381 protein-coding genes, 8 tRNA genes, 1 other RNA gene, 11 pseudogenes and 1 riboswitch (1 of these 402 running past the window's edge) are annotated in these 390733 nt (G+C 55.4%); of the genes and pseudogenes, 223 read left to right on the top strand and 178 right to left on the bottom strand.

Annotated elements, in window-relative coordinates:
* From nadC to AGA_RS02760, 5 genes are all read right to left on the bottom strand, one after another.
* Window positions 1–537 carry the 5' portion of a carboxylating nicotinate-nucleotide diphosphorylase gene (gene nadC, locus AGA_RS02740; RefSeq protein ID WP_059022927.1) on the bottom strand. It extends 327 nt beyond the left edge of the window, so only the first 537 of its 864 coding nucleotides appear in the window; it begins with the start codon at window positions 535–537; its stop codon lies beyond the left edge, outside the window.
* 24 nt (window positions 538–561) lie between these two features.
* Window positions 562–1542, bottom strand: coding sequence for a quinolinate synthase NadA (nadA, locus tag AGA_RS02745; protein ID WP_059022928.1), 981 nt, complete (start codon window positions 1540–1542; stop codon window positions 562–564).
* A gap of 87 nt (window positions 1543–1629) precedes the next feature.
* Complete coding sequence (locus AGA_RS02750) at window positions 1630–2547, bottom strand: NUDIX hydrolase (RefSeq protein WP_059022929.1); 918 nt, start codon at window positions 2545–2547, stop codon at window positions 1630–1632.
* Window positions 2548–2679: 132 nt separating this feature from the next.
* A complete protein-coding gene (locus AGA_RS02755) occupies window positions 2680–4509 on the bottom strand; it encodes a putative bifunctional diguanylate cyclase/phosphodiesterase (protein ID WP_231945923.1) in 1830 nt (609 codons plus the stop codon).
* A complete protein-coding gene (locus AGA_RS02760; protein ID WP_059022930.1) occupies window positions 4428–4880 on the bottom strand; it encodes a PAS domain S-box protein in 453 nt (150 codons plus the stop codon). Before AGA_RS02760 ends, AGA_RS02755 begins: the two co-directional genes overlap by 82 nt.
* A gap of 619 nt (window positions 4881–5499) precedes the next feature.
* On the opposite strand from AGA_RS02760, the gene AGA_RS02765 reads away from it, so the two are divergent.
* The 5 genes from AGA_RS02765 (at window position 5500) to AGA_RS02785 (ending at window position 10708) form a co-directional block, all read left to right on the top strand.
* The gene (locus AGA_RS02765) at window positions 5500–5826 is read left to right on the top strand and encodes a YnfA family protein (RefSeq protein ID WP_059022931.1); all 327 of its coding nucleotides are present in this window, start codon (window positions 5500–5502) and stop codon (window positions 5824–5826) included.
* Window positions 5827–5909: 83 nt separating this feature from the next.
* Window positions 5910–6563, top strand: coding sequence for a thiopurine S-methyltransferase (tmpT, locus tag AGA_RS02770; RefSeq protein WP_059022932.1), 654 nt, complete (start codon window positions 5910–5912; stop codon window positions 6561–6563).
* A 620-nt stretch (window positions 6564–7183) separates the two neighbouring features.
* Complete coding sequence (locus AGA_RS02775; protein WP_231945926.1) at window positions 7184–9034, top strand: GAF domain-containing protein; 1851 nt, start codon at window positions 7184–7186, stop codon at window positions 9032–9034.
* Window positions 9035–9049: 15 nt separating this feature from the next.
* Window positions 9050–9586 carry a GGDEF domain-containing protein gene (locus AGA_RS02780; protein ID WP_059022934.1) on the top strand — a complete coding sequence of 179 codons (537 nt, stop codon included), beginning with the start codon at window positions 9050–9052 and terminating at the stop codon, window positions 9584–9586.
* A gap of 171 nt (window positions 9587–9757) precedes the next feature.
* Complete coding sequence (locus AGA_RS02785) at window positions 9758–10708, top strand: DMT family transporter (RefSeq protein WP_231945930.1); 951 nt, start codon at window positions 9758–9760, stop codon at window positions 10706–10708.
* 15 nt (window positions 10709–10723) lie between these two features.
* On the opposite strand, the gene AGA_RS02790 is transcribed toward AGA_RS02785, so the two are convergent.
* On the bottom strand, window positions 10724–11461 hold the full coding sequence (locus tag AGA_RS02790) for a hypothetical protein (protein ID WP_157065283.1): 738 nt from the start codon (window positions 11459–11461) through the stop codon (window positions 10724–10726).
* Window positions 11462–11872: 411 nt separating this feature from the next.
* On the opposite strand from AGA_RS02790, the gene AGA_RS02795 reads away from it, so the two are divergent.
* On the top strand, window positions 11873–12079 hold the full coding sequence (locus AGA_RS02795) for a cold-shock protein (protein WP_059022936.1): 207 nt from the start codon (window positions 11873–11875) through the stop codon (window positions 12077–12079).
* A gap of 76 nt (window positions 12080–12155) precedes the next feature.
* Here the strand turns inward: AGA_RS02795 and AGA_RS02800 are convergent, their stop codons facing one another.
* Window positions 12156–13355 carry an MFS transporter gene (locus AGA_RS02800; RefSeq protein WP_059022937.1) on the bottom strand — a complete coding sequence of 400 codons (1200 nt, stop codon included), beginning with the start codon at window positions 13353–13355 and terminating at the stop codon, window positions 12156–12158.
* Window positions 13356–13563: 208 nt separating this feature from the next.
* Here AGA_RS02800 and AGA_RS02805 point away from each other — a divergent pair, with 208 nt between their 5' ends.
* The 3 genes from AGA_RS02805 (at window position 13564) to AGA_RS02815 (ending at window position 17456) form a co-directional block, all read left to right on the top strand.
* Window positions 13564–14157, top strand: coding sequence for a TetR/AcrR family transcriptional regulator (locus AGA_RS02805; protein ID WP_059022938.1), 594 nt, complete (start codon window positions 13564–13566; stop codon window positions 14155–14157).
* 425 nt (window positions 14158–14582) lie between these two features.
* Window positions 14583–15974 (top strand): NAD-dependent succinate-semialdehyde dehydrogenase, encoded by a 1392-nt coding sequence (locus tag AGA_RS02810; protein WP_059022939.1) that lies wholly within the window; start codon window positions 14583–14585, stop codon window positions 15972–15974.
* Between the two features lie 189 nt (window positions 15975–16163).
* The gene (locus AGA_RS02815; RefSeq protein ID WP_059022940.1) at window positions 16164–17456 is read left to right on the top strand and encodes an NAD(P)/FAD-dependent oxidoreductase; all 1293 of its coding nucleotides are present in this window, start codon (window positions 16164–16166) and stop codon (window positions 17454–17456) included.
* Between the two features lie 143 nt (window positions 17457–17599).
* On the opposite strand, the gene AGA_RS02820 is transcribed toward AGA_RS02815, so the two are convergent.
* From AGA_RS02820 to AGA_RS02830, 3 genes are all read right to left on the bottom strand, one after another.
* Window positions 17600–19396 carry a hypothetical protein gene (locus AGA_RS02820; RefSeq protein WP_059024609.1) on the bottom strand — a complete coding sequence of 599 codons (1797 nt, stop codon included), beginning with the start codon at window positions 19394–19396 and terminating at the stop codon, window positions 17600–17602.
* Between the two features lie 277 nt (window positions 19397–19673).
* Complete coding sequence (locus AGA_RS02825) at window positions 19674–20363, bottom strand: Crp/Fnr family transcriptional regulator (protein WP_059022941.1); 690 nt, start codon at window positions 20361–20363, stop codon at window positions 19674–19676.
* Between the two features lie 212 nt (window positions 20364–20575).
* On the bottom strand, window positions 20576–21190 hold the full coding sequence (locus AGA_RS02830) for a DedA family protein (RefSeq protein WP_231945932.1): 615 nt from the start codon (window positions 21188–21190) through the stop codon (window positions 20576–20578).
* A gap of 413 nt (window positions 21191–21603) precedes the next feature.
* Between AGA_RS02830 and AGA_RS02835 the strand changes: the two genes are divergently transcribed.
* From AGA_RS02835 to AGA_RS02960, 28 genes are all read left to right on the top strand, one after another.
* Entirely contained in the window at window positions 21604–24645 is a 3042-nt protein-coding gene (locus tag AGA_RS02835) for an autotransporter outer membrane beta-barrel domain-containing protein (protein WP_059022942.1), read from the top strand.
* 386 nt (window positions 24646–25031) lie between these two features.
* The gene (locus AGA_RS02840) at window positions 25032–25664 is read left to right on the top strand and encodes a sorbitol dehydrogenase family protein (RefSeq protein WP_231945933.1); all 633 of its coding nucleotides are present in this window, start codon (window positions 25032–25034) and stop codon (window positions 25662–25664) included.
* Between the two features lie 22 nt (window positions 25665–25686).
* The gene (locus AGA_RS02845) at window positions 25687–27324 is read left to right on the top strand and encodes a GMC family oxidoreductase (RefSeq protein ID WP_059022943.1); all 1638 of its coding nucleotides are present in this window, start codon (window positions 25687–25689) and stop codon (window positions 27322–27324) included.
* Complete coding sequence (locus AGA_RS02850) at window positions 27317–28681, top strand: cytochrome c (RefSeq protein ID WP_083503520.1); 1365 nt, start codon at window positions 27317–27319, stop codon at window positions 28679–28681. Before AGA_RS02845 ends, AGA_RS02850 begins: the two co-directional genes overlap by 8 nt.
* 426 nt (window positions 28682–29107) lie before the next feature.
* Entirely contained in the window at window positions 29108–29668 is a 561-nt protein-coding gene (locus AGA_RS02855) for a hypothetical protein (protein WP_059022944.1), read from the top strand.
* A gap of 349 nt (window positions 29669–30017) precedes the next feature.
* Window positions 30018–33188: an EAL domain-containing protein gene (locus AGA_RS02860; RefSeq protein ID WP_059022945.1), complete on the top strand. Its 3171-nt coding sequence runs from the start codon at window positions 30018–30020 to the stop codon at window positions 33186–33188.
* A 340-nt stretch (window positions 33189–33528) separates the two neighbouring features.
* Window positions 33529–33951: a GtrA family protein gene (locus AGA_RS02865; protein WP_059022946.1), complete on the top strand. Its 423-nt coding sequence runs from the start codon at window positions 33529–33531 to the stop codon at window positions 33949–33951.
* 25 nt (window positions 33952–33976) lie between these two features.
* Complete coding sequence (locus AGA_RS14430; RefSeq protein ID WP_373319892.1) at window positions 33977–34081, top strand: FAD-dependent monooxygenase; 105 nt, start codon at window positions 33977–33979, stop codon at window positions 34079–34081.
* A complete protein-coding gene (locus AGA_RS02870) occupies window positions 34038–35522 on the top strand; it encodes an NAD(P)/FAD-dependent oxidoreductase (protein ID WP_083503521.1) in 1485 nt (494 codons plus the stop codon). Before AGA_RS14430 ends, AGA_RS02870 begins: the two co-directional genes overlap by 44 nt.
* 75 nt (window positions 35523–35597) lie before the next feature.
* Window positions 35598–37448, top strand: coding sequence for a hypothetical protein (locus AGA_RS02875; RefSeq protein ID WP_059022947.1), 1851 nt, complete (start codon window positions 35598–35600; stop codon window positions 37446–37448).
* Between the two features lie 138 nt (window positions 37449–37586).
* Entirely contained in the window at window positions 37587–38192 is a 606-nt protein-coding gene (locus AGA_RS02880; protein WP_172793714.1) for an HAD family hydrolase, read from the top strand.
* 3 nt (window positions 38193–38195) lie between these two features.
* Entirely contained in the window at window positions 38196–38591 is a 396-nt protein-coding gene (locus tag AGA_RS14435; protein ID WP_083503522.1) for a GtrA family protein, read from the top strand.
* An 11-nt stretch (window positions 38592–38602) separates the two neighbouring features.
* A complete protein-coding gene (locus AGA_RS02885; RefSeq protein WP_059022949.1) occupies window positions 38603–40741 on the top strand; it encodes a hypothetical protein in 2139 nt (712 codons plus the stop codon).
* Complete coding sequence (locus AGA_RS02890; protein WP_059022950.1) at window positions 40713–41606, top strand: class II aldolase/adducin family protein; 894 nt, start codon at window positions 40713–40715, stop codon at window positions 41604–41606. Before AGA_RS02885 ends, AGA_RS02890 begins: the two co-directional genes overlap by 29 nt.
* Window positions 41603–42382, top strand: coding sequence for a glycosyltransferase family 2 protein (locus tag AGA_RS02895; protein WP_059022951.1), 780 nt, complete (start codon window positions 41603–41605; stop codon window positions 42380–42382). Before AGA_RS02890 ends, AGA_RS02895 begins: the two co-directional genes overlap by 4 nt.
* Entirely contained in the window at window positions 42379–43179 is an 801-nt protein-coding gene (locus AGA_RS02900) for a glycosyltransferase family protein (protein ID WP_059022952.1), read from the top strand. Before AGA_RS02895 ends, AGA_RS02900 begins: the two co-directional genes overlap by 4 nt.
* Entirely contained in the window at window positions 43176–43919 is a 744-nt protein-coding gene (locus AGA_RS02905; protein WP_059022953.1) for a glycosyltransferase family 2 protein, read from the top strand. The genes AGA_RS02900 and AGA_RS02905 overlap by 4 nt, the downstream gene beginning before the upstream one ends.
* Window positions 43906–44541, top strand: a complete 636-nt coding sequence (locus AGA_RS02910; protein ID WP_059022954.1) for a PI-PLC domain-containing protein — start codon at window positions 43906–43908, stop codon at window positions 44539–44541. Before AGA_RS02905 ends, AGA_RS02910 begins: the two co-directional genes overlap by 14 nt.
* Before the next feature lie 75 nt (window positions 44542–44616).
* A complete protein-coding gene (locus tag AGA_RS02915; protein ID WP_231945935.1) occupies window positions 44617–45570 on the top strand; it encodes a glycosyltransferase family protein in 954 nt (317 codons plus the stop codon).
* Window positions 45571–45734: 164 nt separating this feature from the next.
* Window positions 45735–46763 carry a hypothetical protein gene (locus AGA_RS02920; protein ID WP_231945938.1) on the top strand — a complete coding sequence of 343 codons (1029 nt, stop codon included), beginning with the start codon at window positions 45735–45737 and terminating at the stop codon, window positions 46761–46763.
* Between the two features lie 60 nt (window positions 46764–46823).
* Window positions 46824–47198, top strand: coding sequence for a hypothetical protein (locus tag AGA_RS02925; RefSeq protein ID WP_157065284.1), 375 nt, complete (start codon window positions 46824–46826; stop codon window positions 47196–47198).
* 204 nt (window positions 47199–47402) lie between these two features.
* Window positions 47403–48866, top strand: coding sequence for a hypothetical protein (locus tag AGA_RS02930; protein WP_231945939.1), 1464 nt, complete (start codon window positions 47403–47405; stop codon window positions 48864–48866).
* A gap of 258 nt (window positions 48867–49124) precedes the next feature.
* Window positions 49125–50012: a diacylglycerol/lipid kinase family protein gene (locus AGA_RS02935; protein WP_231945940.1), complete on the top strand. Its 888-nt coding sequence runs from the start codon at window positions 49125–49127 to the stop codon at window positions 50010–50012.
* A gap of 493 nt (window positions 50013–50505) precedes the next feature.
* Window positions 50506–51858, top strand: coding sequence for a phosphoethanolamine transferase (locus tag AGA_RS13375; protein WP_172793717.1), 1353 nt, complete (start codon window positions 50506–50508; stop codon window positions 51856–51858).
* A 353-nt stretch (window positions 51859–52211) separates the two neighbouring features.
* Window positions 52212–52571: an IS66-like element accessory protein TnpA gene (tnpA, locus tag AGA_RS02945; protein WP_007400224.1), complete on the top strand. Its 360-nt coding sequence runs from the start codon at window positions 52212–52214 to the stop codon at window positions 52569–52571.
* Window positions 52568–52915 carry an IS66 family insertion sequence element accessory protein TnpB gene (tnpB, locus tag AGA_RS02950; RefSeq protein ID WP_010510701.1) on the top strand — a complete coding sequence of 116 codons (348 nt, stop codon included), beginning with the start codon at window positions 52568–52570 and terminating at the stop codon, window positions 52913–52915. The genes tnpA and tnpB overlap by 4 nt, the downstream gene beginning before the upstream one ends.
* A 63-nt stretch (window positions 52916–52978) precedes the next feature.
* The gene (gene tnpC, locus AGA_RS02955) at window positions 52979–54589 is read left to right on the top strand and encodes an IS66 family transposase (protein WP_007397838.1); all 1611 of its coding nucleotides are present in this window, start codon (window positions 52979–52981) and stop codon (window positions 54587–54589) included.
* 43 nt (window positions 54590–54632) lie between these two features.
* The gene (locus tag AGA_RS02960) at window positions 54633–56006 is read left to right on the top strand and encodes an ATP-binding protein (protein WP_059022961.1); all 1374 of its coding nucleotides are present in this window, start codon (window positions 54633–54635) and stop codon (window positions 56004–56006) included.
* A gap of 63 nt (window positions 56007–56069) precedes the next feature.
* Here the strand turns inward: AGA_RS02960 and istB are convergent, their stop codons facing one another.
* Together istB and istA are read right to left on the bottom strand one after the other, a co-directional pair.
* On the bottom strand, window positions 56070–56849 hold the full coding sequence (gene istB, locus AGA_RS02965; protein WP_025437151.1) for an IS21-like element helper ATPase IstB: 780 nt from the start codon (window positions 56847–56849) through the stop codon (window positions 56070–56072).
* Complete coding sequence (istA, locus tag AGA_RS02970) at window positions 56839–58362, bottom strand: IS21 family transposase (RefSeq protein ID WP_059024568.1); 1524 nt, start codon at window positions 58360–58362, stop codon at window positions 56839–56841. Before istA ends, istB begins: the two co-directional genes overlap by 11 nt.
* A gap of 51 nt (window positions 58363–58413) precedes the next feature.
* On the opposite strand from istA, the gene AGA_RS02975 reads away from it, so the two are divergent.
* Window positions 58414–60291 (top strand): AAA domain-containing protein, encoded by a 1878-nt coding sequence (locus tag AGA_RS02975; protein WP_231945979.1) that lies wholly within the window; start codon window positions 58414–58416, stop codon window positions 60289–60291.
* Window positions 60292–60522: 231 nt separating this feature from the next.
* Here AGA_RS02975 and AGA_RS13650 read toward each other — a convergent pair whose 3' ends face one another.
* Window positions 60523–60714, bottom strand: coding sequence for a hypothetical protein (locus AGA_RS13650; RefSeq protein ID WP_157065286.1), 192 nt, complete (start codon window positions 60712–60714; stop codon window positions 60523–60525).
* A 228-nt stretch (window positions 60715–60942) separates the two neighbouring features.
* Here AGA_RS13650 and AGA_RS02985 point away from each other — a divergent pair, with 228 nt between their 5' ends.
* The 12 genes and pseudogenes from AGA_RS02985 to AGA_RS03045 all read left to right on the top strand — a co-directional run bounded on the left by AGA_RS02985 (window position 60943) and on the right by AGA_RS03045 (window position 80657).
* Window positions 60943–62229: a L,D-transpeptidase scaffold domain-containing protein gene (locus AGA_RS02985; RefSeq protein WP_231945981.1), complete on the top strand. Its 1287-nt coding sequence runs from the start codon at window positions 60943–60945 to the stop codon at window positions 62227–62229.
* Between the two features lie 208 nt (window positions 62230–62437).
* Window positions 62438–67510, top strand: a complete 5073-nt coding sequence (locus AGA_RS02990; RefSeq protein ID WP_059022964.1) for an alpha-2-macroglobulin family protein — start codon at window positions 62438–62440, stop codon at window positions 67508–67510.
* The gene (locus AGA_RS02995; RefSeq protein WP_059022965.1) at window positions 67507–69525 is read left to right on the top strand and encodes a transglycosylase domain-containing protein; all 2019 of its coding nucleotides are present in this window, start codon (window positions 67507–67509) and stop codon (window positions 69523–69525) included. The genes AGA_RS02990 and AGA_RS02995 overlap by 4 nt, the downstream gene beginning before the upstream one ends.
* Window positions 69526–70015: 490 nt before the next feature.
* Entirely contained in the window at window positions 70016–72016 is a 2001-nt protein-coding gene (locus AGA_RS03000) for a tetratricopeptide repeat-containing sulfotransferase family protein (RefSeq protein WP_059022966.1), read from the top strand.
* A gap of 65 nt (window positions 72017–72081) precedes the next feature.
* Window positions 72082–72477: pseudogene (locus tag AGA_RS14010) on the top strand (hypothetical protein); the annotation flags it as partial.
* A 248-nt stretch (window positions 72478–72725) separates the two neighbouring features.
* Window positions 72726–75365, top strand: coding sequence for a TonB-dependent receptor plug domain-containing protein (locus AGA_RS03015; RefSeq protein WP_059022967.1), 2640 nt, complete (start codon window positions 72726–72728; stop codon window positions 75363–75365).
* A 90-nt stretch (window positions 75366–75455) separates the two neighbouring features.
* Window positions 75456–77058 (top strand): annotated as a pseudogene (locus AGA_RS03020) (FAD-dependent oxidoreductase).
* Window positions 77058–77474 (top strand): c-type cytochrome, encoded by a 417-nt coding sequence (locus AGA_RS03025; protein ID WP_059022968.1) that lies wholly within the window; start codon window positions 77058–77060, stop codon window positions 77472–77474. Before AGA_RS03020 ends, AGA_RS03025 begins: the two are co-directional and overlap by 1 nt.
* 4 nt (window positions 77475–77478) lie before the next feature.
* Window positions 77479–78000: a RidA family protein gene (locus AGA_RS03030; RefSeq protein WP_059022969.1), complete on the top strand. Its 522-nt coding sequence runs from the start codon at window positions 77479–77481 to the stop codon at window positions 77998–78000.
* Between the two features lie 815 nt (window positions 78001–78815).
* Window positions 78816–79136: a hypothetical protein gene (locus tag AGA_RS03035; RefSeq protein WP_059022970.1), complete on the top strand. Its 321-nt coding sequence runs from the start codon at window positions 78816–78818 to the stop codon at window positions 79134–79136.
* A 90-nt stretch (window positions 79137–79226) separates the two neighbouring features.
* Window positions 79227–79700, top strand: a complete 474-nt coding sequence (locus tag AGA_RS03040; RefSeq protein WP_059022971.1) for a hypothetical protein — start codon at window positions 79227–79229, stop codon at window positions 79698–79700.
* A gap of 135 nt (window positions 79701–79835) precedes the next feature.
* Window positions 79836–80657 (top strand): BglII/BstYI family type II restriction endonuclease, encoded by an 822-nt coding sequence (locus AGA_RS03045; RefSeq protein ID WP_059022972.1) that lies wholly within the window; start codon window positions 79836–79838, stop codon window positions 80655–80657.
* Here AGA_RS03045 and AGA_RS13390 read toward each other — a convergent pair.
* The 7 genes from AGA_RS13390 to AGA_RS03080 form a co-directional block, all read right to left on the bottom strand.
* Window positions 80654–81340 (bottom strand): MT-A70 family methyltransferase, encoded by a 687-nt coding sequence (locus AGA_RS13390; protein WP_083503527.1) that lies wholly within the window; start codon window positions 81338–81340, stop codon window positions 80654–80656. The two genes, AGA_RS03045 and AGA_RS13390, sit on opposite strands and share 4 nt — an antisense overlap.
* 144 nt (window positions 81341–81484) lie before the next feature.
* Window positions 81485–83092, bottom strand: a complete 1608-nt coding sequence (locus AGA_RS03050; protein ID WP_059022973.1) for a DUF6538 domain-containing protein — start codon at window positions 83090–83092, stop codon at window positions 81485–81487.
* 96 nt (window positions 83093–83188) lie between these two features.
* Window positions 83189–83274: transfer RNA gene (locus tag AGA_RS03055), tRNA-Leu, on the bottom strand.
* A 77-nt stretch (window positions 83275–83351) separates the two neighbouring features.
* Window positions 83352–84071 carry a M48 family metallopeptidase gene (locus AGA_RS03060; protein WP_231945982.1) on the bottom strand — a complete coding sequence of 240 codons (720 nt, stop codon included), beginning with the start codon at window positions 84069–84071 and terminating at the stop codon, window positions 83352–83354.
* Window positions 84028–84498, bottom strand: coding sequence for a YcgN family cysteine cluster protein (locus tag AGA_RS03065; RefSeq protein ID WP_059022974.1), 471 nt, complete (start codon window positions 84496–84498; stop codon window positions 84028–84030). The genes AGA_RS03060 and AGA_RS03065 overlap by 44 nt, the downstream gene beginning before the upstream one ends.
* 415 nt (window positions 84499–84913) lie before the next feature.
* Window positions 84914–85969, bottom strand: coding sequence for an extracellular solute-binding protein (locus AGA_RS03075; RefSeq protein ID WP_231945984.1), 1056 nt, complete (start codon window positions 85967–85969; stop codon window positions 84914–84916).
* Window positions 85970–86059: 90 nt separating this feature from the next.
* Complete coding sequence (locus AGA_RS03080; protein ID WP_059022977.1) at window positions 86060–87181, bottom strand: ABC transporter ATP-binding protein; 1122 nt, start codon at window positions 87179–87181, stop codon at window positions 86060–86062.
* 73 nt (window positions 87182–87254) lie between these two features.
* Between AGA_RS03080 and AGA_RS03085 the strand changes: the two genes are divergently transcribed.
* From AGA_RS03085 to AGA_RS03110, 6 genes are all read left to right on the top strand, one after another.
* A complete protein-coding gene (locus tag AGA_RS03085) occupies window positions 87255–87557 on the top strand; it encodes a hypothetical protein (protein ID WP_059022978.1) in 303 nt (100 codons plus the stop codon).
* 40 nt (window positions 87558–87597) lie between these two features.
* The gene (locus AGA_RS03090; RefSeq protein ID WP_059022979.1) at window positions 87598–88023 is read left to right on the top strand and encodes a phage holin family protein; all 426 of its coding nucleotides are present in this window, start codon (window positions 87598–87600) and stop codon (window positions 88021–88023) included.
* 134 nt (window positions 88024–88157) lie between these two features.
* The gene (locus AGA_RS03095) at window positions 88158–88652 is read left to right on the top strand and encodes a MarR family winged helix-turn-helix transcriptional regulator (protein ID WP_059022980.1); all 495 of its coding nucleotides are present in this window, start codon (window positions 88158–88160) and stop codon (window positions 88650–88652) included.
* A 22-nt stretch (window positions 88653–88674) separates the two neighbouring features.
* Window positions 88675–88869, top strand: a complete 195-nt coding sequence (locus AGA_RS03100) for a DUF1656 domain-containing protein (RefSeq protein ID WP_059024613.1) — start codon at window positions 88675–88677, stop codon at window positions 88867–88869.
* Window positions 88870–88895: 26 nt separating this feature from the next.
* Window positions 88896–89807, top strand: a complete 912-nt coding sequence (locus tag AGA_RS03105) for a biotin/lipoyl-binding protein (protein WP_059022981.1) — start codon at window positions 88896–88898, stop codon at window positions 89805–89807.
* Window positions 89808–89829: 22 nt separating this feature from the next.
* Window positions 89830–91344 carry an efflux transporter outer membrane subunit gene (locus AGA_RS03110; protein WP_172793718.1) on the top strand — a complete coding sequence of 505 codons (1515 nt, stop codon included), beginning with the start codon at window positions 89830–89832 and terminating at the stop codon, window positions 91342–91344.
* 98 nt (window positions 91345–91442) lie between these two features.
* On the opposite strand, the gene AGA_RS03115 is transcribed toward AGA_RS03110, so the two are convergent.
* From AGA_RS03115 to hpnA, 6 genes are all read right to left on the bottom strand, one after another.
* Complete coding sequence (locus AGA_RS03115; RefSeq protein WP_059022983.1) at window positions 91443–92156, bottom strand: phosphorylase family protein; 714 nt, start codon at window positions 92154–92156, stop codon at window positions 91443–91445.
* 79 nt (window positions 92157–92235) lie between these two features.
* Window positions 92236–93534 (bottom strand): hydroxysqualene dehydroxylase HpnE, encoded by a 1299-nt coding sequence (hpnE, locus tag AGA_RS03120; RefSeq protein ID WP_059022984.1) that lies wholly within the window; start codon window positions 93532–93534, stop codon window positions 92236–92238.
* Between the two features lie 19 nt (window positions 93535–93553).
* The gene (gene hpnD / locus AGA_RS03125; RefSeq protein ID WP_059024614.1) at window positions 93554–94432 is read right to left on the bottom strand and encodes a presqualene diphosphate synthase HpnD; all 879 of its coding nucleotides are present in this window, start codon (window positions 94430–94432) and stop codon (window positions 93554–93556) included.
* Between the two features lie 97 nt (window positions 94433–94529).
* The gene (gene hpnC, locus AGA_RS03130; RefSeq protein WP_059022985.1) at window positions 94530–95390 is read right to left on the bottom strand and encodes a squalene synthase HpnC; all 861 of its coding nucleotides are present in this window, start codon (window positions 95388–95390) and stop codon (window positions 94530–94532) included.
* Window positions 95391–95498: 108 nt separating this feature from the next.
* Window positions 95499–96713 carry a glycosyltransferase gene (locus AGA_RS03135; protein ID WP_059022986.1) on the bottom strand — a complete coding sequence of 405 codons (1215 nt, stop codon included), beginning with the start codon at window positions 96711–96713 and terminating at the stop codon, window positions 95499–95501.
* Between the two features lie 14 nt (window positions 96714–96727).
* On the bottom strand, window positions 96728–97723 hold the full coding sequence (hpnA, locus tag AGA_RS03140; protein ID WP_059022987.1) for a hopanoid-associated sugar epimerase: 996 nt from the start codon (window positions 97721–97723) through the stop codon (window positions 96728–96730).
* Window positions 97724–97937: 214 nt separating this feature from the next.
* Here hpnA and AGA_RS03145 point away from each other — a divergent pair, with 214 nt between their 5' ends.
* Both AGA_RS03145 and AGA_RS03150 read left to right on the top strand, forming a co-directional pair.
* Complete coding sequence (locus tag AGA_RS03145) at window positions 97938–99005, top strand: lysylphosphatidylglycerol synthase domain-containing protein (protein WP_059022988.1); 1068 nt, start codon at window positions 97938–97940, stop codon at window positions 99003–99005.
* Between the two features lie 3 nt (window positions 99006–99008).
* Window positions 99009–99908 carry a prephenate dehydrogenase/arogenate dehydrogenase family protein gene (locus AGA_RS03150; protein WP_059022989.1) on the top strand — a complete coding sequence of 300 codons (900 nt, stop codon included), beginning with the start codon at window positions 99009–99011 and terminating at the stop codon, window positions 99906–99908.
* Between the two features lie 6 nt (window positions 99909–99914).
* Here AGA_RS03150 and AGA_RS03155 read toward each other — a convergent pair whose 3' ends face one another.
* The 3 genes from AGA_RS03155 to AGA_RS03165 form a co-directional block, all read right to left on the bottom strand.
* Window positions 99915–100601 (bottom strand): tetratricopeptide repeat protein, encoded by a 687-nt coding sequence (locus AGA_RS03155; RefSeq protein ID WP_059022990.1) that lies wholly within the window; start codon window positions 100599–100601, stop codon window positions 99915–99917.
* 3 nt (window positions 100602–100604) lie between these two features.
* Window positions 100605–100730, bottom strand: coding sequence for a type B 50S ribosomal protein L36 (gene ykgO, locus AGA_RS03160; RefSeq protein ID WP_003625637.1), 126 nt, complete (start codon window positions 100728–100730; stop codon window positions 100605–100607).
* Window positions 100731–100895: 165 nt separating this feature from the next.
* Window positions 100896–101825: a hydrogen peroxide-inducible genes activator gene (locus AGA_RS03165; RefSeq protein WP_059022991.1), complete on the bottom strand. Its 930-nt coding sequence runs from the start codon at window positions 101823–101825 to the stop codon at window positions 100896–100898.
* Window positions 101826–101989: 164 nt separating this feature from the next.
* Between AGA_RS03165 and AGA_RS03170 the strand changes: the two genes are divergently transcribed.
* Both AGA_RS03170 and AGA_RS03175 read left to right on the top strand, forming a co-directional pair.
* Window positions 101990–102532 carry a peroxiredoxin gene (locus AGA_RS03170; protein WP_059022992.1) on the top strand — a complete coding sequence of 181 codons (543 nt, stop codon included), beginning with the start codon at window positions 101990–101992 and terminating at the stop codon, window positions 102530–102532.
* A gap of 208 nt (window positions 102533–102740) precedes the next feature.
* A complete protein-coding gene (locus AGA_RS03175; protein ID WP_059022993.1) occupies window positions 102741–103268 on the top strand; it encodes a carboxymuconolactone decarboxylase family protein in 528 nt (175 codons plus the stop codon).
* Between the two features lie 119 nt (window positions 103269–103387).
* Here the strand turns inward: AGA_RS03175 and AGA_RS03180 are convergent.
* From AGA_RS03180 to ppa, 3 genes are all read right to left on the bottom strand, one after another.
* Window positions 103388–103464, bottom strand: a tRNA-Asp gene (locus AGA_RS03180).
* Window positions 103465–103620: 156 nt separating this feature from the next.
* On the bottom strand, window positions 103621–104430 hold the full coding sequence (locus AGA_RS03185) for a DODA-type extradiol aromatic ring-opening family dioxygenase (RefSeq protein WP_059022994.1): 810 nt from the start codon (window positions 104428–104430) through the stop codon (window positions 103621–103623).
* Between the two features lie 175 nt (window positions 104431–104605).
* The gene (gene ppa / locus AGA_RS03190; protein WP_059022995.1) at window positions 104606–105133 is read right to left on the bottom strand and encodes an inorganic diphosphatase; all 528 of its coding nucleotides are present in this window, start codon (window positions 105131–105133) and stop codon (window positions 104606–104608) included.
* Between the two features lie 158 nt (window positions 105134–105291).
* On the opposite strand from ppa, the gene AGA_RS03195 reads away from it, so the two are divergent.
* From AGA_RS03195 to AGA_RS03205, 3 genes are all read left to right on the top strand, one after another.
* Window positions 105292–105365, top strand: a tRNA-Ile gene (locus AGA_RS03195).
* Window positions 105366–105440: 75 nt separating this feature from the next.
* The gene (gene ettA, locus AGA_RS03200) at window positions 105441–107120 is read left to right on the top strand and encodes an energy-dependent translational throttle protein EttA (protein WP_059022996.1); all 1680 of its coding nucleotides are present in this window, start codon (window positions 105441–105443) and stop codon (window positions 107118–107120) included.
* Window positions 107121–107178: 58 nt separating this feature from the next.
* Window positions 107179–107676, top strand: a complete 498-nt coding sequence (locus AGA_RS03205; protein WP_059022997.1) for a GNAT family N-acetyltransferase — start codon at window positions 107179–107181, stop codon at window positions 107674–107676.
* 56 nt (window positions 107677–107732) lie between these two features.
* On the opposite strand, the gene AGA_RS03210 is transcribed toward AGA_RS03205, so the two are convergent.
* The 3 genes from AGA_RS03210 to AGA_RS03220 form a co-directional block, all read right to left on the bottom strand.
* The gene (locus AGA_RS03210) at window positions 107733–108356 is read right to left on the bottom strand and encodes an MlaC/ttg2D family ABC transporter substrate-binding protein (protein ID WP_059022998.1); all 624 of its coding nucleotides are present in this window, start codon (window positions 108354–108356) and stop codon (window positions 107733–107735) included.
* Window positions 108357–108381: 25 nt separating this feature from the next.
* The gene (locus AGA_RS03215; RefSeq protein ID WP_083503528.1) at window positions 108382–109230 is read right to left on the bottom strand and encodes an MlaA family lipoprotein; all 849 of its coding nucleotides are present in this window, start codon (window positions 109228–109230) and stop codon (window positions 108382–108384) included.
* A gap of 241 nt (window positions 109231–109471) precedes the next feature.
* Entirely contained in the window at window positions 109472–110299 is an 828-nt protein-coding gene (locus AGA_RS03220; RefSeq protein ID WP_059024616.1) for a TerB family tellurite resistance protein, read from the bottom strand.
* Between the two features lie 104 nt (window positions 110300–110403).
* Between AGA_RS03220 and AGA_RS03225 the strand changes: the two genes are divergently transcribed.
* On the top strand, window positions 110404–111333 hold the full coding sequence (locus AGA_RS03225; RefSeq protein ID WP_231945985.1) for a ketopantoate reductase family protein: 930 nt from the start codon (window positions 110404–110406) through the stop codon (window positions 111331–111333).
* A gap of 54 nt (window positions 111334–111387) precedes the next feature.
* Window positions 111388–112260 (top strand): PhzF family phenazine biosynthesis protein, encoded by an 873-nt coding sequence (locus AGA_RS03230; protein WP_059022999.1) that lies wholly within the window; start codon window positions 111388–111390, stop codon window positions 112258–112260.
* Window positions 112261–112294: 34 nt separating this feature from the next.
* On the opposite strand, the gene AGA_RS03235 is transcribed toward AGA_RS03230, so the two are convergent.
* The 4 genes from AGA_RS03235 to queA are packed head-to-tail and all read right to left on the bottom strand — an operon-like array spanning window position 112295 to window position 115937.
* Window positions 112295–112543 (bottom strand): ribbon-helix-helix domain-containing protein, encoded by a 249-nt coding sequence (locus AGA_RS03235; RefSeq protein WP_059023000.1) that lies wholly within the window; start codon window positions 112541–112543, stop codon window positions 112295–112297.
* Window positions 112540–113643, bottom strand: coding sequence for a tRNA epoxyqueuosine(34) reductase QueG (queG, locus tag AGA_RS03240; RefSeq protein WP_059023001.1), 1104 nt, complete (start codon window positions 113641–113643; stop codon window positions 112540–112542). Before queG ends, AGA_RS03235 begins: the two co-directional genes overlap by 4 nt.
* Before the next feature lie 35 nt (window positions 113644–113678).
* Window positions 113679–114839: a tRNA guanosine(34) transglycosylase Tgt gene (gene tgt / locus AGA_RS03245; protein WP_059023002.1), complete on the bottom strand. Its 1161-nt coding sequence runs from the start codon at window positions 114837–114839 to the stop codon at window positions 113679–113681.
* Window positions 114840–114875: 36 nt separating this feature from the next.
* Window positions 114876–115937, bottom strand: a complete 1062-nt coding sequence (gene queA / locus AGA_RS03250; protein WP_059023003.1) for a tRNA preQ1(34) S-adenosylmethionine ribosyltransferase-isomerase QueA — start codon at window positions 115935–115937, stop codon at window positions 114876–114878.
* 165 nt (window positions 115938–116102) lie between these two features.
* On the opposite strand from queA, the gene AGA_RS03255 reads away from it, so the two are divergent.
* Together AGA_RS03255 and AGA_RS03260 are read left to right on the top strand one after the other, a co-directional pair.
* A complete protein-coding gene (locus AGA_RS03255; RefSeq protein ID WP_059023004.1) occupies window positions 116103–116315 on the top strand; it encodes a hypothetical protein in 213 nt (70 codons plus the stop codon).
* A 15-nt stretch (window positions 116316–116330) separates the two neighbouring features.
* On the top strand, window positions 116331–116819 hold the full coding sequence (locus AGA_RS03260) for a kinase inhibitor (protein ID WP_059023005.1): 489 nt from the start codon (window positions 116331–116333) through the stop codon (window positions 116817–116819).
* 46 nt (window positions 116820–116865) lie between these two features.
* Here the strand turns inward: AGA_RS03260 and AGA_RS03265 are convergent, their stop codons facing one another.
* The 6 genes from AGA_RS03265 to AGA_RS03290 all read right to left on the bottom strand — a co-directional run bounded on the left by AGA_RS03265 (window position 116866) and on the right by AGA_RS03290 (window position 124153).
* Complete coding sequence (locus AGA_RS03265) at window positions 116866–119010, bottom strand: hypothetical protein (RefSeq protein ID WP_059023006.1); 2145 nt, start codon at window positions 119008–119010, stop codon at window positions 116866–116868.
* A gap of 74 nt (window positions 119011–119084) precedes the next feature.
* On the bottom strand, window positions 119085–119834 hold the full coding sequence (locus tag AGA_RS03270) for a methylenetetrahydrofolate reductase (RefSeq protein ID WP_059023007.1): 750 nt from the start codon (window positions 119832–119834) through the stop codon (window positions 119085–119087).
* Window positions 119831–120739, bottom strand: coding sequence for a bifunctional methylenetetrahydrofolate dehydrogenase/methenyltetrahydrofolate cyclohydrolase (locus AGA_RS03275; protein ID WP_059024618.1), 909 nt, complete (start codon window positions 120737–120739; stop codon window positions 119831–119833). Before AGA_RS03275 ends, AGA_RS03270 begins: the two co-directional genes overlap by 4 nt.
* Window positions 120740–120931: 192 nt before the next feature.
* Window positions 120932–122092 carry a GNAT family N-acetyltransferase gene (locus tag AGA_RS03280; protein WP_059023008.1) on the bottom strand — a complete coding sequence of 387 codons (1161 nt, stop codon included), beginning with the start codon at window positions 122090–122092 and terminating at the stop codon, window positions 120932–120934.
* Window positions 122093–122109: 17 nt separating this feature from the next.
* On the bottom strand, window positions 122110–122571 hold the full coding sequence (locus tag AGA_RS03285; protein WP_059023009.1) for a RidA family protein: 462 nt from the start codon (window positions 122569–122571) through the stop codon (window positions 122110–122112).
* A 43-nt stretch (window positions 122572–122614) separates the two neighbouring features.
* Window positions 122615–124153, bottom strand: a complete 1539-nt coding sequence (locus tag AGA_RS03290) for a TSCPD domain-containing protein (protein WP_059023010.1) — start codon at window positions 124151–124153, stop codon at window positions 122615–122617.
* A 186-nt stretch (window positions 124154–124339) separates the two neighbouring features.
* Between AGA_RS03290 and AGA_RS03295 the strand changes: the two genes are divergently transcribed.
* The 7 genes and pseudogenes from AGA_RS03295 to AGA_RS03325 all read left to right on the top strand — a co-directional run bounded on the left by AGA_RS03295 (window position 124340) and on the right by AGA_RS03325 (window position 128893).
* Entirely contained in the window at window positions 124340–124720 is a 381-nt protein-coding gene (locus AGA_RS03295) for an NADH:ubiquinone oxidoreductase subunit NDUFA12 (RefSeq protein ID WP_059023011.1), read from the top strand.
* Window positions 124721–124776: 56 nt separating this feature from the next.
* Entirely contained in the window at window positions 124777–125313 is a 537-nt protein-coding gene (gene mlaD, locus AGA_RS03300; protein WP_059023012.1) for an outer membrane lipid asymmetry maintenance protein MlaD, read from the top strand.
* 45 nt (window positions 125314–125358) lie between these two features.
* Entirely contained in the window at window positions 125359–125574 is a 216-nt protein-coding gene (locus AGA_RS03305; protein ID WP_059023013.1) for a hypothetical protein, read from the top strand.
* The gene (locus AGA_RS03310; RefSeq protein WP_059023014.1) at window positions 125571–126203 is read left to right on the top strand and encodes a DUF2155 domain-containing protein; all 633 of its coding nucleotides are present in this window, start codon (window positions 125571–125573) and stop codon (window positions 126201–126203) included. Before AGA_RS03305 ends, AGA_RS03310 begins: the two co-directional genes overlap by 4 nt.
* Before the next feature lie 97 nt (window positions 126204–126300).
* Window positions 126301–127044, top strand: a complete 744-nt coding sequence (gene otsB / locus AGA_RS03315) for a trehalose-phosphatase (RefSeq protein ID WP_059023015.1) — start codon at window positions 126301–126303, stop codon at window positions 127042–127044.
* 3 nt (window positions 127045–127047) lie between these two features.
* Window positions 127048–128391 carry an alpha,alpha-trehalose-phosphate synthase (UDP-forming) gene (locus AGA_RS03320; RefSeq protein WP_059023016.1) on the top strand — a complete coding sequence of 448 codons (1344 nt, stop codon included), beginning with the start codon at window positions 127048–127050 and terminating at the stop codon, window positions 128389–128391.
* Window positions 128388–128893 (top strand): annotated as a pseudogene (locus AGA_RS03325) (disulfide bond formation protein B). Before AGA_RS03320 ends, AGA_RS03325 begins: the two are co-directional and overlap by 4 nt.
* A gap of 10 nt (window positions 128894–128903) precedes the next feature.
* Here the strand turns inward: AGA_RS03325 and AGA_RS03330 are convergent.
* Entirely contained in the window at window positions 128904–129392 is a 489-nt protein-coding gene (locus tag AGA_RS03330) for an NUDIX hydrolase (protein WP_373319897.1), read from the bottom strand.
* Window positions 129393–129509: 117 nt separating this feature from the next.
* On the opposite strand from AGA_RS03330, the gene AGA_RS03335 reads away from it, so the two are divergent.
* The 5 genes from AGA_RS03335 to AGA_RS03355 all read left to right on the top strand — a co-directional run bounded on the left by AGA_RS03335 (window position 129510) and on the right by AGA_RS03355 (window position 136866).
* On the top strand, window positions 129510–130493 hold the full coding sequence (locus AGA_RS03335) for an aldo/keto reductase (protein ID WP_059023018.1): 984 nt from the start codon (window positions 129510–129512) through the stop codon (window positions 130491–130493).
* Between the two features lie 105 nt (window positions 130494–130598).
* The gene (locus AGA_RS03340; protein WP_059023019.1) at window positions 130599–131042 is read left to right on the top strand and encodes a hypothetical protein; all 444 of its coding nucleotides are present in this window, start codon (window positions 130599–130601) and stop codon (window positions 131040–131042) included.
* Window positions 131043–131091: 49 nt separating this feature from the next.
* Entirely contained in the window at window positions 131092–133347 is a 2256-nt protein-coding gene (gene uvrB, locus AGA_RS03345) for an excinuclease ABC subunit UvrB (RefSeq protein ID WP_059023020.1), read from the top strand.
* Window positions 133348–133425: 78 nt separating this feature from the next.
* Window positions 133426–134085 (top strand): 2OG-Fe(II) oxygenase family protein, encoded by a 660-nt coding sequence (locus AGA_RS03350; protein ID WP_059023021.1) that lies wholly within the window; start codon window positions 133426–133428, stop codon window positions 134083–134085.
* A gap of 39 nt (window positions 134086–134124) precedes the next feature.
* On the top strand, window positions 134125–136866 hold the full coding sequence (locus AGA_RS03355; RefSeq protein ID WP_059023022.1) for a M16 family metallopeptidase: 2742 nt from the start codon (window positions 134125–134127) through the stop codon (window positions 136864–136866).
* Window positions 136867–136951: 85 nt separating this feature from the next.
* On the opposite strand, the pseudogene AGA_RS03360 reads toward AGA_RS03355, so the two are convergent.
* The 4 genes and pseudogenes from AGA_RS03360 to AGA_RS03375 all read right to left on the bottom strand — a co-directional run bounded on the left by AGA_RS03360 (window position 136952) and on the right by AGA_RS03375 (window position 141616).
* Window positions 136952–137943 (bottom strand): annotated as a pseudogene (locus tag AGA_RS03360) (hypothetical protein).
* Between the two features lie 59 nt (window positions 137944–138002).
* Window positions 138003–139502, bottom strand: a complete 1500-nt coding sequence (locus AGA_RS03365; RefSeq protein ID WP_059023023.1) for an amino acid permease — start codon at window positions 139500–139502, stop codon at window positions 138003–138005.
* A gap of 275 nt (window positions 139503–139777) precedes the next feature.
* Window positions 139778–140857 carry a DNA polymerase IV gene (dinB, locus tag AGA_RS03370; RefSeq protein ID WP_059023024.1) on the bottom strand — a complete coding sequence of 360 codons (1080 nt, stop codon included), beginning with the start codon at window positions 140855–140857 and terminating at the stop codon, window positions 139778–139780.
* Between the two features lie 159 nt (window positions 140858–141016).
* Entirely contained in the window at window positions 141017–141616 is a 600-nt protein-coding gene (locus AGA_RS03375) for a hypothetical protein (protein ID WP_059023025.1), read from the bottom strand.
* A 163-nt stretch (window positions 141617–141779) separates the two neighbouring features.
* Here AGA_RS03375 and AGA_RS03380 point away from each other — a divergent pair, with 163 nt between their 5' ends.
* The 3 genes from AGA_RS03380 to AGA_RS03390 are packed head-to-tail and all read left to right on the top strand — an operon-like array spanning window position 141780 to window position 144134.
* A complete protein-coding gene (locus AGA_RS03380; RefSeq protein WP_059023026.1) occupies window positions 141780–142853 on the top strand; it encodes a quinone-dependent dihydroorotate dehydrogenase in 1074 nt (357 codons plus the stop codon).
* On the top strand, window positions 142850–143725 hold the full coding sequence (locus AGA_RS03385) for a TIGR01459 family HAD-type hydrolase (RefSeq protein ID WP_083503529.1): 876 nt from the start codon (window positions 142850–142852) through the stop codon (window positions 143723–143725). Before AGA_RS03380 ends, AGA_RS03385 begins: the two co-directional genes overlap by 4 nt.
* Window positions 143715–144134 (top strand): NUDIX hydrolase, encoded by a 420-nt coding sequence (locus AGA_RS03390; RefSeq protein WP_059023027.1) that lies wholly within the window; start codon window positions 143715–143717, stop codon window positions 144132–144134. The genes AGA_RS03385 and AGA_RS03390 overlap by 11 nt, the downstream gene beginning before the upstream one ends.
* A 45-nt stretch (window positions 144135–144179) precedes the next feature.
* On the opposite strand, the gene AGA_RS03395 is transcribed toward AGA_RS03390, so the two are convergent.
* The 5 genes and pseudogenes from AGA_RS03395 to AGA_RS03410 form a co-directional block, all read right to left on the bottom strand.
* Window positions 144180–144995: a TIGR00282 family metallophosphoesterase gene (locus tag AGA_RS03395; protein ID WP_059023028.1), complete on the bottom strand. Its 816-nt coding sequence runs from the start codon at window positions 144993–144995 to the stop codon at window positions 144180–144182.
* A 33-nt stretch (window positions 144996–145028) separates the two neighbouring features.
* On the bottom strand, window positions 145029–145613 hold the full coding sequence (locus AGA_RS03400) for a 5-formyltetrahydrofolate cyclo-ligase (protein WP_059023029.1): 585 nt from the start codon (window positions 145611–145613) through the stop codon (window positions 145029–145031).
* A non-coding RNA gene (ssrS, locus tag AGA_RS13395) (6S RNA) lies at window positions 145600–145755 on the bottom strand. Before ssrS ends, AGA_RS03400 begins: the two co-directional genes overlap by 14 nt.
* Before the next feature lie 147 nt (window positions 145756–145902).
* Window positions 145903–146103, bottom strand: a pseudogene (locus AGA_RS03405) (cell division protein ZapA); the annotation flags it as partial.
* Between the two features lie 3 nt (window positions 146104–146106).
* Entirely contained in the window at window positions 146107–146409 is a 303-nt protein-coding gene (locus tag AGA_RS03410; RefSeq protein WP_059023031.1) for a hypothetical protein, read from the bottom strand.
* Window positions 146410–146464: 55 nt separating this feature from the next.
* Here AGA_RS03410 and AGA_RS03415 point away from each other — a divergent pair, with 55 nt between their 5' ends.
* From AGA_RS03415 to AGA_RS03425, 3 genes are read left to right on the top strand one after another with little or no spacing between them, the layout of a single operon-like run.
* Window positions 146465–146980 (top strand): hypothetical protein, encoded by a 516-nt coding sequence (locus AGA_RS03415; RefSeq protein ID WP_231945987.1) that lies wholly within the window; start codon window positions 146465–146467, stop codon window positions 146978–146980.
* On the top strand, window positions 146977–147891 hold the full coding sequence (locus AGA_RS03420) for a class I fructose-bisphosphate aldolase (protein WP_059023033.1): 915 nt from the start codon (window positions 146977–146979) through the stop codon (window positions 147889–147891). The genes AGA_RS03415 and AGA_RS03420 overlap by 4 nt, the downstream gene beginning before the upstream one ends.
* Window positions 147892–147929: 38 nt before the next feature.
* Window positions 147930–148514 carry a thiamine phosphate synthase gene (locus AGA_RS03425; protein WP_059023034.1) on the top strand — a complete coding sequence of 195 codons (585 nt, stop codon included), beginning with the start codon at window positions 147930–147932 and terminating at the stop codon, window positions 148512–148514.
* Between the two features lie 40 nt (window positions 148515–148554).
* On the opposite strand, the gene AGA_RS03430 is transcribed toward AGA_RS03425, so the two are convergent.
* From AGA_RS03430 to epmA, 3 genes are all read right to left on the bottom strand, one after another.
* The gene (locus tag AGA_RS03430) at window positions 148555–149358 is read right to left on the bottom strand and encodes a fasciclin domain-containing protein (RefSeq protein WP_231945989.1); all 804 of its coding nucleotides are present in this window, start codon (window positions 149356–149358) and stop codon (window positions 148555–148557) included.
* 50 nt (window positions 149359–149408) lie between these two features.
* Window positions 149409–149810, bottom strand: a complete 402-nt coding sequence (locus AGA_RS13400; protein ID WP_083503532.1) for a hypothetical protein — start codon at window positions 149808–149810, stop codon at window positions 149409–149411.
* A gap of 95 nt (window positions 149811–149905) precedes the next feature.
* Window positions 149906–150931 (bottom strand): EF-P lysine aminoacylase EpmA, encoded by a 1026-nt coding sequence (gene epmA, locus AGA_RS03440; RefSeq protein ID WP_059023037.1) that lies wholly within the window; start codon window positions 150929–150931, stop codon window positions 149906–149908.
* A gap of 20 nt (window positions 150932–150951) precedes the next feature.
* Between epmA and AGA_RS03445 the strand changes: the two genes are divergently transcribed.
* Window positions 150952–152001 (top strand): lysine-2,3-aminomutase-like protein, encoded by a 1050-nt coding sequence (locus AGA_RS03445; protein WP_059023038.1) that lies wholly within the window; start codon window positions 150952–150954, stop codon window positions 151999–152001.
* 18 nt (window positions 152002–152019) lie between these two features.
* On the opposite strand, the gene ggt is transcribed toward AGA_RS03445, so the two are convergent.
* From ggt to AGA_RS03460, 3 genes are all read right to left on the bottom strand, one after another.
* The gene (gene ggt / locus AGA_RS03450; RefSeq protein WP_059024620.1) at window positions 152020–153774 is read right to left on the bottom strand and encodes a gamma-glutamyltransferase; all 1755 of its coding nucleotides are present in this window, start codon (window positions 153772–153774) and stop codon (window positions 152020–152022) included.
* Window positions 153775–153815: 41 nt separating this feature from the next.
* Window positions 153816–154616 (bottom strand): type I methionyl aminopeptidase, encoded by an 801-nt coding sequence (gene map / locus AGA_RS03455; RefSeq protein WP_059023039.1) that lies wholly within the window; start codon window positions 154614–154616, stop codon window positions 153816–153818.
* Between the two features lie 112 nt (window positions 154617–154728).
* On the bottom strand, window positions 154729–155865 hold the full coding sequence (locus tag AGA_RS03460) for a D-alanyl-D-alanine carboxypeptidase family protein (RefSeq protein WP_059023040.1): 1137 nt from the start codon (window positions 155863–155865) through the stop codon (window positions 154729–154731).
* A 319-nt stretch (window positions 155866–156184) separates the two neighbouring features.
* On the opposite strand from AGA_RS03460, the gene clpS reads away from it, so the two are divergent.
* Window positions 156185–156562 carry an ATP-dependent Clp protease adapter ClpS gene (gene clpS / locus AGA_RS03465; RefSeq protein ID WP_059023041.1) on the top strand — a complete coding sequence of 126 codons (378 nt, stop codon included), beginning with the start codon at window positions 156185–156187 and terminating at the stop codon, window positions 156560–156562.
* A 305-nt stretch (window positions 156563–156867) separates the two neighbouring features.
* The gene (gene clpA / locus AGA_RS03470) at window positions 156868–159213 is read left to right on the top strand and encodes an ATP-dependent Clp protease ATP-binding subunit ClpA (protein WP_059023042.1); all 2346 of its coding nucleotides are present in this window, start codon (window positions 156868–156870) and stop codon (window positions 159211–159213) included.
* Between the two features lie 65 nt (window positions 159214–159278).
* On the opposite strand, the gene AGA_RS03475 is transcribed toward clpA, so the two are convergent.
* On the bottom strand, window positions 159279–159782 hold the full coding sequence (locus AGA_RS03475) for a DUF3465 domain-containing protein (protein ID WP_059023043.1): 504 nt from the start codon (window positions 159780–159782) through the stop codon (window positions 159279–159281).
* A 233-nt stretch (window positions 159783–160015) separates the two neighbouring features.
* Here AGA_RS03475 and AGA_RS03480 point away from each other — a divergent pair, with 233 nt between their 5' ends.
* A complete protein-coding gene (locus tag AGA_RS03480) occupies window positions 160016–161029 on the top strand; it encodes a cache domain-containing protein (RefSeq protein WP_059023044.1) in 1014 nt (337 codons plus the stop codon).
* A 75-nt stretch (window positions 161030–161104) separates the two neighbouring features.
* Here AGA_RS03480 and AGA_RS03485 read toward each other — a convergent pair.
* A pseudogene (locus AGA_RS03485) lies at window positions 161105–162009 on the bottom strand (PPK2 family polyphosphate kinase).
* A 109-nt stretch (window positions 162010–162118) separates the two neighbouring features.
* On the opposite strand from AGA_RS03485, the gene AGA_RS03490 reads away from it, so the two are divergent.
* Entirely contained in the window at window positions 162119–162727 is a 609-nt protein-coding gene (locus AGA_RS03490) for a YqgE/AlgH family protein (RefSeq protein ID WP_059023045.1), read from the top strand.
* A 44-nt stretch (window positions 162728–162771) separates the two neighbouring features.
* Here AGA_RS03490 and rapZ read toward each other — a convergent pair whose 3' ends face one another.
* Complete coding sequence (rapZ, locus tag AGA_RS03495) at window positions 162772–163743, bottom strand: RNase adapter RapZ (RefSeq protein ID WP_059023046.1); 972 nt, start codon at window positions 163741–163743, stop codon at window positions 162772–162774.
* On the opposite strand from rapZ, the gene AGA_RS03500 reads away from it, so the two are divergent.
* Together AGA_RS03500 and AGA_RS03505 are read left to right on the top strand one after the other, a co-directional pair.
* On the top strand, window positions 163742–163987 hold the full coding sequence (locus tag AGA_RS03500) for a hypothetical protein (protein WP_059023047.1): 246 nt from the start codon (window positions 163742–163744) through the stop codon (window positions 163985–163987). The two genes, rapZ and AGA_RS03500, sit on opposite strands and share 2 nt — an antisense overlap.
* Window positions 163987–164385, top strand: coding sequence for a RidA family protein (locus tag AGA_RS03505; protein WP_059023048.1), 399 nt, complete (start codon window positions 163987–163989; stop codon window positions 164383–164385). The genes AGA_RS03500 and AGA_RS03505 overlap by 1 nt, the downstream gene beginning before the upstream one ends.
* Window positions 164386–164405: 20 nt before the next feature.
* Here AGA_RS03505 and AGA_RS03510 read toward each other — a convergent pair whose 3' ends face one another.
* Together AGA_RS03510 and AGA_RS03515 are read right to left on the bottom strand one after the other, a co-directional pair.
* Window positions 164406–166130, bottom strand: coding sequence for an ATP-binding protein (locus tag AGA_RS03510; RefSeq protein ID WP_059024621.1), 1725 nt, complete (start codon window positions 166128–166130; stop codon window positions 164406–164408).
* 71 nt (window positions 166131–166201) lie between these two features.
* A complete protein-coding gene (locus AGA_RS03515) occupies window positions 166202–166918 on the bottom strand; it encodes a response regulator transcription factor (protein ID WP_048854165.1) in 717 nt (238 codons plus the stop codon).
* Between the two features lie 190 nt (window positions 166919–167108).
* Between AGA_RS03515 and AGA_RS03520 the strand changes: the two genes are divergently transcribed.
* From AGA_RS03520 to AGA_RS13405, 9 genes are all read left to right on the top strand, one after another.
* Entirely contained in the window at window positions 167109–167690 is a 582-nt protein-coding gene (locus AGA_RS03520) for a nucleotide exchange factor GrpE (RefSeq protein WP_059023049.1), read from the top strand.
* 192 nt (window positions 167691–167882) lie between these two features.
* Window positions 167883–169793 carry a molecular chaperone DnaK gene (dnaK, locus tag AGA_RS03525; RefSeq protein WP_059023050.1) on the top strand — a complete coding sequence of 637 codons (1911 nt, stop codon included), beginning with the start codon at window positions 167883–167885 and terminating at the stop codon, window positions 169791–169793.
* A 153-nt stretch (window positions 169794–169946) separates the two neighbouring features.
* Complete coding sequence (gene dnaJ, locus AGA_RS03530) at window positions 169947–171083, top strand: molecular chaperone DnaJ (RefSeq protein WP_059023051.1); 1137 nt, start codon at window positions 169947–169949, stop codon at window positions 171081–171083.
* Complete coding sequence (dapB, locus tag AGA_RS03535) at window positions 171074–171868, top strand: 4-hydroxy-tetrahydrodipicolinate reductase (protein WP_172793756.1); 795 nt, start codon at window positions 171074–171076, stop codon at window positions 171866–171868. The genes dnaJ and dapB overlap by 10 nt, the downstream gene beginning before the upstream one ends.
* Before the next feature lie 188 nt (window positions 171869–172056).
* On the top strand, window positions 172057–173244 hold the full coding sequence (gene metK / locus AGA_RS03540; protein WP_059023053.1) for a methionine adenosyltransferase: 1188 nt from the start codon (window positions 172057–172059) through the stop codon (window positions 173242–173244).
* An 18-nt stretch (window positions 173245–173262) separates the two neighbouring features.
* Window positions 173263–174000, top strand: a complete 738-nt coding sequence (gene trmB / locus AGA_RS03545; protein WP_059023054.1) for a tRNA (guanine(46)-N(7))-methyltransferase TrmB — start codon at window positions 173263–173265, stop codon at window positions 173998–174000.
* Between the two features lie 96 nt (window positions 174001–174096).
* Entirely contained in the window at window positions 174097–175674 is a 1578-nt protein-coding gene (gene purH, locus AGA_RS03550) for a bifunctional phosphoribosylaminoimidazolecarboxamide formyltransferase/IMP cyclohydrolase (RefSeq protein ID WP_059023055.1), read from the top strand.
* Between the two features lie 118 nt (window positions 175675–175792).
* Window positions 175793–176551: an OB-fold nucleic acid binding domain-containing protein gene (locus AGA_RS03555; RefSeq protein ID WP_059023056.1), complete on the top strand. Its 759-nt coding sequence runs from the start codon at window positions 175793–175795 to the stop codon at window positions 176549–176551.
* 127 nt (window positions 176552–176678) lie between these two features.
* Window positions 176679–176897, top strand: coding sequence for a DUF1328 domain-containing protein (locus AGA_RS13405; protein ID WP_408735967.1), 219 nt, complete (start codon window positions 176679–176681; stop codon window positions 176895–176897).
* A 58-nt stretch (window positions 176898–176955) separates the two neighbouring features.
* On the opposite strand, the gene glyS is transcribed toward AGA_RS13405, so the two are convergent.
* Together glyS and AGA_RS03565 are read right to left on the bottom strand one after the other, a co-directional pair.
* Window positions 176956–179016, bottom strand: a complete 2061-nt coding sequence (gene glyS, locus AGA_RS03560) for a glycine--tRNA ligase subunit beta (RefSeq protein WP_059023057.1) — start codon at window positions 179014–179016, stop codon at window positions 176956–176958.
* A 4-nt stretch (window positions 179017–179020) separates the two neighbouring features.
* On the bottom strand, window positions 179021–180070 hold the full coding sequence (locus AGA_RS03565) for a glycine--tRNA ligase subunit alpha (RefSeq protein WP_231945991.1): 1050 nt from the start codon (window positions 180068–180070) through the stop codon (window positions 179021–179023).
* 68 nt (window positions 180071–180138) lie between these two features.
* On the opposite strand from AGA_RS03565, the gene AGA_RS03570 reads away from it, so the two are divergent.
* On the top strand, window positions 180139–180891 hold the full coding sequence (locus tag AGA_RS03570) for a DUF2076 domain-containing protein (RefSeq protein WP_059023058.1): 753 nt from the start codon (window positions 180139–180141) through the stop codon (window positions 180889–180891).
* A 58-nt stretch (window positions 180892–180949) separates the two neighbouring features.
* Here AGA_RS03570 and AGA_RS03575 read toward each other — a convergent pair whose 3' ends face one another.
* From AGA_RS03575 to AGA_RS03590, 4 genes and pseudogenes are all read right to left on the bottom strand, one after another.
* Window positions 180950–181471, bottom strand: a complete 522-nt coding sequence (locus AGA_RS03575) for a helix-turn-helix domain-containing protein (protein WP_231945992.1) — start codon at window positions 181469–181471, stop codon at window positions 180950–180952.
* Window positions 181472–181611: 140 nt separating this feature from the next.
* The gene (gene lnt / locus AGA_RS03580) at window positions 181612–183291 is read right to left on the bottom strand and encodes an apolipoprotein N-acyltransferase (protein ID WP_059023059.1); all 1680 of its coding nucleotides are present in this window, start codon (window positions 183289–183291) and stop codon (window positions 181612–181614) included.
* An 82-nt stretch (window positions 183292–183373) separates the two neighbouring features.
* Window positions 183374–184220, bottom strand: a pseudogene (locus AGA_RS03585) (GNAT family N-acetyltransferase).
* Window positions 184217–184708, bottom strand: coding sequence for a Fur family transcriptional regulator (locus AGA_RS03590; protein ID WP_059023060.1), 492 nt, complete (start codon window positions 184706–184708; stop codon window positions 184217–184219). The pseudogene AGA_RS03585 and the gene AGA_RS03590 overlap by 4 nt, the downstream one beginning before the upstream one ends.
* 157 nt (window positions 184709–184865) lie before the next feature.
* On the opposite strand from AGA_RS03590, the gene AGA_RS03595 reads away from it, so the two are divergent.
* On the top strand, window positions 184866–185144 hold the full coding sequence (locus tag AGA_RS03595) for a sulfurtransferase TusA family protein (protein WP_059023061.1): 279 nt from the start codon (window positions 184866–184868) through the stop codon (window positions 185142–185144).
* A gap of 59 nt (window positions 185145–185203) precedes the next feature.
* Here AGA_RS03595 and rho read toward each other — a convergent pair whose 3' ends face one another.
* Complete coding sequence (gene rho, locus AGA_RS03600) at window positions 185204–186502, bottom strand: transcription termination factor Rho (RefSeq protein ID WP_059023062.1); 1299 nt, start codon at window positions 186500–186502, stop codon at window positions 185204–185206.
* A gap of 245 nt (window positions 186503–186747) precedes the next feature.
* A complete protein-coding gene (locus AGA_RS03605) occupies window positions 186748–187896 on the bottom strand; it encodes a magnesium transporter CorA family protein (protein ID WP_059024624.1) in 1149 nt (382 codons plus the stop codon).
* 260 nt (window positions 187897–188156) lie between these two features.
* Here AGA_RS03605 and trpB point away from each other — a divergent pair, with 260 nt between their 5' ends.
* The 10 genes and pseudogenes from trpB (at window position 188157) to AGA_RS03655 (ending at window position 200864) form a co-directional block, all read left to right on the top strand.
* Window positions 188157–189401 (top strand): tryptophan synthase subunit beta, encoded by a 1245-nt coding sequence (gene trpB / locus AGA_RS03610; protein WP_059023063.1) that lies wholly within the window; start codon window positions 188157–188159, stop codon window positions 189399–189401.
* Window positions 189398–190231 carry a tryptophan synthase subunit alpha gene (gene trpA, locus AGA_RS03615; protein WP_059023064.1) on the top strand — a complete coding sequence of 278 codons (834 nt, stop codon included), beginning with the start codon at window positions 189398–189400 and terminating at the stop codon, window positions 190229–190231. Before trpB ends, trpA begins: the two co-directional genes overlap by 4 nt.
* Before the next feature lie 19 nt (window positions 190232–190250).
* A pseudogene (locus tag AGA_RS03620) lies at window positions 190251–191508 on the top strand (TIGR03862 family flavoprotein).
* Window positions 191505–192986, top strand: a complete 1482-nt coding sequence (locus AGA_RS03625; RefSeq protein ID WP_059023065.1) for an ATP-binding protein — start codon at window positions 191505–191507, stop codon at window positions 192984–192986. Before AGA_RS03620 ends, AGA_RS03625 begins: the two are co-directional and overlap by 4 nt.
* A gap of 53 nt (window positions 192987–193039) precedes the next feature.
* Window positions 193040–194224: an ATP phosphoribosyltransferase regulatory subunit gene (locus AGA_RS03630; protein ID WP_059023066.1), complete on the top strand. Its 1185-nt coding sequence runs from the start codon at window positions 193040–193042 to the stop codon at window positions 194222–194224.
* A 68-nt stretch (window positions 194225–194292) separates the two neighbouring features.
* Entirely contained in the window at window positions 194293–195582 is a 1290-nt protein-coding gene (locus AGA_RS03635) for an adenylosuccinate synthase (protein WP_059023067.1), read from the top strand.
* Between the two features lie 250 nt (window positions 195583–195832).
* Complete coding sequence (gene phoB / locus AGA_RS03640; RefSeq protein WP_059023068.1) at window positions 195833–196528, top strand: phosphate regulon transcriptional regulator PhoB; 696 nt, start codon at window positions 195833–195835, stop codon at window positions 196526–196528.
* Between the two features lie 25 nt (window positions 196529–196553).
* The gene (locus tag AGA_RS03645) at window positions 196554–197822 is read left to right on the top strand and encodes a sensor histidine kinase (protein WP_456303786.1); all 1269 of its coding nucleotides are present in this window, start codon (window positions 196554–196556) and stop codon (window positions 197820–197822) included.
* A gap of 172 nt (window positions 197823–197994) precedes the next feature.
* Entirely contained in the window at window positions 197995–198981 is a 987-nt protein-coding gene (gene pstS, locus AGA_RS03650; protein ID WP_231945994.1) for a phosphate ABC transporter substrate-binding protein PstS, read from the top strand.
* 158 nt (window positions 198982–199139) lie between these two features.
* Complete coding sequence (locus tag AGA_RS03655; protein ID WP_059023071.1) at window positions 199140–200864, top strand: OprO/OprP family phosphate-selective porin; 1725 nt, start codon at window positions 199140–199142, stop codon at window positions 200862–200864.
* A gap of 193 nt (window positions 200865–201057) precedes the next feature.
* Here AGA_RS03655 and AGA_RS03660 read toward each other — a convergent pair whose 3' ends face one another.
* Both AGA_RS03660 and AGA_RS03665 read right to left on the bottom strand, forming a co-directional pair.
* Window positions 201058–201504 carry a glycine zipper family protein gene (locus tag AGA_RS03660; protein ID WP_059023072.1) on the bottom strand — a complete coding sequence of 149 codons (447 nt, stop codon included), beginning with the start codon at window positions 201502–201504 and terminating at the stop codon, window positions 201058–201060.
* Window positions 201505–201641: 137 nt separating this feature from the next.
* Entirely contained in the window at window positions 201642–202964 is a 1323-nt protein-coding gene (locus AGA_RS03665; RefSeq protein WP_059024625.1) for a hemolysin family protein, read from the bottom strand.
* A gap of 226 nt (window positions 202965–203190) precedes the next feature.
* On the opposite strand from AGA_RS03665, the gene acuI reads away from it, so the two are divergent.
* The 6 genes from acuI to AGA_RS03695 all read left to right on the top strand — a co-directional run bounded on the left by acuI (window position 203191) and on the right by AGA_RS03695 (window position 211001).
* On the top strand, window positions 203191–204174 hold the full coding sequence (gene acuI / locus AGA_RS03670) for an acrylyl-CoA reductase (NADPH) (protein WP_059023073.1): 984 nt from the start codon (window positions 203191–203193) through the stop codon (window positions 204172–204174).
* 401 nt (window positions 204175–204575) lie between these two features.
* Window positions 204576–206273 carry a thiol reductant ABC exporter subunit CydD gene (gene cydD, locus AGA_RS03675; protein ID WP_231945996.1) on the top strand — a complete coding sequence of 566 codons (1698 nt, stop codon included), beginning with the start codon at window positions 204576–204578 and terminating at the stop codon, window positions 206271–206273.
* Window positions 206270–207991: a thiol reductant ABC exporter subunit CydC gene (cydC, locus tag AGA_RS03680; protein ID WP_231945997.1), complete on the top strand. Its 1722-nt coding sequence runs from the start codon at window positions 206270–206272 to the stop codon at window positions 207989–207991. Before cydD ends, cydC begins: the two co-directional genes overlap by 4 nt.
* A gap of 53 nt (window positions 207992–208044) precedes the next feature.
* On the top strand, window positions 208045–209637 hold the full coding sequence (locus tag AGA_RS03685) for a cytochrome ubiquinol oxidase subunit I (protein WP_059023074.1): 1593 nt from the start codon (window positions 208045–208047) through the stop codon (window positions 209635–209637).
* A gap of 15 nt (window positions 209638–209652) precedes the next feature.
* Window positions 209653–210789, top strand: coding sequence for a cytochrome d ubiquinol oxidase subunit II (gene cydB / locus AGA_RS03690; RefSeq protein ID WP_059023075.1), 1137 nt, complete (start codon window positions 209653–209655; stop codon window positions 210787–210789).
* 14 nt (window positions 210790–210803) lie between these two features.
* Entirely contained in the window at window positions 210804–211001 is a 198-nt protein-coding gene (locus AGA_RS03695) for a hypothetical protein (protein WP_059023076.1), read from the top strand.
* Between the two features lie 272 nt (window positions 211002–211273).
* On the opposite strand, the gene AGA_RS03700 is transcribed toward AGA_RS03695, so the two are convergent.
* Both AGA_RS03700 and argC read right to left on the bottom strand, forming a co-directional pair.
* Window positions 211274–212005: an SDR family NAD(P)-dependent oxidoreductase gene (locus AGA_RS03700; protein WP_059024628.1), complete on the bottom strand. Its 732-nt coding sequence runs from the start codon at window positions 212003–212005 to the stop codon at window positions 211274–211276.
* 32 nt (window positions 212006–212037) lie between these two features.
* The gene (gene argC / locus AGA_RS03705) at window positions 212038–212958 is read right to left on the bottom strand and encodes an N-acetyl-gamma-glutamyl-phosphate reductase (protein WP_059024629.1); all 921 of its coding nucleotides are present in this window, start codon (window positions 212956–212958) and stop codon (window positions 212038–212040) included.
* A gap of 138 nt (window positions 212959–213096) precedes the next feature.
* Between argC and mazG the strand changes: the two genes are divergently transcribed.
* A complete protein-coding gene (gene mazG / locus AGA_RS03710) occupies window positions 213097–213999 on the top strand; it encodes a nucleoside triphosphate pyrophosphohydrolase (RefSeq protein WP_083503533.1) in 903 nt (300 codons plus the stop codon).
* A gap of 82 nt (window positions 214000–214081) precedes the next feature.
* Here mazG and AGA_RS03715 read toward each other — a convergent pair whose 3' ends face one another.
* The 3 genes from AGA_RS03715 to AGA_RS03725 form a co-directional block, all read right to left on the bottom strand.
* Window positions 214082–214609 (bottom strand): DUF2501 domain-containing protein, encoded by a 528-nt coding sequence (locus AGA_RS03715; RefSeq protein WP_059024631.1) that lies wholly within the window; start codon window positions 214607–214609, stop codon window positions 214082–214084.
* Between the two features lie 285 nt (window positions 214610–214894).
* Window positions 214895–216775, bottom strand: a complete 1881-nt coding sequence (gene htpG, locus AGA_RS03720; protein ID WP_059023077.1) for a molecular chaperone HtpG — start codon at window positions 216773–216775, stop codon at window positions 214895–214897.
* 135 nt (window positions 216776–216910) lie between these two features.
* Window positions 216911–217855, bottom strand: a complete 945-nt coding sequence (locus tag AGA_RS03725) for an N-formylglutamate amidohydrolase (RefSeq protein ID WP_059024632.1) — start codon at window positions 217853–217855, stop codon at window positions 216911–216913.
* Window positions 217856–217921: 66 nt separating this feature from the next.
* Here AGA_RS03725 and AGA_RS03730 point away from each other — a divergent pair.
* Window positions 217922–217996 (top strand) — tRNA-Val (locus AGA_RS03730).
* A gap of 129 nt (window positions 217997–218125) precedes the next feature.
* Here AGA_RS03730 and AGA_RS03735 read toward each other — a convergent pair.
* The 15 genes from AGA_RS03735 to AGA_RS03810 all read right to left on the bottom strand — a co-directional run bounded on the left by AGA_RS03735 (window position 218126) and on the right by AGA_RS03810 (window position 226668).
* Complete coding sequence (locus AGA_RS03735; protein ID WP_231945998.1) at window positions 218126–219190, bottom strand: tyrosine-type recombinase/integrase; 1065 nt, start codon at window positions 219188–219190, stop codon at window positions 218126–218128.
* Window positions 219191–219421: 231 nt separating this feature from the next.
* The gene (locus AGA_RS03740; RefSeq protein WP_157065288.1) at window positions 219422–219817 is read right to left on the bottom strand and encodes a hypothetical protein; all 396 of its coding nucleotides are present in this window, start codon (window positions 219815–219817) and stop codon (window positions 219422–219424) included.
* Complete coding sequence (locus AGA_RS03745) at window positions 219817–220131, bottom strand: hypothetical protein (protein ID WP_059023080.1); 315 nt, start codon at window positions 220129–220131, stop codon at window positions 219817–219819. The genes AGA_RS03740 and AGA_RS03745 overlap by 1 nt, the downstream gene beginning before the upstream one ends.
* 105 nt (window positions 220132–220236) lie before the next feature.
* Complete coding sequence (locus tag AGA_RS03750; RefSeq protein WP_059023081.1) at window positions 220237–220608, bottom strand: hypothetical protein; 372 nt, start codon at window positions 220606–220608, stop codon at window positions 220237–220239.
* A 183-nt stretch (window positions 220609–220791) separates the two neighbouring features.
* Entirely contained in the window at window positions 220792–221346 is a 555-nt protein-coding gene (locus AGA_RS03755) for a TMF family protein (protein WP_059023082.1), read from the bottom strand.
* 160 nt (window positions 221347–221506) lie between these two features.
* Window positions 221507–221902 (bottom strand): hypothetical protein, encoded by a 396-nt coding sequence (locus AGA_RS03760; protein WP_059023083.1) that lies wholly within the window; start codon window positions 221900–221902, stop codon window positions 221507–221509.
* Window positions 221899–222714: a recombinase RecT gene (locus tag AGA_RS03765; protein ID WP_059023084.1), complete on the bottom strand. Its 816-nt coding sequence runs from the start codon at window positions 222712–222714 to the stop codon at window positions 221899–221901. The genes AGA_RS03760 and AGA_RS03765 overlap by 4 nt, the downstream gene beginning before the upstream one ends.
* Window position 222715: 1 nt before the next feature.
* A complete protein-coding gene (locus AGA_RS03770) occupies window positions 222716–223177 on the bottom strand; it encodes a hypothetical protein (protein ID WP_059023085.1) in 462 nt (153 codons plus the stop codon).
* Window positions 223174–223374 carry a hypothetical protein gene (locus AGA_RS03775; RefSeq protein ID WP_157065289.1) on the bottom strand — a complete coding sequence of 67 codons (201 nt, stop codon included), beginning with the start codon at window positions 223372–223374 and terminating at the stop codon, window positions 223174–223176. The genes AGA_RS03770 and AGA_RS03775 overlap by 4 nt, the downstream gene beginning before the upstream one ends.
* Entirely contained in the window at window positions 223371–223688 is a 318-nt protein-coding gene (locus AGA_RS03780) for a hypothetical protein (RefSeq protein ID WP_059023087.1), read from the bottom strand. Before AGA_RS03780 ends, AGA_RS03775 begins: the two co-directional genes overlap by 4 nt.
* A 78-nt stretch (window positions 223689–223766) precedes the next feature.
* A complete protein-coding gene (locus tag AGA_RS03785) occupies window positions 223767–224120 on the bottom strand; it encodes a hypothetical protein (RefSeq protein WP_059023088.1) in 354 nt (117 codons plus the stop codon).
* Between the two features lie 3 nt (window positions 224121–224123).
* Window positions 224124–224381, bottom strand: a complete 258-nt coding sequence (locus tag AGA_RS03790) for a hypothetical protein (protein WP_157065290.1) — start codon at window positions 224379–224381, stop codon at window positions 224124–224126.
* A gap of 11 nt (window positions 224382–224392) precedes the next feature.
* Window positions 224393–225115 carry a phage antirepressor KilAC domain-containing protein gene (locus AGA_RS03795; protein WP_083503534.1) on the bottom strand — a complete coding sequence of 241 codons (723 nt, stop codon included), beginning with the start codon at window positions 225113–225115 and terminating at the stop codon, window positions 224393–224395.
* Between the two features lie 117 nt (window positions 225116–225232).
* Complete coding sequence (locus AGA_RS03800) at window positions 225233–225679, bottom strand: hypothetical protein (protein ID WP_157065291.1); 447 nt, start codon at window positions 225677–225679, stop codon at window positions 225233–225235.
* A 350-nt stretch (window positions 225680–226029) separates the two neighbouring features.
* Window positions 226030–226668, bottom strand: coding sequence for a LexA family transcriptional regulator (locus tag AGA_RS03810; RefSeq protein ID WP_231945999.1), 639 nt, complete (start codon window positions 226666–226668; stop codon window positions 226030–226032).
* 360 nt (window positions 226669–227028) lie between these two features.
* Between AGA_RS03810 and AGA_RS03815 the strand changes: the two genes are divergently transcribed.
* Genes AGA_RS03815 through AGA_RS13655 form a run of 3 tightly spaced genes read left to right on the top strand, consistent with a single transcriptional unit; the run spans window position 227029 to window position 228122 of the window.
* Window positions 227029–227454, top strand: coding sequence for a hypothetical protein (locus tag AGA_RS03815; protein ID WP_059023094.1), 426 nt, complete (start codon window positions 227029–227031; stop codon window positions 227452–227454).
* Complete coding sequence (locus AGA_RS03820; protein ID WP_059023095.1) at window positions 227438–227647, top strand: hypothetical protein; 210 nt, start codon at window positions 227438–227440, stop codon at window positions 227645–227647. The genes AGA_RS03815 and AGA_RS03820 overlap by 17 nt, the downstream gene beginning before the upstream one ends.
* Before the next feature lies 1 nt (window position 227648).
* On the top strand, window positions 227649–228122 hold the full coding sequence (locus AGA_RS13655) for a hypothetical protein (RefSeq protein ID WP_157065292.1): 474 nt from the start codon (window positions 227649–227651) through the stop codon (window positions 228120–228122).
* Here the strand turns inward: AGA_RS13655 and AGA_RS03830 are convergent.
* The gene (locus AGA_RS03830; RefSeq protein ID WP_059023097.1) at window positions 228119–228376 is read right to left on the bottom strand and encodes a hypothetical protein; all 258 of its coding nucleotides are present in this window, start codon (window positions 228374–228376) and stop codon (window positions 228119–228121) included. The genes AGA_RS13655 and AGA_RS03830 overlap by 4 nt on opposite strands.
* A gap of 98 nt (window positions 228377–228474) precedes the next feature.
* On the opposite strand from AGA_RS03830, the gene AGA_RS03835 reads away from it, so the two are divergent.
* The 9 genes from AGA_RS03835 to AGA_RS03875 all read left to right on the top strand — a co-directional run bounded on the left by AGA_RS03835 (window position 228475) and on the right by AGA_RS03875 (window position 233056).
* The gene (locus AGA_RS03835) at window positions 228475–228864 is read left to right on the top strand and encodes a hypothetical protein (protein WP_059023098.1); all 390 of its coding nucleotides are present in this window, start codon (window positions 228475–228477) and stop codon (window positions 228862–228864) included.
* A 58-nt stretch (window positions 228865–228922) separates the two neighbouring features.
* Window positions 228923–229150 carry a hypothetical protein gene (locus tag AGA_RS03840; RefSeq protein ID WP_059023099.1) on the top strand — a complete coding sequence of 76 codons (228 nt, stop codon included), beginning with the start codon at window positions 228923–228925 and terminating at the stop codon, window positions 229148–229150.
* The gene (locus tag AGA_RS03845) at window positions 229150–229419 is read left to right on the top strand and encodes a DUF2312 domain-containing protein (protein ID WP_059023100.1); all 270 of its coding nucleotides are present in this window, start codon (window positions 229150–229152) and stop codon (window positions 229417–229419) included. Before AGA_RS03840 ends, AGA_RS03845 begins: the two co-directional genes overlap by 1 nt.
* Window positions 229420–229421: 2 nt before the next feature.
* Entirely contained in the window at window positions 229422–229913 is a 492-nt protein-coding gene (locus AGA_RS03850) for a RuvC family protein (protein WP_059023101.1), read from the top strand.
* Window positions 229910–230647, top strand: a complete 738-nt coding sequence (locus AGA_RS03855) for a hypothetical protein (RefSeq protein WP_059023102.1) — start codon at window positions 229910–229912, stop codon at window positions 230645–230647. The genes AGA_RS03850 and AGA_RS03855 overlap by 4 nt, the downstream gene beginning before the upstream one ends.
* Entirely contained in the window at window positions 230644–231468 is an 825-nt protein-coding gene (locus AGA_RS03860; RefSeq protein WP_059023103.1) for a YdaU family protein, read from the top strand. Before AGA_RS03855 ends, AGA_RS03860 begins: the two co-directional genes overlap by 4 nt.
* A 154-nt stretch (window positions 231469–231622) precedes the next feature.
* The gene (locus AGA_RS03865; RefSeq protein WP_157065293.1) at window positions 231623–232348 is read left to right on the top strand and encodes a hypothetical protein; all 726 of its coding nucleotides are present in this window, start codon (window positions 231623–231625) and stop codon (window positions 232346–232348) included.
* Between the two features lie 215 nt (window positions 232349–232563).
* Window positions 232564–232761: a hypothetical protein gene (locus AGA_RS03870; protein WP_157065294.1), complete on the top strand. Its 198-nt coding sequence runs from the start codon at window positions 232564–232566 to the stop codon at window positions 232759–232761.
* 34 nt (window positions 232762–232795) lie between these two features.
* Window positions 232796–233056 (top strand): hypothetical protein, encoded by a 261-nt coding sequence (locus tag AGA_RS03875; protein ID WP_059023106.1) that lies wholly within the window; start codon window positions 232796–232798, stop codon window positions 233054–233056.
* Between the two features lie 264 nt (window positions 233057–233320).
* Here the strand turns inward: AGA_RS03875 and AGA_RS13660 are convergent, their stop codons facing one another.
* Window positions 233321–233527, bottom strand: coding sequence for a hypothetical protein (locus tag AGA_RS13660; RefSeq protein ID WP_157065295.1), 207 nt, complete (start codon window positions 233525–233527; stop codon window positions 233321–233323).
* Window positions 233528–233753: 226 nt separating this feature from the next.
* On the opposite strand from AGA_RS13660, the gene AGA_RS03885 reads away from it, so the two are divergent.
* The 17 genes from AGA_RS03885 to AGA_RS03965 all read left to right on the top strand — a co-directional run bounded on the left by AGA_RS03885 (window position 233754) and on the right by AGA_RS03965 (window position 246685).
* Window positions 233754–234188: a hypothetical protein gene (locus tag AGA_RS03885; protein ID WP_231946000.1), complete on the top strand. Its 435-nt coding sequence runs from the start codon at window positions 233754–233756 to the stop codon at window positions 234186–234188.
* A gap of 81 nt (window positions 234189–234269) precedes the next feature.
* Window positions 234270–234692 carry a terminase small subunit-like protein gene (locus AGA_RS03890; protein ID WP_083503660.1) on the top strand — a complete coding sequence of 141 codons (423 nt, stop codon included), beginning with the start codon at window positions 234270–234272 and terminating at the stop codon, window positions 234690–234692.
* A complete protein-coding gene (locus AGA_RS03895) occupies window positions 234689–235933 on the top strand; it encodes a PBSX family phage terminase large subunit (protein WP_083503535.1) in 1245 nt (414 codons plus the stop codon). Before AGA_RS03890 ends, AGA_RS03895 begins: the two co-directional genes overlap by 4 nt.
* On the top strand, window positions 235930–237513 hold the full coding sequence (locus AGA_RS03900) for a phage portal protein (RefSeq protein WP_059023110.1): 1584 nt from the start codon (window positions 235930–235932) through the stop codon (window positions 237511–237513). Before AGA_RS03895 ends, AGA_RS03900 begins: the two co-directional genes overlap by 4 nt.
* The gene (locus tag AGA_RS03905) at window positions 237513–238325 is read left to right on the top strand and encodes a phage head morphogenesis protein (protein ID WP_059023111.1); all 813 of its coding nucleotides are present in this window, start codon (window positions 237513–237515) and stop codon (window positions 238323–238325) included. The genes AGA_RS03900 and AGA_RS03905 overlap by 1 nt, the downstream gene beginning before the upstream one ends.
* Entirely contained in the window at window positions 238318–239526 is a 1209-nt protein-coding gene (locus AGA_RS03910) for a DUF2213 domain-containing protein (protein ID WP_059023112.1), read from the top strand. Before AGA_RS03905 ends, AGA_RS03910 begins: the two co-directional genes overlap by 8 nt.
* A 12-nt stretch (window positions 239527–239538) precedes the next feature.
* Window positions 239539–240543: a gp53 minor capsid family protein gene (locus tag AGA_RS03915; RefSeq protein ID WP_059023113.1), complete on the top strand. Its 1005-nt coding sequence runs from the start codon at window positions 239539–239541 to the stop codon at window positions 240541–240543.
* 12 nt (window positions 240544–240555) lie between these two features.
* Complete coding sequence (locus AGA_RS03920) at window positions 240556–241608, top strand: hypothetical protein (RefSeq protein ID WP_059023114.1); 1053 nt, start codon at window positions 240556–240558, stop codon at window positions 241606–241608.
* 4 nt (window positions 241609–241612) lie between these two features.
* Entirely contained in the window at window positions 241613–242035 is a 423-nt protein-coding gene (locus tag AGA_RS03925) for a hypothetical protein (RefSeq protein ID WP_059023115.1), read from the top strand.
* On the top strand, window positions 242035–242472 hold the full coding sequence (locus tag AGA_RS03930) for a DUF4054 domain-containing protein (RefSeq protein WP_059023116.1): 438 nt from the start codon (window positions 242035–242037) through the stop codon (window positions 242470–242472). Before AGA_RS03925 ends, AGA_RS03930 begins: the two co-directional genes overlap by 1 nt.
* Window positions 242463–242999: an HK97-gp10 family putative phage morphogenesis protein gene (locus AGA_RS03935; RefSeq protein WP_059023117.1), complete on the top strand. Its 537-nt coding sequence runs from the start codon at window positions 242463–242465 to the stop codon at window positions 242997–242999. Before AGA_RS03930 ends, AGA_RS03935 begins: the two co-directional genes overlap by 10 nt.
* Window positions 242996–243379 (top strand): hypothetical protein, encoded by a 384-nt coding sequence (locus AGA_RS03940; RefSeq protein ID WP_059023118.1) that lies wholly within the window; start codon window positions 242996–242998, stop codon window positions 243377–243379. Before AGA_RS03935 ends, AGA_RS03940 begins: the two co-directional genes overlap by 4 nt.
* Window positions 243334–243894, top strand: a complete 561-nt coding sequence (locus tag AGA_RS03945) for a phage neck terminator protein (protein WP_157065296.1) — start codon at window positions 243334–243336, stop codon at window positions 243892–243894. Before AGA_RS03940 ends, AGA_RS03945 begins: the two co-directional genes overlap by 46 nt.
* A gap of 3 nt (window positions 243895–243897) precedes the next feature.
* On the top strand, window positions 243898–245292 hold the full coding sequence (locus AGA_RS03950) for a DUF3383 family protein (protein WP_059023120.1): 1395 nt from the start codon (window positions 243898–243900) through the stop codon (window positions 245290–245292).
* A gap of 1 nt (window position 245293) precedes the next feature.
* Window positions 245294–245728 (top strand): phage tail fiber protein, encoded by a 435-nt coding sequence (locus AGA_RS03955; protein WP_059023121.1) that lies wholly within the window; start codon window positions 245294–245296, stop codon window positions 245726–245728.
* Between the two features lies 1 nt (window position 245729).
* Window positions 245730–246209 (top strand): hypothetical protein, encoded by a 480-nt coding sequence (locus AGA_RS03960; protein ID WP_059023122.1) that lies wholly within the window; start codon window positions 245730–245732, stop codon window positions 246207–246209.
* A gap of 131 nt (window positions 246210–246340) precedes the next feature.
* Window positions 246341–246685, top strand: coding sequence for a hypothetical protein (locus AGA_RS03965; RefSeq protein ID WP_059023123.1), 345 nt, complete (start codon window positions 246341–246343; stop codon window positions 246683–246685).
* Here the strand turns inward: AGA_RS03965 and AGA_RS03970 are convergent.
* Window positions 246680–246970: a hypothetical protein gene (locus AGA_RS03970; RefSeq protein WP_059023124.1), complete on the bottom strand. Its 291-nt coding sequence runs from the start codon at window positions 246968–246970 to the stop codon at window positions 246680–246682. The two genes, AGA_RS03965 and AGA_RS03970, sit on opposite strands and share 6 nt — an antisense overlap.
* A 77-nt stretch (window positions 246971–247047) precedes the next feature.
* Here AGA_RS03970 and AGA_RS03975 point away from each other — a divergent pair, with 77 nt between their 5' ends.
* On the top strand, window positions 247048–248763 hold the full coding sequence (locus AGA_RS03975; RefSeq protein ID WP_059023125.1) for a transglycosylase SLT domain-containing protein: 1716 nt from the start codon (window positions 247048–247050) through the stop codon (window positions 248761–248763).
* 2 nt (window positions 248764–248765) lie between these two features.
* On the opposite strand, the gene AGA_RS03980 is transcribed toward AGA_RS03975, so the two are convergent.
* The 3 genes from AGA_RS03980 to AGA_RS14440 form a co-directional block, all read right to left on the bottom strand.
* Window positions 248766–249044 carry a hypothetical protein gene (locus AGA_RS03980; RefSeq protein WP_157065297.1) on the bottom strand — a complete coding sequence of 93 codons (279 nt, stop codon included), beginning with the start codon at window positions 249042–249044 and terminating at the stop codon, window positions 248766–248768.
* 127 nt (window positions 249045–249171) lie between these two features.
* Entirely contained in the window at window positions 249172–250305 is a 1134-nt protein-coding gene (locus AGA_RS03985; RefSeq protein ID WP_059023127.1) for a type I restriction endonuclease, read from the bottom strand.
* 99 nt (window positions 250306–250404) lie between these two features.
* A complete protein-coding gene (locus AGA_RS14440) occupies window positions 250405–250707 on the bottom strand; it encodes an Arc family DNA-binding protein (protein WP_059023128.1) in 303 nt (100 codons plus the stop codon).
* Between the two features lie 81 nt (window positions 250708–250788).
* Here AGA_RS14440 and AGA_RS03995 point away from each other — a divergent pair, with 81 nt between their 5' ends.
* The 3 genes from AGA_RS03995 (at window position 250789) to AGA_RS04005 (ending at window position 252113) form a co-directional block, all read left to right on the top strand.
* Window positions 250789–250977 (top strand): FitA-like ribbon-helix-helix domain-containing protein, encoded by a 189-nt coding sequence (locus tag AGA_RS03995; RefSeq protein ID WP_059023129.1) that lies wholly within the window; start codon window positions 250789–250791, stop codon window positions 250975–250977.
* A gap of 12 nt (window positions 250978–250989) precedes the next feature.
* Complete coding sequence (locus AGA_RS14015; protein WP_231946002.1) at window positions 250990–251772, top strand: Rha family transcriptional regulator; 783 nt, start codon at window positions 250990–250992, stop codon at window positions 251770–251772.
* 65 nt (window positions 251773–251837) lie between these two features.
* A complete protein-coding gene (locus AGA_RS04005) occupies window positions 251838–252113 on the top strand; it encodes a hypothetical protein (protein WP_059023130.1) in 276 nt (91 codons plus the stop codon).
* 87 nt (window positions 252114–252200) lie between these two features.
* Here the strand turns inward: AGA_RS04005 and AGA_RS04010 are convergent, their stop codons facing one another.
* The 3 genes from AGA_RS04010 to AGA_RS13665 are packed head-to-tail and all read right to left on the bottom strand — an operon-like array spanning window position 252201 to window position 253662.
* On the bottom strand, window positions 252201–252467 hold the full coding sequence (locus AGA_RS04010; protein ID WP_059023131.1) for a hypothetical protein: 267 nt from the start codon (window positions 252465–252467) through the stop codon (window positions 252201–252203).
* Window positions 252464–252658 (bottom strand): hypothetical protein, encoded by a 195-nt coding sequence (locus AGA_RS14020; protein WP_059023132.1) that lies wholly within the window; start codon window positions 252656–252658, stop codon window positions 252464–252466. The genes AGA_RS04010 and AGA_RS14020 overlap by 4 nt, the downstream gene beginning before the upstream one ends.
* Window positions 252659–252660: 2 nt before the next feature.
* On the bottom strand, window positions 252661–253662 hold the full coding sequence (locus tag AGA_RS13665; RefSeq protein ID WP_157065298.1) for a helix-turn-helix domain-containing protein: 1002 nt from the start codon (window positions 253660–253662) through the stop codon (window positions 252661–252663).
* A gap of 248 nt (window positions 253663–253910) precedes the next feature.
* Between AGA_RS13665 and AGA_RS04025 the strand changes: the two genes are divergently transcribed.
* The 14 genes from AGA_RS04025 (at window position 253911) to AGA_RS04090 (ending at window position 262776) form a co-directional block, all read left to right on the top strand.
* Complete coding sequence (locus AGA_RS04025) at window positions 253911–254627, top strand: phage baseplate protein (RefSeq protein ID WP_059023134.1); 717 nt, start codon at window positions 253911–253913, stop codon at window positions 254625–254627.
* Between the two features lie 3 nt (window positions 254628–254630).
* The gene (locus tag AGA_RS04030; protein ID WP_059023135.1) at window positions 254631–254939 is read left to right on the top strand and encodes a phage baseplate plug family protein; all 309 of its coding nucleotides are present in this window, start codon (window positions 254631–254633) and stop codon (window positions 254937–254939) included.
* A complete protein-coding gene (locus AGA_RS04035) occupies window positions 254932–255918 on the top strand; it encodes a baseplate hub protein (protein ID WP_059023136.1) in 987 nt (328 codons plus the stop codon). The genes AGA_RS04030 and AGA_RS04035 overlap by 8 nt, the downstream gene beginning before the upstream one ends.
* A gap of 79 nt (window positions 255919–255997) precedes the next feature.
* Window positions 255998–256549, top strand: a complete 552-nt coding sequence (locus AGA_RS04040; RefSeq protein ID WP_059023137.1) for a Gp138 family membrane-puncturing spike protein — start codon at window positions 255998–256000, stop codon at window positions 256547–256549.
* Between the two features lie 59 nt (window positions 256550–256608).
* The gene (locus tag AGA_RS04045; protein WP_059023138.1) at window positions 256609–257109 is read left to right on the top strand and encodes a hypothetical protein; all 501 of its coding nucleotides are present in this window, start codon (window positions 256609–256611) and stop codon (window positions 257107–257109) included.
* A gap of 335 nt (window positions 257110–257444) precedes the next feature.
* Window positions 257445–257798: a hypothetical protein gene (locus tag AGA_RS04050; RefSeq protein ID WP_059023139.1), complete on the top strand. Its 354-nt coding sequence runs from the start codon at window positions 257445–257447 to the stop codon at window positions 257796–257798.
* On the top strand, window positions 257785–258999 hold the full coding sequence (locus AGA_RS04055) for a baseplate J/gp47 family protein (RefSeq protein WP_059023140.1): 1215 nt from the start codon (window positions 257785–257787) through the stop codon (window positions 258997–258999). The genes AGA_RS04050 and AGA_RS04055 overlap by 14 nt, the downstream gene beginning before the upstream one ends.
* Window positions 258999–259571: a DUF2612 domain-containing protein gene (locus AGA_RS04060; RefSeq protein ID WP_059023141.1), complete on the top strand. Its 573-nt coding sequence runs from the start codon at window positions 258999–259001 to the stop codon at window positions 259569–259571. Before AGA_RS04055 ends, AGA_RS04060 begins: the two co-directional genes overlap by 1 nt.
* A gap of 2 nt (window positions 259572–259573) precedes the next feature.
* Entirely contained in the window at window positions 259574–260473 is a 900-nt protein-coding gene (locus AGA_RS14025; RefSeq protein ID WP_059023142.1) for a hypothetical protein, read from the top strand.
* Window positions 260470–260919: a hypothetical protein gene (locus AGA_RS04070; protein ID WP_059023143.1), complete on the top strand. Its 450-nt coding sequence runs from the start codon at window positions 260470–260472 to the stop codon at window positions 260917–260919. Before AGA_RS14025 ends, AGA_RS04070 begins: the two co-directional genes overlap by 4 nt.
* Before the next feature lie 65 nt (window positions 260920–260984).
* Window positions 260985–261464, top strand: a complete 480-nt coding sequence (locus tag AGA_RS13675) for a hypothetical protein (protein ID WP_157065299.1) — start codon at window positions 260985–260987, stop codon at window positions 261462–261464.
* Window positions 261439–261873 (top strand): cell wall hydrolase, encoded by a 435-nt coding sequence (locus tag AGA_RS04080; protein ID WP_059023144.1) that lies wholly within the window; start codon window positions 261439–261441, stop codon window positions 261871–261873. Before AGA_RS13675 ends, AGA_RS04080 begins: the two co-directional genes overlap by 26 nt.
* A 4-nt stretch (window positions 261874–261877) precedes the next feature.
* Window positions 261878–262231, top strand: coding sequence for a hypothetical protein (locus AGA_RS04085; protein WP_059023145.1), 354 nt, complete (start codon window positions 261878–261880; stop codon window positions 262229–262231).
* Window positions 262228–262776, top strand: a complete 549-nt coding sequence (locus tag AGA_RS04090) for a twin-arginine translocation signal domain-containing protein (protein ID WP_059023146.1) — start codon at window positions 262228–262230, stop codon at window positions 262774–262776. The genes AGA_RS04085 and AGA_RS04090 overlap by 4 nt, the downstream gene beginning before the upstream one ends.
* On the opposite strand, the gene AGA_RS13680 is transcribed toward AGA_RS04090, so the two are convergent.
* A complete protein-coding gene (locus tag AGA_RS13680; protein WP_157065300.1) occupies window positions 262754–262987 on the bottom strand; it encodes a hypothetical protein in 234 nt (77 codons plus the stop codon). The genes AGA_RS04090 and AGA_RS13680 overlap by 23 nt on opposite strands.
* A 19-nt stretch (window positions 262988–263006) precedes the next feature.
* On the opposite strand from AGA_RS13680, the gene AGA_RS04095 reads away from it, so the two are divergent.
* On the top strand, window positions 263007–263390 hold the full coding sequence (locus AGA_RS04095; RefSeq protein ID WP_059023147.1) for a hypothetical protein: 384 nt from the start codon (window positions 263007–263009) through the stop codon (window positions 263388–263390).
* Window positions 263391–264229: 839 nt separating this feature from the next.
* On the opposite strand, the gene AGA_RS04100 is transcribed toward AGA_RS04095, so the two are convergent.
* From AGA_RS04100 to AGA_RS04105, 3 genes are all read right to left on the bottom strand, one after another.
* The gene (locus AGA_RS04100; RefSeq protein ID WP_059023148.1) at window positions 264230–265600 is read right to left on the bottom strand and encodes an MFS transporter; all 1371 of its coding nucleotides are present in this window, start codon (window positions 265598–265600) and stop codon (window positions 264230–264232) included.
* 279 nt (window positions 265601–265879) lie between these two features.
* Window positions 265880–266029, bottom strand: a complete 150-nt coding sequence (locus AGA_RS13685; RefSeq protein WP_157065301.1) for a hypothetical protein — start codon at window positions 266027–266029, stop codon at window positions 265880–265882.
* 527 nt (window positions 266030–266556) lie between these two features.
* Window positions 266557–266766, bottom strand: a complete 210-nt coding sequence (locus tag AGA_RS04105) for a hypothetical protein (RefSeq protein WP_157065302.1) — start codon at window positions 266764–266766, stop codon at window positions 266557–266559.
* A 378-nt stretch (window positions 266767–267144) separates the two neighbouring features.
* Between AGA_RS04105 and AGA_RS04110 the strand changes: the two genes are divergently transcribed.
* Window positions 267145–267480, top strand: coding sequence for an acyl-CoA thioesterase (locus AGA_RS04110; RefSeq protein ID WP_059024633.1), 336 nt, complete (start codon window positions 267145–267147; stop codon window positions 267478–267480).
* A 9-nt stretch (window positions 267481–267489) separates the two neighbouring features.
* Here AGA_RS04110 and AGA_RS04115 read toward each other — a convergent pair whose 3' ends face one another.
* Window positions 267490–269124: a carbohydrate porin gene (locus AGA_RS04115; RefSeq protein ID WP_083503536.1), complete on the bottom strand. Its 1635-nt coding sequence runs from the start codon at window positions 269122–269124 to the stop codon at window positions 267490–267492.
* Between the two features lie 281 nt (window positions 269125–269405).
* Window positions 269406–271082: an alpha-keto acid decarboxylase family protein gene (locus tag AGA_RS04120; protein ID WP_059023150.1), complete on the bottom strand. Its 1677-nt coding sequence runs from the start codon at window positions 271080–271082 to the stop codon at window positions 269406–269408.
* Between the two features lie 509 nt (window positions 271083–271591).
* Here AGA_RS04120 and AGA_RS04125 point away from each other — a divergent pair.
* Window positions 271592–274030, top strand: coding sequence for a membrane-bound PQQ-dependent dehydrogenase, glucose/quinate/shikimate family (locus tag AGA_RS04125; protein ID WP_059023151.1), 2439 nt, complete (start codon window positions 271592–271594; stop codon window positions 274028–274030).
* Between the two features lie 96 nt (window positions 274031–274126).
* Here the strand turns inward: AGA_RS04125 and arsC are convergent, their stop codons facing one another.
* A complete protein-coding gene (arsC, locus tag AGA_RS04130; protein ID WP_059023152.1) occupies window positions 274127–274477 on the bottom strand; it encodes an arsenate reductase (glutaredoxin) in 351 nt (116 codons plus the stop codon).
* Between the two features lie 114 nt (window positions 274478–274591).
* Here arsC and AGA_RS04135 point away from each other — a divergent pair, with 114 nt between their 5' ends.
* A complete protein-coding gene (locus AGA_RS04135; RefSeq protein ID WP_059023153.1) occupies window positions 274592–276268 on the top strand; it encodes a SulP family inorganic anion transporter in 1677 nt (558 codons plus the stop codon).
* Here AGA_RS04135 and AGA_RS04140 read toward each other — a convergent pair.
* On the bottom strand, window positions 276265–277050 hold the full coding sequence (locus AGA_RS04140) for a sulfite exporter TauE/SafE family protein (protein ID WP_059023154.1): 786 nt from the start codon (window positions 277048–277050) through the stop codon (window positions 276265–276267). The genes AGA_RS04135 and AGA_RS04140 overlap by 4 nt on opposite strands.
* 39 nt (window positions 277051–277089) lie before the next feature.
* Window positions 277090–278016, bottom strand: coding sequence for an MBL fold metallo-hydrolase (locus AGA_RS04145; RefSeq protein WP_059023155.1), 927 nt, complete (start codon window positions 278014–278016; stop codon window positions 277090–277092).
* 106 nt (window positions 278017–278122) lie between these two features.
* On the opposite strand from AGA_RS04145, the gene AGA_RS04150 reads away from it, so the two are divergent.
* The 3 genes from AGA_RS04150 to AGA_RS04160 are packed head-to-tail and all read left to right on the top strand — an operon-like array spanning window position 278123 to window position 279791.
* Entirely contained in the window at window positions 278123–278782 is a 660-nt protein-coding gene (locus AGA_RS04150; RefSeq protein WP_059023156.1) for a peroxiredoxin, read from the top strand.
* Entirely contained in the window at window positions 278779–279204 is a 426-nt protein-coding gene (locus AGA_RS04155; RefSeq protein WP_059023157.1) for an ArsR/SmtB family transcription factor, read from the top strand. Before AGA_RS04150 ends, AGA_RS04155 begins: the two co-directional genes overlap by 4 nt.
* Before the next feature lie 8 nt (window positions 279205–279212).
* Window positions 279213–279791, top strand: a complete 579-nt coding sequence (locus AGA_RS04160) for a DNA-3-methyladenine glycosylase I (protein WP_059023158.1) — start codon at window positions 279213–279215, stop codon at window positions 279789–279791.
* Here the strand turns inward: AGA_RS04160 and AGA_RS04165 are convergent.
* From AGA_RS04165 to AGA_RS04180, 4 genes are read right to left on the bottom strand one after another with little or no spacing between them, the layout of a single operon-like run.
* Window positions 279764–281389, bottom strand: a complete 1626-nt coding sequence (locus tag AGA_RS04165) for a TolC family protein (RefSeq protein WP_059023159.1) — start codon at window positions 281387–281389, stop codon at window positions 279764–279766. The two genes, AGA_RS04160 and AGA_RS04165, sit on opposite strands and share 28 nt — an antisense overlap.
* Complete coding sequence (locus tag AGA_RS04170) at window positions 281386–283182, bottom strand: FUSC family protein (RefSeq protein ID WP_083503537.1); 1797 nt, start codon at window positions 283180–283182, stop codon at window positions 281386–281388. The genes AGA_RS04165 and AGA_RS04170 overlap by 4 nt, the downstream gene beginning before the upstream one ends.
* Entirely contained in the window at window positions 283163–284212 is a 1050-nt protein-coding gene (gene mdtN / locus AGA_RS04175; RefSeq protein ID WP_059023160.1) for a multidrug transporter subunit MdtN, read from the bottom strand. The genes AGA_RS04170 and mdtN overlap by 20 nt, the downstream gene beginning before the upstream one ends.
* A 3-nt stretch (window positions 284213–284215) precedes the next feature.
* Window positions 284216–284488, bottom strand: a complete 273-nt coding sequence (locus AGA_RS04180) for a YtcA family lipoprotein (RefSeq protein WP_059023161.1) — start codon at window positions 284486–284488, stop codon at window positions 284216–284218.
* Window positions 284489–284621: 133 nt separating this feature from the next.
* Between AGA_RS04180 and AGA_RS14385 the strand changes: the two are divergent.
* Window positions 284622–285065, top strand: a pseudogene (locus AGA_RS14385) (HIT family protein); the annotation flags it as partial.
* Window positions 285066–285080: 15 nt separating this feature from the next.
* Entirely contained in the window at window positions 285081–285440 is a 360-nt protein-coding gene (locus tag AGA_RS04190; RefSeq protein ID WP_197556492.1) for an ArsC family reductase, read from the top strand.
* Between the two features lie 57 nt (window positions 285441–285497).
* Here the strand turns inward: AGA_RS04190 and bfr are convergent, their stop codons facing one another.
* From bfr to AGA_RS04205, 3 genes are all read right to left on the bottom strand, one after another.
* Window positions 285498–285986 (bottom strand): bacterioferritin, encoded by a 489-nt coding sequence (bfr, locus tag AGA_RS04195; RefSeq protein WP_430740385.1) that lies wholly within the window; start codon window positions 285984–285986, stop codon window positions 285498–285500.
* Window positions 285987–286150: 164 nt separating this feature from the next.
* Window positions 286151–287155 carry an Lnb N-terminal periplasmic domain-containing protein gene (locus AGA_RS04200; RefSeq protein ID WP_059023163.1) on the bottom strand — a complete coding sequence of 335 codons (1005 nt, stop codon included), beginning with the start codon at window positions 287153–287155 and terminating at the stop codon, window positions 286151–286153.
* Complete coding sequence (locus tag AGA_RS04205; RefSeq protein ID WP_059023164.1) at window positions 287152–289113, bottom strand: esterase/lipase family protein; 1962 nt, start codon at window positions 289111–289113, stop codon at window positions 287152–287154. Before AGA_RS04205 ends, AGA_RS04200 begins: the two co-directional genes overlap by 4 nt.
* 59 nt (window positions 289114–289172) lie before the next feature.
* On the opposite strand from AGA_RS04205, the gene AGA_RS04210 reads away from it, so the two are divergent.
* The 5 genes from AGA_RS04210 to AGA_RS04230 all read left to right on the top strand — a co-directional run bounded on the left by AGA_RS04210 (window position 289173) and on the right by AGA_RS04230 (window position 293132).
* The gene (locus tag AGA_RS04210) at window positions 289173–289790 is read left to right on the top strand and encodes a histidine phosphatase family protein (RefSeq protein ID WP_059023165.1); all 618 of its coding nucleotides are present in this window, start codon (window positions 289173–289175) and stop codon (window positions 289788–289790) included.
* 143 nt (window positions 289791–289933) lie between these two features.
* Window positions 289934–290578, top strand: coding sequence for a LysE family translocator (locus AGA_RS04215; RefSeq protein ID WP_059023166.1), 645 nt, complete (start codon window positions 289934–289936; stop codon window positions 290576–290578).
* Window positions 290579–290651: 73 nt separating this feature from the next.
* On the top strand, window positions 290652–291377 hold the full coding sequence (locus tag AGA_RS04220; RefSeq protein WP_059023167.1) for an IclR family transcriptional regulator: 726 nt from the start codon (window positions 290652–290654) through the stop codon (window positions 291375–291377).
* A gap of 94 nt (window positions 291378–291471) precedes the next feature.
* Window positions 291472–291870, top strand: coding sequence for a GlcG/HbpS family heme-binding protein (locus AGA_RS04225; protein WP_059023168.1), 399 nt, complete (start codon window positions 291472–291474; stop codon window positions 291868–291870).
* 26 nt (window positions 291871–291896) lie between these two features.
* A complete protein-coding gene (locus AGA_RS04230; RefSeq protein ID WP_059024636.1) occupies window positions 291897–293132 on the top strand; it encodes an MFS transporter in 1236 nt (411 codons plus the stop codon).
* 192 nt (window positions 293133–293324) lie between these two features.
* On the opposite strand, the gene AGA_RS04235 is transcribed toward AGA_RS04230, so the two are convergent.
* The 8 genes from AGA_RS04235 to AGA_RS04270 form a co-directional block, all read right to left on the bottom strand.
* Window positions 293325–293400, bottom strand: a tRNA-Glu gene (locus AGA_RS04235).
* Window positions 293401–293551: 151 nt separating this feature from the next.
* Window positions 293552–293983, bottom strand: a complete 432-nt coding sequence (locus AGA_RS04240) for a DUF1489 family protein (protein ID WP_059023169.1) — start codon at window positions 293981–293983, stop codon at window positions 293552–293554.
* A 42-nt stretch (window positions 293984–294025) separates the two neighbouring features.
* Window positions 294026–295180 carry a radical SAM family heme chaperone HemW gene (gene hemW, locus AGA_RS04245; RefSeq protein WP_059023170.1) on the bottom strand — a complete coding sequence of 385 codons (1155 nt, stop codon included), beginning with the start codon at window positions 295178–295180 and terminating at the stop codon, window positions 294026–294028.
* A gap of 4 nt (window positions 295181–295184) precedes the next feature.
* Complete coding sequence (locus tag AGA_RS04250) at window positions 295185–297176, bottom strand: potassium transporter Kup (RefSeq protein WP_059023171.1); 1992 nt, start codon at window positions 297174–297176, stop codon at window positions 295185–295187.
* 121 nt (window positions 297177–297297) lie between these two features.
* Window positions 297298–297996: a YggS family pyridoxal phosphate-dependent enzyme gene (locus tag AGA_RS04255; protein ID WP_059023172.1), complete on the bottom strand. Its 699-nt coding sequence runs from the start codon at window positions 297994–297996 to the stop codon at window positions 297298–297300.
* A gap of 61 nt (window positions 297997–298057) precedes the next feature.
* Window positions 298058–299083, bottom strand: a complete 1026-nt coding sequence (locus AGA_RS04260) for an NAD(P)H-quinone oxidoreductase (protein WP_083503538.1) — start codon at window positions 299081–299083, stop codon at window positions 298058–298060.
* Between the two features lie 119 nt (window positions 299084–299202).
* A complete protein-coding gene (locus tag AGA_RS04265) occupies window positions 299203–300972 on the bottom strand; it encodes a chloride channel protein (RefSeq protein WP_059023173.1) in 1770 nt (589 codons plus the stop codon).
* A 96-nt stretch (window positions 300973–301068) separates the two neighbouring features.
* A complete protein-coding gene (locus tag AGA_RS04270; protein ID WP_059023174.1) occupies window positions 301069–302103 on the bottom strand; it encodes a TroA family protein in 1035 nt (344 codons plus the stop codon).
* Between the two features lie 115 nt (window positions 302104–302218).
* Here AGA_RS04270 and AGA_RS04275 point away from each other — a divergent pair, with 115 nt between their 5' ends.
* A complete protein-coding gene (locus AGA_RS04275) occupies window positions 302219–302485 on the top strand; it encodes a hypothetical protein (protein WP_157065303.1) in 267 nt (88 codons plus the stop codon).
* 10 nt (window positions 302486–302495) lie between these two features.
* Here the strand turns inward: AGA_RS04275 and AGA_RS04280 are convergent, their stop codons facing one another.
* The 8 genes from AGA_RS04280 to tkt all read right to left on the bottom strand — a co-directional run bounded on the left by AGA_RS04280 (window position 302496) and on the right by tkt (window position 311850).
* Window positions 302496–302723 (bottom strand): hypothetical protein, encoded by a 228-nt coding sequence (locus tag AGA_RS04280; RefSeq protein WP_059023176.1) that lies wholly within the window; start codon window positions 302721–302723, stop codon window positions 302496–302498.
* 12 nt (window positions 302724–302735) lie between these two features.
* Window positions 302736–303314: a gluconokinase gene (locus AGA_RS04285; protein WP_059023177.1), complete on the bottom strand. Its 579-nt coding sequence runs from the start codon at window positions 303312–303314 to the stop codon at window positions 302736–302738.
* Window positions 303315–303317: 3 nt separating this feature from the next.
* Window positions 303318–304031, bottom strand: coding sequence for a ribose-5-phosphate isomerase RpiA (gene rpiA / locus AGA_RS04290; protein ID WP_059023178.1), 714 nt, complete (start codon window positions 304029–304031; stop codon window positions 303318–303320).
* Window positions 304032–304046: 15 nt separating this feature from the next.
* Window positions 304047–304796 (bottom strand): 6-phosphogluconolactonase, encoded by a 750-nt coding sequence (gene pgl, locus AGA_RS04295; protein WP_059024638.1) that lies wholly within the window; start codon window positions 304794–304796, stop codon window positions 304047–304049.
* Window positions 304797–304813: 17 nt separating this feature from the next.
* Complete coding sequence (locus AGA_RS04300) at window positions 304814–305722, bottom strand: Cof-type HAD-IIB family hydrolase (RefSeq protein ID WP_059023179.1); 909 nt, start codon at window positions 305720–305722, stop codon at window positions 304814–304816.
* A 57-nt stretch (window positions 305723–305779) separates the two neighbouring features.
* A complete protein-coding gene (gene gnd, locus AGA_RS04305; RefSeq protein ID WP_059023180.1) occupies window positions 305780–306778 on the bottom strand; it encodes a phosphogluconate dehydrogenase (NAD(+)-dependent, decarboxylating) in 999 nt (332 codons plus the stop codon).
* A gap of 26 nt (window positions 306779–306804) precedes the next feature.
* Window positions 306805–309660, bottom strand: coding sequence for a bifunctional transaldolase/phosoglucose isomerase (locus AGA_RS04310; protein ID WP_059023181.1), 2856 nt, complete (start codon window positions 309658–309660; stop codon window positions 306805–306807).
* Between the two features lie 87 nt (window positions 309661–309747).
* Window positions 309748–311850 (bottom strand): transketolase, encoded by a 2103-nt coding sequence (gene tkt, locus AGA_RS04315; RefSeq protein ID WP_059023182.1) that lies wholly within the window; start codon window positions 311848–311850, stop codon window positions 309748–309750.
* 333 nt (window positions 311851–312183) lie between these two features.
* On the opposite strand from tkt, the gene AGA_RS04320 reads away from it, so the two are divergent.
* The 4 genes from AGA_RS04320 to AGA_RS04335 all read left to right on the top strand — a co-directional run bounded on the left by AGA_RS04320 (window position 312184) and on the right by AGA_RS04335 (window position 315591).
* Window positions 312184–312756, top strand: a complete 573-nt coding sequence (locus AGA_RS04320) for an ankyrin repeat domain-containing protein (protein ID WP_059023183.1) — start codon at window positions 312184–312186, stop codon at window positions 312754–312756.
* Window positions 312757–312870: 114 nt separating this feature from the next.
* Window positions 312871–313938 (top strand): histidinol-phosphate transaminase, encoded by a 1068-nt coding sequence (gene hisC / locus AGA_RS04325; RefSeq protein WP_059023184.1) that lies wholly within the window; start codon window positions 312871–312873, stop codon window positions 313936–313938.
* Between the two features lie 161 nt (window positions 313939–314099).
* On the top strand, window positions 314100–314375 hold the full coding sequence (locus AGA_RS04330; protein WP_059024639.1) for a hypothetical protein: 276 nt from the start codon (window positions 314100–314102) through the stop codon (window positions 314373–314375).
* A gap of 181 nt (window positions 314376–314556) precedes the next feature.
* On the top strand, window positions 314557–315591 hold the full coding sequence (locus tag AGA_RS04335; RefSeq protein WP_083503663.1) for a transporter: 1035 nt from the start codon (window positions 314557–314559) through the stop codon (window positions 315589–315591).
* 71 nt (window positions 315592–315662) lie between these two features.
* Here AGA_RS04335 and AGA_RS13690 read toward each other — a convergent pair whose 3' ends face one another.
* On the bottom strand, window positions 315663–315833 hold the full coding sequence (locus AGA_RS13690) for a hypothetical protein (RefSeq protein ID WP_157065304.1): 171 nt from the start codon (window positions 315831–315833) through the stop codon (window positions 315663–315665).
* 102 nt (window positions 315834–315935) lie between these two features.
* On the opposite strand from AGA_RS13690, the gene AGA_RS04340 reads away from it, so the two are divergent.
* Entirely contained in the window at window positions 315936–317339 is a 1404-nt protein-coding gene (locus tag AGA_RS04340) for a lytic transglycosylase domain-containing protein (RefSeq protein ID WP_059023185.1), read from the top strand.
* A gap of 37 nt (window positions 317340–317376) precedes the next feature.
* Here the strand turns inward: AGA_RS04340 and AGA_RS04345 are convergent, their stop codons facing one another.
* The 5 genes from AGA_RS04345 to AGA_RS14030 are packed head-to-tail and all read right to left on the bottom strand — an operon-like array spanning window position 317377 to window position 321216.
* A complete protein-coding gene (locus tag AGA_RS04345) occupies window positions 317377–318342 on the bottom strand; it encodes a hypothetical protein (protein ID WP_059023186.1) in 966 nt (321 codons plus the stop codon).
* On the bottom strand, window positions 318339–319142 hold the full coding sequence (gene pgeF / locus AGA_RS04350) for a peptidoglycan editing factor PgeF (protein WP_059023187.1): 804 nt from the start codon (window positions 319140–319142) through the stop codon (window positions 318339–318341). Before pgeF ends, AGA_RS04345 begins: the two co-directional genes overlap by 4 nt.
* Window positions 319139–320167 carry a class I SAM-dependent methyltransferase gene (locus AGA_RS04355; protein WP_059023188.1) on the bottom strand — a complete coding sequence of 343 codons (1029 nt, stop codon included), beginning with the start codon at window positions 320165–320167 and terminating at the stop codon, window positions 319139–319141. The genes pgeF and AGA_RS04355 overlap by 4 nt, the downstream gene beginning before the upstream one ends.
* A gap of 8 nt (window positions 320168–320175) precedes the next feature.
* Complete coding sequence (gene lgt, locus AGA_RS04360) at window positions 320176–321024, bottom strand: prolipoprotein diacylglyceryl transferase (RefSeq protein WP_059023189.1); 849 nt, start codon at window positions 321022–321024, stop codon at window positions 320176–320178.
* Between the two features lie 27 nt (window positions 321025–321051).
* Window positions 321052–321216: a hypothetical protein gene (locus AGA_RS14030; RefSeq protein ID WP_231946008.1), complete on the bottom strand. Its 165-nt coding sequence runs from the start codon at window positions 321214–321216 to the stop codon at window positions 321052–321054.
* A 66-nt stretch (window positions 321217–321282) separates the two neighbouring features.
* Between AGA_RS14030 and AGA_RS04365 the strand changes: the two genes are divergently transcribed.
* Window positions 321283–321585 carry a putative quinol monooxygenase gene (locus AGA_RS04365; protein ID WP_059023190.1) on the top strand — a complete coding sequence of 101 codons (303 nt, stop codon included), beginning with the start codon at window positions 321283–321285 and terminating at the stop codon, window positions 321583–321585.
* Between the two features lie 56 nt (window positions 321586–321641).
* On the opposite strand, the gene AGA_RS04370 is transcribed toward AGA_RS04365, so the two are convergent.
* Entirely contained in the window at window positions 321642–323237 is a 1596-nt protein-coding gene (locus AGA_RS04370; protein WP_059023191.1) for an L-lactate permease, read from the bottom strand.
* Between the two features lie 225 nt (window positions 323238–323462).
* Between AGA_RS04370 and AGA_RS04375 the strand changes: the two genes are divergently transcribed.
* A complete protein-coding gene (locus tag AGA_RS04375; RefSeq protein ID WP_059023192.1) occupies window positions 323463–324800 on the top strand; it encodes a PQQ-dependent sugar dehydrogenase in 1338 nt (445 codons plus the stop codon).
* 150 nt (window positions 324801–324950) lie between these two features.
* Complete coding sequence (locus AGA_RS04380; RefSeq protein ID WP_059023193.1) at window positions 324951–326138, top strand: lipase family protein; 1188 nt, start codon at window positions 324951–324953, stop codon at window positions 326136–326138.
* 31 nt (window positions 326139–326169) lie between these two features.
* Here AGA_RS04380 and AGA_RS04385 read toward each other — a convergent pair whose 3' ends face one another.
* The 3 genes from AGA_RS04385 to AGA_RS04395 form a co-directional block, all read right to left on the bottom strand.
* Window positions 326170–326583, bottom strand: a complete 414-nt coding sequence (locus tag AGA_RS04385; protein WP_059023194.1) for a hypothetical protein — start codon at window positions 326581–326583, stop codon at window positions 326170–326172.
* A gap of 131 nt (window positions 326584–326714) precedes the next feature.
* Window positions 326715–326791, bottom strand: a tRNA-Arg gene (locus AGA_RS04390).
* A 71-nt stretch (window positions 326792–326862) separates the two neighbouring features.
* The gene (locus AGA_RS04395) at window positions 326863–327261 is read right to left on the bottom strand and encodes a hypothetical protein (RefSeq protein ID WP_231946009.1); all 399 of its coding nucleotides are present in this window, start codon (window positions 327259–327261) and stop codon (window positions 326863–326865) included.
* Between the two features lie 274 nt (window positions 327262–327535).
* Here AGA_RS04395 and guaA point away from each other — a divergent pair, with 274 nt between their 5' ends.
* Entirely contained in the window at window positions 327536–329134 is a 1599-nt protein-coding gene (guaA, locus tag AGA_RS04400) for a glutamine-hydrolyzing GMP synthase (protein WP_059023196.1), read from the top strand.
* A gap of 103 nt (window positions 329135–329237) precedes the next feature.
* Here the strand turns inward: guaA and AGA_RS04405 are convergent, their stop codons facing one another.
* The 6 genes from AGA_RS04405 to mtnA form a co-directional block, all read right to left on the bottom strand.
* Window positions 329238–329966: a class I SAM-dependent methyltransferase gene (locus AGA_RS04405; RefSeq protein WP_059023197.1), complete on the bottom strand. Its 729-nt coding sequence runs from the start codon at window positions 329964–329966 to the stop codon at window positions 329238–329240.
* 64 nt (window positions 329967–330030) lie between these two features.
* Window positions 330031–330252, bottom strand: a complete 222-nt coding sequence (locus tag AGA_RS04410) for a hypothetical protein (RefSeq protein WP_059023198.1) — start codon at window positions 330250–330252, stop codon at window positions 330031–330033.
* A 159-nt stretch (window positions 330253–330411) separates the two neighbouring features.
* A complete protein-coding gene (locus tag AGA_RS04415) occupies window positions 330412–331452 on the bottom strand; it encodes a cysteine synthase A (protein ID WP_059023199.1) in 1041 nt (346 codons plus the stop codon).
* A gap of 63 nt (window positions 331453–331515) precedes the next feature.
* Entirely contained in the window at window positions 331516–332409 is an 894-nt protein-coding gene (locus AGA_RS04420; RefSeq protein WP_059024641.1) for a DUF2272 domain-containing protein, read from the bottom strand.
* A 164-nt stretch (window positions 332410–332573) separates the two neighbouring features.
* Complete coding sequence (locus tag AGA_RS04425; RefSeq protein WP_059023200.1) at window positions 332574–333062, bottom strand: aminoacyl-tRNA deacylase; 489 nt, start codon at window positions 333060–333062, stop codon at window positions 332574–332576.
* 32 nt (window positions 333063–333094) lie between these two features.
* Complete coding sequence (gene mtnA / locus AGA_RS04430) at window positions 333095–334192, bottom strand: S-methyl-5-thioribose-1-phosphate isomerase (RefSeq protein ID WP_059023201.1); 1098 nt, start codon at window positions 334190–334192, stop codon at window positions 333095–333097.
* A gap of 323 nt (window positions 334193–334515) precedes the next feature.
* On the opposite strand from mtnA, the gene AGA_RS04435 reads away from it, so the two are divergent.
* A complete protein-coding gene (locus tag AGA_RS04435; RefSeq protein WP_059023202.1) occupies window positions 334516–335214 on the top strand; it encodes a hypothetical protein in 699 nt (232 codons plus the stop codon).
* A gap of 76 nt (window positions 335215–335290) precedes the next feature.
* On the opposite strand, the gene AGA_RS04440 is transcribed toward AGA_RS04435, so the two are convergent.
* The 3 genes from AGA_RS04440 to AGA_RS04450 are packed head-to-tail and all read right to left on the bottom strand — an operon-like array spanning window position 335291 to window position 337437.
* Window positions 335291–336322, bottom strand: coding sequence for an asparaginase (locus tag AGA_RS04440; protein ID WP_059023203.1), 1032 nt, complete (start codon window positions 336320–336322; stop codon window positions 335291–335293).
* A gap of 27 nt (window positions 336323–336349) precedes the next feature.
* The gene (locus AGA_RS14035) at window positions 336350–336868 is read right to left on the bottom strand and encodes a hypothetical protein (protein WP_231946010.1); all 519 of its coding nucleotides are present in this window, start codon (window positions 336866–336868) and stop codon (window positions 336350–336352) included.
* Complete coding sequence (locus tag AGA_RS04450; protein ID WP_083503541.1) at window positions 336868–337437, bottom strand: Fur family transcriptional regulator; 570 nt, start codon at window positions 337435–337437, stop codon at window positions 336868–336870. The genes AGA_RS14035 and AGA_RS04450 overlap by 1 nt, the downstream gene beginning before the upstream one ends.
* A gap of 123 nt (window positions 337438–337560) precedes the next feature.
* Between AGA_RS04450 and AGA_RS04455 the strand changes: the two genes are divergently transcribed.
* Genes AGA_RS04455 through AGA_RS04465 form a run of 3 tightly spaced genes read left to right on the top strand, consistent with a single transcriptional unit; the run spans window position 337561 to window position 340069 of the window.
* Window positions 337561–338472, top strand: a complete 912-nt coding sequence (locus tag AGA_RS04455) for a metal ABC transporter solute-binding protein, Zn/Mn family (protein WP_059023204.1) — start codon at window positions 337561–337563, stop codon at window positions 338470–338472.
* The gene (locus tag AGA_RS04460; RefSeq protein WP_059023205.1) at window positions 338469–339275 is read left to right on the top strand and encodes a metal ABC transporter ATP-binding protein; all 807 of its coding nucleotides are present in this window, start codon (window positions 338469–338471) and stop codon (window positions 339273–339275) included. Before AGA_RS04455 ends, AGA_RS04460 begins: the two co-directional genes overlap by 4 nt.
* Window positions 339275–340069 carry a metal ABC transporter permease gene (locus tag AGA_RS04465; protein ID WP_059023206.1) on the top strand — a complete coding sequence of 265 codons (795 nt, stop codon included), beginning with the start codon at window positions 339275–339277 and terminating at the stop codon, window positions 340067–340069. The genes AGA_RS04460 and AGA_RS04465 overlap by 1 nt, the downstream gene beginning before the upstream one ends.
* 28 nt (window positions 340070–340097) lie before the next feature.
* Here the strand turns inward: AGA_RS04465 and AGA_RS14305 are convergent, their stop codons facing one another.
* Together AGA_RS14305 and AGA_RS04470 are read right to left on the bottom strand one after the other, a co-directional pair.
* Window positions 340098–340229 carry a hypothetical protein gene (locus AGA_RS14305; protein ID WP_264811591.1) on the bottom strand — a complete coding sequence of 44 codons (132 nt, stop codon included), beginning with the start codon at window positions 340227–340229 and terminating at the stop codon, window positions 340098–340100.
* Between the two features lie 48 nt (window positions 340230–340277).
* Window positions 340278–340772 (bottom strand): flavin reductase, encoded by a 495-nt coding sequence (locus AGA_RS04470; protein ID WP_059023207.1) that lies wholly within the window; start codon window positions 340770–340772, stop codon window positions 340278–340280.
* A gap of 62 nt (window positions 340773–340834) precedes the next feature.
* Here AGA_RS04470 and AGA_RS04475 point away from each other — a divergent pair, with 62 nt between their 5' ends.
* Window positions 340835–341854: an enoyl-CoA hydratase/isomerase family protein gene (locus AGA_RS04475; RefSeq protein ID WP_059023208.1), complete on the top strand. Its 1020-nt coding sequence runs from the start codon at window positions 340835–340837 to the stop codon at window positions 341852–341854.
* A gap of 78 nt (window positions 341855–341932) precedes the next feature.
* Here AGA_RS04475 and AGA_RS04480 read toward each other — a convergent pair whose 3' ends face one another.
* From AGA_RS04480 to AGA_RS04490, 3 genes are all read right to left on the bottom strand, one after another.
* The gene (locus AGA_RS04480; protein WP_059023209.1) at window positions 341933–342532 is read right to left on the bottom strand and encodes an acetate uptake transporter; all 600 of its coding nucleotides are present in this window, start codon (window positions 342530–342532) and stop codon (window positions 341933–341935) included.
* 173 nt (window positions 342533–342705) lie between these two features.
* Window positions 342706–344973, bottom strand: a complete 2268-nt coding sequence (locus tag AGA_RS04485) for an FUSC family protein (protein ID WP_059023210.1) — start codon at window positions 344971–344973, stop codon at window positions 342706–342708.
* Complete coding sequence (locus AGA_RS04490; RefSeq protein ID WP_059023211.1) at window positions 344957–345430, bottom strand: MarR family winged helix-turn-helix transcriptional regulator; 474 nt, start codon at window positions 345428–345430, stop codon at window positions 344957–344959. Before AGA_RS04490 ends, AGA_RS04485 begins: the two co-directional genes overlap by 17 nt.
* A gap of 179 nt (window positions 345431–345609) precedes the next feature.
* Window positions 345610–345844, top strand: a riboswitch (cobalamin riboswitch).
* 175 nt (window positions 345845–346019) lie between these two features.
* Between AGA_RS04490 and AGA_RS04500 the strand changes: the two genes are divergently transcribed.
* The 7 genes from AGA_RS04500 (at window position 346020) to AGA_RS04530 (ending at window position 355236) form a co-directional block, all read left to right on the top strand.
* The gene (locus AGA_RS04500; protein WP_059023213.1) at window positions 346020–346460 is read left to right on the top strand and encodes a DUF1636 family protein; all 441 of its coding nucleotides are present in this window, start codon (window positions 346020–346022) and stop codon (window positions 346458–346460) included.
* The gene (gene cobW / locus AGA_RS04505) at window positions 346457–347509 is read left to right on the top strand and encodes a cobalamin biosynthesis protein CobW (RefSeq protein ID WP_059023214.1); all 1053 of its coding nucleotides are present in this window, start codon (window positions 346457–346459) and stop codon (window positions 347507–347509) included. The genes AGA_RS04500 and cobW overlap by 4 nt, the downstream gene beginning before the upstream one ends.
* Window positions 347510–347520: 11 nt before the next feature.
* Window positions 347521–350970, top strand: coding sequence for a cobaltochelatase subunit CobN (cobN, locus tag AGA_RS04510; protein ID WP_059023215.1), 3450 nt, complete (start codon window positions 347521–347523; stop codon window positions 350968–350970).
* A gap of 3 nt (window positions 350971–350973) precedes the next feature.
* Complete coding sequence (locus AGA_RS04515) at window positions 350974–352299, top strand: cobyrinate a,c-diamide synthase (RefSeq protein ID WP_059023216.1); 1326 nt, start codon at window positions 350974–350976, stop codon at window positions 352297–352299.
* Window positions 352300–352444: 145 nt separating this feature from the next.
* On the top strand, window positions 352445–352996 hold the full coding sequence (locus AGA_RS04520; RefSeq protein ID WP_083503542.1) for a histidine phosphatase family protein: 552 nt from the start codon (window positions 352445–352447) through the stop codon (window positions 352994–352996).
* Between the two features lie 78 nt (window positions 352997–353074).
* Window positions 353075–353701 carry a cob(I)yrinic acid a,c-diamide adenosyltransferase gene (cobO, locus tag AGA_RS04525; RefSeq protein ID WP_059023217.1) on the top strand — a complete coding sequence of 209 codons (627 nt, stop codon included), beginning with the start codon at window positions 353075–353077 and terminating at the stop codon, window positions 353699–353701.
* Between the two features lie 14 nt (window positions 353702–353715).
* Window positions 353716–355236: a cobyric acid synthase gene (locus AGA_RS04530; protein ID WP_059024645.1), complete on the top strand. Its 1521-nt coding sequence runs from the start codon at window positions 353716–353718 to the stop codon at window positions 355234–355236.
* Between the two features lie 9 nt (window positions 355237–355245).
* Here AGA_RS04530 and bluB read toward each other — a convergent pair whose 3' ends face one another.
* Window positions 355246–355884, bottom strand: coding sequence for a 5,6-dimethylbenzimidazole synthase (gene bluB, locus AGA_RS04535; RefSeq protein WP_059023218.1), 639 nt, complete (start codon window positions 355882–355884; stop codon window positions 355246–355248).
* The gene (cbiB, locus tag AGA_RS04540) at window positions 355881–356870 is read right to left on the bottom strand and encodes an adenosylcobinamide-phosphate synthase CbiB (protein ID WP_059023219.1); all 990 of its coding nucleotides are present in this window, start codon (window positions 356868–356870) and stop codon (window positions 355881–355883) included. The genes bluB and cbiB overlap by 4 nt, the downstream gene beginning before the upstream one ends.
* An 11-nt stretch (window positions 356871–356881) precedes the next feature.
* Between cbiB and cobD the strand changes: the two genes are divergently transcribed.
* Both cobD and AGA_RS04550 read left to right on the top strand, forming a co-directional pair.
* On the top strand, window positions 356882–358003 hold the full coding sequence (cobD, locus tag AGA_RS04545; protein WP_231946012.1) for a threonine-phosphate decarboxylase CobD: 1122 nt from the start codon (window positions 356882–356884) through the stop codon (window positions 358001–358003).
* Window positions 358004–358112: 109 nt separating this feature from the next.
* Window positions 358113–358376 carry a hypothetical protein gene (locus AGA_RS04550; RefSeq protein WP_083503664.1) on the top strand — a complete coding sequence of 88 codons (264 nt, stop codon included), beginning with the start codon at window positions 358113–358115 and terminating at the stop codon, window positions 358374–358376.
* A gap of 58 nt (window positions 358377–358434) precedes the next feature.
* On the opposite strand, the gene AGA_RS04555 is transcribed toward AGA_RS04550, so the two are convergent.
* Window positions 358435–359268 (bottom strand): adenosylcobinamide-GDP ribazoletransferase, encoded by an 834-nt coding sequence (locus AGA_RS04555; RefSeq protein WP_059023221.1) that lies wholly within the window; start codon window positions 359266–359268, stop codon window positions 358435–358437.
* A complete protein-coding gene (cobT, locus tag AGA_RS04560; RefSeq protein ID WP_059023222.1) occupies window positions 359265–360314 on the bottom strand; it encodes a nicotinate-nucleotide--dimethylbenzimidazole phosphoribosyltransferase in 1050 nt (349 codons plus the stop codon). The genes AGA_RS04555 and cobT overlap by 4 nt, the downstream gene beginning before the upstream one ends.
* A gap of 60 nt (window positions 360315–360374) precedes the next feature.
* On the opposite strand from cobT, the gene cobU reads away from it, so the two are divergent.
* Entirely contained in the window at window positions 360375–360935 is a 561-nt protein-coding gene (gene cobU / locus AGA_RS04565) for a bifunctional adenosylcobinamide kinase/adenosylcobinamide-phosphate guanylyltransferase (protein WP_059023223.1), read from the top strand.
* 221 nt (window positions 360936–361156) lie between these two features.
* Window positions 361157–362611 carry an NAD-dependent succinate-semialdehyde dehydrogenase gene (locus AGA_RS04570; protein ID WP_083503665.1) on the top strand — a complete coding sequence of 485 codons (1455 nt, stop codon included), beginning with the start codon at window positions 361157–361159 and terminating at the stop codon, window positions 362609–362611.
* Between the two features lie 87 nt (window positions 362612–362698).
* On the opposite strand, the pseudogene AGA_RS04575 reads toward AGA_RS04570, so the two are convergent.
* Together AGA_RS04575 and AGA_RS04580 are read right to left on the bottom strand one after the other, a co-directional pair.
* A pseudogene (locus tag AGA_RS04575) lies at window positions 362699–364863 on the bottom strand (TonB-dependent receptor).
* Window positions 364864–364959: 96 nt separating this feature from the next.
* Window positions 364960–365436 (bottom strand): DUF2946 domain-containing protein, encoded by a 477-nt coding sequence (locus tag AGA_RS04580; RefSeq protein ID WP_083503666.1) that lies wholly within the window; start codon window positions 365434–365436, stop codon window positions 364960–364962.
* 594 nt (window positions 365437–366030) lie between these two features.
* Between AGA_RS04580 and AGA_RS04595 the strand changes: the two genes are divergently transcribed.
* The 3 genes from AGA_RS04595 to AGA_RS04605 all read left to right on the top strand — a co-directional run bounded on the left by AGA_RS04595 (window position 366031) and on the right by AGA_RS04605 (window position 368282).
* Complete coding sequence (locus AGA_RS04595; protein WP_083503544.1) at window positions 366031–366468, top strand: energy transducer TonB; 438 nt, start codon at window positions 366031–366033, stop codon at window positions 366466–366468.
* 52 nt (window positions 366469–366520) lie between these two features.
* Window positions 366521–366596 (top strand) — tRNA-Glu (locus tag AGA_RS04600).
* A gap of 345 nt (window positions 366597–366941) precedes the next feature.
* Window positions 366942–368282 carry a GntT/GntP/DsdX family permease gene (locus AGA_RS04605; protein WP_059023229.1) on the top strand — a complete coding sequence of 447 codons (1341 nt, stop codon included), beginning with the start codon at window positions 366942–366944 and terminating at the stop codon, window positions 368280–368282.
* A gap of 55 nt (window positions 368283–368337) precedes the next feature.
* Here the strand turns inward: AGA_RS04605 and AGA_RS04610 are convergent, their stop codons facing one another.
* Entirely contained in the window at window positions 368338–369840 is a 1503-nt protein-coding gene (locus AGA_RS04610; RefSeq protein ID WP_059023230.1) for an aldehyde dehydrogenase family protein, read from the bottom strand.
* Between the two features lie 305 nt (window positions 369841–370145).
* Here AGA_RS04610 and AGA_RS04615 point away from each other — a divergent pair, with 305 nt between their 5' ends.
* From AGA_RS04615 to AGA_RS04640, 6 genes are all read left to right on the top strand, one after another.
* Window positions 370146–371606, top strand: a complete 1461-nt coding sequence (locus tag AGA_RS04615; protein ID WP_059023231.1) for a mannose-1-phosphate guanylyltransferase/mannose-6-phosphate isomerase — start codon at window positions 370146–370148, stop codon at window positions 371604–371606.
* A 27-nt stretch (window positions 371607–371633) separates the two neighbouring features.
* The gene (locus AGA_RS04620; RefSeq protein ID WP_059024647.1) at window positions 371634–373058 is read left to right on the top strand and encodes an FAD-binding oxidoreductase; all 1425 of its coding nucleotides are present in this window, start codon (window positions 371634–371636) and stop codon (window positions 373056–373058) included.
* 181 nt (window positions 373059–373239) lie between these two features.
* Window positions 373240–374055, top strand: a complete 816-nt coding sequence (locus tag AGA_RS04625) for a MetQ/NlpA family ABC transporter substrate-binding protein (RefSeq protein ID WP_059023232.1) — start codon at window positions 373240–373242, stop codon at window positions 374053–374055.
* Window positions 374052–375032, top strand: a complete 981-nt coding sequence (locus tag AGA_RS04630) for a methionine ABC transporter ATP-binding protein (RefSeq protein ID WP_059023233.1) — start codon at window positions 374052–374054, stop codon at window positions 375030–375032. The genes AGA_RS04625 and AGA_RS04630 overlap by 4 nt, the downstream gene beginning before the upstream one ends.
* A complete protein-coding gene (locus AGA_RS04635; protein ID WP_059023234.1) occupies window positions 375013–375684 on the top strand; it encodes a methionine ABC transporter permease in 672 nt (223 codons plus the stop codon). Before AGA_RS04630 ends, AGA_RS04635 begins: the two co-directional genes overlap by 20 nt.
* A gap of 497 nt (window positions 375685–376181) precedes the next feature.
* Window positions 376182–376550 carry a helix-turn-helix domain-containing protein gene (locus AGA_RS04640; RefSeq protein WP_059023235.1) on the top strand — a complete coding sequence of 123 codons (369 nt, stop codon included), beginning with the start codon at window positions 376182–376184 and terminating at the stop codon, window positions 376548–376550.
* A gap of 124 nt (window positions 376551–376674) precedes the next feature.
* Here the strand turns inward: AGA_RS04640 and AGA_RS04645 are convergent, their stop codons facing one another.
* The 3 genes and pseudogenes from AGA_RS04645 to alkB form a co-directional block, all read right to left on the bottom strand.
* Window positions 376675–378996 carry a TonB-dependent siderophore receptor gene (locus AGA_RS04645; RefSeq protein ID WP_059023236.1) on the bottom strand — a complete coding sequence of 774 codons (2322 nt, stop codon included), beginning with the start codon at window positions 378994–378996 and terminating at the stop codon, window positions 376675–376677.
* Window positions 378997–379184: 188 nt separating this feature from the next.
* Window positions 379185–380263 (bottom strand): annotated as a pseudogene (locus AGA_RS04650) (serine hydrolase domain-containing protein).
* A gap of 121 nt (window positions 380264–380384) precedes the next feature.
* Window positions 380385–381074, bottom strand: coding sequence for a DNA oxidative demethylase AlkB (gene alkB, locus AGA_RS04655; protein WP_231946013.1), 690 nt, complete (start codon window positions 381072–381074; stop codon window positions 380385–380387).
* 114 nt (window positions 381075–381188) lie between these two features.
* On the opposite strand from alkB, the gene AGA_RS04660 reads away from it, so the two are divergent.
* Window positions 381189–381572 carry a hypothetical protein gene (locus AGA_RS04660; protein ID WP_059023237.1) on the top strand — a complete coding sequence of 128 codons (384 nt, stop codon included), beginning with the start codon at window positions 381189–381191 and terminating at the stop codon, window positions 381570–381572.
* An 82-nt stretch (window positions 381573–381654) separates the two neighbouring features.
* On the opposite strand, the gene AGA_RS04665 is transcribed toward AGA_RS04660, so the two are convergent.
* The 7 genes from AGA_RS04665 to pdxA all read right to left on the bottom strand — a co-directional run bounded on the left by AGA_RS04665 (window position 381655) and on the right by pdxA (window position 387192).
* Complete coding sequence (locus tag AGA_RS04665) at window positions 381655–383127, bottom strand: sodium:solute symporter family protein (protein WP_059023238.1); 1473 nt, start codon at window positions 383125–383127, stop codon at window positions 381655–381657.
* Window positions 383124–383321, bottom strand: coding sequence for a DUF3311 domain-containing protein (locus AGA_RS13410; protein WP_430740819.1), 198 nt, complete (start codon window positions 383319–383321; stop codon window positions 383124–383126). The genes AGA_RS04665 and AGA_RS13410 overlap by 4 nt, the downstream gene beginning before the upstream one ends.
* A 161-nt stretch (window positions 383322–383482) precedes the next feature.
* Entirely contained in the window at window positions 383483–383974 is a 492-nt protein-coding gene (locus tag AGA_RS04675) for a hypothetical protein (RefSeq protein ID WP_059023240.1), read from the bottom strand.
* 28 nt (window positions 383975–384002) lie between these two features.
* Window positions 384003–385160: an anhydro-N-acetylmuramic acid kinase gene (locus AGA_RS04680; protein WP_083503546.1), complete on the bottom strand. Its 1158-nt coding sequence runs from the start codon at window positions 385158–385160 to the stop codon at window positions 384003–384005.
* A gap of 8 nt (window positions 385161–385168) precedes the next feature.
* Window positions 385169–385501: a hypothetical protein gene (locus AGA_RS04685; protein ID WP_059023241.1), complete on the bottom strand. Its 333-nt coding sequence runs from the start codon at window positions 385499–385501 to the stop codon at window positions 385169–385171.
* The gene (locus AGA_RS04690; protein WP_059023242.1) at window positions 385502–386224 is read right to left on the bottom strand and encodes a pyridoxine 5'-phosphate synthase; all 723 of its coding nucleotides are present in this window, start codon (window positions 386222–386224) and stop codon (window positions 385502–385504) included. It abuts the gene before it with no gap.
* Window positions 386221–387192: a 4-hydroxythreonine-4-phosphate dehydrogenase PdxA gene (gene pdxA / locus AGA_RS04695; RefSeq protein ID WP_059023243.1), complete on the bottom strand. Its 972-nt coding sequence runs from the start codon at window positions 387190–387192 to the stop codon at window positions 386221–386223. Before pdxA ends, AGA_RS04690 begins: the two co-directional genes overlap by 4 nt.
* 238 nt (window positions 387193–387430) lie before the next feature.
* On the opposite strand from pdxA, the gene AGA_RS04700 reads away from it, so the two are divergent.
* The 5 genes from AGA_RS04700 (at window position 387431) to AGA_RS04720 (ending at window position 390482) form a co-directional block, all read left to right on the top strand.
* Window positions 387431–387793, top strand: coding sequence for a LapA family protein (locus AGA_RS04700; RefSeq protein WP_059023244.1), 363 nt, complete (start codon window positions 387431–387433; stop codon window positions 387791–387793).
* Window positions 387786–388499: an orotidine-5'-phosphate decarboxylase gene (pyrF, locus tag AGA_RS04705; protein WP_059023245.1), complete on the top strand. Its 714-nt coding sequence runs from the start codon at window positions 387786–387788 to the stop codon at window positions 388497–388499. Before AGA_RS04700 ends, pyrF begins: the two co-directional genes overlap by 8 nt.
* A gap of 2 nt (window positions 388500–388501) precedes the next feature.
* Window positions 388502–389137 (top strand): phosphoribosylanthranilate isomerase, encoded by a 636-nt coding sequence (locus AGA_RS04710; RefSeq protein ID WP_059023246.1) that lies wholly within the window; start codon window positions 388502–388504, stop codon window positions 389135–389137.
* An 82-nt stretch (window positions 389138–389219) separates the two neighbouring features.
* Window positions 389220–389310, top strand: a tRNA-Ser gene (locus tag AGA_RS04715).
* Window positions 389311–389672: 362 nt separating this feature from the next.
* Complete coding sequence (locus tag AGA_RS04720; protein ID WP_059023247.1) at window positions 389673–390482, top strand: sulfotransferase family 2 domain-containing protein; 810 nt, start codon at window positions 389673–389675, stop codon at window positions 390480–390482.
* Window positions 390483–390733 lie beyond the last annotated feature (251 nt).

Genomic DNA, 390733 nt, shown 5'->3' on the forward strand with positions numbered 1-390733 from the left:
CCCACAAAGAGCAATATGGTTGTCCTTGATAAGAATGGCGTCGTCCAGTCTTAGCCGGTGGCTGCTGCCGCCACCGGCCCGCACGGCGTATTTTTGCAGGCACCGCAAGCCCGGTAGGGTTTTGCGGGTGCAGGCAATACGCGCTTTGGTTCCGGCAACAGTCTGAACAATCTGGTGTGTGTGGGTGGCAATGCCGCTTAGGTGGGAAAGCAGGTTAAGTGCTGTCCGCTCCCCTGCCAGCAGGGCTGTAGCGCTGCCTTCCACGGTTGCCAGCACGTCACCTTGCACAATATGGGCACCATCTTGTTTGACCATGCTGAACCGAACAGCCGGGTCCAGTATGGCAAAGGCCTGCCTTGCTCCCTCCAGCCCACAAAGAACGCCGTCCTGACGGGTGCGGAAAACGGCATGTAACTGTTGTCCCGGTTGTGCCAGCGCCTGCGTGGTAACATCTCCCCCAATACCCAGATCTTCCATAAGTGCCGCGCGCACAATGGGCTCCCACAACAGGGGCGGGAGGTAAAGGTTGGTGTTCATGGCGTGGCTCCGGTGAGTGTGAGGTCAGATTGCCAGCATCCGCTCAACCGCCATACGGGCGGGCTGTTGCAAATGTGCTGGTATGGTCACTTCTGTTTGCATGGTTTCCAACGCCTGACGGATGTTGGACAGGGTAATCCTCTTCATGTGCGGGCATAGGTTGCATGGGCGCACAAACTGCGTGTGCGGGTACTGTGCCGCCAGATTATCGCTCATGGAACATTCGGTAACCAGAAGCACTTTCTGTGGGTTTTTCTGGTCAATGAATTCAATCATCTGTGCGGTCGAGCCAGCGTGGTCGGCTTCATCCAGCACGTCTGGTGGGCATTCGGGGTGAGCAATAACGGTCAGGCCGGGATGAATGCGGCGGTACTGTTTGATCTGCTGGGGTGTAAACTGCTCATGCACCTCGCAATGGGCAGGCCATGTTAGCATCTCTATGCCGGTTTCTGCCTCTATATTCCGGGCAAGCAATTCATCAGGGATCATAATAACGCGCGGTACACCCAAGCTTTCTACAACACGGCGCGCATTGCCGGATGTGCAGCAGATGTCGCTCTCAGCCTTAACGTCAGCCGTGCTGTTGACGTAAGTTACCACGGGGACGCCGGGATAGCGTTTTTTGAGTGTGCGCACATTATCTGCTGTAATGCCTTCGGCCAGAGAGCAGCCTGCCGTAGCGTCGGGGATGAGAACAGTTTTTTCCGGGTTCAGCAGTTTTGCTGTTTCAGCCATAAAATGCACACCGGCCATAACCATGGTGGAGGCATCAACCGTTTGTGCGGCACGGGCCAGAGCCAGGCTGTCTCCTCGGATGTCTGCTACGCAATGGAAGATTTCTGGCGTTTGGTAGTTATGCGCCAGAATAACAGCATTCTTTTCCTGCTTCAGGCGTTGAATGGCCTCAATGTCCGCCGCAAAATTGGCTTCCCACTGGTCCCGTAGCATAATGTGGGCAACAGGGTGGTAAAGTTGGTCCCTGCTGGCCATGAGTGATGCAGACATGGTCCTGCTCCGTTTTCCCGTGCTATATATGCTCTTGTTGAGTATATATAGCGTATAAGAATTACAAGAGTGTCGCCAGACACTTTTTCAGGAGATGGCCGGTAATGGGAGTTTGGCGCCTGCCAGATAGCAGTTTTCGGCTGTTGTGGGGGCGAACCGATAAAGCTGTGCCGGACGCCCCTGTGTTGGCGAGTCATATTCCGCTGTACGGCTGACCAGTTTTTGTTGCTGGACGAGTCGTCTAAAGTTCTGTTTGTGCATGGGGCACCCTGCCAGCGCTTCCATGGCCTGTTGGAGCTGGAGGAGGGTAAACTGGGGGGGTAACAGGTCGAACACTGCTGGCGTGTAACGGATTTTGGCCCGCATACGGGAGAGGGCCGTGGCCAGAATACGCCTGAAGTCACGATACATGCTCAGGCCCGGCAAAAGTGTGCCATTTTCCCATGTGGCTTCGGGGACCAACCCGGCCTCCCACAGCAACTCATAACGGGGGAGGGAGAGTTCGTCGTTCCAATGGTGGCCTTCAAGCCCGAACATTGTGGCACATCGCTGCCAGCGTTGTGCATCCCCCTGTGCCCATAGTCTTAATCGGTCCGCAATGGTGTGCAGGAGGGGAGTGGAGGCGGGGTTTCGTCTATCTTCCCATGGGAAGTAATCGTAAATGGAGCGCTCGGCCAGATTGTGGTCGCAGTTCTGGCGAATGAAGGCCATGTAGGAGATGCGCACCTTTTGGTGGCCCTGCCCGTGGAGAGATTCCGCAAAGGTATAAAGCTGCTCGGTATGGCCAAGTTTAAGCCCGGTCTGACGTTCGACCCAGTTGCGCATACCCTTTTGCAGTGAGCGATGCTCCACCGTGAGCGGACCAGCAGGAAAAGACTGACCATGATCCAGTGTCAGAATATGTGGCGCATTATGGTTTATGCTCACAAGAACGGCCACGAGCTCCGTCTCGCACAGCACGGGTTGGGCAGTGGCTGGGGGCGTGGTTTCCGAATGGCGGGTCATATCTGGCAAGGTGCGTGAACGTTCTTTGGTCTTAAGTCAGGTCAAATAATTGAGGGCTCCACCAGAATAACCGTTTTTGTCTGTTTATGGCAAAGGGGGAGCGCTTTTCCTGTTCTGCAAGGCGTTGTTAGGTCAGGCATGGTGGCAGGCCCGTCTGGCAGGGAACGTGTTCAGCCATACAGGAATATCCTGTGGAGGAAGGGGTTTGCTATAAAAATAGCCTTGCAGAATATCACAGCCTAGTTCTTGCAGTTTTTTGACCTGATCTTCACGCTCTACACCTTCGGTGACGACCTTGATGCCGAGCCGCTTGCCAATGTTAATGGCCGCCTCTGCGACTACGAGCGAGCTGACATTGTTTTCAAAATCTTCAATAAAACTGCGGTCAATCTTAATTTCTGTCAAAGGGAGCTGAGCTAGTCTGGAGAGAGAAGAAAAGCCAGTGCCAAAATCATCCATGGACAAGCCAACACCAATATTGCGGATGGCTGTAAGGTTGGCGGCTGTTTCAGGGTCCTGACGCATGGCCACACTTTCAGTCACTTCTATTGTCAGGCGGTGTGGTTTCAGATTGTATTTTTTGAGCGTGGCCGAAATACGTTCAGGAAGCTCAATGCTGCAAAAATGAACAGCGGACATGTTTACGCTCACAACGGGAACATAAACATTATTTTGTTCCCATTCTATCAGTTGTTGGCATGATTTTTCTAAAGACCATAAGCCTATGGCTTCAATTTGCCCGGTTTCCTCCGCAATGGGGATAAAAGAAGACGGGGGAATAAAACCAAGGGTTGGGTGCTGCCAGCGGCTGAGTGCCTCCACCCCATACAGGGTGCCAGTCAACGCGCATATCTGAGGTTGATAGACGAGGAATAATTGCATTTTCTGCAGAGCGTCCCGCAATGCGGAACCAATAATCAGGCGCTCGCGCACGTTGCTGTTGCCGCTTTTTCCAAAAAACCGAAAGCTGCCTCGCGCCTGTTTTTTGGCCTGCCGCATTGCGATTTCCGCAGCACCCAGAACTTCTTCTATTTCTGTCCCATTTGTTGGATAAAAGCTAATGCCTATACTGAGCGAGGCCACTAGATCACGCCCTTGGACTTCAATGGGTTTGCGCGTTAAGCAGCTTAGTTCATGAGCCAATTTACAGGCTTTTTTCCGGTCAGCATCTGGTAGGACAACGACAAAGTCATCGCCACCCAGCCGTGCAACTATATATTGCCCGCGGCAGTAGGAGGCAATGCGGTGAGCGGTTGTTTGCAGTAGGGTATCACCACAATGATAACCCATAACGTTATTAACGTCCTGCAAGAGGTCAATATCGAGCACCAGAACGGCAAAGGGGATGTGTTCTTCCTGTGTTGCCATCTGCTTAAGGCGAGATGTGAGCGTTGTTCTGTTAAAAAGACCAGTGAGAGAATCAACTTTATGGAACTGATTTATTTTATTACGTGTTTTTTCATGTTCTATAATAGATGCGCAGGATGGAACGCACCCGGAAACAATTTTTTGAGGCCAATCAGTAATTTTTTCCTTGTTGCGTGAGAAAAGGACAAAAATTCCGATTAGATCACCGGAGGCATTGCAAACAGCGGATGCCCAGCAGGTATGTAAATCGGTATTTTGCTCGTGATCCTGTGTCAAAGACCAGATAAGAGCACTCGCATGGTGTGGGGTGTTGCGGAGATCTTCTATTTCGGAAGGGGTGAGTGTTAAAGCGTTGAGTTTGCTGGCTTTGCCAACGGGGAGGCACTTTCCTGAAAGGATGGAAAGATCACCGTGAATGGAAACCTGTAGAAGTGTGGCAATGCTGTTGGGCACCAGTTGCTCGGCTTTGGCGCAGAGCATATCGGCCACGTCCTGTGTGGTCGTATGGTCAGTCAGCGATGCCAGAACCTGACTTTGGATTTCCATAAGTGTGCGACGATGCACTTCTTCCGTAACGCCTTTAACAAAGGCCATATAATAACGTTTTTTTCTTTTCCTATCAGTGCCGTGGAAATAGAAAGCTCGGCAGCAACATAATCTCCATTGCTCCGCATGAAGGTGATTTCGCGCGATGTGTTGACCAGCCGGTTAATGCCGGTCTGGCGATGGCGTGTAATGTAATGGCTATGGCGTTTACGATGTTCCTGCGGAACCAATTGATCCACACTTGTGCCCAGCACCTTAGTGGCTGGGTAACCCCATAAATGTTCTGCCGCAGCGTTAAAAAAAACAATTTTGTTTTTGTCATCAATAATAATGACACCGTCTGCCGCTTGCTCAAGCATGGTGGCATAAAAAAGATCGGTATTATGTGGCGATACAGGAGGGGAGGAAAACTCTGGCATGGGCTCAATCTTTAAATATTAAGGTTGGGCCAGAGGGGCCTGTTATGGGGGATGTTGTGTTGGAAAAAGAAAAGAAGGCAGGTAAGTTGGGTTTTGTTATGTAAAATAAAACAGAAGACCGTGAGAAAATTGGATATAATGTATAAGAACAATTTAAAAGTATGTTAGTTATAGAATAACTCATGCTACATACTTCTCCTGATATTGCATGTCTTCTGTTTTTATTATTTCATCACGTTGTAAAAAATGTCCATAAGATTTTGAAGGAAATGCTTTTGCAGCAATGCCGTATCGTAACATTCTATAGTGATTTTCTCACTTCCTTAATCACATTGGCGTTACAAATGATGGGTTTCTGTATTTAAAAACACAATTAAAATACAATTGCGCTTATGTATTTTAAAATATGAATTTTATTCATTTGTATCGCATTAAATTGTAAATTTTATTTTTTAATAACTGGTCTTGTTGTTGAGAAAAAGTGTTCATGCTCTCCTTGTCTGCTCGCTGCATGTTTAAGGCAGTTTTTGCAGAAAAAGGGAGGGAATAGGCTGACGTGTGAACTCAATACCGTTTAGGATATGCGGCATAATCAATCGGGCGTTGGCAGTAAGAGATAATGAAGACAGTTTTGCTTTTTTTAGCCGCAGCAATAGCTGAAATTGGCGGGTGTTTTGCATTTTGGGGATGGTTGCGTCTGGGTAAAACGCCTTTGTGGCTTCTCCCGGGGTGTTGCTCGCTGCTGCTGTTTGCTTATCTGTTAACATTAATCGACACATCCGTTGCCGGACGTGCTTATGCGGCTTATGGCGGTATTTATATTGCAGTTGCTGTGTTGTGGCTGTGGCTTGCAGAAGGTGCACAGCCAGATCGTTGGGATCTGATTGGTGCAGCTCTGTGCCTGTTAGGCACGGCGGTTATCTTGCTTGCTCCTCATCCACAATAGAATCAAACCGTTATTAAAAATTCTACATGACGCGTAGGGTTGTGACTTGCGTAAAGCAGTAAGGAATGGGGTTGGGTTAAGCAATGGATGCAGAGTTTTGGCTGGCAAAGTGGGACCGAAACGAGATCGGGTTCCATGCGCAGCATCCGCATGATGGGTTGGTACAGTATTTTCCCACGGTATGTGTCCCGCCGGGCTGTCATGTCTTTGTTCCATTGTGCGGAAAAACACTTGATATTCATTGGTTGGTTAAAAAAGGTTACACGGTTAGTGGTGTCGAACTCAGCCGTCGGGCTGTTGAGCAACTGTTTGATGAGCTGGAAATTCAGCCGGTCATCTCATCCTTGACGACCGATGTAACGGTGTTTGAGGGGGATGGGTTAAGGATTTTTGTCGCAGATATTTTTGCTCTCACCCCCTCTATGCTGGGTCAGGTTGACGCCGTTTATGACCGGGCCGCTTTAGTCGCTTTGCCAGCCGCGTCGCGGGCAGAGTATGCACAGCTCCTTGTGGGCTTGAGCCAGTGTGCCACACAGTTTCTGATTTGTGTTGAATATGATCAAATCAAACTATCTGGGCCACCGTTTGCCGTTATGGAATCCGATGTGGAACACTATTATGCAAGGTACTATTCAATCAAAAGTATCAGCCGTTATCCGGTCGCCAATGGCATTAAAGGAAAAGTGCCTGGCTATGAACATATCTGGCTTTTAAAGCCCTCAGAGGTCAGGAGTTGATGGCCCCGTAATGAATTTGAATTTTAATTCAGGGAACTCTTGCTTGAGATAAACTTTTTATCGTTAGAGTGGGTGTAGAATACGGGGGCATATTTTAAAAAATGGATTGGAATAAAATCCTATAGTATTATGCATAATATGACTTTTTTAAAATCAGGTAAGTGATTCTGCGAATGAATGCACGTTTATCTTTCTCTTTTCGGTATACGTTCAGGACTATACAAAAGCGAATAAGAGTTGTGATGAACTATGTGCTGCCTGTGGTGGTTGTGCTCATATGTGGAGCGGCAGTTGAGTTCAACGAATACCAACATGCGATTGCCGATGTCCACGAGTCCGCCCGGAGAGACAGTCAGACTTACGCTAACCTGATAATGGGGCGTCTGGATACGCGGTTTACAGAGCTTGATATGGCTCTGGCGGCCTTGCACGGACCAGATGATAACTCACCTGTCCTATCGCCTCAGGTGGAATTGTCACTTCGTCATTATTTACTTTCTCGACCATCATATTCCACATTCAGTGTTCTTGGCGCGGATGGTGAAAGTATTCAATGGTCCACTTCCGCGCAGAAAAAAATACTGGCGGAACCTTTAAAAAACTTTTCTTCTGTTCTCAAAATGCCTCATCATCTTCTGGGGCCCATTCACTATTCCGAAAACTTGAGGGCCGTCGTGCTGCCTATGCGCGTGCGGGAAATGGTAGACGGTAAAAGTGGGTATTTTTTAGGGTCTCCTTATCGTCTGAATCGTTTTCTGGATGAACAGGAATTGCCGCCTGATGTGCGGAAGTGGGACTTTGCGGTAATAGATACGCGCAGTGGGCAGTCCCTGCCCCATCAGGCCGCGGTTCAGTCTTTATCTCGCGCTGAGCCGGATATGGCCGTGCAGGTTCCTGTGGTCGGTTATCCGTTTGTGGTGCAGACGCAGCTTTCTTCGGATCGGGCGTGGCAGAGTTACGTCCAGACGGCTCCTGCACGTTGGAGTGCAGAGGCTCTTATTCTAGCATTGTTGGTTATAGCTGGGGAGTTTCTCATTCGCCGTCGGGATCGGGAGCAAATGGTGCATCTGCGTCGTTTGACCGACTTTAACATGTTTATGGCGCAGGCGAGCCAGTGCGCCAGTCAGGCTGATGATGAAGCACGGCTTTTGCAAGAAATTTGCGATATGGCCATACAGTATGCACACTTTAAAATAGCGCTGATTACCCGACCGGATGAGGCGCAACGCTTCCAGATTCTGGCCATAAGTGGAGCACGGGCATATCTGGATAACGTGGTTATTTCAGCCAGAGCGGATGTGCCCGAGGGGCGAGGCACCATTGGGCAGGTATGGCGGACAGGGGAGCCTATTTTCAACGCGTCATTTTTGCATAATGCAACACTTGCCCCATGGAAGGACCGGGCCGTGCAACTCGGCCTGCGTTCCAACACGGCCCTGCCAATTTACAAGGATGGAAAAGTCTGGGCTGTCTTGAGTGTTTATCACGAGAAAGCTGATATTTTTGATGACCAGCTTCAGATCCTGCTTAGAGAAGTGTGCATCAATATCTCCATGGGGCTGGATAGAATTTATAACCAGCAGCTAAGAACAGCGTTACTGGATAATTCTGTTGTTGGGATTCTTCTTGTAAAAGACAGGGTTATTCAGATGACAAACTCCTATGCGACCCGGATGCTGGGGATGGAATCTGATGCATTAATCGGAAAATCAACCGAAATTCTTTTTGCAAGTTACGCCGAGTTCGAACGTATTGCCCAATGTTACACACAACTTAGGCAACACCATAAGGTACAGGTGCCCGGTGTGCATCTGGCCCGCGCGGATGGACAGATTCTGATAGCTGATTGCTCAGGCGTTCAGTTGTCTGATCTGCATAACGATATTTCTGTCTGGACGTTGGAGGATGTCACAAGCCGTGATCTGTCCAGGCGCCTTTACCATGCACTGGTGAATGCAGCCGATGCTGTTCTGCTGGCCACAGATGACTCTGAGATGTGTCGTCGCACCTGTTTAGACCTTGTGCGAGACACGCTGTTTCATGCCGTCTGGATTGGTCGTGTGAATGACGTAGGGCAGTTGGAAGTTCTAGCCCGTGCCGGTGAGGGAACAGCAGGCATAGAGCGGATTAACGGTTGTCTGGAGCAATGTTGCGGAGAGGTTCCTCTGCTGGTTGTTATCCGGGCATGGATGAGGAAAAATCTCGTTTACAGTAACGATGAGTTCACGGAGCAGGCCAGTAGTCCATGCCTTAACTTTATCCAGAGCAACAACTGGCGTGCAGTTCTGTCCACGCCGATCTGGAGGGGGAACCGTGTCTGGGCGCTTATTACGTTTGCGGCACCCCATGCACAGGTTTTTGATGAAAATAGTATTGCCCTCTGTAAGCGGGTCGCCAGCCTTCTGGGGCATGCGCTGGACAAACTGGATGCCAAGCAGCGTATTGAATGTATGCAGGAACAGGAAGCGTAGCGCGCCCGGCATGATGTGCTGACCGGCCTGCATAATCGTCTGGCATTGTCGGAATTTCTCCCGCTGGCACTGGCGCGTGGCCAACGGAATGGCACCGCTGTGGCGATTGGGATGATTGACCTCGATGGCTTCAAACAGGTGAACGACACATATGGGCATGAGGCGGGAGACAGGTTGTTGCAGCAACTTGGCCAGAAGTTGTCCGCTTTGTTGCGAAAAACGGATTATGTCGCCCGGCTTGGCGGGGATGAGTTTGTTGTAGTGCTGGAAGGGCTGGAAGTCGCTCAGGCTACCACTCAGGTGGAGGTTGTTCTGAAGACCTTGCACACAGTGGTTGAAAGCCCATTCTTGGTTAACGAGCAAGCATTGGCCATGGTCGGTATGACGGTGGGTGTGTCCCTGTATCCTCATGATGGCATGGATGTTGGAACGTTGTTAAAACGTGCTGACATGGCGATGTATCATGCCAAGCAGAATAAGAAGACGCGTGAAAAATGGTGGTTTTTTGCAAGTCAGCTTGAAGATGGGACGTCTGACTCCCATGTGTCGTAGGGGGAAGGGAGTGTTTCCCTTTTCGGTCAAGGTGTTCAGTCTGGTTTATTGAAAAATCTGATACCTGAAATACAGAGCGGAAGATTACGTTTTACTTTGTCGTGATCTGTCCTTATTGCTACCCAATGTAATTCTGTGCGCAGAATTTTTCTAACAGATATAGCGGCTTCAATGGACACCAAGACTCTTTTTTCCGGCATGGCGTTAGCTTTTGGAGCTTATGCGTCTTTCTCTATAAGTGACGCGTTTTCCAAGTTGCTGGCGGGCCAGCTCGACCCATTTGAAGTTGCTTTTTCGGGTGGGCTTTTTGGTTTTCTCATTCTGCCGTTTATGCGTCGGCCCGATGAGTCGTATCTGGATATTGTCAGGCCGCAGCAAAAGGGCATGTGGCTTTTGCGCGCTGGGTGTGTTTTTGCCGCGACTGCCGCCAGCGTGGAAGCCTTTATGCTGCTGCCCATGCCAGAAGCATTTTCTCTTATGTTTCTGATGCCCCTGTTCGTCACAATTCTCTCTGTCGTCCTGTTGAAAGAGAAAGTGACATTCTGGGCATGGCTGGCTGTTGTTCTTGGGTTTGTTGGAGTCCTTATTGTTCTGCGTCCGGGGTTTAGGGCGCTGCATTGGGGGCATTTGTGTGCGCTTATCGCGGCTTTTGCCAATGCGGGGAGTGTGATTGCGTACCGGCTGGCGGACAAGGAGCGTGTTCGTCTATCCCTCTTCGGTTCAAGCTTGATTGGTCCGCTTGTTGGGAATGGTATTCTCATGGGGCTACATGCACAGTGGCCCCCCAGCCTGACGGCGTGGATCTACCTGTTTGGGTACGGTTTTCTGGCGGCGCTGGGGCAGTTGATGATGATGATGGCAACAGCCCGTGCGCCAGCCAACCGTGTTGCCCTACCGCAATATAGCCAGATGGTGTGGGGCGTTGCGCTCAGCTATCTTGTGTTCCGTCAACCGCTGGATAGCTGGACGTTTGTCGGCATTATTGTGCTGATGTCTTCGGGCATACTGAACTGGGTGCGGCAGAGAATCCGATACGAGCGGATGGCCATGAAGGAGCGCCTTGCACGCCGTAAGGCACGCAAGGCCAGCAAGGCGGGTAAAGCCAGTCAACCGGTTGGTTGAGGCCGTAACTCTGGTTTAGTTCTCTATAATTTTTGAACCAAAAATAGCGGATTGTAAGATAAGCGTCATGGCTGTGCGGACATCCATGACGTTGAACATTTTGCTGAATAGGATGCCCGCAGCCACGTTCATGGCTGAACTCCATAAGTGTTTGGGGAGCGGGTCATATGCTGCCTGCTTGTCTGGGTAATCCTGTAGGAAAATAGGTTCCACATAAGCCCACATGGCTTCCCGAAGGCTCTCGGTCGCTATGAGTGGACGAAAGGAAGGAGCGACATCGGGAACCCCTTCTTCCGCAGTGCCCAACCGACTGGCGACAGATGCAAACTGAGTGTTCAAATCCGGGAAGTCCTGCGGGGAGCAGTTTTTCTGTATGGCGACCCCGCTCAGGCAGGGCCAGAGTCCAAAGTTATGGACGGTTGGATCGCCCTGTAACAGAAACTGGTTCAGTTGCTCACCAAACAGGAATGTTTGCCCCCCGGTAAGGGTATGGGCCATCATATCCTGCTCTGGGCGCAGTCCGGTTTTAATGAGTGAGAACAGGCTTGTCTGGGCGGCAAACCCGCAAACGCTGCCTAGCGCGACAAACAGTGTTGGTGTGTGAACCCGTCGGTTGTCATCCTGCAAAGGACGCGGGAAATTGTGAACGATTTCTGCAGTGACACGATTGAGTAAAGCTGCCTCGGGAAAATCTTTCCAGACAACACCGTTTGAACCCGTAGGCTGGTTATCTAGGACGGGAGAGTCGGACATGGGAAAGACCTTGGAATTTTTGTAATGGGCAGACCGTTCCATACCGTGAACAGGGCATAGCATCCAGCCTGAGCGCCTGATTCTGTAGAAATATGGAGGTGTTGCGTGGAAAGGAGGGAGTAAGATAAAAATCCATAAAAAGATGATATGAAAAAATGAAACCAAATAATTTATAAATTAATATAACTTTATAATATCAATACTATGGGCGTATGGACTTACTTTTTAAAATAAAATTCGCAAAATTATAAAAATAATAGCTTGTGTTTTTTTTGGCATCATGCGTAAATACAAAAAGTGGATGCTCTTATCAGGGTGGCTGATGCGCGTTGTGTCGGCATTGTCCTGTTGGAAGTTACGATTGCGCACGTGTTCTGTGCGCGACCACTACGTTAAAAAAGGAGCCTAGTTATGACAACAGGCACCGTAAAATGGTTTAATTCGACCAAGGGTTTCGGTTTTATCCAGCCTGAGGATGGCTCGCAGGACGTGTTTGTTCACATTACTGCTCTCGAACGTGCAGGTATGGCTTCGCTCAGCGAAGGGCAGCAGATTTCTTACGAAATCGAAGCTGGCCGTAACGGCAAAAAGTCTGCTGTCAATCTCAAGGCAGCCTAAGACCAGACTGGCAGAAATGCTGTCTGAAGCCGCCTTTCGGGGCGGCTTTTTTTATGCCTGCAACGCAGGTAATGCCTCAGCTTTGGTGAGGACTGCGCTTTAACCGGTAACTGATGGCCGCCCCCGCAAGGCAACAGGCTGCACTTGTCAGGAACATGGCCGAATAGCCAGAAAACTCGATAATGGGGCCGAGAGTAACGCCCGATCCGGCAATGGCCAGGTCCAGAAAAATGGAATAGGCGCTTAATGCCGCCCCGCGATTATATGGCCCCGCCTTGTTAACGGCCAGAACGCCCAGTGCAGGGAATAGGAGCGAAAAGCCGGCTCCCGTTAAGGCTGCTCCCAGCAACGCATTATAATGAGTGGGGAAAAGGCCAATAATGGTTAGCCCCACGGCTTCGACCAGCAAAGAAACGATGGCAACAAAGACGCCGCCGCGTCGTTTGATCTGTCCTGCAAAGAAAAAGCGGATGCAAACAAACACAATGCCAAAAACGGCCAGAGCGGTCGCCGCTCCTGCCCAATGGTGTGCCGCATAATAAAGAGCCAGAAAAGACGAAATGGCGGCAAACCCGATGGAGCCAGCCGCCAGAGCAGAGCCATGCCATAAAACCAGATGCAGAGCCTTGCGGAAGGGAATCGGGTTTTCTGTTGACTGATGAGGCTGTGCCCCTTGGTAAAATCCGATAAGCGCTAGACCAAATACCGGCAGAAAAGCGGATAGGGCACCTACGGCTACCAGTCCACCATAAGGCGGAGGCAGCAGGGCTAAGGTCGCGCCAATAGGTGCGCCCAGTGCAATGCCCCCGTAAGAGCAGATTCCGTTCCACGAAATGGCAAGGGCTGTGTTTTCGGCTCCCGCGCGGTGGATGTTCCATATAATAACACCCGTTGCGGTCCAGCTTTCTGCCCATCCCAAAAATAGCCGACTGATTAAGAGGATGCCCAGCGAGGCAGACGGTAGATTATGCAGTGCCCCCGCCCAACCGATGAGTAATCCGGAGCATATGCAGGCCAGTAGGCCGCCAATAACCACGGGTTTGGGGCCAATTTTATCCACCAGTCGCCCGGCGGAAGAGCGTGTTGCAAACGTGGCCGCGTATTGCAAGGCAAAGGTCAGCCCGGCAAGAGTTGTACTGTAACCAAGCGTCGTGTGCACAAAAATTGTCAGAACGGCATTGGGCATGCCGATAACAATATAGACCAGCAGATTGAACAGGACGACGGAGAGAACCTTCCTGAGTGGGGAGGCTGCAGATGCTTGTGCTGTGACCATTCTGTGATTTGATCAGATTTCAGCCAATTTGCACAGCAAGGAAGCCGGGAGGCAGCACTGTTGTTGGTCCAGTTTTTATGAAGGGGAAGGCCGTGTTTTTACACGGGTGAGGTGTAGGATACTGTTTTGCATAGGACTTTAAAAGAATTTATAGACCGTTCGGTCTATTTGTATTGACTGTTTTTAGTAGATCCTCTATCAAATCTCTATGAGTGTTGTAGAAAAGCATAATGCTGCCAGAAGGCGTATTGTAGAAGCTGCGCGTTCTATTGTTGGAGAACGTGGGTTTTCTGCTGTAGGTATTTCCCAGATATTGGAAGTGGCCAGCATTCCCAAGGGATCATTCTACCATTATTTTGATTCCAAGGAAGCTTTTGGTGAAGAGCTTTTGCGCATCTACATGGATGATTATCTACAAAAAATGGATACTTTGTTTTCAGCAGAAGTGGGGAATGCCGCGGACCAACTGTTCGCATATTTTCGCTTCTGGCAGGAAACCCACGTGGATGGAAAAACAGGCGACAAATGCCTGATTGTTAAACTGGCGGCTGAGGTGTCTGACCTGTCAGAGCGGATGCGCCGGATTTTGGATACTGGTACCGCCAAAGCCATAGACCGTATTGCCCGTACTATTGCGGAGGGGCAGCAGGAAGGCTCTGTGCAGAGCGGGATGAATGCGCAGGCTCTGGCTGGTGCTTTGTACCAGTTGTGGCTGGGGGCAACCCTGATGGTCAAGATTACCCACAGGTCGCAACCCTTTGAAAAAACATGGCAGGCGTCCGAGCGGCTGCTTCTTCCCTGATTAGGGCGGGGCAGGTCTGCGTTAAACAGGACTGTCCCCGTCTTTTTTTGAATCCCACGAAATTACAGGCATTTACAGCGCATTTGCACCGCGTGCAGAGCGGATATGAGACGATCGGTCTATTTATTGCGTTGACCGTATCTATATCCAAACATATATAGACAACATGGGCAGCACGGAAAAATCAGGCCGTTGCATAAGGCGTTGCAGGTCTTGTTTTTGCGTGTGGAGCCATGGTCGAGCACTCACTCTGCCAGTTGCGGGCAAACGTTGTGGCAGCCACATGCGGCACTGCGTTTGCTCATATTGGAGTTGACCGGTCTATTCATTATTCCTCCCGAATCCTTGTTCAGTCAGGAAGCGGGAAGCGGGGCAGGCTTCTTACACGGTCTGTTCTGGCTACCTTTAACACTTGTGAGGTAAAAATGGCCTACGCGACAACAAACCCTTATACGGGTGAAGTTCTTGCCACTTTCCCCGATGCAACGGATGCAGAAGTCCAGACCGCATTGACGGAAGCCCATGCGGCTTATGAAAGCTGGCGCGAAACATCCTTCGCGGAGCGTGCACGCATTATGAATGCTGCGGCAGCTATTCTGCGCCGCGATGTGGACAAGTATGCCAAGCTTGGCACCATCGAAATGGGCAAGCTGTTTGAAGAATCCAAAAAAGAAGTCATTCTTTCTGCGGAAATTTTTGAATATTACGCAAAGTATGCGGAAGAACTGCTTAAGCCTGAAGCGCTGCCAGTTGCAGATCCGTCAGAAGGCAAGGCAGTTCTGGTGCATGAGCCCCTGGGCATTGTGCTGGCCATTGAGCCGTGGAACTTCCCCTTCTATCAGGTCGTCCGCATTATTGCGCCTCAGCTTTCTGCCGGTAACGCTGTGCTGCTCAAACATGCTTCCAATCTGCCGCAGTGTGCTGCCGCCTGCCAGAGCCTGATGGAAGAAGCCGGTCTGCCCAAAGGCCTTTTCCGCAACCTGTATGCTGCTCGCCCGCACACAGCCATGATCCTGAACGACCCGCGTGTTTGCGGTGTGGCTCTGACCGGGTCTGAAGGTGCTGGGGTTATTATTGCTGGCACGGCTGGTAAGGCGCTGAAAAAAGCCACCATGGAACTGGGTGGGGCAGATGCCTTTATCGTGCTGGATGATGCCGATGTAGAAAAAGCAGTTAAGTGGGCTGTTCTGGGCCGTCACTGGAATGCTGGTCAGGTTTGCGTATCTGCCAAGCGTCTGATTGTGGCTGACGCAATTTATGACCGCTTCCTGGAACTGTACAAAAAGGGTGTTGCCGAACTGAAGGCTGGCGACCCGATGGACCCGTCCACCACGCTTGCTCCTCTTTCGTCTCAGGGTGCCAAGGACGATCTGCATGACCAGGTCACGCGGGCCATCAAACACGGCGCCAAGGTGGAAGTTATTGGTGCGCCTGTGCCGGGTAAAGGGGCCTTCTTCCAGCCGCTGCTGATGACCGGTCTGGATGAAAACAACGAAGCCCGTCATTGGGAATTCTTTGGTCCTGTCACACAGCTTTACCGTGCGAAGGACGAAGACGATGCCGTGCGTATCGCTAACGATTCGCCCTATGGTCTGGGTGGTTCTGTCTTTACGCGTGATGAAGCACGTGGTGCACGCGTTGCAGCACGCATCCGCACGGGCATGGTGTTCATCAACCATCCGCTGGTGCCAAAAGCTGACCTGCCGTTTGGTGGTATTGCGCGCTCCGGTTATGGGCGTGAACTGATTGGGCTTGGGATCAAGGAATTTGTGAACCACAAGCTGATCAATACGGTTGATATTGACGCACCGTTCTAAAAGGCGGAATCCGGCGGGAGGAAACTTCCGCCGGAACTTTAAAAACTGACTATCTATACTTGATGCTTTTCTAGGAAAGTATCCGATAAAAATTCCCCGTTCAAAATAAATCTCTGTGCTTCCTACGCGGAAAAACTGCCGTACCGGCTCTTCCATCCTGCATATTTTTTAAAGAGGCTTGTCAAACTGATGGCGTCCAGGTCTGAAATTCTCATTGTTGGCGGTGGTGTGGCCGGACTGGCTCTTGCAACGCGTCTTGGTAAAACTCTTGGCAAACAGGGTAAGGCCCGTATTACTCTGGTGGATAAGAGCTTCTGCCACGTCTGGAAACCAATGCTGCATTGTTTTGCGGCAGGTACAGTCATGAACGAGAATGACCGTATTAGTTTTATGTCTCAGGCAAGTGGGAATCATTTTGAATTCTGGCCGGGTGAGGTGGTCTCTCTCGACCGGGGCAAGCGGGAAGTGACCTTAAGCCCATTTCATGCTTCCGATGGTACGACTGTGCTTGAAAGCCGCACATTAACGTATGATGCCATTGTGCTGTCGGTAGGAAGCTGTGCCAATGATTTTGGTACGCCCGGGGTTAAGGAAAACTGCCTGTTTATTGACAACCTTGTAGAAGCCAATGCTTTTAACGAAAAGTTCCGTATGGAACTGCTCAAAGCATTTGCCAAGACTTCCAAACTGGACATCGCCATTGTGGGTGGGGGGGCTACCGGCACCCAGCTTGCGGCGGAACTGCACAAGTCGCTAGAAATTGTGGACCCGGTGAGTTTGCATGCTTTTGGTAAGGAACCCCCTAAGCTCAGCATCACTCTGCTTCAGTCTGGTGCCCGTATTCTTCCGGCTTTTCCTGAATCCGTGTCAGCAGCAGCACAGCAGGAACTTGAGCGTATTGGTGTAAATGTGCGCACATCGGCCCGCGTGGCCGGAGCGGATCAGACTGGTTTTATTCTTAAGGATGGTACGCATGTGCCCGCTACGCTGCGTGTGTGGGCAGCGGGTGTTAAAGCGCCGGAAGTAACCCGTGCATATGGTGGGCTTTCACTTAACAAGTCTGGTCAGATTCAGGTTAAAACAAACCTGTGTTCAGTCGATGATGATCGGATTTTTGCAATGGGAGACTGCTCTTTTATTGTGGATGATCCTTTGCCTGCTACGGCGCAGGTTGCCCGCCAGCAGGCCATTCATCTTGCCAAGCATCTTCCTGCATGGATTGAACATGGGACGGAAGTGCCATCCTGCATTTTCCACAATAAAGGCGCTATTGTTGCGTTGGGGAATTATAATGGCTGGGCCGCATTGCCGGGCGGCCGGGTTCTGGGTGGCGGGTTTATGCACGGACTTTCCGCGCGCATTGGCCACATCATGCTTTACAGGAAGCATCAGGTGGAACTTTACGGATGGTTGCGTGGATTGGCTTCCATTCTTGCAGATAAAATTGAAACCTTTATTCGTCCACCCGTCCGGTTGGATTGATATTTTACAAAAAGCATAAGTGACAGGTTTAAAAATTTAGCCGTAAGGGAAAGGCATAATCGCTTTTCCCTTACGGTTTTTTATTGCGCGGAATGTGTAAAAACAGCCCTTCAGGCTGGTGCGGTCTTGCTGTGACCCAATGTTCAGTTCTGGAAGGGGTAATACCGGAAAGTGACAAAAACCGTGTTGCCGTTTGCGGTGGGGCGAGAAACATTGCCGGAATTATCAACTCCGCGGAAAGCGAACTTGCGTACATAAGTGTATTGCAAACCCGCCATAACACTCCCGTAATGCCCGTCCAGCAGATGCCACCAGCCCCCCATTGTGTAGGATGCCAGAGATTGCGTCTCGGCATTGCAGGTGCCCATCATAATTGCACAGCCCGAAAGGTTGGCGTTGGGTGACCCGTAGCCGTAATAACTGCCATCCGCACCTTCATAAACCGTGCGGTGGGCAGCCTCGACCCCACCGTAGGTGTACAGGAGCAGGTTATCTGTTGGGTGACCGATCAGACCGAGTGAACCAATAATTTCCCGCAAAGGGGCTGGTGCGCCGGAACTGCGGAATGTCATGTCTGGCAGCTGGCTGGGGCCATATCGCCCAATCCCTTTGCCTGCAAGCACATCCCCCACAAGCTGCATTTTGCCAGAGAGCAAAGGCACGGCCATGGACCCTCCAACACCCCCGCCAAATGCTACGCGGGAACGGGCCTGACCACCAAGACCACCAGAACTTCCACCATTCACCACAATAGTGCGGAACCACCGTGCCAGACCGTACAGTTCGAAATGGCCAACGGATGTATCTACAGCACCTTTCAGAACAATGTCCGGGGCAACATCAAGGCTGTAATGGGCCTCCGGGTCCAGCATCCCGGTGCCTGTGCTGTTGTAAATAACGTGTGGGCCAGATGTTTGGCCCATGGCCGCGGGGATGTTGCCGCCGGAATCCAGCGTTGAATCGTCAAACCCGAGTGTCGCCTGTGGTGTTTCTACAGAGAGGCCAAGCCACCATTTGCGGTGGAAATCCTTGATGACGCGGACCTGTGGAACACGTGTGAAAATAACACCGGGGATGAGGTTGCTATCTACAACCGGAGGCAACTGCTCGTGCCTGCGGAGCAGCGTGTTGGTGTAGCCTGTTGTCAGGCTCCAGGCCTGCCCAGCCAGAAAGTGCAGACCGAGGTCTCGGTCATCCGCAGCAAGGTAAGCCTGCCGCATTCTGGGAACATAACTGTTGGTCTGCACAGCGTTGGAGTTGCTGCCAGACCCACCAAAGTCCCCCTCCACATAGGCTTCAACCGTTACGCCTTTAGCTGGCTTCCCTTCAATCAGCATACTAAAGCGGCTGAGCTGGGCTGTAGGGCGGTATTCCGAGGCATGTGCGTTGGGGTTGCCGGAATAAGGGAAGGACCCCCACGGAGTAGCAGGGCCGGCAGTCAGGTTCTTGTCCCGATAGATGTTGGACATATCCACAAAGCCGCCCAGTTTGACCGAGACCGAACCGATTTTAAAAATGGGGGGCAGGCTGTCCACTTCCGTTTGGGTTAGTGCAGTGGGGCTGGAGGAGGACAGATTGATGCTTTTGACGCTTTGCATGTCCTCCGCTACGTTCGCCGGAGCAGGATCGACAGAAAACGGCTCTACCGGCTGGTCGTTGATGCGGACTGGGCCTGCCAGCTCTTCTTCCGGATGGCCGGTCAGATGGGGAAGGCTGGAGGTGGCGGCATGAGGCACGGTTTTGTCAGAGGCCTGTAAGCCGGGGCCATATTTGGCTGCGGGGTTTTGTACATTACCGGTTGCATGATGCGGGATGGCATGGGCGACCTTCTGACTTTTTTGCAGGTCGCGAACCTGTGCCTGAAGTTGCAGAACCATGCTGCGGAGTTGTGCAATTTCGGCGCTGTTGTCCGCATGGGCGGGTTCAGGCAGGCACGCCATGCAGGTTATGGCGAACGACAGCCCAAAACACCAAAGCTCCTGCCTATGGTTATGCGGAAAATACTGCTTTTTCACCCTGACCGATCCTCGCGTGCCGGTGAGAGGCGAACATACTGTGAGCGCCTTACCAGTAACGGAGGAGTGATTTAACGGGAAATGACCGGGTATAGATATGCCAATTTGGCGACCCATCCATACAGCGGCAGATATTGGGGGGCAGGCAACCCTTGGTTCTGCTGTTTCCTGTTGGTCATCATTGTAACTGTAAATGGACGTGTTATGCGCTTTCCAGCTTTTTGATGTTGAGTTGTATCTGGCGGTGATTAATTTTTTTGATGTAGTTCTCGGTTTCCAGATATCTGAATATTCTACTTGTTGTTTCAAACGTCATACCCAGATAGTCCGCAATATCCTTTCGGCTCATAATCAGTGTCAGCACTTGGGCAATGGGGTCGAAGTAGTCCTGCTGTTTGCTGTATGCCAGCAGAAAACCAATCAGTTTGCTGGTGGCGGTTGGGTACGACATGAGGATGATATGGTTTTTGGCCGCCATTAGAGAGGCTGTTTTCTGCTGGAGTAGCAGGGTTGATATGCTTGGGTAATCCTGAGCCAGAGCCAGCATGGCATTACGGCGGAAGCGTTTTAAATGGACGTCCACCAGCGTAACGGCCGACCACGCGTAAACTTCGGTCTCCATAATGCCGAAAAATCTGTCAGGCCATAAGAAGTCGAGCACAAGGTTACGACCATCTTCAATCTGATAATCCAGCCTGAGCGCGCCAGATTGAACGAAGTAAATGAAGTCTGCACTTTCTCCCTGTCGAAACACCACACTTTTTGCGGGTTTTTGCAGGTCCGTGCCGACCTGCTCCAGTGCGGAGGATGCTTCTGCCGTAAGACTGTGGGAATGATACGGGCGCAGGGCGCCAACGTAACTCTGGCTATGTATGGGGGGAACGTGCAGCACGTTATGGACTACCGTACAGGGGGCATTTGGGGGTTTTGCAGTTGCTTTTGTTCATGTTGCGCTATCCTCATGCCGGTAAACCCCTGCTGTCATGACGACCGTGTTAAATGCCGGGAACATAAGTAAACGAAACGGGTGCGTTTCGCAATATTATCAGTGCATTCTTTGGGCGGTGGCAGGTGTTCCAACCTGCCACGTGTGTTGCCGTGGTTTTAATGTGGAGTGGAGAGGTTTCTCTGTTCCGCCAGAGCCAGTTGGGTCAGGTGTTTTTCGTTTTTACGCAGGAAGATGCCGGAGCCAACCAGTCCGATCACGGTCAGCACGCCAATGGCAATCCCGGTTGGGCCCGAAACTTCGGATATTTTGCGGCCAAGCAGGTAAGTGCCCATTGCGTAACCACCAGCCCAGCATGACCCCCCGAGCGCATTGAAAAGCATGAAACGCTTCCAGTGCATGTTACAGGCTCCAGCCAGCAGCGCCACAAAAACGCGCAGGACAGACACAAACCGCCCGAAGAAAACAATGGCGCTCCCATGATGGCGGAACAGATATTGCCCCAGAACCAGCCGATCCGGGGTTAGGCCGACCTTGGCCCCGTGTTTTTGCAGGAGTGGCAGCCCAAAATGCCGTCCGATCAGATAACCAAAGTTATCTCCAATGATAGCGCCGGCAATAGCAGCAAGAGCAACCCCCTGAATGGCCAGATGGTGCGTCTTGAGGCAGTACAGGGACGCGGTGATGATGCAGGTCTCGGCGGGAACCGGCAGGCCCATGCTTTCCATCAGGACAAGCAGGGTTACGATGCCGTAACCGTAATGCTGCAGCAATGTATCCAGATGATGTAGCAGGGGGAGCGTCCTTTCTGGTGTTTTCCGTTCTCTGATGTAGTCAGAGTGTTCCGGGTGGAAAGCGTTTGTGTTGCATGGCTGCACTTCCAGATGGGTGTAGGTTGCGGTCTGATCAATGCAAGGTTTGCCAGAGAGAGCAAGGCACTGCTCTGTGGAGCGGTTGAGCGCGGATAGAGGTCGCGGATTTGTTTAAAAAACAACAACAAAATGACCTGTGTAAATAAATAACAAACAATAAACACTAACAATAGTAAAAATAATTCCAAACAATGACGATTATTATCAATAATTTCCCACAATAATCGTTTTTTTAACGCTCGTTATCGTTTTGGGTGTGGTTAAAATTATCGCAATTCATGACCACTTTACCTGATGCGATAAGGAACAGGCGTATGGCCTTTGATGCTGCTGACCGTTTTGCAAATAAAAACAGGACAAAATTTGTACTATTTTTGTTTGTAAAGGCACGGTTGACGGCATTTCTGGCCTATTGTTGTGGGGTTATATTTATCGCCAATAGTGTAGTGGCTTATGGAGCTTATGCAGATGGCGCTTTGTACCTTGTCGGATCAGATGCCACATATTCTGTGAGTGGTTCGGAAAACTTTCTTGGTACAAGCGGAGGCTGCACCAATGGGTTTATCATTTCTCCATTATGTGTGGATGGTGGTGCAACGCTTAACGTAACCGGGCCTGATGCAGCGCTTGTATCGAAAAATCAGATTTTTATTGGTTACAAATTACCCGGCACCAGCACTCTTTCTATTCAGGATGGTGGGCACATGGTGGCCAACGCGGCTGTTTTGCAAGCGGGGTGGAGTGGTGGCAATGGCGTTGTGAATGTTTCTGGCGCGGGGTCAACGCTTACAGCATTGGCCGGGGGGCTGCTGGTGGCCGGAACCGGCGATAACACGAACAGGACCAGCCCCGACTACAACACGGACCAAAAAACGTATGGCGCCATTAATGTTACCAACGGCGGCACAATTATAGCGAATCTTGTGGGTGCTGGTCTTTATGGAACGGGCGTGGGCACTGTTACCGTGGATGGCGCCAATTCCCTGCTGCGTGCGGAGGAACAGTATTACGTCAATGGCGGGTCTGGGGGCGCAGGTGGGAGCGGCACAACGCGCATCAGCAATGGTGGACAGTTGGTTGTGAACGGCCAGATTTTTTTTGGTGGTGACGTTACGGATGGGGTTGGCCAGCTTATTCTCCAGTCAGGCGGTACGCTGGAGTTGGGGGATACAGTCTCCAATGGCCAGACTGTCAGCGCCTTGCTTGATCAGGAGGGGGCCGGAGGGCAATCGGATTTTATTTTATCCGGCGGTGTCATCAAGCTTATTAATTCTGGCCTGAACACAGGCATGGATATGCAGCTGGATGGTGGTGTGCAGTCCACGTTTGATACAAATGGCAGAACAGCCCTTTTGTCAGGCACCCTGTCTGGCAATGGCGGATTGACCAAGGCAGGAGACGGCACTCTGACCCTTTCCGGGGCTGATACCTATACGGGCAATACGGATATTCAGTCTGGTACGCTACAACTTTCCGGTTCCGGTTCTATCAGTCAGACGCCTGGCGTGCATAACAATGGTCAGTTCGATATAGCCGATGTAACGGGAGGTAACGCCGTTTCCATCAGAAGCATGGATGGGAATGGTGGGGTCATATTAGGCAATAATACGCTGAATATTACTGATGGGAACAGCACCTTTGGGAATATATACGGAGGTGTCATTTCCGGTTCTGGGTCTTTGATACTCTCTGGCGGGGCAACCGTGTTAACGGGGCAGAGTACCTACACGGGAGGTACGGATGTGCAGGCCGGAATGTTGCAAGTGGATGGCGGTCTGGTCAGCCCGGTTGCTGTGGAAAGCGGAGCGACACTGGCCGGGCAGGGGAGTGTAGGCAGCACAACCGTGCATTCTGGCGCCAACCTCTTGCCCGGCGGGAACAACGCCAGTGCTCCCCTGACCATTACAGGGGACCTGAATATGGAGCGCGGCTCCACTTTGTTGGTCAATCGCCTGTCCACAACGCAGGACCAGGTTGAGGTCACCGGGGCGGCAACGTTGACAGGTGGGAATGTGCGGCTTTTGTCCGCGCAGGGATTGCAGTACGGCAGCCAATACACGCTTGTCTCCGCAAACGGAGGGGTAAATGGCCGTTATGATGCGGTGAGCTTTGCGCAAACCGGTGTCTATCCCTTTTTAACCCCAACCCTGTTTTACACGGCGGATACAGTGGACCTGCAACTGGTGAGAAATGCTGTTTCCTTTGCTTCGGTCGGCCAGACCCGTAACCAGCAGGCGGCAGGGTATGGGTTGCAAGGGGTGGCGGCGTCCAGTGCCGTTTCTCAGGCTGTTGTGCAACTGCCGGATGTGCGTTCGGTCCATACCGCGCTGGATGCGTTATCGGGCGAAATTCATGCCTCTGCTCGGACGGTCCTTTTGCAGGATGCCTTTTACGTGCGGCAAGCTGTGTCTGACCGGCTGGCAGCTGCATTCTGCGATGATTGGGCGACGGATAATGGTTTACACACCGCGCAGGTCCAACACGGCCATGTAGTGGATGGGGGCGGCTGTGGCCATAACAACGTCGTGCTGTGGGGAGAGGCGTTTGGTGGCCTTGGCCACAATACTGGGGATGGCAATGCCGCAAGCCTGCACCATTCTACGGCAGGCTTTATTATGGGGGCGGATACGCCTTTGGGAGAGACCGGGCGGTGGCGTGCTGGTGGTCTGGTCAGTTATGGCCGGTCCATGATGACCGATGGTGGGCGGAATTCCTCCGGCCAGAGTAACAATATAACCGTAGGTGGATATGTGGGTGCCCATTGGGGCGGGCTAAGCCTCAATCTGGGGGCCAGTTACACATGGAACATGCTGGCCTTGTCCCGCACTGTTGCGTTCCCCGGATTTCGTAACACGTTATCGAGCCACTACAATGGTGGTACGGCACAGGGTTTTGGTGAACTGGGTTATCGGGTGCACCTGCGCAGGGCTGTGTTTGAGCCGTTTGGGAATGTGGCGTACGTCAACCAGCAGACAGATCATTTCAAGGAACACGGTGGCGCTGCGGCTTTGCGTGGACATGCGGTTGATACCGGGGTGACGTTTGCCACGTTTGGGGTGCGTGTCTCTGCTCCGTTCCATGTGTATGGCGTGCAGGTTACCCCGCACGGGATGCTGGGTTATCGCCATGCTTTCGGGCTGACAACAGCCACTGCGCACGAGGCTTTTGCCTCAACGTCTGGTGCTTATGGCATGGATGTTGCGGGCATATCGCTTAGTCGGGACGCTGCTGTTCTGGAGGCGGGGTTCAGCGCGAAGCTGACGGACCGGGTGGATATTGGTCTGTCCTATTTGGGCCAGTACGGTTCTGCATCTGTAAGCAGCGGGGCGCATGGCCGAGTCACGTTCCGGTTTTAGAGCGCGCTACACCACAGTGTTCGTGTGGGGGCATCTGTATTATCGGTGAAAATCCGCGCATTGTCGCGGCGGAAGAGAACCTGACTCTGTTATTCACAAAGAAAATTCCGGAATAACGGTCTATCCTTGCCTGTATGGGTAAAAATATCAACACACCAATGTCTGCAATTTGCCAGAGTATTTTAGCCCTAGAGGGCCATAATCAGGCAATGTCGGCTATTTTTTCAAGGTTCTGTTATGCTTTCAGGGGAGTTATTCCACTTTATCACCTCTCCGGGCTTTGACTTTGGTTTATGAAGGCAAGAAGCAGTCTGTTCGGTTGTCGCAATGATGTGTGGGATATTCTGTTCCCGGTTCGGGTTGTGACGATTTTGGAGTGAGTTTTTGTGACGCAAGAGAGACGTTGTTTGTTTGCTGGCTCGTGGCGTGCATCGCCCAATGCGATCAGGATGAACCAGTCAATGCGGCTGTTGCGTCGCGATGTATTGCTCTCGGGCATTGGGGCGCTGGCGGCTTGGGGGGTAGCAGGAGCGGCTCCGGCACCGGTCCCCACCACAGCGGCCCCGGATGCTGTTGACCCGGATATTGCCCGGTTTATGGATATTTCCCACTGCCTTACGGACCGGACCGAACTGGATTCCGCCGTGGGTGCGGCCCTGTATGCTGGTATTGTGCAGGCTTCTGCCGAGCGTAAGGCCCAGATTGCCGCCCTTTATGACCTGAAGAACAAACATCGGCTGATTACCGCCTCCGAGTTGGCCAAAGCGGCGGAGAAGGCGGATAAGTCTTTAAAAGACGCTATTCATGACATCATGGTCGGTTGGTACCGGGGTGTGGCAGGTGGCAAGGTTGTTGTGTATCGCACCGCCTTGATGTTCGACATCACCAAGGATGCGATCTACCCCAAGACTTATGCTGCGGGCGGTCCGTTCTACTGGACATCCAAGCCTCCCGAAGTTGCGCGTCCGACCGGCCTGCCCGCTCTGTCGCCTTCGCCATTCGTTGTGGAACCCACCTGAAGAACTGAAGCAGTCCAAACCTATGTCTTCTGACCAGAATCTTTCCGCCGATGTTGTTATCGTCGGGTCCGGCGTAGCCGGGAGTTCCATTGCCAACGAACTGGTGCGCGCTGGAATATCCGTTATTGTTCTCGAAGCTGGCCCCCGTGTGGACCGCCAGCATTTTGTAGAGAATTTTCGTAATCTGGAGAATAAGCCCGCGTATCAGGGGCCGTTCCCCAGCACGCCTTGGGCACCGCATCCGCCTAACCAGATGTCACCCAACAAATACCTGCATACAACCGGCCCGGATGCAGAGGCATACCAGCAGGCCTATCTGCGGGTTCTGGGGGGCACAACATGGCACTGGGCCGGATGTGCGTGGCGTTACCTGCCATCTGATTTTGAATTGAAAAGCCGGTACGGGCAAGGGCGCGACTGGGCTTTGACCTATGATGATCTGGAGCCGTTTTATTATCAGGCAGAGGTCATGATGGGGGTCTGTGGCCCAGACCCGAGCGTGGAAGACCTTGGGTCTCCGCGTAAGCAGCCCTACCCAATGGAGGCCTTGCCTCTTTCTTACGCCGGGCAGGAGTTCCGCAAGCTTATTGCGGAAAAAACGCCGTGGCGCATCGTGCACGAACCGCAGGCCCGTAATACGCGGCCGTATGATGGGCGGCCAACGTGCGAAGGACATAATAACTGCATGCCCATCTGCCCGATTGGGGCGATGTATAACGGCAGCTATTCCGTGTACCACGCAGAGGCCGCCGGGGCGAAGTTTATTCCCAATGCTGTTGTTTACAAAATTGAGCGGGATGCCGCGAACAAAAAGGTCACGGCAGTACACTACTATGACCCGGATAAAGGGTCACACCGTGTAACCGGCAAATACTTTGTAATTGCCGCACATTGCATTGAAACCGCCAAACTTATGCTGCTCTCGGCTGATGAGCAGAGCCCCGATGGGGTTGCCAACAGCTCCGGCCATGTCGGCCGGAACATGATGGACCATACAGGGGTGCAGGTTACATTTATTAGCGGGGACAAGGCGCTCTGGCCGGGGCGTGGGCCGCTGGAAACCAATGTAATCGACAATTTCAGGGATGGTGACTGGCGTAACGAGCGCGGTGCCTACCTTGTGCACATGGTGGACGATAATCAGGTGGATTTTGCAACACAGCTTGCCATTGCCAAGGGGTATGTTGGCCGGGAGCTGGAAGAGCAGATCCGTTATCTGGCGTCCCATACGGTGCGGCTGTTCAGCCACAATGAGGCTCTGCCCGACCCCGAAAACCGCTTGACTCTAAGCAAAACGGAAAAAGACGTACTGGGTATTCCGCACCCTGAAGTCTATTACAAACTGCCACAGTACACCGTGCGGAGCTGCGACCACACACGCAGCGTGTTCAAGCAGCTCATCCATCTGATGCATGGAACGGACGAGGAATGGACGCCGGGTTACTTCCCGCAGGACCATCCCGCAGGCAGCACTATTATGGGGGTGGATCCCAAGGATTCCGTGGTGGATGGCCATTGCCGCACGCATGACCATGAAAACCTGTTTATTGCCAGTTCATCTGTCTTTTCGACTGTGGGAACGGGGAATATCACCCTGACGGTGGCCGCCATTGCGTTGCGTGTTGCCGATACGTTGAAAAAAGAACTTCTTCATGGCTGATATCAAAAATATTTTCTGGTCTGTCCTCTTCGGGGGCGCGGTCATGGGTGGGCTGTATGGTGCTCCGGCCTACGCAGCAGCGGATGATGATCAGGCTCTTATGGAACGTGGTGCCTATCTGGCCACTGCGGGGGACTGCGTTGCCTGCCATACCCGTCCGGGCGGTAAGCCGTTTGCCGGAGGGCTGGAAATTGCCACCCCCAAGGGGGCTGTGGTGTCCACCAACATTACGCCAGATCCTCAAAGTGGTATTGGCGCGTACACGCTGGAAGATTTTGAAAAAGCTCTGCGCCGTGGCGTGCGCAAGGATGGCGCCTATCTTTATCCTGTCATGCCGTATGTTTCCTACGCCGGGCTGACGGATCAGGATGTTAAGGCCCTGTACACGTGGTTCATGCACGGTGTGCAGCCTGTGGCCGAGAAACCGCCTGAAACGCAGATGGCTTTTCCGGGGAACATCCGCATGTCCATGATGGCGTGGAACATGCTGGCAGAGAGTGAAACGCCCGAAACTGGGGATTCCTCAGCATACGACAAGCTGCGCCGGGGCCATTATCTGGCAACGGCGCTGGAGCATTGCGGCACCTGCCATACGCCACGCAACTTCATGCTTGTTGAGCAGCAGGACCAGTATCTGGCTGGTAGTCAGCTTAATGGCTGGTTTGCGCCCAATATCACCCCAAGCAACACAGCGGGGATAGGGGACTGGAGTGAAGATGATCTGGTCGCTTATCTCAAAACAGGTCATGCCAAAGGGCGCAGTCAGGCCGCTGGTCCTATGGGAGAGGCTGTAGAGCATAGCACCAGCCATCTGACAGATGAGGACCTGCACGCTCTGGCGGCTTTCATCAAACAGGTGCCGGTGCATGATGATGCCGCTGAACCTCAGGCGCGGGATAGTTTTGGTAAGGCCGTGTCCGAGCCAGACCTGCGGTCCGGTATTGTACACCGGGTGGATGATCTGAATACGTTGAGCGGGGCAGAACTGTACGATGCAAACTGCGCGGCCTGCCATGGGCCGAATGGAGCAGGCACGGCAGACCAGTATGTTCCTTCGCTATATACCAACTCGGTCGTTGGGTCGGGGCGTCCGGATAACCTGATTATGACCATTCTGGAGGGCGTGGACCGCAATACACCGTCCGGTCATGTAAATATGCCGTCCTTTGGGAGCCATTCAGATGTGCAGCGTCTGAGTGATGAGGAAATTGCAAAACTGGTTAATTACCTGACTGCCCGGTTTGGGAGTGGTGATCACCATGTCACCGCTGAGCAGGTTGCGGATAAACGGCAGCCTCCCCCGGTGCCAGCGGTTGCGCAGGATGCAGCAAAGCCTGCTCCGTCCGACCATCCATAAAGTATTTCTCCCCGTGGCAGATTTGACCACGGGGAGAAATTGCATTTCATTCAGTATTTTAATAAAACCTATAAAATAGAGTCTTTTTGCCTCATCTTTTTGTGGGGGCAGGGTGATTGTATGTAGCCAGGCAGTGCACTGGAGCGGACGCTATGCTTCTGGCGTAGTTGATGAATGCTCTATGCGTACAGGGCGTAAGAAGGTAATTGAGAACGCATGGAGCCAGTGGTGTTTGGTCTGGCGTTAGGTCAGTATCAAAGCCGATTGTGCATTCAGAAGGTTACTTGCATGTTTTCTCTTCTCTCGCTGATATTGTGTGCCGGTAATTTTGGTTCGTGAGTACGATTGTGTTTTGCTTGTCTAAGGCGACAGAATCATAACAAACTGAAGTTATTTACTTTTGGTTAGGTCTTTAGGAGATTTCCCATGTGGGAAAACCCAAAACATATTATTGTTCCTGTGTTCTTCAATTACCGTGGAACAGCGCTTTTTCATGAAGATCCCATTAAGGTGAAAGCCAACCCTAATGGCCTGCAGAAGTTTATGGGACTGTTTAACCAGAAGTACCTGCCGACAGACGAAATCCGCTACCAGAAGCACTTTTACTATGGTTTTGAATTCAACCCCCGTGAGGTCAAGGCAACCCAATGCCTGATGGGGGGGATTTTTGACTTTTTTCATGCTCGCGGTCTGACGTTTAACTATCCGGATATCTCCAACCGCAAAGGGAATGAGATCTGGATAGGAGAATATAAATGTCATCTGTTCGATATTATGGCCGACATCAGGAACCCGCATCTCTGTGATTTTGGGTATTTTGACCCCAAAACAGGCAACGTGGTGCTTGATGACAACCAGCGCCGTTCGGATGGGCAGCATAAATCCACGGATGTGTCACGCCGACTGGTGCGGGACAGCTTTCTGAACGGAAAAATTTTGGCAAGCTGCATCAAGGTCATGGAACTGCCAAAGGAAAAAAGCCAGTAACTGGCTGTTTCCTTTGTTGCATGTGGTGAGCATCCGACTTTTCCCTGTTGTCAGACGGCGCCAAGGGGAAAGCAATTGTGGTCGTTGCAACCTATAGCGGCCACATTGATACACAATTTTCTGGTCGATAAAATTTAGGCAGACTTGTATTGGGGCGTTAAAGCGCCAACGCGGCGTGCTGTCTGATATATATTCTTTAATGGAATATATAATATTCATATAGTGGCGTCATTGTCATATAAAATTTGCTCATTTTAAGGATAAAAAGCAGCGCAAAGGCCCTTGCAGAACCATAGGGTAAGGTTTTTGCTGGCGAGCTACAGAGTTAGGGAAGGTTTTGGTCCGTTTTATGGGGAATGCAACAAATCTGGAGTTGGTGCAGAGACTTTACCGTGCCCTGCTGAATACGGCGGATGCTGTGTTGCAGGCCGCTACAGAAAGCGAAATGTGCGATAAAACGTGCGCCGATCTGGTGTGCGATACGCTTTTTCAGGCTGTGTGGATTGGCCGCAAGGATGACTCCGACAGGTTGCAAGTCCTCTCCTGCATGGGGGTAGGGACGCAAGGTGTTACCAACCTCAAATTCAGTTTTTACGAAAGTATGCCCCAGTTCCCTGTGGCCGTAGAGGCATGGGACAGACAAACCCTTGTTTACAGTAATGACGAACTGAGAGAACAGCAGAATACCCCTTGGTATGATTTTCTCTCCCGCAACCAATGGCGGGCTGTACTGGCTGTTCCTATCTGGCGCGGGGGAGAGCGTTGGGCTGTTATTTCTTTTGTCTCCGCGCGGACAGATATGTTCGATGAGCAGTGTATTGGACTGTGCCAAAAGGTTGCGGAACTACTGGGCCATGCGCTGGACAAGCTGGATGCGCAGAAAAGACTGGAAAAACTCCAGAATGAAGAAGCAAGGCGTGCGCGGCATGACGCACTGACAGGACTCCCCAACCGTCTGGCACTTGAGGAATACATGCCACAGGCCATGGCCCGTGCGGTGCGGCAAGGCAGTTCTGTGGCCGTTGGTATGATGGATCTGGATGACTTCAAGCAGGTGAATGATGGGTATGGGCATGAGGCGGGAGACCGCCTTTTGCAAACGCTTGCCCGCCGCTTGCAGGAGCACATTCGGCACACGGATTATGTCGCCAGACTGGGGGGTGACGAGTTTGTTATTGTGTTGGAAAATCTGGACCCGCTTTTACGGGTGACGCAGGCCACAAAAATTCTGGATAATGTGCATAAAGCGGTGGAAACGCCCTTTCCCATTACAAATGGGGCGTTTGCCGTCGTGGGCATGACGCTGGGGCTGGCGCTTTACCCTGTTGATGGAGAAGACCCGGATACGTTGTTGCGGCGTGCGGATGCGGCCATGTATCTGTCCAAGCAAAATAAGGCCAGTCGTGAGAACTGGTGGTGCCTTGCGAGCAACGCCCTGCAAATGCAGGCGGAAGAAAGTGTTCAGCAGGTTTCGTTCAATCCATACGGGCCAGAGGCAGCAGAGCTGCTGGTGCGTGCCAAGGCATTTTTGGGACGGATACGGCAGAATTTCATTGAGTGCTTTTATGATAGCCTAGGAAAAATGAGTGAGGCGCAGGCAGTTCTGTCTGTTCTGACACCTGAGCAACTGGACAAATTGAAGCATCAGCAGGCGGCCCATCTGGACTTTTTGCTGTCGGCAGAAACGCAGCAGCAGGATATTCTGAAGCTGGCAAACAAGCTGGGCGCCATTCACACGTTGTGTGGTATTTCCCCAGCCCTCTTGGGTGAAGCGTATAGTATTTACAGGCGGTTGTTGATTGATAGCCTGGATAAAGCCCTGCTTCGTGCTTATGACCGGTACCATATTCTTCTCACCACAGAAATGCGCTTGCAGGACGATAAAGGCGCACAGCTTGAAGCCGGTCAGGCGGTTGAGGAAAAATACTTTTCCCTGCTGTCCTCCCGCCTGCCTGTTGCTGGCTGCGTGTGGCCAGATGTAAGCGGGCAGGGCGTGAAGGCGTTGGGCAGCCTTCCGGGTATAGAAGCCGTTTTGCTGTTCCGTATGAATCCGTCTGGGGAACTGGTCGTTGAGCATAGCGGGGGCCGTGTAGGGGCTAAGTTAACGGAAAGGCTGAAGGAGAAAATCAGCCAGCCAGTTGTTAACGCCCAGTCTGTTTTTGGTAATTCTGTCACTGGCTTGGCGTGGCGCACACGGCAGCAGCAAACCTGCGCTTCATACTCCATTGATCCGAATGCCGCACCGTGGCGTGGGATAATGGCTGACTTGGGTATCTGCTCGTCCATCAGCATTCCGGTTTCCATGGAGGAAGAGCAGGTTGCAGTGGTACTGGCCCTGTTTGGGGCGTATCCCAATCAGTTTGAAACGCAGCGGATGCAGCAGTTCGCCCGGAGCCTGCAACATCGCTGGGAGCAGATGTGGATGCGCTGCTGCTTTCAGAGAGGTTCGGCCGTGACGGAAGAGCAGTCCTGTTATTTGAGAGACAGGCTGTTTAGTGATGGGTTGCGGATGTATGTGCAGCCTATTGTGAACCTGCGGACCGGAGAATTGCTCGAACTCGAAGCCCTTGTCCGCATTCAGGATACAAATGGCACAATTATAGAGCCGGGTAGTTTTTTGTCCCTGCTCGGGCAGAACGAACTGGATAGGCTGTTCCATATGGGGCTTGAGGAGTGTCTAACTCTTCTGGAACGTTGGCAGAACCAAGGGCATGTCCTTAACCTCGCCATCAATATGCCTCCGACTTACCTCTTGAATGAGGATGGCCCGGCATGGGTTGGCAGCGCTTTACAGCGGCATAACATCCGACCCGAACAGTTGACGGTTGAGCTTCTGGAAACCCAGATGATCGATCCAACAATACAGGATATAGCGATCCAGAAATTCAAGGCTGTAGGGGTCAAGATTGCTATTGATGATCTGGGTTCCGGCTATAGCAACCTGCTCCGTCTTTCTTCCTTGCCGTTTGACATTATCAAGGTTGATCAAGGGCTTTTGCGGAATATTCGTACAGCGCCGCTCCAGACGTTCAGTATGGTCAAGTCCGTGCTGGATATGGGGATCGATTTTCATGAACTGGTGATTGTGGAAGGGCTGGAGGACGATGACGTTCTTGAGGCCATCTATCATCTTGGATGCCGTTATGGCCAAGGGTATGGCATTTCTCCCCCAATGCCGCCTGAGCATTTTTCCGAGTGGTATGCCGCGTATCGGGTAAAGGCGCATAGCGTCCGGTACACAGCCGAGTTGGTGAGCGATCTGGGAGTGCTGGCGTACCACTGGATGTCCACCCGAGGAGGGCAAAGTGTCAGCAGGCATCCTTTGCACGCCTGCCTCATCACACAATGGCTGGCGGCTCAGGGGTTGGCGGGGTCAGAAGCTGCCCACTGGCATGAGGAATGCCATCATGGGGATGATCCGGTGGAAGCGTCCCGTAAATTTGTCGAATGGTTGGTGCAGCGCATAGCTATGGCTCATAAGGAACATCTGGACGCTGCAGACGTTGCTAAGGCTGGGTAAATTATAAAATATTTCTTAATAAATACGCAGTAAAATAAAATAACGTCATAATCTTGTAGTATGGAGCAATGCCATTTTGGGTAAGATTTGCGTCATGCATGGCTGCGGTGCGCATATTAAAAGTGCTGGGGCAGGCTCGTTGGTGTTGCCATTGTTATGTTATTTTAAAGCAGCTTATGTGCTTATTACCAGCAAGAGACAGAGCTTCATCTGAAGCTGAGGCGATATTATAGTCAATGATATCAGAATTTAAAAAAAGCACCCTTGATTATTGCAAGGGATATGCTAGAGACACGCGCCCAGTATAAATAGAATTTTTCATGAAAAATTTGGATTTGTCATGAGTTCCAGCGCTTGCAGTGTAGAAAACGAAGTAGAAAAAGACACTAAAGAATTTTTGCGTTATTTTGTGTGCTCTGTTTTTTCTTTAGGACTGGATATTGGGGCATTTAGTATTTGTATTAGATTTCTGGGCATTTTCTGGGTTTATGCTGCCTGTATTGGATTTTTGATTGGCTCGACCGTTGCTTATTGTGGGAGCATCTTTTGGGTTTTTCAATCTCGCAGAATGGCACCGCATCAAGGTACGGAATTTTTCGTTTTTGTTGCTATAGGCGTTTGTGGTTTAGCCCTATGCGAATTTTTGCTCTGGCTTGGTATCACAGTCATGGGGTATTCACCTGAACTGACTCGGGCTTTTGCAAGTGTGGTGACGTTCCTTTTTAACTTTTTGGTTAGGAAAATAGCCCTCTTTCGTGGCTGAAGATTTGGGAAAGACAGACGCTGTTATGAATCTGGATGAGAAAATTGTTGTCATTGGGGCAGGTCCGGCAGGCCTTACGCTTGCTTATGAACTGCTCAAGGCGGGCAAAAAAAAATGTCACCATTTATGAGGCCGATACGCAGGTTGGTGGGATTTCCAAAACCGTAGAGCACAATGGTAACCGGATTGATATTGGCGGGCACCGGTTTTTCTCCAAATCAGAATGGGTCATGTCATGGTGGGAAAATTTCCTTCCGATCAAAGTTGACAAAGACCAATCACTTTCCCTGAAATATCAGGGCAAATCAGTCCAGCGTGACGTTGTGCCCAATGGCGCAGCAGCTTCATCTGACGATGTCATGCTGGTGCGTTCCCGTCTTTCCCGCATTTATTATAACAAACGTTTCTTTGATTATCCGCTCAAACTTACTCCAGAGAACTTGAGCAAGCTGGGTCTGAAAAAGACGTTTCTCTTTGGTCTGAGCTACGCATGGGCGCGCATCAAGAAAATAACGCCTGAGTTGACGCTGGAAGATTTTTTTATCAACCGGTTCGGTCGCAAACTTTATTTACAGTTCTTTAAGGAATACACCGAAAAAGTATGGGGTGTTCCTTGCTCGGAAATCAGTGCGGACTGGGGTGCGCAGCGGGTTAAGAGTTTGTCCATTCTGAGTGCGGTTGTGCATGCGTGCAAAAGTGCTCTGGGGCTGGATAAGAGTAAAAAAGTTCAGACGTCTCTGATCGAACAATTTATTTACCCAAAGTTCGGTCCGGGCCAGATGTGGGAAGTTGTTGCGCGTCAGATTGAGGCCATGGGTGGCCGCATTGTGATGGAAACAACCGTAAGCGGTATTACCATTGAGAATGACCGTGTTACTTCTGTGACGGTAACAGATAAAAACGGTCAGGAATCCACAGTTCCATGTGACGCGCTGGCTTCTACAATGCCAGTTAAGGACCTAGTGGCGGCGACTGGTGCATACTGGCCCAAGGAAATGCGCCAGATTGCGCAGGAACTGCAGTACCGTGACTTTATTACGGTTGGGCTTCTATATAAGGAGAGCGATCTGGTCTCGCAGTTGGGGGATAACTGGATTTATATTCAGGAACCCGGCGTTAACGTTGGTCGTGTCCAGATTTTCAATAACTGGAGCCCATATATGGTTGCCAAACCGGGAACGGTCTGGCTGGGGCTGGAGTTCTTCTGTAAAGAAAGTGACAAGCTGTGGCAGCTTGATGATCAGGATATGATCAAGCTGGCTATTTCAGAAATGAAAAAAATCAAGCTTGTTACAGCAGATCAGGCTCTGGATAGCATTGTTGTCCATGTACCAAAGGCTTATCCCGGCTACTTTGGTAAGTCTTACGAAGCTTTTGGAACCATTCGTAAGGCGTTGGATTCCGTAGATAATCTTTTCCTGATTGGTCGTAACGGCATGCACCGTTATAACAATCAAGATCATTCAATGCTTACAGCCAAAGAAGCAGCAGAGCAGATTGTGTCTGGTCAGGTTGATAAAAGTAAAATCTGGCAAATCAATATTGGTGATGATTACCACGAGCAAAAATAAATAAATAATTAGTATAATTTTTGTTTTGAACGCCCGTTAAATCTGCTTCTCTCGAGGAGCAGATTTTTCTTTGGGATGGTGTTAAAAACGGGCGAAACAATAAGTTATTTTGTGTTCCAGAAGGCGGAAAAAGTGTTGGGGTGGAGTAAAAATAAAGCGCAATGGTGCCTGTTTTCACTGTGGAGCATCATTACTCTTACGCTCATTTATCATCACGCTTTTTGGCTGGATGAAGTTATCAATCTGATTTTCGGAATTGGGGCCGATAATCAGTATGGGATCCATGGTAATGGGCATCCTGCCCTCTGGTTTCTTCTGCTGCGTGGTCTTTTTGCTATTTTCCATAAAGTATGGGTGCTGCCTCTCGCGTCTTTTCTAGTCGCGGCAACAGCAGTTTGGCTATTTCTGTTTAAAAGTCCATTTAGCCTACGGTTTAAAATTCTTTTTTTGTGCTCCAATTTTGCTTTGTATGAGTATGTTGTGATGGCCCGTAATTACGGCATCAGTATGCTTGTCATGTTCATTTTGGCGATTGTTGTAACCAGTAAGCGTTTTAAAAGTAACTTCACGGGTCCCTGTTTGTTCCTGTTGTGCAATACGAACATTCATTCCGCGATTATTGCAACGTCATATTCGTTGGGATTAATTGGGAGTGCTATAAAAAATAAAACGATATACATTAGAGAAACAAAAATTTTTCTGGCCAAGTCAGTGTTGTGCAATATTGCTGGCCTCTTGGTCTGTTTTTTCACCATTTTTCCAACTTTTGATAAAGTTGCGAGCAAAAAAATAGATCAAATAATAAATTTCCATAATCTTGGTAATGCATTTATTGTTGCAAAAACATTTAACAAACTGACGTATTATTCATATTTTGGACCGGCTGATAAAAGTAAAATACAGCTGGTCAAGGCAGTTTATGATAATTCGGAAAACAAAAGAAATTATGGCCTTTTGATTGATGATGATAAGTGCCGAGAGGAATATTTATCAAAGAAATACACGGAATCATGCCTTCTCAATGGAGATGGTCGGCATATAAATGCATATGTTTCTATTTTTAGAAATATTTTTATTATATTTTGCTCGGCATTGATATTTTTGAGTGTTTTTTCTTTGTATGGAGAAACAGTTTTATTCTTGTCTGCATCTATAAGCCTGATTGTTTTGGATGTATTTTTTGCATTTATTTATTGGGGGGGGTATCGTCATCAAGCTCTCTGGTTGGTATTCATGGTTGCGCTTCTGTGGATATCCAAAAAAGAAAATATTTCATTGAATAATAAAATTATTAAACTACGTAAAATTGGATACAATGCATTTATTATTTTGATGGTATTACAAATTTGGCCCGCAATTAGCAATGCGTATAATGAAATTTTTGCTACACCCAGTTCGAATTCAAAAAAATTCTCTCAATTTATTCGTGATAATAAGAATATAAAAAATGGCGTTGTTATATCGAATAATGATCTTTTGCTTGAAGCAATGCATTATTATATAGACACACCTACTTTTATAACATCTGAGCGGAAGTTTGATCTGATTTTCCCATTTGCGAAGAGTGCCAATTCAGATTACAGTCTGGACAATATTTTGAGTTATTCTAACTATATTTCAGCCTGTAACCAGGTTCCTGTCATCATTGTTCTAGCTAATTCGTTCGCTGCCGAGCATAGAGTTTCTCCTGAAGATATTAAAAAGCCTACACTGTATAATTATGACTATCTCAATTTTTATATAGATCCCCAGCAATTCGCTCGTTTTCAGGCGCAAACACATAAAATTGCAACGTTTCAGGAATCGTTAACTGAACCTAGATTTAATGTTTACGTTCTCTTCCCCCAAGACGCTCATATTGAGGGTAGTTGCGCGCCTCAATATATGTTTGATCGCAAAATGTTTGATCTGGAGCGTGCGCACTAGGGGCATGTGGGGTGCAGTCGGGTCTGGTTCTTCAGTTTTGGTGCATAATCTTCTTTTTGGTAGGTCCAATGATAAGGGGGAGGGATGTCGGTCTGTAGTTATTCAAATATACAGTTGTCTGGTCTGCGAGGAGTCCTCATGGACTTGGACGATACCTTGTATAATTATGAGAAGAATCATGAATATGCGCTAAGAAAAGTTCATGATGAGCTTTTCTTAGGTATGGAGTATTTGGAGTTCTCTCAATTATATAGAGCGGCACGTTCTGCTGTTACGCGGCGTTTATCTCCGCAAGGAGCATGTAGATCTCGACTTTTTGCCTTCCAAAACATTTTTGAAACACTGGGAACGTCGCAACCCTTTGTAAAAGCTTATGTAGCAGATGAGCTTTACTGGGACAATTTTATAGAGAATATGGTGCTTGCGCCGGCGGCAGAGGCTTTTCTTATGCGATGTGAGCAGATGGAGCTGCCCATCTGTATCGTGAGTGATATGACTGCGCATGTGCAGATACGCAAGATTGAACGGCTAGGGCTGGCCGCGCGCATTGCCCATTTGGTTACATCGGAAGAAGTGGGGGCTGAAAAGCCAGATCCCCGTATGTTCCAAGCTGGGATGCATAAGCTCGGAATACATCGGCCTGAAGATGTGATTATGATCGGAGATAGTCTTGAAAAGGACGTAATCGGGGCACAGAGTCTCGATATTAGGGCCTTCCAGATATCTCTTGCGCAGGAATGTTAATCTATGCCTCCGTATCGGGACAGTTTAGTTCATTTTTTTAGATTTATAATTGTTGGCGGTGTATCTACTATTGTCAATTACCTTGTATTTTTAGTTTTTTTAAAATATGTAGGCTTGCAGTACCAACTGTCTTCGTCATGTGGATTTTTGGCGGGGGTAATGGTGGGGTTTCCACTGAACAAAATGTGGACCTATCAGCATTCTTCAGGCGTTACCTGGGGGCTCTTGGGTCGATATGCCAGTGTTTATGCTGTTTCATTATTCGTTAATATTTGTGTATTAGGAGTGCTAGTTGGATTTTTTCGAACGGATGCACGCCTTGCAAACATTGTTGGAATAGGCATTACAACTGTAACTAACTTTATAGGTACAAAGTTCTGGGTTTTCGGGTCTGAATAGGTTGGAATGGGATGTGGAAAAATTTCTGGCTTGATGCAAAAGGCCGCCTCAAGCTGAATGATCTACTGTGCAGCCCACTATTCTGGAGTATGGCGGCACTGAAAATATTGTCCGGGATGTTCCTCGGATCAGGCTATTTTAGTGCGCTTTTCTTCCCATTTTTTGAGAATTTCGCGGACACCCCTTTTCAAAGCCCGTATGTGACCTCTTGGCATGAGGGAGAGCCCGCAGCTTTTCCCTACCCTGCTTTCATGCTCTATTTCATGGTGGCTCCTCGCCTTTTGATGGCCCCTTTTGGGGCTGCTGCGTGGCCTTTGCCGCTTAAGTTCCTATTGTATCATATACCGCTATTTGCCGCAGACCTGACCATGCTTTTGGTGTTTATCCGTTGGTTTCATGGTCGCAGCCAACGGGTTATTTTGCTGCTGTGGTGTTCGCCAGTTCTGTTTTATATCAGTTACATACATGGTCAGTTAGATGTGGTGCCCATCGCTCTTCTGACAGTTTCCCTGTATCTGCTGTTCAGGGAGTATCTGGTGTGGTCAGCTATTATTCTTGGGTTGGGGTTGGCTACCAAAACGCATCTGGTCATGACCCTACCTTTTTTTCTGCTGTATATCTGGCGGCATAGGGAGCGGACACAGGCGTTGCTGAGCTACGTTGGTTTGGTTTTGCTGACGTTTGGCCTCGTGAACATGCCGTTTCTCTTTGATCATGCTTTCCGGCATATGGTGTTTGAGAATCTTGAACAGAAGAAAATCGGGCAGGTTGCTCTTCGTCTGACGCGGAGTGGGCCAGAATTTTATGCGATACCATCAGCTTATATACTGCTGGTATTTTATGCTCTGCGTATCAAGATACAGAACCGTGATATTTTTATCATGTTTCTGGGCTTTGCCTTTGGGGTTATGCTTCTTTTTATCAACCCTATGCCAGGCTGGTACTATTGGGTTGTACCTTTTCTGGTCTATTTTTTCTCTCGTGCCTCCATGCTTCAGTGTCTGCTTTTGGCGGCGCTTCAATTCTCATACCTTTTGTATTTTGGGTTAAGCCCGGCCTCAGATTACCGCGAAGTCTTTCAGTTCGTATTTCCACATTTCGCACAGGGGCCGAATGCTTTCGCGCTCTTGGCCTCTGCGGGGTTTAATGCCCGCATGTTGGCCGATAGTGCGTTTACGCTCATGCAAACGCTGCTGATAGCTAACTGCCTGTGGATTTATTGGCGTGGAATCAAGGCATTACATTATAATAAGTTTAGCTCTCATTCATTCCTGATCGGTATTGCCGGGGATTCGGGGAGTGGTAAATCCACTCTTACAGAAAATCTTCTGGACCTGTTTACGCCCAGTCATATGACCGCCCTGTGTGGTGATGATATGCATAAGTGGCAGCGTGGACACGCCAAGTGGAAGGAATATACGCACCTCAACCCCAAAGGGAATGAGTTGCATCAGGAGTTGCACTACATTGCCGCGCTACGGCAGAATATGACCATATTCCGCCGGCATTACGACCATACAACAGGTAAGTTTACCGAGGCTGTTGCTATTTCCCCCAAGCCGCTCATGGTCATGGAAGGGCTGCATACTTTCCTGCTTAAGCCAACCCGAAGCATGTTGGATCTCAAGATCTTTATGGCGCCAGATGAAACGCTTCTACTGCACTGGAAGATCCAGCGCGATATGTTGAAACGTGGCTATAGTATGGAGCAAATTATCGCATCGGTTGAGGCACGACGGGCTGACGCGGAGCGTTATGTTAAAGTACAGGCCCATGCGGCGGATATAGTTTTTACCTTTTTCCCGCTAGAGCCTATTGGTGATCGTTTGGGAGATCTTGAGTATAAACCTGCAGTAGGGTTGCGGGTTATGTTGTCTAACAGGTTTTATCTTGACCCTCTGTTGGATGGAATTTCAGATCTATACCCGCAGAATGTTAAGCATTATTACGAATGTGAAAACTGGCAGATAATCGAGTTCATGGATTTTCTTCCGTTTGCAGCGATTGAACATATTGGAGAAAAGTATGTCTCTGACATCCAGGACTTCGGGATCTATGCGCCAGCATGGAAAGGTGGATGGGAAGGAGTGCAACAAATTATCGTTGCCTACATTATCTTCCATGACGGAACCCGCTTCCCCGAATTCTGATGGGTTGCAGCAACTTGCACATGTTTCTCGCCAACTAGGCGGCAATAAAGCGTTTGTGCAGGGCGGGGGCGGGAATACCTCGTTTAAAAATGATGCGCGCTGCATGTGGGTGAAGGCGTCAGGAAGCGAATTGGCGCATGTAAGTCCTGATCAGGGCTTTGTGGCAGTTGATTATACTGGGATACGGGATGGTTTGTCGGCTTGCGGGAGTGAAGCGGATTATACCGGCCTTGTACGTTCCGCCATTTTGCCAGCGCCAGAGACGTCAAAAGCTCGACCCTCTATAGAAGCGGGCTTTCACGCCTTGTTGGGGCCATGTGTGCTGCATAGCCATTCGGTGCTGACCAATCTTCTTGCTTGTGCCAAGGAAGGTGTCGCGTTAACCGAAGCTATTCTACCTCAGGCTGTGTGGGTGCCATATGCGTCGCCGGGCCTGCCTGTGACGCAGTCAGTGATGGCGAAAATCATAGCCCAGCAAGCTCTTGCAAATGGGATAGCCATATTACTTTTGCAGAATCACGGTCTGGTCGTGGCCGCTCATACACCAGACGCAGCATGGCAACTGCATGAAACAGTTAATGAGACTGTTCGTTCTCATTTTCGTTTACCTCCTCCTGTTGTCGAAGAGGCGCCTTTCTGCGCGGCAGACGCCGAGCACCTGCTTTTCCCCGATCAGGCTGTGTATTTGGGTCATGAAACCCTACGCCTTTCCAAAGCGGGGGAAGAGACGCAGCAAGCTTATAATTATTTACGACAGACCATGCATGAACTGGGTCTGACACCTAACTTTCTTCCAGTGGAAGAGGCAGATTTCCTTCTTAACATGGAAGCTGAGAAGTACCGCCAGAAGGTCGCAAAATCATGAATGAATGGCAACTGATCATCCCTATGTCAGGGTTGGGGTCGCGCTTTGTGCGTGCCGGTTATACGGATCCCAAACCTCTTATTACACTTGATGGTCGGCGTCTGATCGAGTGGGTTCTGCGTATGTTCCCCGGAGCGGAAGATCCAATTTTCATCTGCAGGCGCGAGCATATTGAAACCACCCCGATGCGGAGCATTCTGACTGATTTGCGCCCCAAAGGACGGATCGTGGTCATTGAAGGGGCAAAGCTTGGCCCGGTTGATGCACTGCTCAAGGCAGAACATGCCATTCCGGATGACCGGCCAGCACTGGTCAGCTATTGCGATTACTACATGCATTGGAATTACGCAGCATTCCGTGGGGCCATGGAAGCAGTTGGCGCCGCCGGAGCAGTGCCATGCTATACGGGCTTCCACCCACATCTGATGCCGGAAAAAAACCTGTATGCATGCTGCCGCGTAGATGGCGAAGACCGGATGCTGGAAATTCGGGAAAAATATAGCTTTGAAAAAGACAAAACACAGGCCCGTCATTCGCCTGGGGTATATTACTTTAATTCCGGCGCAACATTGAAAAAATATGGTCATCAGTTGATGGCACGCGAAGATTCCCTGAATGGTGAATATTACGCAAGCATGATTTTCAACCATCTGATCGCAGATGGGCTGCCTGTGTATGCGCCAGCCAACGTAAACCATTTTTGCCAGTGGGGTACGCCACAGGATGTGGACGAATACCACTATTGGACCAAAATTGCTGTGAGAATTGCCAAATGAACATTCTCATTCCTATGGCAGGAGCCGGTAGCCGTTTTGCCCAGCAGGGCTACAGCCTGCACAAACCGGTCATTCCCACGACCCTGCGCCGGACAGGCACAAAAGTGCCCATGGTGGTTGCAGCCGTAGCCGATCTGCCGGTGAACCCTCAGGCAGCAGAGACAAACCTGACGTTTGTGGTCCGCGACTTCCATATTCGTGATGAGGTTACGGATACAATCCGCAGCTATTACCCCAAGGCAGACTTTATTCCTGTTGACCGCCTGACAGAAGGGCAGGCATCCACCTGCCTGCTCGCGCGTGAGCGTATTGATACGGACCAGCCCTTAATGATCGCAGCATGCGATAACGGCATGGACCTTTTACCATCCGCGTTTGAACAGGCCGCAGAACAGGCTGATGCGCTCATTTTCACCTTCAGGGAGAACGAGGCTGTCTGCGCCAACCCCCATGCTTACGGCTGGGTGCGGACAGAGGGCAATAAAGCACTTGGGGTTTCCATAAAAACACCCATCAGTGACACACCGCAGGAAGATCACGCCGTAGTTGGCACTTTCTGGTTCCGTCGGGGGAGCGACTTTGTTTCCGCCGCCGATGCGATGATTGCTGCTAACGACCGCATTAATGGCGAATTCTATGTGGATCAGGTGTTCCGTTACCTGATTGAAAAAGGGCTGAACGTACGCGTTATCGAAATTGATCGGTATTTGTGCTGGGGCACACCCGCTGATTACGAACTTTACGAAAATACGATCCAGTATTGGGTCGATTTCCTGACGGAAGAAAAGGCACGATGAGCCTCCTTTCCATAGTTATTCCCTGCTACAACGAGGCCGGGAATATTCCCCTGATTTTTCGCCGCCTGCGCGAGACCCTTGGAACACGGCAGGATGTGGAAATCATTCTGGTTGATAATGGGTCAGGCGATACATCTCCGGCTGTTTTTGAGCAGGAAATGGCAACACACGCGGATCCACGTTTCCGCGTTGTGCGGGTACCGGTCAATCAGGGCTATGGTTATGGGATCACACAGGGGCTTGCCGCGGCTCAGGGGGATGTTCTGGCATGGACCCACGCGGATATGCAGACCGACCCCAAGGACGTACTAACGGCGTTTGACCTGTACCAGTCCCTGCCTCCGGCGCTGCGGATTATTAAAGGCAAACGGCGCAACCGCCGCCTGCTTGAGGCTCTTTTTACATTCGGCATGCAGTGCGTGGCCTCTGCGGCACTGAAGGTACGGCTGGATGATGTAAACGCCCAGCCTAAACTCTTCTCCCGTGCATTTTATGAGCGTTATATCCGGCATGACGCCCCCAAAGACTTCTCGCTCGATCTTTATCTGCTCTATCAGGCCCGCCGGAATGGCTATGAGATCGTCACTATCCCGGTAGATTTTTCCCAAAGGCTCCATGGCGAAGCCAAGGGAGGCGGCAGCTGGAAGACCCGCATCAAGCTGATCCGCCGCACGTTTGCCTATATTTTTGAACTACGTAATGCCCTGATCACCAAGGAAAAACCTCATGCTGATCATTGATCATCGTCGCAACGCGTTGGCGCAGATTGAAGCAACACCAGTAAGGTTTGGGGCAGAAATTGATCTAAGGAACCACGGGAACGATATTCTGGTTACGCATGATCCCTTCATCACGGATGCACCGCGACTTGAGGACTGGTTAAAGCAGTATAAGCACCGCTTCCTGATTGCCAATGTCAAGGAAGAAGGCATGGAAGAGCGCCTTCTGCCTTTGCTTGAGCAGTTTGGAGTTAAGGATTTTTTTATCCTTGATGAGAGCTTTCCATTTATCCGCAAATATGCGCGGGCAGGCGTGCCGAACTTTGCCTTGCGTGTTTCCGAATTTGAGGACTATCGCACAGCTTTGAATCTTGCACGTGACCTGAAAGCTATAGGGCGGCATGTTGACTGGGTGTGGGCTGACAGTTTTACGGGTAATCCGTTGCATCCGGATGTAGTCAAAGCCTTGCGGGATGAAGGTATGAAAATCTGTGCTGTGTCGCCAGAACTACACCACGTCAATAAACCAGAAATCTGGAATAGTCTTGTGCTGGAAATGCAGAATAAATTGTCAGATATAGATATAGTGCCAGAAATGGTATGCACCAAGCGCCTTACCCTATGGGAAGATTTTACGAAATAATATCTATATGGGGATGTGCAAGGTTTTTGGGAAAATAAGATGTTTTTAAATAATAAAATCTGCAAAAATATTGCATTGAGTTTTCTGATCGGAATAGTTCTGTCATCAGTTCCGATGCTAATTTATGGAAATGCATATTATCGTGATGATATGCAAACCCAATATATGCCAGTATTCTATTCCATTGGCAGTATGCTTATCCACTATCACCAGATACCATTTTTGACCACGCATACATGGTTTGGCGGGAATATATCTGGTGAGTTCCAATATGGCATCTTCAATCCGGTCGAGTTAATTTTATATTCTTTTCTGCCAATCATTAAGTCTCTACCATGGGGGGCTGGGTTTCTGGCCGCCATCCATTACGGGATACTATCAGCCGGTATATTTTTCCTGTGTAAAACGTTAGGAATATCCAACAAGTATGCATATGTCGGGGCGGTAACTATTGTCCTGAATAATTTCATTTTTTATTGGTTTGCAGAAAGCTGGTTTCCTGAATTCTCTTCTATATCGTTTATGGTATGGGCCGTCGCATTTGTTCTACGTGCCAAAGATTCAAAATGGGATTTCCTGGCTGCTGTTATTGCCACATATTTGACTATTACAACCGGGTTTCCTCAGACTATCATTGCTCTTGCTTTATGTGGTCTTATTTACTCAGGAATAGAGATATATAGAAACAGGACTTTAATATCTAGCTTGCCTTTGATTTCTCTCGGTTTGGGGGGGATGGCGGCTCTTATATCTATTTTGCCCACGCTGGCGATGCTGCTGATTTCAGATAGAACAGCATCAGATATGACAACAGCAACCTCCATGATACCTAGCTTGGGGGATTTATTGGTTGTCTTTAACCCTATTCATCCATCGCACATTTTGTACCCTGATAATCGTAACGTTAAAGCCTCGTTGTATTATGCGGGCTGGTTTATTCTGCCTGCATTGATGTTTATAAATTGGAAGTCGATACGTTATATTCCTCAAAAGAATTTGTGTATTTTTGTTTGTGTATTTGTTTTTTAATTTTGACTCAGGGACCTTCTAGTATTCATGTGCTCAAGCTTCCTGTACGGTTTACACCATTTTTCCAAATTTTTCTTATAATTTCTACACTTTACCTATGGGATAACTACAGAGATAAAAGTATATCGAAATCAAAAAAGAACATTTTTTATTTAATTGTTATTATGACAAGCACTATTTCAATAATGCAGTACCCTCAAAAATGGGTCGGTATTCTGATTGCTGCAGGCATGTGCATTTATTTTGGTCTGAAATTTGTAAAACAAGATATGAAATTGGCACAAATGGTTGCAATTACTATTTTATTTACAATTTTATCGCGTATATCAGGCGGAATATATAATCATATGTTCCCAAAATGGGATTTTTACCCACAAATTTCTGAAAGTATCAATCTAAACTCCGTTGATCCTGAATATAATATGTGTCTCGTAGATGATGTCTATAATGATGCGTGGGAAAAGAATGGTAATGAATATATAAAACATATCTGGTTTGGTAATATCGGCCTTCTTTCTGGTCGTCCAAGCATCAACGGTTACTCGCCCATCAAACAGTATGCTTTGCAGAAAAGATTTTTCCGGATGGTTCAGGCACTTACACCTATGGAAGCAGGAATAGGTGGATTGGAAATAGAACCTACTACTGGAATGACCTTTTTTGATTTGATGCGTGTAAAAAATGTCATTGCGACAAACGGTTTGTTGGCAGATTTGTTTGCACGTGAAAAACCAACACACTGGACAGAGCTGGAGGGAAACAACCCGTATAGCAGAGTTTTTTCTCACACCCTGCCAAATGAAAAATTACCAGGAACACTGTCATGGCCAGTGGAAGGTTTGACAGTTGTAGAAAAAGGCACCCCTCAAGCTACGCAAGAGACATTTACCATTACATCGCGCGACAAAGGCACGAACAAACTTGTTTTTGCACGGACCTCCTGGCCTGGCTATGAGGCGACATTTAATGGGGTAGCCGCGCCAGTTTCTACTGTTGCGGGTTTTTTGTTGGCGGTTGATCTTCCAGCCGATGGTTCAATAGGGGTAGTTAAACTCTCTTATCACTTGCCCTATGTTCATATAACGCTGGCTTCCTTCGGATTGAGTATATTCCTGACAATATTATTCATGAATATGAATTTTCTATGGAATAGGCCGTATGAGATTGCATTGAAGAACAAAGTGACGATCTAGAGAGAGTGTTATGAACCGTTTGCTTTTTTTAAAATAACATCACTAGTTTTAGCTATTGCGATGAGTTCTGGGTTATCAGAATGTTTTGCGGAAGAAGCTGTGGAGAAAATGTTTGTTTGCAAAAATGCTGATTTTGCAAATAGATATTGGGGGTATCTAAATAAAAAAATACCTCTCAACCAAAAGATGAATCGTGAATATATTGATAAGATATATGAATATTTAATAAATGATAAAGAAGAAGTACGTGATCCACAAAAAGATCAATGCATATGGATAGAAGGGAAGGAGTTAAGCTTTTTTGCAAGTGATGGGTATGGTGCATTAGCTGTGACTGATGGCATGCATGATGTCTGGTTCAAAAACAAAGCCTCTTTTGGATGGATTAACTCTCAGTTTTATAGTTATTTGAAGCGTAATTATTCTATAAATTAATGTTTTTCGTATAATATAATTGATACGGATTATAGGTAATCTGATTCCTCTAAAATTTTTGTTTTGGGAGTTATGAAAATTACGAACGACCATAAAAAACATCGTGGGATAATGCGTTTTAGGAGTCATTACCTATCCCCATTATGCTGTTCTGTGTTGTATGTCGTAATGGCAATTATAACATGGTATGCATTATGTAAGTCTTTGCCTGTTATGGTTCATAGACTACTGTTGAATGGTGTCCTTGAAACTGCTGAACCAACATCATTTTATTTGAGCGGAGTATTGCGAGAAAAATATCCACTTTATCAGTATTTAAAGTCATCTGCTGCAGTATATCAGACTGGAACAATATATAATCCATTATATTATCTATATCTCAGGATGCTTCCTGAATCATGGATATCCAATCTTTCTGTATTACGTATTATGTCATTTTTACCGTCGTTTTTGTTGTCTGGTTTGTTTATTGAAATTGCGATGCGGCGGGCATTGAATTTAAAATGGGTCGGTTTTATCTGGGGCATTATTTTTTTCGCATTATACCCAATGTATGGTTGGGTTGACCTTTCAAGACCAGATGCCTTTTTCATGTTCAGCATGATATTGGTATTTTTCTTCTTAAGTCTTAAAGATAATGGATATGCAAAGTTTATTTTGGTTGGCTTGGCTGTGTGCGGTTGTTTTTTAGTTAAACAACCGGGTTTGATATTGGTTTGTATTCCTCTACTTTTGTCGGTATTTGAGCGTAAATATCTTATTTCATGTGCTGTTGCTTCGAGTTCTATTATTCTAGCCGTTATATTTTTACGTCTGCATTATGGAGCAGCATATTGGAAGTGGGCATTTACTGTTCCTGGGCATCATCCATTTTCTCTCTCCCATGGTATTCTCGTTTTTGCCCAATACACAGGGGATGTCGTTATTTCTTTGGCTGCGCCATTTATTTTTCTACTTCAGAAGCGGGGTATTGTCGGTAAGGGCTATCAGGAGGTTTTACCTCTTTTTTTCATGTATGGCGCGGCACTGGTTCTGGCGTTTATCTCTTCTGGAAAAGAAGGCGGCTGGGTAACAGATTTTGTTATTTTCATGGATATGGCCGCAATAATAATGGCTGTCGTATTGAGGAGAGCATTACACGGGGAACAAAAAGGTGCCATTCTGTCAGGAGTGGCAGTTGGTATTGGTATTCTGATATCAATATCTATTATCGAAGCCCGGGATATGCGGCGGACTCTTGAACCTATGGCAAGTGACATCGGGCAAATAAAAATACAGCAGATTGTGCAGCATATTAAAGGTGATGTTTGGACAACAACTTGGCCGATTGTCGATTATAGAGCAGGCAAACCAGTAAAGTCACCTTTGCAGCAGTTGTGTCAGGCATGGCTTTCCGCATGTAGTGAAGTGCATGATCCCGGTCCAGGCTTGTTAAACCCGGCTATGTGGAGTGCTGTTTCCGAAAAGAAGTTTGAAGCAATTCTTCTACCCAACAATCTTTTTGTCAGTGGCCTGAGTTCGATTGTTAAAAATAGATATATTTATTGTTTTTCACTGCGGGATCATTATGAATTAAGAGACTATTATGGGCAGATGTATTGGCCATCAGAAGTGTGGGTGGCGTCGCAAGCTACATGTGATGATTTGCGTGTGACATTTGGGTATTAGAATGAGGAGATATCTAAAAAATCCTTACTTTGTAACCTACTTTAACGGTAGACCATATTTATAAAATACGGCTCTTATATATACATTATACACAAGTATTTGTTTTGGAAGATATCGGGGGGCATAGACTCTAGACGCCATGCGTGGTGTGGACTAAGTGCAGCATTCTGATTTAAGGGTGTATGAGCAGAGGTTGGGGCTGAACTTTAAGAGTTGAGCCTTGAGCATTCTCATATGTTCTGTTGCACTGTTTGTCGGGTGGGTGAATTGTTAGTGTACATTATTTATAACCCGACAGCAGGGCGTCGAAACATCAAAAAACTTACGGCTGTTCTGGATGCTTTGACCCAATTCGGTATTTCCCCGCAGGTACTTAGGACGGAATACGCAGGGCACGCTACGGAGCTGGCGCGATCTGTTGCAAGGCTGGGCGGCATAACGATTGTGGCGGCAGGTGGTGATGGCACAATTGCCGAGGTTGTGTCTGGAATAATCGGGACAAATGCTCGGTTGGGCCTCATCCCTTTGGGTACAGCAAACGTTATGGCGCGCGAGTTCGGGTTGCCCCGTAAACCTGCAGCCATTGCAAAAGTGTTAGCTAGCTCTGGTGGGCGTTTGCTTTGGCCTGGGTGCCTCCAATATCCATCTGGGACGAAACAAATTTTTGTGCAGATGGCAAGTGTTGGGTTTGATGCAAGCGTTGTACACCATGTTCATCCTGGGTTCAAAAAACGAGTTGGTCGATACGCTTATGTTATCCAGACGATAAGAGATCTATTTTACTATCGTTTTTTGCCTGTGCAGATAGAGGTTGATGGAAAGATACGCTCTGTAGCAGGAGCTATTGTAAGCAAGGGGTGCTTTTATGGCGGGCATTACCTGCTAACCCGGCATGCAAACCCGTCAGAGCGAGGGTTTACAATTATCTTGTTTGAGCAGGGTGGTGTCTTCTCTGTTCTAAATGTGGGCTGGGCTCTGTTAAGGAATAGGATAAGCGATTTGCCGGGGGTGCAGATTATAAAAGCGGATCAGATAAAAATACTGACTCCAGAAGGCATTCCGTTGCAAGCTGATGGAGATGCATCTGGTTCTACTCCCGTTGAAATAAGCGATGCGGAAGCACCGATCCTTGTTGCCGCACCATAGGGCACTTGTCATAACCACTTGATAAATTGGGAAATTTTCCTCTCAATATATAATACGAAAAAATTAAAACTTAATAAAATTTTCATTAATAGCTGAAGGCATGGGGACATGCTAGATCGAAATCATCATTTCTGAATTTCCCAAAAATCTCTTTTAATGAGTGCAACAAAGTGAGATTTTTCTTCCTTTAAAATTGTGCTGCGTAGTTAACTTTTTAAGTATCCTTCAGTCTTAGCACATATTACTTGAACGAAAGCAACGCGATATGGTGCATCCGAGATATAAATTTTCCTTATTGGTTATCTTGGTTGTTATATCCATGTTTTTTGGGAAATATGACGGTGTCAAAGACCTGCTTCATACTTATTTCCCCATCATATATTTCGGAGTTTTGTTATCATCTATTAGAAATAATGTTGCTAGGAGTATGCTTCTAACAACGTTTTTCTTAATATCATCCCTGTCTATTATTGTAAGATGCATATATGGCAATGTGTCTAAAAATATGGTTTTGGCTGCATTGGGTGTCAATATAAAAGTGTCTTTGGGTCTTTTGGACCAGATTCCTGTTTATTACTATTTATTGCTTTTTTTGTTTATAGCATTTGTGGGATATATTTCTTATTCCATGAAGTATATCAAACTGAATAGAATGTATTGTTTATTGATTTCTGCTTTGTTGGTCTGGTCTTTGTCATATCCAATAGTGCGTGGATTGCGCGTGTGGGGACCAAGATTTTTTATAAACAATGTTATTTATGATAAGTCTTTTATAGCACAAAACTATATAGACAGATACAAAGTGTTTTTTGGTGATGTAATTGCAGCATTGTTAATTGAAATGGACGCAATATCAGATTCAAAAAAATATAAAGTCGTAGCTCATGCAGATCAGCCAAATTTTGTTTCCCACAAGGGTGTTGAAGAACAAAATATTATTTTCATTATTGGTGAGGCCTCGAACGTTTTAAGATATAGCGCCTATTCGTACAAACGCCCCACTACTCCAAATTTAAAACATTGGCGTGATGATGGAAGTTGGTGCGCTCTTGAAAATGTGCACTCATCTGCCAGTCAGACAAGAGTCGCGGTGCCAATGTATGTATCTTTTGCTGATCCAGAGCACGAAGCTTATCTATTTAATTATAAAAATCTTATAGAAATGGCAAAAGATAATAATTACAAAACATATTGGCTGGATGCCCAAGATGGACAGGGTCTATGGAATAAGCCTTTTGGCTTTGTTGAGAGGTATGCTGACATCCATGCATCGCCACATATAAATAATACGCCTTTCAAAATTATTGAGGGAAAAGACGACAATTTGATTAACCCAGTCGAATTTTATTTTAAAAACGCTCAGGGGCAATCAATTTTCTTTATTCATCTTTTCGGAAACCATTTGCCGTACGATATGCATATTGATGCGAATGATAATGGTGAGCATTTTGATGCCTATGATAAATCTATTCATCACGTCGATGGCATAATTTCGAAAATAAAAATATTGGCAGATAAGAATTTAAAAAATTATAAAATGATATATGTGCCTGATCATGGGGAAGTTGTTGGTGAGGGGCATGGTTTTCCTAGCAACCGTGATGAAATGTATTTGATACCATTCATGGCAAACAATGATGATTCTTGTCGATACATGGAAAAATTTCGGGGTGAGGATGGTTTTGTATCGTCCAATGATGTCAAATATCTCATTCTACATCTTCTGGGGTATGACATCAGTGATGAGAAAGTGAATTATGAAAAATCCAATGGATATAAAATTAAAGATTATCAGGAAAATGTAATAGATTTTCGAAATTTAGAACATATTAAACCTGCTCAATAGATACAGAAAATATATGAAGAAGTAATGAACGCTCTTCTGCTTGTAGATGGGAGCAACCTTCTGGGTGTAGAGGCGTGTAAATGACCTACGGCAGGTAGCGAAGGATGCCATCAGTCATGGGTTTACACTTGTGGTAACAGATTGTAATTTTTCCTGAATTATTAGGGGATTACGTTGCCTATGTCATCAATGCGGAACCACCGGGCGCCAGCTCTCAAGGCTGTCCTGTCTTACTGGCGCTCTGCGCTGCTTGATGGTAACCGGCCGTTTGAGGCCGCCTTATGATTGAGGATTGTGACTGGTAACTTACCGTCGTTAACGACGTCGTTATTGACGTCATTTGAGAGGTAAGAATGACCCAGGAAATCCTGATTGGCGTTGAACGCCGCCGCCGCTGGTCGGATGAACGGAAGCTGGCGATACTGGCTGAAGTTGGTGTGGATGGAGCAAGTGTATCGGATGTGGCACGTCGACATGACCTGACCCGCCAACATCTTTACCAATGGCGGACGTCATTCCGTCAAAGACTATCTTCCCCAGATCAGTCTGTGGCGTTTGTTCCTGTTGCTTCAGTGACGACACCTGCTGTGGCATCTGGCGGTGATCCTGACGAACTGGCCATAGTGCTGCGCAATGGCCGTAGTATCAGGGTGACGGGACATCCTGCCGAAGATCTTCTGGCCCGGGTCATCCGGATTGCGGAGACGGCATGATTGGCGTGGGCAACGGCGTGCGTGTCTATCTGGCCTGCGGGGTGACCGATATGCGCAAGGGCATATCGGGTCTGGCAGCACTGGCACAGGACGTGCTGCGTCAGAACCCGACATCAGGGGCGCTCTTTGCCTTTCGTGGTCGCCGTGGGGACAGGATCAAGCTTCTGATGTGGGACGGTCAGGGGTTCTGTCTTTATTACAAGGTGCTTGAGAAGGGACGTTTTCCATGGCCGTCTCCGGCAGAGGGCGTTGCACGCCTGACGACAGCACAGATGGCCATGCTGTGGGAAGGCATGGAGTGGAGACGCCCTTCCTGGTCTGCACCACCGTCTCGCGTGGCCTGATTTTTATGGCGTGAGAGTGCAGAACATTTTGAATTTTCTTAGGTTTTCTGCTATTTTTTCATAATGACGTCTGCACCTGCGGTCCTGCCTGATGATCCGGATACCCTGAGGGAAATGATTGTTTCCCTGCAGACCGAAGTGGCTCGGCTTTCTGCGTCAGCCCGTGCGTATGAAGCTCTTGTCCAGTCTCTCAAAATCCGGATCGCACGTCTTCAGAAACAGAAATTCGGGGCCAGTTCAGAAAAGATAGACCGTGAGATTGAACAACTCGAACTGCTCCTTGAAGATGTAAAAATCGCCATCGCGGCAGCCGATCCTTCTCCTGATATCAGGGAGCATGATGTCAGCGATGATGCACTCTCTCCCCCACGGCAGCGTGGCAAACCAAAGGTTTCTGACACGACACCACGGGAGCGTATTGTTCTCGACCCAGGTGAGGCCTGTCCTGCCTGTGGCGGTCCCCTGCGTCTTGTAGGCGAAGATGTCACCGAAATACTGGACTTTATTGCGGCAAAACTGAAAGTTGTCGAAACGGCACGGCTGAAGAAATCCTGCCGTCACTGCGAAACACTGGTGCAGCCTGAAGCACCGTCGCGCCCTGTCCCACGGGGGATGGCTGGCACCGGGCTTTTAGCCCATATCCTGGTCTCGAAATTCGATGACCACATTCCGCTTTATCGTCAGAATGAGATCTTTGCCCGTCAGGGTGTGGACATTCCCCGTTCAACCCTGATCGACTGGTGTGGTCAGGCCGTTGCCGTTCTGCGTCCTCTGACAGATCTGATCCGTCAGGATGTCGTAAAGGCAGACCTGCTACATGCTGATGATACACCCATCCAGGTTCTTGACCCCCGTCTGCGTCAGGCTGGCAAACCCCGGGGCGTGAAGGAAGGGCGGATCTGGAGCTATCTGCGCGATCCCCGCCCATGGGGAGGGAGTGATCCGCCCGCCGTGGCCTACTGGTTCTCTCCCGATCGCAAGGGGATCAATCCCCAGACCCATCTGGCACAGTTCCGGGGCATTCTGCAGGCTGACGCCTACGCCGGGTTCAGGGATCTGTATAAACCAGACGCAACAGGAACCGTGCACGTGCGCGAAGCGGCCTGCTGGGCTCATCTCCGCCGGGCCTTCCATGATGTCTGGAAGGGCAGTGATTCGACAATCGCAAGGGAAGCACTTGAACAGATCGGAGAGCTCTACGATATCGAGCGCCAGATCACCGGACACCCGGCCCCGTATCGTCTGGCTGTCCGACAGGAACAAAGCCGCCCCCGTGTCACAGCATTCCACGCATGGTGCGAAACACAGCTTGCCCGTATCCCTGGAAAGGGGGAACTGGCAAAAGCGATCCGTTATGCGCTCAACCGGTGGAAGGCCTTTACCCTGTTCCTCGAAGATGGTCGTGTCGCCATCGACAACAATCCTGCCGAACGCGCCATACGGCCCGTATGCGTGGGGCGAAAAAATTATCTCTTTGCCGGATCCGACACCGGGGGCGACAACATCGCTGATGCCATGACGCTTATCGAAAGCGCAAAACTCTCCCGGCTTAATCCGCACGATTACCTCGCCGACGTCCTGGCCCGTATCAACGAGCACAAGATCAACCGGCTCCACGAACTGTTGCCATGGAACTGGAAACCCGTGAATACACTGCACAGACAGGCCGCATAATCAAGGCGGCCCAGAGCGGCCGGTTACGCTTGATGATGCACAGATGAAAATTTCCTTCGATGATAAGAGGAATGGCGGCCAGTCCAGCTTTATCTCTGTGGAGGCAGGGGTTTTTAGGGGAGGCCAGCTTCCGGAAAATATTGTTCGCGCATTGCGTCAGAAGCACCCCAATTCCAGTAGTCTTCGTCCAGAAGACCCCATTATCGTCATGGCGGCTCTCCGAGTTCTTCTCGGGGAGGTCCATCATGCGACCGGAGACACCCGGCAACCTACACTTTATTGTATGGCGGCTCTTGTTTCGGTTCAGTCAGATGGCCGTATTTTCCCTGCTGATAGTACGCATCCGTGGCTCAATAGGGAACTTCTGGCCCCCTCGGATGCTGAGACCCTGATTGGGAAGGTGTCGGTCATGGATGAATGGCTGCAACTGAACCCATTTTCTGGTGGAAGCCTTGCGGCAACGCTCGAATGGGCGGACAGGTTTTGGAATGCCGTCGTCGGAGAGAAAGGGCTTCCGAAGGGGTATAAGTTTTGGGGGGAAGTGGCTTTGCAGCCGACTGAGGCCAGTGTCGGCATGAAGGCTTCCCAGCAGCAACGCCGTTTCTACGATGCTCTCATGGATGATGATAGTCTCATCACGCCACTGTTGGCCCGCTATGTGAATGGGGCGCCTGAACCGAAAATTGTTGATGCGTCGTTAGGCCTGAGTGCAGCCTCCATGCCGAGGGGAACAGTGACGGCAGCCTATGGCATGTCCTTGAGCCAGAGAGAAGCCATGGCGGCTTTTTGTGCTCTGAGGGAAGGGGAGCTTTTGGCCGTGAACGGGCCGCCCGGAACGGGGAAGACGACCCTTCTGCAGGGGATAGTTGCGACAGAATTGGTCAGTCGGGCTCTGGCGGGTGGAGAACCCGCAGTTATTGTTGGCACATCGACGAATAATCAAGCCGTTACAAATATTATTGACGCCATGACAAAGGCGATGGCCGCAGAGGATGATAGGCTTTGGGCCAAGCGATGGGTGCCCGACGCCAATGCGTTAGGCCTTTATTTTCCGTCGATGTTCAAGGAAAAAGAGGCCCTGCAGGCTGGGTATCTAATTGCTTCTCCCGGCCGCAATCTTGGTACGGAGGAGTGGAAGGGGTTCCCTGAGCGAGAGCGGAACGGAGATGACGCCAGGGCATCCTTGGATTTCTGGGTGTCCAGATACTCTGAGAGCTTTCCGGCAGAGATGACATGTTCTGCTCAGGACAATAGCGATGATCCTCAAGCGCAGGCTCTCAATATTGTCGAGCATGGTATCGAGGGCATCCGTAAACGTATGTCCCGTATTGCTGATGTTGGCAAAATTATCGTCGAACAGGCGGCAGGATTATACCAGCTTTTTGAGCAGAGTGTGTTGATTTTCACTGAGAACTGACCCGGGTTTTTCATCAGGAATTGACCCAGCCAGATGCTATTTCAGGCACAGTCGGGCGGGCGGTCAAGAAGAGGATCTGTCCTTTCTGTTTTTTGACGCGGCGGTGCTGGCGCGGAACCTGTAGCTGTCATTTCCTGTCTCGAGGATATGACAGTGATGGGTCAGCCGATCGAGGAGCGCCGTTGTCATCTTCGGGTCACCAAAGACGTCTCCCCATTCACTGAAGCTCAGATTGGTTGTGATGATGACACTGGTGCGCTCGTAGAGGCGGCTGAGCAGATGGAACAGCAGGGCGCCCCCAGACGCACTGAAGGGGAGATAACCGAGTTCATCAAGGATCACGAGATCCAGGCGGAGCAGCCTGTCGGCAATCTGCCCGGCCCGGTTGGCGGTCTTTTCCTGTTCGAGCGCATTGACCAGGTCGACCGTTGACCAGAAGCGCGCCTTCTTGCGGTGATGGGTGATCGCCTGGATGGCCAGCGCGGTCGCCAGGTGGGTTTTCCCGGTTCCCGGACCGCCGATCAGCACGACATTTTCAGCACGCTCGATGAAGTCCCCGCTATGGAGCTGGCGGATCATGGGCTCGTTGACCTGCGTATCGGCAAAGGAGAACCCGGACAGGTCCTTGTAGGCGGGGAACCGGGCGGTCTTTGTCTGGTAGGCGATGGAGCGCACTTCGCGTTCGGCCAGTTCCGCCTTCAGGAGTTGTGAGAGGATGGGGATGGCCGCCTCGAAGGCAGGTGCCCCCTGCTCGATGAGGTCGGCCGTGGCCTGGGACATGCCATACATCCGCAATCCACGGAGCATGACCACAAGTGAAGCAGCCGCAGGATCATGACGCATGGCGGCTGTCCCTTCGCAGGATGTCATACCGCCCTGTATCGGCGCACGGTTCGTGTTCGAGCACCAGGGCCTGTGGGGCATCGAGCCGGGGAACCACGGTTCTCTTGGCATCGATCAGGCGATGAAGCGTATTGAGAACATGGGTCTTGGTCGCCACGCCGTCTTCAAGTGCCAGTTCAACCGCGCAGAGGACAGCCTGCTCATCATGCTGCAGCACAAGGGCCAGGATTTCAGCCATTTCCCGGTCGCCTCCAGGGCGCCTGAGCAGTTGATCCTGCAGGGTCCGGAAGGCGGCTGGCAATTCGGTAAACGGCGCGCCATTGCGTAGGGCGCCCGGTTTGCGCTGGATGACCGCCAGATAATGCCGCCAGTCATACACCGTGCGGCCTGGCACACCATGCGAACGCGTGATGATCCGGTCATGCACGCACAGAACTTGCCCTTCGGCGATAATGCGCAGCTTGTCAGGATAAACCCGCAGGCTGACCGGACGATTGGCAAAGGAGGCCGGCACGCTGTAGCGGTTGCCTTCGAACTGGATCAGGCAGGTTGGTGAGACGCGCTTGGTCTGTTCGACAAACCCGTCAAAGGGACGCCCCGGCACCATGAGGTGGGGACGTTCGCTTGCATGGACCTCGGAGACGCTACACGGCAATCCAGCATGCCGCAGCCGTTCCCAACGGTCCAGGCAGCGGGCTTCCAGCCAGGCATTCAGCGCCCCCAGATCGGGAAAGACGGGCAAATCCTGCCAGATCTGGCGCCGGGCATCCTGCACGGTCTTCTCGATCTGCCCTTTCTCCCATCCGGCTGCCGGATTGCAGAAGGTCGGCTCGAACAGGTAATGGCTGGCCAGGGCCATGAAGCGCAGGTTGACCTGACGCGCCTTGCCCGACCCAATCCGGTCCACGGCCGTCTTCATGTTATCAAAAATACCCCGCCGCGGCACGCCACCGAGCACGCGGAAGGCCTCGGTAAGCGCATCAAAAAGCATCTCGTGGGTCTGTAGGGGATAGGCCCTGAGTATGAAGGCCCGGCTGAAGGACAGTTTGGTGTGGGCAACCTGCAGCTTGACGCGACGGTCGGCAATGACCGCCCAGTCCTCGCCCCAGTCGAACTGGAACGCTTCCCCGGGCTGGAAGCACAGGGGCACAAAAACACCCCGACCCGTTGTCTGGCGTGCCTGGTGCTGTTCGTGTTTCCACTGCCGGATGAAAGCGGCCACCCGTCCGTAGGATCCATCATAACCCAGTGCCACAAGGTCTTCATGCAGTCGTCGCGCCGTGCGCCGATTCTTGCGGGGGCGAGCGGCTTCCAGGACCAGCCATCCCCTCAGCCTGTCAGCAAACGGGTCCAGTCGGCTGGGACGTTCGGGGACCTGGAACCGCGGTTCAATACTCTGTGCCCGGAGATATTTCCGGATCGTATTGCGTGACAGTCCCGTCCGGCGTTCGATCTCGCGGATCGGAAGATGATCCCGGCAGTGCCACCGGCGGATCACACTCAGAAGCTCCATGTCAATCACTCCAAAACCCCCCCAGCAGATGATGCCGGGGAGTGTGAAGGCATGGGTCAAATCTCGATGAAAATTTCCGCCCTACCCGGGTCAGTTCTCAGTGAAAATCAACATCCTTGGCGGCTTGAGAGCTGGAAGGGTTCTATTGGAGTGGTTGAGGACTTTCTTGATCGCACCATTCGTTATGCATTGTTCCAGTTGGCCTTGCGCTATTGGGAAGGGCGCTGGGTTCTTGAGGTTCATGCGCTCCAGAAGGCCCTGAATGATAACGATAATAGAGCCTATCCGTTCAGGGTAGGGGAGCGTGCTATCAAAGCCATGTATCGCCGTTGGGCCATGCTGACGCCGCTCTTCATCGTGACTACGGCAAGTCTTCCCAAGCTTTCGAAATGCCGCGTGAAAGAAGGTGATAAGTTCGTCGAACGTTATATGACGGATTTTTTCGATCTGCTTATTGTGGATGAAGCTGGGCAGATTGCACCGTATCAAATGGTGCCCGGTATGGCTTTTTCGCGCAAAGCTGTTGTTGTAGGCGATGTGTTTCAGATTGAACCGGTTATCATGACATCGCATGTAACCGATACGGGCAATGCTCGTAAAGCTGGTGTGCAGGATTACTTCTGGGACAATGATGGTCCCATTAGTCCGCGGGTCGTTACAGCGGCTCCGGGGAACGGGCAGTTGATGGGGTCTGTGATGCGTGTTGCCCAGACCAGCACCAGCTATACGTCTTCTGACAGTCCAGTGCCTGGAATATTCCTGACCGAGCATCGTCGTTGTCATCGAGACATTATCGAAATCTGCAACAGGTTGGTTTACAACGGCAAACTTCAACCTATGACGGTAGCACCATCTCGGAAGCCGCCTTTACCACCCTTGGCATGGGCAAATGTTAATGGGCGCACGGATCGTTTAGGAAACAGTCAAAGGAATCTGAAGGAAGCGAGTGCCGTTGCGCGGTGGGTGTTCGAAAAATCTCAGGAATGGGAAACATTCTATCAGAAGCCAATCCATGAGATAGTCGCCGTTGTTACGCCATTTTCCCCTCAGAAGGACGCCATCCGCGCTGCGCTGCGTCAGCACTCCCGTGAACATCCCAACAGGAATTTTAGCAAAATAATGGTTGGCACGGTTAATGCCATGCAGGGTGCCGAGCGGGATATTGTGGTGTTCTCCCCGACATGCGATCGGGATGTCAGCACTGGTTTTCTGGACGGCAAGCGTAGCTTGCTCAACGTTGCCATTTCGAGGGCAGTGCATTCTTTTGTCGTTATTGGAACGATGGAAATTTTTGAAAGAAATCCAGTTTCAGCCCTTGGTATTTTAGGGAAAGCCTTGTTTTCCAAGGGCGTTGAGCTTGGAGACGTTACCGGAAACTGGGTGGCTGATGACAGTCTGATTCTGCGAGGCCGTCGGATTTCAAGTGTTACGGAACATCACAAGTTGTTGGATTATGCCTTCGAAAACTTAAAGACTGGACAAGAGATTATTATTGTTTCTCCTTATCTTTCCCAGCAGGCCGTTACGGCAGTGCAGACCCAGACAGGTATTCGGAAGGCTGCCGCACGGGGGGCATTGGTTAATGTGGTAACCCGTGATGATGAAAAGACCGCACCACTCAGGAAGATGCTTGAAGAAGCGGGTGCGCGGGTTTTGACTATTCGGAGGCTGCATTCCAAGACGCTTCTGACCTCAGCGTTTATTGATGAGGGATCTTTCAACTGGCTCAGTGTGTGGAGAGATAGCCCGGAAGGAGCAAATTTAGATACATCTTGGGTTCTGACTGGAGAAGATGCAAAACGAGCGTCCCGCGAGGCGATTGACGAGTTGAATGAACGCCTGAAAGGGCAGGGCAACATGCCTATCGGGCAATACATCTTCGATAGTCAGAAGAAAAGTGCCATGACTGAGAGCACATATCAGAAATAATCCACTCATTTTTGGCATGATACACACTATGATTTTTTATATAAAATGAGCCATGATGCGCAAAATGCGCCTTGGCTTTTGTAATTTTCAAATTGTATCAGTTTGTGTCAGGATTATTTCCTGCCTCTCATTACAAGACTAAAGAGCGCATTATATTCAAAAGTTTTTTCGAGTCTTCCAGCTCCACGAAGGAGCTGGAAGCTGACGTTTTGAACTGTCGGAAGCAGGGCCTCAGCCGCGGGCGGGAGGTGCTGGCGGCGGGGGAGGAGGCGGCGGCGGGGCTTCGACTGGCGCGGGCGGTGGCGGCGGCGGTGGTTTGTCGTCCGCGCAAGCGGAAAGCATCGATAGAGGAATGGCGAGGGCTACAAGCGCCGCATTACGGAGCAGTCTGTAACGGGACGATGTTTTGGAAGTCGCAGACATCTGTTACCCCTTTGTTAAGGCCCTGATGGGCGTTCAGTATTTAAGAACATCACTCGACAGAAAGTCAAACTAATATTTACATTATACTGAAGCATTGAGGAGTCGTGTTTTATGTCTACATCATGGTGGCAAAACAAGGCATATTGTGACGGTTCCTCAACGATCAGAACAGTAGAACGCACCATGGGCCAATGGGTTGCCACTGCTCGTTATTGTGCGTTGGTGGCGATGGCTGGTCTCTCTGCCTGCACCACCATCTCGGATCGTGCATCGACCGAGATAGGGCATGCACTCAACGCGCCGTCGGCGCTCACCGTGGAGGGGGACACGCTTAACATCGGCCTGCTGAGACGATTTTACGGCCGCCACGACTTTGAACCGGTATGGGACAACCATCCTGCTCAGGCACAGGCCATCCTAAAGGCCATTGCCCATGCGGGCGACCAAGGTTTGGACCCCGCTTTGTTTCATGCCGATCTGTTGCGGGATGACAGTAATCTGACACCGCTTGAGCGTGAACTTCTGCTGTCGGACGCGGCGCTGTCTTATGCTGACGCTCTGGCGCACGGCGCTGTGCCACCGGAACGACGGGCGGACAATCAGGCCCTGACGCCCGCAGCTGTGGATGTGGCGGCTAAAGTGCGCCAGTCTCTGGACACGCCAGACCCGGCCGCCATGATCGAAGGTCTGGCCCCCACGACCCCGACTTATCACATCCTGCGGCAGGCGCTGCGAAGTTGCCGTTCCGTAGGACCGACTGAGCGGCGCAAGGTTCTGGATTGTCAGCGCCGGATCGAGGTTAATCTCGAGCGCCAGCGATGGCTCCCGCGCGTGATGCCCGCCGATCGTATCGTGGTTAACGTGGCGGATGAGCGGCTGGTGGCCTATCGCGATGACCAGCCGGTACTGGCCACCCGGGTGATCGTCGGGCAGGACGCGACGCGCAACCAGAGTCCGGAATTTCAGGCGGTTATCGCAGCAAGCCTATTCAATCCACCATGGGTTGTTCCGAAAGACATTGTGGCGCGTGAGATGCTGCCAAGGATCAGTCGCGATCCGACCTATCTTGCCCGTAACAGGATGATCATGCTTCCCAACGGAGAAATCGAGCAGATGGCGGGGCCGGAAGCGGGGCTCGGCCTGTTGATGTTCGACATGCCCAACCGCTTTGACGTTTATCTTCATGACACGCCTGACCGGTCTCTGTTCAACCGCGCCAACCGTCGTATCAGCCACGGTTGTATCCGGGTGCAAAAATCGCGCGAGCTGGCTGCCCTTTTGCTGAAGGAACCCCTTACGGCCATCGATCAGGACATCGCGACTGGCCAGACGACGCGTCACGACCTGCCTATGGGTGTGTCGGTGTTCGTCGTTTACCAGACTGTGTTCGTGGACGAAAACGGCGTGCTGCGATATGCGCCGGATTTCTACAACCGGGACCCTGCACTCTGGGAGCAGTTGCATAGACCGCCGCGTCGTCCCCATGCCTCTCACAGCGCATCCAGACCGGTTTGAAGATACGGCAGCTGTTAACCTCCTATCGTGCCAACCGAAACGGCATCATCGCAAGTCATGATCTTTGCGCCCGTCGAGGTCGAGCAACATTTTTACGCTGCTATGGACCAAATTCTCATGGCCGCGTAATTTGTAAAACCCGGTCCCCGTCAATATTGGGACTGTTTACATTGCGTAAGCCAGCATAAACTGTTCAGGGTTCAAGATATTGTCTCTACGCCTTCTGCTTTCTTCCCTGAGCTTTATTGCCCTTCCGGCTCTGTGCCTCGTGCCATGCAGTCGGGCGGCCTCTGCTGAGCCCGCGTCTTTCGCGTTCCAGCGCACCTCTCTTGATGCAACAGGTGAACACCCTGAAATCTGCCTGCATTTCAATCAGAACCTGAACGCACAAGAAACATCAACACTGGCCCATTCGGTCCATCTTTCACCAAAAAGCGCCTTCACGCCGCGTGTTGAGAATGACACGTTCTGCCTTGGCGAGCTTGCCTTCGGGCAGGCTTACACAATGAAGGTCGACCCGGATTTTACTTCAGCCGATGGCCAGAACCTCCCCGCCCCCCTCACGCTCAGCGCCCGTTTTGGGCGTCGTGATGCGCATGTTGGGCTGATAGGAGACGGCTTTATCCTGCCCGGACGCACAACCGGGCATACGCCTGCCCTCGCTATCGAAACTGTGAACGTCTCCACGGTTCGTCTCCACGTCTTTCGGGTCGCAGCATATCAGCAATTTCCCGGCGCAGGTCATATCGACAGCACACTTCCTGATCTGAACCAGACCAGTTTTGATCCTTATACGTTCCAGAACCTGCTGGACACGACCATGCGTGAAATCTGGCATGGCACCATGGCTATCGATCATGCTCCAGACCGATCTGTGACAACTGGATTCCCGCTGGCAGAGACAATTGGCGCAGGACAGAACGGCCTTTATCTGGTGACGGTTGAAGACGCCGCAACGCCGCCCGAAAAAAGCCCCGTGGAAACTGCCATTAAACGTGCGAGCGCTAACGCCGAGCCGCTGGAAAGCAAGCCTATTTCTGCCCACTGGGTTAATTTGAGCGATCTTGGCCTGACCATGCTGCGGGGTGAAGACGGGCTGACAGTCAGTGCTCGCTCCCTGATGAGCGGACAGCCTACTCCTGATGTTACGCTGACACTGCGTGCCCGTGATGGCGGCACTCTGGCGACAGTCAAAACGGATGCGAGTGGTCTCGGGCATTTTGATGCCCCCTTGCTCCGTGGCACCATGGCAGACCGCTCCTCGGTCCTGCTGGCAAGCAAGGGAGACGATTTCGGCTTTCTGCATCTTGACCGGCAATGGTTCGATTTTTCAGAACAGCATCTTGAAGGCGCAGTCAGCCCCTTTCAGGGGAGCAGTCGCGCACTCGTGCAGCCTGACCGCGGGATATATCGTCCCGGTGAGAGCGTGCATCTCCTCACTCTTCTGCGTGACCGGGCAGGGCTGGCTATTCCAGACGCGCACCCGGTTCTTGTTCTGTACCGTCCCGATATGATGGAAGAACGCCGCATTTCGCTTACAGGTGCGGCAGAGGGCGGCTACGCTACCACCCTGCCTCTGAGCGTCAGCGCCCCCACTGGCCTGTGGCGGGCCGATATTCTGCTCGACCCTTCTCTGCCCGCCATCGGTTCGGCTCATTTCAGCGTTCAGGATTTCGTACCACCCAGTATCGAAGTCAGTTTTAAGTCACCAGCCTCAGCAACCGCCGGACAGGCCGTTGTGATTGATGCCACGGCATGTTTTCTCTACGGCGCGCCCGGTGCGGACCTTAAAAGTGACAGTTCCTACAAACTTGTTCCTACGACCGATCCAATACCAGACCACACAGGCTGGGCTTTCGGGTTGGAGAACGAGGAGACACCATCAGTCAGCGACGACATCAACGCGGCTCCAACTGACCGTGAAGGTCATACGCAGCTGACCTTCACGCCGGATATTCCTCAGGGCCTTACCCGGCCGCTCGCCCTTGATATACGCGCTGGTTTTCTTGACCCCATGGGGCGGCGCGTGGGTGAGCACTTTACAATTCCCGTCCGCCGCACCGCACCACTGATCGGCCTCCATGTCGCGACAGATGCCTCCTCCAGCATGGGCAGTGCTGTTATCCCCATTGATCTTGCAAGCTTCGCGCCTGACAACCATCCAGTTGCCATCGGCAAAATTCACTGGACCCTGTCACGCGTCAACCGGATCTATAACTGGTCCCACACACCAGACAATGGCTGGACCTTCAGCAGCCACACCGTGGACGTACCCATGCGCTCGGGCGATCTTGCAACAGATGCCAAAGGCACAGCGCGGATCACCCCAATGCTGGACTGGGGCGAATATCGCCTGAGTGCCATCCCGAGCGAAAGTGGCGGCGTAACAGGCAGTTCACTCCGCTTTCAGGTCGGCTGGGGAGGAAACGGTGATGCCAGCACACCGGACCATCTGCCGCTCAGCGTGCGCGATACACATATCGCTTCAGGCGGCAGCACGGTTATCCACATTGGCGGTGGTTTTGCCGGGCAGGCCCAGATAACGCTTGCAACAGACCGTGTGCTTAACACACGTTTTGTGGACGTCCCGAAAGAAGGGCTGGACGTGCCCGTAACCGCCACACCGGACTGGCATTCCGGCGCCTATGCACTGGTCACACTCTATCGCCCCCTCAACAGCCCCTCCGGCCTGCGCCCGCATGACCCTGTGCGGGCGGTTGGTGTCACATGGATTGGTGTCAATCAGGACACGCATCGGCTGAATGTAACGCTTGATGCGCCCGGCATCGTCACCCCGCGCCATCGCATCACCATTCCCGTGACGGTTCAGGCCAGTCAGGGTCGCCCGGTGGGGCATGTGCAGGTCGCGGTGTCCGCAGTCGATCAGGGTATTCTCAACCTCACCCATTTCACGCCGCTCAACCTGTTTGATGCCCTTTACGGTCGCCCCCGTCTTGGGCTGGACATGCTGGACAACTACGGGTCTCTGCTACTGAGTGATGCGAAAAACGGCCGGATCCGGTCTGGGGGGGATGTAACGTCAAACGACAGCAGTGCGGATGGCCCGCCCGTGCGAACAACGGAAAGCATCGCGCTGTTTGATGGCCCTGTCGCACTCGACAGCTCCGGGCACGGCACTCTCTCGTTCAATGTGCCGGATTTTGACGGTCAGCTTCACCTGATGGCCTCGGCATGGAGCAAAGATGCCGTTGGTAACGCGCAGGCAGACATCACCGCACGAGACCCGGTTTTCCCCGATCTGGGATTGCCACGGTTCCTCGCTCCGGGGGATACGGCACAGGCACAGGTCTCCATTATCAACGTTGATGCGCCATCAGCACCTTACGAGGTTCAGATCACCACGGATGGGCCGCTCCGTGTTCTTGGCTCCAGCACACTCAGCGCCCCTGTCAAACCCGGTGGGCGCGCTGACCTGCGTGTTGCGCTGGCCGCCACCCCCACCCTGCCGGGCCGTACCGCCATTGCGCATGTCCATCTCACATTGCGCCGACCCGGCACATCAAAAGCGCTGCTGACGAGAAGTTGGCCTATCGGCATCAGACTGGCGCATGTTCCGCTTACCGTCAGCCGGACTGCCCCGCTTCCACCCGGTAGCCATAAGACATGGGACCGCACGGAACTGGCGGGCTTCAACCCGGCAGATGCGCGGATAACCCTCAACATCTCCGTATCGGACGGCCTTGATACAGTCGGATTGCAAGAATCCCTGCAATCCATCGTCTGGGGGGATTCTGACACACTGGCGGCTCAGGCCCGTGCGCTGCTGCAACAAGGCAATCCGCCTCTCTCCGAGACGCACGACCATAGCAACACTCCGGGTCAATCCATCCAGTCAGCCATCAATACGCTTTTTGATCGCCAGAACCCGTCAGGTGAGATTGGCCAGTGGGACCGTTCCGATGGCCTCAGTCTTCCCGACGATCTGGACTATCTTGCTGATTTCCTGATCCGGGCAAAAGCCGCTGGCTACACCGTGCCGGAGGACCGGCTCGGCCTGCTGCTCGACAATATTGAAAGCGAGCAGCTCCAGTCTCAGAGCGTCGATGATGAAGAGGATGACAGTGAAAGGCAGGCAGAACGCCTGAATACACGCGCTTACGCGGCATACGTGCTGGCTCGCGCTGGTCGCCTCCACCCGGATGAAATCCATACTCTCGCGGACTCGCTCGTTGCGCGGCAGGATGGGACCCACGTCAACTATGTCTGGGCTGACACGGCAGGCTCCAATGCACAGGCCAATCCTCTGGCTCTTGGGCATCTCGCTGTCGCACTCGCGATGGATGATGCACCGGAGGACAACAGCGCGACATCACCAGAAGCACTGCTGGATGCAGCTATCTCGGCACTCGGGCCGTCCCGCACCGGAAAGCCGGATTTGTGGGATTACAGATACTGGACCTACGTGCGCGATCTGGCCGGGCTTGCTGCCCTGACAGCCGAAGCGCATGACGACCGGCGCACCCACCTGCTCATTGGGCGGTTTGGCAAGCTGACTCTGTCACCTGATATGCTGACAACTGCAACCAGAACGGCGCTGCTCGAAGCTGCCAGCGCTCTGAACAAGGATACTGACGGGCGGAGTGTGCGCGTGCAGGGGCGCTCTAACGCCACACCGCTTCGCCTGCCGCTTGCCTATCCGTTTGATTCCGCCGCACTCGAAAAGGGCCTTCAGGTCGAAAATACCGGTAGGAAGATGCTATTCAGCACCCTGACCGTGCAGGGCGAGCCAGCCGGGAATATCAAATCTCTCACCAACGGACTGACACTGGCCATGCAGGGCTTTACCCTGACTGGTCAGCCATTTGACCTGACACACATGCAACAGAATGACCGGTTTATCATCAGTCTCAAAGGCACAGCCCTCCACCCCGGTAATTATCTGGTGGGCATCACAAGCCTGCTTCCTGCCGGGTGGGAAATCGAGAGCATTGTGTCTCCTGAGGATGCCGCAAAGGATGCTGCATCTGACGACCAAGACATGGACAACACTGAAAACGACCGAGCAAAGCCCCCTTACGCTTTTCTGGGCACACTCAGTAACACTGAACATGCTGCCGCGCAGGATGATCGCTTTAGTGCTTTGGTGCGCTTCACGACGCAGTCTCCAGACGTTGCAACGCGGAGTTTCCATGTTGCCTACATCGTCCGCGCCATTACGCCGGGCCGCTTCACTCTGCCAGAAGCGATGGTCAGCGCACGGCATCTTCCGAGCCTGATGGCTCGCACGGCATCAGGGACAGTCGAGATCACTGCACATTGAGGGCTTCTTCCCGCCTCGTCAGAAACTGTACACTCGGCCTGCTGCTCACCAGCCTCATTCCGGCTGGTCTGCTGGTGGCCGACCGTTTTAATCCGCCAGACCTACATCGGGCCGAGCAAGCCGCCCTTCTTGTTCAAGCCCGTGACCATACACTGCTTGACGGCCATACAAGCCGCGATGGCTTCTGGCGTCTGCCGGTTGAAAGCCAGGAAGTTGACCTGACCTACATCACACTACTGATGATGACGGAAGACCACCGCTTTGAAAGCCATCCGGGGGTTGATCCGCAGGCCCTTGCGCGCGCTATCTGGCAACTGGCCCAGCGTGGTCATATCGTCTCGGGTGGTTCCACGCTGGCCATGCAGACAAGCCGCCTCCTTACCCCGCACCGTCATACATGGGGCGGCAAGCTGCGCGATATCCTGCGCGCCCTCCAGCTTGAATGGCGTTTCGGGCGTCGGGGTGTATTGAATCTTTACCTCACGCTGGCTCCTGAAGGCACGAATATCGAAGGCATCCGTGCGGCATCCTTGCTCTATTTCGGGCATGAGCCAAGCCATCTGACACCCACCGAGGCCGCGGTTCTTGTGACTTTACCCCGGCGGCCCGCTGCACTCCGCCCGGACCGCCATCCTGACGCCTTGCTGAGCGCTGCGCTCCGCACACTGCAACGCGCCACTTCCTTACGGCCTGTTGCATGGCCAACACCAGACACACGTGGCGTACCGCATGACGCCCCTGAACTCGCCGGTCATTTTCTCAGCGCAGGGCGCAACGGCGTGGTGGTGACAACGCTTGATGCAAGGCTCCAGCGCAACGCACGGCAGGTGCTTGCCAGCCACCCAGCCCCGCTACGTGGAACATTTGCAGCACTGATTGTCGACCATGAACGGCAGATCGTTGCATGGGTCGGAGGGGCCGAACATAAGGCTCCGGGCAATGCGATTGATGCTGTTTTGGCACCCCGCTCCCCCGGTTCCACACTCAAGCCGTTTGTCTATGGCATGGCGTTCGAAAAAGGCTGGATGACGCCCCACACACGTGTGCTCGATAGCCGACTTGCCATTGGTGGTTATGCCCCCAAGGATTTTGACCATGCTTTCCGGGGGGAAGCCACGGTGAGTGAAGCCCTCCAGCTTTCACTCAATGTGCCTGCCATTCAGGCGCTGGAGCGGGTTGGTCCCTCCCGGTTCATGGAGCGCCTCTCCGCCTGCGGTGTGCGGTTGCGACTGCCAGAAAACCCGGATGGCACACAAAGCACGCCGAGCCTTGCGATCGTCCTCGGGGGTGCAGGCATCTCACTCTATGAGCTGACAATGCTATATGCGGCACTCGATCATGATGGTCACGTCGCCCCCCTGCATCGTGAACCAACAGGTCTGAAATCGGCAGACCCTGCCCCCGAGATAGCCCTGCTGTCCAGCAGAGCAAATGCCGACATTCGCACAATCCTGCGGGGCACCGCTCCACCGGCTGGCGTAGCATCATGGGAGGGAGTTGCCTTCAAGACAGGTACATCCTACGGCAATCGAGATGGATGGGCGATGGCCTCCACCCCACAGGCAACTGTCGGTGTCTGGGCCGGGCGCCCGGACGGCACCGCCTCTCCCGGGCTGACAGGACGGGATACGGCAGGACCAGTACTGGCAGTTCTTCTCTCCCTGCTTTCTTCATCCCCGCATACATCAGCCCCGCCAGCCAGTGCCCAACCTCATCGTGCTATTGCAGTCCTGTCACCTGCTCTGCGCACCCTGCAACAACGGCAGGCACCGCAGATCATCTTTCCGCGCAATCATTCCGAAATTGAAAGCCGCTCTTCCGAGGGCACGATGCTGCCCGTCGGGCTGGAAGGCTCAGGCGGCCATCCGCCTTATCATTGGTATATCAATGGCATTCCGCTGGATGTACCGCCCGGTGCGCAACCTTCATGGACGCCTGATGCACCCGGCTTTGCCCACATCACTCTTGCGGACGCACAAAACGCCCATGCGACTATTGATATTCGTATACGGTGAAATGAAACCCTCTTGCACTGTCAGTTTATTTTATAACAAGTTTTCCATTTTCCAGCCGATCAGCCTTATGTGGGCTAACATCGCTCACTGCAATGTGGCTGGCATAACGTCCAATACTGGTAAGCTTTTTAATCTGGTCTGTAATACCCTGCTGAACCGGACGACGTGACGCTCCTGCAAAGGTGACATCGTTCTGCTTTTTGTCATCGCGGAGATGACGCCAGAGATTATAACCTCCTTTGCCTCGTGTGGCTCCTCCTCATGACAGCCCCGGCGTCAGATATATCCGCCGGGGGCCTATCGCCCACGCTGGTAGACCGAACTCGCCTTCAAGTTGTTCAAGAGCTCCCAGATCATGCGACACTCCGGAGACCTAGCCTGGGGATCCGAGTGAGCTGGCGGCTTAGCGCGCAGGAAGCAACGGGGCTGGAAATATGTGCTTGCGGGGCAAATTGACAAGCCAATCAGCGTCCTCCACACATACTCGCGCATGCAGAACGTCAACAAAGATACCGCTTCCATCCAGAACGGTGGTGCGAATGCAATCAACCTCTCCAGTGAGACAGGCATGGATCAGGCGGTTAATGATGCGCTGCGTTACGCGACCACCCTTCTCACCCAAGCGCCTGATCATCCTGAAGCTTTGCTGCTTATAGGAACGATTCATACTTGGCAGCGGCATTTCGTGCAGGCTATCCCATTCCTTCAACGTGCCACAGTCTTACTGCCGCAGAATGCTGAAGCTTTTAATACTCTGGGCTTTGCACTGTACAATACTGGAAGACTAGAGGATGCAATTGTCGCTTTCCGCGAGGCGATCAAATTAAAACCTGACTTCCCCAGCGCACAAACGCGACTGGAAAAGGCCCTGACGGCGCTCGACCATCATAAGAACAGGGTCAAACGCTATCATGAACTTCTGGAAATTGACGCTAACATCGAAGAGATTGCCCGCTACCGTGCAGTTCTGGCCGTAGATAGTAAGGATATATCTGCTCTTAATGGTCTGGGCAAAGCATTGCATGCCTCCGGACGAAGCGAGGAGGCCATTGAGCCTTTTCGTTTGGCTCTGTCCTACAATCCAGTCTGCACGGAGAGTGCGCGCAATCTAGTCCAGATTCTGGTCGAGCTTGACCGCGTGGAAGAGGGGATAGCCTGCTGCCGTGCCATTTTGGACCACGATCCAAACCTGCCTGCCTTTCATGCTGGCGCAGGTTCGTTATTACGCAAAGTTGGGCGCCATGTTGAGGCACTGCACTACCTTGAACAAGCCTGCGCTTTACAGCCTGACAATGCATGGTTTCATGCCGTACTAGCTTTGATCGCGCGCGAACTCGGCCACATTGATCTGGCAATTACGCATTTGCGTCAGGCAATTACCTTGGATCCGAACGAAACCAACTATTATCTAAGCCTTACTCTCCTGACGAAGCTCATGGCCGATGACCCTGCATTGGCCGCCATGCAAATGCTTGTCAAACGAGAAGATACGTTAGGTGATCAGGAGAAAATGCGCCTTCATTTTGCGCTCGGCAAGGCGCTAGCTGATAGCGGTCAACATTGTACTGCGTTCAATCATCAACTGAAGGCTAATGCGCTCCGTCGTGCCGCAATCCCCTATGATGAAACACGGATAGTTAAAGGCGCCAGACTTGTACGCAAACACTTTACTGCTGCGGCAATCGCAGCGACTGCCGAGACAGGCCACATTTCGGCATGCCCGGTTTTTATCGTTGGCATGCCGCGATCCGGATCAACGCTTGTTGAACAGATATTGGCCAGCCATCCGCAAGTTTACGGCGCTGGCGAGGTCAGTACCCTATCCGATACCCTCAAAGATGCTGCCAAACGGTTTCCAGACTGGAAGTTGGGGACTTCGCTGGCGGGTCTGAGTGTACGTGACCGGCATTTCATCGCCGAAGATTATCTCAGTCGGTTGAACAAACTGGTAGTCAACTGGGCCGGGGAGCACGCACCAACACGTATTTCCAATAAAATGCTGGATAATTTTAACTATATTGGGCTTATTAGGCAGCTATGGCCTAATGCACGTATCATCCATACCGTCCGTGACCCAATAGACACTTGCCTTTCCTGCTTCTCAATCCCATTTGACCATCTGGATTTTGCATTCGATCTGGGCGAACTTGGCCGCTATTACCATCACTATCAGGAACAGATGGCGCACTGGTCTCGGGTTCTGCCGAAAGGTGCGATCCTCAATGTTCACTACGAGCATATCGTTGAGAATCTGGAAGCTAGTGCTCGGCGTATCATCGCTTATTGTGACCTGCCATGGGACGAAACCTGCCTGCGTTTTTATGAATGCCGTCGCAAGGTCATGACTTCCAGTCTGGCGCAGGTCCGTCAACCAATCTATCGCAGTGCTGTCGGGCGCTGGCGTCCAGATGCTGCAACTTTGCAGCCATTGCTGGATGGACTTAAAGGGCGGCCGACCAAGCTTAGAACTCCTTTTGAAAGTAGAATATGAAGCGCACTACGATGTTGTGTACAGCCTCAGCGATGTCGGTTTTTGAGAAGGTGTCACAACCGCTCGGATGTTCGAGAAAAGACGTCCCGAAAGCGTATGGTCCGCACAAGACTTTGTATAATTGCTTCATCCGGTGGAGTCGCCTGGGTGTCTTTGACAGGATCTTTGTCACCCCGACAGAACAAGCTGGCCGTTCAAAGCGCCTGATGATTGATGCAACACATCTCAAGGCGCACTGGACATCGGCATCCGTGCTCAAGAAGGGGCTTTTCTCCGTCATATCGGACGAACAAAAGGCAGACTGAATTCAAAACGTCACGCCGTGTGCAATGGTCAGGGACGGCCTGTTCGCAAAGCTGAAAGACTGGAGGCGTGTTGCTACCAGATACGACCGCTGCGCTCATACTTTCATGTCAGCAATCCATATCGCGGCCACCTTTATCTTTTATCTCAAAGAATGAGTCCTGAGCCCAGTTGCTTCATGCAGCCATTCCCCCACTCTCCATATGAGGAATGGCCCCACACAGAAAGGCCCAAAACCAGAGAGTTTTGCGAACCCTCCACATTATACTCGGAGTAGATTAGGTATTGTTGCCATTTCGCAACGTCGTGCAAAATATGCAATTCAGCCATGTTTTTTATTCCATTCCGAAATCGGAATGGAATACGAGGAATGGAGCAATAATGCTTTACAAGTGGGACACAGAACATGCGATTAGCACGCCGCTTTTCTCTTCTTGCCACCACACTTTGCACTGTCTTCCCTTCCATCTCTGTAGCGGAAACGACAGGAACCACATCAGCACATCGGAAGGTTTCGCATGAACACTCCGGTGTCGGAGCAAGCACTCAAAATCCTCAGAGTTCCTCCGTATCTTCGGTGGCAGCCACCCATAAAAAAGATAATACCAAAGCCCTGTATGCCGGGGATGTTGAAACCATAAACGTTTCAACCGGCACCCATTCAACCAACCGTAAGGCTCGACAGAGCACGACTCCGGTTACAGTAGTATCCGCTGCAACGTTGCGTCGTTCAGGGCAGGTCAATCTCGCAGATTCACTCGTCCGTACCTATGCTTCCATTAACGTGCAGGCCATGGCGGCAGATAGTGCCGCACTGACCTCGTCTATCCAGATGCGAGGCCTCAACCCGAACGAAGTTCTGGTTCTGGTTGATGGGAAGCGTCGTCATTCTACCGCAAACATTGTCGCGGATGCCGGTCCTCAGTTTGGTTCAACTGGTGTTGATTTGAACATGATTCCGGCAAATGCCATTGATCATATTGAAGTGTTGGAAGATGGTGCAGCCGCCATGTACGGTTCGGACGCCATTGCCGGTGTTGTAAACATTATTACCAAAAAAGAAGATCATGGCCTGCATATGTCAGCCCAGACAGGAGCTAATGCCTATAACGGCGATGGCTGGCAATATCAGTTGAATGCCGATGGTGGTTTGAAGTTGGGGGAGGATGGTTATATCCACCTCTCAGGCCAGATCACACATTCTGATCATTACGTTGTCAAAACAAAAGACCATCGTTTGCTAGGATACTGGCCAGAAGGGGCAACGACGACAGGCTATTACAACGGCCTTGTTGCCAACGCCATGAACTTACCGCTTGATTCCAACAAGATCATGAGCACGCCAGAAGAAACGCGAGAAAACCTCGCTATTGATTTTGGAAAAAAAATTACAGACGGCATCGATTTTTATGGGTTGATTACTTATGCTCATCGCTACGGTGAGGCTTACGAAAACTATCGTATTCCGACTATTGCACCAACCTATTACCCGTCCGGTTTTTCTCCACTTGAAACCATTCGGGAGAACGATTACGCAGCAACTATTGGCATTAAAGGCGATGATTTTTATGGTTTTGACTGGGATTTAAGTACGACCTACGGTGCGGATGAAACCAAAATCGGCAACAAAAATACCGCCAATACCGGTATGCTATCTTCTGATTGCTCGCTTGATCCAACATCCGCCAACTATTCATCCCTTGGATGTGGCTGGACGCCCACAAATGTGCGGGCCGAAACCTATAGACTGGCACAATGGACCAATAATCTTGATTTCCGGCGTCACTTTAATATCGCCAAAAAAGTACCAGTACTTCTCGCGTTTGGCGCTGAGCACCGGCTGGAAACCTATGACCTGACAGCCGGGGACCCAGCTTCTTATATTCTGGGTGGTACGCAGGGGTATGCCGGTATTGGCCCGCAAAGTGCAGGCAGCTGGAGCCGCGATATTTGGGCCGGTTATGTGGATGGAGACTTTCACCCGTTTAAGAATTGGGATTTGGATTTTGCTGGGCGATTTGAACATTATACCGATGTTGGAAATACGGAAAACGGCAAGGTTTCCACACGTTATGACGTAACCCGCCGTATTGCCTTCCGTGGTACCATCAGCACTGGCTTTCGTGCACCAACGCTCCCAGAACAACATTATTCTGCAATGAACGTCGACCCTAATGGAGCATCTGGCCTGTTGCCGGTTGATTCTGAAGCAGCGCGCACGTTGGGGGCTAGTAAGCTCAAACCGGAACGCTCGGTCAGTACAAGTGGCGGGATTGTTCTTGAGCCGATCAACGGATTTCATATTGAAGCGGATGTTTACCAGATCAACCTACGTGATCGGATTGTGGGGGGCGGCACGGTTAATGGTTCAGCTGCGATCTCAGCCATTGAGCAACTGGGGTACCTGCTTCCTTCTAATGGTCTCATCGCAGACAATGTTTCTGCATACTTCATGACCAACGGTGCCAGCACGCGTACACAGGGGCTGGACATTAAAGCAGATTATACGTTCCGTTTCCGCACCGCAGGCAGTCTGACAATGACGATGGCGCTCGATCTTAACCGAACTCGTCTGCACCATAATGCGCTAGATACGAATGGTAATCCTCTGCTGAATGCGCAGAATATTGCCTACATTACTACGGCTTATCCCCGAAGCAAAATTATTCTGAATGCCTTCTACCATTATCAACACTGGGATTTTAACGTACGCGAAACTCGGTATGGGGAAACCACCTCCATGCTCAGCTACTACGACTGGCAGAACCAGAATACACCCTGCTCTGGGGGCGGAAAGCTGGCTTACTCCAATGTGTGCTTCAATCAGTTCAAAAACACACCGCGCTGGATGACCGATATTGAAATTGGTTACCGCTTTAACAAAAACTGGCACATGGCTGTTGGCGTCAACAATATTGCAGATGTCAAACCACGCATGGTTGCACAGATCAACAACTCACGTGGCGCGCAGCCGTATGACCAGTTCTCGCTACAGGTGCCTATCACTGGTGCGTACTACTATGGGCGTTTGAACGCAGATTTCTAAGATGGATGATGCGGAGTGGCGATTTTTAAACACTCCGCGTTTTTACCGGTTCTTTTTTAAGAGGCCATAAGTAAAAAACAGGAATACTCAATGGCAAGTCCATCACATAGTCAGCCACAATCTCGTAGGCAACTTCTCACGCGTATCGGTGCACTGGCAGGGAGTGCTGCACTTTATCAGGCCATGACCAGTATGGGGCACGCCATGGGCACGGATTTTTTCTGGCCCGCCCAATCTGTCCGGAGCAAAGCGGGGTACATCCGTGCTGGTTCTGGGCGCAGGCCTCGCGGGAATGCTCAGTGCTTACGAACTGCGCAAAGCAGGTTATAATGTTAAGGTTCTTGAATTCCAAAGCCGTAGTGGCGGGCGTAACATCAGCCTGCGTGGAGGGGATACGGTAACAGAGTTGGGGGGAGCAACGCAAAAAGTCAGCTTTGCATCAGGGAATTATATTAACCCCGGCCCTTGGCGCATTCCTTACCACCATCAAGGACTGTTGCATTACTGCCGTGAGTTTGGTGTACAACTCGAACCCTTTATTGAACTCAACCATAATAGTTGGCTCCACTCAACCGGATCGTTCGGTGGTAAGGCGGTAAGATATAGGGAACTCGCTGCAGATTTTAACGGCTTTACGGCGGAGCTGCTGGCAAAGGCGGTGGACCAGCATAAACTGGATGATCTGGTGAGTGCGGATGAAGCTGCGCATATTGCTGACGCCATGCGGGGATGGGGCGCGCTGACCTCAGATCTCAGTTATACTAAAGGTACTATCAGTTCGCTGCGACGTGGGTTTGAAAAACCACAGGGCGGTGGTCTGGATGGCGCTCCTATCCCGTCTGATTTGATGAAGAGGAGCGAAATCTGGAAGTCTGGTCTGTGGAACTGGATGGCCTTTCACGAGCGACTGGATATGCAGACAACCATGTTCCAGCCTGTTGGGGGGATGGACAATATTGGCAAGGCTTTCACCAAGCAGGTAAAGGACCTGTTGCAACTGAACTGCAAGGTTACGGCTATTCATCAGGATGCAAGTGGTGTGAGCGTAACATATAATGATATGCAGCATGGTGGCGTGGTCAGGCAGGCTAAGGCTGATTACTGTGTTTGCACCATACCACTTTCCATTCTGTCGCAATTGGATGTGCAGGTCAGTGATGGAATGAAGGCGGCCATAAGTGCCGTGCCATATGCGTCTTCCGTCAAACTTGGTCTTGAGTTCAAGCGGCGTTTCTGGGAGGAGGAAGACCAGATCTACGGTGGTATCAGTTTTACTGACCAGCCTATCAGTCAGATTTCCTACCCAAGCCACGGTATTTTTTCCAAGGGGCCGGCGGTCTTGCTGGGAGGGTATATGTTTGGTCCTGCCGCGTATGACTTTGCGGGCATGACCCCACAGGAACGGCTGGAACAGGGTATAAAACAGGGGCTAGCTCTTCACCCTCAATACCGTAAGGAGTTCCTGAATGGCGTCAGCTTTGCATGGAGCCGGGTACCCTGGACGTTGGGATGCTGCTCGATGTGGAGTGAGGAAGCGCGTAAAACCCACTACAAAACGCTGTGTTCGATTGACCAGCGGCTTGTTCTGGCGGGCGAACATGCGTCGTATGTAGGTTGCTGGCAGGAGGGCGCCATTCTTTCCGCGTTGGATGCGGTTACGCGTTTGCACAAACGAGCACTGGGAGCCGCCTGATGCGTAGATTTCTCTTTTTGGGGATGTTGATGTCTGTTGTTGTGCCTATTGGTTTTGCACGGGCGGACAGTGCAAGTGCCATATCGGGTAAAATGGCCGATTTGCCATCGGGTGAGGCTATTTATCGTCATATCTGCCAAAGTTGTCATATGGCGGACGGACAAGGGGCTGTCGGGGCTGGGGCACAAATTCCTGCTCTGGCGCATAACCCGCGGTTACAGGTTACAAGTTACCCTGCTACGGTTATCCTTAACGGTTACGGAGCCATGCCATGGTTTTCTGGTTTGTTAAGCGATAAACAGGTTGCGGATGTAGTGGATTATATTCGCACCCATTTTGGCAATAATTATAAAGATAAAATCAACCCGTCAGAAGTCGCGTTCATGCGGCCCCATCTGACAGCCGAGGAGCAGTAAATTCATGCGTGTCTTCAAAATTCTTGGAAATTCGACCCTTTTTGCGGCAACTGCTCTTGTGGGTATGGGGGTGTCTGCAACAGCACATGCGCAGAGTGATATTGTACGCCATAACGAAGCAACTTTTCCCATTGCCTCGGCGATAGAGGTGCCTGCGGGTTATTCCACTATTTTCCTGAGCGGCATGGGCGCTCCTGTTATCAACCCGAAGGCCCCTGCAAAAAGTCTGGACGCCTATGGCAACACAGCTACGCAAACCGAAGGAGCGCTTAAACGGATAGAAGACACGCTAAAAGGCATGGGGCTGACAATGGGCGATGTTGTGCAGATGCATATTTTTATGGTGGCGGATCCACAGACCAAAAAGCTTGATTTTGATGGAATGATGCAGAGTTACACAAAGTTTTTTGGCACAAAGGTACAGCCAAACCTGCCGGTTCGTTCTGCTTTTGGCGTAGCACAATTGGCTAATCCCGGCTGGCTAGTAGAAATAGAGGTAGTGGCGGTACGCCCCTCCCACCATTAAATGAATCAATAACAGGGGGAGGGAAATTACAAGCCTGTGTCTCTGTTGTTCAGGGGCAGTTCAGTTTGGTCGATAGTCTATATCGTTTGGCTGGACTGTTCCTGCTTTGAGCGCGTGACGGGTTCGAAAAACCCTCTGGTTTTCGGCCCTTCTGTGTGATTCTATTCCTCATATGGAGAGTGGGGAAATGGCTGTATGAAGCGGCTAGGCACAGGACTCATTCTTTGAGATAAAAGTGACCGGGAGATGGATTGCTAACATGAAAGTATGAGCGCAGCGGTCATATCTGGTCGCAACATGTCTCTAGTCTTTCAGATTTGCGAACATGTTTTCGATCAGATGACGCTTTTTATACACCAGATAGACAATATGTGCATGTGCAATGATAATAGGTGGATGTCAGATTTCAAGCAGAGTAACTTATATCCTGGACGAGCATATCGCGATGGGAAACCAAGTTATAAAATTTCTCGGTATCTATAATGGATATAAAATATTAACCATCTGTATTTTTACTATTTTCCGTTCTGGGTATATGCTCAAAGAGCCAAGGGTTTCTTGATTGTCCGTTTCTTTTTCGTGACTTCCACGACAACAGAGGCTTTCCTGTGTGGAGCCTTGGGGAGCGTCAAAGTCTTGCGTTCCGGCTTCTGTGACACATCCTGCCGTGTTTTCTGCTATTGAACCCTAGCTTTTTTGTATCCGGGTTTCCTATCAAACTGGCTGTTGAGCCATTCCATTTAATGCTCAGTCTTTCTTGCCTGATTCCTCTGTCATGCTGGTTGGACAGGTCCGTTCAACAGAGAAGGAAACATATGGAAGACATTACAAAAACATGGGGTATCAGGGGGATTTCTGCTGATGTCCGGCAAGCTGTGATTACACAGAGCCAGAAGCAGGGCATAAAAGCCGGAGAATGGCTGACACTGGCTATTCTGGAAAAAATCAAACAGGACAGAAACGCAGGGAAAGCCCTGCTGGCTACCAATGGGCAACCAGCTGTTAGTGCAGAGGATTCCTCTGCTGTTCTGGCTTTGCTGGAACGTTTTCAGGAAATGGGAATTGAACTTCCTGACAGAATGAAGAAGAAAGCGATCACTTTTGCCAGAAGGTGTATGATGCTAACGAAGGCGTGAGGTAATGGCGCATATCAGAAACATGGGGTTTTGATACGTGATGTCAAGTTGTATGTAATCTCATAGTTATAATCTTATCGAGATCTTTTCATGAGTTATCTACCTTTAATAATTAGGTTTATTAGTTTACTTACAGCATTGTCTGTTGCTTTTTTCGGATACAAATTTTCTCGGAATATTGAGAAAGAAAAAGCAAAAACTGCATATATCAATTATGCAATTCAAACTATCATGGATGAATATAAAAATTATGATCCCAACATATTTTTGGAATCGCAAAATAACTCCGATTATATCAAATCTGTAGAGAAGAAATTTCAGGAGTGTAGAAGGGCTATTATGCGTGTTTCCCCGGTTCTTTTACAAAATGATTTGGAGAAATTGAATATTTTAAACGAAAATTATATAAAAGTTATTAGGTGGCAATATAATGAAAGTCTTTCTGGAAAAGAGCCTTCTGGCGTTAATGCACATGAATATATTATTGGTTTGATAGATTATATTAATACTGGGCACGAAATTCTATACAATAATATTTTGATATTAAGGAAGGGATTGGAATAATTCTCCTTAAATTGGCATATGTGTGGGCTTTCAAGACATTATAGCTATTTATGAAGAGTTGGGCCTGCTAAAATTTTATACTCCTTCCGATTCGGAAGATGCAAAAAAAAATTGGTAGATTTAAGGTGGTTTGTAATGAGTGTTTCAACGGATGATATTCCGAAGATTATAACTATTAATTCCCGTGATATAGAAGACCGTTCTCTTTTTCCTGATGGATTTTTTGATTTCTATGAAGTCCTGAGTTATCGCAATGCGGCTCAGATACTTTCTGCATCCTGTAAGGAGGAGTTTCGCGAATTAACTAATGCCTTGATGTCTTTTAGTATTCTTCCTGATGATATCATTGTCGGGGGTGGTAATAAATCACGCATAGCCAAAGGTGTTGAAGCACTCTTCCATCCTCTGGGCTGGAGAGAAACGCGTGTCACGGCAGACCTTTTGATTAATCGCATTACTTATATCGACCCCAGTAAGCGGGGGAATAAAGCTCCGCATGAAATACAGCAATATAAAATTGATTCTTTTGTGGATGGTCACAAAATAGATTTTGTAAAAAAGCGTGTGGCATTTGACATGGAATGGAACTCAAAAGACCAAACTTTTGACAGGGATTTGTATGCTTTAAGAAGCTTTTATGATTGTAACATTATCTCAGCAGGTGTTTTGCTAACTAGAAGTGCAGAGTTAATTCCTGCTTTTAACGAGTTGCAACGTCGATCCGTGAAGGAAATGAGTAAAGGTAAGTTTGGTGCATCCACGACATGGATGGGAAAGCTAACTTATCGAATAGAAGCCGGTAGGGGAGGTGGGTGTCCTATTTTGGCTCTTGGTATTCGACCTTCTCTGATTAAAAATTTTGAGAAGTGGAAAGACGAAAATCCTGTAATACGTGCTGGAGATAGCATTTCTGCTTCTGAAATTTCTTCGGAAGCAGAAGATGATTCTGAAGATTAATCTACTGCAATTAATCTAGTATTGCCACGGAGCGTCTTCTTTTGACGTTCTGTGTGGCTGTTATGTTTGTAAGTATTCCAGGAAGGTTCATAATCCTCAGCCTGGTTGCCCCATACTGTCCATCCTTCTCGTGGTCCACGAGCAAACATTTCCAGATAAGGACCGGGAGAGCACGCTTCTATTAAATCATACTGCTCATCAGGCTTTCGGCTATGTTCTCTCTTCCGGGTCGCTAGATAATTAACCTGCGTTCTACCTGGTTGAAGTGTCCTGGCATTTTTACCTCGGACACCGAACAGCAGGATTTCGGTCACATTGCGAAAATAAAACCCAACCCCACGCCCATCAGAACCGCCATCCTTGCGGATTTTATGCCAGATAATATTGGATTTATAGGTGAATCCCCATTCCTGCATTACCCGTAAACCATCAGGTAGCAAAGCATTTGGTACCCACAGATATAGGTGAGCTGTTGGAGCGACAACATCCTTTACTGGCAAGGCGCATATATCATCCAGTGTCATCGTCAAATAACGTGATAGTCTATGATGTTCTGGAGCGATTTTTCCTGTACGGTTTGTAAACTGCCAAGGAGGGTCCGCCAGAACAGTTCTAGCCTGACAGTTCTCCGCTACCTCCAGAAAATCTTTTATCGCATTTGGTGGAGAATTACGGTCTGGCATTGCATGTCACAATCAAGGTTGGCGAACAAAAAAGAGATACTCTTGCGTTGATAGCGTTCGGATGCTTTAGGTGCAAACGATTTGCTCTTTGGCAACTTTGGGTTCGACTAAAACATTAAGTTGCATCATGTTCTTGCATTGTTCTCACAATGGCAAGTTTTTTCTAGAGGCAAACAAACTTCCCGCATCCCAAAACTCAGGATATTTCACGCTTTCTGCAACCCTTTTGAGGTTCACAATATCCACATCATCGAAATAGACAGTGCTTCCCACTGACTTGTCGTGGCTTTCATGCCTCAAAAAGTCATCAATCCAGGATTCACGTAACCCACCTTCACCATGCTCATGAATGTTTCTGAGTTTGGTCGAGACGTTATGCCGGAATGAATGGAACACCACGCTCTTGCCAATGCCCAGACGTGATTTGAACTTGCTGAAGTCTCTCTGGAAGTGAGCAGAACGCTTGTTGTCTTGCCCCTTAAAATCAAGGTCATGGAACAGGTAATGACGTTTCTGGTTCGTGGCTCTCTGGGCAAGGTCCAGCAATCCGGCTTCCTGCAAGGCCGTGCAAATGGGAACAACACGTTTCCCGGCCTCTGTCTTCGCACTCCATTCTGTCCAGGGTTTGCCTTTAACGGCAGGGTGGTCCTGCACCAGAATGCAGGGAATACCTTGTATCTCCTGAATGTCCTGTGGTCTTAAACGACAGATTTCTTCCAGTCGCATCCCTGTATAAGACGCAATCCCCACAATCATGGAAGCTGCCTTGTGGCTGATGGTGCCAAACTGCCAAGGCTGGCCTGCAATAGCCTTTAAGTCGCTGTCACTCCAACGCATACGATTGGTTTTGGACTGGGTGTCGAACTGCCAGCCACCTGTGAACACGTTACGGTCCACAAGGTCACGCAGGAGGAAATGTTTCCAAAGCCCGGAAAGCTTGGTGAAATGGTTTTTGACGGATTTCCCGGAGATACGTGGCAGTTTGCGTTTCTTCGCATCTGCCACAAATTCCTGAACTGTTCGGGTGTGATTGCGCTGTTTGCCATAACTCTCCGGTAGCTGTTCCATCAGGGCTTTGAAATGCCCAACATCTGCCCCGGTATAATCCCGCATGGGTTTATCCCCACAGACCTCCAGAAAGCGTTTGAAGGTGCGTTCGTAGGATTTGACCACAGTGGATTTGACTGTGGTGTCCTTGCTTTCCAGAAAAATTTTAATCGCTTCTGAAAACAGGGGAGAAGGCTTCTCCTTGGGAGCCAGAAAGGCTTTCATGTCCTTAATCTGGCTCTGGATATCCGTCAGAGCCGGAAGGGTGGCCTTGGTCTTTTTCAGGTCTGTGACAGTGCGTTCCAGCAGATGCACACTTTTACCAGTCAGTGTTCTGGCTTTCTCCAGCTTTTCCATCTGTTCCAGACTGTCCATGGAATGTCTGAGTTTCTGATGGTCATATTGCGTCTGGAGTTCTGCAATCCTGAGCTGATAGTCCTGAATAAGCAGGTCAAAGAGTTCCCGCACGTCTTCAGGGAGTTCATCCCTGATAAAATTTTCGTCTTCGCTGAGTTCTGTCTTGAGGTGCATTACGGAACAAAACAGCCTTTCGGTCTCTGCGAAAACTGCACACGCATATGGTTTAGCAACCTCGCGTTTGTTAGTGCCAAGGGAAAGCCATAGCTCCTTTTTTCCAATCACATCACGGATATGTGAAGGGACGCGACGCCTGAAATGGTAGCCGGATGGCAGACGAATCAACACAAGAATGGCCTCTGTGTGTAGAAGCCTTGTGTAGAAGACAAGGCTTTTATGGTTGTTGAAAGACCATAAAAGTCAATGAAATCAATATGTTATGGGTGGTGCGAACTGCGGGACTCGAACCCGCACGCCCATACGGGCTGGAGATTTTAAGTCTCCTGCGTCTACCATTCCGCCAAGTTCGCACAGGGTCGAAAGTCCATTGTGAGGACAGGTAGGGTCAGTTCTTTAGCATGGTTCGGCTGTCTCGCAAACGCTTGGGTTATTTGGCGTGCAAAAGTAGCGGGCCTTTCTGGCGTAGCCACGTTTCCGCCTGTTTTCTATGCGGAGTAATGTTGGCGACTTGCAGCCAAAAGAGGGGGCCATGGTTCATATGCCGCAGGTGGCTGAGTTCATGGGCAATCAGGTAATGGCGGACCAAAGGTGGCGCCATGATCACGCGCCAAGAGAGCATTATTCTGCCCGATGAGGAGCAGCTTCCCCAACGGCTGGATGTATCCCGTATATCAACCCGAGATGGGTGTAATCCGGTATTATCAGCCATTGTCTGCACTTCGCGTTTCAGAACAGTTGTCGCATGAGCGCGCAAAAAATCGGCGACACGTCTGTTCACAAATGCTTTTTCTCCGCTCACCATAAGGCGATCATGTTCAAGCCATGCTCCTCCCACTTGATCCGGAGCGTGAACAATAAGGTGGGGTTTACCCTCAATGGGAATGATGCTGCCCGCTGAAAAAGATGGGGTTTTTTCTAGCCGTTGCAGGCGCTCATCAATCCAGCGGTGGTTTTTTTGCACAAACAAAAGCGCCTGAGCTGGTGGGCAGCCTTGCGGAAGTGTGACAACAAGGTGTTGCTCCTGTGGTGCAATGCGCAGGGAAAGGCGCTTGGCACGTTTGGAAGGTTTCCAGACGACCTTTAAGGTTCTCCGCTCCGGGGTATCAATTTCCGTTGGGAGGTGTCGCAGGTTCTGCGGGCCAGTCAACGATGTAATCCTCCAGAGCTCCAGCGCGTCTTTCACTGATGCAGCGTCCTGATGCAGAGGCACCGGATTCCACAACTGTTTTGGGGTCTCCGGTAATGAGTGGATGCCAGGATGGCAGGTCACGCCCTTCTGATAGTCGTTTATAGGCGCAATCGGGCGGTAGCCAGTCCAGTTCAGGAATCATGGCCGGTGTGAGGGTAATACAGTCCTGTACCTTGCGGTGGCGCTTGGGGTAGTCCGTACACTGGCAGGTTTTTACATCCAGAAGGCGGCACGCAACGGTGGTGTAATACAGTTCCTCTGTTTCATCATCACGCAGTTTATGTAGGCAGCATCGACCACATCCATCACAGAGGGATTCCCACTGTTCGGTTGTCATGTCAGCAAGAGGGACGGTTTTCCAGAAGGGATGAGAAGGCGATGTCATTGTACAATGCTGCAGAAGATTGAGAGAAGAACGGTCAGAAAAAAGGGTTTTTGCAAAAGAGGCCACCAGAAAAGGCGTAGTCTGGCATGTGTGTTAGCCCCCATTTCCTGTGCTGTTGCTGACCAACTGGGTTGCACTGTTCTTATGGGTAAAGAGAGCGGGACCAGAAGGAGCGGTAAAAGAAGAAGGCCCTGATAAAATGGCGTCATTCCCGAAGACATGAGAAAAGGAAGTGTAATGGACAGCCCAGTGCAGGGCAGCAGAAGAGCGAGGGCAACGGTATAAAGAGACCGCTCCGCACGGCAGGTTATGGTCAGAAACAGAAACGCACCAGCACCCACCAGACTGGTCATGCACATGATAAGACCAGAGATGAGAGCAGTGCAAAACGGAACATGGGTTACAAAAAAAGGAATCATATCCGGCGGAGCCATTGCTGAAAACGCTCGGTCAGTTTGTTCAGATTGTTGGCCCAGAAAGTGTCATCCACCGCAATGGCCGGAGGAATGCGGCCAATGCGCGGTGTAAGGGTGTTCAGTTCTGTTATGGAAGGGAGGGAGGGCCAGGCATTGGCAAAGGCCTGCTGCTGTGCGGCCTGCTCCAGCCATGAGACAAAAGCCAGAGCCGCCGTGTTTTTGGCGGCAGATGCCAGCACGCCCCATCCGTATTGCACCAGAAAGCGTTGCTGCCAGTAAAGGCCAAAGCGCTGACGGTCCGGGTCGACAGAACCCAGAATTTCTCCCGTGGGTACGCACCCCATAAGCGCTCCCCCAGATGCCAGAATACGCCCGGCTTCTTCTGGCGTGGACCACCACGCAATATAGGGACGTAACTGCTCAAGTTTAAGAAACGCATGGTTCACGCCTTCTGGCGAGGCGAGAACATGGTAAAGTGCATTGGCGGGCACTCCATCGGCCAGCAAGGCAATCTCCAGCGTCATGCGTGGGTCTCGTCGCAGGCTGCGTCGGCCGGGGTGGCGTGCAACATCCCAAAAATCCAACCAACTGGGTGCAGTGTCAAAACGGGCCTTGTCCCATGCCATAGCGTAATCAATGGCGGCAGAAGGTTGGCCGCAATTAGTGGCGGAACTGTCTGTCTGATGGCTGGAAAAAAGCTTGAGGTCGCAACCAAGGCGCAAGCTGCTGCTTTCCATCATGGCGGCTGCCACGCTGTGGTGTGTCTGGTTTGCAGCGCGTTGCAGGTCGGATATCTGGCCGTTCCATCCGTGTGGCACAATACTCTGGTGGGTTAGCTGTTCGTAAGGTTTGAACAGGACTTTACTTTGTGCTTCGGCAATTTTTCCAGCAAAGGTCAGAATATGCAGGCTTGTATCTGCTGCTGGCTTTTGCACGCGACGGGCTGTTGCAGGTGCAGGCAGCAAGGGTGTCAGGCACCCCAGACCAGCCAGCAACGCGCTGCGGCGCGACAAAGCACCATGAGAGGATGCCTGCCCCTGTTCCTGGGAGGACAATGCCTGCCTGTTGGGTATGTTCAGGAAAGGGAAAGAGAACAGGGGAAACCTCATGCGTCGTTATGATTGACTAGAACCGCCAACCTAAATCTAGCCGTTTTTTTTATCCATCGGAAAGGCTGTAGCATTTTGCGTTTGCCATGCAAGTAGGGCCGGACGACCAGCGCCAAGTTCCCGCTGGGTGTGTACAGGGGGGCGATTGACGGTTATTTCCGTCCCATCCCGCAGGCGCATCCGCATGATAATGGTGTGGCCAAGGTGATGGGCCGAAACAAGGGAACACGGCAGGTCCCCAGCTTCCATCATATCCTCGGCCTCTCCCTGTCGTGGGAAAAGGACGGAAAGCCTGTCAGGAAGAACGCAGATGCTGGCCAGATCGTGCTCTTCCAGATCTGCATCCGCCATGGCTTCCACGGTTTCGCCAGATGGCAGGCGGAGTTCGGCAATGTCGTCATCAATACGCAGGACCTTGCCGGTCAGGATATTGGCTTCTCCCAAAGCCAACGCCACGGCCGGGGTCGCAGGGCGGTTGAGCAGGGTTGGCGCATCGGCCAGTTGGAGCAGGCAGCCGTTTTCCATCACCCCAATGGTATTGGCCGCCATAAAAGCTTCTGTGCGGTCGCGGGTGAGGAACAGGGAGGTCAGGCCAATAGCCTGTCGGAGACGTTCCAAAAAGACGACTGACCGTTTGGCGACCTGTGGAGGCATCCCCTCCAACGGCTGGTTAAGCACCAACAGGTCGGGTGAGGTTATAAGCGCACGGGCCAGAGCCGTCCGAAAAGTTTGCTCCGCAGAGAGTGCCGGAGGGAGCAGCGCGCGTGCTGCATCAAGCCCGGTCAGGGCCAGCATCTCGTCACGTCGTCGGCTGATCTCTGGCTTGGGCATTGTGCCCATGGCGCGCAGGGGGAAGAGAATGTTGTCTGTCACGTTCAGGTGCGGAAAAAGAGGCGCGTGCAGACCCAGAGTCGAAATTCCACGTTTGCCTTGTGGCTGATGGCTGACATCCACACCTTGGATGCATATCTGCCCTGAGGACGGGCGGCGTCCAGCCAGCTCCTCGGTCAGTGCGGTCAGATCCTGCGTGTTGGAACCGATTCCCAGCAGGGCAACACAACGGCCAGCGGGAAGGCGTAAAGTTAGTGGGGGCGCGCCGGGTAGGACAGTCAAATCCGTAAGCGCTAAAGCTGGGGGTGAGCCATGCGCGAGCGGCATGCAACTATGTCCTTTTTTGTGGGTTACATAGGGTGTTGTAATTTAAAACGATAAAGTCAACGAGGTTTGTTTCATGTCATCAGATAAAATCAAAGACGTTAAGCTTGCTGGTGAAGCCGCAGCGGATTCCGCGCGGGAGGAACTGGACGCCGTTAAGGCCCATATTGAGCGCCTGGTTACACAACATATTGTTCCGGCACTGGGCCGCGCAGGCGGAAAAGCCGGAGATCTGACGGAACAGGCAGTTGCCAATGCGCGCGAACTGGCGGATCATACACGTAACGATCTTGCAAAGCGCACAGGCAGTCGCTCGTCCTGGTTGTCCATTGCCATTTCTGGCGTGGTAGGGTTTATCATCGGGCGCATGTCTCGCTGACGCTTTGCGCGTCATCTGCACGAAGGTAGCTCCAGAGCCCATGCGTATCTTTGATCTTGGTAAATCCGCCCTATCTGCCCAGTCTTCTCTTATGCAGCAGATGGCCATCCGTTACGGCCGTCAGGCCGCCTGCCTGATTATGGCTGCGGTATTTGGCCTTTTTGCCCTGATTACGGGGCATGGGTTGCTCTGGATTCTTCTCGTGTTTGTTGGCCACTTCGGGCCGGTCGGCGCGTCCTTTACCGTTTTTGGTCTGGATGTGCTGGCGGCTCTGGTGTGCGTTCTGTTTGGTCGCCGCTCCTACCTGACAACGGAGGAAGTGGAAGCCCGGATCATGCGTGACCGTTGCATGACCCAAATGCGCGACTCCGTAACCATGGCTGCGGTTACGGCTACGGTCGCCACCGCTGTTGGCCGTGGTGGCACCCGCAAGGTGTGGGATATCGTGCGCGGTAAAAAGGACTGAATCTGTCCAGTCTAGGTTAAGCCATAGGTTCCATTCCAAATTTGCATTGGCGCGCTGGATTGTTTCTGTAAATGATGGCGTCAGTCTTTTGTGAGCGTGCAAATTTTTTGTATGCTCGCTAGTGTGAGCAGTGAATGGAACGAGAGCATAATCCTGTTGTGGCCAACGAGACCCGCCGGTCATTCGGTTACCGGCTGGCTCGACTTGCGTCCATGTGGCGACGGGAAATTGACGCCGATTTGCGGGTGTTCGGCCTGACCGACGCCACGTGGCGGCCCATTTATTATCTCAACTTTTCATCTTCCTCCATGCGCCAGACCGATCTGGCCCGTTCTCTCTCGCTGGAGGCCCCTTCATTGGTGCGGCTTCTGGATGTGCTGGAAAAGCGCGGCTATGTTGTGCGTGAGACGGATGAGGAAGACCGACGGTCCAAGCTTGTCAGCATTACATCACAGGGGCGGCAGGTAGCTGCACTGGTCAGCCGTGTGGCCGATCAGGTTACGGCGCGGCTGACGGCTGGTGTGTCCGACCCGGAGTTGGAAGAATGCTGTGGTGTTCTCGACCGGGTGGAGCAGGCCGCGCAGGCCCACAAAGAGAGTGCCGACGCGGAAAAGAGGGATGCACGATAATGCTGGTGTCCAAGGCGGTATCATGCTGACGGAATTCAATCTTTTCGGTGTCTTTATGGCGCCTATTGTTGTGTATGCGCTAGCAGCACTCCCCATTACCATGTGTATTCGCTTTGCGTTGTGGTGGAGCGGCCTGCTGGGCTGGTTCTGGCACATCGCGCTGTTTGAAGTTTCGCTTTACGTCTGCATTCTTTGTCTGCTGATCCTCTACGTCTGACCTGAAAAGGCTTTTGAGTCTCTGCAATGCCCCTTTTGCGCACCCTGATACGAGTTGTTCTGACCCTGGCGGTCGTCTCTCTTGCGATTGTTCTGGGGATCACTCTCTGGAACGTCTATATGATCGCCCCCTGGACCCGTGACGGGCGCGTGCGTGTTTACGTGGTCGATGTGGCACCGGAAGTCGCCGGGACCGTGGTCCAGATTCCGGTGGTGGATAACCAGTTTGTGCACAAGGGCGACCCGCTCTTTGTGCTGGACCCGGTTCGCTTCCGTCTGGCCATCCGCGAGGCACAGGCCCGGTTGGATGGCGCATTGGAAGACCTGAAGCTTAAACGGAATGACGCGCGGCGCCGTATGGGTCTGGGTGGCATTGTGTCGGCCGAAGAGCAGGAAGTGTTCAACTCCAATGTGGCAACCCAGATTGCCGCCGTGGACGCCGCCAGAGCTGCGTTGGATGTGGCCAAGCTGAACCTGCAGCGTTCGGTTCTTTATTCTCCCGTTAATGGTTATGTGACCAACCTTAACCTGCGGGTGGGGGATTATGCGGCTGCCAGTCAGGCGCGCATGGCTGTTATTGATGCTGATTCCTACTGGGTTTACGGGTATTTTGAAGAAACCAAGATGTGGGGCGTGCACGTGGGCGATGTCGCTCGTGTCAAACTTATGGGCTACAAACCCATTCTGACAGGCCACGTGGTCAGCATTGCACGCGGTATTAACGATACCAACGGAACGCCGGATAAACTTGGCCTGCAGGACGTAAACCCGATCTTTACATGGGTGCGTCTGGCGCAGCGTATTCCAGTGCGTATCCACCTTGACCATGTGCCCGATAGCGTCACGCTGGCCGCTGGTATGACGGCGACAGTCAGCGTTGGGCCAGAACCATCCGGGCGCAGGGGTAAGCTGACGACCTGGCTGCAAGATCATCTCTGAGCGTGGGCCAAGGATGAAACGCATGAAGGCGCGCCGCTACCTCGGGTTATGTGCTGCGACAAGCATGTTGCTCTCCGCCTGTACCGTTGGGCCCAATTACCAGCCCGACCGTATGAAGTTGCCAGCCCAGTTCAAGGAGGCAGCGGAGGAGCACGTTGCTACTCCGGAAGAGATTGAGCGCACGAACAAGGAAATGGTTGAGTGGTGGTCCCTGTTCAAGGACCCGATGCTCTCCCGCCTTGTGCAGGATGCCATCAAGGGTAACTATGATCTGCAAATTGCAGGGCAGCGTATTCTAGCCGAACGTGCCATGCGTGACCGTTCCGCAGCGCAATGGTACCCGCAGATGGATGCCAACATGGGGGGCGGGGATGTCCGCTACTCCCTGAACATTGATAACTGGCCACTGCGTCCGGGTAATCCGGCGAACCGGCCAGAAGCGACAATGTTGACCTATGGTGCCACTGCATCGTGGGAGTTGGATATGTTCGGGCGTATCCGGCGGGACGTGCAGGCGCGTGAACATGCGGTCGAGGCGACAATTGAAGCCCGCCGGGCCGTGCTCATGGGCCTTCTGTCCGAGTTGGCATCGGACTACATGTTGCTGCGCGTGACGCAGTTGCAGATCCAGATTGCAACAGACAACATCCGTGTTGCCAAGGATGCCGTGGATCTGACCAACAAGCTGTATCTGGAAGGGGTGGGCAACACCCTGCAGATTGCGCAGGCACAGGCCGAGCTGGATGCGCAGATTGCTGCGCGTGAACCGCTTAAAACGCGTGTTTCTCAGGTAACGCACGCCATTGCAGTTCTGCTGGGTAAAATGCCGGGTGAACTGGAAGATGAGTTGAAAGAGCCACGTCCTCTTCCTGTTGTGCCAGAGTTCCCGGCTGTTCTGCCGTCTGTTGTTATTGCCAATCGGCCAGATGTGCGTATGGCGGAGCGCCGTTACGCAGTCGCGACAGCACAGATTGGTGTTTCGGTTGCCAACCTCTACCCACATTTTGTGGTGCCGTTGACATTTAACCCCAATGCTTCGGCCATGTATCAGGCGTTTCAGGTTAATGCCATGAGCTGGCAGTTCCTGCTTATGGCCAGCCTGCCCCTTATGCACGGTGGTAAAATGACTTCCGAAGTCCGCGCAGCACAGGCCTCGGCAGAAGCAGCGCGCCTGACGTATCGCCAGACGGTTCTGACGGCGTTTAAGGAAGTCGAAGACTCCATGGCGGCGTGGCATGATGATATTGAATATGCCGAACAGTTGCATAAAGCCGCGGAAGATAGCGCCACAGCCAGTGAACGGGCGCGTAAATTGTATAGTGCGGGTCTGGTCGGCTTTTTGGAAGTGCTGACAACCGAACGTACCACGTTGAATGCGCAGAACATGGAGGCGCTGGCTCGTTTGGAACGTCTGCGCGATGCGGTTAATTTGTACACCGCGCTAGGCGCAGGTTGGAAAGGCGTTGCCTTGACCAACTCTACCCTGCCAGTTTCGCTGGAAACACAGAATATTCTGGCAAGAGCCTTTACACAGTAATCCGTGGGCTTTTGGTGTGATTGTTAAACCCGCCCGGCACAATGCCGGGTGGGGTTTTTTTTATGCTCTGGGGAAAGGGCTGTCGGGCTGGCTAAAGGTCAGCCCTTTGTAAACTGTCTGAAAGCCGGACGGTTTTCCTGCTGATGCAGGAAGTGCAGCATGGCTTTACGCGCCAATCCTGCATCGCGGCCCAGATTGATAAGTCCACTGATCTGGGAGGGGTGGCGGAGGAGGGAGCGTAGGAGCAAGCCAATTTTTAGCCCCCCGTCCGGGGAGAGCACGCACGCTGTGACTGGCGGCAGGGAACGTGTCGCCGGGTCGCAGACAACACGCAGAACGGCAAATGGCAGACCTGCTTCCTGCGCTGCGCGGGCTAGAAACCCGCTCTCCATGTCCAGCGCGGCACATTGGGCATCGGCAAACAGTTCAGCTTTGTGCTGTGCTTCCAACACAACGTCATCGTTGTGTAGCAAAGGGCCGCTGACTGTGCCTTGCTGATCTCCGCCCAGAATATGGCGCAATGTCGCATCGCAGGAGTATGCGTGCCCCCAGGCTTTGACTGCATTGGGGATAATAATGGTGCCGGGGGGCAGGCTTGGGTCCAACCCAGCAGCCAATCCAAAAGACAGCAGACAATCGGCCCCACATGCTGCCAGCCTATTGGCCTCACGTTGTGCTCCGGTGCGTGTTGCTCCGCTTGCCGCAATGGCGGCATGAGGGAATACACCTCGGATCAGTTGCGCTTCGGCCTTGAGCCCGACCAGAATACCCGGACGGCTGGGAGCGGGGAGTGCGGTTGCTGGTTGCGTCATGGCTTAAAACCCCAAGGCAGCGCGACAAAGAGTGCCGCTTTCAAAGGCGGGATATGCCAGCATCTGCGGCCAGCACGATTTAGGACGGTATTTTAAGCCCCAGCGCCTGAACGGCGTGCAAACCGGAGCGCATGGCACCTTCCAGCGTGGCGGGCAGGCCTGTATTCGTCCAGTCGCCTGCCAGTGCCAAGTTGACCAGTGGCGTGGCTGAACCCGGTCTCCGCCGATTCTGTTCCGGCGTAGCGGCAAAGGTTGCACGCTTTTCCCACACAATGCGCTGGGCATCGGGGGTTTCTGGCAGAGGCTGTTCCAGCACGGCATCACAGGCGCGGCGGAGTTCCTGCCAGATGGTGCGGGCCAGTTCCTCGTGGTCATCCTTGGCGTAACGGTTGGCTGCGCTGACGGTGACGGAGAGAATGTTTCCGCGCAAAAATACCCATTCCGTCACACCGCCGATAACACCCATGAACCCGCATTGAGCAAAAGAACCCAGCGGGCGCGGTGTATCTGCCAAACGGAAATGCAGGTTAAGAATGCTTTCAAACGCGTTGGGGGTCATCAGGCCAGCCATATGTGGGCTGAGCAGAGCCTCTGCGACCGGGGCTGTGGTGGCCACAATCACTTTATCATGCTCGGACAGGGCAATACTGTCCTGCGCCGTATGCAGCGTGGTGACGCGGCCTTTTGCAACATCCAGCCCCGTAATGCGGGATTGAGTGCGCACCTCGGCATTCATGGTCTCCAAATAAGCAACAGCGGGATCCACGAGGGATTCGGAAAGACCATCGCGTGCAAACCACGGCACGCACGCATGACCACCGAGAGAAAGGGATTCCCGCACAACCGCGCCAAGTAGCGCTGCACTGCCTACGTCACTCAGGGTGTTCAGGGCGGAAATGGAAAATGGTTCAAGCAGCCTGCGGGTAAAAGCGCCGGGGAGCAGGCAATCTGCTACGGTTGTCTGCCCCTCTGCTTTAATCAGACGGTATAGGCTTTGCAGTTCGGGCAGGCGCATATCCGGCACGCGGCGGTGCGGCTGAAAAACCCACAAAGGGAGTCGCCCACGGGACAGATCAAGCGTCCAGCGGGCATCCTCTGCCAGATCCACAAATGGGAAAATCGGCTCACCTGGTCCACTTAATGTGTCGAGCGCACCTGTTATGCCCAGATAGCGGAAAACCGTACTGTTGGCTGATAATAGCAGGTGGTTGCCATTATCTATTCGGCAGTCAAGGTGCCGGTCATGGTAGGACCGGGCGCGCCCGCCGCACGAGCGTCCTGCTTCATGCAGGATAACGCGCGTGCCAGAACCGGCTACGTCAACCGCGGCGGCCAGTCCGGCCATGCCGCCGCCAATAATATGCAGAATGCCAGCCATACCGTGTTTTTGCCGTTTCTTAGGACGTGTAGGAAAGGGCAAACCATTTGGCTTTGCCAAGGAGGGAGGTATGCGGCCGATCACGCAGGACGGCGGCACCCCAGCCACGCTTGCAGAGCGCCTTGAGAATGGACTCGTAGCTCGCGCCCATAATACGTGCTGCCAGCATGGAGCGTGGCTGGCAGATTTTCATGGTTGCAAATGCGGTGCGGAAGTGGTCCTGCGCACGGGCGGCCATAACACGGGCGACCTGCTCCAGACCGGGGGCATACAGGGCCTGCACCGGGTCCTTGGGCACATCAAAACGTTCCAGCAGATCGGCTGGCAGATACAGGCGGCCACGTGCTGCATCCTCAGGAATATCCCGCAGGATATTGGTGATCTGCAAAGCCCGTCCCAGATGATAGGCAACGCGGTCGCCATTGTCTGAGCTGTCACCAAAAATGCGGACGGACAGGCGACCAACGGCGGAAGCCACCCGGTCACAGTACAGGTCCAGCGTTTTTTCGTCCGGTGCAACGAGGGCTGTCTGGGTGTCCATCAACATGCCGTCGATCACGGCATCAAAATCTGCCTGCTGCAGGGAAAAGAAGTTGATGGCGGCTAACAGCACACGGTCCAGAGCTTCAACCGGGGGAAAAGCCCGTTCCGCATACAGTTCGGCAATGCGCTGGTGCCAGTCTTCCAGTCCTTTGGTGCGTTCGGCCAGAGGCGTGTTGCCGTCTGCAATATCGTCCACCACGCGGCAGAACGCGTAGATGGCGTACATGCCGTAACGCCGCATGGGTGGCAGAATACGCATGCCAGCTGCAAAGGAGGTGCCCGCCTGTTTGACGGTGCTTTCCACCCAGGCAAGATCAGCAGGATCGCATCCGAGCGGGGTCGGTTTGTCGTGCATCTGGATGTTTACGGCTGTCACGCGCTTTTCACCTGTTTATTCGTCAAGATTGAAGAGAACGGATATCTTTTTACAGAACTTTCACCGTTCGGGAAGGTCATGCCCATGCCCGCAGGGCCGCAATGGCTGCATGTATGGCGTCCGTCCGGCGCAGGGCAACGCGTCCGGCCAGCGGGTCTTCGCGCCGCAGACGTTGGGTCAGGCTGAGGGCCAGGTCCACAATAGCAGCGCATTCCATACGGAAGCGGCGGTCACGAATATGTGCGGGCAGAGCGCGGGCCTGCTGGTTAAGTGAATCCACGCCGTCCAGCAAGGTATTGAAAACCCGGCGCATGGCGGGGCTGGTCCGGCCATCCAGCAGGTCGTTCGCCTGTGTGCCAGCCAGTTGCATGAGGTCGGAGGGAATGTAGCAGCGTTTGAGGCGCTCAAGGTCTTTGGCGCAGTCTTGGAGGTGGTTCAGAATCTGCAAGGAGGTGCACAGCGCGTCCGATGGGCCAAACGCGGCAGGGTCTTCGCCATGCAGGCAGATCAGAAAGCGGCCGACCGGGTTGGCGGAATATTTGCAGTAATGCAGCAGGTCGTCCCATGTGCGGTATTCATGCCCACGGGAATCATCACGGAAAGCGATCAGCAGGTCGGTGGCGGTTTCAAACGGCACCCCTGTTTGCAGCAGCGTGGCACGCAGGCGGGCTGCACTTAGCGCATCAGCCCGGTTAATGGCGCTGCGCTGCCCACGCAGCACGTCTTCCATGGCGTCCAGCCGGATGATCTTGTCTTCGGCCGAGAGGGTCTCGCAGTCTGCAATATCATCAATGACGCGGGCATAGTCATAATAGGCATGTACATGCGGGCGGAGCTTGCGGCTGAGCAGCAGGGAACCAACGGGAAAGTTCTCGTCAGAAGCACCCTTGCCGGATGAAACGTCTGCTTTTCCCCAGATGCGTGTATCGTCTGTCATGCCATGCCGTTGCTCAAATCAAAGGGACCCTAAGGGCAGCCTGTGTTTACATGAGGCCGCCGACCATGCCTATCCCTTAATCCGGAGGGCGGGTGGAGGCAAAAGGTCTTACCGCCCCGGAACCTGCATTTTCTGTTCAGGTTGAGAGGGCGTGACGCGCCCGCTGTTGGGGATTGCCTCGGTATAGGCCCGGTCCTTCCATACCACGCCACGTCCGCGGTGGTGGTTAAGTGCGGAGCCGATTGTGGCGGCTGTGTAAAACCCTGCAATCAGCGGTAGTCCCAGTGCCCAGAGGGGCGAAAGCCGAAAACGCCGGAGCGTGGGTAAAAAGGACAGGGTGGAAACCAGCCATACGGCAACTCCGATCCACTGCGCCGCGCCATGCGCAAACAGGGCCAGTGCAATAGGGGCAACCCAGACCACCAGCATGGCCAGCACGGTCAGCACCAGCAGAAGAGGCGAGAAGTTGAGCTGCACATAGGCGGTGCGCGCAATCATGCGCCAGATATCGGCGGCTGTGGGGTAAGGGCGGATGGAGCGGGCCAGACAGGAGTGACCAAGGTAAAGCTGCCCCCCGGCCTGCTTGACGCATGAGGCCAGTGTGCAGTCATCAATCAATGCGCCCTTAAGCGCCTGAATACCCCCGATCTGGCGGAGCATATCGCGCCGGAGCAGAATGGTGCCTCCTGCTGCTCCGGCTGTTTTGTCCTTGGGGTTGTTAACCTTGGCAAAGGGGTACAGCAGCGTAAAAAAGAACACAAAGGCGGGCACCAGCGCCCGTTCTGCCAGTGTCTCGCACTGCAGTTCCACCATTTCAGACACCATGTGCAGGCGGTCCGCCTGTGCTTTGGCAACAAGGGTGGAAATGTGTGCCGGAGCATGGATGATGTCAGCATCGGTCAGGAACATGTAGCCGCTGCCGTGCGGTGTTTGCCGTTCCGCTTCGTCCACACCTTGCGCCACGGCCCAGAGTTTGCCGCTCCAGCCCGGTTCGGGGTTGGCCCCATCCAGCACGGTCAGGCGGTTGTGGGGGTCGGGTAGAGCTCTGGCCAGTGCGCCTGTGGCATCCGTGCTGCGGTCATTGACCAGAATGACCGAGAGCTTGCCTGGGTAGTCCTGTTGCAAAAGTGACCCCAGAGCCACTTCAATGGATTCCGCCTCATCTCGGGCGGGAACAACCACGGTCACACCGGGGGCAATGTCGGCTGGAGCCTCTGCCATGCTGGCAGGCTGGAGGATTGGGCCTGCCTGCCAGAAGTATCCGTGGCAGAAAATCAGACCTGCCCAGATTATGGCGCACAAAATAGCCAGAGCCAGAATCATGACGGGCAGCTCTCCTATTTCAGCATACCGTTGTTACGGAACCATGTAATGGCGTCTTCCACCGCCTTGCGGGCCGGGCGGGGAGCGTAGCCCAGTTCATGAATGGCTTTTTCCGATGAGAAGAACATTTTTTTGCGGGACATGGCGAGCATCTCCCGCGTGACGCGGGGTGAAAAGCCAAACGCGCGGGACAGCCACTCGGACGCAATGGCTACGGGCCAGATGACCTCCTGCGGTAGGCGGATTTTAGGCGGGGGAACATGTGCGATTTCGGACACCATGGCAAACAGGTCCCGCAGCAGGTAGTTCTCGCCCCCCAGAATATATTTTTCGCCAATTCTGCCGCGTTCCAGAGCCAGTGCATGGCCTTCCGCCACGTCATCCACATGCACAATATTGACGCCCGTATCCACATAGGCGGGCATACGCCCTGCCGCGCAGTCCAGAATCATCTGGCCGGTCGGGGTGGGTTTAATGTCGCGCGGGCCAACGGGGGTGGAGGGGTTAACAATGACGGCAGGCAGCTTTTGGTCCCGTACCAGTTGCAGGACTTCCTGTTCGGCCCGGTATTTGGAGCGTTTGTAAATGCCAATGACGGCATGTTCTTCCACCGGCGTGTTTTCGTCCGAAATGGTGCCATCCCCAATCAGCCCAAGAGCCGCTACAGAGGAGCAATAGACAATCCGCTCCACGCCTGCCTTCTGGGCTGCCAGCATAAGCAGGCGCGTGCCTTCCACGTTGGCGGTCATCATGGGGGCGGGGTCAGGCACCCAGAGCCGGTAGTCGGCTGCGACATGAAAAACATACCGGCATCCTTCCACCGCACGCGCAAATGTGTCCGGCCGGGAGAGGTCGCCCTCTACCAGTTCGGCTGGAATGTCGGCAATGTTCGTACGGTCGCTTCCTTCTCGCACCATCAGGCGCAGGGAATGGCCGCGTTCCAGCAGTGTGCGAGCCACGGCGGAACCGACAAAACCAGTTGCGCCGGTTATGAGCGTATGAGCAGTCATGAAGGATGCGCTCCCGGTAGAAGGCTGAAGAAAACAGGTGTTGGGCGTTAATCCCGAACGGCTGGTCTGTTTCTTTATCCTGACACCCGAGGTGGCGCCAGACCCCGTGGTAGTGTAAGGGGGCGGAACATTCACACATGCGCCCGGTCGGGCTTCAATCGTGCCCACGGGCTCGACGGAGCCGCGAGCGTAACAGGCGGACAGAGCTGAGGCCTTGAAGAAGCTTACGGTTTTTCTCACTTTTCTGGGGCTCGTGGTCGTTACGGCAGCAATGGCGTGGAGCGGTTTCGATTCCGTTTTGCACGCTGTTATGCGTATTGGTCTGGGCGGCTTTCTGCTTATGGTATGCTGCCAGTTGGCCGTGGACGGCGTTCTGGGCGTAGCGTGGCACGCTGCTTTTCCAGAAATTGGTTACGTGCGTCTGCTGCTGGCCCGCATGGTGCGGGATGCTGCTGCAACCTGCCTGCCATTCTCGCAGGTGGGCGGAATTGTCATTGGCATTCGTGCCACCTGCTCTGGCCACGGCGTACATCGTGCGACTGACCGTGAGGTGGAACTGCCAGAGGCGGCCTGCGCCAACCTTGTGGATATTACAACAGAGGTCATGGGGCAGGTGGCGTTTGTGCTGCTGGCTGTGGCCTGTCTGGTAGCGCACCAGCGTTCCAGCCCGTTTGTGGTGCCAGTAGTTGGGGGGACCCTGTTCCTTATTGCCGGGACCGCAGGCTTTATCTGGACGCAGACGCATGGCGGCAACCTGTTCCGCAAATTTGGGGGCATGTTTACCCGCAGTCTGGCTACGCAGTGGCGGGACAGCATTCTGGCGGGTGCGGACAACCTTCAGGAACGTATGGAAGCCGCATGGAGCCGCCCGTGGCATATTTGCCGCTCGGCCAGCTACCACCTGCTGGGGTGGCTGGGGAGCGCTGGCATGTTGTGGCTGACGGCGCGTTTTCTGGGCGCGCATCTGACCTTCCCCGGCGCTGTGGCGGTAGAGGGCGTGACCTGCGCCATTATGTCGGTCGGGTTTCTGGTGCCCGGCAGCCTTGGTGTGCAGGAAGGGGCCTACATGGCTCTGGGGCATGCCTTTGGCATAGACCCGTCCGTATCCCTCGGTATTTCCCTGCTGCGTCGTGGGCGGGAAATCACGATCGGGATTCCCGTTCTGCTTCTCTGGCAGTTTATGGAGATGCGTGGTCTGCGCCGGAATGGTTCCTCCCAGCCTGCTGCGGGCAAGGGAGAGGCCATGTATTCTGCTTCGTCCAATGCGGTGAAGGATAGCTGAGTCGTGACTGACGAGACTCCGTCTGTCGTGTTCGACACACTTGTTGTTGTGGGGCCGGGACTGATCGGTTCTTCTGTGCTCCGTCGTGCCAAAGCGTATGGTAATCTGGCCCGCAGGCTGATTGCCGTGGATAGCAGCCCGGCCGTGTGTGCACGGGTGAAGGAACTGGGGTTTGCCGACGAGGTAACAACGGATGCCGCCGCCGCAGCAGCACAGGCGGACTGCGTTATGCTCTGTGTGCCCGTTGGCGCCATGGGCGCGGTTGCGGCGCAGGTTGTGCCCGCCATGAAGCCGGGTGCCGTGCTGACAGATGTGGGGTCCACCAAGGTTTCCGTCACCGAGGCCATAGTCCCCAGTCTGCGGGCCGATGTGGCTTATGTGCCAACGCACCCTATGGCGGGTACGGAATTTTCAGGCCCGGATGCGGGACTGGTGGATTTGTTTGAAAACCGCTGGTGCCTGCTGACACCGCTGGAGTCCACAACACCAGAAGCCCTGCAACAGATTCGGACCTTGTGGACAAGGTGCGGGGCGCGCCTGCGGGAAATGACCCCCGCGCACCATGATCGTGTGTGTGCAATTGTCAGCCATCTGCCCCATCTGCTGGCTTTTACCATTTGTGGCACTGCGGATGATCTAGCGGAGGAGACTCGGTCCGAAGTGCTTGATCTGGCGGCTTCCGGGTTCCGTGACTTTACACGTATTGCTGCCTCCGACCCCATTATGTGGCGCGACATTTTTCTGGCGAACCGAGAGGCGTTGTTGGAAATGCTTGGTCGCTTTATGGAGGATGCTCAGGCTATGGCCCGGGCCATCCGTTGGGGGGACGCGGATTATATTGTGAACAAGATTGAGCGCGGTCGTGCGATTCGCAAAAGCCTGATTGAAAATCGTCAGGCCTGAGCCTGCTCAGGTTGGCTGACCAAAAGCCTTGATGCGCAGGGAATCGAGCCGCTTGTGGCTTCTGTCCAGCATGGGGTTAAGCGTTGTAGCTTTCTGCCATGCCTTAAGAGCAGCCTGACCATCGTTCAGGTGCTCTTCCACGCTGGCTAGTAGGCTCCACGTCTGGGCATCATCCTGATCCCGCGCCAGGGCTTCTCCCAAATCCGCTACGGCCCCTTTCAGGTTGCCTGCAACAAGGCGCATCTGGGCCCGGGTGCGCCATAGCACGGCCTGATCTGGCTGGAGAGCAAGGGCGTCTCCCACATCTTCCACAGCATCATCCGGCTTTTCGGCCGACAGGTCTTTTTCTGCGCGGCGGATCAGTAATTGTGTGGTGGGGGAAAGGTGGGCGGAGCGGAGGGCATCCAGCTGACTTTGTACACTATGCGCTTCTTCTGGCGTTTGGGCCTGCGCGAGGAGCTTGACCAGCATGGCAATCTGCCCGGCTGTGTCTGTACGCCCTGCCTGAGGGGCTTGTGTGCGGGGTGTAGGGGGCGTGGGGGCCGTGTCTGCCTGTGCGGTGGAAAAAGTGGTTATCGCCAACGCAGCAGAGAGGGCATAAAACAGAAACCCGTTCCTTCGGGTGCCGAGGGAACGGGTTCTGTGCATGATCGTCATGGTAAGCTTGCCCTTGTTGAGGGCCAGACCAACCATCAATTAGCCCTGACGGGCTTTCATGCGGGGGTTCTTTTTGTTGATGACGTAAACCCGGCCACGACGACGAACCACACGGCAGTCTTTGTCGCGCACCTTGGCTGACTTCAGGCTATTTCTGATTTTCATGGCCCGTATTCTCCGCCGATGCTGCTCAATGCATGAATAAGTTGGCTCGGCACATACCGGCCCCGTGCGTCTGAGTCAATATTCCCCGCATTTGTTGCGCGTTTTTCTTGCTGATTTTGCGTTTTGAAATGCGTTTTTGGGGCGTTGGTTCCCATAATGGCCCCTTCAGGCGTGGTCGGGGGCCAGTGTGAGCAGTGTGTTGGCCAGTGTTGCAAAATCCGCAGCACGGGGGGAACGGGGCCGCCATGCCAGCCCTATGGTGCGCCATGTGGCCCCTCCAGCGAGCGGACGGGCCATGACATTGCGGTTCTCAAGAATGCCACCATCAATAGCTAGTTTGGGCATGATGGCGATTCCCAGCCCCAACTCCACCATTTCCACCATGCTGTGGAGTGACATGGCGGTAAATGTGGGTTCACTTTCGCCTTCCGAGCCGCTGCGGCTGGGGCTTTGGCGGCAGATGGCCAATGTTTGTTCGCGCAGGCAGTGACCATCTTCCATCATGATCATGTTGAATTCGGACAATCGCTCCGCAGGCACGCTGTCCAGAGCGCCAAATGGGTGGTTTGCGGGCATGATGACACAAAAAGGGTCCTGCCACAGGGGATGGGTTTCCGTGCCGTCACACAGGCAGGGCATGGCCAGAACCAGCATGTCCAACTGCCCAAGGGAGAGTTTTTCCAGCAGATGTTCGGTGGTGTCTTCCGTTAGCGATAACAGCAGGCGTGGAAAATGCTCCCGTAATGTTTTGACCGTGGGAGGGATGAGAAACGGGCCAATAGTAGGAATAATTCCGAGTCGTAGCGGGCCGGTCAAAGGGGTGCGGGCGGCTGCGGCCAGTTGAGGGACCGCTTCCAGCGCAGCCAGAGCCTGCCGTGCCTTAAGTGCGATTTCATGCCCTAGAGGGGTAAAAACCACTTTTTTGCCTACGGTGCGGTCCAATAATGGGGCATCCAGCTGGCGCTCCAGCGTCATAATCCCAGCGGATAGGGTGGACTGGGTGACTGCGCAGGCGGCCGCCGCCCGGCCAAAGTGCCGCAATTCGGAAAGAGCGATCAGGTAGCGAAGCTGCTGGGCGGAGGGAAGGGGAAGCATGGCCGAGTCCTACCTGAAAACCGTGGCGTGGGTAATCGATGCACTCAATTATTCTTATATAAAATATTCATTGGATTAAATGAAAAAGGCGGGCCATACATACTTGCACCGCCTGACCAACCCAAGATGGTCAGGCACAGTGCCTTACAACAAGGAGCAAGCATATGCTGACCGTTGGCGATAAGTTTCCTAGCTTCGATCTGACCGCCGTTCCGGGTGGGCCGGAAGGCCTGAAGGGTGAGTTCGTTCAGATTTCCGACAAGTCCGATGCGGGCAAGTGGAAAATCGTGTTCTTCTGGCCGAAGGACTTCACCTTTGTCTGCCCGACCGAAATCGTGGCTTTTGGCAAGCTGTCCAAGGACTTTGCAGATCGTGACGCCGTTGTTTATGGCGTGTCCATCGACAGCGAGTTCGTGCATCTGAACTGGCGCCTGCACCACGAAGACCTGAAGGATCTGCCGATCCCGATGCTGGCTGACATCAAGCGTGAGCTGACCGAAGGCACGGGCGTTATGGCAAAGGACGCTGGCGTTGCCCTGCGCGCCACCTTCATTGTCGATCCCCATGGTGTTATCCGCCATGTGTCTGTTAACGACCTGTCCGTTGGTCGTAACCCGCAGGAAATCCTGCGTATTCTGGACGGCCTGCAGAGCGATGAGCTGTGCCCGTGCAACTGGAAGAAGGGCGAAGACTTTATTAAAGTCTGAGTCTGACAAAGTCTTCCGGCCCGTCTTGGCGGGTCGGGGATGTGTGGCGGGCCGCACCTTGTGCGGTCTGCTTCATGCCCCAAAAAACCATGTGAAGGGCCATTTGGCCCCGACCGACAGTGCCGCTTAGGGCTGCGGTTACGTGTTCCAGTTCCCACGCACTGGTCTGGCACCGTTTTCCCCACGACAATTCAGACGGAAAAAAGCCATGTCTATAGATGCTCTCAAAGACCGTATTCCCGATTATGCCAAGGACCTGCGCCTGAATCTGGGTTCTTTGGCCAGCGATATTTCTCTTACGCCGCAGCAGCTTGGTGGTACCTTTGTAGCCTCAGCCCTTGCCGCGCGGAATGATGATGTGACGCGTGAGATTGTTGAGCAGTTCCGCGATGTTCTGTCCGAACAGGCGTTGGCCGCCGCACAGTCCGCCAATGCCATTATGGGTATGAACAACATTTACTACCGTTTTGTGCATATGGCTGGTGGCGAATATGCCAAAATGCCAGCTCAGCTTCGTATGAGCGTGATTGGCAACCCCGGTGTGGACAAGGCCGACTTTGAACTGTGGTGTCTGGCTGTATCCATTATCAATGGGTGTGACCTGTGCGTAACCAGCCATGAGAAGATCGTGCGGGATGCGCTGGGTGCCGCTGCTGTGCAGACCGCAGCACGTATTGCGGCTACGGTGCATGCCGTTGCTGTAACGTTGCAGGGTGCGGACGCATTGCAGAACTAAATGCTGCTCAGATGGAGGGGGTGAAACCGGTCGTTCCTACGGCCGGTTGAGGCGCTTTGTCTACAAAACAGAAGGGCGCTCGGCGCCACTTTCATAAACCATTAAATTGTAAAGGAAAGTGGCGCGAGTGACGGGGCTCGAACCCGCGACCTCCGGCGTGACAGGCCGGCGCTCTAACCAACTGAGCTACACCCGCATTCTCAACGCTCACCAGTTGTGTGCGTTGGTATGTGGGGCTTTATAACGATGTTTTTTCTTTGGCAACAGGCATTTCAGAAAAAAATGCAAAGAACCGAATTTTTTCCAATGTTCTGTTGGGTTTAAGCGCCAAAATGTGTGCCTGCTGGCCGTGCTATCCAAAGCGGTAGCCTGAGAGGGCCTTGCCCAGAACCGTGTCACTATAAATCTGTTGCCCATGGTCCTGCCCTGCAGCGCCTGCGGCAACCATAAGGGGGAGCAGGTGTTCCGCCCGTGGGTGGCACACGCGCGCTCCCGGAGCCTGTGCCCACTGGACCAGCCCCAGAGTCCGTTCAGGCGGTGGAGCGCAAACAGTACGGGTCAACCATGCGTCAAACTCTTTTGCTGGCTGGTCGGTCAGGGGGGAGCCGTTCATGAAGTGGCTCAGGTTATGGTAGCTCAAACCCGTGCCCACAATCAGCACATTATTTGCGCGCAAAGGGGCAAGGGCTGCGCCAATAGCCAAATGGGCGGCCGGGTCCAGATCGGCCTGCAAGGACAGTTCCACAATGGGAATGTCAGCTTGGGGAAAGGCCAGCATAAAAGGAATGAACACCCCGTGGTCAAACCCGCGTTGTGCGTTTTCGGCGCTGGCAATGCCAGCATCCTCAAGCAACATGCGTACACGCTGTGCTAGCGCCGGGTTGCCCGGAGCGGGGTATTGCAGAGCATAGGTGTGGGGTGGAAAGCCGTAATAGTCGTATATCAGGTTGGGGTGCAGGCTGGAGGTCACTGTTACGCCCTGTTCCTCCCAATGGCCGGAGACGACGACAATGGCATCCGGTTTTTGCGGGAGTGACCCTGCCAGCCCACGTAAAAAAGCGGCCATGTGGTCCCATGTCTGTGGCCAGTCCATAAAAAAGCACGGACCGCCTCCATGCGGAATAAACAGGGATGGCTGCTTTTTGGGGGAGGGGTGGGGCATGAACGTCACCTTGGAACAGAAAAAGGCTGTGGTGTCGTTCCCAGCATGGCGGAAAACCGGCTGGTTGATAATTGGGGATATATGAACTTTATCTCACACGCGTAGTGTGATCCGGCATATGAAGTCTGGCAGACATTGGGGCTGTGGGGCCTGTATGCCTGCCAGATAAAGCGCCTTATTTGGCTTTGGCGGCTTCCAGAGCCTTGACGATGAAGGAGCCTGCTTCTTCCTTCGTGCCCCAGCCAGTCACTTTGACCCACTTGCCTTTTTCAAGGTCCTTGTAGCGGGTGAAGAAGTGTTCAATGGCCTTGACCGTAATTTCCGGCAGGTCATCGGTGGTTTCGACCTTGGAGAACTCAGGGTGCACCTTGTCGTGCGGGACGCAGATGATCTTTTCGTCCTGCCCAGATTCGTCTTCCATCTTCAGCACGCCAATGGGACGGGCCCGGATGACGCTGCCCGGCACAACGTTGGCTGGGGTTAGAACCAGGGCATCCGTCGGGTCGCCATCGGCTGCCAGTGTGTTGGGAATAAAGCCATAAGCTGTTGGGTAAGCCATGGGCGTGAACAGAAAACGGTCAACAAACAGGGCGCCACTTTCCTTGTCGATTTCGTATTTGACAGAGGAACCCTGCGGGATTTCAATCACGACATTGATGTCGAACGGCACATCCTTGCCGGGAGAAAGTTTGGAAACGTCCATGAACACTGCTCCAACCGATAAATAAAGGGAATGGATGCAGACCCTATCCGTCCGCCCGCGGCTTGCCAAGAGCCGGAGTATAAACGGGTGATATATGGATTTTCCTGCGCTAGACCCTTGCCAAATGGCTCTGGTTGCGTAATCAGATACTCGCCTGCGCGCCCGTAGCTCAATTGGTTAGAGCGGGCCGCTCATAACGGCTTGGTTGCGGGTTCAAGTCCTGCCGGGCGCAGGCTGTTCCAGCCAGCAGCGCTGCCTGTGGCACCTATATTTTTTCAGTTTATTCCGCATACGGGAGTTCATCATCATGGCATCCTATCAATACGTCTATGTGATGAAGGATCTGACCAAGTCCTATCCCGGTGGGCGTGAGGTGTTCAAAGGTATCACCCTGTCCTTCATGCCGGGTGCCAAAATTGGTATTCTGGGTGTTAACGGCGCTGGTAAGTCCACCCTGCTTAAGATTATGGCCGGGATTGATAAAGAATACGGCGGTGAGGCCTGGGCGGCCGAAGGCGTACGTGTTGGTTATCTGGAACAGGAACCTCAGCTGGACCCCAAGCTGACTGTGGGTGAAAACGTTGCTCTGGGTTTTGGCGACCTGAAAAAAGCGGTGGATCGTTTTAACGAAATTTCCGCCCGTTTTGCCGAGCCCATGGAAGACGACGAAATGAACGCCCTGCTGGCTGAACAGGCCGAATTGCAGGAAAAGATTGATGCGGGCGACGGCTGGGAGCTGGACCGTAAGCTGGAAATCGCGCTGGATGCCCTGCGCTGCCCGCCTGCGGATAGCTCTGTTGAAAAACTGTCCGGTGGTGAGTGCCGCCGCGTGGCTCTGTGCCGCCTGCTGCTGGAAAAACCAGACCTGCTGCTGCTGGACGAACCCACCAACCATCTGGATGCTGAAAGCGTGGCGTGGCTGGAAAAGACCCTGCGCGACTACGATGGCACGGTTATGGTCATTACCCATGACCGTTACTTCCTTGATAACGTGACAAACTGGATTCTTGAAATCGAGCGTGGTCGCGGCATTCCGTTTGAAGGCAACTATTCCTCTTGGCTGGAACAGAAGCGTAAGCGCCTGTCGCAGGAAGAAAAGGAAGAAAGTGCGCGCCAGCGTGCCCTTGCCGCCGAGCAGGAGTGGATTAACGCCAGCCCCAAGGCCCGTCAGAGCAAGAGCAAGGCCCGTATTGCTAAATATGAGGAAATGCTTGCCGCCAGTGCGGAAAAAGTGGGTGGCGTGGCCGATATTGTTATCCCGCCCGGCCCGCGTCTGGGTGGTACGGTTATTGAAGCCGATAACCTGTCCAAAGGGTTTGGTGACCGCCTGCTGATTGACAACCTGAGCTTCAAGCTGCCGCCGGGGGGTATTGTTGGGGTTATCGGGCCGAATGGTGCCGGTAAGTCCACCCTGTTCAAAATGATTATTGGGCAGGACAAGCCGGATGCAGGTGAGCTGAAAATCGGGGAGACGGTCAAGCTTGGTTATGTTGACCAGTCGCGAGATGACCTGTCCCCCGACAAAACGGTCTGGGAAGAAATTTCCGGCGGTACGGATGTGATCTATCTGGGTAAGCGGGCTGTTCCTTCCCGCGCCTATGTCGGGGCTTTTAACTTCAAAGGCTCAGACCAGCAGAAAAAAGTTGGTGTGCTCTCTGGGGGGGAACGTAACCGCGTTCATCTGGCCAAAATGCTGCGGCAGGAAAGCAACGTGATCCTGCTCGATGAACCGACCAACGATCTGGACGTGGATACGCTGCGTGCACTGGAAGACGCACTGGCTGAGTTTGCCGGGTGTGCTGTGGTTATTTCCCATGACCGCTGGTTCCTTGACCGTCTGGCGACGCATATCCTTGCATTCGAGGGTGATTCCCACGTTGAATGGTTTGAAGGTAACTTCCAGGCATATGAAGAAGACAAGCGCCGTCGCCTTGGGCCGGATGCCACGGAACCGGGACGTATTCATTACAAACCGATTGCCCGTTAAAAGGGTGCGGGTCTGGGGGCTCCATTATGGAGCCTTCCTCTGTTCCGGGTTCTGACCAGTGGATTTACGCTCGGTCAGAACGCCTCGCCTGCTTCTTAAACCCGTTACATGGCGGGATATGGAAGATATGGTGCGCCTAAAGGCCGATGGCGGTGCTTTTGGCCAGATGCTGGGCGGCGTGTGTACCCGCCAGCAGGCCGAGCGCGAGATGGCGGATGACATTGCTTTTTGGGCCTGTCATCGCGTTGGTATTTTTACCATTCATGAAAATGGACAGTTTGTCGGGATGACCGGCATTCATGACCGGCCAGATGGGCGCGGGTTTGGGCTACGGTTTGCCCTGTTCGCCAGTGCAAGGGGCCGTGGTATTGCGCGTGAGGCTGCTAATGCCGCCCTTAACTTTGCGCATGATGCTGGGCTGCATAGGGTTATTGCTGTTGCCGCCGAAAGCAATGTGGCTTCCCGTACTATTCTGGGGGGTATTGGTATGCATGTCTGCGAGACATTTGTTAGAAATGGGCAGACCATGGTCGTGTACGAAAGCAGGCGACCATAAAAAAAGGCACCCAGATGGGTGCCTTTTTTATGGTCTGTTAAAAACCGTTTTCCGATTCAGTTGCCGGGCTGAGCGTGGCGGTCCAGCTGCTTTTGCAGGGCGGAGAGCAGCGTATCCACATTGCCGCCATTACGGGCAATGAAGGAGGAGTAGTCATTCCGCTGGGTCAGACGCAGGCTCGCACCTTCACCAATAACGTCCACAACCTTTGGTTCACCACTTTCATAGCTGACAATCCACTGCATGGCGGCAGGGGGCTGCTGCGGGCGCATAAGGGTGGCGTTTACGGCGTCATCACTACCGGATTTACTGACATCACCAATTGTAAAGCTGACGCCACGGTATTCGCCAAGCTTATCGGTAATGGCGTTAACCAGAACCTGATGGAAGAGGCCCAGATAACGCTGCTTCTGGTCCGGTGTGGCAATTTTCCAGTAACGGCCAAGGCAGTAACGGCCAATTCCATCAATATCCACGTTTTTCTGAACCAGAGGGAGCACCTTGGTCTTCTTTTCGGGGAGCGGAATAGGGCTGTTGACGATGGCGACAAGCTGGGTGCCAAAGCTCTGAATAAACTGCTTGGCGTTATCCGCTGCGCGGGCAGGCAGGGCAAACAGTCCGCTGGCGCATGTTAGGGCCAGAGTGGCGAGAACAATACGACGACCAGAAAGAAGTTTCATGTCTGCGCTACCTTCTTGTTGTTAGTTATTGATACCAGTCTGGCACAGTGGCGCGCCGATCATTTTTAATGGCTTCGGCCTGCGCCTTGCGCTGTTGCTGGTATGCGCTGCGGATGGTGGCGTAGGGGTCCAGAGCATCACGCTGCAAGGCATCCAGATCTTCCAGATGCTCAGAGCGGCCATGAACAACGCCCATCATGTTATAGGCCCAGTTAAAGCTGACCAGCCCATACCCACGGGGAACATAATCCCACGGGGAGAGACCCTGATCAATCCCGTAGCCAATGCCATCACGGAAGGAGGACGGACCCATTGGCAGGAACAGGTACGGACCAGAGGAAATACCCCAGTTGGCCATGGTCAGGCCCGCATCGTTATCATGATGCGGGAAGCCGGCCATTTTGGCCACATCAATCAACCCGCCAATACCCACGGTCATGTTGATGCACCAGCGTACGAACGAGTCCCCTGCACGGCGGGGTTTGCCTGCCCCCACATCGTTAAAGAAGACCGAAGGTTCGTTCATAGTCGTAATCATGTTGCCCAGCGAATTCCGCACCGGGCGTGGCACGGCCCATACGTAAGCCTTGGCAACCGGCCGCAGAGCCCATGTGTCGAACTTCATGGTCAGGTTGAACATTTTGCGGTTCAACGGTTCATACGGGTCGTTGGCGGCCTTGTATTCGGCAAGGGCGTCAGGGTCTTTGGGCACGGGGGCTTTAATGGCACTGCACCCGGTCGTGCCGACCAGCACCAGACCAAGGCAAAGTGTTCCCAGACGGAAACGGCGATGTACCGAGGAACCTTCCCGCGTCTGATCATGCTGATCCTGAGCGCGAGGGCGGAGCCGTGAGCCGTTCCGTCCTGAAATCATTGCCACCTTTACCTTTGCCTTGTGACGTCCGCATGGCCTGCTCGGCAGACCTGTTATTGCTGCCTTCTCTACCATGAGAAACGCAGGGTGCAATGGCAGGGCTTCTCTGCGTAGAGGGCAGGGGACAAAAATAGCCCTTTGCATCTTACCCTTTCTGCCGGGGAGTGCGGATTTTTGCAACCGCTGTTGCCTGAAAGTCGCACATGATGCTGGGGATGTGATGCCGTGTGGGAATCCAGCGTTACAGCCCCCGTTCGCGTTTGATGATGTCCCACGCCGCGTTGATTCTGGAGATACGGACAGAGGCGACCTGCACCTCTTCGGGGCTGGCGTTGCGGGCGGCCATAATGTCCGGGTGGTATTGCCTGACGAGCTTTTTCCAGTGCGCCCGAAGTTCCTCGTTGGAGAGGGAGGAACTGACACCCATAATGGCGTAGGCATCTTCCTCGCCCATGGCAGCCCGTGCTCGGCCCTGTTCCGCCCGTTCCCACGCGCCACGGCCCAGCCCGAAAAGATGATGCACACGTTTGAGAAACCGGAGTTCCTCCGGAGCAAGGGGTTCGTCGGCGGCCAGATCGGCGCGGGCGATGGCAAACAGGATTCCCATCAGGTCTTCGAGCGGAGGTTTGTCTTTGGCGTAGGCCTGCCCCAACTCACGCGCGAAGGCCTCGTAATCGTCCGTTCTCTGGCGGGCCATGTCAAACAGGCGGCCAATGTCGCGCATGTTCTCGTCAGGAACACGGAACCGCGCTTTAAAGGCGTTGATCTCCCGCCGGTTGACCGGGGCATCGCACTTGGCCAGCTTGGCGGCCAGAATAACGCATGTCAGGCCGTAGAGCTGTTCTTTTTTGCCCAACGTGGCGGCCAGTTTGGCGGCTACAAAAGCGGCCGCGCCATTGGGGTCCGGGCGGGCACGGGCGGCCCACCGGTCGCTCCAGCCTACGGCGGGTGGTTGCAGCAAGGTGCCATTGTCCGCCGCATGGCCCAGGGCTGTGCCCAAAGCCGCACCAATTGGCCCACCAACGGCAAAGCCGGTTACGCCACCAAATATTTTGCCCCAAATAGCCATGTCCCCTTTTACCATGTTCTGGTGTGTAACCCTAGTCTGCACAGGGTTACCTCCAAAGATGGGCAGCAATGTGCCTGTGGCGCGTTTGGCGTTAAAAGACAGGGATGATGACAGATACCCCCTTACTTCCGGCCACTGGCCAGCCAACTGTCGCTCTGATTGGGGCAGGGGCAGTCGGGCTTGCGCTGGTTGCAACCCTTGCCCATGCGGGGTGGGGAGTCACTGTTTGCGGCGCCCGCACTCCCTTTGACCGGCTCTGTTTGAGCGAAGGTCGTCAGACTGCCACCTATCCGGTTCGCCATGCCCGTACCCCTGAGGAACTGGGTGCCTGCACAGTGGTGGTTCTGGCGGTCAAGGCGCATCAGACAGCGGATGTGGCGCACTGGCTGCATGCCGTGAACCGCCCTGACGTACGTGTGCTGGTTGCGCAAAATGGTCTTGAACAGCGTGAGCGCCTTGCTCTTCATGCGCCTATGGCGGTGGGGTTGCCGACGGTTGTGTATTTTAATGCCGAGCGGTTGGCGCCGGGTTGGACTGTTTTACGTCGAATCGGTGCGGTTGATGTGTGTCTGCCTCAAGGGGCGGGTGTGCAGGATGTGGTTATGGCCATGCAACAGGGGGGTATGCGTGTGACCACGGCGGCAGATATGACGACCGTGGTCTGGACCAAACTTCTGGCCAATAGTGCCGCCAATCCTCTGACCGCTTTGAGCGGACGGCACACGGGCGTCATGCGTGAGCCGGAGATGATTGCAAACGCGCGCCAGATTATGACTGAAGTGGTGCAGGTTGGGCAGGCGGAGGGGGCATCCCTTACGGCGCAGAATGTGGAGGAGACCATAGCGTGGTTCCAGACCATACCGCCGGACAGCACAACATCCATGTTGCAGGACCGGCTGGCAGGGCGTCCACTGGAGTATGACGCCATAACTGGCGCGCTTGTCAGGGCGGCAGACCGGCATGGTCTGGGTGTGCCTCTTAATCGCTTTGTTCTTGGTCTGCTATCCGCCATAAAACCTATGCAGACCTCATAAGCAGTACCCCACCAGCAGAACATTCGGTCACACTGTTTTCAGGCGAGGAATCTCATGCAACGTACATACAAAGTCGTGGATGTTTTTACGAAAATGCCGTTTGCGGGCAATCCGGTGGCCGTAGTGCTGGATGCACAGGGGTTGGACACACAAACCATGCAGGCCATCGCCCGTTGGACGAACCTGTCGGAAACGACCTTTCTGCTGCCTGCGCAGAATGCGGAGGCAGATTACCAACTGCGTATTTTTACCCCTCGGAACGAACTGCCGTTTGCTGGCCATCCCACACTGGGGAGCGCCCATGCCGCATTGGAGGCTGGCCGCGCCACGCCACGGCAGGGGCAACTGGTGCAGGAATGCGGGGTTGGCCTTGTCACGTTGAATGTCAGTGGGAGCGGTAAGGACCGGAGCCTGTCCTTTACATTACCACCAGCCCGGCACGCGGAGCTGGATGAAGCAGATATAGAGGATCTGGAGGCTATTCTGGGTGCGCCCGTGGACCGCACGGCCCGCCCAATGATGGTGGATGTTGGCCCGGTCTGGGTTGTGGCCCGGTTGAAGAGTGTGGAGCAGCTTTTGGCGCTTAGGCCGGACTTTGGGCGTTCGCAGGTGTTTGAACATCGGCTTGGCGCTACAGGGATAAGCGTTTTTGCCACGCATGGTCATGATGACGCGGATATAGAAGTGCGGTCCTTTGCTGCCTCCCAAGGTGTGAATGAGGACCCCGTATGTGGCAGTGGCAATGGCAGCGTTGCCGTGTTCCGCCACGTGCAGGGGCTTCTGCCGCCGGGGCAGGCGCACTATCTGGCTACGCAGGGGGGCTGCGTAGGCCGGAATGGTCGTGTTTCTGTGTGTGTTGGCGTGGATGGTGCGGTGGACGTGGGTGGCCAGTGTGTGACCACCGTGGAAGGCCGTCTGGCTGGTTAGCCGTGCAGGACCATTCTTTTCTAAAAAGCGCGGATTAGGAAGGGTTTTTAAAGGTCGGAGCATCCGCGCGCTGTTGCAGCCATTCCACGGCATGGACCCGTAGGGCCGAAGCAAGGGATTGGTCTGGCGCGCGGGTGGCATCAACCTGTGTCACCAGTTGTACCAGCGTGACATTCTGGTTGGCGATCATGCGTTCCAATACGGCCCAGAAGGTGGGTTCCAGCGCCACGCTTGTGTCGTGCCCGGCCAGAATCAGGCTGCGTTTGCGCAAATGTCTGCTCATGTCATGCGTCTTTCAAGGGATGCCACGGCCCAGAATGCAGCATCTCTTACAACCGGGTCGGGGTCCATGCACAGGGTGTGGGCATGGGGAAGCAGGGATGGCCTGCCCGAATTGCCAATAGCAATCAGCACATTGCGGATAAAGCGGTTGCGGCCAATCCGTTTGACAGGAGAGCCCGAAAACAGGGTCCTGAATGCCGCATCATCCAGTTGGCTGAGTGTCGCCAGTTCCGGGGCTATCAAATCTTGTCTGGGCTGGAGTTTCATAAGGTGCGCCGCTTTGGCAAACCTGTTCCACGGGCAGACGGCCAGACAGTCATCACATCCGTAAATATGGGTGCCCATCATGGGGCGCAGGTCTGGTGGAATGGGGCCTGCGTGTTCAATGGTCAGGTAGGAAATGCAGCGCCGTGCATCCATCTGGTACGGTGTGGGAAAAGCCTGCGTGGGGCAGGCGGTCAGGCAACGGCTGCAACTGCCACATCCTCCGCCGGAGGGCGGGGAGGTGGGGAGGTCAAGCGTTGTGTAGATCTCTCCCAAAAAGAGCCAGCTACCATGCTGGCGGGAGACAAGGTTGGTATGTTTGCCCTGCCAGCCTAGTCCGGCCTGTGCCGCCAGAGGTTTTTCAGCCACGGGGGCTGTATCTACAAAGACTTTAACGTCCGGGCCGAAGGGTGCTGCCTGTTTGCCTTCCCGCACCACAAATTGCGCCAGATGCTTGAGCATCCCCTTAATAACATCATGATAATCCCTGTGGCGGGCATAGACAGAGATATTGCCACGGTCTGGCTGTTGCAGGGTTGCCAGCGCATTGTTGGATGGGGCGTAGGATGTGCCAAGAGCAATAACCGTGCGTGCCTGCGGCCATAAGGCGGTCGGCTGGCTACGCTGGTCCGTGCGTTCGGCCAGCCAGCCCATTTCTCCATGATATCCGTTTGCCAGAAAATCCTGCAAACGCTCACGTACCTCCGGCCCCAGTGCGGCAGGGCAAAAGCCAATGGCGTCAAACCCCAGTTCCAGCGCCTTGTTGCGAATGCGTTCGGCAAGGCGGCTGGCCGGGTGTGCCGCTGGCTGCGGTGGCGGAGGTTTGGCCTTTGTCATGGTCAGGTCAGTTACCCGGGTTGTCTGAACGGGTGCTACGGTATGGGGGGAATGAGCGGTTGTGGCATCTCATCCTCTGTCCAGTCCTGTGCGGCCCATTCGGCCCGCATGGTGGCGGCGGTTGCGTCCAGATTTTTGTCCATGATGGCCTGACGGATCTGGCGCATGAGGCGCTGGTAGTAGGCAATATTATGCCACGTCAGCAGCATGGGGCCTAAAATTTCGTTCGCGCGGAACAGGTGGTGCAGATAGGCGCGGCTATGGCGCGAGCAGGCCAGACAGTCACAGTGGGGGGAAATGGGGCGTGCATCCGTAGCGTGGCGGGCATTGCGCAGGTTGAGTGTGCCCCGCTCGGTATAGGCGCGTGCGGTGCGGCCTGCACGGGTGGGCATGACGCAGTCAAACATGTCCACACCACGTTGCACACTGCCCAGCAGATCATCGGGGGTGCCAACACCCATAAGGTAGCGCGGCTTATCAGCCGGCATGATCGGGGTTGTGGTATCCAGCGTTGCAAACATGAGCTCCTGCCCCTCGCCCACGGCAAGGCCACCAATGGCGTAGCCTTCAAACCCTATATCGGTCAGGGCTTTTACGCTCTCGGTGCGCAGGTCGGTTTCCGTGCCACCCTGCACAATGCCAAACTGGCCATAGCCCGTGCGCTGCACATAAGCCTCGCGCGAGCGGGCTGCCCAGCGCATGGACAGGCGCATGGACGCTGCAATGGCCTCGGGTGGGGCTGGCAGGGCGGGGCATTCGTCAAAACACATGGTGATGGTGGCATCCAGATCATGCTGGATGCCGGTGGAACTCTCCGGTGTCAGCCGGTGTTCGGAGCCATCAATATGCGAGCGGAAGGTCACACCGTCCTGGTCCAGCCGCCGCAGCGCCCCGAGCGACATGACCTGAAAGCCCCCCGAATCGGTCAGGATCGGGCCGGACCAGTCCATAAAGCGGTGCAGGCCCCCCAGTGCCCGTACCCGTGCAGCACCGGGGCGGAGCATAAGGTGGTAGGTGTTGCCCAGCACAATGCCCGCACCGGTGGAACGCACGGCGTCCATGGTCATGGCTTTGACCGTGCCAACGGTGCCTACCGGCATAAAGGTGGGCGTGGCCACGGGGCCGTGGGCTGTGTGCAGCATACCTGCGCGGGCAGCGCCATCCGTGCTTTCACAGGTCCAGTGGAAACGACTCATCGGGTGGTCCTTGTGGGGTGGTCTTGCAGGGGAGGGTTAGTGGGCATGGATGCTGTTTGCGCAGCGCAGCAGGCAGGCATCGCCGTAGGAATAAAAGCGGTAGCCGGTCTTTAAGGCATGGGCATAAGCCGCTTTGGCTTGTTCCTGCCCGGCAAAAGCGCACACCAGCATGAACAGGGTTGAGCGTGGCAGGTGGAAGTTGGTCATCAGCACATCCACAGCCCGGAAGCGGTAGCCGGGACGGATGAAAATGGCAGTCTCGCCCTCAAACGGGTGCACAATGCCGTGCTCGTCGGCCGCACTCTCCAAAAGGCGCAGGGTGGTGGTGCCAATAGCAATAATACGCCCCCCCGCAGCCCGTGTGGCGTTAATGCGCTCGGCTGTTTGCGGTGTGATGACCCCGTGTTCTGAATGCATGTGGTGCTGGGTAATGTCGTCCGCTCTGACGGGTAGGAAGGTACCAGCCCCCACGTGCAGTGTAAGCGTACACCGCTCGGCTCCTGTTGCATCCACTGCCGCCAGCAGTTCGGGCGTAAAGTGCAACCCGGCGGTGGGGGCTGCTACAGCGCCTTTGTAGCGTTCAAAAATCGTGGCGTAGTCCTTGCTGTCCTGCGCCGTTGGTCCATGAGGTCGATGAATATACGGGGGGAGAGCCAGCGCACCGGCTGCCTGCAAAAACGCATCAAACGCATCTCCCTCGCAGGAAAAGCGTAAGCAGGCACCACCGCCGGGTTCGAGCGTAACAACCTGCGCCGTCTCCACCGAGTTGGGGAAGGTGAGCGTGTCTCCCACCTTCAGGCGGCGGGCGTTGCGGACCAGCACATGCCATGTGCCATCAGGCCGGATCTGGTCCAAGGTAATGCCAATTCTGGCTTCCCCCCGCAGGGCATGGAGTTGTGCGCGAATAACGGCCGTGTTGTTGGCGACCAGCAGGTCCCCCTTGCGCAGCAGGTGTGGCAGGTCACACACATGGCGGTCTACCAGCGTGCCGGGTGTTGTTGCGTCCAGCAGACGGGCAGATTCACGCGGGCGGGCGGGCTCCTGCGCAATCAGGGCCTCGGGGAGGTGGAAGTCAAAATCTTCGGTGCGGTTGCTCATGGTGTGCCGGGTTTACGCAATAGGATGGCGTAATGCCAGAGGGAAAGGGAGGGCAGCCTCCACCCCATAGGGCTTGCACAGATGACCGCGCAGGGCCAGATTCGCCCTGAAGAAGCCAGAACAGTCCTCGTCTGGCACACAGTTTATGTAAGGAGACGTCCCAGCATGTCCTATGCTTTGCTTGATGCGGCCCGTGTAGCCAAAGCTGCTGGTGTTTCGCTTGGTGTGCTTAAAACCAGTGCAGAAACATCTGAAACCCACGTGAGAAAGGTGATCATGATCGAGCGGATTGAAGCGCTGGCTACGGCCGCAGCCGAATCCGGTGAGCGTGTTACCCTGACATCCGAAGAGTTCTGGCTGATCAGCAAGAACTGGTAACGGGGAGTACCTGTTATGGCGTTTGTTCTGACAAGTCCGGCCTTTGCCAATGGGGATGTGCTGCCACAGGCTCAGGTCTATAATGGCATGGGCCAAAACGGGCAGAATCTTTCTCCCGCACTGCAATGGCATGGTGCCCCACAGGGGACCAAAAGCTTTGTGGTCACGGTTTATGACCCCGATGCCCCAACAGGTTCCGGCTGGTGGCACTGGGTTGTGGTTAATATACCCGCCACCACAACGTCCCTGCCGGAAGGGGCTGGTTCAGGCAAGGCAGGTCTGCCGGAAGGGGCTATGCAGGTCAGGACCGACTTTGGCGAGCCCGGTTATGGGGGCGCTGCGCCACCAGCGGGGCGGGTGCACCGTTATGTCTTTACGGTTTATGCGCTGGATGTGCCCACGCTGGATGTTACGCCAGATGCCAGCCCGGCTCTGGTCGGGTTTATGGCGCACCATCATCAATTGGGATCAGCCAGCCTGACGGCTCTTTACGGGAGCCGTTAAACCCTCATCCCGCGCCTGAACGACCAGCTTGTAACGGGCTGGCCGTTCAGGTTTTGGGCTGGCTGGGTTTTGGAACCCTGCGTGGTGTATGGACTGCCAGATCATGCAGCACATCTGCCTGTGATATGGGGGCGGCCGCAGACGTCACAGTTTTTGCAGGCATGACCAGAACGGCTGGTCCCTCGTTTAGAAAGCGGATGGAAAGCGCACTCCATCGGGGCAGAATGAAGTGCCGTAGCATCTGCGCCAGCGCACAGCGGTCCATTGCGGTATGGACCGCACTTTGCGGCGTATAAACCGTGTTCAGATAATCGCTCATAAAAGCAGCAATGGCGGGCAGGCGATCTGGCTCGCCAAAATACGCCATGTCCGTGCCAATGTCCCACGGGGTGCCACTTGTCTGCTGGCCCTCATGGTTGAACAGTGGGAGGTCAAACCCGTAGGTGGCCGTGTTTTTGAGCGTACGGAGCAACGTAGCTGTGTTGGTCGGAAAATACCCAGCACAGTCCCCCGTCATGACCGGGCAACGGAATTGGGCCACAACGTCTGGCAGGATGAGGTAACGCAACGCCGGTTCCAGCGCTGCGTCCTGCAACGCGGTGGTGCCGTGGCCAAAGCTCAGGCGCAGGCTTGTGGCGTAGTGTTCCAGCCATTCGGCCACCGTGCGTAAAAAGGCCAGTTGTTCCGTATTGGGGTTGGCCACACCAATGCAAAGCTGCACAGGTCCGGCGGAACGGTCTTCCCGGTAAGCATGGAGCAGGGAGAGGATAAGTCCCGGCAGGAGATGGAAGTGCGTACTATCGCACGCAAAAACCAAACACAATGCAGGCGGAGTGTCCGCCGGGCTGAATTGCCACACCCAGCGTGACACGCCTGTGCGGTCGGGTACGGCGCGGCTGGCCAGCTGGCTGCATTCCTGCGCTCCCAGCCACGAGAAAATACCCATATTCTCGGGTAAAGGTACGGCCCCTTCCTGTAGGGCCAGACGGCGGGCAATGGCATAGTGCGTGTCTGCCTCAGCCCGAAGGCCAGCCAGCCAGCTTGTGTGCCCCATGGCGGTTTCTGTCCACCAGCTCAGGCCATTCAGCCGGGCCTCACTTTCCAGCAGTCGCAGATCTTTGGTGGTATCCATCCTCTGGTATGCGTTCTGGAAGAGTGTTGCGTAAACCTGACGGATATCCATGCTGTTTTTGGAAGATAGTCGCATGGGTACAAGAAGTGTGTCGAACCGCTCGTCAAAGGTTGGCAGGTCGTAGTCATACAGCATGTCAGGCACAAGCAGCAGCGCGTCTTCTCCCTGCCTCAGGCGGGTCAGAAGTGTGGGGAGCGTGGCGGTAAAGTCCTGCTTTGGGTAGCGTTCCTGCAAGGCGCTGGCCAGTAGGTCAGCCGCGTGTGCGTGGTCATGCATACGCAGGGCTATAAGTGCCTGTAGCCACAGCAGGTCTGCCATTGGGGCAAAAGACTGGGCATAGGTTACAAACTGGTTGCCCAGTTCGCCTTGCCCAAACAGGCAGCATATCTGGGCCAGAGTGATGCAGGGCGCTATGGCGGAGGGTGTGATGCTGAGCCTGAGAACCTGCTCGCGCACGTCTTCCACACTCACCCAAGGGCTGAGCGCACGGCGGAAGGCCCCGACCTCCAGTAATTCGGTTATGTTGTCCAGCAGCTCATCAAGCGCGCGGGAGGGGCAGGCCGTCAGGGTGACCTTTTGGGGGGCGGCATCGGTCCATAGGGTCAGCGTGTCGGCACGGAATTCGGCCTGCAATTGCTCTATGGGCCATGTATGCGGCCCCAGTTGCAGGTTATGGCCAAAGCAGGTTGGCTGGCCGACAAAGGTGCGGCCCTCATGCCATATGCCACGGAGCAGCGTGCGCAGCAGGTCTGTTCGCTCTGGTGAGACAAGCAGAAAATGCTCCCATGACGCACAGAGGGGAACGGCATCAAACTGGGTGGGGCTGCGGCTGGAAAGGTAAGCATTGCCCGCCCGGAGCGCGACCAACGGGCGGTTTGTCACCGTGCTTATGGGTTGTGCGCGCACAAAGGCACCACCGGGGGTGATTGCGTTATGTTGCGTGTCCAGCACAACAGGTGTGGTGGTGCGGGTTGTGCCCGCAGCGGGGCTGAGGGGGTGCAGGTGTCGCCCGGTAAAACCGACCAGCGCACCATGAAATGAGAGAAGATGAAACACCATGCACCCCGGTCATATCAAAGTGGTAAACCCGGTAAAATACCTCTGAAATAGAGCTGTTTTACCGGGGGACCTGTTCAGGATACTGCTTCAAGCAGGGCAGGGAGATAATGCTCAAGCTTGACGCGTACAGGCATGAGGTATGCGCTCCCCTTGTCCTGATTCAGTTCACGCAGGACAGTCTGGGCAAAAGCGATGTTGGATTCAAGTGTTGTGGAAAAATCCTTGGGGAACACAATATGGTTTGTGGTCTCCCAATAGGAGCGGGAACGCGGACCAATAACGGGGGATAGCCCCCAGAACACATCCTCGCCCTGTAGCCATTCACGGCACAGATCAAATAGCTTGTAGTCAAAAACCGGCTGGGTGAAAAAACCGCTGGCTCCGGCTTCTTTTTTCCGTGCTATGTCCTCCAGCTCTTTCCATGGCGCACGCCGGTAGGGGTCGAATGCGGCATAGACCCGCAGATGCGGCGCTTCCTTGCGGTAACGACGGATAATGCTTTCCGTGCTGTTGGGGTATGTACGCATGGACAGGTCGGCAGGCGGGTCCCCATGTACGACCAGAATTTCTTCCAGCCCCGGCTGCTCCGCCCCTGGCAAGGGGGCATGGGGGGCAATGTCTATTGCGCGGATATGGGGGATCACGCGGGGGAAGGTCGGGTGTAGTTGTGCTGCGGCTTCCCAACTGCGGAGGGGGAAGCGCATGAGGTCAGGCACGTTGAGCGTATCCGCTACGGGAAAAACGGTTTTGACCGTTTCCACATCCTCCGCCAAAGATTCGGCAGAGCGGGGGATCAGTTCAACGCATAGGCGGTTCAGGCTCATTCGGTTTTTCCCTCAATCTGCATCTGTGCCGCCGTCAGTGTGTTTTTAAGCAGGCAGGCAATGGTCATGGGGCCAACGCCACCGGGCACGGGGGTAATGCGTCCGGCTACCTTTACGGCTTCATCAAACGCCACATCACCAACAAGGCGGGTTTTGCCGCTTTCAGTCTGGGTGCGGGTAATCCCAACGTCAATAACTGTAGCACCGGGCTTGATCCAGTCGCCCTTTACCAGTTCCCGGCAGCCGGTCGCCACCACCAGAATATCGGCCTCGCGCGCAACGGCGGCTGTGTCCCGCGTGTGGATGTGGGCAACGGTTACTGTGCAGCCTTCGCCCAGTAGCAGCAGGGCCATGGGTTTGCCCACAAGGTTGGACGCACCAATGACCACGGCATGGAGGCCGGTCATATCGCCCAACTGGTCGCGTAGCAGCATAAGGCAGCCGAGTGGGGTGCAAGGCACAATACCGGGCAGGTTGACCGCCAGACGGCCCGCATTCACTTCCCCAAGGCCGTCCACATCTTTTTCTGGCAGAATGGCGTTGGTAATGCGGCGGGCGTCCAGCCCTTTGGGAAGGGGAAGCTGCACCAGAATACCATGAATTTCCGGGTCCGTGTTCAGCCGCTCTATCAGGGTCAGCAGTTCGGTTTCGGACGTGGTTTCGGGCAGCATGTGCATGAAGGAGCGCATACCCGCATGGTGGGTCTGAATGGCTTTATTTTTGACATACACCTCGCTGGCCGGGTCATTGCCGACCAGAATAACAGCCAGCCCCGGAGTCACGCCGTGCTGTTCGTGGAGGGCCAGAACATCCTCGCGGATCTGCTGGCGCACAGTGGCGGCAAAAGCCTTGCCATCAATCAGGGAAGCCTGATGTTCGGGGGGGAGGGAGGAGGATGTGCTCATCAGTTCGTAATAACTTCGTATAGCATACATTATACGAAGTTATACGAAGGATGTGCTCATCAGTTCTGTGCCGGTCCGGTCGCGTAAACGGGTGGGAAAAGATCAGGCGGGCATACGCAAAAAAACGCGTGACGACAATGTTTCTGCCGCGTGCCCGCAGTATGGAGGCAGGCACCTGTGGTGCCTGAAGGACTATGGAGCCTGAGCGCTGTTGTCCTGCCGGTAGGGTGTCAGAGTGTTCAGGTGCTCGGCTTCGGCCAGTATGGCTGGTCGCTCGGCCTGCAAAAAACGGTCCACCGCATTGTACAGTCCCGGGCTTTGTAACCAATGGGCGGAATGGGTGAGGGTAGGCTGGTAACCACGCTGGATTTTGTGCTCACCCTGCGCGCCAGCTTCCACCCGTTGCAGGCCATGGGCAATGGCAAAATCTATGGCGCGGTAATAGCAGAGTTCAAAATGCAGGAATGGCCAGTTGCCCTCGCAGCCCCAGTTGCGGCCATACAGCGTATCTGTTCCCATCAGGTTCAGTGCGGCGGCGACCGGGGTTGTTCCATTCCGTGCCAGCATAAGCACAACACGTTCCCCCAGACGTTGGGCCATAAGCGGGAAGAAGTCGGGCGTTAGGTAGGCATTGCCCCATTTGCGGTCGATGGTGTTCTGGTAAAACTGGTAAAATGCCTGCCAGTTCGCCGGGGTTATACTGGCTCCTTGCAGGACATCAAATGTGAGGCCCGCACTGTTGGCGTCTCGCCGTTCGCGCTTGATGCTTTTGCGTTTGCGGGCGGAAAGGGTGGCCAGAAAGTCGTCAAACGACCCATAACCCCTGTTGTGCCAGTGGTATTGCAGACCAAGGCGGGGGAGCCATCCATGCTGCGCCAGAAGTGAACTTTCCGCCTCTGTGCAGAAGGTCACATGTGCAGAGGATACACCAGTATCCGCGCAGATCTGCCGCAGAGCGTCCGCCATAACGGCCGTGGTCTCAGGTGGTGCGTCGGGGTGTGTCAGCAGTCTGGGGCCGGGGGCTGGTGTAAAGGGAACAGCAATTTGAAGTTTGGGGTAATAATGGCCACCAGCGGCTTCAAACGCGCGGGCCCAGCCCTGATCAAAAACGTATTCGCCCCACGAGTGGCCTTTAAGGTACGCGGGGCATACAGCGGCCAGCCGACCATCCGGGGCGTGCAGGCTAAGATGCCTTGGTATCCACCCCGTCTCACGTCGGACGGAGCCGCTGTCTTCCAGTGCGCTTAAAAAAGCATGGCTGACAAAGGGGTTGTCCTGCCCGGCACATTGCATCCACTCCTGTGCGGGAATGTCATGAATGCTGTTATGCAGGGCAACAGACCAGTCAGCCATAGGTATATTCCGGTTGGTCAGGCGATCTCGAACAGACCTTCCACTTCCACCGGAGCATCCAGCGGCAAGGAGGGCACGCCAACGGTCGAGCGGGCATGGCGGCCTGCATCACCAAACACGGCAACGGCCAGATCGGATGCACCGTTCATGACGGAGGCGTGGGCTGTAAAGTCGGGGGTGCAGGCAATAAAGCCGCCCAGACGCACAACACGTTTGACGCGGGAGAGATCGCCCACCGCCGCTTTAACCTGCGCAATAACGTTGATCATGCTGTAACGCGCGGCTTCAACGGCTGTTTCCACGCTTACGGCGTCGCCCAGCTTGCCGGTGGCAAACAGCTTGCCGTTGTGCAGGGGCAACTGGCCAGAAACGACAAGCAGCGAACCTGTCTGAACACAGGCAACATAGTTGGCAACGGGAGCCGCCGGTGTGGGCAGTTCAATACCCAGTTCGGCCAGACGGGATTGGGGAGTGCTCATCGCGTTTTGTTCCGTTCCTTAGTAAAAACCGTAGCCTAGCAGATTAGCAGACCAGACGCAGGTTGCGCCGTGGGCGGGTGGGCTGCGTGTCATCCCCTTCGGGCAGATCCAGCGGGAGCAGCGGGTCCGGCTCGGACGTGCTGTCCTGATGGGGGCCGTCGGGCAGACGCCTGTCCAGATAGGTGTCGGACAGTGCCCTGAACACGTAGTCCAGCATGGAAGTGGCATAGGAGGCAACCGGGTCGCCCTCCACGGTGCCAGCTGGCCCAAAGCAGGAATAGGCAAAGTTTTCCACATAGGCTTCCAGCGGAGCGCCGTATTGCAGGCCAATGCTGACGGCGTCGCCAAAGCTTTCCATCAGCCCGCGCACCATATTGCTTTCCCGCGTGGGGGTAAGGGAGAGTTCGCCTAGTGTGCCATCCTCATATTCCCCGGTGCGCATGAACAGGCGGTGCCCGCCAATGGTGGTTTTTTGCGTAAAGCCGCCATGCCGTGCGGGCAGAATCCGCCGCATACCGCGTTCCAGTTTGAGGCGCACGGGGGTGGGGAGTGTTTCTGGCCGGGCGGGCATACGGTCTGCAAAGCCGGTCAATGCGCGATACATGGCCAGATGCGCCTTGGGGCCGGGCTGGGGCAGAACCGTCTCGCCCGCAAGGGCTGCGGCCAGAGCAGTTTCTACCGTAAATCCCCGTACATCCAGCCGTTGCTGGGTGCTGCTGGCCAGCCGCCCATCGGGTCGGAGCATGGAAAAAACAGGGGCCAGACCGCACGCTTCTACCCCAAGCAGCCCGTCGATGGGGTTGGGGGAGGAAAAACCGGTTTCAATCGGGGCTAGAGGCGTGTCGGTTTCCACCGCTGCTTCGTTCCAGACCGCACGCAGGGTTTCTCCCAGACCGGGCAGCACGGTACGGACCGGCGGCAGGGGGAGAGACTCCGGACCCCGTCCGGCATGGGCGGTTAGTGTTGCCAGCGCGGTAATGGCGCAGGCGGCGGCCCGGCCATCCTCACTATCATAATCCAGACCGACTCCAGCCAGACAGGCATCCAGATTGGTCAGCAGGATATCCCCTGCCGTGGCGGTCTGCATGGGGGGCGCATCTGTTCCGGCGGAGGCGGCGGGCACAAACAGGTCGGGCAGTAGCAGGTCCCCATTCCGCTGGTCCGCCTTGTTTAGGGCCGTATGGCGCAGAACCGAGCAGATCAGTTTAAGGGCAGCCACAAAGGTGCGGGCTGCAAACCCTTCCCCGGGGGAGACAAAAGCAGCCAGATTGACCACAAAGCCTGCCGGGCGGTCGAACGAGCAATGCCACACGGCCTCCACTGGAGCGGCCTGCCGTGTCAGCAGCAGCCAGACCAGAGAGCGGGCGGATGCCTCGTCCGGCGCAAGGGCGCTGATCCACTGCGATGCAAGTGCAGGCAGGTCGATCGGGCCGTCACCCGGCACAAGTTGGGCAAGTGCGGAAGCGGCGTCCACATCCCACTCTGCGGGCAGCGTAACGGAGCGAAGGGGTGCGTCCGGGTCTGCTGCGGCCTCCAGTGTGCTCATCAGCACACCGTTCCAATGGCGTCTGGCTGTTGTCATGCCTGCATGTTACTGCCGGGCGCACAGGCTGCGTAACCCGACAAAACAGCTTCGGGCGCCCGTTATCACCCTGCAAAATGAGGATATGGGGGATAACTTTTGCTCTCACCCGCTCGCGCGCGGTTGATCGACCGGTTTGCGATAAAACATGGACCGTAAGGGGCGCGGAGTCCTATCATTCCCGTCATGGCAAATTTCGGAACATGGCTGCATACGCGCCGGAAGGGTCGGCTGGTTGGCAAGGATGCCGATGGCCGCTGTTATTATGAATCAACCGGCCCGGCCCGCAAGGGTGGTGGCGTGGAGCGCCCCGAACGCTGGGTGATCTACCTGAAAGGGGAGGACGCCTCCGCCGTGCCGCCAGAATGGTGGGGGTGGTTGCACCACACGCTGGATGCGCCCATTGCCGAGCAGGAGCGCAAGCCGTGGCAACTGCCCCACCAGCCTAACATGACCGGAACAGCACAGGCTTATCACCCACCGGGCAGCCTGTACGCAGCGGGCCAGCACCCGCCCGCAACCGGGGATTATGAGGCATGGACACCGGAGGGAACGGCTGAGGCGTGATTTGCGACACATTCCCTGTTAGAGTGGTTTCTCGCATCAGGGAGTGTACGTAGTTCATGGCATCGGCAATGGCGGAAAAATCACGGCGTAGTCTGGCGGAGCTGCTGACTGGCACAGCCGTGCTGGTTGCTCTGGCGGGTATGCTGGTCGCAGCAGTAGTGGGCGAAGGGCGCAAGAGCGATACGGTTGGTTACCCGCTGAGTGCTGACTTCTCTCATATCGACGGGCTGGATGTGGGTTCGGATGTGCGGTTGGCCGGGGTCACCATCGGCACCGTGCAGAGCGAAAGTGTAAATCCGCAGACGTTCCGGGCGCATGTGGTCTTTACCGTACGGCCCGATATTCATCTCTCGGCGGACACGGCAGCCATCATTACCAGCGATAGTCTGCTTGGCGGCAAGTATATTGCCCTTTCCCCCGGAGGGGATGACAAGACCCTGCCCGCTGGCGGTAGCATCAGCCAGACGCAAGGGTCGATCAGTCTGGAACAGCTTTTGAGCAAATTCATTTTTTCCGTGACCGATACGTTAACGCGGGCCAACAAGGATGCAGCAGGCCCCTCCAATGGAGGAGGCAGTGCAAATCTGCCCTGAAACAGACATAAAACCGGTATAGTTATCATTATAGAGGCGGACAGAATGACGGCGTTGCGCATATGGCCGCAGGAGGACGGGCAGCCCGTCTCGTGTCAGGAAAAGCTGCGGGTGCTGGAAGAAAACTGGCAGGAAGTGCAGCAGGTACTTGCTGATGCGTTTGAGGATGCAGTGCTGATGGGAGTAAGTGAACAGGTTATGCGTGAACGTCTGGCAGAGCTTGTGTCCTCCCTTTCTTCCCCCAAGGTGAACAGAGCATGACGTGTTCTGTATGGGGGCGGTATTCCCGTCTGCTGCTATTGAGTGCGCTGGCTTCCGCCAGTTTTGGGGCTTCGGCTTGGGCCGTTGGTACGCCCCTTGCGCCACCTGCGGTTTACCCGGAAGGGACATGGCAAGGTAAAGGCACGGCGGTTGTGCGCGTGCTGGACCGGTTGGACGCCCATGTGGAAGTGCTGTCCGTGCCGGTGGGGGGCGAGCCCAGACATTACAAAAATCTGGATATTCTGGCCCGGCGTTGCCTCCAACGCCCACCAACGCGTGCGCCTGATGCCGCCGCATGGTTGGAAATACAGGACACGCACCCCGGTGGGGCGAGCTTTAAAGGCTGGATGCTGGCGGCCGAACCGGGTCTAGGGGTGCTGGAAAGTTCGGTTTACGATGTGCGCATGGTGCGTTGCGAGGGGGATGATATGACCCCCTTCCTGCCGCCTTTGCCCAAACCCGTAGCGCCGCCCCCGTTGCCTGAGGCTGCGCCGGTTGATGAGGGGGCGGCTTCCGGCGCTGCTCCAGCTCAGCCTGACCAACCGGGTCTTGCAGTTCCAGCTTCTCCCACCAGACCCGCTACCCCGGAGGCCAACCCGTTCCAGCCGGAGAGTGATGGGACGTACTGAGCCTCTGGTCTGAAAAGTATTGAGCATGATGTGCAGCACAACCTGCGGCATGTAGGTTGTGTCTGGCGCAGCAAACAGGAAATTAAAGAGGTGCGTTGTGTTTGGTTCCTCCTTTGCGCAGGATAACCGTTTTAAAATCCCATCTTTAAGTCAGGCAGCCTTTTTGCTGGATTTTGATGGTACCTTGGTGGACATAGCGCCCACGCCAGAGGCGGTAGTGGTGCCACCCGGCTTGCTGGATACCCTGAAATTGCTGCGTGAGGCCTGTGGCGATGCGTTAGCCATTATTTCTGGCAGGCCGATTGACCAGATTGACCATTTTCTGGGGGATGTGCCGTTTGCGGTGGCAGGGGAGCATGGGGTTGCCATTCGTCACCGTCCGGGTGGTCCCATTGAGCGGGCTGTTCTGCCAACCATGCCACAACGCTGGCTGGTGCAGGCTTCCGACCTGCTGGCAACCCTGCCGGGTACACGGCTGGAACATAAGCAGGGCGGCTTTGTACTGCACTATCGTGCAGCGCCAGAAAAAGCAGAAGTTCTGCGTCAGGCAGCAGAGCGGTGGGTGCGCGAGTCTGACGGGGCGTTTACGCTTCAGTCTGCAAAAATGGCATGGGAAATCCGGCCAACCGGGGTGGATAAAGGGTACGCGGTATCCCTTCTTATGGAAACCGCTCCCTTTGCCGGGCGTAAACCTGTGTTCGTGGGTGATGATGTAACAGATGAGGATGGCATGGCCGCCGTCCATCGTATGGGGGGCGTGTTCTTCCGTATTCCAGCGGATTTTCCAACTCCTGCGGTGTTCAGGGCCTGGTTGTCATCCCTTGTGGCAGGAAGGGGGTGAGGTATGCGGAGGCTGGTCATTGTTTCCAACAGGGTGCCAGCATTACGCGGCCGTAAACAGCCTGCAGGTGGTCTGGCCGTTGCTCTGAAGGATGCCGTCCGGGACCATCCCTGTTTATGGTTTGGATGGTCAGGGCAGCAGATCGGAGGAGATAGCGCAGACAGGCCGCTTAATGTGGATACGGTCGGCAATGTTACTTACGCAACTATCGGGCTGACCCAAAGGGAATATAACGGATTTTACCAGGGTTATTCCAACGGAATTTTATGGCCATTATGCCATTACCGTGCCGGGCTTATGAACTACAGCCGGCACGACCAGCAGATTTATGATGACGTAAACACGGTTTTTGCAAACAGCCTTGCCCCCTTGCTAGAGGATGGGGATGTGGTCTGGGTGCATGATTACCACCTGTTCCCGCTTGGGAAGGCACTGCGTCATTTAAAAGTAAAAGCCCGTATCGGCTTTTTTCTCCATATTCCCTTCCCGCCATGGAGCCTGATGCGCTCTTTGCCCGAGGCTGCCTCCCTTATGCGTGCGTTGCGCGCATACGATGTGATTGGCGTGCAGACGGAAGACGATGCACGGAATATGAATGAGGCTTTTTCTGTTCTGGGTATTCCTGCCAGGGCACGCGTCTTTCCCATAGGGATTGACCCGGACAGTTTTGCCGCCTGCGCGCGGGAAGGGCAGAGCCTGCCGCAGGTGCAACGCCTGAAGCAGGAGTTGCGTGGTATGCCGCTGATTATTGGTGTGGACCGTATGGATTATTCCAAGGGCCTACCAGAGCGGTTGCGAGGGTATGCAACGTTTCTCAAACGTTATCCGGAATACAGAGGTAAGGTGGTGTACCTCCAGATCACCCCAGTCTCGCGCGGGAGTGTGCCGGAGTATCAGAGCCTTCGTGCAGAGCTGGACCAGATTGTGGGGCATATTAACGGGACATATGGCGAATTTGACTGGACGCCTGTGCGTTACCTAACGCATCCACTCCCGCGGGAGCTTCTGGCCGCGTTTTTTCAACTCTCCAGTGCAGCTCTTGTTACGCCCCTGCGTGACGGCATGAACCTTGTTGCCAAGGAATATGTTGCCGCCCAGCAGCCGGATGACCCCGGTATGCTTATCCTGTCCCGTTTTGCTGGTGCTGCACCGGACATGGAAGATGCGCTGCTGGTCAACCCGCATGATTCGGACGAAATTGCATCCGCTCTACATATGGCGTTAAGCATGTCTGGTTCCGAGCGCAGGCTGCGTTGGGAGCGGTTGCGCACAGATGTGTGGCGGGTGACGGCAGCCAACTGGGCCCGGTCGTTTATTGCCGCGCTCTCAGAGGTCAGAACAGCATGAGAAAGGCCATTCCACAGAGCCTTGTTGCACTTTTTATCATTCTGGCCGGGTGTGCCGCGCTAGGTGTGGCATGGTGGACGCAGCACCAACTGGGCATTATGCCGTGCGAGCTGTGCCTGTGGGAACGTTGGCCTTGGCGCGTGCTGATTGTAATTGGTGTTTTGGCGCCTTTTTACCAGCCCGGTTGGGGCGGCTGGCTTTGTGGATGTGTGCGCCTGTTCTGCTTGTTGCTGGTGGTCTGGCTGTGTGCCATGCGGGGGTGGAGTGGCAGTGGTGGCCAAGTCCGTTCCCAGCCTGCCATGCCGCGCATGTTGTGGGGCGCACACTGGCGGAACGCTGGGCGTCCATGCCGCTGGTGCCTTCCAAACCGTGTGATGCGCCAACTTACCTTATTCCCGGTCTGCCTGTTTCCATGGCGGTTATGGGGGGTGTGTTTACACTTGTTGTATTCGCTGGATGGGCGGTTGGTATGGTTAAGAGCAAAAAAGTCCGCTATTTTTAAGGCGCGTTTGTCAGGCTAGGTTCTGGGCCTGCATAATAGCCTGTGCAATGGTAAACAGGCGTGCGCTGGCTTTTGTGCCGAGCTGGCTGATTTCCTCGTAGCTGAACCAGCGGACCTCCTGCGCATCGTCCCCCGCAACGGGTGTGGCAACAGCAGGTTGAGGTTCCGTGCATAAAACGGCAAGAATAAGATAGTGGAAGGTCAATGTGCCATCGGGCGCATAATGCACACTATCAAAAACATCGATCAGAGATGTTGCCTGCGCCTGTATGGAAGTTTCCTCTAGAAGCTCCCGTTCCGCTGCCCGAAAAAAAGCCTCACCTCCCTCTACTTTCCCGCCGGGAAAACCCCACAGGCCAGCATCGGGCGCATTGGAGCGCCGCACAAGGAGAAAGTTGCTGCCACGGCGTACTATGGCAAGCACACCAGCGCGCGGGAACACAGGGGAAGCATGAGCGTTCATGGTCGTGTAGTGTAGGGTGCCTTGCATACAGGTCAACCCATCTTTGCTGTAAGGCACTGCACCTCTACCCATATACGGTGTTTAATGAAACAATATGGCTAGAGCGCCGTAACAGGTTTGTTGAAAATAAAGCATAGTCAGGGAGAGTATAACGTGACGGCAGAATTCATAAATATTGAGGGTATTCCCAAACCTGCCTCGCGTGTTGCGCTGGGTACGTGGGCTATGGGTGGTTCCATGTGGGGTGGCCCGGATGATGATAATGCCAGTAAAACAATAGATAAGGCCTTAGATGTTGGGATTAATCTGATTGATACAGCCCCAGTCTATGGTTTTGGGCATTCGGAAGAAATTTTGGGCAAGGCGCTGGAAGGCCGGCGTGACAGAGTCGTGCTGGCAACCAAGGTCGGGTTGAACTGGCAGGATGGTCAGGTCTTCCGTGATAGCAGGAAAGGACGGCTTGAAGAGGAACTGGATGCCTCGCTCAAGCGGCTGCGTACGGACCATATTGACCTCTATCAGGTGCATTGGCCCGACCCCAAAACCCCGTTTGAGGAAACCGCCCGGACGCTGGAAAAAATGGTGCAGAGCGGCAAGGTTCGCGCTCTTGGTCTGAGCAATTTCTCGCCCGAACAGATGGATGAATTCCGCAAGTTCGCACCCATTGCGACTATTCAGCCGCCTTACAACCTGTTTGAGCGTGAGATTGAAAAAGACATTCTGCCTTATGCGGTCAAAAACAAACTGGTTGTGCTGGCCTATGGCCCGCTGTGCCGGGGTCTTCTGTCTGGTAAAATGACGGCCGATCATGTGTTTACCGGGGATGATCTGCGCAAGGTGGACCCCAAGTTCAAACAACCCCGTTTTGGCCAGTATCTGAATGCGGTTGAAGGGCTTAAAACCATTGCGGAACAGCATGGCAAAAGCCTGCTGGCGCTGGCTATCCGTTGGGTGCTGGACCGTGGGCCAACCATTGCCCTGTGGGGTGCCAGAAAGCCCGAGCAGATTACAGGTGTGCAGGATGCATTTGGCTGGAAGCTGAGCGAAGGCGATATGGCCGCCATTGATGCCCTGCTAAGCAAAACCATTACAGACCCGGTGGGGCCGGAGTTTATGGCGCCCCCCGCACGCTCCTGAGCTGGAGTATGTTTTACTCTGCGCCAGTGTAGGGCACTGCATCTGGCGCGGGGGAGGCATGAGAATGTTGACGGGGGAGGTCTTTTTTTCTCATGCTGACCCGTCATGAAAAAATCGCAGCTTCCTGAGAGCGCCGGACTACAGAGCGCCACGGTGTGCCGTTTTCCATTGCAGCGCGTTATGGAGCGGCAGGAGGCTGCGGCGTATCTGGGTATTCCATCCCGCAGAATGCGGTATCTGGTTGCGCTGGGTTATGGCCCACCCGTTATAAAAGGCACACCACAGCAGTTCCGTAAGGATGCTCTGGACCAGTACAGCGCGGACCTGTTTGCCCGTGCTGGGTTGGGGGCAGATGCACTTACGCAGTATCGCAGGCGGCGGGCGCAGGCCAACGCGGGGTTGGACCCGTTTTTGGACCTAGCCAGCCGGGATGAGTTGCTTCAGGCGCTGGCGCGGTATGGCAGCCGGTCGGTGATTGGTCTTGGGCTTGCGATTATTGTCCTATCTCACACCCCATTGTCACGCATTCTGTTCCATGTTCTGCGTTAGGTGCCGTGGCTCCCTTGCATAGGGGGGCAGAGTTGCCCATCTTGTCGGCATGGGTGCTTCATCTTCCTCCACCGCGTCGCGCGGAAAAAAACGGGCTTCTCTGAGCGAGCGGGCCGCTAGTCTGCCACCAGTTACCTTTGAACCGGACCGCCAGTCGCCTCGTCCGCGGCTGCGGAGGATGGAGGTTGTCTCCGAGTATGAACCGGCAGGCGACCAGCCACAGGCTATCAAGGAGCTTGTGACCGGAGTGGAGGGGCATGAGCGGGATCAGGTTCTGCTGGGTGTGACAGGGTCGGGCAAGACCTTCACCATGGCCAAGGTGATTGAGGCAACCCAGAAGCCGACTCTCATTCTTGCGCCCAACAAAACGTTGGCAGCCCAGTTGTATGGGGAAATGAAGCAGTTTTTCCCTAACAATGCTGTGGAATATTTTGTCAGTTACTATGACTATTACCAGCCGGAAGCCTATGTGCCGCGCTCGGATACCTATATTGAAAAAGATAGTCAGATTAACGAGCAGATTGACCGTATGCGCCATGCGGCAACACAGGCGCTGCTGGAACGTAATGATGTTATTATTGTTGCATCCGTCTCGTGTATTTACGGTATTGGCTCGGTGGAAACCTACTCCCGCATGGTGGTCAAGTTGGAGTTGGGGGGCGAGATTGATCGAGACAAGCTGATTAAAAGCTTGGTCGAATTGCAATATCGTAGAAATGATGCGGCTTTTTCACGCGGGGCCTTCCGTGTGCGGGGCGAGAGTATTGATATTTTTCCCGTGCAGAACGAGGACCGAGCCTGGCGTGTTTCGCTTTTTGGCGATGAGGTGGACGGTATTATCGAGTTCGATCCGCTTACGGGGGAAAAAACAGCGGATCTGCAGGAAATAACCATTTACGCCAACAGCCATTATGTCACACCCCGCCCAACGCTTAATCAGGCCGTCAGGAGCATAAAGCACGAACTGCGCGAGCGGCTGGACCAGTTTACCCATGAGGGCAAACTGCTGGAGGCCGAGCGGCTGGACCAGCGGACGACATTTGATTTGGAAATGCTGGAAACAACAGGTGTGTGCAAGGGAATTGAAAATTACTCCCGTTACCTGTCTGGCCGTAAGCCGGGGGACCCACCGCCAACCCTGTTTGAATACCTGCCCGAAGATGCGCTGCTTATTGTGGATGAAAGCCACGTAACTGTTCCCCAGATCGGAGGCATGGAACGGGGAGACCATGCGCGTAAATCCATTTTGTCAGACTTCGGGTTTCGTCTTCCTTCCTGTTTGGACAATCGGCCACTTAATTTTGCGGAATGGGATAAATTTCGCCCCCAGACCATTTTTGTCAGCGCCACACCCGGCCCGTGGGAAATGGAGCGCACAGGCGGCGTGTTTGCCGAACAGGTTATTCGTCCTACCGGGCTGATTGACCCTGTCACAATCATCCGCCCTGTCGAACATCAGGTGGATGATCTGCTTGCCGAATGCCGTGAAACCATAGCCAAGGGCGGGCGGGTGCTGGTTACAACCCTGACCAAGCGCATGGCCGAAGACCTGACCGATTATATGAACGAGGCCGGTATTCGGGTCCGGTATCTGCATTCGGATGTGGATACGCTGGAGCGGATCGAGATTATCCGCGACCTGCGTATGGGTGCGTTTGATGTGCTGATTGGCATTAACCTGCTGCGTGAGGGGTTGGATATTCCCGAATGTTCGTTGGTGGCTATTCTGGATGCGGATAAGGAGGGCTTTCTGCGCTCCCGCACATCGCTCATCCAGACCATTGGCCGTGCTGCACGAAATGTGGACGGGCGAGTGCTGCTATACGCGGACAAAATGACTGACTCCCTGACCTACGCAGTCGAAGAAACCGCCCGCCGCAGGGAAAAACAGATGGCATGGAACGAGGCGCATGGCATTACACCGCAGAGTGTGCGCAAACATATAGGCGATATTGTTGGGTCCGTATTTGAGCAGGATTATGTGACCGTAGCCCCGGATGAAGAAACAGGGGTAGCCGAATTTGTGGGGCAGGACCTGAGCACCACTATTGCCGGGTTGGAAAAACGGATGCGTGAAGCCGCGGCAGAACTGGAGTTTGAAACAGCAGGCCGTCTGCGGGACGAAATTAAAAGGCTGGAGGCTCTGCAACTCGGTCTGGACGCACCAGCGCCATCCTCTTCCAAGGGCGATCAGGCAGTCGGACGGCGGAAATCAGGCAAAGGGCAGGTGCCCCGTCCGTTAGGGCCGGGCGGTGGCGGGTATGAGCCAAAACCCGGCAAAGGCCGCGGCAGACGGCGCTCCTGATTACTGGCCCTTGTTTATGCCGCGCAACCCTTCTACCGTTTCGGCGGTTAACAGGTTCACTTTTGCGGACAACAGGGTATGACCACGTCAGAATCCACCATCCGGCCCGATTATGCAGCCTTAATGCAGGCCCCCGTATGTGCAGAGCCATTTACGCACATTGTGGTGCCGCATTTTATTCGCAAGGATGACCTGCCCAGACTGTTTGCAAGTCTTCCCGCCATTGGCTCAGGGGGGTCATTCCCGCCGCAGTCGCTCAAACTGTCTCCTCTTGTGCAGGCACTGGTGCAGGAGATGGAAGGCCCGGAACTGCGTCGGATTATTGCCCAAAAGCTGGACCTTGATCTGGAGAGTGCCCCTTCCATGCTGACCATTCGTGGCCGCACGCGTGAAAAGGATGGGCGAATTCATACCGACTCTACGGCCAAACGTGTGACAATCCTGTTGTACCTTAACCCTGCCGGACCGGATTGGGAAAAACAGGAAGGCTGCCTGCGTCTGCTCCGTAGTCCGCATGATATTGAGGATTACGCAAAGGAAGTACGGCCTGTGGATGGCACGCTGCTCGTTTTTCCCAATGGTCCAACCACATGGCATGGCCACAAGCAATTTGTGGGGTCACGCTACACCATTCAGCTTAATTACATGACTGAGGACGCCAAAGCCCGCTCGGAGCTCCGGCGGCACAAGCTCTCGGCGCTCGCCAAAAAACTGCCTTTGCCCAGTATGGGTTATTAGGATTTTTTCTTGCTGTTTCAACAGGACAGAGGATTTTTCATGCTGTTTCGTAAAGCTACCGTTTCCCGCGCAAGGGCTGCCGCATTTGTTGCGGGGCTGGCTCTGTGTGGGAGCGCACTTTCGCCTCTTAGCGCCGTAGCACAGGTGCCCTCTGCTTCCATGCCTTCCACGCTTGTTCCGCCTTCGCTCAGTAGTGCGCAGGTTGTGCGGGCTACTTTGCCAAATGGCCTCAAAGTAGTCATCGTGCCTAATAGGCTGGCGCCCGTGGTTACAACGGAAATCAATTATCTTGTTGGCTCGGCAGAAGTGCCAAAGGGCTTTCCCGGTACGGCTCATGCGCTGGAACATATGATGTTTCGTGGCAGCAAAGGGCTGGACAAGGACCAGCTTGCTGCTGTGGGAACGCGCCTAGGTGGCAGCTATAATGCGGACACAACCGAGGACGTAACCCAGTATTTTTACACGGCGCAGGCACAGGACCTGCCAGTTCTGCTTAAAATTGAAGCCCTGCGCATGAACAGTCTGACCCTGTCCGAGGCGGACTGGAGCAAGGAGCGTGGCGCGATTGAGCAGGAAGTCTCGCGCGACCTGTCCAGCCCCGCCTACCGCTATCTTGAGCAGTTGCAGGCCATTTTGTTTGCGGGCACGCCGTACGAGCATGACGCACTGGGCACACGGCCATCTTTTGATAAAACAAAAGCGGCTGACCTGCGTGCATTTTACGAAAAATGGTACGCGCCCAACAATGCCGTTCTGGTTATTGTGGGGAATGTAAACCCGGTCACGACCTTGCAGCTTGTGGAAGATGCGTTTGGAGCTGTTCCACGTAAAACATTGCCAGCACGGCACAAGGTTTCTCCCGTGCCGCCGCCAGCCAAAACGCTTACGCTGGCAACCGATTACCCGGTAGGGTTTGCAACGCTAGCCTTCCCCATGCCCGGTTCTTCCGCTGCCGATTACGCCACAGCAGATGTGCTGTCTGATGTGCTGGCCAGCCAGCGTGGCGCGTTGTATGACCTCGTGCCCCAAGGCAAGGCGCTGTTTGCCGGGTTTGAATATGCCCCCAAAAAAGAAGCCGGGTTTGGGCTTGCTCTGGCGGCGTTCCCCAAAGGGGGAGATGCTGCAAAGGCTATGGCGGATATGCGGGGTGTGCTGGAGACTATTCGTAAAAACGGCGTTCCGGCGGATCTGGTGGAAGCAGCCAAGCGGCGCGAAATTGCACAAATGCAGTTTGCAGCCAATTCGGTGAGCGGTCTGGCATCCACATGGTCCACAGCTCTGGCTTTTCAGGGGCTGGATGCACCGGGGGATCTGGTTGCTGCTTATCAGGCTGTCACGCCAGAAGCGGTTAACAAACTGGCCGCTACCCTGCTGGACCCCGCCCATGCAGTTTCGGCCATTCTTACGCCGGAAAGTTCAGGCAATCCGGTCTCTGGCAAGGGGTTTGGTGGAGCTGAGTCCTTTGCGTCTTCTCCTGATAAACCGGTCAAACTGCCAGACTGGGCAGAAAAAGCCCTGCTCAAGCTGGACAAGCCAGAACCCACACCCCAGCCATATGTCAGCACCTTGTCCAATGGCATTAAGCTGATTGTCTGGCCGTCCCATGTCAGTCATACCGTTCAGGTTACGGGGCAGGTCAGGCAGACTCCCTCCTTGCAGCAGCCTGAAGGGTTGGATGGGGTGAATGATGTGACCGAAGCCCTGTTCTCATACGGGACCACACAGTATGACCGCCTGGCCTTCCAGAAGGCTCTGGACGACATTCCCGCGTGGGAAAGTGCAGGAAGTTCCTTCTCTTTGCAGGTGCTGACACCAGATTTTGCAAAAGGTGTGTCGCTTCTGGCGGAAAATGAGCTGCACCCGGCATTTGCGGATAAGGATTTTCAGGTTGTACGCCAGCAGGTTGCGCAGGCACAGGCCGGGGAGCTGCTTTCTCCCGAACATCTGTTTAGCCGCGCCATAAAACAGGCTGTTCTGCCACCCAAAGATCCGACCCTGCGGGAGGCTACGCCTCAGTCTATCATGCGTGTTACGCGGGATGATGTGCAGGCCTACTATAAAAAGGTCTGGCGACCAGACCAGACCACCATTGTTGTGACGGGTGACGTGACCCCGGAAAAAGCGCAGGCTGTTCTGGAACAAAACTTTGGTGGTTGGAAGGCAGAAGGGCCTGCTCCCAATATTGACCTTCCGGCTGTACCACTCAGCAAGGCGTCTCACGCGCAGGTGCCTGACAGAAGCAGCGTGCAGGATGAGGTGGTTCTGGCAGAAACGCTGGGCCTGACAGCCGCTCACCCCGACCATTTTATGCTCCAGTTGGGGAATGAAGTGCTGGGTGGTGGATTGTTCTCCTCCCGCCTGTATCGTGATCTGCGTGTGAAAACTGGGTATGTTTATACGGTTGGCAGTTCGTTCGAATGGGGCCGCACCCGTGGGATGTACACTGTTAACTACGGTGCAGACCCGGATAAGGTAGGCAAGGCACAGGCTGCAGCGGTGCGGGATATTAAAGCCATGCAGTCCGCGCCACCATCGGAAGATGAACTGGCACTGGCCAAAGCCTCGTTGTTGCGGAGTTTGCCGCTGGCCCGCGCCAGTCTGGACAGAATTGCTGCGCAGTACCTGCACCTAGCCGAACTTGGTCTGCCGCTGGATAATGCAGACCGGGGTGCACAGGCTTATTACAATGCCACTGGTGCAGATGTGCAGGCAGCATTCCGGCAGTGGATCAGGCCAGATGACCTGTCCTCCATTGTAAAGGGGCCTGCTCCTGCATTGTAATACAGTCAGTTAAAGCAAAAGGCTTTTTCAAGCGGTGGAAAGTTATCTTTCCGCCGTTTTTTTATGTGCTGTGTGGATATGCGGGTTAAAATACGCTGTTGAAGGCAACCTGTGGCGAAATATCAAAGCCGGTATTGTGTCCTGCAAAATAGGTGGACACACCAGCAATAACCCCAAACCGGGGAGACCAGTTGTATTCAATAGCCGGTGCAATCTGCCAGTCACCGGAAGAGGCAGCAATTGTATCTATTTTTTGCCGGTTGCGTTTGTGCCGCGTACATGTGCGCCATTTGCCCAGTCACGCGCTAAATCCAGCGCCAGAACCCACTTCTGGTTAATGCCAAACTCCAGCGAAAAACCGCTCTCCCCATACATACCCGGCTGGGCGCTGCCTCTAAACCCAGCGGATGTGCCGTAGCTTGTTACGTCGCGCAGATGCGCGGTGCTGACAGCTCGGCGGAAGGTGCTCCATACGCGCAGGCGGAGTTCATGCTGGCCGGGGAGCGTGTAGGTGGATTGTTCGGTCAGGGCAAGCCGGAACGTGTAGGCACCAGCCCCCACGCCATCCTGCGCACGGCCTAGTCTATTATAGTCCCCGGTGGGGAACGCCATGCCTGCAAAAATGCTTAGCGCTGGAATATAGCGTTTGGGATCTGCATCCAAATAACGCCACATCAGGTCCACCGGCAGGTCGCCAAATTTCAGTCCGCTGCTGGTGGTGTCCCCCTTTTTCCAACGGTAGCTGATAACGGGCGTGAGCTGGATACTGATGGAATCCGTAATGGAGTATTTGTACAGCGTAAAATTGCTAACAGCCTTTTGCCGAGGGTGGAGCGGGCTGCTGCTGCCATTGCTGTTGAGGTACCCCACAGGCTGGCTGTAGGTCATGTAGGGTTCCCACGCAAAAATCCCCTTTTTGGTCATTGCCCCGGATGGCGAGACAAGTGACCCAGTGTACCACTGCGGTTTTGCTTCCCCCACATCCTGGGACCCGCCAGTTACGCTGTTGTCCGTACCTGCGGCGTGTGCGGTTGTGACAATTAACAGGAGAGCAGGCAGGCAAAGAACACTTCGCATAGGTCCGTGCAGGCAGCCCTGTTTGCCCAATGGGGTTAAAAGGAATTTTGCCGCACGCATTAGGGTATATTCGTCTGGCTGGGGTTGTGCGAGTCAATCAGGTCTTCGGTCAGCACAACGGAAGGCACGGTCTGGGGGACGGGTTCGTGCGGGGGGGTATTGCGTAGTGCACGCCACCCCAATGCCAGCACAAGGACAAGCACGGGAATACCCGCAACGGTAAAGGACCCTATGGGGTAATCAAACGCCATAAGCCCGATAACGCCTACAAAAAAGGCCAGCGTGATCCATGATGTAAAAGGTGCGCCGGGCATGGGGAAAGATGTTGGCGCAATTTCGCCTTTACGAATTTTTTTGCGCAGCTGCATCTGGCACAGAACAATAAAGGTCCATGTGCTAAGAATGCCCAAAGACGCCATGCTGAGCATGATTTCGAAAATCTTGCTGGGCAGATAGTAGTTCAGCACAACACCAACCAGATAGATGGCAACAGTGCTAAGGATGGCGGCAGAGGGAACAGACTGGCTGTTCATGGACTTGAGGTAACGCGGGGCCGACCCATCCAGCGCAAGGGCACGCAGCACCCGGCCTGTGGAATACAGGCCAGAGTTGAGGCTGGAGAGAGCCGCAGTCAGCACCACAATGTTCATGATGCTATCAATACCGGGGACACCCAGCTTGGAAAAAAACGTAACAAACGGGCTGACGCCAGCCTGATACGATGTCCATGGCAGAAGCAGGACGAGCAGCGTTATGGTGCCAACGTAAAAAATGGCAATCCGCCAGATAACGTTGTTAATGGCCTGTGGCAGTACGCTGCGTACGTCATTGCATTCACCCGCAGCGGTGCCGATCAGTTCAATACTGGCATAGGCAAAGATCACACCCTGAATAAGAACAAGAGCGGGCAGAAAGCCGTGCGGGAACAGGCCGCCATTCTCGGTTACAAGGTGTAGGCCAGTGGTGTGCCCATCCACAGGGACGCGCATGGCCAGTACAATAATGGCCAGAACCAGAAAGCCCCCAAGGGCCACAACCTTGACGAGAGAGAGCCAGAACTCCAGCTCCCCAAACCATTTGACGCCCGTCAGGTTCATGCCTGTTACAAGCAGGAGCGCCATAAGGGCGAACACCCATTGTGGCACGGCGGTAAAGCTGGGCCAGAAGTGCATGTACATGGCAACGGCAGTAATATCCACAATGCCGGTAACCGCCCAGTTAAAGAACGCCATGCACCCGGCAACGTAGGATGCGCGGGGGCCAAGGAACTCCTGCGTGTAGGAGACAAAGCTGCCGCTGGAGGGACGGTACATGACCAGTTCCTCCAAAGCGCGCAGCATCAGAAACGCAAAAATGCCGCACACCAGATAAACCAGCGCGAGTGATGGCCCCACGGCCTGCAGGCGGCTGCCTGCGCCAAGGAACAACCCTGTGCCAATGGCCCCGCCCAGAGAGATCATCTGAATCTGTCGTTTGCCCAGTCCACGATGGTACCCTTCTGGCGTTTTGCCAGCACCAGCGAGGGCGGTCTTTTGGGGCGTGGAGGAGGACGCAGTCATTCAGCCAACCTTATAGAGTACAGTCTTTTGTAATGGAGCCGTATCGGTTGCCCCGAATTTATGCGGGTGTAAAGATACTCTGATGATCAAAATTGCTGTGCAAACAGGTACTGGCTCTGTTGTCGGGGTTTATAATCCCTTGTTTACAGGGTCTTTACGCGCAGGTTTGGTCTGTTTGCAAAATGTTTACTTTTTAAATATTTCGAAATCAAAACATTTTCTATGAATGACTTAATCTACACATGATCATTGAAAGATCATGCGGTGTAAAGTGGTCAAGGGAGCAGGGAAAGCTGGCGATCAGCCTCAATTTGCCCCGGTACAACAAGCCCTGTGAGGGAGACCCCCAGCAGCCGGACCGGTTTGCTAAGTGGGAGTAGGGGAGCAAGCAGCCGGACCGCGGCCTGTTGCAATGCGGCCTCGTTCTGGACGGGCTGCGGGAATGACTGGCTCCGGGTGAGCTGGGTAAAGTCGGAATGGCGGAGTTTGAGCGTAACCGTGCGGCCAGTAATTTCGCGCTTCTGACATGCAGTCCAGACTTGGCTTGCCAGCATGGCCATAGCCTGCACAAGTTCGGATTCGGTATGGAGGTCCTGGAGGAAGGTTGTCTCTTTTCCCAAGGACTTACGCGGACGGTTGGCCTCGACCGGCCGGTTATCCACCCCACGGGCAATACCGTAGTAAAAGGTAGCTGCCTTGCCAAAATGGTGTTTGAGAATATCCAGCGGGCAGGCGCGCAGGTCCGCACCGGTGTGAATACCCAAGCTGTTCATACGTCTGGCCGTTGCAGGGCCAATACCGTGGAAGGTACCAACGGGCAGGGGGGCTACAAAGGCTTCTCCCATACCGGGCGGAATAACAAATAATCCATTGGGTTTGCGGTGGTCAGATGCCAGCTTGGCCAGAAACTTGTTGTAGGAGACGCCAGCAGAGGCGGTGAGCCCGGTTTGCTCAAAAATACTGGTCCGAATTTCTTCCGCAATGGCGGTTGCTGAGGCGCGGCGGAGCAGCGGGTGCGTAATATCCAGATACGCCTCATCAAGCGAGAGAGGCTGTATGAGTGACGTATAGCGGGAAAAAACGGCGTGTATCTGGGCGGATACGGCGCGGTAAGCATCAAAACGGGGGGAGACAAAAACCAGTTCGGGGCATTTGCGCCGCGCAATAAGGGAGGGCATGGCCGAACGCACGCCAAATTTGCGGGCCTCGTAGCTGGCAGCAGCGACAACACCCCGTTCCTGACAGTGCCCTACAGCAACCGGCCGCCCTTTAAGGGCTGGGTTGTCCCGTTGTTCGACGGAGGCATAAAATGCGTCCATGTCGATGTGGATAATGCGGCGTATGGGCGTAGGCATTGCCGCACCACTATGGCACGGATTGCGTCGTTATGGAACATAACAGGAACAATTAATGTGGGGCCAACCCCATCACAATTGCAACGCGCTACGTATAGCCCCGTCTTGGCGCACGCAGAATGGCCAAGATGCTATCGCTTTTGCTTCATGCAGGTCTGTTTAACCCGCATTAGGTTGGGCAAAGCTGCGGCGGGGTGGGGCATAGCGCCATGAATGGGCAATGCTCATATCCAGATCATGCCAGCGGGCGACAGAAAGCGCTGCGGTTGCGGGGTAGGCAGCGCGGCTCATGCCTGGTACGGCTGTGGGTTGCTGCAAAGGGCGTGCAGCATGGTGCGAGAGCCAGTAACCAGCGCCCGCCAGACAGGCCCCCAGCGTTGTGAGTGCGGCCATCATCCTCTGGCGCAGACGCGCAAAGGGGAGCAGCGGGCTGAGAAGGGCCTGCATGTCGGTTTCCCGCTCGTTCTGCGCTGCCTCTGTGGCCAGTAATAGGTTATATTCCGTTTCCGTCACGGCCAGCGTGCTACCTGCGCAAATATCCAGAGCGGGCATTTCGTGCGCGGCCATATCGGTCAGTGCATCTTGAAAAGCTTGGGAGACAGCCATGAATTCCTGCCTGAAGCACGGTAGGAACAGGCTGCCTGATGCCCCCGGTGCTGCGCCACAGGGGGGTGGTGCACCGGCAAGGCGGCGGATGGTCCACAGGGTCAGGCGTTCGCTGGCGGCAAGATCCGTGAGGTAAACGGGCGTATGTTGCATGACGTGATCCGGAGGCGGTGCCTCCCTCCCTTGCGTTCGGTCATGAAGGCTTATTAAGTGAGAATCAGTCTCAATTGCAAGTAAAACTTTATGGCGTCATGCGTGGTGGCAGGGATGGTTTTTTTCCTTTCCTTAAGGGGCGGCATGGGGCAGTAAAAATGCCATGTCAGTGCTAGCATCCCTCTCCCTGCCGCTTGTGCGCAAGCTTGACCCCGAAAAAGCGCATGAGCTTGCCATAGATGCCCTTATGCTGGGCGTTTCCGTTCCCTTCAAACGTCCAGAAGATGACCCGGCTCTTGCCACGCGCGCGCTGGGTATGCGGTTTTCAAACCCGATTGGCATTGCCGCCGGGTTTGACAAGAACGCTCGGGTGCTGCGTCCGCTGGCCCGTCTGGGTTTTGGGTTTGTCGAGGCGGGTACCGTGACGCCACGCCCGCAACCCGGCAATCCAAAGCCGCGCCTGTTCCGGCTGGAGGAGGACCGTGCGGTTATCAATCGCATGGGCTTCAATAATCAGGGGATTGACCGCTTTGCTGTCCGTCTTGCCCGCCTGACCCGCCCGCTGCCTTCTGGCCGGGCCGGGGGAGCCGGTGTGCCCGTGGGTGCCAATATTGGTATTAATAAGACAGGGGCAGACCCCGAGCGGGATTACCCGGCCCTTGTGGCGCGGGTTAAGCCGTATGTGAATTACATTGTCCTTAACGTGTCATCCCCCAACACGCCGGGGCTGCGCGGGTTGCAGGATGCAGCACGGCTGAAGGGTATTCTGGATGCCATTTCCGCCCGTCATGCCGAGCGGCCGCCTTTGCTGGTCAAACTCGCTCCTGATCTGGAAAATGACGCCATTGCTCCCATTGTGGAGGCCGCAGTGCAGGGTGGTGCGCAGGGGCTGATTATCAACAACACCACATTGGCCCGGCCGGATACGTTGCGTAGCCCATATAAGGGCGAGTCTGGTGGCCTGTCTGGCCGTCCGCTGGCGACCCGTTCGACCGAGATGCTGCGCCTTGTGGCCAGCATTGCCGCCGGGCGTCTGGCGCTGGTCTCCTGCGGGGGGATTGAAAGCGGTCAGGATATTCTGACCCGCATCCGTCTGGGGGCTGATCTGGTGCAGGTCTATACCGCCTTTGCTTATGAAGGCCCGGCTCTTATCGGCCGCCTTAAGCGTGAGATGCTTCAGATCATGCGCGCAGAAGGCGTGGAAGCTCTGGATGATATACGCGGGGTGGACCTGTGAGCGAAGTTGGTAACTGGACAGTCCCGCAGGTTGCCGGGCTGGAAGCACTGGCCAGCCAGTATGATGGTTATATTATTGACCTGTGGGGCACCGTGCATGATGGCGTAAGCCCCTACCCCGGTGCAGTAGAATGCTTACAGGCCCTCCATAAGGCGGGTAAGCGGGTTGTCATGCTGTCCAACGCGCCCCGTCCGGCGGCGGTGGTGGCTGCGCAACTGGAAGGGTTTGGCGTGGATCGTGCCCTTTACAAGGGGGTCATGACCAGCGGGCAGGAAACGCACCGCCAGCTGAAAGACAAGGCAGACCCGTGGTTTGCTCGCCTTGGCAGCAAAGTGCTGCATATTGGTGGTGTGCATGATCTGGGTTTGTACGAGGGGCTGAACATCCAGCGTGTGGCAGATGTGGGCATGGCCGATTTTGTCATGAACACAGGGCCGGATCTGGAACGGGGGGTGGCAACGCTGGACCCTTATCTGCCAGAGCTACGCGCCTGCCTTGAGCGCAAACTACCCATGATTTGCGCAAACCCCGACCGGGTTGTGGTCAAGGGCGGTAACCGGCAGATATGTGCCGGTGCTCTGGCCGCGTTCTACGAGGAACAGGGTGGGGATGTGCGCTGGATTGGCAAGCCGTACCCCGGTGTTTACCAGCCGGTCTTTGATATGCTGGACGTGCCCCGCACACGTATTTTGGCCATAGGGGATGCGCTGGGGACAGACATCAAAGGGGCTGCTGCCGTTGGTGTGGACAGCCTGTGGATTCTGGGTGGTATCCATCAGGAAATGATCGGCAATGACATGGCTTTGGCGACTGCCGAGGCCAAAGCTGCTGGCTTACAGCCAACGGCGGCCGTACACAGGCTTGTTTGGTAGGTATGTTGTGCAGCCAGCCGTAGGATGTGGCGCCTTTATTTTGCGGGACGGGCACTTATTGCTTATCCGGCGGGTTAAAGCACCCGAAGCGGGGTGCTGGGGCTTGCCGGGTGGTAAGGTGGACCCTTTTGAAACCGTAGCGCAGGCCGCCATGCGTGAGGTGCGCGAGGAAGTTGGGCTGGAGCTTGAGGCCGGTCCCCTTTTATGCGTGGTGGACCAGATTGACCGGAGTGCAGGCACACATTGGATCGCACCCGTTTATCGCGTGACCACTGTGCAGGGGGAGCCGCGGCTGTGCGAACCCCATAAGCACAATGGTCTGGGCTGGTTCGCGCTGGATGCCTTGCCCCAGCCGCTTACTCTGGCCACGCAGGTTGCTGTGCAGGCGTACCACGCACAGCAGGCGTAATGTCTCACCGGTACAGGGCAGTACATGCCGCTGGCCGGTGGTTTGTCAGAAGTCGGGTAGCGTTTGGGCCAGAAGACCGCCCTGCCGCAAAGGGGCTATCCGGCGGGCCAGACCCGTGGCATCGTCCGTTTCCACCATAATACCACAGATTGTGGCTTCCCCTTCGGAGGGCTGAAGCCGCTCGCCGGGCATTTTGCGCACAAAGCGGGCAACAGCGGGTTCCTTGGTCATGCCAATAACGCTGTCGTAATCCCCGCACATTCCCGCATCGGTCTGGAAGGCCGTGCCTGCTGCCAGAATGCGGTGGTCGGCAGTGGGGGTGTGGGTGTGGGTGCCCACAACAAGGGAAACCCGGCCATCCAGCATATGGCCAAAGGCCCATTTTTCGCTGGTGGCTTCGGCATGAATATCCACCACAATGGCATGGACCGTAGCGCCCATGCGGTGTTTGGTCAGCAGTTCGTTCATGCAGCGGAAGGGGTCATCCAGCGGGTCCATGAACAGGCGCCCCATAACATTGACCACCAGCGCCTTGCGGCCATCGGCCAGCCCAACCACTACGCTGCCTTGGCCGGGTGTGGCCGGAGGGTAGTTGAGCGGGCGGATCACGCGGGGCTCACCATCAATATGACCTATCAGGTCGCGGCGGTCCCACGCATGGTTGCCTAGCGTAATGACATCCACCCCGCTTTGCAGCAGGGATGTGGCAATGGCGGGGGAAAGCCCAAAGCCGTGGCTCGCATTTTCCGCATTGACCACCACAAGGTCCAGCGCCAGACGTGTGCGCAGGTCGCTTAGGCGGGAGAGCACGCCATCACGCCCCGTACGGCCGACAATATCGCCCAAAAACAGGATTCTCACGCGCTGGTCTTTCGCACAGGGTGGCGGTGTGGGTTAGTCAAAACGGATAACCTCCTTTTCGGTTACAATGCAGCTTAGGGGCTGGTCATGGGGGCCACGCGGCAGGTGTGCGACCTCTTGCGTGGAGGGAGCATAGCCTATGCTGGTGGCGTGGGGCAGGGCAGCCAGTGTGCGGCCATAATACCCGCCGCCATAGCCAAGGCGGTTGCCTGTCCGGTCAAACCCCAGCAGGGGGACCAGCACGAGGCGTGGCTCCATAAGGGGGCCATCCGGGTACTGGGTGCCAAAGCGGCCTGCAAGCATGGTGGATTCGGGCTGCCATTGGCGAAAAATCAGAGGAGTGCCGCGTGGGGGTGTTTCTGGTAGCGCCACGGGTATGCCTGCCCGCGCCAGTGCATGGCACAGTGGGCGCAGGTCAACCTCATGCGGCAGGGGCCATACACAGGCAACAGGCCCTGAGGCAGCATGAAGCAGATGTTCAAGATGTTGGATAATCCCCCGATCATGCAGGACATTGCGCGCCTTAAGCGCGGCAAGGCACTGGACCCGCAGGCTTTTTTTGCGCTCGGCAATATCAGGCGGATCATTGTAGGGGGAAGATGTGTGCGGAGCCACCATGGACCGTGGGTCTTTCAACCTCCAGGACCTGCTAGTGCAGGTGGGCACCGGGTAATGTGACCAGGGCCACAACAGAGCCAGCTCCCTAGGAAGTGCTTATCGGCCCAGGGGATGACTTGCCTCACGCGTCGGGCAGCCCCGCCTCTCCTATGTAGGCGCGCTCTATCTCCGCTGCAAGAGATTCCGCAGTATCGGCCAAATCGGCCAGCCGGGCATTGGTCAAAGCTAGTTCGGCCCGCAGGCGTTCGGCGTCCTGCGCGGCAAGGGCTGTGGTCTCTGGCACCCGGTTGCCGGACAGATCCTGAATTTCGTCCGCCATCAGCAGGGCCGCCAGCACCAGCAGGCGGGTCTCGCCACTGAAGCCCAGATTACGCACCTGTTGCACACGGCGTTCGACCTGATGCGCCATGGCCTGAACGTGCCGTTCCTGCCCATTTTCGCATCCGACAGTATAGCTGTGGCCGTTAATATGAACGGAAACAAGCGCCATGGGTCAGTTCTCTTCCTCATGCCTGTGCACAAGCGGGGCCGGGGTGGAGGTGGCCGGAGCGGGGTCAGCGGTCTGCTCCAGCACATCACGCACACGCATGATCAGCGCATCCAGATTAGCCAGCAGTTCCTGCTGGTGGGTATCTGCGCGGGTGGGTTTTTGCTGTTTTTTATCAAGAGCAAAGGAAATGCGTTGCAATGCACGGTCCAGACGGGTGATGGACTCTTCCGCCGGTCTGGCGTGGGTATGCATGCTGGCATAGCTGTTGCCTTGGGGTGAGTGCGGCTCCACGTCTTGATCCTGCATTCCTTTTCCCTTCTCTTGGGGTAAGGAATCACCCGCAAAAGCGATCGCGTCAAGCATGCTCACGGAAAACAGGCCACTTTTCTCGTCTTCTCCACCGTCTATCCGCTATGTGTGTGTGTCCGACCTTGAGGGAGCGCGCATGGCTTTACAGGCGGCGGACCAAGCCACGTATGCTGGGTGCGTTGGTCTGCTTTCTCCCCCCGGAGCCGTGGCGTTTATGGGGGTAGAGTGGTGGCACGCCCTGATGAACGATGTGGCAGAATCGGCTACGCGGGCTTTTGTGCATGTGCTTGATTGTGACAGTAGTCCTGCAGGTGCTCTCATGGCGTTGCGTTGTGGGCAGCAAGCTGCCATTCTGCGCCCGCAAAATCCACAATATGAGGCGGTTCGGGCCTTGTATGCGCAGCAGAAAGCGGAGCTACTGCCACAACGACCGCCATCATTTAACCTTATCATGCCGCTAAGGGCCATATCGTCTCTTGTCGGGTATTTCGCCCACGGTTATTGCCAACACCAGCATCCGGAAAATAATGTGCCGGACACAAGGCAAAAGAAGGACTGTTCCACATGACGCTTACCCCGAAGGTTAAGGCTATTCTCAACCAGTATGAGAGCGATAACCCCGGCACAAAGATGAATCTGGCCCGTCTGCTCAATGCAGGCAAGCTGGGTGGAACCGGCAAAATGGTCATTCTGCCGGTTGATCAGGGGTTTGAGCATGGTCCAGCCCGCTCTTTTGCCGCTAATCCGGCCGCGTATGACCCGCATTACCACTTCCAGCTGGCAGTTGAAGCCGGTCTGAGCGGTTATGCAGCGCCTCTGGGTATGCTCGAATGCGGTGCAGCCACTTTTGCTGGTGAAATTCCGCTCATTCTCAAATGCAACAGCTCTAACAGCCTTGCGACAGAAAAAGATCAGGCCGTTACCGGCACAGTAGCCGATGCGCTGCGTCTGGGCTGCTCGGGCATTGGCTTTACCATTTACCCCGGGTCCGAATACTGCTTCGACCAGATGGAAGAGCTGCGTGAACTGGCGGCAGAAGCCAAGGCAGCCGGTCTGGCCGTTATTGTGTGGAGCTATCCGCGTGGTCCGGTGCTGGACAAAAAGGCCGAAACGGCTGTGGATGTCTGCGCTTACGCCGCTCATATGGCTGCGCTGTGTGGTGCCCATATCATCAAGGTCAAACCGCCGACCGATGTTGTTGCGCTGGATGCCTGCAAGCCTGTGTATGAAAAGAACAAGGTGGATGTAGCAACTCTGGCTGCCCGCATCAGCCATGTTGTACAGGCCAGCTTTGCAGGCCGTCGTATTGTCATCTTCTCTGGTGGTGAACACACCGGCACGGAAAACCTGCTGGCGACCATTCAGGGCATCCATGATGGTGGCGGTTTTGGTTCCATTATCGGTCGTAACGTGTTCCAGCGCCCCAAGGCGGAAGCACTGGCCCTGCTCGACCAGATTACCACCATCTTCAAGAACTGAGCCATGCAGGCGCGCATCGTGCAGGAAGGATAGACGGAGTGTCGGAACTGTATCTTGTTACGCCTCCGCTTTTACGTGCCGATGCGTTTGTGCCTGTGCTGGAAAAGCGGTTGGCCCACTACCAGCCAGCAGCGTTACTGTTGCGGCTGGCGGATGGGGTGTCCGCAGTAACAGCCAAGGCCATAATCGGGCAGATCAGCCCGCTTGTGCAGCATAAAGGTATTGCCCTTATGCTGGAGGACGCACCTGACCTTGCAGTGCAGACCGGGTGCGATGGCGTGCATCTTTCCCCATCTTATGTAGCGGCCTCTGTGCGGGAGGTACGCCGCCAGATTGGGGATGAGCTGCAACTGGGTGTGGCCGTTGGCACAAGCCGGGATGTTGCCATGCGTGCGGGGGAAGAAGGGGCAGATTATATCTGCTTCGCCCCCGATGCGGATGATGCGCCAGATGCTCCGCAGACTGTGCAGGCGCTTGCCCAGTGGTGGTGTATGATGATGGAGCTGCCTGCTGTGGCTCAGGCCCGCACCCCGGAGGAGGCCGCTGCGCTGGTCGGGATTGATGTGGATTTTGTTATGCCAGCCGCCAGTTGGTGGGATGATCCCGCCTTATGGAGCGTCTGACGGTATAAGGCCGGTGCTCAAAGCACTGGTTCCCTCTGTTTCAATGTGCCGGAGCGGCTGAAACAGTCTGTTCCACAGGTGGCAATAGAAGGGTGCGGGTAAAGTACAGCACACCATTGGCCTGCGGAATGCCCATAACCCACAACTGGCTGCTTAGGCCATGAGGTGTTCCCACCATAAGCTGTTCGGTTTGTGGGTCTGACCAGACGGTAAGACTCTGCCCGTTGAGAGTGGGGAGAGAGAGACGGTGGTCTGGTGCTGCACGAATCGCCTCTCGTAAGGCTTTATGCGGCCACTTGCCCGTAACAATCGTAAAACCAAGTATGGCGCGCAGTTGCGACGGATGGGCCGGGTTTAGCAACTGGCCACCAGTCTGGGCATTGTAACTTTCCAGCGCGGCATTGGGCAGGGCAAACACCGTAAAGGGGCCAGCCTGCTGCAAGGTGGCGAGCAGGTCCGTACTTCCCAGCAAATGTGTGTAGTCAGCCAGTTCTATGGAACTGCGCAATGTGTCCGATAATGGACGGTCGCAGAAAGCTGGTGTTTGCGGGTTACCATAGGCAACGGCACTGTCGATCGGGTTGCTGGACTGCTGGGTGTCCGGGTCCTTAGCCGTGCTGCTCCGCCCTGTGGTGTATGTGCGCGTGCCAGAGACGGTGGGCATCATGTATGCGCAGGTTGATATGGGTGTTGTGTATGTATCCTGCCGGGCAGGGCTTTGCTGGCACCCACCCAACAGGGCCATGACTGCCAGCGCCATACCCCAGACAGGCGCACGCCCACGATGCCAGAATGGGGCAGGACATTGCGGGGGAGAATACAGAGCTGCCTCCTGAGTGGTCATGGCATGGAAGACGGAATATGGGTCAGGAGGCAGGGCATAACGCCGCTAGTCTAGCAGCCGTCTCCACGCATTGTCCAACTGCTGACAAGGCCGTCCACCACTTCAAAGTTGGTCTGGCAGCTATAGGTATAGGCGGTGCCCATGCCGCCGCCCCATCCACCTCCCCATCCGCCATAACCCCAGCCTCCGTAGCCCCATCCGCCACCCCAGCCGGGTCCATAACCCCATCCCCCGCCCATGGGCATGGTGTAGTCGGTTTCCTGCGTGATGTAGGCGAGGAAGGTATGGTTGCCGGTGGTGAACTGGCGCGTGGGTACGCCAAAGGTCCGGATGACGTCCACAGTTGGCCGTCCGATCATGGAATCGAGTTTACGGCGTTCCTGCGGGCTAGGAACCTGGCACGCGGTAAGGACCAGAAGCCCCACCAGTAAAAATTTGTTTGCGTATGTCATGGCACGGACTTGTCCCTTGGTCGAATACGCCGCTGGTATTCATCATACTGGTGGAAGACGAACAAAAAACACCTGATTGGCATAAATGTTGCAGACTAATCCTGTATCCACAAGACATCCTGTATGCGTGGTGCGCCACAGGCCAGCATGACCAGCCGGTCAAAGCCAAGCGCAATGCCCGAACAGGGGGGCATGTGGGGCAGGGCCGCAAGCAGCTTTTCATCCATCGGCCATGTTGCGCGGGTGGGGTACAGGCTCTGGCGTATGGCCCTGTCATGGCTAAAACGCTGGCGTTGTTCCACCGCATCTGTCAGCTCTTCAAACGCGTTGGCCAGTTCCATGCCTGCTGCGTACAGTTCAAAGCGCAGGGCAACACGGGGGTCGGTGGGGTCTTTGCGGGCAAGGGCTGCCTGACTGGCTGGCCAGTGGGTTAAAAAGGTGGGGCGCGTCTGGCCAATGGCCGGTTCGATTCGTTCCAGCAATAGACGAAAAAACAGATCTTCCCACGTTTCTCCATCGCGCAGGGTGCAGTGTGCTGCATCGGCAAGAGCCTGCGCCTGCCCCTCTGTTGGCAGCAGATCGACACCGGCATGGCGGCGGAACGCGTCCTCTATGCTCAGACGTTCAAACGGAAGGCTCAGGTCAAGCGTGCACGCATTGCGGCACAAGGTGGGAGGCAGAACGGCTTTGAGCAGGGCTTCCGTCTCGTCCATCAGGCCACTTAGGGCCATGCCGGGGCGGTACCATTCCAGCATGGTAAATTCCGGTGCATGGGTCGCGCTGGCCTCGCCATTGCGCCAGACCCGGGCGAACTGGAACAGCGGTAGCCCGGTAGCTGCGACAATGCGCTTCATGGCAAATTCGGGACTGGTGTGCAGGAATAGCGTCTGGTGCTGGCCGTCGGGTGTTTCCTGCATGGTCTGGAAGGGGAGGAGGTGCACTTCCTCACCCGGAGCAGGCACAGCACAGGGTGTTTCTACCTCCATGCAGCCGCGTGCTTCCAAAAACGCACGGACCCCACGCAAGACCAGATTGCGGCGGATTAAAAAGGGTAGCCGATCGCGGATACGTTCGGGGTCAGGACTACCGAAGGGCAGATGAGATGTTGCAGACACAGACATGGGCAGAGTAGAGCCGGTACATGTCTTCCCCGGTCAAGCCCCCTTTTGCGATCAGCCGTACGCTGCGCACCCCAGATGAACTGATTGCCGCCGGCATGGTCCCGCCTGCTCATCGGGCGGAATTACAGGCCGTTGGCCAGCACTACGCAACAGCCGTGCCCCCCGCTTTTGCAGCACTCATGCAAAGTCCAACGGACCCTATTGGTGTGCAGGTCATTCCCTCAGCGCAGGAACTGGTGGTCTCCCCCGCAGAACGGTCCGACCCGATCGGTGATGATGCGCTCTCCCCCGTGCCCGGTATTGTGCACCGCTACGCGGACCGGGCTTTGCTTAAGCCCCTGCTGGTGTGCCCGTTATACTGCCGCTTTTGCTTCCGGCGTGAGCATGTAGGCCCAGATGGCGGGGTGCTGGACGAAGAGGCCCTGAGTCGTGCGTTGGACTGGCTGCGCACGCATGAGCAGATCCGGGAGGTTATTCTAACTGGCGGAGACCCGCTCATGCTTTCACCCCGGCGGCTAGGGGAGATTGTTCAGGCTCTTTCTGGCATGGCGCATGTTACCACCATTCGGGTGCATACGCGTGTGCCTGTGGCCGCCCCGGAGCGCGTTACTGACACCCTGCTGGATGCGCTGGAAACAGACAAGGCCATGTGGATGGCAGTGCACATGAACCACGCGCGGGAAATGGCCCCCCCAACGCGGGATAGCCTGCGCCGCATTGTAAGGCGGGGTATTCCACTGTTAGGGCAGTCGGTGCTGCTACGGGGAGTGAATGATAGCGAGGAAGCCCTCGAAGCCCTCTTCCGCACCATGGTGGAAAACCGGATGCGGCCATACTACCTGCACCAGCTCGACCCCGCGCCGGGTACGGCGCATTTTCATGTGCCGGTGGAAAGGGGGCAGCAGCTTCTGGCAGGGCTTCGGGGTCGTGTAACGGGGCTGGCTTGGCCCATTTATGTTCTCGATATTCCCGGCGGGTACGGCAAGGTCCCACTGGGGCCGGACTATATTCTCGGCCCCAAGCAGGTGCGTGACCCGGAGGGCGCGGTCCATAATCTGGACCGGCTGTAAGCGGTAGCAGAGGGCGGTTTATTCCCCTATGGCGGCCCCGCCGGGGTGGCGGCGGTCTGCGCCACCATAGAAGCGAGCGGCCCCTTTGGTGTTCAGGTCGGGACCGCCGATTAGAATACCTTCGGGAATACCCCATGGCGCGTGGAGCACAAAGCTATATCCTTCCTGCTCCAAGGTCTGTTGTACTTGTGGCGTAAGTGCCCCGGTTTCCACTTCCACGCTTTCGGGCATCCACTGTTCGTGCAGGCGAGGCAGGTCTATGGCCTGCTGGATGTTCAGCCCGTAATCCACCACGCCCAGAATAACAGACAGAATTGTGGTGGGGATGCGTGAACCACCGGGGCTGCCGATGACCATGACCGGCCTGTCATTACGAGAGATAATGGTGGGCGCCATGGAAGAAAGGGGTGTTTTGCCCGGCGCTATGGCGTTGGCCTTACTGCCGGGAATGCCAAACATGTTGCGCGCGCCGGGTTTGATGGAAAAATCATCCATCTCGTCATTCATGACAATGCCGGTATCTCCGCCTACGACCTTGGCGCCAAACCAGCCGTTGAGCGTGTAGGTGGTGGAAATGGCAAATCCATTCTGGTCGATAACGGAAAACTGCGTGGTTTCCGGTTTTTCTGGAGACGCATCGCCTGCGCGTAGGTCAGCCGAGGGTATGGCGCGGTCGGTGGGCATGTGCGCACGCACACTGGCAATGTAGGCGGGGTCCAGCAGGCTGCTGACCGGGTTATGGATAAAAGCCGGGTCCCCCAGATTCCGGCGGTCGGAATAGGCGTGACGCATGGCTTCAATTTCGTGCTGGAGAGCCGGGGCAGAATGCAGGCCAAGGGCGTGCATGTCATACCCTGCCAGAATCTCAAGCATTTCGCACAAGGCTATGCCCCCGGCACTGGGAGGTGGGGCTGTTTCTACCAGCAGCCCTCGGTAAGAGCAGGTTATGGGGGGCAGTTCGCGCGGTTGGTAATGCGCAAAATCCTCGGCCTGCAAAATGCCGCCATGAGCCTGAGATTGGGCGAGAATGCTGGCGGTGATTGGCCCTTTGTAAAAGGCATCGGCCCCTTTTTGCGCAATCAGTTCCAGCGAGCGTGCCAGATCCTTCTGTACCAGTCTGTCTCCGGGTTGGAGGGGGGAGCCATCAGGGCGCAGAAAAATTTTGCTGGCGTAAGGGTCTTTACGGAATGCTGCGGTGGAGGTGTTCAGGAGCTCAACATCGCCTTCCTCCAGCACAAATCCATCCCGAGCCAGTTTGATGGCTGGTGCGATAACTGTCTGCCGTGGCAGGTGCCCCCAGCGTTTATGCACGGCTTCCAGCCCGGCAACCGTACCGGGCACGGCAACCGCTTTCCACCCCAGTATGGACTGGTTGGGAATAACGTTGCCTGCGCTGTCCAGATACATATCCGGCTTAGCCGCTAGTGGTGCTTTTTCCCGGAAATCAAGAAAAACAGAGGGTTTGCCGGGGGGGCGCAGCATCATAAAGCCGCCACCGCCAAGGTTGCCAGCAGCGGGGTACACAACAGCCAGCGCATACCCCATAGCCACGGAGGCATCGGCTGCATTGCCCCCTTTGGCCAGAATGTGCGCCCCAACCTCGGATGCCAGCTTCTGGGCAGAAACCGCCATGCCATGCTTCCCCGGTACCGGGGGGAGGGCAGTCTGCATGGTGGGCGATACTGTGCCGTAAGCCAGAGGGTCTGCCGCGGGCGCGGCCCATACCGTGTTTGCTGTGGTCAGGCACAAGACCGCAAGCACAACGTGACGCATAACATGGGATGAGAGCGTGGTGCCTGCGGCTTTCATGTGCGTTATCCTTTGATTGGGAAAGGTGGGCAGTCGTAACCGGCGGGGGAACGGGTGAAAATTTCGTACCCTGTTTCGGTCACGGCCAGCATATGTTCAAACTGTGCGGACAGGGAACGGTCCCGTGTGACCGCAGTCCAGCCATCGTCCAGAATTTTCACGTCAGCTTTGCCGATGTTGAGCATGGGTTCAATGGTAAACACCATGCCGGCCTTCAGTTTCATGCCCTGACCGGGGGTGCCGTAGTGCAGAATATTAGGCTCGGCATGGAAAACCTGCCCAATGCCATGCCCGCAAAAATCTTCCACAATGGAATAGCGATTTTTTTCGGCGTAGCTCTGAATGGCGTAACCAATATCCCCCAATGTTGCACCGGGGCGCACGGCTTCAATGCCACGCATCAGGCTTTCATAGGTGGCGGTAATCAGTTTGGCAGCTTTGATGGACACCTTGCCCACGGTGTACATGCGGCTGGAATCTCCAAACCAGCCATTCAGCTTGGGGGTCACGTCAATATTGACAATGTCGCCCTCAATCAGTGGCCGGTCGCCCGGAATGCCGTGGCACACAACGTGGTTGACCGAAATACAGCAGGATTTGGGATAACCACGGTAGTTGAGTGGACCGGGTGTGGCACCATGTTCAAGCGTATAGGCATGAATAATGCGGTCAAGTTCGCCTGTGGTTACGCCGGGTTTGACGTAAGGCGTAATCATGTCCAGCGTGGCAGCAGCCAGCTGACCCGCTGCACGCAGGCATTTGAAGTCTTCTTCGGTATGGAGAACGATCCCGCCTCTGCCCGCCATTCTGCACTTCCTCATCGTTGTTGGTGCTTAGGAAAGCAGCAAGATGAAGAGTGCGGGCCACAAAGGCAACCCGCTTTGATTATGCCAGAGGGTCTAAATGACCAGAAAAAGCTCAGGTCCGGTTATGGGCCGTGCTCTGCCGTGCCGTGCTGCGGCGAATGCTGGGGGTGGAAATGGTGTGAACCTTGGCCCCGATAACCGTTGCATGGCGGCCGTGGCTGACCTTTGTAATGGCGGCATGGTGGCGGCGGGCTGTAGGCGCTTCCGCCACTTCAAGCGGAGTATGTTTGCGGTTGGCCGCTGCTATGATTAGCGCGCCACGGTGGCTCCGGTGGCGCAGTGTGCTGGGAGCCTGTGCAACAAGCAGTGGACGGGCCACAGGCGCAACGCCTTCCGCATCAAACCCGTGGTCAAGCTGGTTTGCCATAACAAGGGAGCGCTGGGTGTTGCTGGATGCCCCCATAACCACCCCGACCAGCCGCACGTTATCGCGGATGGCGGAGGTCACAAGGTTACGCCCTGCTTCCTGCGTATAGCCGGTCTTCATGCCATCTGCCCCGGCATAAACCTTGAGCATGGGGTTATGGTTGGGAATGTACCGGCCATGAAAACGGAAGGCAGGGGTGGAGAAGTAGTGGTAATACTCAGGAAAATCGGCAATCAGGCGGCGGCCAAGTGTTGCCAGATCACGCGCAGTGGTCATCTGGTCCGGGTCTGGCAGGCCGGAAGCATTGCGGAACAGGGTCTGGTTCATGCCCATAGCATGGGCCTGCTGGGTCATCATGGCGGCAAACTGGGGTTCGCTGCCGCCCCCAATCAGTTCACCCAGCGCACAGGCCGCATCGTTGGCGGATTTGGTAACCAGCGCCAGCACGGCCTGTTCAACGGTCAGGCGGGAGCCGGGAACCAGCCCAAGCTTGGAGGGCTCCATGGTGGAGGCGTGGATGGAAACAGGAACAGCCTGATTGAGCGATATGGCTCCAGCGCGCAGGGCGTTGAAGGTCATATACAGCGTCATCAGTTTGGTCAGGCTTGCCGGATAACGGCGTAGGTCCGGGTTGGTCTGGGACAGGACAGCGCCGGTTTTGGAATCCATAACAATGGAGCTGATCTGCCCGGCATACTGGGCGTGTGCGTGGCCGACCGTCGTCAAGGCGCCAACCGTTACGCTGGCAAACAGGGCGGCCCACTTACGCAAACGCAGATTTTTAATGCTTTTGCCAGACGTTGGTCTGTTGCCATCTGCCATCTGCCGTAACGCCGGTTTGTTTGCCACTTTTACCCCCACCTACTCCGTATGGAATACTATTCCGCCTACCGTTGGGAATCGCAAGAGCGTGGCGGCAAAAAACTGGCGCTTTGGTGCCCAGAATCCGAATAACCAGAAACATCGTTCTCTTCCGCCATGTTGGGCTGGTGTGTGGCATAAATATGGCACACACGCCGAACATTGGCGCGCGCATCAGCTATTCTGTGGTTATTTCCCTCTTTTATTGTACTTCGGCTTTGCCAATATGGTGATAAGGAACACCTCAGTTTTCAACCCTTGCTTCTGGAGTTCGGTTGCTATGGCCTCGTTTCATTTTCCTGTTCTGCATACAGGCAACGGGCCGTCGCGGCGTGATCAGGGCATGGATTCGGATCGGGATGATGCAGAAATTGGTGTGGTGGTGCGGGCCAAGCCCAAAACCCGTAAGCCCGCCATGTATAAAGTGCTCATGCTGAATGATGATTACACACCCATGGAATTTGTTGTGTACGTTCTGGAGCGCTTTTTTCAGAAGAATCGGGAAGAGGCGACGGACATCATGCTCAATGTCCATCGCAAGGGCGTAGGGGTGTGTGGCGTGTTTACGTATGAGGTGGCGGAGACCAAGGTCTCTCAGGTCATGGATCTGGCGCGCCAGAATCAGCACCCGCTCCAGTGCACCATCGAAAAAGACTGAACAAACGATATCAGGCCCGCCCGACCCGGCCCCCTTTGTGGGGGCTTAATGCCCGTTTGCGCCACAAACAGGGGGGCGTAGCCGTGAGGGCGCATATTTTTGCGCGCCGGGGCTTTTTACAAAAAGCGCGAAAAACCAGCATTCTTGTGCGATGTGAGAACGAAAAATGCGTGAACGCGCGTTTTTTGCGTGGTTATGACTCGCATTTCTTGCCGAAGCAGCCAAATATGTTTTCAGGGCATCCGATCGTGGTCTCTTGGTAGTTTCGCCGCGGTTGGAAAGTCCGGGGAAAGGAGCGTCTCGTCATGTTGTCACGCAATCTTGAGCAGACGCTGCATCGGGCGCTTATTCTGGCCGGAGAACGGCATCATGAATATGCCACGCTAGAGCATCTGCTTCTTGCCCTGGTTGATGATGCGGATGCCGTAACGGTATTCCGCGCCTGTGGGGTTGATCTGGACCGGTTGCGGACAGACCTGACAGGCTTCCTCGACAAGGATCTGGCAGGTCTGGCGTCTGACCGTCCGACTGAACCCAAGCCGACTGCCGCCTTCCAGCGCGTTATCCAGCGTGCGGCTATTCATGTGCAGTCTACCGGCCGGGATGAAGTCACAGGGGCCAACGTACTTGTGGCCCTGTTTGCCGAGCGCGAAAGCCATGCTGTGTACTTCCTGCAATTGCAGGATATGACACGGCTGGATGCGGTAAACTTTCTGTCTCACGGTATTGCCAAGGCTCCCGACCGCACGACCCGCCGCCCTGTTGCAGGGAGCAACTCCGGTGCGGAAAAAGGGGAAGAGCCCGAACGCGCAGAAGCCAAGGCGCAGAAAAGTCAGGACGCGCTCTCGACCTACTGCGTCAATCTGAACGACAAGGCCGCGGCCGGTAAGGTTGACCCGCTGATCGGGCGCGATACGGAAATTGAACGCACGATTCAGATCCTGTGCCGCCGCACCAAAAATAACCCGCTGTATGTAGGTGACCCCGGCGTGGGTAAAACCGCCATTGCAGAAGGGTTGGCCCGCCGGATTGTGGAAGGCAGCGTGCCCGAAGTGCTGCTTAAATCCACCATCTATTCGCTGGATATGGGCGCACTGCTGGCTGGTACCCGCTACCGCGGTGATTTTGAGGAACGCCTCAAAGCCGTTGTTACGGAACTGGATCAGGACCCGCACGCCATCCTGTTTATTGATGAAATCCATACCGTTATCGGTGCAGGTGCCACATCGGGTGGGGCCATGGATGCGTCCAACCTGCTCAAGCCTGCTCTGGCGGCTGGTACGCTGCGGTGCATCGGCTCGACCACGTATAAGGAATTCCGCCAGCACTTTGAGAAAGATCGTGCGCTTGTAAGGCGGTTCCAGAAGATTGATGTGCCCGAGCCCAGCATTGATGATGCGGTCAAGATCCTGCGCGGCCTGAAGGGTAGCTACGAAAAGCACCATAAGGTCCGCTACACGGAAGAGGCCATTCGTGGGGCTGTGGAACTGTCCGCCCGCTACATTCATGATCGCAAATTGCCCGATAAGGCGATTGACGTGATTGATGAGGTCGGAGCCTCCCGCATGCTCCAGCCTGAAGGCCGCCGCCGCAAGACGGTCAACCTGAAGGATGTGGAAGACATCATCGCCCGTATTGCGCGTATTCCGCCCAAAAGCATTTCGGCCGATGACAAGGAAGTGCTGCGGTCTCTGGAACGCGACCTCAAGGGCATGGTGTTCGGGCAGGATCAGGCGATTGATGCCCTGTCCGCTGCCATCAAGCTGGCGCGTGCTGGCCTGCGTGATCCGGAAAAGCCGATTGGCAACTATCTGTTCTCCGGCCCCACAGGGGTTGGTAAAACGGAAGTAGCCCGCCAGCTTGCCAACGCGCTGGGTATTGAGCTGATCCGGTTTGACATGTCTGAATACATGGAGCGGCATTCCATCTCCCGTTTGCTGGGTGCGCCTCCGGGGTATGTCGGGTTTGATCAGGGCGGCCTGCTGACCGATTCCATCGACCAGCATCCGCATGCCGTTCTGCTGCTGGATGAAATCGAAAAGGCTCATCCTGATCTGTACAACGTGCTGCTTCAGGTGATGGATAACGGCCGCCTGACGGACCATAACGGTAAAACGGTCGATTTCAGGAATGTTATCCTGATCATGACCACCAATGCCGGTGCATCCGATATGAGCAAGGAGGCCGTGGGTTTTGGTCGCAAGGTGCGTGAAGGCGAGGATGAAGAGGCTATCAAACGCCTGTTCACCCCCGAGTTCCGTAACCGGCTGGATGCGGTTATTCCGTTTGCACATCTGACGCAGGAGATTGTCGGGCAGGTAGTAGAAAAGTTTGTGCTGCAGCTTGAAGCACAACTGGCTGACCGTCATGTGACCATTGAACTGTCCTCGGCAGCCAAGGAGTGGCTGGCAGAACAGGGGTACGACCGTCTGTATGGCGCACGGCCACTTGGCCGGGTCATTCAGGAATCCATCAAGAAGCCTCTGGCCGAGGAACTACTCTTCGGGCGGCTGGCTAAAGGTGGGGCCGTTAAGATCGGTCTTAAAAATGGTGAACTGGCGTTTGACATTGTGGAAAGCAATGGCAATGCCACGTCCGGCTCTGGTGAGGATGAGCGCGGGAGCGAAAAGGAAGAAGAAGCAGCAGGCTGATCAGGGGATCTGGTCTATAAAGGGAGAAGGGGCTGGCCGGTTTTTCTGGCCAGCCCCTTTTTTTGTCAGTCGTACTGCTTTCCGTTGACAATAACGTAGCCGGGAACACCCCATGAGCGGCCAGTGCCGTGGTGTGTCCAGTCCACACCCTGCTTGCGTGGGGAGTCATAGTAATAACGCCCAACAACTTCTACTGCGTCCCCTTTGGCGACCCATGGCCATGCAGGTGTTTGCATTTCGTCCAGATTGGTCACAATGCGGATGGATACGTTGGGGGCAACGGTTACGTAAAAATACCCATGCCGGCCACTGCGCGTTTTCTTGGCTTTTGGTGAAATGGCCAGAACAGTGCCGCAAATATGCACAGGAACATCTTTTTTGGAGCCACCACTTTCAAACGCCTGCTGCTTGCTCAGAAAATCCTGATTATCGCATGAGGACGGCACCGTGGCGGTCTGGGTATTATCATGCGTCCTGTAGCGCGCCTGAGCGGGGTGGAGGAACAGGGTGGGCAGACTTAACCCGGTACATAATGCCAGCAGGGCCGCGCGATTTTTAAAACGGAGCATGGTTATCCTTATCGAGGTTATGGCGTTTGTGGATATGTTTCATGGCGAGGAGGTCGCCACCTGTCAAATGCGCGTGATCAGGGACGAATAGGCTGGGCAGGAGGAGTTTACAGGCCGTAACAATTTAGGCAAAACAGAGAGATACAGCAGACATTGTTGCGTTTTGGGACCAAATTGGTCGTGCTACTTTTGCGCAGTATTGTTTCGAATACGGATTGAAAGACATATCCCGCATGCAAGACGATATCCTCAAACTTGCTTACGAAGTCTCTCAGATGACGCGGGAAAAAATTCATCTGATAGCTTCCGTTATGAACGAAGCCAAATTTCTGGCCATCAACACCCGCATTGAGGCCGCGCGGGTGGGGCAGGCCGGGGCTGCTTTTGGTTTGCTGGCAGACGAAATGGGGCGTATTTCCACCCGTATTGTCGGTATTGCTTCCGAGTTGCGGAGTGCGACGGATAGCAGTACGGACCGCCTGTTAAAGGCTGGGAATGACCTGCTTTTGCAGGGTAAAGGAGAACGTCTGACAGATCTGGCTCTGAATGTGGTAGATCTGATTGACCGCAATCTGTACGAGCGTTCGTGCGATGTGCGTTGGTGGGCGACCGATAGTGCCGTTGTGCAGGCGTTGGAAAGCGGCACACCGCAGGCCTTCCAGTATGCCTCGGAGCGGCTGGCGACAATTCTGAAATCCTACACTGTTTATCTCGATCTTTTTATTGTCGATATGCAAGGCAAGGTCGTGGCGTGTGGTCGCCCCGAAACGCATCGTAGCTTGCGTGGGTGGGATATGTCGCAGGAAGGATGGTTTACTCAGGCACTTCGCACGCAAAGTGGTGAGGAATACGCCGTGGCAGACGTTGATCGTGTGCAGGCGCTGAATAACGAGCAGGCTGCCATTTACAGCACGGCCATCCGGGCCGGAGGCGAGGCGCGCGGGCAGGTTCTGGGTGTTCTGGGTATTGCGTTTGACTGGGCACCGCAGGCTGAAGCTATTGTTAAAGGCGCGCGCCTCTCTGATATGGAGCGGGGGCAGACACGGGTTATGCTGGTTGATGCCCACAAACGGATTATCGCAGCATCTGATGGGAGTGGGTTACTAAACGAACATTACAAGTTCGTGCCGAAACAAGAGCGTGGGTATTATGTGGATGGGGACAGACTGATCGCCTACGCACATACCCCCGGTTATGAGACCTATAAGGGACTGGGATGGTACGGGGTTTTGGAAACCACCATTTAAATATTATCGGATTTTAAAAATTAGTCAGATCTGGATTTTCCTTCCGGGGGTTTGCCCGGAAGGAAAAAAGTCAGGTCAGGGTTTTTCCTGCAACAGGCGGGTGCGGTAGTCATCCAACTGGCGCATGACGTCCGGGTTGGGCTGCGGTGTAACCTGCCGCAGGTTGTGCAAGGCCCGAATAATGGTGCCAATAACCACAAGGCGGGCGTACCATTTGTGGTTGGCCGGTACAATAATCCACGGCGCATGGGGGCGCGCAGTCTGGGCAATGGCATCCTGATAAGCGGTTGCGTAATCGTCCCAGTATTCACGCTCATGCAGGTCCGAGGGTGAAAACTTCCAGCGTTTTTCAGGAACATCCAGACGGGCCAAAAGGCGTTGCCGCTGCTCCTCGCGTGAGATGTTCAAAAAGAACTTGACCGTACTACCCTACGTGTGCCTTGGCGGCTCAGGTAATGTTCAAGATGCCGGATGTCGCTGTAGCGCCCTTTCCAGAATTCTGGTGTGTTGAGTGCGCCCGGAATGTGTCCGTTCTTGAGCAGCTCAGGGTGTACACGGCTGACCAGAACATCCTCATACTGGCTACGGTTGAAAATGACGATGCGGCCAGCCTGTGGGGCAGCAGCATGAATACGCCATAAAAAACCGTGCAGCAGATCGGTCGGACCGGGCTGTTTGAAGGACGTTACAGCCACCCCCTGCGGATTGACCCCGGACATGACGTGCTTGATTGTGCCATCCTTGCCCGCGGCATCCATGCCTTGCAGGATGATAAGGACCGAGTGGGTCTGGTTGGCGTACAGTAGTTCCTGCAGATTCTGTAACAGGCCTTTGACCTGCCGGAGGAGTTTTTTGCCTATTTCCTTGTCCAGGCCCAGATGCCCATCATCGTCGGGGTTGTGGTCGGTGAGCTTGAACTGGCTACCATCTGTTATTTTGTAACTGTCCAGAGCATTGAGGAAGCGGGTGAGGGTGTTCATGGACATGTGTCCCGGAAATTGATCTGTATGTGTCGCTCGCATAGAATTACAGACAACAGATGAGCTGGCAATCTTGCCAAAAAAGGAAGTGTTTCTCATATCTTTAGAGATGGCATTCGTAAACACCACCCCAATTGACCCCGTTGTAACGGATAATGGCCTTTCTCTGGCAGGTATGCTGCTGGTGGCAACGCCTATGCTCGGGGGTACCCCGTTTGGACAGTCCCTTATTTATATGTGCAGCCATACGCCAGACGAGGGGGCTATGGGGCTTGTTGTGAACAAACGCCTGCCTCGACCAGATTTTGATGATCTGCTGGAGCAGTTGCAGATTGAGCCCGTGCCGCCTGTACGGCGGATTGGGCTGTGTGCTGGCGGCCCGGTGGAAGAGGGGCACGGGCTTGTGCTGCATTCCGCAGACTGGAGCGGAATGGATAGCCTGCGTGTGACGGATAACATGGTGGTCACATCCAGCATGGATGTGTTGCAGGATATAGCATCGGGCGGTGGGCCGCAGGATGCCCTGTTGGCCATGGGGCACGCGGGCTGGTCCGCAGGACAGCTTGAGCAGGAAATTGTTCAGCATGACGCCTGGTTTGTGGTGCCAGCTACGCGGGAACTGATTTTTGGGATGGATCATACCGTCAAATGGCGGCGTGCTCTGGCTTCCATCAATATTGATCCAGCGCGGATGACCGGCCAGACCGGCCGTGCCTGAATGACCTAGCCTCAGGCAGCAGCTTAAGTGGCCGGGCTGTTAGGTCAGTAAGGTTCGGCCCGTGTGGCCTCGGCTGGTTTTCTGGCCCAACGCCACGCGCTGATTCCCTGCCGCGCCAGTTCGCGGTGCATGATCATGATGGGCCATTGGCCAGAGCCTTGGTAGTGCCCCATGCCATCAGGCGCAGACAGGCGCTTGGCCAGAGCTTCTACCATTGTGACGGAGCGGTGCCTCCCCCCGGAGCAGCCAATGGCGATTGTGGCGTATTTTTTACCTTCCTGCACAAAACGCGGCAGGACCAGTTGCAGCATGGCGTGAATCTGGTTGAGGAAGGGCAGGTAGTCTGGGTCATGCGTCACATAGGTTGCAACATCGGCATCCAGCCCGGTTTTAGGGGCTAGTTCAGGCACATAATGCGGATTTCGCAGAAAGCGGGCATCAAATACAATATCGGCTTCCCGTGGCAGACCAGCCGGATAGGCAAAGGACATAAGGGTAACGGTCAGCCCTTCACTTACGCCGCCTTCCCATGGGCTAAACCGGCTTTCCACAAATTGGCGCAGGTCAGGCGGGGGCATGTCTGTTGTATCAATAACCAGATCGGCGGCGGCCCGTAGGGGGGCGGTCAGGGCGACTTCGGCCTCAATGCCTTCTTTTACGCTGCTATGTGGGGCCAGTGGGTGCCGCCGCCGGGTGGCGGTATAACGGCGGAGCAGCACACTTTCGTCCGCTGTGGCGTATATCAGTTCCACGCGCAGGTTGGGGTTAACCCGTAGGCGGGCCAGTGCCTCCAGCACGGCGGATGCATCAAACCCGCGGGTGCGGGAATCGACCCCAATGGCCACAGGTCGTTCTGCCCGCGCCACAATATCGTCCAGCATACCAAGTGGCGGGTTGTCGATCACTTCGTGGTCAAGGTCTTCCAGAATCCGCAGGATGGAAGACTTGCCCGCCCCGGACAGACCAGACACCAGCAGAATGCGGCGTGGAACCGACGTATCATCCGCCATGTGCATGGACGGCACTTCCTTTTTACTGTCCGATAAGGTGCACGCCCTGACCGGGCCGTTTGTGGCAAATGGCGTGCAATCCGGATGCGGCGTCAGTTTAAAGCAGTTTTATGATGGAAGAGAAGGCATTCTGTTCAGACCTGCTATACCTGACGTTAATCAACAGGGCCTACAAACCTGTGGTGGCGCATTTGTTACGAAAGAGAAAATTGCGGTTCCTGAATGGCTGCCTTACATCATTATTCCGTGATGAAAGATAAAACCCTGACACGGAACACACGTTCTGTCGCCAGTCGTCCGCGTGTCGTGCAAACGGCGGCCGGCTTTGAGCTTGCCGGTTTGTATGCCCCCCAGTTCCGGACGATGGAACTGGTTGATCAGTGCCGGGCGGCCTTTGAGGAAGCCATCCCCCTGTTGGCAGCGTATGATCTGACATTGCGTGATGTCAGTCGCATTGTCTGCCATATTGCTGACGCGGATGAGTTTCCCGCCAGTTTTCCTGTTTTCCGCCAGTTCTTTTCGAACACTTCTCCGGGCATGACAATGATGTGGCTCAAGGATGCCCCATCTTCCGTGCCTAAAATTATGTTCGACCTGATTATTAATGTGCCCGAAGAAGAAGAGCTGGAAGCCGAGGCCGGGTTTTAGGCCTCCAGCCAATAAGCTGGCTAGCGTTGGGGCGTACTGATGACGCGGGGGAGCTCAATAATAAACTGGGCTCCCTTTATGTGCCCCTTATGGTCATGCAGATTTTCCACGGCAATATTGCCATGCAGCGCCTCTATGATCTGGCGGCTGATGGACAGGCCAAGACCGGAATGCTGGCCAAAGTTCTCGTTTTTCGGCCGTTCGGAATAGAAGCGGTCAAAAATCGAATCCAGCTTGGCCTGCGGTATCCCCGGCCCTTCATCCGAAACGGAAATGCTGACCATTTTGCCGCTGGCCGCAGCGTGCAGGATAATCTGCCCATTGGGTGGGGAAAACGATATGGCATTGCCAATAAGGTTGCGGAGCACCTGCACCAGCCGGTCTTCCACCGCCAACGCGGTCAGCGGATGTTCGGGCGTGTCGTCCTGAACATCGGTGACAATAATGGGCTGCCCGTCTTGCCGTGTGGCCTGATGAATTTCCGCCAGAACAGACAAAAGCTGACCAACAGCAACAGGCCTTGCCTTGGCGCGTGACATTTCCGCGTCCAGTCGGCTGGCGTCGGAAATATCGGTAATAAGCCGGTCCAGCCTGCGCACATCGTCGTTGATAATGGTTAGCAGACGGCGCTGCTGGTTCAGATCCTCTATGCGCAGCAGGGTTTCGATGGCGGAGCGGATTGAGGTGAGCGGGTTTTTAATCTCGTGGCTCACATCGGCGGCAAACCGCTCAATGGCATCCATACGTTTCCACAAGGCCTGTGCGCTGGCCTGTAGGGCGCGGGCCACATCGCCAATTTCATCACGTCGGGCTAGCAGCCGGGCAGGGACCGTACCTGTGCGCCCTGTTGTATCCCGCATGACCTGCGCAGAGGCAGCAAGGCGCAGCAAAGGCCGTGCAATGGTGAGTGAGAGGTACCATGAGAGCAGGACCGTCAGCACCAACGCCAGAAAAAAGAGTGAGAGAATGGTTGAGCGGATGGCGAATAGCGAACGATCCACCTGTGATGCCACACGGGTTAGCTGAATAATACCAACCGTCCACCCGTCACGCATAACGGGTTCGGCCACGGTAATAATCAGCCTGCCACGTGCGGTACGGCGAATATACGGCGGCGCCTCGGGCGGAGGGTGGTCGGTGCCATCCAGCAGGGGAGGATGTGCCGGACGGTCGGGAATATCTTCCTCATCGGTGTTGAGGGTGACAATGCCGGGGTTATGGCCGGACCATAGCCAAGTCAGAAACCGTTCGTATATGCCGGGCTGGAACGCGGGTGGAAACGGAATGGTGTGGGAATGGAAGTGGTGCGGCTCAGGCGGTGTGTCCTGCGTGTCGGCAATATCTATCAGATTATCGGCCACCAGCCGCCCGTCCGGGCCAAATAGGCGGGCGTGTGCATTGGGGCTTGGTTCGGTCAGGCGCTGGAGCAGGGGGCGCGCCAGAGCGCCCTCCAACTCGTAACCCCGGTCCTGTAGCTGGGTAGCATGGGGGTGCGTGGCATGTACGGCACTCTGCCCCAGAGCGCCTGCATAAATGCGCGCCTGTTCACGCAGGGCCGTGACCTCGGTCGCCAGCAGGCTGTTGCGAAACTGGTTGAGGAACAGGACCGTTAGCCCCAGCAGAGCCAGCGGCAGAATGTTGACCAGCAACACACGGCGCATAAGTGGGGAGATCAGCCGGGTGCGGGAGGCCTGATAAGCCGCCGTAGCCTCTATGCTGCCATTATGCGGGCGTTGGCCGGGCATCCGCAGGCTGCGGGCCTGCCGGAACAGAAATGCCAGCAAAGGGGGGCGGGGCGGTTGGTCATGCCCGTGGGTCAGTCTTCCTTATAGCGGTAGCCAATGCCGTACAGGGTCTCAATCTGGTTGAAATCATCATCAACCTGCCGGAACTTCTTGCGGACACGCTTGATGTGGCTGTCGATTGTCCGGTCGTCCACATACACGGTGTCCCCGTATGCCGCGTCAATCAACTGGTCGCGGGATTTGACCAGACCGGGGCGCTGGGCCAGCGTTTTGACCAGTAGGAACTCCGTTACGGTCAGGGGGACATCCTCCCCTTTCCATGTGCATTTGTGGCGAAGCTCATCAAGCGAGAGGTTGCCGCGTGTCAGTGCGCCGCCCCCGGCTGGTGCGCCGTTGGCTTCCGCCCGGCTGACCTCGTTACGGCGGAGTAGGGCACGGATGCGTTCCAGCAGAAGGCGCTGGGAGAAGGGCTTGGTAATGTAGTCGTCGGCCCCCAGACGCAGCCCCATGAGCTGGTCAACCTCCTCATTTTTGGAGGACAGGAAAATGACAGGCAGGTTGGAGCGGGTGCGCAGGCGCTGCAACAGTTCCATGCCATCCATGCGGGGCATTTTGATGTCCAGAATAGCCAGATCAACCGGGTAGGCCGTCAGCCCCTGCAATGCCGATTCGCCATCCGTATAGGTGCGGACGTTAAAACCCTCTGCTTCGAGCGTCATCTGAACCGATGTCAGAATATTGCGATCATCATCAACCAGCGCAATTGTCTGCTTGGTGCGCTCTGTCATCGTGTGTGTGTTCCTTCCCTTGCCATCAGCGCAAGCTGTTTAGCTTAGGCGCCGCAGGCTTCCAATGCCAAGAGGGCGAATGGTGTGATGCACGCTTTTTTGCGGTCAAAACCTGCCATGTGCAAAATCCTGCGTTGCAGAGGGTCTGCGGGTCTTGTCGGCAGGGGCGGTGTTGCCTACTTCATGATGCATGACCCACGATACAGAACCCACACAGGTCGAGACCCCGGTAGATCCGGCTCCGGCCGAACAGGCAGCGCCCCAGAATGAGGGGAATGCCGAGAGTGCAGCCGATGCACGCGTGCAGGACCTTGAACGCACCGTAACGGAGTTCAAGGAAAAATGGCTCCGTGCGGAAGCTGAAAACCAGAACCTGATGGCCCGCGCCAAGCGCGACGTGGAAGATGCCCGCCAGTACGCGGTGCAGAAATTTGCGCGCGATGTGGTGGAAGCGGCGGAAAACCTTCGCCGTGCGCTGGACAACCTGCCTCCCCCGACCGAGGGTGAGGATACGGTTGTGACCAAAATGCGCGAGGGGATTGAAAGCACGGAACGTTCCTTCCTCTCCATTCTGGAGCGGCATGGAATCAAGTGCGATAGCCCGACTGGCAAGGCGTTTGACGCCAACCTGCATCAGGCTATGGCGGAGCAGCCCAGTGCGGAGCATACCCCCGGTACGGTCATGCAGGCGTGGACGCCCACATGGACCCTGCATGGGCGTCTGCTCAAACCTGCCATGGTGGTCGTAGCCAAGAGCGCAGACGGGCAGTAACGCTGTGGGCGGGAGATAAAAAAACCTTCCCGCCGAGTGGTTTTTCCTCCTTGAAAAAGGGAAAACCGCACCATACATCAGGCTTGTCATTCGGGTTGTGCCCCGATGTCTGTCAGGGCACAGTCGATTACGATAAAAAAGGGCTTTATCTGATGCTTCGGGTCGGGTGAAGTCGCTAAAAGGAGCACGAAATTGAGCAAAGTCATTGGTATCGACCTTGGCACCACCAACTCTTGCGTTGCAGTGCGTGAAGGTAACGAAACAAAAGTCATCGAAAACAGCGAAGGCGCACGCACAACGCCGTCCATGGTCGCTTTCACCGAAGGTGGTGAAATGCTGGTTGGGCAGGCAGCCAAGCGTCAGGCCGTTACAAACCCGGCCAACACCCTTTATGCTGTCAAACGTCTGATCGGTCGTCGTTTTGATGATCCGACCGTCCAGAAAGACAAGGAAATGGTGCCCTACGCCATTGTCAAAGGTGACAATGGGGATGCATGGGTTGAGGCGCGCGGCAAAAACTATGCCCCCTCGCAGATTTCCGCCTTCATTCTGGGCAAGATGAAGGAAACGGCAGAAGCATATCTGGGCGAAAAAGTCTCGCAGGCCGTGATTACGGTTCCCGCTTACTTTAACGATGCACAGCGTCAGGCAACCAAGGATGCCGGTCGTATTGCCGGTCTGGAAGTTCTGCGTATCATCAACGAACCGACCGCAGCAGCTCTGGCTTATGGGCTAGAAAAGAAGAGCGGCGGCACCGTGGCAGTTTATGACCTTGGTGGCGGTACGTTCGACGTTTCCGTGCTGGAAATTTCCGACGGTGTGATCGAAGTGAAGTCCACCAACGGTGACACCTTCCTTGGTGGTGAAGACTTCGATAACCGCGTCATTGGTTATCTGGCAGATGAGTTCAAGCGCGAACAGGGCATTGACCTGCGCTCTGACAAGCTGGCTCTGCAGCGTCTGAAGGAAGCAGCAGAAAAAGCCAAGATCGAGCTGTCCTCCTCCAAGGAAACCGAAATCAACCTGCCGTTCATCACGGCCGATGCGTCCGGTCCCAAGCACCTTGTGGTCAAGCTGACCCGCGCCAAGCTGGAAAGCCTTGTGGATGACCTGATCAGCCGCACGCTTGAGCCTTGCAAAGCTGCGCTGAAGGATGCCGGTCTGTCCGCTTCGGGGATTGATGAAGTCATTCTGGTCGGCGGTATGACCCGTATGCCCAAGGTGATCGAAACGGTTAAGGAATTCTTTGGTAAAGATCCTGCCCGTAACGTGAACCCGGACGAAGTGGTGGCCATTGGTGCAGCCATTCAGGGTGCGGTGCTCAAGGGTGACGTTAAAGACGTCCTGCTGCTGGACGTTACGCCGCTGTCCCTCGGGATCGAAACGCTGGGTGGTGTGTTTACCCGTCTGATCGACCGTAACACCACTATTCCGACCAAGAAGAGCCAGGTGTTCTCCACGGCGGAAGACAACCAGAACGCCGTGACCATTAAGGTCTATCAGGGCGAGCGTGAAATGGCGGCCGACAACAAGCTGCTTGGTAACTTCGACCTGACCGGTATTCCCGCAGCACCGCGTGGTGTTCCGCAGATTGAAGTGACGTTCGACATTGACGCCAACGGCATTGTCTCTGTTTCCGCCAAGGACAAAGCGACCGGTAAGGAACAGCAGATCAAGATCCAGGCATCTGGTGGTCTGTCTGACAATGATATCGAAAAGATGGTCAAGGACGCAGAAGCCAACGCAGCAGCCGATAAGGCCAAGCGCGAACAGGTGGAAGCCCGTAACAATGCGGAATCCCTTGTGCATCAGGTCGAAAAGTCCCTGTCCGAAGTGGGCGACAAGGTGCCCGCAGCAGACAAGACCGAAGCAGAAGGCGCTATTGCCGCTGTTAAGTCCGCTCTGGAAGGCACGGATACGGAAGCCCTCAAGAGCGCAACCGAACGTCTGACTCAGGCCGCCATGAAGGTGGGTGAAGCCGCCTACAAGGCTGGTCAGGAAGCTGAAGGTGCAGAAGCCGGTGCAGCCGGTGGTGCCAAGGCAGACGAAAAAGACATCGTTGACGCCGACTTTGAAGACGTAAACGAAAACAAGAAGTCCTGATCGGACGCATGCAAATCCTGAGGCCATGTAACAGCGTGGCCTCAGTGCATCATCTTTCTGGCGTCCGTGCTTTTTATAAGGCGGACGCCTTTTTACATTTTACATCTGGACAGATGCTGTGCTCATGCAAGAGGCAGCCCCAAGAGGACTTTCATGGCTACTCAGCTTGATTATTACGAAATTCTTGAGGTAAGCCGCACGGCTTCTGCCGAGGAAATTAAAAAATCCTATCGTAAGCTAGCCATGAAGTTTCATCCTGATCGCAATCCGGGGGATGATACGGCGGAAGCCAAGTTCAAGGAAATTAATCAGGCGTACGATGTGCTCAAGGATGAGCAGAAGCGTGCAGCGTATGACCGTTTTGGCCATGCCGCGTTTGAAGGCGGTGGTGCTGGCCCCGGTGGGTTTGACTTCAACGGTTTTGGCGGTGGTGGTCTAGGTGATATTTTCGAACAGATGTTCGGGGATATGATGGGCCGCCGCGGCGGTCAGGCCCGCAGAGGGAACGATATTCAGACCCACGTGGAAATCACGCTGGAAGAAGCTTTTTCTGGTGTCGAAAAAGATGTGCGCGTTATCACCCGTGTTGCCTGCGAGTCCTGCCACGGCACCGGGTCCAATAGTGGCGCCTCCGGGGTGGAAACCTGCCCTAGCTGCCATGGGGCTGGTAAGGTGCGTGCGCAGCAGGGTTTCTTTGTTGTGGAGCGGGCCTGCCCGACCTGCCATGGTGCTGGCCGTGTGGTTAAAGACCCCTGCAAGGCCTGCCATGGGGAAGGGACTGTAGAGCAGGAACGCAGCATAGCCGTCAAAATCCCCGCGGGTGTGGAAGATGGCACGCGTATTCGCCTCACAGGTGAAGGCGAGGCTGGTGGCGATGGCGTACCAGCGGGTGACCTGTATGTGCACGTGTCTGTTTCCGAGCACTCCATTTTCCAGCGGGATGGCGCCAATGTGTATTGCCGCGTGCCGTTGAGAATGGCGCAGGCCGCACTGGGTACCGAAATTGAAGTGCCGGTGATTGATGGTAGCCGCACCAATGTCAAAATCCCGGCAGGCACGCAGAGCGGGGCGCATTTCCGCCTGCGCGGCAAGGGCTTTTCGGTCCTTCGGTCCAGTGCGCGCGGGGATATGTATATTCAGGTCTCGGTGGAAACGCCGCAGGTGCTGACCAAGCGCCAGCGTGAACTGCTGGAGGAATTTGAAAAAGAAGCGGGCGAGGATGTAAAGCATAGTCCGGAACACACCGGCTTTTTCCGTCGTGTACGCGACTTTTTTGAAGGATCGGAATAAAGCAGATGCGTATTGGCATTGCAGGCATAACCGGGCGCGTAGGGCGCCTGCTGGTTGAGGAAGTTCAGGCTGCGGGTGCAGTTCTGGCCGGCGGTACAACCCGCACACCGGATCGGGCCGAGGGGTTGCCTGCGGCCTGCCCCCTGTTTGCGGATATGTCTGCACTGGCGGAAGTCTGTGATGTGGTGATCGACTTTACCCATGCAGATACGGTTGTTGCCAACGCACAGGCTCTGGCAGCCAAAAAAGTTGCGTGGGTTCTTGGTACGACCGGTCTGTCCGCACAACAGAATACGGCGGTGCTCAAAGCGGCAGAACATGTTGCTGTTGTCCATGCCGCCAATTTCTCTCCCGGTGTTACGCTGGTGCAGAGGCTTGCACGAATGATGGGGCAGGCTCTGCCGCCAGATGCGTATGATGCGGAAATTGTGGAAATGCACCACAGGCAGAAGGTCGATGCGCCATCCGGCACCGCCCTGGCCATAGGGCGGGCCGTTGCTTTGGGCCGTGGTGTGGCGCTTGAGGATGTGCGGGAAAGCGGGCGTGATGGCCATACTGGCCCCCGGCGTGAAGGGGCCATTGGCTTTGCGGCGTTGCGTGGTGGGCAGATTGCGGGAGAACATGACGTTCTTTTCACATCCGCGGATGAGCAGATCACACTGTCCCATCGTGCGTTTGACCGGCGCATCTTCGCCACCGGTGCTGTGCGGGCTGCACTCTGGGTAAAAGGGCGGGAAGCCGGTCTTTACAGCATGGAAGACGTGCTGGGCCTGCCTCCCTTATAAGCTTTATTCTGGCGGGTTAGACGGTGCCCCGCGTCTGGCGCAGGGCTGAAAACAGGGACTTGCTTCTTGCGTCGGGGGCGTATGGCTCTTGACCATTGCTTTCTATCCCGCCATACGGTCCCGTCCCCTTTTTTTGGGGATGGTTACCTGTTTCCTTTTTTCACTGGCGTGGGGCGAACGGCACCATCATGCGTAAAGACGGCGATTTTCTGTTTACTTCGGAATCAGTTTCTGAAGGTCATCCCGATAAGGTTGCTGACCGGATCAGCGATACCGTTCTGGACGCGTATCTGGCGGCAGACCCCGAAGCCCGCGTGGCGTGTGAAACGTTGGTAACGACCAACCGTATTGTTCTGGCTGGCGAAGTCCGCGGCCCGGCTTCTGTCACATCCGACCACCTTATCCATCTGGCTCGTGAGGCCGTGAAGGATATTGGCTACGATCAGTCTGGCTTCTCATGGCGTCATGCCGAGGCTTCCAACTACCTGCATGCTCAGTCCGCTGATATTGCAGTCGGTGTGGACAGCACGTCTGACAAGGACGAAGGCGCTGGCGATCAGGGCATCATGTTCGGTTATGCCTCTAACGAGACAGACACCCTCATGCCTGCGCCGCTGTATTATGCGCATCGCATCCTGCACACCATCCGTGATCTGCGTCGCGCGGGTGACCCGCGCGTTGCTGGCTTGCAGCCCGATGCCAAAAGCCAGGTGACCCTGCGTTACGTAAATGGTCGTCCGGTTGGCGCCACCTCTGTTGTGATCTCCACACAGCATGATGAAGGTGCGGACCAGAACGTTCTGCGTGAACGTCTGCTGGACGTAACCCGTGGCGTGCTGCCCGAAGGTTGGATGCCCCCGGAAAACGAATTTTACGCCAACCCGACCGGCGTGTTCGTAATCGGTGGCCCCGATGGGGACTGCGGTCTGACCGGCCGTAAGATCATTGTGGACACCTACGGTGGTGCAGCCCCGCATGGTGGTGGCGCGTTCTCCGGTAAGGACCCAACGAAGGTTGACCGCTCTGCGGCTTATGCCTGCCGTTACCTTGCTAAGAACGTTGTTGCCGCTGGTTTGGCTGACCGCTGCACCATCCAGCTCTCCTACGCTATTGGCGTGTCTCACCCGCTGTCCGTTTACGTGGACCTGGATGAAAGCGGCAAGGATGTGGATGAAGCCCGTCTGGGTGAAATCCTGCGTGAAGTCATGGATCTGACACCGCGCGGTATCCGCAAGCATCTGCGCCTGAACCGTCCGATCTACGCAACGACATCCGCTTATGGCCACTTTGGCCGTACGCCGGACGACAAGCTGGATACCTTTACGTGGGAACGCACCGATCTGGTGGACTCCCTGCGCAGCGCCCTGAAGCGCTGATATAAAGGTAGCGTGTTCATGACGGAGGCAAAAGGTCAGGTCGTTGCTGGCCAGCCCGAAGCAGTGGATGTAAAACCCCCGCCGGAAAGGCTGTATGGCCGCCAGCGTGGGCATCCGCTACGCCCCCGTCAGGAACGCCTGCTGGACGAAACGCTGCCACGTCTGCGGTTCCCGCTGGACAAGGCAGCGGACCCAGCTTCTGTTTTTGGCCAAGTGCCAGAACAGATCTGGTTTGAGGTTGGCTTTGGTGGGGGCGAGCATGTGCTGGCCCAGACCAAGGCACATCCAAAAGTTGGCTACATAGCCTCCGAAGTTTTCCATAACGGTCTGTGTTCCCTGCTGAACAAACTGGTGCCTGTGGAGCAGGAAGCAACGGCTCCTCTGCCGGATATGCTCCGGCTGTGGGATGATGATGCACGCCTTGTTCTGCGCGCATTGCCTGATGCCAGTCTGGACCGTTTGTTCCTGATGTTCCCGGACCCGTGGCCCAAGGCCCGCCATGCCAAACGCCGCTTTGTGCATCCGCAGAATGTGGAACTTTGCGCGCGCGTGCTCAAACCCGGTGCCGTCTGGCGCGTTGCCAGTGACGACCCGACCTATCAGGCCTGGGTGCGGGAGGTCATGTCCGCCCAGCCATACTTCGAGGCACCGGAACCTGCCACGGTTCGCCCCGATGGGTGGTTTCCTACCCGGTATGAGGCCAAGGCTATAGCCGCAGGTCGCCAGCCGCTTTACTGGACGTTTACGCGCCGTTAGGCGCAGGTCCATCTTCTTTCCCTCGGCTGGTTGCCCACGCGCGACATGTTGGCTAATCAGCCGCATTACGTTTTTTGCCGTGCGAAAGGTCCACCCATGAGCCAGACGACGCTTCCTATCCGTCGCGCCCTTATTTCCGTATCCGATAAAACCGGTCTGCTTGATCTGGCGCGTGCCCTTGTGGCGCAGGGGGCGGAAATTCTGTCCACGGGCGGTTCCGCCAAAGCCCTGCGCGATGCAAACGTGCCTGTTACGGAAGTGTCGGATTACACGGGCTTCCCCGAAATTCTGGATGGCCGCGTTAAAACGCTGGTGCCCAAAATTCATGGCGGGATTCTGGGGCGTCGTGATCTGCCTGCCCATGTTGAGCAGATGAAGGAACACGGCATTGGCCCGATTGATCTGGTTGCCGTGAATCTTTATCCGTTTGAAAAAACGGTGGCGTCCGGTGCTGATGCAGAAACCTGCATTGAAAATATTGATATTGGCGGTCCGGCTCTGATCCGCGCAGCGGCCAAAAACCATGCCCACGTTGTCGTGCTGACCGACCCGGCTCAGTATGAAGGGCTAATTGACGCATTGGGTGATGGTGGCACCACGCTGGATATGCGGCGGTTCTATGCCGGTGCAGCCTATGCCCGGACCGCTGCCTATGATGCGGCCATTGCAGCATGGTTTGCCGTGCAGGCTCAGGACGCATTCCCCGAGCGGTTTGCTCTGGCAGGCCAGCGTGCCGAAATTCTGCGGTATGGTGAGAACCCGCACCAGCAGGCCGCTTTCTATCGTGATGGAAGCACCCGCCCCGGCGTTGCTACGGCTGTGCAGGTGCAGGGCAAGGCGCTTTCTTACAACAACATCAACGATACAGATGCCGCGTTTGAAGCCGTGGCTGAGTTTGATGCCCCAGCCGTGGTTATTGTAAAGCACGCAAATCCATGTGGCGTTGCTATTGCTGACACGCTGACAACAGCGTGGGATCAGGCCCTGCGGTGTGACCCGGTGTCCGCCTTTGGGGGCATTGTTGCCCTGAACCGGCCACTGGATGCGGCAACGGCTGAAAAAATTTCCACCATCTTTACCGAAGTCATTGTTGCTCCAGATGCGGCGGAAGATGCCAAAGCCCTGCTGGCACGCAAAAAGAACCTGCGCCTGCTGCTGACGGGGGGCCTGCCTGACCCGGCTGCTGCTGGTACGGTTGTGCGCTCGGTTGCGGGTGGTTTTCTGGCCCAGACGCGCGATAATGGGCGGATTGTGCCCGAAGAACTGAAGGTTGTTACCAAGCGTGCGCCCACGGAGCAGGAAATGCAGGATCTGATCTTCGCTTTCCGTGTTGCCAAGCACGTCAAGTCCAACGCCATTGTGTATGCAAAGGATTGTGCAACGGTTGGCATTGGCGCAGGCCAGATGAGCCGCGTGGATTCAGCCCGTATTGCCGCCAGCAAGAGTGGCGAGGCAGCAAAGGCAGCAGGGCAGTCCACACCGCTGACACAGGGTTCCGTGGCTGCGTCTGATGCGTTCTTCCCCTTTGCAGATGGGCTGGAAACCATTGTGGCCGCAGGTGCTACTGCCGTTATCCAACCCGGTGGCTCCATCCGTGATGATGAGGTGATTGCGGCGGCCGATGCAGCCGGGATTGCCATGGTGTTTACTGGTATGCGTCATTTCCGCCACTGACGCGCTTTTCCCGCTCTTGCGGGAATGGCTCTTCATGGCAGACTATAGCGCACGAGTCTCACGCAGTGTCGTGTCCTGCCCTACGGGGCAGGGCACGCTTGTCCTTAGTGGTTGTTTCATGCGCTCTTTTCTTAGTTTGTCTGGTCTCATTCTGGCTTCTTCCGTGGCGGTGGCGGCACCCGCCCACAAGGAAGCAGCGACCCACACTGCCACTTTTGCCTCCAGGCAGACCACAACGGAAAAACAGGCGACAGGGGTATATGATCTCTCCGCCCTGCCGGTGTTTACTGGGAGTGTGGTGCAGTTTTTGCCAGCACCCCATGGGGGCATAGTTGGTTTTGTGCTCAATGATGGCACACAGGTTTTTGTTTCCCCCGAACAGGCCCATACTTTTGCAGGCTTGGTCAAGGTGGGCGACAAGGTAGAAATTCGCGGTATCAAGGGGCAGGTTCTGCCCATTATCCGCGCGTTTAGTGTTGCCAGCCCGCGCGGCCGTACCGTGCAGGACAGCTTTATTGAAATGCCACTGCACTCGCCAGAAATGATCACAGGGCCAGATCTTGTGTTGCATGGTGAGGTCTGGATGCCGCTGTACGATGTTGGTGGTCATCTGAGCGGGGCTGTGCTCAAGGACCATTCAGTGATTTACCTGTCTCCGCGGGAGGCCGGTCGTGTGGCCAGCTTGTTGCAGACTGGGCAGACGGTTTATGCCGTGGGCAGTGGTAGCAGTGGTGAACTGGGCGTTGCGATTGATGCGCGTGAGATTGGTCCAGCAGCGGACAAGCTCGTAAGCATAGCAGTAGGTAATGTGCCCCCGCCTGGCCCTGCTGCGGGCAGCCCCGGTTACGATGTTATTCCGGGAGCAGATGAGCACTGAGTCTTTTTCAAAACAAAGTGTCATGCTTTCCAATGGCGACCGCAGAACTGTGGTCGCCATTTTGCGTTAAGCTCCCAGAGGATCATGCAGCATTCATGGCGCAGCTGTGGATGAGAGGGAGGTCATAATGGCACTTATCCGGTGGATTATAGTTTTTCTTATTTTTGCCCTGTTGGCTTCTCTGTTTGGGTTTAGTGGTGCCGCATCAGGCTTTTCGGAAATAGCCAAGGTGCTTCTGTTTGTTTTGTTGTTCTGCTTATTATCAGCCTGTTTTTTGGTGGCCGTTCACGCTCCGGGCCATAAAACAAAAATGGTTCGCACAGTTTGTCTGTGCGAACCATTCTGATTGTAGCAGTGGTTTTTATAACCCCCACTTTTACCGCAGAGGGAAGTGGGGGATTTTTTTACCCTTCAATCTGGCTGAAGTCGGCAATCAGCCGCATCATGCGCACAAGGCGGGACAGGAGTTTAAGCCTGTTCAGGCGGAGTGCTGCATCTGGCGCGTTGACTGTGACCTCCTCAAAAAAGCGGTCAAGGGGTTGGCGCAGGCTGGCTGCGGCCCGCATGGCATCGGCAAAATGCTCGGCGGCAAAAGCCTGTTCCACAGCGGGTTCCACCGTTTGCAGTGTGGTGTAAAGGTTGCGTTCTTCGTCCTGCTCAAACAGGGCGGGGTCAGGCATACCTTCATGCGGGCCGTCTTTTTTGTCCTCAATACGCAGGATGTTGGCGGCACGGCGGGTTGCGGCCAGCAGGTTTTTGCCGTCTTCGGTTTCCAGCATGGTCTGCAATGCTTGTGCACGGGCGAGCAGACGCACGATATCCGTGTCTTCGTTATCGACCGAGATCGCGGCAAGGCAATCATGCCGTGCCCCTTCGGCGCGGACCTGTACGCGCAGGCGCTCGGCAATAAACTGGGGCAGCAGGGCAAGGTCTGGTGCATTACGCAGGGGTTCAGGCAGGGCTTCTGCTGCCAGCGTAAACAGTTTGACCAGATCCAGCCGCAACCCGTTCTCACGGATCAGGCGGATAATGCCAAGGGCTGCGCGGCGCAGGCCAAACGGGTCGCCCGAGCCGGATGGTTTTTCGCCCGCAGCAAAAAAGGCCGTTAGCATGTCAAACCGGTCAGCCAGACCCAGCACGACGGAAACAGGGGCTGTTGGCACCTCATCCCCCGGACCACGCGGTGTGTAGTGTTCGCTAATGGCCTGCGCCACGTCGGCGTGTTCGCCGTCATGCCGGGCGTAGTAACCACCCATGACACCCTGAAGTTCTGGGAATTCACCAACCATGCCGGTTGTCAGGTCAGTTTTGCTCAACAGGGCAGCGCGTTCGCAGTGCTCCCTGGACGCGCCAACCTCATTCGCGAGCAGGCCAGCCAGACGCACCATGCGGCGTGTGCGGTCACCCTGCGTGCCGAGCTTGGCATGGAAGGTCACAGCGTCCAGCCCTTCCACGCGGGAGGCAAGGCTGTGTTTGCGGTCGAGGTTCCAGAAGTGACGGGCATCGGCAAAGCGGGCACGCAGCACGCGTTCGTTCCCGCTGACAACCAGTGAGCCATCATCGGTGGGAATGATGTTGGCAACAAAGGCAAAGCGCGGTGCTGCCGAACCATCGCTGTTGCGCAGGGCAAAATAACGCTGGTTGACACGCATGGACACCTGCATGACCTCGGCCGGCAGGTCCATGAAGATGGGGTCGATCTGACCAAGGAATGGCACAGGCCATTCAACCAGCCCGGCCACTTCATCCACCAGTCCGGCATCTGGCACAATGCTCAGCCCTTCAGCTTGAGCAAGGGCATTCAGCCCCGTTGTAATGGCAGCGCGGCGTTCGGCTGCATGGACCATCACATGGCGTTCATGCAGCCCTTGCTGCCATTGTGCGGCGCTGGTGACTTCCATTGTGCCGGGGTTGAGGAAGCGGTGCCCCTCGGTCTGGTTGGATGCCACAAGGTTGTGGCCGGTATCTTCAGCCGCAGCCATGGAAAACGGGATAATCTGGCCGTCCAGCAGGCAGACAATCCGCCGTAGGGGGCGTACCCATGTCATGGTGCTGCCAGCGCCCCAGCGCATGGATTTGGGCCAGGGGAAGCGGCGCAGCAGTTCGGGCATAATAGCGGCAATATGCGCAGCGGCCCCAATGGGGGCTTCTTCGCGTTCCAGCACCCAGAACCCGTTTTGCAGGGTCAGGGCATCTTTGGTGACGCCATGCTTGCGGGTAAAGCCTTCCAGTGCCTTTTCGGGTGCACTTTCACGCGGGCCACGTTCGGAAACGGTGCGGCCGGGCACCATGGCGTCCAGGCTGAGGGATGCGGCAATACGGCGCGGGCCGGTGTAGCTTCTGGCATCCACGGGGTTGAGCGGGGCCAGAGCGTCATTCAGCAGGCGGAGCAGGTTCTCACCGGCCTGCTGCTGCATACGGGCGGGAATTTCTTCTGAAAAAAGTTCAATCAGCAATTCGGGCATGGTCTTATTTGTCCTCGCCTGCCAGCCAGGTCTCACAACACAGTTTTGCCAGTGTGCGCACCCGGCCAATATAGGCTGCGCGTTCGCTTACGCTGATGACGCCGCGTGCATCAAGCAGGTTGAACAGATGGCTGGCTTTAAGGCACTGGTCGTAAGCAGGCTGGGCAACGCCTGCCTCGGCCAGAGCCACACTTTCCTTTTCCGCATCGGTAAAGTGCTGGAACAGCAGGTCCGTATTGGCCAGTTCAAAATTATGGCGGGAGTAATCCTGCTCAGCGCGCAGGAACACGTCGCCGTAGGTCAGGCCTGCGCCGTTGTAGTCGAGGTCATAAACATTCTCGACCCCCTGCACATACATGGCCAACCGTTCCAGCCCGTATGTCAGCTCCGTGGAGGGCAGGGTTACGGGAATACCGCCAACCTGCTGGAAGTAGGTGAACTGCGTGACCTCCATACCATCGCACCAGACCTCCCAGCCTAGCCCCCATGCACCGATGGTTGGGTTTTCCCAGTCATCTTCCACAAAGCGGATATCGTGCTTGTCGGGGTCAATGCCGATTGCGCGGTAGCTGTCCAGCAGGAGTTTCTGGCTTTCCTCCGGGGTGGGTTTAAGCAGAACCTGATACTGGTAGTAATGCTGGAGGCGGTTCGGGTTTTCGCCGTACCGGCCGTCGGACGGGCGGCGGCAGGGCTGCACGTAGGCGGCCTTCCACGGTTTGCTCCCCAAGGCCCGCAGCGTTGTGTGGGGGGAGAGTGTGCCTGCGCCTATTTCCTGATCATAGGGCTGGAGAATGGCGCACCCCTGTTTTGACCAGAACTGGTGCAGGGTCAGAATAAGATCCTGAAAGGAGAGGGGCCGCTCTGTGGGGCGGGGAGACGCCGGGTCCATGGTATGGATGAAACTCCGCAATATGACGGTCAGGTTGAATGTGCGCATGGCACGCTTGGCCACACCATACAGCCCCGCGCGCCAGACCGAAAGAGAAGGCAGGCCATATGGCAGGGTTTCCTTGTGGGCCTGCTCTCTTGTAACAGGCTTGTGGGCACGCCACATCTTGGCCAGAGTGTTCTGGCAGAAAGCTCTGGTGCTGCAATTTGCCCGGCAGGGCGGGAAGGTATGGGATGACAAACGAAGAACGCGACCTTATTGAAAAATTTCTGGCCCGTGTGAGCGGGGCTGCTCAGGGCGGCTTTGGCAGCGTGCCGGCAAGCCAGCCCAACCTGCCCGCGATTGACCCGCAGGCGGACCAGTTTATTGCTCAGGAATTCCAAAAATACCCCGAAGCCCGCTACCGCGTGACCCAGATGGCCGTGGTGCAGGAAGCCGCACTGGTGCAGGCACAGAATCGGATTCAGCAGCTTCAGTTCCAGTTGCAGCAGGCGCAGCAGGCCTTGCAGGCAGCACAGCAGCAGAGCAATGCCGGGCAGCAGAAGTCGGGCGGCTTTTTTGGTGGTCTTTTTGGCGGTGGGCAGGCTGCCCAGCCGCAGGCGGCGCCGCCTCCGGGTTGGGGAGGTCGGCCTGCTCAAGCGCCGCAGTATCAACCGCAGCCCATGCCTTATGGTATGCAGCCTTCCATGTTTCGGGGTGGTTCGGGCTTTTTGGGCAGCGCGTTGACAACCGCAACGGGTGTTGCTGGCGGTATGCTGGCGGCTAATGCCTTAACCAGTCTGTTTAGTGGTCATCATGATGGCGGTATGGATGCGGCCGGCATGGGGGGCGCGTCCAACGAAACCATTGTGAACAATTATGGTGATGCCGGTGCAGATCCGTTTGCAGGCGCAGGCGTACAGCCCGATCAGGGCTTTGACGCTGGTGGTGACTGGGGTGGAGACGCCGGAGGCGATTGGGGCGGTGGCGACGATCAGAGCTTCTGATCCGGCGTTCTTGGCCCGGTTTGATTATTCTGGGGCGATGCGCAGGCATCGCCCTTTTTTATTTGGCAGTTCCCGGCTGTGCCATGGACTGGATGAGGTCCAGCACCTTCTGCCGTAACGTCTTGTCGGGGATCTGATAGTAGGCACGCACCAGATCCAGCGTTTCCTTTCTGGCCAGCACATCCTGCTCTTCAGTTATGGCCTGCATGGCTGCATCGTCGGACACGGTCGGCGCAAAACCTGTGGGCAGGGAGGTGCCAAAAGGTTTGCGTGCTTCTGCAAACCCTCTGTTCGCCATGCCCGCCTCTGGCAGAGGAGTCATGTCATCAAAAAAGAAGCTGATCGGTACATCCAGAGCGGTTGCAATATCATACAGCCGGGAGGCCCCAACCCGGTTGGCGCCACGCTCATACTTTTGGATTTGTTGAAACGTAACGCCTAGAGCCTCCCCCAGTTTTTCCTGCGAGAGTCCTAACAGTGTTCTACGGAGCCGAATGCGCTTGCCAACATGGGCATCTATCGTTTCGGCGTGGGTGGAGATCGTGGAGGCGGGATCCGTCAAAGGTTCGGTTTTGCTCACGACTGGGTTTTTTCCCACGGTTGTACGTGCTGGAACAGGTGGACGGATAACATGCAAATTTAACTATTCATAAAGGAAAATGGGTCTGGTTCCAGAAAAACGTTACATGATGGCGCAGCAAAAACCCCAGCCTGTTTGCGCTATGCCGTTGTGAAGGGAGTGGTTTTCCGTTTGTTGGGGCGGGGTACACAGGCCAGTAGCAGCAGTAGGCAGCACATGGCTAACGGAATGGACTGACCAAACCTGCCAAACAACGTTGGCGGAAGTGAGGCAGGAAGTGCCACGGTAAGAACGCCCGCCTTGCCCCATTTCAGATGGTCCAGCATATGGCCCATGCCATCGTAAGCGGTGGAAATGCCCGTATTGGCTGCGCGGGCGACTGGTAGTCCTTCCTCCACAGCCCGCAGCCGCACGGATGAAAGGTGTTGGCGTGGGCCTGCGCTGTTGCCGAACCACGCATCGTTGGTCACATTGGCTAGCCAGCGCGGGCGGTCCTGCGCATTGACAACATCGCCCGAAAAAATGACTTCGTAACATATGAGCGGGCCAACAGCGGGTATGTCTGCCAGATGCCATGTCTGTGGGCCGGGGCCAGCGGCCATGCCCCCTTGAGGTACAATCTGGAGCGGAATGAAAGGCGGCTGATACTCACCAAAAGGGACCAGCCGAGCTTTGTCATATACCGCTTCTATGCTGCCATCGGGGGCAAGTGCCGCAACAGAATTGCGGTAGTGGCCAGCGGCATCCATCCGCAGGGCGCCAATAATGCCTGCATCGGCCCCGGCGGCCCATTCCATAATGGCCTGTCGTGCACGGGGGCTGTCCTGTAGCAGGTCATAGCCGGGAAAAGAGGTTTCGGGCCATAGGAAGACAATAGGGCGAAAACGCTCGTTGGGTTTGCGCAGATTTGCCTGCATGGCCTGTGCGTTTTGTACGCCTTGTGCGGTCAGGCGCAGGTAACGCATGAAAATATCTCGCGGTGTTTGCCGTCCGATTTTTTCGGTTTCAGGCACATTCCCTTGCACCATAACGGCAATAGGGCCGGACTCTCCAGTTGGGTGTGTGGTCGCAAGCCGAAGGCCGCCAGCAGCGCACCAGGCGAGAACCCCAGTTGCCGAGCATATGATAATACGCTTGCGTAGCTGAAGCAGGCAGAGGTGTGGTTGGTTGTTTGCCGCCACATGCAGGCTGACCCAGCGCGCCAGTGGTGTCTGTTCCAGCAAGGCTGTGCCGCAGAGAATGGCAAGCAGGACAAGAACCAGAGTCAGCCCGTCCTCCCCTATCCATGCCGCAGGTTGGATCAGCAGACCGCCAATGGAACCGGGAATGGCAAAACTGCTGCCAAGTGCATTCCACGTAAAACCGCTAAAAATAAAGGTGCGCCCCATGTCAAACAGGGTCCAGAGCGCGGCAAACGCGCCTAGGCGACGGATGCCCGCAGGCAGCAAGGTGCAAAGTGCAGCAGGTATGGCAACGGTGGGAGCTAGAATAAGTGCGCAGCCAAGGGAGGGGAACGGCACAAACCACCAGAACTCATCAGCCCGGATCAACACCGCATTAACCAGCCAGTACAGCCCGGCGGCATAAAAGCCAAAGCCGAACAGTGCTCCGGTCCATGCGGCCCGCTTCCAGCTTTGGGTTGTATTAAGGATATGGCCCAGCAGGCCAAAGGTCAGCAGCAGGACCGGCAGAATATGGAGTGGGGGAAGTGCTAGCGTGGAGAGGGCGCCCAAGCCCAGTGTGATGGCGACAAAGCGGAGAGTTTCCCGCTTTGGATACAATCGGGAGAACGCGGTTTTAAGGGGCATGGGGGCGCTCATGGCACAAGCGGGCCGCCAGCCCGCTTAGGTGTCCGTTAACAATCAGGGCTTAAAGCCACTCACGCGTAGAACTGTGAGGGAGTTAGTCCAGAGCATCGCGCAGGCGGCGTTCGTAATGGCGGTAGTATTTGTCTGCCAGCAATTCGCTCTTGACCAGAATGGCAACATCCGTGGTGTTAAACTGCGGGTCAATCACCGCACCGTCCCCCACATAACCGCCAAGCCGCAGATAGCCTTTGATCAGGGGCGGCAGGCCAACAAGGCAACGGCGGACGTTGAGCGTATGCGGGTCCGTCCGCAGCATTTCCACCCGCCGGTTTTCCAGCGCTCTGACACGCAGGGCCGGAGGAGCCAGGTGGTTGTGGTAGAGATATGTCAGCTCGTCCGCAATCTGGTCCGGGTCCGTGCAGGGCAGGCTGGCGCAGCCAAACAGCAGATCTATGCGATGCAGGAAGATGTAGGACGCAATACCCCGCCACAAAAGCTGCATGGCAGCTCGGCCACGGTAGTTTTTGTCCACGCAGGACCGCCCGACCTCGAGCAATCTGCCGGGGAATTCCTTGAGCGGGGTAATGTCGTATTCGTTGGAGGAATAGAAACGCCCGATTTTTTGGGCGGCGTCCCCCCTGCACAAGTCGGTACGTCCCCACAACACCACGTGCGTCGGATGCAATGGCGTTGTCTATGACCAGCAGGTGGTCGGCCACCGTATCAAACTCGTCAATGTCGCGTTTCAGACGCAGGGTTTCCGCACTCGGATGCGCACCCATTTCTTCGTAAAAAACACGGTAGCGCAGGGCTTGTGCGGCGTCCCGCTCTTCGTCCGTTTCGGCAATGCGTACGCTCAGGCTACCGCCATGCAGCTCGGGAAAACGGGACCGGTCCAGCTCCAGCGCCGAAAGGCCGCCAGTGGTCTGTGTGGAACTCATGCTTGGTCTCCCTTACGGCGTGCGCGTGGTGTTGTTTTGCCGGGGGTTTTGTTTGTGGGCTGGCGTTTTTTGCCAAACAGTTCCAACCGCATGGACACGAACTCGAATCCAAGCCGGTCTGCGACCTTCATCATGAGTGCCTCATGTTCCGGGTCTTCAAACTCGATCACTTTACCGTTATCAACGTCGATCAGGTGATAATGGTGCCGCCCATGTTCTGTTGCTTCGTACCGAGCACGTCCGCCGCCAAAGTCCCGGCGTTCCAGAATGCCTTTTTCTTCCAGCAGACGGACCGTGCGGTACACGGTGGCAACCGAGATGCGGGAGTCCAGCACCAGCGCGCGGCGGTACAGTTCCTCAACGTCCGGATGGTCGTCTGCTTCGGAAAGAACGCGTGCAATAACGCGCCGTTGTCCGGTCATTTTCAGGCCGTGTTCGATACACAGCTGCTCAATCCGTGATTCTGCCGCTTGTACCTTCAAGGTCACAAACCCTGCCTAGTGTTATCATCTCTGCGTTCGTCTTTCAGGTAGCCGAAGTCAGAGGTGTTTGTCCAATTTTACACCATCATACAGTTTTTTTATGGTGTGTATGCCTGTTGTATGATGGCGACCTGTCGTTTTTTCTCCGAAGGAGGAGCGTTGCATGAATGATACCCTGATGCCGGGACGGGAGGACGGTACCTGCACGGCGGTTCTGGACATTACCTCGGAGACGTGCCCCATGACGTTTGTGCGCACACGGCTGGCGCTGGATGTGCTGCCGCCGGGTGGTTTGCTGGCAGTCCGCTTGAAAGGGGATGAGCCACACCGCAATGTCAGCCGTTCCGTGCGCGCACTTGGCCACGCCATTCTGGCTGATGCGCCCCAGCCAGATGGGAGTGTTGTACTGACAATTCGCAAAAAAGAAGCCGCATCTGCCTGAGCCTGAAAAATAGGGATTGGGCAGATGCGGCTTGCGTCATGGATCAACCGGGTGGTGGCCTAGTTGTTCATGGCTTCAAAGAAGTCATTGTTGGTTTTGCTGTATTTCAGCTTGTCGAGCAGGAAGTCCATGGCGTCCATGGTGCCCATAGGTGCCAGAATCCGGCGCAGAACCCACATTTTGGACAGGGTGGAGCGGTCAACCAGCAGCTCTTCCTTACGGGTGCCGCTCTTGGTGATGTCAATGGCAGGGAAGGTGCGCTTGTCAGCCAGCTTGCGGTCAAGCACCAGTTCCGAGTTACCCGTGCCCTTGAACTCTTCAAAGATCACTTCGTCCATACGGCTGCCGGTATCAATCAGGGCGGTGGCGATAATGGTCAGGGAGCCACCTTCCTCGATGTTACGGGCCGCACCAAAGAAGCGCTTGGGCCGCTGCAGGGCGTTGGCGTCCACACCACCGGTCAGCACCTTGCCCGATGAGGGAACAACAGTGTTGTAGGCGCGGGCCAGACGGGTAATGGAATCGAGCAGGATCACCACGTCGCGCTTGTGTTCCACAAGGCGCTTGGCTTTTTCCAGCACCATTTCGGTCACCTGCACATGGCGGTGGGCTGGTTCATCAAAGGTCGAGGCAATAACTTCGCCGCGCACGGAGCGGGCCATGTCGGTCACTTCCTCGGGGCGTTCGTCAATCAGCAGCACAATCAGGAACACTTCGGGGTGGTTGGCCGAAATGGACGATGCAATGCTCTGGAGCATGACCGTCTTACCCGAGCGTGGGGGGGCCACGATCAGGGCGCGCTGGCCCATGCCAATGGGGGATACCAGATCAATCACCCGCGGGGTGAAGTCCTTCTGGGAGCCCTTTTTGTTTTTGTCGCCCTTGGGTTCGGGGGCGGTAGCCTGACTTTCCACTTCCATCTGGAGGCGGCGCTCGGGGTAGAGCGGGGTTAGGTTATCAAAGTTGATCCGGTGGCGAACCGCGTCGGGGGACTCAAAATTGATCGTGTTGATCTTGAGCATGGAGAAGTAGCGTTCGCCGTCTCTGGGAGCGCGAATCTGCCCTTCAACCGTATCACCCGTGCGCAGGCCAAAGCGGCGGACTTGGGTGGGGGAGATATAAATATCATCCGGGCCGGGAAGGTAGTTGGATTCGGGCGCACGCAGGTAGCCAAACCCGTCATGCATGATCTCAAGCGTGCCTTCGCCATAAATGGCCTGATCGTTATCAGCCAGCGTTTTGAGAATGGCGAACATCATGTCCTGCTTGCGCAGGGAGGACGCGTTTTCGATATTCAGGTCTTCAGCGCAGGCCAGAAGGTCGGCTGGGGACTTGGCCTTGAGTTCCGCAAGATGCATCTAGTAAATGCCCTGACTGGCAAGAAAAGTTCAAAAGGGGAAGGTCCGGGTCGTTCCATGCACGGCAGAGCCGGTCGGGGAGACCGGAAGCAAGCACGCCTGAAGAGGCATGTCCGAGCCAGAAGGAACCTGACAGGAGGGAAACCGCTGGGCAGGTGAAGTCAGCCAGCGTCTTGGAAGCGGATATTACCTCTGGCGTTGTGGGGCGTCAACAACAGAGTGCCGGGGGATGGCAGGTGGGAGCCTTATTTGATGCCCCCGAGCCAGCCTTTTTTCCAGAACCAGAAAAGGGGCAGCACAATGGTGGTGGCCATAAGACCGAGTGAGTACCAGTACCCAAACGACCAGTTCAGTTCCGGCATGTTCTTGAAGTTCATACCATAGATGCCCGCAATCAGGGTTGGTGCAACCCCAATGAAGCTGACCACGGTCAGAACCTTCATGACGCCGTTCTGTTCGATGTTGATGAACCCTAGCGTGGCGTCGAGCAGAAATTCCACCTTGTCCTGAGACTGGGAGACATAGGCATCGAGCGAGGACAGGTCATGGCTGACGGAGGTTATGCGTGCGCGCAGTATGCCGGACAGCGCATAGGCGGCAGTTGTTTTGCCATCCTCATCCGGTGCGGGTGTAACAAGGGTGGTGGGAGGGGCTGTGCGAGGTGTGCACAGGGCAAAGCCCGTAACCGGCAGAGCGGATGCGGTCTTGCGGCTTTCTCCCAAGAACAGGGCAATACGTTCCATGCCCAGTAGGGTGTCCCTCATGCGGGAGCACAGGTTGCCCGCTTCCCCCACGCGTTGCAGCAGGTCACGCTGCCACATGGCTACGTTGCGGATGGGCGTCTGCTGTGTGCGGGCGCGAAAAATATCGTGCGAGAGCGTGTCGAGCAGGTTGCCCATGCTTTCCAGAATATCGGCCAGCCGGTCCACAATAGCTTCTATTAGCGCCACCAGTATTTCGCCCGCATGGAGCAGGGTTTCGTGGTGGGGTGGAATTTCGGTGGGCTGGGGGGAAATGGTCTGGTGATCGGGGGAGGTGTGGGGAGGTGGCATGGTGGCGGCTACACAGTTCGCCACAAGCTGGGCCACTGTCTCGAACGCCAGATAGGACTGGAAACGAATGGTGAAGAGCCGGCTTTCGGTCAGGATAAAGCCCACCGGCATGGTCTGAAAATCCGAGCCATTCTTGCGCAGCAGGGGGGAGGAGAGGAACGCTGCACCATTGCGCACACTGATTCGGGATGAACTTTCAATCGCGCTCAGATCATCCAGTGTGGGAATGGGTTGGCCGCAGAGCTTCTCTGCCAGAGTCAGCTCTTGCGGTGTCGGGTTAAGAAGATCCAGCCAGACAGCATTTTTGGCATCGTCTTCCGTTTCAACGGCGCGAGCAGGCATACCGGGCCTGTGGGCCAGAAACATGCGATTCTCCCTGTTTTGCCTTAATGGGCGCGGGCACTTATTCCGGTTCTGGCAGGGCGCCCCAGAGCGTGTGCGTGCAACAAGTATGCCGCCTTTGTTCTGTTTATGGCAAGATGACCGCACGGGACCGTGCAATGCGGCCACGCATCTGGTAAGCCATTTTGCCAGTTGAGAAAGATATAAAAACGGCACCCGGCAGGGCGCGCAATGTGGCTAAAGGAGCGGCAGGACGAATAATGGCGAACCCGACTGAACACGGCGCCTCGGCGGCACAGAGCAATTCCCTCAGGCAGCAGCCAGATGAGCATGGCCACTTTGGTGGCCGGTATGGTGGTCGCTTTGTGGCGGAAACGCTTATGCCGCTTATTCTGGAACTGAATGAAGCGTATGAGGCGGCAAAGGCCGACCCTGCTTTTCATAAGGAACTGGTTTATTACCAGACCGACTATATTGGTCGCCCCAGCCCGCTGTGGTTTGCCCGCCGCATGACCGAAGAACTGGGTGGAGCAAAAATATACCTCAAGCGTGAAGAGCTGAACCATACGGGTTCGCACAAGCTCAACAACGTTATGGGGCAGATTCTGCTGGCCCGCCGTATGGGGCGGACCCGTATTGTGGCCGAAACCGGAGCAGGCCAGCACGGCGTGGCCACCGCTACGGTCTGCGCCCTGTTTGGCATGAAATGCGTGATCTACATGGGCGCGACCGATGTGGAACGGCAGAAGCCCAATGTGTTCCGTATGCGCCTGTTGGGAGCAGAAGTCGTGCCTGTGACTGCGGGCGCGGGAACCCTTAAGGATGCCATGAACGAGGCAATGCGCGACTGGGTGGCCAATGTGGCCGACACTTACATGCTCATTGGTACTGTGGCAGGCCCCCACCCGTATCCTGCCATGGTGCGTGACTTCCAGAGTGTGATCGGGGAGGAAACCAAAGCCCAGATGCGCGCCGCCGAGGGCCGCCTGCCAGATGTGGTTGTGGCCGCTATTGGGGGCGGCTCTAACGCCATGGGCATTTTCTATCCGTTCCTTGATGATGTGTCGGTACGGCTGATTGGGGTAGAAGCAGCAGGCCACGGGTTGGATAGCGGCAAGACCGCAGCCTCCATCGAGCGCGGCCGTCCCGGTGTGCTGCACGGCAACCGCACGTATTTGCTGCAAAACGCGGATGGGCAGATAGATGAGGCGCATTCCATTAGCGCCGGTCTGGATTACCCCGGCGTTGGGCCAGAACATTCATGGCTGAATGATATTGGCCGTGCGGAATATGTGGGTGCGACGGATCAGGAGGCACTGGACGCCTTCCAGCTCTGCACACGGCTGGAGGGGATTATTCCAGCCCTCGAATCGGCACATGCCGTGGCCTATGCCGCCAAAATTGCCCCCACCCTGCCCAAGGACACGCTGTTGGTGGTCAACCTGTCTGGCCGGGGTGATAAAGACATCTTTACTGTTGCCGAGCATCTGGGAGTCACGCTGTGAGCCGTATTGCCGCCCGTTTTAAAGCCCTTGCAGCCGAAGGCCGTGGCGCGCTCATTCCGTATCTGGAGGCGTATGACCCCGACCGGGCAACATCGCTGGAACTGTTCAAGGCCATGCCAGCCGCAGGTGCCGACCTGATTGAGGTTGGTATGCCTTTTTCCGATCCTTCGGCTGATGGTCCGGTTATTCAGGCCGCTGCGCTGCGTGGGCTTAAGGCCGGTGCAACGCTGGTGGGCGTTCTGGATATGGTGGCCGAGTTCCGTAAGGATGATGATGAAACCCCTGTTATTCTGATGGGGTATGTCAATCCGGTGGAAGCCTATGGGTATGAGCGGTTCTGTAAGGATGCCGCCGCCGCCGGGGTGGATGGGCTTATTCTGGTGGATCTGCCGCCGGAGGAAGCCGGGGTGATTGCAGCCCCCGCGCAGGCCGCAGGGTTGGATATGATCCGCCTGGTTGCCCCGACCACACCTGATGCACGGCTGAACTACGTGCTTGGGCACGCATCCGGCTTTGTTTATTATGTCAGCATCGTTGGTATTACGGGGACGCGCTCGGCCAGTTCGCACGATCTGGCTGCGGCTATTCCGCGGGTGCGGGCCGCTACCAACTTGCCTATAGCCATTGGTTTTGGTGTGCGTACCCCAGAGCAGGCTGCACAGGCATCTAGTATTGCGGATGCTGCTGTTGTGGCTTCGGCCCTGCTGGCAACGCTGGCCGAAACACTGGACGATCAGGGGCGGGCAACGCCGCAGACCCTGCCGCGTGTTCTGGAGCAGATTCAAGGGCTGGCACAGGCGGTACGCGCAGCAGGCCAGAAGCCGGAATGACCCACGTTTTCTTCCGCCCATGAGCAATAAACCGCGTATTGTTGTTGTGGGCGGTGGTCCGGCTGGGCTGGCTGCGGCCGAGTATCTGGCCGGGGCCGGGTGTAGCGTGCGTGTTATGGAACGGATGCCCAGCCTTGGGCGCAAGTTCCTTATGGCAGGGCGGGGTGGGTTAAACATAGCTCACTCCGAGCCGCAGGAAGACGTGCTGGAACGGTATGGTCCTGCCAAACCGTGGTTGCAGCCTGCGTTGGATGCGTGGACCATGCAGAACATCCGGGACTGGATGGCAGGGCTGGGGCAGGAAAGTTTTATTGGCTCTTCCGGTAGGGTTTTTTCCCAAAGGGATGAAGGCCTCCCCCCTGTTGCGGGCATGGCTTGCACGCCTGAACGCCGCTGGCGTGACGTTCCAGACCCGTGCCAGTTGGCAGGGGTGGACCGCACAGGACAACCTTCTTTTTAACATTCAGGATCAGATAAACGGAGCGCCACATCAGGCTGAGGTGGAGGCGGACGCGGTTCTGCTTGCTTTGGGTGGTGCAAGCTGGCCCCGGTTGGGGAGCTGCGGCAACTGGGTTCCACTGCTGCAACAGCGCGGTGTGGAGGTGGCGCAACTGGAGCCTGCTAATTGTGGGTTTTGCACACGCTGGTCAGCCCTTTTTGCCGAGCGCTTTGCCGGGACCCCCCTCAAGCCGGTTGCATTGACCTTTGGCGGCAGGCGTGTGCGGGGCGAAATTGTTGTTACGCGTACCGGGGTGGAAGGTGGCGCGCTCTATGCTCTTTCCCGCATTGTGCGGCAGACCATAACAGCCGAGGGGCAGGCCACGGTGTTCTGTGATCTGCGGCCCGATCTGAGCGAGCAGGATATTCTGGACAGGCTACGGGCGACCCGGGTGCGGGAGAGCCTAAGCAATCGTTTACGCAAAGCGCTCCGGCTTCCGCCTGTTGCCGTGGGTTTGTTGCGTGAGAGCGGGGATATGCCAGCAGACCTGCGGGCTTTGGCCGGGCGGATCAAGGCCGTGCCATTGACGTTTGACGCACCGGAACCGCTGACCCGCGCCATTTCCACGGCGGGAGGGGTCACGCAGGCTGCGTGTGACGAATCCTTTATGCTCCGGGCTGTGCCCGGTGTGTTTGTTGCAGGCGAAATGCTGGACTGGGAGGCCCCGACAGGCGGCTATCTGCTCCATGCTAGCCTTGCAACGGGGCGTGCTGCCGCAAAGGGCATGGTCGCATGGTTGCAGAAAGGTGGGGCAAGACGGTATCCCCTCCAACCATGAACAGCATGATTACAATGGGGGAAGTGCCGGGGGGTGGTCCGGCACAGATGGACCTTGGCGAGCTACTGGCCACCCGTCTGCTGGTTCAGGGGAATTCCGGGTCGGGCAAGTCGCACCTGTTGCGGCGTTTGCTGGAGCAGTCCGCCCGCATGGTGCAGCAGGCTATTATTGACCCCGAAGGGGACTTTGTCAGTCTGGCCGAAAAATTCGGTCATCTGGTCATAGATGGTGCGGACCATTCAGAAATGGCCCTGCACGCGGCGGGTGAGCGGATGCGGATGCACCGGGCCTCTGTTGTGCTCAACCTGGAAGGGTTGGATGCGGAGCAGCAAATGCGTTGGGCTGCGGCTTTTCTGGGCGGTATGTTCGAGGTGCCCCGCCAGTACTGGTACCCGGTTTTGGTTGTGGTGGACGAAGCCCAGCTTTTTGCCCCGGCTGCTGCGGGTGAGGTCTCGGACGAAGCCCGCCGGGCCTCCCTTGGCGCTATGACCAACCTGATGTGCCGTGGGCGCAAGCGTGGGCTGGCAGGTGTTATTGCCACGCAGCGTTTGGCCAAACTGGCCAAGAACGTCGCGGCGGAAGCCTCCAACTTTCTGATGGGGCGGACGTTTCTGGATATTGATATGGCGCGTGCGGCCGACCTTCTGGGTATGGAGCGCAGGCAGGCCGAAGCATTCCGTGACCTTGCGCGGGGTACGTTTGTGGCCCTTGGGCCAGCCTTGAGCCGCAGACCTGTTTCCGTCCGGATTGGTGCAGTGGAGACGGAAAGCCGCTCTGCTGGCCCGGTTCTGGCGCCATTTGAGCCTCCTTCAGCCCCCGTGCATGAGCTTATTCTGGCACCTGTCCCTGTGCAGGAACTGCCCGCCCGCCAGCGCAAGGCCCCAGCTCCCGCCGCCCCGGATCTGCTGACGCAGCTTGCCGCCCATGGGGAAGCACAGGCCAATGTGCAGGCCGAGCAGGAACAGGCGGAAGAAACGCCGGAAACACAGGCCGAGCGGGAAGCCCGCATGAACGCCATTCTGCGGGACATGATGGAGGATGAGGATTCGTCCTTCCGGCCCGTGCCTGTTTTGTATCAGGATTTTCTGGTGCGCTGCCGCATTGCGGGGTTGGGCCGGAATGCGCTGGACCTACGGCGCTTTAACCGTGCATTGGCGACTGCCCGCAGCGGGGTGAGCGAGGACATGTCTGCCTCCCCCGAATGGCAGGAGGCTGAGGCGCGCGCATCCGCCCTGCCGGAGGATTTGCAGGCCGTCTTTCTGTTTCTGGCCCGTGCGGCCATCGAGCGTACGCCCTGCCCATCCGATGCCCAGATTGCAAAGGTTTATGGCACGGTTTCCAAAGGTCGGGCGCGCCGTCTGCTGGCATGGTTCGAGGACCAGAATCAGGTGGTTCTGCGGGCCGATGGTGTGGGGCGGCGGGTGCTGACCTTTATAGGAACAGGGTGGGAAACACTGCCCGGTGTGGCCGATGGCTGACCAACCCACCTGATTTTGTGTGGGAAAAGGCGCAAAAGAACACGCCCGCGGGCATGACGGGCGGAGCGGGGAGTGCTATAGCCCGAGGCATGACGGACGACCCGCCCTTTAGCCCGGCCCTGCTGCCTGCTGGCTTTGTAGATCTGCTCACCCCCGATGCCCGAACGGAAGCGCGGGGTGTGGCGACCCTTATGGATGTGTTTGCCTCCCATGGCTACGACAGCGTCCGCCCGCCTCTTATGGAATTTGAGGAGACCTACCTTGCTGGTGCAGGGGTGGCTCTGGCGGAGCAGTGCTTTAGGGTTATGGACCCTGACACGCGGCGCATGATGGTGCTGCGCCCAGATATTACACCGCAAATTGCCCGCATGGCTGCGACTCGTGTTGGCGGCCTGCCGCGCCCGCTCCGTGTCTCCTACGCGGGGACCTGTGTTGTGGTGGCACCCGTTGCTGCGGAAGAAAGCAGCCGCCAGATCATGCAGACCGGCATTGAGCTGATTGGCCCGGATTCGCCCGAGGCTGATGCCGAGGTCATGTCTATTGGGGCAGAAGCCCTGATGCGCCTTGGCGTGAAGGATGTTTCCTTCGATCTGACCATGCCTCCCTTCATTCCGGCCTTGCTGGAAGAAGCTGGCGTGCCAGCAGCCCATCGCCCGGCGTTGATGCGCGCACTGGACCGCAAGGATGCAGCCGCCGTTGCCCAACACGGTGGGGCGCTTGCTGCAACGCTTATTGCTCTTCTGGATGCTACGGGTGCGGCAGAGCACACGGTGGCGCAACTGGCCGAGCTGACGCTACCGCCAAAGGCCCGCATTATTCTGGACCGGTTGATTGATACGGTTGCGGCCCTGCGGGAGATATGCCCGAGTCTGCGCATGACCGTGGACCCGGTGGAGTTCCGGGGCTGGAAGTACCATACCGGTGTTTGTGTAACGCTATTTGCCGTTGGCCGTTCGGAAGAACTGGGGCGTGGCGGGCGTTACATCTGCAATGATAACGAACCGGCCTGTGGGCTTACTCTGCGGCCTGATGTGCTTTTCCGCATGATTCCGCCTACCCCGGCCCGTGTGCGTGTATATCTGGCCGCTAATGCGGACCGGCACGAGGCCGCCTCCCTGCGTGAGCAGGGCTACGCCACCGTGCGAGGCTTTGCATCTGGCCCGCAGGCGGAGGCCGAGGCCCGGCATCTGGGTTGTGGCATTCTACTTACAGGCACCCAACGGGTGGACCTTGCCTGAGGGATTGCCCTCAGGCCTGATTTTCCGTTTTTGACCAGCAGGCAGTTTTTTTCAGGAGCAGACCGTCTATGTCCAACGTAACCGTGATCGGCGCCCAGTGGGGTGACGAAGGCAAAGGCAAAATCGTTGACTGGCTGGCCAGTCGGGCCGACGTGGTGGTGCGTTTTCAGGGTGGTCACAATGCTGGCCATACGTTGGTTGTTGGCAATCAGGTTTACAAGCTGTCCCTTCTGCCATCCGGCGTTGTCAGCGGTAAGCTCGGCATTATCGGCAATGGCGTGGTGGTTGACCCGCAGGCACTGCTGGGTGAAATCGCCCGTATTGGCGAACAGGGGCTGAAGGTCACGCCGGAAACCCTGAAAATTGCCGAAAACGTGCCCCTTATTCTGCCTGTGCATGGTGCGCTGGACCGCGCGCGTGAGGCCGCACGTGGTGACCGCAAAATTGGTACCACGGGCCGTGGGATTGGCCCCGCGTACGAAGACAAGGTGGCGCGTCGTGCCATTCGTCTGTGCGATCTGGCCGAGCCGGAAACGCTGGACTGGAAGCTGGACGAGCTTCTTCTGCACCACAATACGCTGCTGGCTGGCCTTGGTGCGCCGACTTTCTCCAAGGAAGAGCTGCTTGCCTTCCTCTCTGATGTTGCGCCCAAGGTGCTGCCGTTCATGGCCGCCACGTGGGATATTCTGGACGATGCCCGCCGGAATGGTCGCCGTATCCTGTTTGAAGGTGCGCAGGCGGTCATGCTGGATGTGGACCACGGCACCTATCCGTTTGTAACCAGTTCCAACACGGTTGCCTCCAATGCAGGTACCGGGTCTGGTATGGGGCCATCTGCTGCCGGGTTTGTGCTGGGTATTGCCAAGGCCTATTGCACCCGTGTGGGTGAAGGGCCTTTCCCGACCGAACTGCATGATGCCATTGGCCGCCGCCTTGGTGAACGTGGGCACGAATTTGGTACGGTTACGGGGCGTGCGCGCCGTTGTGGCTGGTTTGATGCTGTTCTGGTCCGCCATGCCGTGCGGGTTGGTGGCATCAATGGTCTGGCGCTGACCAAGCTGGACGTGCTGGATGGTCTGGATGAGATCAACATCTGTGTTGGTTACGAACTGGATGGCCAGAAGATAGAACGGTTCCCGTCCGGTTCGGCCGCGCAGCAGCGTGTGCGCCCGATTTATGAAACGATTGAAGGCTGGAAAGAAACCACGCAGGGTGCGCGCCGCTGGGCAGACCTGCCTGCGCAGGCCATCAAATATGTGCGCCGGGTGGAAGAACTGGTTGGCGCTCCGGTTACGCTGCTTTCCACCAGCCCAGACCGGGATGACACCATTCTGGTGCGTGACCCGTTTGAAGACTGATTTGTGACGTTCTCATGACGTCTTTTAAAAGCCTCCGCCCTGTGTGGGGGCTTTTTTGTTGGAGCAAAAGGTCTTTTCAGGCGTAGGTCATAAAAGATTCACAAAGCGTTTTTTGCCGTGTGATCGGCGGATTTTGGACATGTGCCAACGGCGCTAACATGGTCGAACAAGGGTTTTAGGTGGTCGGATGGTTGTTTTTTGTCATCTGCGCGTCATATCCTAGTGGCAGGTTTTTAAAGGGCATTCTGGTATGCACAAGGCAGATCTTCTGGTTGTTGAGGATGATCCGGCACTCGCCCGGCTTGTTTGTTACAATCTGGAAAAACAGGGTTACATGGTACGCCATGCGGCGGATGGCGAGGCGGCACTGGAATATGTGCGCCAGCGTCGGCCCGACCTGATTCTGCTGGACTGGATGCTGCCGGGCATTTCTGGTCTGGAGGTTTGCCGCCGTCTACGTGAGCAGGCCAGAACAGCAGCGCTCCCCATCATTATGTTCAGTGCGCGGGGGGAGGAAGCAGATACTATTCGCGGGCTGGATACAGGGGCGGATGATTATCTGGTTAAGCCCTTTAGCATGGATGCGCTGTTTGCCCGCGTTAAAGCCATTCTTCGGCGTGCCCCCCCGGCGGATAAAACTCTGCGGTTTGATACGCTGGTCATGGACCGGGTCAGCCATAAGGTGGAGCGTGATGGCCGCCTGCTGTCCCTTGGGCCTACGGAATACCGTCTGCTGGAATTTCTGATGCTGCACCCGGCTCAGGTTTTCTCGCGCGAGGAACTGCTTAAACATGCGTGGGAGCGCAGCTCCTTTGTGGAACTGCGCACAGTGGATGTGCATATTCGCCGCCTGCGGCAGACCCTGAACGAAGGGGGCGGAGTGGACCTTATTCGCACCGTGCGCGCCCGTGGTTATGCGCTGGATAAAGTGCAGGATCAGGACTAAGTAACCACACCGCAGAAAGGGGCGGCTGATCATGCATGCTTGGCTGGCGGCCCTCTATGGTATGGCTGGGGGTGGCGCGTTGGCGGCTTTACCGCTGTTTTTTGCGCGTTCTGACCGCTTTGAACCAATGCCTGACGATTCCGACAGGCAGAAAAATCGTTCAGGGCGGGAGGCGGCCTCTGCGGTCACGCTGGACGAAGTGATGGCCTGCCTGCCTGCCGCCACACTGGTGTTGAATGATACACGCTTACCCTGTGTGATTTCGCCCGAAGCCAAAAGGCAGTTTACCAACAGCATTGGCAGTATTATTCGCCACCCGGCTTTTCAAAGCTGTGTGGACAGGCTTCTGGCACAAAAAAAGGAAGAGTCGCAGCCTGTTGAGACGCTGATTGTGCTGGACGTTCCTCATTACCGGATTGTGCGGGCCTGGTTTCACAAAAAAACAGTGCCGGATGTTTTCCTTTCCGAAGGGTACCGGAAAGGAGGAGGAGCGTTTTCCTCCCGAACAACGCTGGTTTTTGTCGCATTGCATGATGAGACGGAAGCCGTACTGGCCGAGCAGCAGCATACGGATTTTGTTGCTTTTGCCAGCCATGAACTGCGTACACCACTGGCATCATTGTTGGGCTTTATAGAAACCCTGCAAGGCCCGGCTGCGGATGACCCGGTTATTCAAAAAGAGTTTCTGGGTATCATGTCTGAACAGGCCAAGCGGATGCAGCGGTTGCTGGACGGGTTGCTGTACCTGTCGCGCGTGCAAATGCAGGAACACCATAGACCGACTGATACTATTGGCATTGCCGACCTACTCAAACGTCTGTCTGATGAGGTGTCGGGGTTGCTGGCTGGCAAACCTGTGCGTTTTCAGGTGCAGGCCGATGGTGTGCAGGAACTGTGCGTGCAGGGGGATGAGGCGCAGCTTTTGCAGGTTTTGATGAACCTTGTGGAGAATGCGCTCAAATATGGTCTGTCTGACCGCGGAAAGCGCAATGATGACCCCTTGGGCATCACTGTAAGCTGTGTGCGGGCGCCCAAAAATGCAGGCTGGCCAACCGACCCGGGCCTTGTGCTGAGTGTTGAAGACACTGGCCCCGGTATTCCGGCTCGGCACCTCAACCGTCTGACGGAACGGTTTTATCGTGTGGCCAAAACGGCATCCAGCGTGCAGGGCAGTGGGTTAGGGCTGGCCATTGTCCAGCAGATTCTGGCGCGTCACGATGGGCGTTTTGCCGTGGAAAGCACGGTGGGCGAAGGCACAACCTGCCGTATATGGCTGCCGCTCCTTAGTGCGTAACTCTGTCATAAAACCGTCACGTAAATGTCCTGAAAGCATAACACCATTTTACCCTGACATCCTTTAACCCGGAGTGGCACGGCGCGTTTTTGCTGCCGGAAGCTTTTGCAATTGGCTCAGGGAAAAAACCAACATGCGTTTTTCAGTCAGGTCTGGAATGTGTCTGGCCGTCATGACAACCTTCCTTACGGCACTTCCAGCAGCGTCTCGGGCCGAGAGCGTGACCGGTGCAGGTTCCAGCTTTGCCGCTCCGATTTATGAAGGTTGGGGTGCTGTCGCAAAATCCGCCACTGGCGTAACCATTAACTACCAGAGCGTTGGGTCCAGCGCAGGTCAGAACCAGATTGTGGCTGGCACGGTTGATTTTGGTGCGTCTGATGCGCCGATGGATGCCCAGAAGCTGGAAACCAACCATCTGTTCCAGTTCCCCACCGTTATGGGTGGCATTGTTCCGGTTGTGAACATCCCCGGTGGCATCAAGCCTGATACCCTGACGCTGAGCGGGGATGTGCTGGCTGACATTTATGCAGGTTCCATTACCTCTTGGAACGACCCCAAAATTGCGGCGCTGAACCCGGGCGTTAAACTGCCGGATGTTGCTATTGCGCCTGTTCACCGCGCGGATGGTTCGGGCACGACCTTCGTGTTCACCTCTTATCTGGCCGGGTCCTCTGCTTCGTGGAAAGAAAACTACGGTGCTGGCACATCCATTAGCTGGCCCGGTGGTCTGGGTGCTCGCGGGAATGACGGCGTGGCCGCCACCGTGCAGAATACCGAAGGTGGCATTGGCTATGTTGAATACGCCTATGCTAGCCGTAACCACCTGACCACTGTTCGCCTGCGCAACCATGCTGGTGCCAGTGTCGCCGCTGGTATGAACAGCTTCTCCCATGCCGCACAGGCTGCTGACTGGGCACATGCATCCCATTTTGCAGTCAACCTGCTGGACACGGATGGCCAGGAAGCATGGCCGATTATGTCTGCAACCTACGTGCTGGTTCCGGTTCCTGCCCGTCATGCTGACCGTGATCAGGCTGTGCAGAAGTTCTTTAGCTGGAGCTTCAGCAACGGGGACAGCATTGCAACCAAGCTGGACTACGTGCCGCTGCCCAACGCAGTTAAGGACAGCATTATGTCCGCATGGAAAAGCGGTAAATAATTATTCCTGTATAAGAAATACTGTGTATTTGAGCTTACTGGAAAGCGGCCCGGAAACGGGTCGCTTTTTTTCATAAATCTGTAACGAAACCATCACCGAAGCATCACGCACAAAAAGTTTATGGCGGGTTATTCACGGCTCATCGTTCTTATCATGGAATGGCCACAATGCGCTGTAACTCGCTTTTTTCTTCTGTTGCTCTAACGTCTTTTATGTTGGCTGGAATCGCTCCTGTGGCCGAGGCGGCTTCCACTGAGGATTCCGAAATTCGCTTGCTGCGTGCGGAAATGTCCCAGATGCGTCGGGATATGCAGCAGCAGATCGTCACCCTCAAGCATCAGCTGGCTAAAAGCGATGCGACCACAAAAGGCCGCGTGGGTCAGGCTGCAAGCCAAGGCCGTAAGACCATGCATGTGGCTGACGGTAACTACGACCCGAACGTGCAGTTTGGTGAGCAGGAACCCCTCAAAAAAATTGCTCCCCTGTCCGGCGTAGGCACGCCCCCGTCTGACCGTGGTGACACCATGTCCTGGAAGGACTTCAAAGCTGCCACGGCACAGGATGAAGAAGTCCGCATTGGTGGCATGATTGTCGGTTTTCCCAAGGGGCGCTTTACGGTTTCCTCTGAAGACGGCGCTTATGGCTTTTCCGTTGGTCTGGCATTCCATGAAGACTTCGGCGGTTTCCTCGGCGGTGGTCACCGCAGCGGGAATACTGCAAACGGTGATTTTGGTGGCTTTACGGAAAATGCCCGTCGTATCCGTATTCCGTTCACATTCCGCTATAAGGATTGGGTGGCTAACGTAACGCCGGATCTGGGTGCTGGTGGCGCCGACGGTAACAGCACGGATCAGGGTCTGTACGAAGCAAACCTGAACTACACCGGTTTGCGTAACACGATCCTGACGGTCGGTTATTTCCAGCCGCGCGTGACGGAAGAGGATTCCGAAAGCTCGAACGACTTCGAAATGATGGAACGTCCCGCCATTACCGATGCCGTTCGTAAAATTGCTGCAGGTGACGCCCGCTTCAGCTTTGGTGGTCTGCATTACGAAAAACGTTGGTGGATTGCATCTTACTTTACGGGCCAGACTTATGGCGATCGTAAGAGCAACTCTTCCGGTGTGGGTGATCTGAACAGCCAGACGGGGGCAACCTTCCGTGCAGCTGGGAGGCCGTATGTGTCGAAAGACATTGATGTGCATGTTGGTATTTCAGCCATCAGTGCTTTCAAGGTGGCCGAAACCTGCACGAGTGCTACCAACAGCGCCAGCTGCTCGCGTTCTTACAAGTTCAGCCAGTCGCCTGAAGTTAATCTGACCAGCACCAATCTGGTTTCCGCTACGATTGGGAATGCGTCTTCTGTCTGGTCTGCTGGTCCAGAACTGGGCTTCCGTTGGAAGAAGATGGTTCTTAAAGGGGAATACTACAACATTGGTGTTAATCGCGGGAATCAGGCGATTACCAATGTGTCCGATGCTGTGTCCCAGAAAACGGTTCACATGCAGGGTTACTATGGTTCTGCCAACTATACCCTGTTTGGCAAAGGGCGCGAATACAACATCAAGGAAGGCGCATTCGGCGCTCCGGGTGTTGAGCATGAATTTGACCCCGCACGTGGTTACTGGGGTGCGCTGGAAATCACTGGGCGTTACAGCGTAACCGACTTTAGCGATGTTTCCGCAGATATCCGTGGTGGTCGTCAGACCGTGTGGTCCGGTGGTATCAACTGGTATCCTAACCGCCACTTCCGCGTCATGCTTGACTTCAACCACTTCATTGTTTCCCGCACGGCTACCGGTGGTGGCATGAGTGCCTCTGCATGGAACTCTGCGGGCCGCGATGGCAACTCTTTTGCTGCGCGTGTGCAGGCTGCTTTCTAAAGCTTGCTGCCTCTGGCTTCGGTCAGGAATTCAGTGTGGAAAAGGGCCATTCTTACGAATGGCCCTTTTTTTATGCTCGGTATGGAAGGGGGGTTTTGAAGCCATATCCCAGTAAAGGGGTGGCACCCCACGCCTGCATGATGGGTGCTGTCGGGGAGAGCCATCATGCAGGTGGTTGTGTTGATGTAGGAAGTTAGTAGCGGCTGTAACCGTAAGCGGCCTGCGGTGCGGGCAGGACGTTTTTGTAAGAGATCATGCACGCCACATACGCGTTGTTATACTGCGTCTGTATGCCGCCCTGCTGGCTGTTGGAATAGAGGCTTCCCCCCAGACCACCGCCCATGGCCCCGGCAGCAGCACCAATGCCTGCGCCTGTGCCGCCGCCGGCAGCAGCACCCAGCCCGGCACCCAGTGCTGTGGCAGCCAACCCGCCATAAATGGCTTTATGGTTCTGGCGTTCAGCCTGCCCCTGTACGGCAGCCGCAGCCTGAGAGCGGCAGAAATTCTGTTCCTGTAGGAACTGTCCATAATTCTTGCCCGGACCGGGAAGAACCTGTGCAGTCGGCCCCATGGGGGTTTCGGCGCAGCCAGCCAGCAAAAGAGCAGGCAGGAAAGCATAGGACAGCGCTTTGAGCTTCATCTCACTTTACTCCAGATATATTGGATGATCTTAAAGTGAGATGACTATGTCATTTTTTAGGTAAGAGAGGAATAATAGAAAAAGGGAAAAAGGCCGTCTTGTTCAGGCAGCCTTTTCCCCTTTTTTCTACTTGTGGTTCAAGGTGCGGTATTCAGCCGCGTGACCAGAAGCTGGTTGATGCGGAACCCTTCCACATCCACAACTTCAAACCGGAATCCGGCGGCATCTACCCTGTCGGTCTTGCGTGCCATGCGGCGCAGTCGGTGCATGATAAAGCCGCTGATTGTATCAAACTGGTCATGGTCTGGCAGGTTGAGAATATGCAGTTCACGCATGACCTCCCCAATGGGGGCTGCACCATCCACCAGCCAGGAGTTGGCGTCACGCTGAACAATGGCTTGCTCTTCAAACGGGCTGGCCAGTCCATCCATCAGCACGCCCATAATATCCTTGAAGGTAATGAGCCCCACAACCAGCCCGTACTCGTTGACCACCAGCGCAAAGCCTACGCCGGAGGTGTCAAATTGGGCTAGTGTGTCCCACAGGTTCAGCGTTTCGGGAACAGACGGAACATCACGCCGCATACGGGCAATGGGGTTGCTATGGGGGCGGCCGGACGGGGCAATGGACGGGTCCACAACCGAGGCCAGCACGTCTTCCGCACGGATGGAGCCAATAACCTTGTCCAGACCGCCATTGCAGAGCGGATAGCGCGAATAAGGCTCCATACGCACTTTTTCATGGTTATGTTCGGGGGTGTCCTGAATATCCAGAAAAATGATCTCATCACGCGGGGTCATGGCGGACGTAACCGAGCGGTCTTGTAGCCCCAGAACATTCTCGATCATCTGGTGTTCCTGCTGGAGCAGGGCACCAGAGGCGGTGCCAGCAGCCAGAATGGCGTGCAGATCTTCCGGTGTTACAGGCTCCACGGCGGATGCGGCAGGGATTTTGAGCGCCTTGAGCACCACATCGGAAATTTTGGAGAAAATCCAAACAAACGGATAGAGAATACGCAAAGCCACACGGGGGAACCAGCCAACGGCCAGCGCCACCTTGTCCGGGTTGCTCATGGCCACCCGCTTGGGCAACAGGTCCGCAAACAAGACGAATGTGCCGGTTACAAAAATAAAGCTTAGCGTGGATGCAAGGTTTTGCGCCCACCAGTCAGAGAGCTTCCACCGGGTAAAAAAATCCGCCAGTGGTGGAGACAGCATTTCGGAGCTGACAATACCCCCCATAATGCCCACGCCATTCAGGCATATCTGAATAACGGTAATGACCTGGCCGCTGTTGCGGCGGAGTGCCAGAAAGGCCTGGGCACGTGGGTCTCCTGCATCTGCACGGCTGCGGAGCCTGACTTCTCGTGCGGCAGCAAAGGAAATTTCAGAAAGCGCGATCAGGATACTGACCGCGATAAGCAGAACAAGGGTCAACAGACCCATAATGAACAGGAGCAAGAGAAAGTCCGCTATACTGTTAAGATGGCACAGTATGAACAAAAAGTGAGCCGCTGACCAGCGTGATTCCTCCTGTATTTTTTCTGTCATGGACAACAGGAGTGCGACTTCAAAACTCTGTCAGGTCGGGACGGATGGCCTTTGCAGGCGTTGGTGAGACGCTAGCGTGTTTTGGTGCGTCCCATGCGGGACGCATTGTTTGATCAATCCAGCCGGACAGAAGCCGATGTTTGATGCTCTTTACCTCGAAAAAGAAGCTCCTGATGGCCAGACCGCCACAATACGGAGCCTGCCCGAAAGCGCTTTGCCTGAAGATGAGGTGATTGTGCGCGTGCATTGGTCGGGGCTGAATTACAAGGATGCGTTGGTCATTACCGGGCGCGGCCCAGTGGTCAAAACATGGCCAATGGTGCCGGGGATTGATTTTGCTGGTGTGGTTGAGCGTTCCTCCAGTCCTGATTTCCATTTTGGACAGAAGGTTATGCTGACAGGCTGGGGTGTTGGCGAGAAACATTGGGGTGGTCTGGCACAAAAAGCATGTGTGCCCGGAGCATGGTTGCAGCCTTTGCCGCAGGATTTGACCTGCCAGCAGGCCATGGCGCTGGGGACTGCGGGTTTTACGGCCATGCTGTGCGTGCAGGCACTGGTGCGTGAAGGCGTGGGGCCAAACAATGGCCCTGTTCTGGTCACAGGTGCTACGGGCGGGGTGGGGAGTATTGCGCTTATGCTGCTGGCCGGCATGGGGTATGAGGTAGTGGCTGTAACAGGGCGGTTGGAAGAGCAACCCTATTTGCAGCGGCTTGGCGCGTCCGAAGTGCTTGCCCGGTCGCATTTTGAAATGCCTTCGCGCCCATTGGAAAAAGCCCGTTGGGCGGGGGCGGTGGATGTGGTGGGCGGTCAGGTTCTGGCCTCTGTTTGCGCATCCATGAAGCCGCAGGGCGTTGTGGCAGCCTGTGGTCTGGCTGGTGGGATGAATTTTCCTGCAACGGTTGCCCCGTTTATTCTGCGAGGCGTGACGCTTGTGGGGATAGACAGCGTTCTGTGCCCCAGAACGGTGCGGCAGGAGGCGTGGAACCGTCTGGCTGTCCGGGTGGATAAAACCCTGCTTGCGAGCATGACGCGGGTTATCCCTTTGTCGGAAGCAATAGCGGCATCCGAGGATCTGCTGAATGGAAGAATCAAGGGCCGTCTGGTGGTCGAGATACCCTAAAGTTCAGGTTTGTACCGCTGGGAGCGGACTGCTTACTGCATATGATAATTTAATAGAAACTGTAAGTTTGTGGGTGCGGATAATCCTTCATGTCAGGAAATCTGCTGAACCACCGATAAATAAAATAATAAAAATATAAATTTACAATAAATATATCTGCAAAACAAAACACATAAAAACAAAACGATGATTAAAATAAAAACAAATTCATAATTATAATTTTTAGTAATTTATTTTAACGATACTTCACGAAATATAAATTGAAATTGTGAAAATCGTGAGGAATTTTTACATAAAATCATGGAGTTGAGAAAATTCTCAACATCCAGTTCCCTTGACTGTGATCATATTCAAATATAATGAAACATAATTGTTAAATTAATTATGTAAGTATGTTCATCATGGCACCCACATCCGCTCGCAATGGCGGCACAGATATGACAAGAGGGCTGGCACGCATAGCGCGTGGCTGGCTGCTTGGTTCGGTGCTTGCTGGTGGCGTGTCGGCTGTTTTGCTGGTGGGCCAGTTTATTTTTCTGGCGCATGTGGTGGATGACGTTGCGTTTCATGGACATGCGCCAGAAGCGGAATGGCATGAAGTCGCGCTTATTCTTGTCTGTCTTATAGGGCAGGTGGGGGCGCGTTTTGCTTCCGATATTATGGGAACACAGGCAGGCCTGCGGGTGGCCAGCCACGTGCGGGGCCAGTTGCTGACGCATCTGTTTTCTGTTGGGCCTGTTGCCTGTGCGCGTGTGCCCGCCGGGGAGGTGGTCACTACGTTTACGGAAGGCGCGGATGCGCTGGTGCCCTATTTTGCCCGTTATATTCCCTCTGCAGCCATGATGGTGGTTCTGCCCTTGCTTATTCTGGCCGTAGTGGGCGGGGTGGATGGATGGAGTTTTTTGGTTCTGGCCTGCACAGGCCCGCTTGTTCCGGTTTTTATGGCGTTTGTAGGGTATGGTGCGCAGGCTGTTATGGACCGGCAGTGGCGTCAGCTTTCCCTGCTGGGCGGTAGTTTTCTGGACGCTTTGCGCGGGCTTAAAACCCTGCGTCTTTTTGGGCGCACGCAAGGGAGCCTCGACCGCATTGCTCAGTTGGCAGATGCCCATCGGCGTACCACCCTGTCAGTTATGCGGGTGGCGTTCCTGACCTCTGCTGTGCTGGAGTTTTTCTCCAGCCTTTCCATTGCTCTGGTCGCTGTTGTGTTTGGTACCCGGCTACTGGCAGGCACGGCAGATTTCCGCTCTGCTTTTTTGGTGTTGCTGCTGGCGCCGGAATATTTCATGCCTCTGCGCACCTTTTCTGCCAGCTACCATGCCCGGCAGAATGCTAATGCTGCCATGACCACTTTGGGGCGGTTGCTGGCTTTGCCCGCATTGACGCGCCGTTATGGTGCGCAGCTTCCGCAGTGCGTGGACGGTGTGGCGGAAATACGCTGCCAAGGTATGGAAGTGTGCAATCAGGACGGTGCTTCGGTTCTGCACAATGTGACCTGCCATTTCACCCGGAACAGTCTGACCGTTTTAACAGGCATGAGCGGTGCGGGGAAAACCACGTTGTTGCAGACATTGCTGGGCTTTTTATCGCCCACAGCTGGCGAGCTGGAAGCCTGCGATGTGTCGGGGCGTCCTGTGCCGCTGCAAACCTTGCGTATGGCATGGGTGCCGCAGCGCCCACTTATGGTGTTTGGCACCGTGGCGGACAACCTGCGCCTTGGTGCGCCGGAGGCGGATGCAGCCCAGTTACGCCATGCCGCTGAGCAGGCTGATGTCTTGGACTTTATCGAGGCTCTGCCAGATGGATTTGAGACGCATATAGGGGAGCGTGGGGCGCGCCTGTCTGGCGGTCAGGTGCGCCGTTTGGCGCTTGCACGGGCATTGCTGCGCAACCCGGATGTTCTGGTGCTGGATGAACCAACTGCGGGGTTGGATGCCGCCAGCGCCATGCGTGTGACCAACGCCATATGCCGCTGTGTTGTGGGGCGTATTGTTGTGGTCGCAACCCATCGGCAGGCTTTGGCTGCACGGGCAAACAGGGTGCTGCATGTGGCTGATGGCACGGTTGAGGAATTCTCCCCGCAACAGGAGACCGTGGCATGAGCACGCAGAAGGGGGCTTTGTCTGTTGAGCGCCTGATGGTGGGTGTGTCTGGCTTTTCCCGGCTTTCGGCTGCGGTACGCTGGCGCCTTGCTATGGGGCTTGGGCTTGCCTGTGTTGCGGCTGTGGCCAGTTTTGGCTTGTTGTTCCTGTCGGGTTGGTTGTTGGCTGGGGCGGCTGCGGCGGGGCTTGCCGGGGTGGGTGCGGCACGCGCTTTCAATATTGTGCTGCCTGCAACGGGTGTGCGCTTTTTTGCCATGGCGCGCATTCTGGCCCGGTATTTGGAGCGGATTGTGGCGCATGATGGTGCGCTCCGCCTTACAGGGCATTTGCGCACTTGGGTGTACGCCCGCCTTGCCCCACTGGCCCCTGCGGGGCTGACTGACCTACAGGGCGGGGATCTGCTGGGGCGGTTTGTGTCCGACACGGATAAGGTTGCTGCGTATTATACTGATGTCGCACTGCCTTTTTTACGCGCATTGGTGTGTGGCTTTGTATTTGTGGCGGTGTTTGCCTGTGTTTTGCAGTCTGCCGCACTGGCTTTGGCTGCCGGGCTGCTGTTCTGTGGGCTGCTTGTTCCGGCCACAATAGGCCATGCCACGGACAAGCTGGTGCAGGTGGGAGCCAAAAAACAAAGTCATATTCAGGCAGAACTGGCAGAAACGCTCCAGAATATGGGGGAGTATCTTTTGCTGGATGCTGCATCGGGCCGGGCAGCGCAGTGGCAGGTTCAGCAGTCAGAGTTGGATGGCGCACGCTGGAAGCTGGATGCGCTGGAAGGGCTTGCACGTGGCCTGATAACCATTGTGACATTTGCAACAGCACTGGTTGTTCTCATGCTGGCCACGCAGGCCTACAGGGCCGGGCAGTTAAGCGCTGCGGAAATTCCCATGCTGGTTCTGGGGGCATTGGCGGCGTTTGATGTTGTCACGCCTCTTCCTCTCGCGCGGCAGGCCGCAGCGGGGGGCAGGTTGGCTGCAAAGCGTCTGGAGGCCGCATGTGCTGGGCAGCCACAAGGTAACACCATGCCAGCGGTAGGCCTGCCATCTGCGCCGTACGATCTGGTGTTGCAGAATGTCAGTTTTGCTTACCCCGGAACGGTCACGTCTGTTCTGGATCATGCGTCTCTGACCATTCGGCAAGGGGAGCATCTGGGGCTGGTTGGGCCATCTGGTGTGGGTAAAAGTAGCCTGATTAACCTTTTGTTCGGGTTTTACGCTCCCTGCGGTGGCCGCATGATGTTTGGCGGGGTGGATGTAAGCACATTGCGAGCCGAAGACCTGGCCGGGCTGGTCAGTGTTGCGGCTCAGGATTTCCATTTGTTTGCCGGAACACTGAGGGATAATCTTCTACTTGCCGCACCGGATGCAACAGAAGCAGAGTTGTCCGATGTTCTGGACGCTGCGCAACTGACGCAGTTTGTGCAGTCCCTGCCAGAGGGTTTGCAAACCTGGGTAGGTAATGACGGCCTGCGCCTTTCTGGCGGACAGGCACGTCGGCTGGCGGTAGCGCAGGCGCTGCTGCGCAACACACCTTGGCTGGTGCTGGATGAACCAACAGAAGGACTGGATGCGCAGGTCGAGCAGGCCCTTATGGCTGCCATCATACAGCGCTGCGCCAACACCACCATTGTGTGCATGACCCACCGCACGGCGGTGCTGCCATTCATGCATCGTGTTGTCCGGTTGGAAGACGGGCGTTTTTACCCGGAGGGGGGATGACCATGAAGAGCTGAAAGTAAAAAATGCTTTTCCTCTGAAATAAGGTTGTAAAAATGGATTTGATTAACCCAACAGTCGTTGACCTTTCGCGCTTTCAGTTTGCGCTCACGGCTCTTTACCACTTCATGTTTGTCCCTCTGACTCTGGGTCTGACCTTTATGCTGGCCGCAATGGAAACGGTGTACGTCGTGACCGGCAAACAGGTTTACAAGGATATGGCCCTGTTCTGGGGTAAGTTGTTCGGTATTAACTTTGCTCTGGGGGTGGCAACCGGCCTGACCATGGAGTTTGAGTTTGGCACCAACTGGTCCATGTATTCCCGCTTTTTTGGTGATATGTTTGGCACCCCGCTGGCGATTGAAGGTCTTATGGCCTTTTTTATGGAATCTACCTTTGTAGGTCTTATGTTTTTTGGCTGGGACCGGTTGAGCAAGCCGGTGCATCTGGCCATTACTTACCTTGTCGCGCTTGGGTCAAACTTGTCTGCCTTGTGGATTCTGGTTGCCAATGCCAGCATGAACATGCCGCAAGGTGCCCATTTTGACCCCGAAACCCTGCGCATGACGTTTGACAGTTTTGTGGGTGTGGTTTTTAACCCCGATGCGCAGGCCAAGTTTGTTCATACCTCGGTTGCCGGGTACGTGGCAGCATCGCTGTTTGTTATGGGGATTAGTTCCTTTTATCTGTTGCGCAAACAGCATAGGGCCTTTGCTGCGCGGTCTTTCCGTATGGCAGCGCTGTTTGGCATTTTTTCCACCGTTGCGGTCATTACGCTGGGGGATGTGCTTGGGCGGTTGGATTATGAACATCAGCCAACTAAAATCGCCGCAATCGAAGGGCTGTGGCACACCAGCAAGCCCCCATACGAACCGTGGATTCTGGCAGCACTTCCTAACGATGCCAAACAGGAAAGTTCCTACGAAATTGGAGTACCGTTCGTACTCACGCCGCTCATTACGCATAGCTTCACGACCCCCATTACCGGCATGATCGAACTGGAGGATGCTGCCGCTCCCCGCATTGCTTCCGGCATTACGGCCATAAGTGCTTTGCGCCGTTATGAGGAAAGCCACCTTGCGGCCGATCTGGAGGAATTCCAGGCGCATCAGAACGATATGGGTTATGGCCTGCTGGCCACCCGCCATGCCCCCGGTCAGGATGTAACGGCTATTCAGCCCGCACAACTCCAGACGGTGATCGAGCAAACAAAGCCCGATATTTTGCCGAATGTTTTTGTGACCTTCTGGTCTTTCCGGTTCATGGTTTTTCTGGGCGTGTTCTTCTTTGTGCTGTTCGCAATGGCATCTTATCTGAGCCTGAAGAACCAGCTTGAACGGAACCCCCTGTTTCTCAAAATCTGTATGTGGTCCATTCCTTTGCCGGTTCTGGCTACGGAATTTGGCTGGATTACGGCGGAAGCCGGGCGTCAGCCGTGGACAGTCTTTGACCGTCTGCCAACCTTTATGTCCGCTTCCACGCACAGCGTGTCTTACATGCTGTTCTCGCTCGCCGGGTTTACTGTGCTTTATAGCATATTTATCGCGGCCGAACTTTACCTGATGTTCAAGTTCGCACGGCTGGGCCCGGAGGCGCATGGTCAGCATGATGATGCAGACCCCGCACACCTGTCCGTTGTGGCGCATTAAGGAGGATCTTGCATTATGGACCTCTACGTTATTCTCAAGCTTATCTGGGCTGGTCTTCTGTGTGTGCTGCTAATCGGGCTGGGCCTGATGGTGGGCATGGATATGGGGGTAGGCACCCTGTTGCGCTTTATTGGGCGCACGGATGGGGAGCGCCGTACAGCGCTTAATATTATTGGCCCGCACTGGGATGGTAATCAGGTGTGGTTCATTCTGGGTGGGGGGGCTATTTTTGCCGCTTTTCCCACCCTGTATGCCACATCCTTTTCCGTTTTCTATGTGGTCATGATCCTGCTTTTGTTCAGCATGATCCTGCGGCCTGTTGCGTTTGAATACCGCTCCAAGGCAGATGCCCGCCTGTGGCGTGCAAGCTGGGACTGGGTCTTTCTGTTTTCTGGCTTTCTGCCCATGTTTGTGTATGGGGCGGCTTTTGGGAATATCCTGCAGGGTGTGGGGTATCACTTTAACTGGACCGGGCAGTATTTTCAGGATGGTTCATTCCTGAGTTACCTGCTGAACCCATTTGCCATTCTGTGTGGTCTTATGGCTGTTTCCCTGAGCGTTATGCAGGGTGGCGTCATGCTGATGATCCGTGCGGAAAACCCGATTTATGCCCGTGCCCGCCGTTATGCCAGTTGCGCAGGCGTTATTGCCGCTGCGCTGTTCCTTATTGGTGGTGTCTGGGTTCGGGGGATGCGTGGTTTTGTGCTGGAGCAGGGGAATCCTGCAATGCCTGCCAACCCCATGCATTGCCAGCAGGTAAGTATGCAGGTTGGGGCGTGGCTGAATAACTACGCGCTGCACCCTGTGCTGTGGTTGCTGCCTGTAGTGGGCGTTGTCTCCATGCTAGCGGGTGTGGCGTTTGTGCGGGCCAATAAACCCTCTGTGGCATGGTGGATGGGCCTTGGGTCATGGCTGGGTACTATTGGCACGGTTGCAGCGGCGATGTTCCCATTCTTTATGCCGTCCACTACCAACCCGGATCAGAGCCTGACAATCTGGAACAGTTCTGCCAGCCAGTATGGGCTGACCTGTATGCTGGCTGTGGCGCTGGTCTTTGTGCCACTTATCCTGTGTTACACATCCTGGTGCTACTACGTTATGCGCGGCAAGGTGCGTACGGAAGACATCATCAAAGATACGCATAGTTACTGAAAAGGAGAGAGCAGATGGTCATATTACTGCGTTTTGCAGGCCTTGGTCTGGCTCTGGCCGTAGCCTTGCTGTTTGCCGTTTTTGTGGGAGATCAGGGGCCTTGGTATTTTGCCTGGGCTGTTGGCACCGTCATGATTGTTCTGGTCGCAGCTGCAGGTGCTGTTTTGTTTGATGCGCAGGCAGAACACCATGCGCCAGAAGGGGAGTTCTGATCCATGATGGGTGATCTGGAAGCTATTATATTCTTTGTGCCTTTTTTGTATTTATCGTTTTATATAATGGCATTTTCTGTTATTAAGAAGATGTTTCCCTAGCCTGTAATTCTGACATCAGGGAAGCACTCACAAAGAGACAGCCTGCGTACCGTGTGTGCGCAGGCTGTTTTTGTTTAAGGCATACAATAAAAATCCCCTCGACCATGATGGGCCGAGGGGAACGAGAAAAATTGAAGTCTTAAATGCTCTTTTATGAATAAGTCTGGAAATCAGGCTTCCAGACCGCCATCTACGGGCAAAGCAGCGCCAGTAATATAGGATGCTTTGGGGCTGGCCAGAAAAGCCGCCATGGAAGCAATATCGTCCACCTTGCCGTAAGTGCCAGTAGCCACAAAGCTGCTGATGAGTGCTGCACCTTCGCCATCTTCCGGGTTCATGTCAGTATGGATCGGACCGGGTTCGATCACATTGGCAGTAATGCCCCGGCTCCCCAGATCACGGGCGACACCTTTGGCAAAACCACGCAGGGCTGCTTTGGTTGCAGCATAGAGAGAAATACCGGGGAAGGGAGCCCGTGCCCCAAAAGCGGACCCGATGTAGATAATCCGCCCGCCTTCCTTCATATGTTTTACGGCTTCCATGGTTTCTACCATAACGGCCCGCACGTTCAGGTTCAGGATGTTGTCGATCTGTGCGACCGTCATTTCATCAATCGGACCGTAGGGGTAGGTTCCTGCGTTGCAGACCAGCGCATCAATACGGCCAAAGGCGACCATGGTTTCGGCAATCACTTCCCGGTTGCCTTCGACCGATGTGCCATTGGCTTTGATGGTAAGCGCCTTGCGGCCCAGAGCGCGTATTTTTTCAGCTACTTTTTCCGCAGCGCCAGAGCTGCTGGAATAGGAAATGGCAATATCATATCCATCTTTTGCCAGTGCTTCTGCAATGGCGGCTCCAATGCCGCGGCTGCCGCCGGTTACAATAGCAACACGATTGCTCATGATAATAAAACCTTCCAAATTTAAGCCTGTTTTCAGGCGTTGTTCAAACCCAGCATCAGGCTGATATTCTGCAATGCCGCACCAGATGCCCCCTTGCCCAGATTGTCCAGGCGGGCGGTCAGCAGGGCTTGTCTGGTCTGTGTGCCTGCATGTACGCGCAGTTCCATTTTGTCACTCCCCGCCAGAGCCTCGGCAGATAGTTTGGGCTCGTGGGGCATGACGCGCACATGTGCCTGGCCTGCATAGTGCTCTTCCAGAATGGTGTGCAAATCACTCCCGGTAATGTGGCCGCTCAGGTCATCCAGATGCAGGGGAATGGATACAATCATCCCCCGGGGGAAATGCCCTACAGACGGCACAAAAACAGGGCGGCGGCCAAGGCCAGCATGTTGGTGAATTTCGGGCACATGCTTGTGCTCAAGCGAGAGGCCATACAGTTCAAAAGCCGGTCCACCGTCACGTTCATGGGCTTCGATCATGCTGCGGCCACCCCCTGAATAACCGCTGACCGCGTTAATGCAGACGGGGTAGCGGGCATCCAGCACGCCTGCATCAATTAACGGACGCAGCAGGGCAATGGCTCCAGTGGGGTAGCAGCCGGGGTTGGACACGCGCGGAGCACTGGCAATGGCCCGGTCCTGACCTTTGGTCAGTTCGGGAAAGCCATAAACCCATGTGGAGTCAGTGCGGAACGCGGTGCTGGCATCCAGCAGGCGAGGGGCGGCATCCCCCAGCGTTGCCGCCATATGCACGGCCTCGCGCGAGGCATCGTCTGGCAGACACAGAACCACCAGATCGGCTGCGGCCATGGCGTCCTTGCGGGCGGCGGGGTCCTTGCGCCGGGCGTGGTCGATTGAAAACAGCGTAACAGGCAGGGAGGAGAGGCGCTCGCGTATTTCCAGCCCTGTTGTGCCTGCTTCGCCATCAATGAAGATAACGGGTTTCTGTGTCATGCCTTCCTCTTCTGGTTCTGGCGGTAGGTTAGGCTTTATGCCTGCAAGCGCATAGACGTAGCGCATGGTTATGGCACAATGTTTAACACATAAGACCCCACTCCGTGTGCGGCAGACCACCAGAACAGGCTAAAAACCATGACCAAGACAACCCAGCCCCCCGTTGCTTCCGCTTCTGGCACGGCACAGAACCGGCAGAACGCTGCCCGCAATATTGAGCGTCTGCTTGCCCTTATGGCGCGCCTGCGGGATCCGGAGGGAGGGTGCCCGTGGGACAGGGAGCAAACGCATGAGACCATAGCACCCTATGCCATAGAGGAAGCCTATGAGGTTCTGGATGCCATTCAGCGGCAGGACTGGCAGGCTTTTCCCGATGAATTGGGGGATCTGCTGTTGCAGGTGGTCTATCAGGCTCAACTGGCGGAAGAGCAGGGCAGGTTCGATTTTGCCGATGTCGCCCGGATTGTGACGGAAAAAATGATCCGTCGGCACCCGCATGTCACGTTCGGCAAGGATGTGTTGGGGGAAGCCGCACAGACTCCCCGGATGGCTGGTAACGCATCGGCCAGCGCCATGCCGGGGCAGTGGGAAGCGCTTAAGGAGCAGGAGCGTAAGTCTTTGGTGCAGGCGGGGGTTCAGCCCTTGGGGGCGCTTGCAGGGGTGCCGCCGATGCTGCCAGCTCTGCTTCGGGCCTCAAAACTTGCATCACGCGCTGCCCGTGTGGGGTTTGACTGGCCAGACGTAAGTGGTGTTCTGGATAAGGTTCATGAGGAGATCAACGAATTTTCGGTAGAAATGCAAAAAGGTGACCGGGAAAAAATGCAGGATGAATTGGGTGATGTCCTGTTCTCTGTTGCCAGCCTTGCACGTCGTCTGAAACTGGACCCAGAAGCCTGCCTAAGGCAGGCGTGTGACAAATTTACCCGGCGGTTTGAAGCCGTAGAAGCTCGTCTGGCACAGGATGGATTGAGTATGCAGGACCAGAGTGTGGAAAAACTTGATTCCTTGTGGTGTGCAGTAAAACAGACAGAAAAACCCTAAGGGGTTTGTAAACTGGCGTGGTGGGTTCTGTTGTCTGGTCTTCCCACGCCAGTGTCCTTATGAACAGCACCAATGGCATCGATTAAGGGAGCAGGGTCTGCCCTTTTTTGGTCAGGGCGCTACAGAGTTTGACCCGCTCCGGGGTGGCAAGGGTTGCTATGTCAAAAGGGGTTGTTGTGCCATTTTGGAGTAGCCCCTGTCCCCCAATTGAATAGTAAGGGTCTTTCTGAACCGTCTGCTGTTTGGCAAGGGTGCGCGCTACGCTGCGTGATGTTGTGCCATAAACGTAGTTCTTATGAATGCAGTAGGCCAGCAACCCGGCCACATTACCGGCCCCTGCCTGGTTCATGCTGGGTAGGCCGTTTTCTTCAAGCGCACCGGGCGTTGCGGCTGTGATGGTGCCTGTAACGTTGTTGATAATCTGCGCGCCCTGAGTAGGGGCAGAATCTGGGTTGGCGGGGTTTGTGGCGGGTAATGCGCCGGGGGGAGGTGTTGGCGTGGTTGTGCCTGGTGGTAATTCAGCGGCAATTGTTTGGGCCTGTGTGGCATTAACACTTCCCAAAGACAGAATAAGAACAGAGAGAGCGACAGTCTGTTTGGAAAAAAGCATATAAATATTCCCCATGATACAGGAATACAAAATTAGAGGTGAGCGGAAGCAGATTGTCCTGTTATCCGTCATACTTCCTGTTGTGCATATGTTTATAAAGCGCGGGGAGTGGTTGGGTTCATTGAGACTGCATGGTCATGAACATGCATACGTTGGTATAATAAGTAAAATTCAGTGAATTTTTAAAAATAATAGGCATAACTGTTAGTAATAAAAACGGCTGGAGAAAATCTCCAGCCGTTCCGTGGTCGTCAATAAAAAGTGATGTGCCCGTTTTTATGGGGTTTATTTGGAAGAGGAGGGCGCTGCACTACCAGCCAAATAGTCCATGACCCGGCGCGAGAAGGCATTGACATCCTTTGGCGTTTCACCATTCTGAATGTTGGCAACATCAAGCAGGATGTGTGCTAGCGTATCAATATTGTCGCCTTCCTTCACTCGCTGCGCCAGCGTGTGCACAATGGGATGCGCGGGGTTAAGTTCCAGTACCGGCGTTACGTCCGGCAGGTCTTGCCCGCTGCGCTGCATCAGTTTGCGCAACTGGAGGTCCGGCCCGCCTTCTGGGGCGCTGAGCACCATGGCGCTGGTAACCAGCCTGTCAGTTGCCCGGATGTCGGATACGGCATCGCCCAGAGCGGTCTTCAGGGCTGGGAGCAGGGTATCCATGTCGGCTTTTTCAGCCGCATCGGCCTCAGGTGCCCCAAATTTTTCCAGATCATTCAGCCCCTGTGCAACGTTGCGCAGGCTTTTGCCTTCGTACGTGCCAAGGCGTTCGGGCCAGAAGGAGTCTACTGGGTCGGACAGCAGAAGGACCTCCACGCCACGCGCTTTAAACCCTTCAATCTGGGGAGAGGCGTTCAGCACGTCTGCACTGTCGCCCGTTACGTAGTAAATGGCGTCCTGCTCCGGCTTCATACGGGTGATGTAGTCGTCCAGAGAAGTCAGACCGTCCACGGCGCTGGAGCGGAAGCGGCTTAGGGCAGCTACATCGGTTTTGTATGTGGGGTCATCCCACATGCCTTCTTTCAGAACCGGGCCAAAATTCTCCCAGAATGTGGCATAGCTTTGCGCATCTTTGGCGCGGCTTTTCAGTTCGTTCACCACCTTGGTGGTGACGGCCTTGCGGATGCGGGCCAGAATGGGCGTTGCCTGCAACATCTCGCGCGAGACGTTAAGAGGCAGGTCTTCCGTATCAACCACACCCTGCACAAAGCGCAGCCATGGCGGCAGAATTTCTGCATCGTCGGTAATGAACATCCGGCGCACATGCAGGCGCACCTTGCTCTCACGCGTTTGTTCACCAAACTCAAACGGGCGGGATGAAGGCACGAACAGCAGGGCGGAAAATTCCATTGTGCCTTCTGCGCGCCAGTGCAGCGTGTCCCACGGTTTGTCAAAGTTGTGGGTTATGTGGCGGTAAAATTCCTCAAGCTGTTCTTCCGTTACATCATTGCGGGACTTGCGCCACAGGGCTGTGCCTTCGTTTGCGGCTTCTTCCTTGCCTTCACGCATGATGGTAACGGGCCATGCAATGTGGTCCGACCATTTGCGAATAATGGCCTGCAGGCGCCACGGGTCCAGAAATTCATCCGCATCGGATTTGATGTGCAGGGTAATGTCGGTGCCCGCTTTCTCACGCGTGGCGGGCTCCAGCGTATAGGACCCTCTGCCATCGGACGACCAGCGCCATGCTTCATCCGACCCTGCCCGGCGGGAGACAACATCCACCTTGTCCGCCACCATGAAGGCCGCATAAAAGCCGACCCCAAACTGGCCGATCAGGCTTGGACGGTCTTCGGGCTTTGCGTTTTCAAGCTTCTGGCCAAATGCGCGGGTGCCAGAGCGGGCAATGGTGCCAAGGTTGGCCACCAGTTCCTCCCGGCTCATGCCTGACCCATCATCACTAATTGTCAGCAGACGGGCATCTTTGTCCGGGTTGATGCTGATCTTGGCATTTTCGGGCAGGGCCTGCGCGGCATCGGTCAGGGCTTCAAAACGGCGGCGGTCGGTCGCATCCGCAGAGTTTGCGACCAGTTCGCGCAGGAAAATTTCGCGCTCGGAGTAGAGCGAATGTACAACCAGATCAAGCAGCCGTCCAACTTCCGCGCTGAATTCACGCGTTTCACTTCCCTGATGCGCTGTAGTGTTCGGGGTTGCTTCTGTCATGCTACGGTCCTGTCAATCACGCTAAATATCTCTATGCGCAGTGTATGCCATACCGTTGAGGGTATGCACCACTGCCTGTTATGCTTGAACAGATGTGGTGGCTGGAGCTTGTTTTCAATATCTGACGCAGGCTTATCAGGGGGCGTGATGGTGGGTGTTCTTCTGCGTGGGGACGTGCGCCAAAATCTGCTCAACAAGAATGGTCAACGCATCGGTCAACGCGGCAAAGCCTTCGTGGGGGGTGCGTGTGCTTTCCTCCATATAAAGACCTCGGCGCATTTCTATTTGCAGGGCGTGCATGTTGGTGCTGGGGCGGCCGTAATGGCGTGTAATGTATCCGCCTGCATAGGGGTGGTTTCGGGCGGTCTTAAATCCCAGACCTTGCAATGTCTGTTCTGCCACGTTGGTCAGGTGTCGTGAGCAGGACGTACCGTAGCGGTCCCCCAGCACAAAGTCCGGCGAGCCAGCTTGTAGGGCATCGGGCATGGAGTGCAGGTCCAGCAACAAGCAAAAACCGTACTGTTTAAGGGCAGCCTCTAGCAGGCCCGCCAGTGCGGCATGGTATGGCATCCAATAATGGCGGATACGCAGGGCCGCTTCCATAAACGGCAGACGTTGCCGATAAATGGGGCGTCGGTCCGCGACAATGCGAGGAATAGAACCTAGCCCTGCCAGCCCCCGTTCAGATGGAGAGACAAAAGAGGGAATGGTGCCGTGGAACATGCGGCTGTCTAGGTCCCATGCTGCCCGGTTTACATCGCAGAATACGCGCGGAAAAGTTGCGTGAATTAACGGTGGCCCCAGTGCCTGAGCCCCTTTGGCAAGTTCATCAACAAAACTGTCTTCGCCGCTGCGTAGAATGTCCAGTGGTTGGCGTGCGGCCTGCACAAACGCTTCGGGGTAAAAATGCCCGGAGTGGGGGGAGGCCAGCACAACAGGCCCGGCACCAGGTGTGCCAGAGAGCATAACAGGGGCAGGAGCAGCCTGCCTGCTGGGGTTTTCCTCTCTGTTCGCTTCCTGCTGGGCCTGAAAAAAACGCTTCAGGCTTGGAGGAAACAGGGAGGACGCAAAATTTTTCATATTCCCACTATTGTGGGCTTGCGCTTGCAAGGCAAGGAGGATAAAAGGCCCACACACATCAGGAATGGGCGCATAGCTCAGCGGTAGAGCACTACCTTGACATGGTAGGGGTCACAGGTTCAATCCCTGTTGCGCCCACCATTCCTGAGCCGCAGAAAACTGCGGTTTTCACCATGTCCCCCGCGGAAATTTTCCACTCGTTTAAATCTATTTCAGTCCACCATTGTCTATGGTTTCAGGCTGGTATCTGTGGAAAATCCGTGGAGCATTTTAGGCCGCATTCCCCACACACGGCCCATCCCTCCACCATCTCTCTATCTGGTCCTTATACGCCTCTGGCATCAACTTGGCGTATATTGTCACCGTATTGATGTTGCTCCATGCGCCGTCCGTTTGGAGCCGGAGAAGGTCTCGGTGTACGCAGTAGTGCCAAGAGGCCCACGTATGCCGAAGATCGTGTGGCGTGAAGTCGGGCACAAAGCACGATTGCAAAGAAGTTTGGCCCGCAGGAATCCATTCACGCAATCGCCCCGGCAGACCTGCACGCCTGCAAGCCCCAGCCCATCCGTTTTTTATCTGCCCCCCATATTGCCTTGCAGAGTTGTGGTACCGCTCACCGATAACGGAGCCTTTTCGGGTTTGCGTTACGGGGCGGAATACGTGACCTTCCCGCCATTCTATGCGCTTCAGCCAGTCAATTACGCATGGCGGCATATCAATGTGCCTCTGGTTCCCCTGCTTCTGCCAGACGACAGCGCGCGCGCCCCACAAATCAACATCACTCCATTCCAGATCGAGGGCCTCAGACAGTCGGCAGCCGGTCCCGATTAGAAAGACGAATAGGGGCTGCAAGTGTAGGGCGGCATGAGCAACAAGCTGCGTTGCCTCGTCTGGGCGCAGGAATTTTTTTGGTTTGGATTGTATAGAGATAGGGGCAAACGCTGGTCGGTCGCACCAGCCTTGTATTGCTCCAAACTCTAGGATTGCTTGCAATGGGGTTCTGACAGCCCGCTTTTTTGTCGCTGGAGTTGCTTCTTCACCATCCTCAAGAATGGCTGCATATGCCCCTTTTAAAGATGCTTGGCTGATTTCAGTCAGCCTTCTTTCGCCAAAGTACTTGAGAAGGCGCAGGAGGTACTTGTGGGTGGCTGGTGATCGGGGCTTATCATCAAGATAAGCTGTGACCGCCTCAGCAAAGGTTATGACTGCGCGCTTGCCATAGATTGTTTCGTTCCAGAGTTCTGCCTCGCGCTTGCGGCGGATTTCTTCTGCGATCCTCTTGTTAGCCGTTCCAGTGCTTTCGAATATGCTTTGCCCGGCGATAGTGCCGCGCATGTAGAGATTTTTCGATTTTGGGACTGTGACGATCTTGAGGGGCATTCGATACTCTCAATAAGCCTTTCATAGTCTTGGGGAGAAAATAGATACTTCCGGCCCCACCTGCGATGCGTGGGGCCTCCTGCATATTCCGGACAGTCGCGAAGGTGGTCGAGTAGGCGGCACCGCCCTATCTTCCCACGCAACCGCTCCAGCACGTCTGGCAGCGTCATAAGATCAGGCAGAACCTCACCCATCCACTCCTCCCTTCACCGGAATAGGCCGGTCGTTGCGCACCTCTGGAATGGTTATGGTTTCGGGGGCTGGTGATGCTTCTGTGTTTGGTGGGGAGGGGAATGGCTGCCAGTGGGTTGGAGGCTTATCAAACTGCTCCTGCCATTCAAGCATTCCGCGATATGGAAAGCGGTCTGCCATCACACGCCCATCCTCATAATGGGTCAGAATGTTAGTATCCCTCGGCGCACTCTCAATCGACCTCCAAGCCGCCGCGTCTGCTGCCGCGAGGGCAACCCGACTGGCCGCAATGCATTCATCTTTTCTGGATACATCTGCATTATTCCAATCCATGCAGAATATCTCGCTACATATCGCCCGTGCAGCCGCTTCTATTCTTGGGTCAGTCATCACCCCACCTCCCGCGCTGCGTCGATGGTCACGCGAATATCGAGAAGATCAGCAGGAAGTGTCCGCTGGTAGCGAGCGAGTAGCACCTTCTCCCATTGTGGATTGCCGCCATACTCACCGATGACAACATCTTGCGTGCCGATCCAATCCAACCGCTCACTATCCAGCCCAATCTCCGCCCGCACGCGCTGTTCTGCACGGTGTTCGGCTTCTAGGATCATGTCTTCAGCCTCGCGTATATGGCCATCATCATAACGCAGCGGGTAAGCTAATCGTTTGGCCAGTTCTAGCGTCTGCTCCTCTCTCGTCATCATGGCGCTAACCCCATTTCCTGCCAAACGATTTTAGGAGGCAGATCAGGTAAAAAGCTCCTAATCCAATCGCAATCACCGACCCGATTATGATCCCTAACAATACCTTCATGGTGCGTCTCCCAGGTTGCGGATTGCATGAGCAATGGCACGTGCCGTATTAGTCGGTGAAAGTTCAGTGCCATTCCAGCTTTCACCGATGCGGATTGCCTTTTGAGCGGCACGCTCCCGCTCCCCCGCTAGCATCTCGTCTATTTGCGCGGGGGTGAGGGCGGGGATGGAATTGCGAGCAGCGATAACTTGCCTGTCGATCTCCGCCAGGAATGGGAAAACTGCCTTTGCCATCTTTCGCGCGCCAGATGCGACTGCGATATTCTTCCTCGCCTGCTCCGTAAGGGTTGTGATGTTGTTGAGAGCCACGTAGCAAGTTTCATTTACTGTGCCGGGCCGCTCGGGGTTGGGCCAGTTTTTGTTAGTCATCGAGCCATGCCTCCCGGTTTTCTGATGTGGCAGGGACGCCATGCCTTTCCTCAATGACATCATTTATGCCCCTATCTGGGCAACAATTTAGACAGCCGTTAGAAAGTATCTCCTGCCGTTCTGTTTCAGAAGCTCCGCAACCACGGCAGTATCTTTCTGGGTTGGGTCGGTTTGTGGGGATGGTCATGCCGCGCCGTCTTTCAGGGCTTCGCGAGCAGCACGCCGAGCATCGTCTAGTTTTGCCAGTAAATCTCCGCATCCATCGCGCATCATGCTCTGGTAAGTATCGTTACTGCGCATAAAACAGAGGTTATTATTTGCATTTTCGAGGCTTTCAAGCGCCTCCCGCAACCGCGCAATCTCCGCGTCCTTCTCGGCAAGTTTGGCGAGGGCGTCTGATTGGAGGACAGTTTCAGGGAACTCAGAGCAGGCGCGTTCTAGGGCTTGATCCCATCCGTAACTCATCGCTTCGTATCGGTCATGTATGTTGCGGTCTTCTAACCCGCAGCCCATTCCCTGATCGTGATATTCTGGTGCATATTCAAAATAATCTACAACCCCCAACTCCCCACCCTGCACAGGCGTGCCGATGGCAAGCAGCGCAGCTTCAAACGTAGATGTCGTCGTGGGCTTACCCTGCTCAACCCCCGCTTTCGCGCGCGCATCACTACATGCAGAGACTTGGGCTTCGGCCAGCGGGAACTGCACGAACACGCCGGTGGGTTTCTGGTCGGTCATTCGCCTTTCTCCACAGAATAAAATTCAAAATCGGAAGTGTCCGCATAAGCAAGTTTCACGCGCCGTTTGGCATCATCTTCATGGAACGCCCACAACGAAGCCCTCAAATGCCTCACTCCATTATCCCAGACCGTAAATTCAACGGTATACAAAGATAATTTCATTCACCCTCTCCCGGCAGGACTTCGCGGACGTGGATGGTGCGGATGTATTGGCCTAAGTCGCGCTTTTGCCTCGCCCCCTCATAGGAAGCCATAAGAGGACCAAACCCCCAAGAATACTCATTCACCCAAAACTCCCGCGCCACAGGGACTTCTCGGGCGTTCATGAGGTCGTAAGGATGATCTACCTTTGCCTTGGTCGCCCATCCTTCCGGGTCATAGGAACAGACAGCTTCTTTTCCCAGAGCACCGGCATGATAAACAGCACCCGCAATGGGGAAGTCTCCTTTCATATCCCGGCACAAAATCCGTACCGGCCTTCCATCCCGAGTGCAAAACGGCCCCTCATGCTCCGGCGTGTACGGGCCGATGATTTCGAGTTTCTTCTGGGTCATGCTGGCACCTCATCAACCGGCGCGGCCGCATGTTCCTGCGCAAACTCGGCGCGCTTGGCAGCAATCATGTCCTGCACATCGGATTGCACGTCTTCGGGGATAGGGCGACCTGCTTCTTGGGCACGAGCCAGAGTACGCTGCCATGTCTGCCAGAGCGTATCTGTGCAGTTGGCATCTGTGCAGCCAGCAAGGCGCTCTTGGAATATGGCGCGGTGGTCTATGGGCTTGGGTTCTGCAATGCGCTCTTGGCGTGGTGTAATATCAACTGTTTCCTGAGGAGTGTCTTGCGCTTCCTCCGCCGTGATCAGGCCGCGCAGCACGTCCGGAAAAGCATCGCGAAGAGCAAAGCCACGGGCACGCATTTGCAGCATACGCTTCGGATACTGCTTCCATGGCCCCTGCTTATTCCAGAGGCTTGCCGCCTGAGCATCGGCCACGCTAAAGCGGCGCTCAACGGGCGACTTCCCCTTGCGCTTGGCAATGCAGACCGCGACCATATGATCGCCATCACCTTCGATATGCTCAATCACATCATCGCAAACGGGCGCCGCCTTCACGAGACCAAGAAGGGCGTCACCCCATACGCTAGGACGGCCATTGATTACGGCGATATTTTGCAGGGACTGCAGGGGAGCAAGACCAAGCTCGGAACCCATTTGGACGGCAATCAAGACGGCTTCCGGCTTGTTGCTGTATGCCTGTGGAACCATGCCGCTCTTTGCAGCAATGCCCGCAAAGCGCATGAGCTGGTCAAAGGTAGTGATCTGTATAGCGGGCGTGTGATTGCCTGCTGTTGTCAGGGAATTACTCATATCAACCATCCTTACGGGCGCTAACGACCAGAACGGGTGCGCCGCCATTGGTTAAGGAAACACCGGGAAGGCTTTTCTTCCGGGCGAGTTTTTTCATTTCGTTGGTCTGGAACTTGTCGGGCTGTGGCTGCCAGAGTTCCGGATGCGCGGCCTTCAATGCCTTTTCATCCGTCACGAAAGGCTCCGGCGGCTTATCTCGCAGGCTGGCCTTCCAGTTTTCCGACTGGAACCCGGTGACGCCATCAGCCTGCATACGCTGCGCCAGTTCAGGACGCATAAGCTGCACGGCCTGCTTGCCCTTGCGCTCCAGCTCTTCTGCCGCCCCGATAAGTTCCAGATAGCAGGCATCAATATTCGCACCCGGTTCACGTATGGCCGTAATGAAGCGGCTCCATGCCGCTATAGCCGGGCGCAGAACGTCTGCGTGGATGCGGTTGGCGGTGGTGAGGAGAGGATCGCTCACGCCACCACCTCCTGAGCCCGCATAAGTTCGGCAGAGAATGCTGGCTCACGCTTGGGGCGTATGCTCAGCGCCAACTTGGCCCCCGTATGCTGAAAGAAGTGAGCGGTATCCAAGTGCACTTCTTCCTCACGCAGGCATGAAGCGGCCAGAGTAATGATGCTAGCCAGATCGGCCCTTTGAGATTCAGTAAGCATCACGCCGCCACCTCCAGCCCACGCATGGCGTCATGTCGCGTTTGTGCGACAAGGCCGCGATCCAGACGGTTCTTTTCGTGAAGTTCACGCACCGCGCAAACCATGTCGCCAATGGCTTCCTCGGCAAAAGCCAATTCAACAGCAGCGAACTTGTTGTCGGTGAAGAACGGGAACTGCATCGCATCTGCCACGCGCAGCAGGTTTACGATTGCCGTTTCATACTTTTGCACTTCAATGGCAACAAAAGGTGTCAGCCCCTCAGTGCTGAACATGCCTTCGTTAAGCGCCTTCTCGTACGCCTCGTTTTTGTAAGACATTTTCCAAACTCCCTCGTGGGAAACATTCGGCCAATGCGGCCACAAAACCCGGCCCGCGAGCCGGGAAGTGCGGGGGCATCAGGGGGCTTCACCTCGGGCTTTCGCGAGAGCAGCTCGAGATTGTTCCAAAACTGCATACTCTTCCTCAGTATTGAGGAGGTTGATCAGGGGGGTAGGAGACGATAAGCTATCTAACTCGATACCGCTCTCTGCAAGAGTCCTCAGAAGACCATTCAAAGCCTCGTAAAGCTCAGGTGCTGCGGCGATTAGGCGGGCGTTGGCTTCTTTATTTTCTGCCGTGCAAAAGCTGCTTGAGCATACGATTGCATCTTGGCCGTCATGAACCTGCCAGTATTCTTCGAAATCTCCCGGAGAGCTTTCAAATCCAGCTTCCAGATGCCAAGGCCCCGGCGTAAACTTCGCTTCACTCACCCCTCAACCCTCCAAATGCGGAGCACGTGGCAGACCGGTCAGATCGGCCACGATGTTCCACGGGAAGAAGAGGACGTTCAGGCAGTCTGCAACGACCGGCATGGCGCTATCCGCAAGGCAGATGTAAGCGGCCGCAGCGCCCCAGAAGGCAATGCCAATGGCGACCTGCACGAACGGGTTATACAGAGCCTCCAGCGCCCACTGTGTGGCGATGAAGTCCCATTGCTGGGTTATTGGTTTTTGGGGGTGTGTGTTGTTCATTGCCATAACCCTCAGTGCTGGCCTGTGATCTGAACGAGGCGCGTAATTCCCTTGGGTGTGAAAAACACCTGCGGGCTAAAGCGTTCGTCACCATCACGGTCACGGTATGGGTGGAATTTGACGTGGCAGAACCCAGCCTTCACCTTTTCGGCGTAGGCGTTCCATTTGCCGTTCTGCTTGAAGATGAACCCGTTTGCATGGGCGGCGCGGACAAACTGTTGAAGCGGCATGTTTGCTGCCTTGGCAGACAGGTTCAGGGTGTAGAGGCCAGCGCTCTCCGCAATCTTGTCGGCCACTTCTGCCTTGGGAGCGAGGGCAGCATTCTCAGCCTGAAGCGCAATCACCTTCTCGGTGTATCCGAGCAGTGTCTGGCGCAGGAAGGCTGGGTCGTTCAGGTCAATGGCTGGGGCTTGGCCAGTCACCAGCGCGTCAAAGGAGCGGATTACGGTGAGGTGGAAAGATGCGCTGATCCATTCGCCATATGCGTAGATCAGTTCGCGGCAGGCGTAAGAACCTTGGTCATTCCCACCCTGCTTTACGTTGACAGGGGCGTTGCTCACATCTGAGCAACGGGAGATTTCCGCGATCAGCGCCTTGGTTGTATCCAGCCGAAGGAAGTTTGCGGGCTTCTTGGCAGCATCGCCACCAGCAGCCTTATGGCAGTCATTCAGGCAGAACCGGCCTTCTGCGTCCTGCCGTATCATCGTTCCGAGAATTGCGAGTGTGGAGGTCATTGCCCATCACCTGTTTGGTTGATGGGGTGATGCTAGTGTGAAATGTCACACTACGTCAATGGGAAATATCACACCGCATAGATAAAAAATATCCCGGCGCTGGGCCGGGGTAGGTGGTCAGATTGCTAATTTAATGGCTTTTGCTGCTATCAATGGGTTGCGCATAACAAATACTCGTTTTTTTTCGGGTATAACTTCGCGTGCTGCCGCGAAGGTAACGGCTACGTCTAATGCGGTTCCTATGGCATCCGAAATAATAGGAGCCTGCCCGCTTTTCCCCGCTTCGCGTCGAGGGGTGGGCATATTTTTAAGTTCATCTAACAGAGAAATAGCCGTGACCTCAGTGAAGCAATCTTCTCCAATCCGGCAAACGGCTTCTTTGATGTCATCGCCGATTTCGGCATCTGACAGCAGCTCATCTAATGCCTCATTGTGGCGTTTCATGGCAGAAATTCTTTGTTCGAGTATGAACGATTGCCGCCAATATGCACCGCCAACAATTCTAGACAGAGCGGTCGCTGATACCGCGCATATTGCGAGTGAAATCAAGAAAGATTCGCTCATTCTCTTCTTCTCCACTTTCTTTCAATTGCGCGTCGAGCTTCGACCTCTACCCGCTCTAGCATGAGGAGCCGATTGAATTCAATTTTATCAGAAAAAATTTGGAATAGCGCTCCCAGGACGAAAACAATAACGGCGGCAGACCCGAGAAAAACAGAATGTCTGTTTACGGTAACGCCTCCCGCCAGAGTCCCGCCTATTATTGATGCAACTACTAAATATGGTTGCCCTTTTAGGGCTTCGACTAAGAAATCTAACTTCACAATCCAGCGCCTGCGTTGATTAAAAGGGGGCAATATGCCTTCTTGTCGTTCTCATTTTTTTCTGAAATGGTCATCACGCGCTCCAGCGCACTAGAGCCTCCGAGCAAACCAGACGACGCGTCCAACTATCTGGCAGGACTCAGCCAGCACTTCATAATCAGAAAAGCGGGGGTTCTCTGACTTGATGCGAATGGTCGGTTCCTCCGCGCCATGGACGCGCTCCACCCATTTGCAGACCACGCCGTCACCGTCGAAAAGCACAAAGATGCCCGGCTCAATCACGCTGTTTTTCCGACGGTCAACGATCACTGTATCGCCGTTCTGGAGCATTGGCTCCATTGACTGCCCCTCAACTTGAACTACGATTAAATCAGCGGGAGAGGCGCGCAGGTCGTGCTTGATGAATGACTCTTCGAAGTATTTTGGCTCCCCATATATGGATGAGTCCACCATCTGACCGCCGCCCATACCAGCGCGAGAAGAGAGGAACGCAACGGCGGCGTACCCTTCCGGAGCGGATTGCACGACAGAGGGTAAATCGGATTCCGGCGCACCTTCAGCAAATGAGCGCTCAAGATCATCTACAGTGCAGCCCAAGGCCCCCGCGATTTTTTGCAGCTTATCTATCGTCGGGTTTCTGGAGCGGCCCGTAAGAAGGTCGCGTACGTAAGTTTCCCCGACCCCCGCGCTTCTCGCGAGCTTCTTGGGGTTGGTGCTGAGAAGTGCCATTCGGCGCTCAATTTCGTCTGCTGTTGGGTGCCTTTCCATATGGGAATGGTCACACATTTAAGCAGCTTGTGGCAGGTGCGACGTATCACACCTTTTTCGATTGACGAAGTGTGACATATCACACTAAACTCCCCTCATGGAACCTCATAGAGAACTTGTCCGGGATATTGAGCGATACGTAGCGGCGCGCGGAATCGCTGAATCCACATTTGGCCGCCTGACTGTGAATGACAGTCGCCTTCTTTCAAGGCTGAGGAATGGCGGCTCCTTGCTGGTTAAGAGCGAGCAGCGCATCCGGAAATATATTCGCGAAAACCCCGCCGATGCCCCAAAGCGCACCCCAACGCAGGAGGCGGGGCGATGAGTGAGGATCATTGTATCGCTATGGAATCGGCCCTTGCTCTATATAAGGGCACGCGTATCTCGGCAGTCGAGCTTACCGAAGCCGCCGAGACAATCAGACTCTACTGCGCCGGAAAGTTATCAGTTGAAGTCTGTTTTCCCGTCAACGATAGCGACAGCTCTCGAGAACACATTGGCGATATAGTCGGGATCGGCATCAATGCTCTTGATTCCAGTAATGGCATTGTTGTTGACGCGCCTGCCGTCTGCGGTAGCAAGGTTGAGAGCGATGTGCAGAATAAGCGCTTCTCTGTTCATAAAGAAAATTCCTCTCAAAAAGAAAACATCAGCGATCAGGAGCTTCCGACTCCCTCACGCACTGAAACGGTAGCCGCTTCCGGAGATACCGAGGAAGCTGCACGTACGCATGGCGGTGCAGCATGAAGCGCCCCCCCCCAAACGCGCAATGGTACCGCCCGGCTACCGCGCAGCGTACTGCCGCCCGCATTACGCAAAGGAATGGACGGCCTTTGGCTCTCCCTCCCTCTCGCCGGATGCCCTGCGCATGGCAGGCCGTCCCCAATGCGTCGAAATCCGTGACGGCGATGTGATCATCCTTTGCATGAAGGTGAAATGATATGACTGCGAAAAAAGCCGGTCTGAACAAGCTCGTTGAGGAGCGGAACAAGAAGATTCTCGCTCTGCGCGCCAAAGGTATGACGCTTAAAGCAATCGCCGAAGCAACGAGTTCAGGCCTATCAACAGTTAAAAGCGTTGTACGAAAAACCGAGGAGCCGCGCAGATTGTCGCCTCCTTGCTCAATGAGTGAAGGCGTTGAGAGGATATTGCCCCTTGTGCGCAAGGGTATGACCAAAACGGCGGTCGCGCAGCATGTGGGTGTGTCCATTAATACGCTGGCAAATTGGTATGGCGTGGCAAAAAGGATTGCCCAGAGCGAAAACCCGGCCCTGTTTCAGGAGCCGTTGGCGCCAGAAGAAAAGCCTAGCCTGCGGGCCGGTTTGGGGCGAGAGCCTCTTCCTGCGGGGCATCCTATTGCCATGGATGCCATATGGCGCGGCCTTGAAAAATACCGCGAGCCCTTGGCGCTTTAACCCTCGCACGAACCCATGCCCGCAACTGCATCCTCAACCCCCAGCTTTCGCGCGACTTCCGCCAGCAGCTCCTTGCGCTGCTGGATGGTCGCGTATGGGTGCAGGAACGACCATAGCTCCGCTGCTCTGACAGTAGACTGCCAGAGGAACGGAGTGTCGTGCATGGCGGCCGGCATTGCGTCACACGCGTTCAACGTGTCCAGCGCGTACCGGCCGCCATACTCCAGAGTTCCGAATTCGGTCTCCTTCTTCATTGTTTCTCCAGTTCTCGTGTTCCGCAAAACCGAGAATGGCAGGGGAAAATTCCGTGGAGAGAGAATTGTTATCCGCGAGAGCAGAAAGGCGGTCAGACATGACGCCTGAAGCCATCGCACAACAGGTTCAGATGCAACTGCATGAAATCGTTGAGGCCAGCGGCACACGGTCTGGCCTGAAACAAGCCTTTGCGTCCGTGGCCCGCAAGACCGGGCTGACGGACGGACAGATTAAGCGGCTGTTCTACGGGGAATGGAGCGTCATACCGGCGCATATCTTCCTGAATGTGGAACGCCTTTACCGAAATCATCTGGAGCAGATGAAGGCACGAGCCGAACATCAGGCCGCCCTTTATCGCGCCAGGACAGAAGAATGGGACCGCAAATGGGGCGATTATTCCTCCAATGGCGCGCACGCCATACCCGCAGGCGTGCCGGGCGTGCACTCAACAGGGCCTTCTATTTCCGAGAGCTTGCCGACTGGCTGAATGAAAAGGCGGACCGGTTGCAGGCCAAGGCCGACCGTCTGGCGCGGGAGTGTGGAGAATGACCCGCCGCAATAGCCTAACGCAAGGCGAGGTATTGGGATTTGTCAGGCGTTGGCTTGACACTTTCCGGTCAGAAGCAGAGGCGGCGCGTTCCGTTGGCATATCGAGGCAATCCCTCAATGAAATGACCAATGGCTCCAAGCCATTCACCGACAAGGTTTTGAAGGCCGCTGGCGTGAAAGTCGTACGGCCTGCCCCTGAGTATTATCCGATGGAGAGCTTGTGATGTCTGAATTCCCGAAAGATCACAACGACCCCGCTGTAGGCGGCATCGCAGCCGACCGCCTGCGCTCCATCATAGAACGGGTGGAGCGTCTGGAAGAGGAACGCAAGGGCCTCGCTGGCGACATTAAGGATATTTTCACGGAGGCGAAAAGCGCTGGCTTCGATGTGAAGGTCATTCGCCAGATCATCCGCATTCGCAAGCAAGAGCCGAGCGAGGTGGAAGAGCAGGAAACCCTGCTCGATATCTACCGCAGGGCATTGGGGATGTGATCATGAAAATTGCATCCATAGACCCCGGCGCAGGCGGCGCAATCGCAATCCTGAACTGGAAAGCCCAGATCGTGGAAGTTCTGGATATGCCGATTGACTATATCAAGGTTGGCAGGACCACGCGCCGGGTGATTAACCCGGCCATGCTGGCAGCACATTTGCGCGCTCATGCACCCGACCATCTGTTCGTTGAGAATGTTTCCGTCAGGCCCGGGGAGGGCGCTGTAGGCGCGTTCTCTTTTGGGCGTGGTGTTGGCGTTATCGAGGGCGTTTGTGCCGCTTCTGGCATCCCTCTGACCAAGGTGCGGCCGCAGGACTGGAAGAAGGCGCTTTCCTGCCCAGCCGACAAGGGAGCCGCCCGGCAACGTGCCTGTGAACTGTTCCCGTCCGATGCTGCGCTGTTCTCCCGCGTGAAAGACGATGGCCGGGCCGAAGCCGTGATGATCGGTTTGTTTGGCATCCGCGCCATGGAGAATATGGGGATACCGGCATGAAGAAAGAAACAATCGCAAAGCCCATAATCTTCTCCGGCCCGATGGTTCGCGCGCTTCTGGAAGGCCGGAAGACACAGACGCGGCGGGTTATGAAGGTTCAGCCGCAACCATACGTCGGTGGTGTTCATCCCAACCATGTGGCCAAGCATCCAGCGCCTTACATAGATGCCTATTGCTCCAAGAGAAAAACAACGGCCAACCCTAGAGGAATGAGCGAAGATTGGTGCTGGTGGACAGAGGACGACAGGTGCGGTCCTTATGTGGGTAAATGCCCATACATTCCCAGCGACCTACTGTGGGTGCGGGAAACGTGGTCTCACACCGGTCAAGGTGTTTGGAAAGTCTCGGATGTATACCAGGCATTAGGAGGCGATATTGTTTATCGCGCTGATGAAAATGATGGAGCTATCGGATATTTCCCCTCCATCCACATGCCCCGCTGGGCCAGCCGCCTAACCCTGCGCGTGACGAATATCCGGGCAGAGCGGCTGCAGGATATTTCTGAGGACGATGCGCGGGCTGAGGGCGTCCGGAAAGAAGAATTTGGCAAGCATGCTCTATGGTCTGGCCGGGACACTGAACGGCCCACGCTGTCGTCTGCAAAGCGCGCCTTTTTAGACCACATCTGGACAGACCTTTACGGCGAGCATGAAACGAAATCCGTAGGCGCGAACCCGTGGGTCTGGGTCTATGAGTTTGAGGTGATCCGCAAGAATGTGGGTGAGGTGTCATGAGCAAAATCAAGACATGGATGCCCGTTTATATCGGCGATTATTTGGCTGATACGATGCGCCTTTCTACCCTCCAACATGGGGCATATTTTTTGCTTATGATGGAGTACTGGCGGCAAGGCCCATTGCCTGACGATATGGATGAGCTTTCGGCAATCGCCAGAGCAGACAGGAAGGCTTGGGACAAGTCCATCTGGCCCACGCTAAAACGCTTCTTTTCCAAGGGAGAAGATGGGCTTTTGCATCAGAAGCGCATGGATACTGAGCTTGGAATTGCATCAGAAAAAAGCAGCAAACGCAGTGCGGCAGCCAATGCAAGATGGTCGAAAGAGGAATGCAAAACTGATGCAAATGCATATGCAAATGCATCCGGTTTGGATGTGCAAAACGGAAACAAACAGGCATGCAAACCGCATTGTACGTGCGCGTCATGCGCGTCCGCGTCACCATCACCATCACATAATTCTTCCCTACGGTCAGAATTAGTGTGTGGTGCGCCTTCGGCTTCCGCGCCCCCCGCCAAACCCGACCCTCGCGGCCACAGACTGCCCGAAGATTGGCAGCCCAGCCCGGAGGACCGATCGTATGCCCTGAGCCTCGGCCTGAACCCGACAGAGGTTGCCGAGGTGTTTCGGAACTACTGGCACGATCTGGCTGGGGCTAAGGCTCGCAAGGTGAGTTGGTCGGGAACGTGGAAAAACTGGTGCAGACAGGACGCCTCGAAGCGAGGAACCGCCAAGGCTTCAACCGGCAAGCCACAATCCCCGCTCTCCCAGCAGTTCGAACGGATGCAGCGCCAATACGGCGACAGGACGGTAGCATGACCCAGATTTCGCACTACGCCGGGCAGCGCGTTCCGGCCCTCAGTCAGCCCTGCTTGGGGCCATCGACACCCGCGCTGTTGAGCGTGTTGGCCCCACCGAAACCGAGCAGGAGCGCCGGGACCGCCTGCGCCGTGGCGATGCCGCTCCGGGACTGGTGATCTCACTCGGACCCAAGCCGCAGCCGTCTGGCGCTGTGGTTGCCGAGGCCAAGCGCATCCTGCCCGACCTTGAGCGGGCCATGGAGCCGATGCCGAACGACCGGCTAGGCGTGGAAGTGGACCGGTTCCTCGACATGCTGAACGCAGCCGTGGCCAACCCGCAGGACGAGCAGGCACTCCAGATGCGCAAAATGGCCGTAGCCATGGCTTGCGAGGGAATGCCCGCCATCGTGTGGACGCCCGACACGCTGAGGCTGGCCGTGCGGCGGTTCAAGTTTTTCCCGGCTGCCGCTGAGTTCGTGGAGTTCATGGAGGATCAGCTTGCCCCGCTTCGCTCCCGGCTGGCTGGTGTGCGCATGGTCTCTCGTTGCACGCCCCGTGAGGAGCCTGTCCGCGAGCCGAAAACGCCAGAGGCCCGCGAGGCTGTGCGGAAGAAGGCGGCTGAGGCAACGGCGCGATTGCAGGCCCAGACCGCCGAGGATGAGCGCATTCGGAAGTTTGGATCGTGGACGCCGGAAGGTGCCGAAGGGCTGACAGGCCGCGCCCTTGCCGCCGCCCTCAAGCGGGAACTGCCCGGGCTGTCTGGAGACCTGCTGAACGTGACACGCCAGAGGATTGAAGTTTTGGAGCGCGCCGCGTCTCTGGCTGCCGCTATGGGCTTCAATTCACCCAAAGAGCCGCGAGGTTTGTCGGAGAGCGCGGGGAAGGTCTTTTCTCGGTAATCGTTATGTCTGGGCGTTAGACTGCCCTGTGCGGGCATTGTGGAGGATTTTAGGGGTATGTTGAAATTAGCGTTGTTGTTCTGGGTTGGGTGTTTGGGGTGCGTTGTGGGAGCGTGTATCGCTGCCAGCGCGCCGGTTGTTGCGTGGACATTAGCGGGGTGCTGGATGGCTATTTCTGCGGTCGCATCCCTCTGCCTGACAGTGAGGAGATGGTCATGACCGAATGGGGAACCGGCCACGAGCCAGACCCGGAAGAGCTGGTGGATTTCATGACTACCGAAGGGTGCGGACCGGTGCGGGTGCCGCATATTGAGCTGCACCCGATCCCACTTCATGCGCCGGAGGAGGGGTTGTTGGATGAGGAGATTTTGCCGTTGTTTCGTGATTGGCAGCGGGGTCCAAAAGTGGCTTAGGGTACCGTTTCACGGTCAGTGAAAGGATTCTGTGATGACCAATAATGCTCATGAAGTTGTTTTGGCTGAAGAAACAATTATTTTACCGGGCGACAAGGTTAGGGTTGGCCCCGATGCGGATGCTCCGTTTAAAAGAAAAATTGATGAAAATGGAGTGTGCGTAGATTCGGTAAATTCCTCCAAAGGGTTCCCCGTTAAAATAAAATTTGATGATGGTGTCGTTATTGAGGGATTTCGGAGTGGATTGATCATGACGGAACGTTATGGAGGATCAGCACCGGTGCCAGGGAATTAACCCCGTCTGTGTACAACCCTGTGGATAGCGGGTACTGTCGCAAAATATCGACACGTAGAAACGCAGGGTGACGCGCGTTTTCGCTGTACATTCGTGGGGTTTTGTGATTCTGTTGGTGGTATGAAAAGCCATCGTAAAAAGCGTTCATTTTTCCGCAAGCGTGGCAACGGCCCGTTTCAGCCAATATTCCGCATCCCAACATTTCTAAACGGTTGGTGGCTGTAAAATGACCACCTCCCCCTTCAAGCCCACAAACTCCGAAATCTACGCGCCGCCCCGAAACTGGGATGTGGCCTGTGCACTCTGCAACTTGCGCGCTGGGGTGCCGTTGACTGAGGCGCAGAAGGCTTTGGTGGAGAAAGCGGGGAAATGAAGCTCGGTCGCCACTGCATCAAGGAGGTGCTCTCCCGCGTTAAAGCGCGGGGATGGAGCGCCGAGATTACGAATGGCGGCCATATCAGGTGGCGGCATAGAAGCGGGGCTTTCCTGTTCGGGTCCGCGACCCCGGGGGATAGCCGCTCAATGAAAAACCTTATGGCTCAGATGAAGCGTGTTGAAATGAGGGTTGTTTGATATGGGGAAAGTTGCTGCGCGCCCTCGGTATGAAATTCCGGTTGCGGTGGATAATGGGCCTACGCCTGAGCGGGCGGGGAAGTCGGTGTTTACCGCCGGAAGGCCATCACGCGAACAGACCGTTGTGGACGCCCTGCTGAAAGCGCAGGAGATCACGCAGGAAGCCGCGAACGCTGCCGATAAGTGGTATCGGACGTGGGTGTTTGCGTATCAGGGTTACAAGGAGTTCCCTGAAAACCACACGGCAAATTGCGAGATCAGGCATGATGATCTTTCATGGTTGATGACACGGGCTGATGCGGCCGGGCAGATTTTCGATGTCCGTAAAGCGCTGGGCATGTGTGGCGAGGTTCGCCTGAAGGCAATGCTGGTCGAAAAGCTTTCGTTCAAGCAGATGGCTGGGGTTCTTTTCCCTGCCGTGTCCTCTGATCTGGGGCGCAAGAAAGTGTCTGCTCAATGCTCCCTCCTTCTTGAGCAGTTGGCAGAGTTCTACGCAACCCAGCGCAAGAAAAAGCACGATGCTGAAAAAGCTTGTACCCCGGTACCTTTGCCGGTATAAAAAACATCATCATCGCAAGATGTATGTTCGAGAGCCGCCTTCGGGTGGCTTTTTTCGTTTGAGGGCGTAATGGTAAGCAAGATGAAAGCAGGAAGGCCATCTGTTTTCTCGCCAGCCATTGAAGACGAAATTTGTGCGCGGATCATAGAGGGCGAAAGCCTGCGCTCTATATGCCGAGATGATCACATGCCGGGTCAAAGCACGGTATTTGGGTGGCTGGAAAGTAGCGCTTATGCCGATTTCCGGAGCAGGTACGCGCAGGCACGCGCGCGGGCGGCAGAAGCGTTTGAAGATGAAATAATCGATGTTGCGCGTACAGCAACTGCCGAGGATGCCGCTGCCAAGCGCCTGCATGTTGACACCCTCAAGTGGGTCATGTCCAAGCGTGCACCCAAGGTTTACGGCGACAAGATCACGCAGGAACACACCGGCCCAGACGGAGGCCCGGTGCAGGTGTCCGAAGTCCGCCGCGTCATTGTAAGGCCGCCCGACAAGAAAGAATGACAGCCCTTTCCATACCCACCGCCGAGGTATTCGAGCCGCTGCTGGCTCCATGTCGATACAAGGGTGCGTATGGTGGGCGTGGTTCGGGCAAGTCGCACTTCTTCGGCGAGTGCATTGTTGAAGAACACCTTCGGATGCCGGGCCACCGCACGGTCTGTATCCGTGAGGTTCAGAAGTCTATCGAGCGATCTTCGAAACAGTTGATCGTAGACAAGATCAACAAGTTCAACCTGAACGCATCGTTCGACGTTCAGGACCAGCTTATCAAAACTCCCGGCGGCGGCCTGATCATCTTTCAGGGGATGCAGAACCACACGGCGGACAGCATAAAGTCTCTGGAAGGGTTTGACCGGGCGTGGATTGAAGAGGCGCAGTCTATCAGCGCGTATTCGTGGCGTATGCTGCGCCCGACCATGCGTAAGGCTGGCTCTGAGATATGGGCAAGCTGGAACCCGGCTAGTCCAGAAGATCCGATTGATGACTTCTTTCGTGGCCCCGGTTCTGATCGTTCTGACCTCATTGCGGTGCGGGCGAACTGGTCTGACAACCCATGGTTTAGTGACGGCACGCTCCCGACTGAGCGGGTAGAAGATCAGCGCGCCCGGCCTGACGAATACGGCCACATCTGGGAGGGTGATTACATCACCATTTCGGATGCCATCATCTTTCGTAACCGCGTCTCCATTGAGGAGTTTACTGCTCCAGAGGGCGCGCGGTTTTACTATGGCGTGGACTGGGGCTTTGCCAAAGACCCGATCGCTGCGGTTCGCTGCTTCATCCTGAACGATTGCCTGTATGTCGATTACGAGGCGGGTGGCGTGGGGGTTGAGCTTGATGATACTCCCGCAGTGCTGGAGGAAATACCAGATGCCTACCGCTGGCCGTGGAAGGCGGATGGAGCAAGGCCAGAGACAATCAGCTTTCTGGCCAACCGCTTCGGCTTCAAGATCAGTGCCGCCGACAAGTGGCCCGGTAGCGTTGAGGACGGCATCGCCCGGCTGAAAGCCTTCAAGAAGATTGTGGTGCACCCGCGCTGCAAGCGTCTGGCCGAAGAGTTCCGCAAGTATTCGTACAAGGTGGACAAGAAAACGGAAGACGTTCTGCCGCTCATTGCTGATGCGTGGAACCACTGGATCGACGCGCTGCGCTACGCTCTGGATGGCGTCATACAGAACCGGCGCAGGATGCCGAAGTTTACCGCCGACACAGTCAACAAAATAGCCCAACAGGGACGAAGATGAAGCTGCTCAACTGGTTCAAGCGTAAGCCGGAGCCTGCGCCCGCTCCTGCGCGCGTAGAGCCAGTCGCGCCCACCAAAGACCGGCGCAGAATGCCTCGGTTCTCTGTCCAGTCGCCAGAGGATTTGCAGGCGTTGGCCGAGAAGTTGTTCACGCCCTACCAGCCCCCCAAGGGCGTGCGTGGAGACGGGCAGGCCGGACTGGCCATGGATAGCAGCCTCTCTGCCTACATGGGCGCGAATTACAACATCGTCAGCAACTTCATTGCCGATGGACTGAATTTCAAGGGCTACGCAGACCTTGCGGCCATGATGCTGCGGGCTGAGTTCCGCAAGCCGGTGGAGACGATTGCCAAGGAAACCACGCGTGAGTGGATCAAGTTTCGTTCGACCGATACCGACGAGGACGAAGACGACGAGGAAATAGCTGACAAGATCCGTGAGCTTGAAAAAGAGTTCCTGCGCCTGCGTGTACGCGATGTGGTGCGGCGCCAGATCACGCACGGGCTTGGGTATGGACTAGGGCATATCTGGATTGGAATTAAGGGCAGGCCACTCAACTCGGCCGGGCAGAATATCCCGCTCAAGATCAACGCCAACGGTATGGCCAAGGGAACGCTTGACCGGCTGGTAAACATTGATCCCATCTGGACCAACCCGAACACCTACAACGCAGATAATCCCCTCAAGGAAAACTACTACCGGCCCGACAACTGGTGGGTGCAGGGCGTTCTGGTTCATCACACCCGGCTGCTGACCGTGGTGCCGTATGAAGTGCCGGACATTCTCAAGCCCGCGTTCAACTTCGGCGGCCTGTCCCTCACGCAGCAGCTTGAAGCCTACGTGCACAACTTCCTGCGCACGCGTCAGTCTGTTTCCGACATGGCGAGCAACTTTGCCACCAAGGTTCTGAAAACGGACATGACCGGGAACATGCAGGCCGATAACTGCATGAGCTATGGCGACATAGATGCGGACAGCGTGACCGGGCGTGTTGCGGCCATGAACGTATGGCAGAGCAACAACGGCACGTTCGTTATCGACAAGGAAAGCGAGGACTTCGACATAAAGACCGCGCCGCTCTCCGGCCTTGGAGAACTACAGGCGCAGTCTCAGGAGTTCATGGCGGGCATTCCCGGCATCCCCCTGGTCAAGCTGTTCGGCATCCAGCCGCAGGGTTTGAACGCCAGCAGTGAAGGCGAGATCAGGGTCTTTTACGACGAGATAGCCGCGTTTCAGGAGGCCAATGTCGGCCCGACTGTGCGCGCCATCTTCAATCTGGCCCAGATTAACCTTTGGGGCGAGATCGACGAGCGGCTTGATTTTGAGTTCATCCACCTGTGGCAGCTTTCCGAGAAAGAGGCGGCAGAGGTGGAGAAGATCAAGACGGACACGGACGCGGTGAACGTGCAGGCGGGGGTTGTTGCCCCCGAGGAAGCACGCAAACGGCAGGCAGCGGACCCGCAGAGCATTTACCGCAACGTCAGTCTGGCCGGGCCACCGCCCGAACCGCCAGACCCAGAAACAGACGGCGCAGGGCTTGAAGGGGTGTTGCGGCGTGGCGAGGAAAGCGAGGACGGTTAGTGGTCAAACTCCGGTGTCAGTCAGCGCAGGGCAAGCGCATTGCCCCTGTGCGGGCTAGTGCCGGGGTCGAGGCGCAATACTACCAAGCCATGCACGCCATGCTTCGGCGGATGCACAAGGAAGTCCTGAACGATCTGGCTAAAGCGTACAAAGCTGCTGAACCCCAGATCGCGCAGGATGCCTCCCCATTGGCCCGACTGGTCAAGGTCATGGATCAGCTTACGGCCAAGTGGCGCAAGCGGTTCGATGATGCCGCCGACGAAATGGCCAAGCGGTTTGTGAAGTCGGCTCAGACCTACACACAGAGTTCGTTTCAGGCTGAGTTGAAGCGCAACGGGTTTACCGTGCAGTTCAAGCCTACGCGCTATGTGCAGGACATGACCTCTCGCTCCATTGCCGAGAACGTCAATCTGATCAAGGGCATGTCTGACGACCACCTCAAGGGCATTGAGACTGCGGTCAATATGTCCGTGATGCGTGGCCGCGACCTGTCTAGCCTAAGCGAAGCGCTCCAGAAGCAATACGGCATCAGCCGCCGCCGGGCCGCTTTCATTGCCCGCGACCAGAACAACAAGGCCACGTCCGTCATCAACCGGGCGAGGCAAACTGAGCTTGGTCTGAAAGAGGGCATCTGGGTGCACTCATCAGGCGGGAAGCACCCGAGGCCAGACCATGTGAAGGCCGGGAAAGACCGGCTTCGTTTCAATCTGACCAAGGGCGCTTACATTGGGGGTCGCTGGATACACCCCGGCGAGGATCCAAACTGCCGGTGCACATGGTCCGTGATTATTCCGGGGTTTGACGATGACTGACACAATACTCGCGCTCGACCGCTCCGTGCGGCGCATAGACGCGGACGGGCACCTGTTTGTTGAGCGCTGCGTGCTGAGCGCCGCCGTGGTGTCGCCCTACTATGGCCGGGAAATACCGGGCGCGGAAGCGTTGGGCCTGAACCCTGACCAGATATACCAGCTTTACCGCGATGCTGACGCGCTGCGGGATGCCGCCGAGACGATCAACGGCAAGCCCATCCTCGACATTCACCAGCCGATCAATGCCGAGGATCACCCGCGAGAGATTACGGTCGGCTCCGTCAGCAATGCCCGGTTTGAAGCCCCCGACCTGATCGGTGAGCTTTCCATCTGGGACGGTGACGCGATCAAGTCCATTCAGGACGGCTCCAAACGCTGCGTGTCCGCTGGATACGCATACGATGCCGTCCCGGAAACTGGCGAAGTCAACGGCCAGCCCTACACGCTCAAGATGGTGAACATTCGGTTCAACCACTTGGCGCTAGTTGAATCCCCCCGCGTGCAAACGGCCATCATTGGCGACAGCGCGCTTTCACCCAAAAAGGAACAGAGCATGGCCGTACGTGTACCCATGTCCGCAGTGGCCAAGGTTGCTGCTGCCCTCAAGTCTGGTCGCCTTGCGCTCGATGCGTCCGAAGAGGACGTGAAGAAGTGCATGGACGATGACGATCAGGCCGAGGACGAAGAAGAGGAAGATAAGTCCGACAAGGATAAAAAGCCTTCTGACAAGCCTGCTGAGGATGAGTCCGAAGAAAAGCGCGAGCGCGATGAAAAGGTCGGCGGCGAAAAAGCTAATGCCGAACTGAAGGGCGAGCGTAAGGAAAAGGACCGCATCGAAGGCGAGGATGAGGAGGAAGACGCCAAGAAGGAAGATAAAAAGGCGCAGGACCGGGCGATCTCCCTTGCTGTAGATGCCGCCATCAGGGCCGAGCGCAGTCGCAACCGTGCGACAGAAGAGGCCAAGCGCCTTGTTGCTCCGCTGGTGGGCGAGGTACACGGCCTCGACAGCGCCGAGGACATTCTCCGCTACGCCCTGAAAGATTGCGGCGTGATGGGTCTGGATGGCGTGAATACGGCGGGCCTCAAGGCGCTGGTGAATGCGCAGGTTGGCGCACTCGCCCCCGCTCCGGTCATGGCCACCGATAGCGCGCCCGACAAGGGTAGCGTCCTGTCTGGCATCTCCGCCCCCCGCAAGCTGTAAGGAAGCAGGCAAATGCCTTTTCAGAGCGAAGTAAATTACAATTGGCCAGCGGGCTTTCCCGGTCGCTGGGCCAGTGAGAACCCCCGCCGCATCGTTATTCCCGGGCCCAACGGCTTCCGGGCGGGTGCTGGCGGCCTGACCATTGCGCGCTTTGCGTGGGTGCAGAATGACGGCGTGACGCTGCTCAACACCGCGCCTACCGCAACGGCTGGCTCCGGGGCTGCGGCCACTGCTGTTCTGTCCTCTGCCACGGTTTACACCGTTTCGGCTCTGGCGGTGAACGCTGGTGGCAAGGATTACGCTGTGGGGGATACGGCGGCGTTTGCTGGCGGTAAGGCTACTGTATCCACAATTGGCACAGGCGGTGTGGTGACAGGCGTTACCATCCAGTCTGCCACCGCTCAGACCACTGACCCGACCGCCACGGGCGTTGCCACCACAACGAACGGCAGCGGCACGGGCCTGACCCTGAACGTGACGGCTACAGCCAGTCAGGAAGCTACCGGGGGCGTTGCGTCCATCACGGTTTCCGATGGCGGTACGGGCTATTCGGCAGCGCCGATTGTCTCCCTCACTGGTGGCGGCGGCACCGGCGCCACGGCTGTTGCCGTTGTGTCCTCTGGCGTTGTGACCGGCATTAACGTGGTCAGTGCAGGCACGGGTTACACGTCCGCCCCCACTGTGGTCATCACGGCCCAGACGGTCCCGAACGGTGCGCCGCAGGGCTTCGTCTACGCCGACCAGCAGGGCCTGACCACGGCCTACCTGCAGGAAGCCACCATGATGATCCCCGAGGGCTTCATGGCGCAGCTTGCAGAGGGCGGGGACGTGTTCGCAGCCTCCAGCACTCCGGCCCTTATCGGCCAGTCCGTATTTGCCTCCACCACCGATGGCAGCATCAGCACCGGCACCGCAGGCGCGACCATCGCGGGCTACATCGAAACTGCGTGGAAGGTCTCGCAGGGAAATGCCGCTGGCTCGCCCATCATCATCACCGGCCCTGTTGCGGCTGCATAAGGAACCACAAGTATGAACATGTTCCGCAAGGACGCGCCCCGTCTGGCACAGGACTGGGGCGTAGTCATGCCCGGTGTGCGCGGGTATTACTCCGAGATGGCAGCCGATGCGCTGCCGCCCGGTCTGCCTGTTACCGCACCGAATAGCGGTATCCCCGCGATCTACACGACCTATACTGACCCGAAGATCATCAAGGCGATTATCACGCCCACCAAGTCCGAGGGCATTTACGGCAGCGCCAAAAAGGGCGACTGGGTGACTGACACCGCGCAGTTCCCCATGGTCGAACTGTCCGGTTATGCCGTTGCGTATGATGATTACAGTCCGGCCGGCACGACCTCGGCAAATGCCAACTGGCCCCAGCGCCAGAGCTTCCACTATCAGACGTGGACCAAATGGGGCGAGCGCGAGGTGGAACGCATGGGCGCAGCCAAGATCGACTGGGTGAACCAGCAGAACGAGGCATCCATTTCCGTACTGAACAAAAACCAGAACCAGATCAACCTGTTCGGTGTGTCTGGTCTGGAACTGTACGGCGCGCTGAACGACCCCCACCTGCCCGCAGCCATTGCGCCGCTGCCCAAGCTGACCGTTTCCGGTACGTCTGGTGGGAACACATGGCTGGATACCGCCGACCCGATTGCAGTGTACAATGACATTCTGAAAGCGTTTCAGAAGCTCACTGTGCAGATGGGTGGCAATCTGACGCTGGAAACGCCCATGACGCTGGTCATCCCGACCGAGCGCCAGCAGTGCTTGCTGTACACCAACCAGTTCCAGGTTGTTCTGAGCGACCTGCTCAAAAAGAACCTGCCCAACCTCAAGATTGAGACCCTGCCGGAAGCGGGAACCAATCTGAGCGGCGGCAACTCCAGCGTAACCATGATGCAGCTTTTTGTTGACGCTGTGGACGGGCAGGAAACTGTCACCACCGCATTCACCGAGAAGATGCGCGCCCATGCCGTTGAGCGGTATTCCTCCAACTTCCGGCAGAAAAAGTCGCAGGGCTCGTGGGGGACCATCTGGTTCTATCCCATGGCCTGCGTGACGATGACGGGGATCTGAACCAATGACAGCAACATCTTCCAGAAGCGGCGCAACCGTGACCGTTATTTGTCGTATGCCATCCGGCCTTGTGATGGAACTGTACGACGAAGGTGCATTGCAGGCTCCGGCGCGTCAGGGTGCGCTTCCTGCCATCAAGGACAGCGTACGCTTGCAAGGGGCGCGGCGTGACCCGCGCTTCCACAAGAAAGACAACATCATGCTGGGCATGGGTGGCCGCACGGAAGTGGCCGCTGACTTCTGGGAGGCATGGACCAAGCAGAACGCTGAGTTCATGCCGCTCAAGAAGGGCCTGATCTTTGCCATGCCCAAAGAGGCCGATGCCGTCTCCCGCCTGTCGGAACTGCGGGACGAACGCACCGGGCTTGAAGGTCTGGACAAGGACAAGATGCCCGGCGTTACCCCTTTCGCCAAAGAGGAGTTCTGATGCCCTGCACGACCACGACCGGCGTTGTCACGTTCGATTACACGGCGTGGTCGGCTCGGTATCCAGCGCTTGCCCAGAATGTGGATGCAACGCTGGCGCAGTCATACTTTGACGAAGCCACGTTCTACCTGAACAACACGCCATGTAGCCCTGTGCGCGACCTGAACAAGCGCGCATTACTGCTTGGCCTGCTGGTGGCGCATCTGGCCACCCTCTACCTGCCGCAGTCTCAGGGCGGCACAGGGGGGCTTGTAGGGCGGGTTTCTTCCGCCACTCGTGGCAGTGTTTCCGTTGGGACCGACATGGGAAACCAGCAGGAGCGCGCAGCGTGGTTTAATCAGACCCAATTCGGCGCATCGTTCTGGGCCGCCACCCGCTATCTGCGGCAGGCCCGGTACGTTCCCGGCTTTCCGCAAAGGCCCCGCATATGGCCGTAAAGATCAAGTCCGTTGGTGGCGTTGGCCTTGAGAACGCACTCAAGCAGTTGCAGGAGAAGATAGGGCAGGGGGCGCATGTGCGCTCCGGGTTTCTGGAGAACGCGACCTATCCTGATGGAACACCGGTGGCGCAAGTAGCCTATTGGGACGAGTATGGGACAAAGACAGCCCCGCCCCGCCCGTTTATGCGCACGGCCATTGCCAACAACAAGGGCGATTGGGGCAGGCTTATGGGGGCAGTGCTCAAGGCCACAGGCTATAATGTCAATCAGGCATTAGCTCTGGTAGGTGAGAAGATCACCGATCAGGTCAAGCAAGAGATCGTCTCTTTCACGGCTCCAGAAAACTCCATGCTGACCAACATCCTCAAGGAGAGATTCCCGACAGGGGATTACACCAAGGATGACTTCCTCAAGGCTGTTTCCGACCTCAAGCATGGGGCCACGGCAAGTCCCGGCAAGCCGCTTGTCTGGTCTGGGGTCATGCTCAATTCCGCGGCCTATGACGTAAAGGAGGGCCCGGAATGATCGACATATTCGGTGCGGCAGGGAGCCTCTGCGCGCCCATCAATCCGCACATAACCGGCACCCTCAAGGGCAGCACGGGAAGCGTCACAAACGACGACTTCTCCGTAACGCCCCAATACACCACGGCCACGGTGGAAATTGAGGTGCAGGCTGTCAGTTCTCAGGACTTGCAGCAGGTCGAGAACATCAATCAGCAGGCCGATATGCGCTCGGTCTATGTGCGCGGGGCCGTACGGGCGCTGAACAGGCCGCTCCAGATCGGCGGCGATATTCTCACATTTTACGGCTCCGACTGGCTGGTAACGCAGCAGTTGGAGGAATGGGGCAACGGCGAATGGTCGAAGGTTCTGGTAACTCGGCAGATGCCTACTACGTCATAAGCCCAACAGAGAGCGAGATTTACAAGGCGGTAGGGCAATGGCTCCAGAGCATTTTGCCCACAGGCATGGGTGTTGTTCAGGGCCAGCAGAACCGAAATGCTGCCCCCCGCGATCCATTTGCAGTCATGGTCATTATTGGCCGAGAGCGCATAGCCACTAATGGCTGGACCTATGACGGAAAGGCCACCCGCACCCTGACCGAACAGGTGCAGGTGACCATGCAGGTCAATCTGTTTGGCCCAGCCTCCAGCAACCAGATGCAGGTTGTCACGGCCCTGTGGCGAGACATGCAGGCGGTTGATTTCTTCCGCTCCCTTGGCGTCCCCATTGCGCCCCTGACCACATCCACCACGCGGCAGCTTGGGTTTGAGACTGGCGAGCGCCAGTACGATGACCTGTGGACGGTTGACCTCACCATGCAGGTCACGCTGACCACTCGCCTGCCGCAGCAGTTTGCAACATCCATTCCCATCAATCTGGTTGAGGTCGTAACGGCCTATCCAGCAACGGAGTAAGTCATGGGCAATATCCCCATTTCTCAGGCTGTGAAGGTTATCCCCGGCGTACTGGCTGCGGGTTCTGGCCTGAACAACCTTTCCGCCCTGTTCGTCACGACTGCATCCAGCGCACTGGCAGCGGGGGCTGTAAAGTCTTTCACCTCTGCTGCGGATGTGGGGACAGCCTTTGGCAGCACCTCCATGCTGTACCAGATGGCGCAGGTCTATTTCTCGGGCTACGAAACCGCAGTTATGACGCCGGGCACGCTGTATGTGGGGGCGGTTGCCTCTGCCGGTTCCGGGGCTACGGGCACGGCAACTGTGACTGACGGCGCGGTATCTGCCCTGACCGTTGGTGCAGGCGGGTCTGGTTACACGGCGGCTCCGCTAGTTGCTATAACGGGTGGCGGCGGCACTGGCGCAACGGCTACGGCTACTGTGTCGGGCGGTGCGGTAACCGGATTCACCATTACCGCCCCCGGCTCTGGCTATACGTCTGCGCCCACGGTAACGATCACCCCGGCCCCTGCCAGTGATATTGACCCGCAGCTTGACGCCCTGCGCGCGGCAGAAGGCGGATGGAACGGTCTGGCCTTCGATGCCGAACTGGACGCGGATACCAAAGAAGCAGCCGCTCAGTGGGTCGGTACGCAGAACAGTGAGGTGTTTGCCGCCATCGTGGACAGCGCCCCCAGCGCCACAGAGAACGAAAGCCAGACCGCGTTTGGTGTGTGGCTCCAGTCCCAGAGCATCAGCGGCGTTACGGCGCTGTATGGCACGTCTCCGCTGGTAGGGGCGCTGGCCATGGCGTGGATGGCCTCACTCTCCTTCGCCACCAACAACGGGCGGCAGACGCTGGCCTTTGTGCAGGACGCCTCTGGTCTGGTTGAGGCTGCTGTAACGGACGGAGCCACGGCATCCACGCTGGTTGCCAATGGGTATTCGTTCTACGGCTCCTACGCCAATGGCGCATCCCAGTTCGTGTTCATGCGCCCCGGACAGGTGTCGGGCAAGTTCCTGTGGGCGGATAGTTACGTCAATCAGATTTGGCTCAACTCCAACCTGACCAGCGACCTTGTGAACCTGCTCCTGACCACGGGCAACATCCCGTACAATACGGAAGGGGACACGCTGGTAGAGGCTGCGGTCAAAGACACGATCAATCAGGCTCTGGCCTTTGGGGCCATCCGTACCGGCGTGAACCTGACCACGCTCCAGCGCCAGCAGATCAACAACGCGGCGGGCGTGACTACGGCGGCGGATAGTGTGGTGAACAGCGGGTATTACCTGAAACCCAACATCAGCACGGCCCCAGCCTCCTACCGTGTGAGCCGCACAACGCCGCCCGCGCAGCTTTGGTACGCAGATGGCCAGAGCGTGCAGTCCATCACCCTGAATAGCGTAGAGGTGCAGTAACATGGCGCTTGATATTACGGCAGCAAACAGCATCTTTGTGATTACGGTCACATCGCTGTTTAACGCGCCTGTGCGGCTGGAGAACTATGCCGCAGACCGCGCATGGGATGCCCCGGAACTGGAGATGGCAGAAACGGCCATGTCCATTGATGGCTACCTGAACGCGGGCTTTGTGCCGAACCCGGTTGACCAGACGGTATCCCTCTCTCCAGCCAGTTCCAGCATTGCGGTGTTTGAAGCCATCATGACCGCGCAGCAGACGGCCCGGTCCATCTACCGGCTTGGTGGGGAAATCACCCTGACCAGCACGGGCCGCAAATACACCATGGTTAACGGTATTCTGCGCGCGGCCTCCGTGCTGCCCGCTGCCGGGCGCGTGCTGGAAACCCGGACGTTTGCCATCCGCTGGCAGGCCGTGACCCCGGCGGGGGTGTAATATGGTCAAGCAGGTAACAGTCGTCTGCCCACATGAAGGGGCGGACAAGGGCAAGCGGTTTGTCATCACCCGCATGAGCGCTGTGGCGGCAGACCGGTGGGGCAGGCATTGCTTGCAGGCTGCCGCATCCTCGGGCGCGGATATTGCTGGGGTTGCGGCCGGGGGCGGTATTGCTGCCGTGGCTGCTGCTGGCATCGGCATCTTCGCGGCCATGGACCCGGCCCGCATGGATGAACTGATCGATCAGTTGCTCCAGTGCGTGCAGATGCAGCCGGACCCATCCAACCCGGCCATGTTGCTGCCGTGGGATGTGGTGTCCGCCGGCGAGCAGATTGAGGAAATCCCCACCCTCGGATGGCTCCAGAAGGAAGCATTCGCCCTGCATGTGGATTTTTTCAAAGGCGTAGGCCAGTTGTTCTCCCTTCTCACGCTCATGCTGGGGACGGAAAGCAACGCCCCTGCGCCCGCGTCTGCAACGTAGATGAACGGCACGCCCTGGTAGTTATGGAGGGGCTTGCGTCCCTCCACGACCTCCAGACCATTTACGACAGCGAGGACTTTGAGGACTTGCTGGAGATGGCCGTTGTGAAACGGTTTAATAGGTGATGAAACATGACTGATGCAGTGAAAACCACCCCCCTGACGGTTACTCTTTCATTCTCCGAGGGGGCTCCTGAGAACATCGCGGATATGATTAATGCGCTTGCGAGCCGCCTGCGTGATTTCGGAAACGCTATCGTAGGCGAATTGCCATTTTGCATCAGCGGGACGTCCGAGGTTGCTCACGCAGGGCGCGCGGACAATCTCACTGTTGCCTGCGGCATCACTGTGGATGAGTTCGACCGGAGGTTAGAGATTGCCCTCAAGCGCGCACTTGAGTCTTTTACGTCTCCCCCATTAACGGAGGATTATGGGCGCGCGCATGGGGGAAAGGCATGTGACGGGGATGATCTATAGATCCCATGTCCTCTTAGGATCCTTGAACCATTCAGCCAGCCTAGGGGTTCCGTAAGTTACCCATCCCTTCTTCTTCTGCCGAATGACGATCAACATGTCATGGTCGGGATATGGAAGTATTTTTACTATATCGTCCATGATTGTTTCGGTTGGTTTTGACGTATCCAAAAACCACACTGATTCCACGGGATGCCTGCAATCATAGGCGCGGAGATAGTCGTAAAGAGCGTCATATCCTTTATCGCCCGGCTTATGCAGATCGTAAGTGACCATAATTACTGACATGTGGGATTCTCCTTCCCGCCCAGCCTGCCAGTACCTCCAATCCCCCACCAATCACATTTCCCCAGAAAGCCCTTCCCATGGCCACAGTAATTGACGCCCTCGTTGTCACCCTCGGGCTGGACCCTAAGGGGGTGCAGAAGGGGGGGAAGGAGGCCGGAGAGGCTTTTGATAAGACAAAGGCCAAGGCGGAAAAGGTCGGGAAGGATATTGAGGCCAGTGGAGTGAAGCCCGCTGAGTTCTTCACCAAAATGCGCAACAGCGCGCTATCGTTCTTTGCCGTCATGACCGCAGGGAAAACCCTTAAGGCGTTCGTGTCGGATACGGTGGCGAGCAATGCCAGTCTTGAGCGCACTTCTCGGCGGCTGAATATAGCAACCAAGGACGTATATGCGCTGCAAAAGGCAGTAGATTCTGTGGGAGGGTCTGGAGACGCGGCCACAGCATCCATACAGAACATTCAGAGCGCTATGACGGACCCAGCGCAGGCCGCCCAGCTTGCGCAACGGCTTTCCCAGCTGGGAGTGAGTGACGGCATTGACATCAAGACAGGCCAGATCAATGACATTAGCAAGTTTTACCAAAATCTTGCTGAAAACAGGACCAAGCTAGCTAATGCTCCGCGCGTTGGTCTCTTGCAGGATATTGGTCTGGATCAGGGGTCTATTGATCTCGTTCTCAAAGGAGGAAGCGCGGTAAAGTCCACGTTTTCTACATATGAATCCTTCGGGAAGAGAATGCAGGAAAACGCGGAGGAATCGGAAAAACTGCAAGCGCGATACAAGGAGCTGACAGAACAGAACCGTGTGTACGCGCAGGAATTGGAAGGCAGCCTTCTCCCGGCCCTGACCAGCGTGACGGGCGCCCTCTCTGACTTCGAAAAGCAAAACCCCGGACTAACCAAGGGTCTGATAGGAACATCTGCTGCCATCGCTGGCGTGGGGACCGCCATACTGGGCGTTCTCGGTATTGTTGGTGGCGTTCGCTTCCTGCGTGCACTGAAAAACATTGAGCGTCTGGTAGGGGCCGGAAAGGTCGCGGGCGAAGCGGTTGAGGCTGGCGGGAAGGCCGAACCAGCCGCCGCCAAGGCATCCCGCGCCGCCCGGGTTGGCCGCTTAGCATCCCGAGCCTTTGGCGGCCTGAACCTTGCGGCAGACGCCTACATGGCAGGCGATCTTTTCTGGAATGGAGCATCCCCGTCACTCTCCAAAAACGACACCAATAATGCCGCAAAGAAGATGTTCCTGAGCAAGCTTGACGCGCAATACGGGCTACCCAAAGGCTTTATGGATGCCATATGGGCGCGCGAGAGTTCGCGCGGGACCAATGTCAAACCATCCTCTGCCGGGGCCTTGGGCGACTTCCAGATCATGCCTGCTGTGGCCAAGGAGGCGGGCGTTGATCCCATGAACTTTGAACAGGCCGCGCGCTACGCAGCAAAGAGGTTCCACAACAACTTTGCGAACTATGGCGGTTCTTTGTCGGCCAGTATTGCCGAATACAACTGGGGTGGCGGCAACCTGCGCAAAGGCATGTCTCAGTACGGTGGAGACTGGCAGGCACATGCCCCGCAGGAGACGCAGAATTATATCTCTGGGGTTAGTGCGGCCCTAGATGCTGTGCGTGATATGCCTCGGGGTGGCGCAGAGGGTGGGCAGAATACCACCCACAACACGGTTAATGTGGGGGAGATTAAGGTCGTGGCCCCCAGCCCTGAGAGGGCCGGGGACGCGGTGCAGCGCAAGATTGTAGAAATGAGGACGGCAGCCTCATTTGCTAACTCTGGGGCTGCGTAACTTCAATCTTGCTTGACGGGCAGGGGTTTATCTACCGTCGCCCCATGTAACAGCAATAATCCTGCTGTATTCCTGCATATTGGCAAGGAAAACTGGGCCTGACAGTCAGATAAGAATTTGTCCCTCTCGGCGCTGCATCCGAGCATGGCATCGGCCAGAGTTTCTCTGGATTCTGCAAAGCCGTGCTTTTCTCCGAATGAGCGGGCGCATGCATGCAACGAAGATACATCGCTCTTATGGTTGGCATCCATGTATCCCATAGATGCCGCTGTATTCTGCATAGACTCTCGCTCCGCTGGAGTGAGGCCCTCACCCCACCCAACCCCCGGCAGGGAAAGGGCGGCGATCACAATAAGTAACCGTCTCAAATCTACCTCCAAAAGCGCGTGGGCGGGTCAGGGAATGTTGTTACTTCCGTTTTTTCCCATTGGGAAGAATATCCCCCACACGTTCTTTGAATACAGCAATGAGAGGTCTGTCTATATCTGCAAGGGAGTTAGTGACAATCTCTCCACCTGAACCCTCTCCAAAATCGAATTTATATTTTGCGTCCTTGCATTCGTATAAGTCGAATAGGCGTCCTGCCCTTTCTTTCCCATAGAAGACTACAAATTTCCCTTTGTAATCCTTAAACTCTATTGCGTCTAAGGCCGCAAAAAGTTCGTCAGTATCCGATAAAAATGCAAGCCTTTTCTTAGTATATTCAAATACCTCTATTTCAATTTCAGAAGGAATAATTTCTGGGTCTTTGTTTGGGTCTGCATCAGACTTCACTGCATCTGTTGCAACCAAAGGTTTCTCAGGCTCTTTGTCTTTAGCTGGAAGATCGAGGCGTTGTAAAATTCTGAGATTGATAAACTCTCCAAACGCGCTTTTGGTGAGTACCGTATAATCAGCCATTGCTTTTGACCTAATATTGCTTAGGCCAATTCCCTGCAAAAGAAGCCTAACAAAAGCGTCCGTAGGTTCCTTTGCAAGCTCTTCAATCTGCTGAACAAGATTCTGGAAGATCAATTTGCGCTTTGCTTCGGCACCGATATTTTCAGGATCAAAATTGGACTTCTGGAGGCTCTTAAGGCCATCTACAACAGAATCTTCGATCTTTCCCTTTGCAATATCGTGCAGGTCGAAAGAAAGAAAAGCGTTGGAGTCCATCATATTCGGTTCGTCAGAATCAGCGTAGAATTCGTACACCATCCCGTCAGTAATAACGCCCATTTTCACGGTAGGAGCGGCATTGAAGTAAGAGCGAAGTTGCCCTCTATCATCCTTTAATTCTGCTCCGAGTGACTTGCACTCTATGGCAATTACTGGCGCGTTCTCTTTGAGAATAGCAAAATCGACTCTATTTTTGTACTTGTCCGAGAAGTCTGCATTATGCTCTGGGCATACTTCATCGGGGTTCATGGTGTCGTAGCCAAGAAAATTGATTAAAGGCAGGACCAGGAAAAGTTTCGTAGCCTCCTCATTCGTGCAGCGCTTTGATATGCTGATCATACGCTCGGAGAAGGCTTTAAATTTCTGGCGGAAATCATCTGACATACGCTCGAATCCTGCGGCTTAAAAAAATGTTAGAATTATTTAGCCCATAGCCATTAAAAAAGAAAATATATGCACACAAAATAAGTGCGGATAGCTGCCCTACGTAGCGTCATTAGCTTTAGAGAATGTGCTCAGCAACATAACAAGAGACTTTCTATGCTCATCATCCATGTTGCGCATAGCTTGGAGCACTGCGCGCTCGGCATCTGTCATCTGCCCTCCCTCGAAGGTTAGCGCGGAGCGTGAAAGATACACACTCTCCTGCAATCTGTGGACTATTTCAGCGTTCATTGAGTGAGAACGCGCGTCCGCTTCCGCCTTGAGGTCATCAAGGAGGGCGCGTGGCATACGCAGGGTGATTGGAACTCGTCTCTCATCGCTCATACTGGACTTATAAACCATATTGGTTGCACTTTCTAGTTGACAACCAAAATGGTGTCATGCCTTATGGGCGTGCAACCATAATGGTTGTCAGGAGACGAAATGAAAAAGACAGCGACCATCACCTTGCGCCTTGATCAAGATCTGCTGCGATCTTTGAAGATACGAGCAATCATGAATGATCGAAGCGCGAATGGTGAGATTTCCGCCATTCTGAAAAACGTTTTGGAAACAAAAAAGGCACCAGAGCAAGGCCTCGAAAACCGCTCTGATGCCTCTGACAGTGAATAAGGAAACACTGATATGAGTTCTATTATCACACCATCAGCACCAAATTCCAGCCCCACGATGTCCAGCAAGGAAATTGCTGAACTGACGGGCAAAGCGCATAAAAACGTCATCCGTGATATTGAATCGATGATCGCGGAGATTGAAAAAGATGGCTCAAACCTGAGCCATCAAGCAAAATCAAAGGGTTACGCCGTCGAGCGTGATAATCGTGGGTATGTGAAAAACATCCATCTTGACCATAGTCATACCATCACGCTGATCACTGGCTATGATGCCCGGCAGCGCAAGAAGGTTGTAGACCGCTGGTTAGAGCTGGAAGGTGACCGGGGTTCTCCGGTCGCCCCTAAGCCCAAACGCATCCGCAAGCCCGCGTTTGATACCGCCTTTACCCGCTGCATGAACGTGGTCGCCCATCTGCCCAACGTGGACGAGAACCAGAAGGTTCTTATGGCTGCGCGTGGCACGCACACGCTCACGGGCATCAACCCGCTTGAGGCTATGGGGTATGCAGCACTCCCAGCTGCCACGGAGGACAATTACCAAACGCCAACGCAGCTTGGTAAGCCATTCGGCATTCCGCCCCGGCGCGTTAATCAGATCCTCGTTGATGCGGGCTTGCAGGCCCATACCCCCGGTTCATCCACGGGCAGCGATTGGAGCATGACCGACAAGGGGCTTGCTTACGGCAAGATGTTCGATACGTCCCGGCGTGGCGGGAAGGGTTCTCAGCAGCAGCTTAAATGGAAGCCGTCTGTTGCGGAGTTCCTGCGCCCTTTCTCCCAAACGCCAGCGTAAGCGCCGTAACGGCCAGCCATCCCTTCGGGGGTGGCAACGCTGGTGGGAATGTCACAGGGGCGGTGATGATTGGCGGGGAAGTCGTTTACTTCGACGCGGATGATTACAAGCTATGGGCTGGCGATAGGGCTGTTGTTCTAGACCCGCGCGGCAATATTTGCGTGGTCACGCTGGAAAGTAACCACCCAGAGGAACTTCGCAGCCTGCACAGAACGCGCAGGGCGCTGATGCAATGGCATGATCCCATAGACGGCAGGCAATCGAAATTTGCCGTACAGGTTCTTGGTCGGCACGTGCCTGTGGGAGTTGGTGCGGAGGCTAGGCAGGCGGCTTTGGCTTAGGGGGGGGGATTTCCTCCCCAATCCACCTGATGCCGTTTAGCGGGGTTTGGTGGGGGTGGGGAGGGTTATTTGGGTGGAACAGCACCCTCAATTGCCGTCAATAACTTTACTCCCTTCGGTCAAACGGAAGGGGCGGATTCGTAGCTTTTTTATTGGTATATCAATAATATGTTTAAATTTATCATCATCAAATGAGAAGAATAATGAAAATATTTCTTCGCAATCTACGCTCAATATAAATCTAGGTGGGGTTAACGCAAAGTAATCTATGGGCGCGGCTTCATTGGCGCTTATTCCTATTTTAACTCCGTACACAATTTCATCAGTTTTCTTTTTTCTGAGTTCAACCTTCATAGAATATTGTTTTTTTCTACGTTTGTTGCCTTTGCATGGAGCCAGAAACTACCCCTTATCTTCGCAGGAAATTTCAAAACGCTGACGCCATTGGGAGTTGCTCCAATGATAATATCTTTTCCGGATGCTTCCTTCCGCACCTCATCACAAAATATTGCCGAAATTATTTCGATTTTCGTTTTGTTTGCCATTTTTATGCGCCCACCTCATGTGCAGGTAACTGAAAATCATATTTAGATTGCGAGGGTTCAAATGTAGATTCGAAATCTTCTGCGATGCCGTAGATAATCGATGCAGAGCTTTGCTGTATGGTTAGAAAGGTACTGTCAAGTGTAACTCCATCTATCGTCGGCTGGATGGCAACAGAATCGAATCTCCATTCATACCCAAGTTTATCCAAAATCAAGAACATGGATCTGGTGTTGATATGCCTATCGGGATTGAGGGCGCGCGAGAAAGAGGCAGGCTCCCAGCCCAAATCTTTGGCTACCTGATTTTGCGTCAAGCCCTTTGCTTTCATTCTCTCCTGAACATGCTCGCGCAGTGCCATCTTTAAGCTTTCAAGAAAGTTTGCTTCCCGAATCTCTTCTGGAGAAAGAAAGTCAAGCGCGGAAATGAAGGCAGGCATAGTCATTGTTTTTTTCCATATGAACTTTGGGTCTATCGAATGCTGCTTTATCCAAAACAAGACATAGAAAATCATTATGCCGTATTCCATGGGTAGAGCTTTGTCTTGCGAATCGACCAAGTTCATCTTGAGTTCAGCGAGTACGGCAATGAATGTATTTTCTGTCGTATGGACCCAACCAAATACTCTCACATCAGTAGTTCGCATTTCCCATATGTTGGGCCCTTCAGGAGAAATCGGTTGCAGCTTTTTTAATGGCTGCTCCGGCTTTCCATCATCAAATTGGCCAATCGTATGATACGATCTTCCTGAGGTAAAACTATTGAGTAAACTTACAACCTGTTGAGTTGGTGATGTTTTTCCGATTCCATTTTTCGTCTTATGCGCAGCAAGGAAGTCTGCAATCTCTTTCGTTATGTAGCACTTCCTCCATTCCTTCCTCCCTCGCGTATCTGTCCATAGAGATAAATATGATCCTACTAGAGAATCTATATCTGTTGACATTTTTGTCAATGATATCTGGCTATCAGCAGATATGTTTGCCGCAGGCTTTGAAAGCGAACTCATAAGTGTCCCTCAATAAATATACCCCAACCCAATCCCGTTAAATAAAATGACGCATAAATATTATTCTCTAATTTATCCAATAATAAATTCCCTTAGTATTCTGCTTCTTACTTAATCCTGTATGCAATGAAATGTCGGGGGAAGGTACACAAATAAAGAACACCCTTCACGTTTATTGACGGTTGCGTGACCTTGTACCCAACCCCCAACCTGTACTACGCTACGGCCACCATTCAGGAGCCACAGTCATGGTCATGCAAACGGTGGCCCAGCCGGTCACAGCTAATGTTATTTCGGGAGCCGGGGTCCCCAAGCTCTGGTCCCCGGTCATATCCGATGCGGAGGCTGTGGCCTCGGTTGAACTGGATACGCTGCTCCAGAGCTACCTTATCAAGCAGGCCGACAAGCTGTGGGGCATCTTCGATAGCAGCGGAACTGCCGTCATAACTTCGGGCCGGGTGCGGGCCATAGATATGCGCGCGGGCTATATGATCTCTGACGCCCCCTTAGAGAACGGCGCGTTCATGTCCTACAACAAGGTGAAGCGCCCGAGCGAGATCATGGTGGAAATGCTGTGTGACGGAACCAGCGTGAGCTACGGCAACCTGAGTGCAATCAGCAACCTGTTGTCGACCGCTGGAATTACGGGCGCATCCCCTGAGCTTACGGCGCGCACCAGCTTCACCAAAGCGCTGGATGCAGTCGTGGCGGACCTCAACCTCTACCATGTGACCACGCCAGAGCAGACCTACTCCAACATGAACGTGGTCGAATACTCCATGCGCCGCTCGGTTGAGCGAGGCGTTACGCTGCTGTGGGCGGACATTCGGATGCAGGAGGTGCGGTTGACGGCATCCAACCAGCTAACAAAGACTGTAAAACCCAGCGGCGAGGCAAAAGCTTTCTCAGGTCCAGTCTCGACTGAGACTGCAACAAGCGCGCAAGCTGCTTCTATAAGTGGGTGAAAGATGGCTGATCCTGTTGTCATTCCCCTGAACGCCGTTGCCCAGCAATCAGTTCAGGTTACTTTGTCCGGGCAGTCAGTTCAGCTTGACATTCAGCAGCGCACAAACGGCCTGTACATGAATATCTGGCTGAACGGGACGATGATTATCGCTGGCCTGCTGTGCCAGGACAGAACGTGGCTTGTGCAGAAGTCCTATTTCGGCATGCCCGGAGATATGATGTTCACGGACCAAGAGGGTGAAAGCGACCCTGATTACTCCGGGTTTAGCGGGCGGTATGTCCTGATGTATCAGGAGGGAAAGAATGTCTGAAATTGAATCTGTTGGGCATCGTTCGCAAAAAAAGCTTCACCAGCGAAAGCTAGATGTGAAATTTGATCTTGTAACAGGCGGATTTGGCCCCGATGGCAAGGACAGCCTGATGCTGTCAGGCCACCGTGTTCGATGCCATATTACAAATGCGGGAATGTCCACTGGCTCGTCCCTTTCGCTTCGTATTGAAGGGATGGACTTGAGCGAAATGAACCGAATGTGCGTCATTCGTGCACGCATGACATGGCAAAATGCCAATAAAATTACTCTGCTTGCTGGAGACGATACATCGCCTAAGTCTGTGATCTTTTCCGGATACGTTACCGCTGCGTTCGTGGATTTTACTGGCGCACCAAATGTGGCCTTCCAAGTCGAGGCGAATAATCTTTGTTTGTCGGCGGCCTCTGCTATGCCGCCCATATCGTTCAATGGCCCGGCAGCGTTTCAAACCATTGCCTCCGCCATTTGCGGCGCGATGGGGTGGACGCTCCTAAACCATGGCGTGAAGGCCGTCTTCCCCAGCTATTATGGGTGTGGCGACCCAAGAAGCGCGATGGAGCGCCTTTGTCTGTCGGTAAAGGCAGATTTCCATTTGGACGAAGACCTAAAAACCCTTCATGTTTGGCCCCACGATTACGCTTATAAAGCCGATGATGTAGGGGTTGATATGCCCTATATCAGTGCGAAAAGCGGCCTCATCGGCTACCCCGCCTACAGTGATGCGGGCGTTCTGTTCGAATGCCTGTTCAACCCCAATATCCGGTACAACTCCCCCCTTCGACTTAAGAGCGATTACGCTCCGGCTGGGTGGGTTGATAACCAGAATGGGCAGGTGCCAGCCCAGACCTCTCCGGCCAATGGCATATGGTTGCCGTACATCATCGAACACAACCTTGAATCAGAAGTGCCGGACGGTCAGTGGACAACCTTTGTGGGAGCAACGCGCGGTGACAACCCAGCAAACTTCAAACTCGGGTAATCTTCCCGGGTCTTGGCAGCGGCCAGACGGAGCTTCCGGTTTCAATACCACCAATGCCGCAATCCGCCGCATCCTCTCCATGATCGGCGCAGACACTCTGGTGCAGGTCAAGGCGGTGCATGGCGCGGGGCTGGAGCCGGTCGGCACGGTGGACGTGCAGATTATGGTCCACCAGCAGGACGGGGCAGGGCGGACGGTGCCGCACGGCATTATCTACGGCATTCCCTACTTTCGCCTACAGGGCGGCACGCGGGCGGTTATCTGCGACCCGGCTGTGGGGGACATTGGCGCGCTCATTGTGTGCGGGCGGGACATATCGGGCGTAAAGGCCAACCGCGCCCCGTCCGCCCCCGGCAGCTTCCGCCAGCATGATTATGCGGATGCGCTGTACATCGGCGGCTTCCTCAATGGCGCTCCGGCTGAATATATCGGCTGGGTTGGGGGCGATGTGCACGTCAAGACAGCGGGCAAGTTCGTGGTGGATGCCTCCGAGTGCGATATTAACTGCACGGTTAATGTGGCCGGGGCAGTGACGGCTACCGGGGATGTTAAAGCGGGGAGTATCAGTCTGGACAGTCACAAGCATTCGGGTGTGCAGACGGGGAATGGGAATACTGGGGGGCCGGAGTAAAGCCGCCATATTGCAATTAGCAAAGAACAGCCGCATATCGCCGCGTGGAGAAAACAAGAATGACAGACGATAAAGATTTTGCTCTGTGGCTGGCGAAAGAAAAAAGGGCGCTCGCAGACGCGGGATACCAAGAAACGGTGGCCTCGTTCGATAGGATTAAGGGAAGGTTGGGCGCGGTCCTGCCGCTATCCGTCACCCTTACAACGGCATCTTTGGCTGGAGCCTTTTCCCAGCGGGAATACTCCATTGTCTGCGCGTTTCTTGCTCTGGGCTTTGGGGTTACAAGCGCTTTGTGCGCGGCAGGCCTCTACTCCACTACCCTTATATCCAAAAATGTAGGGCCAGATGGTGTAGACACCATTCTATCTGACGTGCCCGAGCGAGACGAAGAGCATGCCGCCTTGTGGTTGGCCTACACTGCGTCTTACATCACGGCGGAAAATACTAAAACCATTGGCAGAGACAGGCGTTGGCTTAAGGCCGCGTGGGTGTCCCTAAGCCTGACGCCTATCGTGTCATTTCTTCTTTCCATCGCCTGTGGAGGATGGGGCTCGTTTTAAGGCAGAATCACCAACGAACGCTCCAGAGGATCGCTTCACACTTTGGATGATAGAAGCGGGGTTCGGACGCTGTGGCTGCGGTGCTGGTGCGGGCTTTTTATCGGTCATGCGGATTCCCTTCCACATCATCCTGCCAGTACCCACCCCACCCCAAAAGGTACACAGATGGGGAACATCTTCCCTTGTACCCGCGCGCGGTTTTTGGCATAGTTCCTCTACCGTTGCGCGGTCTGTGCAGATACCGCTTGTACCCGGTACCTTTTTGCAGTAGTTTTTTCCTAATCTCTCACAAGTCTATCAGCCGTCCTTTTGGGCGGCTTTTTTGTTGGTGGCGCATGAACACGATCCTTCTTGACCGGAGCACGTGGGACTTGCTGCTTGACCACGATGGCAACATTGCTGTGGCCTCCAGCGCCTATGCGGTCGGGCAGGATATTTCCTCTGCCGTGCGGGTGTTTCAGGGCGAGTGCTATTACGACACGGCGCAGGGGCTGCCCTACCTGACCAACATACTGGGCAAGAACCAGTCTCTTTCCGTCTTTCAAACGCAGGTTGAGCAGACTGCCGCAGCCGTGCCGGACGTGGCCGAGGCCCGCTGCATGGTCTCCGGCATGAGCTATGACCGCGCGCTTTCTGGCGCAATTCTCTACACCACCACAGACGGGACCACCAGCAATGTCGGGCTCTGATTACGGCACAACATCAGTACCAGCGCCGTCTTTTACGGATGCGGGGTTTGTGGCCCCAGCTGAAAGCGACATGCTAACCGGCGTGTTGGCGGACATGAACGCGGCAATGGGTGGCAACCTGAACACTGGCCTGTCCACCCCACAGGGCCAGCTTGCTATGTCTCTCACGGCCATTCTGGGGGATGCCTATGACCAGATGCTTGCCATCTTCAACGGCGTGGACCCCGACCGGGCATTCGGTCGTATGCAGGACGCCATTGGCAATATCTATTTCATCAGTCGCAAGGGTGCGACAGCTACGGTTGTTACCGTTACCTGCATCGGGGCCGCTGGGGCTGTGGTGCCGGAAGGAACGCTCATTCAGGATGGGAGCGGGAATTATTACGCCGCAGATGGTACTATCACGCTGGATGCAACGGGCGCTGGAATAGGCTCCTTCTCCTGCACCACTAAGGGCGTGATCTACTGCCCCGCCAATAGCGTGTCTGTTTATCAGTCAGTCACGGGCCTGACATCGGTCAATAACCCGGTGGCCGGCGTGACGGGGAGTGCGGAGGAAGGGCGACAGGCGTTTGAAGCCCGGCGCAAGGCAACGGTAGAGGGCAATGCCATTGGTTCCCTCAACGCCATCGCCGGCGCAGTGCTGTCCGTTGACGGGGTGACAGACGCCTACGTGACCGACAACAGCACGGATGCAGCAGTAACGACTGGCGGCGTATCCATTGCGGCCCATAGCCTATACGTGTGCGTGAACGGCGGCACGGACGAGGATGTGGCTCTGGCCATCATCAGCAAAAAGCCGCCCGGCTGCGGCTACACGGGCACAACCAGCGTAACCGTGACCGATCCGAACAGCGCCTACCATACGCCACCAACCTATACCGTGCAGTTCACGCGGGCCACGGATACGCCAGTCTTTTTTGCCGTAACGCTGGAGAAGAACAGCGGCGTTCCGTCAACTGCTGCGGCAGACGTACAGGCGGCCATTCTGGCGGCTTTTGATGGTATGGAAGGCTCCCAGATCGGGCAAACGCTCTATGCCAGCAGCTTTTATGCAGCCGTTGCGGCCCTTGGGTCATGGGTAAAGATTGTAGAGATCACCATCGGCACCGCGGCCAGCCCGACCGGTTTTACCGCTGCCATGAACATCGACCAGATTCCAACGCTTGAGACGGGCAACATAGCCGTTACGGTGAGCTAGTGCAGAACGTCAGCCAGACCATTCTTTCGCAATACGCGAACAGTCCGGCCATATGCTCGTTTATCGAGGCGTGGAACCAGATGCTGGACCCGGCCACGCAGATAGATGACTGGTACAGCCTTGTCTGGAACGTGCAGACGGCGCAGGGCTATGGGCTGGACGTATGGGGCCGCATTGTCGGGGTCTCGCGTATCCTGAGCATATCGGCGTCCGAATACCTCGGCTTCCGCGAGGCTAACGACCTGACGGAAGAGGGTTTTGATCAGGCCCCATGGTATCGGGGGGTAGATGCCACGAGCAATTACCGCCTGTCTGATGATGGCTACCGCCAGCTTATCTATGCCAAGGCTCTGGCCAATATCTCCGATGGCTCAATCCTGTCTCTGAACAAGATCCTCACAACCCTGTTTGCAGGCCAAGGTGATGCTTATGTGCAGGACAATGCCGACATGAGCATGACTTACGTGTTCAAGTTCGTGCCAACGGATGTTCAGGTCAGCATCATCCAGAACAGCGGTGTATTGCCCCGTCCTGCGGGGGTGTCTGTTTCTTACTCCATTCAGAGCGAATAACCATGAAAAGCACAGATGACCGCAAGCTGTTTGGCACGCCCATTGGTGCAAGTGCCGCAGCGGGCAACATTGCCACCATCCCGCAAACGCAGGGCACGGCGGGTGATGGCACGGCCTCGGTGGCTCTTGGCTTTCCGCCGGAAACGTTTATTGCGCGCGCAGCCGGGGGCGAACCCCCGCGCGGGCAGGATATGAACGGCCTGCTCAACCTGCTTTCCAGCGCCATACAGGTGTTGCAGACAGGCTACCTTGGCCCGTTTGATGCCACCTTTGCGCAGTCCATTGGCGGTTACCCGGCAGGAGCCATTGTGTCTGGTAGCACCCCCGGCACCTTCTGGGTCAGCACGGCAGATGCCAATGTTTCCACCCCCGGCGCAGACGGTGCAAGCTGGCAATCCCTGTTCAACGGCTACGCCACGCAGGCATGGGCAGAGGAGCGCTACGTCAAATCCGTTCCGTCCACCGGACAGACGCGCATTACTAACCTCGTGGAGAACTCGGACGGGCGCGCGGTGTTCGGGGATGGCACAAATAATTCCGTTCTGGCTCTACTCTCTGACCTGCCAATGGCCTCTCCAGATTTACAGGTGCAGTCGTTTACAGTGACAGGGAGTAGTGCCGAGGCTCCTATTGTGACCAAGTTTCCGGTGGCTTTTAAGGCTGGGACGATTCCCGAGGTATGGTTGCAAATCAACCCAGAACCAACAGGCGGAAAATGGGCGCGAGTAGCAACCGTTGTGCAAACCGAAAACTCTGGCGGCACTTACTCTCAAGAGATAGACAACACTGGGTTCACGTGGGGCGGTACTTTTATAGGCGGCTATGGAACTAGCTATGCCGGGGGCGGCAATTCTGTTGAACCTTACGTTCTTACGGTATTAGCTATTGGAGAAAAACAATGAGCGTTCTGGATGACCTGAAAGCTGCTTATCCTGCGCGCTATTATGCCAGTATGGATAAGCCCTGTGCATGGTACGATATGTGGAGTTGTATCTCCACGGATGGCCTTCCTGCCGCCAGCACCCTGTTTGCCATGACAGCAGACCAGTGGGCGGCAAAAGGCGGGAATACTGGCACGAAAAGCATGGCAGTGGAGAATGGTGCGCTGGTGGACTACACGCCGCCCGTTGTTCCAGTTCCCCTAAAAACGCAGGCTGCAACTGCGCAGGCATGGATACAGCAGCAGGCCAATCTTGCTGGCGCCATGGGGGAGGTTTTTACGGCGGACATGAAGGCATATGTGAAAGCCATTGCGGCTATTGCCAACGGCACGGACACCACCAGCACTGCATTACCCACGCAGCCTACGGACGTGATGACGACGACAAGCAGTACGTCTGCCACATAAGACGCCGCAAGCTCTGACAAACCATACCGCCCAGTGAGGCGGTTTTTTTATGCCCGGACAAAACCATGACTGAAACACAGTGCGCAGCAGCCTGCGCGGCTGATGATGACCTGCGCGAAATTGTGGACAGCCACGCCCGCCGCCTTGATGGGCTGGAGGACGATGTGGATACACTCAAGTCTGGCCAGTCCGCCATGATGGAAAAGCTGATCTCTGTCGAGGCGCAGGGGCAGGAGCGCGAGCGCAACCGGGCCGTGGAGGCATCGGACACACGCAAGGCCCTAACCGACCTGACCAAACAGATTGCCGAACACACGGGCGCGCAAAAGCGCCAGAACCAGCTTGCCGAGGACAGCTTGCGGCGTTGGCGCAAACTTGCCGTTGTCGTTGGGTTGGCCTGCACCATTGGGGCTGCCGTAGGGTCCACGCTGCTTTCCGATCAGGAGGTGGCCAGTACCATCTGGGTGCGCTGGCTGCACCTGCGCGAGCCGTGGGACGTGGCGCAGGGGGGGCAGGCGGATGCCGCAAACCTCTCTACTCACTGACCCCGTACAGGTTGCCGCACGCACCGCATGGGGTGAGGCGAGGGGCGAAGGCCCATCCGGCATGCAGGCCGTTCTGTGCGCGGGCATGAACCGGCTGTCCCGGCCCGCGTGGTGGGGTCACAACATTTGCGGCGTATTCCTCTGCCCGTGGCAGTTCTCATGCTGGAACGACAACGACCCCAACCGGGAAAAGCTGCTGGCTGTGACCAGCGCGGACCCACAGTTCCAGACCGCCCTTGCGCTGGCCCAGCGCCTTGTGAGCGGCACCCTTACCGACATCACCAGCGGGGCAGACAGCTACTATGACACGCGCCTTCCGCACGCGCCTCCATGGGCTGCTCCCCGCTTCTATCGCTGCACGATTGGTCACCATGCGTTTTACCGCGTGGGGCCTTTTGGAGAAGGATAACCCTATGGCTGATACGCCATCCCCCAAAGCTACAGCCGCCCAGACCGCAACGGCGGTAACCGGCGGCCTGTCCCCCATTGCTCTCGCTCTTGCTCTGCCGCAGCCCGAGGCAACATGGGTGCTCTATGCCTGCGCTGTGTTTGCTGGCGCCGGATTTGCCGCAACGCAGATCCCGTTGCCCGCTAACCAGACCGGCAAGCTCTGGCTGCTGTACCGCATCATCAACTTCCTCGCCCTGAACTGGAAGTACGCAGCCAACGCGGCTCTTGCCCTGCGCTCCAGTGCGGCCGTCGCCAAAGCAAGCCCTCTGGCTGGCCCCGGTTCTGTTGTCACCATCCCCAAGGACGATACGAAATGAAAAGCCTCTCCCGCCGCAGCTTCCTGCGCACGTCCGCCCTTGTGGGTGCGACTGCCCTAACCGCCTGCACGGTCGCCACTACGGGCAGCACAACTACCGTCACTCTCAACACAGCCAAGGTGAAGGCTTACGGTCAGGCAGGCATTAACGCCATCGCCACCATTCTGAGCATCACGGCTATTTCTACTGCCATGGGCACGGCCGCCGTGGCTCTGATTGAGACGGCCGGAACGGCTCTTGCAGCCAGCCTGACAGCGTTCTCCAACGCAACCAACGGTACGCTGACCATCACGTATGATGATACGAACTGGAAAACCAAGGTCGATACGATCCTTGTGGACCTGAACAGCGTCGCCACGGCCCTGCGCTCCGGCCTGACTGCGGCTCAGTCCACCGTGACAAGTACAGTCATCAACGAGGCCATCACTGCCTTCAATGCCCTACTGACCGTGCTGGATGCGTTCATGGGGGTTCTGGGCATCAGCCTGTCCAGTGTGACGGATGATCAGGAAGCGACCGCACTCAAGACGCTGGGGGCATCATGATCGGAATAGCAATCGGGGCAAGCGCCGTTGCGGGCGTAGCTGTTGGCGCAATCATCGGCTTTTTCTTCGCCGCCAGCATCAGTGCCAGCTGGTAATGACGCCGGACTTCGAGTGTGGAGCCATAGCCGGGGGCGCGTTTGTCGGCCTCGGCACTCTCCTGCTGGCGCTCATATGGCGCTGGCGAGCGAGCGCTGGCAGCTTCTGGGGACAACTTACGAAAGGGCAGGACGATGCGGATTAAAGCGTTGGGCTGCCTGCTGGCTCTCTCTGCCTGCTCCACCGTTCCCATGCGGGCAAAGCATGACCTTATCGGTATGCCTCGCTCGGACCTCATCGCCTGCGCCGGGGTACCGGACAACGTGGCCACCCTGCCAGATGGAGAAGTGCTGCAATGGCGGCAGGACCAGCAGGTGCAGGGGCCGTTTACGCTCAAGGGGCCAATGTCGCTGGAGCTTGATTTGAGCGGTCACGGGACGTGCCACTTCGTCGCCCGGTTGCGGCAGGGGCGTGTGGCGCAGGTGGAATACACCGGGCCTAGCGGTACGCTTCTGGGGCCGTATTCTGCCTGTCGGCCTTTGGTGTTGGCTTGTGAGCGGCGCGCGAGGAAAGGCTAAACCAACGGCGCTCACAGGCAGCGGAGAGCCGTTGGCTTGGCTGCTATAGCATGGGGATTGCGGCGGAAGTGAGTTACTCGGAAATTCCGAGCAACTGAATTATTGGGGATTTCCCAATGGTTGACGCTCATGAAGTGCCGTTTTTGAGCATCAAACGGATTTGCTGCTAAAATTTGAGCGACAAGGTGACGGGCTTCCACCGTCTGCTCACCGCGTCCGCAGCTATCTGATGGCTTCTTGTGTTCAACCAACGAGCACACCGACTGTAATCCGCCGGACGATTTTTGTTGCTACGGGCCGGGCTTGATACCGGCTCCCATTCCCGGAGTGGGGTTGTCGCGCTATGTGCGCCCGTCCCAAGCTGCATCCCCAAGTGGTCTGTCGCAACATACGTGTCCATCCACGCCGCCGTAGCCCTGACAGGGTAGTACAGGCTTGGGGTGTTGTACAAGGGGAATTCTCGGCGCAATATGTGTGGAAAATCAGTGGAGTTTATGCGTAGGTACAAAATTAAGAGCAGAAAATAGCCAATTCTACTATCCAGTCCACAAAATTGACATGGTAGGGGTCACAGGTTCAATCCCTGTTGCGCCCACCATTCCTGAGCCGCAGTATTCTGCGGTTTTCACCATGTCTCCCGCTGAAAAAATACACTCTCCAAGTGGTAACAAACGGCATCAAATTCCATTATTTGGAACCTGTATCCGTGCCAAATCCGTTCCGCTTTTATCCTACCACCTAGCGCGCCTCTCGGTTCGGTAAGCATCGGGCATTTTCTGTGTATAGCGCGCGACGACTGCCATGGTGTTTTCATGTGCTGGCGTCTTGCAAGCCGTCTTTCACCTTCCCAATCGCCCTTCCTCGCGCCGAACAGCTCGGCGCGAAACACTGAGTGCCGTACCCAAAAGAGCAAACCCTGTGGCGAGTTCAAGACAATGTACCGCGCCGCCGCTCCCTTGGGACAAGCCAAAGACCAGTGCCACTAACGCAGAGCCCAGCGCCCAGCCGAGTGTGCGTGCGACTGCCATCATCCCACTGGCCGCACCGCTGCGGGTTGCTGGGCCAGAGGTCATGACGGTCAGATTATTGGGCGTCTGATAAAAGCCAAAACCAATGCCGCAAAGCGCCATCCGCCAGCATATGTCCCCAAAGGTAGGTTGTGCGGGCATAAGGCTGAGGGCTGCCAGTCCTCCTGCCAAAATTGCCAGCCCCACACTGCTTAAAATCGAGGCCGGATGCCGGGTTGCCAGTCGGCCCGCAAAAGGGGCTGCAACGGCAACAAGCACAGGCCAAGGCGTTACCAGCAGGCCTGTTGTGACGGCAGAGAGATGCATAACCGTCTGGAATAAAAACGGTAGTGCGACATAGGCCAGAATTTGTGCCGCATAAGCGCAGATTGATGTCAGGATTGAGAGTGAGAATAGCGGAATAGCCAGCAGGTCCAGTGGCAGCATAGGCATCTTCAGATTTTTCTGCTGTCCGTACAGCAGAAGAGTGCACAGTAAACCTGCTCCGATTTCAAACGTTGCCAGCCCAGTTTCTTTTTGCCCCAGAGCATCAACCCCCAGAATGCTTAGCCCCAGAGCGCCCACATTCAGCAGTGTACCAGCCCAGTCGAACGAGAACGGAGCGCGGGGACTGGTCGGAGCAGCCCGTAGGAAAAGCGCAACGGCTATTATACCAATCGGCACGTTGATCAGAAACAGCCATGGCCAGGGAGCAACAGCCAGAACCGCCGCTGCCAGCGTAGGCCCAATTGCGGCGGAAATGGCAACAGCCAATGCGACAATGGCAAAAGCCTGATGCAACTGGGTTCTTGCATATACACTGCGGACAAGTGCACCGCTTAGTGCGGCCATACAGGCTGTTCCCAACCCCTGCACAACACGAGCCCCAATGAGAACGCCCAGAGAGCCCGAAAGCGCACAGGCAAGGGATGCTGCTGTAAAAAGCGCCATCCCGAACCCGTAAACCCGTTTTAGGCCCAGAGAGTCCGCCAGAGCAGCGGCAGGCAGCAAGCTGACTGCGACAGCGAGGTGATAGACATTGACAACCCAGACTGTCTGAGTTTCGCTACAATGAAGGTCGCGCGCAATGGTGGGGAGAGCAATATTGGCAATTGCCCCATCCAGCCCGCCCAGAACAATGCCAAGCACGGCGCAAAGCATGACCAGACGGCGCTGCGTGTCAGAAACAGGCGGTGAGGTCATAAAAAATCCAGTGTCCTAAGTGCAAAAAAGGTCACTTTGTGTCTTACGGGCGAGAATGCCAATACTGTTGCAGCATTTTATAAGACGCGCAGACATAAGTCCGGCAAGATGAATACTGGATCAAGAGTGTAAGAGGTCGAGATAGAGGCTCTGCTAACGGATATATCTGTGGAACAAAGCGCTCACTGGGTTGGGCGTACATCGGCAATTGCGTTTTGCCCGTAAGAGCCGAACTGCCGATGTACGGGCCTGTGGGTGTTCCGTATTCTGGCAGTTAGCTCACTGAATTCGGTTGAGTGTTTGAGCCAGTTGGCTTCCGGCTACTTCCAGAGAATGGACTTCAGACAGTTCTTTGGGGAGATTTTGGTAAAGCTCCAAAACTGCTTTGGCTGTAGCTTTTAAAAGCTCATCTCTTTCTTCATTCGTCACAACGGTTCTCCTAAAAATGACTGGCACACTATGCATGCTAGACGCACTCTGTGTGGCACATGAACGCAAATTAGGAATCTTAGGGCCCAACTAAGATAAAATCTATTAGCTTCACTGCGATGCTGATGCGCTCTAGGCAGACGCCAGAGTAATGATGTGTGTAAGGGCATGAGGTCGGCATGAGTGGAAGAATATCCTCTCATGTCCGCGCCTGTACATGGTTCTGTGTCAGATATAACTGGGCAGTGCTGGAACGTGGGAGCTGCTATTGCCGAGTGCATTCCACGTTGAGTGGTTGCAGCCAGCAGGCTCCTCTGCGGGGCTGCTGGCTGGTGCCCCATCCGCCTTGAACTGGTTACGTGATGATCAGGGCAGGTGCTGGGTCAGCGAGCGCGACATGGGCACCGCAGATAATGCCCATTTTTTAAGGATGTGGTCGTTTGCAGGGGAGTTCATGAAATGTGTCTGAACAAAATGGAAAAATAAATCTGCGTCTTGAAGTTGTAAAAATGGATGAATAATAAGGATTAGGCGTAAAAAGACCCTGAATTTTTTTCTTTCAGAATGCTTTCTATTTTCTTATCTATAAACTTTTCGTTGGCACTAACGCGCGCTTCTTTTGTATTGTTGGCATACACCAGCCCAGATCCGCTTGTTGTGACCTGGCTATTTGAGCTTTTGTTGGCGCTTTTTGCCTGAAGTATGGTGTCCCAGACATTGGTATTTGTCTGACCCACATAAGAAACTGCATATCTGTACATTACTATCCCTCCACATTACGGATTATGACCATCATTTCAGATTCGTGTAAAATAAAATTATATCTGTGAAAGCGATATTTCGCTCCCCGACATAACAAATGCGTGATCGCGTGGGAAGTGGGGGCCTGAGACGGGGTGAGCAGGAGGGAAGAGCCTGCCAGACGGCGTGAATTTTCACGTTTGGTACAGGTATGGGGGAAGTGCGTAAATTCCTCTGTATGTTTGTGCGGGAATGGAGAAACATGGCGCTGTACATTCCAGTATGGGTTCGTGCAGGTATAAGGGGGAACCGTGGGTAATACAGAGCCAAGTGACTGGGCAACGGACGAAAATCTGGCAGTTCGTGTTGTTGCCATGAGGCGCGATACCAATGCAGCGGGTGATATTTTTGGTGGCTGGGTTGCCGCGCAGATGGACCTTGCCGCCAGCACGGCGGCAGAAGGCTTTGCCGCCTGCAAGTGCGTGACCGTGGCGATTAACGGTCTGACTTTTCATCATCCCATGTCTGTTGGGGATGAGCTGAATGTTTATACGCGTATTGTTAAAGTGGGGCGCACATCAATTACCATTTGTGCGGAAGCCGTAAGGCGTATCCGCCGCACAAACATTCGCCAAAAGGTAACATCGGGGCATTTTGTATTTGTGGCGGTGGATGAAAAAGGCCACCCGCAGGCCCTGAGCAAGGATTGAGCGGCTGTTTTACAGGTTGGCAATCACTTTAAGCCCAACCAGTGCAGCGTCTGGAATATGTGATGTTTCACCCGGCCTGACCATATATTCAAATTCGGGCTGAACGGTTACGCCGGGCACTGCGTCAATGGCGTAATAGGCCTCAATGACATGGGAGTCAGTTTGTGGTCCACGTACCTGACTGCCCAGAGACAGGCCAGCATCCAGCGCGTATGTCTGGCCAAGCCGCTTTCGGTCGCTCACATGGTACCATGAATACATAATGCCCAGCCTGTCCGTCAGGCGGGAAGGAATAAGCCCGTTAAACGACAGCCCAGCATAGGCTTCGTCCGAAATGGATGAAACGTGCGGGGTATTATGGATGTATCCGGCCATCAGGTAGCCACCGGCCATCTGGTTACGCCCACCCATGCGGTAGATCATCTGGTCGCCTTCAAACCAGAAAATGTCCATAGGTGCGCTGCGTTCCATTCCCGGTTGGGCCAGCAGTGAGGCGGGTTTGCTGCCCAGAGCATCGGCATAGCGCGATGTGTCATGCGCGTAGCCAAACACATAATGGCCGGGCAGGCGGTTGCGGGTTAAAAAAGGCTGCCATGTCAGTTCCACAGGGAGCATCAGGCCCGTTGTGTCCTCGCTCCCCCATGACCATCCGCTGGGATTGCCGTTGAGCGGAGAGACCTGATACGCGCCAAGCTGTATCATGGTATCCCGTGTAGGACGAAAGCGCACACGAGCGCCCCATGTTGCTTTGGGATAGACGGAAAACCCCGGGTCCAGCTTGAGCGCCACAGGGGCTGAACAGGTGACCATAAAGGAACAGATGAGCGGCGATGTTGCAAAAACATGCGTCAGAGACATACGGCCAAAAGTAATATCCATCCGGTTATTCAGGAACTGCTTTTCGGCGTACAAATCGACTAGATGCGCCACAACATGCCCGGACAGGCCATAAACTTCCATCAGGTTGACGTAATATTCGCCCACCATATCGTGTGAGACTTCGCGTCCCGCACGGTTCATGAGCAGGGTGTGAACGGACCATCCTTCCAACCCTGCCATTTTGCCCAGATCAAAATTCATCTGCAATGTCAGTTCATGCACATAGTCCATGCCCCGACGGATGCCGCCATTTATGTTGCCCATGGCTTCTCCTTTGTAAGTAAAAGAGAATGCAAATCCTTTTTTTTGCAGGCGTTCCCTAAACGGCATGATCTGGGGCACAAGGTGGCTGCTGCCCGCCGTGGGCACGTAATAGGGGTCTTCCATATCCGTGCGGCGCTGGGCATCAACTTCAGACGGAAGAAGCCACGATGGACCTTCGCCCGGGCTGAGGGCTTCCAGCGTCATGATGTGATGGGGTTTTTTATTGCCATAATCATTCACGCTGGGGATGTTCATGGTGGCAAGGCCCGGCCATGGCGCAACGGGTACACCGCTTGGAGGGAGGGGGGAGTTCAGCGGGCGTTGCAAAACCCGAGGGTCCGGCAGCAGGTCCTGTTCAGGCATGTTACGGAGGGTATTTTCAACCAAAGCCGGAGCATTAGTCGGATTGGCTGGTGCGGGTTGTGCATACGAAGGGGATGCATACAGAGTGGCAAGGCACCATGTGGCCAAAGCCAGACATCCTGATGATTTTAAGGGCATGAGTATTTTTTCAAATTTTTTGTGAAGATATTTTTGAAAACACAGTATTAATGAATATGTTTTCTTTTATTTTTTTGATTTTGCGGTTTGGGTTTATCCGCGGACGAAAATCCTTGCCAGAACTGATGGAACTGGATTTTTCGTAACATATGTTTTGTAAAAAACGATTATAACAACACGTGATTTAAAGCACGTGTTGGTGAGTTTGTTTGTGTTTAATCATAAAAAAACGCTCCAGACCTGAGTCTGAAGCGTTTTTGTAAAATAAATGCTGTGTGGTGTTAGGAAACGTGCGGCTTGCGGGCGTTGGCGGAGGCCACGCGCTTACCCCACTGGACCAGCATATCCGTGCAGTCTGTTCGTTCAATCTGGCATTCAATAATGGTTGGGCCGCGGCGGTTGGCCTGTGCTTTTTTAATGGCTTCAGCCAGTTCCGCCCCAGTGGTGACCGTCATGCCCAGACCATGACCTTCGCCAGCGTTGAACACTTCCATCAGACCTGCGTAATCCCAGTTCTTGATGTAGTTGTACGGGCCGTCATGAATGGCAATTTCAATGACGTAGCCACGGTTGTTTACAAGGAAGATGATAACAGGCAGTTCGTAACGCACCATCTGCGCCACTTCCTGTGCGGTAAGCTGGAAGGAACCATCCCCCACCATCACAATATGCTCGCGGTCCTGAGACCCCATGGCATTGCCGAAGGAGGAGGGAACAGACCAGCCAATGTGGCCCCACTGCATTTCCGTTTCCACACGGGCATGGCGTGGCAGGTGCATACGCATGGCGTTGAACCAGGAATCCCCCGTTTCCGCCACAAGGGTGGTTTTGGATGTGAGCATGGCGTTGATCTGACGGGTCATTTCGTCATTCGTCAGGCGTGCATCCGGGGCAGCGGCGGCAATTTTAGTGTGCGTGTATTTGGTGTCACGCGCGCTGGCGGGGCGGGACGGGGCTTTTTTGGCCAGTGCGGTCAGGAACTCACGCAGTGTAAAGCCTTCGAATGTCTGCCCGCCAACGGTTACGCGGTTGGGGTCGGCGACCAGCACGTTCTCGCCCTTGGGCCATGCGGTCCAGCCAACGGTGGAATAGTCATTGAACACAGGGGCAATGCACAGAACAGCATCGGCTTTTTCAACCAGTTCCTGCGCACCGGGAGAGGAGACTTCCCCCCAGTAAAGGCCACGGAAGTTGGGGTGTTCTTCCGAGAACAGTCCTTTTGCCGCAGCCATAATGGTCACAGCGCAGCCAATGCGGTCTGCAAGCGCTTCTGTCTCACTCAGGGCATGGGCGGAGCGGGTTTTGCTGCCAACCAGCATGACTGTCCGCTCTGATTTTTCCAGCAGGGCTACGGTCGCGTCCACCGCCGCATTCAGGCTTGTGGTGTCTGGCGTGAGTTCCGCCAGAAGAGTGGACACAGGACCGGGGCGCACGCATTCGGCAGAGGAAACGTTGCAGGCAATTTCCAGATAAGCGGGTTTGCGCTCACGCAGGGCCGTACGAATGACATGGTCAATTTTGGCAGGAGCAGAGGCCGCGTCCGTAATGCTTTCTGCTGCACAGGTCACGTGGCGCACCATTTCAAGCTGGTAGCCATAATCTGTGTTGCCAAGCGTGTGGTGCAGCACATGGCCGCTACCGTAGTCATTGCTGTTGGGGGAGCCGGAAATCAGGATAACCGGCAGGTTTTCCGCATAGGCACCGCCAATGGCGTTCATGGCGGAAATGGCGCCAACGCTAAACGTGACCACTGCGGCCGCCGCGCCGTGGGCACGGGCGTAGCCCTCTGCGCTAAAGCCACAGTTCAGTTCGTTACAGCAGTAGATCTGCTGCATGTCCTTGTTGAGCAGGAGCTGGTCTAGCAGAACCAGATTATAATCTCCCGCGACAGCAAAATGATGTTTCAGGCCAATCTGTGCCAGCCGGTCAGCCAGATACATTCCAACGGTATAGGTCATGATAACAGTAAATTCCCTCAAAAAGTGGTCCTGCGGACAGGGGCGTTGCATTAGTTAAACGCGCGTTGTCGGGGGCATGTCCAATATATGAAGTTGTTATAACCCATATGTTTCCAGTATGCCTTGCATCTGTCTGGCAAGCTTTTTGGGAACGGGAGGTGAAGGTAAACTTTATAAATCAAAGGCTTGTAAAAATTGGGTCAGCTTGACCACACAGGAGCAATGTTCATGGTCCTGCTGTGTGTGTCTGGCATGTGCCCGATCTGTTTCACCTCAACGTGATATGGCGTGGGATTATTATTGTACTTCTTATGCTGGAAGTGCCTGTCTCCTGGTGTCCAGCAAGTCGTGATTTGAAAAGTTCATAATTATTATTGACAGAATTGAATGTAATGGAACACAGACCTGCATCTTTGCCAATGTGTGGCAGGGGGTGGACTGGTCAAGGCGGTTTATCCGGGTCTGCTGGTGTGTGGTCTTTGTGAGTTTCTGGTTGTTGGAGAAAAAGGATGGATGAACCGCTTAAGGTCGCTCATCGGATATCATTGGCCGATGTGTACCGGGTTCTTTTTACGTTACTCAGTGCCGGAATAGGGCTTGTTCTTGCCTATGGTGGCGGGCAACTGCTGGTTCTGGGTGGCTCGGCGTATTACCTGTTGGCCGGTCTTGCCTATATTGGCTTGGCAGTCTTGTTCTTTTTGCGCAAAAGTAGCGCTCTGCCAGCGTCCACTGTTGTGTTTGCAGCCACATGCCTGTGGGCGCTGTATGACGCGCCCCATGTTGGTTACTGGGATATGCTGCCGCGTCTGGTTGTGCCGGCTATTCTGTTTACCCTCAGCCTTTGGCTGGCGGCTTTGTTCCCCAACGTTCGGCCGGATGCCCGGCGGTGGAGTTGCTGGGGCGGTCTGGCTGTCTTTGCAGGTCTGATTGGCACGCTGGTTGCCGCGTTTTTCCCCCATGGGACCATTGCCAACCCGGATGCGCTGAGTCCTGAGGCCAAAATGGCACAGGCGGGTAAGGTCGAAGGGGCGGAAAATTGGGAATTTTTTGGTCGGAGCGCCAGCGGCACACGCTTTGCGCCCTATAGCCAGATTACACCGGACAATGTGGGCCAGTTGAAGGTCGCATGGGTTTATCGCACAGGCCGCCGGGTCAGTGGCAGTGGCTTTGGGACGGATGAGAACACACCCCAGCAGATTGGTAACGTGTTGTATTCCTGCACACCGGAGAACGTCATCACGGCGATTGATGCCGATACGGGGCAAAAAATCTGGAAGTTCGACCCCCATGCCGTTACCGCCGAGCATGTAAGCTGCCGTGGTGTCGGGTATTATGACATGGATACGGATACCAGCCTGACGCAGGAGCAGAAGGCCAGCGACACTGCGCCTGATTGCCACCAGCGTATTCTGGTTTCTTCGGTTGATGCGCGGCTGTTTGCGTTGGATGCCCATAGCGGGAAGGTGTGCTCCGGCTTTGGTAATGCCGGATTTGTGGACCTGAAAAAGCAGATGGGGCCGACCGAAAACAGTAAGCGGTATCATCCCACAGCCGTACCGGTGGTTATGGGGCATCTGGCTGTTATTGGTGGCTGGGTGCGTGACATTATGCCCGGTGAGCCTTCAGGTGTTGTGCGGGCGTATGATGTGCGCGATGGCTCTCTTGCATGGGCGTGGGATGTTGGTCACCCTGACAACACACAGGCCCCCGCAGAAGACCAGACCTATACGCTGTCCACCCCCAATATGTGGACGGTGCCGACATACGACAAAGAGTTGAACCTTGTTTACCTGCCCACAGGCAACGGGCCGCCGGATTACTGGGGAGGCGACCGTAACGCGGTCAACAACCGCTTTGGGGCCGCAGTAGTCGCGGTGGATGCTGCCACGGGCCAGACCCGTTGGGTCTCCCAGCTTATTCACCACGACGTATGGGATTATGACCTACCCTCCCAGCCGGTCATGTATGATGTGACCAATGCGCAGGGTGAAAAAATCCCTTCCCTGATCCAGACGACCAAAACAGGGCATATTTTTGTGCTGGACCGGCGGACGGGCAAGCCTGTGACCGAAGTGGTTGAAAAGCCGGTTGCCACAGAGCCAGCAGCGCAGGGCGAACATCTGTCTCCCACTCAGCCATTTTCTGTTGGGATGCCAACCATTGGCGCGGACCCGCTGAGTGAAGGGGCCATGTGGGGTGTAAGCACCTTTGACCAGCTTTATTGCCGGATCATGTTCAAAAGCTCGGTCTATGAGGGGCCGTTCACACCACCGGGTGAAAAGCCGTATATTGAATGGCCGAGCCTGCTGGGAGGCATGAACTGGGGCGGCATTTCCATTGATGAAAACAGTGGACTCATGTTCGTCAATGATATGCGGATGCCGTTGCGCATGTCTCTGGTCACGCGTGAGAACGCCAAGAAGTTCAAGGTCTCAACGGACGAGGTTCCGGGCTTCATGGGCACTATTCGTCCCCAGCTTGCTGGGCCGTATGGAGGGGTAAAGATTGATATTCTGCAATCACCCCTAGCCGTGCCGTGCAACACACCACCTTTTGGCACCATGACCGCCATTGATCTGCATACCAAAAAAATTGTGTGGCAGGTGCCTATGGGCACGGTGCAGGATCTGGGGCCGCTGGGTATTAAAACCCATCTGCCTGTGCCTATTGGGATGCCAACATTGGGTGGTCCTACGTCCACGGCATCCGGTCTGGTCTTTTTTGCCGGGACGCAGGATTATTATCTGCGGGCACTGGATTCAAAAACCGGGCGGGAAGTGTGGAAGCAGCGCCTCCCCGTGGGGGCGGTTGCTGCGCCGCTCATCTACCGTTCGCCCAAAACGGGCCGGGAGTACGTTGTTATTTCCGCAGGTGGAGCCAGCCATTCGCCAGACGTGGGTGATTATATCATCGCCTACGCCCTGCCGGAGGGTGTGAGCGCGCATTAACGCGGGAATGGCTCGGAATGGGGGCGTTGGCCGGTTTGTTATCAAGCCGGTTAACGCCCTTTTTTTATACTTCAGGCTTTGGGGCGGTGCAGGGAGTTATGGCAACAACTCTAGCACCAGAGTGGCCGGGCGGCAGGCGTTTGCCCCTTTGGGGGTCACCACAACCGGGCGGTTGAGCAGGTTGGGGTGGGCGGCTATGGCATCCAGTATCTGGTCCTCTGTTGTTTCTGGTTTATCCAGCCCCAGTTCTGCACACAGTTTTTCCTTTGTGCGCAAAAGTGTGCGTGCATTCAGTTTGCCGTGGCGGAGAATATCTTCCAGCTGTTTACGAGTGGGTGGCGTTTTAAGGTAAAGCACTATCTCTGGCTCTATGCCTGCATTGCGCACCAGTTCTAGCACTGTGCGGGACGTGCCGCAGGATGGATTGTGGTAAACTGTTACAGTCATGTTACACGCCTCTTCTGACAAAAGGCGTGATTGTTGCATGTTCTGGTAGGCTGGCAAGGGCCAACGCCGTCTGGCCGGAACAGAGCATACGACTAACAGGGGAGTAGGAGCCGCGTGCGCACATTAACCGGCTGGTGGCAAAAACCGTTCTCTGTCAGCAAAAATGTATGGGCCGGTCTGTCTTTGGCCTCCATGAACATTCCGCAGGTGCTAGGGTATGCGCGTATTGCGGGTATGCCCACGGTTACCGGGCTGTACACGGTGCTTTTCCCGCTGGTTGCCTTTGCCATGTTCGGGTCGTCCCGCCATCTGGTTGTGGCTGCGGATTCCGCAACCGCGGCTATTTTTTCCAGCGCTCTTTCGGAAATGGAACCAGCGGGGAGTGCTGCCTATATTCGTTTGGTCAGTGCAGTTGCCCTGCTTAATGCGGGCTTTTTGCTCATTGCTCGTCTGTGCAGGCTTGGTTTTCTAGCCGACTTTTTATCCCGCACCGTACTGGTTGGGTTTTTGGCCGGCGTTGGTGTGCAGGTCAGCATGAGTATGCTGTACGATATGGTTGGGCTGGAGGTGGGGTCGCACAACACTGTGGCCCAGCTTGTGGGGCTTGCGCAGGCATTACCGCATATGCACGTGCTGTCGGTTGGTATTTCCTGCATGGCCTGTGCACTTTTGCTGAGTGGAGCACGTTTTTTGCCCGGGCGACCGGTAGCGCTGGTGGTAGTGTTGGGGGCACTGGGACTAAGCTGGTCGCTGGGACTGGCGCAGTATGGGGTAACGGTGCTGGGCCCAATGCAGGGCGGGCTGCCGCATTTTGCTGTGCCGATTGTCTCATGGCATCAGTTTCTGGCGCTTCTGCCCGTTTCCGCCTCCTGTGTGTTTGTTATTATTGCGCAAAGTGCTGCTACTTCCCACGCTTTTGCGTATCGGCTGCACGAAACAGTGGACGCCAATGCGGATATTGTTGGTTTGTGTGCCGCCAATGCCGTAGCGGGGTTAAGTGGCACATTTACGGTTAATGGCAGCCCAACCCAGACTGCAATGGCCGTGCAGGCAGGAGGCACCAGCCAGAAGGCGCAGCTTGTTTTTGCCGCTGTTACGTTATGCGTGCTGCTGTTTTTTACCGCTCCACTCCAGTACCTGCCCCGCTGTATTCTGGGTTCCGTGGTGTTCTGTGTTGCCATTGGTATGATTGATGTGGCAGCGCTCAACCGCATTCGGCAGGAAAGTCCGGGGGAGTTCCGGCTGGCGCTGGTTACAATGGCGACCGTGGTGAGCATTGGCGTCGAACAGGGCATTTTTATTGCCATAGCGCTCTCGCTTTTTCGGCATGTGCGGCATAGCTATCGGCCTCACACCATGGTGCTGAAGCCCGACCCCACAACGCATGAGCTGGAAGCCGTGCCGGTGCGTGCGGGTGAGCAGACAGAGCCGGGGCTAGTTGTGTACCGCTTTTGTGCAGATCTGTTCTATGCAAACTGCTCGCTTTTTGCGGAGGATATTGACCTGCTTGTTTCCACCGCGCCAACGCCGGTGCGGTGTCTGGTCGTGGATTGTAGCGCCATTACAGACATTGATTATTCTGCCGCCAGCGTTGTGCGTGATGAACTGTCGCGGTTGAAGATGTGTGGCGTGCGGGTTATTTTTGGCCGGGTTGCTTCTTACGCGCTAGCCGACATGGAACGGCATCGGATTGTGGCGGCTCTGGGGGCGGGTAATATTTATGGCCAGCTCCATCAGGCTCTGGCAAGTGCGCGGCAGACGGTGGAAAGTGCGCCCATTAAGGCAGCCTAGAACTGTCGGATGCTCTGCCAGATCATATAGGCGGCAACGGTAAAAATCAGGCTGGCAAAAACGGTGGTCAAACGGCCTGTGGACCCAGCGAGCGAGCGGGCGGCTCTGGTGCCAACGCTACATCCCACAGCCCCGCCCAGAATAAACAGCCCTGCCAGTTGCCAGTCCACATAGCCCGAGAGCATATAACTGAATGTGGTGCTGAACCCGAAGGCGGCTACCGCCACCAAGGACGTGCCAACGGCATTGAGGATGGGCATACTGGTCGAGGCCATAAGCCCCGGCACAATAAGGAAGCCCCCGCCAATGCCAAAAAACCCGGAGAGCATCCCTGTGCCAAATCCGTAGGTCATGACCTTGGGGGCATTCTGCCGGTTGCAACTGGCGCCCGGACAGCCCGTATTGTGGCGGCCACGGAGCATAAGAATACCAACCCCGATCATGAGAATGGCGAACAGGAACAGAAGATGTTTGCCATCCACGGCCTTGCCGAGGGTTGCGCCCAAAAATGCCCCGACCACACCGCAGAGGGCAAAAATACCGGCACACCGCCACTTTACAGTCTTGTTGCGTGCATGTTGGGCAAGGCCAACCAGTGCATTGACGGCAACAGCCAGCGCGCTTGTCCCAATGGCCACATGCGCGTTGGGCACCCCGACCAGATACACCATAAGGGGCACAGCCAGAATGGACCCACCACCCCCAACCAGTCCAAGGGTAAAGCCCACCAGTGCGCCAGAGGCAATTTCCAGCGCGATATGCAGGAGGTGGGGGGTCAACATGGCGGCTCCGGGGTTGGGGAAAGCGGGGAGAAGGAAGGCTTAGAGGCGATTGACGGGAATTTTGATGTAACTGACCCCGTTATCTTCCGGCTCCGGCATGTGGCCGCCACGAATGTTGACCTGCACGGAGGGCATGATCAGGTTGGGCAGACCCAGCGTTGCATCTCGTGAAGTCCGCATGGCCACAAACGTATCTTCATCAACGCCTTCATGCACATGAATGTTGTGGTCACGCTCTGCGCCAACCGTGGTTTCCCATGCAAATGTGTCCCGTCCTGGGGCTTTGTAGTCATGGCACAGAAACAGGCGGGTTTCCGGTGGCAGGCTGAGCAGGCGGCGGATTGAACGGTACAACATACGGGCATCACCACCGGGGAAGTCGGCCCGCGCTGTGCCGTAGTCGGGCATGAACAGCGTGTCTCCAATAAAAGCGGCATCACCGATAACAAAGGCCATGTCTGCCGGGGTGTGGCCGGGCACATGCAGGGCTATGCAGTTCAGGTTGCCCAGCTTGAATTCTTCGCCATCCTTGAACAGGTGGTTGAACTGGGATCCATCGCGTGGAAATTCTGTGCCAGCGTTAAAGATTTTTCCAAAAACTTCCTGCACATGCACAATATCAGCGCCAATGCCCAACCGGCCGCCAATCTGTTCCTGCAACCACGGAGCGGCGGAAAGGTGGTCAGCATGGGCATGTGTTTCCAGCTGCCAGGCCACATGCAAATCCTGCTCACGCACGTAGTCCACAATCTGTTGGGCGGAGGCGTAGCTGGTGCGGCCGGAGGCGGCTTCGTAGTCCAGCACGCTGTCTATCACCGCGGCTTCTTTTGTGGCCGGGTCATGCACAACATGGCTTGCCGTAAAGGTGGCCGGGTCAAAAAAACTTTTTACCACGGGTCGGGTCTGCGGATGACGGAGCATCATCAGAATCTGGGCCGTAGCTTTTGTGATGGCGGTATCCGACATGGGAGACTCCGATTGTTTATAACTTACTTTAACAGTGTATATGTAGTTTCACTAAATATGAAACCATCTTGCGTCAAGATCAGGATTTCGCGTAAAGGAAATTGCCATGAATGATCGCATAGCAGATGCCTGCCCTTTGGTGCCCCTTTCCGCTTCCCTGAAGATCGGGGACGCAGCCCCTGACTTTACGGCCCGGACCACGCAGGGTGACTTTACACTCAGCAGTCTGCGGGGGCGGTGGGTCATTCTGTTTTCGCACCCGGCGGACTTTACGCCTGTCTGCACGAGCGAGTTTATTGCCATTGCACGGGCGGCTCCCCAGTTCGAGGCCATGGACTGTGCGCTGGTCGGGTTGTCGGTCGATAGTCTGCCTGCGCATCTTGCATGGCTGGAGGCTATTCGTACGCGCTTTGGGGTGACGATCTCCTTCCCCGTGATCGAGGACCCATCGCTGGCCATAGCCCGTGCTTACGGTATGCTGGATATGGATGCACGGAACAGCGCAACCGTGCGTGCCGCGTATTTTATTGACCCGCATGGGATTGTGCGGGTGATTACATGGTACCCGGCAACGGTTGGCCGGTCAGTGGCCGAAATGCTGCGTGTGCTCGCCGCTCTGCAACGGGTCGAGAGAGGGGACGTCATGACCCCGGAAGGGTGGATGCCGGGGGCAGAGGTTGTGCTGCCTGCGGGGCAAACCCATGATGAAGTGATTGAGGCAGGGCCAGACTGGTTCATGAACATGAAGCCGGATGTAGAGGCATGAGTGACCTGTCCGTTGAGGAAGCCCGGCAGCTTGTTGAGCGGATGAAGCTGTTTGCCCAGCCGCAACGTCTGATGATTCTGGAGGCATTGCTGGAGCGTGGCTCCCTTGCCGTTGGAGAGTTGGAAACCTGCACGGGCATTGGCCAGCCAACCCTTAGCCAGCAGCTTGGTGCATTGCGCCGGGCAGAAATTGTTGTGCCGCGTCGTGAATCCCGCACCATTCATTACAGCCTTGCCAGTGAGGAAGAAGCTCTGCGCGTACGTGCCCTTATTGGCCTGCTGCGGGGGGATAGAGCCGCCCTGCCTGCCCTGCGCGCTGTTTCCGAGCGGTATGCTCTTAATAACCGCACAACCGCCCAGCGGGAGGCCGAAGGTGGCGCGCAGTTTGCCTTCATCCGCACGGCCGATACATCCCGCCCGTAATTGAGCGGATGCGTGCCTCAGACAAACGGGTGCGGTGTAGCTGGGCAGAAGCCAACAGCCTGCTGAGCGCATACCATGACCGGGAATGGGGGCGACCTGTTACGGATAGCCGGGCCTTGTGGGAAACGTTGGTGCTCGAAACATTTCAGGCCGGCCTGTCATGGAATACCGTCCTGCAAAAGCGTGAGAGTTTTCGGCGGGTTTTTTACGACTTTGACCCGCACAGAGTTGCGTGTCTGACACCGGCAGATCAGGAACGGTTAATGCAGGATGCCAGCATTATTCGTTCCCGCTCCAAAATTGCAGCTACGGTCGCCAATGCCAAAGCATGGTTGGCCATGCAGGATGCAGGTGAGGATTTTTCCGACTTTGCATGGGGCATGGTGCGCTCTGCTCAGGCGCATGAACGGGGCACAGGGTCGGAACCGCATTCCCCCCTTTCTCACACGGTCGCCAAGGCGCTTAAAAGCAGGGGATTCCGCTTTGTTGGCCCGACAACGGCGCAAGCATGGATGCAGGCTGTAGGGATGCTGAACGGGCACGAAACAACGTGCTTCTGTTACGGCGGTGTGTCAGTTATCCCCTGATCGGGCGCATTGTCTATGGCACCGGTGGCAAACCCAAGACTGGCGGCAGCAATAAGAGCCGCATAATAGGCATCGGACTGGGCCAGTTGTGCGTCCAGTAGCCCACTTTGTGCGAGCGTTGCCGAGGTAATACCCCCAACGCCGCTACGGTAGGCGGTAAATGCGGCGTTAAAGCTGGTTTGGGCTGCCGTTTCCAGTTTGGTGGCGGCACGATAAGCGCTTAGCCCTGTATGTAGGCCATTTTCTGCCGCCACAATCTGTTTGGCTGACTCATCCAATGTTTGCTGGAGGGTGACCTGTGTGCTGTCAGCACGGTTTTGCGCCTGCTTCAGCACAGCTGCTCGCATTCCCCCGTCAAAAATGGGCACGGAAATACCCCCCAGAAAAAGACTGCTAAAATTGTTGGAGGATAGGTTGAGGGTCGGCGATGAATCCGCCCCGGCACTGGGGATGGAGGAAAGGGCAAGATGCCCGGTTGTGTAAGCCACGTTGCCGGAGACAAAAACCTTTGGCAAAAACTCGGCTTTTGCGGCAGTAACATTGCTTCGTGCTGCCTTTGCCGCTGCATAGGCAGCAAGCACATCTGGGCGTTGTGATACGGCGGTGCGGATCATGTCGTCCGTCATGCGCATGTCGTTGATGTTGAGCGGCCGGCCGGATACGTCCTGCGTGTGCAGCCGTGTGGCGGGGGCTATGCCCATGGCGGTCATTAGTTCCAGATAGGTGTTTTCTATGCCGTTCTGGGCTTGCACAACGCGTAGTTCAGCCTGCGCCGTCATCTGTTGGGCTTGTGTGACATCGACAATTGTGCCCTGTCCCTGCTTTAGGCGGGCTTCGGCTGCGGTTTGTACGGCACGGGCATTCTGAAGCGCCTGTTCCACCCGTTCTGCACGGGCCACTGCGGCTGCATGTGTGTAAAATGCGAGCGTGACACCATAAATGACCTTCTGATGTGCTGCGGTAAACAGAACATTGCTGGCCAGTTGCAGTTGGGAGGCGGCATCAATCATGGCTTCACGTTTGCCAAAGTCAAACAGAAGCCACTCCATGTTCAGGGTTTGCACCTCACCATGTCCGTCATTCTGGCCTCTGGGGGTGCCAACGTTGCTGACCACGCCGTTAACAATGTTGCCGACCTGTCCGCCATTTTCAATATTGACGGAATTGCTGTCATTATGTCGGGTGCCATAACCGCCCACAATGGAGGCCGTAAGGTGCGGCACGTAAGCGGTGCGGGCAATGCCCACCGTTAGTGCGGCGTCCCGCGCAGCATCCCATGCCCTGCGTGTGCTGGGGTTGCGAGACTGGGCAATATCTATCAGTTCGGGGAGCGAGTATGGGTGTGACGGGTCTATGCCACTGTCTGCCTGTCGGGGTGTTATGGCGCGGTTGGAGGGGAGCGTATAACCCGGAGGGAGCATAAGCCCGTGACGGCCACCTTTGCCGGGCAGAAGTTCGCCATTGGCGGCTATGTTCGGCTGCCATGGGGCATCTGGTCGGGCGGGGGCACTGTCCAGCGCCTGCGTGGCGCAGCCTGATAAAGCCAGCATGAAGGAAGAGGCCGCAAGCAGGACACGGTTCTGTAAGTGGTGTGTCATGTTAGACTCTGTTCCATATCCTGTATGTGCTGTTGCACGGTGTGCTGGCGGGAAGGAAGCAGGCTGTCTTCCGCCAGACTGGCGGCCTGCTGTGTGATTGTGGCGTAGGTGGGCAACAGTGGCATATGGGCACGCATATGGGGCGGTTCGGCTTCTGCTAGCTCCAATGCACGTTCCATGCCAGACAGGTTTTGCTGTATTGCAGCTTCCTGCCGGGTCTGTTGGGCAACACGGGTTATGGCGGTTTGTTGTTTTAAAGCCGTTAGGAGTGCGCGGCAGCGTTCCGCAATCAGGCCGTACGCGCTGGTAGGCCAGAAGCTGGTAAAGACCGCATAGGTTATGAAATTGCCAAGAAGAATGCCAATAATACGGTCACGGGCAGTCGTCATGTCAGTTGTGGGGCCAAACCCCTTGAGGTCGCTTAGAAAAAAGGCAAGGCCAATCTGGAATCCTGCATAGGCTATGCGTTCATCACCATTTTTGACCCATGATGCAAAAAGAGAAACAACAAAAACCAGAAGCAGAAAAGCTGCAATATTGTTGAGGTGAGGCATAATGAAAATAATGGAGGCAATGCCAATGCTGCCCCCAACCAGAGCGCCACTAATACGAAGCCTGAGTTTTGTTGTCATTTCTCCCACGGTTGGTAGGGCGACAATAAAACAGGTGATGATACAGGTATGGATGCCGGGCCAGTCGAGAATGGTGAAGATAAAATAGCTGATCAGAACAGCTGCTGTCCCTTTAACCGCAAAGCGCACATGTTCGGGGTTACTAAACGCATCGGGTACAAAAAATCCGGATTTTTGCGCAGGGGGCTGCGTGTTTTGAAGCGTGTTTTCAACCGGGTCCGTAAATGTGTGCAGGACAATACCAAGCTGCGTAAGAGCCGGAGCATTGGCTGGGGCTGTTAGGTTAAGAACGTCCTCCGGATAACCGTTATGCGAGAATATTTCCGCCATGGCGCGTAGGGTTTTTGAAAATTCCATGGTTGATGGCTGCGTTTCCCCATGACGGAAGGCCGTATGGGCGAGGGCAAGAGCCGCCACACTGGAATAGGCTGCCTGCTCCAGATGGGCGAGCTGGTCTTTGTGCAGGACTTTTTCCAGCTTTGCCATTTTTAGCAGTTTGAGCATACCGCTGGCTCCCTCCCGCAGGGTGGCGTGGGTATAGTCCAGTTGGTTGGTCGTGGGTTGTTCCAGCAATGCAGCGCACAAACGCAGGCGGGCGGCTATTTCTCGCGTTAGGAGTGTGGCGGGGGACGGGCAGATGAGTGGGCCGCATATGAGCATGACCGCACCGGGAACCAGAATAAACAGATCCGCGTAAAGGAGGGCCCGGGTCGCAATTTCCCCAATCGGAACTTGGTCTGCTGTAATCAGGGCAAAAATAACAATCAGACCTAGCAGGTAGGCAACAGGTTTGAGCTTGCTGGCTGAGCCCAGAAAAAAGAAGCTGAAAGACAGTAATATGACCGCTACAACAAGGCTAAGTGGGTGGTCCAATGTGAGGTGGATTAACACAAACAGCAGTAGCAGGATCATGATGATCAGCACATTGAGAGCAATGCCTGCCAGCATGTTGGTTGTGCGGTCCTTCTGCCAGACCGCCATGGTGCACAGGGCGGGTACGGCCACATCGGGGATTTGCCATATCTCACCAATCAACACCACAATGGTGCAGGCTGCGGCCATGCGCAGGCTATGCCCTCCACGGCCCGGAAGGGGCGCGCGTAACAGCCACCATAACCGTGCCAGAGCACCTTCGCCCGTATTAGTCGCAGGCTGCGCCATGGCGTATTTCCACTGTGGCCGTGGCTCCAAGCCGTAGCAGTTGCGGGTTGGTCTGTTCCAGCCTGATCCGGACAGGGAAGCGCTGGGCCACATGCACCCAGTCCATTTGCCGTGGGACAATAGGCAGGCTGCGGCTTAGGCCCGCAGAATCAGCAGAAAAAACACCCCAGCCAATGCTTTCTACATGCCCGCGTATGGGGGTGTGCCGGTCGATCATGGAGTAAACGGTGGCACAGTCCCCCGGATGAATGGCGTGTAGCGTGCCCTCACGCATGTTGGCGGTTACAAACCAGCCGTTGTTGACGATAAGCGTAAACAGCACCTGTGATGGAATCAGAATTTCCCCCGGCACAACATGCAGGCTGGTGACGTAACCATCCTCCGGGGCGGTAACGGTGGTCTGGCGCAGGGCGTAACGGGCCTGCGCCAGTGTTGCCTCTGCAACCTGCCGGGCTGCGATGGAACTGTTAAGGTCCCCCACAGCGACCTGTGCCGCATTGGCCTGTAAGCGACTCTGGTCCAGCGTTACGCCAGAATCATGCAGGGCCACCTGCGCCTGATCGTACTGCTGCAAAGGAATGTATGACCTGCTGGCAAGGGGGCGCAGGCGCTCTACGGTACGGGCGGCCAGTTCGTGGTTGGTTTGGGCTCGGGTGGTCTGGCTTTTGGCAATTTCGGCATTGGCAGTGGCCACCGCCACCAGTCGCTGTTGCTGCTCGACTCCGGCCTGCGCCAAAGCCAGCCCTCCAAGAGCCTGTTGTGCGGCCAGATTATAAGGTTCGGGGTCCAGCTGATACAGCACGTCTCCCTTTTTGACCGGCTGGTTGACGTGCACATTTAATGCCTGCAACCGCCCACCTACGGTGGAGGCAATGTGCACAACTTCCGCATCTACTGTGGCGCTATCGGAGGAGGGGTAGGATTCGTCTTTCCCCAGAACATAAAAGCCAAGGGCTGTTGCAGCAGCAATGCAGACTACCGCAACGGCCAGACCAATGGGATTGCGGTTGGAAAGGGATATTTTTTTCATACGTTACGGCCCGAATGCCACAAGCCAGAACAGCAGGGCTGTTATGGTGCCTAGCGAAACATAGGTGAACAGCCGCAGGCGGAGCGCGGCATCAATATCGGTGGCAAGGAACAGAACGCGTAAGCCTACGGCTACAGCGATGCCCAACATGCCGCAGAGCATCCAACTGGGGAAGTAGGCTCCGGCTAATGGAAAGGAGGGGGCGCCCGTAACCTTGCAGCCTGCCAGAGATAAAAGCAGAACAGGTGTGGCGTGCAGGAAGGGATGGTAACGCATTATGGTGATTAGGACGTGAATAGGTTTTTTGTGTCAAGAAAAAGCAGCATGGTCGGGATTTATATTCAGGAAACCAGTCAAATTGTGCCAATAAATTCTACGGTGCCGTCCGCTAATGTGGCAGAGGGAAGTAATGACGAAAAATGTAATACAGAAACGGGTGGAACTGGCGCGTAAAGGCGCATACCCCAAGGTTATTGGGCGCATGAGCTCCGGGTGGCTGGTTGTGGCGGATACACAACCCGTGCAGGGATATTGCATTTTGCTCTCCGACCCCGTTGTGCCTAGTGTGAATGACCTGCATGGCCAGCAGCGGCAGGACTATTTGCTGGATGTTGTGCAGGTTGGGGATGCGTTGCTTGAGGTAACAGGGGCAGAGCGCATAAATTACGAAACATGGTGTAATCAGGCGCCATCTCTGCATACCCATATTGTTCCACGGTATGCCACAGAACCGGAAGACAAACGTCCGCATCCCTTATGTGTTGCGTATGATATTGCCAGTGCCCGTGCATTTAATGCGCAGGAAGATACAGCATTCATGCAGGCAATGCGGAAAGCATTGGGAATTCACCCAGCAGAGGAAAAAAACGTGTCTGATGGTATGATTTTATACGGCATTAAAAACTGTGACACCGTGCGTAAAGCCCGTAACTGGCTGGATGAGCACGATCTGGCTTATATTTTTCATGATTACAAACTGGCCGGTGTAACCGAGCAGAAGCTACAGGCATGGGTAGCGCAGGTGGGGTGGGAAAAGCTTCTGAATAAGGCGGGCACAACTTTCAGAAAGTTGTCCGATGCGGACAAAACCGACCTGACAGAAGAAAAAGCCATCGCCCTGATGGTTGCCCATCCAACGTTAATTAAACGCCCGGTGTTGGAAACACCCAAAGGGTTGCTGGTAGGATTTAAACCGGAACTTTACGCCAGTTCCGTTGGTAAAAAATAAACAAGCAGAGATAAAGCCGTGTCCTGCCCAAAACTGGGCAGGACAGCAGAGCGCATCTTATTCCTGTTCAGGAGCAGAAGCGGAGTTAAGTTGAATGTAACGTTCAACGCCAATCTGCTTGATGAGGTCGAACTGACGGTCGATAAAGTCTTCGTGTTCTTCTTCGTTCGACAGGATTTTCAGCAGAAGGTCGCGGGACACGAAGTCACGCACGCTTTCGCAATAGGCAATGCCTTCGCGCAGGTCCTTCATGGCCTTTTCTTCGAGCTTCATGTCGCATTCAAGGATTTCCTTGACGTCCTGCCCGATCAGAATCGTGTTCAGGCGCTGCACGTTGGGCAGGCCACCCAGATACAGAATGCGCTCGATCAGCCAGTCAGCGTGACGCATTTCCTCAATGGATTCTTCGTATTCTTTTTTGCCTAGCAGGGTCACGCCCCAGTGGCGCAGGGTGCGGGCATGCAGAAAATACTGGTTGATGGCGGTCAACTCATTGGTGAGCTGAATGTTGAGGTGTTCGATAACCTTGGGATCTTTGACCATGATGGATAACTCACAATTATAGGAATGACTGGAGCGGACTTTAATATAAAGCGCGATCGTTCGCAAACAAAAAAATATGGAAAATCAAGTGGTTTTCAATAAATAATTATTACTTGCAATAAGCTTACTTCGAGTTGCGAGTGATGTGCATGTAAATAGACTTGTTTTTATTTGTTATCAAGTGTGAATGGTAGGGATTCGCGTATTTCATTAGAGTAATTCGCATCTGGGGTAGCGTTTTCTGGTCTGTTTATCCGGCTGAGTCTGTGGAGTGTGGCAAAGTCATAGTGGGTATCCAGCAGCCCTAAATCATAGGCGAGGGAGGCTGTATAACCGCTGAGCAGAATGCGCCAATCCAGCCTGTAGCGGGGGCGTGCATTGGCGCGAGCCAGTATTTCTGTCGTGCAGTTGTCCATCAGCGTGTTGTACCACCGTGGTTGCGTGGTCAGGAGATGGATCTCGTTCAGGTAATTCTTAAAAACGGCTTCCCGCGTCTGGGGGGAGAGGTTGAGGCGGTAAAGGTAAACACGCTCCTTGCGTATATCCGTGCGTACGCCAATCAGGTCGCGTTCATCTGCGGTCACATATGTCAGTTCGTAATGGTGGAAAAATCCGGCGATCGTTGAGTAACCAAATTTTTTCTGTCTGCGTGTTTCAATGGAAACAGCAAGATGCCGGCCGTCATCAAACCCGAAAGACAGAAACACATGGGCAATACTGTTGCCTGCCCAGTAAGATGTGACCAGGTCGATGGAGGACAGGTGGTCCAGATTGAAGTCCGCATTGTAATAATGCGGGGTGTAATCTGTCTCACTTCGGTAAGTGATGTTTCGGATATTCTTAACATGCACGATGCGGCCTTCCTGTACAGCGTCGGCCAGCACGGCATATTCCCCCGCCCAGTCGCGGGTGTTACGGGGAGTGTCTGTAAAGAACCAGATGAAAAAACAGATCGCAAGGCTGCATAGAGCGGCAAGTTGCCGCTTGGGCTTTTGTAAATACAGCGTTGCCAGACAGAGCAGAGCATAAAGTGCCGTAGCACCAAGCCGGAGGCTGTTTGGCTCAAGTGTGGAGTAGTAAATGGCAGCGCATGTATAAACAGAAAAAATGATGGTTATAAAAAACAGTATCCATTTGATGTGACGGTGGATGAAGGAGCGCTGTACTGTCATGGTTTCTGCTGCCCCCATGTGGCAGGTATGACGTAGTCACCACCAATACGTGTAATGTTTGTGTGGTTCATATCCCCTTTTATACGCATATCGGGCACTCTGGCCGCCAGTTGCTGCAAAAGAATACGGCGGACTTCTGCAATGGTAATGGGGTTGGCCTGTGTGGAATGCCCTGAATGACGCACAATCAACTCGCTCTGCACCCGAGGGTCATGGGCGCTGGTGTAAGCCACAACGCCATCATCCGCGCTGGCAAGGGGGCCATCCCCCAGAACGGGAATAATGGAGTGGCTCTGTACGCTGGGTGCAACAGGAATGGCGGCAAGGGTTTGAATGAACGCGCTATGGGGGGACATGCCATAAACACTTCCAAGGCGGCTTGGGTTCATATCCACGTTAAGCGCCCCAGCATTGCCCTGAATAATCTGTTGGGTCAGCTCTGTAATGGATGCGGGGAATGTAACCATCCGCCCGATGAGGTGGGCGATGGAAAAATCAGCCAGATAACTGCCGTGTTGTGGGGTGGAAATAAACACCACACTTTTGACTTCTGGCATAGGGGTGGGGAATAACGTCTGTTTGAGAAACTGTCTTGCATTGTCTGAAAGGTTCAGGCTGGCAAGGGAACGGGATGTTAGACCGTTCCACAAGGCGTCATGCGGGTCGATAGTCAGCATCTTGGCGAGTAACCCACCCTGACTATGCCCTATAAGGGTCATCTGTCCCAGGGCTGGGTCGGCTTGGGTGCCGCCAAGGTCATGTATGGTGCGGTTGAGCGCATCGCGTAGCTGGAGGGCGGAATAGGGGATGGGGTTCCCCGTTGCGTAAGAGAAAAACCAGAACTCAAAATGCGCGCGTATGTCTGGGTCTTCCAGAAGGTCGTTCACCATGTCTGCCCAGCGTCCGGGGCTAGAGGCTGTACCATGCACCAGCACGACGGGCATATGGCCGTACTGGTGCGGCTCTATGGCAATCAGTTGCGCCCGTTTGTTAAAGAGGTTCCCATCCAAAAACCCCTTGTATTCAATAGACCAGTCAACCGCGTTGCTCAGACTGATCGCGCGGGAGGCCGTCTGGTCATATTGCAGCGGAATAACACCATCTGTTGTTGGCAGACTGGTGGTTTTATCAATTGTCGCCAATGTTAGGCGACCGGAAACATGGTTGGTGAAAACCTGCTCTCTCGGGTTGGGAATTTCGAGTAGGAGCGTAACGGGAATACGCAGCTTGTCCGTAATGGAAAAGGAGATCTGGCTATTGGCGGGAGGGTGTGGAACAGCCGCCAGAGGCTCGCCCAGCCCAGCCCGGCGGTACACGTTCTTGATCCCGCGGACCGAAAGCCGGGCTGTGGGGCGGAAGTCGGTTAGGGTGTACCCGTACCATTCTTTCTGTGCTGGTGTGGTGGACAGGTCCAGCGTGCCAAAAGGAAGTGTCCAGCGCTGGGGGGCTACGTCCACAGGGCTGCCCATGGCTTCGGTTAAGGCAAACATGTACAGGTCGCAGGCTTGGCGAAAATGCACATCATAAGGGTTGGGTTTGGCGGATTCCGGGCCATCCGGGTTTAGGTAGGCGTAGGCATAAAGTGCGGCTGTCATAAACTCTGCGCGATCAGTGTGTTTGCGCGCATGGAGGTAAGTCAGCTCGGCAAGGGCAAAGAGCTGGTCTTGAAAATCCGGTGTGTAAAATTGTGCCTGTGTGCTGGCCCGTAGGATGCTAATGGCTTGTGTGGGGTCTTTTTTCCAGATGGATAAAAGGTTCTGGCGTTCCAGCACAATGCGTGTGGTGTTGCTGAGTTTATGCCCGCTCAGAGTGCTCTGGCTGCGTTCCTTGTAGCTGTCTGTCAGGCTCAGATGCCGCACGGTAACGGGCGCAGCACAACCGGAAACCGCCAGACACAGTGCAATCCACGAAAAACGGTTGTACAGGGTGCGGGTTAAGGGGCGGTAAGAGGCAGGCATTCGATTCTTAGCCTAAAATCGCGGTCAGATAATGTCTGACGGTGTAAGGGGTCTGCTCCATGCTGGCAAATGTTGCCTCCCTTACAAAGGGAGCACGTGCTGGAAAGGTCGGTGTTTTGAAACTGCTTTGCTGTGCATCTGATTTGCCATCTGCGGTCAGGCGAGGGCACCTGCCATCCGTGGGGGAGCAGGTGACCTGTCCCTTTGATATGCAAAAAGTGGCAGATTTTTTGCCATCATGCCGTCAGCTTACCCTGTATTGTGCACCGGATGTGGCGTTGCCTGATGTTGGCGGGCACCAGCTCCTGATTGTCGAAAGCTTGCGGGATCGGAATTACGGAACGTGGGCTGGCACGGCTTTGCAGGATATTGCTCCAGCAGAGCAGCTTTCCTTTTTATCCGATGCGTTGTTCGCCCCACCGGAAGGGGAAAGCTTTGCTGCCTGTTACCAGCGAACAGCGCAATGGTTGAGGGATCTGGAGCAGGTTGCATCAGCAGCAGTGGTGCTGGCGCGCCCCTCCATTGTGCGGAACCTCATTTTGCAGGTCTTGTATGCGGGGGATGGTGTGGTGGGCATGGGCCATGCAGCCCGGCTGGATGTATCGCCCCGGAGTTATAGCCTGTTAACCGGCCACGCAGGGCGGTGGCGTGTGGGTATGGTAGCCAGCCCGGCGTAAAGAGACCCTTCTGGTTCAATTTGTCCGTCTCTCAAGGCTTCCCCTGTTCTTGGTTCTCTTGATACACGGATAGGGTTCTCCAGGCACGCTGTGTTGGCATGTACCGGGAGATTGTTGCTGATTTATAGAGAGCAAGACCTGCCATGCCCCATGTTCTTCTGCCTATTCTGACCTTTGCCGCAGCATGGGGTGTTCTGGTGCTGACACCGGGAACAGAAACCGCTCTGGTTATCCGGCTGGGTATGAATGTCGGGCGCAGGGCGGCTTTTGGTGCGGCCTTGGGTACGGGGACTGGGTTGGCAATATGGGGGGCTGGCACGGCTTTTGGGGTGAGTGCGCTCGTAGCGGCATCCCCTAAGCTCTATTTGACGCTGGAATGGGCGGGTGCGTTCTATCTGGCGTATCTGGGCATCAAATTGCTCATGCCATCAGCCGGTGCGGAGGCTATGGCCCATGCGGATGAGGAGGCCCGCCACATTGGTAATCTGGCATCTGGTTATCAGCGAGGCCTTTTGACCACATGCCTTAATCCGCTGGTGGGTGTGTTTGACCTAACGGCTTTTGCCCAGTTTATTCCCGCAGGCGTTAACCGGGTAACGTATTCGTTGCTGCTGGCAGGTGTGCAGGTGGTTATGGCAGTGCTGTGGTATGTTATTCTGGCGTATATGGCGTTTTCTTTAGGGCGGGTTCTGTCCAGCCCCAAGGTCGTGCGCGGGCTGGATGTGCTGACGGGTATGGTTTTTCTCTTTTTTGCACTCCGGCTCGCACTCAGTGGTCTTCCTACCTGAAGGCGAACTTGAGAACACCCTAGATGTTCAGCCATGATGAATTAGGATGGCGTGCTGATAAATCGGGCAGGGTATGACAAAAACGCCAAAGCTTATTCAGTCCATAGAACGCTCGGCTGCCATTTTGGAAATTATGGCCCAGCAGGGTGGAAGTGCCCGTTTGCAGCAAATTGCCAGTATTTCAGGCATTGGCAAAACAACGGTACACAACATTTTACAAACGTTGGACCATTTGGGTTATGTCCAGCGGCGTCCGGGGGATATGCGTTACCATTTGGGAGGGCGTATTCTCAACCTTGCGCGTATTGCAGGGGATGACACAACATTGCGCGCCCGCCTGCGCCCTGTATTGGAACGTGTTGCGTTAAACAGTGGCGCTACGGCCTGGCTGGCGGTCCCCAGTGGGGATCAGGCCACTTATCTGGATGTTGTGGACCCGCATGGCCTTTACCCCAACCTGTCCTCTGTGCCCAGACGCGAGAATCTGGAAGGGTCAGCAGTTGGCTGGGTCTTTCTGGCCTGCGTGCCGGGGTTGGGTAAACGGGTGCTGGCAACCCGCGCCAATGCGTTGGATGAGGGCGTTCTGACCAGAATAGAAGATGTGCGGATTAAGGGGTACGCGCTGGATCTGGAGGCGTACCGCCCCGGGCTGAATGGGGTTGCCATTCCATGGCGTGAGAATGGAGAGGTCCGGGCCAGTTTGTGCCTGACCGGGCCGCCAGCCAAATTCCCACAGCACCGGCTTATCCGGCTTGCATGGATGATGATGCGGTCTGTCGAACAACCAGATATTCAATAATGTTGAATAAATAAACTTTCCGTCGTTTTGTTGATTTCTTTTTGCCTCCATGTGGCTAACGTACGTGCTTTTTCACAAAAGGGACGACCGTACCATGCAAGATACAATTACCACTGCCATGTTGAATGCCGCTCATGCCGAGGCGCAGCGGATGGGGGTCAAGGTGTGCATCTCCATTCTGGATGCGGCGGCGTGGCCTGTTGCGTTTCTGCGGATGGAAGGCACCATTCTGGGTGCTATTGATGTCGCCAACAAAAAAGCCCGTACGGCCGCCCTGTTCCAGATGGATAGTGCTGATTTTGCAAAAATCGGTCATCCGAATGGTGCCGCCTATACGTTGGAAAACACCAATGGTGGCATGGCCAGTTTTGGTGGTGGCCTTGTTCTTAAAGCAGCAGATGGCACGGTCATGGGCGCTATTGGTGTGTCGGGTGCCAGCACGGAACAGGATATTGCCATTGCCCAGATTGCGGCAAATGTTCTTAAGGCCTGATGGATTTTGTTGGCAGAGATAGCATTATGACAACACAGACAGCACCACCCGCCGGTGGCCCTCCCTCTCTTGTGCCACCAGAAGGCAGAACAGCAGCGCTGCTTGTTCTGACGTTTGGTGCTTTTGTTGTGGGTACAGGTGAGTTTGCAATTATGGGGATGCTGCCGGAGTTTGCAGCATCCCTACATCTTTCTACAGCCGATGCTGGTTACGCCATTACGGCTTATGCTCTGGGCGTAGTTGTGGGCGCGCCGCTGATTACCATTTTGGGTGCGCGCCTCTCCCGTCGTGAGTTGCTGCTTGTGCTGTTGCTGCTGTTCGGGTTTGGCAATCTGCTGAGTATTGCCATGCCTTCTGCAGGCTTGGTCGAGGTTGCGCGCTTTATTACCGGGCTGCCACATGGGGCCATTTTTGGCGTGTCGGCGTTGGTGGCGGCATCCATGGTGGAGCGTTCGCGCAGAGGGTGGGCTGTTGGTCGTGTTTTGTCCGGTATTGCTATTTCCACCTTGGTGGGCGCGCCATTTTCTACATTTGCAGCCAATCATTTTGGTTGGCGGATTGCTTACCTGATTATTGGTCTGTTCGGTTTTCTGACCTTTGCAGGGGTATGGCGTTTTATTCCTGCGGATACACCAAACCGCGCCAATTCACCGCTCAGGGAGGTTACGGCATTAGGCAACGCGCAGGTTTTGCTGACATTGCTAACAGCCGCCATCGGCTTTGGCGGTATGTTTGCAATCTATACCTATCTGACAAGTGTTTTGCAGAATGTGACGCATGTGCCCGAATGGCAGGTAATGGTGTATATGGTCATCTGGGGTCTAGGAATGTTGGCGGGAGCTAATATCGGGGCTTGGCTGGTTGACCGTAACATTAATCTGGCGGCTATTTTTGCGCTGGCAGGCAGTGCGTTGGCCATGCTGGTTTTTACCGCGTTACTGCACAACAATATTGCTCTGATGGTTGATGTGTTCATGATCCCTGCCAGCGTGAACGCGCTAGGTCCGGCCTTGCAGACAAGGTTGATGGATTTTGCAGGGGATGCGCAAACACTTGCAGCATCCCTTAATCATTCGGCTTTTAATATAGCCAATGCGCTTGGCGCCTCGCTGGGGAGCGTTCTGCTAGGCCAGCAGTTTGGTTATGGCGCGCTTGGTGTCGGTGGTGCGTTGCTATCCATCGGAGGGTTGGTCGTTTATCTTCTGGCGCTGTTCATTCTCAAAAAAAGTGGTGTAGCAGAAGAACGTTTGCCAATAACCTGATGAGATCATGGGAGTGCAAAACGCCTCGTGGTTGAAAAGAGGCGTTTTGTTTCCCGCTGTTTTGTAAGCTGATATTGCAAAAGATTGCGTATGTTGCAGCAACAGGCGCAAACTAAGTTATTAACCTGATAAGGTTATAACTGTATAGGGTACATTATTTTATTTAAGGAAAACAACATAGCCAACTAAAAGTGGCGTCCCGTACGGGATTCGAACCCGTGTTGCCGCCGTGAAAGGGCGGTGTCCTAGGCCTCTAGACGAACGGGACAAGAGGCGTTGTTGGAGCGTTGTTTAGATTGGAATTTACACACCGTCAAGCGGCTAAATTTAAATTGTGCGTTTTTTTTCGAATACCGGGGTGCGCCGTGCGATACACGCATGAAGATGAGGAGAATTTTCATCTTGCCACGTGCTCTGGTTTATAATCCCAGCAGAGCCAACTCCTTTTGCAGGGCCGGTGGTAACTGGTCATGCCCTGCACCATGCTTCAGGTCTGGGGGGGCATCGGCCGGACGCAGGTATCGCCACCCCTGAAAAGGGCGGAGGGCGCGGGCTTCTACCCGGATAATGGTTGGGTCCACAAAGAGCAGTGTGCCGTTTGTACCATCGGCGCGCACTTCAGACTGAATATCAACCAGCCGCTGGCGGCATAGAATAAGCCCGGCAATAACCCGGTAAAGAGAGCCGCCCTGCAACAGCTCATCAGCCTGTTTGGGAAAGGTGCGCGTGCGTACAACAGGCAGCATTTTACCACTTGCTGGGTGCAACCGCTGGTTTGCAGGTAATGTCTGGCGTTCTGCCAGTTCTTCGAGCGAGGTTACACCCACAACAAGTTTAATCAGGTTTATCATGTCAGTCACATGGGGATGGCTGGGAGGCGTGGCAATATCGGCCTAAAGCACAAGGGCGGCCAGAAGTGCTTCCAGTCGTACCCGTCCTTCTGCCGTGGCGCGGAGCGACTGCTCGGTGCGGGTCAGGTAGCCCTCTGCCAGTGCTTGCGTCAGAGTGGGCTGGTCTACAGCATCGTCCAGCATCATGCCGGTGCGCGTGTAAAAACGGCGCAGGTCAATGCCTTCCTGCACGCGCAGGCCCATTAGCAGCATTTCCTGCGCGCGTTCATGTGGTGTTAGTTCATCAGCCGAGGTCTGGCCCGTGCCGGTCGCCTCTACCAGCTCGGCCCACGGTTCAGGCGCACGGTGGCGGCGTGTGGCCAGCAATGTGTTGCCAAAGCTCAGGCGGCCATGTGCGCCGGGCCCTATGCCCAGATAGTCCGCATAACGCCAGTAGGTCAGGTTGTGCTGACTCTCGCTACCGGGGCGAGCATAGTTGGAGACCTCGTAGGCCGCCATGCCGTGGGCATGGGTTAATTCTGCCGTGGCATCGTATAGCGCGGCCGCCGTGTCATTATCGGGGAGGGTAAATGTGCCTTTGCGGTACAGAGCCTCAAAACGTGTCCCCGGCTCTATTGTGAGCTGGTAGAGCGAGAGATGGTCGTCCGCCAGTTGCAGGGCGGTTGTTAGTTCCTGCCGCCACGCTGCAAGGGTTTGTTCCGGCCGGGCGTAGATGAGGTCAAACGTCAGGCGAGGGAACAGGCTGCGGGCCGTCTCCAGCGCTGCGCGGGCCTGTGCGGCTGAATGTTCCCGCCCCAAAAAAGAGAGAGCGTGGTCATCCAACGCCTGAATGCCAAGGGAAACACGGTTAACGCCCGCCTGCCGGAACTGGTGCAGGCGTTCGGCTTCCACGCTGGTCGGGTTGGCTTCCAGTGTGATTTCTAGATCGGGGGCGGCATCAAACAGTGTTGTGGCGTCTTCTATCAGGGCGGCCACTGTTTCTGGCGCCATAAGCGAAGGCGTGCCTCCGCCAAAGAAGATGGATGTCAGCCTGCGGCGGCCAAGCCGTGCGGCATCGTACGCCAGTTCGGCCCGGAGTGCCTTGGCAAACCGGGCCTGAGGGATGGTGTCCCGTACATGTGAGTTGAAGTCACAGTACGGGCATTTGGCCAGACAAAACGGCCAGTGGATGTAAAGGGCGAGTGGTTCGTGTTGCACGCGCTCAGATCGCGACCTTCACGCCCAATTCCACAACGCGGTCTGGCGGAATACGGAAGAATTCCATGCTCGAGGTCGAGTTGCGCAGCATGAACAGGAAGATGGACATACGCCACCGCGACATGCGCGGCACCGAGGAGCGCGTGACCAGCTCGCGTGATGTGAAGTACGAGGCCTGAAGGGCGTCAAAATCCACACCGTTGGCTTTGAGTTCTTCCAGGGCGCGGGGGATGTTGGGCATTTCCATAAAGCCATACCGCAGGATAACGCGGTAAACATCTGGTGCCAGTTCTTCCACCGTTACGCGATGGCCGCGTTCGGCCTCCGGCTGGTCGAGGTTCTGCACGGTCACAAACAGAACGTGGTCATGCAGGATCTTGTTGTGGCGCATGTTATGCAGCAGGCAGGGCGGCACAAAGTCCGGTGTGCTGGTCATAAACACGGCCATGCCCGGCACGCGGATAATGGTGCGGGACTGGGGCAGACGGGCGATAAAAGACCCCATGGGCAGGCTGTCCTGCCGTTGGCGAGCAATAATAAGGCCGCGCCCTTTTTTCCATGTGGTCATCATCAGGGTCAGCACGCAGCCGAGCATGACGGGAACCCACCCACCATCGGGGATTTTGAGCGCATTGGCGGTAAAGAAGGTGCCATCCAGCAGCAAAAAGCCACCAAACACCATACCCACCTGCCATGCTGGCCAGTTGAAGTGCTTGCGAAAGACCGCAATAGCCAGAATGGACGTGCAGATAAACGTGCCCGTAACCGCAATACCATAGGCGGAGGCCAAGGCGTCTGAACTGCGGAAGGCCAGAACCAGCAACACCGCACCCACGGCCAAAAAGCGGTTGAAGTCAGGTAGGTAGATCTGCCCTTCTTCTTCAGCATTTGTGTGGGTAATGCGCAGGCGGGGCATGTAACCGAGCTGAATAAGCTGGCGGCAGAGCGAAAACCCGCCAGAAATCCCGGCCTGACTGGCAATAACCGTGGCCAGTGTGGACAGTACCACCATTGGCCCCCGCATCCAGTTGGGGCAGAGCAGGAAGAACGGGTTAGCCAGAGCCTGGGGATCGGCAATAACCAGCGCCGCCTGCCCAAAATAGTTCAGCACCAGCATGGGTAGCACAAAAAACAGCCACGCGTAACGAATGGGGGCACGGCCAAAGTGCCCCATATCCGCATAAAGCGCCTCTGCCCCGGTAACGCACAGCACAACAGCCCCCAGCGCAAGGAAAGAGAGCTTACCGTGATAAAACACAAATTCCAGTGCATAGGTGGGGGATAAAGCCAGCAGAATATGGGGGTGGTGCAGAATCTGGAGAATTCCCAGTACACCCAGCGTGCCAAACCAGAGCAGCATGATGGGCCCGAATATGGTTCCCACCCGGCCCGTACCAACCCATTGCACACTAAAGAGGCTGATAATAACCAGTATGGCTACTGGAATAACCACCTCATGCGCTGCGGGAATACTGACCTCTACCCCTTCAATGGCGGATAGAACGGAAATGGCAGGCGTAATAATGCCATCCCCAAAAAACAGACAGGTGCCAATAATGCCGACCATGCCAAGGGCCAGTCGCGTTCGTGTATTGGTGGTGACACGCTGAGCGAGGGACATAATGGCAAGAATGCCCCCCTCGCCATTATGGTCCGCCCGCATAATGAGCAGCACATATTTGACGGTCACGATTAGGATGAGGGTCCAGAAAATAAGACTGGCGACCCCCATAATTTCCCACGGTTCCACTTTATGGTGGCCGGAAATGACCTCCACTGTGGAGCGGAAGGCGTAAAGCGGGCTTGTACCAATGTCACCATACACAACGCCCAACACGCTCAACAGAGCGGCAAAGCCTACAGGAGCCGTGGCATGTTGCGGCTGGTCTGCGTCGAACTCGGCAATACGCCGGGGTTCCGGTGCTCCGGTTGTTGGCTGCGGCTCACCCGGAGCAGGGGCGGAACCTGTAGGCTTTGTACTGTCGGCGTCTGTCATGGCATTTCTGGCTCCGCGTCAGGGGCACAAGAAGAAGAAAGAAATTCTAGGATGCCCTCCATAAGGTGGGGAGAGTGCCAGAGGCAAGGCATACCGGATACCATTATTGAGAATAGGCTCTTTAGGCCAGTACCGGGCGTGGCCCGAATATGGCGCTACCAACCCGCACAAGGGTCGCACCCTGCGCAATGGCCTGCTCAAAATCAGCCGACATGCCCATGGAGAGCACAGGCAGCCCGTGAGTATGCGCCATGCTGCGCAGGAGTTGAAAATGGGGCACCGGATTCTCCCCGGCTGGGGGAATACACATTAACCCACGCAGTGATGCCCCAAAGCGTTGCTGGCAGAGCCGGATAAACCCATCCGCCTCTTCCCGCGGGACGCCAAACTTCTGGGGTTCATCCCCGGTATTAACCTCGACGAGCAGGTCAGGCAGCCGCCCTTCCGCATCTGCGGCCTTGGCAATGGCGTCCACCAGTGCCGGGCGGTCAAGGCTTTCAATCATGTCTGCAATACGCACAGCTTCGCGCGCCTTGTTGGTCTGCAACCCACCAATAAGGTGTAGGCGCATGTTGGGATGCGTTGCGCGCAAAGGTGGGAATTTTGCGGCGGCTTCCTGCACCCGGTTTTCACCAAACACACATTGGTGCGCGGCAAGGGCCTCCTGCACGCTTTGCTGGGGATGGAATTTGGAAACAGCCACCAGCGAGACCGAAGCCGGGTCACGCCCGGCAGCCAGTGCTGCGGCGTGCATACTCTTGCGGACCGCATCGAGCCGGTCCGCAATGGTGGATGAGGGGGAAGCGAGAGACGTATCCATATGGCCCCGGAGTTCCTTCAAAGACGGAGGCAGGGCAGGCCCTGCTTTTGCTCCTTCCCTTTTAGGCGGGGGAAACGGTTAGCACAATTTTGCCAATATGGTTTCCGGCTTCCAGCGCCGCGTGGGCCTTATCCGCCTGCGCAAGGGGGAACGTGGCGTGGATAAGGGGGCATATGGCGCCTTTGTTCAGCAAAGGCCACACATGGTCCTGAAGTTCGTAGGCAATACGGGCCTTGTTGCGGCTGTCTCTGGGGCGCAGGCTGCTACCGGTTACGGTCAGACGGCGGGTCATGATCCGGGCCAGATCGGCCTGTTCGGCCTTGGCGCCGCCCTGTAGTGCAATAATGATCAGCCTGCCATCCATAGCGAGAGACTTGAGATTACGGTTGAAGTAGGCGCCCCCAATCATGTCCAGAATAATGTCCACACCTTTGTCGTGTGTCATTTCCCGGATGCGGGTTAAAAAATCTTCCGTGCGGTAGTTGATGGCCGTTGCCCCCAGTTCTTCGCACAATGCGCATTTTTCCGGGCTGCCTGCCGTGGCAAAAACCTGTCCCCCAAATGCCTTAACAAGCTGGATGGCCGTTGTGCCAATACCACTGGTGCCACCGTGTATAAGCACCCGTGCCCCCTGTGGCGGCAGGCTGGGCATAAACAGGTTGGACCAGACGGTAAAATACGTTTCGGGCAGGGCTGCGGCCTGTTCGGCAGTAAAGCCCTTGGGCCACGGCAGACACTGGCCTGCGGGCACAAGGCAGTACTGTGCATACCCCCCACCATTGGTCAGTGCGCATACGTGGCTGCCTATGGCTGGCATGGTGGCGCCTTCCAGCGGTAGGCCGCACGCCACAACCTCCCCCGCTACTTCCAGCCCAAGGCGGGGGCAGGCGCCGGGTGGGGGAGGATAGAGGCCCTGACGCTGCATGAGGTCCGGACGATTGACGCCCGCCGCCATAACGCGCACCAGCACCTCCCCTCGGCCGGGTTTGGGTATCTGGAGGGTTTCCAGATGCAGGACGTCCGGTCCACCGGGTTCGGTAAAACAGATGGCTTGCATGGAGGAAGGAACAACAGGAGCAGCAGGCATGGGACACCGCCGATTTCTGAGTAAAAAACTGACGACCTGAATATGGCGCGCAGAATGAAGGGGTAAAAGGGGCGGGCGATCACGACCATGCTACATTGTCCGACATGGTCCGTGCGGATTTATCGGCCGTGTTTTTCTCCGGCCAGTTCACGGCGTGTACGTTCCAGTTCCTCCGCATAGCGGCGTAGCACGTAACGCTCGCTCAGAATGCCCAGAATGTGGCCCTCCCTGTCTGTTACAGCCAGCGCCGGGCGGGCTGTGCGCTCAAAGGCTGCCACGGCGTGCCCGATTGAAAAATCTGGCGAGAGAACCTCTTCATCATTTTCTGTTACGGCCGACAAAGGCTGGTCCGGGGCAATGGCAATGGACTGGATCAGGTTGCTTTCCAGCAGCCCGGCATAACGGTTCTGGTCATCATGCAGCACAATGTAACGGGGCATACGCCCGGCAAAAGCGGTGCGGGCATCCGCAACCGTGGTGTTTGCAGGCAGCAGGTCCAGTTGTGTGCGCATCATGCGGCTGACTGTTAGCGTGCGCATCCAGCCGACATCCACCCCGGAGCGGATGTTTTCGCCCCGCAGGTGGAAGCGCCATGTTGCAAAGGAGTAGCCAAAAATGCGCTTGACCGTAAAGGAGGCCACAAGTGCTGTCAGCGCCACGGCAGCTGTCAGGTCTGCACTATGGGTGGTTTCCAGCGTGAGCAGAATCATGGTCAGCGGGCCGCCAATAATGGTGGTGGCCAGCGCGCACATGCCCGCAACCGTGCAGAGGGCAAGGGGCAGGTCCACAATGGGGGCAACCACACTGGCAAAGGCGGCTCCGGTTAGGACGCCCAGATAAAGCGATGCAAAAAACAGACCACCACGGAATCCCGAACCTATGGAAAGGGTGGACGCCGCAGCCTTGAGCAGTAGCAACCCCACTGCTGCCCAGAACAGAGGCGGGCTCACCAGCCCCTCCCGCATGGCAATATGCCCCGAAGACAGAACAGTGGGGGACACAATGGCCAGTCCGCCAACCAGTAGCCCGCCAACCATGGGGCGGAGCCATATGGGTTTGATGCACAGGGCAAAAACCTGTTCGGCATAAGCCGCGCTCTTCATCAACCCAACGCCAATCAGCGCGGACAGCCCTCCCAGCACAGCCAAAAACAGGTAAGCCAGTGGCGGCACGCCTTGCGGAAGGGTCATGCTAATGGCTGGCAGCGTTTCCCCTGTTAGGTGCACAACCGCTAATGCGCAGAGGGATGCACAGGCAACAGGCGCTAGAAGCGGGAAGGCATAAGAGCCGATAATGAGTTCAAAAGCATAAAATGCCCCGGCCAGTGGTGCGTCAAAGGCGGAGCCAATGGCGCCAGCCGCGCCACACCCAACAAGCAGGCGGACATCGGCCCGGTGCATACGCAAATTGCGACCAATGCGTGAGCCAAAAGCAGCTCCAATCTGGCTAAAGCCTGCCTCCAACCCAAGGGAAATACCACACCCGTTGGATAGGATGGTCTGCCCCGTAACAATCAGGCTGTCCCGCATGGACATGCGACCACCGTGCAGGGCGTTGGCCTCAATGGGGTCAACAGGTCTGTAGCGTTTGTGGCGTTGCAGCGCATAATGCCACAGACCAAGCAGAAGGCCCCCGGTTGCAGGCACCAGCAGGGCGCGCCACGGGGCAACATGCTCCAGCCCGGACAGGCGTTTGTAGCCCGGAGCCAGCATGTTGTGGGCCAGCAGGGTGGTAAAGGTAATAAGGCTGACGGCAAGCCCTGCCAGCACACCGGTTATGGCGGCCAGCACAAGAAGCCAGAGCGAGTCCGTGCGGACCAGTGCGCGCAGCGCGGCAAGCCAGCGGGCTGGTGTCTTATGGGTACGCAGGTGTTCCAGCAGCGCTGTCATGCCTTAGGGCATAACAGCATTGGGGGCAGGGCGTCCAATAAGTTGCATGACTGTCATACTTCATCTGGCTCATCCTGCTTCTGCGCAGGGTAAGGGTTAGGGGGCAGGCGGTTGAGCAGCCAGAATGCGCGAGATGTCGTCGTCACTCAGATGGTAATGGAAAAAGATGTTATAAAAATTCCGTACTGCTGTCCGTATATCCAGATCTGCGAACAACGTCGGGTGCAGCTTTTGTGCGGCCCACTGAAGTTGCAGAAGCTCCTCGCAGCCATAACGGTCCCATGCAAAAACCCCTTTGGGGTTGATCCACCATTTCTGCTGTTTAAAGGCATTGAGGGTTCGTAGAGGGGAGGATTCTGGCAGTTCTCCGGCGGCGGCATCCACAATCACCACATCTGGGTTCCAGACGGCAACCTGTTCAAAGCTGACCGGCCTGTGATTGCCCGATACCGTGGCTGCGTTGGTGCCCCCAGCAGCCTGAATCCATGCGTCAATCAGGGTTTTTTCACCGTCCACCTGTAGCGGGGAGAGACGGGCAATGTGGAGCACACGCGGGCGCTCTGCTTCATGCAATTGGGCGGTACGGAATTTGAGCAATTCAAGCACCCGTTCCATTTCCTGCCTGTAGCGTTTGGCGGTGTTATGGGCCTCCATTGTGCCAATGGCTTCTGCCGTCATGTCTAGCGAGGTGAGCATGTCCGGCATGGTCATGTATTCGGCGGCCAGAGCGGTTACGCCTGCATGACGGAGTTCTTCCGCCTTGGCGGCGGAGGGTACAAATACCAGCCCAATCTTGTTGGCCAACAGGTATTCGGCACTGACGGTGTTGGGCTTTACCCCCATATGGGCCATGTACATAATGGGCGATATTTTAAAAAGCCACGGATTATCAGCGGTATTTTCTGCCGTTATGCGTATGCGCGGAGCCGCGCCCAGCATCACGCTTATTTCGTTATGGGCAAACCAGAGGTCCGCAATCGGGGGGGCGTTATCCTTGATCTCAACCGTCGCACCACTCATATCTGTTACAAGACGTGCCTGAACTTGCAGAGGGGCGCACAGAACAAAACCTGCTGCTACACCTGCCATAAGGCGAAGCAGGCTGGAGAGACGGGGATAAGGGAAGGTCATCAGTTTATCCTAATTTTATATATACTAAAATACGGCCAGAAGGCTTGCAAGCGGCATTGGCGAGGGCTGGCAGACCACAAAAACGTGGTGTTTGCCCGTGTGCAGGAGGGGCGAGGTGCGTAAGCACAGTGTTATGGTAGGGGACAAAGTGCTGTATTACGCAGCCCAGTTGTCGCACGCACAGCGGTTTGCGCGGGCCAGACAGGCGGAAGGTATTGCCGCGTATGTTGTGCCGGACCAGGCGCCACGACCAACACGCAAGGTGCGTATGAACCCACTGACCGGGCAGCCTTATAAAAAACCAAAGTCCAGCACAAAGACGACCGAACGCAACGCCCCGGCGGCAGCACCCACAAGCGTTGATGAGAGGCCGGAAGCCTGACTGACGGAGGTCAGACGGCAACAGTGCGGTTGCGGCGCCAGCTATCTTCCAGAGCATCGGCCGGGTCCGGGTGTGGGTCGCTCCATGCGCCGTTCTGACCGGGGGCATGGGCAAGGGCACGCCACATGGCGTCCCCTGCCAACCGCTCCATAACTACATGCCACGATGGGGGAATGCGCCCTAACAGACGTTCCATTTTCTGGCCGGATGTTAAGGGTTTGGCGTAGTTATGCCCCATGGTGGCGGTCTTTCAGTTCTTTTTGGCTTTAAGCAGACCCATGATCTCGGCAATAATTTCTGCCGGCTGGTGTAGGGTCAGTAGGGACCATGCCGGTTCATCCGGCTGAGGCGGTTCCAGTGTATCCAACTGGCTGGGCAACTGGCTGGCGGGCATAAAGTGCCCTGAGCGGGCGTTCAGCCGTGTGTGCAATGTGCCCTCATCTGCATGGAGATAGACGAACTGCACATTCAGGTCCTGCTCGCATAGCCTGTTCCTGTATGCACGTTTGAGGGCAGAGCAGGCCAGAATACCGCCGGTGTTCTTGTCCGCGCAGGATTTGAGCCACGCGTGGCAGCGTTCCAGCCACCCTTTGCGGTCCAGATCGGTCAGGGGAATGCCATCCCGCATTTTGGCAATATTGTTTGTGTCATGCAGGGTGTCGGCATCCAGCCATGGCCAGCCCAGTTCGTTGTGCAGGCCTTCCGCAATGGTTGTTTTGCCAGACCCACAGACCCCCATGACCACAATAAGCCGCTTGGCAATGCCATGTGCGGCAGGCTGTGCGGGTAGAACATGGTCGGGTGAAAAAGCAGAACTGTTAAGAGACATGTCTTAGCTCCCCTGCGGCGTTAATACGCGAATACCATCCGGGCCTGCCGTAATGGTCTGGGTTGCCATGTGCAGGAACAGCCCATGCTCAACAACGCCTACAATGTTGTACAGGGCGTGGCTTAGTTTTTCTGGTTCCATAATGGCAGGAAAAACGCAGTCCATAATCAGGTTTTTCTCATCGGTCAGGAAAAAAGACCCATCGCGCATACGGCGTGGCGTAACCTGTGCGCCCAGATTACCCAGTTTGCGGGCGGCATTTTCCCATCCAAAGGGAATGACCTCAACCGGCAGCGGGCAACGCATACCCAGATGGTCCACATATTTGCTGGCATCTGCGACAACAACGAACTGACGGGCTGCCGAAGCCACAATTTTTTCCCACAGAAGCGCGCCGCCCAGACCTTTAATCAGGTTCAGGGTCTTGGGTTCAATTTCGTCCGCGCCGTCAATGGCAATATCCAGCTCGGGCTGGGCACCAAAGGAGGTCAGGGGAATACCCTCTTCCCGCGCCTGCTTTTCGGTTACAATGGAAGTGGGGATGGCCGTAATCCGCAATCCTTCCTCCCGAATGCGGCGGCCAAGCTCTGCCACGACAAATTTGGCGGTGGAGCCAGTGCCAAGGCCTACGGCCATGCCGGTTTGCACAAGGGAGGCAGCCTGCACGGCACATTGCTGCTTGAAGGCGGCGGCAGGGTCGATCTGTGTGGCAGTCATCAGTTTTTATCCTTGTTATTGTTTGTCCGATGGGGCCGCGGCCTGGTCTGTAAACCATACCAGTTCCCCCAGTGCGGTTACGGCACTGGCCGGGCAGGCCGGGTCCTGCGCCCGAATGCGTGTAACAATATGCTGCTTGGCTGCACCTTCTACCAGAAAAACAACGTGCTGGCTGGCATGAATGGCAGGGTAGGTTAGCGTAAGCCGGGTATGGGGGGCCGCGGGTGGTACACAGGTGGCGACCCATGCTTTGCGGTTATGCAGAACGGGCTGGCCGGGAAAAAGCGATGCCGTATGCCCATCAGTACCAACGCCCATAAGCTGCACATCAAAAAAAGGTCGGTCTGGCGCAAACTCTTCGGCACCATAAAGGTCTTTGAGCGTGCGCTCATAGCTTTGAGCCGCCTCTTCCGCCACGCCACGGTCCGGCATGGGAAAAATGTTACCTGCCGGAATGGGAGCCTTGGAAAACAGCAGGCGCTGCATCATGCCAAAATTGCTGTCTGCATGGTCATGCGGCACAAACCGGTCATCACCAATAAAAAACTGCATGTTCCGCCAAGGGAAGCGCTCCACATAAGGACTGCTGGCCATGAGGGCATACAGGTGCTGCGGCGTAGAGCCGCCACTCAGGGCGATGCGGAAGGGCGCACCCTCCTTTTTTTCAAGACTGCGTTTCAGCAGCCAGTCCGCCAACCCGGTTATCAGTTCGTCCCGTGTGGGAAAAACATGCAGCGCACCTGTGGCGGTTGTCTGTCCGGGCATGGTTTGGTCTTTCTTCATCATTGGGGGTGTGCGGCCGAGGGCGCCGCGCCGTTGTATGTGTGGTGGGTGTTCTTGCTACAACGGGGCAGAATAAAATCTGTTATGGCTCTGGCCCAGCCTTCCTGCGTGTTGGGGCTGGTTACAAAATGTGCGCTGGCCTGCACATCTGGCGTGGCCTGCCCCATGGCAATAGAGAGACCCGCAATGGACAGCATGGGAACATCATTGTTCATATCCCCAATGCAGGCGACTTCCTCCACACTGACACCGTAATAGGCTGCCAATTGGCGCACCGCATACCCTTTGTTGGCATGCAGGGGTGTAATATCCAAAAACCACTTGCTGGAAAGGGCAACGCAGGCCCGACCTGCCAGTTTGCGGCCAATATCCGCTTCCTGCTCATGCAGAGCGGCGTGGTCTGCGGTGGAGCCAGCAACTTTGCCAATGTTCTGCGTGTAAGCACTCAGGTTGTCCACCTGCGTGGGGATGGTCTGCACGGTGCGGCTCTCGGCCTGTACCAGAGGACTTTGCGCGTTGCGCACAAACCATGCGTGCCCCCGGAACAGCCAAGTGTCCACCTTCTGGGCCTGAAGCATATCCAGTGCATCCAGCACGGTCTGCGGGTCGAGGGAAAGGCTGGACCGTATGGTCCTGTCGGGGTTGAAGAGGGTACCCCCGTTCAGCGCACCATAGGGTGTGTTGATCCCGAGTTGGTCAAAATACATTTCCATGCCACCGGGCGGGCGACTGCTGACAAGGCAGAGCGGAATTCCCGCGTGGCGCAAGGCCTGTGCAGCAGACAGGCTCTGCTGTGTGATCTGTTTGTCCGGGGTAAGGAGAGTGCCGTCCATGTCGGATACAACAAGGCGGATGCGGCAAGCGGGGGGACGGTCAGGCCCGTGCCTGTTTTGCCCATTGCCTGCCATTGTTCTTCTCCTCAATGTTCCCCTGCTCCCCATAAAGAGCAGGGGAATGTAAAGACCTCAGCTTTTGCTTTCTACGTGGCCGCCAAAGCCAAAACGCATGGCGGACAGCACTTTTTCAGCAAAGGTGTTGCCGCTGCGGGAACGGAAACGTGTGAACAGGGCCGCCGTCATGACCGGTACAGGCACGGCTTCTTCAATAGCCGCTTCAATGGTCCAGCGTCCTTCGCCTGAATCGCTGACTTCCCCGCTGAATGAGGACAGTTCACCATTGCTGGCAAGGGCCTGAGCTGTCAGGTCCAGCAACCAGGAGGAGACCACACTGCCACGGCGCCAGACTTCCGCAATATCCGCCATATTCAGCGAAAAGCGTTCGTCTTCGGCCAGCAGAGGGGAGTCCTTACGGTGCATTACGTCAAACCCTTCTGCAAAGGCCTGCATCATGCCGTATTCAATGCCGTTATGAACCATTTTGACAAAATGGCCTGACCCAGCAGGACCGCAGTACAGGTAACCCTGCTCGGCCCGAGGGTCCAACCCTTCCCGCTCGCGGTTGGGGGTGCGCGGGATGTCGCCCATACCGGGGGCAAGGGCTGCCAGAATGGGGTCAATATGGTCAGCGGCTTCCTTTGTGCCGCCGTACATCATGCAGTAGCCGCGTTCCAGCCCCCAGACGCCGCCGGATGTGCCGATATCGAGGTAATCAATTCCCTTTTCGGCCAGCACTCTGGCACGGCGGATATCATCTTTATAATAGGTGTTGCCACCATCAATGACGATATCGCCACGTCCCATCAGGCCAGCAAGGGACATAACGGTTTCTTCCGTAATGTCGCCTGCGGGGAGCATGGACCACACAATTTTTCTGGGGCCGCTCAGCTTGGCGACAACATCAGCCAGACTGGAAGCCCCTGTTGCTCGCCCGGTCTCAGCCCGTGCGACCGTTTTTTCCACGGCTGCTGCGTCCCGGTCGTAAACAACAACGTCGTGTCCGTGGCGTGTCAGGCGGACGGCAATATTGCCCCCCATCCTGCCCAGCCCAACAATGCCAATTTGCATAATGTCTCTCTTGTTCAGTCGGTCTGTTACAGGGCGTCATGCAGGGCGGTGGCCAAGGCTGCAAGCCCTTCCTTCAGGTTGCCGCGTATATGCACACGCAGGGCGCGGCGTTTGCGTTCGGCCAGAACGTCAAAATCCCCACGGGCCTGTGCGGCTTTGACAACGCCAAACGTATAGCTGGAGCCGGGCACGGGCAGGTCACGCGTATTGTCTGCCGTAATCTGCAAAAAGACGCCGGTGTTGGGGCCACCTTTGTAGGCCTGCCCTGTGGAGTGCAGAAAGCGCGGACCAAAACCTGTGGAGGTTGCAATGGTTTTTGCATCACGCACATGCAGGCGCACATGCTGGAGCCACTCTACCGTTTCTCTGTTGCGTTCAATAAAGGCCAGCAGAGCGACGTAGTCCCCCGGTTTGGTGCGATCCAAATGGGTTTTGAGAATGGCAGCAGCACTGTCTGCCTTTACGGCCGCCGCATTGGCGGGGTCGGCAAAAAATGCCAGTGGACCAAATTCCGCAAATGGGGTTTCGGCTGGCAGGGCGCCTGTTTTGTCGTAAGCCTCGGTCAGCTTGCGGGTTTCCACCTTGGTGGATTCCACGTCCGGCTGGTCGAACGGGTCAATACCCAGAAAAGCGCCAGCTACGGCTGTTGCGATTTCCCACCGGAAGAATTCCTGCGCAATCTGACGTTTGTTGTGCAGGTTGATGGTGATAACCGGCTGACCTGCCTCAATCAGGGTCGCAATGGCTTCATCCTGCTCATGCCGGTGTTCTGGTACGAGGCGTAGATAAACGAACAGGCGGTCTTTACCGTACCGGCTGGGGCCACCCAGTGTTTCGTTATCAACCGGGATAATGCCTTTGCCGTGTTTGCCGGTGGATTCCGCTACAAGCTGTTCCAGCCAAGCGCCAAAATCTGCAATTTGCGGGGTGGCAATAATGCTGAGTTTGTCTCGCCCCTGCGTTTTGGCAGCAACGCCCATCAGTGTACCAAGCTGGACGCCGGGGTTGGCGGCAGGCGGCACGCTAGCATCGCACAGACGGACCCCGCGCAACGCATCTTCCAAAAACAGGCGTACGGGCACACCGGCCGCGGCGGCAGGCACAAGGCCGAAGTTGGACAGAATGGAGTAGCGGCCACCAATTTTGGGGTCGCCCGCAAAAACCTTCCAGAACCCTTCCTTTTTAGCCAGCGCTTCCAGCTTGGAGCCGGGGTCTGTAATGGCCACAAAATGAGAGCCTGCTTTTTCCTTGAGCGCCCGTTTGGCAAGGTCCTGAAAATAGGCCAGCATAATATTGGGCTCAAGCGTGCTGCCAGACTTGGAGGCAACAATAAACAGCGTGTGGAACGGGTCTATTTTGCGTTCAAACGCAGCAACCTGCTGCGGGTCCGTGCTGTCCAGCACATAAAGATGGCCAAAGCCCTCATGCTTGCCAAAGGTCATGGCCAGCACTTCCGGTCCCATGCTGGACCCGCCCATGCCCATGAGCAGAACCTGCTGGAAGCCGCGGGCTTTGACCTCGGCCTGAAAAGCCTCCAGCTCGTCCACATGGGCCAGCCGTTCGTCCACCACGTTCAGCCAGTTAACCCAGTCCCCTTCTGACTGGCCAGTCCATACGGAAGCATCCTTGCGCCATACGCGGCGGATGGTGCCGTCTTTGCGCCATTCTTCCAGCCCCGCATCCACGGCGGCCTGAAGGTCGGTTGGCAGGCTGGTTTTAAGGCCGGTCAGCTTGTTGCCCATCAGCGTGATCTGCTTGCTGGCAACGGAGCCAAGGAGCGCGTCAAACGCATCTTCAAACGCGCTTACGCCCTCGTTCAGCAACGTGGCGGTCACGCCATCCAGATCAAGGCCGAGGCGTTCTGCGTCTTCCATCACGCTACGGGCTTCGGCAACGCCTTGCGTCAGGGTCTCGCTCACCGTGCCGTGGTCGCGGAAGGCGTCCATAGTGGCGGGGGGCAGAGTGTTAACCGTATGCGGGCCAATGAGTGTGTCCACATACAGTACATCGCTATAGGTTTTGTCCTTGGTGCCGGTGGAAGCCCACAGCAGGCGCTGGGTCTGGGCCCCTGCGGCCTCCAAAGCTTTCCAGCGAGGGGTCTGCATCATTTCCTGCCAGTACACATACGCCATTTTGGCGTTGGCAATGGCAACCTTGCCGCGCAGGGCCTTCAGGCTTTCGGCATCCTTGTCTCCCGCTTTTACCCGGCGGTCGATTGCGGCATCAATTTTACCATCAATCCGGCTGACAAAGAATGATGCCACGGAGGCAACTTGGGAGAGATCTCCCCCACGGGCCTTGAGGTCCTCAAGCCCGCTCAACCATGCTTCGACAACATCGCGGTATGCGGCGAGGGAGAAAATAAGGGTCACATTAACGTTGATTCCCGCCGCAATGCTCTTGCGAATAGCCGGGATGCTTTCCGGCGTTGCGGGAATTTTGATCATCAGGTTAGGGGCGTGGACATCCGCCCACAGCCGTTCCGCCTCGTGTGCTGTGCCTTTTCCGTCCCGTGCCAGATAGGGTGAGACTTCCAGGCTGACAAAGCCATCCCGCCCTTTGGTCTGTGCATGAACGGGTGCTAGCACTTTTGCCGCAGCCTGAATATCTGCCACGGCCAAACGTTCGTACAGCGCGCCGGGGGAGAGTGTCTCATGCGCCAGAATATCGCGCATCTGCGGGTCATATTCCGTGCCGTCTCCCATGGCTTTCTGGAAGATGGCCGGGTTGGAGGTTACGCCACGTATGTCCCCGCTTTGCACCAGTTTGGTCAGCGACCCGTCTTCCACAAATGAACGGCGGATAAAGTCCAGCCATGGGGACTGATGGACCGTGGCCAGAGCCTGTAATGGGTTGCTGCCTGTTGGCACAGTAGCGGTCATACCTGCATATCCTTATATTGCCCGGCTTCTCCAGTAGAGGAGGCCGGGCCTAATCCTGTAACCATTACGCCAGACGGGCTGTTTGGTTTAGCCCGCCTGTTTGCGGGCTGCCTCCACAACAGCTTCCACGGTAAAGCCAAAGTGCTTGAGCAACTGGCTGGCAGGGCCAGACGCACCGAAGCCATTCATGGCGATGATGGTGCCAGTTGGTCCTGCGTAACGGTCCCATCCAATGGGGGAGGCCGCCTCTACAACGACCCGCCCCGTTACACCGGAAGGTAGGACGCTTTCGCGGTAAGATTGTGGCTGTGCTTCAAACAGTTCCCAGCTAGGCATGGACACCACGCGGGCCGGCACGCCTTCGGCGCTCAGGGTCTCGTAGGCTTCAACCGCCAGCGAGAGTTCACTACCCGTTGCAATCAGGATGACCTTGGGGGTCTGTTCGCTGCTCGCCAGCACGTAAGCGCCTTTTGCCAGACCGGAGGCAAGCGCATAGCGCGAGCGGTCCAGTGTGGGGAGGTTCTGGCGGCTCAGGGCCAGTGCTACCGGGCCGGAGCGGCTGGCAATAAGGTAGCGCCATGCTTCGGCCACTTCATTGGCGTCTGCTGGGCGGAGCGTGACCAGACCGGGCGTTGCACGCAGTTGCACCAGCTGTTCAATAGGCTGGTGGGTTGGTCCATCTTCTCCCACACCAATGGAATCGTGGGTGAAGATGTAGGTGACCGGCAGCCCCATAAGGGCGGAAAGGCGGATGGGCGCCTTCATATAATCCGAGAAGATCAGGAACCCGGCGCCATAGGGGCGCAGGCCGTACAGCGCCATACCGTTCACAATGGCGCCCATGGCGTGTTCACGCACACCAAAGTGGAAGTTACGACCAGCGTAGCTGCCTCCCCATTCGGCAGGCTGAAAACTGTCCTGCCCCTTAAGCAGGGTTTTGGTGGATGGTGCCAGATCGGCAGAGCCGCCAAGCAGCCAGGGCAGACGGCCCGCTACGGCGTTCAGCACGTCCCCCGAGCTTGCGCGTGAGGCAATGCCTTTGGCATCCGCCGGATAGAGCGGTATGTCCGCATCCCATCCTTCGGGCAGAGTGCCGTTGAAAATAGCGTCCAGTTCAGCTGCATCTTTCGGGTGGGCTGCGCGGTAGTCCGCAAACAGCTTTTCCCACGCTGTGCGGGCGGCAGCGCCACGGGCACCTAGGCCAGCGCGCATGTGGGGCAGAACCTCGTCCGGCACGGCAAAGCTGCTATCTTCGGGCCAGTTGAGGAATTTTTTGGTTTCACGCACTTCTTCCGCACCCAGCGGTTCGCCATGAGCGGAAGCCTTGCCCGCCTTGTGCGGAGCACCCCATGCAATGACGGAATGCGCGATAATCAGGGTCGGTTTGGTGGGCTGCGCCTTGGACTGTTCCAGAAGCTGGAGGAAGGCGGATGTGTCGTTGGCGTCTTTGAGTTCCAGCACCTGCCAGCCATAGGCGGCAAAGCGTTCGGCCACATTTTCCGTAAAGGCGACATTGGTCGACCCTTCAATGGAAATACGGTTGGAATCATAAATCCACGTCAGGTTGCCCAACTGGAGGTGAGCGGCCAGCGAGGCGGCCTCGCTGGAGACACCTTCCATCATGTCACCATCCCCACACAAGGTGTACACATGGTGGTCAAACAGCGTGAAGCCGGGCTTGTTGTAGCGTGCGGCCAGCCATTTTTCAGCAATGGCCATACCTACGGAGTTCCCACAGCCAGCCCCCAGCGGGCCTGTTGTGGTTTCCACCCCCGTGGTGTGGCCATATTCCGGGTGCCCCGGCGTTTTGGAACCAAACTGGCGGAACTGTTTAAGGTCTTCCACGCTTAGAGCAGGTTCGGATGTAACCTTGCCGTCCTTGACCTGTTGGATGCCTGCAACATGAATAAGCGCGTACAGCAGCATGGAGGCATGGCCGATGGACAGGACAAAGCGGTCGCGGTTTGGCCACAGCGGAGCGGTGGGGTCGTAGTTCAGGGCGTTCTGCCACAGAGTATAGGCAATCGGGGCCATGGACATGGCCGCACCGGGGTGGCCGGAATTGGCTTTTTGCACAGCATCCATCACCAGCGTACGAATGGTGTTGATGCACAGCGTATCCGGGTTGTTCGATCTACCGGCTTCCGCTCCGGCTGGTGCACGAAGGGGGGTAGAAAAAGAAACGCGCATAGCGGGCCTGTCCTCCAACTGGGCTTTAGCGCAAAGCCCGCAAAATAGGGTGGGGGCCTGCGCATGAGGCCCCCCATAAAAGAAGTTTTTGCACAATTCCACGGTTCTGCATTTTTCGGCAAGAGACGAGCTTGCTATAGGCAGAACCCTTGCGGAGTTATCCAGTTCCTCCCATTATATCAAAAGAGTTGCTTTTCTGCCATGTGCCCCCACCAGTCTTTCCCTATAAGCTGGTCCGTGACGCATGGCCGATGCGATGAAAAAAAGCCATCGGGCAACCCCAGGCAGTGTTCTGCCGTAACAGTATGAAACCGTTTTTTCCGGAGGTCAGCCATGACAGAAGAGTCTTCCCGGACACAGTCCGAGCAGGCCCCCGCCAATCCGGCAGCCGGAGAGGGCGGGCAGGGTTTTACGCGTGAACAGGTGGACGCTCTGTTCATCAATGCCGCCAGAGAAGGTGATGCAGACCTTCTGGCGCGCTTTCTGGAAGCTGGGATGAACCCCAACCAGAGGGCGGAAAAGGGATACACGCCGCTTATTCTGGCCGCCTATAACGGGCATAAGGACGCCGTGCGCGTGCTGCTAGACCGTGGTGCGGACGCCAACCTGCAGGATGAAAAAGGCGCCACGGCGCTGGCCGGTGTTGCCTTTAAAGGTGATGTCGCACTGGCCCGTTTGCTGCTGGATGCAGGCGCGGAGGTTGATGTTCCCAACGCAGTAGGCCGCACACCGCTTATGTTTGCCGTTATGTTCGGGCGGGATGACGTGGCGCGTGTTCTGCTGGCCGCGGGTGCCAACGTGCTGCTGCGGGACGGAGAGGGGCTGAATGCTCTGGATCTGGCGCAACGGCAGGGCAACAGCACGCTCTTGCAGGATTTGAAAAAAGCGGTAGGCGTTTCCGCCTGAGCTTACAGTAAAGCCGGGTGCGCCAGTGTGCATCCGGGCTGTTTCGACTGAGCCTTTTTTGAGCAACGGCCTGCCTGCGCAGGCCGTTCAACTTATGTCTATGGAATGATCAGAATGAGCCGTTTCTGGAGCCCTCTTGTTCACACCCTCACACCCTATGTGCCGGGTGAACAGCCCAAAATCGCCAATCTGATCAAGCTGAACACCAATGAATCACCTTATGGCCCATCTCCCCGCGCGCTGGAGGCCATGAAAGCCGCTACAACCGAGAGTATGCGCTTGTATCCGGACCCCGAGGCACTGGCGCTGCGAACGGCGCTGGGGCAGCGCGTGGGTCTTTCCGCCGACCATGTCTTTGTTGGGAATGGGTCTGACGAGGTGCTGGCTCACGCTTTTCAGGCGTTGTTCGCACATGGGGACCCGCTGCTTTTCCCGGATGTGAGTTATAGTTTCTACAAGGTTTACTGTGGGCTGTACAAGCTGCCCTACCGTATGGTGCCCCTGACCTCGGATATGCGCATTGCGGTGGAGGACTATACAGGGCCTTGCAGTGGTGTGGTTATTGCCAACCCCAATGCGCCTACGGGCATAGCGCTTGAACTGGAAGACATACGCAAACTGCTGGAAATGCACCCGGACCGAGTGGTTTTGGTTGATGAAGCCTATGTGGATTTTGGCGCGCGGAGTGCGGTAGAGCTGATTAGGGACTACCCTAACTTGCTGGTTGTGCAGACTTTTTCCAAGTCCCGTGCGTTGGCTGGGGCGCGGGTTGGCTTTGCCTTTGGGCAACCGGATCTGATTGAGGCGCTGGTGCGGGTTAAGGATAGTTTTAATTCCTATCCGCTTGACCGTCTGGCGCAGGCCGGGGCGACCGCATCGGTGGAAGATGAGGTCTGGTTCAACCAGACTGTGCAGCGGGTTATGGCCAGCCGTGCCCGGTTGAGCGAGGGGCTGAAGTCTCTTGGTTTTGAAGTCTTGCCGTCTCAGGCAAACTTTGTTTACACTCGGCATCCCGACCGTGATGCAGGAGAGCTGGCGGCGCAGTTAAGATCCCGGGCCATTCTTGTCCGGCACCTTAAGGGTGAGCGCACGATGGCGTGGTTGCGTATTACGGTGGGAACCGAAGAGCAGTGTCAGACCTTGCTTGATGCTTTGCGCGACTGTGTTCTTTGCAATTCGTAAAAACTGTCTGGTTCTTCGTTTTGCCCACCCCGGTTTCTGGCCGGGCCTGTGTCGCGCTGCGCACAAAAGGCAGGCGTTGCAGGATCGTCAGGTATTAAATTTTTAAGACATAAACCATACGGCTTTGTCCGCTTGGTCTTGATTTGATGGAGGGTCTGTTCATGCGCGCTTTTCGCGGCCAGATGTCTGATAACCAGCCCATTCGGCGCTCCCTGCCGGAAAAACAGAAGCAGCTGCGTGACCTGAAGGAAACGCTGGCGGCCATGAAGTCCCACACGTCTCCTGCATTGAAGGAGAGCGTGCGTAAACGGATTGCCCAGCTTGAGGCGGAACTGACCGCGGCTCCGGTTCTCAAATCCAACCGTTCGGGTGGTGCGCCACGGGCCAAGCAGGAACGGGGCAGCACACCACGCCGACCAACAATACGGTCTATTTAAAACAGGCCAGAAGGGGGAGGGGTGGTTGACCTCTCCCCTTTTTGTGTGGCTTGTGCGTGTTGTAGCGCTTTTTTGTCTTTATTTTTGCCGTTGTGATGGCGCTCCACGGTGCACTGGAAAAATCCCATAACAGATTAGCAGAGCAGGGAGAGCGGAATTGGCTGGAACCACCTTGTCTCAACTGACAGATCTGCTTTCTGAAGGGGGAACCCTGCTGCGGGATGGTCTGGTATGGGCCATTTACTGCCGTCCGGGGCAGGAGCCGCAGGAGCTGGAGCGCGAGGTGGTCATCCACCGCCTGACAACCGGGAACTTCCCTCCCGAGTTCGCCGAGGGCGAAGGCTGGGCATGGTTTCATTTTGACATTGTACACACCATGTCCCGCCATCAGATTGAGACCATTCCTTCTCTGCCGGAGGAAGTGCGTCAGGTTCTGACCAATCTGGAACGTAGCACCCGGCTGGAAAGTGAGGGGGACATCGTTTTTGGTGCCCTTCCCGCGTTTGATGATACGTCCACGGATGATGACCGCAACGTCAGCACATGGCGTTTTGCCCTTGAGCCTGACCTGCTGCTGACCACGCGCCGCCACCCTATTCCCGCTCTTGGTGTGGTGTTCCACGAACTTAAGCGCGGACTGGTGCCTCGTTCCCCCGCCAAGGTGGTGGACCGTGCCCTGCTGGAATTTGCCGATACGCTGCGGCGGGACTTTGCCCGTCTGGATGACCAGCTTGATCGGGCCGAAGATGTGCTGCTGATGCTCGACCGGGATACGGATCTGGGTCGTATGAGCGGCCTGCTGGGTATGGTGCGCCGCCGCTCCACGGAATTACGACGGGTGCTGGCTCCGGTGGATCGTATTTTTCGTGATGAAGAGCTGGAACTGCCAGAATGGGCCGAAGATGATCTGAAGGATCGGTCCCACCGGCAGGTTCATGCCGCACTCGATGACCTTTTAGCACTTCAGGACCGGGCGCGGTCCTTGCAGGATGAACTCACCTCCAATCAGGCGGAAGAAACCAACAGGCGGCTGTATATTTTGACCGTTGGTACCATTCTTATGCTGCCAGCAACGCTGGTGACCGGCTTTTTTGGTATGAATACTGGCGGCATGTTCCTGACCAATGGCACATGGGGCACGGTGGATGCCGGTGGCCTATGCCTGCTGATCATGATGGGAACATGGTTCCTGCTCAAGGTAACCCGCCTTCTGTAGGAGGGAGGGGCTGTTTTGCGCGCGCTATGGGGTGCGCAGAATTTTGGCAGTATGTCTGACGTGCCATAAAATTAGCCAAGTTGGTGGATAAAGCCCTCTGCTGGAGACGTACGGGAATCCTGATGGTTCCCGGCATCAGTCTGGGTGCGAATGGTCATGCCAGTATTGTTTACGCAAATTGGAACTGGTTCTGTAATGGCTGCCCGCTGGTCTGGTAGAGCGGTTTCTTGCGTGGCAGGCATGGTCTGTATAAATACAAAACCGTATTTTGGTGCCGGTTTGTGCCGTGTTCGGTGTCAATCAGGCCGAATTTCCTGTGCCTTGGCAAGGATGGATTGGACAGCATGACAGGCAGACAGGCCCCCTCCCGGATGCAAGACTGTTGTGTCTCCCTTTTTCCTCAAAAGACGTTGCGTGCAGTAAAAGGGATTATGGCGCTGGGGCTTCTGGCCCTGCTGGCCGCGTGCGCTAATCAGCCCGGTGGGCGTGATTCGGATGTGCCCATAGCGCAGGAGGCCGAGTTCTATCGCTCCCATGCCCGTGCCTATTATGCGCCTCCCGGCCCACCAGAAGATCCGTGGGGCCCTTATATACGGGAAGCATCGCAACGCTTTGATGTGCCGGAGGAATGGGTGCGTGCCGTTATCCAGCAGGAGTCCGGCGGCAAGCTGTTCCATGATGGCCAACTGGTTACATCCGGTCCCGGCGCCATGGGGCTGATGCAGCTTATGCCTCCAACCTATGATGAAATGCGGGCCACATATAATCTGGGCGGGGATGCTTACGAACCGCACGATAATATTATGGCCGGTACAGCATATTTGCGGCAGTTGTACGATGTATATGGCTCACCGGGCTTTCTGGCAGCGTATAATGCCGGGCCGGGTCGTCTGGAAGATTTTATAACCCGTAACCGTACACTCCCGCGGGAGACCCGGAACTATGTGGCGTCCATCGGGCGGCGCATTGTGGGCATTTCACCACAGAACAGGTCTCAGGCCGATATGCAGGTCGCTAGCCACGATACGTTTATGCAGACCGCTGCTGCGGCACAGCCCGTGCGTACACAGGGTGGCATAAGTGCTGTGCGGGCTGCCTGGTCGGCCCGGCAGCAGGGCAGTATGCAGCCTGTGCAGGTGGCTGATGCCATTGGGGACGATTCTGCTGATAACACTGCCTCCAATACCTATGGGCAGGACTGGCATCCTGTTTCACGTAAAACAGGAGTCGATGGTCTGGCGGAAAGCCCGGCTGATGTGCGGGCCATATGGGCCAAACGTCTGGGAGCCTCCGCCCAGACAACGGCAGACACACCGGTGCAGGTTGCTCAAGCTTCGGAAGACGTAGCAGATTCATCCAGCCCGCTCACGGACTCTGCGCAGTCTGGTACCGAACCGGCCAGAGTTGCTGTGGCGCAGGGGGGGGCTGGTAACAATCTGCGTCTTTTTTCTACAGCCCATGCGGAACCAGCACCTTTGCAGAGCAGGAAGGTCCGGGGCGTAGAGGTTAAAAACTGGGCTATTCAGGTTGGGGCCTTTGGGTCTGCCAGCATGGCGCAGCAGGCATCCGGGCGCGCGCAACATCAGAATAACGCTCTGTCTGGCGCGCATGTGCAGATTGCTATGGTGCAGGCTAAAAAAGGACGGCTGTACCGTGCGCGTCTGACCAATCTGTCTCACACGGATGCGGTGGGAGCCTGCCGCAAACTGAGTGGCTGCGTTGTTATCTCCCCCGAATCTCGGCCCTGAACGGCCGGAGCCGTCTGGTGTAAGCTTCACACCTTAATTAGTTGGCTGGAGCTGGAGCTGGAGCTGGAGCGGTCGGTGCCGGTGTGCCGGGAGCGGCCAGCGGAGCATTGTCTCGGCCGGAGTAACGGTCAATAATTTGCTTAACGGCTGCTGCGGCTTCCTGCGCTGCGGCCACGGCAACATCGCCCCAATACTGGTCGAGCGAGTGGGCGTCTATATCATGCAACTGTGTTGCGGCACCGGCTTCTTTGCCAGCGCTGTCCACAACGTGCCAGACAATTTCAATATGTTGCTGGGGGTGCCCTGTGGTGCCTGCTGGACCGGGTGTGAGTTTAACGGTTGTTGTGACGGTAAAGTCAGCATTTTTTGCTGAATTCTGGATGGTATCCTCACTGTCACGGAACGAAGCGGTAAAGGCCTGCGCCAGTGATGTGTTGCCATCTCCCGGAGCGCCGCTAACGCCGGTAAAATACACTCTTGCTGCACGGTGTTTGAGGCTGTGCGGGTCTTTTTCCATATCATCAGCCTGAATACCTGTAAGCACTGCGGCAATACGGCTGGCGGCATCCTGCGCAACAAGTGTGAAAAAGGTTCCATCCCCTGCAGACCATTGCTCAACAGGTACCGGCTGGCCTTCCTGCGTGGCACGGACCGTGTTTTTGGGGGTCATAATTGTATAGACCGGCACCACCTGACCGTTGCGCAGTTCGGCCTGCATGTTCAGCCACCAGTCCCCTTTGCGGGTGGGCTGGGCTATGGCGGGAATGGTCTGCTGGAGCAGTTCCTGCGCAACATCCTTGGCCCATAGGCTGGCATTGGCATCGGAGAGAAGGGCGTTGGGTGGCGTGGGTACATCCAGCCGGGCTGGGGGGGCACTGGCGGCCAGTCCCGGCCCGTTTTTGTCTGAATGTGCAAAGGGGTGCGGCACATCAAGACATCCGCTTAACAGCAGCAGAGCAGAGCAGGGGAGGGCAAAACGAGCAGGGTACTGGCGGCGTATCATCCGTTGCGGGTTCCCGTGGCAATAACAGAAATCTGGTGTCCGATCTGGCCACCGCCAGCGAGCGTGCGCCGCCTGTGGCTGAAAAAACGGGTTTCGTCTGTCAGAGTGTCAACGCCCAGTGCGGCGGCATGTTTGATTCCGGCGCGTTGCAGACGAAAAACGCACCATCCCGCCAGATCAAACTGGTAATGCCCAGCCCGTTTGCCGGAAGCAAAAAACTGGGCAGCCTGCCTGTCCGCGCTGGTAATGGCTGTGTGCATGTCCTCGGCGGTTTCGTAACTTTCCTGCGCAATGCAGGGACCAACTACCGCACTTAGGCTATCCCGCGTGGCGCCTAGGGCTAGCATGGCCTCTATGGTCGTTTCCAGCACCCCGCTTAATGCGCCACGCCAACCTGCGTGGGCGGCCCCAACAACCGTGCCCTGCTCGTTGCTAAACAGCACCGGAGCGCAGTCGGCGGTAATAACGCTTATGGCCAGATCCGGGTTGGAGGTTACCAGCGCATCGGCTTGTGCACCACGTCCTGCTGCCCAAGGGGCTGTTGCGGTTATAACGGTTGGGCCATGCACCTGTGTTACGCCAAGCAGGCATTCCGCTTGCACACCCATGTGGCGTGCAACCCGTGCCCGGTTTTCGGCCAGATTGTCTGCCGTATCACCCGATCTGGTGGAGCAGTTCAGGCTGGCGTACGGGCCGGTGGAAACGCCGCCCTCACGCGTAAAAAAACCATGTCTGGCCTGCCCCAGCAATGGGCTGGTAAGCGGCGCAAGACTGGACGGTGCAGTAGGTGGGGACGTCATGCAACCGGACCTTTCATAAAGCCGGGGGGCGTGGGCAGGGTGGGGGAGGCCAGAGCCATGACCTTGAACAGATGCCCCATTTTTTCTGGTGCGACCAGCCGGTTTGTGGCCGAGCGTAGCATGGCAGCATCCTGCGGGTTGGCATGGCTTGCCAACTGCTCCGTGCGTTCCATGATGCCCAGATGGCGCAGAAAATCTCCCTGATCTTCGGTCCCGTATGTTGCAACTTCTGCTTTGCGGGCAACGGCCAGCAAGGCAGTAAAGTCCACATGGGTGGTCAGGTCGGCTTCGCCTTCTTCCGCCTGCAACGGAGGGGTCGGGCGGGCGTGGCGCAGTGCTTGTAAGGAATCACCCGTTGAATTTGTATCGTGCCCATAGTCAATAAACAGGGCGACACCGGGGGAGTGAAGGAACCGGTGCGCAAGGTCACGCACAATATGCTGGGCCTGCTCGCATATCTCTACAACCGTATCGGGTTGCAGGGTCCGTCCATCGGGCAGGGAGGGGGCAGCGCAGGAGATCAGCTCCAGTGCTTTGTCGGCCACGTAATGTTCATGCCAGCCTGTGCTGGTCTGGATAAACTGGCGGACGGGCAGCGCGTCCAGAAATTCGTTAGCCAGCAGAATCATGGGGCCAGCGGGTATGTCGTTGACATGCTTGTGCCACACGGGTTGCGCGTAAGCGTGCAGAATTTTTGCTTGAACCTGCCTGAGCCGGGGAGACGTTTCCACCAGATGCACGGTCAGGGCTTTTGCCATGTCTGGTGCCTGACGGGTGATAACACGTAACGCATCGGCCATGAGCGTGCCCCGACCGGGGCCTGCTTCTGCAAGGATCAGCTTGGCGGGGCTGCCCATGCCCTGCCAGACGGTAATGGCCCACGCACCCAGTAGTTCGCCAAAGACCTGAGAAATTTCTGGCGCGGTAATAAAGTCCGACAGGAACGGTGTTTCGGCATAATACTGGGTGTTTACCCGCGCCATAAAGTGGTCAAGGCGTTCTGCGTTGTAGATGTGTGCTGCCATAGTTCCGTTCAGTTTTTTTCAGCGGGTTGAGTTTGCGGGTCGGGCAGGCCGACGTAAATGGGCTGGCGGCGGGCGTTTACCATTAGGGCAATGCCTGCAATCAGCATGGGCACGCAGAGCAATTGGCCCATGGTAATGCCACCCGGCAGGTAGCCGAGGAAGGAGTCCGGCTCGCGGAAAAATTCGCAAAACGAGCGGGCGCAGCCATAGCCAGCCAGAAACATGCCAGCCAGAAAACCGGGGCGCTCACGAATGGAGCGCTGGCGGGAGGCAATAAACAGGACCAGAAACAGCAGCAGCCCTTCGGTCAGGGATTCGTAAAGCTGCGATGGGTGGCGGGGAATAGGCCCCCCGGTTGGAAAAATCATGGCCCAAGGCAGACTGGCCGGAGCCTCGCGGCCCCAGAGTTCACCGTTGATGAAGTTGGCCAGCCGTCCCAACCCTAACCCGATGGGGACAGCCACGGTCACACGGTCTGCAAATGCCAGAAAGTTGAGCTTGTAGCGCCACGTAAACAGCACCATGGCGATAATGACACCAAGCGCGCCACCATGGAACGACATGCCGCCATGCCAGACTTCCAGTATGGAAAGTGGATGACTGAGGTAATAACCCGGCTGGTAGAACAGAACATAGCCCAACCGGCCCCCTGCCAGCACACCAAGGGTGACCCATGTTAGAAAGTCGTCAGCCAGTTCGGCCGTGCCTGCGCGTGGGGGCTGGGCGACCAGCTTGCGCAGCAGCATAATGCCAAGCACGATGCCCAGAATATAGGACAACGCGTACCAGCGCACCGCCAACGGCCCGAAATGCACCAGCACCGGGTCGAACTGTGGAAACATCAGAACAGGAAGCATGGAGGAGTCAATCCGGTGCGTGAGAGGTCAGAGATAAGGGCGGCCTGATGCCAGAGTGTTCTGGACAGCAACCGGCCCACCGGTGAGTAACATCATAAGGTGGACTATAAAGGGGGTGTCTGTTCCCTCCAAGCCAGCAAATGCGGGCATGGCGCGCTGGAGCATAAAAACAGGCAAACGTTTGGTAGTCACGGAGGTCTCAGTTTTCTATCATACTCCGGCATTGCCTCTTTGCTGGAAGATGGAAGGTCTTATCCCATGAGTGATGAAATTACAGTTGTTGCCATTCTCAAGGCCAAAGCAGGTCGTGAGGACGATGTTGCAAAAGCCATGGCCGCCTGTGTGGCGCCCTCCCGCGCGGAAGCCACCAACCACCAGTACGTGCCCAACCGTGATCTGGATGACCCGCAGACACTGATTTTTATCGAACGCTGGGCAAGCCGGAAGGCATTGGCTGATCATATGGAAACGCCACACTTCAAAAAACTGGCGGCTGCATTGGAAGGGCAACTGGACGCACCGTTGCAGGTGCATATTCTACAGCCCGTTGCCGGAGCCTGAATTAGGCACGCCATCCTGTGCCCCGCGCATGTTGCAGCAGGGCACAGGATGAAGCCTTAACGCAGCACAAACTGCTGGAAAACGACCAGAACACCCATACAGAAGGTCAGGAACAGGCTGTGCTTGAACGTGCGCGCCAGTACAACACCTTCCTGTCCTTTCAGGGATGTTACGGACACGCCTGTGGTAATGTTCTGGGGAGAAATCATTTTCCCCATGACCCCGCCAGAAGAATTGGCCGAGGCGAACAGAACCGGGTCGAGCGAGAGCTGGTGCGCGGCGGCAACCTGTAGATTGCCGAACAGCGCATTGCCCGATGTGTCACTCCCGGTAAGAAATACGGCAATCCACCCCAGAAAGACCGAAACAAGCGGGAAGAACATTCCGGTGGAAGAAACCGCATACCCCAGCGTGTAGGTCATGCCCGAATAGTTCATTAAAAATGCCAGACCGATGGTTAGGGCAACGGTTACAATGGCCAGCCATGCCTGCCGCAATGTTGTGGCAATGGCCGCGCCAAACTGGCTGAGTGTGGTGCGTGTTAACACGGCGCTTAGAATGGCGGCTACCAGAATGGCGGTGCCTGTGCCAAGGGGTTCAAACTTCCAGACCGCAGCATAAGCCGTTTTATACAGGGATATGAAAACAGCATTGTCCAGACCGGGCCAGTGCACGGGTAGCGCACCTATGCGGGCAATGTGCAGGGCATCCCACACAATAACCACGGCAATAACGGTAACCCACGGTATCCAGCCTTGCCAGAGTGGAACCGGTGTTGCCTGAGCATGGGCATTTTCGTCCAGCTTGCTCAGGTCAATGGCATGGTCGGGATCTGGCTCAGGTTGCCATACGCGCAGGAACAGGATGCTGGCGACCAGCGATACACTGGAAGACAGAACATTGCTCAGGCTGTACAGACCCGCGCCGGAAATAACCAGCAACGTCAACCCAAAGCTACCCCCCGCAACCAGCAGAATAGGCCATGTCTGGCGTATGGAACGCCACCCGCCATAAAGCGCCATGACATAAAACGGAATAAGGCAGGCAAAGGGGGTAAGCTGGCGGCCAATGGTGGCCCCCAGCACATCTGGCGGCAGGCCGGTAATGGACCCCAGCACGGTTACGGGAATACCAAGCCCCCCAAAGGCCACGGGTGCGGAATTGAAGATGAGCACATAGGTCAGGGCATCCAGTGCGGGAAAACCCAGCAGGATCAGCAAAGCGCTTGTAATGGCAACAGGTGTGCCAAATCCGGCTACGCCTTCCAAAGCCGCACTAAAGCAGAAGCCCAGCACAATCAGCAGAATACGTCTGTCATTGGGAACATTCTGAATAAGCCAGCCCCGGAATGCGTCAAACCGACCGTTGTGCACGGCAACGTTGAACAGCAGCAGGGCGCAGAATGCGATCCACATGACCGGAAGCAGGGAGAACACCACACCGTTGCTGATGCTGGCAAAGGCCAACCCCGGTGGTAGCCCCCATATGCCAATGGCAATAACCAGCCCGACCAGCAGCCCCCCCAGAGAGGACTGCCAGGCCGGTCGTCGTAAAACCCCCATCATGAAAAGAGTAACAAGAATGGGGCAGGCCGCTACAATAAAGGAAAGCAGTAGGCTGTGACCCACAGGAGCAAGAGGTTGTATGAACATGATTGTTCTCAAATAAGGCGTTGTGCCTCTCTCGTTATGTAGAGAGTAGTTGAAGTAACGCGTGCTTGCATGACTGGATGCAATAAAACTTCTTGTTATATCACGCGCACCATCCTGCTGATCTTCTGGTCTTGTGGGGCAGCTGGGTGTTTATGCGAACTTGTATCCGCACGCTGCGTTGAGGTCGGGGAGACACGTAGCATTGGGTAGGATAGGGGTAGGTTGATGAGCAGACGAAATATGTGGATGGCCGGGGGCGCGCTGGTCGTGCTTGTTGCGGCCGTGGGGGGAGTGGTTCAGTACTCCCGTAGCGAGAGCGCAAACCTTGCTGTTGAGCAGGGCACAGGACCAACCCCGATGCTCCCTGCACCGGATGGACGGCCTTTACCCACGGTCAACATTGCCCGTCCAATTGGATGGAAAAACGGTGAGCATCCAACACCAGCCGCCGGGCTGGAAGTTGCTGCCTTTGCCACCAACCTTGATCATCCCCGCTGGCTGTATTCTTTGCCGAATGGCGATGTGTTGGTGGCGCAGAGTAACTCTCCGGGAACGGATATCCAGACATTCAAGAACCGTATTGCCAGTTTTGTCATGGGCGCTGTTGGAGCAGGTGACCCTAGCCCCAACAGGATTGTTCTGCTGCGGGATGAAAAAGGTACGGGCAAAGCCACCCTGCAAACGGTGCTATTGGACCACCTTTATTCCCCTTTTGGCATGGCTCTGGTGGGGAATGACCTGTACGTGGCAAATGCCAATGCCATTCTGAAATTTCCATACCACGAGGGGGATACGCACATTACGGCCCCCCCGGTAAAAGTGACGGACCTGCCCGCAGGGTATAACCACCATTGGACCAAAAACATTCTGGCCAGTCTAGATGGACGGTTCTTGTACGTTACCGTTGGGTCCAACAGTAATGTGGCCGAACACGGCATGGATGTGGAAGAAGGCCGGGCCCGTATTGATAGGGTTGACCTACAGACCGGAAAGTTAACGCCATACGCAACCGGTTTGCGTAACCCCAATGGTATGGGGTGGGAGCCGCAGACTGGCGCATTGTGGGTGGCAGTTAATGAGCGGGATGAGATCGGGAGTGATCTTGTGCCCGATTATATGACATCGGTTAAAGAGGGCGGTTTTTATGGCTGGCCTTACAGTTATTATGGCCAACATGTTGATGTGCGTGTGCATCCACCCCGGCCGGAACTGGTTGCCTCGGCTGTGGTGCCAGATTACGCGCTTGGTCCGCATACCGCCTCACTCGGGCTGACGTTTACAGATACAGCCCGGCTGCTCCCTGATACAATGCAGCACGGTGTTATGGTTGGTCAGCACGGGTCATGGAACAGGCGGCCCAAAAGTGGGTATAGGGTCGTTTATATTCCCTTTAACGCCGGTCAACCCCAAGGGATGCCGCAGGAAGTGCTGACTGGGTTTTTAACCCCGGATCAGGAACATGTGCATGGTCGTCCTGTTGGAGTTGCGGTTGACCAGTCTGGCGCACTGCTTGTTGCGGATGATGTGGGTAATACCGTTTGGCGTGTGACCGGGGAGCAATAGCGGGTTTTTGCGAGGGGGATGTTTGGTTTTTTGTGTCCTTGCATCCCGGATAGGATGATGGAACTCTGTGTGCAGAAAACTGACGGAATGCACAAATTCTGTTCAGTTTTTGCAATATGGGGCGGGTGTGCCCTGTAAAAGGGGTCATCCATGAAGTCTGTATCGCGTTTTGTTGTTGCTGTTTCCATGCTCGCACTGGCTGCGTGCCAGACGCCACCTCAGCCCAAATCACCTTCTGCTCCCGTTCAGGTTTCCGGCGCATTGATGCAATATCAACCCTTGGCAGCCGATCTGGGCGTTACGGGGAGTGGCCCCTCCTACAGCATAAAGTATTTATCCACTAACGGGGTTACTGGCGCAGGTCTGGTGCCTGTAACGGGTGTTGTTATTTACCCTGCAGGGCAAGCGCCCAAGGGTGGGTGGCCGGTTGTGGCATGGGCCCACGGCACTGTGGGTATTGCACACAGTTGCGCACCATCGCTTAACCCGCGCTCTCCGCGGGACCAGACATATCTGGCCGAGTGGCTGCACCGCGGTTTTGCTATTGTCGCCACGGATTACCAAGGCTTGGGGGGTGAGGGCACACACCCTTATCTGAACGCCAGAGCCGAGGCCTATAGTGTGCTGGATAGTGTTAGGGCTGCTTTGGCCAGTCTGCCAGATTTGAGCAACAATATCATGATTGTCGGGCAGTCTCAGGGGGGAGGGGCTGCATTTGCCTCCGCAGCTTATGCTCCCGTATATGCCCCGGCGCTGCATATACGGGGGGTGGTTGCTACGGGCATTCCCTACATGTCTCCCGATGTTATTAAAGCCGTACTCCATGCCAAACCGCAGAATAGTGCGAGCGGGATAGACCCTGTGGTGGCCTATGCCTTGCTGATTGGGGCATCGCAAGCAGGGCTGGACCCAGCGTTTAAGCCGGAACAGGCTTTTACAGAACGGGCTATGCCCGCATTCCATGCCGCATCGGAAATTTGCGCGCGTCCTCTTATGGAGCAGATCAAAACCGAAGGGCTGACACGGGCCAACGCGTTCAAACCGACATTGGCGCAAGCCTTGGCGCCTGCCATAAAGGCCATGGAATTTCCGACACTCCGGTTGAATGTCCCCTTATTTGTAGGGATTGGCGCAACGGATAGGGATGTTGCCCCTCAAGGGCAGCTTATGTTGGTAAAGGATGCCTGTCAGGCAGGCACCGTTGTGCAGGCACACTTGTATAAGGGGCAGGACCATTCGCAGGCGGTTCTGGCATCCATGCAAGATTCTGCTGCTTTTACAAACGCGGTCATGAATGGGGAGGCCGTGCAGCCCGTGTGTAAACCCGTGGCACAGTAACCTCCCCTAAAATAGCAGGGAGAGGCTAGGGTTACTTTTCTTCGCCAAACTGGATGTCCTGATCCCGGCCCGTGGGAAGCGGGCCAGCATCAGGCTGGCAGGGGAAGGAAGGGGCATTTAACGGGTCCGGATCTTCCCCGTCATTGGGAAAAGGCCGACTACTGGCATGACCGTGGGCTGTATCCATGCCAAAGCTGTTCATGGCCTGTTGCATACCCATGCCCGCCATCCCTGCACCCATTCCGCCTGCTCCGGGTATGGCATTGAGCGCCATAGGCGCCATATGGCCCAGATTGCTCCCAAAGCTGCTGACGATCTGACCATGCAGGCCTGAACGCTCAACGTGGCGCTGGCAGGTTGTGTTGGCATCATTGGGCGGGGAGTGGGAGCAACCAGCAGCTAAAAGGCTGGTCAGGGCGCATACAGCAAAAACACGTCTGTGCATGGATTGTCTCGTGTTGGTTCACTATGCAGGCAGGAGGGTATGCCTGACTTGAGCCATACAAGAAAGTTGCACAGAGCCAAGACGAAATATCTTGCTTTGGGCAATTTTTTAATTTTAGTATCGGGAAGGAGTGGTGCACCCGAGAGGACTCGAACCTCTAACCCCCAGATTCGTAGTCTGGTGCTCTATCCAGTTGAGCTACGGGTGCGCCGTGAGGGGGTATTTAGCCGAGCATTCTGACTCCGGCAACCCCTAAATTTTGTTTTTTTGAAATTTTTTCTAGTTTCGCCCCATAAAGTTATCCATCGGATGGTTCTCCGGGCGGCGGAGCGTAATGTGTGCCCGGCAGGTGGGGGTGCCATAGACGCCTTCGAACGTGTCATCTACGGGGTGTGCCTCAAAAACCATTGGCAGGGTCTGCTTGCGAGCATCCTGCAAAATGAGCTGGGCATGGTAGTGCTGGCGTTCCTTGTTGGGGACGCCACGCAAAACAAGGTTACTTGTTTCGGGCACAAAAATCATTTTTGTCGGTTTGATCTGCATATAGGACAGACCCTGAGTCGGGCAGTCCCGGCCTTTGTCCGTTACCAGCGTACCAATCCACTCCCCATAAGGGTCGTTGGCGGCAGAGGTGGCTGCCTGCGCCGGAGGGGGGCTATGCAGGCCTGTCCACCCCATAACCAATAGGGTGCAAAATCCCCATAGTTGTAAGCGCCTGTCTCGCATTGTCAGCGTCTCCTGTGCCGTTGACCTGAATCTGGGATCATAAATGGGTTGTGGCAAGGGCGTGCAGATAACAGATTCAGGCTTTAATCTGGTTTTATAGGGTGACGAGTGCGCTGCATGGCTTTATATCCGCTCTCATACTCATTAGCGGTGGGCCCAGAAGTTGTGTTGTCGCCACTGCACAAGAAAGCCAACCCTGACGCAGACCAGAAAGAACCATATACCCATGTCCGATGCCGCTCAGCCCGCTTCACTCGTTGTGTTGGATGAAGCCTTGCACCATGACCGTATTCTGATTCTGGATTTTGGTAGTCAGGTCACACAGCTGATTGCCCGCCGTGTGCGCGAAAGTGGCGTATATTGCGAAATCTGGCCATTTACGACGGACGCTGAAAAAATTCGCTCTTTTGCACCGCGTGGCATTATTCTGTCCGGTGGGCCTGCAAGTGTGAATGGCCCGGATGCGCCCAGAATTCCCGATGTGGTGTTTGAGATGGCCGTGCCCGTTCTGGGTATCTGCTATGGCCAGCAGGCCATGTGCAAACAGTTGGGTGGTGAAGTCGAAAGTGGTGAACACCGCGAGTTCGGCCGTGCGTTTGTTGATATTGTAGAAGATTGCGCCCTGTTCCGTGGTGCATGGGCACGCGGTGGGCGCGAGCAGGTCTGGATGAGCCACGGGGACCGGGTAGTTGCCCTGCCGCCGGGCTTCCGCACTGTGGCAGTTAGTCAGGGTGCTCCATTTGCTGTTATCGCAGATGAGGGACGCCGCCTGTATGGTGTGCAGTTCCACCCCGAAGTGGTGCATACGCCACATGGTGCGGCTCTGCTGGAGAACTTTACGCATAATGTTGCGGGTTGCTCCGGGTCCTGGACCATGGCGGGTTTCCGTGAAATGGAAATTGCCCGTATTCGCAAGCAGGTTGGTTCTGGCAAGGTGATCTGTGGTCTGTCCGGTGGGGTGGACTCTTCTGTTGCCGCCGTGCTGATCCATGAGGCTATTGGTGAACAACTGACCTGCATTTTTGTGGATCACGGCATGCTCCGTGCCGGGGAGGCGGAAGACGTTATCAAAACCTTCCGTGGCCAGTTCAATATTCAGCTGATCCACCGGGATGCGTCCGATATTTTCCTTGCCGCACTTGATGGCGTGACGGACCCGGAAATCAAACGCAAGACCATTGGTCGCCTGTTTGTGGAAGTGTTTGAGGAAGAAGCCGTCAAACTTGGAGGCGCGCAGTTCCTTGCGCAGGGCACGCTCTACCCGGATGTTATTGAAAGTGTCAGCTTTACGGGTGGACCGTCTGTTACCATCAAGTCTCATCATAACGTTGGTGGGTTGCCCGAACGCATGAACATGCAGCTAGTCGAGCCGCTGCGTGAACTGTTTAAAGATGAAGTGCGTGATCTGGGGCGTGAACTCGGTATTCCCGAAGTCATCGTTGGGCGGCATCCTTTCCCCGGTCCGGGTCTTGCCATTCGTATTCCTGGCAATATCACGCGGGAAAAGCTGGATCTGCTCCGTAAGGTCGATACCATCTTTTTGGAAGAAATTCGGTCAGCAGGTCTGTACGACGCCATCTGGCAGGCTTTTGCCGTGCTGCTGCCGGTCCGCACTGTTGGCGTGATGGGCGATGGTCGTACTTACGATCAGGCTTGTGCACTCCGGGCTGTTACCAGCACGGATGGTATGACAGCAGATGTCTATCCGTTCGACATGAGCTTCCTGACAAAGGTGGCGGGGCGCATTGTGAACGAAGTGCGTGGTATTAACCGCGTCACTTACGACATTACGTCCAAACCCCCCGGCACCATTGAGTGGGAATAAGCCGCAAGGCTGTTAAGGACGGCTGAATAGGTTAAAAACAGGGTGTATCCTTTATGGTGCACCCTGTTTTTTTATGGGTATGAATAACTGACAGGCAAAATAATTAAGATTTTTGCCGGCAAATAAAAATCACTGAAAACGAAAGTGTTTTGGGGAGCCAGTCAAACGGGTTGGTATGGGTTTCCGTTATAGGCATATTATGGCGGATGGTCTGTGCGAGCCATCGCCAGTCGAACCCTTTATGGCCGATGCCGTGTGTTTCCACTTTATCCAGATTGAAGAGCCCCGCGTGTAGGGTTTCCCTCCATTTGTACTCCTTGTGCCGCATGTAGCCCGTAAGGAGTGACCCAATATTTTTAAGAAAAACAATAGGGCCAACTTCATTTGGGACAGAACACATAAAAGCAGCAGGTTTTGCTCGTGCTATGTGTTCAATAAGTCGGACAACAATACTTTCGGGAATATGTTCGAGGGACTCCAGTGCAATAATAACATCCACATTCTGGAGTTCATTGTAGTGATTTGTCACCGAGTCATGAATTATTCTAAAATTACTGTATTTTGAATATCTTGCCTTGGCAGTTCGCACCAGTTCCTCGTCAAGGTCGATGCCCACATAGTCAATATTAAAACGGGACTGCAGCACATCAAAAGCCTTGGCATGTGCACAACCAATATCGACAACCTTTAAAGGTCTGGATGGGTTTTTGAGGGAGAGGTCATTAAATAAAGCAATTAAATGCTTGTATCGGGTGCCATGTAGGCGTGAAACGAGTGGGTTGAAATTCTGGATTTTTTCGTAACGTGTTAAATTCGTCTCTGGCTTCTTCATCAAAACATCTTTGAATCACTATAGCTGTGTCAGTAACGCTCAATATCGGGAGCGATGAATGTCATTATGAGCATTCTTTGCGGGGAGGGCGGTTGTGCCAGTCTATGCTGACATCGGACAGCCACAGCGTTAGGGCGGAGACAACCAGCCAGAGAAGGCCGGGGAAAATATTCAAGTCCTGAATAACAACAACGCCAATACAAAACGCCGCAATGGAAATAGTCAGGTTAATAATGCAGCAGAAGACCGCTATGGGCCAACTTTTGGGGAGACCGGGTTTTGCCATTGCTCTTCACGCCTGAAAACTGGTGCGTGCTCCCTGAACGAGGAATAAAACAAACTGATATTCAGGACTGTTCTGCAAAACCATAACACTCCTGAATATTATGGGGCATGGCAGAAAGGAGCTTGTGACAGACCCCTTTTTGCCATGCTGTTTAACACCTTACTGATCAAGCCAAGGTGCGACTGGCAGATTTTTTTCACGTAGGAAGGTCGGGTTGAACAGTTTGGATTCATACCGGGCCCCACCGTCGGCCAGAATGGTGACAATCCTATGGCCCGGGCCAAGCTTGCGGGCCGTACGGATGGCTGCCGCCACGTTAATGCCCGAAGACCCACCAACAGAAATGCCTTCCTCACCCAGCAGGCTGTAAATAACGTCCAGAGCCTCGGGGTCGGGAATACGCTCTGCATCGTCAATTGGCGCGCCTTCAAGGTTTCCAGTCACGCGGGACTGGCCAATACCTTCGGTAATGGAAGACCCCGCTACGGACAGGTCATTCTCCTTCACCCAGCCGTAAAGACCAGAGCCTTCAGGGTCGGCCAGCACAATATGGGGTGCTTTGGCGTTGTCCCGTCGTGCGGCATCATGCAGGCCGAGTGCTGTGCCAGCCAGTGTGCCGCCCGTGCCACATGCACAGGTAAAGGCATCGACTTTACCGCCCATCTGCTGCCAGATTTCCTGCGCAGTCGTGGCGCGGTGGCCCTCGCGGTTGGCGGTGTTGTCAAACTGGTTGGCCCATACCCACCCGTTTTCTTCCGACAGGCGGCGCGAAACATGCACATAATTGCCGGGGTCTCGGTAGGGCTTGGCGGGCACAAGGCGCAGGTCTGCACCGATCATGCGTAGGAACCCAATTTTTTCACGGCTTTGCGTTTCGGGCATAACGATAACGCATTTATAGCCCCGTGCATTGGCAACCAATGTAAGGCCAATGCCGGTGTTGCCTGCCGTGCCTTCCACAATGGTGCCACCGGGTTTGAGCACACCGCGGCGCTCTGCGTCCTCAATAATGGCAAGGGCCGCACGGTCCTTTACGGAGCCGCCGGGGTTCATGAATTCTGCCTTGCCGTAAATCTGGCAACCCGTTGCCTCAGACGCCTTGCGCAGCAGAATAAGGGGGGTTCCGCCAACGGCACCCGGCATGTCGGGGGAGAGTGAGGTCCAGCCGGGGTTGGTGGAGGTCGCTGCGCATTCGGTCATCTCTATTCCCTGCATATTAGGATCAGGTCGGGCGGCTGGACTGGTATGTTCTGGGCAGAACCTCTACCTGCCTGCGTCCGGTTCTTCTTGTGCATCGTATAGCACTTCCAAAACTGCGCACCAAGGATAGCGTGGGTCATAGCTTTGCCCGGCAGGGCTTGCCAGCCGCCCCTGCTCATCCGTGGGAACATGGGTCAGTGCCACGGCATCATCAATATTACCGCCAATAATGCTGATCTGGTGCCCAAAGGGCGGTCCATTCTGGCCTGTGGCTACCACATAGCCGCAATGCGCGGGGAATCCATAAGAGGTTGGCAGGCTTGAGTAACGGATTGTCAGCTTGCTGCGCCCACGCGCAACACAAACCAGATCCCCTGCCTGAGGCGTATAGGATGCAGGGTCCCGTGCCCGCAGAATGGGAGACTGGCCGGAGGCGGCCGCATTAATGTAGGTCGAATGGTTGGGGGAGTAGGGGAAGCGGTCATTCGCCCCCGCAACCCGCATGACGTAGGAGATGAATGCGGCAGACCATGCAAAAAAGCCGTCATGCACAAAGTCCGTCAACTGGCCGTCGGCGTTATGTTTGCCGCTCCAGGAGACCTCGGTCATGCTGGGGTCCATGCCAATCCACCAGTATTCTCCCACGCGTTGCCACAAGCCGGGTGCGCGTTCGGGTTTGACGGCGGCAACCTGTGGCTCTGGTCGCTGTTCGGGGTCATCGTCGTTGACCGGGCTGCCAAACATGCGCCATTCGCGCATGGCAATGGCTACGACGTCCTGCCGGTTGAAGGGTTCAAAATTGCGCGTGGCAAAGTCCGGCACATGGCTGTTGAAACCATAGGTGCTTGAAGTGCCTCCATCGTGGGAGGAGCCTCGCCGGCCCCCGTTGTGGGGCTGGGAGGTGCAGGCCGCCAGACACACAGGTGCCAGAAGGGCCACAGTCAGCTTGCGTGGCATCTTGTCTCCATACCAGAACAGGACTTCCGGCAGCCGGGCCAGCAGCCCGGTCACCGTGAATAATGAAAAGCCCTACGCTAAGGAATAGGCGTCCTTTATGGAGGGTGGAAGGGGTTTTATGCCCCAGCTGCCCTGTGGTCCTCTTTTTTGTGCACTCAGTTCCGTTAAGCGTCCACAGTAATGCTGGCGGTGCGGGCCTGAACACAACGGATGGCATCCGCAGGAGCCAGTTCCACAACAAGGCCTCTGCCGCCACCATTGATGTACAGCTTGTCCAGCTCAAGAATGCTCTGGTCAAAAACAACGGGCACAGTGGTGCGGGCACCAAAAGGACTGATGCCACCAACCTGAAAACCGGTCAGGGCTTCGGCTTTTTCCGCGCCCAGCATCCGGGCATTACGGCCGCCAAACAGGGCCGCCACTTTTTTAAGGTCCATTTTCAAATGCACAGGGATGGCGGTGCACACGACCTGCTTTTTGTCGATTTCGACCATCAGGGTTTTAAAAACCTTTTCCTGATCAATGCCGATTCCAGCAGCGGCGTGTAGGCCAATTTTGCCGGGATCGGAGACGTAATCATAATCATGCATGGTAAAAGGCACGCCGTGGGCGGCCAGAAAATGCGTTGTTGGTGTTTCAAGAGTGTCTGACATAACAAGTCTCTTTCCAGATGAAGTGTATGGTCTCATCCCTGTTCGGGAAAAAGAGAGCGCAGACCTTCCGGGGTAGCCGGGCAGCAACCTTTTTCCGTTATCAGTCCGGTTACAAGGCGGGCGGGTGTTACGTCAAATGCCGGGTTGGCGGCCTGGCTGCCATCGGGCGTGATCTGCACACGGCTGAGCTGCCCATTGTCATCCCGCCCGTTAATGTGGGTAATTTCTGTTCCCGATCGTTCTTCAATAGGAATTTCGCGGAGCCCATCTGCCACGCGCCAGTCAATGGTGGTGGAGGGCAATGCAACCCAGAAGGACACATTATTGTCCTGTGCCGCTAGAGCCTTGAGATAGGTGCCAATTTTATTGGCAACATCGGCATTGCGCGTTACGCGGTCAGTGCCAACAATAACAATGTCCACCAGCCCATGTTGCATCAGGTGGCCACCAGCATTGTCCGCAATAACGGTATGGGGCACGCCGTGGCTTCCCAGCTCCCATGCGGTCAGGGCGGCCCCCTGGTTGCGGGGGCGTGTTTCATCAACCCACACGTGCACGTTCAGCCCTTCATCATGCGCCATGTAAATAGGGGCAAGGGCGGTGCCCCAGTCCACCGTGGCAATCCAGCCTGCATTGCAGTGGGTCAGAATGTTGATTTTGTCATTCTTGCCGCGTTGTGCGGCCAGTGTGCGCAGAAGTTCCAGCCCGTGCCGCCCAATGGCTTCGTTCTGGGCGGCATCTTCATCGCAGATGCGGCCAGCTTCGGCATAGGCTGCGGCCACCCGCTCGGTTGGGGGGAGGGGGCGCAGGTGTTTGAGCATTCTTTCAATCGCCCAGCGCAGATTTATGGCCGTGGGGCGTGTGGCGGCCAGCATGGTAGCCTGCTGTTCCAATGCTGTATCGGAACTGTCCGCGCGTAGCGCCAGTGCCAGCCCGTAAGCGGCAACCGCTCCAATAAGAGGGGCACCACGCACCTGCATGGTTTTGATGGCATGAGCAACCTGCTCTGGCGTGGTAAGCTGGAGAATATCCAGTGCAAAGGGCAGCCGCGTCTGGTCAAAAATATGCACGGACCAGCCGTCTTTTTCATCAACCCATACGCTACGGTAAGGTGTGCCGTTGATTTTCATGCCAAGGATTCCTGATGACGGAAGGTAAAAAGGTCTCCCTGATCATAGGGTTTCTTTGGTCGGGGGGGCAATATCTCCATGCCATGACAGTTTTGCGAACATGAGTAGAACATATAATAGGTAATGATTGGAACAGTCCGGTCTATTCTTGAAAAGATGAGAGTATTTTTTTGCATTTTCGTTGAGTTTTGTTATGTAGAGGGAGAAATAGGCATGTAGTCTGATATTGCGGGCCATGCCGGGAACGGGTTCGTTTTTCTATTTTTGGAAAGATTGTTTTATCTTCTTGAATTTTTAAAAGAAGGTAAAAAAGGGATACAGTAATGAGTGAGACAAAGAAGAGCCGCAAGGCTGTTGCAGGTAAACGTACGCCGGCCCGTGCCGCGGCTGTTTCTGCCCCCAAAAAACGTGCGGTACGGGCAAAACAGGAAGTTGTAGAAGAAATTTTTGAAGTGGAAGAACCGGCTCCCGCTCCACGCAAGACACGCCAGTCCGCAACCGCGCGGAAAAGCACAAAGGTGGAAAAGGCACCCCGTGTCACCGCAGCCAGAAAAACCAGAAAAGCCGCTGCTGTAGCTGCTCCTGTGGAAGAGGTCACCAAGCCCGCACGGCGCACAAAAGCACAGGCAGCCGCTACCCCGGCTAAAACAACCCGCGCAGCAGGCAAGGCGGTAAAAGCGACCACTCGCACCACCCGTGCCAAAGCAGTTGTGGCTGAGCCAGAAGTTGTGAAGGTGGCTCCCACCCGTGGGCGTAAGCCAGCACGCAAGGCTGTGGTAGAAGCTCCGGCTCCTGTTAAACCCGCAACAAAAACGACGCGCAAGCGGGCTGCCAAAACGACAGAAGTGGAAAGCACCAAGCATCTGTCCGCCGTTGAAAAACTGCGTATTGTGCAAGAGCGCCGCCGCCGTAAACGTTATGAACGTCTGGCAGCAGAGGCTGTGGCAGAAGCAGAAAAAGCCGCTCCGGCCCGTAAGCGCAAGGCAACGACAACACGCCGTCCCCGCGCGACAAAAGCTTAAGTTTTAAACGGCTTGAGAATGCAGGCATGGTCTGACCCATAAAGTGGTCGGCCATGCCTGCATTTTTTATTTTGGTTTAATGCATCGGTTCTGGTGGCAGAAAGTTCTGCGCCAGTAATGAGGATGCGCGGAGTTCTCCCACGACCTGACCGTTCCAGTTTTTAAGGGGACGACGCATAAAATGCGTAAGAGCGGGGGAGTTGTCTATTTGAGCGAAGCGGGCAATCAGGGCTGCGGCAGCAGTTTCTGCCGCGCGTACGCCGCCATCCCGGCATTTTATAGCCATACCTAACCCCTGTTCGGGTAAAACGACAATCATAACGCCCTCTGCACCCATTTTGGTCAGCACTCTGGGGGCCAGTTCCTGCATAATCAGAGTGTCAAACTGCTGCGTGCCTGCAATCATAAACGGGTTGCTGGCAATGGCGTTGCGCAGGCGCGTGGCCGCAGCTGCCCGATCGGGAGATAAGCCAGCGCCCGAAGCAAACCGGGCATAGGCCAACGCCAGAGCGGAAAGAGGGATAGCCCATGTAGGAATGGCGCATCCATCTATTGCTCTGTTTGCATCAGTATGCGGCACACCGGTGACATCTTGGAGTGTGCGGGCAATGGTTTGCATAACGGGGTGTTCGGGCCGCACATAATGGGCCACATCCTGCCCTGTTGTGCAGGCTAGGCAGATAAAACCAGCATGTTTGCCAGAACAGCAGTTATGGAGCGCGGATGGCGTTTGCCCCGTGGCAGCCAGAGCGCGTGTGCTGGTGGCGTCCAGTGGCCAGTGTGTGCCGCATTCCAGCACACCATAATCAAACCCCGTGCGGGTCAGCATGTCAGATGCAACGCTAATATGTTCCGGTTCCCCCTGATGGGATGCGCAGGCTAGCGCTAGTGCGGCATCCGGGAGTTTAAAGCGGTCAGCCGCACCTTCGGTTAATAACGGAAGTGCCTGTAATGCCTTGACCGTGGACCGGGGGAAAATGGGTGTTGCACAATCCCCTGCCGCAAAAACGGTTTTGCCGTGGGCGTCCATAACAATGGCCGCACCATAATGGCTGGATTCAACAATGCCGTGCCGGGTTGTTTGTGCAAGAAGAACGTCGTCTGTCATAAAACTGGGCCTGATTATCAAGTGGGTTCAATTGCCGCTTAACAGATAGCACGAGATGGCAAATTCTGCCGTATGGTCCGGGTCCTGCTCCAATGCCTGCGCAACAAGGGAGCGTTTGAGGCGAAGTACCGCAGGGTAAGAGTGGGCACTGTAGACCTCTGTCTCGGTTATTTTTGCGAGCCAGAGGGGAATGCCCGCCCGTTCCGTCAACATAAGGGGTGTGCGCCGGTTCAGCGGTAATCCGTGTGCCATCAGATGCGTTGCATCTTCTTGCGAAACGACCGTGTAAAGAAAGCCGTCATCTGTACCTGCCTGTATTTTTTCAGGGGAAGGAACAACGCTCAGGCGGATTTCCTCCGGCATGAAGTGTGAGCGGGGGAGGGGCGGGAGTGGCAGGGCAAACAGGTCTGTCTGCTGTGCGGTTTGCGAGGTGGCAGTTTTGGCCCTGTTTGTTTTTTTGCCAGTGCGAACAGGCTTGCACGCCTTGCTATTGGGCAGGGCTGGCAGGTCTGGCTGCACGGGGCCGGGCTTGCAGGGCCGTTTCATTAGTTGGGGGTTGGGGCTGGCCCCTTACGGTGGGAGATGGCTTTTGCACAGGTTTCGCAAAGTCCTTCCACCTCGACCGATGCGCTTTGCATGGTAAAGTTTTTTTTGCCACAGATGTTTTTCAGCACTTCCAGCACCCGTGGGGCATCGGCAATTTCGGTCACGCCGCCGCAGGTCCGGCAGATTAGGAACTGAGCGCTATGCAGGCAGGTCTCGGTGTGTCCGTGTGTATGGTCATGCTGTAAATGGGTGCAGGGTACAAAAGCGGATAGGCGCTCAATACGGTGGATAAGCCCGTGCTCAAGCAGAAAGTCGAGTGCGCGGTAAATGGTAGGAGGCGCGGGTTTGCGACCAGATGTTTTAAGCTGCTCCAGTAGATCATAAGCCCCGACGGGAGACGGCGCGCTAAGGATGAGACCAAGTACATCACGCCGCTGGGGGGTCATGCGGCCGCCCTGTTCCGCACACAGGTGGCCAGCATGGTCCAGCTGCTGCTGAATACGGTCCGAGAATCCGTAGCCATCATTCGGCGGGGAGGAAGAGGGTGTTCTGGTCTGCATGTTCATCATCCGTTCTCTCTTGTTTCTAGCGTAAACGAGCCAGAAGCGGAAGGCCAGATATGCTGGATGAGGTGACGGATGGCGAGAAGTAATGTAATAATATTACATATCATTGATTAAGGCATTGGCACTATGGCGTTTCTGGGTAAGAAAAAAAACGGTTTACGGCTGAAAACCGCCCTTTGTGCGTTGGGTGTTGTCGGCGCACTTGGGTTGGGTGGGGAGTCGGCAAAGGCTGCCTCCATGCCTCTGGTCGTGGCGGCAGAAAATACGTGGGGTGATATTGCGGCCCAGATTGCAGCGCCAGATATGCGGGTTGTGGCTATTTTGTCCTCCCCCACGGTTGATCCGCACGAATACCAGACCACCCCCACAGATGCGCGCATGATTGCTGCGGCCGAACTGGTGGTGGCAAATGGTGCGGGGTACGATGCATGGGCCGACAAGCTTGTAGCGGCTTCCGGCCTTTTGCCCGCGCGCTATGTTAAAGCCGATTCGTGGTCACCATGGCAGGAAGGGGGAAATCCTCACCTGTGGTTTAATCTGGATGCGGTCAGCGCTTTTGTGAAGCATTTTGCCGAGGCCTGCGCACATATAGACCCCGAACATGCTGATGGGTACGCCGGCCGGGCAGAAAAAATGCAGTTGGCCATCCAGTCCATTCAGGCCCACGCAAACCTGCTGAAGGCCCATGTTGCTGGTATGCATGTGGCCGCGACCGAGCCACTGTTTACACCGCTGGCAGATCTGCTGGGCCTACAGATGGATGAACAGGCTTACCAGCTTGCCATTATGAATGATGTGGAACCGGCCCCTTCCACCGTGGCGACCTTTGAAAGTGACCTGAAAGAGCATCGCCTGAAAATGCTGGTCTATAACCAGCAGGTGGAAGAACCATCGGTCCGGCATCTGCTGGAACTGGCGCAGGAGTCCAAGGTGCCTACCCTGCCTTTGTCTGAAATGCTTCCCGCAAGGCAGCACTGGCAGGTCTGGGTGCATGGTATTCTGTCCCAGACAGGCCAGTTGCTTGGGGTGCAGCAGTGATAACACCAGCCATTGAGGCTGATCAGCTCAGTGTTTCATATGGTGGGCAGCGGGTGCTGGACCATGTCAGCTTTGCCATTCCACCGGGCAGTTTTGTGGCAGTGCTGGGGGGGAATGGCGCAGGCAAGACATCCCTGTTCCGCACCATTCTGGGGCTGAACACGCCAGAGCAGGGCACTCTGTTAGTAGAAGGGCAACCGTGCGGCAAAGGGCATATGCCTGTGGGTTATATGCCCCAGATGCGCCGTATGGTCGCAGGGCAGTTGAGCGGGTGGCATGTGGTCGCGGCGGCTTTGCGTGGGGGGCGTTGGGGAATGCCGTGGTATTCCGCCCGTGCGCGGGCAGAGGTGGATGCGGCTCTGAATGCGGTGGATGCAAGGGACTTGGCAGAACGTCCCGTTATGTCTCTGTCCGGTGGGGAGCGGCAAAGGCTGCTGCTGGCACAGGCTCTGCTGGGTCAGCCACGTATTCTATTGCTGGATGAACCACTGGCGAGTCTGGACCCCGCCCGTATGCGGGAGACAACACGCCGCATTTATGATCTGGCCCGAGAGCGGGGACTGACGGTTCTGTTTTCCACCCATGATATTAACCCTCTTATGGGTTTTATGGACCACGTTCTCTATCTGGCGCACGGCAAGGCGCTGCTGGGGAATGTGGATGATGTTATGACGACTCCAGCCCTGACAGCGCTTTATGGTGCGCCAGTTGAGGTTGTAAGGGCCGATGGCCGCCTGTTTGTTGTGGCGGATGGTGGGGCGGATACGCTCCATTGTTGTGACTGTGCGGAGCATACGCGCTGATGTTTGCCTACGAGTTTATGCGCACGGCGTTTGCTGCGGCTTTTCTGGCGGCGTTTGTCTGCGGGCCTGTGGGGTGGTTTCTGGTTCTGCGTGGGCAGAGTTTTGCCAGTCACGCCCTGTCCCATGTCGGCTTTGCCGGTGCGGCTGCCGCCCTTTTGGTAGGGGAACCAGCGTTTGCCGGGTTCGGGCTGAGCGCGGTTATCAGCGGTATGGGCATGGGTGTGGCTAGCGACCGCTTTGTCGGGCGGGATGTTATGATCGGGCTTGTGCTGTCACTCGCCATGGGGACGGGGGCCTTGTGCCTGCACTTCCTCACTCATTCCACAGGGGCGGCCACGGCTCTGCTGTTTGGGGATATTCTGGGTATAGCCTCTTCAAGCCTTTACTGGTTGGCGGCTCTTGCCATTGGGTGCCTTGCGAGCCTTGCCATGCTGAGCCGACCTTTGCTGTTTGCCTCCCTCCAGCCCGAAGTGGCGGAGGCCAACGGGGTGAACCTGCGTCTGCTGGATGTGCTGTTTCTTGCGCTGGTGGGAATTGCCTCGGCCATGTGCTCGCAGCTTACCGGGGTTCTGCTGGTCTTTACGCTTATGGTAGCGCCAGCCGCTGCCAGTCTGCGGCTGGGTTTTGGCCCCTTGCAGGGCATGGCGGTAGCCTTTGGCCTAGCCCTGTTTGAGGCATGGGGTGGGCTTTACCTGTCATGGCTGACCGATTGCCCAGCATCGTTCTGGATTGCGCTGCTGGGGAGCGTGGTGTTTGCGGTGGCAAACGGCGTGGCTTACCTGCGCGGGCGTTAGCACCCGGGCAGGTCGCACGACAGGATTTTTAAGTCAGCAGCCAGTTCAGGCCTGTGCCCATAACAACAGCGGCAGTGAGTGCCGCATACAGGGCAAGAACCATCTGGTTGCGTGTCGTAGGAATGGCAAGTGCACGGCTCTGGGTAGATTTACGGACCATCAGTAATGCTCCTTTTCTGCACAGGGGAGCCGCACCTTGTTGCGGCCCTTAGTCCTGATGATAAGGAAGAGCGTGGTATCTCCTGTTGAAATATACAAGCCCCTCTGCGCTACTGTGGCATAAAATACCCTGCACGACACCAAAAATGACACTATGGGTGCCAACCTCCACAATCTGGTTGATCAGGCAGTCAAACGTGGCCACGGCCTCCTGCAATACGGGGGCACCGGTTGCCAGTGTCTGCCAGTGTCCTGCGGCAAACCGCTCGGCCATGCTGTTGGGGCTGGCAAAATGGTTGGACAGGTTTTGCTGGCTGGATGCGAGAACATTGACGCATAATGCCCCACCCTCATAAAAGGCGGTGCGTGCACGACTGCTGCGATTCAAACAGACCAGCAATGTGGGTGGCGTATCGGTAACAGAACAAACGGCAGATGCAGTGAATCCGACCGGGTTATCCAGTGTTCCTGTTGTTACAATATTTACGGCCGCACCCAGTCTGGCCATAGCTTCACGATAGGCACTGGTCTCCGGAGCCAACATCTGCTGTCCTCATCACAACGGTTGATGGCTACGTGTTTGTGCATGAAATAAAGAGGAAAGCAATGATCGAGGACGCCCTTTCCGGTACTGCGTGTGTGCGAACAGCCCGGCGGGGGCATTTGGGGTGCATCACGCTCGATAAGCCCAAACGCCTGAATGCGGTTGATCTGGAAATGGCAACAGGCATTGAGCGGGCGTTGCAGGCATGGCGGCATGACCCGGCAGTGCATGTTGTTCTGATTGAAAGCAGTACGCCACGGGCCTTCTGCGCCGGGGGGGACCTCAAGGCCATAAGGGATGCCCTGTTGGCGCAGGGGCCTGATGCCGCGTTTGATCTGATGAACCGTGTTTACCAGACCATGCTGCACATTGCGCAGTATGCCAAACCTGTTGTGTCATTTATGGATGGTATCGCCATGGGGGGCGGGGTCGGGCTGGGTGCTCATGCCCGTTACAGGGTTGTTACCGAGCGATCCATTGTCGCCATGCCCGAAACCTCCATAGGGCTTGTGCCCGATGCAGGTGGGTCCTGGCTTCTGTCTCGCGCACCGGGTGGAGCGGGGCTGCGGCTTGCGCTGACCGGAGGGCGCATGAATGGGGTAGAGGCCGTAAGCATGGGGTTTGCGGACCATATAGTACCGTCAGACAGTCTGGATGACCTACGTGGCCTTCTGGCTCTGCGGCCGGTAGAGGATGTTTTTGCGCTTATCCGGCCATGGGCTGTGCCAACGGATGCCTGCACGTTGGGCGAGTACGATACTTCGGTCAGTCTGGAGCAGATTGTGCGGGGGCTGGAGAGTTCGGACAACAGCACGGCCAAAGCGGATTTGCAGGATATTTCGCGCGCCTGCCCAACGTCCATTTTTGCCGCATGGTATGGTTGGCAGGCGTCCCGCCGGGCTTCTTCCTTGCAGGAAGCCTTTGCCATTGAAGGGCGGCTGGTGCGGTATATGCTGGGTCGGGCGGACTTTATTGAGGGCGTAAGGGCGCGGCTTGTTGACCGGGACAATGCACCTCTCTGGCAGCCCGCTATGCTGGCGGCGGTGGATGTTGCCGCGTTGGAGACTGTGCTGGTAGCCTGACTGCAAAAAGCGGGTCATTCCTTTTTCCACGGTGTGCGGCGTTAAAGGAAATGACCCTGTTGAGTGTAACTGGCCTGTTCAGGCGGTTGCGTGCGTATGGGGGCCGACTGGCAGGACGGAGTATTTAAACTGTGCTTCCAGAATTTCTGCAGCAGCCAGATAGACAGCAGACAGGCCACAGATCAGCCCTTCGTAACCCGCGATCAAGGTCAGCTCCGGCTGGCCCAGCAGATCTCCCAGTCCAAGCAGAATAAACAGAATAACCAATGTGCCAAAAATGACCTGATGCGCCCGTGTGGCCCGCAGGGTGCCCAAAAACATGACAAAGGTGAACAGCGCCCAGAGCAGCAGGTAGCTCCCCACCAGTTGGGGCGAGCTGGCAGGTACAATGCCAGTGTGGGGCATGGCAATAAGGGCAACCAGTGTTAGCCAGAAGGCACCGTAGGCAATAAAGGCGGTCATGCCAAAAGTGTTGCCTACGCCGTATTCCAGAATGCCTGCAATAATCTGGGCAATGCCGCCAAAGAGCAGGCCCATGGCCAGAATGGCGGACCCCATGGGTACAAGCCCGGCATTATGCAGGTTGAGCAGAATAGTGGTCATGCCAAATCCCATAAGGCCAAGAGGGGCCGGGTTGGCGCGCAGAGATGTTGGGTGCGTCAAGTCGGTTTGAGCCATGTTGGTTCTTCTTATGTAAATTAAGGTAATGGCTCGTTTATAAGAGGGTTTGTTTGGTTAGGTTCCCATAAAAAATATATTAATGCCATAAATAACAATTTATTAAATGATTTTATAGAGTTATGTGCTCTCTAAAATGTGTTTTTTAAAGTATTGGTGTAATTTTGTTGTGTTTATCCAGTAAAGTGCGGGTGTGGTGTAGGGTGGGCTGAAACAGGGAAGGCTGCCTGTGGCGCATCTGCTGCTAGCTGGATAGGGCCGTGGTCATGAAAAAAACCGGGGGTTGAGAGAATAATGCTGGCGGCCTGCTCAAGGCAGGACAAGGTCCGATCCCGAGTCAGGGATAACCCCGCTTCTCCGGTTGGAATGGTGCGTATGGCAAGGGCGGCCTGCCTGAGCGCACTCGCCGTTTCTGCCGGGGCATGACGTAATTGCGCAAAAGCCCCAAAGGCGTTTTCCAACGCGGCATGGGCCTGCGGGTCCAGTGTGGCGTGGGCTGCATTCCATTTAAGCCGCACAATGAGCCTGCCAAGAGAAAGCGAGGCAAACGCGGCATCCGTATAGCCCTGCCGGTCTATTTTGGTGGAAATAAAGGAAAGCCGCATCATCAGGCGGGATATTTTTTGTAGTTGCAGGCCTTCCCACGCCACCCATGGCTCTGTGCGGTCATAGGGGGTGCGGGCCAGTTTTTGAATACTGCGGGTAAGGGACGTAACCAGTCGGGCTGCATCCAACCTGTGGTCGGCCGGTAGAATAACCCGAAAAACGACAGCCAGCAGGGCGCAGGCTGCTACCATGCTCATCCAGTTGTTGGTGAGCGTCATGTCATCATACACAATCGGATTATTGACCGAGAGCATCATGGTAAAAAACACGGCATAACCAAACGCGCCAATACTGTAGCGCGGGTGGAACTGTAGCCACACGCCCGGCATAAGGAAAAGGCACAGGCTGAGCCAGAGCAGGGGGTAGCCGTCTATGCGCGGCAGGGCCAGCGTATGGCACAAAAATCCCATGGGAATAGCCAGCATGGTGCCTGCCGCCATCATGGGGCTGGCCTTGGCTGCCGAGGGGGTGGTGGACAAAAGGCTGGAGGCGGCAACGGTGTAGATGATCAGCAGCGGCCCGGCGCTCCAGTGCAGAACATACCAGAGCATCCCGGCCAGAAGGGCAATAAAGCCCCCACGTACGCCATTGCGCAAAGCTGTTGGCCACTCAAGGTAAGTCTGGATGTTGGCCTGTGTGCGGTCCGGGTGCAGGCTGGTGAGGTCATGCAGGGCCAGATCCATTTGCACCAGCGCATCACGCGTGTTGTCCAGCGCTGCCAGTGTGGCGGGGTTGGAGGTCTGGCGTGCAAGTTGTTCCAGCGTTTTGAGCGCATCATGCAGGCAGGTGGAAAGCGGGGTTGCGTTGGTCAGCCAGTCGGGCTGTTCGGTCAGTTGCAGAACACGACCAAGTGTTTGCGCAACAAGCAGGTGGACGGAACGGGTTTCTTCCTCCCCGGCGGAAAAGGTCAGCCAGTAAGGATGGTAGCTGACAATCAGGCCCGTCAGGCGGCTCAGACACAGGCGCAGATTCCGTACGCGGTTCTGCATGTCCGGATCATCGGCCGCAGCAAATTCTATGGCTGGGGTCAGGCTTGCCATATTGGCCAGCAGTTTGCCGCGGCTATCATAAATAGGCTGCCCTAGTCCACGAAAAGCCGTGTTTGTACTTTCTGTTTTCTGTTCCTGTCTTTCCAGCGTGTTAATAACGGTTGTTTCCAACGCATCGGGGGAAACACGCTCACTTTCCGCTTTATGAAAGGTTCTGGCATGTAGAACCGTGTCCCGGAAGGCCTGCCCCAGCTTGTGGAGGACGGTGCTGGGCTTGCGGGGAGACGTGACCATGAACACACATGCCGTGACCACAATACCCGTTGCCACAACGGAGAGGCGGCTCATGGCGGACAGAAAAATGCCGTCAGGGTTGGCAAAAGCTGGCGCCGCAATAATAACAATGGTGTAGCCTGTCAGCACAGCCGCATAAGCGCGGAAAAACCGCAAAAATGTTGCCACCATGCAGGCCAGACCGACAAAAACGGACAAAGCGGCAAAATACAGAACCGGGGACTGCACAAAAACAGCCATAACCCCGACACTGATCGCAGCACCAATGATTGTGCCAATAATACGCCACACACTTTTGGAAACCATGGCCCCAACCGTGGGGTTGGCTACAATCAGCACCGTAGTGGCCGCACTGAGTGGGGATTGGAGCTGGAACACAAAGGCCAGAAAAAGGGCAATACCGATGGAAAGGAACACCCGCGCGGTATAGCCCGCCGTGGCGACAAAGCTGTTCCACTGGGCGTCGTTGGCAAACAGAGCCGGAGCCAAGCGATTGTTGACCCATTGCAGGAGCGTGCCGGGTGCGGCGGGCAGGTCAGATTGTGTGGACATGTTGCGCTTCGAGTAGGGTGGAGAGTGAACGGATAAGAAGATCGGTCTGGCTTGGCGGGAGGGCGCAACGTATCTCCCGCTCCAGATCGGCGGCAATGTGGTGGAACAGCCTGCATTGTTCCTTGCCTGCGTCTGTCAGAAACAGGCGTTTGGCACGGCGGTCCTGTGCATCGGGCTGGCGGATGATGAGCTTCTGTTTTTCCAGCAGGTCGAGAACACGCACCAGGGCCGAGCAGTCTATGTTCATGGTCTGGGCAAGGTCACGCTGGGTGGCGCCTTCTGGCAGCATACGCAGGTAAGCCATGGGCCGCATGACGGCTAGCGTCATACCATGTGGACGCAGGGCGCGGTCCAGACGTGTGCGCCACAGCATTGCCAGACGCATCACCCTGAAGGTGAGAGCCATACCGGGAAAATGCGCTTCGTCCAGCTCAGGCATGGCGCGCGGCTCAGTCATCTTGTCTCACAAATTAGGGTCATTATAGTTGATATAGAAATTATTTGCGCAAAATAAACAAACGCCTCGTCCGGGTCAATCATGTTCCGTGTCTGGTGGTTGTGGGGTGGAGCGTTCGTGCCATCCGGTATGGCTAGGCATCATGGCGGCTGCCTTGAAATGGCGCGGTTTTTGTGCGCATCATCCTGCCACTTGATGGTGCCCCCTGATCCGGGGGTGAAAAGGGAAGATCGGTGCAAGACCGTCGCTGCCCCCGCAACTGTAAGTATTCATCACGTTCCGCCGGGGCTGTGCCTCGGGTCAACCACTGGGTCCTGTCCGGATTCGGGAAGGTGCGGAACGCCGCCGTGCACCAGCCACAGGCTGGAGGGGCTGGGTACAAGCCAGGAGACCTGCCATCACAAGTATGTAAAGCCGTTCCTGCGGGGGCGGTTGTGTTCTGGCGTTGTTTGCTGGCGGGGTGCCCGGCAGGCACGGATGTACCAGATGGTGCATTTTCTTTGCCATATGCGTGGCAGAGGGCTGGTTGTGACTGCCCCATGCCTGCCGTTGTTCCACAAGCTGGAGCAATAGCCTGTTGGAAAGACGCATGACCGCAGAGAGTTCTTCGCTTTCATCCCCCAGTCAGGCCGAGCATGTCGGCTTACCAGTGCTGCATGTGTGCGTTACGTGCAGGCGGGGTGGTCCGGCCATGGACTGCCCGCCGGGTGCGCAGTTGTTGGAACGGTTGCAAACCCTGCTGGCGGCAGAGCAGCAGGCGGGCGAGGCACCTTCCGCCGTATTGCGCTCTGTGGCCTGTCTGGCTGCGTGCGACCGGGGGTGTACGGCGGCCATAGCGATGGAGGGGCGATGGACATGGTTGCTTGGCCATCTGGGAGCAGAAAAAGCAGAAGATATTCTGGCCTATGCGCGTTTATATGCAGCATCCGCCAAAGGGACTGTCATGCCATCCCGCCGTCCCGCATCCCTTGCCAACATGGTGCTGGGGCGCGTGCCCGCACTGCTTTATAATGAACAGGAAGAACCATGACTGCTGCCAAAACACGTGTCCCCGTGACCATTATCACCGGGTTTTTGGGGGCGGGTAAAACCACCTTGCTCCGGCATCTGCTCAACCGCGCACAAGGGCACCGCATTGCCGTAGTGGTGAATGAATTCGGCTCTCTTGGGATTGATGGCGAAATTCTGCGTGGGTGTGGCGTGGAAGGGTGCCGGGAGGAAGATATTGTCGAACTGACCAATGGTTGCCTGTGCTGCACCGTGGCGGATGACTTTTTGCCCACCATGGAAGCCCTGCTGGATCGGGCAGACCCGCCTGAGCACGTTGTGATCGAAACATCGGGGTTGGCGTTACCCAAGCCGCTGCTCAAGGCATTTGGCTGGCCAACCGTGCGCAACCGTATGACGGTGGATGGGGTTGTGGCGGTGGTGGATGCCCCCGCAGTTGCTGCTGGTCGGTTTGCGGATGATCCGCAGGCAGTCGAAGCACAGCGGGCGGAAGATCCCTCCCTCGACCATGACAATCCACTGGCCGAAGTGTTTGAAGACCAGATTAACGCAGCCGATCTGGTGGTGCTGAACAAAACAGACCTGCTGGACGCAGCACAACTGGATGCCGTTGAAAAGGAAATTCGGGAACACGCTCCCCGGCCGGTGCAGATTGTGCGTGCATCTGAAGGAAAAGTGGACCCGGCTGTGCTGCTGGGCATTGGTGCCGCCGCCGAGGGTGATCTGGCTGCCCGCCCCTCGCACCATGATGCGGAAGATGGTGAGCATGAGCATGATGACTTTGAAAGTTTTGTGGTTGTGGTGCCCGAACAGCAGACTGTCGATCAGTTCCTGACTATCCTGCAGGATACGGCGCGCAGGTTTGATGTCCTGCGTATGAAAGGTTTTGCCACAGTCAGCAAAAAGCCCATGCGGCTGGCGGTGCAAGGGGTGGGGAGCCGCTTCAGGCATGAATTTGACCGCCCTGTTGGCCCAACGGAAGAGCGTTCGGGACGGATTGTGGTGATCGGCCAGAAAGGGCTGGACGCAACCGCCATTGCCAAAGCCCTTGCCGGCCAGTTGGCCGCGTAAGAGGCCGGACCATGCACCTTCTGGTTCGGGAAAACCGGACGCTGGATGAGCAGGATAGTGCCGAAGATCTGGGCCTGCCCGGAGCGGACATTGTTGTTCTGTCTTTTACAGAGAGTGACCTGCTAGGGCTGCGTCATGCAGAGCAGCAGATGCGGGCGGAAGGGGTTCTCAACCTGCCCTCCGTGCAGGTAACGGGCCTTGCACGGCTGCGGCACCCCATGTCGATCGACCTGTATGTGGAAAGCACCTTGCAGGAGGCGCGTTGTGTTGTGGTGCGCCTGCTGGGGGGGCTGGACTACTGGCGTTATGGCGCTGAGGAAGTTGCGGCATGGGCACGGGCGCAGAATGTGCCGGTGGTGTTCCTGCCGGGGCACTCAGGTGGTACGGGCCAACCCGTGGGTGGCGCGGCGGATGATGACCGTCTGGCAGCTCTGTCCCACGGGGTATCTGCTGAACAGCGCCAGCGTTTGAATGGCTTTTTTGCACAGGGTGGTCCTAGCAACATGCGGGCTGCCTTACGCCTTATGGCGGTTCTTGCCGGAAGTGGTGAGGACGATGGCGCCCAGCCCGAGCATTTGCCTGCATGGGGACCTTACCGCACCTACCCCGCAAGGCGGGAAGGTAGCCAGAATGGTGGAGCAGCCTGCTCGGCTACAATCGTGTTTTACCGTGCCCATCTTCAGGCGTCAGATATGGCGGGGATGGAGCGGTTGGCGGAGGTGCTGGCCCAGCAGGGCTGTGCGGTAGAGCTGCTGTTTGTCACATCTCTCAAGGATCAGGCGGTCGCACGGGGTGTAACGGAGCATCTGCGCCGCACCAAACCGGATGTGGTGTTGAATGCGACCTGTTTTTCCGCACGGGGAGCACAGGGTTTTTCTCCATTGGATGGAGCGGGCGCGCCTGTGTTGCAGGTGTTGCAGCCCGGTAGCACGCAGGCCTTATGGGCCGAAAGTTCAAGAGGACTAGGGCGTTCGGACCTTGCCATGCAGGTCGTGTTGCCGGAACTGGATGGCACAATAGCCACTTTTCCCATTTCCTTTCGGCAGGAGAGTGCGCCGGGTTTGCCTGCGCAACGCGTTGCGTATGAACCCGGTATTCACATGGTGGCGGCACGGGCCATGGCATGGGCAAGACTGCGGCAGAAGCCCGCGGTGCAAAAGCACGTTGGTATTGTGCTTTCCGACTACCCCGGAGCAGGGCTGGAACAGGCCGGTGCTCATGTGGCCCATGCCGTTGGTCTGGATGGGTTTGCCAGCCTGCATAACATTCTGCTGCACATGCAGCAGCAGGGGTATGCAACCGGCCCGCAGCCCGTGCCAACGGCGGAAGAGCTGGTCCACCTTATGGCGCACAAACCTGCGCAGCCTGTTTTATCCGTGGCGGAGTACCAGTCTCTTAGCGCTGATCTGGATGCTGACTTTATGGCATCGGTTGCAAAAGCATGGGGGCCGCCCGAGCAGGATGCGGCGGTCAAAGACGGAACCTTTTGCCTGCGCTATGCTACGCTGGGTACCATAACGGTTGCCATACAGCCAGATCGGGGGAAGGCGGCGGACCGTAAGGCTATTTATCATGACCCCGATACACCGCCATGCCATGCCTATGTGGCGTTTTACCTGTGGTTACGGCGTGTTCAAAAACTAGATGCGCTGGTGCATCTGGGCACGCATGGCACGTTGGAGTGGTTGCCCGGTAAGGCTGCGGGGCTTTCTCCCGCTTGCGCACCTGCGGTTCTTACAGGTGACCTGCCTGTTATCTACCCCTTTATCGTCAACAATCCGGGGGAGGCCGCAGCGGCCCGCCGCAGGTTGGGTGCAGTCACCATCGGGCATATGACGCCACCCGTCATGCAGGCCAATCTTTCGGGGGACATGCGAGAGCTTGAACGTCTGATAGATGAATATGCGGAGGCCGATGGACTGGACCCCCGCCGGGGAGGCCTGCTACGGGCCGACATTCTGGAGCGTGCCGCCCGCACAGGTGTGCTGGCCGAAAGTGGCGTACACCCCGGTGAACTGGACGAGACCGAGGCGCTGGCGCGGCTGGATGCTTATCTGTGCGATGTCAAAGACCTGCAAATTCGTGATGGGCTGCATGTTTTTGGGCAAACGGCTCCTCGTTCCACATTGCTTGTGCAGACCATTGCGCAAGCGTGTGGCAGGCAGGATGATCCGGTTTTTGTGGCGGATGTCGCGCGGCGTATAGACCAGTGTGGCACGGCGGAAATGTGCGCTCTTCTGGGCGCCCTTGCCGGGCAGCCAGTGGCCGCGGGGCCAGCAGGCGCACCAACGCGGGGGCGTGTTGATGTGCTGCCTACTGGCCGTAACCTGTTTACCGTGGACCCGCGTGCCCTGCCCACCCCATCGGCTATGGTGCTAGCAACCCGGATGGAGCAACTACTGTTGACCCGCCACCTGCAGGAACACGGCGAGCCATTGACCCGGCTGGTTATGGACATGTGGGGTTCTGCCAGCCTGCGCACTGGTGGGGAGGATCTGGCTCTGGCTTTGCGCCTTATGGGGGTGGAAGTGCAGCGGGCCGAAGGCACGGGCCACGTTTGTGGGTTTGAGGTTATTCCATTGCCGGTGCTGGACCGCCCACGGGTGGATGTCACACTCCGTATTTCCGGCTTGTTTCGCGATGCGTTTGCAGACCAGATTGCTCTGTTCGATCAGGCTGTCACGGCGGTGGCGGACCGGCGTGAACCAGAGGACTGGAACCCGCTGGCTGCGCAGGCCAAAGGGCTGGAGGGGGACGCCCGCAAACGGGCCACGGCCCGGATATTTGGGGCGGCGGCAGGCACGTATGGTACGGGGATAGAGGACCACCTGCTCCACGGAACGTGGGAAAGCCGGGCAGACCTTGGTGCTGCATGGCTGGAAGGTTCATCGTGGATGTATGGCGGTGGCCGGGATGGCACGCGGGATGAAGCCGCCCTTTCCGCTCTGTTGGGGCAGGCCGAAACCGTGCTGCACGTGCAGGACAATGCCGAGAACGACTTGCTGGAAAGCCCGGATATTGCAGCCCATGAAGGTGGGCTTGCTGCGGCAACGTATTTGGCTGGCGGTGCACCTTCCGTCCTGCATGGTGATACATCGCGCCCACAGTCGCCCCGCCTGCGGGCAACGGAGGAGGAGGTTGCCCGTATTGTGCGGGGCCGTCTTGCCAATCCGCAATGGATAGCGGGCATGCAGCGGCATGGTTACGCCGGTGCGGCGGAACTGGCGCGTGGGCTGGATGCCCTGCATGGGTTTGCCGCAACCATGCCGCAGCGTTTTGACAGGCAGTTTGATCTGGTCTTTGCCGCAACGCTGGGGAATGCTGAGTGCGATGGTTTTTTACGTAAGGCCAACCCAGCAGCGCGGGAGGCCATGCGTCAGCGTTTTGCCGAAGCCATGCGGCGCGGCCTATGGCACCCACGCGGCAATAGCGTTGCCTGTGTGCTAGATGGGAATGAATAAGGCATGACAACACAGGCCATTATGGTTGCGGCACCTCGGTCTGGTGGTGGCAAAACTACACTGACTCTGGCGCTGCTTGCTGCATTTGGCAGGCGTGGGTTGCGGGTTGGCGCGGTCAAGACCGGGCCAGATTATATAGACCCTGCTTTTCATGCCGCCATTACGGGGCGACCCGGTCTTAATCTGGATAGCTGGTGTATGCCCTCCAACCTGCTGCACAGGGTTATGCAGGCTGCCTGCCAGGATGTGGATATTCTGGTCGTGGAATCGGCTATGGGGTTGTTTGATGGTCTTTCCCTGTCGGACGGGCAGCGGGGCGCACCATCCGATATTGCTGCATTTTTTGGAATTCCGGTCCTACTGGTGCTGGATATGTCGGGGCAGGGGCAGTCTGTTGGCCCGGTTGCCAAAGGGTTTGCGCAGTGGTCACCGCATGTGCAGGTCAATGGTGTTGTGCTGAACCGTGTGGCCTCGGCCCGGCATGAGCGCCTTGGGCGGGAAGCGGTCATGGCTGCCGACCTGCCCGTTTATGGTGCGCTGATGCGGCAGGGCGGGCAAACTCTGCCAGAGCGGCATCTTGGGCTGGTGCAGGCGCGGGAGCATGGAGACCTGCCCGGCTGGCTGGCCGATCTGGCGGATAAGGCCGAGCGGGAGCTGGATCTGGACGGTATTCTGGCGGCTGCCCGCCCAATTCGTACCCAGCCTGTGGAATATGGTGCAGCAGGCTTGTTGCCGCCACCGGGGCAACGGATAGCTGTAGCAGACGATGCGGCTTTTTCATTCCTGTATGGGCATCTAGCGTTGTTCTGGCGGCAGGCTGGGGCTGAGCTGGTTCCTTTTTCGCCCCTAGCAGATGAGCGACCGGACCCATCCTGCACCGCCTGTTGGTTACCCGGTGGTTACCCGGAGCTCCACGCAGAACAGCTTGCTGCGGCAGAGACTTTTCGCACAGGGTTGGCGCAGTTTGCCCAGACCCGGCCTGTGCATGGCGAATGTGGGGGCTTTATGGTGCTTGGGCAGGTATTGGAAGATGCACAGGGCGCGCACCATCGTATGGCTGGCCTGCTTGGCCACTCCACGTCTTTTGCCCGTCGGAAGTTGAATTTGGGTTACCGGGAAGCCACTCTTGTAAAAGACGGTGTTCTGGGCGCGCGCGGTGCACATTTGCGTGGGCACGAATTCCATTATGCAACGGTGGTGGATGGCGGGGCGGATGCGCCACTGGCCAGTCTGCGTTCTGGAATAGGCGAGGAACTGGGGTTTTGTGGTGGGCAGCGCGGGTTTGTGTCTGGCTCGTTCTTTCATGTGCTGGCGACTGTACCGGAGTAGGCGAATTTCCCCATACCTAGCTCCTGAATAAGGGGGTGGTGGTGTGTCCGCCTTGCAGGCAATGTGGCTGTAGGAAGTAAACGCTGGTTTGTTTTGCCTGTTTGACAGGATGGAACAACGGACAAAAATAAAGAGGAGACAGGCCGTGCAGTCTTTTCCGGTGTTGTTGGTAAGGCATGCTCCCGTGTTGTTGCCTGATGGCATCTGTTACGGCAGGCAGGACGTGGCTTTGCGTCCGGGGTGGGAAAAGATCGTGTCCGGGCTTTCCGTTCTGGCCAAAGGGACAGTCTGCCGCGTGCTCTACAGCTCTCCGGCGCGGCGGTGCCGGGAAATGGCCCAACGGCTTGCACAGGCCACAGGCATGGAACTGCGCGTGGATCAGCGCCTTTCGGAGCTGGATTTTGGTCAATGGGAAGGTCTGCGCTGGCAGGATATAGAACGCCAGCATCTGGATGAATGGGCAAAAGACCCATCTGGCTTTGCTCCACCGGAGGGGGAGAGCGGGCTGGCGCTTTGCCATCGTATAACCGACTTCTGGCACGATATGTATCACAAGGGGGAGGCCGCCTGTGTGCTGTCCCACGGGGGGCCATTGCGTATTCTGAGCGCGCTGGCGGCCGGGGAGAAGCCAGAACTGTTGGCACCGTCCATTCCGCAGGGTTTTGCACGGCTGTTTATGGTCGAGCAAACCACCTAACCCGTTCTGCGCCATGCCCTGGCGTGGGGTGATACTGCGTTTACCAGATACACACAGACAACAAGATACAGCGAGACCATGACCAACAGCCAGCACAGTACCACAGAGCACGATGCAGAACGCCATAAGGAAAAAATGCGCAAACGCAAGGCTGTGCAGGATCAGGAAGTGGCGAGTAAAACGGCGGAAAAAGGGTTGCTTCTGGTTAACACCGGCCCCGGCAAGGGCAAGTCCACAGCCGCATTTGGGCTGGCATTGCGGATGCTGGGGTATGACCGGCGGGTTGTGGTGGTACAGTTTATCAAAGGGGCATGGCATACCGGGGAGCGGCGTGCGCTCGAACGCTTTGGTGATCTGGTGGAGTGGCACTCAATGGGTGAGGGCTTTACGTGGGAAACTCAGGACCGTGCGCGGGACGTGGCGGCCTGCGAGCGGGCATGGGCGGTGGCACGGCAGGCGCTGGCAAGGCCGGATGTCAGCCTTGTGGTGCTGGATGAGCTAAATGTAGCCCTGCGCTACGAATATCTGGATATGGAGCAGGTTCTGGCAGACATTGCCGCCCGGCCGGATGGGCAGCATGTGGTTGTTACGGGGCGCAATGCCCGCCAGCCCATGCTGGATGCAGCGGATCTGGTTACGGAAATGACGTTGGTCAAACATCACTTCAAGGCTGGGGTCAAAGCGCAGGAAGGTGTGGAGTTTTGACGGCCCGTGTTCTTATGGTGCAGGGCACGGGGTCCAGTGTTGGCAAGTCAACTCTGGTTGCCGGGCTGGCGCGTGCCTTAACGCGGCGCGGTTTACGGGTTTTGCCTTTTAAGCCTCAGAATATGTCCAACAATGCCGCCGTTACACTGGATGGTGGGGAAATTGGACGTGCGCAGGCCCTACAGGCGCGGGCCTGTAGGGTTTTGCCAATGGCGAACATGAACCCGGTTTTGCTTAAACCACAGGGTGAAACAGGTGCCCAGCTTGTGGTGTGTGGCCAAAGAGTGGATACGATAGAAGCCAGAAACTACCAGAGCCGCAAAGCACACCTTATGCCACGGGTGTTGGAGAGTTTTAAAAAACTGGCATCTCAGGCTGACCTTGTTCTGGTGGAAGGTGCCGGCTCCGCTTCGGAAGTCAATTTACGTAAGCATGATATTGCCAATATGGGTTTTGCGCAGGCAGTGCAGGCACCGGTTGTGCTGGTGGGGGATATTGACCGGGGTGGCGTTATTGCCAGCCTTGTTGGCACACAGGTTGTACTGCAACCGCAAGATGCTGACCGCATAAAGGGGTTTATTGTAAACCGGATGCGCGGTGACCCCAGCCTGTTTGCGGATGGTATGCGGTTTGTAGCCGAACGCACGGGGTGGCAGGCTTTGGGGCTGGTGCCGCATCTGCCGGATGTGCGTGACCTTCCGGCAGAAGATGCGGCTGACCTTATGGCCTCATTGCGTGCAAAGCGGAGGCTGGATGAACAGCAGGGACCAATGCCGCGTTTGCGCATTGTGGTACCCATTCTGCCCATGATTGCGAATTTTGATGATCTGGACCCGCTGTGTGCGGAGCCGGGGGTAGACGTTATTCCTGCTGTGGAGGGGGAAGCGTTGCCCAAAGCGGATGTTATTCTACTTCCCGGTTCCAAAGCAACATTGGCCGACCTCGCCTGTCTGCGTGCGCGGGGTTGGGCTGAACAGATTGTAGAACATGCAAAAAATGGTGGTTCTGTTATAGGCATTTGCGGAGGATACCAGATGATGGGCCTGTCTGTTGCAGATCCGCAAGGCACGGAAGGTCCAGCCTGCACTGCGCAGGGGCTTGGGCTTCTAGCCCTTCATACTGTGTTGGGGAATGACAAAAAACTGGAATACGGAACAGGTTTTTTGGAACCGGGTGGGCAGGATGTTTCCGGGTATGAAATGCATTTAGGGCAGACCAACGGGCCGCCGGGGCTTAAACCACTTTTACGGCTGAATGGGCAAGCAGAAGGTGCCGTGTCGGATAATGGGCGGGTTTGGGGCACGTATCTGCATGGTATTTTTACGCACCGGGCAGCACGGCTCGCCTTGCTGGAGAGGGGCTATGGCGCAGCCTTTGCACCCGGAGGGATGTGGGCGCAGGCCGGGGACCATTTGCCAGAGAACCATGATGCCGCTGTAGAAGCCGCGTTGGACCATTTGGCGGACCACCTGGAGCAGCATATGGATGTGGACGCGTTGTTGGCCTTGGCCTGCGTCCCTCACTATGCTGCATAAAAGGTCAGGTTAGCGGGCTATCCACTGACGGCGCGCAGGGTTGCGTTGCTCCCACCCCCGGCGCTCCAGTTCGGGGGAGCTGGCGGGTTCCTGCGGGTAACCAACGCATAGATATGCTAAAAACTGCCAGTCAGGGTTAACGCCCAAAACCCTGTTGGCTTCCTTGGGGTCCAGAATGGAAACCCAGCCAACGCCAATTCCCAGTGCTGTGGCGGCCAGCCAGAATGTATGAATGGCCATAACAGCAGACCATGTAGTGGTCTGGGGCATGGTGCCCCGGCCCAGCCCTCGCCCCTGTGCTGGGTTGGTTTCGCAGAACACGGCAATATGGTGGGGCGCATCGTCCAGCCCCGCCAGTTTGAGCGAGGCATAACGCTGTGCGTCATCCCCACCACGGCCTGCCAGTTCGCGGGCGTTACTGTGGGCAAAGTTTTCGCGGATGGCATGGCGGCGGGTTGGGCTATCAACCTTTACAAAACGCCATGGCTCGCTCAGTCCGACGGAAGGTGCCAGACAGGCTGTTTCCAGCAGGTGTTGCAGAATGTGGTCGGGCAGTGGGTCCGTCCGAAAATGGCGTACATCCCTCCGCCACGTAAAAAGCTGTTCAAGTTCTGCCCGGAAGGTGGGGGAAAAGGAGGGTGCGTTCATCCTGCTATCATGCCGCCAAGTGCAACGCACAGCAAGCCGGCAATAAGCAGACCACAGGCGCGCCGGTAAAGGCGTAGCCCCCGGTCCAGATCCGTTACCGTAGCGCCAGATGTGCCGCTGCCAATCCACGGGTCTTTTGTTAGCTTGCCACCATAGGAGCGGGGGCCAGCCAGCAGAGTGTTCAGGGCAGCGGCCATTGCGGCTTCCGGCCAACCTGCGTTGGGGGAGCGGTGGCGCGGGGCGTCCCGCGTTATGGTCCGCCAGATGTGAGGCCACTGTTGGCGTGGGGACGCCAGCATGAGGCATAATGCCGCCAGCCGGGAGGCGGGCAGGTTTATCAGATCATCCAGCTTGGCAGACGCCATGCCAAATGCGCCATAACGCTGGTTAAGGTGCCCGATCATGCTATCCGCTGTATTAACGGATTTGTAAAAAACGGCCCCCGGCAAACCAAAGAGCGCCGTCCAGAACAGCGGGGCTACAATGCCATCGGAAAAATTTTCGGCCAGACTTTCAAGTGCAGCCCGCACAATACCCGCTTCGTCCAGTGTGGTGGTGTCTCGCCCTACAATCATGCTGACGGCTTTTCTGCCCCCCGTCAGGCCATTGTGGCGCAGGGCCGTCGCTACAGCGCGAACGTGCTGCCAAAGAGAGCGTTGCGCTACCAGCGTGCTGGCAAGTGCCGCCTGAACAAGCAGCATGACAGGGGCCGGTAAAAGAGTATAACCCACCCCAAGCAGGAGGGATGTCAGGGTTACAGGTATGGCAATAATCAGCGCCAGCGTCACAAAGCCCAGCAACCGGCGTGTTCGTTCAGGTGTGTCTGCTCTGTTCAGCGCGCGTTCCAGCCTGTCTATCAGCGTGCCAACCCACATAACGGGGTGGCCAATTACGTTCAGCAGTGGCGCAGGGTAGCCCCACAGGGCTTCCATGCCGGCGGCAAGCGCTGCAACAGGCAGGGTGATGGAAAGGGGAAAAAAGAGCATGGGAGGCGGGTATGAACACTAACCAGATACAAAAGGTTAAGGACGCTACCATGCTCAGCCGGATGCAGCCTAACGGTTTGTCCGCGTCCCACCAGAGTGCTTCGGTTTTGCCATTGCCCCCGCATGGGGGGCAGGTGCAGGCCATTATGCAATATTTTGTGGGCGCACCAGAACCTTTTGTGGACCTGTCTACTGGCGTTAGTCCTTTTGCTTACCCGTTGGTCTGGCCTCCCTTGGACGCATTGCACCGTCTGCCCGAACAGGAGGAGGAACACGCGCTGCAACAAATTGCCGCCAGTGCGTATGGTGTTCAATCAGCGGAAATGGTGGTGACAGGGGCCGGGAGCCAGAGTCTGATTGCCCTGCTGCCCCGGTTGCTGGATGTGCAAAGGGCCTGTGTGCTGGGACCAACCTATTCTGGGCATCAGCAGGCGTGGGAGCAGAATGGTGTGCCCTGCATGTTGGCCGATCATCTGGGGCAGGTGCAACATGCTGCACAGCAGGCAGGAACGGTCTGCGTGATCTGTAACCCCAATAACCCAGATGGGCGGGAGTTGGACGCACAAACTCTTATCCGTGTGGCTGACCAGTGTGCGCAGGTCGGAGGTTGGCTTGTGGTGGATGAGGCATTTGGAGATTTTGGTCATAACAGCGTGGCGTCCATGCTGCCGCATCCGGGGCTTGTTGTGTTGCGCTCTTTTGGAAAAACCTACGGCTTGCCCGGTGTGCGTCTGGGGTTTTTGTTAGCTGCACCGGAACTGGCACAACGGGCGCGCGCTTTGCTGGGGGCGTGGCCGGTAGGGGCGTTGGCACTGGCGGCGGGTCGGCAGGCATTGGCAGATACACAGTGGTTGCAGCAGGCGGCGCAGCAGGCGCGCATAGCGCATGACCGGCTGACGGCTAGCCTGCATAAAGCGGGCCTGACGTGCCGGGGACATTCATCCCTGTTTACATTGGTGGATACGGCGGACGCCTATGCCCTGTGGGAGCATTTTTGCTGCCACGGCATTGTAACCCGCCGCTTTGCGGAACGGCCACGGTGCCTGCGTCTTGGCCTGCCCGCTAATGCACTGGCATGGACGCGGCTGGAGCGAGCGCTGGAAGCATGGCAGGCGAATTTTATAGCGCTTTGACCGGATATTGTTGGCCTGTCATATTTTCATCAAACACTTTGGCGCGCTTTCCTCTTCCCTTTTTTACGGCTTGCTTCATAGAAGGGAACAGGCAGAAAAGGATAACGCCATGCAAGACCAAGATGAAGTGATCGTAGGCTATCTCATCCAGCGTGAAGATGCGGATGGTGAAGTGTCGTTCTGGGAACCACGGAACGAATGGCAGGAAGACCCTAACGAAGGCAAGCTCTACGAAAAAGTAGAAGAAGCCGAAGCTGATGCCAAAGCGCTTCAGGAAGGTGATGACGCAACCATTACCGTAGAACTGGTTTTCGAAGCAGACGACGAAGACTGGGATGAAGAAGAAGACGAAGAAGAAGCCCCCAAGGCCTGACTTCGCAAACTGCGTGCCGCTTTATTGATTAGGGCGGCACGCAGCATATTTTGCCAGATTACGGGCAGAGCAGTGCTGCGTACAGGCAGAGCAACAGGCATTCAGCCACTACGGCGCAGCAGCCTAGTACATCCCCCGTATAGCCCCCCAGCAGACGTTTGGCGCACATTGCGACCAGAAGAGCTGTGGCGCAGCTTACCACTGCTGGCAGCAGGACGGACAAAAGGGGGAGCTGGCAGGCCAAACCCACGCTACGCCCGCCCCATGGAAGCCCCAAGGTTACGCCAGACGCCATAAGAACAGCGGCGAGGAACGACCATACCGGTAGCGCGGACAGGGCACGGGCCAGACCATCCGGCCGGGCGGGTGGAATAAGGATGGGTACAAGCACCATGGCCATTCTGGCAAGGCAGGCTGTTGTGGCGCAAACCAGAATGCATACCTGCAAAGGCAATGCCGCCAGAGCGGACACCCGAACAAGCAGGCCAAGGCCGAGCGCCATAACCCCATAACTGCCAACACGGCTATCACGCATGATGGCCAACCTGCGGTCTGGTGTTGCGCCTCCACAGCCATCTGCCATGTCTGCCAGACCATCTTCATGCAAGCCTCCGGTCAGGATTGTCTGGCAGGTCAAGGCCAGTGCGGCGGCGGCAAGGGCGGGTACATGGGCCATGCGTAACAGAGCCAGAACGCAGCCTGTTACAGCACCTATTAGCATAGCGATAACGGGCCAGCACCAGACTGATCTGGCCAACGGCCACGGTGTGGTGCTGGTTCTACTGGCGGCAGGGGCTAGCCAGCCAGCGGGCAGGCGGGTCAGCAGGCTCAGGCCGCAGGCAAGATCCAGCCGCCGTTGGTTTACCCAGCTTCCCGGTGGTATCGGCGTCATATCTGTTCGGAAACAGCAGCTTGGGCAAATGTGGCCATGCCCGTGTGGCACGCAACAGCTGCGCGCAAAATGGGAATGGCCAGTGCCGCGCCAGAGGCTTCCCCAAGGCGGAGGCCAAGCCCGCTTAAAATTGGTTTCATGCGCAGGTGTTGGGCCAGTCTGGCTGTATGGCCTGTTTCCGTTGGGTAATGGGAGAGAGCCGTGTGGTCCAAGGCACTGGCGTTCAGGTGTGCCAGAGGGGCAACAGCCGCCGTACAGACAAAACCATCTAGAATGACAGGAATATGCCTGTGCCGTGCGGCAAGGGTAGCCCCCAGTGTGGCAGCCAGCTCGTAGCCACCGAGCCGTCTGGCAACTTCAAGCGGATCGTCCAGATGCGTCCTGTGGTGAGCAAGTGCGGTGTCTATGATCGTGGCTTTATGCTTGGTTCCATCCATGTCCAGCCCTGTGCCCTGGCCTGCCCAGTCTGCACCATGCTGGCGGGTTAGGGCTGCACACAAGGCGGAGGCAGCCGTTGTGTTGCCAATGCCCATTTCGCCCAAACAAAGCAGGTCGCATGTGTGTGGGACCGCGTTAAAACCAGCCTGTACAGCCTCCATGAACGCCTGTTCCGTCATGGCAGGAGCCTGTGTAAAATCGTTGGTGGGGGTCAGGTTATGGAGCGGTACCACGGCCAGTTGCGCCTGTGCCACCCGGGCGATCTGATTGATGGCGGCCCCACCGTGTTCAAAATTCTGCACCATCTGCGCCGTGACCTCCACAGGCCATGGAGAAACATGGTGCGCCATAACACCGTGATTCCCAGCAAAAATCAGCACATGCACATGGTCCAGTCTGGGCATGGCGCGATGTTGCCACCCACCCAGCCAGCGTGTCATTTCCTCCAGTTGGCCTAGGCTGCCCGGAGGTTTGGTCAATTCGGCTTCCCTCTGTGCGATGGTATGCTGGACCTGTGTATTGGCTGGCGGAAGGTCCATACACAAAGCCCGCAAGGCAGGCAGGGATGACGGAGGACCGGGCTGGGGCCGGGAGGAGAAGGAAGGCATGGCTACAATTCTGTGCTGTTATGGAGGTTCACGCAAATGGAAACAGGGTCGGATTAGCGCATGACCAGCATAAGTCTCAACCTTCAGCCCGGAGGTGCGCAAGGCAGCCTACTTGTGCTGGGGGGTGCCAGGTCGGGCAAAAGCCGTTTTGCCGAGGGGGCCATAACAGCATTGCCTGCACCGTGGATCTATCTGGCCACAGGACGTGCGTTTGATGATGAAATGCGTGCGCGTATTGCCCAGCATCAGCAGGACCGAGGCAAGGTGGGCTGGCAGACGGTGGAGGAACCTTTTGATGTGGCAAAAGTGCTCCAGCAGTATTCCAGTGCCCCCGTACTACTGGACTGCCTGACTCTGTGGCTGACCAACCTGTTACTGGATGAACAGGATGTTGCGGCTGCAACACAGGCTCTTCTTTCCAGCTTGCAAACCCGTAAGGCCCCTACCGTGTTGGTGGGGAATGAAGTGGGGCTGGGCATTGTGCCCGAAAGCCAACTTGGGCGGCGCTTTAGGGATGAGGCAGGGCTGTTGCACCAGCGCCTTGCAGCCTGTGTGGGCAAGGTTGTGTTTGTTGCAGCAGGGCTACCGTTAGTGCTCAAGAATGAAGACGCCGCCCGGTAAAAGCTTTGTGTTCCGGTAGTGGGCGGCATTGCGGAACGGTTGTTGTCCCCTTGCGTATGGACCGTGGGACGTTCGCCATTGTGTTGGCGGGCAAGGGCCGGGAAGGCTGCAAAATACTGCTGGCCTCTTGCGTTGAAGGGCGGAAGATGGTGAGTGACGGATGCTTATGCGGGCATAACTGGGTTACCAATAGACCCGTTCATTTTGGCTGAGAGATGCATATGTCAGAAACACCAATCAACACCCAGCTTCTGATCGCAGGACAATGGCAGGATGCGGCCGATGGGCGCACGCTCCCCATTCTGGACCCTTCCAATGGTGAACTTATTGGCAAGGTTGCCCATGCCTCCGTTGCTGATCTGGATAAAACGGTCGCTGGAGCCGCCGCAGGTTATGACGCATGGCGTAACCTGACCGCATGGGACCGTTATACAATCATGCGTCGGGCCGCGGAACTATTGCGTGAGCGCGCGGATGCCATTGGCCGGATTATGAGCCGTGAACAGGGCAAACCGCTGGCGCAGGCTGTTATTGAAATTAATGCAGCGGCTGGGGTTATTGAATATTTTGGGGAAGAAGGCCGCCGCCTGAATGATGAGCTGGTGCCTGCCCGTGCGCCGTTTGTTGAGCAGCGTGTGCTGCACCGCCCAATTGGTGTTGTGGCGGCTTTTACGCCGTGGAACTTCCCCATTAACCAGATTGCCCGCAAGCTGGGTGCCGCTCTGGGTGCTGGGTGTGGTGTTATTGTCAAAGCGCCGGAAGATACGCCAGCCTCCCCGGCAGAACTTATCCGGTGTTTTTGTGATGCCGGTATTCCGGCTGGCGCTGTTTCTCTGGTTTATGGAACTCCAGCAGAAATTTCCGAATATCTGATTGCCCACCCCGTTGTGCGCAAAATTTCCTTTACTGGTTCAACCCCCGTGGGCAAGCATCTGGCCGCACTGGCGGGTGCGCAGATGAAGCCGGTTACCATGGAACTGGGGGGGCATGGCCCGGTTATTGTGTGCCGGGATGCGGATCTGGACCAGGCGGCCGAACGCGTTGCCGCGGCCAAGTTCCGCAATGCGGGACAAGTCTGTATCGCTCCAACGCGCTTCTTGCTGCATAAGGACATTGCCTCGGCCTTTATTGAAAAGTTCAAGGCCCAGATGAGCGCGCTTAAAATCGGCTGCGGTCTGGACGAGGGTGTGACCATGGGGCCGCTTATTAACGAGCGGCGCGTCAAAGCCCTGACCGAGCTGGTGGAGGACGCCCGCGCCAAAGGTGCAGAACTGTGGCAGCCGGATACGGCACTCCCCAACAAGGGCTTCTTCTTCCCGCCCACGCTTGTACTCAAGCCCACGCTGGATATGCGTGTCATGCAGGAAGAACCATTTGGCCCGATTGCCATTATGGATGAGTTTTCCGAACTGGCGGATGCGGTCAAGGAAGCCAACCGCCTGCCTTACGGCTTGGCGGCATATGTTTACACGCGTTGTGAGCGTACCGAGCGCCTGCTGGGTGAAAAGCTTGAAGCCGGTATGGTGGCCATTAACCACCATGGTATTGGCACGCCGGAAGTGCCGTTTGGCGGGATCAAGGATTCTGGTTATGGCACGGAGGGTGGCCCGGCTGCTTTGCGCGCGCATACCATTATCAAGCTGGTTTCCAGCCTGCATGAACGGCCTAATTTCTAAGCTTTTTGCTGTGTGATGTGGTTATGAAAAATGCCGTGCGCGGATGAGGCGCACGGCATTTTTGTATGGTGAAGACCTGCCGAAAGATCAGAAGGTGGCAGAAAGACTGACGTTGAACGAACGCCCCATGCCCGGCATTGGCATGCGTGTGCCATCGTGCTTCAGGTCGTATGTCAGAATGCCGCCAAGAGGCATGTAGTAAGCTTGGTTCAGCACGTTATCGATCCCCGCTGTCAGGGTCATCATCTTCCAGCTGTAACTGCCGTTCAGGTTTAGCAGCGCATAGCCGGGAGTGCGGGGTTCGTTACGCAGCGAGTCCACTGTGTCCTTGGCTTTGACAAAGTTCATTTCTGCCCGACCTGTCCACGGCCCTATGGTTTCGTTCAGGCCCAGTGTGCCGTTCAGGGGCATCTGCTGGTACAGGCCGGTATGGGTAACCTTGTCCTGCCCACGCACCCAGTTGAGCACTCCGGTTATTTCCCCCTTTCCGTAACGGCTTGTATTCCACACCGTATAATGGCCGGAGGCGTTAATGCCGTACATCTGGGCGTTATGGTTCTCAAAGATATACTGATTACTGTTCGTGCTTAAATGCTTCACGAAATTGACGTTAATATAGTTGTGCACATAGGTGTAATAGGGCTGCACTTTTAGCCCCCACCTCTGGGCAGCGGTAGGGTCATGCCAGTCAAATGTCACGCTGGCGGTGTTCCCTATTTCGGATTTCAGGTTCGGGTTGCCAACATAGCCGTTGCCATCACCAAACCAGCCGATCATTTTGGAGGACATGGCGCCCTGTCCCCACGCATAGCGTTCGTACAGGTTGGGTGCGCGGGATTTGCGGGCGTAGCCAGCCTCTATGGTCAGGCTGTCTGTTGTTCTCCAGCGCGTCAGGGCTGTTACGTCAAAGTTGACGTCCGTGCGCCCGTGGTTGATCCGGTTGAAGTTATCCGCAGCCTTTATATCCGCAGCACTCATCATGCCGGTCCATGAATAGGGCGAAACATTGCCCGTGTTCATCATGACCAGATCATTGCGCAGGCCAAGCAGGGTGGAAACGCGGGGAGTCCACTGGGCTTCCCATTCTGCAAAGTGGCCCAACCGGTCCCGATGGCCGTTATTGATGTTGTTGAAGGTGTTTGGCCCCATCATTGTGCTCCCCGTAAGGGGCGGCCACCAGTCCCGTAGACCTTCATGGTCGAACGAGCTGCCAAGGCGTAGTGTGTGCTGGCGGGCCAGAGGAATTGTGGCTTTGATGGAATAGCCTGCTGAGCGCTGGTCATCATTCATGGGCATGCCTTTGGTGGCGCTGTGGCCCCCTTTGTCATCCAGCATGTTCATGGCGTGGGTTACGCGTTGCCAGTGGCCGCGCGCTTCCAGCGTGCCCCAGTTGAAGTCTCCCACATACTTGCCGTTGACGTAGGTGGAGCGGTTGTTGGTCATATCCATATACTGGTTGGCAAACCCCTCACGCGGGGCATCCTGCTGGCCAAAGGTTAGCACCAGAAGATGGTTTTTTTATGGATGCCAAAGGTCACGTCATGCGTGTAACGCAGGTATTCGGTCGAGCCGATTCGACCTATTCCGCCCCCGCCACTGTAGTCTTCTGACTGGTCGTAAGAGGCATTGTAACGCAGGCTGAACGTATCGTTGGCGACGGTCATGCTGCCGGCGGCAGAGTATCCGCCGCCATTGCTGCGGTAGGTGCCGCGTGCCCGGCCTGTAAACAGAATTTTGCCGTGGCGGGCAAAGCGTGGGTCCGCACGCTCTACGTCTATTGTGCCACCAAGACTGTCCCCCCCATTGCTGACGGATGTCAGGCCCGCCACGCTGGTGGCGGTCTCCACGCTGTCGGGGTCAATGTAGGAGAGGGCGGGATTCATGTGGTTGGGGCAGGCGGGGTTAACGCGTACGCCATCCACAACGGTTGCCACACGGTCGTCTGCCATGCCGTTTAAAACAGGCAGGTTGGCCAGCCGGCCACCGCCATAACTGCTGAAGCCTGGCTGGTTGCGGAAGAGTGATGCCGCATCCGGGCTGGAAAGGCGAGACATGCGGGCCGAACTTTTATCGACCTGTGATGCGTTTAAAAGACTGTCGGCCAGAGCGGCATCTTCCTGCGCGGTGGAAATATCGACACGCGGAAGGGTTACAACAGTTGCGGCACGGCTGGGTGTAGCGCACGGGAGCGCACACACCGCCGCAAGCCACAGCCAGTTGCGCTGGCTGCGGGCATAGAACGGATAAGACATAAACAGAAAAACCCTGTTTCAAAGCATACTGAGAGGGTCTCTGGCCGACAGGATACGCGCGCAAAAGCACGGGGCTGTGGGCCAGAGAGCGAAGTTTCAGAAAGCCTGAAGCAGGGAGGATGGTGGTCCGCGTGAAGGAGGAAGTCCCAGAACGCAGGTAGGGGGTGCGCGCGGAGCAGAGGCAGCGCTGCCACGGCGGATCCAGTGCAGAACGGGGGCTGGCAGAAGCAGGAAGATTGCCGGGAGTGTTGCAAAAAATGCCAGCAATGGGCAAAGCGGGCAGCTTGCCTCATCATGATGGTGGGTTGGATGCGCTGGCTGATGCTTTTGTGCGCTGGCCATGCAGTGCAGGTGGTGCATGGCACTGTGCATGGTGGTGCAGTGCGACGGTTGGGCCGCCTGCGCCATGCGGGGTGCAATATCTATGCCCGTGATGCGCATAAGCGTTGCACGGGGTAGTTCATCCGGCAGGGAGAGTGACTGAAGTGCCATCAGCCCCAGCAGGCCCGTCAACGTCACCATGACCAGCGGCCATAGAAGCAGCGCGCGAATAATGGGGTTGCGACGGGACATAGGGTGGATCAGAAACTTTTCAACTGTCAGACACAAACAGGCACTTTGCCAAACTGGCGCCCTGTTTGCGCTTTTATGGCCCGGCCTGTCAAATCAAACAGGGCTATGCCATAGTTTAAGTCGGAGGCCCACTGTGAGCAGATGGCATACAGATAGACAGGAACAGGCAACTGGCGGGCGGGCGCACCTTCCGTCTGTGTCTGTGGGGCAACTGGCTGCTGCCGGGCGGGAGGGGCTTGCCTCAAGCCTTTCCCGGCAGAGCGGTGCTGTCTGGCTACTGGCTTTTGCATTGGCCATTCTTGCGCACGTGCTTATGACAGTGTGGTTGATGATGACGGTCTCCCCCCAGACGGGGACACAACAGCCTGCGGCCGTATCCATGTTGTTTGAAGCCCCTAGGGCACCTTTGTCAGCGGCCAGTCAGGCAGAGGCGGATAAAACGGCTTCTCAACAGCAAACGCAGCCCTTACCCACCATGAAAGATATGCCTGATATGGATGCGGCGTCTTTGGGGCGCGAGATGCCGGAGGTTCTGCCCCCTTCCGTGCGGCCAGAAGCAGACCATTTGCCGCAAGTGCCGGCATTGCCAAAAAAATGGCACAGCAACGGCCCGCCATGCAGCATGATATGCAGCACAGCAAGGCGGAGGTTCAGTCGAACGCCCTCCCCACGGCTATGGGAAAAACAACAGGGCCAGCACGTGCCAAAGCGGATGTGGCCCCAACAGGTGGGCAAGCTGCTGCGCCTGCCAGCACCGCGGCAGCCGGTCAGAAGGGGAGCTTTCAGCTATCCTGTTCTGTGCCAGAGGCCCATTACCCCGTCTCGGCCCGGCATCTTCACGAGGAGGGCGAGGCCGTGGCTGAAGTCAGCATTAATGAAAAAGGGCAGGTTATTGCTGCCAGACTGGTCAAAAGCACCGGGTATGATGATTTGGATGATCAGGCGTTAGAAACCGTAAAAAATCTGCACTGCACGGCTCCGGCGTCCACGGTGGTAACCGGGCGTATCCCGGTTGGCTTTCATATCCAGTAATTACGCTTGTGTCGGGTGCGGTTTTCCAGTAGGAGACTGTGCAACGCCTCTTGTCCCGTTCGTCTAGAGGCCTAGGACACCGCCCTTTCACGGCGGCAACACGGGTTCGAATCCCGTACGGGACGCCACATAGAGCCTTCAAGCTCTTGTTATCCAGTAACGTGTTGTTGCTGGAGTGCGTGCAGATTTTCTGGAACTCACCGGTACGCTCGTTTTTTTCAACAGTATTGTTGTCTTAAAATAATCCTCACCAAGTTAGGTGGAGTGCCATTCCGTTCGCCACGTAGCGTGTAGAATGGGGTGTGCCGTCAGGTATTAGCCTAAAATCCCATGGATATAGTCACGTCTCATGCAAGCCGGTATATGGCGTTGCGTGGAGGCGGATAAAAGCATTGAGTGTTTTGATTTGAGCATAATGCTGATAAACAGGGTTTAGAGAGTAATAACAGAACTTAAATGAAAGAATAATAAAAATGAGTTCGTTATTTGCATTCATGCTTGTTGCCTTGGCGATTGTGGCAATCATCCTCATGATTACCTGCCTGCGGCTTAATCCGTTTATTGTTCTGATGATGGTTTCAATCATAACCGCGTTAGGTGCGGGTATGTCCGCCGAGCAGGCCGTAGGTGCGTTTGAAGCCGGAGCGGGCCATGTTCTGGGGCATGTGGGTATTGTGATTGCTCTGGGCACAATGCTCGGAAAAATGCTGACGGAATCCGGTGGTGCAGATCAGATTGCCCTTACTGTTTCTGCTTGGACCGGGCGCAGATACGCAGACTGGGCCATGATGGTGATTGGCCTGCTGGTAGGATTGCCCGTTTTTTTTGAAATCGGGTTTGTGCTCCTGATTCCCATAGCTTTTGTGCTGGCTGCGCGCACCAATACACCGCTGTTGCGTATTGCTTTACCCATGTGTGCTGCACTTTCGGTCACACATGCGCTCATTCCCCCACATCCGGCAGCTTTGCTGGCCGTGGATGCATATCAGGCCAATATCGGAAAATGTATTCTCCTTGGTTTGCTGGTTGGGGTGCCTGTAAGTATTGTGGCTGGGCCTGTTTTTGGTCGTTTTGCCGCCCGCCATGTGCAACTGACTGAGGACAATCCGCTTGCTGCGCAGTTTGTTAGCAAGGAGCCGCCTGCCCATCTGCCGGGGTTTGGGGTTACAGTTCTGACAATCCTTTTGCCTGTCCTGCTCATGTTGGGGGGCTCCATGGCAGATAGCATGACCCTTGCAGGCAGTGGGTTGAACACTTTTCTGCATTGTGTGGGAAACACGGATATTGCCCTTATTCTGGCAACACTGCTGTCTTTTTACACACTAGGGTTGGCGCGGGGTTTTACGCGTGAGACGGTTTTGCAGTTTTCGACTGAATGTCTGGGGCCTACCGCACTGATCATGCTGCTGGTCGGGGCCGGAGGCGGGTTTAGCCATGTTTTGGTGCAAAGTGGAGTATCCCACGCCATTACGAATATGGCGTTGGGGGTGCATATGCCGCTTTTGCTGCTGGCATGGTTGCTGGCGGCGGTTGTGCGGGTTGCCTGTGGGTCTGCTACGGTCTCCATGGCTACGTCGTCAGGTATTGTGGGGCCTATTTTACTGCACGCTCATAACGTTTCGCCCGAACTGATGGTCATTGCGACCGGTGCTGGGTCGGTTGCGTTTGGGCCTATGAGTGATGCTGGGTTCTGGCAGATAAAAGAATATTTGGGCCTTACCGTCCCGCAGGCACTGAAGACATGGTCAGTTGTAGAGACGCTTATTGCGGTTTTGGGGCTGGTTTTGTGCTTATGCCTGTCTCTTGTCATATAACGTGGGCAGGTGCGCTTTTGTAAGCTGGGCCACCTGCACCGAGTGTTGTTGTTTTTTAAAAGAAACCGAGCTTTTTTTCGCTGTAGCTGACCAGCATGTTTTTGGTCTGCTGGTAATGTTCCAGAACCATTTTGTGTGTTTCGCGCCCGATGCCTGATTTTTTGTAGCCACCAAACGCCGCATGGGCTGGGTAAACGTGGTAACAGTTAATCCATACCCGCCCGGCTTCCAGGCCGCGGCCCATGCGGTAGCAGGTGTTGGCATTGCGTGACCACACACCGGAGCCAAGGCCAAAGGGGGTATCGTTGGCAATGGCGAGGGCTTCTACCTCTGTTTTAAAGGTCGTGACCGCCAGCACAGGCCCAAAAATTTCTTCCTGAAAAATGCGCATCTGGTTATTGCCGTGGAAAACCGTGGGTTGGACGTAGCACCCGTTGTTGAGTTCCGTACCAAGGTCTGGCTTGCCACCGCCGGTAAGCAACTGCGCCCCTTCGCTTTTGCCAATAGCAATGTAATCCAGAATTTTCTGTTGCTGCATGGTGGAGTTCTGCGCCCCCATCATGGTGTTGGGGTCTAGTGGGTTGCCTTGGCGAATGGCTTTGATGCGTGGCAACGCACGTTCAATAAAGCGGTCATAAATGGCTTCATGCACCAGTGCACGGCTGGGGCAGGAGCAGATTTGCCCTTGATTGAGGGCAAACATGGCAAAGCCTTCCAGAGCTTTGTCCAGATAATCATCATCCTGATCCATCACATCGGCAAAAAAGATATTGGGAGATTTCCCTCCCAGTTCCAGTGTGGCCGGAATCAGGTTTTCGGCTGCGGCATGGGCGATCATTTTGCCGGTTGGCGTGGACCCGGTGAAGGCAATTTTGGCAATGCGTGGACTTGTGGAAAGAGCCGCTCCCACGTCCCGTCCCAGACCGTTAACAATGTTGAGCACGCCTGCGGGAAAAAGATCACCAATCAGTTCCATAAGCACAAGTATGCTGGCTGGCGTAGTTTCTGCGGGTTTCATGACCACGCAATTCCCTGCGGCCAGTGCTGGGGCCAGCTTCCATGCGCCCATGAGAATGGGGAAGTTCCATGGAATAATCTGTCCCACTACGCCTAAGGGTTCATGAAAATGGTAGGCAATGGTTGTGTCCGTTATCTCGCTCAGCGTGCCTTCCTGCGCACGGAGACAGCCTGCAAAATAGCGGAAATGGTCAACGGCAAGTGGAATGTCAGCGGTTATCGTTTCGCGGATTGGTTTGCCGTTATCCCATGTTTCCGCGCGGGCCAGCAGGTTCAGGTTCGCTTCCATGCGGTCAGCGGCCTTAAGGAGCAGGCCCGCCCGTTCGGCGGCGGGTGTGCGCGCCCATGATGGAAAAGCAGCGTGGGCCGCATCCAGCGCACACTCTATATCTTCAGCGCTGGATTGGGGAACTTCGCAAAGAATACGCCCGTCTATGGGAGAGGCATTTTGCATGTAAATGCCTTTGACGGGCGCTTTCCACTTTCCGCCAATATAATTTTCATAACGGGTTTTATAAGGAGGGGCCTGATTGACGCTCATAAGATGCTCCAGCACTTGGTAAAAAGAACCAACTCAGAACCGGTTGATGTTGAGAGCGGAGCTGGGTTTGATTCTTACAAACAGCAGGCGGAAAGTTGGACCGGAAACAGGACGGGTCTGGTCCCGTAAACGATATACGCAGATATATAGTCAAAAGTGCCCATGCAAGGGATATCGCATCACGTGCGCGTGAGGATGGGACTGGCTTTGAGGATATGGAATGATTGTCACGGAAAGGGGCTTGTATTACGGAATGTTATAGGTCTGCTTTGGTAGAGCAGCAGGGATGGCGAGGATGATGGCGCATGGTTGGTAGCAAAGAGGGCTCCTATGGCGGAGCAGGGGATACCACGGTTGTGCCAGTTATCCTTTCTGGCGGTGCGGGCAGCCGGTTATGGCCTGTCTCCCGCGGGAGTTTTCCCAAGCAGTTCTGGTCTTTGCTTACCAATTTTACGCTTTTGCAGGATACGGCTTTACGGGGGCAGTCCAGAGGGCTGACAAATCCGGTTGTTGTATGCAATGGCGAACATCGGTTTATTATTGCGGAACAGCTCCGCGATGTTGGCATACAGGATGCCCGGATTATTCTGGAGCCCGAAGGGCGTAATTCAGCGCCAGCTATTGCCGCCGCCGCGTTTGTTGTGGCCGAACAAAACCCCGATGCCGTGTTGTGGGTGATGGCTGCGGATGCGGCCATAGAAGATGAACCCAAACTGCATGTGGCGTTGGACCATGCCGTTATGGCCGCCAAAGCAGGCTATGTGGTTACATTCGGTATGACTCCTACAAGGCCGGAAACGGGTTACGGTTATATTGAGCAGGGCCATCCTATTCCTGATCTGCCGGGGGTGTACAAAGTCAGCCGGTTTGTGGAAAAGCCGGATAAAGACAAGGCGGAAGCATTTCTGGCGCAGGGTGGTTATTTGTGGAATTCGGGCATGTTTGTTGTGCGTGCACAAACATTTTTGTCCGAAATAGAACGTTATGAACCCGCTCTGTATGCCACTGTCCGCGAGGCTGTTGAAAAACGTAAGACAGATATGGATTTTCAACGCCTTGACCCCGAGAGTTTCTGTAAATCTCCTGATATTTCGGTCGATTATGCTGTAGCGGAGCGGACGGACATGGCCGCAGTTGTGCCGGGTAGTTTTGGCTGGTCGGATGTAGGAAGCTGGGACACTCTGTGGGATCTGGGGCAAAAGGACGCACAAGGGAATGTGACGCACGGACATGTTGTGCTGGAGGATGTCAGCCAGTCCTATGTCCGCACAGATGGTATGCTGGCTGCTGTGCTGGGGGTGGATGGTCTGGTCGTTGTGGCAACGCAGGATGCAGTTCTGGTTGCTAGCAAGGATCGGGCGCAGGATGTGAAAACACTTGTGCAGAGACTAAAAAAAGACAAAGCCTCACAGGCGGATACGCATCGTATGACCTACCGTCCTTGGGGGCATTACGAGGCGCTGACGGAAGGCCACCGTTTTCAGGTCAAGAAAATTGTCGTCAGGCCCGGTCAGAAACTCTCTTTACAAAAACACTATCATCGTGCCGAACATTGGGTGGTGGTCGAAGGTACCGCGCTTGTGACCCGTGGTGACGAGCAGGTTATTGTGCGGGAGAATGAGAGCATCTATCTACCTTTGGGGACCATGCACAGGTTGGAAAATCCTGGCCGTATTCCCGTAACTTTGATTGAGGTGCAGTCAGGGCCGTACCTTGGTGAAGATGATATTGTTCGGTTTGAAGATATTTATAGCCGGACGGTTTGAAGTATTGGAATGATTGGGGAAAAGAAAATGCAGAGTATTTCTTTTGTTCCCCATGCAGCGGGGCGTGTTACTGCTGTTTTGGCACAATTGAAGGATTATCTGGGGGAAAAAGTTTCCACCAATCAGTCTGTGTGTGAGGCACACAGTCATGGTGAAGCGTTGGAACTGGCACGTTTGCCCGCCGGTGTTGTATTTGCTGAAACAACGGAAGATGTTTCAACCGTTCTCGCACTCTGCCACGCTGCGTATGTTCCTGTCGTGGCGTTTGGAGCGGGGACTTCGGTCGAGGGGCATGTTACGCCGCCCGAACACGCAGTGAGCCTTGACCTGTCCCGCATGACGGCAGTTTTGCAGGTTAATGCCGCGGATATGGACTGCCGTGTGCAGGCCGGTTTGACCCGGCAGGAACTGAATGTTCGCCTACGGGATACAGGGTTGTTTTTCCCTGTTGATCCGGGTGGTGAGGCGACTTTGGGGGGTATGTGTGCGACCCGTGCATCTGGCACCGCAGCCGTGCATTACGGAACGATAAAGGAAAATGTGCTTGGTTTGACTGTCGTCATGGCAAATGGCGAAGTTATAAAAACAGGTGGACGGGTTCGGAAATCTTCTACCGGATATGATCTGACGTCCCTGTTTATCGGTTCGGAAGGCACGTTGGGCATTATTACGGAAGTCCAGTTGCGCCTGCATGGGATTCCTGAGCAGCTTTCTGCCGCAATCTGTCAGTTTGAAAATCTGGAAGACGCGGTACGCACGGCTGTGGAAATTATTCAGGCTGGTGTGCCAATTGCGCGTGTGGAACTGATGGATGATGTGCAGATGGCCGCCAGTATCCGTTATTCCGGTCTGGATGAACTCCGCCCGATTACGACATTGTTTTTTGAGTTCGCGGGTGGCCCAGCCTCCGTGCGCGAACAGATTGAGGTAACAGAAGCTCTGGCCACGGAGAATAATGGGCTGGGGTTTGCTTGGGCAGACACGCCAGATGAGCGCAACCGGTTATGGAAGGCGCGACATAACGCCTTCTGGGCTGCCAAAGCTCTGTCGCCGGGGGCGCGGGTTATCAGTACTGATTGTATTGTCCCTATTTCCCGTCTGACAGACCTGATTGTGGGCGTTAAGGCCGATATTCAAGTATCTGGTTTGCAAGCTGCTATTCTGGGCCATGTCGGCGACGGCAATTTTCATACCCTCATCATGACGGAAGATAGTGCAGCAGGGCACGCAAAGGCATTGGAGCTTGACCGCAAGATTGTCGCGCGGGCGCTGGCGCTTGATGGGTCATGCAGTGGTGAGCACGGCGTTGGTGTTGGTAAGCTTGAGTTTCTGGAGCAGGAACATGGGGAGCCTGCTTTGGGAGTGATGAGAACATTAAAGATGGCGCTCGACCCTCGTAATATTCTCAACCCCGGTAAACTCCTGCCGGAAGGGTTGGCCTATATCGGCTAGGCAGGTTTGCTGCGGACTGTATTAAGGGGGCAACACCGGGCGTTGTTCATGTGTTGCCCCCTGCATTGAAGACTAGAGATCACCACAAATAAACTTGACAATTAGGTGCTATATTTTATTTAAGCAAAACATATAGTGATTTATTGTTTTGTCTGCGTTCTTATTGCGGGGTTTGTCAGTGATGGTTTCTTCCGTTCTTTCCCGCCGGTTTATACTGGCAGGCGGTGTTGCCTTTGCATACGCTCTGGCTGGTCGTACTGCCCAAGCCGCGTCTCAGGTCGTGCGTGTCGGTATTATGGCAGGGGAGGATGAGGACGTCTGGCCCGTTGTGGCAGCTAACGCGGCCAAGGATGGGCTGGAACTCAGACTGATAACCTTCTCAGATTATAACGCACCGAACGAAGCGTTGGCGGAGCATGAACTGGATGCCAATGCCTTCCAGCATGGCCCTTTTCTGGATGCCCAGAATAAGGCGAAAGGCTACACGATTGTGCCGGTCGGGCATACCTATGTCGCCCCCATTGGCTTGTATTCAACGCGTTGGAAATCTGTTGAAGCGCTGCCGGATAAGGCCGTGATCGGGGTGCCCAATGACCCGACAAACGAGGGGCGGGCCCTGTTGCTGCTGCAAAAGCTGGGGCTTATCAAGCTTGCGGCTGACGCTGGGAATACGCCAACTGCACTGGATATTACCGAAAACCCACGTAATATCAGTATTCGTGAGCTGGATGCCGGTGTAGTCGGGCGCGCGTTAACCGATTTGGATGCAGCGGTTATCAACACCGACTGGGCCAAGAAGGTGGGCGTTGATATTGAAAAAACACGTATTGCGCAGGAAGCGACGGAAAATAATCCGTATACGTGCATTATTGCCGTAAACGAGGCTGATAAGTCGGCTCCTTGGGTTGCCAAACTGGTTAATGCTTACCAGCAGCCCAATGTGCGGCAGGCTCTGGACAAGGCATTCCATGGCGCTGTGTTGCCATCGTGGCCATGAACCTTCTGGAAGTCGAACGTCTTAACCGGTCCTTTGGTGGACAGGCTGCCCTGCACGATATTTCCTTTACCGTGGGTAAGGGGAGCAGGTTGGGTATTATCGGGCGTTCAGGGGCTGGTAAATCCACCCTTTTGCGTTGCCTTAGCGGTTTGGACCGCCCCCAGTCTGGCAGAATTCTGCTGGAAGGGGAGGATATGGCGAGCCTGCCGGAAGCCAGACTTGTGCTACTGCGGCGCAGGATCGGGCTGGTTTTTCAGCACTTCAATCTGCTGACATCCCGCACAGTTGCGGCCAATGTGGCTTTGCCGCTGGAAATTGCCCGTATGCCCAAAGAGCAGCGGCATAAGCGTGTGGCCGAACTGCTGGATCTGGTCGGGTTGGCGGACCATGCCAATAAATACCCGTCCATGCTTTCTGGCGGACAAAAGCAGCGTATCGGTATTGCTCGTGCTTTGGCGGCACATCCGGCCCTGTTGTTGTGTGATGAGGCGACCTCGGCGCTAGACCCGGAAACAACAGAGGCCATTCTTGCGCTTCTGGCCGACATTAATCGTGTGCTTGGCCTGACCATTGTTTTTATTACGCACGAAATGGACGTTGTACGTCGCTTGGCGCAACAGGTTCTGGTATTGGAAAAAGGCCGGATTGTTGGCCGTGGCACACCGTCCGATATTCTGGATGCCAACCAGTTGGAATCCATTCTGCCCACTAACCTGAGCCAAACCCCATTGGATGGTAGCCATGCCATAGTGCGGCTGACGGTTACTGCACAAGCCATGTTTACGCCATTGCTGCAAACGCTGGAGCAGCAGTGTCAGGCCAAGTTTTCCCTGCTGCACACGTTGCCCGCAACCGAAGGGGAAGGGCTGCTGGATGTGGTTGTGCAGACTGATGGCCTTTCTGTTTCCACCATGAATGCTCTTCAGGCTCATGCCTGTGCGGCCGAGGTAATTGGTTATGTCCCGGCTTATTCTTAATCTGCTCTGGCAAGCCACAGCCCAAACTTTGGAAATGGTTCTGGCCTCAGGACTGCTGGCTGTTGCAGGTGGTCTGCCTTTGGCTGTGCTGCTTGTGCTGACTGCGCCAACGGGGCTTTATCCCTTGCCGCTTCTTTCCCGCACATTAGGTGCGATTGTGGATGCTGTGCGGGCGGTACCATTTATTATTCTGCTCGTCCTATTGATTCCTTTTACACGGATGGTTGTTGGCACGGCTCTGGGTACAACGGCAGCCATTGTTCCCCTGTCCATTGCGGCTATTCCGTATTTTGCCCGTATTGCTGAAGTTTCCCTGCGGGAAGTGGATGCAGGGCTGGTGGATGCCGTACGGGCCATGGGAGGAACACGGTGGATGGTCGTGCGCTATGTCTTGTTGCCAGAGAGCCTACCGGGGTTGATTTCCGGCTTTACAGTCACGTTGGTGACCCTTGTGGGAGCATCGGCTATGGCGGGCGCTATTGGTGCCGGTGGGCTGGGTGATCTGGCAATCCGTTATGGGTACCAGCGGTTTAATACCACTGTCATGCTGGGAGTTGTGGCGGTTCTGGTTGTTCTGGTCATGCTGTTGCAGGGGGCGGGTAATTTGCTGGCGCAGTATTTACGGCACACGCAGCCTGCTGGCAGGAATTGAACAACCTGTGTTGGTTTTTGGGATCAAGGTTTTGTTGAACGGGGTGGCTCCAATTTCGAGTCACTCCTTTATTTTTTGACGCTCATCAATTCTACGATCAAAATTTAAATGTCCTGTAATTTTTTTCTGAGATGTTTTCCGAGAGTGGGAAAATACGATAAGAAGCATTCTCATTCTCTATTTTTCGTTTGTATATCAATGCATTAATAAAGTTTTCTTGGTAGATTTTTATAGTTTTTGAGAGAGTTGTAATCGGCAGAAAGCAGAAGATTTTTTTGAGTATTAGAGAATTAATAAATTAACGATGTGTAATTTCTTGCACATATTCAAGCATGTGTTATCACTATGGCATGAGCTTATAAACGCATAGGCTATCCGCTTTTCTCATAAGTTATGATTTGAGACAGAGCGGGCTGGATACTCTGTATATTTAAAATGTGGTGCGAATTTTCTTTGGTAAATATTCTGCCGCAGTGAGGTAAAGTGGAGGAGTTGGAATGGGTCAGTTAGACACTCTTGTCTCACCGGGTCTTGAACTTGGCCAGAGGATCAAAATTCTTCGGAAAACCGCAGGTCTGACGCAGCAGCAGGTTGCGGACGCGCTTGGCGTATCGCGCCCCGCCATAGCATTTTGGGAAACCGGGCGCGAGGGAAGTGCTCGTAAACACATTCCTAAACTGGCAGCCTTGTTCCATGTGGACCCAGAAGTGTTTCTGACGGGGTATGTGCAGGAAGATATAGACCTGATTGTCTCACCCGATGAACGGGATGTGGTCTCACTATACAGAATGCTTGACCCGTCGCGCAAAGTTTCAGCTCAGAAGTGGCTGGAACGGCAGGCCAAAACCGTACAGCTGGAAAACTGATCTGAGTTTATGTCCGACTGGAAGCAGAAATATTTGCTTCCAGTGGAAAGAGACTGTTCGCCGGGGTCACACGGCAGAAACAATATGGCTGGGTGGGAATATGAGTTCCCACCCAGCTAAGCGATTAGAACTCCATAGAAAGAGTAAAATGGTAGATACGCGGTAGGCCTGCATACAGGCTGGATGCTGATGCACCATTGGTATTCGCACCCGGGCCAGCATATACGGATGCCCAATAACGTTCGTTTGTAGCGTTGCTTACCCCGAAGCGTGCGACCCAAGGGAAGTTTGCAACGTGGAATGCGTAGCGCGCACCTAAATCAAGCGTTGTGTAGGACCCGGTAAAGATGTTGTTCTGAATATTGGCGGCGCGGCTTCCAACGTAATGGACATTGGCATTAAAGGCTGCGCGTGACGCAATAGGGCCCAGAGAAGCGGGTAGACGATAATCAAGCAGCAGATTGGCCTGAATGGGAGCTACACCAACAGCTTCCTTATTCCCCAGTGGGCTGTTGACGACCTGTGAGTCAATCCATGTTACGCCAGCCAGAGCAGACAGGTTAGGAAGAATTTCTCCAGATAGCTGGGCTTCCACACCATAATTCCGCTGCGTTCCGGCATAAGTGTATGTGTACAGGTTGGCTCCTGCCGATGTTTTTCCTGTTATCAGGTAGTAAGCATAGGGGGAGGTGATGCGGAAACCATCCACATTAAACGAAAACTTTTTGTAGCGAAGTTTGTAACCAACTTCATATTCTTCAGAACGCGAAGCATCAAGTAATTGCGTGCTATTGGTGACAGAACTGTTGGATGCAGCGCCCTGACCAGGCTGAATGGCCCGACCGTACGTAAAGTAAAAACTCTGATTGTCCGTTGGTTTGTACATTAGGCTAACCGTAGGACTAAACGCGGCATCATAGGATTTTGGTTTGGGATTATTCTTACTGGTCAACGGGTTGAGGTAGTTATGCTGGCTGATCCAACTCCAGGCGAGCGTACCCATGATGGACCAGTGTTTGTTGATCCGCATAGTATCGCCAAGAATCATGGATTGGGTAAAAATCTCGGCAGATTTATAGTGTCCAGAGTAATATGGCTGTTTGCCAGAAAAAGAACAGTCAGAATATATATTACAGCCACTGGCACTGGAGGCAGATGTAACTGAGCTTCCTTTTGTCGGGTTGTAGTTGCCCATCATGTAACCGTTGGTACCAATGACCAAGTCATGCTGAAGGGGGCCCGTATGAACACGGCCGTTAATGTAAGCCATATTACTACCAACGCGGAAGTCATTTGCCGACGTGGCGGCGTTGACGGCCTGTGTGATGCTGCCAGTATTGTTTGTTAAAGTATCAGTCGCACTAAATGCCTGTCGCATGGCGTCCTGATAGAGGCCGCCGAGAGTAAAGCTCCAGTCATTATTGATCTGATGTTTGATCTTCGCCAGAAACGTATTGGTTTCCATGTTGAAACCAGCCCAGTCCGGTCCGAGCCGGGTTTTGCCCAGATCGGGGGCTTCAGGCAACTGCGTGACGCCAGAACCCATGTTGAAGCCGGGGGCCATTCCGCGTTCAACGTATGTGTAATGGCTGGCGTCCAGTTCGATAACCGTCTTGTCATCCAGGTGAATGTCAAAATCGGCGCTAACCATTTCACGCCGGATCCAGCTACCTTGCGTATAGGCTGTGCCATTGGCGTGCAGCATGTTCAGGCGGTAGCCAAACCAGCCATTTTTGCCGACGCGGCCGGAAATATCGCCATTAACTGTGGGGGTGCCGATGGAATCCACCCCGACGGAAAGGCGTTCCGTCCGTCGGTCGGTGGGGCGTTTGAGTGTGTATTCAAACACACCAGCCGGGTTTTGCGGCCCATACATGGCCCCAGCCAGACCGTTGAGCACCTGCAGGTTGTCCACCCACTCCGCCGGATAAGGTGTGGTGGAAACCACATTCAACCCATCAAGGCGAGAGTTGGCGACCACATCAGCTTCAAACCCGCGGGACTGCGGGCGGGATGTGTTGGGGTCGCCTCGGATTTCGAGCTGCACGGACGGCAAATATTCCGCCATGTCGTTAATGTTGCGGATTTGCTGGTTGACTACCACGTCATGCGGTACACCCATAACAGAATAAGGCGTATCCAGAGTATCCCGGTTTCCCAAGGGGCCGAGGTACACGATCTTGTTCATATATTTGGCGCCAGTTCCGTCAGCCGCATGGTGGCCATGAACGTTGACTGTTTCGCCATTGGAACCATCCAGTATCCCTGCAATTGGGGTGGTGGTCTGTGGTGCAGGTGTTTTTGCAGCGCTGGCTTTAACGGCGGCTTTTTTGCCGGAGGCCGCCTGTTGCGAGGAAGCAACGGGGGGAGCGGCCAAAGCCGATGTCGTTAGCAGGAGTGCGCCAAATGCTCCGGTGGCGAAAAGAGTATGAAAACGATCGTGCATGGATCTGGCTGGTCCGGAATATGAAAAAGAACAAGGGGTGCGCTTCTTCTGCCGGGGCCAGATGGTGTTTGTCTATATATCAGCGCACACAAACCTATATATGAGTGAATATAACCACAGAGTGATGCAAGAATAACACACCTGCTCTGATTACGTGGAAAATTCTATAAAAACAGAGGGTTGTGTGTTCAATAGCCTGTAGAGCGCAAGGCAAGGGCTGCTGCTGTGGCAACATCCCTGCGCAGGGAAACCACATTCCCTTGTCCCTTGGGGTGTACCCGGTTGGTCAGAATAATAACAAAGCTGCGGCTGGTTGGGTCCAGCCAGATAGAGGTGCCGGTAAAGCCCGTATGCCCAAAAGAGGTGGCGGGAAAATAAGCACCACGGGCTGTGGAATAATGTGTTGCGATATCCCATCCCAACCCGCGTAGGTCTGTTTTTCCCGCAGGTTGTTGAGGTGTGGACATAAGGTAAAGGGTTTCTGCCCGCAGGGGAAAAGGCGAGGGTAGTCCAGCTAGTTTGTTAAGGAGTGCCTGAGCGTAAAAAACAGTATCCTGAGCGCAGGAAAACAGCCCGGCATGACCCGCTACGCCACCCATGCGTCGTGTTGTGGGGTCATGCACAACGCCACGGAGCAACGTGCCATTTTCATCATACTGGGTTGGGGCAATGTCGGGTTTTTGTTTTGCAGTCGGTAGAAAAAAGAATTGTTGAGATCAAGAGGTTTAAGAATATGCGCGGTTGCATAGTGCGCAAGGGATTGGCCGGAAAGCTGTTCGACAATGAGCCCCAGCGTTATAAAATTAATGTCGCTATAAACAAAACGTTCACCGGGTGGGGTTTGTGGCTGGCTGTTCATGACCATCTGCACAGCAGTCTGTTTGCCTTGCCATGCAAAGCTCAGGTCCAGATCTGGGGCCAATCCAGAATAATGTGTTAACAACTGGCGAATGGTAATGTTCTGTTTGCCGTTGGCGGCAAAGGCAGGCAGATAATGGCAGGCAGGTTTATCGAGCGTGATAAGGCCACGCTCATAAAATTGCATGATTGCAGGGGCGGTTATCAGAACTTTGGTCAAGGATGCCATGTCAAAAATGGTGTCCCATGTCATGGCTTCTACTGTGGGCGTTAGGGCGCGATGCCCAAAAACGCCTTTCCACACCATCTGCCCTTCATGTCCGATGGCCGCGACCGCTCCGGGCATTTTGCCATCCTGTATGGCTTTGCGAAAAATTGCCTCTACAGGAGAAAATGGATCGTTTGGCATGGGCTGGGCATGGGCTGACCAAAGTGGTCCTGCCACACAGGTAGCGCCGAAGAGCCCCATATGCAGGAGGGTACGGCGGGATAAACCGGGAACTGCGTGCAAATGTGCCACGTTAGGCCTGTCATGGTTGGGAGGAAGGAATGGCGACATATCGAAAGGTTATGTTGAACCGCGTCAGACCTGTTAATGGGTGCGGTTGGGGAGCAAGGCCTTTAATACCATGATAATGCAAGCGGGCCGGACCACCCCAAACCAGTACATCTCCATGTTCAAGGGCAAGAACCCGCACCCTGTCGTTCCGTTTTTTGCCGCCCCACATAAAAAGACCAGTTCGCCCGAGTGAGAGCGAGACAATGGGCTGCATGATGTCCTGCTCATCCTTGTCCTGATGTAATCCCATGAGGGAGCCGGTCTGGTAACGGTTGATCAGGCAGGCATTAGGGATAAACTTGTCATAACCAGCGGCTTGCGCGGCTTTTTGCGCCAAGTGGCTTAACACCGTTGGTATGGGTGGCCATGGGTGGTGGCTGAGCGGGTCTTGTGTCGTATATGTGTAGCCTTGTGGGGAACTGACCCACCCCCAGTTGCCACAACAGGTCATGGCGGCAGACATGGTGCCTCCACCCGGTGTGCGCATGTGGCGGAAGGGAGCCTGCTGTTCAACCTGAGCCAGCACGCAGAGAAGCTCCTTCTCCTGCTCTGCCGCAAACTGCCGTAAAAGGATGGCTCCGGGCTCCAGTTGCTCACGCTCGGGGCGTGTGTCTGGCAACAGCAGATCCATTTGTTGGGTTGGTATGGGGGAGCGTGTCATAGCGGCTCCTGATGAAAACTGTTTGCGACCTGGTACACTCTTTGGCACAGGATGTAAGAGTGCTATCAGCATTGCCAAACACCGCTTCAGCTTGCAAGGACTCAGAAAGCAACAATGCCCTCGTCTGTACAGGATATTATGCTTATTGGCGGTATTCCGGCTCTTATCAGCTTTCAGGTTCCACGTGCGCTTTTTCGTGGGGTTTTTGTAGGGCTGAATGCAGAGGTGGACTTTTTTGCCAGCACGGTTGCAGGGCTGGAACCGCAGGGGCAGGCGGCACTGAGGTCATTTTTCACGCTGTGTCAGAATAACAGGCGCTCTCCACTGCGGTTGAGCGAGGATGGCCAGAAAAACTACCTGTTGGAAGAAATTTATGAGCAGATGGTCGAGCCAGCTCGGCGTTGCGGCATAGACTTGTACGATGTTGTGCGCGAACAGGTTCAGAGCTTTCAGCCCGGTGGTGGGGATGCTGCCCCGGCTATTCTGCTTAGTCTGTAGGTCTGTTTACGGCTGATCTTACAAAAAAAGGGATGGCCCGGTAAGGACCATCCCTTTTTGTTGTATCTGAAGGCTGCGGTTTTCAGGCTGGGTTTTCCACCCCATCCTGTTTGGTGGCGTTAGCTGGTTTTTTGGCCGGGTAGCAGGCCGAAACCACGATCACAATGACAAGGTTGACGCCCAGCGCCAGCAGGCCAGTGGAGACATTGCCAGAGACCAGCCCCAGATTAACCGGATGAATAGGTTTGAGCCCATCCATCCAACACAGGCTGACTCCGAACACGGTTCCAACCAGCCAGCCTGCCAGCATGGCTATGGTTGAAAAGCGTACCTTCAGCAGGCCCAGAATGAGGGCGGGGAAGGTTTGCAGAATGAACACGCCGCCAAGAAGCTGGAAGTCAATGGCGAACTGGGCATTCAGGAACAGTACGCAGACCAACGCACCTAGTTTGACCACCAGCGATGTCAGGCGGCTGGTGCGGACAGGGTCTTTTTGCGGAGGCAGAAGGTTGCTGGTGACAAGGTTGGCAGCCCCAATGGCCATAACAGCAGCAGGCACCAGTGCACCGACCGCAATGGCAGCCAGACAGAACCCCGCAAACCATGCGGGAAAGACCTTCTGGAACAACATTGGCACAACCATGGAGTTGTTGGTTGTGACAATGCCCGCGGCGTGCGCCATAAAGCCAAGCATGGCAATCAGCCCTAGTACAATGGTGTAAATGGGCAGGAACACGGCATTCTGCCGAATGGTATCGGCCGAGCGGGATGCCAAGATCCCTGTAAGGGTATGCGGGTACAAAAAGGCTGCCAGAGCGGAAGAAAGCGCAAGCGTAGCGTAAGGGAGCCCCTGACCGGGTTTGAGAACGGCCTGCGCATGGTCAACCGAGGCAAACAGAGCGCCATAACCGCCAGTGTGCAGGGGAATGACCGTAACTGCCACAAGCACGGCGATATAGATCATAATGTCCTTGATAAAGGCGGTCAGGGCGGGGGCATGTAAGCCGCCAAGCCATGTGTAAGCGGCCAGTGACAGAAATGCGATGATGAGGGGCAGATCCCCCGGTAAGCCAAGCGCCTGAATAACGGTGCGGATACCAATTAACTGGAGCGCAATGTAAGGCATGACGGCAACAAGGCCGGTCAGCGCTACCACAACTTCCAGTGCGCGGCTGTCAAACCGGGCGCGAACAATATCGGCCGCGGTAGCGTGTCCCCCCTCCCGTGCGATCTTCCACAGCTTGGGCATGACAAGAAAAATGAACGGATAAACAATAATGGTGTAGGGCAGGGCAAAAAAACCATAAGCCCCTGCTGCGTAAACCAGCGCAGGTACGGCAATAACGGTATAAGCCGTATAAAAATCCCCACCGACCAAGAACCACGTGACCCACGGCCCAAAGCCACGGTTGCCCAAAGACCATTCCTCGTGGGAAGTGCCTCCGGTTTTTTTGCTGAATAATCCCCGTATCCATTGGATGGAAGACCCGATCACAATGGTTGCGGCAAAGAAGAGGATAAAGACGCCAAGCGCCCATGGATTGATGGCGTTCATGCGTGGTCGCCCTTCTTCCATACGACCCAGATGAGGACGGATGTTACCGGAACCCAGGCGAACTGGTACCAGTAAAAGAAGGGAAATCCGAGCAGAACCGGGTCATGCCGGTCATACAGCGGAGTCCAGAGCAGACCCAAAAAGGGCAGCAGAAGGAGGAGATTGAGATATTTCATTTCAGAAAACCGGCTTATTTTGTTATTTTTGTTCGCAACCGGCTGAACATGCCGATGGAAACCGGCTTGTGTCAATTATGCCTGAAGCGTTTTCAGGCGAGTATAATCTGAATTGTGTTTTTTGCGCATCAGGTATGCCCCTGTTATAACGCGATCGTTAAGAACAGGGGCGGGCGGGGTTAGCGCGTTGTGTTAATTTTGTGATCCTGCAGAACCTTGTTCAGCGTATCGCCATACTGGCGGTAGCTGCCTTCAGGCACACAGCCAAGCTCTTCCAGCTCTTCCAGATCAGCACCGTGGTTGATCCACTGGTTGGCCTCGCGCGAGTCCAGCGTTGCTGGGATTGTCCGTGCTTCATAGACCACGGGCTGTTCCGAATCTTCCGCCGCCCCAAAGGACATGAAGCTTTCTTCTGCTGGAGCTTTATTTTCGCTCAGGCTGACCTGCCCGCAAACGACCTGCTTTTTGTCGCTGTTGGTATGTACAGCAAGGTTGCGGAACTTGGGGTGCGCAGTGGAAAAACGTTCCGTGAGTGTTTTAAGGGTGGCCTTGACGAAAGGGGAAGCCTTTTGGGCGCTGTTATCAAGCACTGTCTGGGCTGCTGCTGTGTGGTGGAAGGTGGCAGCATCCAAACCGGGTAACAGGATGCAAAGCGCGAAAAAACGTTTCATCAAGAAGGTCTTTCCTGTCAGTCTGAATTCAGGTGGGGGAGGAAAATCCGTGCGTGGGCACGGTCTGGAACCAACGCCGCCATGGTGTAATGCCCATGCAGGTCAGCCGTCCTCCGGTCTGGGGTGACGGTACACCCGTTGTGGTGGGGAGGGAAAGAGGTAACCCGGCCAGACTGCGGATAGCCAGAAAACCAAAGCACTCGGCTTCCAGCGCATCCCCATTCCAACCGAGGTGTTCGGCAGGATATACAGCGCCGGGGAGGGCTTTGGTCAGGGCGTCCATCAGGGTCGGGTTATGCCTGCCACCCCCGCAGACAAACCACTCCAGAGGTGTTTCAGGTAGCGGGGTGCGGGCTATGGCCTGCACCGTAAAGGCAACCAGTGTGGCGGCCCCATCTGCAGCACTTAGACCGGCCAGATGGGCCAGAGCATTATGAAAACTGAGCCGGTCGAGCGATTTGGGTGCGGGCTGTTGGAAAAATGGGTGCGCCAGCAAGTGTTCCAGAACTTGCGCGTTGACCGTGCCTAGAGCAGCCAGTTGGCCGTCCGTATCACACGGAGTGCCAGTATGCTGGCTGGCCCAATCATCCAGCAGGGCGTTACCCGGTCCTGTGTCGCACGCTATAATCTGACCATGGCGGGTTATAAGGCTCAGGTTGGCAACGCCACCAAGGTTCAGCACGGCAACAGGGGCTGGGCGGTTGTGAAGCAGGGCCGCGTGGTAGAGCGGCACCAGAGGGGCCCCTTCGCCCCCGGCAGCAACATCTGCACTTCTGAAATCATGCACAACAGGCAGGTTGGTCTGATGGGAGAGATAGGCGGCATCCCCGATCTGCCAAGTACGGCCTGGCTGGTGCAGAATGGTCTGTCCATGAAAGCCAATAACATCCACCGGCATATGCGGCGCCATTTGGCGAAGTTGCTGTACGGCCTGAACATGCACCTGCGTAAGCGCATGTTCGACAGCTTTGAGGTCCGCATTATCTGGTTGAAGGCCCGGGGCGTTGTCCAGAAGCTCGCGCAGGCGTCGGCGCAATTCCGCAGGATAAGGGAGCGTGAGAGCCGGGCCGTGGGCCGTAATGGTCGTGCCATTCGTGCGGATGATGGCGGCATCCACGCCATCAAGCGATGTGCCGCTCATCAGGCCGAGCGCGTTCAGACTGTTCTCGGGGTGGGGGGCGGACATGGGCGGCTTTAGGGGGCTGTCGTTTCCAGCCCGGGTTGCACCTGCCCGGTGGCTACATTCCACAGCATAATGCGCCCCGGTCCGTGTCCTGCAATCTGGATGGCCAGTAGGTCATCATGTACGCGGGTCATGGTCTGCACATGCTCGTCCGGGCCGAGTGCAAGGTGGGCGGTGCGGGCATCCGTTAGGGGAACGGTGGAGGCAATGGCCGGGTGCGCGGGTGCATTCATACGGTGAATGACCACCCCCACGAGCACAACCACACCGACGATGATCAGAACCCCCATGCCGATGACCGCAGCCATAAGAGCTTTGGGTGTTTTGTAGTCCTGCTCTTCCATTCAGATGCCTGCTGCTTTGTTCATATGGTCCCGCATGGTCTGGATAACGCAGGGTAATCCATCAAAAATGGCCTGACCGATAAGGAAGTGCCCAATATTCAGTTCCCGTATTTCGGGAATAGCAGCTACAGGGCCAACGTTTTCGTAAGTCAGGCCATGACCGGCATGAACCTCCAGCCCTAACGCCGCTGCCTGTTGGGCGGCACGTTGCAGACGTTCGATTTCGCCTGCCCGACCATGGGCATATGCGCCGGTATGCAGTTCCACAACCTGTGCGCCAGTCGCTGCGGCCGCCGCAAGCTGGGTGGGGTCGGGGTCAATGAACAGAGAAACACGAATGCCGCAGGCCTTAAGGGCATGGACTTTGGGCGTAAGGGTCGGGGACTGGCCAGCAACATCCAGTCCGCCTTCGGTTGTCAGTTCCTCGCGTCGTTCGGGCACGAGGCAGCAGGCATGGGGGCGTAGGGCGCAAGCCAGTGCGACCATCTCATCCGTTGCGGCCATTTCCATATTCAGAGGGGCATCAACATCCGTGCGCAGGCGTTCAAGGTCGGCGTCCCGGATGTGGCGGCGGTCTTCGCGCAGGTGTGCGGTAATGCCATCAGCGCCTGCCTGAACAGCCAGAAGGGCAGCCGCTACGGGGTCAGGGTGCTGGCCTCCGCGGGCATTACGGACTGTGGCAACATGGTCAATGTTGACGCCAAGCCTTATGGCCGGTCTCATGCATTTTTCCTTCTGTTCTCGGCCAGTGCGGCTGCCATTCGTATAGCGGCCTCCAGACTGCGTGGGTCTGCCTTGTTCTGGCCTGCTATGTCAAATGCCGTCCCGTGGTCTGGCGATGTGCGGATAATGGGCAGGCCGAGTGTGACATTCACACCTTCAGCCATATCCAGTGTTTTGAGCGGGATAAGCCCCTGATCGTGGTACATGCACAAGGCAACGTCGTATTTGGCCCGTGCATCTGGTGTAAACATTGTGTCGGGCGGCAGCGGACCGCTGACGTTGTAGCCTTCCTGACGGAGGGTGTGCAGAGCAGGCAGAATAATCTCCTGTTCCTCGCGCCCCATCAGGCCGTGTTCTCCCGCGTGGGGGTTCAGTCCTGCAAAAGCCATGCGGGGGTTGGAGAGTCCAAAGTCCCGCTGCATACCGGCAGCAACCGTGCGGGCCGTGCGGATAATCAGATCCGAGGAAAGCTGGGAAATAGCCTCCCGCAGGGCAACGTGCACGGTAATGGGCACAACCTTGAGGGACGGTCCGGCCAGAAGCATGATCTCGTTCCCCGGCGTCTGGCAGAGTTCAGCCAGATAACCTGTATGGCCGGGGTGATGGAAACCCGCCCCCTGCACAACCTCCTTGCTGATCGGGTTGGTAATCATGGCGGATGCCTCACCACTCAGGGTCAGTTCAACTGCCAGACGTATGCTTTCCAACACACTGGCAGCATTCCGGCGGTCAGGCTCGCCGGGTGCTGGCGGCGTTGCCAGATGCAGGGGAATGACCGGAAGGGCATGGCTAAAAATATCAGCACCGGCGGACAGGTAGCGGACTGTCTGCACTGGCACGCGCCGCTCTAGGAGGGAGGGGTCACCAACATACACAAATGCGGGGCCGTTCTGGCGGAGCTTCTGCCAGACTGCGGCGGTAATTTCCGGTGCAATACTGGCCGGATCCCCCTGTGTCAGAACCAGCATACTTGTTGCTCCCTAATCCGTCCTGTTGTGCTGTTTGCTCGCATACAGGAGCAGAAAAACGCAGAAAAGGGGCGGCGTAAAGAGGATTAAAAGAGAAAGCGCGGCAGGGCGTTGCCGGGCAGGGTGCACGTTTAAGGCAACACGTTAGTGCAAGAGCATGTTAAGGTAGCATAGGCTGCCTTGCGGCGGGTTTGTCTGCATTCTTGTTCTTTGCGTAGGATAGGGCTACCACACCATCATGATCAGGCTCATAATTGTTGTTCCATTCCTGCTTGCACTTGTTGTGTTCAGTGCCAGTAATCAGGACCCGCAGGATATGTGGATGCTCACATATAGCTGGAAGTGTTCGCTTGGCGTGCTGGCCCTGAGCGTGGGGGCTCTCTCGTTTTTGCTAGGGGCTTTCTGCCTGTGGGTTGTCGAGTTCAGGCAGGGCCGCAGGGCGCGTAAAGCCGAGCAGCAGGTCAGGGATCTGGACGCGCAGTTGGCGCAGGTGAGGGCCATGTTGGCCAATAGAGCCCCCCCTGTAGTGCCCGCGCCTGATGCGCAGCCTGTTACGCCGCAGCCTTCCCCCGCAGAGAGCGAAGAACATACCAATGTCTAATACAAACCGGCGCACCGGCTTAATTGTTTCCCTAGATACGCAGGACCCTGCTCAGGCCCGTCAGTGGGTCAGGGATGTGGCGCCCGTGTCTGGCATTATCAAGCTGGGGCTTGAATTTACCTATGCCGCCGGTTTTCAGGCCGTGGCAGATGTTGCCGCTGGTTCTCCTCTTTTTCTGGATCTGAAGCTGCATGATATTCCCAACACGGTGGGTGCAGCAGTCAGGTCCTTGTCCCATCTGCGCCCTCGGATGCTCACACTCCATGCTTCAGGTGGGCGTGTCATGATGGAAGCCGCCCGCGCTGCGTGTGATGAGGCCTTCCCAGAAGGTCAGCGTCCTCTGTTGCTGGGTGTGACTGTGCTGACCAGTCTGGATGATCAGGGTTTGGCGGAAACTGGCATTATGGATGGCGCACGTGCACAGGTGCGCCGTCTGGCAAAGCTGGCAGTGCAGTCCGGTATGGACGGGCTGGTATGCTCGGCGCATGAGCTGGATGTGTTGCGTAATGACTTGGGGAGTGATCCGGTTATCGTAACGCCGGGTATTCGTCCGGCAGGTGCCGCAAAAGGTGATCAGAAACGGGTTATGACCCCTGCTCAGGCGCGTGATGCAGGGGCAGATTGGATAGTGGTCGGGCGCCCCATTACGCAGGCGGCCGACGCGGCCGCCGCCGCCGCTGCCATCATGGCGGAACTGGAAAGCTGAGTATGCCAGAGCAGTCTCGCACGGGTGTTAAAATCTGCGGCCTTACAGAGGAAGTGGGGTTTGATGCCTGTGTGGAGCATGGAGCGGACTGGATAGGCTTTGTTTTTTTTGAGCGCTCACCCCGCTTTGTAACGCCAGAGCTGGCGGCTTGTCTGGCACGCCGTGAACGGGGGCAGGCCAAAACAGTTGGGCTGTTTGTGCACCCACAGGACGATGATATTGCCAAGGTGCTGGACCATGCACCGCTTGATGTGCTGCAAATCTACGCGTCCGATGAGCGTGCTCAGCAGATCTCCGAAGTTTTTGGTTTGCCTGTGTGGCTATCTTATCCCGTTGCAGGACGGGAGGAGCTACCACCGACATGTCCGGTCCAACGGATGCTGATAGAGCCGCGTCCCCCCAAGGATGCAACGAGGCCGGGTGGCAATGCCCAAAAGCTGGACTGGTCTTTGCTGGCGGGCTGGCAGCCATCGTTTCCGTGGATGCTGGCAGGGGGGCTAACGGTCGATAACGTGGGGGAGGCTGTCCGTGTGACAGGCGCGCCTGCTGTAGATGTTTCTTCCGGGGTGGAGAGTGCGCAGGGCATTAAAGACCCATCTCTGATTGCCCGCTTTGTGCGCCATGCGCGGAGTAACTGACAGGCTTTGAGGAAAAAAGTACAAAAGAGGCCTCTTTCCCTCTTGCCTGTTCTGATAATCTTGCTATTACCTTCCTCGCGCTGGAGAGATGGCCGAGCGGCTTAAGGCGCACGCTTGGAAAGCGTGTGTACGTTAATAGCGTACCGAGGGTTCGAATCCCTCTCTCTCCGCCAGACTCAATTCCCATAAAAATTTATATGTTCCCACAAACCTTGGTTCTCCAAGGTTTTTCGCGTTTGTTCACGCGCCCTTATTCTCGTTCCTTAATGGGTGCGATGCTCGTAGGTGCCAGAAGCAAAACAGCGGAGGCCACGGAGAAAGCCCATAAGGCTTGGTGGTGCAGTGCAGAGTTGCAAGTTGTGAATGTTTCTCATTGTCTATGATCTGCGGTAAAAAACTATCCGCGATTCTTTATGAATTTAGGCGAAAGCGGACTTTCTCCGTAGTAATAGTAAAGGATATTTCCCAAAGTAGTATCACAAATAATAATTTAATATATCATATTAAATATTGCGAAGAAAATGGAATAAAATAAATGCTTTTAATAGATAGTGAAAAAACTATTATTTTTCACACCCCAAAATGTGGAGGAAAAGCGCTTCGCGAAGCTTTTTCGTCTATTGTTGCAGATGGTGTTTTTTGGGACTGGAGGTGGTTACACGCCACAGGGGAATGGGTGGATCAGGCACATGTGCCCTTACACATGCTGCGTCAAACAAAAATCTGGGACGAAATCCGAGATTATACACTTATATCCGTTGTCCGAGACCCATGGCCCCGTTTTGTAAGCTCATTAAAAGAGCATATGAAACAACACAGAAAACGAGATGCCTTACAAGTTCTGGATGAGCTGGATGAGGTGCGGATCGCTCATGATCCGCGCTATATTCACTTCATTCCGCAGAACCGGTTTACTCATCTTGGAAACAAAAGATGCGTTGATTTTATAGTTCGGGCGGAGTCTTTGGCGGAAGACTTAAGGGCTGTTGGTATAATATGTGGCATGAAGAAAGAGTTTTTCCGCGCGGTTGATAATCTACCGAGTATGCCCATTTCCCCAATAAAGAATGAGGCTGTAGATGTAGAACAGAAGATGCAATCCCTTCTCATGAGGTTCTATCGACGGGATTACGCACTTTTTGGCTACACACCGCCAGCCTTTGTGGAGGAAATTCTCCCTGGCTTCAATGCGCTTCTTGTAGACCCAATATGTAATACTGAATGGAATAGCTACGAAACTGTAGCGCCCGCTTACGAACGATTTGTTCGTCAAATTAACAAAGACTTCCTGATTTCCAAGTTGAGGGAAGAAATAAATGAATTAAAAAAGAATAACCTCTCCTAAATTTATGAGACGCCTCTAGGAGCCCCCAACGTAACGTTCGAACGTATGAGGTGGTGACATGCGTCAGCTTCCTACTGCTCTATTGGACGCATCCTTTGGTTGGTTACCCACCATGTTGATCGATGTGGGGTGTGCGGCATGAAGGTGGAGGTGGTGCCTACACCTGTAGCCCAATGATTTTGGGCGTGAGGGCATTTCATCATCTAACCAATAGGCACCGGTCTGCTCACGGTTAAAAAAAGCTCTTTAGT

It is taken from the genome of Acetobacter ghanensis (assembly GCF_001499675.1).
Classification (GTDB): domain Bacteria; phylum Pseudomonadota; class Alphaproteobacteria; order Acetobacterales; family Acetobacteraceae; genus Acetobacter; species Acetobacter ghanensis.

Coding starts and splice junctions, on each gene's coding strand:
- nadA (WP_059022928.1), bottom strand. CDS start 1,542: ATGTCTGCATCACTCATGGCCAGCAGGGACCAACTTTACCACCCTGTT.
- AGA_RS02750 (WP_059022929.1), bottom strand. CDS start 2,547: ATGACCCGCCATTCGGAAACCACGCCCCCAGCCACTGCCCAACCCGTG.
- AGA_RS02755 (WP_231945923.1), bottom strand. CDS start 4,509: ATGGCCTTTGTTAAAGGCGTTACGGAAGAAGTGCATCGTCGCACACTT.
- AGA_RS02760 (WP_059022930.1), bottom strand. CDS start 4,880: ATGCCAGAGTTTTCCTCCCCTCCTGTATCGCCACATAATACCGATCTT.
- AGA_RS02765 (WP_059022931.1), top strand. CDS start 5,500: ATGAAGACAGTTTTGCTTTTTTTAGCCGCAGCAATAGCTGAAATTGGC.
- tmpT (WP_059022932.1), top strand. CDS start 5,910: ATGGATGCAGAGTTTTGGCTGGCAAAGTGGGACCGAAACGAGATCGGG.
- AGA_RS02775 (WP_231945926.1), top strand. CDS start 7,184: ATGCCTCATCATCTTCTGGGGCCCATTCACTATTCCGAAAACTTGAGG.
- AGA_RS02785 (WP_231945930.1), top strand. CDS start 9,758: ATGGACACCAAGACTCTTTTTTCCGGCATGGCGTTAGCTTTTGGAGCT.
- AGA_RS02790 (WP_157065283.1), bottom strand. CDS start 11,461: ATGTCCGACTCTCCCGTCCTAGATAACCAGCCTACGGGTTCAAACGGT.
- AGA_RS02795 (WP_059022936.1), top strand. CDS start 11,873: ATGACAACAGGCACCGTAAAATGGTTTAATTCGACCAAGGGTTTCGGT.
- AGA_RS02800 (WP_059022937.1), bottom strand. CDS start 13,355: ATGGTCACAGCACAAGCATCTGCAGCCTCCCCACTCAGGAAGGTTCTC.
- AGA_RS02805 (WP_059022938.1), top strand. CDS start 13,564: ATGAGTGTTGTAGAAAAGCATAATGCTGCCAGAAGGCGTATTGTAGAA.
- AGA_RS02810 (WP_059022939.1), top strand. CDS start 14,583: ATGGCCTACGCGACAACAAACCCTTATACGGGTGAAGTTCTTGCCACT.
- AGA_RS02815 (WP_059022940.1), top strand. CDS start 16,164: ATGGCGTCCAGGTCTGAAATTCTCATTGTTGGCGGTGGTGTGGCCGGA.
- AGA_RS02820 (WP_059024609.1), bottom strand. CDS start 19,396: ATGGCGTGCCTGCCTGAACCCGCCCATGCGGACAACAGCGCCGAAATT.
- AGA_RS02835 (WP_059022942.1), top strand. CDS start 21,604: ATGGCCTTTGATGCTGCTGACCGTTTTGCAAATAAAAACAGGACAAAA.
- AGA_RS02845 (WP_059022943.1), top strand. CDS start 25,687: ATGTCTTCTGACCAGAATCTTTCCGCCGATGTTGTTATCGTCGGGTCC.
- AGA_RS02850 (WP_083503520.1), top strand. CDS start 27,317: ATGGCTGATATCAAAAATATTTTCTGGTCTGTCCTCTTCGGGGGCGCG.
- AGA_RS02855 (WP_059022944.1), top strand. CDS start 29,108: ATGTGGGAAAACCCAAAACATATTATTGTTCCTGTGTTCTTCAATTAC.
- AGA_RS02860 (WP_059022945.1), top strand. CDS start 30,018: ATGGGGAATGCAACAAATCTGGAGTTGGTGCAGAGACTTTACCGTGCC.
- AGA_RS02865 (WP_059022946.1), top strand. CDS start 33,529: ATGAGTTCCAGCGCTTGCAGTGTAGAAAACGAAGTAGAAAAAGACACT.
- AGA_RS14430 (WP_373319892.1), top strand. CDS start 33,977: ATGAATCTGGATGAGAAAATTGTTGTCATTGGGGCAGGTCCGGCAGGC.
- AGA_RS02870 (WP_083503521.1), top strand. CDS start 34,038: ATGAACTGCTCAAGGCGGGCAAAAAAAAATGTCACCATTTATGAGGCC.
- AGA_RS02875 (WP_059022947.1), top strand. CDS start 35,598: ATGGTGTTAAAAACGGGCGAAACAATAAGTTATTTTGTGTTCCAGAAG.
- AGA_RS02880 (WP_172793714.1), top strand. CDS start 37,587: ATGGACTTGGACGATACCTTGTATAATTATGAGAAGAATCATGAATAT.
- AGA_RS14435 (WP_083503522.1), top strand. CDS start 38,196: ATGCCTCCGTATCGGGACAGTTTAGTTCATTTTTTTAGATTTATAATT.
- AGA_RS02885 (WP_059022949.1), top strand. CDS start 38,603: ATGTGGAAAAATTTCTGGCTTGATGCAAAAGGCCGCCTCAAGCTGAAT.
- AGA_RS02890 (WP_059022950.1), top strand. CDS start 40,713: ATGACGGAACCCGCTTCCCCGAATTCTGATGGGTTGCAGCAACTTGCA.
- AGA_RS02895 (WP_059022951.1), top strand. CDS start 41,603: ATGAATGAATGGCAACTGATCATCCCTATGTCAGGGTTGGGGTCGCGC.
- AGA_RS02900 (WP_059022952.1), top strand. CDS start 42,379: ATGAACATTCTCATTCCTATGGCAGGAGCCGGTAGCCGTTTTGCCCAG.
- AGA_RS02905 (WP_059022953.1), top strand. CDS start 43,176: ATGAGCCTCCTTTCCATAGTTATTCCCTGCTACAACGAGGCCGGGAAT.
- AGA_RS02910 (WP_059022954.1), top strand. CDS start 43,906: ATGCTGATCATTGATCATCGTCGCAACGCGTTGGCGCAGATTGAAGCA.
- AGA_RS02920 (WP_231945938.1), top strand. CDS start 45,735: ATGACAAGCACTATTTCAATAATGCAGTACCCTCAAAAATGGGTCGGT.
- AGA_RS02925 (WP_157065284.1), top strand. CDS start 46,824: ATGAGTTCTGGGTTATCAGAATGTTTTGCGGAAGAAGCTGTGGAGAAA.
- tnpA (WP_007400224.1), top strand. CDS start 52,212: ATGACCCAGGAAATCCTGATTGGCGTTGAACGCCGCCGCCGCTGGTCG.
- tnpB (WP_010510701.1), top strand. CDS start 52,568: ATGATTGGCGTGGGCAACGGCGTGCGTGTCTATCTGGCCTGCGGGGTG.
- tnpC (WP_007397838.1), top strand. CDS start 52,979: ATGACGTCTGCACCTGCGGTCCTGCCTGATGATCCGGATACCCTGAGG.
- AGA_RS02960 (WP_059022961.1), top strand. CDS start 54,633: ATGAAAATTTCCTTCGATGATAAGAGGAATGGCGGCCAGTCCAGCTTT.
- istB (WP_025437151.1), bottom strand. CDS start 56,849: ATGCGTCATGATCCTGCGGCTGCTTCACTTGTGGTCATGCTCCGTGGA.
- istA (WP_059024568.1), bottom strand. CDS start 58,362: ATGGAGCTTCTGAGTGTGATCCGCCGGTGGCACTGCCGGGATCATCTT.
- AGA_RS02975 (WP_231945979.1), top strand. CDS start 58,414: ATGGGTCAAATCTCGATGAAAATTTCCGCCCTACCCGGGTCAGTTCTC.
- AGA_RS13650 (WP_157065286.1), bottom strand. CDS start 60,714: ATGTCTGCGACTTCCAAAACATCGTCCCGTTACAGACTGCTCCGTAAT.
- AGA_RS02985 (WP_231945981.1), top strand. CDS start 60,943: ATGGCTGGTCTCTCTGCCTGCACCACCATCTCGGATCGTGCATCGACC.
- AGA_RS03000 (WP_059022966.1), top strand. CDS start 70,016: ATGCAGAACGTCAACAAAGATACCGCTTCCATCCAGAACGGTGGTGCG.
- AGA_RS03015 (WP_059022967.1), top strand. CDS start 72,726: ATGCGATTAGCACGCCGCTTTTCTCTTCTTGCCACCACACTTTGCACT.
- AGA_RS03025 (WP_059022968.1), top strand. CDS start 77,058: ATGCGTAGATTTCTCTTTTTGGGGATGTTGATGTCTGTTGTTGTGCCT.
- AGA_RS03030 (WP_059022969.1), top strand. CDS start 77,479: ATGCGTGTCTTCAAAATTCTTGGAAATTCGACCCTTTTTGCGGCAACT.
- AGA_RS03035 (WP_059022970.1), top strand. CDS start 78,816: ATGGAAGACATTACAAAAACATGGGGTATCAGGGGGATTTCTGCTGAT.
- AGA_RS03040 (WP_059022971.1), top strand. CDS start 79,227: ATGAGTTATCTACCTTTAATAATTAGGTTTATTAGTTTACTTACAGCA.
- AGA_RS03045 (WP_059022972.1), top strand. CDS start 79,836: ATGAGTGTTTCAACGGATGATATTCCGAAGATTATAACTATTAATTCC.
- AGA_RS13390 (WP_083503527.1), bottom strand. CDS start 81,340: ATGCCAGACCGTAATTCTCCACCAAATGCGATAAAAGATTTTCTGGAG.
- AGA_RS03065 (WP_059022974.1), bottom strand. CDS start 84,498: ATGACATCGCCTTCTCATCCCTTCTGGAAAACCGTCCCTCTTGCTGAC.
- AGA_RS03080 (WP_059022977.1), bottom strand. CDS start 87,181: ATGCCGCTCGCGCATGGCTCACCCCCAGCTTTAGCGCTTACGGATTTG.
- AGA_RS03085 (WP_059022978.1), top strand. CDS start 87,255: ATGTCATCAGATAAAATCAAAGACGTTAAGCTTGCTGGTGAAGCCGCA.
- AGA_RS03090 (WP_059022979.1), top strand. CDS start 87,598: ATGCGTATCTTTGATCTTGGTAAATCCGCCCTATCTGCCCAGTCTTCT.
- AGA_RS03095 (WP_059022980.1), top strand. CDS start 88,158: ATGGAACGAGAGCATAATCCTGTTGTGGCCAACGAGACCCGCCGGTCA.
- AGA_RS03100 (WP_059024613.1), top strand. CDS start 88,675: ATGCTGACGGAATTCAATCTTTTCGGTGTCTTTATGGCGCCTATTGTT.
- AGA_RS03105 (WP_059022981.1), top strand. CDS start 88,896: ATGCCCCTTTTGCGCACCCTGATACGAGTTGTTCTGACCCTGGCGGTC.
- AGA_RS03110 (WP_172793718.1), top strand. CDS start 89,830: ATGAAGGCGCGCCGCTACCTCGGGTTATGTGCTGCGACAAGCATGTTG.
- AGA_RS03115 (WP_059022983.1), bottom strand. CDS start 92,156: ATGACGCAACCAGCAACCGCACTCCCCGCTCCCAGCCGTCCGGGTATT.
- hpnE (WP_059022984.1), bottom strand. CDS start 93,534: ATGGCTGGCATTCTGCATATTATTGGCGGCGGCATGGCCGGACTGGCC.
- hpnD (WP_059024614.1), bottom strand. CDS start 94,432: ATGCACGACAAACCGACCCCGCTCGGATGCGATCCTGCTGATCTTGCC.
- hpnC (WP_059022985.1), bottom strand. CDS start 95,390: ATGACAGACGATACACGCATCTGGGGAAAAGCAGACGTTTCATCCGGC.
- AGA_RS03135 (WP_059022986.1), bottom strand. CDS start 96,713: ATGATTCTGGCTCTGGCTATTTTGTGCGCCATAATCTGGGCAGGTCTG.
- hpnA (WP_059022987.1), bottom strand. CDS start 97,723: ATGACTGCTCATACGCTCATAACCGGCGCAACTGGTTTTGTCGGTTCC.
- AGA_RS03155 (WP_059022990.1), bottom strand. CDS start 100,601: ATGGTTGGTCTGGCCCTCAACAAGGGCAAGCTTACCATGACGATCATG.
- ykgO (WP_003625637.1), bottom strand. CDS start 100,730: ATGAAAATCAGAAATAGCCTGAAGTCAGCCAAGGTGCGCGACAAAGAC.
- AGA_RS03165 (WP_059022991.1), bottom strand. CDS start 101,825: ATGCTTCCCCTTCCCTCCGCCCAGCAGCTTCGCTACCTGATCGCTCTT.
- AGA_RS03170 (WP_059022992.1), top strand. CDS start 101,990: ATGCTGACCGTTGGCGATAAGTTTCCTAGCTTCGATCTGACCGCCGTT.
- AGA_RS03175 (WP_059022993.1), top strand. CDS start 102,741: ATGTCTATAGATGCTCTCAAAGACCGTATTCCCGATTATGCCAAGGAC.
- AGA_RS03185 (WP_059022994.1), bottom strand. CDS start 104,430: ATGCCCCACCCCTCCCCCAAAAAGCAGCCATCCCTGTTTATTCCGCAT.
- ppa (WP_059022995.1), bottom strand. CDS start 105,133: ATGGACGTTTCCAAACTTTCTCCCGGCAAGGATGTGCCGTTCGACATC.
- ettA (WP_059022996.1), top strand. CDS start 105,441: ATGGCATCCTATCAATACGTCTATGTGATGAAGGATCTGACCAAGTCC.
- AGA_RS03210 (WP_059022998.1), bottom strand. CDS start 108,356: ATGAAACTTCTTTCTGGTCGTCGTATTGTTCTCGCCACTCTGGCCCTA.
- AGA_RS03215 (WP_083503528.1), bottom strand. CDS start 109,230: ATGATTTCAGGACGGAACGGCTCACGGCTCCGCCCTCGCGCTCAGGAT.
- AGA_RS03220 (WP_059024616.1), bottom strand. CDS start 110,299: ATGGCTATTTGGGGCAAAATATTTGGTGGCGTAACCGGCTTTGCCGTT.
- AGA_RS03225 (WP_231945985.1), top strand. CDS start 110,404: ATGATGACAGATACCCCCTTACTTCCGGCCACTGGCCAGCCAACTGTC.
- AGA_RS03230 (WP_059022999.1), top strand. CDS start 111,388: ATGCAACGTACATACAAAGTCGTGGATGTTTTTACGAAAATGCCGTTT.
- AGA_RS03235 (WP_059023000.1), bottom strand. CDS start 112,543: ATGAGCAGACATTTGCGCAAACGCAGCCTGATTCTGGCCGGGCACGAC.
- queG (WP_059023001.1), bottom strand. CDS start 113,643: ATGACAAAGGCCAAACCTCCGCCACCGCAGCCAGCGGCACACCCGGCC.
- tgt (WP_059023002.1), bottom strand. CDS start 114,839: ATGAGTCGTTTCCACTGGACCTGTGAAAGCACGGATGGCGCTGCCCGC.
- queA (WP_059023003.1), bottom strand. CDS start 115,937: ATGAGCAACCGCACCGAAGATTTTGACTTCCACCTCCCCGAGGCCCTG.
- AGA_RS03255 (WP_059023004.1), top strand. CDS start 116,103: ATGTCCTATGCTTTGCTTGATGCGGCCCGTGTAGCCAAAGCTGCTGGT.
- AGA_RS03260 (WP_059023005.1), top strand. CDS start 116,331: ATGGCGTTTGTTCTGACAAGTCCGGCCTTTGCCAATGGGGATGTGCTG.
- AGA_RS03265 (WP_059023006.1), bottom strand. CDS start 119,010: ATGGTGTTTCATCTTCTCTCATTTCATGGTGCGCTGGTCGGTTTTACC.
- AGA_RS03270 (WP_059023007.1), bottom strand. CDS start 119,834: ATGAGCCTGAACCGCCTATGCGTTGAACTGATCCCCCGCTCTGCCGAA.
- AGA_RS03275 (WP_059024618.1), bottom strand. CDS start 120,739: ATGAGCACATCCTCCTCCCTCCCCCCCGAACATCAGGCTTCCCTGATT.
- AGA_RS03280 (WP_059023008.1), bottom strand. CDS start 122,092: ATGGCTGACTGGTCTGTTGCCCTGCATAACAGCATTCATGACATTCCC.
- AGA_RS03285 (WP_059023009.1), bottom strand. CDS start 122,571: ATGAGCACTCCCCAATCCCGTCTGGCCGAACTGGGTATTGAACTGCCC.
- AGA_RS03290 (WP_059023010.1), bottom strand. CDS start 124,153: ATGACAACAGCCAGACGCCATTGGAACGGTGTGCTGATGAGCACACTG.
- AGA_RS03295 (WP_059023011.1), top strand. CDS start 124,340: ATGGCAAATTTCGGAACATGGCTGCATACGCGCCGGAAGGGTCGGCTG.
- mlaD (WP_059023012.1), top strand. CDS start 124,777: ATGGCATCGGCAATGGCGGAAAAATCACGGCGTAGTCTGGCGGAGCTG.
- AGA_RS03305 (WP_059023013.1), top strand. CDS start 125,359: ATGACGGCGTTGCGCATATGGCCGCAGGAGGACGGGCAGCCCGTCTCG.
- AGA_RS03310 (WP_059023014.1), top strand. CDS start 125,571: ATGACGTGTTCTGTATGGGGGCGGTATTCCCGTCTGCTGCTATTGAGT.
- AGA_RS03320 (WP_059023016.1), top strand. CDS start 127,048: ATGCGGAGGCTGGTCATTGTTTCCAACAGGGTGCCAGCATTACGCGGC.
- AGA_RS03340 (WP_059023019.1), top strand. CDS start 130,599: ATGAAAAAATCGCAGCTTCCTGAGAGCGCCGGACTACAGAGCGCCACG.
- uvrB (WP_059023020.1), top strand. CDS start 131,092: ATGGGTGCTTCATCTTCCTCCACCGCGTCGCGCGGAAAAAAACGGGCT.
- AGA_RS03350 (WP_059023021.1), top strand. CDS start 133,426: ATGACCACGTCAGAATCCACCATCCGGCCCGATTATGCAGCCTTAATG.
- AGA_RS03355 (WP_059023022.1), top strand. CDS start 134,125: ATGCTGTTTCGTAAAGCTACCGTTTCCCGCGCAAGGGCTGCCGCATTT.
- AGA_RS03365 (WP_059023023.1), bottom strand. CDS start 139,502: ATGACTGCGTCCTCCTCCACGCCCCAAAAGACCGCCCTCGCTGGTGCT.
- dinB (WP_059023024.1), bottom strand. CDS start 140,857: ATGCCTACGCCCATACGCCGCATTATCCACATCGACATGGACGCATTT.
- AGA_RS03375 (WP_059023025.1), bottom strand. CDS start 141,616: ATGCAACATACGCCCGTTTACCTCACGGATCTTGCCGCCAGCGAACGC.
- AGA_RS03380 (WP_059023026.1), top strand. CDS start 141,780: ATGTCAGTGCTAGCATCCCTCTCCCTGCCGCTTGTGCGCAAGCTTGAC.
- AGA_RS03400 (WP_059023029.1), bottom strand. CDS start 145,613: ATGGTGGCTCCGCACACATCTTCCCCCTACAATGATCCGCCTGATATT.
- AGA_RS03410 (WP_059023031.1), bottom strand. CDS start 146,409: ATGCAGGATCAAGACGTGGAGCCGCACTCACCCCAAGGCAACAGCTAT.
- AGA_RS03415 (WP_231945987.1), top strand. CDS start 146,465: ATGCTCACGGAAAACAGGCCACTTTTCTCGTCTTCTCCACCGTCTATC.
- AGA_RS03420 (WP_059023033.1), top strand. CDS start 146,977: ATGACGCTTACCCCGAAGGTTAAGGCTATTCTCAACCAGTATGAGAGC.
- AGA_RS03430 (WP_231945989.1), bottom strand. CDS start 149,358: ATGACCACTCAGGAGGCAGCTCTGTATTCTCCCCCGCAATGTCCTGCC.
- AGA_RS13400 (WP_083503532.1), bottom strand. CDS start 149,810: ATGACATACGCAAACAAATTTTTACTGGTGGGGCTTCTGGTCCTTACC.
- epmA (WP_059023037.1), bottom strand. CDS start 150,931: ATGTCTGTGTCTGCAACATCTCATCTGCCCTTCGGTAGTCCTGACCCC.
- AGA_RS03445 (WP_059023038.1), top strand. CDS start 150,952: ATGTCTTCCCCGGTCAAGCCCCCTTTTGCGATCAGCCGTACGCTGCGC.
- ggt (WP_059024620.1), bottom strand. CDS start 153,774: ATGCGTCACGTTGTGCTTGCGGTCTTGTGCCTGACCACAGCAAACACG.
- map (WP_059023039.1), bottom strand. CDS start 154,616: ATGGCGGGCAGAGGCGGGATCGTTCTCCATACCGAAGAAGACTTCAAA.
- AGA_RS03460 (WP_059023040.1), bottom strand. CDS start 155,865: ATGGCAGATGGCAACAGACCAACGTCTGGCAAAAGCATTAAAAATCTG.
- clpS (WP_059023041.1), top strand. CDS start 156,185: ATGGCCTCGTTTCATTTTCCTGTTCTGCATACAGGCAACGGGCCGTCG.
- clpA (WP_059023042.1), top strand. CDS start 156,868: ATGTTGTCACGCAATCTTGAGCAGACGCTGCATCGGGCGCTTATTCTG.
- AGA_RS03475 (WP_059023043.1), bottom strand. CDS start 159,782: ATGCTCCGTTTTAAAAATCGCGCGGCCCTGCTGGCATTATGTACCGGG.
- AGA_RS03480 (WP_059023044.1), top strand. CDS start 160,016: ATGCAAGACGATATCCTCAAACTTGCTTACGAAGTCTCTCAGATGACG.
- AGA_RS03490 (WP_059023045.1), top strand. CDS start 162,119: ATGGCATTCGTAAACACCACCCCAATTGACCCCGTTGTAACGGATAAT.
- AGA_RS03500 (WP_059023047.1), top strand. CDS start 163,742: ATGGACGGCACTTCCTTTTTACTGTCCGATAAGGTGCACGCCCTGACC.
- rapZ (WP_059023046.1), bottom strand. CDS start 163,743: ATGCACATGGCGGATGATACGTCGGTTCCACGCCGCATTCTGCTGGTG.
- AGA_RS03505 (WP_059023048.1), top strand. CDS start 163,987: ATGAAAGATAAAACCCTGACACGGAACACACGTTCTGTCGCCAGTCGT.
- AGA_RS03510 (WP_059024621.1), bottom strand. CDS start 166,130: ATGCCCGGCCAACGCCCGCATAATGGCAGCATAGAGGCTACGGCGGCT.
- AGA_RS03515 (WP_048854165.1), bottom strand. CDS start 166,918: ATGACAGAGCGCACCAAGCAGACAATTGCGCTGGTTGATGATGATCGC.
- AGA_RS03520 (WP_059023049.1), top strand. CDS start 167,109: ATGACCCACGATACAGAACCCACACAGGTCGAGACCCCGGTAGATCCG.
- dnaJ (WP_059023051.1), top strand. CDS start 169,947: ATGGCTACTCAGCTTGATTATTACGAAATTCTTGAGGTAAGCCGCACG.
- metK (WP_059023053.1), top strand. CDS start 172,057: ATGCGTAAAGACGGCGATTTTCTGTTTACTTCGGAATCAGTTTCTGAA.
- trmB (WP_059023054.1), top strand. CDS start 173,263: ATGACGGAGGCAAAAGGTCAGGTCGTTGCTGGCCAGCCCGAAGCAGTG.
- purH (WP_059023055.1), top strand. CDS start 174,097: ATGAGCCAGACGACGCTTCCTATCCGTCGCGCCCTTATTTCCGTATCC.
- AGA_RS03555 (WP_059023056.1), top strand. CDS start 175,793: ATGCGCTCTTTTCTTAGTTTGTCTGGTCTCATTCTGGCTTCTTCCGTG.
- AGA_RS13405 (WP_408735967.1), top strand. CDS start 176,679: ATGGCACTTATCCGGTGGATTATAGTTTTTCTTATTTTTGCCCTGTTG.
- glyS (WP_059023057.1), bottom strand. CDS start 179,016: ATGCCCGAATTGCTGATTGAACTTTTTTCAGAAGAAATTCCCGCCCGT.
- AGA_RS03565 (WP_231945991.1), bottom strand. CDS start 180,070: ATGTGGCGTGCCCACAAGCCTGTTACAAGAGAGCAGGCCCACAAGGAA.
- AGA_RS03570 (WP_059023058.1), top strand. CDS start 180,139: ATGACAAACGAAGAACGCGACCTTATTGAAAAATTTCTGGCCCGTGTG.
- lnt (WP_059023059.1), bottom strand. CDS start 183,291: ATGAGCGCCCCCATGCCCCTTAAAACCGCGTTCTCCCGATTGTATCCA.
- AGA_RS03595 (WP_059023061.1), top strand. CDS start 184,866: ATGAATGATACCCTGATGCCGGGACGGGAGGACGGTACCTGCACGGCG.
- rho (WP_059023062.1), bottom strand. CDS start 186,502: ATGCATCTTGCGGAACTCAAGGCCAAGTCCCCAGCCGACCTTCTGGCC.
- AGA_RS03605 (WP_059024624.1), bottom strand. CDS start 187,896: ATGCCTGCTCGCGCCGTTGAAACGGAAGACGATGCCAAAAATGCTGTC.
- trpB (WP_059023063.1), top strand. CDS start 188,157: ATGGCGAACCCGACTGAACACGGCGCCTCGGCGGCACAGAGCAATTCC.
- AGA_RS03625 (WP_059023065.1), top strand. CDS start 191,505: ATGAACAGCATGATTACAATGGGGGAAGTGCCGGGGGGTGGTCCGGCA.
- AGA_RS03630 (WP_059023066.1), top strand. CDS start 193,040: ATGACGGGCGGAGCGGGGAGTGCTATAGCCCGAGGCATGACGGACGAC.
- AGA_RS03635 (WP_059023067.1), top strand. CDS start 194,293: ATGTCCAACGTAACCGTGATCGGCGCCCAGTGGGGTGACGAAGGCAAA.
- phoB (WP_059023068.1), top strand. CDS start 195,833: ATGCACAAGGCAGATCTTCTGGTTGTTGAGGATGATCCGGCACTCGCC.
- pstS (WP_231945994.1), top strand. CDS start 197,995: ATGACAACCTTCCTTACGGCACTTCCAGCAGCGTCTCGGGCCGAGAGC.
- AGA_RS03655 (WP_059023071.1), top strand. CDS start 199,140: ATGGCCACAATGCGCTGTAACTCGCTTTTTTCTTCTGTTGCTCTAACG.
- AGA_RS03660 (WP_059023072.1), bottom strand. CDS start 201,504: ATGAAGCTCAAAGCGCTGTCCTATGCTTTCCTGCCTGCTCTTTTGCTG.
- acuI (WP_059023073.1), top strand. CDS start 203,191: ATGTTTGATGCTCTTTACCTCGAAAAAGAAGCTCCTGATGGCCAGACC.
- cydD (WP_231945996.1), top strand. CDS start 204,576: ATGGCACCCACATCCGCTCGCAATGGCGGCACAGATATGACAAGAGGG.
- cydC (WP_231945997.1), top strand. CDS start 206,270: ATGAGCACGCAGAAGGGGGCTTTGTCTGTTGAGCGCCTGATGGTGGGT.
- AGA_RS03685 (WP_059023074.1), top strand. CDS start 208,045: ATGGATTTGATTAACCCAACAGTCGTTGACCTTTCGCGCTTTCAGTTT.
- cydB (WP_059023075.1), top strand. CDS start 209,653: ATGGACCTCTACGTTATTCTCAAGCTTATCTGGGCTGGTCTTCTGTGT.
- AGA_RS03695 (WP_059023076.1), top strand. CDS start 210,804: ATGGTCATATTACTGCGTTTTGCAGGCCTTGGTCTGGCTCTGGCCGTA.
- AGA_RS03700 (WP_059024628.1), bottom strand. CDS start 212,005: ATGAGCAATCGTGTTGCTATTGTAACCGGCGGCAGCCGCGGCATTGGA.
- argC (WP_059024629.1), bottom strand. CDS start 212,958: ATGACACAGAAACCCGTTATCTTCATTGATGGCGAAGCAGGCACAACA.
- mazG (WP_083503533.1), top strand. CDS start 213,097: ATGACCAAGACAACCCAGCCCCCCGTTGCTTCCGCTTCTGGCACGGCA.
- AGA_RS03715 (WP_059024631.1), bottom strand. CDS start 214,609: ATGCTTTTTTCCAAACAGACTGTCGCTCTCTCTGTTCTTATTCTGTCT.
- htpG (WP_059023077.1), bottom strand. CDS start 216,775: ATGACAGAAGCAACCCCGAACACTACAGCGCATCAGGGAAGTGAAACG.
- AGA_RS03725 (WP_059024632.1), bottom strand. CDS start 217,855: ATGAAAAATTTTGCGTCCTCCCTGTTTCCTCCAAGCCTGAAGCGTTTT.
- AGA_RS03735 (WP_231945998.1), bottom strand. CDS start 219,190: ATGCGCGGCACTATCGCCGGGCAAAGCATATTCGAAAGCACTGGAACG.
- AGA_RS03740 (WP_157065288.1), bottom strand. CDS start 219,817: ATGACTGACCCAAGAATAGAAGCGGCTGCACGGGCGATATGTAGCGAG.
- AGA_RS03745 (WP_059023080.1), bottom strand. CDS start 220,131: ATGATGACGAGAGAGGAGCAGACGCTAGAACTGGCCAAACGATTAGCT.
- AGA_RS03750 (WP_059023081.1), bottom strand. CDS start 220,608: ATGACTAACAAAAACTGGCCCAACCCCGAGCGGCCCGGCACAGTAAAT.
- AGA_RS03755 (WP_059023082.1), bottom strand. CDS start 221,346: ATGACCGACCAGAAACCCACCGGCGTGTTCGTGCAGTTCCCGCTGGCC.
- AGA_RS03760 (WP_059023083.1), bottom strand. CDS start 221,902: ATGACCCAGAAGAAACTCGAAATCATCGGCCCGTACACGCCGGAGCAT.
- AGA_RS03765 (WP_059023084.1), bottom strand. CDS start 222,714: ATGAGTAATTCCCTGACAACAGCAGGCAATCACACGCCCGCTATACAG.
- AGA_RS03780 (WP_059023087.1), bottom strand. CDS start 223,688: ATGTCTTACAAAAACGAGGCGTACGAGAAGGCGCTTAACGAAGGCATG.
- AGA_RS03790 (WP_157065290.1), bottom strand. CDS start 224,381: ATGAACAACACACACCCCCAAAAACCAATAACCCAGCAATGGGACTTC.
- AGA_RS03795 (WP_083503534.1), bottom strand. CDS start 225,115: ATGACCTCCACACTCGCAATTCTCGGAACGATGATACGGCAGGACGCA.
- AGA_RS03800 (WP_157065291.1), bottom strand. CDS start 225,679: ATGAGCGAATCTTTCTTGATTTCACTCGCAATATGCGCGGTATCAGCG.
- AGA_RS03810 (WP_231945999.1), bottom strand. CDS start 226,668: ATGGCACTTCTCAGCACCAACCCCAAGAAGCTCGCGAGAAGCGCGGGG.
- AGA_RS03815 (WP_059023094.1), top strand. CDS start 227,029: ATGAGTGAGGATCATTGTATCGCTATGGAATCGGCCCTTGCTCTATAT.
- AGA_RS03820 (WP_059023095.1), top strand. CDS start 227,438: ATGGCGGTGCAGCATGAAGCGCCCCCCCCCAAACGCGCAATGGTACCG.
- AGA_RS13655 (WP_157065292.1), top strand. CDS start 227,649: ATGACTGCGAAAAAAGCCGGTCTGAACAAGCTCGTTGAGGAGCGGAAC.
- AGA_RS03830 (WP_059023097.1), bottom strand. CDS start 228,376: ATGAAGAAGGAGACCGAATTCGGAACTCTGGAGTATGGCGGCCGGTAC.
- AGA_RS03835 (WP_059023098.1), top strand. CDS start 228,475: ATGACGCCTGAAGCCATCGCACAACAGGTTCAGATGCAACTGCATGAA.
- AGA_RS03840 (WP_059023099.1), top strand. CDS start 228,923: ATGACCCGCCGCAATAGCCTAACGCAAGGCGAGGTATTGGGATTTGTC.
- AGA_RS03845 (WP_059023100.1), top strand. CDS start 229,150: ATGTCTGAATTCCCGAAAGATCACAACGACCCCGCTGTAGGCGGCATC.
- AGA_RS03850 (WP_059023101.1), top strand. CDS start 229,422: ATGAAAATTGCATCCATAGACCCCGGCGCAGGCGGCGCAATCGCAATC.
- AGA_RS03855 (WP_059023102.1), top strand. CDS start 229,910: ATGAAGAAAGAAACAATCGCAAAGCCCATAATCTTCTCCGGCCCGATG.
- AGA_RS03860 (WP_059023103.1), top strand. CDS start 230,644: ATGAGCAAAATCAAGACATGGATGCCCGTTTATATCGGCGATTATTTG.
- AGA_RS03870 (WP_157065294.1), top strand. CDS start 232,564: ATGACCGAATGGGGAACCGGCCACGAGCCAGACCCGGAAGAGCTGGTG.
- AGA_RS03875 (WP_059023106.1), top strand. CDS start 232,796: ATGACCAATAATGCTCATGAAGTTGTTTTGGCTGAAGAAACAATTATT.
- AGA_RS13660 (WP_157065295.1), bottom strand. CDS start 233,527: ATGCCGCCACCTGATATGGCCGCCATTCGTAATCTCGGCGCTCCATCC.
- AGA_RS03890 (WP_083503660.1), top strand. CDS start 234,270: ATGAAAGCAGGAAGGCCATCTGTTTTCTCGCCAGCCATTGAAGACGAA.
- AGA_RS03895 (WP_083503535.1), top strand. CDS start 234,689: ATGACAGCCCTTTCCATACCCACCGCCGAGGTATTCGAGCCGCTGCTG.
- AGA_RS03900 (WP_059023110.1), top strand. CDS start 235,930: ATGAAGCTGCTCAACTGGTTCAAGCGTAAGCCGGAGCCTGCGCCCGCT.
- AGA_RS03910 (WP_059023112.1), top strand. CDS start 238,318: ATGACTGACACAATACTCGCGCTCGACCGCTCCGTGCGGCGCATAGAC.
- AGA_RS03915 (WP_059023113.1), top strand. CDS start 239,539: ATGCCTTTTCAGAGCGAAGTAAATTACAATTGGCCAGCGGGCTTTCCC.
- AGA_RS03920 (WP_059023114.1), top strand. CDS start 240,556: ATGAACATGTTCCGCAAGGACGCGCCCCGTCTGGCACAGGACTGGGGC.
- AGA_RS03925 (WP_059023115.1), top strand. CDS start 241,613: ATGACAGCAACATCTTCCAGAAGCGGCGCAACCGTGACCGTTATTTGT.
- AGA_RS03930 (WP_059023116.1), top strand. CDS start 242,035: ATGCCCTGCACGACCACGACCGGCGTTGTCACGTTCGATTACACGGCG.
- AGA_RS03935 (WP_059023117.1), top strand. CDS start 242,463: ATGGCCGTAAAGATCAAGTCCGTTGGTGGCGTTGGCCTTGAGAACGCA.
- AGA_RS03940 (WP_059023118.1), top strand. CDS start 242,996: ATGATCGACATATTCGGTGCGGCAGGGAGCCTCTGCGCGCCCATCAAT.
- AGA_RS03945 (WP_157065296.1), top strand. CDS start 243,334: ATGGTCGAAGGTTCTGGTAACTCGGCAGATGCCTACTACGTCATAAGC.
- AGA_RS03950 (WP_059023120.1), top strand. CDS start 243,898: ATGGGCAATATCCCCATTTCTCAGGCTGTGAAGGTTATCCCCGGCGTA.
- AGA_RS03955 (WP_059023121.1), top strand. CDS start 245,294: ATGGCGCTTGATATTACGGCAGCAAACAGCATCTTTGTGATTACGGTC.
- AGA_RS03960 (WP_059023122.1), top strand. CDS start 245,730: ATGGTCAAGCAGGTAACAGTCGTCTGCCCACATGAAGGGGCGGACAAG.
- AGA_RS03965 (WP_059023123.1), top strand. CDS start 246,341: ATGACTGATGCAGTGAAAACCACCCCCCTGACGGTTACTCTTTCATTC.
- AGA_RS03970 (WP_059023124.1), bottom strand. CDS start 246,970: ATGTCAGTAATTATGGTCACTTACGATCTGCATAAGCCGGGCGATAAA.
- AGA_RS03975 (WP_059023125.1), top strand. CDS start 247,048: ATGGCCACAGTAATTGACGCCCTCGTTGTCACCCTCGGGCTGGACCCT.
- AGA_RS03980 (WP_157065297.1), bottom strand. CDS start 249,044: ATGCAGAATACAGCGGCATCTATGGGATACATGGATGCCAACCATAAG.
- AGA_RS03985 (WP_059023127.1), bottom strand. CDS start 250,305: ATGTCAGATGATTTCCGCCAGAAATTTAAAGCCTTCTCCGAGCGTATG.
- AGA_RS14440 (WP_059023128.1), bottom strand. CDS start 250,707: ATGGTTTATAAGTCCAGTATGAGCGATGAGAGACGAGTTCCAATCACC.
- AGA_RS03995 (WP_059023129.1), top strand. CDS start 250,789: ATGAAAAAGACAGCGACCATCACCTTGCGCCTTGATCAAGATCTGCTG.
- AGA_RS14015 (WP_231946002.1), top strand. CDS start 250,990: ATGAGTTCTATTATCACACCATCAGCACCAAATTCCAGCCCCACGATG.
- AGA_RS04005 (WP_059023130.1), top strand. CDS start 251,838: ATGATTGGCGGGGAAGTCGTTTACTTCGACGCGGATGATTACAAGCTA.
- AGA_RS04010 (WP_059023131.1), bottom strand. CDS start 252,467: ATGAAGGTTGAACTCAGAAAAAAGAAAACTGATGAAATTGTGTACGGA.
- AGA_RS14020 (WP_059023132.1), bottom strand. CDS start 252,658: ATGGCAAACAAAACGAAAATCGAAATAATTTCGGCAATATTTTGTGAT.
- AGA_RS13665 (WP_157065298.1), bottom strand. CDS start 253,662: ATGAGTTCGCTTTCAAAGCCTGCGGCAAACATATCTGCTGATAGCCAG.
- AGA_RS04025 (WP_059023134.1), top strand. CDS start 253,911: ATGGTCATGCAAACGGTGGCCCAGCCGGTCACAGCTAATGTTATTTCG.
- AGA_RS04030 (WP_059023135.1), top strand. CDS start 254,631: ATGGCTGATCCTGTTGTCATTCCCCTGAACGCCGTTGCCCAGCAATCA.
- AGA_RS04035 (WP_059023136.1), top strand. CDS start 254,932: ATGTCTGAAATTGAATCTGTTGGGCATCGTTCGCAAAAAAAGCTTCAC.
- AGA_RS04040 (WP_059023137.1), top strand. CDS start 255,998: ATGATCGGCGCAGACACTCTGGTGCAGGTCAAGGCGGTGCATGGCGCG.
- AGA_RS04045 (WP_059023138.1), top strand. CDS start 256,609: ATGACAGACGATAAAGATTTTGCTCTGTGGCTGGCGAAAGAAAAAAGG.
- AGA_RS04050 (WP_059023139.1), top strand. CDS start 257,445: ATGAACACGATCCTTCTTGACCGGAGCACGTGGGACTTGCTGCTTGAC.
- AGA_RS04055 (WP_059023140.1), top strand. CDS start 257,785: ATGTCGGGCTCTGATTACGGCACAACATCAGTACCAGCGCCGTCTTTT.
- AGA_RS14025 (WP_059023142.1), top strand. CDS start 259,574: ATGAAAAGCACAGATGACCGCAAGCTGTTTGGCACGCCCATTGGTGCA.
- AGA_RS04070 (WP_059023143.1), top strand. CDS start 260,470: ATGAGCGTTCTGGATGACCTGAAAGCTGCTTATCCTGCGCGCTATTAT.
- AGA_RS13675 (WP_157065299.1), top strand. CDS start 260,985: ATGACTGAAACACAGTGCGCAGCAGCCTGCGCGGCTGATGATGACCTG.
- AGA_RS04080 (WP_059023144.1), top strand. CDS start 261,439: ATGCCGCAAACCTCTCTACTCACTGACCCCGTACAGGTTGCCGCACGC.
- AGA_RS04085 (WP_059023145.1), top strand. CDS start 261,878: ATGGCTGATACGCCATCCCCCAAAGCTACAGCCGCCCAGACCGCAACG.
- AGA_RS04090 (WP_059023146.1), top strand. CDS start 262,228: ATGAAAAGCCTCTCCCGCCGCAGCTTCCTGCGCACGTCCGCCCTTGTG.
- AGA_RS04095 (WP_059023147.1), top strand. CDS start 263,007: ATGCGGATTAAAGCGTTGGGCTGCCTGCTGGCTCTCTCTGCCTGCTCC.
- AGA_RS04100 (WP_059023148.1), bottom strand. CDS start 265,600: ATGACCTCACCGCCTGTTTCTGACACGCAGCGCCGTCTGGTCATGCTT.
- AGA_RS04110 (WP_059024633.1), top strand. CDS start 267,145: ATGAGGCGCGATACCAATGCAGCGGGTGATATTTTTGGTGGCTGGGTT.
- AGA_RS04115 (WP_083503536.1), bottom strand. CDS start 269,124: ATGCCCTTAAAATCATCAGGATGTCTGGCTTTGGCCACATGGTGCCTT.
- AGA_RS04120 (WP_059023150.1), bottom strand. CDS start 271,082: ATGACCTATACCGTTGGAATGTATCTGGCTGACCGGCTGGCACAGATT.
- AGA_RS04125 (WP_059023151.1), top strand. CDS start 271,592: ATGGATGAACCGCTTAAGGTCGCTCATCGGATATCATTGGCCGATGTG.
- arsC (WP_059023152.1), bottom strand. CDS start 274,477: ATGACTGTAACAGTTTACCACAATCCATCCTGCGGCACGTCCCGCACA.
- AGA_RS04140 (WP_059023154.1), bottom strand. CDS start 277,050: ATGTTGACCCCCCACCTCCTGCATATCGCGCTGGAAATTGCCTCTGGC.
- AGA_RS04145 (WP_059023155.1), bottom strand. CDS start 278,016: ATGTCGGATACCGCCATCACAAAAGCTACGGCCCAGATTCTGATGATG.
- AGA_RS04150 (WP_059023156.1), top strand. CDS start 278,123: ATGAATGATCGCATAGCAGATGCCTGCCCTTTGGTGCCCCTTTCCGCT.
- AGA_RS04155 (WP_059023157.1), top strand. CDS start 278,779: ATGAGTGACCTGTCCGTTGAGGAAGCCCGGCAGCTTGTTGAGCGGATG.
- AGA_RS04160 (WP_059023158.1), top strand. CDS start 279,213: ATGCGTGCCTCAGACAAACGGGTGCGGTGTAGCTGGGCAGAAGCCAAC.
- AGA_RS04165 (WP_059023159.1), bottom strand. CDS start 281,389: ATGACACACCACTTACAGAACCGTGTCCTGCTTGCGGCCTCTTCCTTC.
- AGA_RS04170 (WP_083503537.1), bottom strand. CDS start 283,182: ATGGCGCAGCCTGCGACTAATACGGGCGAAGGTGCTCTGGCACGGTTA.
- mdtN (WP_059023160.1), bottom strand. CDS start 284,212: ATGAAAAAAATATCCCTTTCCAACCGCAATCCCATTGGTCTGGCCGTT.
- AGA_RS04180 (WP_059023161.1), bottom strand. CDS start 284,488: ATGCGTTACCATCCCTTCCTGCACGCCACACCTGTTCTGCTTTTATCT.
- AGA_RS04200 (WP_059023163.1), bottom strand. CDS start 287,155: ATGACAGTACAGCGCTCCTTCATCCACCGTCACATCAAATGGATACTG.
- AGA_RS04205 (WP_059023164.1), bottom strand. CDS start 289,113: ATGCCTGCCTCTTACCGCCCCTTAACCCGCACCCTGTACAACCGTTTT.
- AGA_RS04210 (WP_059023165.1), top strand. CDS start 289,173: ATGCTGGCAAATGTTGCCTCCCTTACAAAGGGAGCACGTGCTGGAAAG.
- AGA_RS04215 (WP_059023166.1), top strand. CDS start 289,934: ATGCCCCATGTTCTTCTGCCTATTCTGACCTTTGCCGCAGCATGGGGT.
- AGA_RS04220 (WP_059023167.1), top strand. CDS start 290,652: ATGACAAAAACGCCAAAGCTTATTCAGTCCATAGAACGCTCGGCTGCC.
- AGA_RS04225 (WP_059023168.1), top strand. CDS start 291,472: ATGCAAGATACAATTACCACTGCCATGTTGAATGCCGCTCATGCCGAG.
- AGA_RS04230 (WP_059024636.1), top strand. CDS start 291,897: ATGACAACACAGACAGCACCACCCGCCGGTGGCCCTCCCTCTCTTGTG.
- AGA_RS04240 (WP_059023169.1), bottom strand. CDS start 293,983: ATGATAAACCTGATTAAACTTGTTGTGGGTGTAACCTCGCTCGAAGAA.
- AGA_RS04250 (WP_059023171.1), bottom strand. CDS start 297,176: ATGACAGACGCCGACAGTACAAAGCCTACAGGTTCCGCCCCTGCTCCG.
- AGA_RS04255 (WP_059023172.1), bottom strand. CDS start 297,996: ATGGATACGTCTCTCGCTTCCCCCTCATCCACCATTGCGGACCGGCTC.
- AGA_RS04260 (WP_083503538.1), bottom strand. CDS start 299,083: ATGCCTGCTGCTCCTGTTGTTCCTTCCTCCATGCAAGCCATCTGTTTT.
- AGA_RS04265 (WP_059023173.1), bottom strand. CDS start 300,972: ATGACAGCGCTGCTGGAACACCTGCGTACCCATAAGACACCAGCCCGC.
- AGA_RS04270 (WP_059023174.1), bottom strand. CDS start 302,103: ATGACCTTCCCTTATCCCCGTCTCTCCAGCCTGCTTCGCCTTATGGCA.
- AGA_RS04280 (WP_059023176.1), bottom strand. CDS start 302,723: ATGGGGCATAACTACGCCAAACCCTTAACATCCGGCCAGAAAATGGAA.
- AGA_RS04285 (WP_059023177.1), bottom strand. CDS start 303,314: ATGTCTCTTAACAGTTCTGCTTTTTCACCCGACCATGTTCTACCCGCA.
- rpiA (WP_059023178.1), bottom strand. CDS start 304,031: ATGACTGCCACACAGATCGACCCTGCCGCCGCCTTCAAGCAGCAATGT.
- pgl (WP_059024638.1), bottom strand. CDS start 304,796: ATGCCCGGACAGACAACCGCCACAGGTGCGCTGCATGTTTTTCCCACA.
- AGA_RS04300 (WP_059023179.1), bottom strand. CDS start 305,722: ATGGCAGGCAATGGGCAAAACAGGCACGGGCCTGACCGTCCCCCCGCT.
- gnd (WP_059023180.1), bottom strand. CDS start 306,778: ATGCAAATTGGCATTGTTGGGCTGGGCAGGATGGGGGGCAATATTGCC.
- AGA_RS04310 (WP_059023181.1), bottom strand. CDS start 309,660: ATGACCGCTACTGTGCCAACAGGCAGCAACCCATTACAGGCTCTGGCC.
- tkt (WP_059023182.1), bottom strand. CDS start 311,850: ATGCGCGTTTCTTTTTCTACCCCCCTTCGTGCACCAGCCGGAGCGGAA.
- AGA_RS04320 (WP_059023183.1), top strand. CDS start 312,184: ATGACAGAAGAGTCTTCCCGGACACAGTCCGAGCAGGCCCCCGCCAAT.
- hisC (WP_059023184.1), top strand. CDS start 312,871: ATGAGCCGTTTCTGGAGCCCTCTTGTTCACACCCTCACACCCTATGTG.
- AGA_RS04330 (WP_059024639.1), top strand. CDS start 314,100: ATGCGCGCTTTTCGCGGCCAGATGTCTGATAACCAGCCCATTCGGCGC.
- AGA_RS13690 (WP_157065304.1), bottom strand. CDS start 315,833: ATGCCTGCCACGCAAGAAACCGCTCTACCAGACCAGCGGGCAGCCATT.
- AGA_RS04340 (WP_059023185.1), top strand. CDS start 315,936: ATGACAGGCAGACAGGCCCCCTCCCGGATGCAAGACTGTTGTGTCTCC.
- AGA_RS04345 (WP_059023186.1), bottom strand. CDS start 318,342: ATGATACGCCGCCAGTACCCTGCTCGTTTTGCCCTCCCCTGCTCTGCT.
- pgeF (WP_059023187.1), bottom strand. CDS start 319,142: ATGACGTCCCCACCTACTGCACCGTCCAGTCTTGCGCCGCTTACCAGC.
- AGA_RS04355 (WP_059023188.1), bottom strand. CDS start 320,167: ATGGCAGCACACATCTACAACGCAGAACGCCTTGACCACTTTATGGCG.
- lgt (WP_059023189.1), bottom strand. CDS start 321,024: ATGCTTCCTGTTCTGATGTTTCCACAGTTCGACCCGGTGCTGGTGCAT.
- AGA_RS04365 (WP_059023190.1), top strand. CDS start 321,283: ATGAGTGATGAAATTACAGTTGTTGCCATTCTCAAGGCCAAAGCAGGT.
- AGA_RS04370 (WP_059023191.1), bottom strand. CDS start 323,237: ATGTTCATACAACCTCTTGCTCCTGTGGGTCACAGCCTACTGCTTTCC.
- AGA_RS04375 (WP_059023192.1), top strand. CDS start 323,463: ATGAGCAGACGAAATATGTGGATGGCCGGGGGCGCGCTGGTCGTGCTT.
- AGA_RS04380 (WP_059023193.1), top strand. CDS start 324,951: ATGAAGTCTGTATCGCGTTTTGTTGTTGCTGTTTCCATGCTCGCACTG.
- AGA_RS04385 (WP_059023194.1), bottom strand. CDS start 326,583: ATGCACAGACGTGTTTTTGCTGTATGCGCCCTGACCAGCCTTTTAGCT.
- AGA_RS04395 (WP_231946009.1), bottom strand. CDS start 327,261: ATGGGGTGGACAGGCCTGCATAGCCCCCCTCCGGCGCAGGCAGCCACC.
- guaA (WP_059023196.1), top strand. CDS start 327,536: ATGTCCGATGCCGCTCAGCCCGCTTCACTCGTTGTGTTGGATGAAGCC.
- AGA_RS04405 (WP_059023197.1), bottom strand. CDS start 329,966: ATGAAGAAGCCAGAGACGAATTTAACACGTTACGAAAAAATCCAGAAT.
- AGA_RS04410 (WP_059023198.1), bottom strand. CDS start 330,252: ATGGCAAAACCCGGTCTCCCCAAAAGTTGGCCCATAGCGGTCTTCTGC.
- AGA_RS04415 (WP_059023199.1), bottom strand. CDS start 331,452: ATGACCGAATGCGCAGCGACCTCCACCAACCCCGGCTGGACCTCACTC.
- AGA_RS04420 (WP_059024641.1), bottom strand. CDS start 332,409: ATGCCACGCAAGCTGACTGTGGCCCTTCTGGCACCTGTGTGTCTGGCG.
- AGA_RS04425 (WP_059023200.1), bottom strand. CDS start 333,062: ATGTCAGACACTCTTGAAACACCAACAACGCATTTTCTGGCCGCCCAC.
- mtnA (WP_059023201.1), bottom strand. CDS start 334,192: ATGAAAATCAACGGCACACCTTACCGTAGCGTATGGGTTGATGAAAAA.
- AGA_RS04435 (WP_059023202.1), top strand. CDS start 334,516: ATGAGTGAGACAAAGAAGAGCCGCAAGGCTGTTGCAGGTAAACGTACG.
- AGA_RS04440 (WP_059023203.1), bottom strand. CDS start 336,322: ATGACAGACGACGTTCTTCTTGCACAAACAACCCGGCACGGCATTGTT.
- AGA_RS14035 (WP_231946010.1), bottom strand. CDS start 336,868: ATGAAACGGCCCTGCAAGCCCGGCCCCGTGCAGCCAGACCTGCCAGCC.
- AGA_RS04450 (WP_083503541.1), bottom strand. CDS start 337,437: ATGATGAACATGCAGACCAGAACACCCTCTTCCTCCCCGCCGAATGAT.
- AGA_RS04455 (WP_059023204.1), top strand. CDS start 337,561: ATGGCGTTTCTGGGTAAGAAAAAAAACGGTTTACGGCTGAAAACCGCC.
- AGA_RS04465 (WP_059023206.1), top strand. CDS start 339,275: ATGTTTGCCTACGAGTTTATGCGCACGGCGTTTGCTGCGGCTTTTCTG.
- AGA_RS14305 (WP_264811591.1), bottom strand. CDS start 340,229: ATGGTCCGTAAATCTACCCAGAGCCGTGCACTTGCCATTCCTACGACA.
- AGA_RS04470 (WP_059023207.1), bottom strand. CDS start 340,772: ATGTTGGCTCCGGAGACCAGTGCCTATCGTGAAGCTATGGCCAGACTG.
- AGA_RS04475 (WP_059023208.1), top strand. CDS start 340,835: ATGATCGAGGACGCCCTTTCCGGTACTGCGTGTGTGCGAACAGCCCGG.
- AGA_RS04480 (WP_059023209.1), bottom strand. CDS start 342,532: ATGGCTCAAACCGACTTGACGCACCCAACATCTCTGCGCGCCAACCCG.
- AGA_RS04485 (WP_059023210.1), bottom strand. CDS start 344,973: ATGTCCACACAATCTGACCTGCCCGCCGCACCCGGCACGCTCCTGCAA.
- AGA_RS04490 (WP_059023211.1), bottom strand. CDS start 345,430: ATGACTGAGCCGCGCGCCATGCCTGAGCTGGACGAAGCGCATTTTCCC.
- AGA_RS04500 (WP_059023213.1), top strand. CDS start 346,020: ATGACCGCAGAGAGTTCTTCGCTTTCATCCCCCAGTCAGGCCGAGCAT.
- cobW (WP_059023214.1), top strand. CDS start 346,457: ATGACTGCTGCCAAAACACGTGTCCCCGTGACCATTATCACCGGGTTT.
- cobN (WP_059023215.1), top strand. CDS start 347,521: ATGCACCTTCTGGTTCGGGAAAACCGGACGCTGGATGAGCAGGATAGT.
- AGA_RS04515 (WP_059023216.1), top strand. CDS start 350,974: ATGACAACACAGGCCATTATGGTTGCGGCACCTCGGTCTGGTGGTGGC.
- cobO (WP_059023217.1), top strand. CDS start 353,075: ATGACCAACAGCCAGCACAGTACCACAGAGCACGATGCAGAACGCCAT.
- AGA_RS04530 (WP_059024645.1), top strand. CDS start 353,716: ATGGTGCAGGGCACGGGGTCCAGTGTTGGCAAGTCAACTCTGGTTGCC.
- bluB (WP_059023218.1), bottom strand. CDS start 355,884: ATGAACGCACCCTCCTTTTCCCCCACCTTCCGGGCAGAACTTGAACAG.
- cbiB (WP_059023219.1), bottom strand. CDS start 356,870: ATGCTCTTTTTTCCCCTTTCCATCACCCTGCCTGTTGCAGCGCTTGCC.
- cobD (WP_231946012.1), top strand. CDS start 356,882: ATGAACACTAACCAGATACAAAAGGTTAAGGACGCTACCATGCTCAGC.
- AGA_RS04550 (WP_083503664.1), top strand. CDS start 358,113: ATGCAAGACCAAGATGAAGTGATCGTAGGCTATCTCATCCAGCGTGAA.
- AGA_RS04555 (WP_059023221.1), bottom strand. CDS start 359,268: ATGACGCCGATACCACCGGGAAGCTGGGTAAACCAACGGCGGCTGGAT.
- cobT (WP_059023222.1), bottom strand. CDS start 360,314: ATGCCTTCCTTCTCCTCCCGGCCCCAGCCCGGTCCTCCGTCATCCCTG.
- cobU (WP_059023223.1), top strand. CDS start 360,375: ATGACCAGCATAAGTCTCAACCTTCAGCCCGGAGGTGCGCAAGGCAGC.
- AGA_RS04570 (WP_083503665.1), top strand. CDS start 361,157: ATGTCAGAAACACCAATCAACACCCAGCTTCTGATCGCAGGACAATGG.
- AGA_RS04580 (WP_083503666.1), bottom strand. CDS start 365,436: ATGTCCCGTCGCAACCCCATTATTCGCGCGCTGCTTCTATGGCCGCTG.
- AGA_RS04595 (WP_083503544.1), top strand. CDS start 366,031: ATGGCACAGCAACGGCCCGCCATGCAGCATGATATGCAGCACAGCAAG.
- AGA_RS04605 (WP_059023229.1), top strand. CDS start 366,942: ATGAGTTCGTTATTTGCATTCATGCTTGTTGCCTTGGCGATTGTGGCA.
- AGA_RS04610 (WP_059023230.1), bottom strand. CDS start 369,840: ATGAGCGTCAATCAGGCCCCTCCTTATAAAACCCGTTATGAAAATTAT.
- AGA_RS04615 (WP_059023231.1), top strand. CDS start 370,146: ATGGTTGGTAGCAAAGAGGGCTCCTATGGCGGAGCAGGGGATACCACG.
- AGA_RS04620 (WP_059024647.1), top strand. CDS start 371,634: ATGCAGAGTATTTCTTTTGTTCCCCATGCAGCGGGGCGTGTTACTGCT.
- AGA_RS04625 (WP_059023232.1), top strand. CDS start 373,240: ATGGTTTCTTCCGTTCTTTCCCGCCGGTTTATACTGGCAGGCGGTGTT.
- AGA_RS04630 (WP_059023233.1), top strand. CDS start 374,052: ATGAACCTTCTGGAAGTCGAACGTCTTAACCGGTCCTTTGGTGGACAG.
- AGA_RS04635 (WP_059023234.1), top strand. CDS start 375,013: ATGTCCCGGCTTATTCTTAATCTGCTCTGGCAAGCCACAGCCCAAACT.
- AGA_RS04640 (WP_059023235.1), top strand. CDS start 376,182: ATGGGTCAGTTAGACACTCTTGTCTCACCGGGTCTTGAACTTGGCCAG.
- AGA_RS04645 (WP_059023236.1), bottom strand. CDS start 378,996: ATGCACGATCGTTTTCATACTCTTTTCGCCACCGGAGCATTTGGCGCA.
- alkB (WP_231946013.1), bottom strand. CDS start 381,074: ATGACACGCTCCCCCATACCAACCCAACAAATGGATCTGCTGTTGCCA.
- AGA_RS04660 (WP_059023237.1), top strand. CDS start 381,189: ATGCCCTCGTCTGTACAGGATATTATGCTTATTGGCGGTATTCCGGCT.
- AGA_RS04665 (WP_059023238.1), bottom strand. CDS start 383,127: ATGAACGCCATCAATCCATGGGCGCTTGGCGTCTTTATCCTCTTCTTT.
- AGA_RS04675 (WP_059023240.1), bottom strand. CDS start 383,974: ATGAAACGTTTTTTCGCGCTTTGCATCCTGTTACCCGGTTTGGATGCT.
- AGA_RS04680 (WP_083503546.1), bottom strand. CDS start 385,160: ATGTCCGCCCCCCACCCCGAGAACAGTCTGAACGCGCTCGGCCTGATG.
- AGA_RS04685 (WP_059023241.1), bottom strand. CDS start 385,501: ATGGAAGAGCAGGACTACAAAACACCCAAAGCTCTTATGGCTGCGGTC.
- AGA_RS04690 (WP_059023242.1), bottom strand. CDS start 386,224: ATGAGACCGGCCATAAGGCTTGGCGTCAACATTGACCATGTTGCCACA.
- pdxA (WP_059023243.1), bottom strand. CDS start 387,192: ATGCTGGTTCTGACACAGGGGGATCCGGCCAGTATTGCACCGGAAATT.
- AGA_RS04700 (WP_059023244.1), top strand. CDS start 387,431: ATGATCAGGCTCATAATTGTTGTTCCATTCCTGCTTGCACTTGTTGTG.
- pyrF (WP_059023245.1), top strand. CDS start 387,786: ATGTCTAATACAAACCGGCGCACCGGCTTAATTGTTTCCCTAGATACG.
- AGA_RS04710 (WP_059023246.1), top strand. CDS start 388,502: ATGCCAGAGCAGTCTCGCACGGGTGTTAAAATCTGCGGCCTTACAGAG.
- AGA_RS04720 (WP_059023247.1), top strand. CDS start 389,673: ATGCTTTTAATAGATAGTGAAAAAACTATTATTTTTCACACCCCAAAA.